This window comes from Yersinia frederiksenii ATCC 33641, from assembly GCF_000754805.1.
Taxonomy (GTDB): Bacteria; Pseudomonadota; Gammaproteobacteria; order Enterobacterales; family Enterobacteriaceae; genus Yersinia; species Yersinia frederiksenii.
Window position 1 is genome coordinate 3,777,017 of sequence record NZ_KN150731.1, and the last position, 461,373, is coordinate 4,238,389.

A 461,373-nucleotide genomic window follows, 5' to 3' on the forward strand; every position below is an offset into this window, starting at 1 on the left:
TTCAGTATCTAATTTATCCTTCGCTGTTGGCGCTATAGCCCCAATGACTTTGGACATAAATCTGCTGTTCAATATTCGATAAAAAAACCGCAACTTTTAAAGCTGCGGTTTTTTACATCTAACTTTTACCATTCTACAGTAATCAATTGCACTGTTGGGTCGCCACTGGTTTTGCTCAGTAGCGAGCTATCTGGTGCAATAAAGGAATGGCTAATGATAGGTTCTGTAATCAATCCATTCCCTCTATTACATTGTATTTGTGGATAATTCCTTTTCAGGCTATTAGCCAGGTATTTATTTTGACTTGGTGATTGCACCTGACAAGATGACACGATAGTCAGGTTTAAATCTATTGTGCCGCTTAGCCCCTGGGCCAGCGACGGACTGGCAAATAATGCCAGCCAAAAATAAAACATTAAGTATTTCATAATTATCAACAGCATGTATAACAGCGGTATCCCACTCAGTCAGCTAAATGGGGATATTCTGCTTTCTTGACGCTACAGCGTTGTTAGCGGCACTCACTCGCCCAAATCACTTACTTGGGTAAATTGATAGGGAGCAAGTTTGATTTATATATCGGCTAATTATTTAAAAACTTGAAGATTTATAGCGCCAATACATTTAAATCGTCAACCGTTGCTCCCCTGTCGTTATAAAAACGAGAGTTATGGGGTATCAGAGTGATTTATGAATTGTACACAAATTAACCCAATTAGAGAATATCCAATTTTCTGCGGTGCTTTAATGCTCTATCTCAAAGGTCGGCAGCTTTAAACGCCAGCGAATAGCCGCCAGCCTGATACCTAAGGTTATAACCATGCCCAGCATCATTGCTTGCTGTAATGGCATGCCAAAAGTATAAAACGCCGTCGCATGAACGATGCCACCAATAATACAGGCGGTGGCATAAATTTCAGTACGCAGGATCATTGGGATCTCGCGAGCTAAAACGTCGCGGATAATCCCACCACCAACACCAGTGATAACCCCCATACAAATAGCCACCAGCGGGCTGGCTCCGGCAGCAAAGGCTTTATTGACCCCAATGCCCACAAATACCGCCAGACCAATGGCATCCAGCACTGGCAGGATCCATTTAGGTGTTCGCCGTGGTTGGCGTACCAGCAAAATCGTTGCCAGGCAGGTTACCATTGCAACAACCAGGTCTGTAGGATCTTTCACCCAAAATACTGGGCCATTGGCTAAGGCCATGTCGCGTATCGTACCCCCACCGACGGCGGTGACCACCCCCAAAACCAACACACCAAAAGGGTCCATGCGCAACTTGCCCGCCAGTAACACCCCGGAGATAGCAAATACCGCAGTACCTAAAATATCCAGCCAATAGACCAGCATTAATGTGACTCCGCCACAGTAGATGGGAGGCTGGCCATTTGCTGGCACAGCTGTTTCGCGGCGAGCACAATACGTGGACCGGCGCGATTAAACCAGTCCTCATTAAGTGCTATCACAGGTACTGCAAGTTGTGGCCGCCAGAAAGTATTGATGTTCTCGGTCTGAGACCCATCGCCACTGACTACGATTACCTGTGGTTTGCGGATTATCACTTGTTCACGGCTGACCTGCGGCCAGGGCACCCGACTATGGGCAAAAATATTCTCACCGCCACACAGGGAGATTACTTCACTCTGCAATGTATGAGCTGAACTGGTAAACAGCGGTTGCGTACCAAATTGCAGGAAAGTCCGTAGTGGTTGACTGCGGGTATTATGGCTACGCAACTCTACAACCTGTAGGCGCAATTGTTCAGCCGCCTGATGTGCTTGTTCAGGGTGTGGGCTGTATTGCGCCAGTTTATCCAGATCATCTGCAATCTGATTAATATTTACCGGATCAGAATAAAAGATCGGAATACCAAAGGACGCCAGTTGCTCCAATGGGCGCTGTGGATTACCACCTCGCCAGGCGAGGATCAAATCTGGCTTTAATGCCAAAATCCGTTCTACATTCACCCCTTGCCAAGAAGCCACATGCTCAAGCTTTTTAGCCGCTTCCGGATAGTCTGAGTAAGCACTTACTGCAATGAGTTTGTCTCCTAGCCCAGCGGCATAGGCCAATTCTGTGGTACTGGGTGATAAACTGATAATCCGCTCTACAGCCATAGCGCGTGACATAAGCGCGCTCAGTATCAATAGGCCAAGCAACAATATGATTGCGGCTTGTGGCCGGATTATTGCTGCTCGCGGCGGAGAGAAAAGAGTGAGCCGCACCATTAACCGCGTTGCGCCAACTGGGTTAACATTGCTTCGATCATCAATGTCGACTGCTTAGCCGCGACGACCAGGAACTCCTCAAAACTAAGATGGGACTCTTGGTCTGCCACATCCGAAATGGCGCGTACGACAACGAAAGGAGTTTTAAATAGATGGCAAACATGGCCAATAGCCGCAGCTTCCATTTCAACAGCGGCAACTGTCGGGAAAGTCTCACGGATGCGAGTCAGAGGCGCGGCACCATTAATAAAGGCATCACCGCTGCAAATTAGGCCGCGTACTGCATTTAAATTCAATTGGCCGATGCAAGTCTCTGCCAGGGCAATCAGGTCAGTGTCGGCAACGAAAGCCGCTGGGCAACCGGCCATTTGGCCTGGTTCATAGCCAAAAGCAGTTACATCGGCATCGTGATAACGAACTTCAGTAGAAATCACGATATCGCCCACTTTTAAGTCAGAGGCTAAGCCACCTGCTGAGCCGGTGTTGATAACAACATCGGGTTGGCAATGCTCGAGCAGCAAAGTGGTGCCCATGGCCGCAGAGACTTTACCGATACCGGATTTCAGTAAAGCGACATCCACACCATTGAGCTGCCCAGTGTAAATCTCACAGCCTGCACGTGCGAAGGTTTGGCGATTCTCAATTTTGCCACGCAGTAACGTGACTTCTTCTTCCATCGCACCAATAATTCCTACTTTCATCTGGGTACCCGCCTAGTTAAGGAGTGGATTAATCTGTGATTAGCGGCCGACAGTTTATCAGGTAAGTAAGACTGTCGGGTAGCTCACCAAAGATAATGCGTAATCTGCCGCAGTTCATGCGTAATCAATTGCATCTTCTGCTGATAGTGGGTATCACTATTTATCCCTTTGGCACTTGCCGTAACACCAATGATGTTGGGGATGTACTTAAATACTTAGGGGGGGAAGATGTCTGGGATCGACTTTAAGCAAAAAATCAGTTTTCAGCGACCATTTGGTAAACCCAGTTCGGCTGAAGATGAATATGAGATTACCCGAGTATTTGAGAGTGACCGTGGCCGGATTGTAAACTCTGCTGCTATTCGGCGTTTACAGCAAAAAACTCAAGTATTCCCACTGGAACGTAATGCCGCGGTACGTAGTCGGTTAACCCACTCATTAGAAGTACAGCAAGTTGGTCGCTATATTGCCAAAGAGATCTTAAATAGGTTTAAGCAGGATAAAAAAATTACTGCCTATGGGCTGGATAAACTGCTTGATCCTTTTGAAAGCATTGTGGAAATGGCGTGTCTGATGCATGACATCGGTAACCCACCTTTCGGCCATTTTGGTGAGTCAGCCATTAATAACTGGTTTACTAAGCAGATGGATCCCAATGGGGGAGGGGCTGAGCCGCGTGGCAAGGATCTTTGTCAGGTTAATACATTAAGGTTGCGGGAAGGGGAGACCGAACTCAATATCCTGCGCAGTAAAATCCGCCATGACTTAAGCCAGTTTGAAGGAAATGCACAAGCCATTCGCCTGGTTTATAGTTTATTAAAATTGAATCTGACCTATGCCCAGGTCGGTTGTATTCTTAAATACACGAAACCGGCTTATTGGTCAGGTGATATTCCCGCCTCTCATCATTATCTGATGAAGAAACCGGGCTTTTATCTTGCAGAAGAAGAGTATGTTAAAGACTTACGCCGCGAGCTCAATATGGGGGAATTTAATCGTTTCCCGCTGACATATATTATGGAAGCTGCGGATGATATTTCTTATTGTATTGCTGACCTGGAAGATGCAGTTGAAAAAAATATCTTCAGTGTTGAACAACTTTATGACCATATGATGCAAGAGTGGGGCGATGTTACACATGGTGATTTGTTTGATAAAGTTGTTGGTAGTGCATTTCGTCAATTAGGGCGGGGGCAGGGGCGGCGTAGTTCAGAAGATCAATTCTTCATGTATTTACGCGTGAATACGGTGGGGAAATTGGTTCCTCATGCTGCGCAGCGTTTTATTGATAATCTACCGGCGGTATTTTCAGGCTCGTTTAATCAGGCATTATTAGAAGATTCCAGTCCAGCATGTAAATTACTGCAAATTTTTAAGAAGGTAGCGGTAAAACACGTATTTAATTACCCGGAAGTGGAACAGCTTGAATTACAAGGATATAGAGTTATTAGTGGCTTGCTTGATATCTATAGCCCCCTACTGGCTATGCCACAATCTGCATTCACGCAATTGGTCGCGGAAGATAGCCATCGTCAGTACCCGATAGAGACTCGATTGTTCCATAAACTGTCGACTAAACATCGCCTGGCTTATGCTGAATCAGCAGAGCAGTTACGTAAATTACCACCAGAACAACATGAGATATATGAATATTATTATCGTGCTCGCTTAATTCAGGATTATATCAGTGGTATGACAGACCTTTATGCCTACGATGAATATCGGCGCTTGATGGCTGCGGAATAGTATGCAAGGAAATTGAGTTTTTAGCTTAATTAACTAAGTTCTGCACCTTTCAAATTCCCGGAGGGAAGGGAGAATCGTTTGTGTGAATCACTGACGTGGGTATATAGATTTGTAAAGACGGACAATATTTTTTACTTTTCCAATTATTGGTTATCTGAACTTCATCCCCCATATTTAATCTTACTATGCAAGACGACTATATCCTTCTTGCTTGAAGTTGCTGTGCTACTTGCGGTTTTTATTCATCTGAATCACTAAGATGAGTTAGATAATCGGGGTTCGCATGCAATGCCAACGGCAATGCCAATTCATTTGGGATAAGTCTGTTATATACCATTTATTGATTCATTATTATTTGTATAGCGAGAGCCTGAATACATGAAAAAAACAACTTTAGTGTTAAGTGCATTGGCATTGAGCATCGGTTTAGCCATGGGGCCGGTTTCTTCTGCCATTTCGGCAGAGACAGCCTCTTCTAGCAGCCAGCAGCTCCCTAGCCTGGCGCCAATGCTAGAGAAGGTGATGCCTTCGGTTGTGAGTATCAATGTGGAGGGGAGCACCCAAGTAAGCAATGCGGGTGCTAACGGTATCCCACCACAGTTCCAGCAGTTCTTTGGCGATGACTCGCCTTTCTGCCAAGACGGTTCACCGTTCCAGGCTTCACCAATGTGTCAAGGTGGGCCAGGTAGCAAAGGTGGCATGCCAAGTAAGCAGGATTTCCGTGCGCTCGGTTCGGGTGTAATTATTGATGCCGCTAAGGGTTATGTCGTTACCAATAACCATGTAGTAGATAATGCAACAAAAATTAACGTCAAGCTGAGTGACGGTCGCAGCTATGAAGCAAAAGTTATCGGTAAAGATCCACGCACTGATATTGCGCTGTTGCAGCTGAAAGATTTTAAAAACCTGACCGCGATTAAGATTGCTGATTCCGATCAGTTGCGCGTGGGGGATTATACCGTAGCTATCGGCAACCCTTATGGTCTGGGTGAAACCGTCACGTCCGGTATTGTATCGGCTTTGGGCCGTAGTGGCTTGAATGTGGAAAACTACGAAAACTTTATCCAGACTGACGCGGCCATTAACCGTGGTAACTCAGGTGGTGCATTGATCAATCTGAATGGTGAGTTGATCGGTATTAACACCGCGATTCTAGCACCAGATGGCGGGAACATCGGTATCGGTTTTGCTATCCCCAGTAACATGGTGAAAAACCTGACATCTCAGATGGTTGAGTTTGGTCAAGTGAAACGCGGTGAGCTGGGTATCATGGGCACAGAGCTGAATTCTGAATTGGCGAAAGCCATGAACGTAGATGCACAGAAAGGTGCCTTTATCAGTCAGGTACTGCCAAAATCTGCTGCTGCTAAAGCAGGGATCAAAGCAGGCGACGTGATTGTCAGCATGAATGGCAAAGCTATCAACAGCTTCGCCGGTTTCCGTGCTGAAATTGGTACTCTGCCAGTGGGGAGCAAAATGACCCTAGGCCTGCTGCGTGATGGCAAACCGGTCAATGTTGAAGTGACACTGGAGCAGAGCAGCCAGACTCAGGTTGATTCCGGTAATCTCTACACTGGCATCGAAGGTGCTGAACTGAGCAATTCTGATGTTAATGGTAAGAAAGGTGTGAAAGTCGATAGCGTGAAAGCCGGTACTGCTGCTGCACGTATTGGCCTGAAAAAAGGCGACATCATCATGGGTATCAACCAGCAACCGGTTCAGAACCTGGGTGAGCTGCGTAAAATCCTTGATACCAAACCATCGGTATTGGCGCTGAATATTCAGCGTGGTGATACCACGCTGTACTTACTGATGCAGTAATCACTATTAATAAAGTATTAGGTATCCATACTTTCATTCCATGAATACCTTAACAAAGGGCACAGTCGATTATCGCTGTGCCCTTTTCATTTCTATTGCTAGTACTGTGCTGGCGTGAGCATTAGATTGCGTCCAAATAATTTCTGGCGGCATAGCGAACATTGTCCATCTCATCTAACAACTCAAGCCACTCTGGTTGTAGATCTTGTAAATCTGTTTGTCGGCGTAATTGCTGCTCAATCGTCATACACAGCTGTTTCAATCGCGGCACACCGCTGCATGCACAGCTACCATGGAATTTATGAATTAGACTCAGAATATCATCGTCATGGGCACCTGCCAGAATAGCCTGCACACGGCCTGTCACTTGTGGCATAAAATCTAGCAACATGGTTAAGAGGTCTTTAGCGAGTGTCTCTTTATTTGCTGCTTGCCTGACGGCCAGTATCCAGTCTATTGACCCTTCATATTCTGATTGCGCAATGGGTTGGATATCCATCTCCTCTTTGAGCTGTGGAAAACTGTCGGGCTGATAGCGCGAAAGTGCCTGTATCAGTCGGGCTTCATCAATAGGTTTTGCCAGATAATCTGCCATTCCTAATTTTAACAACTGTTCTTGCTGCCCCCTAACTGCGTGAGCAGTGACGGCGATAATGGGGGTGTCTTGATGATGTGACATCTGATGGATAATTTCACTGGCGCGGATCCCGTCGATTTCCGGCATTTGAATATCCATTAAGATAATATCCAGTGTATTTTCTCGGGCATAAGCAATGGCTTTAGCCCCGCTGTCACACAACATCGTTTCTTCAACTAATTCTTCTAACAAAGTGCCAATTAATTTTAGGTTAGCTGGGTTGTCATCAACAGCCATCACTTTGAAAGGAAGTTTGGGTAGTTTGCGTGGTTGTTCTGTGATTGGAGATATACAATTATCTGATTCATAAGATAATAAAGGAATCAGGCGGTTGGATGACATGGGTTTAATCAAGCACGCTTTCGCACCAATCTGTTTAAGTTGTTCCGCCTCAACCTGTGATTGGCTTGGCAGAGCCAGAATGACTTGCTCTGAAATCTTCAAGGCGGCGATCAGTTTATCTTGATGAACAGCCATATTATTGCGAAATGGAATGGGTACCCCTACCAGCAGGAAATCATAATGTTGCTTTGGCAATTGAGCTAACGTCAGACTGTGGGTTATCTGCAAAGGAGTTATACTGAGGATATCCAGTGTTGCCCTCGCCGCTGCGGCATTACGCTCAATATAAGCCAGAGTTTTACCTACCAGATGTGACATATCCGGCTGGCGGTAGTGGACGGCTTCATTGAGATCCAAAGTGAGGTGGAATCTGAAGGTAGAGCCGCGATCGACCTGGCTGTGGAAGTTGATCTCGCCGCCCATTTCTTTGACCAACCTTTCGGTAATGACCAAGCCAAGCCCGGTTCCACCGTGACGGCGTGAGATACTGGCATCGGCCTGACGAAAAGCTTGGAATAACTGACTCTGTTGGGATTCCGAGATACCAATACCGGTATCGTGAATCTCTACTACGATGGTCACTTGCTGTGTCGTTTTAGCCTGCACCGCTACCAGAATGTCAATATTGCCCTGTTCGGTGAATTTAATTGCATTACCCAGCAAGTTGGTGATGATTTGCTGCAAACGCATGGCATCTCCGATGACTTGCTCCGGGACATCCTTATTAACATGCAGCGTCAGTTCCAGACCTTTTTCGTGGGCGGTATGTGCCAGCAAAATAATGACTTCATCTAGCGCACCCCGCAATGGGAAAGGGATATGCTCAAGAACCAGTTTTTCGGCTTCCAGTTTGGAGAAGTCCAGAACGTCATTAATGATGCATAACAGATTATTGGCTGACCGCTGAATAGTTTGTAAATAGTCTGTTTGGGTTGGAGTCAGTGAGGTTTTCAATGTTTGGCGGGTAAAACCAATCACCCCATTGAGCGGCGTTCGTAACTCATGGGACATATTGGCCAGGAATTCAGATTTAATTCTCGCTGCTTCTTGCGCCCGCTTTTTCGCCAGCCCCAATTCGACGTTTTGGATCTCCATCTGCTCTAGTGTTTCACGCAAGTCTGAAGTCGCCTGGTCGATATTTTGCTGCATCTCTTCGTGGTAGGCCGCCAATGACATGGCCATCGAGTTAATACCGTTTTTCAGAATATTCAACTCACCGAGCATATGCCCTTCAACGCGGCTGTCTAACTGTCCACGACGAATGCGGTCAACGGCATTGACCATATTACGGATGGGGCCGGTGACATCGCGCATCAAGCGATAAGCAAATAAAATGGCCACGCACATGCAGAACAGCAGTAACAGAGTTGAAATAAAAATTTCTTTATATTGCTGCAGGCGCACTGATTGTAAGTCCAAATCCATAGCGATATAGCCCAATGGCCGGTTCGTGATATCTGAATCCGATGTACGGTCACTGGATAGATTGGATTCCGAAACGATAGGCATCCGCATAATTAAGGAATCGCCACGATAGGAAAGCATCAGCGAACTGGGGATCGAGTCGTCTTTGGGTAATCTTAATTGTGAGGAATTGTAATTATAGTTAGATGTGACAAAAAGATTATTATCCGCGTCAAAAACCGATATTGACCGAACAATATTCGAGTGTCTGCGATGAAGAAGATTAATCAACTGACGCACGGTATCGCGATTGCGAAAGGTCATTCCATACTCACTGGCAACCGCCAGCGGTTCGATGATATTGGTGCCTGCATTAACTAATTGTTTTTGTAGCTCATTATAACGATTGACCATAAAGGAAGTACTGAGTAACAGCCCAAGAAGCAGCGTGGGGGCCAAGATTAAAATCATCATGCGCGCGCGAAGACTGTATTTGGTCATGGTATTCCAATGTGGGAGAATTAGCAGCTGACGAAACTGATGCTTGATCAATCAATATGGCGCAATTCTACTCTGCAAACCGGCGTGTGACGACCAAACAAACGATAACTGTGACAGTAAACTCTCTTGACCCTTTTGGGCAGGGGGTTGCGCGCCATCAAGGTAAAGCTATCTTTATTCCCGGAGCTCTGCCGGGAGAGCAAGCTGAAATTGAGCTAGTCGAACAAAAGCGCCAGTACGGCCGCGGTAAACTTAAACGTTTAGTGAACCAATGTAGTGAAAGAGTCACTCCTCCTTGCCCTCACTTCGGGATTTGTGGAGGCTGTCAGCAGCAACATGCCAGCAGTCAGCTACAGCAACAAAGTAAAGCCGATTCTCTTCAGCGTCTGATGGTTCGTGAGATGGGTGTTTGTCCAGAATTAGATCCGGTTATTTGTGGGCCAGAATATGGTTATCGGCGGCGAGCGAGATTAGGGTTGTTGTATCAGCCAAAACGGCAACAATTACAGATGGGGTTTCGCCAAACCGAGTCCCATGATTTAGTCTGTGTGAAATACTGTCCGGTCCTGCGGCCTGAACTGGAGCGCCTGTTATCACCACTTTATCAATGCTTATCTGCCTTGCAAGCCGTGCGCCGCTTAGGGCATGCCGAACTGGTGTTGGCTGACAATGGGCCATTGCTGGTTTTACGTCACCTTGATACCCTTAAAGAGGTAGATCGCGTGGCGCTGACTGAGTTTGCAAAACGCGAGCAAGTTGCGGTCTATCTGGCCGCCGACAGTGACAAGCTGGAAAAACTCTTCGGTGAGGATCCCTATTATCAGATAGAGGGTCTACGCTTAGCGTTTCATCCGCGCGACTTTATTCAAGTCAATGATGCCGTTAACCAGCAAATGGTGGCTCAGGCTATTGTCTGGCTTGATGTCCAGCCTGATGAGCGGGTGCTGGATCTGTTCTGTGGTATGGGCAACTTCACATTGCCATTGGCAAAACTGGCGCGAGAAGTGGTCGGCGTGGAAGGAGTTGCGGCGCTGGTGGCGAATGGGCAGTATAATGCATTCAATAACGCGCTACCCAATGCCTCATTTTTTCATGAGAATCTGGAATCCGATATCAGTTGTCAGCCATGGGCGACACAAGGATTCGATAAAGTATTATTAGATCCCGCACGCGCAGGTGCGGCCGGGGTCATGTCACATATTATCAAGCTGGCGCCAAAGCGGGTGGTGTATGTTTCCTGTAATCCCACCACGCTGGCACGAGATAGTCAGGTGTTATTAGCCGCCGGTTACCGTCTTGCTCAGGTGCGAATGTTGGATATGTTTCCCCACACCGGGCATCTTGAATCTATGGCGCTGTTCATACAGGAGCCAGGGGTCGCAAAGTAGGGAGAAGTTATGGTTGCGGTACGAAGTGCACATTTGAATCCGGCGGGCGAGTTTGCTCTCGACGATTGGATCGCCAGCTTGGGGCTCCCCAATCCGCAGTCATGTGAGCGATTAGCCGAAACCTGGCGTTACTGTGAGCAACAGACGCAAAACCACCCCGATGCCTCGTTATTGCTGTGGCGCGGTCTTGAAATGGTTGAAATCCTTTCCACCCTAAGTATGGATAACGACAGTATGCGCGCGGCGCTACTGTTCCCGCTGGTGGATGCCAATGTGATTGATGAAGCCACATTGACCGAACAGTTCGGCAAAAGCATTACTTATCTGGTGCACGGTGTGCGCGATATGGATGCTATCCGTCAGTTGAAAGCCACCACCAACGACTCCATGAGTTCTGAGCAAGTAGACAACGTGCGCCGTATGCTATTGGCAATGGTGGAGGATTTCCGCTGTGTGGTCATCAAGCTGGCAGAGCGTATTGCTCATCTGCGTGAAGTCAAAGATGCGCCAGAAGATGAGCGCGTGCTGGCGGCCAAAGAGTGCTCCAATATTTATGCTCCACTGGCTAACCGCCTGGGTATCGGCCAGATTAAGTGGGAGCTGGAAGACTTCTGTTTCCGCTACCTTCATCCTGATGAATACAAACAAATCGCCAAATTGCTGCATGAGCGTCGTATCGATCGTGAGCAATTCATTGATGACTTTGTTGCATCTTTGCGTAAAGCCATGGCCGATGAAGGCATCAAAGCCGATATTTATGGTCGTCCCAAGCATATCTACAGTATCTGGCGCAAAATGCAGAAAAAGTCGTTGGCTTTTGATGAACTGTTTGATGTACGTGCTGTGCGGGTGGTGGTGGAGCGTCTGCAAGATTGTTATGCCGCATTGGGGATAGTTCATACCCATTTCCGTCATTTACCTGATGAGTTTGATGACTACGTTGCCAACCCTAAACCAAATGGTTATCAGTCGATCCATACGGTAGTGCTGGGGCCGCGTGGCAAAACTCTGGAAATTCAAATTCGTACCCGCCAGATGCATGAAGATGCTGAGTTGGGGGTTGCGGCACATTGGAAGTACAAAGAAGGTGCAGTAGCCGCGGGGCGCTCTGGTTATGAAGGCCGGATTGCCTGGTTACGTAAACTGATTGCCTGGCAGGAAGAGATGGCTGATTCCGGCGAAATGCTGGATGAAGTGCGCAGTCAGGTATTTGACGACCGGGTATATGTGTTTACCCCGAAAGGCGATGTCATTGATTTACCTGCCGGTTCTACCCCACTGGACTTCGCTTATCATATCCACAGCGATGTAGGCCACCGTTGTATCGGTGCCAAAATCAGTGGCCGAATAGTGCCATTTACCTATCAGTTACAGATGGGTGATCAGATTGAAATTATCACTCAGAAGCAGCCGAATCCGAGCCGCGATTGGCTTAATCCGAACCTCGGTTACGTCACTACCAACCGTGGGCGCTCTAAGATACATAACTGGTTTAGAAAACAAGACCGAGACAAGAATATTCTTGCTGGTCGGCAGATGCTGGATGATGAACTCGAGCATATGGATATCAGTCTGAAAGAGGCTGAGAAGCTGCTGGTACCGCGCTACAACATGAACTCTATGGATGAAGTGTTGGCAGCGATTGGCGGTGGTGATATCCGGCTGAATCAAATGGTGAATTTCCTGCAAGGGAAGCTTAACAAGCCAACGGCGGAAGAGGCGGATTTAGAAGCATTACGCCATCTGAACAATAAAAATCAGCAACCGGCGCGCAATGCCAATAAAGATAGCGGGCGCATTGTTGTCGAAGGTGTTGGCAACCTAATGCACCATATTGCCCGCTGCTGCCAGCCAATTCCGGGTGATGAGATTATTGGTTTTATCACCCAAGGGCGGGGGATATCCATTCACCGCGCGGATTGCGAACAACTGGCTGAATTGCAGTCTCATGCGCCAGAGCGGATTGTCGATGCCGTCTGGGGCGAAAGCTACTCCAGTGGTTATTCTTTAGTGGTGCGCGTGACCGCCAATGACCGTAGCGGGCTATTACGTGATATCACCACCATTTTGGCGAACGAAAAAGTCAATGTACTGGGGGTTGCTAGCCGCAGCGATACCAAGAAGATGGTTGCAACCATTGATATGGATATTGAAATCTACAATTTGCAGGTATTGGGGCGGGTGTTGGCGAAGTTGAATCAGTTGCCGGATGTGATCGATGCCCGCCGGCTCCACGGCAATTAAGTGTGCTATCTGGGGCTACTGCGCTTTGGCATATTGATATTGGGCAGTGCTCGCCCTCCTCATGTACTACGTGTACATTCCGGGGGCTGCGCGCTGGCCGCAATCAATCTGCCTGCGCTCGCTACGCCCTGACTTGTTGAAGGTTTCTGGATAGTTCGGCCACGGCACTTTGCCTTGACTTATATAGTGAAAATAATGAATCAAAACCAAAATCAAACTACATCTGACTCGACGGCGTTAGCTTTGCAGCGGCTGCTGGATATCATGCGCCAACTACGTGATCCAGATCTGGGTTGTCCATGGGATCGTAAGCAAACTTTTGACACTATAGCGCCCTATACATTGGAAGAAACTTACGAGGTGCTTGACGCGATTCAGCGTAAAGATTTCGACGATCTTCGTGATGAATTGGGTGATTTACTGTTCCAAGTGGTGTTTTATGCCCAGATGGGGCAGGAACAAGGGTTATTTGCGTTTGATGATGTTTGCCATGCCATTAGCGACAAACTGGTTCGCCGCCACCCACATGTATTCCCAGATGCGCCGCAAAACACTTCAGAAACGATGATTGGCAGTGAGGCAGCACTTGCTGGCTGGGAGTCGCGTAAAGCTGAGGAGAGGGCGGAAAAGGCGCTGTATTCGGCTTTGGATGATATCCCCGATGCACTGCCTGCGTTGATGAAAGCCCATAAAATCCAAAAGCGCTGTGCCGCAGTGGGTTTTGACTGGGACACATTGGGGCCAGTGTTAGACAAAGTCTATGAAGAGATCGATGAGGTCATGTTCGAAGCGCGACAAGCGGTGGTGGATGAAGAGAAGTTAGGCGAGGAGATTGGTGATTTACTGTTTGCCACGGTGAACTTATCCCGTCATTTAGGTCATAAAGCTGAAAATGCCTTACAGGCCGCAAATCGTAAGTTTGAACGTCGTTTTCGCCAGGTAGAACAAATAGTTAAGGCATCCGGTAAGAGTATGGAAAGTGCAACTCTTGATGAGATGGAACTTGCCTGGCAGCAAGTTAAAAAGCAAGAAACTGAAATGTAAGGTGTTTTAATTCATTCGACGGATGGTTGTTGAATTTTAATTACGTTAATATATTGAATTATAACGGATAGCAAGACGATGTTCTGCGCGATAAAAACGGTGAAAACGGCCACTGGTGCGGAGATCATTTGTAGCGAAACCAAGGTTCGGGTATACTACTTTCCCGTCTTGGTTCTTCCATCGTCTTTAAACCTAAACTCTCAGGTTCAGCATGACAACTAATTATATTTTTGTGACCGGCGGGGTCGTATCCTCTCTGGGTAAAGGCATTGCCGCAGCCTCTCTGGCGGCTATACTTGAAGCCCGTGGCCTCAACGTTACCATCATGAAACTGGACCCGTACATCAACGTGGATCCGGGCACCATGAGCCCGACACAACACGGGGAAGTTTTCGTCACCGAAGATGGTGCTGAAACCGATCTGGATTTAGGGCATTACGAGCGCTTCATTCGCACCAAAATGACCCGTCGTAACAACTTCACCACTGGCCGTATCTATTCTGAAGTTCTGCGTAAAGAACGCCGTGGCGACTATCTGGGTGCGACCATTCAGGTTATTCCTCATATCACCAATGCCATCAAAGAACGCATCATCGAAGGCGGCGAAGGCCACGATGTTGTATTGGTTGAAATTGGCGGCACCGTCGGTGACATCGAATCCTTGCCATTCCTGGAAGCTATTCGCCAGATGGCGGTAGATGTTGGCCGCGAGCATACACTTTACATGCACTTGACGTTGGTTCCTTACCTGGCTGCGGCCGGTGAAGTGAAAACTAAGCCAACGCAACATTCGGTAAAAGAACTGCTTTCAATCGGTATTCAGCCTGATGTGCTGATTTGCCGCTCTGATCGCGCAGTTCCTGCTAATGAACGTGCCAAAATTGCATTGTTCTGTAATGTGCCGGAAAAAGCCGTTATCTCGCTAAAAGATGTTGATTCCATTTATAAAATCCCAGGCCTCTTGAAATCACAGGGCCTTGACGATTATATTTGTAAACGATTCAGCTTAACTTGTCCTGAAGCAAATCTTGCCGAGTGGGAGCAGGTATTATACGAAGAGTCGAATCCGGGTGGTGAAGTGACCATTGGGATGATTGGCAAATACGTAGAATTACCGGATGCCTACAAATCTGTGATTGAAGCGCTGAAGCACGGTGGGCTGAAAAATCGTCTGACGGTGAACATTAAGCTTATCGATTCGCAGGATGTTGAGACACGCGGCGAAGAGATGCTGAAAGGGTTGGATGCTATCCTCATCCCAGGTGGTTTCGGCTACCGTGGTGTGGAAGGTAAAGTTCTGGCGGCGCGTTATGCCCGTGAACACAATATTCCTTATCTGGGCATTTGCCTGGGTATGCAAGTTGCCCTGATGGAGTTCGCCCGCAATGTTGCGGGGATGGAAAACGCGAACTCCACAGAATTTGTGCCAGACTGTAAGTATCCGGTGGTTGCATTAATCACCGAATGGCGTGATGAGAACGGCAACGTTGAAGTCCGTACGGAAGAAAGCGATTTGGGCGGTACCATGCGAGTGGGTGGGCAGCAATGCCATCTGGTCGAAGGTAGCCTAGTTCGTCAGATGTATGGCGAGCCAACCATCGTTGAGCGCCATCGTCATCGCTATGAAGTAAACAACATGTTGTTGAAGCAGATTGAAGCCGCTGGGTTACGTGTAGCAGGGCTTTCTGCGGATAACAAACTGGTGGAAATTATCGAGTTACCAAACCACCCATGGTTTGTGGCTTGTCAGTTCCATCCAGAATTTACTTCGACGCCACGTGATGGTCACCCGTTGTTTGCCGGCTTTGTGAAAGCGGCTGGTGAGTATCAGAAGCGCCAGGTGAAATAAAATATTTGGTAGAAGGGGCGGCAGCGATGTCGCCCCCTCTGTCTGGAGTTTTAGTTTAACTTGTACTGAGGAAAATCTAATGTCCAAAATCGTTAAAGTCATCGGTCGCGAAATCATCGACTCCCGTGGTAATCCAACTGTAGAAGCCGAAGTTCATCTGGAAGGCGGCTTTGTTGGTTTGGCTGCGGCACCATCAGGCGCTTCTACTGGTTCCCGTGAAGCACTGGAACTGCGTGACGGTGACAAATCCCGTTTCCTGGGCAAAGGTGTTCTGAAAGCCGTTGCAGCAGTAAATGGTCCTATTGCTCAGGCAGTTTTGGGTAAAGATGCCAAAGACCAGGCTAACATCGATAAAATCATGATCGATCTGGACGGTACTGAGAACAAATCCCAGTTTGGTGCTAACGCCATCCTGGCTGTTTCTCTGGCAGCAGCTAAAGCAGCAGCAGCGTCTAAAGGCATGCCTTTGTACGAGCACATTGCTGAACTGAATGGCACCCCAGGCAAATTCTCTATGCCATTGCCTATGATGAACATCATCAACGGCGGTGAGCATGCAGATAACAACGTTGATATTCAAGAGTTTATGATTCAGCCAGTGGGCGCTAAAACTCTGAAAGAAGCGGTTCGCATCGGTTCTGAAGTGTTCCATCACCTAGCTAAAGTTCTGAAAGCTAAAGGCCTGAACACGGCTGTTGGTGACGAAGGTGGCTACGCGCCAAACCTGGGTTCTAACGCCGAAGCACTGGCTGTTATCGCTGAAGCGGTAAAAGCAGCAGGTTACGAGCTGGGTAAAGACGTTACTCTGGCTATGGACTGTGCAGCGTCTGAATTCTATAAAGACGGTAAATATGTTCTGGCTGGCGAAGGCAACAAAGCTTTCACTTCCGAAGAGTTCACTCACTTCCTGGAAGACCTGACCAAACAGTACCCAATCGTGTCTATCGAAGATGGCTTGGACGAATCTGACTGGGCTGGCTTCAAATACCAGACCGAAGTTCTGGGTGACAAAATCCAGCTGGTTGGTGATGATCTGTTCGTAACCAACACCAAGATCCTGAAAGAAGGTATCGAGAAAGGTGTTGCTAACTCTATCCTGATTAAATTCAACCAGATCGGTTCTTTGACCGAAACTCTGGCTGCTATCAAGATGGCGAAAGATGCAGGTTACACCGCGGTTATCTCTCACCGTTCAGGCGAAACCGAAGATGCTACCATTGCCGACCTGGCAGTAGGTACCGCAGCAGGCCAAATCAAAACCGGTTCTATGAGCCGTTCTGACCGTGTTGCTAAATACAACCAGCTTATTCGTATCGAAGAAGCGCTGGGTGACCGCGCACCATTCAACGGTCTGAAAGAAGTTAAAGGCCAGTAATTACTGCGCATTATCTTCTGTAACAGTTGATTGAAAAACCCGCTTCGGCGGGTTTTTTTATGGCGTAATTATCTGAAATAAAGAATAGTTATAAAGATAATGTGAGAGAGGGAGGTAATGAGTTATAGGCTAGGTAATTTGGCGAAAATATTTTACGGAACTATAAATATTTTTTATAAAAAATCAATATAATCAAATATATGAAGGATAGTTCTCGTTGGATGAATATATAAAAATCCTCTAGGGAATTTAATGACATGTAGAGAACAAACGTAATCATAGCAACCTACTATTATCCCACCCTTTCCCCGCGAGATTAATCTGAATTTTGTGGGGTTCACACCCCTGGCTCTCATCTATAACACTGCTAGCGTGCAGATAATTGAACTGTGGTTATTCTTAATGTGTACCTGAATGATTCAATAATAATTGATAAAGGAAGATAACCGATGAAGCTGAAATACTTACTGTTACCGGCAGTGCTTTTCTCTGGCAGTCTACTGGCGGCAGATGTCATCGTAACCATGAATGAAGCACTGCCAACCGGCAATGGCAAGGCGTTGGGTACTGTTACCGTGACAGAAACCCCTTATGGCTTGCTATTTACTCCCAATCTGACTGGGCTGGTAGCGGGAATTCATGGTTTCCATCTGCATGAAAATCCAAGCTGTGCGCCGGGGCAGAAAGATGGCAAAGCCGTCCCTGCACTGGCGGCTGGTGGGCATTTTGATCCACAAAAAACCGCTGAACACCTTGGGCCTTATAGTGATAAAGGGCATCTGGGTGACTTGCCGGGGCTGGTGGTGAATGCCGACGGTACCGCAACTTATCAGGTGTTAGCCCCGCGCCTGAAATTGTTATCAGAGCTGAAACAGCATGCGCTAATGATTCATGCAGGCGGTGATAACTATTCTGACCACCCAATGCCGCTGGGTGGTGGCGGTGCGCGGATGGCCTGTGGCGTCATTGAGTAACGGCCTGATACAAACAAACTGGCAGTCACTGGGGTGCCAGTTTGGTCGCAGCGGTGGAATCTGCGATAATCGCCCATTGATTTGAATCACGATAGAGATACAGATGCAGTACCCGATTAATGAAATGTTTCAGACCTTGCAAGGCGAGGGTTACTTCACCGGTGTTCCGGCGATATTTGTGCGTTTGCAGGGCTGCCCAGTGGGTTGCAGTTGGTGCGATACCAAACATACGTGGGAAAAAGACGCTAATCGGGAAGTCGACATGCAGCGCATCATGGTGAAAACAGCAGAAAGTGATGCTTGGGGAACGGCTACTGAACAGCAGCTGTTGGATATTTTTATTCAACAAGGCTATACCGCTCGCCATGTGGTGATAACCGGCGGTGAGCCTGCTATTTACGATTTATTTCCTTTAACTTCACACCTGGAACAAGCTGGTTACAGTTGCCAGATTGAAACCAGCGGCACTCATGAAGTGCAGTGTTCAGCAACAACTTGGGTGACAGTTTCGCCCAAAGTGAATATGCGCGGTGGTTTGAAGGTATTGCCGCAAGCATTGCAGCGAGCAGATGAAATTAAGCATCCGGTGGGGCGTTTACGGGATATCGAGGCTCTTGAAGCGCTACTGGCAACACTAGATGATGATAAAAAACGGATTATTGCCTTACAGCCCATTAGTCAGAAAGAAGATGCGACCAAACTCTGTATTGAAACCTGTATTGTCAAGAATTGGCGTTTATCTATGCAGACTCATAAATATTTGAATATAGCTTGATACCCGCGTCCTTAGCGCTGCAGCGGTGTTGACTGCACTCCCTTACCCAGGTCACTGACGGATGTAAGCTCATTGGGAGAAGTCTGTTTGCCACCTTGCTGCACGCCAAGGATTTTTGCTATGAATCTTTACCCACGATAGACGCAGCCTGCTGAACAGGTTTCTTTCACCATCACTGCACTGAGTTCGGGTAATTGCGGCTTAAGCTGCTGCCAAATCCAACTGGCTAGCACTTCACTAGTCGGATTCTCTAAACCCGGAATATCGTTTAGATAATGGTGATCTAACCGTTCCCAAATGGGTTTAAATGCCGCTTTGAGATCAGCAAAATCCATCACCCAGCCGGAGTGAGCATCAACTTCACCTGTGACCTCAATACGGATCATAAATGAATGACCGTGTAAGCGGCCGCATTTGTGACCTTCTGGAACATGGGGCAGCCGGTGAGCGGCTTCAAACTGAAAATCTTTAAATAGGGTGGTGCTCATAGTCCTGACCTTATTGACTCAAAAAACCGCCGCATAGTACCGGAAAGCAGCGATGCTGGCTATGAATGCGCGTAACAGAGAGAAATACTCCGTCTACTACGCCCCTGTCTCTTTCACGTAGCTTACTGATTTTTATACAGACGAGCTAACTTAAGCGTGTGAAATTAGCGAGAGTTAATTTCTCTAATAAGTTGAACACTTTAACTCATATCGATTACCTGAAAAACCGCTTAGTCGTTTTGGTTATTTATTATTTCTATCGCTTCTTTAATTGTTATTATCGAGATGGTTAACCTTACAGTCTATAAAGCTTTTTTGGGCGCAAACTGTTTTTACTGGCACTAACAGTCATACACAAAGAACTTGGAGTTGCCGGTAGGCAGCAAGCAAACTCATCCCGATGAGCTTACACAGTCAAGTGATTCGGGTGAGTTCGCGCCGCTAACAACCCCGCGGCTTCAAGTACGAAGGGTATAAAGCATAAGGGAATTCGTACCGCAATGACGACTCAGGCTCCTCCTACTTCTATACTCCCGCTCTCGCCGGAGCAGTTAGCCCGTTTACAGGCTGCGGTTGGTGAATTCTCCCCAACTCAAATGGCATGGTTATCTGGCTACTTCTGGGGCATGGTTAACCAACAACCCGGCGCAGTGATTGCTCCTGCGGTGGCAGCCCCTGTGGCGCTAACTATTACTCTGATTTCTGCCTCCCAAACCGGTAATGCGCGGCGTTTAGCTGAACAGCTACGCGATGACCTTCTGGCGGCCAAGCTTAATGTCAATTTGGTCAATGCCGGTGATTATAAGTTTAAACAGATAGCACAAGAACGCTTATTAGTCATTGTCGCGTCCACCCAGGGGGAGGGCGAGCCTGCGGAAGAGGCTGTGGCGCTGCATAAGTTTCTTTTGTCTAAAAAAGCCCCGAAATTGCCAGAGACCGCCTTTGCGGTATTTGGTCTGGGGGATACCTCATATGAGCATTTCTGTCAGGCGGGTAAAGATTTCGACAACAAGCTGGCTGAATTAGGTGCTGAGCGGCTATTGGATCGTGTCGATGCGGATGTGGAATATCAAGAGTCAGCGCAGCAATGGCGGCAACAGGTGGTTGCGGCGTTGCAGGCCAGAGCGCCAGCCCAATCAACAGCAGCGGCGACCATCACCCAAAGTGGTGTGGTTGATGAAATTACCTCCAGCCCTTACAGCAAGGCCGCGCCACTGACTGCGCAGCTGTCGGTACAGCAAAAAATCACTGGCCGTAACTCAGAGAAAGATGTGCGCCATATTGAAATTGATTTAGGTGACTCTGGGTTGCGCTACCAACCGGGTGATGCGCTTGGGGTCTGGTTTGATAACTCCCCGGCACTGGTGGATGAGCTGCTAGCACTCTTGTGGCTCAAAGGCGACGAACTGGTCAGTATCGATGGACAGAATATGCCACTGTCACAGGCGCTGCGCAGCCATCTTGAGCTAACACAAAATACCACGGTGATTGTCGATAAATATGCCGCACTTTCCCGTGATGAGAAACTAATAGCATTGCTGGCAGATAAACCGGCACTGCAACAATATGCAAAGAATACCCCAATTGTTGATATGGTCCGTCAAGCACCTTCTGACCTGAATGCTGATCAATTAGTGGTGCTATTACGGCCATTGACCCCGCGGCTTTACTCCATTGCCTCATCTCAAGCTGAAACTGAGAATGAAGTGCATATCACCGTCGGTGTGGTGCGCTATGACATTGAGGGCCGTCCACGTACTGGCGGTGCTTCAGGTTATTTGGCTGATCGGCTGGAAGTGGATGGCGATATCCGCATCTTTATCGAACATAACGATAACTTCCGTTTACCGGCTAATCCAGAGACACCCGTGATCATGATTGGTCCCGGTACGGGCATCGCGCCATTCCGTGCTTTTATGCAGCAGCGGGAAGCGGAGGGAGCTACGGGCAAAAACTGGCTACTGTTTGGTAACCCGCATTTTACCGAAGATTTTCTTTATCAGGTCGAATGGCAGCGTTATGTCAAAGACGGCTTGCTGACTCGGATTGATCTGGCTTGGTCACGGGATCAGGCCGATAAAATATACGTACAAGACAAACTGCGTGAACAAGGCGCAGAACTGTGGAGCTGGATTCAACAAGGCGCCCATATTTACGTCTGTGGCGATGCTAATCGCATGGCTAAAGACGTCGAGCAGGTTTTACTGGACGTGGTGGCTCTGCACGGTGCAATGGATGCCGAGCAGGCTGATGAATATTTAAGTGAGCTGCGCCTGGCGCGCCGTTATCAGCGGGATGTGTACTGATGAATGAAAAACACCCAGGGCCACTGGTCGTGACAGGAAAACTGTCCGATGGCGAGCGCATGAAATCACAAAGCAATTTCCTGCGTGGGACGATTGCTGAAGATTTAAATGATGGGCTGACCGGTGGTTTCAACGGCGATAATTTCCTGCTGATTCGTTTCCACGGCATGTATCAGCAAGATGATCGTGATATTCGTGCTGAACGTACTGAGCAGAAGTTGGAACCACGCCATGCCATGATGCTGCGCTGCCGCTTGCCCGGCGGGATAATTACCCCGCAGCAGTGGCTGGGGATTGATAAGTTTGCTGCGGATAACACTTTGTACGGCAGCATTCGTATCACCAACCGCCAGACATTTCAGTTCCATGGCATTCTTAAAGGGAATGTGAAACCAGCTCACCAGCTGCTTAATCAATTAGGTTTGGATGCACTGGCAACGGCGAACGACGTTAACCGTAACGTGCTATGTACCTCGAATCCAGTGGAGTCGGTACTGCATCAAGAAGCCTATGAGTGGGCGAAGAAGATTTCTGAGCATTTGCTGCCACGAACCCGCGCTTATGCTGAGATCTGGCTGGATGCAGAGAAAGTAGCGACCACCGACGAAGAGCCGATTCTGGGTGCGACATATTTGCCGCGCAAATTTAAAACTACGGTTGTCATTCCCCCGCAAAATGATGTGGATCTCCATGCCAATGACCTTAACTTTGTTGCTGTCGCAGAGAAAGGCCGGTTGGTCGGGTTTAACGTGCTGGTGGGCGGCGGGTTATCCATTGCCCATGGTGATAAGAACACTTACCCACGCAAAGCCAGTGAATTCGGTTACATCCCACTGCAACATACCTTGGCTATTGCCGAAGCGGTGGTGACGACTCAGCGTGATTGGGGCAACCGTACCGATCGTAAGAATGCCAAGACCAAATATACGCTGGAGCGTGTCGGTGTTGATGCCTTTAAAGCTGAAGTTGAAAAGCGTGCTGGTGTGAGTTTTGGTGCGATAAAACCCTATCAATTTACTGGTCGTGGCGATCGCATTGGCTGGGTGAAGGGCGTCGATAAAAAGTGGCATCTGACCCTATTTATCGAAAACGGTCGTCTGCTGGATTACCCAGGGCGTAGCCTGAAAAGCGGCGTGGCGGCTATTGCTAAAATTCATCAGGGCGATTTCCGTCTGACGGCGAATCAGAACCTGATTGTGGCGGGGGTGCCAGAGAAAGATAAAGCTCGTATTGAGGCTCTGGCCCGCGAACATGGTTTGATGGATGACAGTGTCAGCCCGCAACGTGAAAATTCAATGGCGTGCGTTTCCTTCCCTACCTGCCCACTGGCAATGGCTGAAGCCGAACGTTTCCTGCCGGAGTTTGTGACCCGGGTGGAAGGAATTTTGCAACAGCACGGTATTGCTGATGAGCATATTGTCTTACGGGTGACCGGTTGCCCGAATGGCTGTGGTCGTGCTTTGCTAGCAGAAGTCGGGCTGGTGGGTAAAGCTGTCGGGCGCTATAACCTGCATCTGGGGGGCAACCGCGAAGGCACTCGGATACCGCGGATGTATCGTGAAAATATTACCGAAGATGAAATTCTGGCTATCACTGACCAATTAGTCGGAAGGTGGGCTAAAGAGCGCCTGACAGATGAAGGTTTCGGTGACTTTGTAATTCGTATCGGTGTCATTGCCCCAGTGATTGATTCTGCCCGCGACTTTTATGATGTTCAGGAGGCGGTGTGAGCCAATTTAATTTGAGCGAACTGAAAGCCTTGCCGAAGGCAGAACAAGCTGCGGCATTGGCGGTGGTTAACGGGCAGCTTGAGCATTTAACGGCGCAGGAACGTGTTAGTTGGGCGCTGGAGAACTTGCCCGGTGAGTTTGTACTCTCTTCCAGTTTTGGTATTCAGGCGGCAGTTTGTTTGCATCTGGTAACCCGCCAACAGCCTGATATTCCGGTGGTTTTGACGGATACCGGCTATCTGTTCCCTGAAACATATCAGTTTATTGATGACTTAACCGAGAAGCTTAAGCTTAATTTGCAGGTGTTTCGTGCGCAGCAAAGCCCAGCCTGGCAAGAAGCCCGTTATGGCAAACTGTGGGAACAGGGTGTTGAGGGCATTGAACGTTATAATGACCTGAACAAAGTTGAACCGATGAACCGAGCACTAGAGACGCTAGGGGCCCAAACGTGGTTTGCAGGCTTGCGCCGTGAGCAATCGGATAGCCGTTCACAGCTCCCTGTTTTGGCTATTGCGCGCGGTATCTTTAAGGTGCTTCCCATCATTGATTGGGATAACCGGCAGATTTACCAATATTTGACGCAAAATGGCCTGAGTTACCACCCGCTGTGGGAGCAGGGCTATCTCTCTGTCGGGGATACCCATACCACCCGTAAATGGGAACCGGGCATGAGTGAGGAAGAGACGCGCTTCTTTGGCCTGAAACGCGAATGCGGTTTGCATGAAGGTTGAATGAGAGCAAAAGAAACAGTCAGGGCGCAAATAGCGCCCTTTTTTACTGCTAATCATTTGAATGCTGTATTGGCTTGCTGTCTTAGCGCACATGACAACAGCTATTGTTTAGCCACCGCCAATTCTTGTATCAGTGGCAGCAAAACTTTGACGCTGTCATGGCTACGTTTAGTGATACGGCCGGGCAAAAACTTATCCAGATAATTTAAATTATCCAGTTGGCTTTGGTGGCGAGTGATCCCCTGCGGAAAATGCTTACTGATAGCCCGTTGCTGGCAGCCATCGTTATTACCCCGGCTCTCTTTGTTGCTTAATTTAGTGTTGCTGGCCTCGACAGATAACAGTGGTATCCCCGCAGTATCAAAGACATTTTTCTCTGCCTGACAGAGCGAGGTCGCTTGATTTTTTACGGTGCTGGCAGTGATGCCATAGCGCCGCGCCAATGCTAGAGCTTGGTCCCTTACTGCAATGGCTGCGGGCTGGTTACTGGCATTAAAATAGAGTCGTTCACCGGTAATCAGGCTATCTAAATTAATTACCAGCAAGGTGTTGGCTTTTTCTGCCTGGCTCATGCGTTTCAGGTAGTTCTCCGTGCCTTGTGCCCCAATTTCTTCGGCGCTGAGTGCCACAAAACGCAGGTCATAGCGCAGCGGTGCTGCTTTAAGGCGCTCTGCCAATTCTAGCATCACACCCACCCCGGCGGCATTGTCATCAACACCTTGTAGTGTCAGGCCACCAAGATTTTTATCTAAATCTTGATCACTTTGCGGTGTGTAAGTATCAAAATGCGCCATGATAATGATCTGCTTTTGGGCGTCAGGTTTCTCTATTGATGCATTGCGAGCCGCAATCACTGATGTGGCACTGACATTTCGCCAGCTCTGTTTACCATTTTTACTGGTATAGAGATAACGGGTATTAAAACCGCGTAAATTACTCTGATAACCCATCTGCTGGAAACGATGATTAATGTATTCAGCAGCCAGCAGTTCGGCCGGGCTACCCGTCATACGGCCGGGAAAGTAAGTGCTAATATGGCGAATTTGCTGTTCAGCAATTTGACCGGTAGCGGGTGTTGTCGCCGCCTGGAGTGGCAGGACGGTACTGAAACTCAGAGTAAATAGTGCCCACTTTAGGCAACGGCGGGAAAACATACCGAAATATCCTTGTTAAAGTCGCTGGTCTGGATAACGCAATCAGTATGGAAGCGTCAGGCCCAATAGACAATCTGTATGGCTCCTAAACTGCAGATATTTATCCCCTTCATTTTTCAAGCCGCAGGATTGTTGGCTGCCATCACCACTCGGCCCATCCATGAACCTCGTTTTTGCGAGGCCGCTGCAAGCAGCGTTCAAATCTGCTCCTAACAGATTTGTCACTCAACTCATTGAGTTATCTAAACTCCTTGAGTTCATTCCGTAGCTGTCTATCTGAAACTCGAATCTATTGGCTATAGGTGAGCAAATAAGAAAAAAACTCACAGTGATAATTGGCTAACACCGCTGTGAGCCTGACTATCACTCATATATATCATTATGGAACTTGTAATTACTTTTCGTCATTTCATAAGGCCATAACCCCCCCCTATAGTCACCCTACGCTTTATCATGTAATCGAAGGGTGTTGTGGACTATCTACCTCTATTTGCCGACTTGAAACGACGCCCGGTATTAGTTGTTGGCGGCGGTGAAGTTGCTGCGCGAAAAATTGACTTACTCCACCGCGCTGGCGCGCAGGTGCGGGTAGTGGCACAGACTCTGGCATCTGAACTTGAACAACAGTATCAAGAAGGCCGCATTGATTGGCTGGCATTAGATTTCTTGCCTGAGCAGTTGGATGACGTCTTTTTGGTGATTGCTGCGACTAACGACACCGAACTGAACGCTGCAGTTTTCGCCGCGGCTGATGAACGGCATATTTTGGCCAATGTGGTTGATGATCAACCGCGTTGTTCGTTTATCTTCCCGTCGATTGTTGATCGCTCGCCATTGGTAGTGGCGATCTCCTCTGCCGGTCAAGCGCCTGTTTTGGCACGTTTACTGCGTGAGAAACTGGAAGCTTTGCTGCCCAGCAGCTTGAGCGATATGGCGGCAGTGGCCGGGCGCTGGCGTGGGCGAGTTAAACAGCAAATTTCATCAATGGGGGCGCGGCGACGTTTTTGGGAAAATGCTTTCAGTGGCCGGTTTGCCAACTTAATCAGTCGTGGTCAGCTAACACAGGCAGAAGAGGAACTGCAATTGGCACTAGAGGGGCAGGGCAGCACTCAAGGCGAAGTTGCATTAGTGGGTGCCGGCCCTGGAGATCCGGGTTTGCTGACCTTGCGCGGTCTACAAGTTATTCAACAAGCTGATGTAGTGCTGTATGACCATTTAGTCAGCCCGGAAGTTCTGGATCTAGTGCGGCGCGACGCCGAGCGGATTTGTGTTGGCAAACGGGCTGGAACGCACTCGGTAGCTCAAGAGGAAACCAATCAATTACTGGTCACATTAGCGCTGCGTGGCAAACGCGTAGTGCGGCTAAAAGGGGGCGATCCTTTTATCTTTGGCCGGGGTGGTGAAGAGTTACAAGTTGTGGCGCGTGCGGGGATTCCTTTTCAAGTGGTGCCGGGGGTGACGGCGGCGGCGGGGGCGACAGCCTATGCCGGTATTCCATTAACTCACCGTGATCACGCGCAAAGTGTGACCTTTATTACCGGGCATTGCCGCTCTGATGGTGACGATTTGGATTGGCCAGCACTGGCTCGTGGTCGTCAGACATTGGCTATCTACATGGGTACGGTGAAAGCGGCTGAAATCAGCCGACAATTGATAACCCACGGTCGAGACAGTACCACGCCAGTGGCCGTGATTGGTCGGGGCACACGTGCTGACCAGCAAGTGCTGACCGGCACACTGGCTCAGCTTGAGTCACTCGCACATCAGGCACCCACTCCAGCCCTGCTGGTGATTGGTGAAGTGGTGGATTTACATCACCAAATTGCTTGGTTTGGGCAACAACCGCAGACTGAACAGGCGCTTAGCCCATCAGTCGTGAATTTGGCATAAAGGATCTGTTATGGACGAAAAACGACTCACACATTTGCGGCAATTGGAGGCGGAGAGTATCCATATCATCCGTGAGGTGGCCGCCGAATTCGGTAACCCGGTGATGCTCTATTCCATCGGTAAAGATTCTTCTGTGATGCTGCATCTGGCGCGTAAGGCATTTTTCCCCGGTAATTTACCTTTCCCATTATTGCATGTGGATACCGGCTGGAAATTCCGCGAAATGTACGAGTTCCGCGACCGCACCGCCAAAGCTTTCGGTTGCGAATTATTGGTACACCGTAACCCGGAAGGGGTGGCGATGGGGATTAATCCCTTTGTTCACGGCAGTGCCAAACATACCGATATCATGAAAACCGAAGGCCTCAAGCAAGCACTGAACAAGTACGGTTTTGATGCCGCTTTTGGTGGCGCGCGGCGTGATGAAGAGAAATCTCGAGCCAAAGAACGCATATATTCGTTCCGCGACCGTTTCCATCGCTGGGACCCAAAAAATCAGCGCCCAGAACTGTGGCATAACTACAACGGCCAGATTAACAAAGGCGAAAGTATTCGTGTTTTCCCTTTGTCTAACTGGACTGAACTGGATATCTGGCAATATATCTTCCTGGAGAAAATCGACATTGTGCCGCTGTATTTAGCGAAGCCACGCCCGGTGGTGGAACGTGACGGTATGTTGCTGATGGTGGATGACGATCGTATCGATTTACAGCCAGGTGAAGTGATTACTCAGAAAATGGTGCGTTTCCGTACGCTCGGCTGTTGGCCGCTGACCGGCGCAGTTGAGTCGGAGGCTGAAACCTTGCCTGCCATTATCGAAGAGATGCTTATTTCGACCACCAGTGAACGTCAGGGTCGTATGATCGACCGCGATCAATCCGGCTCCATGGAGCTTAAAAAGCGTCAGGGATATTTCTGAGGAGCGCCCGATGAGCACAAAATTTCAAGACCAATCGGCTTTAGAACGTCAGTCAGCTACACAGAACAGGTCAATGATTTTAGCAAACACGTCTATTGCCCAGCAAATTGCTAACGAAGGCGGCGTAGAAGCTTACCTGCATGCACAGCAGCACAAAACGATGCTGCGTTTTCTGACCTGTGGCAGTGTGGATGACGGCAAAAGCACGTTGATTGGCCGTTTGTTGCACGATACCCGCCAAATCTACGAAGATCAGCTCACAACGCTGCATACTGATAGTAAACGTATTGGTACTCAGGGCGAGAAACTGGACTTGGCATTACTGGTGGATGGCTTACAGGCTGAACGTGAGCAGGGCATTACCATTGATGTAGCTTATCGTTATTTCTCGACTGAAAAACGCAAGTTTATCATCGCCGATACCCCTGGGCATGAGCAATATACCCGCAATATGGCCACCGGTGCTTCTACCTGTGACTTGGCTATTTTGTTGATCGATGCGCGTAAAGGGGTGCTGGACCAAACCCGCCGCCACAGTTTTATCGCCACGTTACTGGGTATCCGCCACTTAGTGGTGGCAGTGAATAAGATGGACTTGGTGGATTATCAGGAAAGTGTCTTCGAGCAGTTTAAAGAGGATTACCTGAGTTTTGCCGAGCAGTTACCGACAGACCTCAATATTAAATTTGTGCCGCTATCTGCGCTGGACGGTGACAATGTCGCCTCACCGAGTGAGAAAATGGATTGGTACTCCGGACCGACGCTGCTTGAAGTACTGGAAAGTGTTGATGTGGTGAATGCCAGCCGTCAGCAGCCACTGCGTTTCCCGGTGCAGTATGTGAACCGGCCTAATCTGGATTTCCGTGGTTATGCGGGCACCTTGTCTGCCGGTATTGTCCGGGTGGGGCAAAAAATAAAAGTATTGCCCTCCGGTGTGGAATCAACGGTGGCGCGTATTGTGACCTTCGATGGCGATTTGAGCCAAGCGGTGCCCGGTGAGGCGATTACGTTGGTGCTGACAGATGAGGTGGACATCAGTCGGGGCGACTTACTGGTTGATGCCAGTGAGACCCTCAAAGCGGCACAGAATGCGCTGGTGGATGTGGTATGGATGGCCGAGCAACCACTGGTGGTTGGACAAAGTTATGATATTAAAGTCGCGGGGAAAAAGACCCGGGCCCGTGTTGAAAATATCCAATATCAAGTTGAAATCAACTCGTTGACTCAGCGGGTAGTTGAAAACCTGCCGCTTAACGGCATTGGTTTGGTTGAACTGGCGTTTGATGAGCCACTGCTGCTTGATAGCTATCAACGTAATCGGGATACCGGCGGCATGATCTTCATTGACCGCTTGAGTAATGTCACCGTTGGTGCGGGTTTGATCCGTGAGACGCTAGAGTCGATTTACCAAGAAACAACTGAATTCAGCGCATTTGAACTAGAGCTGAATGCACTGGTTCGCCGCCACTTCCCACACTGGGGTGCGCGTGATTTGTTAGGGGGTAAATAGCGTGCCTGCGGATGAGAATATTGTCTGGCATCCTCATACTGTGACCCGAGAAGATCGTGAGCAACAGCATGGACATCGGGGTGTGGTGGTGTGGTTTACCGGTTTATCGGGTTCCGGTAAATCAACCTTGGCCGGCGCACTGGAACAGGCGCTGTTTGCCCAGGGGGTTAGTACTTACTTACTCGATGGCGACAATGTTCGCCATGGTCTATGCCGCGACTTGGGTTTTTCTGATGCGGACCGGCGCGAGAATATCCGTCGGGTCGGGGAAGTTGCCAAATTGATGGTTGATGCAGGTCTGGTGGTACTGACCGCCTTCATTTCTCCTCATCGGGCTGAGCGCCAAATGGTGCGAGATATGCTGGTATCGGGCCAGTTTATCGAGGTATTCGTGGATACGCCGTTGGCGATTTGTGAAGCTCGCGACCCGAAAGGACTCTATAAGAAAGCCCGTGCCGGTGAGCTGAAAAACTTTACCGGCATCGACTCTGTTTATGAAGCTCCTGAGCACCCTGATATACATTTGCAGGGTGAACAATTAGTAACAAATTTGATTGAACAATTGTTAGACGTACTCCGTGGTAGAGCTATTATCAAACTCTAAATGTACTTTTTGGCTACATGTACTGCCCGGCGAAACGACCTCAGAGCGTGCCGGTAAACTGTGCCCACGGGATTTCTATGCAGAATGTCACCCAGATTATTATCGACGAACAGCAAGAGAGAGAGGATCCGTCATACTCCTTTCTTGGGGGCGTCACTGGTTTTGTTTTCTATTGGCTGGCGTTTGCTATCCCATTTTTTGTCTATGGCCCCAATACGGTCTTCTTCTTACTCTATACCTGGCCGTTCTTTTTGGCCTTGATGCCGGTTTCGGTGCTAATCGGTATCACGTTGAGCATGCTATCGCGCGGTAATCTGCTCGTTACCGTCGGTGGTACAGGGATTGCGGTGGTGTGCTTATTCTGGATGCTGTTCTCATTTCTCACCGGCTGGTGAGCGCGAGTTCAGCGGGCGGGTTTGGGTTTAACCCGATAACCGCCCACTTCAGTTTTGAATAAAGCCAATCTGTAACAACCTCACATCTCTATCCAATAGATTTCAAGATACAGGTAGGCGGCAACAGAATGAACCCAAGGAGTTGAGATAGCTCAATGACTTGGGTAAATGATGGCAGCCAACAACCCTGTAACTTGAAAGATGAGGGTTAATTTTGTGCTGAAAGCACCTTGCTGAGGAAGGCTTGAGTTCGTGGGTTGCTTGGCGCGGTAAAGATCTCTTCCGGTTGACCCTCTTCCTGAATCACTCCTTGATCGATAAACAATACCCGGTCGGCAACATCGCGGGCAAAGCCCATTTCATGGGTGACGACCACCATAGTCATCCCTTCCAGTGCCAAGGCTTTCATCACGGCCAGTACTTCACCCACTAATTCTGGGTCAAGGGCAGAAGTGGGCTCATCAAACAGCATGATTTTCGGCTCCATCGCCAAGGCTCTGGCAATGGCGACTCGCTGCTGTTGTCCGCCGGACAAGCTACTAGGATAAGCATCAATTTTGTCCAGTAGCCCAACTTTACGTAACAATAACTCAGCCCGTTCTATGGCCTGTGCACGCGGCAGCTTTTTGACGTCCATCGGCGCCATAATCAGGTTTTCTAGTACCGTCATATGGGGGAACAGATTAAAACGCTGAAATACCATGCCGACACTTTCGCGCATGCGGTTAAGGTCTGTTTTGGGATTGTGGATCTCAAAACCATTAACCGTTATTTCACCGCCGGACAATGTTTCCAGTGCATTGATACAGCGCAAAAAGGTGCTTTTCCCCGAGCCTGACGGGCCAATGATACAGACCACTTCTTTCGGCTGAATTTCGCAGGAAATGCCGCGTAACACATGGGTTTCGCCAAATTGTTTTTGTAGGTTATGTACGTGAATCACTTTTACCGAACCTCTTTTCCATATGCCGCACTAACAGCGAAAGCAAGAACGTAATAACCCAATAAACCAGTGAAATGGCTAGATAGGGTTCCCAATAAGTCGCATAGGCACCGGATACGGTACGCGCGGCATAGGCTAAATCGGCCAGCCCGATGGCTGATGCCAGTGATGAATCTTTCACTATGGCAATGGCATTATTACCCAATGGCGGCAGCATGCGGCGGAAAGCTTGCGGCAGGATAACCTTGCGCATGGTTTTGCCGTAGCTCATTCCCAGTGAACGAGAGGCTTCCATCTGACCACGATCAATTGACTGGATACCGGCACGGAAAATCTCGGAGACATATGCTCCAGCATTCAATGTGATAGCCACGATACAAGATAAGAATGCACCGTAATCGGAGCGCAGCATTCTGGCAAAATCAGAGGACATAATGCCATTGGTGACCAGAATGCCATCCCGTGGATTGATAAACAGTGGCACTAATGCGAAATGCACCACCATAATCTGCACAAAGAGCGGTGTTCCTCGTATGGCACTGATATAGATACGCACTGGCCATTGAACAAAGTAATACAATACGGGTTTCCAGATACCATGAGGTGCCTGCGCTAACCGCCCCAGCCCCAGAGTTAACCCCCAGGTGGTTCCCAGAATCACGCAGATAATGGTGCACTTTATCGTCATCCAGGCGCCGTCCATAAACAGTGGCGCGTATTCCTGGATGATTTCCCAACGAAATCCTGACATAAGACAATCCAAAAAACCGTTGTCGTTGACGTTACAGCGGTATTCACAACCGGGCTGTAACGCCAAGAGCTTTGGGTCTAAAAAGGTGTATTAAAAAATTATTTTGCTGGCTGTGTTGCCGCAGGCAAAGTAGGTACCTGGGTATCAAACCATTTTTCGTAGATGTTGGCGTAGGTGCCATCAGCAACGATTTTCTGTAAACCGCTGTTGATTTTATTGCGTAATTCTTCATTACCTTTCGCGACCGCAATACCAAAATATTGGCGCTCGAATTTGTCATCAGAAACCAGTTGGAAGGCTTTTTCCGGATGAGTTTTCAGGTAGAACTTGGCCACACCCACATCGCCAACCGCAGCGGCAATACCGTCTTCATATAACTCTTGCAGCATCAGCGGCGTATTATCAAAGCGTTTGATTGCGGTGCTATTTTTACCCAGAACATCGGATACCACGATATCGCCGGTGCTGGAGTTCACCACACCAACATTCAGATTTTTCAATGCGGCAATGGAGTCCACTTTAGAATCTTTAGGCACCACGATAGTTTGTTCAGCCGGGAAATAAGGGTCTGAGAAATCAACCATTTGCTTACGTTTGTCGGTAATAGTGATGCCAGAAATAATGATGTCGCGATCACCCGATCCCAAGGTGGCAAAAATGCCTTCCCACGGTGTATTCACCAGTTTGACCTGGAAACCTTCAGCTTTACCGATAGCTTTAATAATATCGATATCAAAACCTTCCAGCTGTTTTTGGCTATTTTCATACTCGAATGGGCGGTAGGTACCACCGGAACCGACTACATAAGTTGGTTCGGCGGCCATTGCACTGCTTGCAGACAACACGGCGGCCAGGCATGTCCCGACCAGCATTAAACGTTTAAACATGTAAATCTCCCGGTTAAAAGGCAAAGGTAAGTGAAAGCATGATTTTTTATTTATGCAGTTTGAGTGCATAAAAATAAACTTTTATAAATGTAAACTCAACCGTGATAGGGATTATTTATTTATGGCGACATTAAATATTCACATTTCTTTTGTTGGTAGACATAAGTTAACGGCAAAGCTACCTTTCCCAGTGTTTATCTCTGCATGATTTATTAACCGATAATGGTGGGGTGAAACTGTGCTGAAAATTAGCATTTAATGACATTTTGTAGATTTGCATGGTATTTTTGCCGGAAATCGTCCTTAATCTGAGCCTTGTGGCCTATTTCCGTCACACAGTGGAGTCCGACGAAAAGTTGTGGGATGATTAGGCAGTTTTTCAGGGGGCGGGAATGGGAAAACTTACACTATTATTGCTGATTTTACTTGGCTGGCTACAGTATTCATTGTGGCTGGGCAAGAATGGGGTTCATGATTTTGTTCGGGTTAAGGATGACGTTACCCTCCAAGAGGTCAATAACAGCAAACTTAAAGCTCGGAACGACCAGCTATTCGCTGAAATTGATGATTTAAACGGTGGTCAAGAGGCGATCGAAGAACGCGCACGTAACGAACTGGGTATGATTAAACCCGGCGAAAGTTTCTATCGTCTGGTCCCTGACCAATCCGGACGCAATGCGAGTATCCCTTCGACGCAAAATAACGCACAACAATAAATAATGAGTAATTTCGCAGTTTCCCTTCCTGAAATCGTCGCCGTATTACCGGCGGCGGGTATTGGCAGCCGTATGCAGGCTGATTGCCCCAAACAGTATTTAATTGCTGGGGGCAAGACAATCATTGAGCATGCTATTTTTTCTTTGCTGAATCACCCAAGGATCCAGCGGGTTATCGTGGTGCTACATCCACAGGATCAGCAGTTTTCGTCATTATCTATTGCTCAGGATCCGCGTATCAGTGTGGTTCACGGTGGTGAGCAGCGAGCTGATTCTGTCATGGCAGGTTTGCGCTATGCCGGGCGGGCCGAATGGGTACTGGTGCATGATGCGGCGCGTCCCTGTTTGCATGCTGATGATCTTGAAAGATTATTATCGATAATCGAGTACAGCAAGGTCGGAGGTATTTTGGCGGCACCGGTGCGCGACACCATGAAACGGAGTGAAGCAGGGGTTCAAGCCATCGCCCATACGGTGGATCGCCAAGCACTGTGGCATGCCCTGACACCTCAACTTTTCCCACTTGAGTTATTAAAAATGTGCTTATCTCGCGCCCTGCAAGATGGGGCGGTAGTCACCGATGAAGCTTCAGCATTAGAACATTGCGGCTATCATCCGATACTGGTTTCGGGCCGTTCGGATAATATCAAGGTGACGCGCCCAGAAGATCTGGCGCTGGCAGAGTTCTACTTAACTCAACGACAAAATCCCCAATAACTGGAGTGCAATTAATGCGAATTGGCCATGGTTTCGATGTTCATAAGTTTGGCGGCGAAGGCCCGCTGATTATTGGCGGCGTGCGCATCCCTTATGAAAAGGGCCTGTTGGCACATTCTGATGGCGATGTCGCATTACATGCCGCTACCGATGCATTACTGGGTGCTGCTGCTTTGGGCGATATTGGAAAGTTATTCCCCGACACCGATCCGGCATTTAAAGGCGCAGACAGCCGTGCGCTCTTGCGTGAAGCTTATCGCCGTATCCTGGCTAAAGGCTACCAACTAGGGAATCTGGATATTACGATTATTGCCCAAGCCCCTAAAATGGCCCCTCATATTCCGCAAATGCGCGTTCATTTGGCGGAAGACCTACAATGTCATATGGATGATATCAACGTCAAAGCCACGACCACTGAACAGCTCGGCTTTACTGGCCGTGGTGAAGGTATTGCCTGTGAAGCGGTGGCCCTGTTGGTTAAAGCCTAGTTGTTGGTTAACGCCTTGTTGTCGCTTAATAAATAGTTATTGGTTAAGGCATAAATGATGGACATGGAAAATCTAACCTGGTTGCACGGCAAACCCAAAGCAAATGGTATGTTAAAAGCCAATCCAGAAGACTTTGTGGTAGTCGAAGATCTGGGATTTGAACCTGACGGTGAAGGTGAGCATTTACTGGTACGTATCCGCAAAAATGGCTGCAATACCCAGTTTGTTGCTGACTATCTGGCGCGTTTTGCCAAGATTCATCCACGTTTGGTAAGTTATGCGGGGTTGAAAGATCGTCACGCCGTCACCGAGCAATGGTTCTGCTTACACTTGCCGGGCAAAGAAGCTCCGGACCTGTCCACTTTTGAGCTGGAAGGCTGTGAGGTCCTTGAGTCTGTGCGCCAAAAAAGAAAACTGCGGATAGGTTCATTGAAAGGCAATGCTTTTACCTTGATTTTGCGCCATATCACCGATAATCAGGACGTAGAACAGCGATTGCAGCAGATAGCCGCGCAGGGCGTGCCTAACTATTTCGGGAGCCAGCGATTTGGTCGTGGTGGCAATAATCTGGTGCAGGCTCGGTTATGGGCTAATAATGAAATTCGAGTAAAAGAACGCAGTAAACGCAGCTTTTATTTGTCAGCTAGCCGCAGTGCCATGTTCAACCTGATTAGCAGCTGCCGTTTGGCACAACAGCAGGCGACGACCGTATTGGCTGGCGATGCATTGCAGCTCTCGGGGCGCGGTAGTTGGTTTGTGGCTGAAGCAGAAGAACTGGCCACGTTACAGCAACGCGTTGATGCGGGTGAATTGAATGTCACTGCGCCATTGCCGGGTGATGGCGAGCTGGGTACCCAGGGCGAAGCACTGACTTTCGAGCAGGCATGCTTAGCAGAGCAAACCGAGCTATTGGCATTGATTAAACGCGAGCGTGTTGAGGGAGCCCGTAGGGCTATCTTGCTGAAACCACAGAATATGACGTGGAATTGGTGGGATGAGGTCACTTTGGAACTCAGCTTCTGGCTGCCCGCTGGCAGTTTTGCCACCAGTGTGGTGCGAGAAATTATGAATCAGGACAATGCCGATGCTGCGGATATTGCTGAGTAACGACGACGGCATTACTGCGCCGGGTATCCAAACACTGGCATCAGCATTGCGAGAGTTTGCCCAGGTACAGATTGTGGCACCGGACCGTAATCGCAGCGGTTCTTCTAATGCCTTGACGCTAGATAGCGCTTTGCGTATCACGACGTTGTCCAATGGTGATATTGCCGTTCAGCAAGGTACGCCGACCGATTGTGTCTATTTGGGCGTCAATGCGTTAATGCGTCCCCGGCCTGATATTGTCGTTTCGGGTATCAATGCGGGCCCAAATCTGGGGGACGATGTTATCTACTCTGGTACTGTGGCGGCGGCGATGGAAGGGCGGCACTTGGGATTCCCTGCATTGGCCGTCTCGCTCAATGGTCACCAGCACTATGCTACGGCGGCGGCAGTCACTTGCCGGATATTGCGTGCGTTACAGCATAAACCGTTGCGTACCGGTAAAATACTGAATATTAATGTACCTGACTTACCTTTATCTGCAATTAAAGGGATTCGGGTAACACGTTGTGGTAGCCGTCACCCGGCAGAGCAGGTATTTTGTCAACAAGACCCACGGGGACAAGATCTCTATTGGATTGGGCCGCCGGGGGAAAAGTTTGATGTGGCGGATGACACTGATTTCGCAGCAGTTGAGCAAGGTTATGTTTCTATCACACCATTGCAGGTTGATTTAACCGCCTATGCGGCGCAACAGGTGGTTGAAGATTGGTTAACCAACATGACGTTAGCAAATACCGAGGTTGACGGAGAATGGTAAATAAACGCATGCAAACATTGTTGATGCAGTTACGTCAGCAGGGCATTACAGACGAACGCTTGTTACAGGCGATCGAAGCTGTGCCGCGCGAGCGTTTTGTGGATGAGGCGTTATCCCATAAGGCCTATGAGAATACAGCCCTTCCTATAGGTTCAGGGCAAACTATTTCTCAGCCTTATATGGTGGCGCGCATGACGGAGTTGTTGCAATTGACGCCGACTTCGCGGGTATTAGAGATTGGCACGGGTTCTGGTTATCAGACTGCTATTTTGGCGCATTTAGTCGAGCATGTATGTTCAGTAGAACGAATCAAAGGGTTACAGTGGCAGGCAAAACGTCGCCTGAAACAGCTTGATCTGCATAATGTCTCTACCCGCCATGGTGATGGCTGGCTAGGTTGGGCATCACGCGGGCCATTTGATGCGATCATTGTGACAGCGGCTCCGCCAGAAATACCCAATGCATTACTTGAGCAATTGGACGAGGGGGGGATATTAGTCCTGCCGGTGGGGGAGCAATCTCAAATACTAAAATGTGTGCAGCGTCGTAACAATGAGTTCCAGATTGAGACGGTAGAAGCGGTACGCTTTGTTCCTTTGGTAAAAGGAGAATTGGCTTAAATAAAATATTCTTATTTCAGCCTTAATCTTTTACTACGTCCTTAGCACAATTTTTATGCTAAATATCGGACAAAAATCAGTAACATAAATTTTATGGTGTGGCAGGCGCGGTATTGATAGCATGCGCGCTTGCGCATTTTGTCTCTTCAGTTTGGGCTCGTATAGATGTGGCTCACACTGTGGAACCTTTTAAAACTCGAAAATGAGTGGCGTAGTGGCTATCAGACTGATGTTGTTGATTATCGTCAGTTGAGCACTTTAACTATCGACCACTGATAACTACAGTGTAAAAGGTATTTTTGATATATCGCTTATTATTGCTGTCATGGGGGAAGCATGAGCACGGGAAGCCCAATGATTACATTACGCCGGGTCGCGGCATGTACGGTTATGAGTTTATGGTTGGTGGGTTGTAGCAATGATAATACGACCTCTGCACCAATTAGCAGTGTCGGTGGTGATCGTTCAGATACCATGCTAGGCGGCTCGAACACCAATAGTTCAGGTGAGCGCATAGTTTATAACCGTAGCTACGACAATATCCCCAAAGGAAGTTACAACGGCAATACCTATACCGTTAAACGCGGTGACACGCTGTTTTATATTGCTTGGATAACCGGAAATGACTTCCGAGATCTGGCGGCAAAAAACAATATTGCTGAGCCATATAGCCTGAATGTGGGGCAATCCATCCAACTTGGTAATGGTTCTAGCGGTGGGATGTTAGCTGCAACTGATGCCACATCAGGCGGAATGACAAAACCGCCAGCAAATATTCAGAACACAACTACAATGGTTGATTCTCAATCAACTAGCGCGTATTCTGAAAACTCGGGTAAACAGAATGTTGGTAAAATGTTACCAGCAGCAGGAGCAGTTGCCGCAACGACCGCCCCTGTTACTGCACCTAGCAGTGTCATCAGTGACCCTACCAGTAATGGTGGTCCAGTGAGTAGCTGGAAATGGCCAACTGAAGGTAAAACGATCGATAGCTTCTCAGCTTCCGAAGGGGGCAATAAAGGGATTGATATCGCCGGTTCTCGTGGTCAACCAATTTTCGCTACAGCAAATGGGCGAGTTGTGTATGCCGGGAATGCACTGCGTGGTTACGGTAATCTTATCATCATCAAACACAATGATGATTACCTGAGCGCCTACGCTCACAACGATACAATGCTGGTCCGGGAACAAGAAGAAGTGAAGGCGGGTCAAAAAATAGCAACCATGGGTAGCACCGGAACCAGTTCAGTAAGATTGCACTTTGAAATTCGTTACAAGGGGAAATCCGTAAACCCGCTGCGTTACCTTCCGCAGCGATAGATTGGGCAGAATACGCTGTATTCTGCTCGCCGGATTCACGGGTAGGAGCAGCATATGAGCCAAAATACGCTGAAAGTTAACGAGTTGCAGGAAGATGTTGATTTTGACGAAAACAGTACGGAAACTGAAATTTTCGACGAAAAAGCATTAGTTGAAGATGAACCTACCGAAAGTGAGTTAGCAGAAGATGAGCTGTTGGCGCAAGGTGTTACTCAGCGAGTGCTGGATGCAACACAGCTCTATCTTGGTGAGATTGGTTATTCGCCGCTGCTGACCGCAGAAGAAGAGGTTTATTTTGCCCGCCGTTACAGTAATCGCGGCTTAGCGCTGCTGGATCTTATTGAAGAGGGTAACCTCGGCCTGATCCGTGCGGTGGAAAAGTTTGACCCTGAACGCGGTTTTCGTTTTTCCACTTATGCCACTTGGTGGATTCGCCAGACAATTGAACGGGCAATAATGAACCAAACCCGTACTATTCGTTTGCCTATCCATATCGTTAAAGAATTAAACGTTTATTTGCGTACCGCACGAGAACTTTCTCATAAATTGGATCATGAACCGAGCGCTGAAGAGATTGCTGAGCAACTCGACAAACCGGTTGATGATGTGAGCCGTATGTTACGTCTTAATGAGCGTATCACTTCTGTTGATACACCTTTAGGCGGCGACTCAGAGAAAGCCTTGTTAGATATTCTGTCTGACGAAAACGAAAATGGTCCAGAAGACACTACGCAAGATGACGATATGAAGCAAAGTATCGTGAAATGGCTGTTTGAATTGAATGCAAAACAGCGCGAAGTTCTGGCTCGTCGTTTTGGTTTGCTAGGGTATGAAGCTGCAACACTGGAAGATGTTGGCCGTGAGATTGGTTTGACACGTGAACGTGTCCGCCAGATTCAGGTCGAAGGTTTACGCCGTTTGCGGGAAATTCTGCAAGGGCAGGGCTTGAGCATTGAAGCGTTGTTCCGTGAATAAATGTTGCTGATAAAACACAAAAACGGTGAACTGATGTTCACCGTTTTTTTATGCCTGTCACTGACCTTTTGACCCGTTACTGGCTGTTTTAGAGAGCACTACACCATATTCTTCAGGCGATAAATCCACTCTAGTGCCTGACGCGGCGACAGTGAATCGGGATCCAGCGCTTCTAATGCTTCAACCGCTGGCGGCACTTCTTCATTGAGCAAGGTCATTTGTGAGCCATCAATTTTACTTGCGGCGGCATTGTTTGACAGCGATTCCAGTTCTTTCAGCTTTTGTCGTGCCCGCTTAATCACATCTCGCGGTACACCGGCCAGTGCTGCCACCGCCAATCCATAACTTTTACTGGCTGCGCCATCTTGCACACTGTGCATAAAGGCGATGGTCTCACCATGTTCCAGTGCATCAAGATGAACATTGACCACGCCCTCCATTTTTTCCGGCAAGGTGGTCAGCTCAAAGTAATGGGTAGCAAACAGGGTCATGGCTTTAATCCGGCTAGCCAGATTTTCAGCGCAGGCCCAGGCCAGTGACAAACCATCATAAGTCGATGTCCCACGACCAATTTCATCCATTAATACCAGACTTTGTTCTGTGGCATTGTGCAGAATATTGGCGGTTTCTGTCATTTCCACCATAAAAGTCGAGCGGCCAGAGGCCAGATCGTCAGCCGCACCGACGCGGGTGAAGATGCGATCGACCGGGCCAATGGTTGCCTGGTCTGCAGGAACATAGCTCCCCATGTGCGCTAGCAAAACAATTAATGCAGTTTGACGCATATAGGTACTTTTACCACCCATGTTTGGGCCAGTAATGATCAGCATTCGCCGCTGAGGTGATAAGGTCAGTGGATTGGAAATAAAGGGTTCACTGAGCACTTGTTCGACAACTGGATGGCGGCCACCGGTAATTTTGATCCCGGGTTTATCACTCAGAATAGGGCAGTTGTAGTTAAGTGTTTCAGCTCTTTCAGCCAGGTTCGCCAGTACATCCAATTCAGCCAGAGCATTGGCGCTGGTTTGCAATTCGGATAAATGTGGCAATAGCAGATCGAAAATCTCTTCGTATAGCCCTTTTTCAATGGCCAGCGCTTTGCCTTTGGAGGTTAGAACTTTGTCTTCATACTCTTTTAGCTCAGGAATAATGTAGCGTTCAGCATTTTTCAGAGTCTGTCGGCGGACATAATGGATAGGAACCAGATGACTTTGGCCACGACTAACCTGAATGTAATAGCCATGTACACCATTAAAACCCACTTTTAGTGTATCCAGCCCCAGCTTTTCGCGTTCACGGATTTCCAACCGATCCAGATAGTCAGTTGCACCATCGGCTAGCGCCCGCCACTCATCTAACTCAGCATTATATCCCGGTGCAATAACGCCGCCATCACGCACCAGTACCGGCGGTGCTTCAACGATTGCGCGCTCCAGTAGGTCTTGTAATTCATCAAACTGACCAACTTGTGATAGTAAGTTTTGCACATGGGGAACATTCACCGGTTGCAATAAGCGATGAATCTCCGGCAACTGTTGGAAAGCATGACGCATACGAGCCAAGTCTCTTGGACGGGCTGTACGCAGGGCCAAACGCGCTAGAATACGTTCTAAATCACCGACTTGACGCAATGGCGCTTGCAGTTCGGCAGTAATATCTTGCAGACCACCAATGGCTTGCTGGCGGTCAGTGAGGATGTTGATGTCACGAATTGGCATATGCAGCCAGCGCTTGAGCATACGGCTGCCCATCGCGGTCACGCTGCAATCAAGGATTGCGGCCAGTGTATTCTCAGTTCCACCTGACAAATTCAGCGTCAATTCGAGATTACGACGGGTCGCGGCATCCATAATAATGCCATCTTGCTGGCGCTCCATCGTCAAACCACGAATATGGGGCAGGGAAGTGCGCTGAGTATCTTTAACATATTGCAGCAGACAACCTGCGGCACGTAATGCTTGATGCGCTTGTTCCACACCAAAACCGATTAAATCACGGGTGCCGAATTGCAAATTAAGCTGCTGTTTAGCTGTTTCCAGCTCAAATTCCCATAATGGGCGGCGGCGTAGGCCATGCCGATGTTCGATCAGCGACATTTGCTCGAAGTTTTCTGGGTAAAGTAGCTCTGCAGGATTGGTTCGTTGCAGCTCGGCGGCCATAGTTTCGAGGTCGGCGGGCTCTGCCACTCTAAAGCGGCCGGAGCTGATATCCAAGGTTGCGTAACCAAATCCACGGGCATCCTGCCAAATAGCGGCCAATAAATTATCCTGTCGCTCTTGTAACAAAGCTTCATCACTCACGGTGCCAGGGGTGACGATACGCACGACTTTACGCTCGACCGGGCCTTTGCTGGTGGCCGGGTCACCGATTTGCTCGCAGATAGCCGCGGATTCACCCAACTGCACCAGTTTCGCCAGATAGTTTTCTATCGAATGGTAGGGAACTCCTGCCATCGGAATGGGTTCACCGGCTGATGCTCCCCGCTTGGTCAGTGAAATATCCAGCAGTTGTGAAGCCCGCTTGGCATCACTGTAGAACAGTTCATAAAAATCCCCCATCCGGTAAAACAGGAGGATATCAGGGTGCTGGGCTTTGAGCCGTAGATACTGCTGCATCATCGGCGTGTGGGAGTCGAGTTTATCGGTATTATTCATGCGGCTTTTGTCTATAATCCATTGAATTTAAAGTTAGTTGTGATTTTTATTATTATCGTTGGCATCACATGATTTTACGGTTAACACGGGAATCTTGCTACCGCTTATCAAGTCCTTTTACCAGCCGATATACTAGCTTAGCAGCCCGAAAACTGACATAGGTAAAAACTCTAACCTTACGTAGCCACGAAAATCAGCCCCTTGATTAAGGGGCTGACAATACTGACTGCGAATCTGGCTGGGGTTATTTAAAGATGGGGTTACCAGGAAATAGAGCTTGAGCAGCCTGGCGCAACTGGTTGGCTTGCGCGATATCATTCTGATACTGGGTAATCATGATAAGGCTTTGATAAACATTGGGGTCATTGTGAAGCTGAATGTATTGCTCTGCCCACATCCTGAACTGCGTCAGGAACGCCGGATCAGGGTTGTGATTAAATTGCAGTAACAGGTTGATATGACGGATATATTGATATCTTTCCCATTGGATATAGGGATTTATCAGGTTATCTAGTGGCTGCATATCCACTAAACCACTTCTTTCGGAGAGTGTCAGTACCCGACCAGTTTTGAAACCTGTCAGCATAAATAGCAGAGTGCAGAACGCCGATAAAACAATAGCGCCATGCAGCCAGCGCCGCCATAAGCTCGCAGTGGATGTTGCTGCAACCAGCATGTTTTCCTGAACCATCAGCCGACCCAGTAAAATCAGTACCAACCAGTGACCAGCGGATTGATAAAGAGGCCACTCAGTCATCAGGTGTAAGGCTATCGGTAAGCTAAGCACCCAAAAAGGGAAAACCTTCTTGGGTTGAACTAACAGTGGCTTGATATATCCGATAGCCAATAGCAACATTCCGATCAGTGCGACGATCCCACCCTCAGCCCAACCATAAAGAATTTCATTATGGGGGTGAGAAGGATAAGTATAGTGAGTGGGCACCAGCCCAGCCTGCGCCAAAGTGTGGGCAAAGGCATATTCGAAACGGCCCATTCCCCAACCTAGCCAAGGGTGCTGCTGTATCATATGCCAAGTATATTCCAGTATTAACCAGCGGTCGGCATTGCTGCCATCCTTTGATACTAGAAAAGTGCTTTTAATCTCTAGCAGGTAAAAAGCGGCCAGTAAGCTCAGTAGGCTGCAAAGCCACAAGCCGATTAGTTGCCGTTGACGCCAGTAATAGAGGGAAAGTAAAACTAAGGTAGTCACTCCGCCGAGCCAGCCAATCCGTGATTGCAAAAGCATTAAGACACCAGGGAAAACCAGCAGTGTGAGAGTGCTTATGCCACGAATGGCCCGACGGCTAGAGATTATAAATAGGTAGGTTGCGATGGCGTAACCTGTTGCCAGATAGCTGGCTAGCACGTTGGTTTGCTGGAAGATCCCATAAGGGCGCTGTGCGGTATCAAACTCCATCCAGTTATCAGAGGTAAAAACAAACCATTGCAGTAGGGTCAGTATGGTTTGTCCCCAGGCTGACAGAAGTATCAGCAGCAGCCAGCCCTGCCGCGTATTGTTACTTAGCTTCAGACGAAACAGCCCCAGCAGCAGTATGACTCCCCCCCACAAACCCAGAATCCGAGGTAACCAAGCGCCTACGTATTGTAATGAGGTGGGCCATAACCCTGGAAGTGTCAGCAATAATGCCCCAAACAGTAACCACCGATCGCTCGAAGGATTCACGAAGTAGGTCTTTTCACTGTGCGGCCAATAGAGTGCTATCGCCAGGAGTGCCATCATGGCCCAGATGACTATATTGGTGGGAAGATGAAGGCCTGAACCACCTCGATTGATTTCATAGTGCATCATGGCAATAAAGGTCATGGCCACAACCACCGTAATAACAAGGTTAATTCTTTGCCCGGATAAAATAGGTCTTATAAATGGAAATTTCATAATTTTCATGTGGTTAGTATTTTTTCGAACAAAGTAATGCACTATAGTCAGTTAACTAACTATTTTATGTTTGATTTATAACCACTATTAATAGTGACTATGTTTACTTTTCCGTTGGATGAGCAATAAACCAACGTAATGAATTCATAACTTTAGTTTCGGACATTTTGGCTCTGTTCTCGTCGACCAGTTTCATTAATACCAGCCTCGCCGTGTAAATATCCAACTGTGCTTTGTCAGCAAGTTCTCTGGTTTTTGGCCAATTAATAACAGGAGGTGGTGTGTCAGAAAACTGCTCCTTTAGAGCATTACAATGCTCTTCCAAAATTCCCATAACTTCTTCTTTCCGTTTATCCTTGGGTTTCATTATTTAATTCCTCATGCGATGTATATTTTGAGAATGTTTTATTTCTTATATTCTCAATTTTTTGTTTATATTTCTCACCTGGTGGTGGGATTTTTCCTACAAATAAAAAGATAATTCATACGACAAATGAAATGACTTCTTATTTATTTCTTCTTTTTTTTTAGATCCTTATTTTTACCATGAAAAACGACTTGTTAAATTTAACAATTAGACACGGGTTTTGTGGTTAATAAATACTATTTTTTATTCAACTAGTAAATGAAATATGTTTTTTTAAGCTTGATGGAAAAACTGAATTTTATATTTTTTTATGTTTATTTTCATGTGGTTACGGTTTTTTTTGACATAAAAAAACCTCGCTTATCTCATAGAGGCTCAAAGAGTTAGCAAGGTTTAACTGTATTATTATTAAGCTTTTTCTGCTTCAGGCATTACAATGACGAGTATTTAATATCGATTATAATTTGACTTATGGAATAAGCAATCATTAATTTCGAAAAAGCGACTTTTAGCGATCTAATGTGTCGATTTGCTTCTTTTCGCAGTGCTATATGTCGAAGGTGCAATGTTTATCGATCAAAGTTATCGATATTATTGTGTTAAATTAGTTAATTAAGTTAAAGACTCTGAATTTTAGTTATTTGAATTAAATAGCTATGAAGTAGTCTCCTATATTTGTATTATCTGCGGCGAACAAAAAGGGCTTTAACGTTATTTAAATGTTTTCTTAATGATGTAGGCATTCATCAATGTCTTCTCATCGACTTTATGGCTCTATGTAGTTCTTGGTTAAACTTCTCGTATTTAATCGATAAGAAACCACATGAATATTTATTTTTAAACTACTTCGAAGCGGTATTTACCTTGATTTTATTGAGGTAAATCGGCGGGCAAAATTTTAATTGTGTATAAAGGAATCATGTAATGAAACTGAATAAAACTATCTTGGCTGCTGCACTGGTATTAGGTTTTGCTTCTATGGCTAACGCTGCTGATCAAGGCCAAGGTACTGTAACTTTCAATGGTTCCATCATTGATGCACCTTGCTCAATCGCTGCGGGTTCTGATTCACAGACTGTTGAAATGGGCCAGATCTCTAACGTTGCTTTGCAGAATGGTGGCAAATCATCAGCTCATGATTTCAACATCAAGCTGGAAAACTGCGACATCTCTACTCTGAAAACTGTAACCACCACTTTCGGCGGTATGGAATCAGTAGCAGTACCTGGCCTGCTGGGCATCACTGGTGTTGCTGAAGGCGCTGGTATCGCAATCGTTGATGGTTCAGGTTCTGTAATTACTCTGGGTACTGCAACTGGCGAACAGACTCTGGTTGCTGGTAACAACACCCTGGCATTCTCTGCTTACCTGCAGGGCAGCACTGCTTCTGACGCGATCAAACCAGGTAGTTTCTCTAGCGTTGCAGACTTCACGCTGGCTTACCAATAAGTATCCCTTTTCTAATTCGGCATGCGGATTCGTCCGCATGTCTTTTTCTCCTGAGAAAGATACGTGTTGGGTGAGTTAGGTGATTTATGTCCAAGTCATTTTTTTTGCTAGTGCCTCCTTCCTTACTGATGGCGTCATTACTGAGTTTACCGGTAATGGCTGACCCCATGAAAACAGACTGGGGCCGCGTGAGTATGGAAGGAAGTATTATTGATACTGCTTGTGCGATAGATCCAGGAAGTTTGGAACAGACCATTGATATGGCGATCTTGCCAATAGGTCAGTTAGTCCAAAACGGTGTGGGAAATGATCATCCATTCGAGATTCGTCTGAATGATTGCACTATTGCCCATGCTGATTCGAGCAAATCTAACCGGCAGCACTTTACCGTGACTTTTGACGGTACAGCGGACGGTAGTAATTATGCGGTTTACGGTGAAGCCGAAGGGATTGCAATGCAAATCATTGATGATAAAGGCAATGCTTCTATTCCTGGCGTCGCGTCACCGGAAATAAATATTATTCCTGCTGATATGAAACTCAATTATGCCCTGCGTTTAGTGGGCAATGGCAAGATGCTGCGTGCTGGAACTTATCATTCTAGCGTTCGTTTCACATTGGATTATTACTGATTTCAATGAGTAAGGTGACATATCCCATGCTATCCGCTCGTTCCATCACCACCGGTATTGCCCGTCGTGATTTATTACGCATTTTGATCGTAGTTGCGTTAAGTGGCAATGCTTATGGCGCGTTAGCCAGTGATGATATTCAGTTTAATACCGATGTATTGGACACCAAGGATCGAGCCAATTTCGATCTGAGCCAATTCTCCCAACGTGGTTTTATCATGCCGGGGAGTTATAACTTATTGGTTCATATGAATAAGCAAGATATTGGTGAGCAGCCAGTAACATTTTATGCCGCGGAAAAAGACCCTAAAAAAAGTGAGGCATGTTTAACACCCAAGTTGGTTGAATTACTGGCACTGAAAGAAGATAGCTTTAAAAAACTAACTTGGTGGCGTGATGGGGAGTGTTTGGATATCAGCAGCTTGCCTGGTCTGACCGTGCAAGGCGATTTAGCCACTTCATCACTTTATTTGAGTGTGCCGCAAGCTTGGCTGGAATACAGCGAACCTGATTGGGATCCACCTTCACGTTGGGAGGAGGGTATTTCTGGGGTTCTTTTCGATTACAACTTGTTAGGGCAACTGAACCGCCAACAGACGAACAATACCAGCAACAATAGTTTGAGCGGTAATGGTACGACTGGAGCTAACTTGGGTGCCTGGCGTTTTCGTGCTGACTGGCAGACGCGTATTGATGAGGTTTCTGGTTCGCCAACTGAACGTCAATGGGATTGGAGCCGCTTTTACGCCTACCGTGCGATACCTAATTTGGGTGCCAAGCTGACGTTGGGTGAGGATTTCTTGAACTCCGCTATTTTCGATAGTTTTCGCTTTAGCGGTGTCAGTTTGGTGACTGATGACAATATGTTGCCGCCGAATTTACGTGGCTATGCACCAGAAATTACCGGTGTGGCTCGGACCAATGCGCGCGTCGTTGTGAGTCAGCAAGGGCGTGTATTGAGTGAGACTTTGGTTGCCGCAGGTCCTTTCCGTATTCAGAACCTTAACAGTTTTGTGTCCGGGGCACTGGATGTTCGTGTAGAAGAACTTGATGGACAAGTTCAACAATTTCAAGTGAATACCGCCAGTATTCCTTATTTGACTCGCCCAGGAATGGTGCGTTACAGAGTTGCTGCGGGTAGGCCTTCTGAGATGGGCCATCAGGCTGAAGGGCCGGTATTTGGTACTGGGGAATTTTCTTGGGGGATCAATAACGGCTGGTCACTGTTTGGCGGTGGGATCAGTGGTGAAAACGAGTACCAAGCGGCGTCCATGGGTATTGGTCGTGACTTGATGGAGTTTGGTGCGGTGTCGGTGGATATGACCCAATCTTGGGCGACCTTACCGGACCAAGGCACCTTGAGTGGTGGCTCTTATCGAGTCAACTATTCAAAAAACTTTCAGGAAACCGGCAGTCAGGTGACGTTTGCGGGCTATCGCTTCTCTGAACGTAACTTTATGAGTATGAGCCAATATATTGATGCACGTTATCGTGGCGATAACGTGGGTGGCAATAAAGAGATGTATACCGTCAGTTTCAACCAGCAGTTCCGTGATCTGGGGTTGAGTGCGTATCTGAACTATAGCCATCAGACGTATTGGGATCGCTCGGCTAATGACCGTTATAACTTGTCGTTAGCTCGCTATTTTGATGTAGGTAAATTTAAGAACGTCAGTATTACTTTGTCAGCGTATCGCAACCGTTATAACGAAAATAACGACGATGGGATGTATTTATCTATGTCCATGCCGTTTGGCAACAGCGCAACAATCAGTTATAGCGCGACAGTCAATGGCCGCGAAAACAGTCAGCGAGTGGGATATGCCGACCGTATCGATGCTCACAACAATTACCAGGTCAATACCGGTGTGGCACGTAGCGGCGCGTTAGTGAGTGGTAACTACAACCACATAGGGAATAGTGCGGATATTAACGCCAATGCCAGTTATCAAGAAGGGCAATATTCTTCTGTGGGTATCGGTATTCAGGGTGGCGCAACAGTCACTGCTGAGGGTGGGGCGCTACATCGGGTTAATACGCTCGGTGGTACCCGATTACTGCTTGATACCCAAGGTGTAGCCGGTGTGCCGGTGCAAGGGTATGGCTCAACAATTCGCACCAACCAATTTGGTAAAGCGGTAGTCGGTGATGTGAACAGTTATTACCGCAACCGAGCCAGTATTGATATTGATAACCTGGCAGATGATGTTGAGGCGAGAGGAACAGTCGCGCAGGTTACCCTGACTGAAGGTGCCATCGGTTATCGCCGCTTTAATGTGATTTCCGGTGAAAAAGCGATGGCCATGATACGCATGGCAGACGGTACATCGCCGCCATTCGGGGCAACTGTATTAAATGAAAATCAGCAAGAAACCGGCATTGTTAACGACGACGGTTCTACTTATCTCAGTGGGATCAAAGCCGGTGAAACCATGTCAGTACAGTGGAATGGGCAGGCGCAATGCAGCGTCACTCTACCGAAGATGCTGTCTCCGGCAGTGCTGGCAAATTTACTGTTGCCTTGCCAGCCGATAGCGGTTGGGGATAAGCCCCCGGTGTCACAGTAGAACCGTTGAGTAATGAACCCTGCGGATAGCCGCTCGTCCACATAAAAGAAGACGATTGGCACCATCTGGTTCTGACATGAATAATTGAAGGAAATAAGGTAATGAAATTGAATAACAAATTGCGTATCACCACGATTCTGGTGACGGCACTTATCACTCAGCAAGCAACAGCTGCGATCGCACTGGACAGAACTCGGGCGATCATTAATGGCAGTGATAAATCGATCAGCCTGAACATCAGCAACCAGAATAAGCAATTGCCTTATCTGGCACAGGGCTGGATTGAGGATGAGCAGGGTAACAAAATCAATACTCCACTGACGGTGGTTCCACCGGTTCAGCGTGTTGAGCCAGGTGCTCTCAGCCAGTTAAAAGTACAGACTTTGCCTGCAGTGAGCCAGTTGGCGCAAGACCGGGAAACGCTGTTCTATTTTAACCTGCGCGAAATTCCGCCGCGTTCAGACAAGCCCAATACTTTGCAGATTGCTCTGCAAACGCGCATTAAACTTTTTTATCGTCCGACCAGCATCGTGCCCCAAAAGGCCGACATGTCGACACCATGGCAGGAAAAGTTACAGCTGACTCGTCAGGGCGACCGTTATCAAGTTAATAACCCGACGCCGTACTACATCACTCTGGTAGATGCCAGTGATAGTAAAGCTGGGAAAACTGCAGCGGGTTTCAAACCGTTGATGATCGCACCAAAAGCCCAGGGCATGTTGGATGTTAGCGCCGCTGCATTAGGGAGCAAACCTGTACTGACTTATGTCAATGATTTCGGCGGTCGTCCAAAGCTGATCTTTAGCTGTGCGGGCAGTACGTGTTCCGTGGTTGAAAGCATCAAATAACCACTGCTTAAGTATGGTCATAATAGCAATAAGGAATATGGGATGGCTGTTGTTTGTAAGGGATTAGTTACCCGGCTGACCCCGATGGTCATGAAGGCCATGATTGGGATGACGGCCATCGTAGGAACAATGACATTATTTAGCAGCCCTGTTTGGGCGCTAAATAAGACTGCAACGGTTAATGTTTCGGTCAGTATTATTGCTGCACCGCCCTGTGTGATTAATAGCAACAATACCATCAACGTTAATTTTGGTGATGACCTGCTGACGTCAAACATTGATGGTGTTCAGTATATGAAGCCAGTGAGCTATTCCCTGAACTGTACTGCGGCGGCAAAGAATGCACTGAAAATGAGCATCAAGGGTAATGGCGCGAATTTCGATACCACAGTGTTGAAAACCAGTAATTCGAGCCTGGGCATAAAATTGATACAGGGTGGGCAAGTATTGCCGCTTAACAGCACATTTAATTTTACTTACCCAGCTGTCCCTGTCTTACAGGCAATACCGGTTAAGCAAACAAATGCGACGTTAAGTACGGGATATTTTTCCGGCACAGCAACCTTGGTTGTGGAGTACCAATAATGAAAATGAATTCACTCACATCGTGTTGTTCCGTTGCTGTGGTTCTGGCTCTCAGTAGTACGTTAGCGTATGCGGATAACATGCAGTTCTCGGGCACGTTAATTAACCCACCACCTTGTGTGATTAACAACACTGGCACCATTATCGTTGATTTTGGTGATGATATCCTGACTTCGCATGTTGACGGTGCTCAGTATATAAAACCGGTGACTTATACATTGAATTGTACGAGTGCGGTGTCCAATTCGCTAAAAATGACGATTAAGGGTGATGGTGCGGGCTTTGATACTACGGTCTTGAAAACGAGTAATTCGAACCTGGGCATCAAGTTAGTACGAAATAATCAGCCATTAACACTGAATTCTACATTTACGTTCACCTACCCGACGATACCGGTATTACAGGCAGTACCGGTTAAGCAAGCAGGGGCGACGTTGAGTACAGGATATTTTTACGGTACAGCGACCATGGTTGTGGAGTATCAGTAATGAAAAATATCTCACTGATATCATGCTGTTCTGTTGCTGTTGTTTTTGCATTGAGTAGTTCGTTAGCGGATGCCGATGACATGCTGTTCTCCGGCTCGTTAATTAATCCCCCACCTTGCGTAATTAGCGGTGGTGACACCATAGATGTGTTTTTTGGGGAAAATCTGGGGGTGAAAAAGATTGATGGCACCAATTATACCCAGAATGTGCCTTACAGCATTACGTGTGATCCTGTTTCTGGCGGCTTGGAATTAGGTCTGACGATTGTTAGCGCGTCGGTTACCACATTTGATTCCTCCGCAATACAAACCAATGTCCAAGACTTGGGTATTCGTTTAATGAGGAATGGTACCCCTTTTGTACTTAATACGCGTGTTGCTTATGACAAAAATAATCCGCCAGTTCTGACCGCTGTACCTGTTCAGGCGGCGGGGGCAACATTAAGTGAAGGGGCCTTTGAGGCTACCGCTACATTATTAGTGGATTACCAATAGGATCAAATGATGACTAATTTAAATCTGCTGATGCGCCACGGGCGAATTATTTTAAGTGTTCTGGTTCTGAATGCTTTTGGCGTTATATCGGTATCAGCGGCGGATAATATGCGTTTTCATGGCGCATTAGTGGCTGAGCCGTGCACAATTCGCCCTGGTGATGAGGCTATTAGTCTGAACTTTGGCACGGTAGTCGATAAATATCTTTATTCGAATCAGCGTACCTTAGGTAAACAGTTTCAAATTCATCTGGTTGATTGCGATATCAGCTTAGGCACTACTGCCAATATTATGTTCACGGGCAATGACAGCGTTAAGTTACCGGGATTATTAGCGGTTGATGGTAATGATGTGGGGATTGCTATTGGTCTTGAAACAATGGCAGGAAAAGCGTTGCCACTGAATCAATCCAGTGACGATATTCCACTGGATACGGGTTCTAATATTATTACATTGAAAGCTTATGTCAGAGGTGAACCAGACGCTATAGCTCAACGCACAATTAAACGCGGTGAGTTCAATGCAGTCGCAACATTTAATCTGCAATATTATTAATGGGTTCCCCCACTAATTTTATTTCAATAAGAATATTTCAATGCTGAAATTTATTATCAACAGCTTAAATGCCGATATGCGGATAGAGACAATGGAACTTAAACGAATGACACAGCCTAATATACGCTTAAGTAGTCAATATTTCTGGCTAATTGCTTGCGTGCTGTTTTTATTTCCACTTTATAGCCAGGCCAGTGCCTGGGTGTCGACCCAAACGCGGGTAGGGCAACAATACCAAGGGACATATTCTTGGCCGAGCGAAGAAATGCAGGGGGTACTTTGTACTGCTGCAACTTGTTCTGTGGCGATATGTCACTACTCGTCGGCGCCCGGTGCTGAAATATGTGGTAACCCGGAGAACGCATTGACACGAGTTTTTGTTTCTCAAGGGGCGACTGCCGAGGTTATGAGAGCGGCCTTTGTTGCTAAAAATGGGGTGTCGGGAAGTTGGAGCACGAATACTACTCTGCCGTTGTATGCCGCCGGTAGTTGTTTTGGTGTGATGTATTGGCAAGGCTCGACTGGAAATAATACCACTGGTAGGGTTATTCCCGGCTCTTATTGTGGCGCGGTCCCGCCGACTCCAGAAACCTGTGAGGTAACCGGTGATGTGTATATTAATTATGGTTCGCTTAGTCAACAAGCCGTTGATGGTGCAATAAAGAGTGAACAATTAATTATCAACTGTACTGTCAGAACATCGGTGAAGTTGACCCTTGTGGGGGGGAAAAGTATTCCTCTTGGACAAAATGGCAATCTCACATCGACATTAAAAGTGTCAGGGCAAGATTTATCCGGTGGTGTGACAGTCACAGGGAATGTGGGGAATACCCCGTTCTTGATTGAATCGACATTGCACGCACCCGCATTACCTGATGCTGGCTCGTTTACTGGTAGTGGAGTAGTGATTATGTCATACCAGTAAATAGTGATATATATGCATATGTGTTCCCTGCGTGCATAATTATTGTAGATATAAAATAACGATTCCAAGTCGTTATTTTATATCCATGAGTCAAGATTTCGTTGCTGTTATTTTTATATGGTGGCGAACCCTTGCGGCATTTATTTATCTATTAATTTAAATTAAATAAATGTTATTTTATGTTGTAACTTGTATTATTGTTGTTATAGTATGGATCTCGTGCGTTATATTAATTAAGTGTTGGGATAAACCTGATATTTAAAACGCATACTTCAATGGGCTATTAGATAATAGGCTATAAATTTTTATTTTCCTTTAAGGATTTTTCTCATGAAAAAAATGAACATGGCTGAAGCAAATACAATCGTTGGCGGTACTGGTGTAACTTGTAAAGATACTTATGAGTGGCTGTCAGGTAGTACTACTTTGACTTGCCAGGCTGTTACTACTTGTACTGACAAGCACGGTACAGTCACTAGCCGTACTGCTACAGCGACCAACATTGCTAACTGCAAATAAGATATAAATTAAGTATTCGTTAATTTTTATCGATATTTAATAGTATCCCAGGCAAGTGCGGGAGGAATTTCTGTACTTGCCTTATTTATTTCTTCAAATGTGTCATCGATGCTTAAATTCAAGAATTTTCGCATTAATTGAATGTTAGAAAGATTATTTCGTGGGCATAAATGTCATTTGACTCTATTTTATGTCTTACCTGAACTCTGATTGTGAATAAAATTAACTATGTCTACCAAATACAATATGTTTAGGAGTAAGGGATTTTTTATAGGCTATACACTGTTAGTTATCCTTATTTCTTCATTGATAACAACGGCCTATTTCCACTATTTCGTTCTTAATCAGGATGAACAGGAAACCCTATTCGCTGTCAGCAACAGTGAAGTTGAAAACAGCCCAATCAAAGACGATAAAACTATTATCGAGATCTTCTCTTATGGCTGCCATTACTGCGCCATCAATGAAGAGAATGTGACCCAATTAGAAAACCGCATGCCAGAAGGGACGCGTTTTGTTCGCCTGCATATCAGCAGTGATAAAACCACCGGCTTGGGGCGTTTTGCACCTATTTTCGCGACTTTATCCGTCATGGGTATTGAATCGCAGCATCGCCAAAGTGCCTACAAAGCGGTACTTGAAGACAACATTGATCTGAGTGATAACAGCCAACTCGAAACCTGGCTAAAAGCCAATGGCATTGATGTTGCCCAATATCAGCAAGTAAGCCAGTCAGCTGAAGTTAAAGAATTGATCGCGTATATGACGGCAGTCACCGCGCATTACAAAATTGACGCTACTCCGACCTTTATTGTCGGTAAAAAATGGATAGCGCTACAGGATCGTCAATTCCCAGAGTTCTCAGATCATCTCTTGTCATTACTCGAGCACGATAAGGCGCTGGAGAAATAATGAGACTGTTAGCCGTATGGGGTTATTTCGCCTGGAGAAACCAGCTAGATAAGCTGGCTTTCAGTGGGCGAGCATTGACTCACTTGCAAGCCAAACTGGCTGTCGGGTTATTACGGCATGGCGATTATCGCATTTTACTGATGCTCGGTGCTTTGCGCCGGGCTTTCGGTTTGTCGTCACGGCGTCAGAAGAACCTGGCTCGGGTGGCTGCGGCTAATAGTCAGTGTTTGTTGACCGGGCAGAAAAGCCCATCGGCACGCAGTTTTATCCGTACCGCGCAACGTCGTCAGGTATTAGAGTTGGCAGCAACCTTTGGGCAGAATCGGCGGATTTTAGCTCAATTGGCGGCTTGTACTCAGCAGTTGGATAGCCAAGTCAGTGCGCTGCACGAAGCGGGTTCTCCAGTGATTCTGGCACCTCTGCATATGGTCTCAGATGTGCTCGCCGGTATGGTTGGTGCGGGCACTTATCCAGGTTTGGCGACGGTGGTGGTTTCAGCCAGCGCAGAAGCATATGAAGAGCAAGCTCGGCAAATGGGGGGAGTGAATATCTCCTATTGCTCTATTCATGCGGATAGCCGTGCTATTGCCGGCAACCTGATGGACGCCATTATGGAAGCGGCAGAGCATAAGCGAAATATTATGATTTTTCCGGATATTACACCGGATTACACCGTCAATAACCAGACGACCGAAACCGCCAAAATTCCCTGCCAATTGTTCGGTCGCCCTGCCAATTTACACAGTGGAATTATCCGCCTGGCCAGAGCACTTTCAGCGCAAGTGGTTTTTTATTATCTGTATTACGACAAAGGAATAAAAATCCATGTTTATCCAGCGCTTAATGCACGGGAAGTTAAAAATAAACTACCCGAATTGATTGAAACATCAATGACGAAGCATCCACAAGATTGGCTGCTATGGCACTCACATTCGTTGTTTTTTATTAATGAATAATGTTACCTACAAAGAATAGTAGAAAATGGAAAAGATAATCCCAACGCTAGTTTTTCAAAGCGAAACCAATGAATGTGGTTTGGCCTGTATTGCGATGCTGGCACAGACGCAAGGCATTGATGCACCACTGGAAAGCTTGCGTGAGCGTTATCCTGCCTCAGGGCATGGCACATCACTGGCCAGGCTTTGTACTATTTTGTCTGAACTGGCCATACCGGCTTATCCGGTGGTGTTTGAACATCAGGAGCTGTCAGCGTTACCGCTGCCGGCCATTCTGCATTATGGTGCCAACCATTATGTGTTGCTCGCCTACCGCCAAGGTAACTATGTCTGCGTAATGAACCCGGCTATTGGCCAGCAGTTGCTGCCAATGGATGCCTTAAAAGCAGAAATCAGTGGTTACGCGTTGGTACTGGACCCTGAAACTCCGGCAGATCCAGACGCTGTGAAGAAAATTCAACAAAGTAAGCGGCTCAGTGCACTCGACTGCATGAGCTTAAAAGAGACGGCGAGTATCCGTGGAATCTACTGGCTGATGACGCTGGCATTTTTGATCTCTCTGACTCTGTTTATTATGCCGACCATGGTCAGCAGCGCTATTAATGATGTGTTTTCCTCTGCGGGCGATAAAGATTTTCCTTATTTCTATTTTCTATTGGCCTTTGTGGTCTCGACGTCATTAGCTTTTGCTGTGCGATATATCACCGAGCGTTATATCAAACACTTTGTGGTGCTTAACAGTGTGGCCGGTTTCTCCCGTTTACTCAGTCACTCGCTTAACTTCTTTGATAAGCGAGCGCCGGGTGACATCTTCAGCCGGTTCTCCAACTGGCAGATGGCTGCAACACAGAAAATCGAACTGGATAATGGCCTGCGTACCGACTGGATCATCGGCGCAATTGCACTGGCAGTGATGTGCTATATGAGCCCACTGTTGGCAATGGTGTCGGCTATCGGTGTGATGTTGATGGGGCTTATCAGTATTTGGGCCATCTATCGTGACCGCTATTACACCCAGCAATTGCAAGTGAAAGGTGCTGAGCAAAGCGATTTTATTCTGGAGAGTATTCAGGGTTTTTCTACCATTAAATCTGCCGGTTTATCCAGCCAACGCCAAGGGGTGTTTGCCGGTCTGGCGCTGTCACTGTTCACGGCATTACAGAAGAAGAAAATCTACGATCAGGTTAAAAATAGCCTTTATCAACTGATTGGCAGCTTGGAAATGGTGTTCTTCATGCTGCTTGCCTTGCCATTGTTAAAGCAAGGGACACTGAGTCTGGGGGAGTTTTTTGCCTATAGTTTTGTGCGCGAAATTTTCACCTCCTACATCACTAAAATATTCTATGCCATTTTGCAGAAGAACCAATTGCACGTCATTGATATCCGCGCGCGCGACTTATTCCCAGCCGGACAACCGACACCCACAGAAAGTCGCTCAGCAGTACCGAAAGCTCCGCCGGTGTTTAACCATCAGCTGGTTTATCAAAATATTCGTTTTGCTTACGATGCCAGCCAACCGGTATTGCGTGATTTGTCGCTGTCACTGACGCGTGGACAAAGTGTGGCGATCGTGGGGGAATCCGGTGCCGGGAAAAGTACCTTGCTGAAAGTGATGGCAGGGCTGATGCCGCCACAGCAAGGGCAAGTTATCGTGGATGGGGAACCAGTTGATTTTCAACAGGCCCATGCGCTGTTCTTCCTGCAAAGTCAGGAAGATATCCTGTTTAATGCCTCGGTATTACAAAATATCACCTTGTTTGATGGGCATTTTGATGCCGAAAAACGCCAGCGTATTGAGCGCTCACTGCAAGGTCTGCAATTAACTCATGTTATCGATAAATTGCCAGGTGGCCTCAGTGCGTTGGTACGTGAAAGCCATTCGGCACTCTCTTTAGGGCAGCGCCAACGGTTGTTACTGGCTCGCGCGATGTACAGCGACTGCCCAGTGCTGGTGCTGGATGAGCCGACGGCCAATCTGGATGAAGAGACGGCTAAGCAGGTAATGCAGACCTTACTGGACCATTGCCGTGAATATCAGAAAACATTGATCACCGTGACTCACAGTGAAAGTGTGCTGCCGATGTTTGACAAAATCGTCCGCCTAAATGACGGACAGCTGGTGCGTTGTATTCAGCCAGTAGTATCCGGTCATCTTACTCCAGCGGCGGTAAACTGATGCGTATCAATATGTTGAACAAAAAACAGCGATTAGCGCTGGCCCTGCTGATTATCGTGCTGCTGGTTATCGGTGGGGTCGTGGCTCTGTTGTTATCGGGTGATAAACAAGATGCGCCGCAGTTAACCGCCACTGTGGATCGCGGTGATATTGAACGTAATGTCATGGCCAGTGGCAGTTTAAAACCTTCACTGCAGGTCAATGTGGGGGCGCAGGTCAACGGGCAGCTCACTAAACTTTATGTCAAACAGGGTGAGCGCGTCACTCGTGGTCAATTGTTGGCTGAAATTGATCCAACCTTGCAGCAAAACGAATTGCGTAAATCGGAAGCCGAATTACAAAGCGCGCAAGCACAAAAGCAGGCGACTCAAGCTTTGTTGCGTCAATATTTGCTCGAACTCCGTCGCCAGCAGAAGTTGGCAAAAGAGGGCTCTGGCGTACAAAGTACACTGGAAAAAGCGCAGGCACAATATGACAGTCAGTTAGCGCAACTTAATGTTAATGAAGCACAAATTGTACAAAGCCAAATGGCTTTAGAGACCGCAAAAGCTAATCTCGGTTTTACCCGCATCATGGCACCTATTGACGGTGAAGTACTGGGGATCGTCACCAAAGAGGGGCAGACTATTGTTTCCTCACAAACTGCGCCGACCATTATGGTATTGGCAAATGTCGATACCATGACAGTACAGACGCGGATTTCAGAAACCGATATCCTCAAAGTCAGTGTCGGACAACCTTTGTGGTTTTACGTGGTGGCTGACCCTGAGCGCCGCTACGAGAGCCGGATGGATGCTATTCAGGAAGCCTCCGCAGACAGCTTGCGTGAAGAGAGTTCTGGGCAAGCAAACAACCAGCAGCCTTCTGCGGTTTATTACAACGGGCTATTTAGCATTGCCAACCATGAGCGGCTATTGCGTACATCAATGACTGCGCAGGTCTTCATCATTACCGCACAAGCTAAAAATGTGTTGCGCGTGCCACTGGCTGCTTTAGGTGAACAGCAACCTGTTTCAGAGCCCAAAGCAGACAAACGCTATCGTATTCAGGTGACCAAAGACCAACAGACTACCGAACGCTGGGTTTCTATTGGCCTGCGTGATAGTCAATATGCTGAAGTGAAAGAAGGGTTAGATCAGGGTGAGCAGGTTGTACTCAGTGGTGCGTCGTCGGGAGTGAATAATGGACATTAATCCTGTTCATCACGATGACACCAACCACGCCCCGTTGATTCAACTCAAGGGGATCTATCGCCATTTTGCTTCTGGCAGCGCGTCGGTTGCGGTACTCAAGAATATCTCATTGTCGATTCACCGTGGCGAAATGGTGGCGATTATTGGTGCTTCTGGTTCCGGTAAATCAACACTGATGAATATTATTGGCTGCCTGGATAAACCGACGCAAGGGGAGATGTCGATTCATAACATCCCGACGCGGCAGGCCAGCAGTGAACAACTGGCGCAATTACGCAGCCAGTACATTGGTTTTATTTTTCAGCGCTACCACTTAATGCCGTATTTAACAGCGACCGAAAATGTGGTTATCCCGGCACTATATACCGCAATGAGTGCGGATGAGCGCCAGGATCGCGCGACTTATTTGTTGCGCCGTTTAGGCCTTGGCCAGCACTTGCTGCACAAACCGGCGCAGCTCTCCGGTGGGCAACAGCAGCGAGTGAGTATCGCCCGTGCCCTGATGAATGGGGCCGGTATTATTCTGGCCGATGAACCGACCGGGGCACTTGATAGCACCAGCGGGCAGGAGTTGATGGGGATTTTGCACGGCCTGCATCAGTCCGGGCACACCATTATCATCGTGACCCATGACCGCAATATCGCTAATCAGGCGCAGCGTATTATCGAGATCAGTGACGGTGAAATTATTTCTGATCGTAATAATGAGGCTACCGGCGCTGCGGCTGTCAATGCAGCACTGCCCGCGACCGTCGCCACTGGCCGTCCACACTGGTGGCTGAGTGTCAAAGAGGCTATCAAAATGGCCTGGCGCTCACTGCTTGGGCACCGTATTCGTGCTTTTTTATCGATGCTCGGCATTATTATCGGCATCTCTTCGGTGGTGTCCTCAATGGCGGTTGGGGAAGGGGCTCGTCAGGAAATCCTGAATGAAATCAGTCAACTGGGAACCAGTAATCTGGATGTTCGTCCAGGGTTAGGTTGGGATAAACCCCGGCCTGATTTTGAACGTGCACTTTCACCCAGCGATGTTGAGCTGCTTCGCCACCAGCCTTATGTTGATAGCTTATCACCCGTTGTGAACAAAGTGGTTGCCGCGGTGCGGGGCGATAAACAAGTGATGGTTTCGCTCTCTGGGGTCAGTGATGGCTTCTTTCAGGTAAAAGGGCTGAATTTTATGGCCGGTGATGGTTTTACCCAGAGCCACGTTAATGCCCGCGAGCCAGTGGTCATTCTGCAACCTGAGCTCAGTGATACCTTGTTTGCTGCTGGAGAAAATCCGATTGGTGAAATTGTTCAGTTGGATGGTATTCCGCTACGCGTTATGGGCGTTGCCAAGCGCGGCAATTCATCATTCGGGGGCTTATTAACCGCCTGGATGCCTTATACCTCTCTGACCGAGCGTATTTCGGGGGATATTCCGTTGGAGTCGATCTCGGTGCGGGTTCGTGAAGGTTACTCGCTGAATGATGTGCAACAAGATGTCGAAAAGTTGCTGGAGCAAGCCCATGGTCAGCGGGACTTTTTCATTCTCAGCAATGACCAGATGAGCAAAGCGATTCAGAAAACATCTGACTCCATGACACTGCTGATCACCTCGATTGCCGCTATTTCTCTGTTGGTGGGCGGGGTAGGTGTGATGAATATCATGCTGGTGTCGGTGACTGAGCGTACTCATGAAATTGGTATTCGTCTCTCCGTGGGTGCACGACCGAGCGACATTATGCTTCAGTTTCTGATTGAGGCAGTAGTGATCTGCACCCTCGGCGGCCTGATTGGCATTGTTGGCTCTGCACTGGCAGGGGTGATTTTCTCTTGGGTTACCCAGACCTTTACCATGATCTTCACCTGGCCGCCGTTAGTGTTGGCTTGTAGTTTCTCCGCGCTTATCGGGCTGGGATTTGGTTTTTTCCCGGCGCGCAATGCCGCTCGTTTGCATCCAACCGAGGCGCTGGCACGAGAATGATGAAATTAATTAACGCTGGGATTATTACCCTGCTGCTGACCGGTTGCGGTTCTTTACTGAAGAGTGATTATCAGCGTCCCATGCTGTCAGTACCTGATGAGTGGCGAGTCAAAGACAGTGGTGGTGGCTACCTGCACCACAGTGTGCACTGGTGGGAAAATTTCGATGATCCGCAATTGTCAGAAAGCATCAGCCGTATGTTGATCAGCAATAATGACCTCGCGACCGCGGGGTTGAAATTGCAGCAGGCGCGCTTAACGGCGGGGCTGACGAATACCAATTTGAATCCTGGTGTCACATTGACGGGCACTGGCAGTAATACTCGATCATTGAATGAAAATACTCAGCCACGAGAAAACTACAGCACTTCATTTGGCTTGAGCTACGAGCTGGATCTGTGGGGTAAATTAGCCCGTGCCCGTGAGCAATCGGCTTGGCTGGTCAATGCGACTGAACAAGATCGGCAGGAAACTGCGCTTTCACTGATTGGCACCACTGCTCAACTCTACTGGCAGATTGCTAAATTCAATCAACAGTTGGGCTACCAGCAGGCGGCAGTGGCTATTTCGCAAGATACCCTCAAAATCGTGCGCTCGCGCATAGAGGCGGGAGATGCGGGTGAAATCGAGCTGTTACAGGCGCAACAGACCTTACTGGAACGTCAAAATCAGTATCACAATCTCGAACAGCAGCGGGAAGCCGCACGCAATGCTATGGCATTGCTGTTTAATCGTGCACCTGATTATCGTCAGGCCGAACGTAAGGCACTGGATTTACAACAGCAGGTGCCGATCGCCGAAAGTTTACCGCTACAGGTGATTGCACTGCGGCCTGATGTACAGGCTGCCGAGTGGCGTTTACGTGCTGCATTAGCCGGCTCGGATGTCGCCAAACTGAATTTCTACCCGACACTTTCACTGGGGGCCACCTTGGATGCCGGTAGTTCGGTATTTTCACAATGGTTTAGCAACCCAAGCCGGACACTGAGTGTTAACAGCGCATTGCCTTTCTTACAGTGGAATACCGTGCAGCTTACCATCGACCAGTCAAAGCTGGACGTGCAATTGGCAGCGGTCGATTTTCGCAGCAAGGTCTACAGCGCACTGAAAGATGTAGATGACGCAATGACCCAACGGCTGAGTTATCAGCAACAAAAACAGAATCAGTGGCAGAACCTGCAACTCAGCCAACGTCGACTGAGCCTAGCCAGCAGTCAATATCAGGCAGGTGCAGTCTCATTTCAGACCTTACTGGATGCGCAGGATGCCCTGCTGACCAGTGAAACCAGTATGCTCGAACTTCAATATAACTACCTGAATGCCACCATGAAATTGTGGTTAGCCTTAGGTGGCGGTGTTGATAGCAGCAGGGAAAGTATAGGAATTAAATCATGACGAATACCGTTAAACAGCGCCGGGTTGTAGTGACTGGCTATGGCAGTGTGACCCCAATGGGTATGGACGCGCAGCAGAGCTGGGCGGCGATTATGGATTACCAATTGGGTTACCGTTATTACGATAAATCCGAGCAGGGGATTAAATCGCGATTCTTTGGCTTGCTTGATGCAGAGCCTAATTTGAAAGCGGTACCCGCTGCGATACGCCGCCGCCTGCCGCGCTATGCCCGACTGGCGCTGGCTGCAGCACGAGAAGCCATGGCGATGGCCTTTGCCGAGAAGTCCCCGGCAGACTATTACGATTTGCTCGATTGCGGCACCATCATCGGCAGTGGCTGGGCAGGTCAGGATGAAACCCATGATAACTATGAAGGTTATCTGGAAACCGGGCTGGGTACCCCATTCGGTTGTTTCCTGTCAATGCCGAATGCCGGGACGGCGGCATGCAGCTTGTACTGGGGATTGCGCGGTTACCAGAACTCACCGATCGCCGCTTGTGCCACCGGTACCATTGCCATTGGTGATGCCTTTGAAATCATTCGTAGCGGACGAGCGTCCATGATGCTGGCGGGAGCGGGAGAATCACTGCGCAGTGATGCCGCAGTGTGGAATATCGATATCTTGGGCGCACTGGCGCGCGAGCAGGAAGATGCTAGCAAAGCCAGCTGTCCGTTTAGTTTAGACCGCAATGGTTTTGTGCTGTCCGAAGGGGCGGCAGTGCTGTGTCTGGAAGAGCGGGAAGGGGCTATTGCCCGTGGCGCTCATATCCTCGGCGAGATAAAAGGTTACGGTAACTACTCCGATGCCTTTGATTTCACAGCACCTGCAGAAGATAAAGTGGCCCGCGTGAAAACTATCCAACATGCCTTACAGCAGGCGGGTTTGAGTGCCGATGACATTGATTACGTTAACCTGCACGGCACCTCCACTCAGCTTAACGATCTGAATGAAACTCAAGCCATTAAACAGGCATTTGGTGACGCGGCTTATACCACGCCGTTGTCCAGTACCAAATCCTATTCAGGCCATTTGATTGCAGCAGCAGGCAGCTTTGAATCCATTATCTGTTTGCAAGCTTTGCAACATCAGATGATGCCAGCCACCTGTAATCTGAAGAATGCCGACCCGCAATGTGACCTTGATTACATCAGCGAAGGGCATCGTTCAGCGGCATTACGCAACACCCTAAACCTGAGCTTTGGTTTTGGCGGCGCGAATGCTGCATTGGTCATCGGGCTGGATTGAATATGACCTTTAACTCGTCGTTTAATTACCATTACAGCCTCAGTGATGCTGAACGTTGGGCTGAGTTTTCCGGTGATTACAATCCAATCCATTTTGATCTGCAACATGCACAGCATTTGGGGCAGGAGCAACTGACTGTCCACGGTATGCGCGCCATGCTGGATATTAAATATCAGCTTAGTACCGCGTTATTAACTGCACTACCCGACACTGATTTTTTGCGTTTCAATGCGCGCTTGCGCCAACCGGTGTTATGCCATACGCCGTATCAGTTACAACTGAGTCAAACGCAGGGGCAGGTGAGTGGCAATCTGCTCGACAGTGCTAATGGTGAAAGTTGCTTTAACGGCAAGCTGCGCAGTGCGCCAGCGTTGCGACAAACTGACTGTGAGCCATGGAGCTCTTTGCCTGCGGACGATGTTTATCAACTCAGCCAGCAATTTCCCGGTGATACATCGCATCCGGCAGAGTGTTGGGCGTTTTTCGATGCACTGCTGTTTAAGTTGCTGGTCGCAGCTCCGCAAACACTGGCAACGGCCAAAGAGGTGTTGCCAGGCATTCAGGCGGAAACCTTGATCGATGTCTTCAAGCATGTGCCGGTTATTCAGACGCATCATGATGTGCATTTCAGTGCTGATTTGCTGCGCATCAACCAACCGAATTTATTTGTCCGCAGTGCACTGCACTATGCCATCGAGCCGACACTGGTTGTTGGTAATCCTGAAGATGGCTGGGTATTGCGCTCGGCTATTGCGGCCCGGACCGACATCGGGCCATTAATTACCACCGCTGTAACATTAAAAACGTGGCCATTAGCCGCGCATTAAGAAAGGATAAAACCATGGAAAAGTATCAACACGTTTATGACACCGTATGTGAAATGTTATGTGACGCCAAAGATTTGGAAATGTCGGCGCTGTCACCTGAAATGCCTCTGCATCAGTTAAAACTCGACAGTCTGGATTATGTTGAATTGATGGTGCTGGCAAAACGCGAATTCGGTGCCACGCTGAATGCCGAAATGTTTATGGAAAGCCCGGACATGACTTTAGGCGAGCTTTGTCAGAAGCTGGCTGAGCAGAAGAAGTAATACTATGAGCAGGCAATGGGTGTTAATTACTGGCGGCAGCCGTGGCATTGGCCGGGCATTGGTTGAAGAGCTGGCCAAAGAGTGGGATGTTGTTTTTACCTGGCGTCATGGTGAACAGCAAAGTCACGATGTCATCGAAAGTTGTGAAGGATTACCCGGTCGGGTGACTCGCTATCGTTGTGACGGCAGCAATGAAGCTGATGTTGATACATTGGCCCCACAATTATTAGAAAAGTATGGTCCGCCCGGTGCGGTTATCCATAATGCTGGCATTACTGGCGATAGCTTACATATTCAGCAAAATGGTGATAACTGGCGTAATGTCATGGATACCAATTTGAATGCTATTTTCTACTGGAATAAGCACCTCTTGCCGTCAATGATGATGCAGGGCGAGGGGGCTGTGTTGCTGATGTCTTCGGTTACCGCCATCAAAGGCAATATCGGACAGAGTGCTTATGGGGCCAGTAAAGCGGCAATGATTGGTCTTGGTCGCTCTCTGGCTCTTGAGATGGGCCGCTTTGGTATTCGGGTAAATTGCTTGCTACCGGGAATAATTGACAGTGATATGACGCGTAATATGCCTGCTGATGCCTTAAAAGGATTACGTAAGCAGATCCCATTACGTCGTTTAGGTGATGCGCAAGAAGTCGCTCGTGTCAGTGCCTTTATGATAGGTAATGATAGCCGTTATATGACCGGGCAGGCATTAGTGCTGGATGGCGGATTAACGGCTTAAACCCAAATTACTTGAAGCTACAGGGGGGTTAGCTACTCTCGCTCACCCGAATCACTTACTTGAGTTAGCTCATCGAGATGAACTCGCTTGCTGTCTACCTGTAGCTTCAATGATTTTAAGATGAAAATAATGGGTAATTAATGGCCGCTTATTCGGAAATATTCCACTTGTGGGCTAAGGTGGATTTTGTCTCTCCACTCAGCCATTGGTTAACTTCGCTAAGAAGTGGCTGATTATCTTTGGCCATCATATACACTTTGTAGCTGCCAGTGCCGGGTAATATTTCCGGTGTTGCGACACAAAATACCCCCGGTTCTTTGCTCTGGTAATAATCCCCTTCGATTAAATCAGTAAACATAATATCGGCACTTTTATCTCGGACGCCCTGCAAATTGGCGACATTATCTTTGGTGCGGATGATTTGTGCTTGCTTGATATTTGCATCGACAAAAGATTGATTAGTGCCACCCGGATTCACAATCACTTTCACCGTTTCTTTATCGATGGCCTCGAGTGTAGGGAATTTTTTAGCTTGCTGGCAGTTGGCTAATGCAATTTTACCGTTTTTAACAACCGGGCTGGATAGTGCGAATTGTGCAGCACGGCCAGGTGTTTCTGTGACTCCGCCCATCGCAATATCAAATTTGTCTGCCGCTAAATCTTCAGACAGTGTTGGCCAACTACTCGGCACAAAATTAATTTTAAGTTTTAGACTTTCACCCAGCGATTTTGCCATATCAATATCGTAACCCACTAATTGCCCCTGCTTATCGTGAAATGCCAGAGGTGCATAGTCACCGGGGACACCAATCCGTAATTCCCCGCTCTGTTTTATTTCCTGCCAGCTTTTTGCCAATACTTGTTGGCTGCCGAGTAATGCCACGATCATTATGCCCAGAGATAATTTCTTCATTTTTATTCCTGTTATTTTTATAAAAGTCAGAATGAGAATAACGTGTTGTCTTATTTTTAATCAATGATTTTATTGGGGAATGTTGTGGGAAAGTAGCCGAAAGCAAAAATGGCCTCCCGTATTGCTACGAGAAGCCATTTATAAAACACTACTTAAAAGTTAATCCGAAAACCGATGTTAGCCATGATGGGTGACTCAACATGTGTGCCTTTACGATAATTCGCTTCAGCATAAAGCGTCGTTTGCTTTGTCAGATTAACATCTACACCCAGCCCATATTTTGCGGTATTGCCAGAGAAATCATTATTAAAGTCATTTACCTGGTTGATGGTCACGGTATTTGACTTAATAAACTCTCTTTCCATCGCGACTTTAGCGTAAGGGCGAACAATAGCACCATTCTTCAGGTCGAATTTTGTCCCAAGATGGGTTCCTAACTCGCCTTTTGCTGAACGGTTACTATCAATTTTGGCTTTCATACCATTGTTCAGTGCAATATCTTTATCTTGTGCCGTGAAATAACTGGTACGAACATAAGGCTCAACAAACCAATTATCGGACAGTTTGTAATGGTAGCCAGCTTCCAGCGAACCACCTAATGCATTCTGGTCGTAATTACTTTGTACAGAACCTACGTTTGTCATATTGGCATTCAGTGAGTTCTTAAAATGGTTAGCTTTGAGAACTGCATCAATATAATAGCCACTGTTATCGAAATAACTGCCGTACGCGCCCAAGCTATAACTGTCAATTGTACTGTTACCACCACGAGCATGCTTCAAGCGGTTATTGCTGTAAGAGGTAAAGCCCCCTAATACTAATTGTCCTGAAGAGAGGCCAAATACTTTATCAGCACCTATTTCAAAACCATCCTGCTGTAAACGATAAGCAGCATCATGGGCTGCACTGAATCGAGTATTGTTGGTCAAATAGCGGCCCCAAACACTGGCATTGTCGCCTTTACTATTATTTAAATCGCCTTTACGTGATCTCAGATTCTGCAATTCGCCATCAAAAATAAACTGGCTGGCCGAGGCCATACTTAATACGGCGTCAGTTGATGGAGTGGTTTTCTGGTTAGCTTCAGGCTCTACCGGTGCTGGTCCAGGCTCCACGGTGCCAGGTTCTTCTGGTTCAAGTCCTGCATCCAGTGTGCTACCTAAATACCACAGATTTCCCCCGGCTCTGGCCGAGTTGTCCCACTTTTGCAAGCCATAAACATATGTGCCGCCATCGATTTCAGTGATGTTAGCTCCAGTAAAGGAGGCTAGTGTGAAATGAGCATTACCACTGAGATCGTGGATAAGGTCTAAAGTTGTTTCACCTGGTGCAGTTATTTCAACACCAGAATCATTCACCATCACTTTGTGTGACCCGCTGCCATTAGCGATGGTCACGAAGTTACCTTTACCTTCAGCAATTGAGGTGTTGAATAAGAAAGAACCTGAACCAGAAAGTGTGCCGATATTTAGTGAGGTATAATTGCTACCGGTGCCTGCCAGAAATGAAACTTGACCGCTATTTAACATTAAGTTATCAACGGTAGCAGAAGCATTATTCGCTGCATTATATCGCACTCTTAAATGGGTATCGTCACCATTAAGAACGATATTCTGAGCATAAGCACCGTTAGTTTCATCGGTATCTAGATAGACTGATGCTGTGTTATTGACTTCGGTCAGTCCGGTTAATTTCGCTCCAGCACGCACCCAAGAATAAGCACGATCAAATAAGCTTGTATTGTGCGACTCACCACCAGTATAGATATTTTGGTAAGACGAACCGTTAAATGTTGCGTCGCTGGAAAGCCCGGTAGCATCAATACGCTGGGAGGCCGTATCAGCGAATGTAGCATTAACACTATGGCCATTAGCGGCAACAACCTGTCGGCTGGAATCAACAAATTCCGAGTCGTAAGATGTGGCTTTAGTATCCCAGTTTTTCGACTCGTTCTTGATACCCCAAAGCATTTCATAGGAGGTATCTTGATAGTGGCTATTGGAGATATAGGGGTTGAATTGAACACTGCCATCTTCTGCCGTTTCAGTGTAAACATTCCCGCTCATAGCAAATTGGGTTGAGACAACTACGGCGGAATTACCTTTCGCAATAGTCTGGTCGGCTGAGGTCATTACCCACATCAGACTATTATTTAGTGTGGTATTTTCTGCCCGACCTTCATAGGTAGGACCACCCTGATAGTGAGTACCAGTGATTGTGAAACGACTATTATTAACTTCAGTATAACGAATAGTGCCGAGGGCAACGGCTGCGCCGAAATAGTTGTGAGGTTGATATAATTCATATCCATCACCATTAAAAATAAAGTGATGATCTTCAGTACCTGCCGTTACACCATCGCCTAGTGAAATACTGTGAAATTCACCTGCACCAAATTTAGATTGTTCGCAAATATCGGAGACGGTATAACCCACACAAGGTGCCGCATTAGCACTCATTGAGGTCGCTGTATAAATAATGGAAGAAATAGCGATACTTAGGTAGGTTCTTTTTATATGAATATTCATTGAGGTAAAATTCCTGGTTAATTTATATAAAATTATTGGTGTCTAAATGTTCTCCACTGAAACGTTATTAATAAGGTTAGTGCTATTGGATGTAATTAATGGGTATAATTACAAATGTAATTACGCCATATTAATTATTAACTCAATTTAATGAATATTTGAGTTCTAAATCAGTGGGAGGATGGTAACAAAGGAATGAGTTATGGTGTATGGGAACAGATACCCATCTATGTAGGAAAAATCCCAGGCTCTACCGATAATGATCGAGGTCAATAAATGGGATTAACCTTCAAGCAAGATAATCATGTTTAAATACTATTTGGTTTATTCTTTTATCAATAGAATATCCGCAGATAAACGACTCTGCGGATACTTTTGATATTAATACTTATTCTTGATAAGGCGTATATTCCCCGGTCAGACTTTCGAGGAACGCAACGATATCGAGAACATCCTGTGGTGGCAGGTTAGTGCCGACCTGATATTTCAACATCATCTCGACCGCTTGAATCAGATCTTCGGCTTGAGCATCGTGGAAATAAGGGGCTGTCAGCGCAATGTTACGCAGACCCGGTGTTTTAAAGCGATGCATATCACGGGGGGCTTGAGTAACATTAAAACGGCCATGGTCATCAGCCGTCAGCTCTTTTGGTCGATCGGCAAAGTAATTGGCTTTTAATCCCATTAGATCATAAGACTGTCCGCCAAGATTCTTACCAACGTGGCAGGTATCGCATTTATTTTTTTGGAATAACACTAAGCCATTTTTCTGACTGGTCGTTAAGGCATTAACATCCCCTTTCAAATAGCGATCAAAAGGACTATTGGGTGTGGTTAGGGTTTTCTCAAATTCAGCAATGGCATCAGTAATGGTTTGTTCGGAATAACCTTGCGGATAAACCTGAACAAATTCTTGAGTTAACTGTGTATCTTGTTGCAGTTTATTAATGATGTCATCCCATGAAGCTGAGGCCATTTCCACCGGATTAAGCGGTGGCCCGCCAGCTTGCTGTTGTAAATCAACGGCACGGCCATCCCAGAATTGATTAACATTAAATACGGCATTGAAGACGGTTGGGGCATTAATTCCGCCTTTCTGACCGTCAACCCCAGTTGAGGTAGCCAGATTATCGACCCCGCCTTTTGTCAGCAGATGACAACTTGCGCAGGAGATGGTGTTATCACTGGATAGTCTCGGGTCGTGGAAGAGACGTGCACCTAGCGCGACTTTTTTACCGTCTACTGGCAGGGCATCCGGCAGAGGCTGCAATGTCAGGTGCTTCATGTCACTGCTGCTGTTTGAAGGGAAATGCTCTGCCCGGTGTGATTTTACCCAATCCAGGATTTGGTTACGTTCCTCGGCATTGATACCAGAAGACCAATGTAAAACTTCAAAACGTTGTGGTGGCATTTGTTCGCGGGCAATAGCCGATTCAATTTTAGCTAAATCAGCCTCCGGTAAGGCGCTATTTTCTTTAATAGCCAATAAGGTGGGTTCCAATGAAAAATATTGGCTGCCTTGTTGAATATCGTAATCCATTAATTGTTTCACGCCTGGAATAACAGCATAAAACGGCAGGGATGCACTGCTGGTATGGCAATAATCGCAGCCCTTTTGATAAAACAAATTACTGACTTGTTGATTGGTTAGTGTGGTATTGCCCGCAGAGGGAATTGCATCGTTGGTTATGATTTCTTCCTCGCTGATTAATGCCTTACTGCGTGCGTTATCCGCCATGTAGATATAGCCAGCCATACCCAGATAACCTGCAACTATTAATATACCTCCGCCAATTAACCATTTTCTTATCACAGCAGCACTCCTTTGTTGTGTGGAAAGTGATAAGTCACTTTCACATTTATCCCCTTCGTATTTGAAGCCGACAACCTGCAACGCCAATTACGTTGGGTATAGGGTTTTTATCCTGTTAATAACCTTATTTATTGAATGGGATTATCTCTGGGCTGTGTTAACTGATGGTTGACCTTTATCAAGCTAGTAGGGCAGCTTTGCCTATCGTTGAGATAGCCTTTGTCTATTAACTGCAGAAAAACGTAGTGGCTGATAAGCATTGGGGTCAATAGAGTTTATGACCGACACCATCTCAGCTAATTTTGTGATGTCTGACACTTTCCCCCTATTTCATCGTGATGTGGCTCACAACAATTTATGCATTTGCCCAAAAAACCCTGCCTTTATTGTCTTTTTTGCAGCCAATTTCCTAATGACTAATCGACAGTTATCTTCAATACTGGTCAAGTGAAATGCAATTCCACTTTAAAAGATCCGTCGTTTTAATATTTTGCATGAGTAAATCATCATTAAAAATAAGGGATTAACGATTTGAGCTCACAGGGATAGCGGCCATTTAGTCAGGAGATATCAGCGAGGCAATCACTGTTCCGACTGAAAACAAAATGAACTCTAAAGGCAGGTAATCAGGTGAAAATAATATCCGTAGACGTAACTGTATTTTCTTATCCAACCCGGCGTGTTTCTGATAGCGCAGGGCATTCGCACCCCGGTGAGGAATCACTGGCAAAAATGGCCATGCTGACTTTGACCACTGACGAGGGTGACTGTGGTTATGCATTTGCACCACCGGAAGTGATTCGTCCACACATCATCAACAGCTTCTTTAAGAAAGTCTTGATAGGACAAAACCCATTTGACCGTGAGCGGCTGTGGAATGATTTGGTCCATTGGCAGCGCGGCAGTGCCAATCAGTTAACTGATCGGGCGCTGGCTATCGCTGAGCAGGCTATTTGGGATCTGCTGGGGCGTAAACTGGGTCAGCCAGTCTATAAATTGCTGGGAGGTTATCGCGACAAAGTGTTGGCCTACGGCAGCACCATGTGCGGTGATGAGTTAGCCGGTGGGCTCTCCACCCCAGATGAGTATGCGCGTTTTGCCGAACAACTGGTGGCCAGAGGATATAAGGGCATTAAATTGCATACCTGGATGCCGCCGGTCTCCTTTGCGCCCAGTCCACAAATGGATGTCCGAGCCTGTGCTGCGGTACGTGAAGCCGTCGGCCCCGATATTGCTTTGATGCTGGATGGTTACCATTGGTACAGCCGCAGTGATGCACTCTATATTGGCCGCGAACTGCAAAAACTGAATTTCAGTTGGTTTGAAGAGCCGATGGAAGAACAGAGCATGGCCTCTTATTGCTGGCTGCGGGAAAACCTACAGATAGACATCATCGGACCTGAAAGTCTGGCGGGGAAATACTTCAGCCGTGCTGATTGGGTAAAAGCCGGTGCCTGCGATATTTTACGTGCTGGTGTTCAAGGTGTGGGCGGAATTACGCCTTGCTTGAAAGTGGCCCATTTAGCGGAGTCCTTCGGGATGGATTGTGAAATCCACGGTAACGGCGCGCCAAATCTGGCGGTGGTCGGTGCTATCCGTAACTGCCGCTGGTATGAGCGTGGGTTGCTGCATCCATTCCTTGATTACGATGAGCCAGCCGCATACCTCAACAGCATCATCGATCCGATGGACAGTGACGGTTATGTCTCGTTACCGACGCGCCCTGGATTAGGCGAGGATATTAACTTCGACTATATCGAAGCCAATACCCTGCATTCTTGACGCCACAGGGTTGTTAGCCACGCGTACTCACCCGAATCACTAATTTGTCGTTGTTATTACATAAATAAGCTTATCGGGATGCGTTTGCTCACAGCCTACCTGCAACGTCAATGACTCAGGGTGATCTTTCGCGGCTAAAAAATTATTTCGACCTATAAAAACAAGCATTCAGATCTAGCCTTTTCTTACCGGAGATGGTCCATGAACGCGATAATAATAGTTAGAACATTCCTCCTTACCCTACTGATTACCCTGACGTCGATGGGTGTCAGTATGGCGAAAACGCCCAATGACCAACTGATTGTTGGCATGAATATGAACAACCTACTGTCACTCGATCCGGCCGCTATGACCGGCAATGATGCCGTTTCTATCATTGTTAATTTGTATGATTCTTTGGTGGAGTTGGATCCACATACACCGAGCAAAGTCCTGCCCGGTGCGGCCACCGAGTGGAAAATCAGTGATGACGGCAAGTTAATTACTTTTACCTTGCGTGAGGGGATGAAGTTCCACTCTGGCAATCCGGTGACGGCAGCCGATTTTGCCTGGTCAATGAATCGCCTGATGCATTTGAATCTGGCGCAAGCAACCACCTGGAAATCCTACGGTTTTACCGCAGATAACGTGGAGCAGTTGATCCGTGCTAAAGATCCTCTCACGGTGGAGATTGAGCTGCCTAAGCCGACCGACCCGAAACTGGTGATTTATTCGTTGGCAACCTTGGGCAGTGGCTCGATTCTTGACCGTGCCACGGTGATGCAACATGAGAAAAATGGTGATTGGGGCAATGGCTGGCTGACCACCAATGAAGCGGGTTCAGGCCCATTCAAACTGGATGTTTGGCAGGCAAAAGATGTGCTGCGTATCAACCGGGTGGATAATTACTGGCAAGGTGACGCCAAAATGAAGCGAGTGATATTCCGCCATATGACGGAGTCGCAAGCGTTGCGGTTAATGATTGAAAAAGGGGATATTGATATTGCCAGTGGCATGTCAGTACCCGATATTAATGCGCTGAAAAATAATCCGGAAATTCAAGTCGATGAAGTTCAGCGCGGCACTATTTATTATGTTGCGATGAGCCTGAAAGAGCCGCATTTCGCCAATCCGAAGGTGCGCGAAGCCGTACGGTACTTAATTGATTATGATGGGATTAATAAAACTATCATGCCGGGCTATGGGATCTTCCATCAACGCCCGATCCAGAAAGGGATGGATGTCACACTGCCCGATCCCGGCTATAAACTCGATGTAGCGAAAGCCAAGGCACTGTTAGCCGAAGCAGGGTATCCAGACGGTTTCACCACTACCCTGCGGGTGTTGTCTGATCCACCGTTTATCAATGTCGCCACCGCGGTTCAATCCACACTGGCACAGGCCGGGATTCAGGCCAAAATTCTGACCGGCACCGGTAATCAGGTCTATGGTGCCATGCGCGATCGCCAGTTCGACATGCTGGTGGGCCGTGGTGGTGGTGGTGTTGATCCACATCCCCACTCTAGCCTGCGCTCAATTGCCTATAACCCGGATAATAGTGATGCCGCCAAGTTGACCAACTTCCAGGGCTGGCGCACCTCTTTCTACGATAAACAACTGAATGATTTGATTGATAACGCGCTTATTGAGAAAGATCCGGCCAAACAAAAGCAAATGTACGTGGTAGTACAGGAGCGCTATGACGCGCTATTCCCAGCCATCTTACCGATTTCACAAATGGTTGATTCCGTCGTGGTGCGCAAAGACGTGGTTGATTACGTCCCGCATCCGTCAACTACGACCCGCCTGCTACAGGTGTATAAGCAGCGATAATTCACGGCAAGTAACCTAAACCCAGGGCAAGGTGTCAGTGTGCTTTGCCCATTTCGGGAGGATAGCATGAAGGTTTCAGACTGGTTTGCACCGCATGGCATCGCGCGACGTTTATCAAAGCGCTTTTTCCAGGTGGCCGTGACCCTATTCGGTTTATTGATCCTGACGTTTATTATTGGCCGGGTCATGCCGATTGACCCGGTTTTGGCAATCGTCGGCCAGGATGCGGATCAAAGTACCTACCAGCAAGTTTATTTGCAATTGGGGCTAGATAAGCCGCTCTGGACACAGTTCTTTATCTACTTTAACTCACTCATCCACGGTGATCTCGGCAATGCTTTATTGACGGGCCGCCCGGTAGTCGATGACATCATTCGCGTGTTCCCTGCGACCATTGAGTTGGCCACCATGGCGATTCTGGTGGGGGCCGGCCTGGGTATTCCACTCGGCGTCATGGCGGCAGCACGCCGTGGAAAATTTGCCGATTATGTGGTGCGCTTTATCAGTCTGGCAGGCTACTCAACCCCGATTTTTTGGGTCGGGATGATGGGGCTGCTGGTGTTTTATGCCTGGTTAAACTGGGTGGGTGGGGCCGGGCGGGTTGATATGGCCTATGACGGTTTAGTCGACCGGCGTACCGGTTTACTGCTGATTGACTCGGCACTGGCTGGCGAGTGGGAAGTATTTCGCAGCGCGGTTAATCACTTGCTGCTGCCTGCCACCATTCTCGGTTTCCACTCATTGGCTTATATCAGCCGAATGACCCGCAGTTTTATGCTGGCGCAGTTATCGCAGGAATACATTATTACCGCCAAAGTGAAAGGTTTGTCTGAGTTTCAAGTGCTGTGGGGCCACGCTTTTCGCAATATTCTGGTGCAATTACTAACGGTTGTCGCGCTGGCTTACGGCTCATTATTGGAAGGGGCGGTATTGATTGAAACGGTCTTCTCTTGGCCCGGTTTTGGTTCGTATTTAACAGGCAGCTTATTGCTCGGCGACATGAATGCGGTGATGGGGTGCGTGCTACTGGTTGGCCTGATCTTTGTTTCACTGAATTTACTGTCTGACATGCTGTATCAGATCTTTGACCCGAGGACGAATCAATGATGCTTTCCTCTGAACCCGATAATGTCGTGGCACGTCCTGAAATGAAAAATCAGGGTTGGAAGCGCGGGCTACGGCGGGTACTAAACTTCTTCCACACCTTAATGAGAAACCCCCTTACCGCCATTGGTGTCTCCATCATTGGCTTGTTGTTGGTGGTGGCCTTTTTTGCGCCATGGCTGGCGACCCATGATCCGCTAGCACAAGATCTCGGCAATGCATTACAGGCCCCCGGTAGCCAGCATTGGTTTGGAACTGATGAATTTGGCCGGGATCAATACAGCCGTCTAATTTATGGTGCACGTACCACATTGTACATAGTGGCACTGGTGTCGGTGACGGTCGGCCCTATCGGGCTGTTACTTGGCGTGGTCGCCGGTTACTTCGGCGGCAAGGTCGATAGCATCTTAATGCGTATTACCGATATTTTTATCTCGTTCCCCAGTTTGGTACTGGCACTGGCATTCGTCGCGGCTTTAGGCCCCGGTCTGGAGCATGTGGTTATTGCGATAACATTGACCGCCTGGCCGCCTATTGCCCGTCTAGCCCGAGCTGAAACTCTCTCGCTACGTAATGCCGATTTTGTCTCGGCGGTAAAATTACAGGGCGCATCGCCGCTGCGCATTTTGCTGCGCCACATCGTGCCGCTGTGTCTGCCTTCAGTGATTATTCGCATCACCATGAATATGGCCGGTATTATTTTGACCGCTGCGGGTTTGGGCTTCCTTGGTTTGGGAGCTCAGCCACCGGATCCTGAGTGGGGTGCGATGATCTCCAGTGGTCGGCGTTACATGATGGAATGCTGGTGGCTGGTGACGATCCCCGGTTTGGCGATCCTGCTGAACAGTCTGGCGTTTAACTTCTTAGGAGATGGCCTACGTGACATTCTCGATCCCAGAACAGAATAAATCAGTGCCTTTGCTGGAAGTGGATGACCTGCGGGTGAGCTTCGTCAATGGCAAACAGGTGACTGACGCGGTGCGCGGCGTTTCATTTGCACTGGGCAAAGAGAAACTGGCGATTGTCGGTGAGTCCGGCTCCGGCAAATCCACGGTGGGGCGCGCGTTGCTAAAACTGCATCCCGCCAGTGCACAAATCCATGCCAACACCTTGCGCTTTGCTGAAGTGGATTTATTGCACGCCAGTGAAGCCAAGATGCGTGAGGTACGCGGCAAGCGGATGTCGATGATTATGCAGGACCCGAAATATTCGTTGAACCCGGTGGTCTGTGTTGGCGATCAGGTGGCGGAAGCTTATCTGGCACACCATAAAGTGTCGCGTCAGGAGGCGCGGGAGCGGGTGTTATCAATGTTTGAAGTAGTTCGTATTCGCCAGCCACAGCGGGTGTATAGCTTGTATCCGCATGAAGTTTCTGGCGGGCAGGGGCAGCGGATCATGATAGCCATGATGCTGATCACCGGGCCAGAAATGGTGATTGCCGATGAACCGACCTCGGCATTGGATGTCTCCGTGCGGTTACAGGTCTTGGCGATGCTGGATGATTTAGTCCAAGAGCGCGGGCTGGGGCTGATTTTTATCAGCCATGATATCAATCTGGTGCGCAGCTTTTGCGATCGGGTGCTGGTGATGTATGCCGGACGAGTGGTGGAGTCGATAGCAGCTTGCGATCTTGAGAATGCACAACACCCCTATACACGCGGCCTGCTCAACGCACTTCCCTCTCTGAATAACCGCCGCGATCGTCTGCCAGTGATGGTGCGTGATCCTGCCTGGATGAATGGTTAAGGAGCCTGTTATGTCTGCAAATGCGATGATTGAAATTAATAACCTTAACCTTATTTTTGGTGAGGGTAGCCAGCAGAATCAGGTGCTGTTTGATGTAAATCTGTCCGTTAACAATGGGGAGATTTTTGGTTTGGTGGGGGAGTCCGGTTCGGGCAAAACCACGGTGCTGAAATGTCTGGCGGGGTTGTTTAACCACTGGACAGGGCAGTTAACATTGAACCAAATTCCGTTGGCGCACCGGATTGAGCGCGATCGCTGCCGCCACGTGCAGATGGTATTTCAAGACCCTTATGGTTCTTTGCATCCCCGCCATACTATTGAATATATTCTCTCAGAGCCGTTGATTATCCACGGTATTGGTGATCGTGATAAACGCATTGACTCAATCTTGGAAAAAGTGGGTTTGAATCGGCTGTTTCGCCAGCGTTATCCGCATCAGCTTTCGGGCGGCCAGCGCCAGCGGGTGGCCATTGCACGGGCGCTCATTCTTGAGCCGCGTGTCTTGCTACTGGATGAACCCACCTCGGCGCTGGATGTGTCGGTACAAGCCGAAATTCTAAATCTGCTGGCTGAGCTACAGCAGCGGGAGAAACTCACTTATCTGATGGTGACACACGATCTGGGGGTCATCGCGCATCTGTGTCACCGCGTGGCGGTGATGCAACATGGCCGAATACTGGAAACGCTGAATACCGAGGATTTAACCACCGATTGCGAAAAAACGGCTTATACTCATATGCTGGTGGATGCCAGCCAGCAATACAGCCGCGATTTGGCGCAGAAAGCGGCTGCAATGTCATAATATTCTCAGGCGCTTATGGCACATAAGCGCCTATTTTTCAGGACTCATCCGCCATCTTTTTGAGCCACTGAATAAAGGCATTAATCTTCGGCCATTGCCGGTCTGATAGAGTAGAGATGTAATAGCGCTGCTCGCACCTGACTTCCAAATCGGGGAAGGGCATGATGAGCTCTTGATTTTCCAGCCGTTTGGTCACTAATTTCTTACGTCCCATGGCGACACCGACATGATTCATTGCAGCAATAATTGCTAAATCTGAGCGGTCAAAACCCATACTGCGCTGGGTGGGATCAATATCAAAACCCACTTGCTGGCCCCAAGTATTCCACTCGCTGATATCAGAATCATAACTCCAGGCTTGGCGGTCATGTAGCAAGGTGCATTGCCGCAAATTGATAAGATTGCCATCAAGCTGATGTTTTTCGGCATATTCTGGGCTACAGACGGGCACCATAGATTCATCCATCAAGTGCTGATAAGAGAGCTTCTCCGGCGTTTTATCATCAAAATAAATGGCTAAATCAATGCCGCCACCTTGGAAATTGACGTTTTCATTGCCGGTCAGAATATTCAAGCTGATGGCGGGGTAGTGATGGGCAAAATCAGCCAGCTTGGGGACTAACCAGCACTGGGCAATAGAAGGGCGAGAATAGAGGGTTAGTGTACCGGAGAGTTCCTGATTCTTTATTTCCAGGATTTCCTGATTCAGATATTCCAGTGACGATTTCAGCACCCAGAACACCCGCTCCCCTTCCGCAGTGAGCTCCACTTTGCGGTGAAAACGCTGGAATAGTTTAAAACCTAACTCTTCCTCCAGGCTATTAATCCGGTGGCTAACTGCGCTGGGGCTGATAGATAACTCATCAGCCGCCAGCGCAAATGAGCAGTGCCGTGCGGCAATTTCGAAGGTATAGAGTTTCGATAGCTGATAGCCATTCAGTAATTTATTGCGGGTGATATAGCTTTTTTCTGGGTACATGGCGGTTTCTCAGGCAATCTTTTTGTTGAAATAGTATACCGCAATGGCCCACCAGAACGGTGATTAGGGTTATCTAATGTGATGCAAACCAGAGTTAACAGTAAAACTTTGACCAATATTGCACTTTTGGTTCAATCCAGTTCATCTGAAAGCCATTATTTATCATTTGTCAGTACCGGCTAATTCTTATTCAATAAGGGCAGAACTTATTATTAGAAGAGGTTGGCTATGGACTCACAAATATGGGTAGTGGGGACGTTATTAACGAGCATCATTATTATTATCTTCACCATTGTAAAACTGAAAATACATCCCTTTCTGGCGCTGCTATTAGCGAGTTTCTATGTCGGGTTATTAATGGGCATGAATCCGCTGGAAATGGTGAATTCCATTGAAGGAGGAATTGGCGGAACTCTGGGCTTTTTAGCCGCAGTGATCGGGTTGGGAACTATCCTCGGTAAAATGATGGAAATATCCGGTGCCGCAGAGCGTATCGGTATTACCTTACAACGTTGCCGCTGGCTATCACCGGATGTCACTATGGTGTTGGTCGGGTTAATCTGCGGCATCACTCTGTTTGTTGAGGTGGGTGTTGTCTTACTGATTCCATTGGCATTTTCCATCGCCAAAAAGACGAATACTTCATTGCTGAAGTTAGCTATCCCGCTGTGTACTGCTTTGATGGCGGTCCATTGCGTGGTACCACCGCATCCGGCTGCTATGTACGTCACTAATGCCTTAGGGGCTGATATTGGCACCGTGATTGTTTACGGGCTGGTCGTCGGGTTGGCGGCATCATTAATTGGCGGGCCACTCTTCCTACGTATTGTGGGTAAACGCCTGCCATTTAAAACCGTGCCAGCAGCATTCTCTGAAATTAAAGTCCGTAATGAGGATGAGCTGCCGTCATTGGGGGCCACCCTATTTACCGTATTGCTGCCGATTATTCTGATGCTGGCAAAAACTGCCGCAGAACTGAATATGGAGAAGGGCACTGGTCTCTACTTGCTATTAGAGTTTATCGGTAATCCTATTACCGCCATGTTTATTGCCGCATTTGTTGCCTATTACACTCTAGGCATCCGGCAAAATATGGGGATGAGTACGCTACTGGCGAAAACTGAAGATAGTTTTTCCTCTATTGCCAATATTCTGTTGATTATCGGGGCCGGTGGTGCATTTAACGGAATATTAAAAGCCAGTGGATTGGCAGATGCGCTGGCGGTGATTTTATCCAATCTGGATATGCACCCGATTCTATTGGCGTGGTTGGTGGCGCTGATTCTACATGCTGCGGTTGGCTCGGCGACAGTGGCGATGATGGGTGCGACGGCCATTGTTTCACCTATATTGCCGATGTACCCCAATGTCAGCCCAGAAATTATTACTTTGGCTATTGGCTCCGGTGCCATTGGTTTCACCATTGTCACTGACTCACTATTCTGGCTAGTAAAACAGTATTGCGGTGCGACGCTGAGTGAGACATTTAAATATTACACCACCGCGACGTTTATCGCGTCGGTGATTGCATTAGGCACCACTTTCCTACTTTCTTACATTATATGATCGAAAAGAGACATTCTATGAAAAGCACTGAAATTGATAAATTAATTACCGACTCCCCTTTGGTCAAAAAGCTTATCAATTTGGAGGAAGTCACGTGGTTTAACCCGCAGGCGACCACCCTTGAAAAAGGGCTGCCTTATGTCGGGCTGACGCAACAGGATGTGGCTGATGCTGAAGCTCGGTTGCTGCGGTTTGCCCCTTATTTGTGTCAGGCATTCCCAGAAACACAAAAAACGCAGGGTATTATTGAGTCCGATATCGTGGAAATTCCGGCCATGCAGCAAGCTCTGCAACAGCGCTATGGGGTTGAAATCACGGGCCGCTTACTGTTGAAGAAAGACAGCCACTTACCGATTTCCGGTTCGATTAAAGCACGCGGTGGTATTTATGAAGTTTTGACGCATGCAGAGAAACTGGCGCTACAAGCCGGTTTACTGGCTGAAACTGATGATTACAGCAAGTTATTCTCAGATGATTTCCGCCAGTTCTTCAGTCAGTACCGCATTGCTGTGGGGTCTACAGGTAATCTGGGGATGTCGATTGGTATTATGAGTGCCAAGTTAGGATTCAGTGTCAGTGTGCATATGTCCGCTGATGCCCGTGAATGGAAGAAACGTAAACTGCGTGAACACGGCGTCAATGTCGTTGAATATGAGCAGGACTATGGCGTGGCGGTAGCGCAGGGGCGCAAACAGGCAGAGTCTGACCCAAATTGCTTCTTTATTGACGATGAAAACTCGCCAACCTTATTCCTCGGTTATTCGGTAGCAGGCAGTCGGTTGAAAAAGCAGTTTGCTGAGCAACAGATTCTGGTAGATGAAAATCACCCACTGTTTGTCTATCTCCCTTGTGGCGTGGGTGGTGGCCCCGGTGGTGTGGCTTTCGGCTTAAAATTGGCATTTGGTGACCATGTCCACTGTATTTTTGCCGAACCAACGCATTCACCTTGCATGTTATTGGGCGTCTATACCGGTCTGCATGATGGTATTTCCGTGCAGGATATCGGTATTGATAATATCACTGCCGCAGATGGTTTGGCCGTTGGACGGGCATCTGGATTTGTTGGTCGCGCCATGGAACGTTTACTGGACGGCTTCTATACCTTGAGTGATGCTGAAATGTATGACCTGTTGGGCTTGCTTAATCGCCATGAAGGTATTCAGTTGGAGCCTTCGGCACTGGCGGGGATGCCCGGTCCGGCACGAGTTAGCAGCAGTAGCGATTATTTGAAAGATAATCACTTTAGTGCTGAGAAAATGCAAAATGCAACCCATCTGGTGTGGGCGACCGGCGGCGGTATGGTGCCTGCGCAAGAGATGAAAAAGTATCTGGCGACAGCGAAGATTTAAGGCCATAACCGGATAACAGTATAAAAACGGGGCTAAATTTCTGCCCCGTTTTTATGCCGAATAACCGTCAGTGAGTGGGGAAAACCGGACTTTAATATCAGTGAGTTGGCTGTAGTAAGGGGCGGATGTAATCACCAAATCAATTTATTTTCCCAGCCATGTCCCGGACGGTTACCGCAATGCCGGCGAGTCAGCAGCAAAAGTATTGCGGCTTTCCTATTGTACCCTGCCAGTCAGTAATATCTTTTGGGTTCATGAGATAATTGGCTTGGCTTAGTATTGCCCGGTAGAGATTAGCCTTGCTCAGGTTAATCTCTGCTAGCTTTGGCTCGGACAAATTAGCTTCTGGCAGATTTACCCGATTAACTTTTTTTAAGTACTGCTGGCACTAGTTGCCAATAAAAAAAGCCGCCAGCTAACATCAACTGGCGGCTTTATAGTTTTATTTTAGCGGGTTAGTTTTTACTGCCCCGCGCAGCGATAATTGCATCGGCAACATTACGTGGCGCTTCGGCGTAGTGCTTGAACTCCATCGTGTAGGTCGCACGGCCTTGCGACATGGAACGTAATACGGTCGAGTAGCCGAACATTTCAGATAACGGCACTTCTGCTCGAATAATCTTCCCGCCGCCAATCATCTCTTCCATGCCTTGCACCAGGCCACGGCGAGAGGAAAGGTCGCCCATCACGTTACCGGCATACTCTTCCGGTGTTTCCACTTCCACACTCATGACTGGCTCCAAAATCACCGGTGACGCACGTTTGGCGGCTTCTTTGAAGCCAAAGATGGCCGCCATTTTAAACGCCAGTTCGGAGGAATCCACCTCATGGTAGGAACCGAACGTCAGGGTGACTTTCACATCCACCACTGGATAACCGGCCAGAACCCCGGTATTGGTAGCTTCGAGTACCCCTTTCTCTACCGCCCCGATAAACTCACGGGGAACCACACCACCTTTAGTGGCATCGACAAAGGCGACGCCGCTGCCCGGTTCTTGTGGTTCTAGAGTAAAGACCACATGACCATATTGCCCTTTACCACCGGATTGACGGACAAATTTGCCTTCAACATCGGTCACGGTTTTGCGCACGGTTTCGCGGTAAGTGACCTGCGGTTTACCGATATTGGCTTCCACACTAAACTCGCGTTTCATGCGGTCGACAATGATCTCCAGATGTAATTCGCCCATGCCGGAGATAATGGTCTGGCCGGACTCTTCGTCCGTACGGATACGAAACGACGGATCCTCCGATGCCAACCGCTGTAGCGCCAACCCCATTTTCTCTTGATCGGCCTTGGTCTTCGGCTCAATGGCTTGTGAAATCACCGGCTCAGGGAATTCCATGCGCACCAGCGTAATAACGGCATCCGGGTCACACAGTGTTTCCCCGGTAGTGACATCTTTTAAGCCCACGCAGGCGGCGATATCACCAGCACGGATTTCATCCACTTCAATCCGGTTATTGGCGTGCATCTGGACGATGCGGCCAATGCGCTCTTTCTTGCCTCGAATTGGGTTATAAACACTGTCGCCTTTGCTCAGCACGCCGGAGTAAACTCGCACGAAAGTCAGCTGGCCCACATAGGGGTCAGTCATCAATTTGAACGCCAATGCCGAGAATTTCTCATTATCATCCGCCCTGCGGCTCACTTCGTTGCCATCTTCGTCGGTGCCACTGACCGGTGGAATATCCACCGGTGATGGCATCAGTTCAACGACCGCATCCAGCATGCGCTGCACGCCTTTGTTCTTAAATGCGCTGCCGCACATCATCGGCTGGATTTCACCCGCAATAGTACGGATACGCAGACCTTGGGTGATTTCATCGACGGTGAGGTCACCAGTTTCCAGATATTCTGTCATCAGTGCTTCAGAGGCTTCAGCTGCCTCGGAGACCATTTTCTCGCGCCACTCATTAGCCGTCGCCAGTAAATTTTCCGGGATTGCCTCATAATTGAATGTCATCCCCTGAGACGCTTCGTCCCAGATAATGGCGCGCATTAGTCGCAAGTCCACCACGCCGGTGAAGTGCTCTTCACTGCCAATTGGAATCACAATCGGCACCGGATTGGCTTTCAGGCGGTCAATCATCATCTGCCGCACGCGGAAGAAGTCAGCACCTGGGCGGTCCATTTTATTGACGAATGCCAGCCGCGGTACACGGTATTTATTGGCCTGACGCCAGACAGTTTCAGATTGCGGTTGTACGCCACCGACCGCGTCATACACCATGACCGCACCGTCGAGTACCCGCATGGAGCGTTCCACCTCAATGGTGAAATCCACATGCCCTGGGGTGTCGATAATATTAATGCGGTGCTCCGGTAGGGTTCTGTCCATACCTTTCCAGAAGCAGGTCACGGCAGCCGATGTAATGGTAATGCCACGTTCCTGCTCCTGTGCCATCCAGTCAGTAGTCGCGCCGCCATCGTGCACTTCACCCAGTTTATGACTGACGCCGGTGTAGAACAGAATGCGCTCGGTAGTGGTTGTCTTACCGGCGTCGATGTGGGCTGAGATACCGATGTTGCGATAGCGCTCGATAGGAGTTTTACGTGCCATATTAAGTCCTTAAAAGATGATGGCAATTTCGGGGCGGGCGATTTGATGCTCTGCCGGGAAGTTGTTGGTTTAAGTTGTACATTACTGTTGATCAACAGGTGATCGCGATCAGTATAGTCCCATTGTTCGAATATACACGTACAATTTAATTATTTGTTCTGAAACTGTGCAATAATGGCTGGGGGCAATGGTTGGCAGGGTATTTGCCCTTACACTGGATTTATGAGTTGGGTCGACATGGAGTATAGGCTATATTGCCGCCGGTTAAGGGCCGGTGGATATGGCCAAATCAGGCAGTCTGGTCGCGGGCTGTCGTTTATTAATAGGAACACTATGATTGCAAATCACCCTGAGCGTGAGCAGATCCGATTGGAAAATGTGCTGACGGCTTTAGGTAATCCACTGCGGCTGGCGGTGGTACGTAGGCTGGCGGCAGGGGGCGAACATGCATGTGGCACTTTGGTGCACGGGCTGTCTAAATCTACCTTGACCCATCATTGGCGTGTGCTGCGTGAAAGTGGGGTTATCTGGCAACGTCCCTGCGGACGAGAGAGTTTGTTATCTCTGCGGCGTGATGATATTGATGCTCGTTTTCCCGGTTTGTTGGATGTGCTGCTGAATGCGGTGGAAAATGACTCTACCACTGATGAGTCGACGGCAAAGCATCTGCCGGAGAGTGAATTGCGCGCAGCGAAAGGCTGTGTATAACAGCGGAGAAACATCCCCCGCTGTTTGTGGCTGATGCAGACCAGCTTACACGGCTTGAGCAAGCTGTTTCAGCCAAAGAATACCGCGCTCTGGCGATGTCAGTACCGGAATGGATGGCGGTGTTGGCAGTGTGGTTAGCACTCTGGCCATTGACGCCTGCGCCAGCATCACCACGTCGCTACTGGCGAGCGCCTTTTGTAGCCCGGCGGCAACAATACGGTCATGGGTGACATTGTCGCCATCCAGTAGTGCGATGAATGCTTCAGGCATTAGCATCGGCACTATATCCAGTTTTTTACCTGCCTCTGTGGCTTTACGGCGCACAAATTCCAGCGTCGGTTCCAGCGTGGTAGCGACTGTAGCCAGCACTGAAATCCGCCCGCCAAGAGTAATCGCCTCATCGACCATGGCAGAATCAATGCGCGTGAGCTGTAACGGAGTCATAAACTGGCACTGTTCCACCGCGCCGCCAATTGACGAACACGCGGTCATAAAAATCTCACAGCCTGCTTTCTCGGCATTATTGATATAACCGGCGATGCGAGCGCTGATTTCAGGGCTGACACCGCCGTGCTTCATAACCTGTTTAATCATCGAATCTTCAATGATATGCATGACTTCGGCTTGCGGCATATGGTCGGCAATCAGTGTTTGCATCATGCCGAGCGTGGCAGCACTGGTGTGAAATAGGGCAATTTTTTTCATTTTGTTATCCTTCACAGATTGTTCTGCGGGTAAAAGGTTAGGCTAATTCATGCATAAACTGGGCGACTTTGACTGCCGCTTCATGATCTTCTTTGGCGGATAATCCGCCCACGGCGACGGCACCAATACACTGTTTATTCGCATTTAGCAGCGGAATACCTCCTGGCAGAGCGGTAAACCGCGCATCGCCGAAGTAGCTGATATCTAACTGCTCGTTTTGCAGCCGTTGCAAAAAGGTGTCGGTGGTGGCGCCGAGCTGACAGCTGGTATAAGCCTTACGCTGCGTCAGTTCGATGGTCAGTAACTTTGCGCCATCCATCCGGGCAAAAGCCAGTAAGAATCCCTGTTGGTCGCAAACGGCAACACTCAGCGGCCGATGGTTATAGTCATTTTTTGCCAGATTTAACGCATGGCTGACGGCCTGTTGCGCGGTATCCAATGTGAGTTGCGTAAGCATACAGCCTCCTATGCAGAGTGAGTTTCAGAAAGTGATGAATCAGGTTGAGTAGTGCCGGTTCGGGTGCGCTGATGAGCCAAGTCCTTTCTGCGCCAGTAGTTGGCTAGCAGCGATCCGGTGACATTACCCAGCGGCGTCATGACCGCCGATGCCAGCCCGACTGTTGCCAGTTTGCCCATCGCCGCAGCCAGGCCAGATGCCATACCGCCATTTTGTAGACCGACCTCAAAAGCGATTGTGCGCGATGATTCGACATCCAGACGAAATACCCAGCGGCTCATGCAGTAGCCGATCAAGAATCCACCACAGTTATGAATCAACATCGCGACACAGAGTAAAATACCCACTTGCATCAGGTTATCGCGCCCAGCAGCGGCGGCCGTGGTGGTGAAGAAGATGATGCCCATCATGGAAATTCTTGGCATCGCCAGCAGGACTTTGTCGGATTTGGTGGTTAACCAGTTGTAGAACAGGCTCCAGATGATGCCGCCGGCGAAGAAATTAGCGACCACAGCCAGCATTTGTGCATCGGCTGAGGCAGTTTCGAATAGACGATCCCAGCCACCCAATATCATGAACAGCAGCCATACAGCACAACCTGCGGCGATGGTTTGGACCACGCGGCGGCCTTGTTGACTAGCATAGGTTTTCAGGTAATCGTGCAAAATGGCGGCCCCAATCGGGATCATCACAATTTTGATGACATCCATCACCATCGACAGCAATTTCACCTCAATCAGCGAACCGGCCAGAATATTAACCCACAGTGGGGTCATTACCGTGGCGACCAAGGTTGAAACCGCCGTCACGGAGATTGCCAGCGCCAGATTGGCATTGGCGATATAGACCATTACCGTTGATGACAGGCCACTGGAACATGAGCCGATCAGAATAATGCCAACCGCGACTTCTGGTGGGAAACTGAAAATTTGCGTCAGAGCATAGCCGAGTAGCGGCATGATTAAGAAGTGACAGAAGGTGCCGACAAATACCGCCCACGGCATTTTCGCCACATCAGCAAAGTCTTTGATGGTGAGCTTGGTCCCCATGCTGAACATGGTGGCCTGAATGACTAAAAAGACGATCCATTTATGGGTGATATTGAAGCCACCCCAGATAATCAGATCTTTGGAGTAGATCATCGCCGCGACAAATCCGGCAATAATCCATAAGGTGAATTGATAACTGCGTAATCCCGGCCAATACCCGGCACCAATGGCAAAACCAGTAATACATATCACTAATCCTGGGTGCCATAAGCCAGTGGATTGCATCACCATTCCAGCAAGGGAGATAATAACACCCAATGCAGAAATCAGTAATCCGGCTTTATAGACAGACGTGCTGATAGCCATAATAAACCTCACTTGTCGCTAATTGAAATGCGACATATTAAATAGTAGGGTAAACAGATAATTTAATTAACGATTATTAATATCGATATTTAGCATTTTTCTCGCCTGCTTAGGCGTAGCGACCTGTTTATCCATGCTGGTAATAATGTTGGCCAATTTTTTTACCAATGGCAGATTAGATTCCACGGTATCAGTGGCATTAATATATCGGCTGTCTTCAAAACCAATCCTGACTTCTGTGGCCCCCATACCTACTGCCGCGGCAATCAATGAAAAGTCACGGCGGCCAAAATGAGTAATTGCCCACAGTGCATCACGGGGAATAAATTGGCGCATAGCAATTAATGCATCAATTGTTGCGGGGGTAGAGCCGCGATGACCCAATACAATATTAAACAGCAGGGGTTGTTTGAATTTTATTTTCTCCTGAAGTAGAAGAATATTATTAATCATCCCAATTTCAAACACTTCAAATTCAGGGATGATATTTTTCTCTACAATCAGGCGCGAACAATATTCCACGTCTGGCGTTGGGTTAAGATAAACGCTGTCACCCAGGTTCACTGAGCCGACGTTAAGTGAAGCCATGCCCACACCTTTACATTGCAGTGGAGCGCAGCGTTGCTCAATGTTCATTGCAGAAACCCCGCCGGTAGAGGCCTGAACTATCATCTCGGTCTGACTGAGAACCGGCGCAATGGTGGCAGCAAAATCACTGACATCCGGGGTGAGTTTGCCGTGCCGGTCACGAACATGAAGATGAACGACGGCGGCACCGGCATCGGCACAGGCTAAGATATCCTGCGCCACCTCGGCGGGTTCTACTCGGGTCGAATCTGCGGCTACTGGTGCTAGCGAAATAATAACGTGATTAGACATAATTGAATTCCTAAATATGACCCGCCATACAGAGATATTTTGGGTGTAGGTTATTAATTAATTGTTTTATAATGAGTAAACCAACCTAATCCTTCTAGCGTGGTAGTCTCTGGCTGATATTCACAGCCAATCCACCCCGAATAATGATGTGACGCCAGATAATTAAACAGCCATGAGTAATTTATTTCTCCGCCATTGGGTTCATTTCTGTTGGGTGCCGAGGCAATTTGTAAATGTGAAATTAATGGCCAGTAATGTTGTAGGCTGCGCGTAATATTCCCTTGAATTTTCTGGCAATGATAAATATCAAACTGAAGAAAGATATTTTCTTTGTTACACGTTTTAATTAATTGTGCTGCTCGCGTAAATGTTGAAATAAAATAATCGGGCATATCTTCAGTGTTTAATGGTTCGATAAGGACCCTAATGTTATCCGCTAATAAATAATCTGCTGCATAACTTAATCTTTTTACTAGTGTGTCGTATTGTTCTTCTTCAGTGATGCTGCTATTTCTGTTTCCGGCCATTATGTGTATTTGTTGACACCTTAATGCCCGCGCATATTCCCGTGCTTGTTGCAGGCTTTGTCTAAATTCCTCCTCACGTTGTGGCAGTGAGGCCAGTCCCCGTTCTCCCTGATCCCATCTTCCCGGTGGCGCGTTGATCAACACCACTGGCAGCCCGCTTGTGCGCTGAGCGCTGACTAAACTATCAATCGATTCCTGATAGGGAAACAGACACTCTGTACCCTGAAATCCGGCGGCGGCGGCCTGACTGAAGCGCTCAATCAGCGGGACTTCGTTAAATAGCCAGCTTAGATTGGCTGCGAATTTGAGCATGATTTTCTCGCTTCTGTGTTAACCAGATGCAACTTAACCCCGAGTTCGCCAATCTGCTGCTGCGCATCAGGCGGCAGATGCACATCAGAAATAATGTCGCTCAACTGCTGTAAGTTGCAGATATGAAACATACCGTACTTGCCATACTTACTACTGTCCGATACCAGTATGTTGCGCCGGGATGCCCGCATTACCGCCGCCTTGACCATCGCTTTACCTTCACTCGGTGTCGACATTCCGCGCTCCAACTCCCATGAACTGCTACTTAGAAACGCGACATCAATGTTGATTGCATTAAAGAAATTAGCGGCGCTGTTGCCCAGACAAGAGCGATTGCGACGATCGACCAGTCCTCCGGTGTGATACAGCGTGATATGCGGCATATCCATTAAATAACTGCTGATGGTGAAATCATTGGTCACCACGGTCAGATTAAAGCAGTTGCTGGCAGCAATGGCTTTAGCGACTTCAAACAGCGTGGTGCCTGCATCTAAATACAGCGTCTGCCCCGGTTCGATCAGCATTGCGGCCAATGCGCCGATATTCTGCTTTAGCCCATGATTCAGCGACGCTTTCTCACTATAGGCCAGCTCCAGCTTCAGCATGTTATTCAGTTTGACGCCGCCATTAATCGCCACCACCTTACCTTCAGCTTCAAGCACCTGAATATCTCGACGCACGGTCATGTGCGACACATTCATGATGTCGGCAAGATCTTTAAAAGACGCGACATTCTGTTCATGCACATAGCGATAGATAAAATCACGACGCTGTTCAGGGAGCATGGCGTTCACCCAATTTTATTGCGATACACTTGACGTAGCTCATCGATATCTGATGCGCTCAGTTGGGTGTAAGCATAAGGTTTCAACAGAAAATACAGCCGGGCTGTATCTTCAAGTTCTTCGGCATTAAATACAGCTTCGCGTAGGGTCGAGCCACTGACTACTGGGCCGTGATTAGCGAGCAGTGCGGCATTGTGGCTCTGCGCGGATTCTGCCAATGCGGCGGCAATGGCAGGATCGCCCGGCTTCATATAAGGCAGCAAAGGCAGTTGGCCGATACGCATAACATAGTACGGTGTAATTGATGGCAAACAATCCATTGGGTCAATATCTGTCAGGCAGGATAGCGCCGTCAGATAAGGTGAGTGGAGATGGACTACCGCGCCACACTGTGGCCGTGCTCGATACATCGCCAAATGCATTGGCACCTCTTTGGACGGTTTATCACCGCTGAGATGGTGGCCATCGGCATCCAGTTTACTTAAAGTCTGGTTATCCAGTTCACCCAGACAAGAGTTGGTGGGGGTCACCAAAAAACCGCCGTCAGGTAACTTCGCACTGATATTGCCTGAACCGCCGCTGCTTAATCCGCGCTGAAACAGTGAACGGCCATACTTCACCAAATCATCGCGCAGCTGTTGTTCAGATAATGGCATGGTGTTCATGCGACATACTCCTGCGCCAGACGGAAAAAGTCTTCATTGCCAAAGTTGCCAGATTTAAGCGCCATCATCAGCCCATGCTGTGCATCTCGCACCCATGGCACACCTGGCGCGATTGATTTGCCGATCTCCAATATATTCACTCCGAGCTGGTTGACGACAGTGCCGGAGGTTTCTCCACCTGCCACGATGAAGATATTGACACCTCGAGCCAGTAATTGGCGGGTGAGCTGGGCAAAAGTCTCTTCGACGGCCAGGCTGGCACGTTGTTCGCCATATTGTTGCTGAATCGCCGAGATTTCCGCGGGTGGTTGGGTGGCTGACACTAATGGCGCAAAAAGATCGGCAAGATGTTGCTCAACCCAGTCAGCAATCTGGTGGATATAAGCAGAATCTGCCGAAATGCAGCGCTCAACGTCCAGTGCAAAATGTGCAGCAAACTGGCGGTAATTCGTGACCTGACGATTGGTCATCACTGAACAACTGCCGGAAAGCACCACAGTTTTTTTCTGTACAGGAAAGCTGAGGGCGCGCGCTGCTGCTGTGGTTTGTGAAGGCAAGTATTTCGCCAGCGAACCCGCCAGCCCGGAACCACCAGCAAGCAGTGGCTGCTCTGCTAATGCGTGAGCCAGAGGGGCCAGATCGTTAACCGTCAGTGTGTCGGCAATAACATGGTTTATCCCTTGTCCAGCCAGCACCGTGAGCTGCTGAGTGACCGCCGCCGTACCTTGCTGAATCACTGCTAAATTGAGTGAACCGACATGGCCTGTTACTTGTGGTGCTAATACGTGACATAAATTGGCATCACGCATTGGGTTAATCGGGTGGTTTTCCATACCGGACTGATTCAGTAGCCGACCATTCACAAACAGATGAGCATGGATAACTGTGCGCAAATTCTGTGGCAGAGCCGGGCAATGTACGACTTGCTGGGCTCCACATGCCGCCATCAGCGCATCACTGACCTGGCCGATATTACCTTCTGGCGTGGAATCAAAAGTGGAGCAATATTTAAAATAAATTTGCCGTGCTTGCGCCGTTTCTTTTAACCACCGCAAACAGGCTAGTGACTGTTTTACGGCGATTTCAGCCGGAATAGAACGACTTTTCAATGAGATAACCACAGCATCTACATCAGCGGGGCATACCGTATCAATTGACGGTTCACCGATAATTTGTACGACTTTCCAGCCGCTATCTGACATGAAACTGGCGATGTCGGTAGCGCCAGTAAAGTCATCGGCAATCACGCCAAGTTGGATAGACATCTCAACCCCTCCTGCAACAGCGTATTTAATTGACTCTATTGTTAGGTTTTGTGCTTAACATTGAGATGACTGATATCACAAACTTTATAACGGGGAAAAAAGAGGTTTTTTATTTAATTGATTGAAATATAGTGGAAATTAGCAAGGTTGACGAAAATAACCTTTCACACAGAGTTGTGAATTTTTGTGCGGTGCTAATAGTGATGAATGACTTGCTCGCATCTGATCAATAAAATCACCGGCGAAATAGGCATCTTCGCCGGTGAGGTTCATAAAATTATCTGTGCCGTGAATGATTAAATCTCTTCGGCGTGGGCCAAAACAAAATCTTCAGCTTCTTTCGACCATAATCCGTCAGTTTTATGCAAAATCGTTTGCAGTTCCTGCAATAACGGCAAATCTTGTGGTTGTTCCATTAGCTCACTTAAGGATGTCAGTGGCATATTTTTTCCGGTATAAACCAACTTTTTACCGCCGATAATTTGCGGTAAATTCAATGTGGTTTCTGCCGCATCATTGAGTCCCAGAATATGAGAGACCACTTTCCCAGCATTCACTTTCTTTTCTTCAATTAACTTTACAGCTTCACGCATATCGTCAGTATTTCCTCCGGAAGTACCGACATAATGGGTGAACGAATAATGGATATCGTAGAAATTAACCGACGCCATAAAATTCTTATCCTGCGGGCCAGCAAAGAAGTTAAAACAGCCATCCGGGGCTAATAGGCTTGAAGCCAATGTCACTAATTGCGCTGAAGGTACAAAAACAAAAATATCGTCATAACCTTGGCCCGCGGTCAGTGCCATTAAGCGTTCAAACTGATCGTCGGTTTGTTTGGTATTAAGATAATTCACCTGGGTTTGCGGCTCGCTTGGATAGAGGCGTGCGGCGTAATCCAATTTTTGTTGATGACGATCGGTAACCACCAAAAGTTGCGGATTAACAGGCCCGTGCAGAGCATAATCAATGGCTAATAATCCCATTGGGCCGGTACCGCCAAGGATCAACACATTACCGCCGGGTTTGATACCCATTTTGTGTTGATAAGTACCAGGAACCAGATGGTAATTGGCATTAAATGCGCCGATAACACAAGAAAGTGGCTCTACCAGAGACCCTTCGAAATAGCTTTCACCTTCATATGGCAGCAAGCAATCTTGCTCCATCACTTCATTAGGGATAACCACGTGGGTAGCTTCCCCTCCGACATAAGGGAAAGAATATCCGGGGCAGTCAGGACGGTCTGGTAATTGTAGATTAGCCTGAATCACATAACGACTACCGGGTTTGAATTTATGCTGCCATTTCTTACCGACTTGCAGGATATCACCGCAAAATTCATGACCAATAATAATTGGATTTTCCGCCACATTGTCGGGTACTTTTTTATGGTCGGCACCCAGATTGGCTTCTTTCCATGAAGAGAGGCAAATACTGTCAGTCACGACGGTCGCCAGAATTTCATCGTCGCCTATTTCCGGTAAGGTGAAACTTTCCAGACGCAGGTCATTTTTGCCATATAAACGTAGTGCTTTAGTTTTCATGTGGAACCACCTCAATATTTTTTAAATATAAAAACAGCAGGTCGAATAAAAAAACTCCCTGGCATTAAATCAAGCCAAAATGCCAAGCCATGAGCCTACAATTCCGAGGCCAAACAGGGAGAAGATGAGCCAAATAGGGTTAATTTTTCGCTTGAGCAAGCGCATCATTAGCAGGGTTAATCCCAGAGCTAGCAGGCCGGGGCACAGTTGATCAAGAATGTTTTGCACCGTCATAGTTACGGTGGCACCGTCGTGACCCGGTGTTTTTGATATCACCAGCGGCACATTGATACTGGTCCATTTGGTGACCAAAACCCCCATGATAAACAAGCCCAGAATCGAGGCACCCTCGGTCAGTTTTTGCAGTAAATTACCACCGAGATCTTTGACAATATTGATCCCTTTAACAAAACCGTATTGCAGGCCGAACCATTTCAGCGCCAGACGGACAGAGTTAAATGACAGGAAGAACAGAATCGGCCCTAACACGTTGCCATTCAGTGCCAGCGACGCGCCCAAGGCGGCGGTAATTGGACGCAAGGTTCCCCAAATTAGCGGGTCACCCACCCCAGCCAATGGCCCCATCAACCCGACTTTCAGGCTATTGATCGCCCCTTCATCAATATCAGCGCCATTGGCACGCGCCTCTTCCATCGCCGCCGTCACGCCGATAACCGGGCCACAAACGGCCGGGGTGGTGTTGAAGAACACGAGATGACGTTTTAAGGCCGCAATTTGATCTTCTTTCAGCGGATATAAGCGCTTAATCGCGGGTACCATGTCATAGCAGAAACCAAGACCATGGATACGTTCATAGTTAAAAGAGGCCTGCTGCAAGTTACTGCGTAAAAACATTTTAAACAGATCAGACCGGGTTAATCGTTTGTTTAATGTGGTCATGGCAGCGTCTCCTAGTCTTCTAATTCATCAAGTTTGGCTTGGCTAGCCTGCGCTACAGGTGCCGCCGGTTTCTGATAAAGCGGATTTAATTGGATATATAGCAGGGCAATAATCAAGCCGATGCCACCGAAGGCGAGCAAACTGAAACCGAGGTAGCCTCCAACAATAAAACCGAGGAAGAAGAAGGGCATCAGGTACTTCACGCCCATCATGTTGAGCACCATGGCGTAACCCACGACCACGATAAATCCACCTGCAATTTGTAACCCATGGGTGACGACGGTTGGGATGGCACTGAGCATGTGGCTGACGGTATCGGCGCTGACAAAGATGGAGACAATCAATACCGGTATGGCTACCCGTAATGCCTGTACCAGTAACGCCGAGACATGCATTAAATCGATCATGGCAAAATTGGCTTTTTCCGCGTACTTATCTGCTGCATGTTGGAAAACGACGGTGATAGTACGGGCAAAGACGGTCAGTACCTGACCGGCCGCTGCGACAGGTAGGGCAATGGCAATACCTGTGGCAATATTTTGATGGCCAACAATGACCAGAATAGTGGAGATAATACTGGCGAGCGCAGAGTCAGGGGATTGCGCAGCCCCGACATTCATCCAGCCCAAAGCGATTAACTCCAGGGTACCGCCGAGGATAACGCCAGTGGTCATATCACCGAGGATCAGACCAGTGATAGTACAGGCTATTAAGGGGCGGTGAGTTTGAAACTCATCCAGCACACTTCCCATACCGGCAATACAGGCGAAAATAAATATTAAAATTATCTGTACTAAACTTATTTCCATGGTGACCTCTTTGGACAATATAAAACCTCTCACGTGGTGCGCGATAAAAATGGTTTTCTGTCCAGATTAAGTAATCGGATTTAAATGTTTAATAAAGCCTGGGTTATTATTTATTTATCAAATTAGGTGTCGTTATTTAGACTCCAGCTCACGTAATTTTTTAATCACATCCACCTGAGGGTCAGAAGTGACTACCCGTAAATCTAAATGAACGCCACGTTCACCTAATGCATAAAAAGCATTAATATCGTCCTGGTCAACCGAAACAGCTTTGGTTAATTGTGTTTTTCCTTTTTTAAAAGCCATGCCACCAATATTAATAACGTCAATTTTCACCCCTTGGTCCACCAATCGTAAAACATCTGTTGGATTGGTAAATAAATAAAACACAGTGTCATTGGCATAATTTGGATTGTGATAAACAGCTACGGCCTTTTCTATATTAACGACATTCACTTTAATTCCCGGTGGAGCAGCTTGTTTTAATAATGTTTTTCGGATTTCATCGTTATAAACTTCATCGCTACAGATAATAATACGCCCGGCTTTGGCTTCTTTCGCCCATACCGTGGTGACCTGACCATGAATCAGCCGGTCGTCAATTCTTGCCAGATTGATTTTCATATAAAGTCGGCCTCTTCTTCTTCACAGCATTGTTGGTGGTGGAATGACTGGACACACTGTGTACCAATTTCGAGTAAATAATCCGTGAGTTCTTTCGCCGTCATGGTTTGTTGGTTATCGGCAATTTCTAGTGCCAGTGGCAGTGATAATCCACTAATAACCTGGATGTGGCTTTTGCCGAATGCCAGACGAGCCGCAGCGTTATAAGGACTACCACCTTGTAAATCCACTGCAATTAGCCAAGAGCTATGCTCACTCTTTGCCATGACATCTTGCATTTTCTCGACTAAGTTCTCGGCATTCTCACCACGGTTAAACAGTAGCGGAGTAATATTCTGTGTTGCGCCATACACCATATTGACGGAGTTCAGCATTGAAACGGCTAAATCACCGTGAGCACAAAAAATAACCTTAACCATTTTTCCTCCTGTTATTACATTCCCTTGCCCATCTAAATTTGGATAATACTCCGCCACACACTGAAACGTGTGATTTCGTAAACTGTTATTTTATATTAGGGTAAAATTAGCCTCTTATTGAAGTAATCTTACCTACACCTTATCTAGAAATAGATACTTACCTCTAGTTTATGCCGTTATTTTAAGTATCTCCTCAGCCGTTTCTTTTGTCGTCACTAGGCTATTAATATATTTTCCTTTGATAGCACCGATAATTCCGCTGATTTTTTCGTGGGAGTGGGCAATACCAATGGAGTAACGGGCTTTCTTAATTTTGTCTAATTGAATGGTAATCGTTTTATCCGAGATATAGGTTTCAACCGGATTACCCTGTAAATCATAAAAACGTGAGCAAATATCACCAGCAACCTGTCGGTCATTAAAGTGGTCAATCACATCACTACCATAAAAAGCTCGCCAAGTAGAATTACCGGAAATACTTGGTGAACCAATGCCGAATATAGCGATATCCAGTCGCTGCCAATAGTCGGCAATGGCCTGATAATGCTGAGATTGCATAATACCATCACGGATAACACTCTCTTCCAGAATAGCCGGGAAATCGATCAGCAGTGACTCACCTTTTAATTTCATGGCAGCGCTGTAGACCAGAGTATTGACATGAAAGCGACTTTCTAATTTCCCAGACGGGCCGCCAACCATCGGGATACAGGTCAGTTGGCGCGACACTGGCGATGTATCCATTTGTTCAACCAGCGCGGCAATAGCACTGCCCCAAGAGAAGCCTAGAATATCGCCATTTTCAATAATTCGATTAAGCAGCGCGCCACACTGTTTTGCCATTAATATCAGTTGCTGCTCTGGCGATTGGTCCTGTTCTGAAGAGACCACAATTGCCTCGCGTAATTTAAAGCGCGATTTCAACTGCTGTTCCAGCAACAAATTCTCGTTATAGTTGTAGTTGATTGAAATAGTGACAATACCTTGTTCGCGTACTTTCTTTAGCATTCGGCTGATACTGGTTCGGTAAATTCCCAGCGCCCGCGCTATCTCTGCTTGTGTGAAATTTTGCTCGTAATACATTTGTGCAATTTTCACCATCAGGCGTAGATCATCGCTCTTTTCCATTTCAGCCTCTTGCACATTAGTGCAAATATCATTAAGTTATCTATGACTTGATATAATCACTTTCCATTTTTTAAGTCAAAAGCACGAAATAATGAATTAGCTCGCCACTCTGTCATAATCATCTAATACCCACACTAAAATTAACCGCAGATATCGCACAGATGTGCATACATCTTTAATGGTTTGATTTGTATTAAATAAATAGAAAAGTGGTTTTTGTGTTCCTTCACTTTATTCTGGACAAATTTTGGATTTCGATCACATTTTTATTTTGCGTGATATGATGGGTTTTGCACATATGTGCAGAAATATAGTGTGGCAGATAAAACCTGGCCCTATTTGACCGAGTTTTATCTGGGGATGGGGATTAATTCAGTAGTGGTTTGTAGTGATGCGGTTGACGCATGGTGACCAGATCTTTACGGCGCACCACATTGGTGGGGTAAGGACTGCCCACCAGAGAGCGGGTATCAATGGTTTGCGTCACTGTTTGGGGTTCTTGCCACAGTAACTGTTCTTGTCGTGGGAAGGCGAAAGTTTCAGGACCGAATATTCCGCTGTATCCCCCCAGCTCATGAGTGCTATCGATTGCATTGGCAAAGGCCAGATACAGATTATTTTCCCCTGCACGGGTTCTGAATAAGTGCCAGTGAAGTGGATCGGCTCCGGTCGGAATAGGGTAACTTTGCAAGACAGTGCTGCCCTGATGTGCTCCAGTAAAGCCCGCAGCCACGGCGGCTGAACAGGCAATAATATCGCATCCCATCAATGCCAGAATCCGAGCTGATTCTGGCAGCAAGGCATCATGGCCTGACAGCAATCCAACTCGCCCCAGTGCGGTATCAAATACCCGCCACTGTTCCCCAGCGCTGGCCCACTGTTGCTGGGTCTGAGAAAGATGTATTTGCTGATAGCAGCCAATTAGTCCCTCCGGGCCATACAGAACCTGAGTGTTATAGTTTTTATCCTGCTGCTTTTCGGCCATGCCTACCACCAGATAGACTCGTAATTTCATGGACAACCGGACCAATGCCCCCACTGCGGGGCTTTGCCGTGTTTGCGCATGTGTTGCGCCTGTGAGGTAGCCGGTCAGTGCTAATTCAGGGAATACAATCATTTCACTACCTTGCCGAAGCACGGCTTCTTCTGTCATGGCTATTATGGTCGCCAGATTGTCATCCACCCGCTCAGTGGAGGAGAATTGCGCGACGGTGATACGGCTGTGTTTACCCGCTGGTAAAGGTTGTTGCCCGTAAAGCCCAAAGAAATTTTGTGGATTCCATAAAAAACTGTCGCTCAAGAGCGAGTGATAATAGTCAGGCCGGCGTTGTTCAAACACCGGCTCACCCAGCACCTGACGTTGTCGGCTCCGGCTGATATCAATTTCGGCATAGGCAATGCCATCCCCGCCATCGACCACAGCAGCAATATTACCATCAGGTTCAATAATGCAACTGCCGCCACTGAATTGGACACCTCGCTCTAGCCCCCAGCGATTGCTTTCCAGCAGGTAGCAGCCATTTTCCATCGCCCGGCTGATCCAGTAAGGGGCGGGCGTGCGCTCTGCCAGCCAGTTACTGATGTGACAAATGACATCAACCCGGTCCAGCGCCAGTAAGCGGGCGGTTTCGGGGAAGTGAATATCCATACAGACCAGCATGCCAATGCGCCCCAGTGGGGTATCAAAAACCTGATGCCCGACATCACCGGCGGCAGCCCATTTGGGTTCTGAAATATAGGGATGGCTTTTGCGATGGCAACCTATCACTCCCTGTGGCCCGATTAGTACGGCACTGTTGTAATAGAGGGCTGTTTGCCGGTCGACTTCCGGCATCCCCAACACGATATAGCATTGATAACGTTGCGCTAGTTCAGCAAAGCGAGCGGTACTGTCACCAGGAACAGTTTCTACCATGGGCGCGATTTCCTGCCGGTCAAACCAGCAGTAACCCGTGGTGGCCATTTCTGGCGTTGTAATCAGGCGCGCCCCTTTTTGTGCCGCCTGCTCAACTAACGTCAGTAACTGACGCACATTGGCCTCTTTGGCAAACATCAAGGGTTCAAACTGAACTGCGGCGGCAAGAAAGGGGGCTATTGACATGATTATCCTCACAAATAATGAATGTTATGCTCGCAGAGTTTCCGAGCAATCAAGACTCAGTTCTTCCGGTTATGGACTGCTGTCGGTGTCGTCCAGGACAAGATGTCATTGGCCTGAATCAATGCGCATGAAATCTCTTCGACGGTAATACGTTTATCCATCGCCTGATGGCGCAGGATCTCATAGGCCTGTTCTTCACCAATGCTGTGCATCCGCATCAGAATGGCTTTGGCTTCACTGACTTGGCGGATCCCCAGCACTTTTTTTTCCAGCCGCTCAATTTGGGCACTCATCTGCCTCTGCTGTTGGGCATGATGCAAAGCCAGCACCATGGCTGACAGTAATCCTGAGGCTCGGATGGGCGTGGTGATGGTACTACCCGCCCCCATGCTAAGAGCCTGATCAATGAATGTTGGGTTCTCATAAGCAATCACGGCTATCAGGGCATGCTGATGGTGGTCGAGCCATGACACGTCCGGCTCGGGGTTATCTGACTGTAATGCATAGAAAATCAGGTCAGTATCTGCGGGCAGTTGTTCGGGAATTGGCCAGAAAGCCTGAACTTTAAAGCCCATGCGGCGTAAATGATTGGTGAGGGTTTCGCCATCTTCATCATCAGGGTGCAACACCACACAACGTATCCCCCGGCTAAGTAACAGGGCCGTCGCACTGATTCGGCTATCGCTAGGTCGCATGTGGATACCCCACTGTCGTGAGTTTGGTGACCCAATCGCCTTGAATCTGGTTAGTCATGTAAGGGTCGGGTTCGACGATACGGCGAGATTCCTGCACGATGGTAAATTGCCCACTTTCATTTGCCATACCAATGCGTGGATATAGCCCGGTGTGTTGATTCAGTGGGTCAATACGAATGCGGCCCTGTGGGGCATCAAACTGGCTCCCGCGCAGTGCGGCTGATAGTGGATAGATGTGGTCACTGCCACATTCTGCCATGGCTTTAGCGAACAGATGCACCTGGCTGTAAGTGGCTTCCCAATTCATATCTGTGGTGAATTCCGGTCCGAATTGTTGGTGGAATTGCTTGAGGGCCGCCTGATTCGCTTTGCTGGCAATGCTTTGGAAATAGGGCGCGGAACTGAAATGGCCCTGTGCCACTTCCGCCCCCATAATGGCAATTTCGGTTTCTGATGTATTCAGACTGCCGATCGGCATACGGGCGGGATCTAAGCCTGCGGCTTGATAAGCTTGATACAAAAAGGGCACGGTTTGCCCAACTACGGTACTGAAAATAAAGTCTGGCTGCTTTTTCGCAATCTCCTCAATGATAGGGAGGAAAGCCTCATAAGGCGCATTCAGATCAAGATAGCGCTCGCCAATCACTGCGCCATCGTGGCGTTGCAAAATCAGCTCCTGCATATTGCGATTGCATTCGTAAGGGTAAATATAGCGAGAGCCAATCAGATAAACCCGCGCACCAAACTGGCCAGTGAGATAGTCAGCCAACTGTAAGCAGTTCTGATTAGGGGCGGCACCGCCATAGAAAATATTGTCAGAAAACTCAAAGCCTTCATACAGTTGTGAATAGAACAGTAGTCGACGATATTTTTCCACCACGGGTGACATAGCTTTGCGGCTACTGGAAGTGTAGCCGCCAAAAATCACATTAACCTCATGTTCTACAATCAATTGTTCAGCCAGTGCACGGAACTGGGTATCGTCAGATTGTGGATCAAAATGGATAGCATTCAGTAACCTACCGTTGATGCCGCCATTTTGGTTAATTTCAGCAATAGCCTGTGTCGCTCCACGCCATTGCGACAGTTCTTGTGCCGCTGTCACGCCACTGAAGGAGTACAGTAAGCCAATATTGACGGGGGTCTCTGAATCCATATGCACCTGCTTATGCCATTTGAAGATGGTGATTGAGCGAACACGAAAAACACCCCGGCCTGCACCGGGGCAAGGATTATGGCGCTAACAGTTCTTTATTCAGCATGGCGCCGACGGTGTATTTGGGGTCAACCATATTACCCAGCCGCACTTTGCCGCACTGGCTCAGCAGCATGTATGCATCCCATTGCTCGAAGCCAAAATCGGCCACCAGCCAGTAAATTAGGTCACGGTAAGCAATGCGGGTGGCATCTTCTAATGGGCGTGCGCTGCCAATGCTCATGATGGTTTCTGCGTTTTCCATCCGTGGCCAAGAGAGTTGCCAGTTCTTAATCAAATCCACTTTGATGGTGGTTATTGAGGCGAACTCCACCGCCGTACCACAGATTTCCCCGTCCCCTTGGCAAGCATGGGCATCACCAATGAACAGGCGGCCGCCGGGGGCGCGTACCGGCAGATAAGTAATGCTGCCTGGCCCGATATCCGGCACATCCATATTCCCGCCATGGTTATCCGGGGTCAGCGAGTTGATGGAGTCAATCTCTGGAGACACACTCAGCGTGCCAATATGGGGTTTGTAGGGCAGGGTATGGCGCTCGCTCCAGTAGACCTTTTCGCTATCGAGCTTAATCATGCGCACTTTTTCCGGCAGTGGGTCATTTAGCATGGCGGTCAGGTCTGTTCCGGTCAGCCCACCAAAGTGGGGGATCATGGCGCAGATGCCGTGCGGATTGACGCCACGCGGCAGCATGGATTCGATATATACCGCAATCACATCCCCTTTCTCGGCACCATTAACCATGATGGGGCCATTTTGTGGGTTGAGAAATGGCATTTTTAACAGCTGGCTCGGAATATCTTGCTCTGAGTTGATGGCCCCTTCAAAGGCGTCGCGGGTGTCCACAATGACTCTGTCTCCGGGTTCAATGGTTAATACCGGGGTTGAGTAAGGGCCGATGGTGTAATGGAACTCTTTTTGCATCTCTTCCGTCAGATGGTGGGTCACTGGTTTACGTCCAGCACCAACACCGCGTTTGACCATAATTGATTCTTCCAGCCATTTCATTAGCAATTCTCCATGTCGTAAGGGTATCTGCGCCGTCGTGATATCTGCTTACAGAGCCAGATGGCGGCGCATTAAAAGATCATCGGAAAGCTGTTGCTGTGTCAGAGTGTCAACCACCTGACCCTTATCCATTACGCTGCAACGCTGTGCAGCTCGCTGGATCATCGCAATATCCTGCTCCACCAGAATCACTGCCACATGCAGCTCGCGAGCTATTCGTACCAAGGTATCGGCGATGATGTTGACGATTGAGGGCTGAACACCTTCAGAGGGTTCATCCAGCAGTAACACTTTGGGCGACCCCACCAAGGCTCTGGCGATAGCCAGCTGTTGCTGCTCGCCACCACTCATGGTGCCGGCTTTCTGTTTGAGCCTTTGGCGCAAAATTGGGAAGTAATCCAGTACCCGCTCAAGCAAGTCTTTGGCGAACTCGCGGTGCTCACGCACAAACTGCATCCCAACTTGCAGGTTCTCGGCCACGGTCAGGCCCGCGAACACTTCACGTCCTTGTGGCACATAGCCAATACCTAGGCGAGCACGGCGCTGCGGTGATGCATGCGTGATATCCATTTCGCCTAACAAAATACGGCCTTGCTTGGCGGGCACTGCCCCAATTAAAGTGCGCATCAAGGTGGTTTTGCCTACGCCATTGCGGCCAATTAAGCCCAAGACTTCAGCTGCATGCAGCTGCAATGTGACGCCGTTGAGCACTTGCCCGCCGCCGTAACCGCCGGTCAGTCCGTCTATTTGTAAAACCACGCTATTCATACCGCTTTCCCCAAATAGATATCCGCCACATCCTCGCGCGCCAGCACTTCGGCGGCATTGCCATCAGCAAAAACATGCCCGCCATGCAGTACCGTGACCTGTGAGGCAATCTGTCGTACAAATGTCATGTCGTGCTCCACCACCATCAGTGTCAGGCCATCGTTTTGCATCTGTTTGATGAGTTCACCAGTAAGATAGGTTTCGTCGATAGATAAACCGGCGACTGGCTCATCAAGCATCAGCAAGGTGGGGCGAAGTGATACTGCCATAGCAATTTCCAGCCACTGTTTCTTGCCGTGAGACAAGTTACCGGCCAACTGATGGTATTCAGTGGTGAGCTTAAAGCGCTCCAATAGCTCATCGACACTGGCCGCTTGCGAGCGAGCCTCCGGGCGTAAGTGGCTGAGCGACAGTTGCAAATGCTGCTCAACCGTCAGTTCTGGAAAGATGCCGGGAATCTGAAATTTAATGCTCATGCCCATCCGAATACGCTGGAAAGGGGCTAATGTATTCAGCCGTTGATTAAAGAAACGAATATCTCCAGCGCTGGGGGTATGTTCACCGGTGAGCAATTTGAAAAAGGTACTTTTACCGGCCCCATTGGGGCCAATAACACAGCGCACCTCGCCACGACGAATTTGCAAATCCACCTGATTGATAACCTGAATGCCACCAAAGCGTTTGCTTAACCCTCGGGTTTCGAGGATCAAATCTTCTGATAACTGATTCATAGCGGCTCTCCTCGCTTCTGGCGTGCCGCAACCAAACGGGTGATTTTCTCTGCCAGCCACGGCAATAAACCATTAGGTGCGGCCAGTACCACAAACAGCAGAATGGCACCGAGTAAAATCATGGCGTATTCGCTGCCATAAATAGCCAACCATTGGGATAACCACACCAGCAGAGCCGTGATGATCACGGTGCCAAAAATATTCTTACGTCCGGCGGTCGCCACCCAGATAACCGGCATTGCCGCAGCGGTCAGTCCCATGGACGATGGCGTGATGTAAGAGCCCCACAGGGTATAAAGCGCACCGGATAACCCGGAGAGCACACCGCCGAGTACGAACACCAGTAATTGGTAGCGGCGGATATCAATACCAAGCATTTCGGCCCGACGTGGATTCTCACGAATAGAGGCCAGCGTCAGACCAAAATTAGAGCGCAATAACCGCCGCACCCCCCAGTAGACTCCGGCCAGCAGCACGATAATCAGGTAATAGAATGCATTGCCCTCCAGTGTCAGCAGCTCGCCACCAAACCAAGGCAGAGAGAGGGGTGGCATCCCTGACATGCCATTAAAACCATTCAGTCGCGCGCTGCCGATAGCCCAGTGCGGGCCTGCGGTCTGCGACATAAAGGTTTCCAGTACCAGAGTGAAAGATAAGGTCACGATGCCGATAAAAATGCCGGTTACCCCGCCGTAAAACATCAAATAGCCCAGTGCGGCAGCTACGGCGGCGGCCACCAGCAGCGCCACTATCAAGCCAGACCACGTGGAGAGCACGCCATCACCAAAATTCAGGGTCATCACGCCGTAGGTGTAACCAGCAAGGCCAAAGAACGCGGTCTGGCCAAACGATAAAATGCCACCATGCCCCCACATTGCCGCTAACCCGATGGCGCAGAATGTCCATAACAAGAAGTAAGAGAAATCGCCGATCATGGCGCTATCGACTACCAGCGGCAGAGCTAGCGCGGCCATAACCACCAATAGAGCGACTCGCCGAGTGGTGGATGGCGTGCCTTTTTGGGCACTCGCTGTCGATACATTAAGAGAAGTCATTGTCACATGCGGCTCCTAGCGGTTACGGGTAAACAGGCTGCCAATACCATTCGGCAGCAAGCGGATAACCAGTACGGCGGTGACCAGCAAACCAATTTGCCCGGCCAGTTGCCCATACCAAGAGTTGAGCCCGGTTTGTATGGCACCCAATGCAATGGCTGCAGGAATGGTGCCAACCAGAACATTTGCGCCACCGACAACAACAGAAACAAAGGCTTGCACAATAAAACTGCTGCCCATGGTAGGGACGGCGGTCAATGTCGGGGCATAAATTGCCCCCGCCAGCCCAGCCAGCCCCGCACCCAGTGCAAATGTCAGGGTGTAAATGCGATCCGTTTCTAGGCCTAGGCAAGATGCCATGCGGGCGTTTTGAATCGTGGCTCTGGCGCAGACACCATAATTGGTGTGGAAGAACAGCCAATAGAGCACCATTAAGATGGCAATCGCGAAGAAGGGCAGCAGTGCGCGATAGGTGGCAAAAGAGTATTCGCCAAGGGTGAAAGAGCCGAACGGCGTCGACAGCCCTTCGAGTGAAGGCCCGGCGATCAGTAGCATACTTTGCTGCACAATCAGGCTGATAGCCCAAGTAGCTACCACTGAATCATACAGGCGACCATAAAGATGGCGCACTACCAAGCGCTCCACCACACCGCCGAAGAATGCAGCCGCCAATGTACCGGCCAGCATGGCAAAGGGCAGTGGCAAACCAGCTTTATTCATCAGGATGGTGACGTAAGCCCCACACATAATGAACTCGCCATGTGCCAGATTTATCACGCCCATCATGCCAAAGATAACTGCTAGCCCCAGTGCTGCCAGCACCAGATAGGCGAAGTTATCGCCAAACTGATAAATCACCGAATAGAGAAAGGATAGCGTTAACATCGTTTGGCAATCCCCGGTGTCCTGATTGACACCATTGAAAATGGATAACACAGGGAAGCCCGCCACTGACGGTCACTTCCCTACCAAGAAGCCAGATTTAGGCTTTTTTCGGTGGTGAGGATGGGGTGTATTGGCTGTTATCAGGTTTGACCGGTAAATTACAGCCGGCCTCACCTAACCAATAAGGCTTGATATCGCTCCACACTTTGGGGATCTCGATTGAGTGGTCATCCTTCACATGCGCCAGATAGATGGTGTGGCTCAAATGGTGACTTTTCGGGTCAATACAGACTTTTCCTGAAGGGCCGTCGGTGCAAATATCGCCGCTTTCCAACGATTTACGCACCGCATCCATATCAGTGCTGCCCGCCTTTTCGACCGCCGCTTTGTACAGATAGACGGCATCATAGGCATTAGCAGCCTCCTGATTAATGTAAGGCTCGTTCGGGAATTTAGCGTGGAAACGCTGTTTGAAATCATTACTGGCTGGGCTATCTACCTCTTCAATATAGTTAGCCGTGATATACATATCTTTCAGTGCCGGTGCTTTGAAGCGTTTGTGCTCATAAGCCTGGCCGACATTGACCGAACTGCCCATTGGCAAGTTCAGTTTGGCTGCGGCTTGCTGCTCGTAATAGGAGGATTGGTTCGCCCCGACCAGCAAGGTCATCACGAAGTCAGGTTTGGCTTTCTGGATGTTTTGGATGGTTTGGCCGAATTGCGAAACACTCAGTGGAATAAACTCTTCGCCCACCATGGTGCCGCCATTCTCTTCAACAATTTTGCGTACCCATTCGGCAGAGATTTGCCCGAAGTTATAGTCGGCGGCGATGGTATAAACTTTTTTGCCGTACTTCTCCATCATCCACGGAATCAAGGTTGAGAACTGTTGCTCAGGGACTGCGCCGGTGACGAAGACGTTAGAGTCACACACGCCGCCTTCATACTGATTATTATACCAATAGAGCTGCTTTTCACGATCCATGATTGGGCGGATAGCTTCCCGCGAGGCACTGGAGAAAGCCCCGAATATCACATCCACTTTGTCATTTTTAATTAAGCGCCGAGCCATTTGTTGGAAGCGGGTGTTATCGGATTGCGTATCGTATTTGACCAGCTCGATTGGGCGTCCGAGTATGCCGCCTTTGGCATTAATCTCTTCTACAGCCAGCTCTGTTGCATGAATCTTGGGGATAACTGGCAAAGCAAAATTACCGGATGCATCTTCCAGCAAGCCAATTTTTACCGGTTTTTCTGCCGCTGTCGCCATTCCTGAATAGCTCACGGCAAATGCAGCGGTCAACGCGATTGAGAGCGCGGTGGAATGACATTTTATTCTGGACCATTTTATTCTAGACATAAGTAAATACCCCTGGCATTGGTTAAAAAAGTGGGTCTGAAAAAAAGCCAAAAAAAAAGCCCAGCAAAGTCAGATGACATTTGCGCGGGCTCTATTGCCATAACCACAAGCCGACAACGTTGGCGTTCTTGCGGAGAAGTTAGGGTCACTATAAAAAGCATTTCGGTTGATTGTCAACGAAGAATTTTCAATAAAAATCAAATAGTAAAATTGAAAATCATTGCACTAAATTAGGGCTGTTTATTGCACGAAAATAGCCCATCAATCTGACCCCAGACAGCAATGGCTAACTATTGATGAGCAATAATAAAGCGGCGATTTATTGGCAGGATAACTGAAAGGCCCCTACAACAATCTTGTGGCGAGGTTAATAAATTGCACCAGCAGAGTGCTTAAAAACTATTTAGCAGCAAAGGATGAAAAACACTGAAGTGAGACAGAATTTATCAGATAACAGACCCCGGTGATGTCACCGGGGCTGAAGAACGAGGTTAACCGCAGCGATTACATTTTGCTGCCTGAATCTGTTGGAAGAAATCATTTCCTTTATCATCAACCAAGATAAAGGCTGGGAAATCTTCTACTTCAATCTTCCAGATGGCTTCCATCCCCAGTTCAGGATATTCCACACATTCCAGGCTCTTAATGCTGTTTTGCGCCAATACAGCGGCTGGGCCACCGATACTGCCCAGATAGAAACCACCGTGTTTGTGACAGGCGTCGGTCACTTGTTGGCTACGATTCCCTTTTGCCAGCATGATCATGCTGCCACCGTGGGATTGCAGCAGATCCACGTAGGAGTCCATGCGGCCCGCAGTGGTTGGCCCGAGTGAACCAGACGCATAACCTTCAGGCGTTTTGGCCGGGCCTGCATAATAAATTGGATGGTCTTTAATGTACTGCGGCAGACCTTCACCGTTGTCCAGCCGCTCTTTTAATTTGGCATGGGCAATATCACGGCCAACAATAATAGTGCCGCTCAGTGACAGCCGCGTAGATACCGGATACTGCGACAGCTCTTTTAAAATCTCTGGCATTGGGCGGTTAAGGTCAATTTTAACCACTTTACCTTCTGTGCTGTGGCGCAAATGCTCAGGAATATATTTCCCCGGATTTTGCTCCAGTTTTTCCAGCCAGATCCCTTTGCGGTTGATTTTGCCTTTGATATTGCGGTCGGCAGAGCAGGAAACTCCCATCCCCACCGGGCAGGATGCACCATGGCGCGGTAGCCGCACCACTCGGACATCATGAGCAAAGTATTTGCCGCCGAACTGTGCGCCCAGACCTAAGTCCTGTGCGGCTTCCAGCAATTCTTGCTCAAGTTGAATGTCACGGAAAGCTTGCCCGTGTTCATTCCCCTCGGTTGGCAAACCATCGTAATACTTGGTCGAAGCCAGCTTAACCGTCTTCAGGGTGCTTTCAGCGGAGGTGCCGCCGATAACAAAGGCAATATGGTATGGCGGGCAGGCCGCAGTTCCCAAGGTGCGCATTTTCTCAACCAGATAGTCTTTCAACTTACCCGGTGACAGCAGCGCCTTGGTTTCCTGATACAGATAGGTTTTGTTAGCCGAACCGCCGCCTTTGGTGACGAACAGGAATTTGTAATCCTCACCCTCGGTGCTGTACAAATCAATCTGTGCCGGCAGGTTGGTGCCGGTGTTCACCTCTTTATACATATCCAGCGCGGCATTTTGCGAATAGCGCAGGTTATCTTCAATAAAGGTGTTATACACGCCGCGTGACAGTGCCTCAGCGTCATTCCCGCCGGTCCAAACGCGCTGGCCTTTTTTACCTACGATAATCGCGGTGCCGGTATCCTGACAGGTCGGTAAAATCCCTTTAGCCGAGATTTCTGAATTGCGCAGGAATTGCAGGGCCACATATTTGTCGTTTTCGCTCGCTTGTGGGTCATCCAAAATAGCGGCGACTTGCTTTTGGTGAGCGGGGCGGAGTAGGAATGAGGCGTCGTGGAAAGCATGTTGGGCGAGGAGGGTCAGGGCTTCTGGCTCGACTTTGAGAATGTCGTGGCCTTCAAACTGTGCAACCGAGACATGATTATTACTGACAAGGTAATACTCAGTATCGTCTTCCTTTAGTGGGAAGGGATCCTGATAGTGGAACGGTTTGTTTGACATATTTTTCTCACATTCAACATCAGTTAGCGAAAGCGTTCGATAACAGAAACAAGCTTTTTACCCTTCATGTTTCAAACTGCATGTGCGTTGGCTGCACTCCATCACCCGTCGGGCCAGTGCTTGCCGTCTTTCAGCAATTCGAATTATTTTGGGTATAGCCAATCGAGCCTATCTATTTTTAGCCATGATCTTACTATAGATTGTCTGACTTAAGCGACGGCTCCTCCCTCTTTATAAAGGATGGATCTCATTTTCCGCACTTATCGATGGCTCTAACAGCATGATGGTGGGACACTGACCGACCGCCAGCAGATAACTCTGCTATCAGCGGGCTTTTTACCGCTAAATTCTGAATGTTGTGCTGCTACGTCACCGTGCTTAAGGCCCCAAGCTAAGGGCGCTGAATCACTCTTTTGTCCCTATCTTCTGCCCCTGTTTTTCGATATTGACGACTGATAATCCATGCCGTCGGTAGGCATTCGCCGGTATTTTCATCACTTAGTGTGCTTTTTGCATAATCATCTGGCTTTTTGACAGTGCCTCCTTCTGCGGCTTGCCGCAACCATCTGCAGTTTTTCCCTCATTGCCATGCCAAGAGAGTCAGACATGCTCGGCAATAAAACGTCAGGCTTGTGGTTGGCCAAAGATCATCGGACATCGTGAAGGTGATGCGCTGTCATTTGGGGACGGTGTAACCGTATTTAGCAAGTCGTGGGATGTGGATGAACGGAATGATAGAGAACGATGAATAATGAAAAAAATCACGTTATAACAGTGGGTTAACTCTCATCCCAAGCAGGCTGCTGTTGTTAAATTTTTCATTGCCTATCTCCCCCAACGTTATATGAATCGCAGTTTATTACAGGGGAAATGTAGGAATAAGGAAATCCTTATTCTTTTAGAAATGACGATTCTATAGCATAGCCGCCATCAATTGAGTTTGAACAAAAAAACAGCACATTGTTGGCTGTTTTTTTTTATATCTATAGTAAAACCTAGGAATATCAACATGAAAACAATCGCTATCAAAACAACCCTGGCTTCCCTGATCTTGATTGGCCTGTCAAGCAACGCTTTTGCTTATGATGCGCAGATTAATATCACCGGCGAGCTGACTGAATCCACTTGCTTGATCAACGGAGCCAGTAGCCCGGCCGTTAAGAACGTCACTCTGCCAACTCTGTCCAAGTCCTCACTGACCAGCGCCAACTCTTGGGCTGGTCGCGTTCCTGTTAGCTTCCAGTTGTCAGGTTGTGACGTGGGAACCACGGGTGCCACGGCCACGTTTGAAAACGGTACCAATATCAGCGCTAATGGCAATATGAAGAACCTGGCTGGCACCAACGCTGCAACCAACGTGGAAGTCCAACTGTTGGATGCAAATGGTGATGCAATCGACTTGGCGACAGACACCGTGACCACCCCAATCACCGGTGAAGCTGGCACTCTGCAATTCTATGCGCAATATTTCTCCAAAAATGGCGCCGCGACTGCCGGTCAGGTGGTCTCACACGTTGAATTCTCAATGAACTACAACTAAATCCCCTAGGGATACCCGCGATACCGGTATCCCCTTCTTTTTTAAGGGTATCAGCAACAAAGTGCCCTTAAAAAAAGAATTTCATCACGCTTTATTATCCTACGGCTCACCCTTCCCGGAGAAATATTCATGTTTGCTGGCTTCATAAACTTACTTGCCCCCCGTCAGACACGTCAGATCTTTATGACTAGTCTGTTGGCTATGGCGGTAAGTACGGCTGCCCATGCCACAGACAATGACTCTCCGGAACTTGCCGAGTTCGACCCCGGTTTTTTCCGCGGTCTCAGTGGTCAGGCTGCCGACCTTTCCCGCTTCAGCAAAGGCAATGCCCTGACACCCGGCCACTATCGCTTTGATGTCTACGTCAATGAAGTGTGGGTAGGGCGTCAAGAGATTGCTGTCACCCATACCGCTCCTGAGACGGAGGTGAACTACTGTTTTACTCCTGAACAATTGCTGCAATGGGGGCTGGATGCCAGCAAACTTCCCGAGGCGGCATTGGCCCAAAAAGCACTGAAAGACGAGAAATGCTTTGACGCTGCGAAATTTATTCCCAGTTTTAAGCTGAGTGCCAACACCGGTGAGCTGATGCTGGATATCACTGTGCCCCAGGCATTTATCGGCTCACGCCGTGGTGTTGTTGCGCCTGAACTCTGGGATCATGGCGTTACCGCAGGTTTCGTCGGCTATAACCTCAACGCTTTTCATACGGATAACCGCGATGCTGGCAATACCACCCAGTATTTTGGCGGATTTAACAGTGGGATTAATCTGGGGGCTTGGCGGTTGCGCCATAACAGTAGCTATACCCGGACTGACGGTAGTTCTGGTCACTATCAGGCTATTAGTACCTACGCCCAGCGTGCTGTCGCGTCGCTCAAGTCACAGCTTACGCTGGGACAATATTTCACCCCCGGCGACCAGTTTGATAGTGTGCCGTTTACTGGTATGCAGCTAACCAGCGATACCCGCATGAATCCCGATACTGAGAATGGATTTGCCCCGGTGATCCGCGGAATAGCCAACTCCAACGCCAAGGTTACCGTCCGCCAGGGCAGTAACGTGATCCACGAGACCAGCGTGCCCCCAGGCCCGTTTGCCATTGACGATCTCCACAGTACCGGTTACTCCGGCGATTTACTGGTGACTGTGACGGAAGCCGACGGACAGGCCCGCACCTTTACCGTGGCCTATGCGGCAGTCCCCCAGATGCTGCGGCCGGGCGCGTCACGTTTCAGCCTGTCGATGGGGCAATACCGCGACAGTAATCTCAACAATACCCCCAATTTTTTGTTGGGCACTTGGCAGCAAGGGATCTCCAACCTGATAACTACCTATACCGGCGGCATCGTTGCCAATCAGTATCAGTCGTTGCAGGGCGGGTTGGCATTAAACACCGGACTGGGGGCATTGGCGGTGGACATTACCCAGTCACGGGCTACTGGTCTGAAGGGCAATGCCAGTGGCATTGATGAGCAGATGCAGGGACAGAGCTACCGAGCAACCTACAGTAAGCTGCTGCCAGAAACGCGCACTAACTTTACCTTGGCCGCCTACCGTTTCTCGAGTGATGGCTATCTGAGTTTTGGTGATTTTGCCCGGGCTCGTAGTACCCAGACACCGACATTTAATGACATGGGGAGCCTGCCCGGTATAACTGGCGGCGTTTCCGAGTCTGCCCGGCCGCGCAACCGCTATCAGCTGAATATCAGTCAGCCGCTGGCTGAGGGCTACGGCAACCTGTTCCTCAGCGGGTCGGCGCAGAACTATTGGCATAACGGCGGGGGTACCAGCACCACGTTTCAGGCGGGTTATGGCAACAGTTACCGCTGGGGTAGCATTAACATCGGTGTCAGCCAGACAATCGGCTCGGCGGGCCAATCGGACACGCAATATTTGACCAGCGTCAGTATTCCATTCGGCAACCATTCACGTGCGCCGATGCTAACCACCTCGCTCAACTATAGCGACAACAAAAACACCACCGCGCAGACCACCCTGAGCGGAACGATGGGTGAGTATAGCCAACTGAGCTACAGCGCGTTCGGCAGCAGTAATCAGGCTGATAGCCACCGCGCCAATTCGCTGGGCGGGAACGTGCAGTACAGTTCTCCCTATGCGGTAATGAACGGCGGTGCCAGCAGTGGCAGCAGCAATCGGCAGTTGAATCTGGGACTGAGTGGCAGCGTGGTCGCCCACCCAGGTGGCGTCAACCTGACGCAGTATCAAGGGGAAACTATGGCGGTACTACAGGCCAAAGGTGCGGAAGGTGCCACCATCAGCAGTAATGTCGGCGCGGCCATCCAGAGCAATGGTTATGGGGTCGTCTCCGGGCTGATGCCATACCGCCAGAACGACATCGCCCTCGATCCGAAAGGGACGTCGCAGAACGTGGAGATCCTGGGCAGCTCCCAGCAGGTGGCTCCCAGCGCTGGGGCTATCACGATGCTGAAATACGAGACTGAGACTGGTGCTCCGGTGATGTTGCAGGCCACCCGGACGGACGGTAAACCGATCCCGCTGGGGGCAGAGGTACTGGATGACAAGGGACAATATCTGACAATGGTTGGCCAGGGCGATCTGATCTTTGTGCGCGGTCTGGCTCCCCAAGGGCAACTGGTGGTGAAGTGGGGGCAAGGGGCTGATCAGCGCTGTTCGCTACCATACAGCTTACCGGCCAACGCGGACAAACAGCAGAATTACCTGAAAGTCGCGGCGAAGTGCGTGCTGCAATAAATTATTTAGCCCGACCACGCCGGGTTGAATAATCAATGAAAGTGGCCGTTGCCACGAGCCAAAGAGCCTGCACAGTTGTTTTTTTGTCACTATGATTATGTAAAACGCAGGCATCTCTCATTTTTTAGGACGACATTAATCATGAACAGATCGCGGATTATCCCCCTCCTTTTTGCTGTGCTGTGCAGTTGGGTATTTCAGGTGCAGGCCAATGTGGTCATTTCCGGTACCCGGCTGGTTTACCCGGCAAAGGATCGTGAAATCACGGTCAAAACCACGAATATGGGTAAAGAGCCCTCAATGGTGCAGGTGTGGATCGATCGCGGTGATCCCAATAGCCGTGCCGATAATGCCAATGCTCCTTTCCTGATCACTCCCCCGTTGGTGCGCATTGAGCCCAACAAAGGACAGGCGTTTCGCATCGTGTTTACCGGCGCAGCACTGCCGAAAGATCGGGAGTCGATATTCTGGTTCAACCTGCTCGACGTGCCGCCGCTGCCGAAAGACGCGGAGGCCAATGTGATGCAGGTTGCTTACCGTTCGCGTATCAAACTGTTTTATCGCCCTGACGGGTTGGCGGGTAACCCGGTTAAGGCTGCCGAATCCCTCACCTGGTCGCGGGGAGCTCCGGGCAAAAGCGGCGTCGCGCTACAGGTGCGTAACAATAGCCCCTTCTATGTCTCGTTGGCCAATGTCAGCCTGAAAAGCGGCAGTGCGGTGTTTAAAGATACCGAGGGGAAAACCCTACCCCCGTTCAGCACAGAAGATATCACGCTGAAAGGTGCGGGTGCGTTACCAACGGGGCAAACCAATGTGACGTACAGTTGGGTCAATGACTACGGCGCAGCCGTTGAGCAAACCACGCCACTGACGCCATGACCAACAGGTTTACCATCTGCGGCACCAGACAGAGTTCGGACGATGAATACTCACTTTCAGAAGATGATAAATAGAATGAAAACAAAGCAAGCATCGCGCACCAGATTGTTTGCGCTATCGCTGTGTGGCATGGCGTTGGCAGTTCTGGGCAGTTCCCAGGCCTATGCTGTTATTACTATATGCAACCCAACGCCGCCGATTTCTCTCTCGTTCCCGACGGTGGTTTTTGAAGGCGGGGCGGATGGCCCGACCATTGGCCAGCCTATCTCGAGCGGCTGGGGGGCTGTGATGAACAGCCCCAACTTCCTGACCGGCGATGCCGACTGCCTAATTGATAGAGGTATTATATTGCCTACGTACAATGGGGCGGTAGTCCCGGGTATCACCTATACCGAGGATGGCCAGATTTACCCGATATATACCACCAGCGTACCGAGTATCGGCATCATTATGGGGATAAAAGCGACGGGGGTGGCGGATTACAAGCCGGTAATGCGCCCTCCAGATATTATTTTCTACCCAAACCCCAGACCATCACGAGGCATGGGGATAACCATCCATGCCAAACTGATCGTGATTGGTCGCCTAACCAGCGGTGTTTACCCTATTGCCAGGCAGGAACTGGTCAATGTTTATGCCAATGGTTCGGTCGCGAATACGGCCACCTATGGCAGCACTTTGATGCTCGACGCCAGCACGGTGATCATTAGGGCCAGCACCTGCCAGATGAGCAGTGCTACCACGCAGAACGTGCGGTTGCTGCCGGTCAGCAAGAACCAGTTCTCCGGCGTGGGCACATCGGCAGGTGCCGACGCTAATTTCTCGCTGACGACACTCTGCGGCAGCGGCGTCAAGCTGTACGCCACGATGACCGATGGTTCCGACCCCGGCAATACCGGCAATATACTCAAACCTGCTGAGGGGACCACCGCATCGGGTGTGGGCGTCCAGATACTCCGTGATGGCTCGCCCATTTTCTTTGGTCCTGACTCCTCTATGTCAGGGAATACCAACCAGTGGTACATCGGCACTGCTAGCAGCGGGGGGAGTGAGCTCTTTACCATCCCACTGAAGGCCAGATATGTACAGACAGAGACGGGCATGGTGGCAGGAAGCGTGAAGGCCAGAGCTACCGTGACCTTTTCTTACCAGTGACCGCGGTATTTAACAACCATAAAAACCGGCGAATCTGCCGGTTTTAACGGCAAGACGGTATTGGTGAGACACCGTCAGCCCTGAACCGAGAGTTGCAAAAACAGGTAGCAGAATAAGGCTTACCTTATATCACTCGCCTCAGAATCTTCTTACGCTGTTGCTATGTTTAAAAGTAGCAATAATATTTTAAATCCCACGCGCCAGGCTCCTCATCTGCCCAAAGCATTACTGTACCTGTTTGCTACGGCGCTTTTGTGTTGCCTTATTGTTGCATTGGTTTTCTACGTCTATTTTTTGATCAATAGTACCATTTCGGATTATCGCCGACAGATGAATGCCGCGGCTTATAACGCCCAGTACTTCTTTGACGAGCGGGAAGAGCTATTGCGGTCAATGGCTGCGTCTGCCATTCATTTACCCAAAATCATCGCCGTTGAGAACTCAAAACCTGCCGCCCTTGCGGAAGTCATCGTCCTGCCACTCCAAAATAGCGGTGACAGGCAGCATGGAATCATTATTACTCAGCGGGATAAAGCTGCATTAGAACGTAGCCATACACACCTGATCTATACCTCCATGCAATCCGGAAAAACCAGCACAGTGATACCTGTAGAAGGTGGTTCGCTCCCGGTTATCTCTCCTGAAAGTCAGGTCTGGATAGCTGGTTTTTTGGCCAGTCATGACTGGCAGTCGGGCAAAGAAGGTGCATTGCCTATTGCCTGGATCAACCCACCAAATGATAACGACAGCACGCTTTATCTCTTCACACCGTTAGAAGTTGACGATCTCGACGCAGGCTGGCTAGGGTTAACGTTTCACCAGATTGCAGCGAGTATTGATCTCTCTACGCTACAGGGAGTCGGTTACGACCTGATAGACCCTCAGGGTTTACCCGCTCTGCACAGCAATAATGTTTCCCATGAATCCCGGCACTGGGAGGGGAAATTTATCAAGGATATGTTTGGACTCACGGGCAAAAAATGGTTTCCAGAGTATCTGGTGCTGCGAAAATCCGTGGGTCATGCAGGCTGGAGCTTGGTTTACACGGTTCCCATTAGGCAGCTTTTTAAAGACAACTTGCCGATGGTTAGAACGGCATTTTTTATTTTTATCTCGTTGATTATATGTGTCATTGTTAGTTTGTATTATCTATCGCGCCGTGTTTTGCAGCCAGCCATGAATCAGTTTTCTGCATTGGTAGACAGTGAAAAACTGAATCGTAAGATGATTGAAACGGCCTCTGTCGGGCTGGGTTTGGTACGTTGCACGGACGGGGCACTGCTTTTTTCTAACGATCTCGTGAAGGCATGGATCGAGAACGACCGAGACTGGCAGACGCGTATCCCTACGGCTGAGGGGAAGACCGCCGACTATGAACTGTCGTTGGGCGATGGCCGAACGATCCAGTTGAGCTGCATTCCTACCACTTACGGTGGTGATGCGGTGATCCTGAGTGTCATCAGTGATATTTCGGGATTGAAAGCCATCGAACGATCACTAGTTGAATCCCGTAGAATGGCTGAGTCAGCAAACCAGGCAAAAACACTGTTTCTCACCACCATGAGCCACGAAATTCGTACACCGCTGTATGGCATTCTTGGCACGCTTGAGCTTTTCGCATTAAGTGACTTGTACGGACAGCAGTACGAGTATATGAAAACATTACTGCATTCCTCTTCCAGTTTATTGCGCATTGTTAATGACAGCCTGGATTTATCGCGTATTGAGGCAGGGCAACTCACGCTGGAGATTATGCCGTTTTCCCCAATGGAACTGGCCGAGTTGGTCGTGGAAGCCTACGCCGCCAAAGCGGAAAGCAAAGGTTTGCAAATCTATACCATCTCTGACACTCAGGTTCCGTTGCAAGTGATGGGCGATGCCATCCGGGTGCGACAAGTGCTGGATAATTTGGTTAACAATGCCATCAAGTTCACCATTTCCGGCCATATCATATTACGTTTGTATGCTTCCGAGCAGTCTGGGGATAGTGTCAATCTCACTTTTCAGGTGGTGGATACGGGGGTAGGTATTGATTCTGAGCATTTGCCTTACCTTTTTGAACCGTACTTTCTCTCTGAGCAAAACCCGGCGGAACCGCAGTCAGGATCGGGTCTGGGATTGTCTATTTGCTCTCGTCTCGCCCAACTCATGGGAGGGGGCCTACAGGCTATCAGTGAGCGTAATTTGGGGACGCGCATTACCTTTGAAGCCACTTTCTCTCTTGCTGATGGCAATAATATGGCCACGCAGCTCCGGCTATTGTCTGAACCCGTATTTATCGATGGTGCCGTGCCTGAAGTGGTCTCGAACCTGTGTCAATGGCTACGGCTCTGGGGGGCTCAAGCTTTGCCTTTTCGCAATGTCACCCCCCGTAATCACCATCGTGGAATATTAATCCAAGCTTGGCCTCCATCACTGCAATCACCTGAGTGGACAGGGAAACGCATTCTCGCTCTGCCGCTAACCCTAGGGCCAAAACAAGTTCGAGATGACGATGCTTTGATAGTCGGGGCATACAGCGTGATCGCGATCGGGCGCGCCGTGCAGGCCGTTCAACAAAATACTTTTTCTGCGTCCACTATCAGTAAGGCATTTGCCGCTGAAAAGCTGGATCTGCGTGTGCTGGTGGTTGATGACAGTCCGATAAGCCACACAGTATTGCGCGAGCAGTTAACTCGGTTGGGTTGCGAAGTGGTCACTGCCACCGAGGGATATGAAGTGGTCAATCTCTCTGACATACATACTTTTGACGCCGTATTGACAGATTTATATATGCCAGGGCTAGACGGTTATGGACTCACTCGGACCCTGCGTAGACAGGGATATAACGGCCAGATCATTGGACTGACAGGCAGTGCTTATCCTGAGGAAAAACGCAAGGGAAAAGAGGCCGGTATGAACCGCCTTTTGCGTAAGCCTCTGTCACTTGTGCAGCTCCACTCGTTGCTGCATAAGTTAGACACACACAGGAATTGAATATATGCAGTTACGATATAACCAACTGAAACCGCAGTTAAGGATTAATGCTTATTCCCGGCATTTAATTGACCGGAATATGCTAGAACGAGGCTTGGATGAGGGGACGATCAAAGCTTGGTTTCAACCCAGGATAGCATTATCCAGTGGTAAAATTGTGGCTGTTGAGGCGCTGGCTCGTTGGGATCATCCTGAGTACGGTTTCATGCTGGCGGGGTCGTTTTTTGAAGCTATCGGCCACTATAACCTCCAGCGGACGTTGGTGTTTAAAATACTCAGTGATGCACTGGACGCACATCTTAGATGGCAGCGAGTTGGACATATTCTACCTGTGTCGATAAACATCCCGGTTCCGCTGCTTGACGATATGGATTTCCTCGATGAGTTATATCGCCGGGTAAATGCGAGCGGTATTGATGTAGCAAATGTGAGCATCGAGTTAATCGAAGATGAAGCAATTTCGGACCCGGTGAATTATTATCAAGGAACTAGACGATTACGTCAGCAAGGCTTTGGATTGGCACGGGATGATTTTGGCTGCGGCTATAGCTCAATGTATAACCTTACTTCAATGCCGTTTACCGACCTGAAAATTGACAGATCGTTTGTCAGTGGTGTTCTCCAAAACGATGCCCAGAAAATAGCGCTTATCTCCTCAGTGCAACTGGGTAAACAATTGGGGCTGAAAGTTACCGCTGAAGGTGTTGAAACCGTGCGCGAGTTAGAATTTTTGCGCCAAATTGGTTGTGATTTCGCTCAGGGTTTCTTGATTTCCGCAGCGGTAAGCGCTGAGAGCCTTGAAATGCTCCTGTATACGGAGTAGTGCGAATTTTATTCACCTTCAGTCCTCGTTGATAGGTCATTATTATTCATGCCGCAAACGCCGTTTAGCAGAATTACGTACACATCACGCAGGCAAAACTGGGTGTTTTTCACTTTGTTACTGATCACTGTGATTCTAGCCGTGGGCCTTTATTGGGGGTCACAGCGTATCATTGACCAGGAACGGCGTCGTTTTACGCTCGATTTCTCAACGTTGGTTGGCTACGTGAATGAACAGGAAGTCTTCCTGCGAAATTTACGCAGCGAGAATCAGCGCCTTTCCACGCTTCCTCTCCTACATGTTGCCAGTTTTTACGAAGAGAAAAAATTGACGGATGCACGTGGTCGGCTATTTGTCGGACGTGAATCGAGAGTGAGTATGCCGTTTTCTGTCGTGTGTGAAAATGAGACGGGCTGTCCTGATCTGAAAGAGACGTTTTCTTCACTCGGCAGTTATCTAGCTGATTTTTATTCTGCCTTCTGGGCTGCCTCTTATTTTCCTGCTACGACCGTATTTTTTGTTGATGGGGCTGATGAGATGAGCATCAGCGTGCCGGCAATTAATGTGAATGCCGGCTATGAACCGATTAATATCGAAACCTACCATGCAACCACAGAAGCGGTACGCCACAAGCTGCGTGGCAACGAGCTGAATGGCTGTGGTTCCGAACAACATCGTCAGAAAGACAGTGAGGTTATCTGGTTTCGCGCCAAAACATTATCTGACCAGCTTATTGGGCTGGTCTCGGCGGGGTTGCCTCAAGGTGTTTGGAAAAATTCCCTTATTCACACGGAGTGCATTTATGCCGCGACGCTGCTGAACCGTTCAAGATTAGGGGTACTGGAAAAAAGACTAAACCCGGCTCCCGAACACAGTTTCTGGCTCCAGCATAGTCATGAAAGGTGGTTGACTCACCGAAAGTATGGATTGTTGTTAGGTGAAGACAACATACCAAATTTTGAAAGTACGGGCCTGCATTACACCCTTACTGGGATTGTACTGAAGTTGTCTGATCAAAGTGGTGACTGGACAGGTATCTACCGGGTGAGCTACGGCAGTTTCTTCAGAAATAATGTCTGGCTTCCGATCAGTACGCTGGTGTTACTGATGATTAGCGTTGCGGGTTGTTTCGTTTATATGCGTTGGTATAACCGTCGGGTTGTCGCACCTGCGCAGGAAGCGCAGCGTGAAATCCTTGCGAGCGAGGCGTTTAATCGCACACTGATCGAGACCGCTCCCGTGGCGTTGTGCCTTATTGACCGCTCTGAAGCTACATTGATTTTTGCCAACGCGTTGGCGCTAGACTGGCTGGGTGTGGACGAAGAGGCAAGACCTCACCAAAACGATGCGATTAAAACACTTTTCAGTCAGCTGCAAAATGTAGAGCAGGGAGGCGCTATAGAACGGCTCACTCTTCCTGACGCAAGAATAGTGTATGTCGTTTATGCGCCAACACGCTATCGGCAACAGGCTGTTATCCTTTGTGCTTTTACAGACGTTAGTGCCCATGCCGAGATGGAAAAACATTTGACGTGGGCCAAACAAGCAGCCGACGAAGCAAATGATGCAAAATCTACTTTCTTGGCGACAATGAGCCATGAAATCCGTACTCCACTGTATGGTGCGCTCGGTACGTTGGAACTCCTCTCGCTAACCCAATTAAACAACCAGCAACGGCAGTATGTTGATCGGATCGAGAGCGCTTCACAGATGTTATTGCAGATTATCAGCGATATTCTTGATATTAGTAAGATCGAGGCCGGGCAATTACAACTGGATAAAAGTGAGTTCAATCCGCGTGAACTTGTACAGGAATGCACAGGAACTTACGCCGGAATGGCGCACCGAAAAGGGCTTCTGTTGTTCTCAATTATTGCAACGGATATCCCTGAGCGGGTGATAGGGGACCCGGCGCGGATCCGGCAAATCCTGAATAACCTCATCAGTAATGCGATTAAATTCACAGAAATAGGGACGGTTGTTGTTCGTTTGAGCCAGTTGGAACGCTCTTCCCTTAGTGCCAAATTTCTGCTGGAAGTATGTGATAGTGGTGTGGGGATAGATAAAGCGGAACAGGAAAAACTGTTTACACCATTCTATATGATTGATGCCGAACGTAATATGGCTGGTGGGGCAGGGTTGGGGATGTCTATCTGTGCGCGACTTGCTGAACTGATGGACACCAAAATCCAGCTCCGCAGTGAACCCCAGATAGGAAGCCAATTCTCTGTCGAACTGAATACCGAGCTGGTAGAGGCGGGTGATACATTGACCCCGCAACTTAATGGCATATCCGTTCTGGTTCGCACGCCACACCCGGAACTGACCGAGAATATCTGCAACTGGTTAAAACGTTGGGGAGCAGAGGTTGTCACTGAGACTGACGCACTCTTAAAGACGGAAAGGCAAACCATTGTGCTGAATATTGTGCGAAGAGTTACTGACATTCCAAAGGGATGGCCGTGGCTACGCCTCGATCTCTCTTTGTCTGGGGAGGCAGTTGCGAGTTCAGATGTGGATGCCTACAATTTAAGCAGTATAGGATTTGGTCTTGAACGTTTGCATCATGGCGTGCAATGCACCAAATCTCCGGTGCCGACTCTGCCACATTTTAATTTGCGTATATTGGTCGCTGAAGATAATCCGCTTAATCAGGTTACTCTTAAAGGCCAACTGGAAAAGCTGGGTTGCGAGGTCACAATTGCCGATGATGGTGAAGAGGCACTCGCGTTGTGGGATATCAGCCCACATGACATGGTCATGACCGATGTCAATATGCCTTATCTCAACGGTTACGAGCTGGCGCGTAAACTACGAAATGAAGGCGTGACTGCACCAATAATTGGCGTCACGGCCAATGCAATGCGTGATGAAGAGAGACGCTGCGTTGAAGCCGGAATGAATGCCTGGCTCGTCAAACCTATCGAGCTTAAAGAGCTGGCTGAACTGCTACGTAAGCACGTGCAACCAGGCTGGATTGACGACGGGGGGAACGAAAATACTTTCATTCTGCCTGAGCCAAATGTGTTGGAAAAACATCGCAGTATTTTTCTGGCGAGCATGAAGGAAGATTTACAGCATTTGGAGGATGGCATTGCTCAAAAAGATGCTGACTCTCTTATCATGACGTTGCATCGTATGCGTGGTGCGCTGGTATTGGCTCAGTTTCGGGAGCTCGCATCGGAAATGGAAATGCTAGAACAACAGATGCAAGAGAGTCACCTGAATGAGGAAAGCCTGGCTGATGTGGTCGCGATGGCGGCTGAGATAAGCCAGTTACTTGTGCAAATCGAATCAACTCCATGAGAAAAAATGATGAAAATGCTACGTGTCGTTCTTCTTGATGACCACAAGGTGGTTCTCGCCGGGATGAAATACTATCTGGAGCAAATCCCAGGGATCATTGTCGTTAACACTTTTACTCAATCTGCCGATCTCATCCGCCATGTCACTGGTGATCCGCCCGATGTGATCATTACTGATTATAATATGCCCAAAGATGAGGAGTACAAAGATGGGCTGAAGTTCGTGGGCTATCTTCTGCGGATGTTTCCCGATATCAAACTATTGGTACTGACGATGATTTCTAACCCGATGATTGTCTCTGCACTCTATGATCAAGGGGTTTCGGGCGTGGTACTTAAGCAGGATCCTTTAGATGAAATGGCCTCTGCACTTCGAGCATTACGTGCCAATAATAGATATTACCCACCCTCTTTTCAAAGTGAAGGCCGCCGCGACGAACGTGAAATCTTTCTTCGTGAGCGTATCAATAGCCTTTCGCCGAGGGAATTTGAGGTATTGCGCTATTTTGTTGAAGGCGACTCTATTTCGCATATTGCCGAAAGACTCAACCGCAGTGCAAAAACGGTAAGTCTGCAAAAAAACTCGGCAATGAGAAAATTAAATGTTGATTCAAGCCAGGAACTGATCCGTTTTTGTATTGGAAATCATATTTTTGAGTAAGAGTTTAAGCACCAGATTTTTTTATTGTGCTTATTTTAGATGCAGGGGACCGACAAATTAAATACCTCAACAGCCTGATTGAAGGTGACCACGGTAAGCTGCGGTGGATAATCAATTAGATGCCAGGCTTCAAATCGGTGAAGACGGCTTACGCCACGATCAAGGACGGCTGTTGGTAACCGTGCCGAGCTAAAGCCTGAATGGATTGGCTGGCCGTTGGCGTAGACATGTGGCTACGCCACCCACCCGTTATTCGGCATCCACATTCGAGATAACTTGCTCGACATCGTCTAATGTGCCGATTCTCACTTCTCCGGTCCTACACATTTTACTTTTATCAATCAGCAAAATAGATTGCGTGGCGCGTTTAAGCAGCATGGTTTTAAATTCAGCATTAAACGGGTTGGAATCCCACAGCACGCCATCAGTATCAATACCTTCACATGAGAAGATAAACAGGTCGATTTCAATGTTTTTCAGTAGTGAGAATAGTGCCGGATTAACGTAGCAGGCATATTTGCGTTGCAGCAAACCTCCGGCGCTGATCAACTCGATATTTTGATGTTTCGCCAGTTCCTGACAAATTCGCACACTATTAGTAAACACCGTGATATCGATATCTGGCAGTTTTTTAGCTAAATACCAACAGGTGGAACTGGCATCCAGCGCAATCACCATCCCACTATCAATCAATGACAAAGCAAGAGCGGCAATACTGGCTTTACTGGAAAGGTGACTTTTCAGGCGCTTGGTAAAAGGATCGCCGCTATCTTTGGTGGCGCGCTTAATGCTTTTGGCTCGTCCATGCTGGCGGATGATCAGCCCCTGAGCTTGTAGCTCATTGAGATCACGGCGAATAGTTTCCTGGCTGACCGCAAGTAAGCGGGCCAGACCTGCTGTCGTCAGCGTTTCATGCTGCTTGATGTGTTGCAGAATTTCCTGATGACGAGACGCTTTCATGATCCTCTCCGTCAGCAAAGCCATGTATCTGATGCCTGATTAATATCAGCACTGAATACATGGCTAAAAGGGTGAGGTTACGTGATAGTCAGTTTAAAAAACAGGCGTCACCCCCTTCTTTAGCAGAATATTGCCGTATTTGGCCGTCTCTCCTGTGATGACGATCGCAAATGCTTGTTGGGCGCGTTGGTAAAACGCAAAACGGTCAATGCGCTCTACCGGAAGTGCTTTGCTAGCACCAAATAGGGCGCGTAAGTAACGTTTTTCAACCGAAGCATCGAGTGTATCGCCGTCAACTGCCGCCATCATTACCAGCGGTGGCGCGTAGCTATCCAGCTCGAAGAGTGGAATGGTGGCCTCCAGTAATGCACTGACGGATAAACCATCGGCATGAATCACTTGCGGCCCGCCATTTTTACCGATGGCATGGGCCGGAAAATGGGCATCTGAGAAGATAATTTCATCACCGTGCCCCATTTCTGCCAGTGTTTTGAGCAATTGTGGTGATAGCAACGGCGAGATAGTTTTAAGCATGACACTCTCCTTTCAAAGGCATGGCTTCAGTTACCGGGGGAGGGCAGTGAGTGATCGCCTGATAAAGTGGCTGTTGGTCGCCCGGTTGATAATATTGATAGTGGTAATTAACCTGTGCCCGAGCTTCTTCGGCACTGGCATAGTAGCCTGTGGCGTGCCAAGCAAATAGTGCCGCGCCCAACACAGTTGTTTCGGCTTCATCAATGACTTTAATCGGTAAATTGAGCACATCAGCTTTGATTTGATTCCACAGCGCATTGCGGCTACCGCCACCAACTAACAGCAACTCCTTGGTATGGAATTCGCCAATCCTTTCCAGTAGCGCCAGATTACTTTTCAATTGCCAGGCCAGACCTTCTAATGCGGAGCGATAAAAGTGCCCACGCCCGCTGGAGAGCGAAACGCCCTGCCAGCCGCCGGATAAATGGTGGCGTGTGTTGCCAAGTAAGTTGCAATCCATACGTACCCCGTCAGCACCTGGCGAGATAGCCTCGGCCTCATTAATCATCCGCCGATAGACATCGGCACAGGCATCATCGTGCCAATACAGTTGACGAACCCATTCCAACACGCCGGAAGCTAGCCACTGCAAACCGGGGTTGAATAAGCGCGGGCAACTGTCCAGCTCGCAGGTGGATCCTGCAAACTGGGGCAGCAGCGCAGTATTAACCTGCGGTGTGCGCACCATCAGAATCTCCCAAGTGCCGGATGACAGCACCGGTTGATCTAAATCGGCTCCGGAGCCAAATAAAGCAAACTGGGTATCGTGACCCGCAGAAATCACCGGCAAGCCCACCGGTAGCCCCAAGGTCGTGGCGATATTCGGTAACAACTGGCCGATGATGTCACCCGCAGCCACCATTGGTGGGAATAAATCAGCCTGAATACCTATCTTGTGCAAAATTGCAGCGCTGAATTGTTCACGTTTTACATCCAGTAGTTGGCTGGTGCCCGCCATGGTGCGGTCAGTGGTAAATTCCCCGGTGAGGCGGTGGTTAATCAATGATGAAATAAATAACCAAGCATGGGCCTGCTCAACTAAATCTGGCCGATTCTCCTGTAACCAAATCAGCTTGTATAAGGTGTTAAAACTGAACTGACCAATGCCCGATATCTGTTGTAATTTTTCGGCCGACATATAACTGGCGATGTTTTCCATCACTGCAACGGTACGTGGGCATTTCCAACTGATAATCGGGTACAGCATCTTGCCTTTGGCATCGACTAAAGCCCCATCCACGCCAAAGGTAGTCACTGTCACAGCGTGAATTTTATCTTTTTGAATTTGTGGCAGTAACTGGCGGCAGCACTGGGCAAAACTCTGCAAAATGTCTTCCAGCGGCCACAACTGCCATTGTGGATTGGCCAAGTCGGGCTGGCTATGGTTGGGCAGCACGGCTTTGGCAACTACCACACCTTGAGGATCGACTGCAATCGCTCGGATATTGGTTGCGCCGCAATCTAAAACGATGACCACATCGCGCTTCATAAAGGCTCCTGTAACTACCATCTGGCAGCAAGGATGGTTATCTGACTCAGGTAAGAAGGGGTTCCTACCTGAGCCAGGCCATCAAATCTTTTAAAAATTACGGATTATTATTTTTTATATAATGGGCCGTAATTCTGGCAGGCACGGTAATCCTGCCCTTCGATATCCATACCGTGTGCACCCCAAGCGGTAGGCCGGTAGACACTCTCTTCCTCTACGTTGTGCATACAAACCGGGATACGCAACATTGATGCCAGCGTAATGAGGTCAGCCCCCACATGGCCGATAGTCAGCACACCGTGGTTCGCTCCCCAGTTCGCCATCACTGAATACACATCACTGAATGGGCCCTTACCGGTCAGACGCGGCGCAAACCAGGTGGTTGGCCAGCTTGAATCTGTGCGTTTATCCAGAGTGTCATGGACAGACTTTGGCAACTCAACACTCCAGCCTTCGGCAATTTGTAATACAGGCCCTACGCCCTTAATCAGGTTGATGCGACTCATGGTAAATGGCACACCGCCACGGGTCAGGAAACGAGAAGAGAAGCCGCCGCCACGGAAATATTCATGGATCGCCGGGCACCATTCGGTCGCTGCCAGACAAGCATCGGCTTCTTGCTGGCTCACTTGCCAATGCGGTTTGATGGTCGGTTTACCTTGAGCATCGTTTTGGCGGCAAGTGCCATCCAGTGCGGCGGAACCTGAGTTAATCAGGTGGATAATGCCGTGCTCGGCTACCCCCTCAAGCTGATGACCTGTCACCCGCTGTACCGCCTCCGGTGACCAATAGGTCCGAACATCGGCAAAGATCTGCGCAGTCCCGGTTAACGTATGGCCAAACAACATCGCGACGCCATTTAAACTGTCATTTTCGGTGGCGATAACCATTGGCTCGCGCACCCCATTCCAGTCGAATGAGCTGTTTAGTAGGGCTTCGGCGGTATCACCGTTCGGGTATTGATCCGTCCAGTGGCGCTGCCCTTGGAAACCGGCCGCAATGGCGTTATAGCCTAATGCTTCTTCACCAAAACCCTTGGTTGCCAGTGCCGGGTTACCTTGCATCATGTCGCGGATACATATTGCCATTTGCAGGCTTTCGCGCAGTACCGCGCGGCTGCTTTCCGCAGAGCGGCGATACTGTTCGGCGTTTTTATCAGGCCCGAATTTAAAGTTGCTATCTGCCCATGACAGTGCCAGTTCGAGCTCTTGCTCATCATAGATTTTGTGGTCAATACGGCGGCGCAGTTCGGTCATGTCCACTGCCTGCACTTTCATCCCCAACCAAGACTCAAAGAAGTTATGGTCAACAATGGAGCCGGCGATCCCCATTGATACACCGCCGAGTGAAAGGTAGCTTTTGCCTTTTAAGCTGGCGACGGCCAAGCCTGCACGGGTAAAACGCAGCAGTTTTTCCTGCACATCAGCAGGGATGCTGGTGTCATTGGCGTCTTGCACATCATGACCATAAATAGAGAAAGCGGGCAGCCCTTTCTGATTATGCGCCGCCAGTGCGGCAGCCAGATAAACAGCCCCTGGACGTTCGGTACCATTGAAACCCCAAATGGCTTTCGGGCGGAATGGGTCCATATCAATGGTTTCGCTGCCGTAACACCAACAAGGCGTCACTGTGATGGTTAGACCGATATTCTGCGCACTGAATTTATCATCACAAGCGGCAGACTCAGCCATGCCAGCAATACAGGTGTCGGCAATGACGCACTCAACTGGCGTTCCACAAGGATGGCGTACTATTTCTTGCAGAAATTCTGCGGTGGCACGGGCCATTTTCATGGTTTGTTCTTCCAGTGATTCACGCACGCCCATTCTGCGACCATCGATAACCGGACGAATACCAATTTTAGGTAATTGAATTGTCTTTTTCATAATTGTTCCTTATGTTCTATAGCAAAATTTAATTTATCAGTAATCCAGGTTGTTAATTCACTGGTGATGTCTTGAATTTGGCAAAAATAAAGATAATAGCGAAGCACAATGCCGGGATAAGTTCTGCTGTTGGTATATTACCCGCAGCATCACTGGCTAACCCCATAATAGGTGTGACAATGCCGCCGCCGACAATGGTCATTACAATGATGGAAGCGCCATATTTAGTGTCTTGATTAAGATTCTTGATGCCTAAAGAAAATATAGTTGGATACTGTATCGACATAAACATACTGCATAGCGTTAATGCTAATAATCCAAGGTGTCCGCCAAAGGCAGCAGAGATAATACATAACAACATTGAGATGAATGCATAAGCGGCTAACACTTTTTCTGGTGCGAAGCGAGTAATTAACCAGGTGCCACTGAAACGACCAATAAAGAAAAAGACCATGGTGGCAGTTAAATAGTTTGCAGCATATCCAGGGGTGATATTGGGTAATTCTTCAATGGCGTAACGAATTAAATAACTCCAGCAAGCTGTTTGAGCACCAACATAACAGAATTGTGCTAATACCGCCCAACGCCAATGTGTTATTTTTAATAAACGCGGTAATGATGCAAAGAAAGAGCCATTATGTGCGTCATCTGATTCGCTTTTTATTACCGGGAAGCGAGTGACAAGAATTAATAACGCAACAAAGATAACCACGGCGACAATAATTAAATAAGGTAATTGTACGGCTTTGACCAAACTATGATGGTAGCTGTTTAAGTCTTCAACTGACAATTTGTCTAATACTTCCTGTGTCTGATGAGGAACATTGGAGAGGATTAAACTTTGTCCAAACACTACGGCAATGATGGCCCCAAACGAGTTAAATGTTTGTGCCAGATTGATACGAAAGTGACTGGTTTTTTCAGGCCCCAATACAGTAACAAAAGGATTAGCGGCCGTTTCCAGGCAGCCTAAACCCGCAGCGATAATGAATAAACCGATTAAAAACAAGGTGTAATTCATTGTCTCAGCGGCAGGCCAGAACAGAGCGGCCCCAAAGGCGTAGAACAGTAAACCGGTAATGATCCCCGCTTTATAACTGAATCTTTTCATTAGGATACCTGCAGGTATCGGGATTAAAAAATAGCCAAAATAGAAAGAGGATTGAATCAGTCCAGCTTGAAAGTTGGTTAGGGTAAACGCCTGCTGAAATTGGGGTAATAAAATATCATTCAAGTTGTTTGCTACTGCCCAAAGGAAGAACAGTGAGCACAGCAATGCGAAAGGTATCAGATATCTTTTTTTATTTGCCGACTCGTCACTTACCGAGGCGGAAATTTTGCTGCTATCTGTTTGTATTAAAATATTTCCCATGATGCCCTCGTCAGATGTTGCACTTATTCTACTCGTCTTGAAATACGTAATATTCGACGGAAGTCTTTTATTTAATGAATGACACTTTTATTTTATCTGGCAGATATGAGTGCCGGAGTGAAAATTAAAATATCCTCATTGCGTTAAGTCCCGTTCTTTATAAGGTAAAAATAACTAAAAAGTATGAGCTGAATCACATTGATAACTCAATGCTGATATTTTGTGATGATAATCACTTTAAATAAAAATATTTCATGACCGTTTGAAAGGAATTTTGTTTCAAACCCACAAACATAATGACCGATTTTTTTTATTTCCGTCACAAACGGTCAACTCATCATAAATAGACATGTATTTTGTTCTTGGACAGTGATTTGACCGTTTAATCATATTGTGTTTTCAAACGGACATTTTATAAAAATAAATGAAATTAAAATCACCACAAAGTGATCAATAGTCATGACGGTGATCACAATTTTTTATGCTTGATTTCTTACTTCAATTAAATAAGAGAAAAATATCGCACATATTCACAGTTGTTAACGTTCATTAGCCTATATCCATCATTTAATGAATTTTATATTTAGGTGTTTGTATCCTAAGAGAGGACAAAATGAAAAAAGAAGCATTGGCGCGCGATATTATTAATACTTGCCTGGAGATGACCCGCCTGGGACTAAATCAGGGGACTGCTGGCAATGTTAGTGTGCGCTATCAAGATGGCTTTTTGATTACGCCATCCGGTATTGCCTACGACAAACTGACGGAGTCGCATATTGTTTATATCAATGCTGACGGCCATCATGAAGCCGGTAAAATCCCTTCCAGTGAGTGGCGTTTTCATCAGGCAGTTTATCAAACTCGCCCAGATGCTAACGCGGTCGTCCATAACCATTCTGTTCATTGCACAGCGGTTTCAATTCTTAATCGGCCAATTCCTGCCATCCATTACATGATTGCCGCTGCGGGAGGTAATGATATTCCTTGCGCGCCTTACGCGACTTTTGGCACCAAAGCACTTTCAGAACATGTAGCTGTGGCGATGAAACACCGTAAGGCGACATTATTACAGCATCACGGCCTGATTGCGTGTGAAGAAAATCTGGCAAAAGCCCTGTGGTTGGCCCACGAAGTGGAAGTGTTAGCCACGCTGTTGCTGGCAATCTTACCGATTGTTGATGAGGTTCCGGTGTTATCCGTTGATGAAATTAGCGTGGTCTTGGAGAAATTCAAAACCTACGGTTTGCGGGTAGAAGAGTAGACAACGAGTAGGCGGATTAACACATTGAGGAATCAATCATGAACAGAATGATTTTAAATGAAATGGCCTGGTTTGGCCGGGGTTCACTGGATGCCTTAGCCGACGAAGTGGTGCGGCGTGGTTATCAAAAAGCCTTGGTCGTAACAGACAAAATGTTGTTCGAATGCGGAGTAGCAACGCGCTTAATTAGCCGTCTGGAAAAGGCGGGTCTGGATTTTGCGGTTTTTGATGCCGTCAAACCCAATCCGACTATTAGTATTGTGCAACAAGGGGTGGCTGCTTTTCGCCAAAGTGGTGCGGATTATCTGATAGCCCTTGGCGGTGGCTCGCCGCAAGATACCTGTAAAGCCATTGGCATCATTATTAATAATCCGGAATTTGCCGATGTGCGCAGCCTGGAAGGGGTCGCCGATACCCGCAAACCTTGTGTGCCAATGATGGCCATCCCGACAACGGCCGGTACTGCGGCAGAGGTCACCATTAATTATGTGATTACTGATGAAGAGCGGCGGCGCAAGTTTGTTTGTGTCGACCCCCATGCTATTCCGGCGGTGGCATTTATTGATGCGGATATGATGGACAGCATGCCCGCCGCGCTCAAAGCAGCCACTGGCGTGGACGCTTTGACTCATGCTATCGAGGGGTATCTGACAAAAGGAGCCTGGGAGCTTACGGATGCTTTGCACCTTAAAGCTATCGAGGTTATATGTCGCTCATTGCGCGCCTCGGTAACAGGGGATGAGGCTGCGACCGAAGATATGGCACTTGGGCAATATATCGCTGGTATGGGGTTCTCGAATGTGGGCCTTGGATTGGTACATGGAATGGCTCATCCGCTGGGGGCATTTTATAATATGCCTCATGGCGTCGCTAATGCCATTTTACTGCCTTACGTCATGCGTTATAACGCCGCTTATACCGGTGAGCGCTTCCGCCAAATCGCTAGGGTAATGGGGGTGGATAATGCTCAAAGTTCACCGCTGGAACAGGTGCGTGAGCAAACAATTGAGGCGGTGATTACCTTGAATCGCGATATCGGTATTCCATCTTCTTTGAGTGCAGTAGGGATGCGTGCCGATGATATTCCGGCATTGGCCGCCGCTGCATTTGCTGATGTTTGTACCGGAGGAAACCCGCGAGAACCCTCAATTGATGAGATTATGGCGCTTTACCATCAAGCCTGCTAAATAGAACGGCTATTTGTCACAAATTCACCATAAAGCAGTGAGGAAATCCTAATCCTCATTGCTTTATTGATGCTGAGCAACTCTCGCGCTAGCCAAAAGAGGTAAAAATAATGCAGGCGGGACGGGTTGTTTATTCTCCTAATTATAAAACTTGCCGTAATTGGGCCAATGGCCTGAATTAAGTAATCACCCTCCTGCTTATTTACTCATTTTTTTGAATTAATCGGACGTCATCCTCACGGATGTTCTCCATTTTCTGGAATGCAACCAAGTGGGAATCTTATGAAAGAGACCAACGAATCCCGACTGTTAACCGCAGAAGTCACCCGCCGAAAACTGGTCCAAACGACACTGATTGGCGGGCTGGCCGTAGCAACCAGCACGTTTTCGCTGCCGTTCTCCCGCACGGCTCGAGCTGTTCAATCGGCAATAAGCCCGGCCAACAGCGATAAAGTGATATGGAGTGCTTGTACCGTTAACTGCGGTAGCCGCTGTCCATTACGTATGCATGTGGTTAATGACGAAATTAAATACGTCGAAACCGATAATACCGGCGATGATAATTTTGATGGGCTACATCAGGTGCGCGCTTGTTTGCGAGGGCGCTCAATGCGCCGCCGAGTGTATAACCCTGACCGGTTAAAATATCCGATGAAGCGTATTGGCGCACGTGGGGAAGGTAAGTTCAAACGCATTTCGTGGGAAGAAGCATTTGATACTATCGCCGCCAGTATGCAGCACATCATTAAGGAATACAGTAACGAGGCCATCTATCTGAACTATGGCACTGGTACCTTGGGTGGCACCATGACTCGCTCTTGGCCGCCGGGTTCAACCTTATTGGCGCGGTTGATGAATTGCTGCGGTGGTTATCTCAATCATTATGGTGACTACAGTACTGCACAGATCGCCGCAGGTTTGAATTACACCTATGGCGGCTGGGCTGATGGTAATAGTCCATCAGATATTGAAAACAGTAAGTTGGTGGTGTTGTTCGGTAATAACCCTGGCGAAACCCGGATGAGTGGCGGCGGCGTGACCTATTATCTGGAGCAAGCGCGGGAAAAATCCAATGCCAAGATGATAGTGATTGACCCCCGCTATACTGATACCGCAGCAGGTCGCGAAGATGAGTGGATTCCACTGCGGCCGGGAACCGATGCGGCACTTGCCTCTGCGCTGGCTTATGTGATGATCACCGAAAATCTGGTCGATCAGCCATTCCTCGACAAATATTGTGTTGGCTATGACGAGAAAACCCTGCCGGAAGGTGCCCCGAAAAATGGTCATTATAAGGCTTATATTTTAGGGCAGGGGGCAGATAAAACCGCTAAAACGCCACAATGGGCAGAAGCAATTACCGGTATTCCTGCCGCAAAAATTATCAAACTGGGGCGCGAAATAGGCTCGGTCAAACCGGCTTACATTGCTCAAGGTTGGGGGCCGCAGCGCCATTCCAATGGCGAGAATACTAGCCGTGCTATTGCCATGTTAGCAATACTGACCGGTAACGTCGGGATTAATGGCGGTAATTCAGGGGCTCGTGAAGGTTCCTATGGTTTACCGTTTGTCCGTATGCCGACCTTGGAAAATCCGGTTAAAACCAGCATCTCCATGTTTATGTGGACTGATGCCATCGAGCGTGGTCCGGAAATGACTGCGACCCGTGATGGGGTGCGTGGCAAAGATAAATTGGATGTACCCATCAAGTTTATCTGGAACTACGCCAGTAACTGCCTAATTAATCAGCACGCTGAAATCAACCGCACTCATGAAATTCTGCAAGATGATACGAAGTGCGAAATGATTGTGGTCATCGATAACCACATGACGTCGTCGGCTAAATATGCCGATATTATTTTGCCAGACTGCACCGCTTCCGAGCAGATGGACTTCTGCCTTGATGCTTCTAGCGGCAATATGGCGTATGTCATCTTTGCCGATCAGGTGATCAAACCGCGCTTTGAATGCAAAAATATCTATGAGATGACTACTGAGCTGGCAAAACGCATGGGGGTCGAGCAGCAATTCACCGAAGGGCGCACTCAGGAAGGTTGGCTGCGCTACCTTTACCAGCAATCGCAGCAAGCCATTCCAGAGTTGCCTTCATTCGAGGAGTTCCGTCAGCAGGGCATCTTTAAAAAACGTGATCCTGAAGGCCATCATGTTGCCTATAAAGAGTTCCGCGCGGATCCGGAGGCTAACCCACTCAGCACGCCATCGGGCAAAATCGAGATTTACTCTGCCGAGCTGGCACAAATTGCGGCCACTTGGGAGCTACAACCGGACGATGTTATCGATCCACTGCCGGTCTATGCCGCCGGTTTCGAAAGCTTTGACGATCCTCTTAACCAGAAATATCCGCTGCAACTCACAGGGTTCCATTATAAAGCCAGAACCCACTCTACCTACGGTAACGTCGATGTACTGAAAGCATCTTGTCGTCAGGAGATGTGGATTAACCCGATAGATGCCGGTCAACGCAATATCAAGAATGGCGATATGGTGCGGATATTCAATGGTCGTGGCGAGGTACAGATTAACGCTAAAGTGACTCCGCGCATGATGCCGGGGGTTGTCGCACTGGGTGAAGGAGCGTGGTATAGCCCGGATGAGAAACGTATCGACCGAGCGGGCAGTATTAACGTCTTGACCACTCAGCGACCTTCTCCGTTGGCGAAAGGGAATCCATCCCATACCAACCTCGTTCAAGTAACCAAGGCATAAGGAGCTAAATGATGACGCAATATGGTTTTTACATCGACTCCAGCCGTTGCACGGGTTGTAAAACTTGCGAGCTGGCTTGCAAGGACTTTAAAAACTTATCAACCGATGTCAGTTTCCGGCGCATCTATGAATATGCTGGAGGGGATTGGCAACAAGATAACGGCGCATGGCACCAGAATGTGTTTGCTTACTATCTGTCTATTGCTTGCAACCACTGTAGTGACCCCGCCTGTACTAAAGTGTGTCCGACGGGGGCAATGCATAAACGAGACGATGGCTTTGTGGTAGTGAACGAGGATATTTGTATCGGTTGCCGCTACTGCCATATGGCTTGCCCATATGGTGCGCCGCAATATGATGCCGAAAAAGGGCATATGACCAAGTGTGATGGTTGCTACGAACGTGTGGCTGCAGGCAAAAAGCCGATTTGTGTCGAATCCTGCCCATTACGGGCGTTGGATATGGCCCCTATCGATGAACTGCGTGAAAAATACGGGGATTTAGCCGAAATAGCGCCATTACCAGCAGCGCATTTCACACTGCCGAATATTGTCGTGAAACCGAATGCCAACAGCCGCCCGGTCAGAGATACCACCGGTCATCTGGCAAATCCGGAGGAGGTGTAATATGGGCATGGGATGGCATGAATGGCCACTAATGGTCTTTACGGTACTGGGGCAGTGTGTAGTCGGGGGCTTTATTGTCCTTGGGCTGGCACTGATATTCGGTGGTTTGAATCGCGGACAACAGCAGCGGGTTCACCGCAGTATGTTTGTCTTGTGGGTGCTAATGGCGCTGGCCTTCATCGCCTCGACATTGCATTTAGGTTCGCCCATGCGTGCGTTCAACTCATTAAATAGAGTTGGAGAATCGGCACTGAGTAATGAGATTGCCGCCGGTTCGGTGTTCTTTGCTGTGGCTGGTTTTTACTGGTTGTTGGCAGTATTGGACAAAATGCCTGCCATGCTCGGCAAAATCTGGCTGGTGGTTGCCATGGTATTGGGCGTGGTATTTGTTTATGCCATGTGCAGGGTTTATTCCATTGATACGGTACCAACTTGGGATAATCTCTATACCCCGCTAGGCTTTGTATTGACGGTCTTTATCGGTGGCCCGATGTTAGGCTATCTGCTGCTGCAATTGGCTGGCATTACCAGGGATACAGCTTATGGGCGCATGATGCTGCAATTGCCGATGATCAGTGTATTGGCGCTGATTATCAGTATTGCCAGTGTCATCATGCAGGCGGCAAGTTTACCGACCATTTATAGCTCAGTACAACAGGCTTCAGAGCTGATCCCCCATTACGGTACGTTAATGGTATGGCGGTTAGTACTGCTGGTCTTGGGGCTGGGGTGCTGGATTTGCCCATTAATTCGTGGTCGTAACCCAATGACATTGGGGATGATCTTTGCCATGCTATTGATTATTGCCGGTGAATTGATTGGCCGTGGCGTATTTTATGGGCTGCATATGACGGTTGGTATGGCAGTCGGCGGGTAATTGTTTACCAGACAGCTACTGCGCTTCGCCATTCAGGGTTGGTGCAGTAGCTGGCTTAGTCTGAACCCGATATCATTCAGGATAATATTTAATGGTTGAAAACAATATTGCTTATCAACACATTGCGCTCACTGGCCGAGTGCTAGGCGCGCTGTTTTATTGTGAGCCAGATAGCCCGGCATGCAGTGATATTGTGGCGCAATTAAGTGGTGGTTCATGGGTAGCACAATGGCCCTATGGGAGTGAAGAACAGCTGGCTTCTATTGCCGCTTTGCTGGCGCAGCCGGATGTACAGGAAACACGGGAAGAAGCATGGCAGCGGTTATTTATTGGCCCTTATGCCTTGCCCGCTCCACCTTGGGGTTCAGTCTATCTGGATAAAGAAAATGTGCTGTTTGGCGATTCGACCCTAAAACTGCGCAACTGGATGGCCGAGCAGCAAGTGGAAGTCACACTGGATATGGAAGAACCGGAAGATCAATTCGGTTTATTGCTGATGATGGCGGCCTGGCTGGCAGAAAATCAACCCGAAAAGCTAGCTGATTTGCTGGCGGAACACTTACTACCTTGGGCTTACCGCTACCTGGATTTATTGCAATCCGACGCCGGGCACCCGTTTTATCAGGGGCTAGCTCAGTTAGCGACCTTAACACTGATTCAGTGGCAGCATGAATTACAGGTAACACCAGCAGTAATTAAGTTATATCGCTAGCACTATCCCACAGCTTAAAGCCCATTCTTCGATGGGCTTTTTATCTTAGATATTCCATTTCTCTGCTTCACTCTTACTGTTGTACTCACGAGTATTTCCTGTCTCCCATCGACTAATTTGTGACCGGCTTCTACTTTCCATGCTCTCATATTGGACAAGGCCAAGGGCGTTTGTATTATTAGGTTGAATATAAATTTAATAGTGAATATATATTCAATGCGGAGAAAAATAATGAAAAATACCCTACTGAAATCCTGTCTTACCGCAGCATTGATCTCAATGGCGGGTGTTGCTGGCGCTGCCAGTAACGGCCTGATCGCCATTATCACCCCGTCCCACGATAACCCATTCTTTAAAGCAGAGGCTGAAGGCGCTAAGGCCAAAGCGACGGAGCTGGGATACACCGTACTGGTTGCTTCTCATGATGATGATGTGAACAAACAGAACCAACTGCTGGAGACAGCCATTGCCCGTAAAGCCAAGGCGATCATTCTGGATAATGCGGGCTCTGATGCCACTATCGGACCATTGAAAAAAGCTAAGGCCGCCGGGATCCCGACCTTCCTGATTGACCGTGAAATCAATGAAACCGGTATTGCGGTCTCGCAAATTGTGTCGAACAACTATCAGGGCGCGCAATTGGGCGCAGAGAAATTCGTCGTACTGATGGGCGGCAAAGGCAAATATGTTGAATTGCTGGGCCGTGAATCTGATACCAACGCCCATGTCCGTTCACAAGGCTATCACGATGTGATTGACGAACACAGCGACATGAAAATGGTCGCCCAACAGACTGCAAACTGGAGCCAGACTGAAGCTTTCAACCGGATGGAGTCCATTTTGCAGGCTAACCCAGATATTACTGGGGTTATTTCCGGTAACGACACCATGGCGTTAGGCGCTGAAGCAGCATTAAAAGCGGCTGGGCGTAATGATGTCATCGTGGTCGGATTTGACGGCAGCGACTATGTTCGTGACTCAATCATCAACAAAGGCAATATCAAAGCCACCGTTCTCCAGCCGGGTTGGGCACAAGCTCAGATGGCGGTGGTTCAAGCTGATAAATATCTGAAAACCGGTTCAACCGGCCAGGAAGAAAAACAGCTGATGGATTGTGTATTAATTGATGAAAACAATGCCAAGAACCTGAATGTCTTTGCGCTGAAAGAGTAACGCCTTGAATAAGGTTCACTAAACACGCGTTTAAAGGCAATGAGGGGCGTCACTGCCCCTCCTGACAGGAGGCAGTATGTGGTTCAGTGCCCTATCGAAAGCAGGCGGGTTGATGGTTATCAGCGCTGTGCTGGTGGCTTGCACCGTGGTGGATTTGGATGAAAACGGCAAGCCGATTCTGCCGGTCGATCCCAATGCGGTAGTCAGTGACTACAACCAACCACCGGACAAAGTCGCCTCCACCATTTGGGTGAGCAAAGTGATGCCATTTGCCAACAGTAATGCGGTGAGTTGGCAACAGATTAAACAGCAGCAAAATCAGCCAGTACCAGGGAAAAATAGCCAAAGTCGCTTTGTTCGCTTTAGTGGCAAAGTGGTGGCGGTAGAAACAGAAGGGCGGGAAGGAGTGATGAAAGTCGCAGTCGATGGTGATGAGCAAGTGTTGCAATTGGGGCCCATCGTCAAAGGCAATGCTATCCGTGATGCATCAACCTTTATCCGTTTCGAAGATTTTAAGAACCAAGTGCAATACGCCCAGCTTTCTAAGGCATTAAGCAAACGTGCTTTGCAGGATGTGGCAAAACCCGATGCCAGTTGGGTCGGGCAGCAAGTCGAGGTCTTGGCCGCGATGACATTAACCCCGACCAGCCTGACTAATGCGGTGCCACTCAGTTTGAATAAGGAGAGCCATTAATGGACCACAGACCTGACATTGTCATGCGTGCTGAGGACATTTCCATGCGTTTTCCTGGTACGTTGGCATTAGATGCCGTCAGTTACAATGTGTATCGCGGCAAAGTGAATGTGATTATTGGTGAGAATGGTGCCGGAAAATCGACACTAATGAAGATTTTGGCCGGGGTGCAGCAACAGACATCTGGGCAAATCTACCTGAATCAGCAGCCGGTAACCATTGCCAATACTCGCGAGGCAGCGGCACTCGGTATCGGCATGGTGCATCAGGAGCTAAACCTGTCAGAAAATCTCAATGTCGCGGAAAATATTTTCCTGGGCCGCGAGATCCAGCAAGGTTTGAAACCTATTAATCAGGCCGCGCAGGAACTGATTGCTGAACAACTGATGGTGCGTCTTGATCAGGCCATTTCACCGAAAGAAATGGTCTCAAATCTCAAAGTCGGCCAGCAGCAGTTAATTGAGATTGCCAAGGCATTGGCAGAGCAGGCAGACATTCTAATTCTGGATGAGCCGACCTCTGCACTAAGCAAAACGGAAGTCGACATTCTGTTCCGGGTGATTCGTGAGCTGACGCGGCAGGGGGTTTCCATCGTCTACATTTCACATCGGCTGGAAGAGCTGATGGCGATTGGCGACTACATCACCATCCTGCGTGATGGGCGTTTCCAAGCGGAAGCTGCTGTTAAAGATATTGATGTGCCGTGGATTGTGCGTGAAATGCTGGGCAGTGACCCGGTTTCTAGCTTCCTCCATCCCGATCGGACTTTCGGTGCGCCAATGATGGAAGTGGATAACGTCACTTTAATCAATGAATCCGGTAATACCGTAGTGAATCGGGTTTCTCTGGCGGTTCGCGCGGGTGAAATTGTCGGTATTTATGGCTTGATGGGGGCGGGGCGTACTGAATTGTTCGAATGCCTGCTGGGCACTCAGCAAAACTATCTTGGCACTATTCGGCTTAATGGCACCGCGATTAACGCCAAAACTTCAACGGCAGAGCGCATCCGTCTAGGCATGAGTCTGGTGCCCGAAGACCGTAAAAAAACCGGCATTTTCCCTGTTTCCTCAGTGGCTAACAATCTGACCATTTCTAGCTTATGGCGTCGGTTGAAGCACCGTTTTGCCATCTGGCAGGAGAGTGAGTTACAGGTGGTGGCATCGGTTATTGGTGACTTATCGATCAAAGTCTCTTCACCGGAAGTCGAAATTCAGGCACTTAGTGGTGGTAATCAGCAAAAAGTGGTGATTGGCCGGTCATTGCTGACCAGCCCGAACATTTTACTGCTGGATGAACCAACTCGGGGTATTGACGTTGGCGCGAAAGCAGATGTGTTTGAAATGATGGTGAAACTCTCTGAGCAGGGAATTGGCATTCTGTTTTCCACCTCAGATCTGAAAGAAATTATGGCGGTATCGGACCGCATTCTGGTGATGTCGAACGGCAAACTGACGGCGAATGTTTCTCGTCAGTCGGCCAGTGAATCGGCATTGGTTACGGCAAGCGCACAAGGGTTTGAATGATGAAAGCAACAACTGGCACTGCGTTGGCGAGTCACCAGCCCGGTGGAGCGTCGTGGTCACGGGAAAACATGCTGCTGCTTCTACTAAAGATGCGCACTTTTATTGCCCTGTTCCTGATCCTTGGCTTCTTCTCGGTGATGGTTCCGGGGTTTCTGGCGACTGGTAGCCTGATCATTATGGTGAAGCATATTGCGATCAATGCTTTCCTCGCCTTAGGCATCACTTTTGTCATTATCACCGCCGGTATTGACCTTTCTATTGGGGCCACTTTGGGGCTTTGCGGCATGATTGCCGGCTGGATGATTACCCAAGGCATTGTTTTACCGATGTTTGGTATTGCCATTTTCCCAAGTGTTTGGGTTGTGGTGCCGGTAGTATTGGTTATCGGGGCGCTGATTGGTGCGGTCAATGGTTGGATAATTACTCGCTATAACGTCGCCCCTTTCATCTGCACCCTCGGCACCATGTATGTGGTCCGCGGCGCGGCCATGCTGATTTCCGGTGGTGAGACTTTCCCAGGTTTACAAGGGAATCCGCAACTGGGGAATACCGGCTTTGATCTGTTGGGGTCAGGCACGCTGCTGGGCTTGCCGATTGCTATCTGGATCATGTTTATTCTGGCGTTGGTCATTGCATATGTTGCACGCCGCCTGCCTTTTGGTCGCCATGTCTATGCCATCGGTGATAACGAACGTGCCGCAGAACTTTCTGGCGTCAAAGTGCGGCAGGTCAAAGTGTGGGTTTACACCATATCCGGTTTCTGTGCCGCGATTGCCGGGATCATTGTTTCTGCTCAACTGGTAGCCAGCCATCCAGCAAATGGCAGTGGCTTTGAGATGAATGCAATTGCTGCCGTTGTGCTCGGCGGGACTTCTCTGGCCGGGGGCCGCGGTACCATTCTGGGAACACTAATTGGTGCATTTGTTATCGGCATTCTGGCCGATGGGTTAGTCATGATGGGGGTCAGCGAATTTTGGCAAATGGTTATCAAAGGGATCGTGATTATTGTGGCCGTTATTATCGACCAGATGCAAAACCGAATGCAGCACAAGGCCGCCATTGTCTCGCAAAAGTCTAGCGTGGTGGCTGTTGGGAAGAGCGAGCAGGCATAAAAAGCCGATAGCAGCAAAAGGATAATCTCCATTTCCTGACCACAGAACACGAAAGATGTCATGCCGGGGGACGATTTCCGGACAGGCTTGATGAAAGCTATTTTTTAGCACCATCAGGAATAAATATTCCTAAGTGAGTAAAAATTCACTTACGGATAAAAATTAAAGAGAGGTAATGTCATGAATCCGTATTCACTGTCAGTCGATGAGCTGGTGAAAAAGGCACGGGCAATCCGTCGCCGGATAGTCCTGCTCAATGCGAACAGCCCTGCAGGGGGGCATACCGGTGCTGATCTTTCGCAAGTAGAGATTCTGACTGCACTCTATTTTCGCATCCTCAATTGCGCCCCCGATCGGCTTACCGACCCTGAGCGCGATATCTATGTGCAATCTAAAGGCCATGCTGTGGGCGGCTATTACTGCTGTTTGGCGGAGGCGGGCTATTTTCCTGAAGAATGGTTGGCAACTTACCAGCACGCCAACTCACATTTGCCGGGCCACCCGGTCAAACATAAAACGCCCGGAATTGAATTGAATACCGGTGCTTTGGGCCACGGCTTACCGGTCGCGGTGGGAATTGCATTGGCGGCAAAACGTGCCAACAGCAAGCGCCGGGTATTTGTTTTAACCGGTGACGGTGAATTGGCTGAGGGCAGTAACTGGGAGGCTGCGTTAGTGGCTGCTCACTATCAGTTAGACAACCTCATCATCATTAACGACAAAAACAAACTCCAACTGGCAGGCACCACGAAATCCATTATGAATACCGACCCGTTGGCGGATAAATGGCTGGCATTTGGTCTACAAGTCACTGAATGTCAGGGCAATAACATGCAATCGGTGGTGGACACTCTCGAAGCTTTACAACCCAAGGGTAAGCCCCATGTGGTGATTGCCAACACCGAAAAAGGTGCCGGAATCTCCTTTATTCAAGGGCGCGTGGAATGGCATCACCGGGTGCCGAAAGGCGCTGAAATTGATCTGGCACTGGAGGAATTGAGCGATGAGTAATGCAGAACATTTGGCCGCAGTGATGGTCGAGCAGTTTATTAAAGCCGTCGACAGCGGTGTAGATTTGGTCCCCGTGGTGGCTGATTCAACCTCGACGGCGAAAATCGGGCCTTTTATGACTCGTTTCCCAGATCGGGTGGTTAATGTCGGTATTGCCGAGCAAGCCATGGTGGGCACTGCGGTGGGATTATCCATGGGGGGGAAAGTGGCCGTGACCTGCAATGCCGCGCCATTCCTGATTTCACGCTCTAACGAACAGCTTAAAATTGATGTTTGCTACAACAACAGCAATGTAAAACTGTTTGGCCTTAACTCCGGTGCCAGTTATGGGCCACTGGCGAGTACTCACCACTGTATTGATGATATCGCTATCTTACGTGGCTTTGGCAATATTGAGATTTATGCGCCATCTGACCCACAAGAGTGTCGCCAGATAATCGATTATGCCCTCCAACATGTTGGACCGGTCTATATCCGTCTGGACGGTAAATCATTACCACCACTGCATGATGAACACTACCAATTCACTCCCGGCCAAATTGATGTTTTGCAGCAAGGTCAGGATATTACTCTGGTGGCTATGGGTTCTACAGTGCATGAGGCTGTAAGTGCTGCAGCCATACTGGCAGACAACAATGTTTCTGCTGCGGTGGTCAATGTTTCTTCTATTCGTCCGTGTGATACTCAGCAGCTGTTAGCCATTCTCCAAAACAGCCAGCGGGTGATTACCATCGAAGAACACAATATTAATGGCGGTGTGGGCAGTCTGGTGGCTGAAGTGTTGGCCGAAGCGGGGAGCGGTATTCCCTTGGTAAGACTGGGGATTCCTGACGGTGGTTATGCCATTGCTGCCGATAGGGCAGATATGCGTGCCTACCATGGTTTTGATGCGGCAGGCATTGTGGCTCGTGCTCTGCGGTTTTGTCGGGGAGAGTAACTATGCCGCTGAGTAGAAAGACCGAGTCGCCGGGCAAGCAAGCGATGTCGACACCGATTATTTTGGCGATTGATGAAGGCACCACTAATGCTAAGGCTATTGCGGTGGATACGGCCGGGCAGATTCGGGCGAAAGCTTCGGTTCCCCTACAGCTAGAGCACCCGCGCCCCGGCTGGGCGGAGCAGGACCCACTGGCGATCTGGCAAGCCGTTTCTTTGGCAATTGAAGGTTGTCTGAGCCAACTGGCCGGTGCCAGAGTTGCCGGTGTCGCTATCAGTAACCAGCGCGAATCAGTGCTTATTTGGGAGCGTGCGACCGGGACGCCACTTACTCCTGTGGTGAGTTGGCAGTGTCGACGTTCAGAGGCTTTCTGTCAGGCTCTGAGTCAATTACCTGAAGCGGCAATGGTCGCGCAGCGCACCGGGTTACAGATTGATCCTTTGTTCCCGGCAGCCAAGGTCCATGGCATGCTGGCGGACATCCCACAAGGTGTTGAGCGTGCAGCCCACGGCGAGCTCTGTGTCGGCACCATCGATTGTTGGCTGACCTGGCAACTCAGTGGCGGCCAAAGTTTCTCTACCGATTTTTCCAATGCCGCCCGTACTCAACTATTTAATATCCATTCGGGCCAGTGGGATCCAGACCTGTTGGCACTATTTGGCATCCCCAGCCTTTGTCTACCAGCGGTTTTACCCTCAGCGGCTATCCACGGACATACCGGTAATACTGGCATTATCGGTCTGAGCCAAGGTGTGCCGATAGTGGCACAAATTGGTGATTCACATGCCGCGCTCTATGGCCAAGGCGGTGACCGTGCCGGTGAAATCAAAGCCACTTATGGTACCGGCTCCTCTCTGATGACCACCGTGAGACAAGCTAGCGCGCAGAGCCATGGGCTGAGTACCACGATTGCCTGGCATGATGGCGAGTTGCGTTATGCCCTTGAAGGAAATATCACTCATACCGGCTCTGGGGTGGCGTGGGTTTCGCGCATGTTGGGGATCACCGACCTAGCCCTTCTGACCGAAATGGCACAAAGCCAACCGGGGAATCAAGGGGTTTACTTTGTCCCGGCATTATCAGGATTGGGCGCACCCTATTGGGACAGCCAGGCGCGCGGTCTGTTCTGCGGTCTGACCGATGCGACTACGCCCGCAGTATTGGCTCGCGCTGGGTTGGAGTCGGTTGCCTATCAAATAGCGGATGTCTTTTTTGCTATGGAGCAGGCCGGTCATCACCGCCTCGAACAATTACGTGTCGATGGCGGCGCTACCAGCAACCGCTGGCTGATGCAGTTTCAGGCCGATTTACTCCAGCGCACCCTGATACGCAACCACACCGCAGAAGTGTCCGCACTGGGTGCGGCCTATTTAGGGGGGAAAACCCTTGGCTGGTGGCAGGATAACCAGCAACTGGCGGCTCTCCCCCGTGAAGTGGAATACATCGAACCGCGCGCTCAAAGTGCGGAGATGCAAGATAACTATAGCCTCTGGCAATCGGCCATCGCGCGCGCGCGTTTCCAGCCGAAATAACCCACACTAGGAGTAAGCATATGTCAGCAATACCTCGTAAGTTAACTTTTGCGGTGATTATCGGCAATCGGGGATTCTTCCCAAGCTATCTAGTGGCAGACGCGCGCCGTGATGCTCAGGCACTGTTCGACCGTCTGGGAATTAACACTATTATGCTCAGTGAGGAGCAGACCCCACTGGGTGGGGTAGAAAACTGGCGCGATGCTAAAGTATGTGCCGAGTTATTCCGCAAGCATAGTGAAGAAATTCACGGCGTGGTGGTCATTCTGCCCAATTTTGGTGATGAAAAAAGTGTCTCTGATGCCATCCGCCTTTCGGGCCTTAAAGTGCCAGTGTTGGTGCAAGCAGAAGAAGATGCACTGGATAAAATGGGGCTGGCGACACGTCGAGACAGTTTCTGCGGCAAAATATCACTGTGCAACAACCTGCGCCAATATGGCATTCCATTCACATTGACGAAGCAGCATGTTTGCAGCTTAAACAGCGAAATCTTCAGTCGTGATGTCGAGCAGTTTGTGCAATTGTGCCGCGTGGTTCATGCCATGAAACGGGTGCGGGTTGGGGCTATTGGTGCTCGTCCGACTAACTTCAATACTGTACGTTACAGTGAGAAGTTATTAGAGAACCTAGGAATTACTGTTGAAACCCTCGACTTATCCGAGGTGTTTTTCCGGGTAGCTAACCTCAGTGATAACGATATCCGTGTCGGTGAAAAACTGGCATTGTTAAAAGCCAATGGCGATACCAGCGCTATCCCACAAGATAAACTGCACAAAATGGCAAAATTGTTTGTGGTCATCAGTGAATGGATTATCGCCAATGATATTGATACCACGGCCATGCAGTGCTGGACATCATTGCAACAGAATCTAGGCATTAACGTCTGTTCCATTATGAGTGTGATGTCCGGGCAATTGATGCCAAGTGCCTGCGAAGTCGATGTTATGGGGGCATTATCGATGTATGCGCTGGCGAGTTGCTCTCTGGCTCCCGCCTCTATTGCTGACTGGAACAATAACTTTGGCGCTGAGCGTGATAAATGCGTGCTATTCCATTGCGGTAACTTTGCCAGTGAAAGTCTGGAGAGTTCGACCATGGGGACAGCTGATATTATTGGCACAACCGTGGGTTGTGAGAATACGTGTGGTGCCGTCCATGGCCGCATGAAGTCCGGGCCTTTGACCTATTTCCGCCTATCTTCAGATGATTTTACAGGGCAAGTGCGGGCTTATGTTGGCGAGGGGCGCTCTGTGAGTGACGAATTAGACACCGTAGGATGCCGTGCGGTGGTTGAAGTACCGCAACTGGAAAGTTTACTGACCCATATCTGCAATAATGGTTTTGAGCACCATGTGGCGATGAACCATTCAGCTACAGCTCAAGTGCTGCAAGAAGCATTCAGTAAATACCTGGGTGTTGATTGCTACTGGCACGCGAAGTAAGAGCTTTCGCATTTAGCGAGACAATGATTCCGCACCAAGGACGGTGCGCTTAATGGCATGGTTATGCGGCTAATTATATGGTTATAGCAATGTCTCGGCGGTTAATCTGTCAGTAATTAATACATCTATATAGTGACCGTTCAGCGCCCCTCGAATAGCGGCACTTTTACCTATCCCGCCAGCTAGCGCCACGACCCGTGGGCAGGCACGCAATTGCGGTAAAGACATACCAATCACTGGATCTTCTTCGTCACTGAGTACCGCGTTACCTGCGGCATCAAAGTAATGCAGACATAAATCCCCCACGGCACCGCGCTCTGCCAGTAATTTCAGCATCTCTTCATGGTAATAGTTACCGGAATTTTTCAATAATTGCGAGGGCTCCAGATCGCCAATACCGACGAGAGCCAGGTCCACTTCAGCAAATTTATTCACCACATCCGCGACTTCGCCACTGGAGATCAAACGGGCACGGTCTTCTGTTGAGCGTTCAATACTTTGTGCTGGCAGTAAATAAGCCGGGCAATTTAAAATGTTTGCCAATGATTGAGTTAATAATGTGGCCTGCACATTGCCGTTAGGGCCAACTCCGCCCAATAATTGGATGACACCACTGGTTTTGATATTAAGGGGGTGAAGGTTATCAACCATCGCCCGGATGGTACTGCTCCACGAAGAGATACCGACCATATCGTTTGGCCGAATACTGGTTTGCATGTAGTGAGCTGCAGCAGAACCAATCGCTTGTTTTATCTGCATCGGGCTGGCGTCATCGGCAATATCAACCACTATGGCCTGGTCGATACCATAGTGTTTTTGAATGCGTGATTCGATGCCAATAAACATGTTAGCAGGCTGGATAACACTGATTTTAACCACGCCTTCTTTGACGCAACGAGTTATCGCACGGGATACAAAAGACTGAGATAAATGCAGGCTGTCAGCAATTTCAGATTGCTTCATTCCTTCGGTGTAATACAGCGTGGCGATTTTCACCAGCAACCGTTGCTCATCTTGTCTCGACATGGTTCCATCCCGCTAATTACTTGATGCTGGTATTTTTATTCAAAGCCGAATAAATAACAAGCAGTACCGAATCGACACTCAGCGTGCTACTGCACTTTAGTCTTATCTTCTGACGCGTTCTCCGTGGGGCCATTCTCCCCTTCGGGTTGATCAGGCGGCGGCATAATGTCGTGGATTAATTGCTCATCAAAGCTTGGATTTAATGCCGGAGACAGTGGGGAACTGACCAGACTGTCTGGTATCGCCATATGTGGCACTGGGGCATCGTTAACAAATTCATCTTGATCCTGTTTCACTGTTCGGCTGAATGCTATCAGGCTTAGGCCACAGAGTGAGAAGAACGCATACAGTATATTACCGCCCAGAGGTGCAATTAGTGCACCGACGGCAAGTGGCCCGATACTGGCACCCACCCCGAATGACATCAGTAAACATGCCGCGAGTGAGACCCGCCGTTCTGGCGCAATCAGGTCATTGGCCAGTGCCACGACCAAGGGATAAAGCGTGAACTGCAACATACTGACGACAAAACCTAAACCCAGCAAAAAATGGAACGAGATATGAGGCACTAAGGCCAGTGGCAGTGCGGTTAGTGCCAGCAATAAAGCATTAATTCGGATCAATAGCGTACGGTTATAGCGATCTGACAACCAACTGAGTGGCAGTTGAGCAACCAAACCGGCAAAAATAGATAACGCCATGAACAGGCCAGTTTCTTGGGTTGAAAGCGATTGCAGGCTGGCATAGACCGGCGCAAGGCCATAAAACGAGCCGACAATCATGCCGATAACCAGTGTTGATGCCAGTATTTTGGGAATCGAACTGATAAAGAATTTCAACTCCATAGGTGCTGGGGACATCTGCTGAGCATTGCTGCGAGTAGTCAGTGCGACCGGCACCAAACAAAGGGCAAAAAACAGGGCGATTATCATTAATGTACTTAAACCCAGCTCGGGCTGAAGCATTAATACCACTTGGCCCAATGCCATACCGGCATAGGTTGCCGCCATATAAAAACCAAATACCGTGCCGCGCTGATTAGACTCCGCCTGATCATTAAGCCAGCTTTCCAACACCATGAACTGACACATCATGCAGAGGCCAATAATCAAGCGTAGAACCACCCACGCAGGGATATATTCAGTAAGGCCATGGCTTAACACCGCCGCGGTAATAATACCTGCACAAGCCACATAAGCCCGAATATGGCCTACTCGTGCAATCAGGAAGTGGCCAACCTTACCTCCGATCACTAAACCAATATAGTTTGCGGCGATAATTGCCCCGATTAATGCACCAGAGACATGGATGGCAGTGAGACGTAGCGAGATATAGGTCGTCAATAAACCTGAGCCTAATAGCATCAACACCGTGGCGCTATAAAGGGGGAAGAAGGCGTTAAGAATTTTTTTCACTGTCACGTCCTTAGTTCATCATTCCGGATAAATTGCCGGAACTGCAGATGTCGCCAGCCGCATCCTCTTTATTTTGATACTAACAGCTGAGTTCCTGAGGTAAAGCTTTGTACAGAAAAGTGCTTTTTTTCATTGCACCCTGCGAAGTGTTTCGCATAACTGAGTGCAGTTGCCGCTTCAGGCTAAAGAAGTGCTACTATCGGCGACATAAAATCTCATGTGAGTCGGGGGAACAATGCACGAGAAACAACTACGCCAGCTCAGTATTGCGGTCGGTAATAAGTTAAAAGAACGTGGTGCCTGGGTGACTTGTGCAGAATCTTGTACTGGTGGTTGGGTGGCTAAAGTATTGACTGATATTGCAGGCAGTTCAGCTTATTTTGACCGTGGTTTTGTAACGTATAGCAATGCCGCAAAACATGATTTGCTGGGCGTGAAAGAAAGCACGCTGGAAAATTATGGCGCAGTGAGTGAAGCTGTCGTGCAAGAAATGGCGCATGGTGCATTACGGGAAGCCAATGCAGACTTCGCGATATCAATCAGTGGTATTGCTGGGCCCGACGGTGGTAGTGCGGATAAACCGGTGGGTACGGTATGGTTTGCTTTTGCAACAGGTGAAGGGTTGGTGGTGGCTAGTAAACAGCTTTTTCACGGCGACCGTGATGCTGTGCGGCTGCAAGCAACTGTTTTCGCACTACAAACGCTATTAGATGATTTTCTGTAAAAATAGGCTTGATACTGTATGATTGTACAGTATAATTAGCGGTAATTTCCTGCACAAAACAACATTCAGTGGTGATGACAGGGGTAACCCGGCATACCAGAGAGGGAGTAAAAATGGCTATTGATGAGAATAAACAAAAGGCGTTAGCAGCAGCACTGGGCCAAATTGAAAAACAATTCGGTAAAGGCTCTATCATGCGCCTTGGCGAAGACCGCTCAATGGATGTTGAAACCATCTCTACAGGTTCTCTTTCTCTTGATATTGCATTGGGGGCGGGTGGCCTACCAATGGGGCGTATTGTTGAGATTTATGGACCTGAATCATCAGGTAAAACAACGCTGACTTTACAAGTTATCGCCGCTGCACAGCGTGCAGGTAAAACTTGTGCGTTCATCGATGCCGAACATGCTCTTGATCCAATTTATGCCAAAAAATTAGGCGTAGATATCGATAACCTGCTGTGTTCCCAGCCAGATACCGGTGAACAAGCACTGGAAATCTGTGATGCACTAACTCGCTCTGGTGCAGTAGATGTCATCATTGTTGACTCCGTGGCAGCATTGACACCAAAAGCTGAAATTGAAGGCGAAATCGGCGACTCCCATATGGGCCTTGCGGCACGTATGATGAGCCAGGCTATGCGTAAGTTGGCAGGTAACCTGAAGAATGCGAATACCTTGTTAATCTTCATTAACCAGATTCGTATGAAAATTGGCGTTATGTTTGGTAACCCTGAAACGACCACTGGCGGTAACGCACTTAAATTTTATGCCTCTGTACGTTTAGATATTCGTCGTATTGGTGCAGTAAAAGAAGGTGATGTAGTTGTAGGTAGCGAGACGCGCGTTAAAGTTGTAAAAAACAAAATTGCAGCGCCATTCAAGCAAGCTGAATTCCAGATCCTGTACGGTGAAGGTATCAATATCAACGGCGAGCTTGTCGATTTGGGTGTTAAGCACAAGCTGATTGAAAAAGCAGGTGCATGGTATAGCTATAACGGTGACAAAATTGGTCAAGGTAAAGCGAACGCCAGTAACTACTTAAAAGAAAATCCGGCAGTAGCTGCTGAGTTAGATAAAAAATTGCGTGAAATGCTGCTTAATGGCGGCAATGGCGAACAAGCTGTTACCACCGCAGCATTTGCCGATGAAACTGATGAAACCAGCGAAGAGTTTTAACTCGTAAAATTTTAACCAAGTTTGTACGGTAACCAATGAATAAACGGCTCACATAGTGGGCCGTTTTCGTCAGTAAATATTGACGAAAAGTATTGCTAATACTCCTGCAATTTCAAACAACAGGGTATTACCAACATAATGAGTGTGACAGCAAGGCAGCAAACAAATAAATCTTGATGAGCAGACACTGGTTAGTCATTCGGGTGAAAGAGTGTAGTTAACACCGCTGCAACTTCAAGCAAGGAGAGTAATTATGAATGACTTGCTGAGCCGTGCTATGAGGCTCCTGTCTCAACGCGATCATAGTGAATCCGAGCTGCGCCACAAACTTGCAGCGCGCCCATTTTCGGCAAAAGGTCATTGGGGAAAGCGTTCAGTTAGTGAAAATGGAGAGCCTGTCGAGGATATCGACCCCAAAGTTATCGAGCAGGTTATTGCCTATTGTTATCAACATAATTGGCTGGATGATTCCCGCTTTGCTACCAGCTACATTAATAGCCGCAGTCGTAAAGGATATGGCGCACAACGTATCCGATCTGAATTGATGCAAAAAGGTGTCGATAAAGAACTTATTCAAGCTGCTTTTGAAATTAGTGAAATTGACTGGAGTTTGCTCGCAAAAGAGGTCGCACAGCGTAAATTTAGTGAAATTCTACCTGTTGAATGGAAAGAAAAGGCCAAGGTTCAGCGATATCTTCTCTATCGTGGTTTTTTCCAGGAAGAAATTCAGTCTATTTTCAGTAATTTTGACGAATGAATGCACGCGGGATTTTACTTCCCTTCGAAGAAAATTTATCTTAGTCCCACTTTTTGTTCGTGAGCTTACCCATTGTGTTGTCAGTTATCGGCACCCGATTGGCTCACGGGCTATTCTTTTAGCTTGTTTCCGGGACAATTATGAGCAAGAGCACCGCTGAGATTCGTCAAGCGTTTCTCGATTTCTTCCATAGCAAGGGACATCAGGTTGTATCAAGCAGCTCTTTGGTCCCTAATAATGACCCTACGCTGTTGTTTACCAATGCCGGGATGAACCAGTTTAAGGATGTTTTCTTAGGTTTGGATAAACGGGCTTATTCCCGTGCGACGACCTCTCAGCGCTGTGTGCGAGCAGGTGGTAAGCATAATGACCTTGAAAACGTAGGTTATACCGCGCGTCATCATACCTTCTTTGAAATGTTGGGTAACTTCAGCTTCGGCGATTACTTCAAACACGATGCCATCAATTTCGCTTGGGAGTTATTAACCGGCGAACAGTGGTTTAATCTACCGAAAGAAAAACTTTGGGTAACCGTTTACGAAACTGATGACGAGGCCTACGAAATTTGGGCCAACGAAGTCGGGGTACCGCGTGAGCGTATCATCCGTATTGGTGATAACAAAGGTGCCGCCTTTGCATCAGATAACTTCTGGCAAATGGGTGATACCGGCCCTTGTGGCCCATGTACAGAGATTTTCTTTGACCATGGTGACCATATTTGGGGTGGGCCTCCTGGGTCAGCAGAAGAAGACGGCGATCGCTATATTGAGATCTGGAATATCGTCTTCATGCAGTTTAACCGCCAGTCTGATGGCACTATGCTGCCATTACCTAAGCCGTCAGTTGATACGGGCATGGGGCTTGAGCGTATTGCTGCGGTATTACAACATGTTAACTCTAACTACGAGATTGACCTGTTCCGCAATTTGATTAGTGCCGTAGCAGATGTTACCGGTGCGACTGATCTTTCCAGTAAATCACTGCGCGTGATTGCTGACCATATCCGCGCCTGTGCTTTCCTTATCTCTGATGGCGTGATTCCGTCGAATGAAAACCGTGGCTATGTTCTACGTCGCATCATTCGCCGTGCGATCCGTCACGGTAATATGCTGGGCGCTAAAGAGACTTTCTTCTATAAGTTAGTTGCCCCACTCATTGCGGTGATGGGCTCTGCTGCTGATGAATTGAAGCAACAGCAGGCGATGGTAGAGCAGGTTCTGAAAACCGAAGAAGAACAGTTTGCACGCACATTAGAGCGTGGTTTAGCGCTGTTGGACGAAGAGCTGGATAAGTTGACGGGTGATACCCTTGATGGTGAGACTGCTTTCCGCTTGTATGACACCTATGGTTTCCCGATTGATTTAACCGCAGATGTTTGCCGTGAGCGTAATCTGAAAGTGGATGAAGCTGGCTTTGAGCAAGCAATGGAAGCTCAGCGCCGCCGAGCTCGTGAATCTAGTGGTTTTGGTGCTGATTATAACAACCTAATCCGGGTTGATAGTGCAAGCCAGTTCTCTGGTTATGACCATGTTCATCAGCAAGCAACAGTGACTGCATTGTTCCGTAATGGTGAAGCTGTAGATGAAATTCATGAAGGTGAAGAAGCGGTTGTTGTCTTGAACCAAACCCCATTCTATGGTGAGTCTGGTGGTCAAGTTGGCGATAAGGGTGAGTTAAAAAATGCGACGGCGACTTTCGCTGTGGCAGACACCCAGAAATATGGTCAGGCTATCGGACATTTAGGGCAATTAACTCATGGAACGCTGCGGGTTAACCACAGTGTTGATGCTCAAGTCGATGTTGTGCGACGTAACCGTATCCGTCTGAACCACTCTGCAACTCATTTACTGCATGCGGCATTACGTAAAACTCTGGGCGAACACGTTGCTCAGAAAGGCTCGTTAGTCAATGATAAATATCTGCGTTTTGACTTCTCTCATTTTGAAGCAATGAAGCCAGAGCAGATACGTTTGGTAGAAGATATTGTTAACGAGCAGATTCGCCGTAATATGCCAGTCCAAACTGAAGTCATGGAATTGGAAGCAGCGAAAGAAAAAGGTGCGATGGCTCTGTTTGGTGAGAAATATGACGATCAAGTTCGCGTCTTGACCATGGGGGATTTCTCAACCGAGCTGTGTGGTGGTATTCACGCCAACCGTACGGGTGATATTGGTCTGTTCCGTATCTTATCAGAGTCAGGTACTGCGGCGGGGATTCGCCGTATTGAAGCAGTAACCGGTGAAGGTGCTATTGCATTGCTGCATCAGCAAAGCGACTTACTGGCAGATGTTGCTCATCTGGTGAAAGGTGATACTAATAATCTGGCTGATAAAGTACGTGCAGTGCTGGACCGTAGTAAAATGCTTGAGCGTGAGCTCCAGCAATTGAAAGATCAGCAAGCCGCTCAGGAAAGTGCCTCATTGTCGTCCAATGCAAAATTGGTCAAAGGGGTGAAACTTTTAGTGAGTCAGTTGGATAATGTTGAACCAAAAATGCTGCGTACTATGGTTGATGATCTTAAAAATCAGCTGGGGTCGGCTATTATTGTGCTGGCAACGACAGCCGATGATAAGGTCAGTTTGATTGTTGGGGTGACCAAAGACCTTACGAGCAAAGTAAAAGCCGGCGAATTGATCGCTGATATCGCTCAGCAGGTTGGCGGTAAAGGCGGTGGTCGCCCTGATATGGCTCAGGCTGGAGGTTCTGATGTGCAGGCATTGCCATCAGCCTTGGCAAGCGTTGAGGCATGGGTCGAATCCCGTTTATAAGCAAGTAATGACCTATTAAATCAATACGCCATATCTCTCTGCTAGGTATGGCGTTTTTCAATTTTCCTGTCATAGTTCGAAAACAAAGTTAAACGCAAAGTTGTTTGCTTCAGCTAAACTTGTATTAGTTAGAGACATGACCAAGCTACTTACATTTTATGTGAATGTGATGGCTTACGTTTTCACGGTGTATGATGGATAATGGCGGGGAAACTGAGAGACCCGACTCTTTTAATTTTTCAAGGAGCAAAGAATGCTTATTCTGACTCGTCGAGTTGGTGAAACACTCATGATTGGCGATGAGGTTACGGTTACTGTATTAGGGGTTAAAGGCAACCAAGTTCGAATCGGTGTAAATGCTCCGAAAGAGGTTTCTGTTCACCGTGAAGAAATCTACCAGCGTATCCAAGCAGAAAAGTCTCAACCGACGACTTACTGATTTTGAAGAAGCGTCTCGTGTTACACGAGGCGCTACTGCTGTTTATTTCCCCCTGTTTTGCTACTTATCCACTTTTTGTGTTCTTATTCCGGTAATAATTTTCTGTTTGCGACCCATTTAACTGGGCTATCGGGATAATTTCTTTTTCCCCTCTCTTCGATTACATCGTAATAACCACTATCTTGACTGTTGATAAAACACTCTTTCTGGCGTCAAACTGGTCATGTTGCGTGTGAATTGTGCAAATGAACGTGAGTTAGGAAAAATTGTTTGACTTATAAGTGCGGGAAAGTAATATGTGCGCCACGCAGTGCCGATGAGCTTCTTCAAAAGCAAGTTAGGCACAATTCGCAAGAAGCGTATGGTGAGGTGGCCGAGAGGCTGAAGGCGCTCCCCTGCTAAGGGAGTATACGGTCAAAAGCTGTATCGAGGGTTCGAATCCCTCCCTCACCGCCATTTACTATGCACCCATAGCTCAGCTGGATAGAGTACTCGGCTACGAACCGAGCGGTCGGAAGTTCGAATCTTCCTGGGTGCACCATATTTTGCAGTATGGTGAAATAGTTAAATGAACATCAGGTAGTGTCAAAGAATTAATTGCACCCATAGCTCAGCTGGATAGAGTACTCGGCTACGAACCGAGCGGTCGGAAGTTCGAATCTTCCTGGGTGCACCATCTTCTAGGTCATAAATCTTGTTGTTAAGTTTCACTCGCTGAAACGCCTCTAAAAAATCAGATAAACAAAATCGCACCCATAGCTCAGCTGGATAGAGTACTCGGCTACGAACCGAGCGGTCGGAAGTTCGAATCTTCCTGGGTGCACCATATTAAGAAACCTCGCTACGGCGGGGTTTTCTGCTTTTGGGCCCTTTGGCACTTAGTCACTAGTCAATTTAAGCCTTTTAACCCTCCTATCTTGCTATTAACTTCCCAATATATTGATTTTCACTAGGCAAAATAGCGTGGCAATCTATTGGTGAAAGTTATTTTTTGACTTAATTCAATGTATTACGCAGTGAGCGACAATTTGATTAGTTTGCGATAGAGTAGCTTTTCATTTTCTTATTGGTCGTGGAGTCACGATGTACGATCGCTATGAAGGTCTGATTTTTGATATGGATGGTACCATCCTGGACACGGAGTCGACCCATCGTCAGGCATGGCGTCAGGTGCTAACCCCCTATGGTATGCAGTTTGACGAGCAAGCGATGGTGGCTCTAAATGGTTCGCCAACATGGCAAATTGCCCGCGTAATCATTGAAAATCATCAATCAGATCTGGATCCGCATTTATTGGCTGCTGAGAAAACTGCTCTGGTGAAAACGATGCTGTTGGACAATGTGAAGCCTCTACCGCTCATAGACGTGGTTAAAGCCTATCATGGTCGTAAACCTATGGCTGTAGGGACAGGAAGCGAGCACGCCATGGCAGAGATGCTTTTAGGCCATCTTGGTCTGCGCGACTATTTTGATGTTATTGTTGGCGCCGATGATGTCACCAAACATAAGCCAGAGCCTGAGACATTCTTACGTTGTGCACAATTACTCGGTGTTAATCCCGATAAATGCGTGGTCTTTGAAGATGCTGACTTTGGTATTGAGGCCGCGAAAAGGGCAAATATGGCAATAGTTGATGTGCGCCTACTGTGAGTAGTACGCTAGCCATTGCTTCACTATTTGGGAGTAGTTTCCTCAGCGCGACACTCTTACCCGGAAATTCTGAAATTCTGTTAGTCACCCTATTAACGACAGGTAGTGCGCCAGTAATGATGCTGGTGTTGTCTGCCACCGTCGGAAATACTCTGGGGGGGCTAACAAATGTTGTTATAGGCCGTTTATTACCGGAACTAAAACCACAGCGTGGAATGAGCACAGCTCTTGGCTGGCTTCAGCGTTTTGGTCCAGCAGCTTTATTATTGAGCTGGCTACCGGTGGTAGGCGATTTGATGTGTGTGTTGGCAGGCTGGTTGCGTATGCCTTGGGGTCTTGTGGCTTTTTTTCTGTGTTTGGGAAAAGCATTACGTTATATCGTGTTAACGGTCATTACGTTGCAAGGAATCGCCTGGTGGCAGTAAAGAGTGTGACAAACTTACGTAGTCACATCTCTGCAGTTTCAGTATGCTGGCGAGTTATGGTTTTCAAGAGCGGGAGGTCGATTTGATCCCGGATGTATCACACGCGCTAACTTGGTTGGAAGCGCATCCAAAAGCCCTGAAAGGGATCCGTCGCGGTATCGAGCGGGAAACATTGAGAGTCACTGCCGATGGCCAACTTGCCTCGACGGGGCATCCAGAATCATTGGGTGCAGCACTGACACATCAATGGATTACCACTGACTTTGCCGAGGCATTGCTGGAATTCATTACACCAGTAGATGGCGATATCGACCATCTGCTGACTTTTTTACGTGATATTCATCGCTATACCGCACGTAAACTGGGTGATGAGCGCATGTGGCCGCTTAGCATGCCTTGTTTTATCGGCGCTGAGCAGGATATCGAACTGGCTAAGTATGGATCTTCTAATATTGGCCGGTTCAAAACTCTTTACCGTGAGGGTTTAAAAAACCGTTACGGTGCGCTGATGCAAACTATTTCTGGTGTGCACTATAACTTCTCGTTGCCGCTAGAGTTTTGGCAGGCATGGGCGGGTGTCACTGATGAGAAAAGTGGCAAGGAAGAGATTTCCGCAGGATATTTCCGCCTGATCCGCAACTACTACCGCTTCGGTTGGGTTATTCCTTATCTGTTTGGTGCTTCTCCGGCCATTTGCTCATCATTCCTGCAAGGGCGTGAGACGGCATTACCGTTTGAACGCAATGACCAAGGAATGTGCTATTTACCCTATGCGACCTCATTGCGCCTGAGTGATTTAGGTTATACCAATAAATCACAAAGCAATTTGGGCATTACGTTTAATGACCTGCACACCTATGTTGCTGCTCTGAAACGCGCCATTCAAACGCCATCAGAAGAATATGCGGCTTTGGGGCTAAAAGACGGTGACCATCATCTGCAATTGAATGCCAATGTGTTGCAGATTGAAAATGAACTGTACGCACCAATCCGACCTAAACGGGTTACCCGTGCTGGTGAGTCTCCGTCTGACGCTTTGTTACGTGGTGGCATTGAGTATATCGAAGTGCGTTCGCTGGACATCAATCCATTCTCACCCATTGGGGTTGATGCAGTACAAGCCCGTTTCCTTGATCTATTTTTGATTTGGTGTGTATTGGCGGATGCGCCTGAAATGAGCAGTGATGAATTGCTGTGTACCCGCAAGAACTGGAATCGAGTCATTTTGGAAGGGCGTAAACCGGACCAGACAATTGGTATGGGATGCAACGATACTCGTGAGCCACTGGAGAAGGTAGGTAAAGACCTGTTTGCCGACTTACGCCGCGTTGCAGAAGTCTTGGATGGTACAGATAGCACCCAGTATCAACAGGTTTGTGACGAGCTGGTCGCGTCTTTTGATGATCCGAGTTTGACGTTCTCTGCGCGTATTTTGCAAGCGATGAAAGAAGGTGGTATTGGTGGCGTGGGGCTGGAGTTAGCTGAACGTTATCGAGAAATGCTGCAAAGTGAACCACTGGAATTACTGACAGAAGAGCAATTATCTGAAGAAGGTGCAGCATCATGGGTACGTCAACGTGAGCTGGAACTCAAAGATAAGCTAAGCTTTGAAGAGTATTTGGCGCTTCACGGCGGCCAATAAAAAGAAAAGGCCACATTGCTGTGGCCAAATTAACATCTCTGTTAACAGGGATGATGATAACAAATGCGCGTCTTTCACATATTAAGACGCTCAGGAAAGAAAAAAGTTTCACGGGTTGCGAAAAAAGATCGAATAAAAATTATTTTTTTTATGAGGAGGTGTCTAAATGCCATTATTGGATAGCTTTGCCGTTGACCATACAAGAATGAATGCGCCAGCCGTTCGGGTAGCTAAAACCATGAAAACCTCTCATGGGGACGCAATTACTGTCTTTGATTTGCGTTTTTGTAAACCGAATGAAGACATTCTCCCGGAGAAAGGAATCCACACACTGGAGCACTTATTCGCCGGATTTATGCGTGATCATCTTAATGGTGATGGTGTTGAGATCATCGATATCTCGCCAATGGGCTGCCGTACCGGTTTCTACATGAGCTTGATCGGCACTCCTGATGAGCAACGAGTTGCCAAAGCCTGGAAAGCAGCAATGGAAGATGTGTTGAAAGTCACCGATCAGCGAAAAATTCCTGAGCTGAATGAGTTTCAGTGCGGGACTTATCATATGCACTCGCTGGAAGAGGCACAGGCTATCGCTAGAGATATTCTTGATAATGATGTGGGCGTTAACCACAACGAAGAACTTGCATTACCGAAAGAAAAGCTGAAAGAGCTGCATATCTAGCTTTCAGTAGCCGGATTTGTTGAGTAGATAAACGTAAAAAAGACGCTGATAAGGCGTCTTTTTTATTTTCGACCAAGCCTTGGAATAGAGAATTACCCAGAATGGCTATCATGCAAGATAGGTGTTACCCGCACTCGCTTAATCATGTTTTCTTGTACATCCAGCACATCAATCAAATAATTCCCAATGCGAACCTGAGCATCTATTTGCGGAATATCTTCAAGTTCTTCCAGTAACATGCCATTGATAGTGCGAGCATCCACAGGGAGCGACCAGTTGAATGCTTTGTTGAGTTCACGAACACTGGCACTGCCATCAATCAGAACTGAACCATCACTTTGTGGATTGACCTCTTCGGCCAGCGTTGGGGACATTGAGGTCGTGAAATCACCCACGATCTCTTCCAAAATATCCTCGACCGTCACCAACCCTTGAATATCACCATATTCATCGACAATCATGCCGACTTTTTCTTTATTGCGTTGGAATTTCACCAACTGCACATTCAATGGCGTGCCTTCTGGAATGAAGTAAATTTCATCAGCTGCACGTAACAGATTTTCTTTATTAAACTCTTTTTTCTCGGTCATCAGCCGATAGGCTTCCCGCACTCGCAACATGCCAATCGCATCGTCGAGTGACTGGCGGTATAACACGATGCGGCCATGAGGGGAGTGGGTAAGCTGCCGCATGATTGATTTCCAATCATCATTGATATCAATGCCAACCACTTCATTGCGGGGCACCATAATATCGCTAACGGTCACCTTTTCCAGATCTAGTACCGATATCAACATATCTTGATTACGGCGAGAAATTTGTGAGTGGGATTCATTCACGATACTACGTAGTTCATCTTTACTCACGGCATCACTGCTATGTACATTTCCGCGAATACCGCACAGACGCATTAATCCTCGGGTGATGGTATTGAGCAACCAGACCAGCGGCAACATGATTTTTTGCAATGGGGCCAGTAATACACTGCTGGGAAAGGCGACGCGCTCAGGATAAAGAGCGGCAATGGTTTTCGGCATCACTTCAGCAAAAATAAGCACCACAAACGTCAAAATCCCGGTGGCAATAGCGACCCCTGCGTTGCCATATAAGCGGATACCGACAATTGTCGCGAGCGCAGAAGCCAGAATATTGACCAGATTGTTGCCGATTAACACCAGACTTATCAGGCGGTCAGGGCGGCGTAATAGTTTCTCTACCCGGCGTGCCGCGCGATTACCTTGCTTGGATAAATGGCGTAGACGATAGCGATTCAGCGTCATCATGCCGGTTTCAGAAGCAGAAAAATAAGCCGAAATCACGATCATAATGACAAGAATAATGATCAATGTACTAGTTGATACCTGATCCAACGCAGTGTTCCTTAATTACAATACAGGCCATATGTGGACGGTTTTAATCACAATTAAGGGACCATGATTTCCTGAACTAGACGGCTACCAAAGTAAGCCAGTGTCAGTAAAAAGGCGCCCACAAAACTGAACCAGATAACTCTACGTCCACGCCAACCCTCATGATAATGACCCCATAGTAAAACAATATAGACAAACCAGGCCATGATCGATAACACCGCTTTATGGACGTTTTCTTTACTAAATATGTTGTCCATATAAAGTAAGCCGGTGCAGAGTGTCAGTGTCAGTAATACCACGCCAATTTGCGTAATATGGAACATTTTACGTTCAATGCTCATCAACGGAGGCATGTCAGTATTAAATGTGACTTTTTTGTTCTTCAGCTGATAATCGAGCCAAGCCAGTTGCAGGGCATAAAGTGCCGCGATGATAAGCGTGGCATAAGCAAAGAGGGCTAGCCCAATGTGGACGAAAATGGCCGGACTGGCCTCCAAATGGGTAATAAACTCACCCGGCAGCAAGCTGGCTAGCGCCAAATTGATCATGGCAAAACTGTAGACAATTGGCAGTAAGAACCAGCCACGCCCTTGTGAGGCGACAATAGTCATAATAGTGCAGATCATCAGCCCGACGATGGAGCCGATATTCAGTAACGTGAGGTTTTGACCTCCGCCAACATCAAAAATTTGATGTTTCAGAGCAATAGCATGGCACACTAGCGCCACGACAGCAGAAACCAGCGCTAACCGCCGGTAAGCACTATTTTTCTGCACCAGACTTGGGACAATCAAGCCCAAGCTGAGCGAATAAGCGATCAAAGCCAAAATGGAGAACACGGGCATAGCGTTATATAGGCATCGGCTAAGTGAATTAGATAGCCAGTATAGCGTTGAGAGCGTTCCTCTCCAACCGTTCTCGGATGTGGGGGCAGAGATCGTTTAAGCTTCGTGTTATAATCCCCCCATTGTGTCGCCAGAGCGGCCTGTTTCCACGTTGAGTATGAGACAATGTTTGAGAACTTAACTGATCGATTGTCGCGCACACTGCGCAATATCAGCGGCCGTGGCCGGCTGACAGAAGAAAATATTAAAGAAACGCTGCGTGAAGTGCGCATGGCGTTGTTAGAAGCTGACGTAGCTCTGCCGGTTGTTCGTGATTTTATCAACCGGGTAAAAGAGCGAGCGGTCGGGCACGAGGTGAACAAAAGCCTTACGCCAGGCCAGGAATTCGTCAAAATAGTTAAAAATGAACTTATTGCCGCCATGGGTGAGGTCAATAACGAACTGAATCTGGCAGCACAACCGCCAGCAGTGGTGTTGATGGCGGGTCTGCAAGGGGCGGGTAAAACCACCAGTGTGGCTAAGCTGGGTAAGTTCCTTAAAGAAAAACATAAGAAAAAAGTGCTGGTGGTGTCTGCCGACGTGTATCGCCCAGCGGCGATCAAACAGTTGGAAACCCTGGCTCAGGGTGTTGGCATTGATTTCTTCCCGTCTGATGTGCAGGAAAAACCGATTGATATCGTCAATCGTGCTCTGCAGCAGGCGAAGCTTAAGTTTTATGATGTTCTGATTGTCGATACCGCCGGTCGTTTGCACGTCGACGAAGCGATGATGGACGAAATCAAACAGGTTCACGCCGCGATTAAGCCGGTTGAAACACTGTTTGTTGTTGATGCCATGACCGGTCAGGATGCTGCCAATACGGCGAAAGCATTCAACGAAGCCTTGCCACTTACCGGCGTGGTACTGACCAAAGTTGATGGCGATGCCCGTGGCGGTGCTGCCCTGTCTATTCGCCATATTACGGGCAAACCGATTAAATTCCTCGGTGTAGGCGAAAAGTCAGAAGCGCTTGAACCGTTCCACCCCGATCGCGTGGCTTCCCGTATTTTGGGCATGGGCGATGTACTGTCGCTGATTGAAGATATCGAAAGCAAAGTTGACCGCGCACAAGCGGAAAAACTGGCAACCAAGCTGAAAAAAGGCGATGGCTTCGATCTCAATGACTTCCTGGATCAACTGAAGCAAATGCGCAATATGGGTGGCATGGCGAGTATGTTAAGCAAAATGCCAGGTGCCGGTCAGTTGCCAGACAACGTGAAATCACAGATGGATGACAAGGTAACAGTGCGTATGGAAGCTATCATCAACTCGATGACGCAGAAAGAACGCATGAAACCAGAGATTATCAAAGGTTCACGTAAGCGCCGTATTGCAGTCGGATCAGGCGTGCAGGTGCAGGATGTCAACCGCTTACTTAAGCAGTTTGATGACATGCAGCGCATGATGAAGAAAATGAAAAATGGTGGCTTGGCCAAAATGATGCGTGGCATGAAAGGTATGATGCCACCGGGTTTCCCAGGTCGCTAAATGTCATTTCACGCTGTGAGGTTAACCGGTGTGAAGTGAATAAAGATTTCCCGCTGAAAACGGCGGTAAACGAAGAGAATTTAACTCATTACAAAACTAGCGCATAGGAATCTACGCTTTAGATTGCTTTTTGCGCCAAAATGAGTAAAATTTTCGGGCTTTTTATATTGCAACTGGACCCCGTTCCCCGATGGGGTCCAGTTGTTTTATTAACTAAAGAGGATGTTATGGTAACAATTCGTTTGGCTCGTGGCGGCGCTAAAAAGCGTCCGTTCTATCAAGTAGTAGTGACCGACAGCCGTAATGCTCGTGACGGTCGTTTCATCGAACGTGTAGGCTTCTTTAACCCGATCGCATCTGGTCAGGCTGAAGCTCTGCGTTTGGATCTAGACCGTATCGAACATTGGGTTGGTCTGGGTGCAACAGTTTCTGATCGCGTATCTGCGCTGATCAAAGACGCTAAGAAAGCAGCTTAATCTGTCGCGGTGGTGGTTATTATGAGCAAACAACTCAATCCAGTGGTTCCCGATCAGCCGATTGTTCTCGGTAAAATGGGTTCAACTTACGGCATTCGCGGTTGGCTCAGAGTATTTTCATCCACCGAGAACGCCGAAAGCATTTTTGATTACCAGCCGTGGTTTATCCAGCAGGCCGGTAAGTGGCAGCATGTCGAGTTGGAAGACTGGAAGCGCCACAGTCAGGATCTGATCATTAAAGTTAAAGGTGTTGATGATCGGGATGCCGCGAACTTATTGACCAATTGCGAAATTGTCGTCGATTCGAAGCAACTACCCACACTGGGTGATGATGATTACTACTGGAAAGACCTTATGGGCTGTCAGGTAGTCACCACCACCGGTTACGAACTGGGTAAAATCATTGATATGATGGAAACCGGTTCTAACGATGTCATGGTAGTGAAGGCAAATCTGAAAGATGCATTCGGTATGAAGGAGCGGTTGGTCCCGTTTCTTCATGGGCAGGTTATCAAGAATGTCGATCTCACTGCTCAACGTGTTGAAGTAGATTGGGATCCTGGTTTTTGACCTCCGAATTAAACGGCAAAAGTGAGTGGAACAAAACAATGTGGATCGGTGTTATTAGCCTGTTTCCCGAGATGTTCCGCGCGATAACCGATTACGGGGTAACTGGCCGGGCAGTAAAAAATGGCCTGCTGAGCGTGCAGTGTTGGAGTCCTCGTGACTTTACCTACGATCGGCATCGTACCGTGGATGACCGCCCATATGGTGGTGGCCCGGGAATGTTGATGATGGTGCAACCGCTAAGGGAAGCCATTCATGCAGCAAAAGCAGCGGCAGGCGAGGGAGCAAAGGTGATTTATCTGTCACCTCAAGGGCGCAAACTGGACCAACAGGGTGTTTGCGAACTGGCTACTCATCAGAAGATGATTCTGGTGTGTGGTCGGTACGAAGGAGTTGATGAGCGCGTAATCAAAGCCGAAATTGATGAAGAATGGTCAATTGGTGATTACGTTCTCAGCGGTGGCGAGCTGCCGGCAATGACTCTGATAGATTCAGTATCCCGTTTTATCCCGGGTGTGCTGGGTCATCAGGCCTCAGCAGAGGAAGATTCCTTTGTTGATGGGTTGCTGGATTGCCCACACTACACTCGGCCTGAGGTGTTAGAAGGGATGGAGGTTCCGCCAGTATTACTGTCGGGTAACCATGCCGAGATTCGTCGCTGGCGCTTAAAGCAGTCGCTGGGCCGTACCTGGCTTAGAAGACCTGAACTTCTAGAAAGCCTAGCTCTGACTGACGAGCAAATGGTGTTGCTGGCTGAGTTCCAACGGGAACATAAGCCCTGAGCAACAGAACTATGAAAGGAATATTGTGCCGCGTGCCGATTTCCTGATATATCAGTTTACCTAGGGTAAGAGACTTATTATGAGCAATATTATCAAGCAAATCGAACAAGAGCAGATGAAGCAAGATGTACCTGCATTCCGTCCGGGTGATTCCGTGGAAGTGAAGGTATGGGTTGTTGAAGGTTCTAAAAAGCGTCTGCAGGCATTCGAGGGCGTGGTTATCGCTATTCGTAACCGCGGTCTGCATTCTGCGTTCACCGTTCGTAAAATTTCCAACGGCGAAGGTGTTGAGCGTGTATTCCAAACTCACTCCCCAGTAATCGACAGCATTACTGTGAAACGTCGTGGTGCCGTTCGTCAAGCGAAATTGTATTATCTGCGTGAGCGTACTGGTAAGTCTGCTCGTATCAAAGAGCGTCTTAACCGCGTTAACTAAGGTACAGCTCAGGCTTCATCCAAAAGTTAATAGTATGAAGGGGTTAGCCATGTGCTAGCCCCTTTTTTTATGAGTATTTTCACGGTTAAATAGTCTGTTTTAAAAGCGTCTAGGGGATGTGCTCAAGGAACTGGCTGGAAGTAGCGTGGCATGGCACCACGCTAAAAAGACGGATAATTACAGGCCGTAGACCAGACTGACTGAAGTAGTGGTATCGGTATTTTTGGGAGCGCTGGCAGGTGGTTTAGTGTTGTAGGTTACAACATAAGCTAGACGCAATGCGAAGCTCTTATTGATTGCTACATTCAATGCGGTTTCAGAGTTCAGGGTGGTCTCTTCGTTCGCTAATGCTGAAACACCTTCACTGAATACTGTGTTATCAGTTAACTGATAAGTATAGTTACCACCGGCATAGGCCAATGCTTTTGTCGCGCGGCCACCTTCATAGAACTCATCATGGCGAACGCCTGGACCAAATTCCACCCGTAAATTATGTAATGGCGTAGTCATAATCTGACGACCATAACCGGTGGTTAGAACAGAGCGGGAATCAAAACCGTTATAGCGATCGTTCAGCCAACTGGCTTGCCCAAACAGGTAGTTTCTGTCGGTCAGATTATAGCGAGTACGTCCACCTAACTGATAACGCTCAGAAGAACGCTGATCGTTAGCGCTGGTATTGCGTGCAGCTCCCCACAAGCTATAGGCGGTGTTGGGCTGAAACCAGGTTAACGTTGAGTTAGCGGTCAGTGTTGAGTTGGTTGTATTGCCTGACTGTGCGGTATAACCGGCTTCAACGGTACCATCAAAGCTCTTCTTGGCTGTGGCTGGATCGTCTAAGGCAGTAAAAACAGTCGCGTCAGCAAGAACTGAAGTGCTGATTAAGGATAAAGCGAGTGTGCTGATATAAAACGGCAACGCCCTGGTATGACGCAAAGAAAACATAATAGGTCCATGGTGAAAAAGATGATGTTTGTGATGCGGCCCGCATTGTAGCAGTTGCTCTTCAACTTACTCAGAAGATATTTCGGATTGAATAATTAATTATAATAAACGGGTTTTTTTGATGAGTTCATTCTTAAGATGTTATAAATAGGTTCTGAGTTTGTCACGCATTGACATTTTTATTGGTCATTATGGATGAAGATTTATCGGGGTAAGATAGGAATATAATTAAAGGGTCAGAAATCATCTGACCCTATTTCAATTCTAACTCGTTATTACATAAAAGTGGTCACCAGTAGGTAGCCGGTGATACATGAGCAGATAACCCCGATAAGTCCTGGGATAATAAAACTATGGTTAATAATAAACTTGCCAATCTTGGTAGTGCCGGAACGGTCAAAACCGATACAGGCAAGATCACTTGGATACGTAGGCAGTACAAAGTAACCATAAGCTGCTGGGAAGAAGGCAATCAGCATCTTGGGTTCAACACCTAATTGTAATCCCATCGGGGCAATAGCGGCCAGTGCTGCTGCTTGGCTATTGACTAGCTTCGAGACTAGGAATAGGACAATAGCATAGGTCCATGGATGGCTTTTCACCACATCTTCCAGTACCAGCTTCAAGTCACCCATGTGAGCCTGGAAGAAGGTATCACTCATCCATGCTACACCGAATACCGAGAATATGGCGACCATGCCAGCTTTGAATACTGCGCCATTAGAGATATCACTAGGCTTCACCTTACAGCCAATCAGAATAACTGCACCAGCAATCAGCATCATCATCTGAATAACCAAATTCATCGATAATGACTGTAATTTACCTTTAACTTCAAAAGCAGGGCGTAGGTCTGCAAAAGCACCGAGTAATACAACCAGTGCGATAGCCGCGAAGAATATCCAAGTAGACCAATAAGCCTGTTTAGGAAAAACTTTATTTAATAATGTATCTGTCGAGCCATAGATAAAGTTGCGTTGCTCAGGGTCTTTGATTCTTTCCTGAAAATCGGGGTCTTTATCCAGATCTTTACCACGGCGTAGACTCCACAATGCTGCCATCAACACCCCAACTAATGATGCGGGTACTGAGATAGCCAGAATTTCCAGAATACTATATGCCTGTCCAATACCATGGTTAGCACCGATAATTGATACCAATGACACAACGGCTACGGATACCGGCGAAGCGGTAATTGCCATTTGTGATGCCACTGATGCAACAGCCATTGGACGTTCCGGACGAATCCCTTTTTTAATGGCAATATCAGAAATAATAGGGAACATGGTATAAACAACATGCCCAGTACCACATAGGAAGGTTAATGACCAAGTGGTGAATGGTGCCAGTAGTGTAATATGTTGCGGGTGCCGGCGTAATAATCGTTCAGCAAATTGCATCATGACATTTAAGCCACCAGCAGTTTGTAATACCGACGCACAACCAATAACGGCTAATATAGTCAGCATAACATCAACTGGAGGTTTGCCGGGTTCAAGGCCGAAGATAAACGTCAGAATAAATAAGCCAATGCCACTGATTAACCCCAGCCCCATGCCGCCATACCGGGTACCCAGTAATAGACATAGAATTATAATTATAAATTGTAGTGTTATCATAATATTACCTTGCTTCCAACATGAATGAAATTCGATTCTATATTTGCTTGTTTTAAGCAATGAGCCTGGCTCTTTCTCGGTTTCTCTATCGGAGCACAGACGGCATTGATTAAAACCTTGCTAATACCAAGGCTATATTGTTCAGTTATGTAATTAATTAAATCTGAGATCTGCCTCTATTTTTATATCAGCTCGGACTTTTCTAATTAATTAAAGTGGAATCGGAGGGGGTAAATAGAATATAAGTTCTTGAATGTGAAATTAATGTGTGAATATTGTTTTCAATTAATGAACTAATTGACGGGTAATTGAATATAAAAAGTCTTGTTCAATCGGGAAACTTGTTAAGTCTATATCCCGGTCTATATAAATTGTTGCTTCATTCAGTTAATCCCCAATCTTTCCTTGAGGGATTTCAAGTAGCGACGACTCACAGGGATATGTTTGCCGCTGCGAGTAATCACTTCCGCCGAGCCGTTATCCATCAGTTGAATCTCACCGAGCTGCTCAGTATTGACCATGTATTGCCGATGGCAACGAACAAAAGGTGTTTTTTCTTCCAGCGTTTTCAACGATAGCTGAGTATAACCTGATTGCACTGTCCCAATCACATGCACGCCGCTCAGCTCAGAACTGAGATATTCGACTTCCTCAATCTTCAATAAAAAAATCCGGTTATGGCCAGAGCAAGGGATGTGTCTTAGCATCGGCTCCGTGATTTTGTGTAAATTATTATTTACACAAAGGCCTCTTCTTAAGCGTATTAGTGTTTTTGTCAACCGTTGATGGTCGAGGGGTTTTAACAGATAGTCAAAGGCATGTTCCTCAAAAGCACGGATAGCATATTCATCGTAAGCGGTAACAAACACGATATGCGGCATACTTTCCGGATTCAACATTGAGGCCAATTCCAGACCATTAATTCTGGGCATTTGGATGTCGAGAAATATCACATCAGGCTGCAGACGCTGGATTGCGGGGATAGCTTCTAATGCATTGCTGCATTCGGCGACGATCTCAATATCATGTTCTTCACTTAATCTTTGACGCAAATCTTCACGCGCGGGTTGTTCATCGTCGACGATGATGACTCTTAACATACTGCCTCCACAAATTTCCGGCATTTTATCATGGCCTCAGGGGCAGGTTAGGAGCATCTGCAGAAACTGCGACTTACCGCAAAAGTCAGACAAAAATATGCCCTTAAATTTAGTGGTAATTATTTATTTACACATATGGATTGAAAACTTTACACGCAATGGTATTGTAGAGTCCTCAAACGATAAACACGCTAAATGACATTGGCTAAACAGAGATAGGTAAAGAATATGATCATGCAAAAAGACGCGCTCAATAATGTCCATATCAGTGCTGAACAAGTATTGATGACACCGGAAGAACTGAAAACCCAGTTTCCATTGAGCAGCAATGGTCAGTATGCAATTGAAGCTGCGCGCAAAACGATTGCAGATATTGTTCAGGGACGAGACCCACGCTTGTTGGTCGTCTGTGGGCCATGCTCGATCCACGATGTGGATGCTGCTTTGGATTATGCGCGTCGTTTGAAAACTCTCTCTGCACAATTTAGTGACAGCCTGTATATCGTTATGCGTGTCTATTTTGAAAAACCAAGAACCACTGTTGGTTGGAAAGGCCTGATTAATGACCCTGCGATGGATGGTTCTTTCGACGTAGAAAAAGGCTTACAAATTGCACGTCAATTACTGCTGGATTTAGTGGATATCGGTTTGCCATTGGCAACTGAGGCTCTGGACCCAAATAGCCCACAATACTTGGGTGATTTGTTCAGTTGGTCTGCTATCGGCGCGCGTACCACTGAATCGCAGACGCACCGTGAAATGGCTTCGGGCTTGTCTATGCCGGTTGGGTTCAAGAATGGGACTGATGGCAGCCTAGGTACAGCCATTAATGCAATGCGTGCAGCAGCGATGCCACACCGTTTTATGGGGATTAACCAGTCTGGTCAAGTTTGCTTGTTGCAAACTCAAGGTAACCCACACGGTCATGTGATTTTACGTGGCGGCAAAACACCTAACTACAGTGCACAAGATGTTGCTCAGTGTGAAAAACAGATGCAGGATGCGGGACTCATTCCATCCTTAATGATAGATTGCAGTCATGGGAATTCGAATAAAGACTTCCGTCGTCAGACTGCAGTCGCTGAATCTGTTGTTGAACAGATCAAGGCTGGCAATCGTTCAATTACTGGCGTGATGCTGGAAAGCAACATTCACGAAGGGAATCAGTCTTCTGAACAACCACGTGCAGATATGCGCTACGGTGTTTCAGTGACCGATGCCTGTATTAACTGGGAAACTACTGAGACCTTGTTACGTGAAATGCACCAAGAATTACGTTCAGCACTGGCGGCACGGACTGCAGAGGAAAAGTAAGTATGGTGGCTGAACTGACCGCTTTACGTGATCAAATTGATGAAGTCGATAAAGCCCTGTTGGATTTGTTGGCCAAGCGTCTGCATTTAGTGGCAGAAGTAGGCGAGGTTAAAAGTCGTTATGGCTTACCTATTTATGTTCCGGACCGTGAGGCGGCAATGTTGGCCTCACGCCGACAGGAAGCTGAGGCTCTAGGTGTTCCGCCGGATTTGATTGAAGACGTATTGCGCCGAATAATGCGAGAGTCTTATACCAGCGAAAATGACAAAGGTTTTAAGACATTATGCCCGCAATTGCGCCCGGTAGTTATTATCGGGGGTCAGGGCCAGATGGGGCGGCTATTTAGCAGAATGCTGACGCTATCTGGCTATCAGGTAAAAACACTGGAACAAGATGACTGGCCGCAGGCTGAGTCTATTCTGGCTGATGCCGGTATGGTGATTGTCAGTGTGCCTATTCATATTACTGAAGATGTCATCAGTCGATTACCAAAACTGCCGTCAGATTGCATCTTACTGGATCTTGCTTCAGTGAAGAATAAACCACTGCAAGCCATGTTGGCCGCCCATGAAGGGCCGGTTGTTGGTCTGCACCCTATGTTTGGGCCTGATGTGGGTAGTTTGGCGAAACAAGTTGTGGTGTATTGCGATGGTCGCGACCCGCAAGCCTATCAGTGGCTACTGGAGCAGTTGCAGGTCTGGGGCGCACGGTTACATCGAATCAGTGCGGTTGAGCATGATCAGAATATGGCGTTTATTCAGGCGCTGCGCCATTTTGCGACCTTTGCATATGGATTGCATTTGGCAGAAGAAAATGTGCAGTTAGAGCAATTGCTGGCACTGTCCTCACCGATTTATCGTCTAGAGCTGGCGATGGTTGGGCGGCTGTTTGCGCAAGACCCACAGCTTTACGCCGATATCATTATGTCATCGGAAGATAATCTGGCGTTGATTAAGCGCTATTACAAACGTTTTGGCGAGGCGATTACCTTGCTTGAGCAAAGTGACAAGCAAGCTTTTGTACAAAGCTTCCAGAAAGTTGAGCACTGGTTTGGCGATTATGCTGAGCGCTTCTTGGTAGAAAGCCGTTCATTATTGCGGCAAGCGAACGACAACCGCCAGTAACGCCTCTTTATTTTAAAAAGTCATCCCGACAGTGTCGGGGTGACTTTTTGCGCTTATCGACAAGTGCTGAAAGGTTAGCTTGGATTGACCGGAACCACATTCTCACTGGGATAGCAGCCCAAGACTTTGAGTGAACGGGTTATCGGCGTTAAATCTGCCAAGGCTTTTTGCATAGCATCAGAGCGTAAGTTAGCCTGCACATCAATATAAAACATCTCTTCCCATGGATTGCCATTGATGGGCCGGGATTCAAGTTTGGTCATAATGATCCCGTGATCCCTCAATACTAATAGTGCCTCAACCAATGCCCCTGACTGTTGGCCTGTTGCCATAATTAAGGTGGTTTTAGCTGGGATCTGCTCAGATACATCAATGGCTTTGCGGGCAAGAACAATAAAACGAGTAATATTTTGCTGTTGGTTGGCTAAATTGTGCTCCAACACTTGCAAGTTATAAAGTGCGCCCCCGGCTTCGCTTCCTAGGGCTGCTGCTGTTGGTGAGTTTAACTGAGCTACTTTCTCCATCGCGGCGGCAGTACTTTCGCAATACTCGATTTTCCAGTGTGGGAAGCGGTTAATGAATTGGCTGCATTGCTGGAAAGGTTGTGGATGGCTGTAGACGGTTTGAATTTGGCTCAGACTGGTTTCGGTAGCAATAAGTACACAATGGTCAATAGGATTGGTGATTTCACCGACAATAGACAAGCTGGTGTGCTGCAATAAATCATATACATCATTAATGGAACCCGAACTGGTGTTCTCTATTGGTAATACGGCGTAATCAGCTTGCCCGGTTTCCACTTGGGTAAAAATATCCTGGAACTTCTGGCAACCACATTCAATCAGATGCTCAAAATGACGGGCAGCGTATTGGCGTGCGGCTAAATGTGAGTATGAACCTTTTGGACCAAGGAAGGCGATACGGGCAGAGTGCTGAGCTGTTTGATTCAACTGATGCTGTAGCAGGGCCTGCTGGGTCAATACCGAATCTTCGATAATCAGTTGGAACAAGCGGGTGACATAGAATCCATCGAGGTCGTAAGGCTTAGCAGCTGTAATTAGCGCATCCAGCAAGTCACGCTCACGTTCTTTATCGCGAATTGGACGATGGTGAAGTTGCTTGGCTTTAGCGACATCCACTGCCAATTCACGCCGTTCTGCCAACAAAGCCAGCAGTTTTAAGTCAACTGCGCTGATGCGTTCACGTAGCACCAGTAATGGGTTATCGCTCATAGGGTTTGCCTTATTATCATCCTGAATGTTTTATGCATAAAAAAAGCCTCCCGTCTGGGAGGCTTTATTGTTCGTCTTCGCATTCTTTATCACACGACGAAACGCCTCCCAATCAGGGGAAGGTAAAAAAGAATGCGAAGAAAAACACTTTATTGATCATTGTTACTGGTTACCTGTTATGAACCTTGTTTATGTATCACTGCTACTTATTGGCACCCAAGAGAAAAGGTCACTAATAAGGCTCGACGTTAAACGGTGTTCTTAAGAAGAGACAGAGTCTAAATTAACCGCCAGTCTGAATTGCTGTCAATAAAAAACGCGCCCAAAGGCGCGTTAGATCCGAAATGAGATGGATTTCCCGGCTATTGCTGCTGCTCGGACTCTTCTTCCTCTACATCTACTGACTCCAGATTAGCGTCTTTAACACTGCTTGCCGCACGACGAGCTTCACCTTTATGTTGAACTTTATTTAATTGGCGTTCTAGTTTGGTGATCAGTTCATTAATTGCAGCATACATATCGTCATGTTTGGCACTGGCAACCAAGGGGCCCATTGGGGTACTGATAGTTGCATCGGCAACAAATCCTTGCGGATCTTTAGACAGTACAATATGTGGATTTATTAACTGGGCCTGCCATTTATCCAGTTTGGTGAGACGGTCTTCAACATGTTTACGAATTGCTGGGGTAATATCCATTTGTTTACTGGTAATGTTGACTGTCATATGACTTACCTCTCTGTCTACTCCGTCTTGGATAACTTCAGCATACCTCTCTTTTTCACAAAATGTATGATCAAGATCACTTATTTTTGTCACTTTTTGCAAAGGTCATGGGAACTGTGATTTAACGTCAGGAATAGATGTTGAGGGCTTGAATCATTGATTAGAATGCCGCATTATCGATAAGTTATGTCGCCCGCATCTAGCTAAAAATGGCATTATTTTTGTGTTTGGGATGCAATAGCAGCGCGATAGTCTGAGACCATGAATTTCATCAGTTTGTGGCGATATAGGCAGAATTGAAAACGGCAGCCTAAGCTGCCGTTTGTTATTTTTATCATCCGATAATATCAGGCAGGGTTTGCCGCAATTATCTTGGCTACTTTGTCTGCCTGAGCATTCAGTTGCAGCTGTTTGTAAGCATTTTCCATCAACGGCAGCGCATCGCGTGTTGCCTGAGTGTCAGGATAATCTCTCAACATTTGCTCAACACGGTTAACTACCGCGACGTAAGCGCCTCGTTTAGTGTAATATTGCGCCACGGCCAGTTCATGCTTGGCCAGACGATCTTTCAGGAATATCAGGCGTTTTTGCGCGTCAGTTGCGTATTGGCTGTTCGGATAGCTTTGAATCAACTGGTTAAAATCGCGGAATGCGGCCTTAGCATGCTGCGGATCGCGGTCTGAACGATCAATCCCGAAAAAGCCTTGTAATGCGCTGTCATCCAGAGCCATGTCAGTCAAACCACGCATATATAATACGTAATCGATGTTAGGATGTGTGGGATTAAGGCGCATAAAGCGATCGATTGAGGCTTGCGCCAACGGCAGATCAGCAGATTTATAATACGCATAAATCAAATCAAGCTGAACTTGTTGGGAGTAAGGCCCGAAAGGATAGCGGTTATCTAACGCTTCTAGTTGCGTAATTGCTCCCTTAAAGTTACCGTCCTGCAGTTTTTGCTGAGCGGTAGCATAGAGCTCAGAAGGCGGGTTATCGGGAACCACGTCCTTGTTACTGGAGCAACCGGTCAGCACCAGGCTCAACGTGGCGGCAGCCACCAGATATTTCATACGCGTCATGACGTTTTGATTATCCTCGAAGTGTTATTCCGGGAGACTGTCCGTTAAGCTCCCGACAAAGATCTAAATACAATAGCACATTATATTAAACGGCATCGCCGTCAAAACCCAACGTTAACGAACAAGAAGCTGCATATGGCACAACAAGTACAACTCAGCGCAACGGTGGCCGAATCACAACTCGGTCAACGGTTAGATCAGGCTTTGGCCGAATTGTTCCCTGATTATTCAAGATCTCGTATAAAAGAGTGGATTTTGGATGACAGAGTGACAGTCGACGGTAAAAAAATTAACAAGCCTAAAGAAAAAGTGTTGGGTGGCGAGCTCGTCGCAATTGACGCGCAAATTGAGGAAGATGCCCGCTGGGCGCCTCAAGATATCCCACTGGATATCGTCTATGAAGATAACGATATTCTGGTCATTAATAAACCCCGTGGTTTAGTCGTGCACCCTGGTGCCGGTAATCCAGATGGTACAGTTCTGAATGCACTGCTCCATTACTACCCGAAAATCATGGATGTTCCTCGTGCGGGTATCGTACATCGTCTGGATAAAGATACCACAGGCTTGATGGTGGTGGCGAAAACCGTTCCGGCCCAGACTCGTTTGGTAGAGGCATTACAAGCGCGCGAAATTACCCGTGAGTATGAAGCCGTGGCTATCGGGAATATGACAGCTGGCGGCAGAGTTGATGAGCCTATTTCTCGTCATTCTACCAAGCGCACACACATGGCTGTACACCCAATGGGCAAACCGGCGACGACACATTACCGTATTATGGAGCATTTCCGTGCCCATACTCGCTTGCGCTTACGTCTAGAAACCGGTCGTACGCATCAGATTCGCGTGCATATGTCTCATATAAACCATCCGCTGGTGGGTGATCAGCTGTACGGTGGCCGCCCGCGTCCGCCAAGAGGGGCATCTGATTCCTTCATTTCTATTCTGCGTGGCTTTGACCGCCAGGCGCTGCATGCAACTATGCTGCGTTTGTATCATCCAATCAGTGGCATTCAAATGGAATGGCATGCAGCATTACCAGAAGATATGGTTGAGCTGATTAATGCACTGAAAGCCGATACTGAAGAATTCAAAGATCAGATGGATTGGTAATGAATAAGCTGATACTTCCCGATTGGCCAGCGCCTGCCAGAGTTAAGGCATGCAGTACCACCCGGCGCGGTGGTATCAGCAAATTCCCTTATGATTCATTAAACCTTGGCACTCATGTGGGGGATATTACCGCCACAGTGATAGCTAATCGTCAATGTTTAGTGGAACAAGCGGGATTGCCACAAATGCCCGTTTGGTTAGAGCAAGTACACGGTACACGAGTCTTGCATCTTGATGGCTCGACCATTTCAGATGTACAGGCAGATGCGGTATATAGCCGTGTCTCTGGGCAAGTTTGCGCGGTCATGACTGCAGATTGCTTGCCAGTACTGTTTTGCTCATTGGCTGGCGATGAAGTTGCAGCAGCGCATGCAGGCTGGCGTGGCTTATGTGCGGGTGTCCTTGAACAGACAATGGCGCAATTTAATGCTGCTCCTGCCTCTATTATTGCCTGGCTAGGCCCAGCGATAGGCCCGCAGCAGTTCGAAGTGGGTGAAGAGGTCAAACAGGCATTTATCAATATCGATGCACAAGCCACCGCAGCATTCATACCTTCTGGCACCCAATATCTTGCCGACATCTATTTGTTAGCCCGACAGCGGCTACAGGCTGTGGGTATTCATGCCATTTATGGTGGGGATCGCTGTACTGTGAGTGAAACACAACAATTCTTCTCCTATCGGCGCGATGGAATCACCGGGCGTATGGCAAGTTTAGTCTGGCTGATATAACCTATGAAATTAGGACGATCCGCTGGCGCATAATGTTTTACTCTAAATATAGTGTCGAGATAACCTTGAAAATTTGAGGGATGACCTCATCTAATCTCCAGTAGCAATTTTGACCAACATTGGAGGTGTTATGCGTCTGGATCGTCTTACTAGTAAATTCCAGCTTGCCCTCGCCGATGCCCAGTCTTTAGCTCTCGGGCGCGACAACCAATTTATTGAACCGTTACATTTGATGAGCGCATTGCTCAATCAGGATGGGGGAACGGTTCGACCATTGTTGACCTCGGCGGGTATTAATGTCGCTAGTTTGCGTACCGATATTGAGCAAGCTTTGGGTCGACTTCCGCAAGTTGAAGGTACCGGCGGTGATGTTCAAGCATCAAACGAGCTGGTCCGCATATTGAATCTGTGTGACAAATTAGCGCAAAAACGCGCAGATAAATTTATCTCTTCAGAACTGTTTGTTTTGGCAGTCCTTGAAGATCGCGGCACCTTAACTGACATGTTAAAGGCCGCAGGTGCAACAATAAGTAATATAGATAAGGCAATTGAAAATATGCGTGGTGGTGACAAAGTCGATGATCAGGGCGCAGAAGATCAGCGTCAGGCATTGAAAAAATTCACTATCGACCTGACCGAGCGCGCGGAACAAGGCAAGCTCGATCCGGTTATTGGCCGTGATGAAGAAATTCGCCGTACTATTCAGGTGCTACAGCGCCGCACCAAAAATAACCCAGTGCTAATTGGTGAGCCTGGTGTTGGTAAAACGGCCATCGTGGAAGGTTTGGCACAACGCATCGTGAATGGCGAAGTACCTGAAGGTTTGAAACATAAACGTGTGCTTTCTTTAGATATGGGCGCACTGATTGCGGGTGCTAAGTATCGCGGTGAGTTTGAAGAGCGCTTGAAAGGTGTGTTGAACGATTTATCAAAACAAGAAGGTAGTGTGATCTTGTTCATTGATGAATTGCATACCATGGTCGGGGCCGGTAAAGGCGATGGGGCAATGGATGCCGGTAACATGCTAAAACCTGCACTAGCGCGTGGTGAATTACACTGCGTGGGGGCCACTACTCTTGATGAGTATCGTCAATATATAGAGAAGGATGCGGCGCTGGAGCGGCGTTTCCAGAAAGTTTATGTAGCTGAGCCAACAGTTGAAGACACGATTGCGATTTTGCGTGGGTTAAAAGAGCGTTATGAACTGCATCACCATGTGCAAATAACCGATCCGGCAATTGTTGCTGCGGCCACACTGTCGCATCGTTATATCTCGGATCGCCAATTACCGGATAAAGCTATCGACCTTATCGATGAAGCCGGTTCTAGCATTCGTATGCAGATGGATTCAAAACCAGAATCACTGGATCGTCTGGAACGCCGGATTATTCAATTGAAACTGGAGCAGCAGGCACTGAAAAAAGAGTCTGATGACGCCAGTAAAAAACGTCTGGAAATGCTAGAAACCGAATTAGAGCAGAAAGAACGTGAATATTCAGAGCTGGAAGAAGAGTGGAAAGCAGAAAAAGCCTCTCTCACCGGGACTCAGAATATTAAAACTGAACTGGAACAAGCCAAAATCACCTTAGAGCAAGCTCGTCGCGTGGGTGACTTGGCGCGGATGTCAGAACTTCAGTACGGTAAAATCCCTGAGCTGGAGAAACAGCTGGCAGCGGCAACGGCGCTTGAAGGGAAGACCATGAAGCTGCTGCGTAACCGCGTCACTGAAGCAGAGATTGCTGAAGTGCTGGCGCGCTGGACCGGTATTCCGGTTTCTCGCATGTTGGAAAGTGAGCGAGATAAGCTGCTGCGCATGGAGCAAGATCTGCATAAACGCGTCATTGGGCAAAATGAAGCGGTTGAAGCGGTATCTAATGCGATTCGTCGTAGCCGCGCTGGGTTATCAGATCCAAACCGCCCAATTGGTTCTTTCCTATTCCTGGGGCCGACTGGGGTGGGTAAAACCGAATTGTGCAAAGCGCTGGCGAACTTTTTATTCGACAGTGACGATGCCATGGTACGTATTGATATGTCCGAGTTTATGGAGAAACATTCCGTGTCTCGGTTGGTCGGTGCGCCTCCAGGCTATGTCGGTTATGAAGAGGGTGGCTATCTGACGGAAGCGGTACGCCGTCGTCCTTATTCAGTCATTCTGCTAGATGAAGTAGAAAAAGCGCATCCGGATGTATTCAACATTCTATTGCAGGTGTTGGATGATGGACGCTTGACTGATGGGCAAGGTAGGACAGTCGACTTCCGTAACACGGTAGTCATCATGACCTCTAACCTCGGTTCAGATTTGATTCAGGAACGTTTCGGTGAAAGAAGTTACACCGAAATGAAGAATATGGTGATGGACGTTGTGACTCACCATTTCCGCCCTGAATTCATTAACCGTATAGATGAGGTTGTAGTTTTCCATCCGCTGGGTCGGGCGCATTTGGCTTCCATTGCCCGTATCCAACTGGAACGTTTGTACAAACGTCTGGAAGAGCGTGGCTACCAAGTCACCATTACTCAACCTGCGTTGGAGTTCCTGGGTGAAACCGGCTTCGATCCTGTTTATGGTGCACGGCCATTGAAACGTGCTATTCAGCAGGAAATCGAGAATCCGCTGTCGCAGCAGATACTCTCCGGCAAATTAATACCGGGAGTACCAGTGACTCTGGATGTCGAAAATGGGCATATCGTTGCTAAGCAGTAATGGTTAATCCTTGAGGGGGCGAGAAATCGCCCCCTTTTTGTTGTCTTTTTCACCGCATTTGGCATTTTTGCCGCATTAATGAGCGGTTGAAAAGTTTTTTGAAATTAGGGGTTGCAGGCTGTCAGGAACTCCCTATAATGCGCCTCCACTGACCGGGAACAACGAAACATACTTCGCCGGGTCAGGAAGAGAAAAGAACGCTTTTGACTTCGAAAGAAACAAAAGAAAACCTTGACTCTTCAGCGGGAAAGCGTATTATCTGCCTCCCGCGTTACCGTAAGATTCGCCGCAAGGCAAACGGGTAACGAACGCTCTTTAACAATTTATCAGACAATCTGTGTGGGCACTCGCAAGACGATATCGAAGCCTGTTTCGGCAGGCAGAAGTAATATCAAAGTCTTGAAGAGTGACCAAAGCAGTACACATTTGAACTTCGGTTCGAATGCATATTTGCAGAAAGTAATCTTTGAGCATCGCTTTTAATTAAGCAAATCAAACAAATCTTAAATTGAAGAGTTTGATCATGGCTCAGATTGAACGCTGGCGGCAGGCCTAACACATGCAAGTCGAGCGGCAGCGGGAAGTAGTTTACTACTTTGCCGGCGAGCGGCGGACGGGTGAGTAATGTCTGGGAAACTGCCTGATGGAGGGGGATAACTACTGGAAACGGTAGCTAATACCGCATGACCTCGCAAGAGCAAAGTGGGGGACCTTCGGGCCTCACGCCATCGGATGTGCCCAGATGGGATTAGCTAGTAGGTGGGGTAATGGCTCACCTAGGCGACGATCCCTAGCTGGTCTGAGAGGATGACCAGCCACACTGGAACTGAGACACGGTCCAGACTCCTACGGGAGGCAGCAGTGGGGAATATTGCACAATGGGCGCAAGCCTGATGCAGCCATGCCGCGTGTGTGAAGAAGGCCTTCGGGTTGTAAAGCACTTTCAGCGAGGAGGAAGGGGTTGAGTTTAATACGCTCAATCATTGACGTTACTCGCAGAAGAAGCACCGGCTAACTCCGTGCCAGCAGCCGCGGTAATACGGAGGGTGCAAGCGTTAATCGGAATTACTGGGCGTAAAGCGCACGCAGGCGGTTTGTTAAGTCAGATGTGAAATCCCCGCGCTTAACGTGGGAACTGCATTTGAAACTGGCAAGCTAGAGTCTTGTAGAGGGGGGTAGAATTCCAGGTGTAGCGGTGAAATGCGTAGAGATCTGGAGGAATACCGGTGGCGAAGGCGGCCCCCTGGACAAAGACTGACGCTCAGGTGCGAAAGCGTGGGGAGCAAACAGGATTAGATACCCTGGTAGTCCACGCTGTAAACGATGTCGACTTGGAGGTTGTGCCCTTGAGGCGTGGCTTCCGGAGCTAACGCGTTAAGTCGACCGCCTGGGGAGTACGGCCGCAAGGTTAAAACTCAAATGAATTGACGGGGGCCCGCACAAGCGGTGGAGCATGTGGTTTAATTCGATGCAACGCGAAGAACCTTACCTACTCTTGACATCCACAGAACTTAGCAGAGATGCTTCGGTGCCTTCGGGAACTGTGAGACAGGTGCTGCATGGCTGTCGTCAGCTCGTGTTGTGAAATGTTGGGTTAAGTCCCGCAACGAGCGCAACCCTTATCCTTTGTTGCCAGCACGTAATGGTGGGAACTCAAAGGAGACTGCCGGTGACAAACCGGAGGAAGGTGGGGATGACGTCAAGTCATCATGGCCCTTACGAGTAGGGCTACACACGTGCTACAATGGCAGATACAAAGTGAAGCGAACTCGCGAGAGCAAGCGGACCACATAAAGTCTGTCGTAGTCCGGATTGGAGTCTGCAACTCGACTCCATGAAGTCGGAATCGCTAGTAATCGTAGATCAGAATGCTACGGTGAATACGTTCCCGGGCCTTGTACACACCGCCCGTCACACCATGGGAGTGGGTTGCAAAAGAAGTAGGTAGCTTAACCTTCGGGAGGGCGCTTACCACTTTGTGATTCATGACTGGGGTGAAGTCGTAACAAGGTAACCGTAGGGGAACCTGCGGTTGGATCACCTCCTTACCTAACGATACGCATTGCGCAGTGTCCACACAGATTGTCTGATAGAAAGTAACGAGCAAATAAGGCCGGGCTGAGAAATTAGTCGGGCTTTAGTACCTTGTTGGGTCTGTAGCTCAGGTGGTTAGAGCGCACCCCTGATAAGGGTGAGGTCGGTGGTTCAAGTCCACTCAGACCCACCAACTCACCATTCCCTGTTGAGTTGCAGCAATAAGGTGATTTTGCTTTTTATATGGGGCTATAGCTCAGCTGGGAGAGCGCCTGCCTTGCACGCAGGAGGTCAGCGGTTCGATCCCGCTTAGCTCCACCATATAAAAAAACTATTTCAAAACGTACTGCGGTCGCAAGACTCAGTGGGTTGTGAAATATTGCTCTTTAACAATCTGGAACAAGCTGAAAATTGAAACATTACAGCTGAAACTTATCTCTCCGTAGCTGTACTGAGATAAGAAGTAACCTGTAATAGAGTCTCTCAAATAATCACAACGCAAGTTGTCGAAAGACACCTTCGGGTTGTGAGGTTAAGCGACTAAGCGTACACGGTGGATGCCTAGGCAGTCAGAGGCGATGAAGGGCGTGCTAATCTGCGAAAAGCGTCGGTAAGCTGATATGAAGCGTTACAACCGACGATACCCGAATGGGGAAACCCAGTGCAATTCGTTGCACTATTGCATGGTGAATACATAGCCATGCAAGGCGAACCGGGGGAACTGAAACATCTAAGTACCCCGAGGAAAAGAAATCAACCGAGATTCCCCCAGTAGCGGCGAGCGAACGGGGAGGAGCCCAGAGTCTGAATCAGTCTGTGTGTTAGTGGAAGCGTCTGGAAAGTCGCAGGGTACAGGGTGATACTCCCGTACACAAAAACACACTTGCTGTGAACTCGATGAGTAGGGCGGGACACGTGACATCCTGTCTGAATATGGGGGGACCATCCTCCAAGGCTAAATACTCCTGACTGACCGATAGTGAACCAGTACCGTGAGGGAAAGGCGAAAAGAACCCCGGCGAGGGGAGTGAAATAGAACCTGAAACCGTGTACGTACAAGCAGTGGGAGCACCTTCGTGGTGTGACTGCGTACCTTTTGTATAATGGGTCAGCGACTTATATTTTGTAGCAAGGTTAACCGTATAGGGGAGCCGTAGGGAAACCGAGTCTTAACTGGGCGTCTAGTTGCAAGGTATAGACCCGAAACCCGGTGATCTAGCCATGGGCAGGTTGAAGGTTGGGTAACACTAACTGGAGGACCGAACCGACTAATGTTGAAAAATTAGCGGATGACTTGTGGCTGGGGGTGAAAGGCCAATCAAACCGGGAGATAGCTGGTTCTCCCCGAAAGCTATTTAGGTAGCGCCTCGTGAACTCATCTTCGGGGGTAGAGCACTGTTTCGGCTAGGGGGTCATCCCGACTTACCAAACCGATGCAAACTCCGAATACCGAAGAATGTTATCACGGGAGACACACGGCGGGTGCTAACGTCCGTCGTGAAGAGGGAAACAACCCAGACCGCCAGCTAAGGTCCCAAAGTCATGGTTAAGTGGGAAACGATGTGGGAAGGCATAGACAGCCAGGATGTTGGCTTAGAAGCAGCCATCATTTAAAGAAAGCGTAATAGCTCACTGGTCGAGTCGGCCTGCGCGGAAGATGTAACGGGGCTAAACCATGCACCGAAGCTGCGGCAGCGACACTTAGGTGTTGTTGGGTAGGGGAGCGTTCTGTAAGCCGTTGAAGGTGGACTGTGAGGTCTGCTGGAGGTATCAGAAGTGCGAATGCTGACATAAGTAACGATAATGCGGGTGAAAAACCCGCACGCCGGAAGACCAAGGGTTCCTGTCCAACGTTAATCGGGGCAGGGTGAGTCGACCCCTAAGGCGAGGCTGAAAAGCGTAGTCGATGGGAAACAGGTTAATATTCCTGTACTCGGTGTTACTGCGAAGGGGGGACGGAGAAGGCTAGGCTAGCCGGGCGACGGTTGTCCCGGTTTAAGCATGTAGGCGGAGTGACCTGGTAAATCCGGTCGCTTATCAACGCTGAGGTGTGATGACGATGCACTACGGTGCAGAAGTAGTTGATGCCAAGCTTCCAGGAAAAGCCTCTAAGCATCAGGTAACATTGAATCGTACCCCAAACCGACACAGGTGGTCAGGTAGAGAATACTCAGGCGCTTGAGAGAACTCGGGTGAAGGAACTAGGCAAAATGGTGCCGTAACTTCGGGAGAAGGCACGCTGGCATTAGGTAAAGAGACTTGCTCTCGTAGCCGAAGCCAGTCGCAGATACCAGCTGGCTGCAACTGTTTAATAAAAACACAGCACTGTGCAAACACGAAAGTGGACGTATACGGTGTGACGCCTGCCCGGTGCTGGAAGGTTAATTGATGGGGTCAGCCGCAAGGCGAAGCTCTTGATCGAAGCCCCAGTAAACGGCGGCCGTAACTATAACGGTCCTAAGGTAGCGAAATTCCTTGTCGGGTAAGTTCCGACCTGCACGAATGGCGTAATGATGGCCAGGCTGTCTCCACCCGAGACTCAGTGAAATTGAACTCGCTGTGAAGATGCAGTGTACCCGCGGCAAGACGGAAAGACCCCGTGAACCTTTACTATAGCTTGACACTGAACATTGAGCCTTGATGTGTAGGATAGGTGGGAGGCATCGAAGTGTGGACGCCAGTCTGCATGGAGCCAACCTTGAAATACCACCCTTTAATGTTTGATGTTCTAACTCGGCCCCGTGATCCGGGGTGAGGACAGTGTCTGGTGGGTAGTTTGACTGGGGCGGTCTCCTCCCAAAGAGTAACGGAGGAGCACGAAGGTTAGCTAATCACGGTCGGACATCGTGAGGTTAGTGCAAAGGCATAAGCTAGCTTGACTGCGAGAGTGACGGCTCGAGCAGGTACGAAAGTAGGTCTTAGTGATCCGGTGGTTCTGAATGGAAGGGCCATCGCTCAACGGATAAAAGGTACTCCGGGGATAACAGGCTGATACCGCCCAAGAGTTCATATCGACGGCGGTGTTTGGCACCTCGATGTCGGCTCATCACATCCTGGGGCTGAAGTAGGTCCCAAGGGTATGGCTGTTCGCCATTTAAAGTGGTACGCGAGCTGGGTTTAGAACGTCGTGAGACAGTTCGGTCCCTATCTGCCGTGGGCGTTGGAAGATTGAGAGGGGCTGCTCCTAGTACGAGAGGACCGGAGTGGACGAATCACTGGTGTTCGGGTTGTCATGCCAATGGCATTGCCCGGTAGCTAAATTCGGAAGAGATAACCGCTGAAAGCATCTAAGCGGGAAACTTGCCTCGAGATGAGTCTTCCCTGGGGCTTTAAGCCCCCTGAAGGAACGTTAAAGACTATGACGTTGATAGGCTGGGTGTGTAAGTGCAGCGATGCATTGAGCTAACCAGTACTAATGATCCGTGAGGCTTAACCTTACAACACCCAAGGTGTTTTTGTTATTTGAGAGTTGATTTTCAGCGATGTTTACAGATTGAATTGGCTGGCTGCGTGATAGAAATCATGTGGCGGGTTGATTAAAACAGAATTTGCCTGGCGGCCATAGCGCGGTGGACCCACCTGAACCCATGCCGAACTCAGAAGTGAAACGCCGTAGCGCCGATGGTAGTGTGGGGTCTCCCCATGCGAGAGTAGGACACTGCCAGGCATCAAATTTAGCCGAGACCCCATGCCAAAAGCGTGGGGTTTTTGCTGTGTGGGATTTGGGATGTAAAAGAAAGCCTTCTGCTGCGCAGAGGGCTTTTTTTATGTCTGCAATTGGGGGGGGATTTGACGAAAGATGAATCGCCTATGCGGGTATTTAGCTGATTTTACGCTAGTTAACCGCTTGATAGAGGCTATAGCCGGTCACGGCACCGGCGACATCCCAGGCAAAATCTTTCCAGCTCCAGCCCGTACCACCTTGGCGGCTATCATATAACTCTTTACCCGCACCTATACCTATCGAGAACAGTAAACCAAAATTACGACTTTTCGCGTCTGACCAATTTTGATGTTCGCCATAGGCTGTACCTGCGGCGGCTAAAGCTGCAGAAGCAAAGAAATGTTGTGCTTTGTCTTTCCCTGTCCAACTGTCATTGGCCATATGGGTACATGCAGTACTGATAAAAAGGAGCGGGGGTATAATTAAAGGGCGAAGATAAGATGAGCACCACATGCTGTCTCTCCTCTAGCTAGAGACAAAAAAACCGGCCTATGACCGGGTTTTCTGTTTTAAATTTACAGAATACGGCTAATAAGGCGGTCGATACGAATTCTACGTAGACGACGGATCAGTTTGCGTACTTTGACAGGATATTGCTGAATATTCTCCAGCTCAAGGTAGTGTGAAACCACTTTAGTATGAGTACGGATACACTCGAGCTCTTTTGCTCGTTGCTCATGCATCTCATGTTTAGGGTCGTGGATCAAAATGGCATTTTCCAGATCCAGACGCCATGCCCGTGGATTCAAGTTATTACCCGTAATTAATTGCCAGTTATTATCGACCCACATGCCTTTCAGATGATAGGTGTTATCACCATCTTTCCATAATCGAACAATAAGTTGCCCACTATCAACAAAGCGCTGCAAGCGGCTGAGGAAGCGGCGCAAGTTAATTTCGTATAAGTAAGGCAATGCACCGATAATCTTAAATGGCTGATCTTCAGGAATATAAAAGTCGTTTGCTGTTTTGTCGCCAACAATAATCTCGACCTGTTTACCTTCGCGCAGCAGATAAATGATATTACGTACTAACAGTGCTGGCAGATTAAAATAGGGCGTACAAATCGTGAGACGCTCATCGGCTGAAGCCATTAAATGATGAATAGTTTTATTCAGTTGGCTCTTTTTGCCTAACCCAACTAGCGGGGTGACAGCCAACTCATCATTGCCAGCTTGTGCTGGAAATTGATAACCGATATCACGTAATGATGAGCGAAACTGCCGGGTTTCGTTTTTGATCTCAGGGTTGGTTGGCCGATCGGTACGATCAAGGCGCTGAACCGCTCCTGCACTCAATACCCGCTGTTTCACGTAATCAACCATAATGTTGGCTAATGATGGATTCGTGATTAATTGGTAACGATCATAACGATACTTATCATTTTGATGGAGATAGACATCATTGATACTGGCACCGCTGTAAATTACGGTGTCATCAATAATAAAACCTTTCAGATGCAACACACCAAGGGCTTCACGGGTATTAACTGGAACACCGTAAATCGGAACACAGACATTGGGATGCTCGCTCGCCATATCACAATACCAATCAGCATTGGTATTGACTGCCGCAGCTCCGATGCGACCGCGCTGGGCGCGATGCCAGTCGACCAGCACACAAATTTCCAGTTCAGGGTTCAGAAGCTTTGCCTGATAGAGGGCATTCATTACGTCACGGCCTGCATCATCCTGCTCAAGGTAAAGCGCCACCAGATAGATACGTTTGGTTGCCTGGCCTATTGATTCCAGCAGTGTTGAGCGAAAAACCTTGGGGCAATAAAGCGTTTGGACATCATCAACTGGCTGGGGGAGTTTGGGCAGTTGTGCAAGGTGTTGTTGATGTTTGCTACGTTTGAATTTTGACAACATCACAGTGCGCTTCTTCTCTTGTTATTTGATGGCAGAACCGCCATATCCAAAAAAACACTAATCCATAGAGTCGGGCGATAATACCACTACTTTTCCGGATTGTGCGCAAGTTTTGCCTGCCGCAGACCGAATCGCTAATCTATGTGGTCCATGTCACTTTGATTCGTACACTTAAAATCAAAGTGTCAGCTCAAGATTAACGATTCCATCCTCCATCTGTACATCAATACTAAAACCGAGTTTTTTCGCCAAACCTATCATGCCGCGGTTATTGGGCATGGTAACCGCAGTGAGCCTTGTTAGCCCGTGGCTGCGTGTATATTGAATCATTTTTTCGAGTAACTCTCGTCCTAATCCCAACCCTTTGAGATCTGAGCGTACCAATACCGCAAATTCCGCGTCGATATTGTCAGGATCCGATAGTGCACGTGTGACGCCAATAATTTCTGGGCCAGTTACATTTTGGCGCACTGCGACAAAAGCCATTTCCCGATCATAGTCAATCTGCGTCATGTTCGCCAAATCATCGTGGCTGAATTCATTGATTTCACTAAAGTAGCGATAGTAGAGATCTTCTTTAGTCACTTGATCAATAAACAATTTCAGCAGCGGCTCATCTTCCGGCAAGATTGGACGGAATAAACACTGAGAACCATCTTTAAGCACCACTTCTTGCTCAAGCTCATGAGGGTAGGGGCGAATAGCCAGCCGAGCCTGCGGGTCGCCAGTGACGGGTGCCAATTGCATTGAGACATCCAGCAGAGTGAACTCACTGCCAGAAGCAAGCACGGGATGAATATCTAAACGTGAGATTTCAGGGCAATCAAGGATCAGATTGGAGACCTGTACCAGCAAGTGGCTTAACCCAGGGATATCCAAAGGTTGGAGTGAACCACGGCTGCGAATTTTTCCGCCTTTGACGGCCTGTATGATCAGGTAGCGAGCCAGTGCCATATTCAGTGGTGGCAATGCGACGGCGGCTTGGGTTTCATGGTGCCACTCGACCCCCCCTTCTCCCAACATGATCAGCGGGCCAAAAATAGCATCTTGCTCGACAGCAATTCGCAGCTCCTGTGCTCCGGCACGGTTTGCCATGCTTTGCACTAGTAAACCGTGGATACGGGCTTGCGGATAAGTTCGCTTGACCCGATCAAGGATATCGTCAGCAGCCCGCTGTACTTCAAGCGCGGTGCGCAGATACAACATAACACCCTGAACTTCTGATTTGTGTGGGATATCAGGCGAGCGCAATTTGATGGCAACCGGGTAACCGAGTCGCTCAGCAATATGTACTGCTTCGACACTATCACTGGCAATCCAGGTTGGTAGCATGCGAAGGCCATAAGCTTCAAGAATCGGCTGTACTTCATGGGTATCGAGCTGGGTTGTTCCTTCTGCCAACGCCTGACGGATTAACTGATGCACATGGGCGGTATTCGCTGTGAGGCCAACAGGCAGTGCAGGGGTCTCTTTCAGTTGTTTTTGGTTGCGACGATATTCCACCATATGCATAAAAGCGGTAATCGCCCCTTCCGGTGTGCGGTAGGTCGGGATCCCCGCTTCGGTAAACAAACGGCGGGCATCTTGTGATGAATATTCACCGCACCAGTTAGTCAGCAACGTGATGCGTTTGCCGCGTGGATGTTGGCGGATAGCTGAAATCAATAACTCGGCAGTTTTGTTGCCCGGTGCTGCGGCACTTGGCGAGTGGATCAGTAGTAGCGCGTCATAGTCGGTGCTGTCCAATAGGGGTTTAACCGCCGCTAAGTAGCGCTCAGCAGTCGCGTCATCGCGTAGGTCTATTGGGTTACGTAAGGAAACAAAAGGCGGTAGCGCGGCACTCAGGGCGGATTGAGTTGTATCAGATAATGTCGCCAGCTTGCCATTGCGGCTAATCAGCTCATCCAAGGCCATAGCCGCCGGGGCTGCGCCATTACTGACAATTAACAGCCGCTCGCCACGTAATGGGTGCATATGACTCAGTGTTTCGACCGCAGAGAACAGCTCGTGAGTGTCTTGGACTCGCAGTAATCCCGCGCGCTGAATGGCGGCATCATAGGCGGCATCCAGCCCTTGCTGGCCATTGAGCAACTGCTGCGCGCGTTGGCTGCGGCCACTTTTAACCACCAGAATAGGTTTGTTGCGTGACGCACTACGCGAGGCGGATAAGAAGCGGCGGGCATCACTAATATGTTCGATATACAGCATGATGGCACTGGTTTTGCCGTCACGGGCTAAGAAATCGAGTAAGTCATCGACATCAATATCCAGGCTGTCACCCAGCGCAATAAAGTAAGAGAAGCCAACTTCCCGCTGTTGCGCCCAATCCAGAATGGTATTGGCCACAGCTGCCGACTGGGAAATAAATGCCAACCGACCTTTTTTGATTGGAACTGGTGAGAAACTGGCATTTAACCCTTGCCACGGAGCCAGCAAACCTAAGCTATTGGGGCCAAGCAGGCGCATATGATGGCGCTGTGCACAGGCTTTCAGCTCTGAGAATTGCTCGGTTGCTGCCGACAAAATAATTACTGCCTTGCAGCCATGCGTGCCCAAATCTTCCAGCAGGGTTAGGTTGCGACTGTTATGGGTACACAGGATAGCTAAGTCTGGCGTGATGGGTAGGCTGGCAATATTCGCATAAGCCAGCACGCCACAAACGGCTTTATGAGTGGGGGTTACCGGCAAAATAGGGCCGTTGAACCCGCCATCAAGCAAATTACGCATCATCAAGAAACCAGCACGCTCAGGTTTTTCAGAAGCGCCGATGACCGCGATAGACTTCGGCCGTAGTAGTGCTTCTAATCCACGTTGGCTCATATTTATCCCCGTCATCTTTCACATTGCAGATGTGTTGGCTGCTCTCGGTTACCCGAATTACTGACTAATGTAAGCTCATCGGGGCTCTCTCCTTTGCCGCCTTCCTGCACCCTGAAATCTATCGGGTATAAGTTAAGGGCAACTTACCTGATTTTATGCGATATCTTCGATACTTGCTGTGACTCGGCCCACTGGATGGTGAGGTTTTCCGGCTAAATATTGTTGGCGGAAATAGTGGAAATGCGCGGTTAACCCATCAGCGGCTTGAATATCGCCCGCCTGCTGGAGTAAGGCTGCGGCCACCTCGACAGTACAGTGTTGTTCTGGGCGGGGTGCTTCGCGCAGCAGATAATCAGAGGCATTGCTAACATTCAACGATAACAGCGGTAAACTCGCGAGATATGGGCTTTTGCGGAACATCTTTTTGGCCTCAGTCCAAGTCCCGTCTAACAGAATGAATAACGGTGGTTTATCGCTGATAGGCAATTGATTGAGCACTAGCCGTTCAGGTTCGGCATATTTTTCCGGGAAAACCACATAAGGCTGACGCCGAGGGTCTTGTATCGCGGCTAATAGCTCAGGATCTACTTCTGTGCGGGCCCAAAGAAAGGCTTGGGTGTCTGGCAAGATATCGGCAATCAGGCGGCCGGTATTGCTGGGCTTGAGTGGTTCGGTGTCGAACATCACCAGACAAAAGCGGCTACTGGCGGGTTGAGGCTTGATGGTATCGCACAAACAAAAGCGCTCAGTCAGCAGACAGCCTTGGCAGCGAATAGCGCGGCAGCCACGGGCACGATAAGGGCGAGTGGATAGTGCTAGCCGCTGGCGACGCAGGCGCAATACCGCATTTTCCGTCGTTATGTTTACGGGCAATAGCTGCTCGTTGTTCAATGTCTCCGTCACGACGGGCTCCTGAAGAAATAGCGCTATTCTAATGAACCTCTGGCCTGAATTATAGATAAAGTCACGCCCCAGGCAGAAAGCTGTCAAGGGCGTCAGTCTCATTTGGCGGGTGAATACCTCCAAATGAGCAATAAATGAAGTAAACTAGCTTAACGAGGCATGGGCTCTAGGGCTAATTGCTCATCTAACCAATTGTCAAAAGGTGCCTTTGGTACTGCCCCACTAAGCATGTCGACCATTTTGCCGTTACGATACAGCATAATGGTGGGAATGCTGCGGATACGGAAACGGGTGCTGAGTGCTGGTTCTGCTTCAGTATTCACTTTGACGAAGCGGACTTTTCTCGCGCGCTCAGCGGCAACATCGGTAAAAATGGGGGCGAAATTGCGGCAAGGGCCACACCAAGGCGCCCAGAAATCGATGACGATGGGCAGGTCATCTTGCAGCAGTTTATCCAGTGTTTCGGCGGTGGCGTTAATAACTTCGCCATCAAATAAAGAGTGGCCACAGCGCCCACATTTAGCGCCGTCATCAATACGAGCTTCCGGCAGGCGATTGGTCGCCATACAAGCTGTACATACCGTATTCATAAATTAGCCTTTATTTTGTGTCTCAGTAGATAAGAGAAACCAGACAGTCAAAGTGAGCTGAATTGTTTCGTTGTTGTTATCTATTATGAGTATAAATGAGGTCAGTGCCAAAAAGGTTTATTCAATGAATACGATAGTTGGTAGCTTTTAGCGCTTGCTTATGGATAACCGAACAGACATCAGGTAATCTTCGCGCCCTGCGCGTTGGTGGAGAAGACAATGAACGATTCATTTAGTGGCAAGAACGGCAAAGTTAAAGTGATGTACGTCCGCAGTGACGAAAGCAGCGACGACCGTAACAGCAATAACCGTAGTAACAAGCAACGTCCGGCAGCTAAAGGTCGTCCGGGTGATAATGCTGGTCGAGGCAGTTCATCGCGTAATAATGACTCACGTCGTAACGATTCCGGCCGTAATGAACGCGATCGTCCTAGCCGTCCGGCACGTTCTGACAGCAATGGCCCTTACGATTCACCGTGGAAAACCGTGTCTCGTGCGCCATCTGAAGAGCCAGAGTTTGATCATGGCGGTATCAGCGGTAAAAGCCATGTGGACCCGGCACAATTGCGCCGTCAGCGGGCTGAAGAAACACGTGTTTATGGCGAGAATGCCTGTAAAGCGCTGTTTGAAAGCCGCCCTGATGCTATCGTGCGCGCCTGGTTTGTGCAGTCAGTGACCCCTCGTTTCCGTGAAGCGCTGAAATGGATGGCGGCTAACCGCAAGGCTTACCATGTGGTTGAAGAAGACGAGCTGGCGAAAGCGTCCGGCACAGAGCACCACGGTGGCGTGTGTTTCCTGATTAAGAAACGTCAGGGTTTGGATGCAGAAACCTATCTGCAGCAACAGACTCAGGCGAAAGATTGTGTATTGGCGCTGGAAGATGTGGGTAACCCGCATAATCTGGGCGGTATCATGCGTACCTGTGCGCACTTCGGTATTAACGGGGTGTTGTTACAAGATCCGGCGATGCTGGAATCAGGTGCCGCAGTACGTACAGCAGAAGGCGGTGCAGAGCATATCAAGGCAATCAATGCCGATGATTTCCTCTCTGTGCTCGATACCTTCCGTAAAGCGGGTTACACCATCGTCACCACTTCAAGCCATAAAGGTGTCAGTCTGGCGAAAGCTGAACTGCCAGCCAAAATGGTGCTGGTGTTAGGTCAAGAAAGTGATGGCCTGACCGACAGTGCCTGGCAGCAGGGGGATATGAGTGTGTCTATCGGCGGTACCGGGCGTGTTGAAAGTCTGAACGTGTCGGTGGCGACGGGTATTTTGCTGTCAGAATGGTGGCGTCAAAATAGCGCCCAATAATACCCTTCGTCCCTGACGTTGCAGGGGGATTAGCAGCATTTATTTGCTGTCTATCTTGGGTATGTTCAGTATGAAAAATGGGCGCTGATGATAAGTCAGCGCCCATTTTTTTAGGTTCAATTTTGATTGACTTAGTGCGCGCCACCACCACCGCCACCGGAAGTAAAGGGGGGTTTAGCAAACCAGACTAATGCCAGCAGTAGCAGGAAGACACCACCCGCCAGCCAGAATATTTCATTAGCCGAGATAATCAGCCCCTGATTAGTAATCTCGCGTGCCAGATAGGCCGAAGCCTGTTGCTGATTCATCCCCAGTTTTTCCAAATCCTGATACATCTGTGTCGCATTTGGGTTGAACGGATTAACAAACTCCGTCAGCTGCGAATGGTGCATAGATTCTCTTTGCGTCCACAAGGTGGTGGTGATTGAGGTACCAATCGAACCGGCCAGTGTTCGCAGAAAGTTAGATAAACTGGATGCCGCGGCCATACGCTCTGGAGGTAAACCGGATAAGGTTATCGCAGTCAGTGGCATAAAGAAGCAGGCAATCGCAAAGCCTTGCACAAATTGAGGCCATGCCGAAGCGCCAAAATCCATTCCCGGTTCGAATGTATATGCCCGCCAGTAGAAACAAACTGCATACATAATGAAGCTGAATGTGACTAACTGCCGCATATCAATTCGATGAGAGAAACGACCAATTATCGGCGACAGCAATACCGGTAATATCCCCACTGGCGCGGATGCCAGACCTGCCCAAGTGGCGGTATAGCCATAGACCTCCTGAAGTAGCTGGGGCAGCAAAACAATCGCGCCAAAGTACAACATATAGGCCAGGCTGATACACAAACAACCAATAGTAAAGTTTCTCGATTTGAATAATGACAAATCGATCACCGGATGGTCGTCGGTTAGCTCCCACACTATCAGGAAGGCAATGGCAATCACGGCCACGACCGTCAGGACGATAATCTCGGTCGAGTTAAACCAATCCAGCTCCTTACCTTGGTCAAGCATGATCTGCAAGGCACCGATACCGACAACCAATAATACTAATCCCACCGTATCAATTGGCCTGATCTCAGTTTTAGTCTCTCGGCCTTTCAGGGTACTGCCTGCAATTAAAACAACCACTATCCCAATAGGGATGTTGATAAAGAAGATCCAGCCCCAGTGATAGTTGTCACTGATATAACCGCCAAGGATCGGCCCAAAGATCGGGGCGACAACAATTGTCATCGACCACAATGCCAGGGCCATACTTCGCTTCGCGGGGGGGTAGTTATTCAGTAGTAAGCTTTGTGACAATGGAATCAATGGCCCGGCAACCAGCCCTTGAATCACCCGGAAGAAGATAAGCATCCCCAGGCTGTTTGAAATGCCACACAACCATGAAGCCAGCGCAAATAAACCGATTGCCCACAAGAATAGGCGAACTTCGCCGACACGTTTTGCCAACCAGCCGGTGATAGGGATGGAGATAGCATTGGCCACACCAAACGAGGTGATAACCCACGTGCCTTGTGAGTTGGATGAACCCAGATCACCGGCAATGGTCGGAATAGCCACGTTAGCAATGGTTGAATCCAGCACCTGCATGAAGGTCGCTAATGATAGCGCGACAGTCATCCAGGCGAGTTGGGCACCTTCAAGCGGTTTTTGTGCCACAGTGGCCTCCGGCGCGCTTAACCTGCGTTTGCATGAACATTAACCTGCATTCGCATGAACAATATCGCTAATCATTTGATTTACTGGCGCTAAGTCGATTGACAGAGCGTCAGTGACAAATGCCGGATCTTTACGCACATCTTGTGCTAACACTTGACCCTCGGTATTGGCGGTATCCACTCTTACGGTGGAAGAGAGACCAATGCGCAGCGGGTGCTCAGCCAGCTGTTTTGGCTCTAACGCAATACGGACTGGCAGGCGCTGAACCACTTTGATCCAGTTACCGGTGGCGTTTTGTGCTGGTAGCAGTGAGAAAGCACTGCCGGTCCCCATATCCAGACCGACGACTTTCCCTTGATAAACAACATCATCGCCATAGAAATCCGTCACTACCGTAGCCGATTGGCCAATGCGCATATTGGCTAACTGTGTTTCTTTGAAGTTAGCGTCAATCCACATCTCATTAGCCGGAATAACGGCCATGAGCGGTGCACCATTAGCGATTTCAGCACCCACTTGCACACTGCGGCGCGAAACAAAACCGGTGATTGGGCTGACAACTTTGGTACGTTGCAGTGATAACCAGGCATCACGCAGCTTGGCCGCCGCCTGTTCGACAGCCGGTTGCTTCTCCAGTGGAGTATTAAGAACCAGCGCCTGATTGGCATTGTATTGCGCAATCGCCACATCCAATGAGGCTTGAGCTGACTCTACGGCATCGCGGGCGTGTTGCAATTCTTCACGGCCAATTGCATCAACCGAGCCCAGAACCACACGGCGTTTCAGGTCATTTTGTGCCTTGTTCAGTTCCGTTTTTTTCAGGGCAATATTAGCCTGATACTGTTTGCTATTAATCATGAGCTGGTGGGTTTGGCGCACGCTGTTAGCCAGCGCGGTTTTTGCCTGCTCATAGGCTTGTTCAGCATCGGTCGGGTCCAGAGTCAGTAGGACATCACCGCTTTTGACCAAGTCAGTATTTTCAAAATTGACACTGACTACACTGCCGGGAACCTGGGACATTATTTGTACCTGATTACCAGACACATAAGCATTATCAGTCTCTTGGTGATGGCGCAGTACCAGGAACCAATAAATCAGGTAGGCCACCCCAATAAGGATAAAAATAACCGTCAGTAACAGCAGCACGCGTTTACGTTGCTGCTTTTTGTTCTGCGGTTGTTGCGGGGTTTGAGCTTCCGCGTTTGCACTCATGGTGTTCTCCAAGCTCTATATTATTTTATATTGTTTTATTCTGTGAACCGTCACTGACCGGGGCTTGATAACCACCACCGAGTGAACGGATCAATCCAATCTTGGCCTGCAATAAATTGTTGCTGGCACTCAATTCTGATTGCTGCTGTTGTAGGTATTGCGACTGGCTAATCAACAGTTCATCGCGACCGATAATCCCGGCCTGATAACGGGCGCTGGCAACGTTATAAACCTTCTGCATGGATTGTGACGCTGACGTGGCCTGCTGGAGTTGCAGTTGGCTGCTTTGCTGGATGGTGATGGCATCGGCAGTTTCTTGCACGGCATTGAGGATGGTCTGGTTGTAAGATTCAACCGACTCATCATAAAGTGCTGATTCTTCGCCTAACTTGCTGCGTAATGCGCCGGCATGGAAAATAGGCAACGAAATTGCAGGAGCAAAGTTCCATGCCTGACTGGCCGCTTCCAATAGATTGGGGTTAGTGCCTTGGAAATTGGTGGTAGAGAACCCGGCAAATCCGGTAATTGATAAGCTTGGATAGAACTCTTTACGTGCTGCTTTTACCCGCTGGTCATAAGATTCAACCAGTTGGCGTTGGGCGGTAATATCAGGGCGCTGACCGAGTAAATCGGTGGTCAGTTCACCTTTAGGTGCCAACTGCGAGATAGCTGGCAGGGGCACCGGGCGAATATTCTGTGTGCCACTCGGGCCTTGACCTGTGAGGGCGGCTAACTGATGTTTCAGTTGTTCACCTTGCGACTGCAACTGGATAATCTGTTGCTTGGCAGTGTCAGCCTGCGCCTGTGTTTGTTGCGGAATTTCAATACCATAGATACCTGCCTGATATTGCTTGGTGCGCAATTGAGCCAGACGGTCGTTGTTATCGACTTCCTGTTGCAACACTTTTTGCACCGCGAAGTTGCTCTGTAACTGATAGTAAACCGACGCCACCGAGCTGGTGAGTGTCAGTGCGGCTTGCTGCTGTTCTGCACGGGCAGCATTAACCTGGGCATTAGCGGCATTGACCCGATTGCGATATTTTCCCCACCAATCAAACTCATAGCTGAGATTCAGGCCAAGCGTATTGGCAGTCTCATAGAGTGGTTTGCTGGGGTAAGCCTGCAAGAAGGGTTGCAGCGTATTTTGTGCGATTTTTTCCCGCGTACTGCTGGCGGCTAAATCAATATTAGGGCCATTGGCCGCATCGGCCTGACCCATGACACTTTGTGCTTCCCGCACTCGCGCTGCGGCTTGTTTGAGTGAAGGTGATGTGTGCAAACTTTGCGACATCAAAGCATCAAGTTGGGGATCTTCCAGTACCCGCCACCACTGAGGACTTAACGCCAACGAACTGACTTTGGGTTGCGCCAATTGCAGTTGTTGGTTCTCCAACATTTGAGACTGAGGAGCAATATTATCGCTTGAGGCACAGCCCGCCAGTAAAAATACGACGAACAAGGGCGTGAGTCTCCAGCTATGTGGGGATGACATAGTTATTTACCTGGACAGCTGTTTATCTGGATAGAAACAGTGGAATTACTGTTCCGGTATCTCTATTTGGTCCAAACGTGCCAGTAACTTACGCGTCAGCGTTTCAAGCTGGTGCTGTTCGTCAGCGTCAAGTGTTGACCAAAGAAAATGCAGACACTTATGTTGTGGGGGGAGCAGCTGATTTAAAAACTCAACGCCAGCCTCGGTCAGATGCAAATGCAAGCAACGACGGTCATTATGGCTTTCACGGCGTTCAATCCAGCCTTTCTTTTCCAGCTCATCAGCAATACGCGTGGCATTGGTACGTGAAGAACCCAGTGCAGCACTTAATTCTGACGGTTGGATACTGCGGCTTTCTTGCGCATCCAGCGTAATTAATGCCATAAACAGGGTTTCGTTAATCCCTTGCGCTTTCAGCATTTTGTTGCGATTTTCTAGCAATTTACTGTGCATATGCATACACAAGCGCGTCAGCAAAATTTCCTGATAAGGGAAATCTTTCTGGCGTTTTGCACGAAAATTAAGCATCTGTTCTATGGGACTAAACGAACTTTCCATTATAAGGAGCCTCATTAATTTCAAATGGTACAGTAACGATAGTGACTAATAATGTAAACGTTATAATTACAGAAAAATTTAGCAATTCGTGTTATTCAGTCACTGTTTGTAAGTAGTTAGTATCACTATATGTAAGGATATTGTGTCTTAGCTCACAATTCAGGCAGATTGTTACGCCAAAATCATAAGTAGTTTGAATGTCAGGCCGTAGCTGAGTGCGCCGAGTAAGGTGGCGAAGATAATACTGTTGGTTTTATAAAAGCATCCGCAGATAACCAAAAAACCAATAAGTGTAGGAATTAATTTCTGTGGGTTATGCATGATTTCCGGCGTACTGGAAACCACCAATAAGGCACAAATAGAGGCGATACCGATGCTGTCTAGCAGCAGGGACATTTTGCCCCGTTGCAGGCCTGCTTGTTTGCGTGCTGGCCCCAGGCGCAGCGGCAAATAACGAAACAAATAATTTACGGTTCCCACCACTAAACCAATCACCAGAACATCAGTATTCACGGTGTCTGCTCCTGTTCATTATTCTCATTCGGTTCTGTAGTCATTTCTGGTACAGGTTGGAGCAACGCTGCCAGGCATCCGCCTCCAATGCCTGCCAAGATAGCGACCGGAATGGAGAACAATAGTACGCCGAGCAAAGCACCCGCCAGTGAAGCGATAACCGTCAGGCTGTATTGGCGCTTAAAGGCTGCTAAAAGGAAGCTGAGGAACAACGCAGGCAACATAAAGGAAAGGGAAGCTTCAATGGCAGGGTAATTTTCCAACGGGCCATTGCCAAACATTGCGCCAATGGCGGTACCTGCGACCCAAGATAACCAAGAGGTGAACGCTATGCCGAGCATCCAGTTTTCACTCCAGCGGCGCTGGTCTTTCATTAACTTGGTCGTGGCGGCGGCAAACACTTCATCAGTCAAGCCAAAAGCCCATAGAGCGGTTTTTTTACCGGATAATTTAGCCAGAATGCGGTGTTTAAGTGCCGGTCCATACAAAATATGGCGGATATCCATCGCCATGACCGTCAGTGCAGAAACCCACAATGACATGCCTGCGCTGAGTAGGGCGGTAATAACGAATTGGCTGGCCCCTGCATAGATAATGCAAGAGAAGAAAATTGCTTCCAACGGCGCGAAGCCAAGTTTTACCGAGCTCAGACCAAAGGCGAAAGCCACAGGCAAATAACCAATAACAATGGGTAGGCTATCAGTAATACCTTCAACGAAAGTGGCGGTCGACTTAGTTGCTGGTGGCGCGTCGGTGATTTGGCTTTGCATAAAGTCAGCTTTGGGTTGCAGGGTAAAATAACAAGTTAGGTAACATTACCAGAGTAGTAATTGTCTTAATACCCTATAACCCAATTTTATATCTACATTGATTAGTAGTTAGCTAATTAACAACCTAGGGTAATATCTTTCTTGGCAACTATCATGCCCTGCATCTTAAAAATACGGGGCATGATAGCAATCACTCGACAGGTTGATTGGCGGGAGGATCAAATCGTTTGCCAGCTAACCAGGTGGTAATATTCAAGATACACAGCACTAAACCGGCGATTGCCACGCCATACCAGCCTGCATGTTGATATGCTGCGGCTGATATCAGTGAACCCAAAGCCCCACCAATGAAGTAGGTGGTCATATAGCCCGCGGTTAACCGGTTCCTGGCTTCCGGCATCATGCGGTATATCACGCTCTGGTTGGTAACATGAACTCCTTGAACTGCCAAGTCCAACACAATGATCCCGATAATCAGCGCCAGAATTGAGTGTTGCCCCAATGCGATGGGTATCCATGACAGCAGCAGTAATACCAAGCCAACGCTGGTAGTGATGCGCGCTTTACCTTTATCGGCTAACTGACCTGCTTTGGTTGCCATCAATGCTCCGGCAGCACCGACCAAACCAAATAGCCCGATTGCGGCTTCTGAATAGCCATATGGCGGTGAGGCCAGCAAAAAGGCCATTGAGGTCCATAACACACTGAAGTTAGCAAAAGATAGTGCGCCAAGTAAGGCACGGGTGCGCAGCACTGGGGTGTGGATAAATAAAGAGAATATTGAACCGAGTAGTTGGCCGTAATTCAAACCGGTATGCTGCTTATAGCGCGGCAGATAGCGCCATAATATTAGAGCCATGATTATCATTAATACGCTGGCTACCCAATAGATGGTGCGCCAACCGCCAATGGATGCCAATGCCCCAGCCACTGTTCGTGCAAGTAAGATACCCAGCAATAGGCCGCTCATGATAATGCCGACCACTTTACCGCGCTTTTCCGGTGCCGCCAGTGTGGCCGCCAAAGGCACCAGTAATTGTGCCACGACAGAAAATAGGCCGGTGAGGGCGGTGCCGATAATCATCATAGTGAGGTTTTGCGACAGGGCGGTAATCAACATTCCGCCCGCAGCCAGCAGAGTCATGCTGACAATTAAGCCACGGCGTTCAAACATATCGCCGAGTGGAACTAGGAACATCAACCCGACGGCATAGCCCAACTGGGCTGCTGTGACGATAAAACCGGCCTGATTGACCGAAAGGTTGAAAGCTTGAGCGATAGTTTCCAGCAGTGGCTGGGCATAATAGTTGCTGGCAACTGCCAGTCCGGTGGCGACTGACATCAATACAATCAATGCTGGGCTTAAACCGGTTTTTTCGGTTTTTTGTGTCATGGGAAATGATTCTGAATTGAAAAGAGTGACAGTATTAGATAAACGGGAATGATAAACCAATAGATAATTTTCAATTGATTAATTTCAGATCCGATAGCGAACTCTAAACATAAGAATGGAATCAACTCTACGATTCCCAAAGCCCCTTAGTAAAGACCTACTCTGAAATCAGGCTCACATGTGCTGCCACAATCCGCCAACCGCAGGGTAACTTAACCCACGTCTGCATCTGCCTGCCAACCCTTGAACTGCCTTCGCGGTAAAACTCGGTGCTGGCTACCGCCATATCCTCACCAAAAGTGGTGATCACGGTATTTTCTAACCGGCGCCCCAAACCTTGTGAAGGGCGTTTTTGCCGAAATTCCCTGATGGCATCAATCCCAAACAGATCCTCTCCCGCACCAAAACGCACAGTACGATCATCGTGCCAAAACAGTTCGTCCAAAACAGGAATATCGTTACTGATCAATGCTTGTTCATAGCGATAAAATGCCGCATTCACTTGCGCCAGGATCGCCGGGCGATCGATAAACTCATTTTTCATTGGCTTATTCTCATCGGAAAAAGTGCTTATTAGATGACGGAGCTGATAGGGGCGCTAACCAATCCTTGTTGCTCTAATGCATAAGCGGCCCGCAAACAGAAATCTTCTCGCCATGGTGCTGCAATCAGTTGAATGCCTATAGGCAGCCCGCCTGCAGTTTTCAGTGGCACAGTGACGACAGGCAGGCCAAGGAAAGAAATAGGCTGAGTCAGCATCCCCATACTGGCGCGAATAGGTAAGTCGCTGCCATTAATATGCATGATTTCCTGACCAATCAGTGTGGCGCTACAAGGGGTGGCGGGGGCAATCAAGATATCCCAGTGTTCAAATAACGACAGAATTTGTTGCCGGAAATGATGACGAAAACGCTGGGCCTGAACATACCAACTAGCGGGTAACATGGCCCCCGCTAGCAGCCGTTCACGTGACAGCGGCTCAAAGCGCTGGGGCGATTTTCTCAGTGCGGGGAGATACTGATTTCCGCCCTCAACGGCGCTGATAATAAATGCGGCTGAACGGGCTAATTCACTCTGCAGCATCTCGATTTCAGCACTGGCTTCTAGCCCTTTAGCAACAGTTTGTACCGCAGCTTTAGCATCATCGTCGCACCATTGATGGAAATAGCCCCCCAGAACAGCACTCCTCAAACCTTGTTGACCGCGTTGCAGTTGGCTCAAACAGGGAGTAACCGGCTTTTCTGACTGAAAACTATCATTTATATCAGCGCCTTGCATCGCATCATACACCACCGCCAAATCTTGCGTACAGCGCGCCATTGGGCCGACATGGTCCAAACTGGCGACAAATGGATGGGTGCCACGACGTGACAAACGACCAAAGGTCGGTTTCAGCCCGAAAATACCGCACAATGAGGCTGGCACCCGAATAGAGCCATTGGTATCGCTGCCAAGTGAAAAATTCACCAGTCCTGCGGCAACCGCTGCCGCCGAGCCTCCTGAGGAGCCTCCGGCGATGCGGCTGAGATCCCGAGGGTTACGAGTTGCACCATAGTGGCTATTTTCGGTAGTAAAACCATAGGCATAGGCATCCATATTTAACATACCGGAGAGCATCGCTCCTTGGCTGGCCAGACGCGAAATAACCACCGCATCTTGCTTGGCTGGTGCCCGCTCACAAAACAGGCTGGCACCGGCCAGCGTCGTGTGTCCCTCAACATCAAACAGGTTTTTCACGGCGTAGGGGATGGCCGCCAGTACCGGTAAGCTTTGGCCTTTGGCGCGCAGTGTATCGAGCCGATAAGCTTCGCTGAGCATTCGGTCCGCAGTGACTTGGGTATAGGCATTGATAGCAGGATTGGCTGCGCTGATGGTATCGAGTGTTTGTAGGGCGATCTCCTGTGCGCAGAGTTCGCCGTGTGTTAGGGCGTGATGGATCTCGCTGATGGTCAGGGTTGGAATCTGTTTCATAGCCGATATACTCCGGCTATCTCTTGTTGCTCATCCAAGGGCACCGCCATCAATGGGCCAGCCATGGCGGCGATACGTTCAAATTGCACTAGCAATGCGGCGCGGCGGGTGTCATCGAGCTCTAATGCCAACAAGACTTCCATTTGCTGAATATAAGCTGCCCAATCCATGGCGGTTTTTTCTGATGTTTTTTTCATGACAATTCCTGTTCTAATTTGCGGTGAAATCCATAACCGGCTGCGGTAGCAGAAGCTAAGCAAGAGGCGTTCCAGAATGTTGAGTTTGGTGCTGAGAATGAAAATTATCATATTATCCGCGAGGGCTTGTGTGCTATGTTCCGCAAAATAGCTATATTGAAACGATAGTTTCATTGGTCGGAGAAAGGTGTGAAACAGATTGATGAGCGCTTGCGGACGCATTATGCGCAATTAACCCCGCAGGAGCAGCGTGTTACCGATTTTATCTTTGACCATTTTGATGATCTAATCAGTTATAACAGTGCCGAACTGGCGCGGCTAAGCGGCGTGTCTAAGGCCACGGTCAGCCGATTGTTTAAGCGGCTTGGTTACAGCAGTTATCGGGAGATGCGGGACGAGGTGCGTACCTTGCGTCAAAGCGGAATGCCATTGACTGATAACCGTGACGCCGTGCAGGGGAATACTTTGCTGGCGCGCCATTATAAGCAGGAGATGGCGAATCTGACTCACTGGGTAAATCAATTAGATAGTCAGCAATTTGGCGAGGTTATCAGTGGGTTGGTGCAAGCACCGCGCATCCTGTTGTTGGGGTTGCGTAATAGCTATCCGGTGGCGCTGCATTTACGTCAGCAACTGCTGCAAGTCCGTCAGCATGTTCAATTAATACCGCAAGTGGGGCAGACGTTGTCAGAGGAACTGGTAGATGTCAGCCAGCGCGATGTACTCATTGTGGTGGCCTTCCGCCGTCGGCCTAAAGTCATTCGCGAAATTTTGCTGCAAATGCAGGTGCTAGGTGTACCAACACTGCTGATTTGTGAGCCGCAGGCTCAGTCATTGCTGCCGTTAGCACGCTGGCGTTTGACCACACCACTCGACAGTGTCTCTGCTTTTGATAGTTATTCTGCAGCAATGAGTTTGGCCAATTTACTGAGTAATGCGTTGCTGCATGAGATGCTGGCGCAAGGGCGACAAAGAATTCATCAAATTGCTGATCTGTATGACTCTTTCGGTGAGTTAGAGCAGTGGTAACCTCGGTGTATCTGCCGATACTGTCGCCGTAACAACCTTCTCCTTCCTTGAGGATTCGCGCTCTTTTATGGTGCGCTTTGATGGTTGATTTGCACCTTTCTTGTGATTTCCCTTGCTCGATTAATTCCCTCCCCCTGCATAAGGCTGCTGAATATCAGCCTTTTTGCCGCAATGATCATTGGCACAGTAGTTGCAACGATAGTTTCAGTAATTTGATTTTAAGAATCCATCGTTTCATTACTGACTTATCGGAGATATGCTATGAACATGAAAAAGCGGATGTTGGCCTGGTTGGGTGCTGCACTGATATTGGTTCAGGCACCTTCAGTGTTAGCCGATCAATTAGAGCAAATTCAGCAACGTGGTGTATTACGCGTAGCAGTTCCACAAGACTTTCCTCCTTTTGGCTCTGTGGGGACAGATCTTCAGCCACAGGGTTATGACATCGATATGGCCCATTATCTGGCCGATAAAATGAAACTAAAGTTGCAATTGGTGCCGGTGACCAGTGCGAATCGGGTACCGTATCTGCAAACCGATAAAGTGGATTTAGTGATTTCAAGCTTGGGTAAAAACCCGGAGCGAGAAAAAGCTATCGCCTTTAGTCGGGCTTACGCGCCGTTTTTCCTTGGCGTATTTGGCGCAAAAGATGATGCATTACAGCAACCTGAACAATTGGCGGGGAAAACTGTCGGCGTGACCCGTGGGGCGGTTGAAGACATGGTGCTAAGTGAGTTAGCGCCCAAACAGGCGCAAATCAAGCGCTATGAAGATAATAACACTACCTTATCAGCCTATCTGTCGGGCCAAGTAGATTATCTGGCGACCGGCAATTTGGTGGTCAGTGCATTAGCTCGCCAGAACCCAGTTCATGCGCCAGTAGCAAAATTTATGCTGAAAGATTCGCCCTGCTATATCGGCTTGCGCCAAGGTGAACCAGCACTGAAAGCAAAAGTGGATGCCCTGATTGAGGAAGCATTGCAGGATCAGACGCTCAATGGCTTGTCAGAAAAATGGTTAAAGGCTCCGTTACCTGCTTCTCTTGGCGCATAACGGGAGCTGGCTATGACCTATCAGCTAAATTTCTCTGCCCTGTGGCCTTACTTGCCTGAATTATTGTCGGGCCTGTTGACCACCATTGAGCTAACGGCCATGGCGACGATTGGCGGTATGGCACTGGGGATTGTCGGTGCGGCGATCCGCTGTAGTGACAACAATGCTAGCGGTAGCGTCATATTGCGGCGTGCGTGGGGCGGTTATGTGGAAATAGTGCGTAATACCCCATTTGTTGTGCAGCTATTTTTTATTGTTTTCGGTTTACCGGCGCTGGGGCTGAAGCTCAGTGCCGGGCAAGCCGCTTTGCTAGCGATGATAATAAATTTGGGTGCTTACAGCACCGAGATTATCCGCGCCGGGATTCAGGCCAGCGCCAAAGGCCAATGGGAAGCTGGACGGGTGTTGGGATTGAGCCGCAGTCAGACATTTTTCCGCGTGATCCTGCCACCATCCTTACAGCGGATTTATCCGGCGCTCGTTAGCCAGTGCATTATTGTGATGCTCGGTTCTGCGGTGGTGTCGCAAGTGGCATTTGAAGAACTGACCTTTGCCGCTAACCTAATTCAGTCGCGCACTTTTCTCAGTTTTGAGGTCTATTTGGTGACCACATTGCTGTACTTGCTGTTGTCCATTGCGATGCGCCAATTGCTACTGGCGGCCGGGCGTCGCTTCTTTGGAGGCCGAGCCTCATGATGTTTACTGACTGGGATATCATCCGCAACCTGCTACTGGCGGCCCGCTGGACACTTTTGCTGTCACTGACCGCCTTTATTGGTGGCACTCTGGTGACATTACCGCTGATGTTAATGCGCTTGAGCCGTTGGCGTGGGTTGGCGCGTTTTGTTCGTGGTTATACCGAATTATTTCAAGGCACGCCCTTATTGATGCAGCTATTTCTGGCCTTTTTCGGTTTGGCTCTGTTGGGCATTGATGTGAGCCCGTGGACGGCGGCGGCGATGGCATTGACTTTGTTTACCAGCGCATTTCTGGTGGATATCTGGTGCGGTAGTATTGATGCTTTGCCAAAAGGTCAGTGGGAAGCCTCGCGCTGTTTGGGGCTGAGTTTCAGTCAGACATTATTCCGGGTTATTGCTCCACAGGCGATGCGTATTGCCATTGCCCCCACTGTGGGGTTCTCGGTGCAGGTGATTAAAGGTACGGCGCTGGCATCAATCATTGGTTTTGTTGAGCTGACCAAAGCGGGCACCATGCTAAATAATGTCACTTATCAGCCGTTTAAAGTCTTCGGGCTGGTGGCGCTAGGCTATTTCCTGATGTGTTACCCCTTATCGCGCTATAGCCACTATCTGGAGAGGAAATTCCATGCCGCTGATCACCATTAATCAGGTTCAAAAATACTATGGTCAGAACCATGTGCTGAAAGGCGTGGATCTGGATATCGAGATGGGGGAAGTTATCTCGATTATAGGTCGCAGTGGTTCCGGTAAAAGTACTTTACTGCGTTGCATCAATGGTCTGGAAGAGTATCAGGACGGCAGTATCAAACTGGGCGGAATGACGGTGACTCATCGTGACTCTCAGGCGCGGGAGATTAGCCGTTCAGTCGGGATGGTATTCCAGAGCTTCAATTTATTCCCTCATATGACTGCGCTGGAGAATGTGATGTTGGCGCCACGTCGGGTATTGAAAAAGAGTGCCACCGAGAGTCGCCAACTGGCCACCGAGATGTTGACCAAAGTCGGGTTGGCGGATCGGATGGATTATTATCCGGCCAATCTTTCTGGCGGCCAGCAACAGCGGGTGGCTATAGCCAGAGCATTGGCAATGCAACCCAAAGTATTACTCTGTGATGAGATAACCTCCGCGCTGGATCCGGAACTGGTGGGCGAAGTATTAAAAGTCCTTGAACAGTTAGCCGCAGAAGGGATGACCTTGATCCTCGTCACCCATGAGATGAATTTTGCGCGCGAAGTAGGTGACCGGGTGGTGTTTATGCATCAGGGGCAGGTGTGGGAACAGGGAGAAAGTCGCGCCCTATTAGCTAACCCACAGACGGCAGAATTACAGCAGTTTGTTTCGTCGGTTCGCGGTTTATAAAAAATTTTACTGATTTAGAAAAATGGAGATTCATTATGTCAGTGCTCAGCCATAACTTACTGTTTAGTCAGATTAATCCGCCCGCAAGGCTGCTGATGGGGCCGGGGCCGATCAATGCCGATCCGCGAGTGCTGCGTGCAATGTCCAGCCAGTTGATTGGGCAGTACGATCCGGCAATGACTGACTATATGAATCAGGTAATGGCACTGTATCGCGGGATTTTCCGCACTGAAAACCCGTGGACGATGTTAGTGGATGGCACCTCTCGCGCCGGTATCGAAGCGATTTTTTTGTCGGCCATTCGCCCTGGCGATAAGGTGTTGGTGCCGGTTTTTGGTCGATTTGGCCATCTGCTGTGCGAAATTGCCCGCCGTTGCCGCGCCGAGGTGCATACCATCGAGGTGCCGTGGGGCGAAGTTTTCAGCCCAGACATGATTGAAGATGCCATCAAGAAGGTGCGACCACGCTTATTACTGACGGTGCATGGCGACACCTCAACGACCTTGTTGCAGCCATTGGCTGAATTGGGCGAGATTTGTCGTCGCCATCAAGTATTATTCTATACCGATGCCACGGCTTCACTGGGCGGAAACCGGTTGGAAACTGATGCTTGGGGGTTGGATGCTGTCTCGGCTGGGTTGCAAAAGTGCCTCGGTGGGCCGTCAGGCAGCTCTCCAGTCACTCTCAGTCCACAATTCGCTGAACAAATTCGTCGTCGTAAATGTATTGAGCAGGGCATCCGCACTGAGGATCACGCCGACGGCGACGAAGAGATGATTTACTCCAATTATTTTGATTTGGGCATGATCATGGATTATTGGGGGCCAGAGCGGCTCAATCATCATACTGAAGCTACCAGTATGCTTTTTGCGGCGCGAGAATGTGCGCGGGTGATGCTGGAAGAGGGGCTGGATAATGGGATTGCCCGTCATGCTTTACATGGCTCCGCGCTACTGGCGGGTATTCAGGGCATGGGGCTGGCGGTGTTTGGTGACTTAAAACACCGCATGAACAATGTATTGGGTGTGGTTATTCCGCCAGGAATTCCTGGGGAACAAGTACGTCAACTGATGCTAAATGATTTTGGTATCGAGATTGGTACCTCATTTGGCCCGTTGAATGGCAAAATTTGGCGCATCGGGACCATGGGATATAACGCCCGAAAAGATTGCGTGATGCAAACGCTGGTGGCATTGGAGGCAGTATTAAACCGTCTGGGATTTGCCACCGTTCAGGGGGCAGGTTTGCAGGCAGCATGGGATATTTATCAAGCTGATAGTGATAAGCAGGCTACAGACAAAACCTGCGGAGCAAGATAATGGCCGTGACCCTGCCTGATGCCGAGGCAGAGCAAGCCGCATTCCGGGTTCTGGCCCGTTGTGATGTGCTGGCGGCAATCAGTGAGTCAGCAGAGATGCTCACGCGAGTGTATCTGTCCCCTGAACATTTGCGAGCAAATCAGCAAGTGGGGGAATGGATGCAAGCTGTCGGAATGCGCGTCTGGCAAGACTCGGTTGGTAATATTTGTGGCCGCTATGAAGGTTTGCAATCCGCTGCACCGGCCATTTTACTGGGTTCCCATCTTGATACCGTGCGCAATGCGGGCCGCTATGATGGCATGCTCGGGGTATTAAGTGCATTGGAAGTGGTGGGATATCTGCATCAACAGCAGCGGCGGTTACCGGTTGCCATTGAAGTCATTGGTTTTGCGGATGAAGAGGGAACACGCTTTGGTATCACCTTGCTGGGCAGCAAAGGAATTACCGGGCGCTGGCCAACTGACTGGTTAAGTAAAACGGATGCCGAGGGTATCAGTGTGGCGCAGGCACTGGAAAATGCCGGTTTTGACCCAGCGGTTGTGGGGGAATCACAGCGGGCCATCAGCGATTTCTGTGCTTACCTAGAGCTCCATATAGAGCAAGGCCCCTGTTTGGAAAAGGCTGATTTGGCCTTGGGGGTGGTGACGGCCATTAATGGTGCTCGCCGCCTAAATTGCCAATTTACCGGACTGGCGGGCCATGCCGGAACGGTACCAATGGGCCAGCGGCAGGATGCATTAGCCGGTGCTGCTGAATGGATTTGTGCGGTTGAAAATTTGGCTGAGAGTTACGGTGAGCATTTAGTCGCAACAGTCGGGACGCTGGCATGCTTACCCGGCGCGGTGAATGTCATTCCGGGGGCGATAAAGTTGACACTGGATATTCGTGGCCCACAAGACAATGGCGTAAGCCATTTGCTAGCCCGCTTATTGGCTGAAGCTGAAGTGATAGCCGCCCGCCGTGGCCTGACCTTCTCGGCTGAAGAGTTTTACCGTATCAATGCAACCCGCTGTGATGATAATTTACAACAACGTATCAGTGACAGTGTGCACCAAACACAAGGGCGTTCGTTAGCTCTGCCGAGCGGCGCAGGCCATGATGCGATTGCCGTTGGTGAATGTTGGCCGGTGGGAATGCTGTTTGTTCGCTGCAAAGGTGGCGTGAGTCATCATCCAGATGAATCAGTGACCAGCAATGATATAGCCAGAGGCATCCAGGCATATCTGGAAACGGTATTATCATGGGCTAAGTGAATCATTGGACTGGGTCATCGGGTTAACGTGCCATTCGGCACGCTTTCCCATTTACACTAATAAAAACTTGTCGGCATCATGGTAAGCAGGGAAGGCTGCACGATAACTTTGCAGTATTTCCAACGATAACTCAGCATCCAATTGTGCCGCTTGTCCAGGTTCTGCTTGCGCTAAAATCTCACCTTGCGCATCCAGAATCAGGCTATCACCTTGATAGTGATGGCCATTACCATCATCACCAACACGATTACAGCCAGCAACGTAAGCTTGATTCTCTATCGCACGGGCTGCCAGCAAGGTTTGCCAGTGTTTGGCTCGAGCCGCGGGCCAATTAGCCACATACAGGGCTAAATCATAATCCTGCTGGTTGCGTGACCATACCGGAAAGCGTAGGTCATAACAGACTTGCGGCAGAATACGCCAGCCACGCCACTCTACAACCTTGCGCGTTTTACCCGCCTGATAATGATGATGTTCACCCGCCATGCGGAATAAGTGGCGTTTGTCATAACGATGGATTTTGCCGGTCGGTTCAACCAGCAGAAAACGGTTAACTGCCCCCTCTGCTGTACTTAGCGCCACACTGCCGCCGATGAGGGCATCGGTACGCGCCGACCAATGACGCAGCCAGTCAATGATTTCAGTTTCCGGTAATGCATTTTCCGCCGCGTTCATGGCAAAACCGGTGGTAAACATTTCCGGCAGCACAATCACATCCCGCTGCGGCAAAGATTCCAGCAGCATGTCAAAGTGACGCAGATTAGCCTGTGCATCCAACCACACCAGCGGTTGTTGCAGTAGAGTCAGTTTTAAAGTTGACACAAGCGCTCCGCAGCGGCATCCAACGTAGCATCCTGTTTAGCGAAACATAGCCGGATAAGTTTATGGGGGAAAGGGCCTTCACAGAAGACGGATAAAGGTATTGCTGCCACGCCCACATGCTCGGTCAGCCATTTGCAAAACTCCACATCAGCAAGATCCGAAATCGCACTGTAATCGGCCAACAGGAAATAGGTTCCTTCGCTGGGTAGGATTTTCAGGCGGCTAGTAGACAATGCATTGACGAAACGGTCACGGCGAGTGCGGTAAAACTCTGGCAATTGCTGCCAGTGCTCCGGCTCAGCATTAAGCATATCCGCCAGTGCCAACTGCACAGGCGTGCATACCGAGAAAGTCAGATATTGGTGGATTTTTCGTACTTCAGCACTGATAGCGGCAGGTGCAATGCAATAACCCACTTTCCAGCCAGTCATGTGGAAAGTTTTACCAAAAGAGGAAACGGCGATAGCCCGCTGCCGCAACTGTGGATGGGCCAATACGCTGGCATGACCTGCGGCGCTAAAGCAGATATGTTCGTACACTTCATCACTAAGCACATAAATATTGCGCTTAGCAATGACTTGCCACAATTGTTCAAAATCATCGGCGCGCCACACGGTAGCCGATGGATTATGTGGCGTATTCACAATCACCAGACGGGTGCGCTCAGAAACCAGATCGGCAAATTCGGCCCAATCGGTGGCGAACGCCGGGGGTTTGAGGGCAATGCGCTTGAGTACGCCGCCCGCCAGTTTGACCACGGGCGCATAGCTGTCGTAGCTGGGATCAAAACAAATCACTTCATCGCCGGGCCGAACCAAGGCGGTAATCGCTGCAAATAGGGCTTCGCTGGCCCCGGTGGTGATAGTGACTTCGCTGTCTGCATCGGGCTGCCAGCCATAGGTTTTAGCGGTTTTCTCGGCAATGGCATGGCGCAGCGGAGCGACACCGGTCATTGGGGCATATTGGTTAGCACCTTGGCTGACGTGATAGGCCAATTGTTGCTTTAGATAATCAGGGCCATCGAAGTCCGGGAAGCCCTGCGACAGATTAATAGCTTGGTGTTTTTGCGCCAACGCACTCATTTGCGTAAAGATTGTGGTGCCTTGTGCTGGCAATTTACTGTCTGGAATAAAAGATAAAGTGCTCATGACAGGTGAATACTCCTGGCGCTGTATGTTGCCGTCAATATAACACGATGTTAAGATTTGGCAATCAAGACGCTTAGATGTTTAAACGGCTAAATGACGTAATTTGCTAAGCATAGATGAAATTGTGCTAACAATAATTTGTCTGGCTGATCGCGGTGGCAACATGCCATGGCACACCAACATCACAACAGGGATATGCAATGACAGAAAATGTACAACTCGGCGCACTGTTAGCCGCCTGCCACTGGATCGGAGAGAAGGGCTGGTGCCCGGCGACCGGCGGCAATATGTCCCTGCGTCTGGACTCAACACAATGTTTGGTGACGGAATCTGGTAAAGATAAAGGCAGCCTAACTGCAGATGACTTTTTGCTGGTGGAAACGGCTAATAATCATGTGCCTAGCGGCAGAACTCCGTCGGCAGAGACTGGCTTACATACCTTACTTTATCGTCTGTATCCTGAAATCAATGCGGTTTTACATACTCACTCGGTCAATGCCACAGTACTGTCACGGGTAGAGCGCAGCCATGAGCTGGTATTGCAAGGTTATGAGATGCAGAAATCGCTATCAGGGCAGCGCAGCCATCTTGATACCGTGATAATCCCTATTTTCGATAATGATCAGGATATCTCGGCGCTGACACAACGGATTGCCACGTTGGCGGATAACCACCCACTGCGTTATGGTTTTTTAGTACGCGGTCATGGCCTATATTGCTGGGGGAATAGCGTGTCTGAAGCCCGCCGCCACTTGGAAGGGCTGGAATTCCTATTCCAGTGTGAGCTGCAACGGCGCTTGTTTGACATAAACCCTTAAGGCTGGAGGCCAAATGATTCAGGCAATTGTTACCGATATTGAAGGCACCACCACGGATATTCGTTTTGTTCATCAAGTGCTGTTTCCTTATGCCAGAGAGCGGCTGACGCCATTTCTACATCAACATCAGCAAGATGAAGAGGTTGCAGCCGCTCTGGTTGATTTACGCCGAGAGATTGAACAACCCGCAGCGAATATCGAAACGTTGATTGCCGCTTTGCACCGTTTTATGGATGAAGACCGCAAATCCACTGCCTTGAAAGCCATCCAGGGCATTATCTGGCGCAGCGGTTATCTGCAAGGGGATTTTCGCGGCCATCTGTACCCGGAAGTTGCCGGGCAACTGGCTGACTGGCAACAGCAAGGCCTGGGTCTGTATGTCTACTCTTCTGGCTCGGTTGATGCTCAGAAATTGCTGTTCGGTTACAGCGATGCCGGGGATTTACGACCATTATTCAGTGGCTATTTCGATACCCACGTCGGGGCCAAGCGCGAAGTGAGTGCTTACCAGAATATTGCCAGCCAACTGGCGATTGCGCCGCCAACATTGCTATTTTTGTCGGATATCCGCCAAGAATTGGATGCTGCTCAACTGGCAGGCTGGCATACCTGCCAGTTGATTCGCGACCTTCCTGATAACGAGAGTCGCCATTTACAAGTAAACCGCTTTGATCAGATAGATTTAGCGCGTTTTAACTAAAAGCTGAGGATTTTACAGTATGAGCGGATTAACTATTTTCAGTGAAAAACAGCCGGAACAGCCGCTGTGGCAAAGCTTCGATGCTGATGAAATCCAACAAGAACTGACGGCAATAGGTGTACGTTTTGAACGCTGGCAAGCTGATCGTGAGTTGGGAGAAAACCCGCAACCTGAAGCAGTGATCGCCGCTTATCAGCATGAAATTGACCGGCTAGTGGCTGAGAAAGGCTATCAGAGTTGGGATGTGATCAGCATGCGCCCCGATCACGCACAGCGCGAAGTCTTGCGTGAGAAATTTTTATCGGAACATACCCACGGTGAAGATGAAGTCCGTTTCTTCGTGGAGGGAAGCGGGCTATTTTGTTTGCATTTAAACGGCAAAATTTATCAAATTTTGTGTGAAAAGAATGACTTGATATCCGTCCCTGCCGATACGCGCCATTGGTTTGATATGGGCTCTGCACCGAATTTCACCGCAATTCGAGTATTTGATAATCCAGAAGGTTGGGTAGCGCATTTTACTGGCGATAAAATTGCAGATGCTTATCCTCGACTGAATTAACCTGTGGTCAGCCTCAGGCGGCAACTAAGCTACCTGAGGCTAATTGTTAACTCTGCGGTTGGAAGAAACCCGCTGCGACTTGCTCTGGCGTGATAACGCCGCTGTCCAACACCCAGCCGCTGATTAATGTAGCCGGGGTAACATCAAATGCCGGGTTATACACATTGGCATCCTGGGGTGCCCATTGGCAATGACCAAAACTCCCTGACACTCCCATGACTTCACTGGCCGCACGCTGCTCTATTGGGATGGCTGCACCATTAGGACAAGCCGGATCATGGGTGGTATGGGGGGCTGCAACATAGAATGGAATGCGATGATAGTGAGCCAAAACTGCCAGGCTATAGGTGCCTATTTTATTTGCAACATCGCCGTTGGCGGCAATACGATCTGCACCGACCCAGATGGCATCCACTTGACCTTGTGCCATCAGGCTGGCAGCCATTGAATCACATATCAATTGATATGGAATACCCAACTCCCCAAGCTCCCACGCGGTTAAGCGCCCCCCCTGCAACAAGGGACGGGTTTCATCAACCCACACTTGGCGAATTTTGCCTTGCTGATGAGCGCGCCACAATACGCCAATAGCGGTACCGATACCCGCCGTTGCCAACCCGCCAGTGTTGCAGTGAGTCAGTAAATTACTACCGGGTTTCACTAATGCTGCGCCATGTTGGGCAATACGCTCACATAATTCGCGGTCTTCCTCTACCAGACGCAATGCTTCGTGGGTCATGGTTTCAACCCAGTTGGCTTGCCATAACGCTTGCTGCATCCGTGCCAGATTATTCATCAGATTAACTGCAGTTGGGCGCGAATCCCGCAGGGCAATGAGTGCTTGCTCAAGCTGAGTTTGCGATAAACCCCGCTGAGCCAGCAATGCCAACAAAAGACTGGCAGATAAGCCAATTAGCGGTGCACCGCGTACACGTAGTGCTTGAATATGCTCAATGAGCAACTCCACGGTATCTGCTGACAACCATTCCTGACGCTGTGGCAAAGCCTGCTGGTCAAGGATCCACAGCTGGTTATCCATGACTTTTAAGCTGGTGGTTTGTAAATCAATAGCTTGTAAACCAATAGTGTGTAAATCGAGCGTGTTAAACGTCTGCATTGTCAGTTAAATCCATGTTGCGTTATTGCATCTGGTTTCTTATTCTGCCAACATAACTTATGGATGTGTAGACGTCTATATGGTTTTACGCCTAAATACGGAATTTTTTACTCTAACAGGGAATAATTTCACAGCTAAGCAAATGGTTGGCAGTGAGTGAATCAGAATCAGATAAAGAATAAAGAGGTTGAAGATGTCGCGCTACCATACATTTACTGCTGCGGATGCTATTGAATATGCTCGCCAATTTGGCCAGGTGGCTGACCCACTGACATTAGTCTCAGCGGATGAAATTGGTGATGGAAATCTTAATCTGGTCTTTAAAATCCGTGATGCAGCGGGCGTTAGTCGGGTGATTGTCAAACAAGCGCTACCTTATGTGCGGTGTGTCGGAGAATCTTGGCCTTTGACCTTGGATCGCGCCAGAATTGAAGCTGAAACTCTGCTGACACACAGCCAATTCTGCCCGCAACATACGGTCAATGTACTGCACCACGATGCGGAGTTGGCCGTTATGGTGCAAGAAGATCTATCTGATCACCATATTTGGCGTAGTGAGCTGCTAGCAGGAAAATATTATCCGCAGGCTGCTGGGCAACTGGCTGAATATTTGGCGCAAACCTTATTCCACACTTCAGATTTTTATCAGTCAGCACAAGCTAAAAAAGCCGCAGTAAGCCAATATTCCAATCCGGAATTGTGCCAAATAACCGAAGATTTATTCTTTACTGACCCTTATATCGACCATGAGCGTAATAATTTTGATCCGGCGCTATTACCGGATGTGCTAGCACTGCGCCAGGATAATGCACTTAAACTGGCGGTGGCCTCATTGAAGCACGGCTTCCTAAGCAAAGCAGAGGCATTACTTCATGGCGATATTCACAGCGGTTCAATTTTTGTTGCTGATGGTCGCTTGAAAGCTATTGATGCGGAATTTGGTTTCTATGGCCCGATTGGTTTTGATATAGGAACTGCGCTGGGCAATTTATTGCTTAACTACTGTGGTTTACCGGGCCTAGCGGGCCCGCGAGATGCTGCTGCGGGCCGGGAACAGCGGCTAGATGACATCCATACCCTCTGGGAAACTTTTGCCAACCGCTTCTTGGCATTAAGCGAGGAAAAAACACAAGACTCGGTTCTGGCAACCGAAGGTTATGCTCAGCTGTTTCTGCAACATGTTTGGCAGGATGCTATAGGCTATTGCGGCAGTGAATTAATCCGACGTACCATCGGCTTGGCACATGTTGCTGATCTGGATAGCATTACTGATGATGAAATGCGCAGAGCATGCCAGCGCCATGCGCTGAGTTTAGGACAAACATTGATTTTGGCGGCACCACACATTGATACTGTCGATGGTTTGATTGCTCGTATCAGACAAAATGGATAATTAAAGTTATCATCAGGGCTGTATTTAAATTATCCCTATCAACAAAATAGAGACCTCGCAGAGTAATGCGGGGTTTTTATATTATTTTAAATATAACTAATATTATATTTATTTTCATATAAATAGGTGACGGTTTTTTAGTGTTATTTAATCTGTTTTTTGTTTTTTTGATTACTTATTTGTATATTAAAATAACATCATTACCTTTGCTTTAATTGATTTGTTTTTTTAATTGATATATTTCATTGTGTTGTGAGTTTTATTTCTTATTGATATATATAAATTACATGTAAAAATAATTATTTATTATAACTTACCATAATCTTAAATAGATAAGAATAATTTTATCTAAAATAACTATTTGTGATAAAGATATCGACCCTATTAGTCTGTTTCAATAATGTGTAGATAGTGTTCTGATAACAAATATGCCTTTTGGTTATTACTCATGTTGTCTTATTTTTCCTATCTAACGGTTATTGGTGAATGAAAAATTACTTGCTAATGAAAATAATGACCATGCGGGCTAGTTATAAATAATTAGTGTGGTTGTTATCTTATACTGGTGTCACCCCTATTTAAATGGGCATATTTTATGCGATATCTTTATTGTCTAGCGGCATCATTAAATCAATCCAAGGTCAGTTCAATATTATTTATTGCTTTTTCTTATTCAGCAATTTTTTACATTTCTCCCCTTATTGCAGTTCCCCCAATAAAAAGTGTACCCAATGCGGGTACTCTTGGTAATGAAATTAGGCAAACAACAATCGAGCCACAAATTTTACCACATGAAGCAGAGATCCAACTGCCAAAACTAGCCATACCATCATCAAATCGATCTGTTGCATCGAGTTATATTACCCTACGAGAGGTGAAACTCGAAGGAGAAACAAGCATCCTAAATACCAATAATAAGGATCTGCAAGCTGTATTGAATCTTTGGTTAAACCGACCATTAACGTTTACTGATTTACAGAACATGACGCTGGCGATAACACGTTTTTATCGAAATAAAGGGTGGGTCGCTGCTCAGGCAATATTATCGCCACAAACTGTTCATGATGGAATTATTTTAATTAGGGTTATTTCTGGCCGATTAGATAAACCGGAAGTGAATAACCAGAGTAGGCTAAATACTCAATTCGTGACGGCTATGATTAAAAGGAATAGTTGCAGTAAAGAAGTCGGATTCTTTGGTGAAACAAAGTGCTCAAGTTCTCTGGCAGAATTATCTCAATTGGAGCGTGCTGCACTTATTCTAAATGAAATTCCTGGCATTGATGCTTCGCTGACATTAAAGCCGGGATCCCAGTCAGGAATGACGCGGATTTATGCCGATATAACACCGGGGCAGTTAGCCATGGGGTATATCGGTGTTGATAATCAAGGTAATGATTATTCAGGGCATAATAGGCTATTAGCAGGAGGATCACTGAATAACCTGACGGGCTGGGGAGATCAATTACGAACAGATTTAATTTTATCCAGCTCAACAGATGTGTTTAGTGGTTTACTGGATTATAGCTTTCCAATTAACAGCTATGGTACCCGAACAGCAATTCATTATAGTCATTTGAATTATACCCTGACCGGTCCATTTGAGGTACTGGATGCCCATGGATATTCTGATACTTGGGGTATTCATTTACGACATCCGTGGATACGTAACTCTCAGGCTCGGATTAATGCCAATACAGGTTATTATCAAGCCAGAATGCGTGATTCCATCATTATGCTACCAAAGCAAAAAAGAAATCTGGATGCTGGTGAGTTGGGTATTGACGGTGGATTTAGCACATTATCTCGTGGGCTGAGCCATATCAATTTACTGGGCACGGCAGGGCATCTTTCACTGGATGATGAATTTAGCCAAAGCATAAATAGTCTTACTGGTATTAGCGGCACTTTTGCCCGCTTCAATTATCGTATTGGTCATGATCAGGGTATTGGCCCTTACTTTTCATTATTTAATCAATTTACTGGCCAAATGACCAGTAAGAATCTAGATAGTTCTCAAAAGCTATTACTGGGCGGGCCGTTGGCGGTTCGTGCTTATGGTATTGGTGATGGGGCTGTAGATAAAGGCACTCTTTTTACCACGGAGTTACGTACTCGTTGGCAGCCGTCATTTTCTAAATGGGTAGGCGTGGGGCATCAAATTACGGTTGCTGCGTTTTTTGATCAGGGATGGGGCGATTATTCTCGTCAGCCGATTGAAGGATTGTTAGGAAATAATATCAACTTATCTGGCTTTGGTGCTTATATCACACTCACTCGTTCGGCAGATTACTCCTTAAATATGACTTGGGCGCATCGAACTGGCCAGAAAATAACGCGCAATCAAAATAACGACCAACTGTGGCTCAGCGCTTACAAGATGTTTTAGCGCTTATTACATATTTGTCAGATTTAATGGACGTGAATAATGAACAGTAAATTATACAAACTTGTTTTTTGTTATCGGTTGGGATGTTTGGTAGCTGTCGGTGAATTCACTCGGGCCTATGGTAAATCCTATTCACCTTCAGGTCGGAAAATAATTAAGCTGAACCATATCAAAGTATTAAATTGTCTAGCCATCGTGACTGGGTTAGCTCTTGGCACAATCCCCTTACTGGTTTTAGCCCAGCCCTTGTTGCCGGTTAACGGCAAAGTTGTGATTGGCCAAGGTGCATTAGATATCAATAACACGACACTGACAGTGACACAGCAAACCGATAAGTTAGCGATAAATTGGCACAGTTTTGATATTGCACCGGGGAATAGCGTTATTTATAACCAGCCAGGAACCCAGAGTATCGCACTGAATCGGGTGCTGGGGAGTCATGCATCTCAAATATATGGCAGCCTCAAGGCAAACGGTCAGATATTTCTGCTTAATCCGAATGGCATTTTGTTTGCCCACGGGGCAGAGATTAATGTTGGGGGGTTGGTAGCCACGACGAAATCACTGTCTGATCAGGACTTCATTAATGGGCGCTATATACTGACAAGCCCGAAACAGGAAGGTAGCGTAATTAATCAGGCCAATTTACGCACCGTTCCGGGAGGTTATATTGCTCTAGTGGGGCTGCGGGTTAATAACCTGGATTCGGGTGTCATTAACACAGCTAAGGGGAGGGTAATATTAGCGACCGGGGAACGTGTCACACTTAATTTGGACCATGGACAATTGCTCGGTGTACAAGTCCAAGGGGAGCAGGTTGCCGCTCTAATACAAAACGGTGGGTTAATTCAGGCTGACGGTGGCGTTATTCAATTAACGGCCCGTGGTAAAGATATGTTGATGAATACCGTGATTAATAATACCGGTATTTTACAGGCTAACGGATTGTCGGAAAAAAATGGCGTTATCCACCTTGATGGTGGTGATGAAGGAGTTATAAGACAGCAAGGCGTGGTTAATGTTGCACATCCACAGGGACGTGGCGGGGATGTTACCTTTCAAGGTAAAAATATTCATTTGGATGCTGGCAGTAAAATAGCTGCGGGTGGAGTTGACGGCGGTGGCCAAGTTTTGATTGGCGGCGGCTGGCAAGGTGAAAATAAGCAGGTAAGAAATGCGCACTCACTCGTTATGGATAAAGGTGCCGAGATTGATGCGTCAGCCACTCGCAAAGGGCATGGCGGTACTGTAGTGCTCTGGTCTGAAAATTACACCGGATTCTATGGTGATATTAAAACCAGAGGTGGATTAGAGTCAGGTAATGGCGGGAAAGTCGAAACATCCAGTCGGCGTAATTTACAGGCTTTTGGTCAGGTTGATGCCGTGGCTTTGGCTGGAGAAAGTGGAGTATGGTTACTTGATCCGGCAGAGGTAAACATTGTTGGCAGTGGTGCTGAAAGTGGCGCATCGCTTCAAGCAGGGAATATGCCAACCGAATATGTAACAGATGCACAGGTTTTCATCCCAACGGCCAATGTCGCACAAATATTAAATAGCAGTATCAATTCTCAACTTAATAGTGGCACAAATGTAACAGTGACGACCAGCAATAGCCGTTTATTAAGTTGCCGATGGTGTAATATTACCTTGCTAGCCGACATCAACAAAACAGCTGGCTCAGATGCAACGCTGACGTTACATGCTGATGGTAATATTGTTGCTAACAATAATATCACAGCGAATACAGGTAAACTGAATATTAATTTATTATCAGGTAACTTAACAGTAGATTCCGTTATTACATTAAATAATAATGAGGTGCTATTGAATGGTGGAGATTTGGTTGCAAAGAATGCGAGTGAAAATAACACAGCACGCATTGAAATAGTAGGGGGGTATTATAATATTGGTAATCTGACTTTGGAGGGGAATACGGGTGCCGCATCACAGGTGGGGGTTAATATTAGTAATGCTGCCAATATAACAGTAGCAGGTGAAACTCGTATAACTGGTGAAAGCAGCAATTTAAATGGACAAGGGTGGCGCAGCATTGAAATATCTGATAACTCAGCGATTGTCGGAAAGGGGAATGTAGCCGTTACCCTTATTTCTAATTCCAAGACAGCGTGGATGGGCGTTTTCTCTAATACGACAATAACCAGTGATAAAAACGTTACATTCCAAGCGAAGGGTAATGCATGGGGGGGGGTAGCCTTTAACTCCAGTAAGTTAACAGCTAAAGCGGGTGATGTTTTTATTAATTTAAATGGCAATATTATTTCTGAGTCTAACCAAGGTGTTAATTTTAGTCATGGTTCACAAGTTAGTGGACAGAAAGTCAATGTTGAGAGTCACCTTACCGGGGCTGATGGAGTGTTATTGTCTAACAGTAATATTGTAGCCACTTTGGGTGATATTAACATGAACACTACCACAACCAATAAAGGGGTGTGGATATCAGAGAATAGTAGTTTAAATGCCAGTGGTAATATTGCTTTACAAGGGGTAACTATGGGGCTCTTGGCTGGTGCTGACGCTATAAAAATTAGCGGAATTACAGAAAGTAATAGGATTAATATTATTGCAGGGGCTGATATATTACTAACAGCCAATAATAATGTTACGGCTCAAAGTTCATCACTAATTCTAAACAATGTTAATCTGGCATCAGAAACTGGCAACATAGCTATTAATGGCACTGGGGGTGGAGGTGCCCATTTTACTAACATAGAGTTAAATACCTCCGTGGGAAATATGGCTGTTTATGCTGAGACAGGAACAGATTTAATATCAACTGCCAGCTCAGTATTAAGTCTGGAGGGGAATAATACTATAAAAGCCCGGAATGGCATCGTGGTTGGTAAAGCATTAAATACCCGCCAAGGGGGCGGTATTGGTTTTAGAGAGAATAATATTTTATCAGTTGAAGGTAACATTACTTTTCAAGGCGAAACTGAAGGTATAGGAGTGACAAGTAAAGGTGTTGATTTTTATGGCGAGAATACACTTAATATTGTTAAAGGAAGCCAACTCTCTTTAAGTGGAGAAAGTAAAGGTGTACAAGATACTGCTGATGGCCATGGTATCAGCCACTCAGGCCCAATTAAGCTAACTATTAATAACGATGGATATTTAAAATTAGAGGGGCGTTCAACTAGTGGTTCAGGAATTAATTTCTCCAAAGGTAATAATACAGTGATAATAAATGGGGAAGGAGGGGCTATTATTAAAGGTGGCAGTATTGCCGGTAGTGGGGTGGTTATTTCCGGGGTAGTAAATAACAGTACAGGCCCGGTCACAATAGCAGGCATTAGCACTGATGGAACTGGGGTTCACCTTTTTAGCACTAAACATCAAGTTAATCGGATTAATATTACTGGGTGTTCCACTCATGCTGAGGGGCTGAGAATGAGTGGGAATGTGACAATTATGGATACCACACTTAATGGTGACTCAATTAAGGGTAGCGGAGTGAAAATTGATTCATTCCCTGACGCTAATGCTGCCACTCTTACTGTATTAGATAATGCCAGACTCAATGGCATTAGTACTAATGGCAAAGGGGTGGAAATAACCCGTGAGGTGAAGGGTATTCACCAAAGTATCATTAATGCAAAAATTAATGGTACCGGCTATGGTCTTGATATTGCTGAAAATGTAAATGTGACGGGTACCAGTGAAACCGATTTACTTACCTTGAAAGGTGTTGCGACAACGGGCTTCGGCACTGGCATAAAACTGAATGGTAATAATGACTTAAGTAATACCAGCTTAAATGGTTCTGCTGTCGATGGTATTGCATTAGATATCGATGGCCCACTGAACAACAGGGGTTATACGGGATTAAATGGCACGGCTTCCGCTAGCGGTACTGGTGTACATATCACTGGGGTGCTGAATAGCCATGTGGTTAATGGCACTTCAGCCAGCGGCAGTGGCGTGAAAGTTGATGGTGATACGCTTCTCAATAATACCGCGCTGATGGGTAATAGTACTGCCGGTAAAGGGGTAGAAATTGCAGGCAATCTGACTGGGAACCAGAACAGCGTGGTGCAGGGTGATTCAGTTAATGGCATTGGCATGATGATTGATAATAATGCCTCTCTCATTGGCGGCGGAGGCCGCGACCAACTGGATATCATCGGCAATGCCACGGGCGATAAAGGTACCGGTGTGCAGCTGGATGGCAATAATATTCTCGATAACGCTTCGCTCAATGGTTATGCCATTGATGGCATTGGACTGGCTATCAGTGGGCCGCTGGTGAATACCGGCAACAGCGCCATTATGGGCAATGCTGATAAGGGGGATGGGGTGCAACTTGACGGCGCGGTTACTGGCGGCACCGTCAATGGCCGTTCAAACACTGGGACGGGAGTGAAAATTGATGGTGACAGCAGCCTCGACAATGTCTCGCTTATTGGTAATAGCACTGACGGCCAGGGCGTGGAGATCACCGCTAATCTCACTGGCATCAATGGTAGTGCAGTGTACGGCGACACGGTCAATGGCACCGGTGTGGCGATCGGTAACAATGCCGTGCTGATCGGCGGTGGAGGCCGCGACCTATTGGATATCATCGGCAATGCCACGGGCGATAAAGGTACCGGTGTGCAGCTGGATGGCAATAATACCCTCGATAACACTTCGCTCAATGGTTATGCCATCGACGGCATTGGACTGGCTATCAGTGGGCCGCTGGTGAATACCGGCAACAGCGCCATTACGGGCAATGCTGATAAGGGTGATGGGGTGCAACTTGACGGCGCGGTTACTGGCGGCACCGTCAATGGTCGTTCAAACACCGGGACGGGAGTGAAGATTGATGGTGACAGCAGCCTCGACAGTGTCACGCTTATTGGTAATAGCACTGACGGCCAGGGCGTGGGGATCACCGCTAATCTCACCGGCATCAATGGTAGTGCAGTGTACGGCGACACGGTCAATGGCACCGGTGTGGCGATCAGTAACAATGCCGTGCTGATCGGCGGCGGAGACCGCGACCTACTGGATATCATCGGCAATGCCACGGGCGATAAAGGTACCGGTGTGCAGCTGTATGGCAATAATATTCTCGATAACACTTCGTTGGCGGGTAATGCCATTGATGGGCATGGCGCAAAGATCACTGGGCCGGTGACCAATAAGAGTAACGCCACCATTACGGGGAATGCTTCTAACAATGGCCATGGGGTGCATATTAATGGCCCAGTCAGCGGGGGCGCGATAAATGGTACTTCAGGGAATAGCCACGGCGTTTATTTTGATGCCGATGCTGAACTAACAGAACTGGCTGTCATTGACTCAGGTAAAGTCCCCGTACATATAACATCACCGGAACTTATCAGTGAAAATGTCACGATTAACGGAAAACCCGTCGATAAAACCAAGTTTGGAAGAAACACCGTGCTTGGTGCTAATAATTCGAGTATTGGTAAATCTAATCCCAGCTCCGATGGGAAAACCTCAGCAGCAAGAATAACCGCACCTTTGCCAGAGAGAGAAACTGCATCTAGGTTGATGAAGCGCGAACAAATTCTCAGTTCTCTTGAAAGTCAGCATTTCCTTCCCTCTATCGTCACTGAATTGACAAAAGATATGGCCGCCAATATCAGTATCTCGCTTTGCATACCACGGGATGTTGTTACTGGGCCGGAACCTTGTGACGAGCATATTTTAGGGCGATGGGCACCATCGACTCAAACCGAACCGTAAAAATAGCAAGATTCCATTGAGGTTGATGATTTATCTAATAAGTACGTTCATCGGGTGAATGCTAAATTGCCAGGGAGAGCAGATTATGGTGGAAAAAACGACTGAAATATCACCGCGAACCGAGGATACAGCGATATTTTCGCTGCCTTATTTTGAATTTTTAGTTTGTGCTCGCCGCTATGAAGAAGCGGGGCGAATATTAATACTCATGCTGGAACAATTAGATACCCATTATGGTCGTTGGGATGTTTTTGCACTGAATAAACAGTCTATTCGGCAGCAAGAGCATTATTGTAATAGGTTGGCTGCTGCCATTGGGAATCTCTTTTCCGATCCTGGATTTGTGCTTTCGGAAAAAGGGTTTTTACAGTTAATCAATTTCCATCGTTGGATTGCCTTGATCTTTGCCGCTTCTCCTTTTGGTCATGCTGATCATGTCATTACTAATCTCAATCAGGCGGGAGAAGGCTGTGTGCATCCTCTGCGATTTGAACGAAACAATTTCCTCAAATTCTGTGTCATGTATTTACCTGAATCAGGTATCCCTCTTCAGCCCGATATATTATGGCAATTCAATCCGCATGCTACTGCGGCATTATTTTTGGCTTTATTATCACCGCGGATTTTACCCAGCACGGTTGGGCACGCAAAACGTGAATTACTCTTGGCGTGGTTACCAGAGAAACTGTTAACTCTGGATAGCCTCGAGCACTTGCCGGAGCGTATCTTGCACGATGTTTATATGCATTGCAGTTATGCTGATACGACACAAAAACATGCCATAAAGCGCAGCATCAATTTTCACTTGCGCAAGGCACTGCTTCACAATGGATTATCCGATAACCACTTGCCGCCACCGCCACGTAATAAACCATTGATGCTGGTTATCCTTGAGTGGTTTAACAGCGGCCATTCTATTTATCGCACCCATTCCAGCACATTGCGCGCGGCTCGTGAGCACTTTTCTACCCATGGCGTCACTATTATTGAGGCAACCGATGCCATAACCCGCGATGTATTCGATGATTTCACTGAGGTTAATCGTGCCGAAGCTGTCGGAACTGTCGTGACATTGGCCCAGCAACTGCTGCCCGATGTGATTTATTTCCCCAGTGTTGGTATGTTCCCACTGACTATAGCGCTCACCAATTTGCGCCTGGCTCCGTTACAGGTGATGGCATTAGGTCATCCGGCAACGACACACTCAGATTATATTGATGCTGTTTTAGTGGAAGAGGATTATTTGGGTAATAGTGCGTGTTTCTCCGAGAAGGTGGTTTCATTACCTAAAGATTGCCTGCCCTATGTACCTCCCGCCAATATCAGTCAGCCGGAACCTATATTGTATTTTGATGAGCGACCCGCCGTGCATATTGCGGTTTGCGCATCAGCGATGAAGATAAATCCGCGCTTTTTAACCACCTGTGCTGAAATAGCTCAGCGAGCCTCAACACCGGTGATATTTCATTTTCTTGTCGGTTTTTGCTGGGGCATCACTCATCGAGTCATGGAAAAAGCGGTCAATGACAGTGTTCCCCAAGCCCGAGTCTATGAGCATTTGGGGTATTTAGACTATTTACAGGTTATTAATCAATGCGATCTATTCATCAATCCGTTTCCTTTCGGTAATACCAATGGCATCGTAGATACAGTGCGTCAAGGGTTGCCGGGTGTGTGCCTGAGTGGTGCCGAAGTCCATGAACATATTGATGAGGGGCTATTTCGCCGTCTCGGATTGGCTGAAGAGTTGGTTGCGCATAACTTGGCCGAATATATCGCGGTGTCAGCTCGGTTGATTGACGATAAAAAGTGGCGCGATAATTTGCGTCGGCGGTTACTACAGACTCAGCCGGATAATGTCTTATTTACTGGCAAGCCGGAGCAGTTTGGGGTGATTGTCCGCCGTTTGTTGGCGGATAAAAAAAGCCTCCAGTAATTGGAGGCTTGGAGTGTTAGACACACATCAATAAGGCAACATGTTAGGCGGCTTCAGTATGCCGTTGTTTGACTGTCGGCTTCACTTCTGGCTTGGTGGCCAGTGCATCAGCGTCAAATTCATCGACATTAATAGAACGCAGACGGCTCTCTTCTGCTTTGGTCAGTATTGCGGCTTCTTCTGCACTGATTTTACCTTCAGCCAGTGCACGTTTGGCCAACTTATCCAGCCGTGTAAATGGCAGGCTCTTACCTGCTTCTTTACTTAGGCGTTTATGAATTGGCTCAGCGGCAATCACGTCCTGCAATGCGGCTTCCAGCAAACCAACCGGGTTAAACTCGCTCGGTGTCAGATATTGACCACGACCAATGCGGCTGCGGGTGGCTGATGGTACTTGTAACAGTTGGGCTAACTGATGATCCAGTCGGTCTGACGGTGCTTGATGTACACGACCCAGTGGGAAGATGCCAAACCGCATAACCCCGGCAATAAATTTGTTCGGGAAGTTGCGCAGTAAATCATCCAGCGCAATTTCTGCCTGATTCAGGGCATCTTGCACGCCCCAATGCACCAGTGGTAAATCCTCTTTCTGACGGCCTTCATCTTCATAGCGTTTCAGAGTGGCAGAAGCCAGATACATTTGGCTGAGGATATCCCCCAAGCGGGCAGAAATACGTTCGCGACGTTTCAGGCTACCACCCAGCACACCCATCGAGACATCAGACATCAATGCCAGATTGGCACTTAGGCGATTCAGGTGCTGGTAATAGCGGCGCGTGCTGTCTTTTACCGGCGTAGCACTGGTGCGGCCATTGGTCAGCCCCAACCAGAAGCTGCGCACTTTGCTGCTGCCCACATGGCCTAGATGACCAAACAGGGCTTTATCAAAGGCTGAAACATCATTGGATTGCGCGGCGGCCATTTCATCCAATACAAACGGATGACAACGAATAGCGCCCTGACCGAAAATAATCATGCTACGCGTCAGGATGTTAGCGCCTTCCACCGTGATACCAATAGGTGCACCTTGATAGCTACGGGCCACAAAGTTAGCTGGGCCAAGGCAGATACCTTTGCCCCCGGCGATATCCATCGCATCCATCACGGCGCGCTGGCCGCGGTGAGTACAGTGATACTTAACAATGGCGGATAATACGGCGGGTTTTTCACCCAGCATGATACCGCTGGTAATCAAGGTTGCTGCGGCATCCATCACATAGGCATTACCGGCAATGCGCGCTAATGGTTCTTCAATCCCTTCCATTTTACCGATTGAGATTTTGAACTGACGACGAATATAGGCGTAAGCACCGATACCCATTGCCACACTTTTCAGGCTGCCCGTGGCGTTGGATGGCAAGGTGATGCCACGACCGACTGACAGACATTCCACTAGCATCCGCCAGCCTTGGCCGGCCATTTTTGGCCCGCCGATAATGTAATCAATCGGCACAAAAATATCGTTGCCGCGGGTCGGGCCATTTTGGAATGGCACGTTCAGCGGGAAGTGGCGGTGGCCGATTTCTACCCCTGGGGTGTTCGTTGGGATCAGTGCACAGGTAATGCCTAAATCAACGGTTTCGCCCAGCAGATGCTCAGGGTCAGATAACTTAAATGCCAGCCCGAGCACTGTGGCGATCGGGGCCAGAGTAATATAGCGTTTATTCCAGGTCAGGCGCATGCCCAGTACCTGTTTACCTTGCCATTCACCCATACAAACAGTACCAGTATCTGGAATTGCACCGGCATCAGAACCGGCCTCCGGGCTGGTCAAGGCGAAGCAAGGAATTTCGTCGCCACGGGCCAATCCCGGCAGATAATGATTTTTTTGCTCTTCAGTGCCGTAATGTTGCAGCAATTCACCGGGGCCGAGGGAGTTAGGTACCCCCACAGTGATGGCCAATATGCCAGAAACACCAGACAGTTTTTGCAACACTCGTGCCTGAGCATAAGCAGAGAACTCAAGGCCGCCGTACTCTTTCTTAATGATCATCGCAAAGAAGCGATTTTCTTTTAGATATGCCCAGAGTTCTGGCGGCAAGTCTGCCAGTTCATGGGTAATTTGGAAGTCGTTAGCCATACGGCAAGCTTCTTCAACCGGCCCATCGATAAAGGCCTGTTCTTCCGCCGTTAATTGCGGTTTTGGATAGTTGTGCAATTTCTTCCAGTCTGGTTGGCCCTGGAATAAATCGCCTTCCCACCAGGTGGTACCCGCATCAATCGCCTCTTTTTCGGTGCGTGACATTGCAGGCATGACTTTACGGAACATGCGCAAGGCTGGGGCAGAAAACAGAGATTGACGCAGTGGTGTTAGTGTTAATGGCAGCAGAACAATCATCAGCGGCAATAATGCCCAGTATGACCATAACTGTGCGGCTCCCATGGCGGCGGTATAAACCACGAGGATCAAACTACTGAGATACAGGTTCACCCGGTGATAGAACAACACACCAATAAGAACCAGCAAGGCAACAATGCTAAGAACCATCATAATGAAGCTCCTGAGATGTAGGAGGTCTGACCTGTTGAGTGATACATTTGTTGTAGTCCATCTCATTCTATTTATCAATACCATTACATGTCATTTACAACTCATCTCACAAATTGTTTGCATTAAGCGCTAAAAACGCTCGGTCGAATTTATAGTGATCTCGCTAATGCATCACAGTACTTCTCGCAGTTTATGCTATCCGGTACACTGGCGCAGGAAGAACATTGATGCCATAGGACTATTAAAGAGGCTCCCATGTACCACGATTTAATCCGCAGTGAACTGAACGAAGCAGCAGACACGCTGGCCAACTTTCTAAAAGATGATGCCAATATTGATGCCATCCAGCGCGCAGCCGTATTACTGGCTGACTCTTTTAAAGCTGGCGGTAAAGTCTTGTCATGCGGCAATGGCGGCTCCCATTGTGATGCCATGCATTTTGCCGAAGAGTTAACCGGCCGCTATCGTGAAAACCGCCCAGGCTATCCGGCGATTGCTATTTCTGATGTTAGCCATCTCTCTTGTGTCAGTAATGATTTTGGCTATGACTATGTTTTCTCTCGCTATGTTGAAGCTGTAGGCCGTGAAGGGGATGTGCTGTTGGGCATTTCTACTTCAGGTAATTCAGGTAATATCATCAAGGCGATTGAAGCGGCTCGCGCCAAAGGCATGAAAGTGATCACCCTGACCGGCAAAGACGGCGGTAAAATGGCGGGCTCTGCGGATATCGAAATCCGGGTTCCTCATTTCGGTTATGCTGATCGTATTCAGGAAATTCATATCAAAGCGATTCATATCTTGATTCAGTTGATTGAAAAAGAGATGGTAAAAGCTTGAGTTAGGTCGAGTTAGTTATTGACCAGTTGTTTATTTATCCCCTCCATTTTGCAAAATGAAGGGGATATTCGGGAGGCAGGCATGTGCGAATTGCTCGGGATGAGCGCAAATGTTCCAACGGATATTTGCTTTAGCTTTACCGGCCTGGTGCAACGAGGCGGGGGAACAGGGCCACATAAAGATGGCTGGGGAATCACTTTCTATGAAGGTAATGGTTGCCGCACCTTTAAAGACCCTCAACCTAGCTTTAATTCTCCCATTGCCCGGCTAGTGCAAGATTATCCGATTAAATCCTGCGCGGTGGTTTCCCATATTCGCCAGGCAAACCGCGGTGAAGTCGCATTAGAGAATACTCATCCATTTACCCGCGAAATGTGGGGGCGCAACTGGACTTATGCTCATAACGGTCAGCTTAAGGGTTATCGCCAATTAGATACCGGCACTTTCCGTCCCATTGGTCAGACTGATAGCGAATATGCTTTCTGCTGGCTACTGAATCAACTGGCAAAACGCTATCCTCGCACGCCAAGCAACTGGCCTGCGGTGTTTCGCTATATTGGCACCTTGTGTGAGCAACTACGCGCCAAAGGGGTGTTTAATATGTTGCTGTCGGATGGGCGTTTTGTGATGGCGTTCTGTTCGACCAATTTATATTGGATAACTCGCCGTGCGCCTTTCGGCAAAGCCACTTTGTTGGATCAGGATGTTGAAATTGATTTTCAGCGCCAGACCACCCCTAAAGATGTGGTCACGGTGATTGCGACTCAGCCACTGACAGGGAATGAAACCTGGCACAAAATTGCACCAGGCGAATTTGCCTTATTCTGTTTTGGCGAGCGTATTTGATTGAAGCATTGAGCTCGATTTGGTTGAGGCATACTGCGACACCGGTTCACTAGAAACAGGTGGTCGGCTCAATACATATTGCCCATTTATCACTGAAACAGATGGCGGCATGCGGTTCTTGGCAAAGTAAGCATAGCCCGGCTGCAACTGACGCCAGAAGTTGTAATCTGAAGAGTTACGGTGGCGCTGCATATTTTGTTCAGTCATACGGAATGGATAGATACTGATATCTACTTTTTCCTGCCCGAAGATAAATGCCGTTTGCACGTAGTTAAATATCTCGTCCATATAGGCATCTGTCATCGCATAACAGCCGATTGATTTGCAAGCGCCATGGATCATCAGATATTTCCCTGAATAACCTTGCGACTTATCATAATCATTTGGGAAGCCAATATTGATTGCCCGATAAAACTTACTGTCAGGCTTTAAATGGCGCATATCAATAGTGTAAAAACCTTCTGGGCTCTTAAAATCCCCTTCACGGCGTTTCGGGCCAAGGCCACCTGAGAATTCACAGATACGGTAGCTTTGTACCAAACGATACTCACCTTGTAACCTGGCATATAATTCCAGGGTACGTTCTTCTTTGAATATCTGAATATAGACCGATGACCCTAGTAATTGCTGTTTGAGATCTTTGGATACTGCCACGGGCTCACTGGCTGAACTGGTGAAGGAGACCACAGGCAAACACATTATCATCGCAAACATTATCATCGCAAAAAATGGCGCGATTTTGCGCATTATTATTCCCACTTATATTTATAGATGCCACTGACTTTTCTGATTTATAGGCGCAGATTATCAGTCAGAAAATTTTTAGCAATATATGTTTTGTATAAAATAAATACAAAATCGGTAAATATGAATTAAGAGAACGATTTTACCGAATATATACAAAATTTAGCAGTAAATTATTTGTGTTTGCTTGACGTAAGTCACTGCATTTGTCAGACAGTGCGGTATGGAAATGCTAAAATTGCCCGCGGCTGATGACCTGCTCAATTAATGGTTATTTTTTGCCATTGTTAGTCTTAGTGGCATTCAACATAATACCAGTATTAATGGCTGGGCTTCTTCGGTCCGTATTCATGCATGCCTAACTGGCTAAGTGTAAAATCGTCGTTTAACAGAACCATGGAAGTATCTTCTCTTTACGTGGCTGTACTCTCTGGGCTAAGTACAGCATTTGATATAACCAATAAAGTTGTCCAACTATATGATTAAAATAAAGAAAGGCCTCGACCTTCCCATCGCTGGAGTACCTGCACAAGTGATAGAGGATGGTCCTGCTATTCATCATGTCGCTTTACTCGGTGAAGAGTATGTGGGCATGCGCCCCTCAATGTTGGTGCACGAAGGTGATTGGGTTAAGAAAGGCCAACCGCTGTTTGAAGATAAGAAAAATCCGGGGGTGTTGTTTACCGCCCCTGCCAGTGGCAAGGTCAGTGCCATCAATCGTGGCGAGCGTCGGGTGCTACAATCGGTCGTGATTGAAATCGACGGGGATGAACAGGTCCCTTTCGAACATTATGCTGAGGCAGACCTCAATCAACTGAGCAATGAGCAGGTACAGCGACACTTGTTGGCTTCTGGCCTTTGGACTGCGCTGCGCACTCGACCTTTCAGCAAAACTCCGGTTCCAGGTAGCAGCCCACGAGCTATTTTTGTCAGCGCGATGGATACCCAGCCTTTGGCTGCCGACCCTCAAGTGATTATTGCTACAGAATATGATGCTTTCAATCAAGGCTTAACGGTATTGACTCGCCTGACTGAAGGTAAAGTGCATGTTTGTCATGCACCTGGGCAGGCGGTTGCCAGCCATCAGAATGCACAGGTGACTTATAATGAGTTCTCCGGCCCGCACCCTGCAGGTCTGGTGGGGACTCACATCCATTTCCTTGAACCAGTGAGCCTGAACAAAATCGTTTGGCACGTGGGTTATCAAGATGTCATTGCCATCGGTAAATTGTTTACCCGTGGTGAGTTGTGCACAGATCGTGTTGTCGCACTGGCAGGCCCACAAGTGAATCAGCCGATTTTACTGCGCACCCGGGTCGGGGCCAGTTTATCCGAACTGACAGCTGGCCGACTAAAAGAGGGCGATAACCGCATTATTTCAGGCTCAGTGCTGAGTGGCACGGCATTCTCAGCCACTCATGGCTATCTGGGGCGCTTTCATCAACAAGTATCGGTTATCCGCGAAGGGCGAGAAAAAGAGCTATTCGGCTGGGTGATGCCAGGGCGCGATAAATATTCTATTACCCGCACCACTCTGGGGCATTTCTTCAAACACAAATTGTTTGCTTTCTCCACCGATTTGAATGGTGGGGAGCGCGCTATGGTGCCAATTGGCAACTATGAGCGTGTTATGCCACTGGATATTCTGGCCACCCATCTGTTGCGTGATCTGCTGTCCGGTGATACCGACAGTGCGCAAGCTTTGGGGTGTCTGGAGTTGGATGAAGAAGATTTGGCTCTATGTACATTTGTCTGCCCCGGTAAGTATGAATATGGGCCGGTATTGCGCGACATACTGACCAAGATTGAGCAGGAAGGATAACTGATGGGCCTGAAAAGTTTTCTTGAAAAAATAGAACATCACTTTGAAGCGGGTGGAAAACTAGAGAAGTATTATCCGCTGTATGAAGCTGCCGCCACTATTTTCTATACGCAGGGTAAAGTTACTCCGGGAGCTTCTCATGTTCGAGATGCTATCGATCTGAAGCGTATGATGATTTTGGTATGGTTGGCTGTATTCCCGGCGATGTTCTGGGGCATGTACAACGTAGGGGCACAGGCGATTCCGGCCTTGAATCAACTCTACAGTGGTGCAGAGCTGCAACAGATTATTGGCGGTGATTGGCATTATCAACTGGCGCAAATATTGGGTGCATCATTGGCACCCGATGCCGGTTGGATTAGTAAGATGGTGCTCGGTGCTGCTTATTTTCTGCCGATTTATGCCGTGGTATTTGTGGTGGGCGGTTTTTGGGAAGTGGTTTTTTCCATTGTCCGCAAACATGAAATTAACGAAGGTTTCTTTGTTACCTCGATTCTATTTTCCCTGATTGTTCCGCCAACTTTGCCACTATGGCAAGCGGCATTGGGGATCTCTTTTGGCGTGGTTATTGGTAAAGAGATCTTTGGTGGTACCGGGCGTAACTTCCTCAACCCTGCGCTGGCTGGGCGGGCTTTCTTGTTCTTCGCTTATCCGGCACAAATATCAGGTGATTTAGTCTGGACGGCGGCGGATGGTTTCTCTGGTGCAACCCCCTTATCGCAGTGGAGTGTTAACGGTAGCCACAGTCTGGTCAATACCATTAGCGGCCAACCTATCACTTGGATGGATGCTTTCCTCGGTAACATTCCTGGTTCTATCGGTGAAGTTTCCACATTAATGATCCTGATCGGCGGTGCCATTATCCTCTTTGCTCGTGTGGCATCCTGGCGAATTGTTGCTGGGGTCATGATTGGCATGATGGCGACGGCCTATCTGTTTAACTGGGTCGGTTCCACGACCAATCCATTATTTGCCATGCCGTGGTATTGGCATCTCGTGCTCGGCGGTTTTGCTTTCGGCATGATTTTTATGGCGACTGACCCGGTATCGGCTTCCTTTACTAATCAAGGAAAGTGGTGGTATGGCGGTTTAATTGGTGCGATGTGTGTCTTAATCCGCGTGGCAAATCCGGCTTATCCAGAGGGCATGATGCTGGCAATCCTGTTTGCCAACCTGTTTGCGCCACTGTTCGACTATGTGGTTGTTCAGGCCAATATCAAGCGGAGGAAAGCCCGTGGCAAATAATAAACCAAGAAACAATGACAGTATTGGCAAAACACTGTTGGTGGTGATTGTGTTGTGCCTGGTGTGCTCAGTCATCGTTTCAGGTGCGGCAGTTGGCTTGCAAGCCAGACAGCAAGAGCAGCGCCTATTAGACAAACAACGCAACATTCTGTCGGTGGCGGGTTTACTGCAACCAAGAATGCCCGCAGAAGAAATACAAAGTACATTTGCCCAGCGCATTGAACCACGCCTGGTCGATTTGCAAAGTGGTGAGTTTGTCCAACAAGATCCGGCAACATTTAATCGTGCTGTAGCTCTGCGTGATAATCAAATGAGTATTGCGCTAACGCCAGCTCAGGATATTGCCAATATTCGTCGCCGCGCTAACATTGTGGAAATCTATCTGGTGCGCAGCGAGCAGGGGCAAATTGACAAGCTTGTGTTGCCGGTTTATGGCTCGGGTTTGTGGTCAATGATGTATGCCTTTGTTGCCATTGATACCGACGGTACCACGGTGCGTGGTATTACCTACTACGATCAAGGTGAGACGCCGGGATTGGGGGGGGAAGTTGAGAACCCAATTTGGCGTAATCAATGGATTGGTCAGCGATTATTTGATGATCAAGGACAGCCAGCTATTCGTATCGTTAAGGGGCGTGCGCCTGCTAATGATCCTCATGCAATAGATGGACTGTCAGGTGCGACACTGACCTCCAATGGAGTACAACATAGCTTTGATTTTTGGCTCGGTGAAAATGGCTTCGGTCCATTCCTGAGAAAAGTGCGCGAAGGGGCATTAAAAAATGGCTGATAGCAAAGAGATTAAACGGGTTTTACTCGGGCCGTTATTTGATAACAACCCGATTGCGTTACAAATCCTTGGCGTGTGTTCAGCGCTGGCAGTAACCACTCGATTGGAAACCGCGTTAGTGATGACACTGGCGGTAACCTTGGTGACCGCGTTCTCCAGTTTCTTTATCTCCCTGATCCGTAACCATATTCCCAATAGTGTCCGTATTATTGTTCAAATGGTCATTATTGCTTCGTTGGTTATCGTCGTGGACCAGATCCTGCGTGCTTATGCCTTTGAGATATCCCGGCAGCTATCGGTATTTGTTGGTTTGATTATTACCAACTGTATTGTGATGGGCCGCGCAGAAGCTTATGCGATGAAATCCCCGCCGATTGAAAGCTTCATGGACGGTATCGGTAATGGTTTAGGTTATGGCGTGGTACTGGTCTTGGTGGGCTTTATCCGCGAGCTAGTTGGCTCAGGTAAAGTGTTTGGCTTACCAGTATTGGAAACGGTCCAGAATGGTGGTTGGTATCAGCCAAACGGATTGTTCCTGCTGGCACCGAGTGCATTCTTTATCATTGGTTTGCTGATTTGGGGTCTGCGAACCCTGAAGCCTGCGCAGATTGAGAAGGAGTAATTGACGATGGAACATTACATCAGTCTGTTTGTCCGCGCAGTGTTTGTCGAGAATATGGCGTTAGCTTTCTTTTTGGGGATGTGTACTTTCCTGGCTGTCTCCAAGAATGTAGCAACCGCTTTCGGTCTTGGCATTGCGGTAACCGTGGTATTAGGTATTTCAGTACCTGCGAACAATCTGGTTTTTAACCTGGTTCTACGTGATAGCGCCTTGGTTGAAGGTGTGGATCTGAGCTTCCTGAACTTTATTACCTTTATCGGTGTTATTGCTGCCATTGTTCAGGTGCTAGAAATGATCCTTGATAGGTATTTCCCTGCACTCTACAACGCTCTTGGTATTTTCCTGCCACTGATTACCGTGAACTGCGCCATCTTTGGTGGCGTGTCGTTTATGGCACAACGCGATTACAACTTCCCTGAATCCATTGTTTATGGTTTTGGTTCCGGTATCGGTTGGATGCTGGCGATTGTCGCGCTGGCGGGGATTCGCGAAAAAATGAAATATGCCAATGTGCCTGCGGGCTTACAGGGGTTAGGGATCACCTTTATCACCACCGGATTGATGGCATTAGGGTTTATGTCTTTCTCCGGTGTGAACTTATAAAGGCAGGAATAATTCATGGAAATAATTCTGGGCGTAGTGATGTTCACCCTCATCGTACTGGCATTGACGGTGATGATTTTATTCGCCAAATCAAAGCTGGTGAATACGGGTGATATTACCATTGAAGTCAATGATGACGCGGATAAAAGCTTTACCGCGCCTGCTGGAGATAAGTTGCTCAACATGCTCTCCAGTCACGGTATTTTTGTTTCTTCAGCTTGTGGCGGCGGTGGTTCTTGTGGTCAGTGCCGTGTAACGATTAAAGAAGGCGGCGGGGATATTCTGCCAACTGAGCTTTCTCATATTTCTAAACGCGAAGCAAAAGAGGGCTGTCGACTGGCTTGTCAGGTGAGCGTGAAGCAAAATCTGAAAATTGAGTTGCCGGAAGAAATCTTTGGGGTGAAAAAGTGGGAATGTGAAGTTATCTCTAATGATAATAAAGCCACATTTATCAAAGAACTGAAGCTGAAAATTCCTGACGGTGAAGTCGTGCCATTCCGCGCAGGTGGGTTTATTCAAATTGAGGCCGAACCGCATACAGTGAAATACGCTGATTTTGATGTGCCAGCGGAATATCGCGGTGATTGGGATAAATTCAATCTGTTCCGGTTTGAGTCAGTGGTGACCGAGCCAACAGTACGTGCTTACTCCATGGCAAACTATCCGGAAGAACGCGGTATTATCATGCTGAACGTGCGTATAGCCACGCCGCCACCTTCAGTACCTGATGCCCCTCCTGGGATTATGTCGTCCTATATCTGGTCGCTGAAACCCGGAGATAAAGTGGTTATTTCAGGGCCATTTGGTGAGTTTTTTGCCAAAGATACCGACGCAGAAATGGTCTTTATTGGTGGTGGTGCGGGTATGGCACCGATGCGCTCACACATCTTTGATCAGCTTAAACGGTTACATTCAAAACGTAAAATCAGCTTCTGGTATGGTGCCCGCTCACGGCGAGAAATGTTCTATGAAGAAGATTTTGACCAATTACAGGCTGAGAATGAGAATTTCCGCTGGCATGTTGCTTTGTCTGATCCGCAACCTGAGGATAACTGGACCGGCTATACCGGCTTCATTCATAACGTATTATTAGAGAATTACCTGAAAAATCATCCTGCACCTGAAGATTGTGAATTTTATATGTGTGGTCCACCGATGATGAATGCGGCAGTTATTAAGATGCTGAAAGATCTTGGGGTGGAAGACGAAAATATCATGCTCGATGATTTTGGTGGTTGATGCGTCATCACCCACGTTTTCGCCGTGAGTCAACATATCCACAAAGGCCTGGGGTTGCTGCTAATACTGCCGCAACTCCAGGTACGACAGGGACTCAATAATTGAGGATATCGTGCACAGACATATATTACATTGGATGATGGCTGCGGTTGGTTTCTTGCTGCTGACAGGATGTGGCCCTGAGCAAATCAATCTCGAAGGTAAAACCATGGGCACTTCATACTCAATTAAGTATGTGAGTGACTCATCAGCACCCAGCCCTGAAAAGTTACAGCAGGAAATAGACCGCGAGCTGGAACAGGTTAATGACCAGATGTCGACTTATCGGCCAAACTCCGAATTGAGTCGCTTCAATAAAAGCCAGAAAGTAGATACGCCTTTTCCTGTGTCAGTGGCGACAGCTAAGGTGGTGCGGGAAGCTATCCGTATTAACCGCCTGACTGATGGTGCTCTGGATGTGACTGTCGGGCCTTTGGTCAACTTATGGGGCTTTGGCCCGGAAGGACGGCCAAATGTTGTCCCTACCGAGGCTGAAATTGCCAAAAAGCGCGAATGGGTGGGTATCGATAATCTTGCTGTAGAAAATGGGGCCTTAATTAAGCATATCCCCGAGCTCTATGTTGATCTTTCTGCTATAGCTAAAGGTTATGGCGTCGATGTTGTTGCTGAATATTTAGCGTCTCAAAATATCGACAATTATATGGTCGATATTGGCGGTGAAGTTAGAACCCATGGCAACAATGGGGAAAATAAGCCCTGGCGCATTGCGATAGAAAAGCCGGTGGTGGGTTCTACGCAAAGTGCGCAAGAAATTATTGAGCCAGGGAGCATGGCTATTGCCACTTCAGGGGATTATCGTAATTACTTTGAACAGGATGGTGTACGTTATTCTCATACCATTGATCCTGAAACTGGCCGGCCAATCAATCATCGGTTAGTGTCAATAACAGTATTAGACCCAAGCTGTATGACTGCTGATGGATTGTCTACTGGACTAGGTGTTCTTGGGCCAGAGCGAGGTATGGCGCTCGCTAATTTACTGGGCATACCGGTATTTATGATAGTCAAAACCGATAAGGGCTTTGAGGAACACCACTCTGAGTCATTCAAACCTTATCTGAAACAGCGGCCTTAATAGGAGAGAATATGTTGACTGTTTTTATCGCGTCCTTTGTCTTTTTTCTCTTGGCCATCTTTGGGATGTCGCTGGGATATATCGTAAAACGTAAAACTTTGCAGGGTAGCTGCGGCGGTATTGGGGCTTTGGGAATGGAGAAAGTCTGTGATTGCCCTGAGCCTTGTGATTCACGTAAGGCCCGCTTGGCAAAAGAGGCTGCGCGGAAGAAGGCTCTGGATCAATACCGTATTCTATAACCAGAATCCAAATTGTTTCATGGGATATCCCTGTCATTTTTCAAGTCGTATAGGGGTTGTTTCCAGTGACTCGGCCCTTCTCTGGGCCTCGCTTCTTCGAGGCCGCTGCAAGCCGCGTTCAAATCTGCTCCCGGCAGATTTTTCAACCGAATCACTGACTGATGTCAGCTCAGTGGGGCTCTCTTCTTTGCTGCTTTCCTGCATCTTGAAATCGATTGGGTATAGATAATGAATAATTGTTAAAACCCCAACTAATGACTCATTAACTGGGGTTTTAACATCTAGCGATTCTAATGAGCTTAGCTATAGGTTATTTATATATATCTACTTTTTGTCATTTAAGATTTTTTTGAATAATGCCGGAGAATCTACCATCACGCCATTAGCACCTAATTTCTTCGCTTCATTATAATCTTCAACTTTGTTAATGCCGAAGAAAATAATATGGGCGTTAGTATTTTTACGGAAACAATCAACGGCTTCCTTATCCCAGCTTAATATGGCCTTAGACCGACCTTCACCTAAGGTATATTTCTCTACAACCTCGACGTTACGATGTAATTCCAGACCATACCAGCGATCCTTATCATCAGCTGGTAATTCACATTTATGATCCATCGTAATGTTAACTAATTGTGTTCGAGTAAAATCGCGGCTCTCAAAACGTTGGATTTGATGCTGGTCATCGCTGCTTTTGTTTACCTTATCCAGTGCATTTAAGTAATTATCGTCAGTTGAGTAGATTCGTGTTCGGGTCAGCCGGTTTTTTTCACCTTTGGGCGTTGTGGCGAGTGTTTTTTGTAGTGCTTTTGCAAAGGTTTCAGGATTTGCATCCGGGGATTTAAGGTCGAGATAAAAGGTTGTTGTCGGGAATGTTTTCAATACTTTATCAAGGGTGGGAATACCAACCGGTGAATCTGGTTTAGGGTGAATTTTATGTTTTTCATTATAAGCCACACTGGCATCAACCTGGCCAAGTTGCTCTGCGTTATAGGAGGAAATTTTACCAGACTTATTCGTCAACTCCTTAAGGTCTGAAGGGCGATATAATACCGGAATATCATCCTTTGACAGCTGTAACGTGACCCAGATTGCATTGGCACCGTTCTCCAATGCTTTCTTAATTGCTGGAATGGTATTTTCAGGTGCATCTGCTGTTCCACCGCGATGGGCGATAATCTGTGGTGGGTCGATAGAGGTTGTCGATGTGGCTGAATTAGCGTTTGTTACAAAACTAGTAGAGAGTAATATAGTAGCCATTATATAATTTCGCATAATATTTAGTTTCCATCCATTGATTGATAATGAATTTTTCTAGGGCATGTTAATCATATAGATAATATTCTTTCGCTTTGTCGAATTTAATGATTTTTTATTAAAAATAAATGACAAAAAGTATAAATATACCAATAACAGAGTTCAATTCTGTTATTAGTAGAATTAAATGGTTTTTTGATTAGGATGATTATGATCGTGACCTGATATCGGTTGGTATTGAGAAAGTTCTGTAGGTATAGTTATGCATACAAAACTTGTTTTAGTGCTATGTGTCGGTAGCCCTTGGTGCCAGGCTTTAAGAAGGAATACAGTGTGTCGAAATTGCGGGTTGGAGTGGTTTTTGGCGGTAAGTCGGCTGAACATGAGGTGTCATTGCAGTCAGCAAAAAACATCGTAGATGCAATTGATAAAGAAAAATTTGATGTGACGCTACTGGGTATTGATAAGCAAGGGCAATGGCATGTTAATGATGCATCCAGTTATTTGTTAAATGCAGAAAATCCTGCCTTGATCTCTCTCAACCATTCAAACCGAAATGTCGCTTTGATCCCCGGTCAAGCCAGTCAACAACTGATCACTACCGATAATGCCTCTGCGCTGGCTCAGTTGGATGTCATTTTCCCTATTGTACACGGTACATTAGGGGAGGATGGCTCCTTACAAGGCTTACTGCGTATGGCAAATATTCCTTTTGTTGGCTCGGGTGTTGTCGGTTCTGCGGTCAGTATGGATAAAGATATTACTAAGCGCTTACTCCGGGATGCCGGGCTGAACATTGCTCCCTTTATTACCCTGACGCGGGCTAACCAAGGCCATTACAGTTTTGAGCAGGTCACGGCAAAACTCGGTTTGCCATTATTTATTAAGCCCGCGAATCAAGGTTCTTCAGTGGGAGTCAGTAAGGTTCGCAATGAGGCTGAATACCAGCGGGCTGTGGCGTTAGCGTTTGATTTTGACCATAAAGTGCTGGTGGAGTCTGCCATTGTTGGGCGCGAAATAGAATGTGCTGTTATGGGAAATGACCATCCGCAAGCCAGTTTGTGTGGTGAAGTGGTTATCAGTGATGAGTTTTATTCCTATGATACAAAATATATTAATGAAACCGGCGCACAGGTCATTATTCCTGCGGCGATAGACACAGATGTCAGCGACCGTATCCGTGCTGTGGCATTAGCCGCTTTTCAGGCCCTTGAATGTTGTGGCATGGCGCGAGTTGATGTCTTCTTAACTCCTGATAACTGCATTGTTATCAATGAAATAAATACCTTGCCCGGCTTTACCAATATCAGTATGTATCCTAAGTTATGGCGTGCCACCGGTGTGGGCTCAACCGAGCTGATCACAAGGCTTATTGAGTTGGCTTTAGAGCGCCATCAGCAAGATAAAGGGCTAAAAAGCTCCATTGTGCAATAACGATTCCTACTGTCATTTCAATCGAAAAAGAGCTGCCGCGTGCAGCTTTTTTTATTGCCTTTCTTTGCAGATAACTTTGTTGACAAAATGTCATAAAGTGACAATAATTCATTTATGAAACTTACAGAAGACCAACTCCTGTTACGGGAGAGCAAAAAAATCGTTGAGGCACTGGGTAAAACTTTTGCACCTTTGGTGGAATTTGTTTTGCACGATCTCACGCAACCAGAACATGCCATTGCGGCTATTTCCAACAATTTATCCGGTCGAGAAGTGGGCGAGCCCGCCACTGAGCTGGGTTTAAGCCGCATTGCAGATCCTAACTTTCCCGAGGTTATCCTCAATTATCCGAACCAGTTTCCTGATGGTCGCCCGGCGAAAAGTACCTCAATTGGCCTGAAAAATAGTCAAGGGGAGTTCATTGGGGCACTGTGTCTCAATATGGATATCTCGCTGTTTTCGGCTGTTAGTGCCAGTTTGTCTCAACTGACACAAACCACGCCAACCGAGGTGCAGGAATCTCTGGCATCACCGCGCCTTGAGATGCTGCGTACTGAACTGGAGCAGTTTGCTGCTGCCCACAACACCACCCCACGCGCACTGAACCCGGCACAGCGGCGTGAGATTGTTCGCCAACTGGCACAAGCCGGTCTGATGGATCTGAAAAATGCGCAGACTATTGTTGCCAATAATCTGGGTGTCGCCCGGTCTACGGTCTATACCTATCTCCCGACGGAAGGAAGCTGAAGATGGCCCCATTAGCAATCTGTTATGACGATATTATTCAAGCACATCAGCGACTTGCTGGTTTTGCGCTAAAAACACCGGTTTTGACCTCGTCCACTGCAGATGAGATGACGGGCGCACAGCTGTTTTTTAAATGCGAAAATTTCCAGCATATGGGGGCATTTAAATTTCGCGGAGCCTATAACGCGTTAGTGAAATTATCGCCGGAACAGAAAGCCAAAGGGGTAGTGGCTTTCTCCTCGGGAAATCATGCGCAAGCTATTGCTTTGTCTGCTCGCAAATTGGGGATCCGCGCCATTATTGTGATGCCTGAAGACGCACCTGCGGCGAAAATTGCCGCCACCCGAGGCTATGGTGGTGAGGTGGTGCTGTATGACCGCTATCAGGAAGATCGCGAAGCCATTAGCAATAAACTCGCACAGGAACAGGGGCTAACTTTAATCCCACCTTATGACTATCCAGATGTGATGGCGGGGCAAGGAACTGCGGCACAAGAGTTATTTGATGAAGTCGGTGAGTTGGATGTACTGCTGGTGCCATTAGGGGGCGGGGGGTTGTTATCTGGCTGTGCCACGGTTGCCAAGGCGCTTTACCCAAATTGTCAGGTTATTGGTGTAGAACCAGCGGCGGGTAATGATGGTCAACTCAGTTTTCGTAGTGGCAAAGTTGTTAAAATAGCCACGCCCGCCACTATTGCTGATGGTGCTCAAACCCAAGCGCTGGGCCACTATACCTTCCCGGTCATTCAAGAGCGGGTTGATAATATTCTGACGGCCACTGATGAGCAGCTTATCTCGGCGATGAAATTTTTCACCAGCCGCATGAAAATCGTGGTTGAACCTACGGGCTGCTTAGGGGCGGCGGTCGCTTTTGGCGATGAGCTCGATTTGCGCGGCAAACGGGTCGGGGTGATTATTTCGGGTGGTAATGTTGATTTAGCCCGTTTAGCCACTTTTATTGGTGAGGCTTGCTGATGCCAGAGATGGTGCTGGTTAATGCCACACAGAGCCTGCCTCCGGCGGGCCATTATAGCCATGCAGTTTGTGCGGGCGGAATGGTTTATCTTTCCGGCCAGTTACCCGTGACCGCACAAGGTGAGGCACTAGCAAATCAGCCTTTTGCTATTCAGGCCCGGCAGGTTTTTACCAATATCGAGAGGGTGCTGGCTGATTGTGGCTGCAATAAAACCAGTTTGGTCCAGGTGCGGGTCTATTTGTGTGATGTGGCATTATGGCCAGATTTTAATACACTTTATGCAGACTGGCTGGGGCCACACCAACCGGCACGCTGCGTGGTGCCTGTGCCTGCCTTACATTATGGATTAGCCTTAGAAATTGAAGCTGTGGCTGTGTTACCCACTTAGTTTTTCAATATAGCGGCATGATCACCGCTACAAATTAGGATAATCTTGAATTCCTCCAATTTGACTGTATACTTATACAGTGGTTAGTTGGGGGGAATATGCGAAAAATTATTCATGTCGATATGGACTGCTTTTTTGCAGCAGTCGAAATGCGTGACGATCCCAGCTTGCGTGATATTCCCATTGCGATTGGCGGGAGCCGGGATCGGCGTGGCGTGATCAGCACGGCGAATTATCCGGCGCGGCGCTATGGTGTGCGCAGTGCGATGCCAACCGCAATGGCGCTGAAACTGTGCCCACAGCTAAAAGTGATCCCCGGGAGAATGGCAGCCTATAAAGAAGCTTCGCTGCATATCCGCGAGATCTTTGCTCGCTATACTTCTTTGATTGAACCACTGTCGCTAGATGAAGCATATCTGGATGTATCTGATTGCCCGGCATGCAGTGGCTCTGCCACCTTAATTGCGCAGGAAATCCGCCAATCTATTGCTGCTGAACTTAATCTAACGGCCTCTGCCGGAATTGCCCCCATCAAGTTTTTAGCCAAGATAGCCTCTGATTTAAATAAGCCCAATGGTCAGTATGTGATAACCCCTGACAAGGTTTTGCCTTTTCTGCACGATTTGCCGCTGAGTAAAATTCCGGGGGTGGGCAAAGTTACTGCCAGCAAATTGCAGGAGCTAGGATTGCTAACCTGTAGTGATGTACAACACTTCTCACAGGCCGAATTATTAAAGCGTTTTGGCAAGTTTGGTCATGTCCTGTGGGAACGCAGCCATGGTATTGATGAACGAGAGGTTTCCCCAGACCGATTGCGCAAATCTGTGGGTGTCGAGAGAACCTTGGCTGAGGACATTCATGATTGGTCAAGCTGTGAATCCTTGATTGAGCAGTTATACACTGAACTGGAAACCCGCTTGCGCAAGGTGAGGCCCGATCTGCATATTGCCCGGCAGGGGGTAAAGCTGAAATTTCATGACTTTCAGCAAACCACACAAGAGCATGTTTGGCCGAAACTCAATAAAGACGATTTGCTGCAAGTTGCACGCACGGCATGGAATGAGCGGCGCGCTGGGCGAGGTGTGCGGCTCGTGGGGCTGCATGTCACTTTGCTCGATCCACAACTTGAACGGCAATTGCTGCTGAGTTGGGAATAGCCGCAAAATGAGATAAAAAATGGTGGGTCAGTCAGACCCACCATCATTACCACAGCAAAACTCGAAATAACTCGAGCGGCTGGAACTATGACGAGTATTATTTGCGCTCAGGAATCGCTTTCAGCAGCGCGGTCAGCAACTGCCAATATTGACCCACACTCTCAATATGAACTTGTTCATCCGGTGAATGTGGCCCTGTCATGGTTGGCCCAATGGAGACCATATCCATATCTGGATAAGGTTTTTTGAACAAGCCACATTCCAGACCAGCATGAATTACCATGATATTTGGCGTTTTGTTAAATAACTTCTCGTAGGTTTCCCGTACTAGCGCCATCACTGGTGAGCTAGGGTCCGGTTGCCAGCCAGGGTAGCCGCCTTTCGGTGAAGTTTCAGCGCCAGCCAACTGACCAATGGCTGTTAGCATGCTCACTACGTAATCTTTACCACTGTCGATTAGAGAACGAATCAGGCAAATGATTTCTGCTTCGTTTTCATTCATGGTAACCACACCCACATTCAGTGAAGTCTCAACCACACCTTTCACGGCATCGCTCATGCGGATCACACCGTTTGGTGTCGCATTCAATAATGCCACCAAGCGCTGTTGAGTCTCTTTCGTCAGTGCTTTTGCTTCGCTGGATACCGGCTCAAGCACCACTGTCAGATTTTTTTCGACGGCGGCTAGCTCGTTTTGCAGTGTTGCCAGATAATCTTGGCTCAAGCTTTTCAACTGATCGATTTTATCTGCGGCAATCGCCAGAGTAACAGAACCTTCGCGTGGGATGGCATTACGCAGCGTACCGCCATTCAGATCCAACACTCGCAGGTCTAAACCTTTGGCTTGTTCAAACAAGAAGCGGGCCAAGAGTTTATTGGCATTGCCTAATCCCAGATGGATATCAGCACCAGAGTGACCGCCTTTCAGGCCTTTAATGGTCAGTTTCAGTGTCTGGTAACCGGCAGGGATAGCTTCCCGTTTCAGTGCCATGGTGGTGATAAAATCAATGCCACCGGCACATCCCATATAGATTTCACCCTCCTGCTCGGAGTCGGTATTGATCAGGATATCGGCTTTTAACCAGTTAGGTTGCAGGCCGAATGCGCCGTCCATACCCGCTTCTTCGGTCATGGTCAGCAGCACTTCTAACGGGCCGTGCTCGACGCTATCGTCAGACAACACTGCCAGTGCAGAAGCCATACCAATGCCGTTATCAGCTCCTAATGTGGTGCCACGGGCTTTAACCCATTCACCATCGATATAAGGTTGAATCGGGTCTTTGGTAAAGTCATGTACCGTATCATTATTCTTCTGTGGAACCATATCCAGATGGGCTTGCAGCGCCACGGGCTTACGATTTTCCATCCCCTTGGTAGCAGGCTTACGCAGCAGGATATTACCGACTTGATCACGCTCGGCATGCAGGCCTTTTTCTTTGGCCCACGCCATAATATGTTGTGCTAGCGCTTCTTCATGGTAAGACGGATGCGGGATAGAGCAGATTTTTGCGAAAATATCCCACAACGGCTGAGGCGAAAGTTGAGACAGTTCAGACACTGTAAGTCTCCTGTAATAGCATTTCTATACCGGCAACTCATCAAGGAGCTGTCAAAGATGCTATTGGGTTGATGACTAAAGATTTTAGGGGTAATGACAAACCGCCATCATGATGGCGAGATGTGTTGAGAATATCACTTTCATTAGCATTACGCGCGTATCGCCGCACAATTACTGCGCCTAACCTGATTAATTAGCCAGATAATTGCTGGTTTTTATCCGGCTGGCTCTCTATAATCTCGCGCAACCTTTTTTCCCCTTCTGATACATGGCAAGCCACTTCTATACTGGCTGGGATTACACTTTATGAGCGAAAAATACGTCGTTACCTGGGATATGTTGCAAATTCACGCCCGCAAACTGGCACAGCGTTTACTGCCAGCCGAGCAATGGAAAGGTATCATCGCGGTAAGCCGTGGTGGGTTGGTACCGGCTGGTATTCTGGCGCGTGAGTTGGGTATTCGTTATGTAGACACCGTTTGCATCTCTAGCTATGACCATGATAATCAACGTGATCTTAAAGTCTTAAAGCGCGCAGAAGGCGACGGTGAAGGCTTTATCGTGATTGATGATCTGGTTGATACCGGTGGCACCGCGAAAGCGATTCGTGATATGTATCCGAAAGCACATTTTGTCACTATCTTTGCTAAACCTGCCGGTCGCCCATTAGTTGATGACTATGTGGTTGATATCCCTCAGAACACATGGATTGAACAGCCATGGGATATGGCGGTAACTTTCGTTGCCCCACTGAGCAGCAAGTAATCTGACAAGCTTTAGAGCGCCCGATGTAGCTCAATGACACCGGGCGTTTCATTTTCCCCGCAGTATGAGTACACTTGACCTCATCTGACCAGCCCTTGACGGGCCCGACGGCTTATGGAGGCTATTGTTATCATGGCACAAGCCAACCTTTCTGAAATTCTGTTCAAACCAAAATTCAAGCATCCTGAAACTTCGACTTTAGTGCGGCATGCTCATTGTAACCATCCTATGAGTGTTCATTCGGCACTGGATGGCGACACCGCCAGCCACTGGTATCGCATGATCAACCGTTTGATCTGGACTTGGCGTGGTGTCGATCCGCTGGAAATCGAAGAGGTATTGTCACGTATTGCCTGCTCGAAAGCAGAACACAGTGATAACGAATTACTCGATACCGTAGTGGGCTACCGCAATGGTAACTGGATTTATGAATGGGCCCAGCAGGGGATGCAATGGCAGAAAAAAGCCATGGAAGAAGCAGATCCCGTGAATGCCGGCCAGTATTGGCTGAATGCGGCCAATTTATACAGTATTGCTGGTTATCCACACCTAAAAGGTGATGAGTTAGCCGAGCAAGTCGAGGTGTTGTCTAACCGAGCTTATGAAGAGGCTGCTCATCATCTGCCTTACACCTTGAAAGAGCTGAATTTTACCCTTTCAGATGGCGGTACCCTTGCGGGGTTCCTGCATATGCCGACAGTGGGTAGCGCGCCTTTCCCGACGGTACTGATATGCGGTGGTTTGGATACATTACAAAGTGATTATCATCGCCTGTTCCGTGATTACCTGGCACCTAAAGGGATCGCCATGTTGACCATCGACATGCCATCTGTTGGGGCGTCTTCTCGTTGGAAACTCACTCAGGACACCAGCTTCCTGCATCAGCAGGTGCTACATGCATTGCCGGATATTCCTTGGGTAGACCATCAACGTGTCAGTGTGTTTGGTTTCCGTTTTGGCGCCAATGTCGCGGTACGATTGGGGTACCTGGAGCCACAACGTGTGCGAGCGGTCGCTTGCCTCGGGCCGATTGTTCATCATCTTTTGTGTGATGCCAATAGTCAGCGCAAAGTGCCGGATATGTATATGGATGTGATGGCTAGCCGCTTGGGTATGGCCGATGCATCAGATGAAATTCTTAAAACAGAAATGAACCGCTACTCGCTGAAAACTCAGGGGTTGCTGGGGCGGCGTTGCCAAACCCCGATGCTGGCCGGTTTCTGGGAGAATGATCCTTTCAGCCCGAAAGAAGAATCTAAGCTTATCTGCTCTTCTTCTGCTGACGGCAAACTGTTGGCTATAGCATCAACGCCACTGTATGACAATTTCCATCGTGCATTATTGCAAACCAGCCAGTGGTTAGAAGATAAAATGCGTTAATGAGTTGCTAATTTTTAACAGTTTGCTAAAAAGGTGCGTCTACATAAGGAGATTTAAGAATGACGTCAACCAGTGCTCATCCTAAAAGCAAGCTTATGAAACGTTTTGCAGCTTTAGGGCCATACCTGCGTGAAGGGCAGTGCCAGAACGACCGGTTCTTTTTTGATTGTTTAGCTGTGTGCGTCAATGTGAAGCTTGCTCCAGAGAAGCGTGAGTTCTGGGGATGGTGGATAGAACTGGAACCTGCAGCAGACCATTTTACCTATGTTTACCAGCTCGGCCTGTTTAATAAAGATGGCAACTGGAAAGCGGAAAAGATTAAAGACCCTGAAGTACAAGAGAAGCTGGAGACCACTTTGCGTGGTTTCCATAAACGCCTTGCCGATATGCTGACGTCGATTGAAATGAGACTGGAGCCCGCGCAGGACTTTAGCGACCAACCTGTAAAGCTGTCCGCCTAGATATATTGATTAATAAGCCATATAAGAAGAGAAATTCCCCTTTAGCACAATAAAAAGGGGAATTTCTTATCATGCCTGTTGGCATAATGCCTCGCGCCTGCTAAAACGATCCCTGAATCATTTCTTTTATTCATCTCAATGGCAGAAAAATTATGAGTGGCAGCCAGACATTGGTTGTGAAATTGGGGACGAGTGTTCTGACTGGCGGCTCCCGTCGTCTTAACCGTGCCCATATTGTTGAACTGGTGCGCCAATGTGCCCAGCAACACGCAAAAGGTCATCGTATTGTTATTGTTACCTCCGGGGCCATTGCCGCCGGACGTGAACATTTGGGCTATCCAGAATTACCCGCCACCATCGCCTCGAAGCAGCTATTAGCGGCAGTCGGGCAAAGCCGGTTGATCCAGCTTTGGGAACAATTGTTCTCTATCTATGGCATCCATGTCGGGCAGATGCTACTGACGCGCGCTGATTTAGAAGATCGTGAGCGTTTCTTAAACGCCCGCGACACCATGAATGCTTTGTTAGATAACCGCATTGTTCCGGTTATCAATGAGAATGATGCAGTGGCTACTGCTGAAATTAAAGTGGGTGATAACGATAATCTCTCGGCACTGGCGGCAATCCTGGCTGGCGCCGATAAGCTGTTATTACTGACCGACCAGGCGGGCTTATACACCGCCGATCCGCGAAATAATCCAGCAGCTGAATTAATCCGTGAAGTACATGGTATTGATGATGCCTTGCGTGCAATTGCGGGTGACAGTGTCTCTGGCCTTGGTACTGGTGGCATGGCGACCAAATTGCAGGCCGCAGATGTTGCGTGTCGTGCGGGTATTGATGTGGTGATAGCCGCGGGTAGCCAAGTAGGTGTCATTGCTGATGTGATTGAGGGAACGCCTGTGGGGACTCGATTCCACTCTCTGGAAACACCACTGGAAAACCGCAAACGCTGGATTTTTGGTGCTCCACCTGCTGGTGAAATTACCGTCGATGATGGTGCGGTTGCCGCCATTATGGAACGAGGTAGTTCGCTGTTGCCAAAAGGCATCCGCGATGTAAAAGGGAATTTCTCGCGCGGCGAAGTGATCCGTATTCGCAATCTCAGTGGACGTGACCTAGCTCATGGTGTGTCGCGCTACAACAGTGATGCTTTACGCCTGCTGGCGGGGCACCATTCGCAACAAATCAGTGAAATCCTCGGATATGAATATGGCCCGGTGGCAGTCCATCGTGACGATATGATTGTCAGCTAAGGAGCAAGCATGAACATGTTGGAACAGATGGGGAAAGCCGCAAAACAGGCTTCCTGGCAATTGGCGATGCTGAGCACCGCGAAGAAAAATCAGGCGCTGGCTGTGATGGCCAATCTGCTGGAGTCTGAAAGTCAGACTATTTTGCAGGCTAACGAACAAGACATGAAGGCTGCGCGTGACACGGGCATGAGTGAAGCGCTGCTTGATCGACTGTTACTGACTCCCGTACGTCTGGCGGCGATTGCTAATGATGTGCGTCAGGTATGCCGCCTGAATGACCCTGTAGGCCGGGTTATTGATGGGAGTCTGCTCGACAGCGGCTTAAAATTGGAACGCCGTCGTGTCCCCTTGGGGGTGATAGGTGTTATTTATGAAGCCCGTCCTAATGTAACCATCGATGTGGCTAGCTTATGCCTTAAGACTGGCAATGCGGTTATTTTGCGGGGGGGTAAAGAGACTCACCACACCAATCAGGCAACAGTGAAAGTGATCCAGCAGGCACTGGAGCAGTGTGGTTTACCTGCGGCTGCGGTGCAGGCGATTGAAAGCCCGGATCGCGAGTTGGTCAATCAATTACTGCGGATGGACAACTACGTCGATATGTTGATTCCTCGCGGTGGGGCTGGTTTACATAAACTGTGCCGCGAACAATCAACAATCCCGGTGATTACCGGCGGTATCGGTGTTTGCCATACTTTTGTTGATGAAAGTGCTGATTTCGAGAAAGCACTTTTGGTCATCGAGAATGCCAAAATTCAGCGACCAAGTGCCTGTAACTCACTGGAAACACTGCTGGTTCATCAGGCTATTGCCGAACGTTTCTTGCCGGTATTGAGTGCCAGAATGCACACCTTTGGTGTGACACTGCATGCCAGCCCACAAGCCATGCCGTACTTAGCGGAAGGTAAAGCCAAAGTCGTGGCAGTAGAAGCGGCAGATTATGATGATGAATGGCTATCGCTGGATCTTAATGTGGATATCGTTGCCGATATCGATACCGCCATTGACCATATCCGCACACATGGCACCAGCCATTCTGATGCCATTCTGACCCGCTCACTCAGCAGTGCCGAACATTTTGTCCGCGCGGTTGATTCGTCGGCTGTTTATGTTAATGCCAGTACGCGTTTCACTGATGGTGGCCAATTTGGTTTGGGCGCAGAAGTGGCTGTGAGTACGCAAAAACTCCATGCTCGCGGCCCAATGGGACTGGATGCATTGACGACTTACAAGTGGATTGGCTATGGCGATGATTTAGTCCGCAGCTAGCTATAAAAATAGGCATATTAAAGCGACATTGGACCTCCGCCAATGTCGCTTTATTTTTTTACACACTAATTCCTTACATAAAAATAATGGAATAAATCCTATTAAGTGTGAAATAGATCATTATTCAATGAAACGTGTTTATCCTCATTCATCATTTTAGTTTCTGAAAAAGAGGCAACCAAACATTTGTTTGGTTATTTCTTTCTGGTTTGTTATCTCGTTGATTCTCTATCTTTATTTTCAGCTCAATATTCTGCTTTTATGAATATTGCTATTTATGTACATTTTTATTAGAGGCATTCCTTGAGTTGTCTCACAAAAAATGCACTGTAACTGCTTGAAAACACGCTTACGATCGTTATCCCAACTTTGAAACAGATTAATAAAATACGCTTTACTCTATTTAATCAAAATAATAAAACAGACACATGTTTAAAAACAAACAAGTGTCCATTATGACCAGCCGAGAAAAACAAATATTGCAGCTTCTGAGACGAGATCCATTGATCCCCCAGCAAGAAATTGCCGATATTCTAGGCATTAGTCGCTCGGGGGTTGCAGGTCACATTATGAATCTGATGCAAAAAGGTTATATCAAAGGAAAGGGATATATATTATCTGAGCACAGTTATGTAGTGGTGATTGGTTCTGTCAATATGGACGTTTGTGGTTATGCCGCCAGTCAGCTTATTTATGAAGACTCCAATCCAGGAAAAATAAAATGTACGCCGGGTGGTGTAGGGCGAAATATTGCTGAGAATATCGCGTTATTAGGCAAAGAATGTCATTTGATTTCTGTCGTTGGGGATGATTTTTATGGTGCCACCCTGATTGATGAAGCTAAACGGGCGGGAGTCAATGTCAGTAACTGTCATAGTTTGCACGGGGAAAATACCTCAACCTATGTTTCGCTGCTGGATAATAGTGGGGAAATGTTGGTGGCAATTAATGATATGCGCATTTTAGAAAAACTCACGCCATCATTATTAGCCACCACCAAGGAATTAATTCAGCATGCCGGAATATTAGTAGTTGATTGTAATTTAACGGAAGAATCCCTTTCATGGATATTTACCAATGCCGGTAATGTCCCAGTATTCGTCGATACAGTTTCGGCATTTAAAGCCCCCAGAATTAAAAATTGGCTATCTCATATTCATACCTTGAAACCTAATCGACTGGAGGCAGAGATACTGAGTGGCATCAAGATTAACCACCAAGATGATATTCCGGCAGTCGCGAACTGGTTCCATCAACAAGGCGTCCAGCGCCTGGCGCTAAGTATGGGAAAAGACGGCGTTTATTTCAGCGAAGTTGACGGACAGACCGGCTGGTCACTGCCACTGAATATCAACATTGTGAATGTGACCGGTGCCGGAGACGCCATGATGTCAGGGCTGGCAAGTTGCTGGCTGGATGATATGGAGTTCGCTGAGAGTATCCGTTTTGCTCAAGGCTGCTCAGCATTAACACTCTCTTCGGAACTGACCAATAACCCCAATCTGTCAAATGGCAGTGTTAAAAAACTATTGGAATTACAACCATGACAAATAACGCAATGGCACAATCTTACTTAGACATTTCACCGGAAGTTGCGCAGGCTTTGGCGCAAAATAAAGCCGTAGTGGCATTGGAATCTACCATTATTTCTCATGGGATGCCTTATCCACAAAATGTAGAAACAGCCTTATTGGTCGAACAGAAAATTCGTGAAAATGGCGCAGTTCCTGCCACTATCGCTGTTATAAATGGCCGAATGAAAGCAGGTTTATCAAGGGATGAAATAGAATTGCTGGGTAAAGAAGGCCACAGCATTATGAAAGTTAGCCGCCGCGATTTACCTTTTGTCGTCGCCAATGGGCAGCATGGTGCAACCACAGTCGCTTCTACCATGATTATTGCGGAAATGGCTAAGATTAAAGTCTTTGCAACCGGTGGGATTGGTGGGGTACACCGTGGTGCCGCAACTACCTTTGATATTTCTGCGGATCTACAGGAACTGGCAAAAACAAATGTCACTGTCGTATGTGCTGGCGCGAAATCTATTTTAGATTTGGGCTTAACTACTGAATATCTGGAAACCAACGGTGTGCCAGTCATTGGTTATCAAACTCGCTCATTACCAGCATTCTTTTGCCGAACCAGCCCATTTGACGTCAGCATTACATTAGACAGTGCTGAGCAAATTGCTGGCGCAATGAAAGCCAAGTGGGGCATGGGGTTACGCGGGGGAATGGTGGTTGCCAACCCCATTCCTGAGCAATATGCACTAGCAGAAAATATGATAAACACCGCTATTGAACAGGCCGTTAAAGAATCAGAAGAACAGGGGGTTATTGGCAAGGAAAGTACTCCATTTTTGCTGGCCCGAGTCGCTGAATTAACCGGGGGGGATAGCTTAAATGCCAATATCCAATTGGTATTTAATAATGCTAAATTAGCAGCGAAAATCGCCTGTTCATACCAGAGTATTATTTAATATATAAAATGGTAATACGCCTTAAATAGTGTCCTTATTACAGTTGCTAAATAATAGCTCATATCTTTGAGGTGCCCTGACACATTTGTTGTCCAAGGGGCACCTTTTCGAGCATGGACTTATTATAAATACTTCGGGGGATTTATGGATTTATTGCGTAGTTTGGTGGGGATGTGCATTTTATTGCTTATTGCCTATATTTTCTCAGTAAATAAAAGAAAAATACGATTAAGGACCGTAGGGGCAGCATTATTGCTGCAAATCACTTTAGGCGCGGTCATGCTTTATGTCCCAGCAGGAAAGTGGTTTATCTCTTCTATCGCTAATACTGTGAATCGAGTTATTTCTTATAGTGATGCGGGTAGCGCATTTATTTTTGGCGGCTTAGTTAGCCCAAAAATGAATGAGCTATTTGATGGTGCAGGATTTGTTTTCGCTTTCCATGTGTTACCTGCCATTATTTTTATCACTTCATTAATTTCCATTCTTTATTATCTTGGCATTATGGGCTGGCTGATAAATATTCTTGGCTCTCTATTCCAAAAATTACTGGGTATTAGCAAAGTAGAATCATTTGCGGCAGTAACGACCATTTTTCTGGGGCAGAATGAGATCCCAGCCGTGGTAAAGCCCTTTATTAATAAGATGAACAGTAATGAGCTATTTACCGTAATTTGTAGCGGCATGGCATCTATCGCCGGCTCTATGTTGGTGGGATATGCGGGTCTTGGTGTGCCAATTGAATATTTGTTGGCTGCGTCATTGATGGCGATTCCTGGTGGGATACTATTTGCGCGAATTCTCAGCCCCGCAACAGAAGAGTCAAAAGTCGAATTTAACGAAATGACCTTCAGTGATACCCGTCCTGCCAGTATTATCGAAGCTGCGGCAAATGGTGCGATGTTGGGATTGAAAATTGCGGTAGGGGTAGCCACTGTAGTGATGGCCTTTGTGGCATTGATTGCATTAATTAATGGCATTATTGGTGGCATCGGTGGTCTATTTGGTTTTGAGCAGTTGAGTCTGGAAAGTATCCTTGGCTATGTGTTCTCGCCTCTGGCTTATATTATGGGCGTCTCTTGGGAGCATGCTTCATTGGCGGGTGGCTTCATTGGACAGAAGTTAGCCATTAATGAATTCGTCGCTTATCTGAGTTTTTCCCCTTATCTAAAAGAGACCATTGGCACATTGGATGTAAAAACCATTGCTGTTATCTCTTTTGCACTGTGCGGTTTTGCCAATTTTGGTTCAATTGCCGTAGTGGTTGGGGCATTCAGCGCTGTGGCACCAGAAAGAGCATCCGAAATTGCTCGCTTAGGGTTCCGTGCTTTATTAGCGGCAACATTATCTAATCTGATGAGTGCCACTATTGCCGGTTTGTTTATTGGCTTGGGGAGTCTACTGCCAGGCTAGGATTATTAGCGATTTAATCAGTTCAACATAGCTCTGGTGCATTAATCCAGCGAGAAAGAGATTAATGCACCAACCCATCATTTAATCGAGAGGGTGGCGCTTAAGATAATAACTAATTTTATAATCTACCGGATTAAAGGTAATCACCGAAAAATCTACAATCACCCCATCAGTTGTATTAGACACGGCTAATAATTGCAGCAACAGCGTGCGTGGGTCGCAATGAAGTTGCAGAGCAAACTCTTGGCTGGCCGCAATAGGCAAAAATGTCTGTCGGCAACCTTCAATTTGATAATTAGCGTGTTTCTCAATAAAGTCATACTTTGATGACTCAAGATGATGATAAGTTAAATCGGGCATCAGAGCGACCGGGAGATAACTCTCCTCTATCTGAATAATCTGCTTATCAGCATAACGCAATCGCTTGATATAATAAGTTTTATCTTCTGGTTGAATATTCAACTGGCTGGCTATAGCTTGTGGTGCCCTAATAATTTTGAATTCAGATACTTCAGTATGAGGAGTTTTACCTAGCATTTTCATATGTTCAGTAAAACTGTTCAGATGATTATTATCGTGTTTAAGATCTTTCCCGATAATAAATGTACCCCGGCCTTGTTGTCGTTCCAGCAAACCATCCTGAATTAAGACCTCCAACGCTTTTCTGACCGTCATTCGCGATGCACCAAAGCGCTCGGCTAACTGAATTTCAGACGGCAAGCAGTCACCGACTGAAATATCCTGATGATTTATTAACTTTCGGATATTGATGACTAGATTTTTATATACCATTTCTATACCTATTTTGAGGGTGATATTTATCACAAATAGTTATGTAATTTATTGATAATTAATTATTAAAATTTAACTGGTATAAAAAATAGCTTAAATGTCTAATTTTGACCTGAATAATATACAAATCTGTTTGGCGATTTAATGCAGTCCCGATCACAAATTCTTATCAATCGCCAAGTCATAAATGGATGATTCCATAGAGTGATGCTTGTTGATACTCACGAGGGAAGCAGTCATGTTAAGTTCGTTTAATAGATTTGGCGGGGCAATGCTCGGTGCGGTGCTACTCTTCCCTTTTGCCGGGATGGTAGTTGGCATATCTCTGGTGCTGCAAAATCCGACCTTTGCCAGCCCAGACAGTTTATTCTTCCAATTAATGAAAATTATTGAATCCGGTGGTTGGACTGTATTTAACAATATGGGACTACTATTTGCTGTCGGCTTACCGATAAAATTAGCTAATAAAGCGCCGGCTTCTGCTTGCCTGGTTTCCTTAATTACTTATCTGACCTTTAATGCCTTTCTCGGTGCCATGTGTGAAGTATGGGGCGCGCACTGGGGGGTTAATTTTGCACAAGATACCGGTGGTACCAGCGGGCTGGCAACCATTGGTGGAATTAAAACACTGGATACCAGTGTGATTGGTGCCATTCTATGTGGCAGTTTGGTCACTTGGATACATAACCGTTATTACTCCACCAAATTACCTGATTATGTCAGTATTTTTCAGGGAGCCGCTTTTGTTAATATTCTCGGTTTTATTGTTATGTTACCGCTGGCCTTCATTACATTGATGTTATGGCCAAAAGTGCAATTAGGTATGATTTCATTACAAAGCTTTATTTTGCATGCCGGTAATTTTGGTATCTGGTGCTATATCTTCTTGGAAAAAATCTTATTACCTACTGGTTTGCACCATTTTGTTTATAGTCCTTTCCAATATACCGATGTTGCGGTACCCGGTGGTACTACATTGTACTGGCTGACTCATTTACAAGAGTTCAGTCAATCCACTGAGCCACTAAAACAACTTTTCCCGGCAGGTGGTTTTGCTATGCAGGGGAATGGGGCGGTATTTGGTGGCTTAGGTATGGCGTTAGCAATATACAGCACGGCAAAACCGGAGAATAAAGCCAAAGTTGCCGGATTACTGATCCCAGCAACCATTACCAGCATGTTTATCGGTATTACTGAGCCGTTAGATTTTACCTTCTTATTTATTGCTCCGGCACTGTTTGTAGTCCATGCCATGCTTTCCGCTACCATGACCGTCGTCATGTATAGCTTGGGTGTGGTGGGGAACTTTGGTTCTGGGATTCTTGAGTGGGCAACGCAAAACTGGATTCCGATGTTCAGTCAACATGCCAATGTCATGGTGACTCAAATTATTGTCGGCCTTATATTCAGTGGTGTTTATTTCCTTATATTCCGTATTTTGATTCTCAAATTTAACTTTAAAACTTTGGGCCGTGAAGATAGCGACCTCAAGCTTTATTCAAAGCAAGACTACAAGCAAAAAGGCGAAAACCAGGGTAATGAATTTCAACAACGCGCCAGTGCTTATCTAGAGGCAGCAGGCGGGAAAGACAATATCGCCAGCTATACCCACTGCTTTACCCGCTTAAGATTAGTTGTAAAGGATATTAGCCGAGTTCAGCCGAGCACAGCATTTAAGGCTTATTCCGCAATTGAAGTCTATAAAAATGGTAATGATGTGCAGGTGATTGTTGGCAACAATGTAACGCATATTTATGAACAATTTGCAGAGTTGATGAATTAAGGAGTTTTTTAGATGAAGAAATCATCCATTTTGATTGCTGGTGGTGGTTCAACCTATACCCATGGCATTATTCTTATGCTATTGGATAATTTACATCGTTTCCCTATTTCGGAAATAAAACTGTATGACAATGATGGGCCACGCCAGGAAATTGTGGCTAAAGCCTGTGAAATTATTCTGCGTGAGCAATCCAGTGGAATAAAATTTTCTTATACCACAGACTCTAAAACCGCTTTTAGTGGTGTTGATTTTGTCATGGCACATATTCGGCAAGGTAAACTTCCGATGCGTGAAAAAGACGAAAAAATCCCCATGAAATATGGCTGTGTTGGGCAGGAAACCTGTGGCGCTGGTGGGATTGCTTATGGGATGCGCTCAATTGGCGGCGTGATAGAGATTCTCGATTATATGACAAAATATTCACCAAATGCCTGGATGCTGAATTACTCCAATCCGGCGGCTATTGTTGCTGAAGCGACACGGCGCTTACGGCCAACGGCGCGTATTTATCATATTTGCGATATGCCTATCAGTATCGAAGAGGCAATGGCAAAAATACTGCACTATTCTTCGGCGGCAGATTTGGAAACCCGTTATTACGGTCTTAACCATTTTGGTTGGTGGAACTCGGTGCGTGATAAGGTCACCGGCGAAGATTTAATGCCGCGACTGGCGGAACATGTGCGGCAATATGGCTATGCTGATGAGCAAGGTGAAGGTAAAGAGGAGGTAAGCTGGAATGAAACTTTTGCTAAAGCCCGCGATAGCTTTGCATTAGACCCCAGTAGTTTCCCTAATACCTATTTGCAATATTATCTGTATGGCGATGATATGGTGGCACATACCTCACCAGACCACTCTAGAGCAAATGAAGTAATGGAAGGCCGAGAGAAATTTGTTTTTGATGAGTGCCGTAAAATTATTGCAGAGGGTAGTGCGGTAAATACTCAACTTAAGATTGATGAACATGCGTCTTATATTGTTGATTTGGCACAGGCTATTGCATTTAATACTAAGCGCCGCATGTTACTGATTGTGCCTAATAAAGGAGCTATCAGTAACTTTGATGATGATGCAATGGTTGAAGTACCTTGTTTGGTTGGGGCTGAAGGTGTTGAGCCATTAGCTATTGGCGATATTCCTACCTTCCAGCGTGGGTTGTTGTATCAGCAGCATGCGGTAGAAAAGTTGGTTGTTGATGCTTGGGTTGAAAAATCCTACCAAAAGTTGTGGCAAGCGCTGACATTATCTAAAACCATTCCGAGTGCGAAAGTCGCAAAGTTGATTTTAGATGATTTAATCGAGGCTAATAAATCCTACTGGACGCTGAACTAGTTCTCACTAAACACCGTTATGGTCTGTAACGGTGAGTTAGAGCCACAGTTTATAAAATATTGATTAAAGTATTGTCGCCACCTGCCGATAACAATTTCTGATATTTATATGCTATTTAATAATAGTCTGGGTAGCCAGAGCAATAAATTAAAGATGGGGAATGGCAGGTGAGCGAAGCGTCTAAAGAGAATTTTGTAAAAACCAATAAATTAGCGATCTGTGCAATTCTTCGTGATTTAAAGAAGAATGATACCGCAATGATGGTGATTCATGCCCGTGGGCAATTTATTAGCCGTATCTTGGATGTAGTACCTGAAACTAATCAGTTTATTTTTGATTTTGGTAGCGTTACTCATGAGAATATCTCGGCCCTTGCTGCCAACCAACTGACTGTCATTGCAGAACCTACCGGTGCAAAAATTGAATTTACCTGTAATCATCTGAAAGAGATAAAGTATTTATCATTACCCGCCTTTAGCACGGCTATTCCTGAGAACCTTTACTTTATCCAACGCCGAGAGTTTTTCCGCGTAAATATCCCTCAGTGGCCAGCTTATTACTGCTCAGGGAAATTCACCGATGGCAGTAAATTTTCCTATACTCTGGCCGATGTCTCTTTGGGCGGAATGGGGCTGTATGCAGTAAAAGGCAGTGAATTCCCTGTCCAGGGGTGTGGCATTCTGCGCGATGTCTCGGTTGATTTATGTGGCTTTGGTATTTTTAAATTGGATTTGCAGTTTATCCGAGCCATCGATAAACAGGTTGTGAATAACAAAGGTGAAACTCTCACTGTGCAACGCTTAAGTTTTAAATTTTCTCGTTTAAGCCCAATCCAGGAGAAGGGATTACAGCGTGCCATCTTTGAACTGGAAAAACAGCAAACAGCCAAGGCGAGAAAATTTCAAGACGGCCTGTAGAAATCCCTAATATTATTGTTACTGCCGTGGCGATTATCGCCGCAATGTGAAATAAAATGGGTAGTCAATCGGCGCTATCTGGACTGAACAAAATAAAAGCTGAAAAATATGTTGAATTATCATGCAACTGCCCCAATATTATAAGCTTGTCACTAAGGAGGATTAAGTATGGGGATCAGCGAGGAAGAGAGTATCCGCCGTTTGACTAATGAGAAAAACTCTATTGGTCATACGGCTAAATGGGTAGCAATTATTTCTGCTGTTTATTTTGTTATTATGTTGTTTTATCAGCATGAATTGGGTGTATTAACATTGGCAGGTGGGATTTTTGTTGTCTCATTTTCTATCTGGATGAAGAAACGGCAGAAAGTGAAATCCTATAAAGATCAACTGCAACAGATGGGCGACGATAAGACGGTTTAATCCAAAACTAACACGTTAATTAGACTGATTTATCAGAGGAACAGCAGGTACCGTATCTGATGAACTGTTCGTCCGATTTTCAGCCTGTTACTTCATTTCGTTTGCATCTCTGTAAACGTCTTCTGTTTATTGCCTTTATCTCTATTATGGTTTGTCCGTCAGTTTGAGTGATTTGGACATATTAAACCCTGTCACGACAAATGCCATTTGCTCATACAGTCTTTTAGCTTGTGGGTTATCAGCCGCAACTCGCAGTTTTATCTCAAATATACCTTGATCCACTAACTGCTTTTCCAACTCCTGTAAACACGATGAGCCATAACCTTTGCGCTGATACTGTGGCAGCACATAGAAATCTTTAATAAAGGCTGCACTGTCATTTTCACTCAAACCATACCATAAATAGCCAACCAGTTGTTCTTGGTCTGGGCCAGCTTTATTTTCGATACAATATAAGTGGTCATTAGGGCTATTAATACCTTGTGGTAGATAGCTGTCAAAGCTGTGTGTCGCATGTGTCACTGCTTGTTCGCTGCTATAACCGCTGTTGGATGATAAATCTTGTGCATATTCCGCTATAAATAAATTCCGATACTCTGTGAGTTCCTCAGTCCGCATTGCTCTGAGTATTACCATGATGTTTTCCTTAATGAAATCGCACTATTGTGATACTTCAGCCTATCTATAACTCTAATGGCTTTGGGTATATAGTAAATTGAGTTTGAGATAAACATATTAGCGCTTTACAGTAAATAAGATACATAAAGTAAATCATAAGGTTAACTATCGACGGGGACGTAATGATAAAACAAAATAGCCATAAAGATGCAGTTGAAAGGCAGTTTGGTGATCAAGCCAATGCTTATTTAACCAGTGCCGTTCATGCTCAGGGTAAAGATTTACAGCGCCTGACAACACTACTGCAACCTCATGGTGATGCCCGTTTGCTCGATCTTGGATGTGGTGCCGGGCATGCCAGTTTTACTGCCGCAGCTGTGGTTAAATCAGTGGTTTCTTATGATCTCTCAGCGCAAATGCTACAAGTAGTCAGTCAGGCGGCATCGGATAAAAAACTGACAAATATAGAGGTAAAACAAGGCATCGCTGAATCATTACCCTTTGATGACCAGAGTTTTGATATTGTTATTAGCCGCTATTCTGCCCATCACTGGCATGATGTTGGCCAGGCTCTACGTGAAGTTAAGCGGGTATTGCGCCCCGGTGGCAAGATTATTTTTATGGATGTGGTCTCCCCCGGTCACCCAGTGTTAGATATTTATCTACAAACGGTGGAAGTTTTACGTGATACCTCACATGTCCGAAATTACGCTCCGGGCGAATGGTTAGCATTGTTTACCGACGCCGGATTGGTCATTAATGAAGTCACCGCTGATAGATTGTATTTGGAGTTCAGTAGCTGGATTGCCAGAATGCGTACCCCAGAATATTTCGCGATCGCGATCCGTGAACTACAAAAATCAGCCTCTGATAGTGTGATTAATCATTATGAGATTCAAACTGATGGCTCATTTACCAGTGATATTATGATGATTGTTGCAAAGCGTAACTGAATATTTATTAATGTGGGTGATAATGATATATATTCGCCCATGTTTTAGTGTTTTCTAGCCGATTTTCTTGTGACATAAATGTATTTGTTTCCTCCTTATTCCATCCATAATGATTGATTTTCTTTACACAGTATTACGTCCCTTTGCATTGTCCCGTTCATAATTAACTTCACAAAGACATTACATATAACCTGTCAGTTGGAGCATATTATGAAACTATTACCTGTCATCGTTGCTGCACTTATTGCCACTGCTTCGTTTACAACTATGGCCGCACAAGAAGTTAGCCCAGAGCAAGCAATTAAATTACAAAGTATGGGGGTGATTTCTCTTTCCAATGTCAGTGGTTCTCCGATGGATGTGGAATCTGCACTTAAAGCGAAAGCTATCGCTGGTGGCGCAAGCCACTACCGGATTATTGGCATAAGTAACCCCGGAGACTCCAGTAACTACAGTGCCAGCGCTGAGATTTATCATTGATTTGTCACATAAAGTGATAATTAATGAAACAGTTAGAGACAGTATTCATATTGATCACCAGCGCAATATGACAATAGCGTGTCATTGTTATATTGCGCTTGATTATTTCAATATTGATCACCTTCATATAGCCAGCTTTTTCTATTCATCGACTGAAAATAATCAACTCTTAGAGTAATCTTAATGATAGCGTCAGGAATATAAGGTGTTATTGTAGTCCATCCGGGGTTCCGAGGAGCAGCTATGCTAAACACTGTCCGGCGTAATTTTAAAAGTCAGTTTTCTTATTTACAGCGTTTTATTGCTTCCCCTCGAACTGTTGGCTCATTGGCTCCTTCTTCACCTTGGTTATGCCAGGCGATGTTGAATCAGGTAGATTGGAAACAAGATCTTAATATTGCTGAGTTAGGCGCTGCTGATGGGGTGCTGACAAAGCGTATTTTGTCTCATATGTCAGTGAACTCCCGCTTACAGGCGTATGAGATTCAGCCGCATTTCGCGCACGCATTACACCAAATTAACGACCCGCGCTTGCAGGTAGCATTTCGATCAGCTGAACAGTTGGATCAAGATTACGATGCCGTATTTTGTTGCCTGCCACTGTTATCTATTCCAACCAAGATCACTATTAAGATATTACAACAGGCCCAACAACGTTTACGTGCCAACAAGGGTGTTTTGGTCCTGTTCCAATACAGTCATCTCTCTGAACCCTTATTATCCCGCTATTTTACGTGGAAAAAAATACGGGTAGTGCGTAATTTCCCTCCAGCACTAGTCTATATTTGCCAGCCTCGCTAAGGCTCGATACTCAGCTGTTAGCTGGGTCATAGCCTCTGGGTTACAAGATATTGTCAGCGCAATATTTACAGCTATCAATGTTAAAGATAGCGGCCAGCGTGAAAATCTAAAAAATTATGGCTGGTTTATACAAGGTTTCGTTGAGCTGCCGGATCAATGGATTGTACTGGCAGGTTTACGTTACGATTATTTCGATGTTTTCGCGGGTAAAGATCGGCCTTTGATCACTAATACTGATAGTTCTGACAGTAAATTGATTCGATGAATGGGTGTGGTCTATAAACTGATGTCTGGAGTCTTTCTGTACAGTAGCAACAGTGAATCCTTCATACCTAATTTCTCTATCACCACACAGATTGATTTGTTGCCACCGGTGCAGGGGTAATCTCGGGAAATTGCTAGCAAGGTCGAGTTAGTCAATGGTGTTACTGGCACCCTGACAGGGTTTGATATTGCTAAGCGTAATGTGAATGAGTTAATGGTGAAACAGTGATCCGCACTGTTAGTTGGGTTCGCTCGCAAGGCGTCGAATTCGATGTGGCTGGGTAATCACTGACCGCTTAAGTGTGATGGTGGTCTATGCCTATAGGAATGTTATTTTAATGTAACATACTGATAGTAAGGGTTATTATCATGTTGGCATCGCCGTGGTAGCGCGTTATTAATTCTGACCCAGACATTGGGTATTACAGGTTGGTTGAGCGGAGATGGCTGAGTGTTGCAGCCGTTGCTCGATATGCCGGGTGGGTACTGCAGCCAATAGTTTTACCTTAGATTCTTACACTGTGGCAGACGCCTTCATTTCATCTTCATTACCCATTAATAATTATCGGGTGAAATGGTAGCTCAATGTGAAAAACATCTTTAATAAAATCTATTATTCTTCTAACGGTGGCAATTTACGGGTTGCTGTTGGAGAACCTCGATAGTTTATTTTGCTTGCCTGTGCTGATCTCTAATTAGGGTTATCAATCGATACTGATTAATGTTATGCGTGGGAGGGTTGTACAATATCACTCATACTTTGTGTATAGTTAATTTTACAGGGATGTAAAGTTTGCACTACCCTCAATTATAGGTATGATTTGCATCTACAGCATAGAGCTGGGAGTTAATCCTGTTTAACCGGTCAACAAGGGTGGCCCGGTTTCTTGATAGCGAGAATTTATCCTCAGAAGTTGATGCGAAAGGACTTTCAAGTAATGACACAAACTATCTTCATGGTAGGTGCGCGCGGTGCAGGTAAGACAACAATAGGGAAAGCATTGGCGCAAGCATTGGGATATCGATTTATTGATACCGACCTGTTTATGCAGCAAACCTTGCAGGCCAGTGTTGCTGAGCTTGTCGCACGTGAAGGATGGGATGGTTTTCGCATGCGGGAAAGTATGGCCCTTCAGACCGTAACGGCTGCTAAAACGGTGGTAGCTACCGGCGGTGGTGCAGTATTATCTCAAGAAAATCGCACTTTTATGCGTAATCACGGGTTGGTTATTTATCTGCGGGCCTCTGCCAATGTGTTGGCTGGGCGGTTAGCAGAAGATCCGGAAGATGCCCAGCGGCCAAGTCTTACTGGCAAACCTATTGTAGAGGAGATGCTGGATGTATTGGCGAGTCGAGAGGCGTTATATCAAGAGGTTGCCCATCATGTGTTAGATGCAACTCAGCCGCCAGAAGAGGTTGTTGAGCATATTTTGCAGATTTTATCGGGTGAGAAAGTGAAGTAGCAGAGCGTTTCTATTTGTAGGATGAATATTTAGCCCATCTGATTGCCCGCTAGTTGTACGAAGCGTACAATTATAAATTATGTAATCATTTTCACGTAAATCATTTGCGTGACTAATGCCACTCAAGGCAGGGCCATTCAAGGCGGGCCGATGAAAACCTTCAAATTGTTTATCCACCAACACACCAATTTTATGCCCGCGTTCTGGTCAATATTGATTGTGGTATTTGAAACGTCGCTGGCGTTGTATATTTTACGTAACCTCTAATATCCCCCTCTTTGCTTTCTATTCATGAACCTTCACCTATGTTGTGAGGGGGTTTGCTATTGACTGTTTTATCCGAATAACCTCTTTTTCGGGTAGGAATATCTGTCTTTTGACGGTAAATCGTGCGCTTTTTCGGCAACTTTATCGGTGAATCCGGTTATGATCCCATTTCACCATAATAATCAGTGACAGAGCATTTAGAGAGACTCTAATATGAAAGCTCAATCTTGATTAAGACGCGGGTGCAAAAACTATGCTGAAATTTAATGAGTATTTTACCGGGAAAGTGAAATCTATTGGTTTTGACAGTGACAGCATTGGGCAAGCTAGCGTTGGGGTGATGGAAAAGGGCGAGTACACGTTCAGTACGGCTAAAGCGGAAGAGATGACGGTCATCACCGGTAGCCTAAAAGTACTGATTCCGGGTTCATCAGGTTGGGAAGTCTTTAAGCCAGGCGAAACTTTCTACATCCCTGCGGAAAGTGAATTTAACCTGCAAGTTGCTGAGGCATCTTCGTATCTGTGTAAATATTTGAGCTAATTGCCTCTTTGAATTTTGCCCTCTCCATGCCAGAGAGGGCGATATATCTCTTTAAGCCACAGCCTGTTAGTGCTGGGCCTCGCCACCTAAGGCTTCAATCAAGTTTTTAATCAGGGCGGCCAATTCACTGGTCATCAGAATAAAATCGGCATCGAAGCGCTGAGCAAAATCTTCCCGATCAATATCTTCATTCTGTTCACGTAGCGTGTCAGAGAATTTCAGGCGTTTGAGTGAGCCATCATCGGACAGCACCAATTGAACACGCTCCTGCCAATCTAGCGCTAATTTAGTGACTAGCTTACCGGCTTCAATGTGTACTGCAATCTCATCGCTGAATAGATCCTGTTTCTTACAGCGGATCACGCCACCTTCTTCCAAAATGGCCTTTAATTCAGCTTCATCCATTAAGGCAAAGCCTGCTGGCAATTCTTTGCTGCGTACCCATTCGGTCAGGGTCAGCTCAATCGGGTTTTCTAATGTCAGTGGCACTACTGGCAAGGAACCCAAGCTTTTACGCAATAATGCCAAAGTATCTTCGGCTCGCTTGGCACTCGCTGCATCGACCATAATTAGGCCGTTAACAGTATCAATCCACAAGAAAGTCTGATTAAAGCGACTGAATGCCCGGGGCAACAAACTGTGCAGAACTTCATCTTTTAATGAGTCTTTCTCAGTTTTTTTCAGTTTGCGATGTTGCTCACCTTCCAGTCGTTCGATTTTTGCCTGCAATTCTTGCTTAATCACCGGTGATGGCAAGATCTTCTCTTCTTTGCGCGCACAAATGACGATTTGACCATTAACCGAATGGGTTAATGCATCGCTGTGTGAACCCAGCGGTGATACCCAACCGGTTTTAGCCATATCCTGACTGCCGCATGGCGTGAAACTCAGGGCGCTTAACTGTTTTTCCATTTCGTCCGCAGACAGTGAAACTTCCCGGCTCAAACGGTAAACCATTAAATTCTTAAACCACAGCATAGTATTATCCCTGGCTCGTGCGCGCTCGGAGCGCGCGAGTTAATCAAACGCAGGGCGGCATGATAACGAATTGAGGCCTTGGCCCCTAGTAAAAAGAATAAGAAAAAAGCAGAGCCAGTTAGCAATTCATTGAACATTATTTCTATCTGAAGAGATTCAAAGACCACAGAATGCAAAAATGCAGGTGACAAAGATTGTGTCGCAACGAGGTATTGTCCAAACTGAGTGAGAGGATTTGTATTTTTGCCAAAACCCCTAATTGATAGAATCTTCTGTCAAAAACATATTTGCCGATAAAATTTTTTGTCTACAGAACAGAAAGCAACCCTGTCAATGAGGTGAGGCGCTATGCGCATTGGTATAGATTTAGGTGGAACCAAAATTGAAGTCATTGCTTTAGCCAATGACGGGACGGAGCTTTTTCGTAAACGGATCGATACTCCGCGCCATGATTATCAAAAAACCTTGCTGGCGATTGCGGCGTTAGTTGCAGATGCTGAACAAGCAACTGAGGAGCTGGGCAGTGTTGGTGTGGGTATTCCTGGCACACTTTCTCCTTTTACCGGTAAGGTAAAAAATGCCAATTCAGTATGGCTGAATGGTCAGGTGGTAGATAAAGACTTGTCAGAGTTGCTCTCTCGCTCGGTGCGCCTGGCAAACGATGCTAACTGCCTGGCTGTCTCTGAGGCCACCGATGGTGCCGGAGCCGGAAAACATCTAGTATTTGCGGCTATTATCGGCACGGGTTGTGGGTCTGGTATTGCTATTGATGGGCGGGTACATACTGGTGGTAATGGTATCGCCGGTGAGTGGGGGCATAATCCGTTACCGTGGCAGAATGATGAAGAGCGGCAATATCAGCAAGAAGTTGCTTGTTATTGCGGTAAAAAAGGCTGTATTGAAACCTTCGTTTCCGGTACCGGCTTTGCCACCGATTACTTCCGTCTAAGCGGCAAACCTCTTAAAGGTCATGAAATTATAGCCTTGGTGGAGCAGGGCGATGCGGTAGCTGAACAAGCTATGGTCAATTATGAGCAACGGTTGGCAAAGTCATTGGCTCATGTCATAAATCTGTTTGATCCCGATGTGGTGGTATTGGGGGGAGGGATGAGTAATGTCGATCGGTTGTATAAAACATTACCGAAGTTAATTAGCCCTTGGGTCTTTGGCGGCGAGTGTGAAACGCCAATCCGCAAAGCATTGCATGGCGATTCTAGTGGGGTGCGTGGCGCAGCCTGGTTGTGGCCTGCCATTACCCTTCGTCCTTGACGCTTCAGTGTTGTTAGCCGCACTCACTTACCCGAATCACTGGCTTGAGTCAGTTCATCGGGGGGCATTCGTTTGCCGCCAGGCTGTATGCTAATGACCGTGGAAAACGCATTTATCCTGTGGACTGGAAGCCACAAGAGGGTAACCAGAATTTGCTTAGTCTTGGTTTACCCTAAAGATATTATCCAAGCGGCTGACACCCAATCCATTGACTTTTTTTACTTTAATTTGCACCGGGATGCGTTCTTTCATGGCCTCAACATGGCTAATAACCCCAATGGTTTTGCCTGATGCGTTCAGGCTATCCAGCGCATCTAGTGCGGTATCCAGTGTTTCTGCATCCAACGTACCGAAACCTTCATCAAGGAACAGTGAGTCAATACTGGTTTTATGGCTGACCAAATCTGATAGCGCCAGAGCTAAAGCCAAACTGACCAAAAAGCTCTCCCCCCCGGACAGTGTGCGGGTATCACGTATAGCATCAGCCTGCCAGGTATCCACCACTTGCAGCTCTAGTGCATCACTGGTTTTTCGTTGCAACTGATAACGCCCGTGCAAACGACTAAGCTGGTTATTTGCCAGATAGACCAAATGATCGAGTGTGAGTCCCTGCGCAAACTTACGGAATTTATCACCCTCTTTGGAGCCAATTAAGTGATTGAGATAGCTCCAGTCATCATATTGTTGTTGGCTACGTTCAATTTGCTCAAACAACGCGTGCTGATTGTTACGGCGAACGGCGTCGCTCTCTAGCTGGTTGCGTAATTCACCTTGCCGCAATGCATTGGCTTTTAACTGTGCCAGTAGTTGCTCGGATTGCTGCTGTAATAGTGCTAATTCAGTGGTTGGAGAAACACCAGCTGGGCAGGTTTGAAGATATTGCTCCAATGCTTCATTGGCTTGCTGTAAGCGGATATTGGCTTGCTGTTGGCGTTCACTCAATTGTTGTTTTAATTGCTGCAAACCTTGCCTTTCTTCTTCGCTCAGTAATGCCGCGGTTAAGGCTGCTTCATCAATGAACTCACTGCTTACTAGTGCTTGTTGTAATTCAGTTTGGGCCGTGGTCGCACGCTGCTGATTTTGTTGATGCTGCTGCTCTAAACCTGCCAGTTCACCTGATATCAGGTGAAGTTGAGATTGAGCTTGTTGCAGGGCAGTCGTTGCATTCTGTTGTGCTAATTCTACTTGCTGCTGTTGCTGGCGTAATAGCTGGCGTGCCTCGGCAACATTGCTGTTACCAAATAGGGCGTGGCGTTGATGATTTTGTTGTTGCAACAAGATTTCAGCTTGTTGATGTTGCAGGCCAAGGGCTGATAATTGGTCGACATATTCTTGCAAGTGGCGACGCTCATTTTCAATCTGCGTTTCCAGTGCTTTTTGCCCTAGCTCCAGTTGTTGCTGTTCTAGTTGATACTGATGCCACCGCTGATTTTCTTCTTCGCGTTGTGCCAGCCAACTTTCCTGCTGACTTGTTTCAGGTATTGATAGCGAAACTGCGGCCAGAGCATCACTGAAACCTTGGCGTATTCTTGCCAATTCATCTTGTTGACGCTGATGTTGGGCAAGTAACTGTTGCTGGGCTTGTTGGGTATCTTGTTGACGTTGAAGGAGGAGTGCCAATTGCTGCTGATGCTTTTGTTGCAGTTGTTCTGCTTGGGCCAGCATATCTTTAGCTTGTTGATATTGCTGGTTAAGTTGTTCATATTCTGCCAGTTTTTGCTGACACAATTGCTCCGATTTTTCCTGTTGCTCCAGCCAGGTTGCCAACGCCACTGCGTCATTTAATACAAATGCCAGTGCCAATGGTTTTGTCAGTGTTTGCCAGCGTTGTTGATAATCCGCCAGTTGCTGCAGGCTGTGTTGTAGCTCTTGCTCCAGGCGCAACTGTTGTTGTTGCACATTTTCTACTTGTGTACGTAATTCCGTTCCGGCAGTGAAGAGTTGCTCAACCTGAAGGCGCAGTTCCTCAACTCGTACTGCGGTTTCTGACGGTTTTACCGCTTGATACTCTTTAATTGCCGGGTGATCCAGTGCGCCACAGAGTGGGCAAGCAGCACCTGGCTGCAGTTTGGTCCTTTCTGCTTCTAAGCTGACTATCTGCTTTTCGCGATCCAGAAGGGCTTCTAAATCTATCAGATGTTGTTTTTGTTGTTTATATAGCTGACGTTTTTCTGCTAGTTGCTGTTCTAGTTGTTTTAACTGTTGTTGCTGGCTAATTAACTGTTGCTGCTGTTTATCATGTTGTGTCTGAACTTGCTGGGCTAGAGGAGATAATGCAGCTAATTGCTGCCGTACTGTACGCTGTTGCTGGAGTTCAATCAGTTGTTGGCGTAATTGTGCCGAGGGGTGCAACTGCTCTAGTGCTGATAATTGTTGCTGGATGCTACCTGCTTGCGAGTTGGCTTGCACTAACGCCGCTTGTTGCTGTTTATCCTGCTCGTTCAGTGTGGCAGTTTGTTGTTGCAAGCTATTGAGCAATGTAACCAGTAGCTGTAACTGTTGTTCGCTTTCAACAGATTGCTGTTGTTGTATGTGTAACTGACGAAATTGCTCACGCCATAAAGGTAGATTTTTTTCCCAGTGTTGATGATGAGCATTAAGATGTGCATATTCAGCCAGTTGTTGCAGGCGTTGGCGGGTTTGCCGCAATTGTTGTTCATTTTGTTCAAGCTGCTGCCTACCTTGCTGTTCCTTACTACGCAACTGCTGTAGTTGTGCAGTAAGCTGCTCTAACATCTGCTGTTGATGGGTAATAAGGTTATCCAGTGGCACCACTTTTTGTTCAATCAGTGTTTCCTGCTCATGCTGTTTGGCCGCTTGCTGCTGGCGAGCCAAGTTGGCTTGCTCTAGTGCCACAGCCAGTGGTGTCAGCTGTGCTTGAAGTTGCTGCTGTTGTTGGGCCAGTGTGGTGATGCGCAGTTGTATTTGTTGCAAGTCTTGCTGACTACGTGAACGCTCTCGCAACAAAGGACGTAATTTCTCGGCGGGTTCACTACGGGCTAGTCGTTGCAGTTCCGGCTGAGCTTGCTGATATTCTTGTTCGATAATTTTTTGTTGTTGCTGATATTCCAGCAGATTTTTTTGCTGCTGTTGCCAACCTGCTAGCCAGTGGATTTGGTTCTGATTAACTTGTTGCTCTGAAGCAAGTTGCTTTTCTTGTTCACCTAGAACATCTATTTGTTGTGCTACAGCCTGGCGTTGATCTTCATTCATCAGTTCAATACCACTGGCGCGTTGATGCAAAGCATCCAGCGAGATCTTAGCTTGCTTATGTTGCTCAAATACATGCTCAGAAAGGCGGCCATAGATCTCGGTGCCGGTTAACTCTTCTAATAATTCGGCACGATCATTGGCATCAGCATTGAGAAACGCAGCAAATTGCCCCTGTGACAACATCATCGATTTGGTAAAACGGCCAAAATCCAGCCCGGTGATTGCCGCGACCATCTCCAACTTGTCTCGTACTTTATCTGCCAGGATTTTGCCGTTTTCGCAGAGTGCCAACTCAACTTTAGGGGCTTGCAGATTTCCTTCCGGGCTATTTTTGGCCCGCCGTTGACTCCAGAATGCGCGATAGCGGGTACCTTTTACCTCAAACTCAACTTCAGCCAGTGACTCCGCAGTATGGCGAGTCATCAACTCATTCTGGCTGGGCGTGACAGTCAGTCGTGGAGTCTGGTGGTACAGCGCCAGACAAATTGCATCCAACAGGGTGGTTTTACCGGCCCCTGTGGGACCCGTGATGGCGAATAATCCGTTGCTGGTGAAAGGCTCGGCGGTGAAATCTATCTTCCACTCCCCTTGCAGAGAGTTAATATTCTTTAGGCGCAGGCTTAAAATTCTCATGCGGATTGCTCCTCTGCGGCATCTTTACCTTGCGTTATCTCTTCAACAACTTGATTGAACATTTGGCGCATACGTTGTTGGCGTGGCTCGGCTAAATCAGCCTCCAGTGCCAGCCTGCGCTCAAATACATCAGATACACTCAGCTCATTAAGGGTTTCTTTTTCTTGTCGTTCGATACCGATATTGCGCTGCTCTTTACTGCGACGCAATAACACCACCTCTACTGGGAGTTCTGCGGTCAATGCTTGTATTCGTCTTTGAATATCAGTGAGATAGTCTTGAGTTGCAACCTCGATATCCAGCCATACCGGTAAACCTTGATGGTCAGCAAATTTAGCCAATTGTTGCTCTATTTGCGGTAAATCACCTTTGACTAACTGCATTGGCTGAAATTGTGGAATGAATAGTGGGGTAACTGACGACAGTATTTGCTGAGTAAACTCCACCAGATAGACACTTTTCTCCTTACTTAACTCATCAAAACTCAAGGCGATGGGGGAGCCGCTATAACGAATGTGTTCAGTTTTAGCAACTTGTTGAGCACGATGGATATGGCCCAAAGCAATATAATCTGCTGGCGGAAAAGCTTGCGCCGGGAAAGCGTCCAATGTGCCGATGTAAATATCGCGCACTGAGTCACTGGTGGTCACGCCAACGGTGGTCAGATGCCCAGTGGCGATAATCGGTAAGGGTAGATTTAGCTCGCTACGCAGTTCAACCGCTCGTTGATAGAGCACCTGATAGTGACCTGCGATCGCTTCTTGCAATGCCAGTTGTTTTTGCCCACCAGATTCACCAGCCTGGCTGGTCACTAAATCACGTGGTCGTAGAAAAGGAATGGCGCACAGTACAGCTGCGGGCTGATGTTGGCGGTCTTTTAGAATAATGACTTGTTGATCCAGATGACTGCTGGCACAGGAAATTACAGTGGTATTCAGATAGGAAAGCAAACCTCGTGACTCATTCAGCGTTGAGACTGAATCGTGGTTCCCTCCCAGCACGACCAACTGGCAGCCAGTGGGTTGGAGTTCGACCACAAAACGGTTATAAAGCTCACGGGCATAGCTGGGGGGCGAGCCAGTATCAAATATGTCACCGGCAATAATTAACGCATCAACCTGGTTTTCTTCAATTTTATCAATGAGCCAATGCAGAAATGCCTGATGTTCGGCAGCTCGGCTTTTAGTGAAGAAATGTTGGCCTAAATGCCAGTCAGAGGTATGAATAATGCGCATAAAACTCCCGCTATGGCAGGTTATCTTTCATGGAGTGGCGCTGATTATAAACGCTGTTAGCGGGATGTCGCGGCTAAAAAGAAGGTATGGTGGAAATCTCCGAGAAGCTTCGCAAATTTCAGTGCTGTATTTTGCAATTAACATGAAATTTATCACTATGCTTATTGCTTACGATAGCGTGATGTTTTTCATAAAAATGTCACAAAACTGACGCATAATGGCTCGCGACATAACATAGTGACCACTAACTTACTGGCAGGGTTGATGATGGCAAGACGCATACTTGTGGTGGAAGATGAAGCACCAATCCGTGAGATGGTGTGCTTTGTGTTGGAGCAGAATGGTTACCAACCGTTAGAAGCCGAAGATTATGACAGCGCGGTAACGCGTTTGTCGGAGCCTTTCCCTGATTTGGTGCTACTGGACTGGATGCTGCCCGGTGGATCAGGTATTCAGTTTATTAAGCATATGAAACGCGAAGCACTGACGAGAGATATCCCGGTAATGATGCTGACTGCTCGTGGTGAGGAAGAAGACCGGGTACGCGGGTTGGAAGTGGGTGCCGATGACTATATTACCAAGCCATTTTCGCCAAAAGAGCTGGTAGCGCGCATTAAAGCGGTTATGCGTCGGATATCACCAATGGCAGTAGAGGAAGTGATTGAAATGCAAGGGCTGAGCCTTGACCCTTCCTCGCATCGCGTGATGGCGAATGAACAGGCGCTTGATATGGGGCCAACCGAATTTAAATTGCTGCACTTCTTTATGACCCATCCTGAGCGGGTATACAGCCGTGAGCAGTTGCTTAATTATGTCTGGGGCACTAACGTTTATGTAGAAGACCGCACGGTTGACGTGCATATTCGTCGGTTACGTAAGGCGCTTGAAGTTGATGGTCATGACAAAATGGTACAAACCGTCCGAGGAACAGGATACCGTTTCTCAACGCGCTACTGAGTTTTCAGTGCCGGAGAATTCGTTGTGTTAGAACGTTTATCGTGGAAAACGCTGGCTTTAGAGCTGGCTCTTTTTTGTCTGCCCGCATTATTACTAGGTGCCTTTATTGGGTACCTTCCTTGGCTATTACTGGTTTCAGTGGTAGCGGCGCTGGTCTGGAATTTTTATAACCAACTCAAATTATCTCACTGGCTGTGGTTAGACCGCAGTATGACGCCTCCTGCTGGGCGTTGGAGCTGGGAGCCTATATTTTACGGTTTATACCAGATGCAGTTGCGTAATCGGCGGCGGCGGCGGGAATTAGCCTTGCTTATCAAGCGGTTCCGCAGTGGCGCAGAATCATTACCTGATGCTGTGGTGATAACCACCATTGACGGCAATATTTTCTGGTGCAATGGATTGGCCCAGCAACTGTTGGGGTTCCGTTGGCCGGAAGATAATGGTCAGCATATTCTCAACTTATTGCGCTACCCGGAATTTAGCCAGTATCTGCAGCAACAAGAGTTTTCTCGCCCCCTGACATTGCAATTGAATAATGGTTATTACGTTGAATTCCGTGTGATGCCTTATTCCGAAGGACAATTGCTTATGGTTGCCCGGGATGTTACCCAAATGCGCCAGTTGGAAGGTGCCCGCCGTAACTTCTTTGCCAACGTCAGCCATGAACTGCGCACGCCGCTGACAGTATTGCAGGGGTATTTGGAAATGATGCATGACCAAGAGCTAGCAGGCCCCCTGCGTGAGAAAGCCCTCGGGACGATGCAGGAACAAACCAAACGGATGGATGGGTTGGTAAAACAACTATTGACGCTATCACGAATTGAAGCCGCTCCTAATGTGGATATGAATGAGCAGGTGGATATTTCCCGCATGCTGAAGATGCTACAGCATGAGGTTCAGGCATTGAGTAATGGGCGTCATGAGATTACGTTTCGGATTAATGAGCAACTGAAGGTCTTCGGCAATGAAGACCAACTGCGCAGTGCGGTTTCTAACTTGGTCTATAACGCAGTCAATCACACACCTGAAGGGACTAAAATTGAGGTGTGTTGGCAACAAACGCCGCAAGGTGCACAGTTTCAGGTCAGTGATAATGGGCCGGGCATTGGTCCTGAGCATGTTCCGCGCCTTACTGAACGCTTCTATCGAGTGGATAAAGCACGTTCAAGGCAAACTGGCGGCAGCGGGTTAGGGTTGGCAATTGTGAAGCATGCATTAAGTCACCACGATGCCCGTCTGGATGTGATGAGCGAAATCGGCTTGGGAACGAGATTTATTTTTACCTTGCCGAATCGGTTGATTGTTCCGACGGTTTTAACCGAGAATGCAGTCAAATCCTAAGACTGCATGGATACCAAGCTGATGATATGGGGAAAACGGGCGCTGTTGCATGCCATGCTGTGGTTTAGCTATGGCGTTTTAGCGCAATCGACGGCGCTAACGCCGATGGAGACTGCGCTGCCATCATCGTCAATTTCCGCTAGTCAAACTTTATCCGGCAATCTTTCCAGTGTTGGTTCTGACACTTTGGCCAATTTGATGTCTTTGTGGGCCGAAGATTTCAATCATCATTACCCCGGTGTTAATCTGCAAATACAAGCTGCAGGTTCCTCGACAGCGCCTGCAGCACTGGCAGCCGGGGCCACCCAACTTGGCCCGATGAGCCGGCCAATGAAAGTTGCTGAAATCACGGCATTTACCCAACGCTATGGTTATCCACCACTTGCCGTCCCTGTGGCCGTTGATGCATTAGTGGTGTTTGTTCATCGAGATAACCCATTGAATAAAATAACCTTGCCTCAGCTTGATGCCATCTTCTCGCAAAATCGTCGTTGTGGGGAACTTCATCGAATTTCCCGTTTTGGTGAACTGGGGTTGGGGGGCAGTTGGGCGGGCCGTTCATTACAACGCTATAGCCGAAATTCAGCCTCAGGAACATACGGTTTCTTTAAACATCAGGTATTGTGTGATGGGGATTTTTCTAATAATGTCAATGAATTACCTGGATCCGCATCCGTTGTGCAAGCCGTGGCTGGCTCATTAAATGGTATTGGCTATGCCAGCATTGGTTTTCGCAACACAGGGGTTAAGCCGTTGGCACTGGCGGTGAATGGTCAGGATTTTGTGATGCCAACAGCCGAGAATGTCAAAGAAGGTAACTATCCATTGTCGCGTTATCTGTACATCTATATTAATAAAGCGCCAGGACAACCGCTGGAACCTTTAACAGCAGCCTTTCTTGAGCGTGTTTTATCACCCGAAGGACAAAAACGAGTCATCCATGACGGTTATTTGCCATTACCTCCCGAGATGCTCAGTCATACCCGAAAAGAGCTAGGTTTTGCTCATTAAAATGTTAACGACTGGCTATAAATGATACAAATCATATGGCGTGTATTTCTCTAAATCTGGCATGATTGACTGGTTTGAAAAGATTGTCTGGATGAAGACTCTGCTTTTGTGATCCTGACTTGCCTTTCTCCGCTATAAACGGTCTACTTACCGCCGTTGTTGACCTATTCCACCTGCAAATAACTTCAAAAACACTGCATACTGACGAAATAGATTGCTTATTAACCGCTGGGATTTGCGTTTATCAGAGCTTTATATCGTTTCGATCACGTCGGAAAGGCCACAACTTAGCACTTTTTCTTTTGGTCATTTAACTAGGCAACGCACACCACTATGAGTCATCGTTTATCGTCTAAAGATATTATGGCATTAGGTTTTATGACCTTTGCCTTATTCGTTGGAGCTGGCAACATCATCTTCCCACCGATGGTTGGTTTACAATCAGGTGAGCATGTGTGGTGGGCCGCTCTGGGCTTCCTGATTACTGCGGTTGGATTACCGGTGATTACCGTTATTGCACTTGCTCGTGTGGGCGGCAGTATCGATGCTCTAAGTTCGCCAATTGGCCGTAGTGCGGGCCTGGTTCTGGCTACCGTCTGTTATCTGGCCGTCGGGCCACTATTTGCTATCCCGCGTACTGCCACGGTTTCCTTCGAAGTGGGTATCGCACCTTTGACCGGTGATGGCCCGCTGCCGCTGTTTATCTATAGCGTGGTTTATTTCGCGCTAGTTATCGGGATTTCTCTGTATCCGGGGCGTTTGCTGGATACCGTCGGGCATATTCTGGCTCCGCTGAAAATTTTGGCGTTGGCTATTTTGGGTATTGCTGCCTTGATTTGGCCTGCTGGCCCATTGATTCCGGCAACCGATGCTTACCAACAAGTGCCATTCTCCTCAGGTTTCGTTAATGGCTATTTGACCATGGATACCTTAGGTGCGCTGGTCTTCGGGATAGTTATCGTCAATGCTGCGCGTTCACGTGGCGTCGTATCTCCGGGGCTGTTGACGCGCTATACAATTTGGGCTGGCTTGATTGCTGGTGTGGGTTTGACGCTGGTTTACCTGAGCTTGTTTAAGTTGGGTTCCGGTAGTGGCAGTTTGACGCCTGATGCCCAAAATGGTGCCGTAGTGCTGCATGCTTATGTTCAGCATACTTTTGGTGGGTTGGGGAGTGTGTTTCTGGCCGCTCTGATTTTCATCGCCTGCATGGTTACTGCGGTAGGCCTGACTTGCGCCTGTGCTGAATTCTTTGCTCAGTACCTGCCATTGTCATACCGGGCGCTGGTCTTTATCCTCGGTATTTTCTCAATGATGGTATCGAATCTGGGCCTGAGCCATCTGATTCAGATCTCTATCCCAGTACTGACGGCGATTTATCCACCTTGTATTGTGCTGGTGCTGATGAGTTTCACTTTACGCTGGTGGCGTCATGCCTCACGTATTGTGGCGCCAGTCATGTTGGTCAGCTTGCTGTTTGGTATCCTGGATGCGGTAAAGGCGTCGACATTCGCGCAATTCCTGCCGGAATGGACCCAGCATCTGCCACTAGCAGCACAAGGTTTGGCATGGTTATCGCCTTCACTGCTGGTATTCGTCGTCGTGGGGCTGTACGATCGGCTCTGCTGTCGCCAGGAAGTTGCTGCTAAGCAATAACTGCACAGGCATAGGATATTTTTAGCCACGGCTCATCCCCGTGGCTTTTTGCTGAAAAAAGACGGGACAATGTTCATGGAATTACCAGTCAAAAATAAGCTGAAGCGCGGCCTGACGACACGCCATATTCGCTTTATGGCATTAGGGTCAGCAATAGGTACCGGCTTATTCTATGGTTCGGCTGATGCAATAAGAATGGCAGGGCCTAGTGTATTATTGGCATATCTTATTGGTGGCGTGGTGGCATTCATCATCATGCGCGCCTTGGGCGAAATGTCAGTCAATAACCCGCAAGCCAGCTCCTTCTCTCGTTATGCACAAGATTATCTTGGGCCAATGGCGGGTTATATCACCGGTTGGACCTATTGCTTTGAGATCCTGATTGTCGCTATTGCCGATGTGACTGCTTTCGGTATCTATATGGGGGTCTGGTTCCCAGATGTGCCTCATTGGGTATGGGTACTGAGTGTCGTCCTTATTATTGGCGCTATCAATATGATGAGTGTCAAAGTATTCGGCGAGTTGGAGTTCTGGTTCTCATTCTTTAAAGTTGCCACCATTATCATCATGATTCTGGCCGGTATTGGCATCATTATCTGGGGTATTGGTAACGGTGGGCAGCCGACCGGTATTCATAATCTATGGACCAACGGCGGCTTCTTCAGTAACGGTTTTGTTGGCATGATCCTATCATTGCAGCTGGTGATGTTTGCCTATGGCGGTATTGAAATTATTGGTATCACTGCCGGTGAAGCTGAAAATCCGAAAAAATCCATTCCAAAAGCGATTAACTCGGTGCCGTGGCGCATTCTGGTGTTCTATGTCGGTACACTGTTTGTCATCATGTCTATTTATCCGTGGAACCAAGTAGGCACTAACGGCAGCCCATTTGTTCTGACCTTCCAGCACATGGGAATTACCGTGGCGGCGGGTATCCTGAACTTTGTGGTTATCACCGCTTCATTATCCGCCATTAACAGCGATGTGTTCGGTGTCGGGCGTATGCTAAATGGGATGGCTGAACAGGGCCATGCACCCAAAGCCTTTGCGGCAATTTCCAAACGCGGTGTACCCTGGGTCACAGTGTTGGTGATGATGTTTGCCATGTTGATCGCGGTCTATCTCAATTACATTATGCCAGAGAATGTGTTCTTGGTTATCGCCTCGTTGGCGACTTTTGCTACTGTTTGGGTGTGGATTATGATCCTGTTCTCTCAGATTGGCTTTCGTCGTTCGTTGAGTAAAGATCAAATTAAGGCGCTGGATTTCCCGCTGCGTGGTGGCACCATCACCTCCGTGCTGGCAATCATTTTCCTGGTGTTTATCATCGGTCTAATTGGCTGGTTCCCTACCACCCGTATTTCACTGTATGTCGGGCTGGTGTGGATTGCCTTACTGTTGGTGGGCTATTACTTCAAGGTCAGCCATCAGAAGAAGCAAGCGATACTGGCGAAAGAAGCTGAATAAGACTGAATTGAACTCAATGTAAAGCCGGGAGATTTCCCGGTTTTTTCTTATCTTCGGTATCTGGTCTTTGTCTCGCAGATATTCTAATTCATCTCTCTCCGCCCCCGGTCTCATCCCTGATATTTATGCCAACAGATGATGGGCTGCGCCCAATAACATGGCACTGTTTATATCGATTAATTATTTTACGGGTGAATGTGTCGCGGCGTTAATGTCTGCACCAGATAGCCTTAACAGGAATGGTTTTGGTTAAATCAGGAGAGTTTTATGCTGAGTGGTTGGCATTTACCGGTCACGCCTTTTGTCCGTCAACGAGGCGATGCATTACATATTACTTTATGGTTGCAGGGTGATAATTTACCCGAGCAGGTTTTCTTACGTTGTGAGCCAGATAACGAAGAGTGGCTGCTTAGCATGCAGGGGCTGCAACGTGATGATTTTTGGTGTTATCGCGCGAAATTACCTTTACACGAAGGCCAGCCAACACGGCGCTATTGCTTCAAACTGTTGTGGAATGATGATCAGCAGTGGTTTGGCCCACTAGGATTTTCAAAGATACCGCCAGCGCAATTGGCGCAGTTTGCCATTGATCTGCCTGATAGTGGCCCGGATTGGGTTGCAGACCAGATTTTTTATCAGATATTCCCCGACCGGTTTGCCAGTAGCCAGGGTGAAGATGGCGTGCAGGAGGGCAGCTATACCCACCATGCTGCCGGTGTTTCTGTCTCTCGCCGAGAATGGCAACAACCGCTGGATGATACCAATGCCGCCTCAACATTCTATGGCGGCTCTCTGACCGGTATCAGTCAAAAAATCCCTTACTTACAGCAATTAGGCGTTACCGCGCTGTATTTAAACCCGATCTTTACCGCGCCCAGCGTCCATAAATATGACACGCAGGATTATTACCAAGTCGATCCTTATCTCGGGGGAGAGCAAGCCTTTCTGCAATTACGCCATGCCACTCATAAGGCTGGGATCAAATTGGTGCTTGATGGTGTATTTAATCACACTGGTGATTCTCACCATTGGTTTGACCGCCATCAGCAAGGGGAGAATGGCGCATGCCACCATCAGGATTCACCTTATCGCAGTTGGTTTAATTTCTTCCCTGATGGACGAGCACTGGATTGGAAAGGTAATGCCAGCCTGCCAAAGCTCAACTTTGCCAATGAAGGCGTGGTGAATACAATTTATCGCGGTGAAGATAGTGTAGTTCGCCATTGGTTAAAACCGCCATATAGCATTGATGGCTGGCGGCTGGATGTGGTGCATATGTTAGGGGAAGAGGGCGGAGCAAAAGGTAATTTACGCCATCTGGCAGGTATTTATCAGGCCGCGAAAGAAGAAAATCCTCAGGCTTATATTCTGGGGGAGCACTTTGGTGATGCACGTAATTGGTTGCATGCCGGAGTGGAAGATGCCGCAATGAACTATATGGGGTTTGCCTTGCCGGTGCGCAGCTTCCTGGCCGGTCAAGATGTTGCCTATCACCCGATAAAACTGCAGGCTGAGGATTGTGCCTATTGGATGGATGAATACCGTGCTGGATTGCCTCATGGTCATCAACTGCGTTTATTTAACCAGTTAGATAGCCATGATACTGCCCGGTTTATCACTCTGCTCAATGGCGATAAAACCCGCATGCAAATGGCGCTGGTATGGCTGTTTAGCTGGATTGGGGTGCCGTGCTTATTTTATGGGGATGAGATTGGGTTGGAGGGGGGGAATGACCCATACTGCCGTAAACCTTTCCCATGGGATAAAGCGCTCTGGCAAGAGGACTTGCTGGGACTGTGCCAACGAATGGCAGCTTTGCGACACAAAAGCATGGCGCTGCGACGTGGTGGATGTCAGGTTATTCATGCCAATGGAGATTCTCTGATATTTATTCGTAGCTATCAGCGTGAGCGGGTGATGGTGGCCATACAGCGTAGCCGTGATGCTGATATTTTATTGCCGGTCTCTCCATTACTTAATGTTGCTCAATGGCAGCGTATTGAAGGTTCATCGGAGTTGGATGTCACGGATGCCGGTATCAATCTGCAACTGAGTGGCGAGAGTGTCACATTGTGGCGTGGAGTTGGTGAGCACTAACTCAAGCACAGTGACCACCGTGCGAGATATTAAAAGCGGCCAAGCGCCGCTTTTTCTTTAGGTGAGATACTATATAAGACAGCGATAGAGCGTTATAACAGGTAGAGGCTATTGCCAGCTAACTTCACCGAAGGGAAAATGATATGAGCACAACGAAAAGACAGGCATTGATAATTGGAGCCTCCCGGGGTTTGGGGCTGGGCCTGGTTGATGAACTTAATCGGCGTGGATGGTCAGTGACTGCGACAACACGCGGAGCGGCAAAAGATACCAGCGCGCATGCGGCTCACTGGTTGACATTGGATATTAATCAACCTGAAAGTATTAAAGCATTTTTACCACAAGTTGAGGGCCAGAAGTTTGACCTGATATTTGTTAACGCGGGCATTTCGGGGCCGGAACATCAATCTGCGGTTGAGGCTAAGCCGGAAGAGATCCTCGAATTGTTCCAAACTAATGCAATTTCACCCATTCGTATCGCCCAATATCTGCTAGCACAACGTAACCCAACCCACAGTGTATTGGCCTTTATGTCGTCTCAATTGGGTAGCCTTGATCATAATGCTTCTGGGCATAAGCCTTTGTATTCAGCAAGTAAGGCCGCACTGAATATGATGACGCGCAATTTGGTGGCTGAAGTGGCCGACCCATCGCTAACCGTATTATCCATTCATCCGGGTTGGGTAAAAACGGATATGGGAGGAGATGCCGCGCCATTGACCATTGCGACCAGTGTGAAAGGGGTTGTTGACCAAATTGAACGCGCTTCAGGTAAAGGCGGGCATGGCTTTATTGACTACCAGGGGCATACATTGCCTTGGTGATATAATTCAGCGGGTAAATCCCCCATCGATGCATTGATGGGGGGCGACATAATTTACCTATTAGTAACCAATCGCGGCGCCGGCAGGGCGACGAACGTCATTGGCCCCATACAAGTAGCCCTCGCGGACTTTGCCTGAGACGGCAGAATCATTCCCTGAATTGGCAGGGCTAACCCCTTCAACGCCAGCCAAGCCAACTAAAATGAGCTCGGCGGCGCCCCATGGGTTCTGTTCAACCATTTTATATCCCATTGTCTTCAGCAGATTAAGAGTATCTGCGGAAACACCGCGTTGCTCGTAGTAAACCTCGTCGGGTAACCACTGATGGTGGATACGTGGCGCATCCACCGCCTCTTGTGGTGCCATGCCGTGGTCAATCACGTTCAATGCTGTTTGCAAGGTAATAGTAATGATCCTAGAGCCACCAGGTGACCCTAAAACCATAAATGTCTTACCATCTTTGGTCACTAAAGTTGGGCTCATGGACGATAGTGGGCGCTTACCGGGGGCGATGGAGTTCGTTGCTCCCTGAACTAAGCCATACAGATTTTGCTCACCCACTTTGACCGTAAAGTCATCCATCTCATCATTCAGGAAAAAGCCTGTACCAGGTGCTATCACGACTGCGCCAAAGCGGCCATTAACTGTGTAGGTGGTAGAGACGGCATTACCTTCATGATCGACAATAGAATAGTGGGTTGTTTCCGGTTTTTCATGTGGCTGCATACCCGGCTGAACTTCTACTGATGGCGTCGCTTTATTGGCGACGATTTGCTTACGAATATCAGCGGCATAACTTTTGCTCAGCAGGCGGTCAATGGGATTCTTAACAAACTCCGGATCACCGAGGAAAGTATTGCGATCCATATAGGCATGGCGCATAGCTTCTGTCAGCGTATGAATGTAAGCAGCAGAGTTAAAACCCATGCCTTTCAGGTCATAGCCCTCAAGGACATTTAATGTTTCACATAATGTCACCCCACCCGAGCTAGGTGGCGGGGAAGAGACAAATTTATAGCCACGATAACTACAGGTAATCGGGGTGGTTTCGGTGATTTTATAGTTGGCAAAATCGGCTGCGGTAAGAATGCCGCCACCTTTTTTAGCTGCTACTTCAACTGCTTGCGGTATTTTTCCTTGATAGAATGCATCCGGCCCTTTTGCAGAAATAGCCGTCAGGGTTTCTGCCAAATCCGCTTGAATCAGGCGATCTCCCGGTTGCAGTGCTTCCCCATTTTGGCGCAGGAAAATTCTAGCAGATTCAGGATCTTGCCGGAATCTTTTGACAGTTGTGTCCAGAATATCAGTGTCGGCGCGGGTCAATATAAAGCCCTCACGGGCCAGTTTGATTGCTGGAGCCATCACTTGCTGACGAGTCAATTTGCCGTATTTCTTCTGGGCACTGTCCATACCCAACACGGTGCCTGGGACACCGGCGGCCAAATAGCCATATAAACTGGCATCTTTGGTGACTTTACCTTCTTTATCCAGATACATATCAGCGCTGGCTGCGGCAGGTGCTGTCTCACGGAAATTTATAAATGTGTCAGTCCCATCAGCTAGGTGAATGGTCATAAATCCCCCTCCGCCAATATTGCCACAGCAGGGATTGACTACCGCCTGTGCATAACCCACAGCCACCGCAGCATCAATCGCATTTCCACCCATTTTTAAAATGTCTGTCCCAACCTGTGAAGCCAGATACTGGGAGGTTACCACCATGCCATTTTTCGCTTCTACCGCCGGTGTTGAGGCCGCATGTAGCGTACCGCTTACCAACAAAGCCAATATAGCCAAGGGCTTGTTCCATTTTTTTAAATACATTCTGACTCCTGTTATTTCCTGCCGCCAGGGATTACCCGGTCATTTTTGTCTGGCAGCTTAAAAGCGCTGCTTATGGAATGTGCAAAACACATACCAGTAATAATTAATAGCAGAATAAATGTTTGTAGCAGCTAATTAATTGGCGACGGAAGGTGGCTGAGTCAGCTATTTCTGGGCTAATAGGTTGATTTTTGCTCAGTGAAAATTAAATGAAATGAAAGCAACTGATTGAAAATAAAGCGATATTCTTAAGGAAGATAAGGTGGGATTAGAAATAATAGTTATATAGACTTCGTGACGGGGGCTTGAAGCTGTCTGCTTTAGGTGCTTATTTCACGTTGAGAGTAGACAGAGAAAAGCCCCGTATCAATGTTAATTAATACGAGACTCTCTGTAATACCCGAGTCAGGGTAGCCATTTTATTGTCGGTTGCAGTTTTCAGGCACCCATTTTTAATATTTATGAACTTAAGCTATCTCAAAATAAAAAAGCCAGTCAGCGAGAACTGACTAGCTTTATATCCCCTGAATAAATCAGGGGAGGCATAAACTGTTATTACAGTTTAGAGGCGTTTTCTGACAGGTATTTAGCAACGCCATCTGGAGAAGCGCCCATACCGGCTTTACCTTTTTCCCACTGAGCAGGGCAAACATCGCCGTGTTCTTCGTGGAATTGCAGCGCGTCAACCATACGCAGCATTTCATCAATGTTACGACCTAGTGGCAGGTCGTTAACCACTTGGTGACGGACTACGCCATTTTTGTCGATCAGGAAAGAACCACGCAGTGCAACACCAGCATCTGGGTGTTCAATACCGTAGGCTTTCTGAATTTCACGTTTGATATCAGCAACCATTGGGTATTTAACTTCACCAATACCGCCTTTATCAACTGGGGTTTTACGCCATGCGTTGTGGACAAACTCGGAGTCAAAAGAAACACCAACAACTTCAACGCCACGTTTCTGGAATTCTTCGTAACGGTGGTCGAAAGCGATCAACTCTGAAGGACAAACGAAAGTGAAGTCCATTGGCCAGAAGAACAGGACGGCAGGGCGGCCGTTCAGGTGTTTTTTCAGGTTGAAGTTTTCAACGATTTCGCCGCTACCAAGAACAGCAGCTGCTGTAAAATCAGGGGCTTGACGAGTTACCAGAACCATAAATTACTCCTGTTAATAGGGATGGATTAACCAGTTGTCTTAAAAGTATCGGCACAGCATAGGTATTTAAGCTCAATGAATAAAGGGATAAATACCAATTGCTGTGATAGCTTTTACCTATTGTTACAACGATTTTAGTTTCGTAGTCTTGCTAAGATACCCATTCTCACAGAAAGAGCAAGTGGCTTCGTGTCAATAACCATACAAACTAAAATGTTTTAATCTATATTTGCTTATGTTGTGCCTGTCCCATCATGGCAGGATAAAATGCCCAGAACAGCTGTTCTAGTGGCTGATAGTGTTGTTCTATGTCGTGAAAAGAGCCTGCGAGCGCCGCCAGCTTAGGCCGTCTATTTGCCATACCTTGTAACACATCAGCTATAAAGGGTAGTTCAGCGTAGCGTTCCAGCCAACGCTCAGGCCACAGATAGGCATTTAGGTTCTGGAAACGTGCCGGTGTCTGCGGTAAATGCGGTAAAATTTGGTGTTGCGCATGTTCAATAAAGTCGGGTAATGGGCAGCTTGGCATCAGTTTATCCCAGTTGCGTGCGAGAAAATGATCCCACAAGACATCCAGAGTAATAGGGGCCACCCGCCGATAATCAGCACTGAAATAGCCGCGGGCCTCTTTAACCAACGGTAAGGTATCGGTCATAACATCAACGCGACGATGCATCATTATACCAGCGACGATATCAGGGGAATATTCACCCTGCGGATTACCGCGGACAAAGTCGGCCATTAAATTGCCTAATAAAGAGCTATCGGCCAATGTTGCGAGATGAAGGTGAGCGAGAAAATTCATGAACGAAGTATATACCTTTATTACTTTAAGTTGCAGCCTGCCCTTGGGGGCTCTAGACTAGCGGCCTATTTTTGTGAACTGGCCCAGTATAACTTGTTGGCCGGATCTGTCCTTATATGAAGTGGAAAGCCATGCGTGTTGCCGATTTTTCTTTTGAGCTCCCGGAATCTCTGATTGCCCATTACCCCCAGCCCCAGCGTAGCGGTTGCCGCTTATTGTCACTGGATGGCCCAACGGGAATGCTAACGCACGGTATTTTCACCGATTTACTGGATAAGTTGGAGCCAGGTGATCTGCTGGTATTCAATAATACTCGGGTTATTCCCGCGCGGCTATTTGGTCGTAAAGCCAGCGGTGGCAAGCTGGAAGTACTGGTAGAGCGGGTTCTGGATGATAGCCGTGTGCTGGCCCATATAAAAGCTTCAAAAGCACCGAAACCCGGCACCGAGTTGCTGCTGGGGGATGATGAAAGCATCCGAGCGACTATGCTTGCCCGCCATGACACCTTATTTGAGCTGCGGTTTGATGATGAACGGGATGTTTTCACTATCCTGAATCTGGTCGGCCATATGCCTTTGCCTCCTTATATTGATCGCCCTGATGAAGATGCTGATCGCGAACTGTACCAGACGGTATATAGCCAGCGCCCAGGAGCCGTTGCAGCACCAACTGCCGGGCTACATTTCGATGAGCCGCTGCTGGCTGCATTACGTGATAAAGGTATTGAGATGGCCTTTGTCACCTTACATGTCGGCGCTGGAACATTCCAGCCAGTGCGGGTCGATACCATTGAAGAGCATATTATGCATTCCGAATATGCAGAAGTGCCTCAAGAGGTGGTAGATGCAGTACTGGCCTGTAAGGCCCGTGGTAATCGAGTGGTCGCTGTGGGTACCACATCCGTACGTTCATTAGAAAGTGCCGCCAGGGCTAGCGAGAACGGCCTTATCTCCCCTTTCTTTGGTGATACTCGCATCTTTATTTACCCGGGATATCACTATCAAGTAGTGGATGCTTTGGTCACCAACTTCCATTTACCTGAATCAACATTGATAATGCTGGTTTCTGCTTTCGCTGGTTATAAAAATACCATGAATGCTTATCAGCAGGCCGTTGCAGAGCAATATCGTTTTTTCAGTTACGGTGATGCCATGTTCATCAGCCGTAATCCACGGGCACCGGAAGAGACGGTCAACCCGTAAATTTTAGGTCACACTCGTGGTGTGATCCGGCAAAACAACATTGGACTGTTTTTCCGATGCTGGAGGTTATGTGAAGTACGAATTACAAAAAACTGACGGGCGTGCTCGTCGTGGTCGTCTGATATTTGAACGTGGTGTCGTCGAGACTCCGGCATTTATGCCAGTGGGTACCTACGGCACCGTCAAAGGGATGACACCGGAAGAAGTCAAAGAAACAGGTGCACAGATCTTGCTGGGCAACACCTTCCACCTTTGGTTGCGCCCGGGCCAGGAAATCATGAAGTTACATGGTGACTTGCATGATTTTATGCAATGGCATGGCCCTATTCTGACTGACTCAGGCGGCTTCCAGGTATTCAGTCTGGGTGCGATGCGCAAAATCAAAGAAGAGGGGGTGACGTTCCAGAACCCAATCAACGGCGATAAAGTGTTCCTCAGCCCAGAAAAATCGATGGAAATTCAGTACGATCTCGGTTCCGATATCGTGATGATTTTTGACGAATGTACCCCATATCCTGCGGACTGGGATTATGCCAAGCGCTCGATGGAAATGTCGCTGCGTTGGGCTGCCCGTAGTCGCCAACGCTTTGATGAACTGAACAATAAAAATGCATTGTTTGGTATTATTCAGGGCGGCGTTTACGAAGATTTACGAGATGTGTCAGTAAAAGGGCTGGTAGATATTGGTTTTGATGGTTACGCTGTGGGCGGCTTGGCGGTAGGTGAGCCAAAAGAAGATATGCATCGTATTTTGGAGCATGTTTGCCCGCAAATTCCGGCGGATAAACCACGTTACTTGATGGGCGTGGGGAAACCAGAGGATTTGGTTGAAGGTGTACGTCGTGGCATCGACATGTTCGACTGTGTGATGCCGACACGTAACGCCCGTAACGGCCATCTGTTTGTCACTGACGGTGTGGTAAAAATCCGTAATGCCAAACATAAGAGCGATACTGCAACGTTGGACGAACACTGTGATTGCTACACTTGTCGCAATTATAGTCGTGCCTACTTGCATCATCTCGACCGTTGCAACGAAATACTGGGTGCACGGCTAAATACCATTCATAACCTGCGTTACTACCAACGCTTAATGGCGGGTTTACGTCAGGCTATTGAAGAGGGTAAATTAGAGAGCTTCGTCGAAGATTTCTATGGCCGGATAGGGAAACCTGTTCCACCACTATTATCTTCACAATTAAGCGTTTGATTTAAAAATTATTGTCTTTGTATTTATAGATTGAGCAGTTACGATTCGCTGTTACTGATTCTATCGCACTGATTTCACACTGATATTGATAACAATGAGGGAATTTTAATGAGTCTTTTCATTTCCGATGCTGTCGCATCCGCTGGGGCTCCGGCTCAGAGCAGCCCGTACTCCCTGGTGATTATGCTGGTGGTATTTGGTCTGATTTTCTACTTCATGATCCTGCGTCCACAGCAAAAACGTGCTAAAGAACACAAAAAACTGATGGATTCTATTGGTAAAGGTGATGAAGTGCTGACCACTGGTGGTTTGCTTGGTCGTGTCACTAAAGTAGCGGAAACGGGTTATATCGTCATCGCACTGAACGACACCACTGAAGTGATGATCAAACGTGACTTCGTTGCTGCCGTTTTACCGAAAGGTACAATGAAGGCTCTGTAATTTTCGATTTTCCCGAAGGGAATTGCCGTGTTAAACCGTTATCCTTTGTGGAAGTATCTGATGCTGATCGTTGTGATCTTCGTCGGTCTGCTATATGCACTTCCCAACCTTTATGGTGAGGATCCGGCTGTTCAAATCACTGGTGCGCGAGGAATCGCCGCCAGTGAAACAACGCTGGTCCAAGTCCGTGACGTTTTAGAAAAAGACAACATAGCGAGCAAGTCCATTGCGCTGGAAAACGGCGCAATTCTGGCTCGCTTTAGAGATCCTGACGTCCAGTTACGCGCCCGTGAGGCACTGATGGCTGCGATGGGGGACCAATACGTAATTGCCCTAAACCTGGCTCCAGCAACGCCTTCATGGCTGGCTAGATTAGGTGCAGAGCCGATGAAGCTTGGCCTCGACCTGCGTGGTGGTGTGCACTTCTTGATGGAAGTGGATATGGATACCGCACTTGGCAAGCTGCAAGAGCAAACGATGGATACTCTGCGCACCGATCTGCGTGAGAAAAATATCCCGTATGCAACGGTGCGTAAACTCGACAATTATGGTGTTGAAGTACGTTTCCGCGATGATAAAACCCGCGATGACGCTGTCAGCTACCTCTCTTCTCGCCACCGTGATCTGGTGATTGGCTCCAATGGCAGCAATTCGTTAAAAGCTGTGATGAGTGATGACCGTCTGCGTGAGGCGCGTGAATATGCTGTTCAGCAAAACATTACTATTCTGCGTAACCGGGTTAACCAATTAGGTGTAGCCGAGCCGTTGGTTCAGCGCCAGGGGTCAGATCGTATTGTGGTTGAATTACCCGGTATTCAAGATACCGCTCGTGCTAAAGAAATTCTTGGTGCGACTGCAACTCTGGAATTCCGTCTGGTAAACAGCAATGTTGATGCCTCTGTGGCGGCTTCCGGTCGTGTGCCGGGTGACTCAGAAGTCAAAAATACCCGCGAAGGCCGCCCGGTTGTCTTGTACAAACGCGTTATCCTGACCGGTGACCACATCACCGACTCAACTTCCAGTACCGACGAGTATAACCAGGCTCAGGTTAATATCTCGCTCGACAGTGCCGGTGGTTCGTTGATGTCTAATTTTACCAAAGACAATATCGGCAAGCCGATGGCGACTTTGTTCGTAGAATATAAAGACAGCGGTAAAAAAGATGCCAATGGCCGGGCGATTCTGGTTAAGCAGGAAGAAGTTATTAACGTCGCGACTATTCAGTCTCGCTTGGGTAACAGTTTCCGCATAACCGGTATTGATAATCCAGCTGAAGCTCGTCAGCTTTCCCTGTTGCTGCGTGCTGGTGCATTGATTGCACCAATCCAGATCGTGGAAGAGCGTACAATTGGGCCAACTTTGGGTTCACAGAACATTGCTCAAGGTTTGGAAGCTTGCTTGTGGGGCTTGGCGGTTTCTATCCTGTTTATGGTGATTTACTACCGTAAGTTTGGTGTGATTGCCAGTACCGCATTGTTGGCTAACCTGGTGTTGATCGTGGGTGTGATGTCCCTATTGCCGGGGGCGACATTAACCATGCCGGGTATTGCCGGGATCGTATTGACGCTGGCGATAGCAGTTGATGCTAACGTACTGATTAACGAGCGAATAAAAGAAGAGTACAAGAACGGGCGGACGATACAGCAAGCGATTCATGAAGGGTACAAAGGTGCCTTCTCAAGTATCGTCGATGCAAACGTAACGACACTTATCACAGCCATCATTCTTTATGCTGTGGGTACCGGTTCGATTAAAGGCTTTGCTATTACAACGGCAATCGGTGTTGTAACGTCAATGTTCACCGCAATAGTCGGTACTCGTGCCATCGTCAACCTGCTTTACGGCGGCAAGCGCATTAACAAGCTGTCTATTTGAGGAGTACGTTGTGGCACAGGATTATACTGTTGAACAACTGAACTATGGCCGTAAAGTCTATGACTTTATGCGCTGGGATTACGTTGCTTTCGGCATCTCACTGCTGTTGTTAGTGGCATCCATTGTGGTGATGTCCACTAAAGGGTTTAACTGGGGTCTGGATTTCACCGGTGGTACGGTGATTGAAATTAACCTAGAAAAGCCCGCGGATCTGGATCAACTGCGTGACACTCTGGAAGCGGCGGGCTTTGAGTCGCCAATCCTGCAGAACTTTGGTAGCACTCGTGATGTAATGGTACGTATGCCACCTGCAACCGGGACTGCCGGGCAGGAGCTGGGTAACAAAGTCATCTCAGTCATCAATGAGTCAGTTGATAAGAATGCATCAGTAAAACGTATCGAATTCGTCGGGCCAAGCGTGGGCAGTGATTTAGCTCAAGCGGGTGGTATGGCGCTGTTGGTCGCGTTGCTCTGTATTCTGGTTTATGTTGGTTTCCGTTTTGAATGGCGTTTGGCGCTGGGGGCGGTTATCGCTCTGGCGCATGACGTGGTCATTACCATGGGGATCTTGTCGTTATTCCATATTGAGATTGACCTAACCATCATCGCTTCATTGATGTCTGTTATTGGTTACTCACTTAACGACAGTATCGTGGTATCTGACCGTATTCGTGAGAACTTCCGCAAGATTCGCCGCGGTACGCCTTACGAAATCATGAACGTGTCTCTGACCCAGACTTTAAGCCGTACTATCATGACATCTGCAACCACGCTGATGGTGGTATTGATGCTGTTTATCTTCGGTGGTGCGATGTTGCAAGGCTTCTCACTGACGCTGCTGATTGGTGTTTCCATCGGTACTGTTTCATCCATCTACGTGGCGTCCGCGCTGGCGTTGAAACTGGGTATGAAACGTGAGCATATGTTGCAGCAGAAAGTTGAGAAAGAAGGTGCTGATCAGCCTTCAATCCTGCCGTGATAGCTTAATCTAAGATAAGCCCTGATGCTGTGATTGTGGCATCAGGGCTTTTTTTTTGTCGGTACATTTACTATTTTCCCTGCCACTCTCCCGCAGTAAAAAGACTTGTATTACCTTATCTTGATTTTTAAATTTATTGAAGACACTGAGTAAGCCATCACTCCTAGTGAGTATATTTTTAAAAATATATTTATGATGAAAAGAAAATATTAAATAACACTATTTTATAAAATCTAGCTTTGATTTGATAGTTATCACATTAGTCCAGCGCTATCGTTATTTTTTTGAAGCATATGCTTCAGTATTTTCTTGTTAGGGGGATTCAATGGCGATTACATCAATTAATTTAGGTAATGATATTCATGCTAACTATATCAATTCAAGAGAAAAACAACAGGGGGGCGATAATACATTTGATAAAATAAAAACAGAAGTAATTCAGAACCTACGCAGTTTAAAAATAAAAAAACCGGAACTTTATGAAAATATTGAAAATTGCTGTTCATTACAGGATCTTGTAAACAACATTAACTCTTATCTTAATGAAAATAAAAGTAAGAGTGAATGTAGATCTTTTATTGACTTAATTAGACAGAATAATCATTCAAAGCTTAATGAAAAATATGAAATAAAAGAAGTTCACGACCACTTCTATCCAATGGCTCAGAATAATAAAGATGACGGAAAAGTAAAATTAGTAAATGAGTCGAATAATCCATTTGATGCCCCTACCCCAAAAGTTGAAGAGTTACTTGAGTTGTACCGGACTGACGTCATCGGAAAGTATAAAGGGAGAAAAGCTATTGAGTTGGAAGGTGATGTTTGCACCATAGAGGACTTTTGCCATGAAATTAATAAAGTTTATGGTCGTATAACTTCTCATTTGAGTAGTAACCTTAAACCTATATTGGCTGATTTTGCTAAGCGTGACGATGTTAGGAATGTGATAGGAACTCAGAAAAAAAATAATTTTTTCTACCAACTAATCGATAAAGAATACCAGGTGATAAACGAAAGAAATGATAAGTACTCTACTGAGGATAATATTCATTATTTAAAGTCCCAATCAATAGCCGCTAGAACTGAACCCATGCCTTTGAAGCCGGTTGAATTGACAGCCGGCACTACACTCAATCGGCAGCAAGTTGCAGTAAGACCTAGTGAACCTTATGGGAATCCTTTTCTAGTTCCAGAGCCTAAGATTGAACAACTGATCAATCTGTATAATGAGAAAGTTGTTAATGCCTATAACGGTAAGAAAGTGATTACCCTAACAGAGAATATCGACACAATAGAACGCTTTTGCCAAGAAATTAATAGAATAAAAAATAGTACCAGCCAGTCATCACAAAGTTCACGTTTTAACTTGTTAGTTGATTTTTTTAAGAATAAAGAAGTCGACGATCTACTTGGCAAAATGAGGGGTTACCCAGAGGATTTTTATGTTAAAGGCAGCGAGGTAAATTGTGCAAATGGATTGTTACTACAGAAAATACTAAATGAATATGTGAATGGTTTAGATAAAAATAAATCTCTCTCACAATCAGATCATTATAAAAAAATAAAAACTGATTTAGGTAACTTAACATCAAGTACAACTGTCTCAATTGAATTAGAAAGTAATGGGAATATTATTATCAGAAACTTTCCTGAGAGTAACGAAAAGATAGCGTTAATGTTGACTGAATTACTAAAGAAGCATAAATCGAATGGTTCATTTAGTGAGAAGATAGCTGAGTATTTGAAAGTATCTCGTCTTGGCGCACATATGCAATTACAGCTATTATTAAATGGTGATAATGTGCATGTGGCTTTAAACCAAGATACAGAAGAGTCGATAAGAGATAAAATAACGCATTTAAGTGACTTAATGGATTTTGTTGGAAAGCATCTAAAATATGTTAATACTCAATTAAATGACTTTCCTGCATTACCGGCTAAAGGTACTTCCCTTAAAGAATTGCAAGGGTACTATTTCGACCAGACTCTTGCTTTTGATATTCATCCCTCCATGTACACCGAACCACAGGGGATGTTTATTTCGGCTAAGCGGTGGTTAAATGTGAAATGGGGAAGCATCATTGGTGATGTGACAGCCAAGACTTATTTTGGTCGGGAAGGTGACAAACCAATAGATACCATAAGAAACTTAAGAGAGATTCTCGATAGAAATTTAAATAACCAAAACTATGAAAAGACGGCTTTAAATAACTATAAATACCAAGTTATTAACGAGGGTCTTAATCGAATAGAAGAACAGGCAAAAACATTAAATAATTTAATATCCAAGCGTATGCTGTCGGTAGATATGGCCAAAAAAGTGACTTTTGCCTTTTGCTATTCAGTGGCATCGGAATGCGTTGATCTTAAGCAACAATCAAAATCAATCAATTTTAATAAATTCTTAACCAGAGTTAAGGTTATTGCTCCTTTAGCTGCAGTGCTGTCTGTGGGGATTCTTGTTGCAGGTGTTGGCGGTGCGACTTTGGCTCCAATACTTGCCATCGGAATCTGCTGTATCGGTATCTTCTATCTCTTTATAAAGTGTAAACCCAAGTTGGAAAAAAGTGAGATGAGCAAACAACTGACTGATGCAATGTCAGGCTTGGTTTACCAAAAAGATTTTTACCTGGATAGCCACGATGTCAGTTGGGGAGAAGCATGGAAATATCGTAAAGGTGCGATTAAATCTTGGTGGTCTGGGGAGCAGGCAGCCGCGCCAACCCTATCTGAACCGTCAAATAGCGCATTGATACACAACACTGACTGATCCGGCCTTTGTTGTCGCGACAGTTCGCGGTAAACTGTCGCTAAGTTTAAGCTCACCAATCAGGAAGCGCTATGCATTGCCCGTTTTGTGCCGCTGTGGATACCAAAGTCATTGACTCCCGTCTGGTGAGCGATGGTTCGCAAGTGCGCCGTCGCCGCCAGTGTTTAGATTGTAATGAACGCTTTACCACTTTTGAAGTGGCTGAATTGGTGCTCCCGCGCGTCATTAAAAGTGATGATGTGCGCGAGCCATTCAATGAAGATAAATTACGGCGCGGGATGCTGAAAGCATTAGAAAAGCGGCCCGTCAGCTCTGATGACGTCGAAACCGCGATCAGCCATATTAAATCTCAACTGCGCGCTACTGGCGAACGCGAAGTACCGACCAAAATGGTGGGTAATTTGGTGATGGAAGCACTAAAACGCTTAGATAAAGTTGCCTATATCCGCTTTGCCTCGGTCTATCGCAGCTTTGAAGATATTCGCGAATTCGGTGAAGAGATTGCCCGTTTACAGGATTAGTCGGCATATCCGAAAAGCTTTTAGCACCGTATTGCAGCATAAAAAGTAAGGAAAACCATGCAGCCCGATGAATTTTATATGGCCCGCGCTTTTGAATTGGCGCGGTTGGGGCGTTTTACAACGTCACCTAACCCTAATGTCGGGTGTGTGCTGGTGCGCGACGGCGAGATTGTCGGTGAAGGTTATCACTTGCGTGCCGGGGAACCTCATGCGGAAGTGCATGCACTGCGTATGGCGGGTGAGAAAGCACGGGGGGCTACAGCCTATGTCACCCTTGAACCCTGTAGCCATCATGGTCGTACGCCGCCTTGTGCCGATGCATTGGTGGCGGCGGGAGTGGTACGTGTGGTTGCTGCCATGCAAGATCCTAATCCACAGGTTGCCGGGCGCGGGTTATATAAGCTAAAGCAAGCAGGAATTGCGGTTGATCACGGCCTGATGCTGGCTGAGGCTGAAGCCGTTAATCTTGGCTTCCTGAAACGGATGCGCACTGGTTTTCCCTATTTACAATTGAAAATGGCAGCATCTTTGGATGGGCGCACGGCGATGGCCTCGGGTGAAAGTCAGTGGATTACCTCACCACAGGCGCGCCAGGATGTGCAGCGTTTTCGTGCCGAAAGCTCGGCGATCCTCAGTACCAGCGCCACTGTATTGGCAGATGACCCATCACTCACGGTACGCTGGCAGGAGTTAGATACTGAGACTCAAGCGCGTTATCCCCAAGATACGCTACGTCAACCGACACGCATTATTCTCGATAGCCATAACCGTGTGACGCCTGAACACAAAGTCATACAACAAGAGGGTACATGCTGGCTAGCTCGGGTTGAGGCTGATGAGCAACCATGGCCTGCCAACGTCGAGCAACTTTTGTTACCCCGTCATGGCAATGGCGTGGATTTGGTTTTATTGATGATGCAACTGGGCAAACGGCAAATTAACTCAGTTTGGGTTGAAGCTGGGCCACAATTGGCCGGGGCATTATTACAGGCCGGTGTGGTTGATGAGTTGATACTTTATATCGCGCCAAAGCTGTTAGGTAGCGATGCGCGTGGCTTGTGCCAGTTAGCGGGATTAACCCATTTATCGCAAGCCCCAGAATTCGAATTTAGTGATGTACGTCAGGTGGGGCCAGATCTCCGTTTACGTTTGAAACCGAAGTATTAATGACATTATTCGGCTGAGATCCCCGACGCTCAATCACAGTCTTGCCCGCGTTTTACAAATGCGCAGGGGCGGGGCGTGAAAGAATATGATAGAATCCGCCCCCCTGCGGGGTATGAACCCATATTGAGGAAAGCTATGAACGTTATCGAAGGTGTTGTTGCTACTCCTAATGCCCGCGTGGCGATTGCAATTGCGCGTTTTAACAACTTTATTAACGACAGCCTGCTGGAAGGTGCCATTGATGCCCTTAAGCGCATTGGCCAAGTCTCGGACGACAACATTACTGTTGTTTGGGTGCCGGGTGCCTATGAGTTGCCGCTGGTTGCCAATGTGTTAGCAAAAACAAATCGTTACGATGCGGTAATTGCGCTAGGTACAGTTATCCGTGGGGGCACTGCGCACTTTGAGTATGTTGCTGGTGAAGCAAGTTCTGGTCTATCAAGTGTCGCCATGAACAGTGATATCCCAGTTGCTTTCGGTGTGTTGACCACAGAGAGCATTGAGCAAGCCATTGAGCGTGCTGGAACTAAAGCAGGTAATAAAGGTGCAGAAGCTGCCCTGACCGCGCTTGAAATGATTAATGTAATCAAAGCTATTAAAAGCTGAATTTAGTTAAGTTAAGGGGAATTCCGTGAAACCTGCTGCTCGTCGCCGCGCTCGTGAGTGCGCTGTTCAAGCGCTTTACTCTTGGCAGTTGTCTAAAAACGACATCGCTGATGTTGAATTACAGTTCCTGTCGGAGCAGGATGTCAAAGACGTAGACATCGCCTATTTTCGCGAATTGCTGTCTGGGGTTGCCGTTAATGCCGCATCTCTGGATGCGTTGATGGCGCCAGTTCTTTCCCGCCAGCTCGAAGAATTAGGCCAGGTTGAAAGAGCGGTTCTGCGTATTGCACTGTTTGAACTGAGCAAACGTGATGATGTCCCTTATAAAGTGGCAATCAATGAAGCGATCGAACTTGCCAAAACTTTTGGTGCGGAAGATAGCCATAAGTTCGTCAACGGAGTGCTTGATAAGATAGCTCCGATGGTACGTAAGAAAAAATAATCTCGTTATGCCCTTGGTGCTTGAAGCGATAGGGTTGTTAGCTACCTGCAACTTGACGTTTTCTGGGCTATACCTGAAGTAGTTTGATTAAGGCCGGTTTCCGGCCTTAATCATATATCGGCAAACATTTCTGGAATTGTATTATGGCATGTGGCGAATTTGACCTCATTGCCCGCTACTTTGACCGGTTCAGAAGTAATCGCCGGGATGTAGAGTTGGGTATTGGAGACGACTGCGCACTTCTTACAGTGGCAGATAAACAGCTGTTGGCCATCAGTACAGATACACTGGTGTCCGGTATTCATTTCCTTCCGGATATTGATCCGGCTGATCTTGGTTACAAATCTTTAGCGGTAAACCTGAGCGATTTAGCTGCAATGGGTGCCGATCCTGCTTGGTTATCTCTTGCACTGACCCTCCCTAATGTCAATGAAGACTGGTTGCAAAAATTCAGCGACAGCCTGTTTGATCAACTGAATTATTACGGTATGCAATTGATTGGTGGCGATACCACGCGTGGACCACTGAGTCTGACACTCACTATCCAAGGTTTAGTACCAGAAGGGCGGGCATTGACTCGGGCTGGAGCGCGGATTGGTGACTGGATTTATGTCACTGGCACCTTGGGGGACAGCGCTGCGGGTTTGGCTATCTTGCAAAATGAACTGCGGGTTGATAATGAATCAGACCGTGCGACGTTAATTCATCGCCATTTGCGACCACAGCCACGGATATTGCAGGGCCAAGCATTACGTGACCTTGCCAGTTCCGCGATTGATATTTCGGACGGGCTGATTTCTGATCTGCAACACATTCTCAAAGCCAGTCATTGCGGGGCACGTATTGAGCTGGACGAATTGCCGTATTCAGAGGCACTCACCCGGCAGGTTGATGCTGAACAAGCACTGAGCTGGGCACTGAGTGGCGGTGAAGACTATGAATTGTGCTTTACAGTACCGGAGATAAACCGTGGTGCATTGGAAGTTGCGCTGAGCAATACCGGCGCTGGCTATACCTGTATTGGCCAGATTGGCCCGCAATCGGAAGGGCTAAAGTTCTTGCGTGAAGGTAAAACTGTTGAGTTGGATTTTCAGGGGTTTGACCATTTCTTAGCTGGTAAATCCCATGGATGAAGCCAAACGTCGTCTGCGGTTATCTAATCCGTGGCACCTATTGGCAACCGGCTTTGGCAGTGGATTGTCTCCGTGGGCTCCGGGCACCATGGGGTCGATTGCTGCTATCCCATTCTGGCTGTTATTAATTCAATTACCTTGGCAGGTTTATTCTCTGGCGGTGATGTTCAGCATCTGTATCGGTGTCTATATCTGTCATCGAACTGCCAAAGATATGCGAGTTCATGACCACGGCAGTATCGTGTGGGATGAATTTGTCGGAATGTGGATTACCTTGATGGCCTTGCCGGTGAATGATTGGCAATGGGTAGCAGCCGGTTTTGTAGCATTTCGTATTTTTGATATCTGGAAGCCTTGGCCGATTCGCTGGTTTGACCGCAATATCCATGGCGGCATGGGGATAATGATCGATGATATTATTGCTGGTGTAATTGCTGCCGCGATTATCTTTGTTATCGGGCATTATTGGCCAATAGATTTGTTTTACTGATACCCGTCATCTTTCAAGTTACAGGTGCGTTAGCTGCGCTTAATAACCCGAATCACTTACTGATGTAAGCTCATCGGGACTATCTCGCTGGCCGCCTTCCTGTACCTTGAAATCTATAGGGTATAGGTGTGGTCATCTTTCAAGTTACAGGTGTGTTAGCTGCGCTTAATAACCCGAATCACTTACTGATGTAAGCTCATCGGGACTATCTCGCTGGCCATCTTTGAAGATGCAGGGGGAGTTGGCGGTGCTGAATAGAATCAAGGCATAACCGCGTGGTTATGCCTTAAACTGAGTTATTACGCCAACCATGCTTCAATCTGGCGCTGTATACCTGCGGCATCCAAACCAAATTCAGCCCGCATTTCGTCTTGTTCACCTTGTGGAATAAAGTGGTCAGGTAAACCAAGGTTAAGTACTGGGACTAACTGCCGTTTTGCCATCAGCAACTCATTCACACCACTGCCTGCACCGCCCATAATGGCATTCTCCTCCACCGTGACGAAGACTTCGTGGCTGGCTGCCATCTCCAATATTAGCTCCTCATCCAATGGTTTGACGAAACGCATATCTACCAAAGTGGCATTAAGGTTATCGGCGACAATTTGTGTTTGGGCCAGTAACGTACCGAAGCACAGAATGGCAATTTTTTCACCTTCACGGCGCACAATCCCTTTACCGATAGGCAAGATCGCTAATGGCTCTAATACTGCTCCGGTGCCATTGCCGCGTGGGTAGCGCACTGCTGCGGGCCCATGGTGGTGATAACCGGTGTGCAGCATTTGGCGGCATTCGTTCTCATCGCTTGGAGCCATGATGACCATATTAGGAATGCAGCGCATGAATGAAAGATCGAATGCGCCCTGATGGGTTTGACCATCGGCACCCACCAAACCACCTCGGTCAATTGCGAATAATACCGGCAGATTCTGGATGGCAACATCATGGATTAACTGATCGTAAGCTCGCTGTAGGAAAGTTGAATAGATAGCCACAACGGGTTTATAACCACCAATAGCCAAGCCTGCTGCAAAAGTGACAGCGTGCTGCTCCGCGATTGCAACATCAAAATACTGCTGTGGATATTCGCGTGAGAAACGCACCATACCGGAGCCTTCACGCATGGCTGGGGTAACGGCCATTAACTGGCTATCTTTAGCGGCAGTTTCACATAGCCATTCGCCAAAAATTTTGGAGTAAGTTGGCAAGCTGCCCTGGCTTTTTGGTAAAGTGCCGGAGGCCGGATCAAATTTAGGCACGGCATGCCAGCCGATAGGATCTTTTTCAGCTGGAGCGTAGCCTTTGCCCTTTTTGGTCATGATATGCAACAGTTGCGGGCCTTTCAGGTCGCGCATATTTTTTAAAGTTTGCGTCAATGCCTGCACATCGTGCCCATCAATTGGGCCAATATAATTGAAACCCAACTCTTCAAATAAGGTGCTAGGCACGACCATACCTTTAAGGTGTTCTTCGGTACGTTTCAGCAGATCTTTAATTGGCGGTAAACCGGAGAATGCTTTTTTACCCCCTTCACGCAGGCTGGCGTAGAGCTTGCCAGATAATAATTGAGCCAAATGATTGTTCAGGCCGCCTACGTTTTCAGAGATGGACATTTCGTTATCGTTAAGGATAACCAGCATGTCTGAATGAATATCACCAGCATGATTCATGGCTTCGAAAGCCATACCGGCAGTAATCGCCCCGTCACCAATGACACACACGGTACGTCGCCCTTTACCTTCACGTTCAGCAGCCACTGCCATCCCCAAACCCGCACTGATTGAGGTTGAGGAGTGACCGACAGAAAGCACGTCATACTCACTTTCACCGCGCCACGGGAAAGGATGCAAGCCATCTTTTTGGCGAATTGTGCCTATCTGCTCGCGGCGACCGGTTAATATTTTGTGCGGATAAGCCTGATGGCCCACGTCCCACACCAGATGATCAAATGGGGTGTTGTAGACGTAATGCAACGCGACAGTGAGTTCGACCACACCCAACCCGGAGGCGAAATGCCCACTGGATCGGCTGACAGAGGCGAGCAAATACTGCCGGAGTTCATCACATAACTTCGGCAGACTTTCTTTTGGCAACATGCGCAGTTCTTCAGGGTTCTGCGCAAGTGCCAATGTCGGGTATTTGGCTATATCAAGACTCATTCGATGCTCATATCAAAATTGTAAGTAGGCATTTACGAACTGCCAGTATATTTCTAGTTATCACGCTCAATAATAAAACAGGCTAACGCCTGCAGCGGCGCTATGTTATAGGATTGTTCTGACAGCGCATTCAGGGCGTCAATAGCTTCCTGATAAAGATCCATGGCTTTAGCTTTGGCGCAATCCAATCCCAGCAGAGCCGGGTAGGTACTCTTTCCGAGTTGCTGGTCTGAACCCTGTCGTTTACCAATTGTAGCTGTATCGCCGATAACATCTAAAATATCGTCCTGTACCTGAAAGGCCAGACCGATGGCATTTGCATAACGATCAAGCAACGGCAATGCCTCGCGCCCAGGAGCCCCGGCTGCCAGTGCACCGAGGCGAACAGCTGCGCGGATCAATGCACCGGTTTTATGACGGTGGATTTGCTCAAGGTCGTCCAGTGAGATCTGGCGGGCTTCAGCTTCCAGATCCAATGCCTGCCCGCCACACATCCCGGCAACACCACTGGCATAGGCTAATTCTGCAATCATCGACAGGCGATCTTTATCTGCCACGTCGGGCATTGGGCTCTCTGCCAAGATAGAGAAAGCCAAGGTTTGCAGCGCGTCACCTGCCAAAATGGCATTGGCTTCACCAAATTTTACATGGCAGGTTGGCTGGCCACGGCGCAAATCATCGTCATCCATCGCCGGTAAATCATCATGCATCAATGAATAAGCATGAATACATTCAATTGCCGCAGCTGGGGCATCCAAATTAGCCAGTGACAAGCCAAACATTTGACCGGTGGCATAAACCAGATAAGGACGTAGCCGTTTACCGCCAAGCACCGCACCATAGCGCATGGCTTTGACTAAGTCACTGTTCCCAAAAGGAAGGGGGGCGATGAAGTCCAGTATTGCCTGATTAACCCGTTGCTGATGTGCGGCAAGCTGCTGGTTAAAATCAACGGTTGAGTGGGCGTTAGACATAAGGCTACTCAGCATCCGGAGTAAAAGGGGTTAATGGAGCATCGACATCGTCGCTCAGAAGAACCTGAACGCGCTGTTCAGCCTGCAGCAAGGTTTGTTGCCCAAGGCGCGCCAATTGTACGCCACGCTCAAACTCATTTAATGCTTCTTCCAGCGGAAGTTCACCTGACTCCAGGCGAGTAACAATCTGTTCCAGTTCGCTGAGCGATGTCTCAAAACTGGCAGCTTTGGTTTCGGGTGATGCGGCTTTTTTTGGCATAGTTTTTATTTGACTCGATAGCTTTTATGAAACGTAACCTTGATGGTGCGTAATCTTTTTCTGCTTGCTGAAAGCAACTTTTCATGTCTGAAACTTATTACCGGCTATTCTAGCGGATAATGCAGGGGAAATCGTGGCGTTTAAGTCTGGTTTTTAGTACGCAGTGGCTCCCCATATAGTGATATACTCCACGGCTTGCATGTTTTCGCTAACGCCTTTGACTGTTGCTAATCGATAGCGACGCCATCACTCCATAACCAGACAACTAAAGACCGCCATGAAGTTTATCATTAAATTGTTCCCAGAAATCACCATCAAGAGTCAATCTGTGCGATTGCGCTTCATTAAAATCCTCACAACCAACATTCGCAACGTACTGAAAAACCTTGAGGATGACACCCTTGCGGTGGTCCGTCATTGGGATCATATTGAAATCCGCACCAAAGATGACAATCTTGGCCCACAGATTTGTGATGCCCTGACCCGCGTGCCGGGAATTCACCATATTCTCGAAGTGGAAGATCGTAGCTACACTGATATGCACAATATTTTTGAGCAAACGCTGGAAGCCTACCGCGAAACACTGGTCGGAAAAACTTTCTGTGTGCGGGTTAAACGCCGTGGTAAACATGAATTTTCTTCTGGCGATGTTGAGCGATATGTCGGTGGCGGCCTGAATCAGCATATTGAAAGTGCCAAAGTCAAACTGAATCATCCACAAGTGACCGTTCATCTGGAAGTTGATCAGGATAAACTGACACTGATTAAAGCACGCCATGAAGGGTTAGGTGGCTTCCCGATCGGTACTCAGGAAGATGTTTTATCTCTGATTTCAGGTGGTTTTGACTCCGGTGTCTCCAGCTATATGCTGATGCGCCGAGGCTGTCGTGTACACTATTGCTTCTTCAATCTTGGTGGTTCTGCCCATGAAATTGGCGTGAAGCAAGTGGCGCATTATCTGTGGAATCGTTTTGGCAGTTCCCATCGGGTACGTTTTGTTGCCATTGATTTCGAGCCGGTAGTTGGCGAGATCTTAGAGAAAGTCGAAGATGGCCAGATGGGCGTGGTCTTGAAACGCATGATGGTACGTGCGGCATCTCAGGTTGCCGAACGTTATGGTGTGCAGGCTTTGGTTACCGGTGAAGCTCTGGGGCAGGTTTCCAGCCAGACCCTGACTAACTTACGCTTAATTGATAATGCTTCTGATACCCTGATTCTGCGCCCACTTATCTCGCATGATAAAGAGCACATCATCAACCTGGCGCGGGAAATTGGTACCGAAGATTTCGCGAAAACTATGCCAGAATATTGTGGTGTGATCTCAAAAAGCCCGACAGTGAAAGCAGTTAAGGCCAAGATTGAAGAGGAAGAATCTCACTTTGACTTCTCTATTCTGGACCGGGTTGTCAGTGAAGCTAAAAACGTCGATATCCGTGAAATCGCGGAGCAAAGCCGCGAACAGGTCATTGAAGTTGAAACTGTTGCAGAGCTGGCTGATACCGATGTGCTCTTGGATATCCGTGCGCCAGATGAGCAGGAAGAAAAGCCACTGAAATTAGACAGTGTTACAGTCCGGGCCTTGCCTTTCTATAAACTGAGCACACAATTTGCCGATCTGGATCAGAGCAAGACTTATCTGCTGTATTGCGATCGCGGTGTGATGAGCCGTTTGCAGGCGTTGTATCTGCGCGAGCAGGGTTATACCAACGTGAAAGTTTATCGCCCTTAATTTTTGAATCATTGACGGCTACTGCGCTTTGCCATTCTGGGATTGCGCAGTGCTTGAACTCCTCGCGTACTATGTGTAGGTTGCGTGTTCTGCACAGGGCGCGCCCAAACTCCTTTCGTTCGTTACGTTTCTTAGGGGAGATTGTTCCTCTTTCAATCCCTAATAGCGGTAATCTTTTTTATCGATGCCATATTTTTTCATCCGCAGATAGAGTTTTTTCCGCGGTACCTGCAAATATTCCGCGACATCGTTAATTCGCCCTTGATGAATATTTAGCGCTTCATTAATTATCCGGCACTCATACTGATCAATTCGCTCATCTAGGGGTGTGCAGTCGGTATCACCTGCCAGCTCCCCTGTAGTATCCGCCAGTGGCATGACGCCGACGGCAAATAATTCAGCTGCATTAAGCAATTCACGAATATTCCCCGGCCAAGGGCGGCGGCATAAGCTCTTCACGAAAGTTTCGCTGAGCTGAGGACGCTGGCGATTGAGTCGGGTGCAGGCATTCTCAAGATAATGGCGGAATAATATTTCAATATCACCAGGGCGTCGGGACAGTGGCAGGCACTCAATATGGCTCAGTGAGAAACGATAATAGAGCTCTGGCACCAATTGTTGCTGTGCGGCCAACTGAGTTGCCGGGGTGTGGCTCAAGGCAATCAGGCGGAAACAGCAATCGTCAGGACTTTGCTGCTGAGCTAATGAACGTTGCTGTTGCTGGCTCAGTAACTCGATATTTTTAATCACTAAAGTGCCGCCTGATGCCTGTGCTATCCAACTATCCAGTTGGGCACCCGATTCACTGGCAGGGTCCGCCATCAGTAACGGTTTATCTCTACGCCGACTTAATTGATGTAGATAACGTGCGGCCAGTGTGCGACCGGTTCCCAGTTCGCCATAGAAGAACACCGGCACATCCACATCAGCCAGCATCTGTAATCGCTCACGTAATTGTTTTACCCAACCACTGCTACCCAGTAAGTGCTCACTTAGCTGCTCGCGCTGCCAGCAGCGCCGGGTAATCAGTGCATAGCGGTCAGCAAGCGCTTGATTAACAGTGAGTAATAGCTTTGCTGGATTAACGGGTTTCTCTAAAAAATCATAGGCTCCTTTTTTAACTGCTTCGACCGCCATAGGAACATCACCATGGCCGGTTATCAGTAAAATGGGCAGATGACGATCTTGTTGTAGCAAGACTTCCAGCAGTACCATTCCCGATAATCCGGGCATACAAACATCACTGATCACCATACCGCGCCAGTCTGGCGGGATCATCTCTGCCGCTGCGGTGGGTGAGTTACAGGGATAAACTTGATATCCCTCTTGTGTCAGAATTTGGTGATAAGCCTCTAGCACATCAGCATCATCATCGATCAAAAGAATTTGATGCTCATGAGTTAATGGCGAGAATTTGTCATTTGACATGGTCAAGGCTCCTAAATTGCAGGATCACCATGGCATGGCGATCTAATGTCGAGGCTAGCCGCAGCTCTCCACTGCACTGCTCCATAATTGACTGGCTAATGGATAACCCAATCCCCAGCCCCACTTCCTTGCTGGTGGTAAATGGTTGTAGCAAACGACTAGCCAATGCGAGGGGCCAACCCTGACCATTATCACTGAGTATCAATAACAGATAACCTGGCTGCTGATCCAAACAGACGGTAATCACTGGGGCGGCTTGCGGACTGGCTTCTAATGCATTTGTGAGTAGGTTCACCAGCACCTGTTGAATACGAACTTCATCACCATAGACGGAGGGAATACTCTCTGGTGCGATAAGGCGCGCATTGAGTGGTCGGTGACGTAAGGCGAGTAAATCCCACGCGTCATTTAGGCTGCGGCTAAGATCAATCGGTTGTAATTGTTGGTCTGCATCGCTACGCCGCGAGAATTGACGTAATTGCTTGATGATATTGACAATCCGCAAGTTAAGCCCCTGCATCTTGGCTAAATTACTCTGTAGCGTCTGCTTATCATCGCTTTGTAGCGCGCGTTCACTACTGAAAATATAAAGTGATAACGCATTGAGTGGCTGATTGATTTCATGAGCCAGAGTGGTCATGGTTTGCCCAACCACGGCCAGTTTTGCTGCTTGTATCAGTTCATCCTGAGCTGTACGCAAGTTGTTCTCAATCACCATCCGTTCGCTGATTTCTTGTTTTAACTGATTTTTTTGCTGATTTATTTGGCCGATAGTGCGCCGCAGTAAACCGGCAATTCGCCCAAGCTCATCACCACCATAGACCGGGATGGTGGTGTCCAATTCACCACAACCTAGGCGGGCGACAGATTGATTCAGTAGAGTGAAGCGCTTGATTAAACGGGAACGAATATAAAAATGATTGAGAATAAAGGCAAACAGTAGCGCTAGCAGGGTGGCAATAGCAATCAGCAGGCCACTGATGCTCATGATATGCCCGAGCCGTTGATTAAATGTTTGTAGCTCTTGGTGGCTACTGCCGAGCTGATTTTCTATTTGGGCACGAAACCGGCTGAGAGTCTGCTCCTTGGCGTCGATTGTTTGCTCCAGTAGTGCCAGTGCGGCGGCGCGTTCTTGCAAAATAGCCGGCATTTTCTTATCAGCGATACCGAGGTTGAGCAGTTCATCAATAGTCTGGCGTAAGGTAATGGTACTGGGGTGTTTAGCCAGCGATTGCATATTTGATTCAGCGGTTTGCTTAAGATAGCTGAGATAACGAACGTGGTTATTCAGGCTATCAATATTTGTATTATTCAGTTGCTCACGTAGATCATCGACAATCTGTGTTTCGATATGTGCCAGTGCGTAGACCAGTTGCAACTCATCTTGCACATTGCGCAGTGTTGTTTGCAGTTGTTGGCTTTTCGTCGTACTGGTTTTCTGCGTGAGTTGATCAATTAATGAGCCTTGCTGCCAACTGATATCTTGTGAAAGTGACGTTAGCTCATTATTAAAATCATCATGTAGCCAGTTAATCCGCGCGGCAATTTCTGTCACTTTTTCTTTCGCCAGAAAATTGCTGTACAGAGCGCTGTCCAACTGTGAGAGCAATTCACGGCTGTGATGGAGAGTAATGGCCAGTTGTTGTTGATTATCAGGTGTCAGCCGGTGGCTGGCTTGTTCAATAGTATCCAGACGGTGTGAAATTTGGTCGCGCATCTGAATGCGGGCACTGGTGTTGGGGGCATGTTGGAATTCATTTAATTCTTGAATGAGTGCATTAAGATTTTCTTCTAACTGAAAGGATGCCTGAATTTTAGGGAAGTATTCATTCAGCGCGTAACGGATTTGCTGGCGTTGCTCATTCCAGGAATAGAGACTGACTGCACTGACAAACAGGGTCAAAATGGCACCAAAGGCAAATGCCCAGCGCAAGAGAGAGCTGATGGTGATGCGCTGCCATAACAGATTCATTTAAGCGATTCCAGTTGTTGGATCGCCAAATATTGCTGCTGCTGAAAAAACTGCTGCCATGCCATTAGCTCGGTTTCCTGTGAATTATCGGTATTTTTGGCTTGGTTAAACAATGATAAATAGCGGGTATCAGTTGCCTGCCGGTCCGAAACGGGGATAGCGGTCAACAAAGCACGGATTTCAGGCAGTGGTCGTTTCAAACGAGTTTCCGCATTGTGGAGTGCTTTCCAGGCATCCTGCAATTGATGTAGCCGAAAGCTGATGGCGGTATCGAATAGTTGTTGCACTAACTGCTGACGCAGCAGGATTTGCCGATAATCTAGTGGTGTTTGTTGCAATAAACGTTGTTGCTGTTTGGCACGAGGGTCGCTTTCAGGCAGCGGAGTGACCGGATATTTACCTGTTGCGGTGTCGGACAAAGCTTGTTGTCCAATATCACTGAGCAAGAAATGAATAAAGCGGGTGGCGTCACTCTGATGCGCACTGTTTTTAGTTATTGCAATAAATGTCGGGGAGGCACCACTTTGCGGAAAATAACTGAAAGTGAGTTGCGGGTCTTTTAATAGTAAAGTGGCATAGTTATCAATAATTGGCCCGGCGACACCTAATCCGGTTTTAATTTTATTCGAGACGCCAAAACTGCGCGATGAAATCGTCGCCAAATTCCCCGAAACCTCCAACAAAGTAGCCCAACCTTGCTCCCAGCCACGTTCCTGCAATAAGGTTTCTATCATCAGATGATTAGTATCCGAGCGAGAGGGGCTACTCATCAAAATCATTCCCTGATAGCGGGCATCTTTCAGCCCTTCCCATGTCGTCGGGGTAGGTAAATGTTTCTCTTTTAATCGCGCACTGTTTGCCAAAATACCGTAGCCCGAAATTGCCACCGCGACAGTAGAATTGCGGATGGATTCAGGGACTAACTGTTGCTGGTTTTGCCGTGGCAGTGGTGGCAGAGGATTTAACTGTTGGTGATCTTGTAAGTGCTGCATCAACATGGGCGATGATGTGAGTATTAAATCAATACTTTCTCCCATCGGAGTATCCAGCAGCCGTTCAAGTGAAGAACTGGTGCGATTAAGGGTACGCACGGCAATAGATTGTGGTTGTTTTTGCCACTGAGAAATAATATGCGCTGTGGCTTCAGGGGAGAATGTCGTCGCAATAACCAGTTCATTCGCCATACTGGCACACGTAAAGCTGGCAGTGAAAATTATACTCAGCAGCAATGTAGTTAATGCTCGCATATATTTTATTTCCTCTGGCAATGTGTGACTAATATCAAAAAAACAATAAATAAAAGCTATATTTTTTCAGGGAATATTGTTCTTGTTTGTCCCATTTTTATCTTTTTTAGACAAATAAAATAACAATAATGATAAATGAGTTAATTTTGACTCATAATTCCCCGCCCATTGTGTCGATATTGAAACATATTAGCACTGTTGCATCCGTCAAGGCATCATTGCATGCTGGTCTGGCAACATAATGACGCAGTAGACCCAGTAATATCAACTGGTTTATGTCTGTGTTGTCATCCATTTATTACGATGGTGATATTGCCACAAAAATAATTATTGGCATCAATGCCAGGGTTTCTATTTTTCTAAAAATGAATTTAATAATAAATCGGTAAGGTGAACTATGCTCTCATTTATGAAGCCTAAAGTTGCAACGCATAAAGTCCCCGATGATAAAGTTATTGCTACATATAATCGTTATCGGGCTCAGGCGCTGTTCAGTATATTTATTGGTTATCTTTCTTACTATATTGTGAGAAATAACTTCACACTCTCAACACCTTATTTAAAAGAACAATTACATCTCAGCGCAACAGAAATAGGTTTGTTGAGCAGTTGTATGTTAATTGCTTATGGTATCAGCAAAGGCATCATGAGTAGTTTGGCGGATAAAGCCAATCCCAAAGTGTATATGGCGGTCGGATTACTACTTTGTGCATTGGTTAACGTCGGGCTGGGGTTTAGCGGGGCATTTTGGTTATTCGCGGTCTTGGTCATTTTTAACGGCTTCTTCCAGGGCATGGGGGTGGGGCCCTCTTTTATTACCATCGCCAATTGGTTCCCGCGCCGTGAACGAGGCCGAGTCGGCGCTATCTGGAATATTTCACATAACGTCGGAGGCGGTATTGTCGCGCCCATTGTCGGCGGGGCATTCGCCATTTTAGGTACTGAACATTGGCAAACCGCCAGTTATATTGTGCCCGCAGGTGTTGCGGTTGTGTTAGGTTCACTGGTTTTACTGCTAGGGAAAGGTTCACCGGTAAGTGAGGGCTTACCTCCACTACAAAAAATCATGCCTGAAGACTTGGTTGTGGAGCCGATAAAAGCCGGGCAACAAGCCCCGGAGAATATGTCAGCATTTCAGATTTTTTGTACTTACGTATTGAAGAATAAACATGCCTGGTATGTCTCATTTGTTGATGTGTTCGTTTATATGGTGCGCTTCGGCATGATTAGCTGGCTGCCTATTTACTTACTGACAGAAAAGCATTTCACCAAAGGAGAGATGAGCGTCGCTTTCTTATTCTTTGAATGGGCGGCAATTCCTTCGACGCTATTAGCGGGTTGGTTATCTGATAAGTTCTTCCGTGGACGCCGGATGCCACTGGCGATGATCTGTATGGTGATGATATTTATCTGCCTTATTGGTTATTGGCAGTGTGACTCGTTACTGATGGTGACTTTCTTTGCGGCTATTGTTGGTTGCTTAATCTACGTCCCGCAATTCCTGGCTTCAGTACAAACCATGGAGATTGTTCCGAGCTTTGCTGTGGGTTCCGCCGTCGGTTTGCGTGGTTTTATGAGTTATATTCTGGGCGCATCGTTAGGGACCAGCCTGTTCGGTATTATGGTTGACAGAGTGGGTTGGCACGGCGGTTTCTATTTGCTGATGGGCGGAATTGTCTGCTGCATTATTTTCTGTTATCTGTCACACCGTGGGGTGTTGGAACTGGAACGCGATCGTAAAAGTCAGCAGGCTCAAATAGGCAAAGAAGCCTTGGCCTGATTTGTCACAAATATAACACCGCCCATTTTGGGTCAGATAAAATGGGCGGTTCTTTTGATTCTCTATCTACTATTCGCGGTAGTTATAAATTCCCGGAGGTAATACCAACTGCCAGGCAATTTCTTCAGCTTTCTCGCGCCCAAGCAGTAAGAAAACAATCTTCAGAGCGAAATCAATTGATGTTCCTGGCCCTTGACTGGTCACCAAATTCACCCGCCGGTCATAAACAACTCGCTGATCCATCCATTTAGTGGCGGTAATTTTATCTTTCAGCGCCGGAAACCCCGTCATATTCCCCACCGGGAACAGATTGTGATGTTCAAGCACTAAGGCGGGGGCAGCACAGATTGCTGCGACCAAACGGCCTTCATTATGGGTTTGCTGCACGGTCGCGACTAATAGCGGGCTGTCACGAAAGCATTCTGCCCCTTTAATACCGCCGGGCAGCACCACCACATCAAATTTTTCATCCGCCACATCCACTAGCCGTGCATCAGCCAATAACCGCACGCCGCGTGAACAGACGATTTCTAATGCACCGTCGCTGGCAACACTGGCGGTCGTAACCTGAATACCCGCGCGCACCAGAATATCAATAGTGGTAACCGCTTCTGTTTCTTCGCTACCAGGAGCCAGGCAAACCAGCGCCGATACGCTCATACTCATTTTCCTTACGCTTAATTAAATCATACAGCCGGGAATTCTCCGGTAATACCATGCCGTGGCTACGTGCGCGTCGCAGTAAATAACCGGTGATGTAGTCTATTTCGGTGTGCCGTTGGCAACGTAAATCCTGCAATAGAGACGAGATGTTATCTGCCGTATTCTGGATAACATCGTTAACGTAGCTAAGTAGGCTGTCAGTTGAGGTATGGTAACCTTCCATCTCCATCACACTGGCGACCTCAGCACACAAACGGGTAATCAACTCTGGGTAGCGTTGCAAATCACCATTACGGCAATTATACAGTCCCGTCAGTGGGTTAATTACACAATTTACCGCTAATTTTTGCCAACATGCGGCTGAAATATCATTATGCCAAGCAACATCCGGTAGTGCCTGATGCAAAACATCGGCCAGATGGCTGATATCTATTATTGTGGGTGAGGTCGGGCCGATATGAGTAATACCGCTGGCAACATGGACAATCGTGTTGCCGTCGCGACGAGCGGCATGTGTGGTGACACCATGCAGGAAAACATGCTCATCCCGAGGCAATTCCTCCTGAGTTCCCATCCCGTTATGTAGCAGTAAAATATGACATTCAGGGTTTAGTTTAGGTAGCAAAGTGCTAACGGCACTGGAAACTTGCCATGCCTTTAAGCACACTAGCAGTAATTCACTTTTCGACAAATGCTCTGGATCGTTCGTCGGGAGGTTCTGATTGAAAGCCTCGCCGTTTAACGTAATGACATTGACTGAACAAAAGGGCTGTGGCACACGAAGCCAGCCTTGTACATCATGGCCTTGCTGGTATAACGCGGATAGCCATAATTGCCCGAGAGCTCCGCAACCAAGCACAGTAATTTTCATTGAGACCTCCTTGGTGTGAGCAGTAATACACGACTTTTTTCTAGGTGTTATGCTTTGATTATAGACTTTTTGGTCATTAAAAGCAGAGTTAGCTACCAGCTCGGTTAGCGAAGAACCGCAGCTTAGTTGAGCCATTGTCAGCAGCTTGGCTTTGTCTGTGGGGGATAAAGCAGTTATTATGCTTGCCATTCATCTTATCAGGAGGAGGGAATATGCCATCTTTCGACATCGTATCTGAAATTGATATGCAGGAAGTGCGTAATGCCGTTGAAAACGCCACCCGTGATCTGGCGAACCGTTGGGATTTTCGTAATGTTCCAGCGAGTTTTGAATTAAATGAGAAGAACGAAAGTATCAAAGTTGTTAGTGAATCTGATTTTCAGGTTGAGCAACTGCTGGATATTTTGCGTGCTCAACTGACTAAGCGTGGCATTGAAGGTGCAGCGTTGGAGATCCCGGAAGAAATGGATCGCAGCGGCAAAACCTACAGTGTAGAAGCCAAGCTGAAACAAGGCATTGAAAGTGTGCAGGCCAAAAAGCTGGTCAAGCTAATTAAAGACAGCAAACTGAAAGTCCAGGCGCAAATTCAGGGCGAACAAGTGCGCGTGACCGGCAAAGCTCGTGATGATTTGCAGAGTGTGATGGCATTGGTTCGCGGTGCTGATCTGGGCCAGCCATTCCAGTTTAATAATTTCCGCGACTAAGTCAGTGGATAAAGAGGAACGCTAACCGCCGAGCGGTTTTTGTTCCTCATTTTATTATCTGGCAGGCTTTTTACGCATTGGTTAGGCGGTGTTAACCAACTGCTCCAACTGACTACGATTGGTCTTTTTCGTATCAACTTTCACGTAAGCACTCCGTTCTGCCGTCACCACCACCGCTTCTGTGACTCCCGGTTGGGCTTTAATCCGCTCTTCTAATGCCGAGTCTTTGACCGCCAATTCTGACAACGTAATTCGCAGGCTACTGACATAAGGGGGTTCCTGCATCGTGGTGCTGACGGCAAACCACACCAGCGCGATAACCGCTCCGGCGGCAAATACCATGCTTGCCCCTTCCATACCAAATATCCAACCGCCTAAACTCCCGCCGATAGCCACGCCAATAAACTGGCTGGTGGAGTAGATCCCCATTGCCGTACCTTTATAACCCGCCGGAGATTCTTTGCTAATTAATGAAGGCAATATCGCTTCCATGACATTGAAGGCGATAAAGAATAGCTGCACACCGGCAATGATGACCCACAGCTGTTGCCCGGCTGACCACAGCATCACTTCGGCGGCAAACAGCACGGCGACACAGCCCATGAAAACCTGCTTCATGCGGCGCTTGATTTCAGCATAGATAATGAATGGCACTACGGCGGCGAACGAGACCAACATCGTCACCAGATAGACAATCCAATGCTGGGCAGGGGCTAATCCGGCACTGGCCATAATTTGTGGTAAAGCCACAAAGCTCGACATCAATAAGATATGCAGGCACATGATGCCAAAATTGAGTTTAAGTAGCCGGCTGTTGTTGAGAACCTTACTCACACTGCCTTTGACGATACTGGACTCGCGGTTAAGTACATGCCGCTCAGCATCAGGTACCACCGCTAAAGTGACGACAATACCTAATAATGCCAGTATGGCTATACCCCAGAACAGGGCATGCAGACCAAAGGCATGAGTGACTATTGGCCCAATAACCATCGCGATAGCAAAGGTGATACCAAAACTGACGCCAATAAATGCCATTGCTTTGGTGCGGTTTTGTTCTCGTGTCAGGTCAGATAATAGTGCCATGACCGCGGCAGCAATTGCACCAGAGCCTTGCAATGCCCGACCCAGAATGATGCCCCAGATAGAATCACTCAGTGCCGCAATCACGCTACCTAACGCAAAAACCAACAAACCGCCGACGATCAGGGGTTTGCGACCAATTTTGTCGGAAACTAGCCCAAAGGGAATTTGGAAAATGGCTTGAGACAGACCGTAGATACCAATAGCAAGACCAATCAGTGCTTCACTGGCTCCAGAAAGTGCCATGCCATAGGTGGTGAGAACCGGCAGCACCATGAACATGCCAAGCATGCGCAAAGAGAAAACCGTACCTAGCCCCCAAGTCGCCCGAAGCTCTAGCGGAGTCATTTTATTGTCGTTCATTACCACCTCAGAAAAACCAATTGCACTATTGTAATGATGTTAACGTCAACCGGTAAATCTATTGATGTTTAGAATGTATTACAGGCGAGTTTTAAGATAACAGCAGGGTAGGGCAGAAATAAAAAAATGGCTGTCAGAAACAGCCATTTTTACATCAATAGGGTTGAAATTATCCGACGTAAGTCAGTAATCCCGTCGAGGAAGGGACATTGAAATCAACCGACATCATGACGCTCAATGACGTAATGGCAATGATAGAGAAGACAAAGAGTTTTCTCGCCCATACGATGTCATTGGTTGCTTTGTAGCCGCGCAATGCCATTCCCAGCCACCAGACACTTACCGCCGCAGCAACAACCAGATATTTATAACCGGCATAGCCACTTAAGGTTAGCATCAAGGTCGCGACCATAAATGCCAAAATATAAAGGGTAATATGGTTTTTGGTGACCGATATTCCTTTTATCACCGGCAGAACCGGGATATTGGCAGCTTGATAATCCTTAAAACGGAAAATCGCGATGGCATAAGAGTGCGGCATTTGCCACAAGCTGAAGATAAGCAGCAGGATCAATGCACCCATATCGAACTGCCCGGTAACAGCACAGTAGCCAATCACCGGCGGTGCGGCACCTGACAAGCTGCCAATCAACGTGCCGTAGACTGATTTTCGTTTCATGTAGAGGCTATAAACCCCGACATAGATAACGAAACCAATGACTGCCAGCATCATTGCTAATAGATTGGCGGCGACGTAGAGCAACAGCATGCCAGCAATACCCAGTACTGATGCATAAATCAGGCTCACTTTCGGATCGATAAGCCCTTTCACCAGGACACGATTCTTCGTTCTCTCCATGATACGGTCGATATCACGGTCGATATAGTTGTTAAAAACACACCCGGAGGCAACAACTAACGAGACACCGAACAGGGTGGCGAGAAAAAGGGGGTAATCAATCACGCCTTTGGAAGCGAGGAGAAATCCCCCAACGACAGAAATTAAATTGCCGAAAATAATTCCTGGTTTAGTTACTTGCAGGTATTGCTTAATCATCACATGCAGCTCTTCAGTCAACCATCATATTGATGTTGAGGTTGTACATAATCCAGAGTGAGCCCACAACAACGATTGCGATAATCATAGCGGTGAACAGGAACGCCACCAGATTCCAACGTTCTTCGGACGATCCATTCATATGCAGGAAGTACACTAAGTGCACAATAATCTGCACTACGGCTAAACCGACCACTGTGGCCAGAATAGTCGTATGGGAGGCGGTGCCGCTCATCACCATAGCAAATGGAATAACTGTCAGAATGACCGACAGAATGAAGCCAATAAGATATGACTTCAAGCTACCGTGGCTGGCTCCACCGTGAGTAGTTGTTGGATGACTCATTACATGGCTCCTAACAGATAGACAACGGTGAATACGCAGATCCAGACCACGTCCAAGAAGTGCCAGAACAAGCTCAGGCACATCAGACGGGTACGGTTCATCTCATTCAGGCCGCGTTTTGCTACTTGGATCATCATAATGATGATCCAAACCAGGCCGGCAGTAACGTGAATACCGTGAGTGGCAACCAGAGCAAAGAAGCTGGACAGGAACGCACTGCGATCCGGGCCGTAGCCTTCTGCAATCAGGTGGTGGAACTCATAGATTTCCATTGCCACAAAGCCCAGACCGAACAGGAAAGTCAGACCTAACCAGGTGTTTACCTGGTTTTTATGGCCTTTATTCATGCCCAGCATAGCGATGCCGTAAGTAATACTACTGAACAGTAACAGGAAGGTTTCGACCAGAACAAAGTTCAAGTCGAAGATATCCCTACCGGAAGGACCGCCAGCGGTCCCGTTTACCAGCACTGCATAAGTTGCGAACAAGGTCGCAAACAAAATACAGTCGCTCATCAGATAGATCCAGAAGCCGAATACTTTCGTTGCTCCTGCATCGTGATGCCCATGCTCTACATGGGCGACGTTGTGGTTAGTCAGAGTTTCAGTTGACATGATTCACGCCTGCTTTGCTGATTTGTTCATGATGAAGATCTTCAATGCGCTCAACTTCTGCAACCGGCACATAGTAATCAACATCCTCGTCGAAGCTTTTCACAATCCAGGTCACAATCATGCCGACGAAGCCAACGATGGCCAGCCACCAGATATACCAGATCATGGCAAAGCCGAAGATCAAGCTGAAGCCAGCAATAATCACACCTGCACCGGTATTCTTCGGCATGTGGATTTCTTCGTATTTCGCTGGGCGTTTGTACGCTTCGCCTTTCTCTTTCATATCCCAGAATTCGTCACGGTCAACAACTTCAGGCACGACAGCGAAGTTATAGAACGGCGGTGGGGAAGAGGTAGACCACTCCAGCGTACGGCCACCCCATGGGTCACCAGTCAGATCGCGGTTTTGCTCGCGGTCACGAATACTGACGAACACTTGGATAACCTGACACAAGATACCGCAAGCAATCAGTGCTGCACCGCCCGCTGCCACCATCAACATCGGATGGAACTCTGGGTTGATGTCTTGGCTCAGACGACGGGTCATACCCATAAAGCCCAGCACATACAACGGCATAAAGGCGACGAAGAAGCCAATTATCCAGAACCAGAATGCACGGATACCCCATTTCTCATTCAGCGTAAAGCCGAAGGACTTAGGCCACCAGTAAGTCAGACCCGCGAAGCAACCGAATACCACACCGCCGATAATCACGTTATGGAAGTGCGCAATCAGGAACAGGCTGTTATGCAGTACAAAGTTTGCACCCGGAACGGCGAGCAGTACGCCAGTCATCCCACCGATAGAGAAGGTGATGATAAAGCCAACGGTCCATAACATTGCGGAGTTAAACTGAATACGGCCTTGGTACATGGTGAACAACCAGTTGAAGATTTTCACCCCTGTAGGGATGGAAATGATCATCGTGGCTATACCGAAGAAGGCGTTAACGTTGGCACCGGACCCCATGGTGAAGAAGTGGTGTAGCCAAACAATAAACGACAGGACGGTAATCGCGATGGTTGCCCAGACTAAAGAGGTGTAACCAAACAGACGTTTTCTTGAGAAGGTCGCGGTCACTTCGGAGAACACACCGAATACCGGCAGAACCAAAATGTACACTTCCGGATGGCCCCAGGCCCAAATCAGGTTGATGTACATCATCATGTTGCCACCCATATCATTGGTAAAGAAATGGGTGCCAAGGTAGCGGTCCAGTGTCAGTAACGCGACGGTCACAGTCAGGATCGGGAAAGAAACGATAATCAAAATGTTGGTACACAGTGCTGCCCACGTGAAGACAGGCATCTTCATCATCGACATGCCAGGCGCACGCATTTTCAAGATAGTCGCGAAGAAGTTAACACCGGTCAGCAAGGTCCCTAAACCAGAAATCTGTAGACTCCAGATCCAGTAATCGACCCCGACACCTGGGTTGTACTCTTTACCTGACAGTGGCGGATAAGCCAACCAACCGGTTTGCGCGAATTCACCGACTCCCAGAGAGATGTTGATTAACACCACCCCGACGACAAAGAACCAGAAGCTCAGTGAGTTCAGGAACGGGAAGGCAACGTCACGAGCACCGATTTGTAGCGGTACGACCACGTTCATCAAGCCGACCACAAAAGGCATCGCCATGAAGAAAATCATGATAACGCCGTGCGCGGTGAAAATCTGATCATAGTGATGAGGCGGGAGGAATCCGGCCTCACCCGCAGAAGCAAGTGCTTGCTGGCTACGCATCATGATGGCGTCGGCAAAACCACGCAACAGCATGACCATGGCGACCAGAATGTACATGATACCGATTTTCTTATGGTCGACCGACGTCAGCCATTCGCTCCATAACCATTTCCATTTGCCGAAATAGGTCAGGGCAGCGACCAATGCCAGCCCACCCAAAACAATTGCAGCAACGGTAACCATAATGATTGGTTCGTGTAGCGGAACCGCATCAAGTGTTAATTTTCCCAACATCGTTTTATTCCTCGGCTCCGGCGTGAGCGGCGTGTTCGCCCATATCCATGCCCTGGCTCATATCCATACCTTTATGGGTATCATCGCCTTTCTGGTGCATGTTCATATCACCCATAAACTTGCCAATAATTCCTTTAAACATCTCCGGTTTAACACTGGAGAAATACTCAACCGGGTTATTTTCACTCGGCTCAGCCAGTTTATTGAAATCGTCAGTCGTATTCAGGGTATTCGGCGATTTTTTCACCTGTGCGACCCACTGGTTGAAGTCTTCCTGCGTTGGTGTCGCGATCGCAGTGAATTTCATACCAGAGAAGCCTTTGCCACTGAAGCTGCTGGAAATACCATTGTATTTACCGGCTTCGTTGGCGATCAGATGCAGTTTGGTTTGCATCCCGGCCATCGCATAAATCTGCCCGCCTAACTGAGGAATAAAGAACGAGTTCATTACTGAGTTGGAAGTGATTTTGAAGTTCACCGGAACATCAGTAGGGAAAGCCAGTTCATTTACTGTAGCAATACCTTGTTCTGGATAGATAAATAGCCATTTCCAGTCAAGGGAGACCACTTCAATGGTGATCGGTTCTTTGCCAGCCACTTCAAGCGGTTTGAACGGGTCAAGTTCGTGGGAGGTTTTCCAGGTTATCGTTGCCAAGATAGCAATGATAATGATTGGAACAGCCCAAACAACAAGCTCAATTTTGTTGGAATGGGACCAGTTTGGGGTGTAGGTCGCACTTTTGTTGGACTCGCGGAACTTCCATGCAAAAGCGAACGCCATAAAAATAACCGGAATAACGACGATCAACATTAAACCGATAGCTGTCAGTATCAGTGTTTTCTGTTCGACTCCGATTGCGCCTTTGGGATTCATCAATACCATATCGCAACCACTAAGCATTACTGTGGCTGCTAATAAAGACAACATACCCATATTTTTAATGTATTTCTTAAGTCTCATCTAACGACCTCAATTACAAAAGGGCTCTATTGTCGTTTCATGTGTGCGGGCATTTTACGGGAAGGTTGCAGGACTGTAAACATGCTTAAGATTCTGTCAGCGGCTTGTTGACACTTTATGTTAAGGGGGTCACAGATGTTGCCATGCGTGACAATTTACTAATAGCAACAATATGTTGGCGATGGTACCTGGCGGGAAAACAGCGGATGTTAAGGAAAAACAACGGTAATTAGTGTTTTATTCACGGGAAATACTGATTTTAAATTAATACGTAGACTTATTTTATGTAAATAATATGTGATGCCAGAGTAAATTAAAATATATTTTGGGGTGCTATAAATAGTCACCCCTGAATCATTTAGCTAGAAATTATATTTAACCGAGTAAACGATAGCTTCTTGTAAGAAATCTTCACCCAATTTGTTATAAGCATAACGGTACTGAATACCTGTGGTGAATTGTTTAATTGGTGTCCACCAAAGTGCAATAGCACCATTTACCCCGTTGCGGCCACCATTACCTGCGGCATAACGTTCTGCACGGTTAAACTCCAATTCATTCCAGTTAGTGATGCTGAAATTTTCATCGAATGCGGTAAAGTCATAACCTGCGACCCAACCCACTACATAGCCGTTGTTGCCTGAATAATAGGTTTGATCAACATAGTGCAGCGCCACGAAAGGTTTCATCCACACGCCCGCTACCGTGGCGTTATAGCCGATACCATACAGAGTATTCACTTCGTGGAAGTTGCTGTAATTGTTACCTTCAGCACTCGGCAGTGAGTAAGTGCCATAAAGATGGCCATAAAGGTTGAAACCGGAATCACCTAAGTAATAGCGACCTGTCGTTTTGAAGGTATAGCGTTGGTTGTCACCTGGTTGTGCCGTTTTTGAATTAAATGGGTTCTCTAAATCAAAGAAGCCATAGACCTCGCCCCAGCTATAACCTGCACCACCTTCCAACTCAATATAGGCAAAGTCATCTTTGTGTGAAGAGTTACCTGATTTATGCGTAGTACTGCGAGTCCAGTCAAGGTAGTTCATGCTGATATTAGCAAATCCCCACTGGTATTCAGCTTGTGCGGCGGGAGCCATCGTGACCGCAGTCAGCGCGGCTGCGCCGATAAGAATTTTACGCATAAATGCCTCTGTGTAGTTGAAAGATGTCAGGAGAAACAAAAGGACACAGTCCTTAACAAAAAGTGCGCACATCATAGTCCCAGAGCACGAAAGGATAAATAGTTGAAAGTGATTCAGATCTCGTTTTGTGAATAAAATTTTGCAAGTGTTGCTTTAAATTGTGAAGTAACTCAATAAATGTACTGGTGGAGTGTCAAAGATTGGATGATGTGAGGTTGTTTGTCTGACTGATAAATACAAAAAAGCCGGCACAAGTACCGGCTTTAGTAAATCTAGCTAGTTTATTAGGCTAATTTTTCTCGCCTTAGCGCGAGATAATCCAATACGCCACCCAGAACCATACCGATGACACTGAGCTGAATACCTCGCAACAGTAGTATATCGGCCACTTGTGGCGCAGCAGTCCAATCTAGTGCATTGCATATCAGTAAAATCAGCCAGGCAGCTAATAAAATGCAGCCAATTGTTAAAAAGCGTAGCGCCCAACGGTAAGCTGTTTTAAACGCAGTGCGAGGCATGAATTCGTCTGTTTTCTGAGTGTGTTCCAATGTCTGACGACAGATATAGAGCAGAATTAACCCAGGAATCGCCGCAGCAATAGAGAACAGATAGAACAGAGGCCAGCCATGAGTCTCAACAAACCAGCCAGCAATTGGGCCAACATAGACTCGACCTACTGCGGATAAAGCTGATAACAAAGCAAATTGTGTAGCAGAGAACGATTTGTTACAGAGCGTCATCAACAGTGCGACGAAGGCCGCAGTCCCCATCCCACCGCACAAGTTCTCCAGGAAGATGGCACTCCCCATGGAGAATATATTCTTATCAGTGATGGATAACAGCCAGTAACCAATATTGGAGATGGCTTGTAAAATCCCGAAAATCATCAATGCCCGAAATAAGCTTATGCGCTGCATTAACAGGCCGCCGTATAGAGCACCAATAATCGTGGCAATTAATCCCAACGTTTTATTGACCAGGCCGACTTCACCGGCATCAAAACCTACCCCACGGATCAGGAACGTAGTACTCAGACTGGCAGCAAAGGCATCCCCCATTTTGTACAGCACGATAAGCAGCAAGATTAGCCACGCATTATTACGGCCAAAGAAATCACGTAAGGGTTCGACGATCGCTTGTTCTAAGGTTTTTGGAGGGGCAATTCGAATAGCAGGCTCAGGAGCAAATAAAGTCGCAAACACCCCAATTAACATGAGCCCGGCCATCAGCCAGTAGGTCGATTGCCAGCCAAGATAACGGTCGGCTATCCATAGTGCCAAACCACCGGACACCAACATTGCTAGGCGATAGCCTAATACAGAAACTGCCGCACCGGTTCCGCGCTCTTCAGCGGTGAGTAAATCGGTTTTATAAGCATCAAAAACAATATCTTGCGATGCAGAACAGAATGCAACCAGCACCGCGATAGCTGCCAGCCACCATAAATGTTTAGCCGGTTCCATAAAGCCCATGGCGATAATGGCGACAATTAATAACAATTGGCTAATTAACAACCAACCGCGTCGGCGGCCAAGAAATGAGGGTGTGTAACGGTCCATCAACGGGGACCAGAGGAACTTAAAGACGTAGGCCTGACCGACCAGAGAAAAAATACCAATAGTTTTTAGATCGACGTTTTCAACCGTCATCCAGGCTTGCAGCGTCCCGCCGGTAAGAGCTAAAGGGAGGCCGGAAGCAAATCCCAACAAGAGAAGAACTAGAGAGTTGCGCTGGGTAAAAAGGTTCGAATAGCGATTGGGCATGTGAGACCTACATACTCCACCCCATGTGCGGGGCAGAGCATTCTGTTAAGCAGTAATAATGATGCTAAGCAAATAGCAGGTTAGCGAGCATTTTGCTTGATAAAGCTACTGACGCTGGTGTCCTGCGCCATATCCGCAATAACATCGCTTAACACGGTATTGACGGCATTAGTGATTTTTTCGTTGGTTGCAGTAAATGCACCCTGAACGTTATAGCTGGCACGATAATTCTTCACCTGCTTATTGCCGTTTTTCGCGGTAGCGGTAATAGAAATATCGGCTTTGGTGGTGATGTTGTAACGCAGATTGCCTTCTTGCACATCGGCATACAGTTGATTTACAACGATTTGCAGGTCAACTGGTGCATTAGTACCAATCATATAACCACGAGCAGTCATTTGTTTTTCAAGCACTTCTTGTAACAGGAAGCGCAGATCACGTGATGGGGTTAACACCACCAGTTGACCATCACGATTGACTTTAGCCAGTGCAGAATCTTGACGCTGGTCAGCCCCATTAATGCTGATAGTAATCCCCATTAACGTCGGGTCTTGTGGCGGTAATACGACTTTCGGGGTGACATTCAAGGTGTTGTTACTGGCAGCACAACCCGCCAATATAAAAACAGCCAACAGTGGGAAAAGAATTTTCTTTAGCATGTTCACTTTCTCAATAGTTATGGAATTTTTTAATAATCAGAGCGGGGTAGCAGCCATGTTATTTTGCGAGTTTGCAGTTGCGACATCATAGCACCGCGATGGATTGGTGGAAGATCCCGAAGAAGAGAAATTCACCAAAAAATACAATTTCCTGCCAAGTTTCCTCCTATTTAATATGAACACCTTACAAGTTAGCTTTTCACTGACTATCAGATGAGTCCGTTAACCTAAACTGCTTGAGTTGAGATATTCAGGATATTTTGTATCTGAAATGTTATAAAACAGCCAAAATCAACTAATATTGCAATAGAGAGTAGGCAGTTTTCTGCCTCAGCAGTAAGGAGAGCATGATGATTTTGATTCGAGAACAAATTGAAGAAAAACTAAAAGTGGCCTTCGAACCGGATCATCTGGAGGTAATCAATGAAAGTTACCGCCACAATGTTCCTGCCGGATCTGAAAGTCATTTTAAAATTGTGATCGTCAGCAATAAATTTCAAGACCAACGTTTTTTAAGCCGTCATCGGGCAATTTATAGTGTGTTGGCTGATGAGCTGGCAAGCACGGTGCATGCGCTGGCCTTACATACTTACACCCAGAAAGAATGGACTGGATTACAAGATACGGTACCTGCCTCACCGTCATGTCGTGGCGCGGGGACATTGGCTTAATCTGCGAGCGTAATCAAATCCAAACTGGATAACAGTAGTAATTCTGGTCTGATTTAGGGTATTAGTAGGTGAGAATTTTGCGAGCGGCCTATAGGGCCGCTTCTGTTTCTGTATAGGCGACGTGTTAGTTTCATCAGTGCGCCGCAGGAGTTTTAGCCGAGGGAACGATTCACGCGTGAATTTTACCGCGACAACATTCGCTTGCTTTCCTCGACTCATAACCTGTGCGCCGCTATAATGTCGCGTCTTATTTTTCCGGAATGGTTTCGGGACGCTTCTGACATCTGGGATACTCGGTTCTGTTTAATGCGGCCGTCCCGGTTCTTAGAGGGTGTTTTCAGAGTTCGCATCATTCCTGAAAGGGAAATGGTGCTGCTTCGTTTGCAGCTTCTGGAGTTGACCGAGCACTGTGATTTTTTTGAGGTAACAAGATGCAAGTTTCTGTTGAAACCACTCAAGGCCTTGGCCGCCGTGTAACAATTACTGTTGCTGCTGACAGCATTGAGAAAGCAGTAAAAAGCGAATTAGTTAAAGCCGCTAAAAATGTTCGTATCGACGGTTTCCGTAAAGGCCATGTGCCGATGAACATCGTTGAACAGCGTTACGGTGCTTCTGTTCGTCAGGACGTACTGGGTGATCTGATGCAACGTAATTTCGTTGATGCGATCATTAAAGAAAAAATCAACCCAGCTGGTGCGCCTAACTATGTACCGGGCGAGTACAAGCAGGGTGAAGATTTTACTTATTCCGTTGAGTTTGAAGTGTACCCGGAAGTTGAGCTGAAAGATCTGGAAAGCATTGAAGTAGAGAAGCCAGTTGTTGAAGTTAATGACGCTGACGTTGATACCATGCTGGAAACTCTGCGTAAGCAACAAGCAACCTGGAAAGAAACTGACGCTGCAGCTACTGCTGAAGATCGTGCAACTCTGGATTTCACCGGCTCTATCGATGGTGAAGTGTTTGAAGGTGGCAAAGCGACTGATTTCGTACTGGCAATGGGCCAGGGTCGTATGATCCCAGGTTTCGAAGAAGGTGTAATCGGCCACAAAGCCGGTGAAGAATTCACCATCGACGTAAACTTCCCAGAAGATTACCACGCAGAAAACCTGAAAGGTAAATCAGCGAAATTCGACATCGTGTTGAAGAAAGTTGAAGTGCGTGAGCTGCCAGAACTGACTGAAGAGTTCATCAAACGTTTCGGCGTTGCTGATGGTTCAGTAGCGGGTCTGCGTGCTGAAGTGCGTAAAAACATGGAGCGTGAGCTGAAAGGCGCTGTGCGTAACCGTGTGAAAACTCAGGCAATCGACGGTCTGGTTAGCGCTAACGAAATCGACGTTCCAGCTGCACTGGTTGAAGGTGAAATCGACGTTCTGCGCCGTCAGGCTGCGCAACGTTTCGGTGGTAACGAGAAACAAGCTGCTGAACTGCCACGTGAACTGTTCGAAGAACAAGCTAAGCGTCGCGTTGTTGTTGGTCTGTTGCTGGGCGAAGTTATCAGCCAGCACGAGCTGAAAGCTGATGAAGATCGTGTTAAAGCACTGATCGAAGAAATGGCATCTGCTTACGAAGATCCACAAGAAGTGATTGAGTTCTACAGCAAAAACAAAGAGCTGATGAACAATATGCGTAACGTTGCTCTGGAAGAACAAGCGGTAGAAACTCTGCTGGCTAAAGCCAAAGTGACTGAAAAACCAACGACCTTTAGTGAGCTGATGAATCAGACCACTACAGCGTAATGTTTTTTTAGCGCAGTAAACTGAAAAAGCCCGTTGCCCTTGGCTGCGGGCTTTTTCTTTTAGTAACAATAATCCCTCAATAGTATGATTAATCTGGCATGTTTCGTCGTAATCTGCGCTATATTTGAAAAGTGAAATGAAGTATTTAACAGATAAAAAATCAATAGGGCGTCAGGATTACGGCAGGAAGCACAGGCGGTTGTTAGGCTAAAAGATAGCGGTGGGGCTTGAAAAAGAATATTAATCCCCCAATTAACTTAATAGACGTTCATATCTGATGTTGATGAAACACTGGCTGATTACCACCGTCGAATGTGTCTGGATACCCAGACTGTTTGCATGCGACCTTGATGCATGAACATAGTCATCATTACTTATCTCAAGTAGAATCGGTTATGAATGGCGCCAAAGTAAATTCTATTAGGAGACGGTAATGTCATACAGTGGCGAACGAGATCAATTTGCACCTAACATGGCTCTGGTGCCAATGGTGGTTGAGCAGACTTCACGTGGGGAGCGTTCTTACGACATCTTCTCCCGTCTGCTAAAAGAGCGCATTATTTTTCTGACCGGTCAAGTTGAAGACCATATGGCCAACTTGATTACTGCGCAAATGCTGTTTCTGGAAGCAGAGAATCCAGAGAAAGACATCTTCTTGTATATCAACTCACCAGGTGGGGTGATTACTGCCGGGATGTCAATTTATGACACCATGCAATTTATTAAGCCTGATGTCAGCACTATTTGTATGGGCCAGGCGTGTTCAATGGGAGCATTCCTGTTGACTGCGGGCGCTAAGGGTAAACGCTTCTGCCTGCCGAATTCACGGGTGATGATCCATCAACCGTTGGGCGGCTTCCAGGGCCAGGCCACAGATATTGAAATTCATGCCAAAGAGATTTTAAAAGTGAAATCACGCATGAATGAACTGATGGCGCATCACACGGGAAAATCTCTTGAAGAAATAGAGAGAGACACTGAGCGCGACCGTTTCCTGTCTGCTGAACAGGCTGTAGAATATGGTTTAGTTGATTCGGTGTTCACCCGTCGTGACTAACGACTTATTTCTGTGAGCCTATATACTATAGTGAATGTAAATAGAACAATTCGTGATGCTGAATAAGGCTAATAGCGTGTTGTTTGTACAATCCCAATGATATCGGCTGTCCGTTGAAGGCTAACGTGGCGTACAGAAGTAGCGAGAATAGTCTCCCTGCCGCAGGTTACAGATGTGGCAGATATTAAAAAAGAGGTTTACTGATGACAGATAAGCGCAAAGACGGTTCTGGAAAGCTGCTGTATTGCTCTTTCTGCGGCAAAAGCCAGCATGAAGTGCGTAAGCTAATTGCCGGGCCGTCAGTGTATATCTGCGATGAATGTGTCGATTTGTGTAACGACATTATTCGCGAAGAGATCAAAGAAGTCGCACCGCATCGGGAGCGTAGTTCGCTGCCAACGCCGCACGAAATTCGTCATCACCTTGATGATTACGTGATCGGACAGGAACCGGCGAAAAAAGTATTAGCGGTTGCGGTGTATAACCATTACAAACGTTTACGCAATGGCGACACCAGCAATGGTATCGAATTGGGTAAAAGTAATATCCTGCTGATCGGCCCAACCGGTAGCGGTAAAACATTGTTAGCAGAAACACTGGCTCGCTTCCTGGATGTGCCATTTACCATGGCTGATGCGACCACACTGACTGAAGCCGGTTATGTGGGTGAAGATGTTGAAAACATCATTCAGAAGCTGCTACAGAAATGCGATTACGATGTTCAGAAAGCCCAGCGTGGCATTGTTTATATCGATGAAATTGACAAAATTTCACGTAAGTCTGATAACCCATCGATCACTCGTGATGTGTCGGGTGAAGGTGTGCAGCAGGCTCTGTTGAAATTGATCGAAGGGACTATTGCGGCTGTTCCACCTCAAGGTGGTCGTAAGCATCCACAGCAGGAATTTTTGCAGGTTGATACCTCTAAAATTCTGTTTATCTGCGGTGGTGCTTTTGCGGGGCTGGATAAAGTTATTGAGCAGCGCATTAATACCGGCAGCGGTATTGGCTTTGGTGCCACGGTAAAAGGTAAGTCAGAGAAGGCCACAGAAGGCGAGTTATTGCGCCAGGCTGAGCCGGAAGATTTGATTAAATTCGGTTTAATCCCTGAATTTATCGGCCGTCTGCCAGTGGTTGCTACTTTAAGTGAATTGAGCGAAGACGCGCTGATTCAGATCCTGAAAGAGCCGAAGAATGCCCTGACTAAACAATATCAGGCATTGTTCAATCTTGAAGGTGTTGAACTTGAGTTCCGCGATGAAGCGTTGACAGCCATTGCCAAAAAAGCAATGGCGCGCAAAACAGGTGCTCGTGGCCTGCGTTCTATCGTAGAAGGCGCTCTGCTGGATACCATGTACGATTTACCGTCAATGGACAGTGTGGAAAAAGTGGTTGTGGATGAGTCAGTTATTGCTGGTCAATCTGCACCAATGCTGATTTATGGTCAACCTGAAGCTCAAGCTTCTGGCGAATAATTAGCCAAATAATCCAGATGGTTAGTATGACAATGGGGGATTTTATCCCCCATTTCTTTTTCCTCGCATTGTAATCGTTGAATGTAAGACATTCGTCCCCATATACTCAATTACCTATTTAGTGAAACTCGTGATGACTCGTGTTTCACGAGATTCCCAGTAATCTGGCGGAAGCTAAACTAAGAGAGAGCTCTATGAACCCTGAGCGTTCCGAACGCATAGAAATCCCCGTATTGCCTCTGCGCGATGTGGTGGTTTATCCGCATATGGTGATCCCACTGTTTGTTGGCCGGGAAAAGTCGATTCGGTGCCTGGAAGCGGCAATGGACCATGATAAAAAAATCATGCTGGTTGCGCAGAAAGAAGCCTCAACTGATGAGCCTGGTATCAACGATCTGTTTTCAGTCGGCACTGTAGCCTCGATTCTGCAAATGCTGAAATTGCCTGATGGCACAGTCAAGGTGCTGGTTGAAGGGCTACAGCGTGCGCGTATCACCACGCTTTCCGACAGCGGCGAGCATTTTGCTGCCCAGGCGGAATATCTAGAATCACCAGTGATGGACGACCGTGAGCAAGAAGTATTAGTCCGCACAGCAATTAATCAGTTTGAAGGTTACATCAAACTGAACAAGAAGATCCCACCAGAAGTACTGGCTTCATTGCACAGTATTGATGATGCGGCGCGCCTTGCTGATACTATTGCGGCTCATATGCCGTTGAAATTAAATGATAAACAAGCTGTTCTGGAAATGTTCGATGTCACCGAACGTCTGGAATATCTGATGGCGATGATGGAATCTGAAATTGATCTGTTACAGGTCGAAAAACGGATTCGTAATCGCGTTAAAAAACAGATGGAAAAGAGTCAGCGCGAGTACTATTTGAATGAGCAAATGAAAGCCATTCAGAAAGAATTGGGCGAGATGGACGATGCGCCTGACGAGCACGAAGCGCTGAAACGCAAGATTGAAGCGGCAAAAATGCCGAAAGATGCGCGCGAAAAAACCGAAGCTGAACTGCAAAAACTGAAAATGATGTCGCCGATGTCGGCGGAAGCCACTGTGGTTCGCGGTTACATTGATTGGATGTTGCAGGTTCCGTGGAACAGCCGCAGTAAAGTTAAAAAAGATCTGGTAAAAGCACAGGAAGTTCTGGATACCGACCATTACGGTTTAGAGCGCGTTAAAGATCGTATTCTAGAATACCTCGCAGTACAGAGCCGGGTCAGTAAAATCAAAGGGCCAATCCTGTGTCTGGTGGGGCCTCCTGGGGTCGGTAAAACGTCGCTGGGGCAATCTATTGCCCGTGCAACAGGTCGTCAATATGTGCGTATGGCACTGGGTGGCGTGCGTGACGAAGCGGAGATTCGTGGTCACCGTCGTACCTACATCGGTTCTATGCCGGGTAAATTGATCCAGAAGATGGCAAAAGTTGGGGTAAAAAACCCACTCTTCCTGTTGGATGAGATCGACAAAATGGCATCCGACATGCGTGGTGATCCGGCATCTGCCTTGCTGGAAGTGTTAGACCCAGAGCAAAACGTGGCATTTAACGATCACTATCTGGAAGTTGATTATGATCTGTCCGATGTGATGTTTGTGGCGACGTCTAACTCGATGAATATTCCGGCACCATTGCTGGACCGTATGGAAGTGATTCGCCTGTCCGGTTATACCGAAGATGAAAAACTCAATATTGCCAAGCAGCATCTGTTGCCGAAACAATTTGAGCGTAACGCCATTAAGAAAGGCGAGTTGACCATCGATGATAGCGCCATCATGAGCATTATCCGTTATTACACCCGTGAAGCTGGGGTGCGTAGTTTGGAACGTGAAATTTCCAAACTGTGTCGTAAAGCAGTAAAAAATCTGCTTATGGATAAAACGGTTAAGCATATTGAAATCACCGGTGACAACCTGAAAGATTTCCTTGGTGTACAGAAGGTAGATTATGGCCGTGCTGATACTGAAAACCGTGTCGGTCAAGTGACTGGTCTGGCATGGACTGAAGTTGGCGGTGATTTGCTGACCATCGAGACGGCCTGTGTTCCGGGTAAAGGTAAGTTGACTTACACCGGTTCTCTGGGGGAAGTCATGCAAGAGTCAATTCAGGCTGCATTAACCGTGGTTCGCGCTCGTGCAGATAAATTGGGTATTAATCCTGATTTTTATGAAAAACGTGATATTCACGTGCATGTGCCTGAAGGTGCGACGCCGAAAGATGGTCCAAGCGCAGGTATTGCAATGTGTACCGCACTGGTTTCTTGCCTGACGGGTAACCCGGTACGTGCTGATGTTGCGATGACCGGTGAAATCACTTTACGTGGCTTAGTATTGCCAATCGGTGGTTTGAAAGAGAAATTGCTGGCTGCTCATCGTGGTGGGATTAAAGTTGTGCTGATTCCAGATGATAACAAACGTGATTTGGAAGAGATTCCAGACAATGTTATTGCTGATCTGGAGATTCATCCGGTGAAACGAATTGATGATGTTTTAGCCATTGCTTTGCAAAATCCTGCCTTCGGGGCACAGCCGGTAGCGTCAAAATAGTGACGGATCGCAAGAAGTATTGATAAAACTGATGCTGGTGAGTGAAATCCTACTTGCCAGCTATTTTTTGTGCCGCTAAGTTAGTTCGGCTGTCTGGCAAAAGTTTAAGCCTTTGGGCTACTTGATATGGTTGGGCAGGATTGATATAACAGCTGCGCTGTCGTGTTGTCCGTAGGGATTTTCGGCGCGACGATAGAATTCTAAAGGGGATGAAAGAGTGAATAAGTCACAACTGATCGACAAAATTGCCGCAGGTGCTGATATTTCTAAAGCGGCCGCTGGGCGCGCATTGGATGCAATTATTGCTTCTGTTACTGAATCTTTGAAAGAAGGGGATGACGTAGCTCTGGTTGGTTTTGGTACTTTTGCAGTACGTGAGCGTTCTGCACGTACTGGCCGTAACCCTCAGACCGGTAAAGAAATCAGTATTCCAGCAGCTAAAGTACCAGGCTTCCGTGCCGGTAAAGGCCTGAAAGACGCTGTAAACTGATTACCGCATCAACTCTCATCTGCAGCGAATATTGTTTGTGTTAAACAATAACCTGACGCAGTTGAGCTGGTAAGGTAAGATACAAGGCGCATCGTTAATGATGCGCTTTTTTTTCGTTTAGCTGGCTGAATTGACTAACAGTTGAAGTGATTGATAGCTGAAGTTACGTAACATATTGGTCTGGCGAAAAATATCTGCGACCTTGTAGTAAAAACACAGTCGTTAGCAAGTACAGTAAGCAGTTTTAACGCGCAGCAGCACGAAGGGCTGTCGCAAGGAATGCTGGGTTTATTTAGACCTGCGCAACAGTTTTAATCCATATTACAGCGGAGTATTGTCACATTATGATGGACAATTTACGCGCGGCTGCTAATAACGTCGTGCTCAAAATCATTCTGGCCTTGATCATGTTGTCCTTTATCCTGACTGGGGTTGGCAGCTATCTGATTGGCGGTTCCAACGACTTTGCAGCCAAAGTTAATGGCCAAGAGATTAGTCGTGCTCAGTTAGAACAGGCTGTACAGAGTGAACGTGGCCGCTTGCAACAGCAATTAGGTGAACAATTCTCCGCACTGGCTGCGAATGAAGGCTACATGCTGCAATTACGTCAGCAGGTGCTCGGGCAGTTGGTCAACAATATGTTACTTGACCAATATGCTAAAAAATTGGGTCTGACTGCCAGCGATGATCAAGTTAAGGATGCCATTCGTCAGGCACCTTATTTCCAGACTGATGGCAAGTTCGATAACAACAAATATCTTGAGCTGGTTAATCGTATGGGTTACACCCCAGACCAATTCGCTCAATTACAGCGTCAACAGCTCATTAATCAACAATTGCTACAGGCCTTTGGTGATACCGGTTTTGTTCTTCCTGTCGAAGCACAGGCCATGTCAGCGCTGATTTTGCAGCAACGTGACGTCCGTCTGGCGACAATCGACCTGAAAGCACTTCAAGCGCAGCAGAAAGTCACTGATGAAGAACTGCAAGCCTACTACGATCAGAACAAAAATAGCTTCATTGCACCGGAACAGATGAAAATCAGTTTCATTGCGATGGATGCTGCAGCGATGCAGGACAAAATTACTGTTACTGAAGACGATATCGCCGCCTATTATGACCAACATAAAAGCAGCTATGGCCAGCCAGAACAGCGTAACTACAGTGTTATTCAGTTTAAGACTGAAGCTGAAGCCAAAACTGCTTTGGATGAGCTGAAAAAAGGGGCTGATTTTGCCGCTATGGCAAAAGAAAAATCGACTGACATCATTTCCCGTAAAAATGGCGGTGAATTGGGTTGGTTAGAGCCAGAAACTACCGCAGATGAACTAAAACAAGCTAATCTGACGGAAAAAGGCCAGCTATCTGATGTGGTTAAATCCTCTGTGGGTTACTTGATTGTCCGTTTAAATGACATCAAGCCAGAGCAGGTTAAACCGCTGTCTGAAGTCCATGATGCGCTGGCAAAACAGGTTAAGCAGGAAAAAGCTGTTGATGCTTATTATTCGTTACAGCAAAAAGTGAGTGAAGCGGCAACCAGTGATAACGAATCTCTCGCTTCTGCCGAAGAAGCCGCAGGGACTAAAGCTAAGCAAACGGGTTGGTTTACTCGTGATGCAGTACCTGCTGACGTCAATTTCAAACCTGTTATCCAAGCCATTTTTGAGGGGGGTTTAGTGGGCGAGAATGGCGCACCGGGCAGTAACTCGGATGTCATTACCGTTGATGGTGACCGCGCGTTTGTTATTCGTATCGATGGTCATAAACCAGAAGGTATTGAGCCATTCACTCAAGTCCGTGATCAAGTCGCTGAATTGGTGAAGCGTCAGAAAGCGGAACAAGTGGCTCGGGTTGATGGCGAGAAGATCCTGACAGCACTGAAACAAGGCAAGGGCGATGAAGCCATGAAAGCTGCAGGTATCAGCTTTGGCGAGAAGAAAACCTTGTCTCGGGCACCGGATGACGATCAGTTAGTACAGACTATCTTTGCATTGCCTCATCCACAAAAAGATCAGCTGGTTTATGGCTTGTCTCAGGATCGTCAGGACAACATTGTATTGATCGAACTGTTATCGGTAACGCCAGGTAAATTGCCGGAAGGCGAGATGAAGACCTTTATTGCTAAAATGCAAGAGGGTTCCAGTGGTGTGACCTTTGATGCGCTGATGGCAAACCTGCACAAACAGGCCACCATCAAAATGGGTCCTGCGGAACAGCAGCAACCGCAATAAGCCTCGCATTCATTTGCAATTCGATGTAACACCGAAAGGTCGCTTTGGCGGCCTTTCGCATATCTGGAACCTGCTCTTTGCGGTGAATCGGAGGTTGTTGCAAGGTAGTCATGCTGTCAAATACAAGGAGGATACAGCATGAAATTTATAGGAAAGTTATTTGTAATTACGACATTGTTAGCTGGCTTTAATATCCAACCCTTAGCCTATGCTGCATCCACCAGTCCCCTGCAGGAAAAAGCACCTAGCCAAACAACCAAGGCTACAACAACCCATCATCCGGTAAAAACGACGCAGGATAAAATGGTGGTAACAGCCCCAGCAGATAGGTCACCAGAAAGTGCTCAAAGCCAAATAAATATTAATAGTGCGGATGTGGAACAGTTAGCTCAGTTCCTCAGTGGAGTTGGTAGGAAGAAAGCTGAGGCGATTGTTAACTATCGTGAGCAGTTCGGCCCTTTTACGGATGCAGAACAACTACTTGAAGTCCCAGGTATTGGTCCCTCATTTTTAGAGAAAAACAGCAGCAAACTTAAGATGTGAATATTGCAGTCAGACAGGTACTGACGAGTATTTGTCTGGCTTTTTCAGTTCGCTATTTTCACAACAAATAACCCCCATTATTTCATACTGTAAGGTGTAATTGCGGGGTAAAACTGTGACGTTGTTCTAGATTATATAGTAAGCGCGCTATGAAGTGTTTTTCCTCTGCTAATCTTTCTTTTTGAGGTCATACCAGTTACGTATGCCACTCTATAATAACCATTAACTGTTTGGAGAAGCTCGTCGTCATGCATACTCATATTAAAGTCAGGGGTTTCCATATTGATGTTTTTCAACATGTTAATAATGCCCGCTACTTAGAGTTTCTCGAAGAAGCCCGTTGGGAGTGGCTCGATGGTGAGCCAGCAGCACAGTGGATGGCTGAAAACCAAATCGCTTTTATCGTTGTTAATATCAATATTAATTATCGTCGACCTGCAGTATTGGGCGACTTATTGCGAATTGACAGCCAACTGTTAAGGCTGAATGGTAAAAGTGGTGTGATGAAACAAACTATCACTTTGGAACCAGAGTCTATACCTGTAGCTGATGCAGAATTAACTTTTGTTTGCATCGATCTACGCAGTCAAAAGGTAGTCCCTATTGAGGGAGAATTGCACCAAAAATTGGAGGAGTTTGTCAACCGAGGGCGCTAAAGAACGGTGTTCTATTAATTATCAATCACTACCACACTGATGGGTGAGGTAGTGAAAGTAGGGCAGTTATCCGCGTTACTTTAGCAACAGAGTCAAACCAGCCCAGTTTTTTGTTTTAGGCTTAACAAAACGTTGGATTTATTGATCAGATAGGACTCTAGTCCTTTAGCGCGTAAGTGGCATGCTGCGCATTGACCACAACCATCGCCCTGAATCCCGTTATAGCAGGTGAGTGTGTCATGGCGGACCAGTTCCAGTTGCTGATAATAATCGGCTAAAGCCCATGTTTCAGCCTTGTCTAGCCACATCAAAGGAGTGCTGAATGCGATATCTCGGCCAATACCTAAATCTATTGCATTATTGAGTGCTTTAACGAACTCATCCCGGCAATCCGGGTAACCGGAGAAGTCTGTTTCACAAACCCCGGTGATAACAGTTTGCGCTTGTACCTGATAAGCATAAATGGAAGCTAAGGTGAGAAATAGAATATTACGCCCAGGTACAAAGGTACTGGGAACTGCATCCTTTTCGTCTTCATCGTAGGTAGGGACAGGAATACTATCTCGGGTCAGGCTACTAACAGCGAGTTCATTAAGCATGCTGACATCCAGCACTTTGTGTGCTTTGACGCCAAGCTTAGCGGCGAGTTTGCGAGCAATATCAATTTCTGCGCGGTGGCGCTGTCCGTAATCGAAGGTAATGCAGTGGACTTCATCATATTGCTGTAATGCTTGAATTAAACAGGTTGTGGAATCTTGTCCACCACTAAAAACAACGACGGCGCGTTTCATGCAGTTACCTCGTGCGGCTATGGGGATTTTAAGATGTTATGCCCACAGTAAAATTAACAACTGACAGTATGGTACTCAGTTAGCGTGATAAAGGGTAGCAGCTGAGCTTAGTCATCAGTCGGTGGCTGGTGGTAACCATGCTTGGCTGAAGTCGAACCAACCGTAAGCGGTTAACGTAACGCCGTTAATGCGCGGGGGGGCGTTGACCTGATATTGATAATTGAACAGCGGGAGAATCAATCCTGACAACATTAGGTCATTGTAATGTTCGCGTAATTGGCGAAAACGCTCTGGAGCCGGTTCGATTTGCTGAATCTGGGTCAATGTCTCTTGCTGTTGTTCCCACTGTTCTGGTGAGAGAATACCGCGCCACAGGGGATCAAGACGTAGCCAACTTTCCATCGTCGCTTCGGGTGATTCACCAACTAAATGGTCGGCAAGCAATAAGTCAGCTTGTTCAATTTGGTCGATATTTTTCCACTGTTTATCATGGCTGGCACGGATTTCTAATATGCAACCATTAGCCGCCAATACAGTTTTAAGCTGTTCAGCCACAGTCTTAAGTTCCATTGGCGGTTGATATACCAGCGTCAGGTGGGCTGGCAGTGGTGGGTCTTCATCAGATGTAAATTGCGGAATAGGCCAGCCAGGCAGCATTTCATGACTAGGGGTTATGATGCCCCGCATAATGGATAGCTCCTCCAATATGCCGGAGGTTTGCACTAACATCAGTAATTTGGTTATTTGCTGAGGGGTAATATTACGCCGATGCTGATTAATGGCCAGATAGCAAAATCCAAGGCTCATACTGCGCTGGACAGGGCGGGCTAGTGGGAAGTCTTCCTCCTGACCGATAGTAATACGCACCGGATGTTGGCAACTGCCGTCTGCTGATTGCACCATTAGGTTCGGGGTTATCCAGTACTCGATGATCTCCAGATAAGGGTGCTGCAAATGATAAAATTCATGTTGCTCTAGCCGCACCAGATGCTGTTCGAAAGTCGCCAGTTTAAATGGACCTGCACCTAATAGCGGATAGTCTGGATGAAACAGTCGGCAGGGTAAATCAGCTAACCGATGAGTCAGCCAATAATCTGGCTGTGATAGGGTAAATTGCAAGCAGAGGGCATGGGGAAGGGTGATTGCGAGAATATTGGCAAAGCTGGGCCGACTGCGCGGATTCGCTTGTAGCTGCGCCAGTGTTTGCAATAACTGCTCACCGCGAATGTGTTCACCATTGTGCCAACGTAACTGGCTACGCAAAAAGAATTGCCAGGTTAAGCCATCGTCACTCACTTGCCAGTGATGGGCCAGGTCAGGTTTTGGCTGTGGGTCACCAGTATTAAACCGGGTTAGGCCTGCGTGCAAAGTATAAATTAGATGTTGCTCCGCCCGGCCTGTAGCTGTGAGTGGGTTTAACGATTCAAGCTTACGGTAATAAGGAATTCGCAATATTGGGCTGTCAGCTTGCCATTGCCCACCCATATGAGGGTTAAGCAAAGCTTGGAGACGTTCAGGTTCCAGTTGGGCTAATTCGAGTGCTGCCTGATGGAAACCTTGCTCAAGGAATATTTGCAGATAGGCTGCGCGCAATGCATCCGGGTTTTTCAGGCATTGCAGCTGTGCTCGCTTTCCTCGACCAACTTGTGAATGCCAACTAAGCCAGTCATTCGCCTGTAGCTGTTGGATCAGGGTTCGGGCATGGCGTTCGCTGCAAAATAATAGGCTAGCGACTTCACCGACCGTGGTAGCGACTTGCTGGTCTGCGAATTTCTGATATAGACGCTGATATTGAGCTAGTCGGTGAATAATACGCATAATCAATAACCTACTCCATGATGTTATCAGCTAGTTTAAGCCTATTCAGTGATCGCATAGCCGTGCTGATTGGCATTGGTTCTAAATACAGAACAGTTTAAATTAATTGTTCACTATTAGTTCCGTAAATACTACGCCATAATTTTATGTATACCACCAGTTTCATTGTTTATGAGGTTTTGAATGTACCGTTTAGCCGCTTTTGATATGGATGGAACCTTACTGATGCGCGACCATAATATTGGTGGCGCGACATTGAATGCGTTACATCAGTTAGTGGAGAACGGAATCATTCTGACATTTGCTACTGGTCGGCATTATATTGATATGAAGGGGATTTTATCCCACTCTGGTATTAATGGTTATTTAATTACTGGCAATGGCACCCGAGTTTGCGATATGGATGGCGAACCACTCTACGGTATGGACTTACCCGCCGAGCTGGTGGAGTTTGCACTGCACACGCCATGGCAGACAGATGCCAGTATCCATATTTTCCGTGATGAAGGCTGGTTTACTAACTGCAATGATCCCGCGCTGCTGACGGCACATAAAACCAGTGGTTTCCAGTTCCAGCATACCTCATGGGATGCATTACCTTTGACTGGCAACCACAAAATTTGTTTTATTGCACCGCATGAGGAACTGGTTGAGTTGAAGACTCAGCTTGAGCAGCAAATGGGAGGGAAAGCTGATTTCTGTTTCTCTGCCCTGGAATGCTTGGAAGTATTGCCCCTGGGTTGCAATAAAGGAACGGCGTTGGAGCGATTAAGCCACCACCTTGATTTAACCCTGGCAGATTGTATGGCATTCGGCGATGCGATGAATGATAAAGAGATGTTGTCGCGAGTCGGACATGGGCTGGTGATGGGGAATGCATTGCCGCAATTGAAGCAAGAGTTACCCCAGCTACAGGTTATTGGCCGCTGCGAGCAACAAGGCGTAGCGCACTATTTGCAACATTGGCTAAGTTCACCACACCTCACCTATTCCCCCGAATTCTGAGGTTTATCTCCTCCGTTTTTGACGTTGGAGATAGCTATTAGCCAGCCGGATGACCATCCGGTTTTTTTCTTCTGCAAAGGGGCCTTAAACTGGCCCCTTTCTCTGTCAGTTATAGGTTATTTAATTCACTGCTGAATGGGGCCAAATCGCCAATATTATGACTTACCCACTGAGGGTTGTAGTAGGTATCGAGATAACGCTCACCGCTATCACAAAGTAATGTCACGATAGCACCAGTTTTACCTTGCTCACGCATCTGTTTCGCTAACTGTAGTGCTCCCCAGACATTAGTGCCGGTTGAAGCCCCCACTTTACGGCCAAGAATACCTTCCAGCCAATGGATGGTCGCAACACTGGCGGCATCTGGTACGCGCAACATACTGTCGATCACCTCTGGAATAAATGAAGGCTCAGCGCGTGGCCGTCCAATACCCTCAATACGGCTGCCACAGTTGGCGGTTACAGTACGGTCACGGTTGCAGAAACAGTCATAAAATACCGAGTTTTCCGGATCGACCACGACGAGCTGAGTATCATGACCTTGATAGCGGATATAACGGCCTAAGGTTGCCGATGTGCCGCCGGTACCAGCGCTCATCACAATATAGTCCGGCACCGGGAAAGGTTCGCGGGCCATCTGGCGGAAGATACTGTCAGCAATATTATTATTACCGCGCCAATCTGTCGCCCGCTCCGCATAAGTAAACTGGTCCATATAGTGGCCGTTAAGTTCACGAGCCAGTTGTTCGGATGCAGCATAAATTTGCCCGGCACTTTCTACAAAGTGGCAGCGGCCGCCATAAAAGGTAATTTGTTCGACTTTGCGTCGAGCGGTGCAACTTGGCATGACGGCAATAAAAGGCAAACCAATCAAACGCGCAAAATAGGCTTCAGACACCGCAGTGCTTCCTGATGACGCCTCAATGATTGTTGTACCTTCTTTGATCCAGCCATTACATAAGCCATAGAGAAACAATGAGCGGGCTAAACGGTGCTTCAAGCTGCCGGTTGGATGCGTACTTTCATCTTTTAAATAGAGATAAATGCCGGGGAATGCTGGCAGGTTTAAGCGGATCAGGTGGGTATCAGCGGAGCGTTGAAAATCGGCTTCTATTTCACTGATAGCATTTTTTACCCAAGTATTGGTCATTTTATGGCCTGCGATGTAGGTAGTAAACTAATGATGACTAGGTTAACGGTTCCTAAAGAAAAAAACGTTGCTATTTTTACTTCTTTATCGCCAAATGATAGAAATTTATTCTATGGTTGCTGGCTATGTTAGATAAAACTGACCGTAAACTCCTGTGCATGCTGCAAGAAGATTGTACGCAATCACTGCAAGTCTTGGCTGAAGCGGTCAACTTGACCTCTACACCATGTTGGAAACGCTTAAAACGCCTTGAGGATGAAGGGTTTATTCGTGGGCGAGTTGCTTTGCTAGATAGCGAAAAGTTAGGATTAGGACTCACTGCATTTGTGCTGATCAAAACGCAACAGCATAATAGCGGTTGGTATCAGGAGTTCGTTGAGTTTATCCATAAAATGCCAGAGGTGCTGGCGTTCTATCGTATGGCGGGGGAATATGACTACCTGATGCAAGTCGAAGTTGCCGATATGAAAAGCTACGACAGCTTTTACAAACGTATGGTTAACGGTGTTCCGGGGCTGATTGATGTCACATCAAGCTTTGCGATGGAAAAGATTAAATATACGACTGTGTTACCGGTTCCTGAATAATTATACTCTTCATCTGCCAGGTTGTAGCCGTGTTGGCTGTTCGTGCTCATCCCAATCCATGACGGGTATCGAACCATCGGGATGAGCTCCTTTGCCGCACTCCTGCTTATTGAAATCTAGAGAGTATTAAGTGATGGTATTCTACTTATTGCGTATAACGAGAAATACCGGGCTTTTCGGTGTCAGACCATGGAATAAAACTGCGTGAGATTGTTTGCACAATTAGGCTGGTATTTCCGCCGAGAATGGCGCCGTTACATTGGCGCGGTATTATTGTTGATCATTATTGCTATCTTGCAATTATTGCCGCCTAAGTTGGTCGGTGTCATTGTGGATGGTATCAGCACCAAACAGATGTCGACCAATATGTTACTGGTGTGGGTCGGTGTGATGCTGGTCACCGCCATTGTGGTCTATCTGCTGCGCTATGTGTGGCGAGTATTACTTTTTGGTGCTTCCTATCAATTAGCGGTAGAGCTGCGGGCAAACTTTTATCGCCAACTCAGTCGGCAAACCCCTGGCTTCTATTTACGTCATCGTACCGGCGATTTAATGGCGCGTGCCACTAATGATGTCGACCGCGTGGTTTTTGCTGCAGGTGAGGGTGTCTTGACGCTAGTGGACTCGCTGGTGATGGGATGTGCCGTATTGATTGTAATGAGCACCCAAATCAGCTGGCAATTGACCTTGCTGTCACTGTTACCGATGCCAATCATGGCGGTAGTTATCAAGTATTACGGTGACCAACTGCATCAGCGGTTTAAATCAGCTCAGGGGGCATTTTCTGCCCTCAATAATCAGGCGCAAGAGAGCCTGACCAGTATCCGCATGATCAAGGCCTTTGGTCTGGAAAATCATCAGTCACAACAGTTTGCGCAGGTCGCAGCACAAGCGGGTGCTAAGAATATGTATGTTGCCCGTATTGATGCCCGTTTTGACCCGACAATTTATATTGCTATTGGTGTCGCGAATTTACTGGCTATCGGCGGTGGTAGCTGGATGGTGGTAAATCACAGCATCACTCTGGGGCAACTGACCAGCTTTATCATGTATTTGGGATTGATGATTTGGCCGATGCTGGCGCTGGCGTGGATGTTTAATATTGTTGAACGGGGCAGTGCTGCCTATAGTCGCATCCGCAGCTTGCTGGAAGAAGCCCCGGTAGTAAAAGACGGTGACATTGCATTATCTGACGAGCGCGGCACCTTAGCGGTCAATATTCACCGTTTCCAATATCCGGGGGCTGAACAGCCATCATTGCATGATGTCTCGCTGACTCTGGCTCCGGGGCAAATGCTGGGTTTATGCGGGCCTACGGGTTCCGGCAAAAGTACCTTGCTGGCATTAATTCAGCGGCAATTTGATATTGATGACGGCAGAATTTGTTATCAAGGGCATCCGCTGTCTGATATCCGCTTAAATGATTGGCGTGGGCGTTTATCTATAGTCAGCCAGACCCCCTTTTTGTTCTCTGATACCGTCGCGGGCAATATTGCATTAGGGAAACCCGATGCCACTCAGGCACAGATTGAACGGGCCGCCCGTTTAGCCAGTGTGCATGAAGATATTTTGCGCCTTCCACACGGCTATGACACTGAAGTGGGTGAGCGCGGTGTGATGTTATCCGGTGGGCAAAAACAGCGAATTTCCATTGCACGAGCTCTGTTATTGGATACTGAAATTTTAATTCTCGATGACGCGCTCTCTGCGGTTGATGGTCAGACGGAGCATGAAATCTTAAAAAACCTGCGGGAGTGGGGCGAACACCGTACCGTGATTATCAGCGCACACCGCCTTTCTGCTTTGACCGAAGCCAGTGAAATTCTGGTTATGCAACATGGTAGCGTGATGCAGCGGGGCACTCATAACGTGTTGGTTAATCAGTCTGGATGGTACCGGGAAATGTACCGTTATCAGCAACTGGAGGCCGCTTTGGATGAGGGCGAACCGGAGGTTAAAACTGATGAGTAAAACTCAGCAACCTCTGCCGATACGTAAACTCTGGCCTACACTAAAACGCCTGCTTTCTTATGGTTCACCCTATCGCAAACCCCTAGGGCTGGCGGTATTGATGTTGTGGATCGCCGCGGCAGCTGAGGTCAGTGGCCCACTGTTGATCAGCTATTTTATCGATCATGTGGTCGCTAAGGGGACGTTGCCTCTGGGGCTGGTTAGTGGCTTGGCATTGGCTTATTTACAGCTGCAGTTACTGGCTGCGGCGTTGCACTACTTTCAGGCGTTGCTGTTCAATCGGGCCGCCGTGGGGGTGGTTCAACGGTTACGTATTGAAGTAATGGATGCGGCGTTGCGCCAACCTCTCAGTGCTTTTGATACCCAGCCGGTCGGGCAATTGATTTCTCGCGTGACGAATGACACTGAAGTTATAAAAGATTTGTATGTAATGGTGGTGTCCACCGTGCTGAAAAGCGCGGCATTAATCGGTGCAATGCTGGTGGCGATGTTCAGTCTGGATTGGCGTATGGCGCTGATTTCGATTTGTATTTTCCCCGCTGTGCTGGTGGTTATGGCCATTTATCAGCGTTATAGCACGCCAGTAGTCCGCCGTGTTCGGGCCTATTTGGCGGATATTAATGACGGTTTCAATGAAGTCATTAATGGCATGGGCGTGATTCAGCAGTTCCGTCAGCAAGCGCGCTTTGGGGAACGTATGGAGTCAGCTAGCCGTGCGCATTATGTCGCGCGTATGCAAACCTTACGTCTGGAAGGTTTTCTATTGCGCCCGCTGCTGAGCTTATTTTCTGCTCTGGTGTTGTGTGGTTTGTTGCTACTTTTTGGCTTCAGTCCAGAAGGCTCTGTTGGGGTTGGTGTGTTATATGCCTTTATTAACTATTTGGGCCGGCTTAATGAGCCGCTGATTGAGTTGACATCGCAGCAGTCGATCATGCAGCAAGCCGTGGTGGCGGGGGAGCGTATTTTCGAGCTGATGGACCGCGCCCAGCAAGGATACGGCACTGATGACCGCCCACTGACCAGTGGTCACATTCAGGTTAAAAACGTCAGTTTTGCTTATCGTAACGATAAAATGGTACTGCAAAATATTTCCCTCGAGGTACCTTCGCGCGGTTTTGTTGCCTTGGTTGGGCACACGGGGAGCGGCAAGAGCACCTTGGCTAATCTGTTGATGGGCTACTACCCGGTGCAGAACGGTGAAATTCTGCTTGATGGCCGGCCTCTCTTAGAATTATCACACCAAACCTTGCGCCAAGGTGTGGCAATGGTGCAGCAAGACCCCGTGGTATTGGCCGATTCGTTTTTTGCCAATGTGACTTTAGGTCGTGATATCAGTGAGCAACAAGTGTGGGATGCATTGGAAACCGTGCAACTGGCCCCGTTAGTTCATGCTTTACCTGATGGGTTGCACAGTTTGCTCGGCGAGCAGGGCAACACCTTGTCTGTCGGACAAAAACAGTTGCTGGCGATGGCGCGAGTATTGGTGCAAGCGCCGCAAATTCTCATTCTGGATGAAGCCACGGCGAATATTGACTCTGGTACTGAGCAAGCGATCCAGCGTGCATTGCAACTTATCCGAAAAAATACCACGTTAGTGGTGATAGCTCACCGCCTTTCAACCATAGTTGATGCGGATACCATTCTGGTATTGCACCGTGGTGTCGCCGTTGAGCAAGGTAAGCACCAAGAGTTGCTGGCGGCTCATGGGCGCTATTATCAAATGTATCAGTTGCAGCTGGTGAGCGAAGATTTAGCTGCCATTGATCAAGTAGAAACCGCCGTGCATTAAAAAACAACTTGCGGGGCTGACTGGCCCCGTAGATTGTGCCAGAGAGCTTCTCGATTTAATCCCTCCAGTGAATATCCCCGTTAATGTCCATCCGGTGCGACTCGCGCACCATAATCTGGCAAAGCAATAGCACGCTGAAGTGGTCGTGCACTTCTGTGACGCGCATCGCACTAATTTGGTGCATGAAAACTGTTCAATTATATCGATTCAGCCATAGTTCCTCTGGGGGGGCTATCCCAACCGCCCTATGTTCGCCATTTTGACATTAAATTCTCATGACTCATATTTATGGCATAGCCTTTGCTTTATCTGTTTCGTGGCAGACATGAATTCGACTTAATTCGAGAAGGGGCAAATATGAAGCTGGTTACCGTGGTGATCAAACCATTTAAGTTGGAGGATGTGCGTGAAGCCTTGTCCTCTGTAGGTATTCAGGGGCTGACCGTAACCGAAGTGAAAGGATTTGGTCGCCAGAAAGGACATGCAGAACTCTATCGAGGTGCTGAATACAGCGTCAATTTCTTACCTAAAGTGAAGATTGATATCGCCATTGCTGATGATCAATTGGATGAAGTTATTGATGTGATCAGTAAGGCCGCCTATACCGGTAAAATTGGTGATGGCAAAATTTTCGTTGCTGAATTGCAACGTGTTATTCGCATCCGTACCGGCGAAACCGACGAAGCAGCACTGTAATTTGCAGGCTCAAATTTAGTGAATAGGGATGGGTTGATGATGAAAAAACTTTTATCCGTGTTGGGCCTGAGTTCGGTAGCGATGCTGCCCTCTTTGGCAATGGCCGCAGCACCGGCTGTAGCTGACAAAGCCGATAACGCTTTTATGATGATTTGCACCGCTTTAGTGCTATTTATGACTGTGCCCGGTATTGCCCTGTTCTATGGCGGCCTGCTGCGTTCTAAAAACGTATTATCGATGATGACTCAGGTTACCGTGACCTTTGCTCTGATTTGCGTGTTGTGGATATTGTATGGTTACAGCCTGGCGTTCAGTTCCGGTAATGCGTTCTTCGGCAATTTTGATATGGCGATGCTCAAAGGTATTGGTTTGACTAGCCTGAGCGGCACTTTCTATCAATATATTCATGTGGTGTTCCAAGCCTCATTCGCCTGTATCACCGTCGCGTTGGTGGTGGGCTCATTCGCTGAACGTATCCGTTTCTCCGCAGTATTAATTTTTGCGGTGCTGTGGTTCACTTTCTCATACCTGCCAATGGCGCATATGGTATGGGGAGGCGGCTTCCTGGCACAGGACGGCGCACTAGACTTCGCTGGTGGTACTGTGGTGCATATTAACGCCGCGACTGCCGGTTTAGTGGGGGCATACTTGCTGGGTAAACGTGCCGGTTTTGGCAAAGAAGCCTTCAAACCACACAACTTACCAATGGTGTTCACTGGTACCGCTATCCTGTATATCGGCTGGTTTGGTTTTAATGCCGGTTCTGCCAGTGCTGCTAACGAAATTGCTGCACTTGCCTTCTTGAATACGGTTGTTGCCACCGCAGGTGCCATCCTTTCCTGGGTCTTTGCTGAGTGGATTTTACGTGGTAAACCTTCACTGTTAGGCGCATGTTCTGGCTGTATCGCCGGTCTGGTTGCGATTACACCAGCAGCGGGGACAGTGGGTGTCGGTGGTGCATTGATTATCGGCCTGGTTGGTGGGGTTGCTGGCCTGTGGGGTGTGGTGCTGCTGAAAAAATGGCTGCGGGTGGATGATACCTGTGATGTGTTCGGTGTCCACGGAGTGTGTGGGATCGTCGGTTGTATTCTGACCGGTGTCTTTACCTCTGCTTCTCTGGGGGGGACCGGTTTCGCGGCTGGCGTGACCATGGGCCATCAAGTCGGTGTACAGTTGTTCAGTGTTGGTGTCTGTTTGGTCTGGTCTGGGGTTGTTGCTTTTGTTGCCTACAAAATTGCTGACTTGGTGGTTGGTCTGCGGGTACCAGAAGAACAAGAACGCGAAGGTCTGGATGTTAACAGTCACGGCGAAAATGCATACAACCAGTAAGTTAAGCCGTTATCACCAGCTGATAGGCTAGAAAAAATAATAAAGATGATGATAGCAACAGGGGCGATGGAAACATCGCCCCTGAACTATTCAGATAAAGGCAGTCTTGCTTCAACGATGCAAACGAATAACACCTTCCTGTACTGTTGAGGCTATCAGCACCCCTTCTCGAGTATAAATCTGTCCGCGAACAAAACCCCGAGCACCGGAGGCTGACGTGCTTTCTACGGCATACAACAGCCAGTCGTCCATACGGAATGGCCGATGGAACCACATGGAATGGTCGATGGTGGCAATTTGCACACCCGGTTCAAGAAAGCCAATTCCGTGTGGTTGTAAAGCGGTTAGAAGGAAATTGAAATCAGAAGCATAGCCCAGTAAATACTGGTGAATGCGTAAGTCATCCGGCATTTTGCCATTGGCACGGAACCAGACGTGACGATGGGGTTCTTCTACGGAACCTTGCAAGGGATTGTGGAATTTCACCGGGCGCATTTCAATGGGCTGGTGGCCGATAAACTTCTCCCGCACTTTTTCGGGGATCAAATGGGCAAATTTACGGGCAATATCAGCCTCAGACATTAATCCCTCCGGTGGAGGGACATCAGGCATGGTATTTTGGTGCTCAACACCCTGTTCTTGACTCTGGAACGACGCCGTCATGTAGAAGATAGGTTTACCATTCTGAATCGCGCTCACTCGGCGAGCGCTGAAACTGTTGCCATCGCGCAATGTTTCGACGTCATAAATAATGGGTTTACTGCTGTCCCCTGGGCGTAAAAAATAGCTGTGAAATGAGTGAACAAGCCGGTCAATCGGAACCGTTTGTTTGGCTGCATAAATTGCCTGGCCCACAACCTGACCACCAAACACCTGGCGCAAGCCCAGATCTTCACTTTGGCCACGGAAGATCCCTTCTTCAATTTTTTCCAGATCGAGTAGATCGAGCAGTTTTTCTAATGCCTGACTCATGTTGTGGCCCCTGATGATTGAGTTCATACACAGTGTGCTGAATCCATTGGTCGGTCGTCAATATAATGCTGCGCAACGGCTGTTCAGTTGATCTGCATTTGATAAGGAATAGTCTTATAAATAGCTTAATTAGGCAGTTCGCGCCAGAGGTTAGCATATTGTGCTATAATTAGCTTGCTAGGTGGTTGAAGCCACTTATTAAACGCGGGTTGTTCTGTGAATAGCCAGCATCTTAATAATAAGAAGGAGTGCGACCTATGAAACCTTGGCAATCAATAAAATTATGGCAGATAGCGAGTGGGGCAGCATTGGTAGTGAGTCTGGCCGGGTGTGCTCACCAAGGGGCTGATGTTCCGGTTCCAGCACCTGCAGGGACAACGACAGCAGCAGCACCTATTGCGCAACCTGCTGTACAAGGGACAGTAAATATCCGTGAGCGCATTGCCTTACCACCTGATTCTGTCGTAACGGTTACGCTGTCGGATGCTTCACTGGCTGATGCACCTACTCGGGTCATTGCTCAAAAAGCGATTCGTACCGAGGGTAAACAGGCACCTTTTACTTTTGCCTTGCCGTTTAACCCAGCAGAAATTCAGCCAAATGCCCGTATTATTGTCAGCGCGGCTATCACGCATAATGGTCAGCTAATGTTTATCACTGATACCATTCAGGAAGTGATTAATAATGGCACCGGTACCCAGGCTAACCTGTTACTGGTTCCTGTGACCTCGGTGGCCATTGAAACTGCGCCAACAGCAACAACATCAGGTACTGGGACAATACAGTAACCACTGAGCGCGCTACAGAGTGCTGATAATTCTGTAGCGCCGCCATTTATTGGTATTGCCAACGATACTGTTGTAAATCAATACGTCCGGCTGGCGTTATATCAATACCTTCAGCCAATAACGCATTTTTCTGTCTAAGATAGTCTTGCCCAACTAACGAAATTTCGCCATGGCGATTGATAACCCGATACCAGGGCAATGTAGACCCTTCCGGTAAACGCTTTAGAACACCACCAACTTGTCGCGCTGCTCTAGGAGAACCTATCAGACGGGCAATATCACCATAGGTAGTCACCTGTCCGTAAGGGATTGCAGCTACCACGTGAAATACCCGCTGGCGAAAGCTATCTACGACTGGTGGGCTGTTTTGCTCTGCTATGCCATCCAGCGCTTCAGTTTCATCCTGGCTTTGTTGCCCCATTTTTGATGATGTCACTGCATCCTCTTTGTTGTCTGCTATCTGCATGCTGTTATAGGAACGAATAACATCATCAGTGATTTCTGTACCAGAAGAAAATAAATTTAGTTGATAATTGAAGACGACTGGGTAAGAAACCACCGGTTAGCGTAGGTTGTCTTGCTATTTGATTGGGCATGGCCGATAATGCCCACCGCTCCAGAGTATTAGGGGCCGTTAACGTCAATGGAGGCCCTGTTGGTTCTCTCGCAACACTAACTTGTGAACTCGGTCAGGTCCGGAAGGAAGCAGCCGTAGCAGGCGCGGTGTGTGCCGGGATGTAGCTGGCAGGGCCTCCACCATTTCTAATAAGTGCATGATATTTATCATGTAAAGCTTATCTATCTTCGACACCACAACTCTTCAGTAAACGAAGCTTATTAGGTTCACAGACAACTGTATCTTGAAGGTCGCTGATGATATTTGGTGTTTTCATATTGATAATCTGAATTTTCATCAAACCCTGAAAACGGATAGTTCACGGCGCTTTGTTCCGGTACACCCTCAATTACTGATGCTTGGTCTACTTAAGTTTGTTTAAGAGAAGAAGGAATATCTTTTCCCTGACCCTAAATTTCAACACTGCCTTTTAGCATATGTCGGATAAAAATTTATGCCTGACTTCATCTATAAACCATTTTGTTATAGGCGGTTGCTTCATTTTCATTCGCATAATAATTGCATAATGTCCAATAGGTAGTGTTTCAGAGACATTTATAATTGATAGTTTGTCTCCAATGTATTCATTCATCAATATCTCTTTGGGACCAATAGATATATAACCTTCATTAATGATCAATTGTTCTGCAATAGCAACTGAGTCACCATATAGAATTGAGTGTTCAGGACCGACACCATACGGGAATATTATTTTCTCTAGAGAAGTAAACATATCTACCCCAGCTCCGGGCAAATACCATTTTTCGTTCCTGAGATCTTCTAAAGAATGACTATTAACCAAAGGGTGATTTTTGCTAGAGAAAACATGAAACTGCTCACTAGATAAGTATTCCACATGAAACTCATCTAGAGATATATCAGGCATGATCATGCCAACAAAAAAGCTAAGCTTACCAGAGCGAATTGATTGCACCAGTTCAGAAAACTGTCCTTCAATAACGGTCAATTTTGTCTGAGGGTATCTATTTTGAAAGTTCTTAATAATACCGGGCATAATTCCGTAAGCGGGTAAATGTGAACAACCAAAGCGAATCGCACCTTGTGAATCACTGATAAATTGAGACAGATCGTTCATGCCTCGTTCAAGTTCATTAAGTACCTTATTCATGCAAGGTTCAAAGAACTTCCCCATTTCAGTTAATTGAACTCCATGAGTCCCTCGTTTTAGCAAAGGAGCCCCAACAATACTTTCAAGTTCTTGCATACTGCGAGTCACCGCTGATGGAGTCTGATTTGTTGCTATGGCTGCCGCGCGTATACTTCCAGTAAAAATAACTGTCCTTAAGTTTTTAAGCTGATTTATTTTAGGTAGATTGTTCATATTACTCTGCTGCTCTAGTGCTATTTGTTATGATAACAATGAGTTAGTGATTGCATTGATTTTAAGCACAGTGCCATAAATAACCAAGTTATTATTAAGCTAGTTAGATAATGAGTTAAGTACAGCTCATTGCTTAACAAACTTCCAGTATGGTATGCATTTTTTCTAATATGTGCTTTGTTCAAAAAATCTAAACTTTAAGAGCATGATTAACATTTAAATTAACAGCACCGCAAATACTTGTTAAATTAGCATAATTAATTACATCCGTCGGGATATAAATCAACAAAAAATTAACACGCTAGAATTTAATAATGTAAATATTTTAAGGTCTAGTGGTAAAAATAGTATGAAGCGATGAGTTTATAGCATCCCTAGTTTTATCCTAATCTCAGTATAATGGGCCATATCAGTAATATTTATGTATTAGATCCGATATCCCTGTTGGTAATCTTTAGGTAAAACAGTAAATGAAACACTACTTTTCGATAAAATCATTTAAAGCTCCCCAAGCTGCGAAGTGTTCAACCTCCAATCTCTTGCCAAAAAGAGTGAAAGTGACCGCCTGGGCAAATATCCTGCTCCAATTATTGTTTCCTTTAAGCTTATCCTTCACGCCAGCGATTGCTGCGGCACCGAAACCCAAAGCCACCACTATAAGCACGACTACTGAACCCTATATTATTGGTGTTGGTGAAAGTGCAGATACCGTGGCTAAAAAACACGGTATCTCTGTCGATGAGCTTAAACGAGTCAATATTTATCGCACATTTTCCAAACCTTTTACTGCATTAACTTCCGGGGATGAGATTGATATTCCCCGCAAAGCATCCCCGTTTTCCATTGATAGTGAAAAGAATAAAAATGCGGATGTTCTCCTGGAAAATAAGCTGGCCAGTCATGTGCAAACTGGCGCAACTGCATTAGCAACCAGCAATGCAGCCAAATCCAGTGAACGTATGATTCGCTCTGCTGCCAACAATGAATTTAATAGCTCGGCGCAGCAGTGGTTAAGTCAGTTCGGTACTGCGCGGGTACAGATGAATGTGAATGACGATTTTAAACTCGATGGTAGTGCCGTCGATGTGTTAGTTCCTATTTACGACAATCAGAAATCGATATTATTTACCCAATTAGGTGCGCGGAATAAAGATAATCGAAATACCGTTAATATCGGTGCCGGTGTCCGTACCTTTCAGAATAACTGGATGTATGGGGTAAACACTTTCTTTGATAATGATATGACCGGTAAAAATCGGCGAGTCGGTGTTGGTGCAGAAGCTTGGACTGATTATCTCAAACTATCCGCTAATAGTTATATTGGTACTTCCGACTGGCATCAGTCCCGCGATTTTGCCGACTACAATGAACGACCGGCCAACGGATATGATGTGCGGGCTGAAGCTTATTTGCCGTCTCATCCTCAATTAGGCGGTAAACTGATGTATGAGAAATACCGCGGTGAAGAAGTGGCATTATTCGGTAAGGATAATCGCCAGAAGAACCCACATGCCGTGACGGCAGGGGTTAATTACACCCCTATCCCTTTATTGACAGTCGGTGCCGAGCATCGTGCCGGTAAAGGCAGTAAGAATGACAGTAGTATTAATTTCCAGTTTAATTACCGGTTGGGAGAATCATGGCAGTCCCATATTAACCCATCAGCTGTAGCCGCAACTCGCACATTGGCAGGGAGCCGCTATGACCTGGTTGAACGTAATAATAATATCGTACTGGATTATCAGAAGCAGGAGTTGATACGCCTGAGCTTACCAGAGAGGGTTGAGGGGAAAGCCGGTGATATCGCTACTGTCAATGCTCAGGTAACGTCGAAATATGGTCTTGAACGTATTGACTGGGACAGTGCCGCTTTAATTGCAGCAGGAGGAACCCTCTCTAAGGGCTCATCCAATAGCATCTCCATTACTTTACCTCCTTATCAGGCATCAGTGGGTAATACTCCAAATAGTTATACGTTGTCAGCTATTGCGTTCGACACGCAGGGTAATCGTTCCAACTCTTCAAGCACTTTAATTAATGTCAGTCCGCAAAACCTCAGCACCGGGAATTCACTGATGACAGCAACACCCAGTATACTTGTTGCCGATGGTGTCTCGACCAGCCAAATAACCATCACGCTGCGGGATAGTCATAATCAACCGGTTATTGGTGCAAGCAGAAATATCATCCTGGCCAGTAACTTTGTGGTTGATGGATCGACTTCCCCGATACGTGCTGCAGCAGCATCAGAAATGAAAATAAGTGATGTTAGCGAAGCTATGGGAGGGGTGTACAACGCTACATTGACCGCCGGTACCCAACCAGGAACAGCAACAATAACTTCATCGATTAATGGTATGGCTCTAAACGCTGTAAACGTTATATTTACAGCCAATGCAGCTACTTTTGTGGTGGATAGTTTGACTGCTGATACTCACACCACATTCGCGGATGGCAATAGCCTAATAACATTTACAGCCACGGTAAAAGACTCATCCGGTCATGGAGTACCGAATACTGACGTAATCTTAAATACCACTGGTGGGGTATTAAGTGCGTCCAGTGTCACCACTGATACCCATGGTGTAGCCACATTTACCCTAAAAAGTACCAATACTGGCTCATTTAGCGTGACGGCTAAATCAGCAGTAAACACGACAGACATTGGTCAAACACAGAATGCGACGTTTATCCCCGTGTTCACGGGAATAATTGCCGGTGGATATGACTTCGCCTTGAATGACGGATTCCCAAAAACAGGGTTCAATCAAGCAACTTTCACCATAAATATGAATGGGACTGCTGATTACAGTTGGAGCTCAAACCAGCCAGCGGCAGTCACCGTCAATAGTAGTGGTCAAGTCACGTTCAATGGTCCTCCTTCTGGAACTGTCACCATAACAGCGACGCCGAATAACGGTGGAAGCCCTCAATCCTATTCATTTACAGTGGAAAACTGGTTTGAGGGTGATAGCACGTCAAGGAATTGGGGTAATGCAAATGCTGATTGTAATAGTCGCTCGGAAGTATTGCCGACTATCGCACAATTGACATCAGGTGAGTATATCCGCCAGATAGGGTCATTATTTGGAGAGTGGGGAGATATGATGGATTATGGTTTTCCCGCAGCTAACAATTGGTCATCTGAACAAAGTGGCACTTCCAACTATTACTATGTTGTTAACTCATCGAGAGGGCGCAGTAGTCAAGCTTTATATACCCCAGGTGGCACCAGCGTCCTTAATAAGAGCCTGTGTGTGAGAGACCTTTAGTCGCATAGTTATAAATGTATTATTCCATTTTCTTATCTAAGCCTGTAACAAAGCGTTAGTACGATAATGGTTATAAAACAGAGGTTTTTGAGAAGGAGTGGCTGTGAATCGACGACACCCTGATTTTGGGTTTCATAACGACAATAGTTAACTCCCTCAGCTTTCAGGCTGCGGAAAAGGTGCAACGTATGACCTCTTTCCATGGCAGACATTTTTAGGGCGAGAGCTGATACTACAAATATGACATCAGCTCTCGCTCACTCTAGGTAATGCTTGCTGAAAGCAGTATCAATGTTGGTCGCACGACGATTTACTGCAAGGTTTAGCGCTATGACCTGAAAGGGAAAAAACGTCTTCATTGGCCTTAGTGTTATTTTTTATTACTCTTACTTATGGTTATGCATTTATACCTTTTCCAGCAAAAATATCAGGGTTACCGCATACGTTGCGTCTTGAATAGTGAAATAGGATTTTTCTTATATTTATATAGATCGAATCTTCTATTTACGCTTTAGGTTTAGCAATGAATTTATAATGTCTCTACATTATTAGCTATCAGCTAAGATTTTAATAAATTAAATAGGGTAATAATGTACCTTTACTTAACAGTTATGATAACGGCAAGAATTTCACCAAAATGTGGACGTGCAATAACGCGGGATTGAAGTTAGCCTTCAATACCGTAGTTCTGTTACCACATTTGTCCCACACGAAAACACTTACAAAGCGCTTGCTGCATTGAAGCCGATAACGGTTATCGGCTCAACGTTGTGTGTCTTAACCAGCGTTAAGCAGCCTATTTCACATGTTGCCAAACAGTAGGTGGAATTTTATCATAAAGTTTATTCATCGTGAGTTCAGCTAAGCGATGGTCTGCAGCTGAGTAAAACAATTCCAGCTCATCATCGCTTAGCTCGTACTTATTTTTTTCAATTACACGTTCCAATGTATCAATAGTCGTACATTTTCTTAAACGCATCAGGTAGTCAGTTTTTGTCATGGTGATTTTTCTTCTCAATATACAAATAATATAGGGGAACTATCCCTTAAGTTTTCATCAGGGTACAGATGTACTCGCCTGAGAAAAGTCTGAATAAACGCTCTTTGGTTTTTTGCCAGCGACGCAATTCAGGATCATTGATCCCATAACTACTAAACAGAGTATATGTATCGTCTAAATATTCTTCCACTAACTCTGAAAGGTCGCCGCCATCCGGGTATTTTATTTTAAAACTCATCACAAATGAAGCTATATGCTCGATCAAATCATTGAGTTGCAGGTTTACCGCTGATGTCGGATCATTTACCCAACCATGGTGGCTATCACCAAGGGTTGCAATGCCTTCATCATACAAACTCTCACATAGAAACTTCAATTGGGCAATGTCATGCCGCTTAGGTGAGTACTCATCCATATCATCCCCTCCGTAAACTCTTAATTCGGTGTTGATAACACTATGTGAGTAGATCGGTAATCATATAAACGAAGAAGCTTATCAGTAACGCAAATAAACTAGCCTTGTTATGAATATAAATCATTTCTCCGCTCACCGCGCAACTTTATTACTTAATCTTACAATTCGTCAGCGGTTGAAGGTCTGTTATTGTTAATTATATCAAAGACGATTTTTTCAGGATGTACAATAAATGTTACAGTATTTGTTAGTGATTCTTCAGTGTTGATATCCAAACAGGGATTGAATATATATCAAGGGTAACGGTAAGTCATTGAATGATTGTTGTATTTTAGATTGTAAATATTAAAAGCGTCTAATGACCCAACCAGGTATCTGGCATCTTCCGAATAATACATTAATCCGGAAACTAAACTTCCTTTAATCTCACGGATATTATTGTTGATAACACTCTTCAGTAATGAAATCGGGTAACACCCTGATAAGAAGTCCCAGCTATTTCATTGTTCATTAATTGTTCGCTCATGGTGCTAAGATTAATTCATTACAGTGCCGTTATCGTTACAAAAAATGCGATAATATTTATTTTTCAACCACTATTGATATGATTTGAATCAAAAAATTCAAGTTTAATGAGGATTATCAACCAAAAGGCTTAGTTAACACCTAGTGATGTTATTTGGATCACTATCGACCAATAACACTATCTCTCAATGAAATAACAAGGCTTAAATAGAATTTTCGATATTTAAGGTTATTACTTACAGTTAATTTACCCCATCTCTATTAATTTAGAATGCTCAGCGGGTTTTATCAAGTAGAGGTGCCGCCGTATTCGGTATTTTTTATTATGTAATTTACCATTTTGCGAGCATTCACGAGTAATTATGGTACTAGAGTATCAAAAACAGGCCTACCCTCATCAGCAAAACGTCAGTAAAGATGGCTTGATTTACTGTTACTAACCCTGTTCGTACCGCTTGTTTTATCCACAGCGGAAGGTTTGCTTCCTAGGCACAATTCGAATCTCGCCATAGTTTGTTACTTTTGGAATGGATGAGTCATCGCGAGACGCTTGAATTTCGTCATTATATGTGATGTTATAATGTATCATTAAAACATCTATTTCTTCTTGATATGAATAAGCTTTCAGCTCGGTTTAACTCTCTTCCTTACTGGACATTGTTCTCACTTTCTTCGTTACAGCGTATGGCGGGTGTTGCTCTACTTTGTCTGCTGCTGTGGTGTGGTATTTATTGGGCGAATGTATTGCCATGATAAATTTGAGAAATACTGAAATTGGCTATGAGCGCCATGCTCTGACGCTGCCAATTGATGGTTGTTTTATGGCTGGTTCTCTAACCGCTATTATTGGCGCAAATGGTACAGGTAAATCAACTTTGCTTAAAACATTGGCCGGCTTGCAACCGGCAATTGCTGGGCAAATAACCTTCACTGGCGGCAAAGCACCACAAATGGCCTATCTTCCGCAACAAGCTGAGTTAGATAAACAGTTTCCTATTGTTGTGCAAGATGTTGTGGCAATGGGATGCTGGCCACAAAGTGGCTTGCTCGGTGGGATTAATCATCAATCACGCCTGCGCATTCAACAGGCACTGGACACCGTTGGCATGCAGGATATGGCGCGCCAACCCGTGGGCGAGCTTTCCGGCGGGCAATTACAACGGGTGCTGTTTGCCCGCCTGTTAGTGCAGCAGGCGCAACTGATTTTACTGGATGAGCCTTTTACCGGCATTGATAGTCAGACTGTTCGGTTATTACTTGAGGTTATTCATCAACTTCACGACGAGGGGCGGACTATTATTGCTGTCTTGCACGATATGTTGATGGTTGCCGATCACTTTCCTCATACATTGTGGATGACACCTCAAGGGTGCTGTTGGCAGCCTTCTTTTCAGGTTTTAGCGCAATGGCATCACACGCACAGTTCATCTTGCGCGCTTTCCTCTTTGGTCCCGCAGCAATCACTGAGGGCTATCAATCCATGATGGTGTTTCACTTACTTGTCGATCCTTTCATGGATTTTGGCTTTATGCGTCGGGCATTGGTGGCTTGCTTGGCACTGTCACTCAGCTCTGCACCTTTAGGTGTTTTCTTATTATTGCGCCGAATGAGTTTAGTCGGTGATGCCCTGTCTCACGCAGTACTACCCGGTGCGGCTATCGGCTACCTGATTTCGGGTATGTCACTGGTCGCCATGGGCGTTGGGGGGTTTATTGCTGGGCTGGCTGTTGCCATGATGTCCGGCTGGGTCAGTAGGCGAACACTATTAAAAGAGGATGCCAGCTTTGCCGGTTTCTATCTTGGCTCTCTGGCTTTAGGCGTCACGCTGGTCTCATTGCGGGGCTCCAGTATGGATCTGCTACATGTGTTATTCGGTTCTATTCTGGCCGTTGATGCCAGCGCCATGACCATGGTGGGCACTATCACCACATTTTCCATACTGGCTCTGGCGGCTATTTATCGCGCGCTAGTCGTCGAATCGTTCGATCCGGTTTTTTTGCGGGTCAGTATGGGGCGTTGGCTGATGGTGGTCCATGCACTATTTCTCTCTTTGGTTGTACTTAATCTGGTTGCTGGGTTCCAAATTCTTGGCACCTTGATGTCGGTCGGATTAATGATGTTACCGGCAGCCAGTGCACGTTTTTGGGCTAAAAATCTGCCTCAAACTCTGGGTATTGCGATGGTCATTGGCATGATTGCCAGCATTGTTGGTCTGCTGTGGTCTTATTATGCTTCACTGCCTGCGGGGCCCGCCATCGTGCTTAGCGCCAGCCTGATTTTCTTTGGGTCTATTTTATTTGGAACGCGTGGTGGTGTTTTGGCAACTGCGCGCCGTTGAGAAGTATCTGTCATAAAAGGAGAGTAAAATGAAGCGTTTACCTATTAGTTTGGCGGTGGCTGCCCTACTGTCAAGCCCATTGGCAATGGCGAAAACGGTTGAAGCCGTTGCCAGTTTTTCTATTTTAGGTGACATCGTCCAGCAAGTTGGGGGCGAGCATGTCAATGTGGTGACTTTGGTTGGGCCAAATGGTGATCCTCACGGTTTTGAACCTACGCCGAAAAACAGCAAACAGCTGTCCAAAGCGGATTTGGTGTTTATCAGTGGGTTAGGTTTGGAGGGTTGGTTGGAGCGGCTGATCACTGCCTCTGGTTATAAAGGCCAGGTGGTTATCGCATCAACCGGAGTCGATACCCGCAAAATGGATGAAGAGGGTAAGGAAGTGACTGACCCCCATGCATGGAACAGTATGGCGAATGGTATTAAATATGCTAACAACGTAATGAATGCATTGATTGTCGCTGATCCCGAAGATGCAGATTATTTTCGCAAACGGGGAGGGGAGTATATCCAGCAGTTGGAAAAACTGGATGCCTACGCCAAAGCACAATTTGCGGCCATTCCCGCAGGGCAGCGAAAAGTGCTAACCAGCCATGATGCTTTTGGTTATTTTAGCCAAGAATATGGGGTTAACTTCTTGTCACCAGTGGGTTTCTCTACTGAGTCTGAAGCCAGTGCCAGCGGTGTGGCAGCACTGATTAATCAAATCAAACAAGAGAAAATAAAAACGTATTTTATTGAAAATCAGACGGATCCACGTCTGGTGAAGCAGATTGCCACAGCCAGTGGTGCTAAAGCCGGTGGCGAACTCTATCCAGAAGCTTTGTCTGCCGCAGATGGCCCGGCCACCACCTATGCCGAGGCATTTAAGCATAATGTAGACACTTTGGTGGCCAGTATGAAGTAGTGGCAGTAAAGCAGTATTCAGCCTCTGATCATTAGCGTCAGAGGCTGAATTCCAGTGCCTTTTGTGACAGAAAAAAGCCCCGTTGGGCAGCAACGGGGCTTATCAGTAGGCTGACAACATACTCAATATCAACGCTTCTTATGTGTTCCTCCTTGAACTGCCTTAAAACGTGGATTGCTTTTACAAATAACATACACCCGGCCGCGACGACGGACGATTTTGCAGTCAGGATGACGGTTTTTTGCGGAACGTAATGAACTCAATACTTGCATGATTAACTCTCAGAATTAGCTGGCTTTTTTGGTCAAGAAACTGCCGAAACGTTGATGGAAGCGTGCAGTACTGCCCTCTTTTGAGAACTCTTTTTGTTTACCGGTGTAATACGGATGTGAGGCCGAGGAGATATCCAATGTGACATAAGGATAAATCTGACCATCACGTTCAATCGTGCGTTGCGTGGCAATGGTTGAACCCACAGTGAAATAGGTGTCTGCACTGGTGTCATGGAAAACCACGGTTCGATAGTTAGGATGGATACCAGGTTTCATAAGAACTCCATATGTTATGTTATACTATAACAATAATTATGCACCTTTCATTTTTCAGTTTCAAGTCCGAATAAAAAAAATCTACCAACCTAAGTCTGCAGATTTTGCAGTGTGGGTGATGCTATTGCCGTGTTTTAGGTGACGACATGCAGCCGAGAACAGCGAAGGTGTTGCCAGTACCCCAACAGCAATGGTGGCATTCAGGTTGGTAAATATTTGAGCAGAGATTTTCCCTGCACCAGATTTAATGCGAAAATTTTGCCTTATTTGCTGGCATTGGTGAGCTGTTGCCAGAAAGAGTGGCCATTTTGTGGTGCGGGAGCGGCAAAAAACTCACAGACTGTCGCACCGACATCAGACATTGTTTTGCGGATACCTAATTGAATGCCTTGTGGCCGTGAGTGATTAAAGCCAGCATGATAGACCAGCAGTGGGACTTGCTCCCGAGTGTGTTTACTGTGACCGATGGTTGGGTCGTTACCGTGGTCGGCCATCACGACCAGACAATCACCTGCAGCCATGGCTGCAGTAATTTTGCCTAACATTGTGTCGACCAATTGCAGGCGTTCGGCATAACGTTCAACATCTTGCCCGTGGCCTGCCAGATCAGTTTCCTGAATATTGCTACAGATGAAGGCACTTTCTGCGCGCTGAACTTCCGCCAAAGTGATATCCAAAATAACTTGAGAATCAACCAATTGTGGGTAATTTCGCCCGGCTGGGTTGGCAACAATGTCTGCAACTTTACCGATCAAAACAGTGGAAATATTGACTTTTTCTAGCTGGTGAGGCACCTGAATATCCGTATCAACACCATAGCCGAGATGAATAACCTGAAAACCGTTATCATAAACACCGGATTTTGGGCTATTAATACCAATATAGTCTTGTTGCTTAACCTCAGCTGCACTGATGATTGCCAGGCTGTTGATCAGTCGCCCTCCATAGGCGATGACGCGGTTCACTTCAACACAGCTGCGCACGATCCTGCCTATTTTCTCTACCTGAGAAAAATCAATAACACTTAAATTTGCACAGATATTAAATACTTGGCCTAAGTCCGCCTCCAGATTGTCGCCAATGGCTACACAGTCATTTACCCATAAGAATTGTAAATTGCTGCTATCATCAGGAGCACCGCGCTCTTCAACCTGGTATCCCTGTTGGCGTAATGCATCTGCCACCCGTGACTTTACCGTAGAGAAGGGCATGCTTAAGGGCGCGCGGGGCAGAGTACCCATAATTTCCTGATGGCCCATAAAGGTGTCTCCGCCTTCATGTTGCAATAGCGCCACACCAAAACTGGCGTGTGGATTATCTTGCATCACACTGTCAGTGAAATCAGGTGAGCCGATATGCAATGCATTGAGTAATCCCAGCTTTTCCAAATTGGGTAGCCGCAGTTTCGGATAGATTTGCAAAATATGCGCGCAAGTGTTGGCTTCTTTATCTTGTGGGCGAACTTCAGAAACATCAGGCATAGCACCCACGCCAAAACTGTCGATGACCAGTACAATAAACTGACTCATAGCCTCTCCTGTCCTGTGGACATTGGAATGCAATTACCCTGACTATCATAGATTCCTAGCAGTGTCGGTTGACCAGAGTGAATCCCTGTCACAAGGGCTACATCACTGCGGGTGGCAAAAATTTGAGTACGAAAGCACATGATAACCGGGCAGCCGACGGCGAAAGATTCGACAAGACTGAGGGTATAGTCGATGCTGTCATTGGCGGGTTTCAGTACCTTGCTGGCCTGCCATTGTTGGTCGTAGACCAGTGCATTGCTTAAATGGCTACGCCGATAATATCCGCCGCCATAACAGTAGCTTTTGCCTTGATGACAATGGGAAATCTCTGTCAAATACAGCATCGCGACCTGCTCGGGTTGGTTACCTTGTTGATTGGAAGGCATAGTTCCTGTCAATGAATGCCCTGGCTCAGCATGTGTTACCCCAAGGCGTGCCAGTTGCGGAAGGCTTTCTACCCCAGTTGCTGAAGGGCCATTGACCTGTTCCACCACTATCCCTTGTTGCTCAAAGATACTTTTTGCCTCAATCAGTGTATTGAGGTTGGGGCTGGGCAATATTTTTCCTTTTTCACTATCAAAAAGCATACAGGGGAAATGGGTAACACCGACCAGACGAACCCCCGGTAAGGTTTTTATTTCACTGATAATGCTGGGCAATTCATCTAGTGAAAATCCGGCTTCTTGCCCCGGATAAATAAGATCACCGTGGTGCCAAACTTTGAGCAACAAAGCTTGCTCGCGGTTCTGGCGTAGAGCTGCTGCCGCAATTTCCCGTGCTTTAGCGATGCTGTAAACCGTAATCACTTCTGGGTGATGGGCAACAACTTCATCTACCATTGCGCTGGGAATTTGTACCAAATGACCAACATGGGCCACAGGTAAATTATGCCGATAGAGCTGGCGAGCCTCTTTGAAATCTACGGCGACAATACCTTGATAGCCACATTCCAGCAGGAGTCTACACAGCTGTGGGTTGCGGCCAAATTGTTTACTCATGAGATAAAGTGTGATGCCATAACGCGCTGCTGTTGCCAGCAATAAACGTGCGTTTTGTTTGACCTGATCAACATCAATGACATAGCTGTCAGGTTTAATGGCTCCTTGTTGCCAGAGTAAAAATGCCGCATCCATCAGTGCCGGGTTCTGTTTTTGTAGAGCTTTCAATAACATGTTAAATTCCCAACTATCGATAATTTATTATTCATTTTTTTGAGTATTTATCTTATGCAACTATGATTAGTGCTCTGTTTGTTGGGCAAGGTGCAGGCCATATAAATTGACTAATAGATATCCAATTTCGTAATTGGGCACCTCGAAGGCAAATAGTGAGAGTAGGTCGTTATTAATTTCCCTGATATGGGCAAAAATTTCTGTGGCTTCGATCTCTGTTAATATCTCGTCATCGATAGCCTGGATAACCTGGCCTTGGCGTGCCCGCATTAGCGCATTAGCCATATGGGTGATTAGCATTTCACCCTGAGGATGGCGAATAGTTAATTGCCAATGCTGCTCCAGCCGCTTGAGAACATTAAGCATGCCGAAATAAACATCTGAATCAATAACCTGCGCGTCATAAAGGATTTTTAATCTGGTTTCCATTTATCTTTCCTTGATACGGAATTTATTTTTCTTCATTTTTATGAATATTTTCATCATAGTCACTTATTGCTTTGCTGCAAATGCCCAACTCGCTATTTGGTATATTGATCCCAATATAATCATATTGATGGAATTGACCGCTTTACCGCGGGGCTAGCGCCCTGTTTTCTGCTGCGCCAAAGTGGCAAAGAACAGTAAAAGAAAAAGGCCGCATTAGCGGCCTTTTAAGTATGACATCATCAGTTGTCAGTAAGGTTTACGGCACCTTATGGTCAACCGCATGTGCATGTTCTACATCTTCGTTTTTCCGACTGAAACGACGGCGAACCACCACAAAGAATACCGGAACAAAGAAGATAGCCAGTACGGTTGCAGTTATCATACCGCCCATGACACCCGTACCCACCGCATTCTGTGCGCCAGAACCTGCACCGCTACTGATAACCAGCGGCAGAACCCCAAGGATAAAGGCCAGTGAGGTCATCAGGATTGGACGCAGACGCATACGTACTGCTTCCAAGGTGGATTCCACCAACCCTTTGCCTTCTTTGTCCATCAAGTCCTTGGCGAACTCAACAATCAAGATGGCGTTCTTGGCCGAGAGCCCGATAGTGGTCAATAAGCCTACCTGGAAGTAAACGTCATTTTCCAAGCCGCGTAGAGAGGCCGCCATCAGTGCACCAACCACCCCGAGTGGAACCACCAACATAACCGAGAATGGAATCGACCAGCTTTCATACAACGCAGCCAGACACAAGAAGACCACAATCAGCGAGATGGCATACAGTGCTGGAGCCTGGTTACCGGATAAACGTTCCTGATAGGACATACCTGTCCAGTCATAACCAATACCGCTTGGTAACTTAGCCGCCAACTCCTGCATCAGGTCCATTGCCTCACCGGTACTTTTACCCGGTGCTGCCTGACCCAGAATCTCCATGGATGGTAAGCCGTTGTAACGTTCCAGTCGTGGTGAGCCATATTCCCATTTTGCACTGGAGAAGGTGGCAAATGACACCATCTGACCCGCACTGTTACGGACATACCACTTATCAATATCACCCGGCAACATACGGAATGGTGCATCAGCCTGCACGTAAACTTTCTTCACACGACCACGGTCGATAAAGTCGTTGACGTAGCTGCCACCCATCGCGGAGCCGAGAGTGGTATTGATATCAGAAATAGACACACCCAGTGCTTGCGCTTTTTCCTGATCCACTTCCACTTTGAACTGAGGTGTATCTTCCAGCCCGTTAGGACGCATACCCACCAGCATATCTGGATGTTGCGCGGCCATACCAAGCAATTGGTTACGTGCTTCAGTTAACTTCTGATGCCCCAAGTTACCTTGGTCAATCAACTGGAAGTCGAAACCAGTAGCGGTACCTAACTCCACAATCGCCGGCAAGTTAAAGGCGAAGACCAAACCGTCTTTAATTTGTGAGAATGCAGCAGAGGCACGGCCAACGATGGCTGGGACTTTGTTTTGATCACCAGGACGCTCGTCCCAGTTTTTCAGACTAACAAATGCCAGACCGGTGTTCTGACCTTGACCACTGAAACCGAAGCCGTTAACGGTAAATACCGAGTTAACCACATCTTTTTCTTTGTCGAGATAATAGTCAGTAACCTGATTTAGCACATTCTGAGTACGTTCTTGGGTCGCACCCGCAGGCATTTGTACCATGGTCAGGAACACGCCCTGATCTTCTTCTGGCAAGAATGAAGAGGGGAGCCGAATGAACAGCAAGCCCATCACAATAACCAGTGCCAGATAGATCACCAGATAACGACCGGTGCTGCGCAGAATGTTGGCAACACTGTCGGTATAATGGTGGGTACTTTTCTCGAACATGCGGTTAAACCAACCAAAGAAGCCGGTTTTCGGGCCATGTTCGCCTTTGGCGATAGGTTTCAGCATGGTTGCGCACAGTGCTGGTGTCAGAATTAACGCCACCAGAACCGAGAGCACCATGGCTGAAACGATAGTGATAGAGAACTGACGATAAATCGCCCCAGTTGCGCCGCCGAAGAAGGCCATCGGGATGAATACCGCAGAAAGCACCAACGCGATCCCCACCAATGCACCCTGGATCTGCTCCATGGATTTCTTGGTGGCTTCTTTCGGTGGTAGCCCTTCCTCTTGCATCACACGTTCGACGTTCTCTACCACGACGATAGCGTCATCCACCAATAGCCCTATCGCCAACACCATCCCGAACATCGTTAGGGTGTTTATCGAATAGCCAAAGGCGGAGAGAATGGCAAAAGTCCCTAGCAATACAACCGGCACCGCAATCGTTGGAATCAACGTTGCGCGGAAGTTTTGCAAGAACAGGTACATAACTAAGAACACCAGGATAATGGCTTCTATCAGTGTTTTAACCACTTCGTTAATCGAGATCTTAACGAATGGGGTGGTGTCGTACGGATAAACCACTTTCAACCCAGCTGGGAAGAACGGCTGTAATTTTGCCAGTTCAGCTTTTACTGCCGCTGAGGTATTCAGGGCGTTAGCTCCGGTTGCCAGCTTGATACCGATACCTGCCGCTGGCTTACCGTTATAACGAGCAATAATGTTATAGCTTTCAGCACCCAGTTTAACGATAGCGACGTCTTTCAGACGAACCTGTGAACCATCAGTATTCACTTTCAGCAAAATTTGGCTAAATTCTTCCGCTGTCGTTAAGCGGGTTTGCGCAATAATTGATGAGTTCAGTTCCTGACCTGGTACTGGTGGTGTCCCACCTAACTGACCGGCTGCGACCTGATTGTTCTGTACTCTAATGGCGCTGATCACATCAACTGGCGTCAAACCGAAGTTATTCAGTTTGTGCGGGTCCATCCAGATACGCATCGCATATTGGGAACCAAACAGCTGAACATCACCCACCCCAGTAGTACGGCTAATCGGATCTTTAATGTTAGAACCAACATAGTCAGCAATGTCTTCTTGCAGCATGGTGCCGTCTTCAGAAATAAAGCCGGCGACCATCAGGAAGCTACTACTGGACTTTTCAACGCTCACACCTTGCTGCTGCACTTCTTGCGGCAGCAATGGCATCGCTAATTGCAGTTTGTTCTGGACCTGAACCTGTGCGATATCCGGATCAGTGCCTGAGTTAAAGGTCAACGTCAACTGAACGTTACCGGAGGAGTCACTGCTGGAAGACATATACAGCAGGTTATCGATACCGTTCATGTTCTGTTCGATAACCTGTGTAACGGTATTCTGCACAGTGGTCGCATCGGCGCCAGGGTAGTTGGCGGAGATTGTAATTGCCGGCGGCGCAATAGTCGGATATTGCGCAACAGGTAATTTCATTATTGCAAGAGCACCCGCCAACATGATTATGATAGCGATAACCCAAGCAAAAATAGGGCGATCTATAAAGAACTTAGCCATGAATTACCGGCTCCTTTTAAGACTTCTTCGCTGTATCAGCTGGGGCTGCTTTTGGTGTCTCGTCAGTAACTTCCTGCACTTTTACCTGCACACCCGGTCTGATTTTCTGCAAGCCGGAAACAATAAGACGATCGCCTGCTTTCAACCCTTCGGTAACCAACCACTTGTTACCAATAGCCTGATTCGCAACCAACGTACGCATTTCAACTTTGTCGTCGGCACCTACAACCATCGCTGTTGCTTCCCCACGTGGGTTACGGGTCACACCTTGTTGAGGCACTAACAGTGCGTCAGGTCTGACACCTTCATCCAGACGGGCACGGACAAACATCCCCGGCAGTAATGCTTCGTTCGGGTTAGGGAAAATGGCACGGATGGTGATGGAACCTGTGGTCTCATCCACAGTGACACCAGAAAACTCCAACGTACCTGTTTCTGGGTACTCAGCTCCGTTTTCCAACAACAAGCGAACTTTGGCTTTGCCATTTTCTTGTTTGAGCGTGCCATCAGCCAGCTCTCTTTTCAGGCGTAGGAATTCATCGCTTGATTGAGTGACATCAACATACATAGGGTCAAGCTGCTGAACCGTTGTCAGTGCCGTTGCCTGGCCACTGGTCACTAAAGCTCCTTCAGTCACTGAAGATTTACCCGTGCGACCACTGATTGGCGAGGTGACCTGAGTATATGCCAGGTTAATACGCGCTGTTTCTACCGCCGCTTTTGCCGCAAGAACTGAAGCATTGGCTTGCATAGAAGTGGACACTGCCTGGTCATACTCTTGCTTACTGATGTAGTTAGTACCCAGTAACGGTTTGTAACGGTTCACTGTCAGGCGTGCGATTTCAGCAGCAGCTTGCGCTTTGGCTAAATCACCTTTTGCACTGTCGTAAGCCGCCTGATAGGTGGCCGGGTCAATTTGATAAAGAGATGTTCCGGCGGTGACATCACTGCCTTCAACATAGTTACGTTTAAGAATGATTCCGCTAACTTGCGGGCGAACTTCTGCAACACGGAATGCGGACGTGCGGCCTGGCAACTCGGTTGTGATATTCAGTGGTGCTGCTTTCAATGTCACAATACCGACTTCAGGTGCTTGTTGAGCATGGGCTTGCGCCGCATCTTTGTCATTACATCCTATAAGTACTAAGCTGCCTGAAAGTACCAGAATTGCAGCCAGAGGCATTACCCCTCTGTTTTTGCTCATAGATAAACCTCAAGTGTCCGATTTTTAATTTAATCCAATGGATCACAAGCTTTAAAACCCATTGCTGCGTAAATTATATGTGCGTGCTATGGTACATACATTCGTGAATGTATGTAAATCGCACCCCCTCGAAAAAACAACGCTATGGCACGAAAAACCAAACAGCAAGCCGAAGAGACCCGGCAACAAATTCTAGATGCCGCAGTGCGGGAGTTTTCTGCGCACGGGGTTTCTGGTACATCGCTTACTGATATTGCTGCCGCGGCAGGTGTAACCCGAGGCGCGATTTACTGGCACTTCAAGAATAAGGTAGACCTATTTAACGAGGTTTGGGCATTATCCGAGTCTAAAATTGGTCAGCTTGAACTAGAGTATCAGGTAAAATATCCTGATAATCCACTCCGTATTCTGCGCGAGATACTCATCTATGTACTTGTTTCTACACGTGAGGACTGCCGACGCCGCGCATTAATGGAGATTGTATTCCATAAATGTGAATTTGTCGGTGAGATGACCTCTGTTCATGATGCGCGCAAAGTTCTTGATTTAGCTAGTTATGAGCGAATTGAATCGGTTTTGCAAGGCTGTATTGAAGCAAATCAATTACCCGTCAACCTTGATACTCGCCGTGCTGCGATAATCATGAGAGCCTATATTACAGGTTTGATGGAAAACTGGCTTTTTATGCCAGAAAGTTTTGATATAAAACAAGAGGCACCGGTATTAATTGATGCCTTTATGGATATGTTAGCCCACAGCCTTTCATTGCGAAATGAGACGAATAGCAAGGTATCGGATTAACTGGAGAGGTTTATATGAGTTATGAAGTGAATTCACTGGTCGTGATTGCCAATGGCGCTGCTTATGGTCATGAGTCACTATTTAATGCCCTACGTTTATCTATTGCCTTGAAAGAACAGCAAACAACTCTCGATTTACGTCTATTCTTAATGTCTGATGCAGTTATTGCCGGGCTGAATGGGCAGCAGCCACGAGAAGGTTATAATTTGCAGCAGATGCTGGAAATACTGACTGCACAGAATGTTCCCGTTAAACTTTGTAAAACCTGCGCGGATGCGCGTGGAATTAGTGAGTTAACGCTCGTTGATGGTGTAGAAATTGGCACGCTGGTAGAACTTGCACAATGGACACTGGCGGCTGAGAAAGTTCTGACGTTCTGAGTTCCAAGGGAGTTCCTGATGTTGATTTCCTAAATCAACTGATATTTCTGGCGGTTACATTACATTTTGCAGCAAGTGCGTAACTGCCCGCATTATTACTGCTATTCACGCTCTGAAAGACTTTTCTTATTATGAGCCAAGATTGAACGTGATAGGATCTCATCCTCTGTGCTGAAATGAAGTTCAAATATGAGCAGCAAATTTCACAAGCAATATTATTTACCATTCGCTGTGCCAGTAATTGCGCCAACAAGCGCGTTTTTATTACGCCTACAGATAATACTTATCCTGCTTATAATTACATTATCATTTTCCCCTTCACTCTTTGCTGCGGGAATAAATGTAGATGTACCGACTCGTAATGAAGTACTGAGCCAACTGGATACATTATCAAAGCAAAAGATATTGTCCCCGGCGGAAAAACTATCACAACAGGACCTGACCAAGACACTTGAGTACCTCGATACTATCGAGCGAACCAAGCAGGAAACCAATCAGCTTAGACAGCAATTGGCGCAGGCTCCGGCGAAGTTACGTCAGGCGACAGAAGGGCTGGATGCTCTTAAGAATAACTCGGCCGACACCATAACCCGTGAGTCACTGGCCAACTACTCATTGCGCCAGTTGGAGTCACGTTTAAACGAAACGCTGGATGATTTGCAGTCCGCCCAGGAAGATCTCTCCGCCTATAATAGCCAGCTCATTTCCCTGCAAACTCAGCCCGAGCGCGTCCAGAGTGCGATGTATAATGCATCGATGCGTTTAATGAAAATTCGTAATCAACTTAATGGGTTAGCGCCGAACCAAGAAACTTTACGACCCACCCAACAGCAAGAGTTATTGACAGAACAGGTCATGCTAAACGCGCAGTTAGATTTGCAGCGTAAAAATCTGGAAGCCAATACTACCTTGCAAGATTTGCTACAAAAACAACGAGATTATACCACTGCACACATTAACCAACTGGAGCGCTATGTCCAGTTACTGCAAGAAGTGGTGAGTGGTAAACGTTTAGTTCTGTCAGAGAAAACGGCCAAAGAGGCGCAAGCACCTGCTGACGCGACAGATATCCAAAATGACCCTTTAGTCAGTCGTGAATTAGCGATAAACAAAGAATTGAGCCAGCGATTAATTAATGCCACTAAAGAAGGCAACACACTGGTACAACAGAATATTCGGGTTAAGAATTGGCTGGATCGCGCCCTACAATCTGAGCGAAATTTAAAAGAACAAATTACTGTGTTACGCGGCAGTTTATTGCTTTCTCGCATTTTGTATCAGCAGCAGCTCAGTTTACCGACCTCTGGTTTGATTACCAATATGGGGCCGCGCATCGCCGATCTACGACTAGAGCAATTTGAAATTAATCAGCAGCGTGACCAACTCTTCCAAGGGGATGACTATATTCAGACCCTGACGAGTGACAGTAAAGAAAAAATCAGCCCTGATGTGGAAGATGCATTGGGGCAAATTGTTGATATCCGTCGCGAACTGCTGGACCAATTAAATAAGCAGTTGGGTAACCAACTGACATTGGCTATCAATCTACAAATTAACCAGCAACAGTTATTGAGTGTCAATGAATCACTACAGCATACGCTGACACAACAGATTTTCTGGGTTAGCAGTAACAAGCCGATGGATTGGTCTTGGCTGAAAGCACTACCGGGGGCGCTCAAGGCAGAAATAAGTAATTTCCACTTTACGCTGTCATGGGGGGATGTCTTCGCCGGCTTGCTTAAATCACTGGTGTTCTTGGTTCCGATGCTAATTGCGGTGGGTGTGATCCGCTCTCGCTTTACCATCATCAATAAGCATCTGGGTAGTCTGGCTGATGATGTTGGGCAATTGAAACGAGATAGCCAAATGCACACCCCGGTTGCCATCATGTTCACTTTGCTAAAAGTGCTACCAGGCACCCTGATTATCTTAGGTGTCGGTTACTGGTGTTTGCGCTCAGATTTCAATCTTAGTGATGTGCTTTGGAGCTTCTTCCAACGTTTGGCCCTGTTCTGGCTCGTTTTTGACCTGACATATCGCATGTTATCGCCAGGTGGTATCACTGAACGGCACTTTATGATAGCGGCTGAGCGATGTGCACATTATCGCCGTCAGATGGTACGTCTAGGGGCAGCATTATTGCCGGTTATCTTCTGGTCAGTACTAGGGGAGAAAAATCCACTTCGACTAGTCGATGATGTTATCGGACAGGTAGTCATTGTTATTTCCCTGGCACTGCTGGCCTTGTTCGTTTATCCCTTCTGCCGTGATAGCTGGCGTGAGAAAGACTCTCATGCGGTCAGGTTAGTGATTGTTACCGCCGTGGCTGTAACACCCATCATATTGATTGGATTGATGATTGCTGGGTATTTCTATACCACATTACAGTTAGCTGGCCGCTGGATTGATAGTCTGTACTTATTATTCTTGTGGAATATCGTTTATCTAACAGCGATTCGTGGCTTGGGGGTCGCGGCGCGGCGTCTGGCATATCGGCGAGCAATTGCACGGCGGCAAAGTCTGGTTAAAGAGGGAGCCGAAGGTAGTGAACCAGTAGAAGAGCCGCCACTGGCGTTGGATCAAATTAACCAGCAATCATTACGGCTGACCACCATGGCACTGTTTGTGATCTTTGCCAGCGCCTTCTATGGGATTTGGGCTGATCTCATCACTGTTATCTCCTATCTTGACAGTATCTCGTTGTGGCATTACAGCTCGACGATAGCAGGCGCGAGTGTTACACAGGCTGTTACGCTGGGTAATATGCTAGTCGCTCTGATGGCGTTGGTGGTGGCTTATATTCTGACGCGTAACTTACCAGGTTTGCTTGAAGTGGTTGTATTGTCGCGTTTGCAATTACGGCAGGGGACTTCTTACGCGATCACCACGATTCTGACTTATCTGATTACCGCGATTGGGGGAGTAACCGCGCTAGGTTCACTGGGTGTTTCGTGGGATAAGTTACAGTGGTTGGTAGCGGCACTGTCTGTGGGGCTAGGGTTTGGTTTACAGGAAATCTTTGCTAACTTTGTGTCGGGCTTGATTATTCTCTTTGAACGTCCTGTTCGTATCGGTGATACCATTACTATTGGCACTTTCTCTGGGAATGTCAGCAAAATACGTATCCGCGCAACAACCATTACCGACTTTGACCGCAAAGAAGTGATTATTCCGAATAAAGCTTTTGTTACCGAACGCCTGATCAACTGGTCACTATCAGATACCGTCACCCGAATTATCATTAAAGTCGGGGTGGCCTATGGCTCTGATTTAGCAAAAGTAAAAGAGATTTTGCTAAAAGCAGCGCATGAAAATCCGCGGGTCATGGCTGACCCTGAGCCTCATGTATTCTTCCTTAACTTTGGTGCCAGCACTCTTGATCATGAATTGCGAGTGTATGTGCGCGAGTTAGGCGACCGAAGTTATACGGTAGATGAATTGAACCGGGCGATCGATAAGCTATGTCGTGAGAATGACATCAATATCGCCTTCAATCAGTTAGAAGTGTATTTACATAAATCTGATGGCACAGAAGTTCAGGAAGTCAGCCGCTCATTTGATACTAAAGGTTTACCGTCAGGTCAATCTGACGTTGGGGATAGGAAACCTGATTTACCGGATATCAATAAGCCACTCGCGTAAAATCCTTGGGTGGGCAATAGGGATAAATACCATTACCGTCAGTCAACAAGGCGATACCGTTGCGTATCGCCTTGACGAAGCATAAAAGTATCGACAGAACTTGGTTATTCAGAAGTCTGATGGCGGAGCTTACGCTGATAATCAAGTTGTACGATCGCTAACGCTGCCAGTGCTGTTTCTGGCGCTATCTCATTGCATTCCAGCAAGTAGATAAGATCTACTGCCAGTTGCAGTTCTGGTGAAGCTTTTTCAACTGACATAATGTGGCCAACATTTGATTTTCAGTTAATTGGGAAAGTCGGGTGGCAATACCCCTAATATGGGTTCTCACCTGACTTGATATCAATCTTTATGCCCAATAGGTCTCAATGTGCTTAAGGCTGCAAACTAAAGCAGCCAACATACCAGCACTGGGTATTAACATTATAGAGAACTATACGCTGTCGGAACCCCAATGATTCAAAAAATGTGACAAATATTCAAAAACCGTTCTCTTTCTTTTCAATGCTACGCTCTATTTTTATCAGCGCTTGTCTACAGCGCATTAAACGACCTTCTAGTGCGGCGAGCTCTTTCTGTATCTTTTGCTGATCTGTTAATAAACTTTGCTTACCAAGCTGGCTCTCTCGGTCCTGAATCATTGCCAGAATGCGCCGTTCATAATCTTGATGTTCAGCCAGTTTATGGTAAGGGTCCAGCTTATTATCCCGAGGTTCAGGGTTTGATTTCCTTAACTTCTGTGTTGCTAACTCTCGTTGTAGTGCGGATATCTGTGCAACCAACTTTTCAGCCAGAAAAGCAACTTGCTGTGTCCGGTTCTCTGCCACAACCTGTTTCAGTTGCGCCATATTTTTGTGCACTTCCATTAGATAATCACGATAGCGGTTACCATGATTACTAAACAATTTCAGATCAAAGCGGGCTTGCTGAGAAGGTGTATTAGCTTGCGGGCCGACCTGTGCAGATAATGCTTCGATTTGGCTTTCAAGCACCTGTAATAACTTTTCCGTACTCATGGCGCTTCTCCTCGGCGTTTTTCGCTAGCTTGCCGGAGTTACAAGCAAGAGGCGAGTAAATATATGTATTGTGCTAGTCATGCCAGAATATCTATTGATGATGGTTAACACATGCGTTATTGATAGAGCTGCATTGATGAATATTATATCCCCGTGATCTTTCAAGCTACAGGGGGCTGCTATCGCTTATCCTGCGGACTAGGCAAACACTTTATCAGTCTGTTGCCGCTGAGCTTCAACTAGGAATGTATAGTTAATGAAAGTGAGTATATGTCTCGTTGGTTGCTAATTGCTTTGGGTTGGCTGGCGGTAGTGTTGGCGACTTTAGGTGTCGTGCTGCCTCTGCTACCGACTACACCATTTTTGCTATTGGCCGCGTGGTGTTTTGCTCGATCCTCTCCGCGTTTTCATTATTGGTTACTTTACCGTTCTTGGTTTGGCAGCTATATACGCACGTGGCAACAACACCGAGCTTTGCCTCCTGGGGTAAAATGGAAAGCAATATTCGTTACTGTGCTGACTTTCGCTCTTTCGTTGTGGTTAGTGAAAATTTGGTGGGTCAGGGGCATCTTGCTCGTTATATTAACGGTATTGCTGACTTTCATGTTACGGATGCCAGTTATTGACCTATCGCAACAAAAAAAGCCCTGAGCAGTTCACACCAGTTGCTTTTTAGTATCAGTTTGCATAGATTTGAGCGTTTTCGTGCGCGGGGTATTCCCTCGTTGCGTCCTTAGGGTTAAGGATGCAGTAATTTGCTCTATTGAGGCGATATGGGTAGACAGAAATATTGCCGGATAAGACAAGTTACTCAGTTGATGCCAATTTAGCACCGACTGGCCGCGCTTTAGTATGTACAGCAGTTTTATCAGGCACAAATTATGACCGCTACTGCACCTAATTCAGCACAACAGCTTGAATATATTAAAAACAGTATTAAAACCATCCCTGATTATCCAAAAGCGGGAATACTGTTCCGTGATGTGACCAGCTTGCTGGAAGATCCCTTAGCCTATGCTGCCAGTATTGAACTGCTGGTTGAGCGCTATCTGGATGCAGGCGTGACCAAAGTCGTAGGCACCGAAGCTCGCGGTTTTCTGTTCGGTGCACCAGTGGCTTTGTCTCTCGGCGTAGGTTTTGTTCCCGTACGTAAACCAGGCAAGCTGCCACGTGAAACCATCAGCGAAAGCTATGAGTTAGAATATGGCATCGACAAACTCGAGATCCACACTGACAGTATACAACCTGGCGATAAAGTCTTGGTTATTGATGACTTACTGGCTACTGGTGGCACGATTGAAGCAACGGTTAAGCTGATCCGTCGTCTGGGTGGTGAAGTGACAGATGCTGCGTTCATTATCGATTTACCTGAATTGGGTGGTGAAACTCGCCTAACTCAGCAAGGGATCACTTGCTACAGTCTGGTCTCTTTCAGCGGTCACTGATAGCACTAAAAACTAATTTTATTGAAAATTGGTTGTCTGGAAAGAGTAGCCTCGCCGTCAGTCGTGAGGCTATATTTAAGTGTTCCAGCCTGTTCCTCAAGCCTGATAACATTTGGGTAAGAGAAGTGCACTCAGTGACAAACGTCTCCCTACCAGCAAATTCTGATGCTTCCTCGTGTGACTTCTAAGCTTCCTCCACTGTCTGCCAGAGTAGGATTCACTGGCAAAGTAAATTTATGGGAATGCGGATGGGCGTACTGATACACTACGGTAAGCATCGTCATTATGCGACTTGCATATGTCCGAAAAACGGCCAAATTAGCTATACTAGGTTAAATTATCCATCATAAATCAACGATGAAGCATTAATGAGCTATCAGGTACTTGCCCGTAAGTGGCGCCCCAAAACGTTTTTAGACGTCGTTGGTCAGGAACATGTCCTGACGGCGTTGGCTAATGGCCTTTCGTTAGGGCGAATTCATCACGCCTATCTATTCTCTGGTACCCGTGGTGTTGGCAAGACCACGATTGCTCGGTTGTTAGCCAAAGGTCTTAATTGCGAAACTGGCATTACCGCGACACCTTGTGGTGTCTGTGCCAATTGTCAGGAAATTGAGCAAGGCCGTTTTGTTGATCTTATCGAAATAGACGCCGCCTCCCGGACGAAAGTCGAAGACACCCGAGAGCTGCTGGATAATGTTCAATATGCCCCTGCCCGTGGCCGCTTCAAGGTCTATTTGATCGATGAAGTGCATATGTTGTCACGGCACAGTTTCAATGCATTGCTGAAAACGCTTGAAGAACCGCCAGCCCATGTGAAATTCCTGTTGGCGACGACAGATCCGCAGAAGTTGCCAGTGACGATTCTTTCCCGCTGCTTGCAGTTCCATCTCAAAGTTATCGATGTTGAAGTTATCCGTGCACTGTTGGAGAAAATCTTGCAGGCTGAACAAATCAGCAGTGACGCCCGAGCCTTGCAGTTACTGGCGCGAGCCGCTGATGGCAGCATGCGAGATGCGCTAAGTCTGACGGATCAGGCCATTGCAATGGGGGATGGCAGTGTGACCACCACCACTGTCAGCCAGATGTTAGGAACATTGGATGATGAGCAGCCGCTAGCGATTATTGAAGCTTTAGTGAGCGCCGACGGTGCAAGGGTGATGGCCCAGCTAGAACAAGCGGCATCACGTGGTATTGACTGGGAAAATCTGTTAGTCGAAACTTTAAGTTTGCTGCACCGCATTGCGATGGTGCAACTGTTGCCGTCAATGTTAGATAATCACTACGCTACCATTGAACCGCGATTACGCGAGTTGGCTCGGACGCTACCTCCGACGGATATTCAGCTCTATTACCAAACTTTGCTGGTGGGGCGCAAAGAGCTGGCTTTTGCACCTGATCGTCGTATGGGGGTTGAAATGACCTTCTTGCGTGCGTTGGCGTTTCACCCTAAAGCGATAATTGCTGAGTCTCAGATGGTGCCAGTGAGTGCTTTGATGGTAGGAGCCAATAACGCCGCAGCTCAACAACACCTGCAATCTCCTGTTTATACTCAGCATACACCCGCGCAAGAGGCTCCACCATTAGGTGCGGCGGCACAAGTTAGTGCTCAGTTGCCGGATTCTACTGCGCAACTGCTTCAGGCGCGTACGCAATTACTCCGGCAGTCGGGGAGCACCACACCAAAAAAGAATGAGCCGGCAGCGCCAGGAAAAGCGCGGCCGGCAAACTCAGCACTGGAGCGTTTAGCTTCGGTGACTGAGCGTAGCCAGCAGCGCCTGGCTGCGAAATCAACAGAAGAAAAGAAACCCGCGAAGAAAGAAGCTTATCGCTGGACTGCTCAGAATCAGCCCGAGGTATCGACAGAGCCGGTAGCCACACCGAAAGCACTGCGTTCTGCTCTGGAGCATGAAAAAACTCCGGAGCTATCCGCAAAATTGGCTGAAGCCGCGATGGAGAGAGACCCTTGGGCTGCAGAGATCGATAAGTTACAGATTCCGAAATTGGTGCAACAACTTGCGCTGAATGCATTTAAAGAAGAAATAGAACCGGGTAATATTTGCCTTCACCTGCGTTCTGCTCAGCGCCATTTAAATTCGCCATCGGCACAAAAGGCGCTGGCAGATGCACTGAGTGAATTACACGGTAACGCGGTCACACTGAGCGTTATTGAAGATGATAATCTGGCGGAACGTACCCCGTTGGAGTGGCGGCAGGCCATTTATGAAGAAAAACTGGCACAAGCGCGCCAGTCAATTATTGCGGATAATAACATTCAGACACTGCGTCGTTTCTTCGACGCTGAACTGGATGAAGAAAGTATCCGACCGGTTTAATCGCTGTGATAAGTGCATGGTGCACCGACGCAGCCCCTTGCTATGAGAGATGACTATGTTTGGTAAAGGCGGTATTGGCAATTTAATGAAACAAGCCCAGCAGATGCAGGAAAAAATGCAGCAGATGCAGGAAGAAGTCGCCAAATTGGAAGTTACCGGTGAATCTGGCGCGGGCTTGGTAAAAGTGACAATTAATGGGGCGCATAACTGCCGCCGGGTTGAAATCGACCCAAGCCTGTTGGTTGAAGAAGACAAAGAAATGCTGGAAGATTTGATTGCTGCGGCATTAAACGATGCAGCGCGTCGTATTGATGAAACGCAGAAAGAGAAAATGGCTTCTGTATCCAGTGGTATGCAATTGCCACCAGGCTTTAAGATGCCATTCTGATGCAAACCAGCCCACTCCTTGAGTCATTAATGGAGGCGTTGCGCTGTTTGCCGGGTGTAGGCCCGAAATCGGCGCAACGTATGGCATTCCAACTGCTACAGCGTGATCGCAGTGGTGGAATGCGACTGGCGCAATCTTTGACTCGTGCAATGTCTGAAATTGGCCACTGTGCTGATTGCCGTACATTTACCGAGCAAGATCGTTGCACTATTTGCTCCAATCCGCGTCGTCAGCAAAATGGTCAGATCTGTGTGGTCGAAAGCCCGGCAGATATCCATGCCATCGAGCAAACCGGCCAGTTTGGTGGGCGTTATTTTGTGCTGATGGGGCATTTATCACCACTAGATGGTATTGGTCCTGGCGATATTGGTCTCGATTTGCTGGAAAAACGGCTTGAAACTGAAACTATCAGTGAAGTCATTCTAGCGACTAACCCGACTGTTGAAGGGGATGCAACCGCTAACTATATTGGCCAGATGTGTGGTCAGTATGGGGTGCTCGCCAGCCGGATCGCGCATGGCGTGCCTGTTGGTGGCGAGTTGGAGATGGTCGATGGCACCACATTGTCCCACTCATTAGCCGGGCGTAATCCCATTAAGTACTAATCTCATCAAGTACAAGCTTATTAAATACCATCCTATTTAATCTGGTGGGCGATAGTTTTTATCATTGATTATCATATGAATATTTCTATTCCTGATATTCAGTGAATCGCCCCTGATTCTCTGTTTTTTTCAGCGTTACGACTTGAAACCATCCTCTATTGGCCCCACTTGATACTCATTGTTTGATTTTATATACCTGTCGGTAATTTGGATTGAGGTAATTAATGAGTATGAAAGGTCAAGAAACCCGTGGATTCCAATCTGAAGTAAAACAACTTCTTCATTTGATGATTCACTCGCTTTATTCCAATAAAGAAATTTTCTTGCGCGAGTTGATCTCCAACGCTTCTGATGCGGCAGATAAACTCCGTTTTCGCGCGCTGTCTAGCCCAGAACTGTTCGAAGGGGATGGAGAGCTGCGCGTGCGCTTATCTTTTGATAAAGAAAAACGCACTTTGACCCTAAGTGATAACGGCATCGGTATGAGCCGTGATGAAGTCATTGATAATCTTGGTACTATTGCAAAATCAGGGACTAAAGCATTCCTTGAGTCTATTGGTTCAGACCAAGCCAAAGATAGCCAGCTAATTGGCCAGTTTGGTGTGGGCTTCTATTCTGCTTTTATCGTGGCTGATAAAGTCACGGTTCGTACTCGTGCTGCGGGTGCCCCAGCAGATGCCGGTGTATTCTGGGAATCAGCAGGCGAGGGTGATTACACCATCGCGGATATCACCAAAGAAGATCGCGGCACAGAAATTACCTTGCACCTGCGCGAAGGTGAAGATGAATATCTGGATGACTGGCGTTTGCGCTCTGTTATCAGCAAGTATTCAGACCATATTGCACTGCCGGTCGAAATCCAAAGCAAAAATGAAGAAGATGGCACCGTAACTTGGGAAAAAATTAACAAAGCCCAGGCGCTGTGGACTCGCGGTAAAGCAGAAATCACCGAAGACGAGTACAAAGCATTCTACAAACACATCGCGCATGACTTCACTGACCCACTCATTTGGAGCCATAACCGCGTTGAAGGTAAGCAAGAGTACACCAGCTTACTGTATATCCCGGCACAAGCACCTTGGGATATGTGGAATCGTGACCATAAGCATGGTTTGAAATTGTACGTCCAGCGCGTATTCATCATGGACGACGCTGAGCAGTTCATGCCGAATTACTTGCGGTTTGTCCGCGGTTTAATCGATTCTAATGATCTGCCGCTGAATGTTTCGCGTGAGATTCTGCAAGACAGTCGTGTGACTCAGAATCTGCGCAGTGCGCTGACGAAACGTGTACTGCAAATGCTGGAAAAACTGGCGAAAGACGATGCCGAGAAGTATCAGCAATTCTGGCAGCAGTTTGGTATGGCGTTAAAAGAAGGCCCAGCGGAAGATGGCAGTAACAAAGATACCATCGCTAAGCTATTACGCTTTGCTTCAACCCATACCGACAGCTCCGCGCAGACTGTTTCATTAGAAGACTATGTTAGTCGCATGGCGGAAGGGCAGGAGAAGATCTATTACATCACTGCTGATAGCTATGCCGCGGCGAAGAACAGCCCACATCTGGAGCTGTTCCGTAAAAAAGGCATTGAAGTCTTGCTGTTATCTGATCGCATTGACGAATGGATGATGAGCTACCTGACTGAATTTGATGGCAAAGCTTTCCAGTCAGTCAGCAAAGCGGATGATTCACTGAATAAACTGGCCGATGAAGAACGTCCAGAGCAGCAAGAAGCGGATAAAGCGCTGGAGCCTTTTGTTGAGCGGGTGAAAACTCTGCTGGGTGATCGTGTAAAAGATGTCCGTCTAACACATCGTTTAACGGACACACCAGCGATTGTGACCACCGATGCTGACGAAATGAGCACGCAGATGGCAAAATTGTTTGCTGCTGCCGGTCAACAGGCGCCGGAAGTGAAGTACATCTTTGAGTTGAATCCAGAACATGGTTTGGTCAAACGTGCGGCAGATGTCGCTGATGACACTCAGTTTGCTGAATGGGTCGAGCTATTATTGGATCAAGCATTGCTGGCTGAACGTGGAACATTAGAAGATCCTAACCAGTTCATTCGTAGAATGAACCAGCTATTAACTGCTTAATTTAATATTAGAACGCCCCTGGCACATTATATGTCAGGGGCGTTTTTTTTATTTTATTTCAGTGGGTTATATTTAGACTTTCACGCATGATTACTGAACAAATGCCACGGGTTCGGTTAGCATGCCTTGAGCCAACCCCCCTGAAAATGGTATGGTTGCTTGTTTTCCGCAATTTCGATTTAATTTAAAAAAAACATATATACCCAATAGATTTCATGATGCAGGAAGTCGGTAAACGAGAGAAACCCGATGAGCTTACTTAAGTAAGTGATTGGGGTGACCGAGAGCAGGCAACACCTCTGCACCTGAAAGATGAAGGGTATAGAAAAACTACATAGCAAGGGGATTTACGCAATGCGTATCATTCTGCTGGGCGCTCCGGGCGCTGGTAAGGGTACTCAGGCTCAATTCATCATGGAGAAATACGGTATTCCGCAAATCTCTACTGGTGATATGTTGCGCGCCGCTGTAAAAGCAGGTTCTGAGTTAGGTCTGAAAGCGAAAGAAATTATGGATGCCGGCAAGTTGGTTACTGATGAACTGGTCATTGCATTGGTTAAAGAGCGCATCACACAGGACGATTGCCGTGACGGTTTCCTGTTAGACGGGTTCCCGCGTACCATTCCTCAGGCTGATGCCATGAAAGAAGCCGGTATCAAGGTTGATTATGTGCTGGAGTTTGATGTTCCGGACGATCTGATTGTTGAACGCATCGTCGGTCGTCGGGTACATGCTGCTTCAGGCCGTGTTTACCACATTAAATTCAACCCACCAAAAGTTGAAGATAAAGATGATGTCACTGGTGAAGACCTGACAATTCGTAAAGATGATCAGGAAGCCACGGTTCGTAAACGTCTGATTGAATATCATCAACAAACTGCGCCTTTGGTTTCTTATTATCGTAAAGAAGCTGATGCAGGAAACACACAATATTTTAAACTGGACGGAACCCGTAAAGTAGTAGAAGTCAGTGCAGAACTGGCGACTATTCTCGGTTAATTCTGGATGGTAAGATAGCTAAGGCGGCCTAGGGTCGCCTTTCTTATTTTACGGATATCGTCGAAAGTGTATTTACCTGTTCAAATAATCGGCGCAATACCCACAACAAGGACTTATGCATGATGCAAAGCAAGCTTGGCGTACTGATGGTTAATTTGGGGACACCGGATGCCCCGACACCCCAAGCGGTTAAACGCTATCTGGCTGAGTTCCTGAGTGACCGCCGGGTGGTTGATACTTCACCCTTGCTTTGGTGGCCCTTATTGCGTGGTATTATTTTGCCGATTCGGTCACCGCGCGTGGCCAAATTATACCAATCAGTGTGGATGGATGAAGGTTCCCCTTTGCTGGTTTATAGCCGGCGACAGCAAAAAGCACTAGCTGCGCGTATGCCTGATATTCCTGTCGAGTTAGGTATGAGCTATGGCTCGCCAAATCTACCTGATGCAATTGATAAACTATTATCGCAAGGCGTGACCAAGCTGGTAGTCTTGCCGCTTTATCCACAATATTCTTGCTCAACAAGTGCTGCGGTTTGGGATGCTGTTGCTCGTATTTTGAAAGGTTATCGCCGCTTACCATCAGTATCGTTTATCCGTGATTATGCTGAACATCCCGCTTATATCGCGGCACTGAAGCAAAGTGTTGAACGTGCTTTTGAGCAACATGGGAAACCTGATCGGTTAATACTCTCTTTCCACGGCATTCCAAAACGCTATGCCAAGCTAGGGGATGATTATCCACAGCGCTGCGAAGATACCAGTCATGCTTTGCGCGCGGGATTAACTTTGCCAGCCGAACAAATTATGATGACTTATCAATCTCGATTTGGCCGCGAGCCTTGGCTTACCCCCTATACAGACGAGACATTAAAAAGCCTACCTTCTCAGGGAGTGAAGCATATTCAGCTCATCTGCCCCGGTTTTTCTGCTGATTGCCTAGAAACGCTCGAAGAGATCAAAGAGCAAAACCGAGAAATTTTCTTACATGCGGGCGGTGAAAAGTTTGAATATATTCCGGCACTAAACGATGATGAGAGTCATATTGATCTTTTAGAACAATTGATAAAACAAGAGATTACTCCACTATCCTTGAATTCATAATTTTTATATATCAATAAGCCTCTGAGTGACCCGTCATTACACTTTTTTACCCGGCCTTTTGCTTGTAATGACTGTTTAGATGTATGAGAATTACATAATTATAAAGAATTGGCCTGTCATCATATTCTGTAACTTTTTGTTATAAAATTGATTTTTTAGGCTGACTGGAATGCTGAACTCAATAAACAGTACATTGGTAGCTGTAAGCCAAGGGCGGTAGCGTGCCTTAGTTTTAGTCGTTATCTCGCAATAAATTACGCAATATTGGCTTTCCTCTACTAGAAAAAGAACTAATCAATAGGCTTAATACTCATGAAAAATATAATTTAATCCAAGAGCTGGAAATTAAAATGTCAGTGTTACGAAAAAATATTTTTTCATTAATTTTATTACAGGGAAGTAATTATATTATTCCCCTTTTAACATTACCCTATTTAACTCGAGTCTTGGGAGTTGAGGGATTTGGTGTCTATAGTCTGACACTGTCATTAGCCCAATATTTTGTTATTTTAATCGACTTTGGATTTAATTTATCAGCATCAAAAAAAATAGCTGAACATCAAGATGAACCTGAGTATATATCCAAAGTTTTCTTTGAAACATTGTATTCTAAATCAATATTATGCTTGGTTTCTATTTCAATTGTAATTCTACTTGTCACGACAAATTCACATGCCGTCATTAAGAGTGAATTGATTTACACAATACTTATGCTCATTGGTACGACATTGATGCCAGTATGGTTTTTCCAGGGAATAGAAAAACTATCTGTTGTTACCAACTTAATGATAGTGGCAAAATTATCTATGTTGCCTCTGTTTTTTATATTTGTTCATAGTGATACTGATGTTAAGTATGCTGTAATGATCCAGTCATCAATGAATTTATTGGCAGGAATCATTGCTATAATATATATATATCGAAAAAAATTAGTAAGAACAGTTAACTTCTCTAGTTTGAGGGTTGTTTATACACTAAAAGATTCATTTCCTATCTTTTGTGCAACTCTGTCTATTAGTCTCTATACCATGAGTACGACAATTATCATTGGTATCTTCAGTAATGTATATGAAGTGAGTATCTTCACTGCGGCAGATCGAGTAAAAGGGGCAATTCTTGGTGTGTTTCTAGTCTTGGGAAGTGCATTCTATCCAAGAATAAATGCCTTACTTGTTAATAAAAAAGAGGAAGCTTACTCCTTAATAAGAAAGATATTTTATTGGCAAGGTATCTTATGCATTATAATAATGATTTTCGTTATAATTTTCGCTAAGCTGATAACGACAATAATGTTTGGACATGAATACTCAGAGGTTTCTAAACTTCTAATTTTATTTTCCCCAGTCTATTTACTGGTTATACAATCAACTGTTCTTGGTAATTATATTTTATTACCTCACGGACACCGGAAGTCCTATACCATCTTACCCATGGTTTCAGCAGTAATTCATATCCCTCTTTGTGCCTATCTTGCTTCTCAGTATGGTGCTTGGGGGGGCGTGGTTTCTATTATTGTGATTGAGTCTTTATCATTCATATGCTTAGTTATGATTCTTAAGAGAAAGAAACTGCTATTTGAAATTCTTTCGAGAAATAGAAATGGATAATAAAAAAATACTTTCATTAATTATACCTGTATACAATGTAGATAAATATCTTGATGCATGTTTAAACTCTGTATTCCTACAATGGGACCATACACTCGAAGTCATTGTTATTAATGATGGTTCAACGGATAATTCTCCTAGTATCATAAGAAACTATGGTGAAAAGTATGAATTTACCTACATTGACCAAGAAAATACAGGTATAGCAGCTGTAAGAAATAAAGGGATATCTATTTCGACCGGTGAATATATTGCTTTCTTAGATTCTGATGACTTATGGTGTGATGGAATATATAAAGTTATCAAGAAAATAGTTTTAGACAATTCACCAAGTTGTATTTTTTTTAACTATTCTGAAGTTTTAGGCGATAAGGAGAATCTATTCGAGCTAGCTAAAGAGAATAACTTTTTTGTCGATAAACTTGACTTTATAAAACTTAAAATAGCTAAAAGTGAAATGTTTTATGTATGGCGTTTTATTTTCAAAAAAGAAATTTTCAATAGTATCAACTTTGATGTTGGACGAAGATTTGAAGATCAATTATTGCTCCCGGTACTAATTAATAACTGTATTTCTATATTTGAATGTAAGAGTTTAATAGTTAAGTACAGACAGGTTTCAAGTAGTATTACTAAAAATCTAAATGTATTCGATCTTGGTGATAGTGAGTTTGGATTAAAACGTTTTAGAGATAACTATATAAAATATAAAAGTAAATATTGGGCTGTTGTTTTAGCAAATGTATTTATTTCTCATATATCAAAATGTGCTAGAGTATATCATTTAGATAAATCTGTAGCGTTGAAGAGTTTTAATGAATCTTACAAAATAGTCCCACTTAGACCTATTATACACTCCGGGAAATTAAAGCCAATTCTATATTATCTGTTCAAATATAAATTGTTTTTTAGATTAATCTCCTCTGTTGAACATGAGGTGAGAAAATAAGATGATAACAGTTACTATTTTCACCCCTACTTTCAATAGAGCACATCTATTAAAACGCTGCTATCTTTCAATCTTGGAGCAGAATAGAGATGATATCGAGTGGCTAATAATCGATGATGGTTCGACAGATAATACTCTAGATGTAGTTAAAGAATTTCAAAATGAAAGTAGATTAAAGATAAATTATATTTTTCAGGTGAATAGTGGAAAGCAAGCTGCTTGGAATTTAGCTGTAAAAAATGCAAATGGAAAATATTTCATCGGACTGGATTCAGATGATGCTCTTGTTACTAACTCTATCAGTAAGTTGCTTTCAATAAAGACAGTATTTGACGATAAAGAAATTATTGCAATTCGAGCTGTTTCAGTAAATTCAGAGACAATGAGACCTAATAATTGTTATTTATTCAATGCAGATAAAAAAAATTCATGGTTTGAAGAATTTAGCTCTGGAATTCGTGGTGAGCGGATTGATCTATTTAAAACGGAACTGTTACGAAAATATTTTTATCCGGTAGAATCTGGTGTGAATTTTATTCCTGAAATCTGGCTTTATAGTACAGTATCTAAAAATTATAAGTTTTATTATAGCTCGATATTAGTTCGTATCTTCTTTGATGATGAAAATACTAATCGACTAAGCAAATCGTCGATAACAAGACATGCTGTGGGCCACTATATATCTCGTAAAGCGTTACTGGATAATATGCCTAAAAAAATATGGTTATACCGACCACTAGATTTTATAAAGTCTGTGTTACGGCTTAATCAAGCTTTGACTATAATTGATAAAAAATATATTAATCATAGCAACTCCTCCATTTTAGTTAAAATTGTTGCATTTCCCGGTCTTATAATTAATAAGATTAAAAGGCAATAAGGGATTATATGAAAAAAATTGCTTTCTTTGGTGGTGATATCAGTCATACCGGTGGTACTGAGAGAGTTAGCTTGGCGCTTGCTAACTACCTTGTTAAAGAGGGTTACCAAGTCGTTATTATAAGTTTAAGCGGCAATGCTCCACCTAAATTTCATGTAGATGAAAGAATAAAGTTAGTATCGCTTTTTGATAAAAAAAGACGTTTTTCACTTGCTTATTTCTCTGTGGTTTTTAGATTACGTCGTATTTTAATAGACGAATCAATAGATGTAGTTATTGATGTTGATACAATGTTAGCATTGTTCAGTACCGTCTCTTTAGTGGGTACAAATATAAAACATATATCGTGGGAACATTTTAATTATAAAAGTAATTTAACTGTAAAATCACGAAAACTTGCTAGGATTATAGCCGCTAAATATGCTGATGTTGTAGTCACCCTAACAGAGAAAGATCGTGAGTATTGGTTAGAAGAGAATAAATATCCCGAAAAAATAGTATCAATATCGAATCCATTGCCTTTTGCGCCACAAAGTAGACTCAAAAATAAAGATACAAAAACAATTTTGGCGTTAGGCCGTCTGAACTATCAGAAAGGTTTTGATCTTTTACTTGATATTTGGGCAAAAGTCGAAGAAGTAAATAGTGATTGGGGGTTAGTCATTGCAGGAGATGGTGAGGATAAAAATTTATTATCTGAAAAAATCAATGAATTAAATTTAAAAAATGTAGAGTTACTTCCTTCAACTCCTAATGTCCGCGATTTGTATGATCAGTCTGCCATATATGTAATGACTTCTCGATTTGAAGGTTTCCCGATGGTGTTGCTTGAAGCCAAGGCGTGTGGATTACCTATAATTGCATATGACTGTGATACCGGCCCTTCTGAGTTAATCACCGATAATGAAGACGGATTTTTGATTCCCTTTGCTGATAGTAATACTTTTTCAGAACGTCTTATTCAACTGATGAATGATGACAATCTAAGGGAAGCGATGTCACTAAGGTCATTAGTAAACTCAGAAAAATATCAAATAGAAGCTACTATAGGTCGGAAATGGAAAATATTGATAGATAATATATAGCCATTATGGATAAAATATTACAGTCAATATTTTCATATAGGCTGAATACTGTAAGTCATAATATTTATTGTATGAATATGATAATAGGTAGCGAGGATTCTAGTGAATTTATTATATGTTATTACTGGGCTTGGTATGGGAGGGGCTGAAAAACAAACCGTTTTGATTGCTAACAAGATGCATGAGGCCGGGCATAATGTCATGATTATATCTCTTACTGGTGAGACTTTAGTCAATCCCAGGAATGGTGTTCAGTTAAATGAATTAAAATTAGAGAAAACACCTGTTAGCTTTTTTAAGGGTTTGCTTGAAGTTAGACGAATAATAAAAAAATTCGCGCCAGATATTCTTCATAGTCATATGTTTCATGCTAATGTATTTTCTAGAGTTTTACGGTTGTTTACTAATATTCCTGTTTTAATATGCACAGCTCATAATACTAATGAAGGAAGCTCTTTGCGGATGTTGGCATATAAATATACTGACAGACTGGCTTCTCTTTCTACCAATGTTAGCCAAGATGCTGTTGATTCTTTCATTCGTAAAGGTGCTTCTAGTGTTGACAGGATGATTGTTGTTTCAAATGGTATTGATACTTCTCAATTCGATTTTTCAGCAGATGATAGAAACACCAAAAGATCAGAGTTAGGAATTTTAGATGACACTCCAATATTGCTCAGTGTTGGAAGATTAACGGAAGCAAAAGATTATCCCAATTTACTAAAGGCATATTCTTTACTTCTTAAAGATAACAGTTTTTATAATGTACCTCGTCTTTTTATTGTCGGGACGGGACATCTTGAAAGTCATCTCAAGAGTATGGTCAAAGAGCTTAGCATTGAAAAATATGTAACATTTCTTGGGCAGAGAGATGATATAAGAGAGCTAATGTGTGCTGCAGATATATTTGTCTTATCTTCTGAATGGGAAGGCTTCCCACTTGTTATTACTGAAGCTATGGCATGTAAGAAAATAATTGTTGCTACGAATGCCGGTGGCATCACTGAGGCCTTGGGAGATTGTGGATCTATTGTGCCAGTAAAAGATCCTGAGAGTTTATCTCAAGAGATAAATAAAATGATAAAATTATCTAATGAAGAAAAAGAAGCGTTAGGTAATAGAGTCCGAGAGCGGATTATAAAAACAAATTCAATTGAGAAAATTATTGAACGCTGGATATCTATATATAATCAATATAAAAATAAAACAAGCTGATTTCATCTAAAGTAACAAGATATATTTATAGTTACTGTAGCTATAGATTGAATTGGGGTTAAAATGCCAAATTTAATATTGTTAATGTCAATTTTTTTTGTTGTATCTGTAATGCTAACGTATTTATTACGTGTTTATGCATTAAAGAATAATATTATTGATACACCTAACTCTCGTAGCTCGCATGTTATCCCAACGCCAAGGGGAGGTGGTGTCGCTATAGTTGTGAGTTTTCTCATTGGTATTATATTGTTCTATTTTCAAGGTTATCTGACCCTTTTACCCACTGTTGGGTTAATTATTTCTGGCGGAATAATTGCGCTAGTTGGATTTTGGGATGATCATGGACATATTGCTGCTCGTTGGCGTCTCCTTGCCCATTTTTCTGCTGCTGCATTCTTACTATTCTGTTTAGGGGGTTTCCCTGTATTAACTATCTCAGACTATACCATTGATCTTGGGCTCTTTGGCAGCTTGTTCGGTTTACTATTTCTGGTATGGATGCTGAATCTCTACAACTTTATGGATGGTATTGATGGTTTAGCAAGCGCCGAAGCGGTAACTGCCTGTATTGGCGCGATTGTTATCTATCTTATCAGTGGCGATCACATTGAACTGAATAGCTATTTGGTTCTTTGGTTACTCGCGAGTACTGTTTTAGGATTTTTATTGTGGAATTTCCCACCGGCAAAAATATTTATGGGAGATGCTGGTAGTGGATTTTTGGGACTAATTATTGGTTCTTTGGCGATAAGTGCCGGTTGGATAGAAACTAAATTCTTCTTCTGTTGGCTAATTTTATTAGGTTTATTTATCGTTGATGCCACCTGGACTTTGGTACGTAGAGTTCTTGGTGGTTTTAAAGTTTATGAGGCTCATCGGAGCCATGGCTATCAGATTGCCTCTAGGAAATTTAAACGTCACTTGCCAGTGACTTTACTTGCTATTGCTATCAATGTTGTCTGGCTATTTCCAATTGCATTGCTGGTTGGACTAAACATAGTTAATCCTATCATTGCATTGATTATTTCCTATACTCCTCTTTTGTATATTGATTATAAACTTAGTGCAGGAATCAATAATAACTAGCTGGTTAAATTTATAATTAAGAAACTCGGTTTATCCATTTTTTAATGGCGTATTTCGTCTTGGGGTTGGTACTCTATGTTTATTGTATTTTTGTTATCTTTACCAAGGCCTGTCAAACGAGTCATTATGTTGTTGTTAGATACTATTCTAATTGCTTTAGCATATTGGGGCGCTTTTTGGGTACGACTGGATGTAGATAGTCCATTTACCAGTGTTGAACAGTGGGTTGCCTTGGCTGTAATTATACCACCGACTCTTTTGGTTTATATAAAACTGGGTTTATATCGGACTGTACTACGCTATGTAAGTGCAAAGATCGTCAATGTGGTGATAGTCGGAGTTATATTATCCTCTGGTTTGCTGGTGTTGGGCTCTTACTTTTTAGGTGTATACTTACCAAGAACAGTCTCAGTCATGTTCTTTATTTTCTCAGCAGTTTTCATTTGCGGCTCTCGGTTATTCTTTCGAATGCTATTAAATTATGGTGTCAGGGGGCAAATCCCGGTAGTAATTTATGGAGCGGGTGCATCAGGCCGGCAACTCGTACCGGCTCTTATGCAAGCAAGTGAATATTTCCCCATCGCATTTGTCGATGATAATCCTAAGTTACATAAGGCTGTTATTCATGGTGTTACAGTCTACCCCTCAGAAAAACTTGAGTATTTAATTGGTCGCTATGGGATCAAAAAAATATTGCTTGCAATGCCAAGTGTTAGCCAGAGCCAGCGCCGAGCGGTAGTCAGTAAACTTGAAAATCTTTCTTGTGAAGTTCTCTCTATTCCTGGTATGTCTGACTTAGTTGAAGGTCGAGCACAAATCAGTAACTTGAAAAAAGTATCTATAGAAGAGTTATTGGGAAGAGATCCGGTGGTGCCGGATCAAAAATTATTAGCTAAAAATATCACTAACAAAGTAGTTATGGTGACTGGTGCTGGAGGGTCAATTGGCTCTGAGTTGTGTCGCCAAATTATTGTTGAAAAGCCAAGCTTATTAATTCTTTTTGATATTTCTGAGTTTTCTCTTTACTCCATTGAGAATGGAATAGCATCAATCTGTAGAAATCATCATATCGATACAAAATTTGTAGCACTGCTTGGGTCGGTACAAAGCGAGCAGCGCTTAGTCCAAGTAATGTCTAGCTTTAAGGTTAATACTGTCTACCATGCAGCCGCTTATAAACATGTCCCTCTGGTTGAGAATAATGTTATTGAAGGGGTTAGAAATAATATATTCGGCACTCTTTATTGTGCCAAAGCAGCAATCAAATCTGGAGTGGAAAAATTTGTTCTAATTTCTACAGATAAAGCGGTTCGACCAACCAATACCATGGGGGCGACCAAGAGAATGGCCGAGCTTATATTGCAAGCATTGTCGAAAGAGCAAGATAAAACGAAGTTTTGTATGGTTCGTTTTGGCAATGTTTTGGGGTCGTCAGGCTCTGTTGTGCCTCTCTTTAAGAAACAAATTGCAGAAGGGGGGCCAATCACTCTTACCCATAAAGACATTATTCGCTACTTCATGACCATTCCAGAAGCTGCTCAGCTTGTTATTCAAGCAGGTGCTATGGGGCAAGGTGGCGACGTTTTTGTATTGGATATGGGTGATCCCGTTAAGATTATCGATCTGGCTAAGCGGATGATTAACCTTTCCGGACTTTCAATTAAGAGTGAAGACAATCCTGATGGTGATATTGCAATAGAGATCTCAGGTCTACGCCCTGGTGAAAAGCTATATGAAGAACTGCTGATTGGAGAGTCTGTGCAAAATACTTATCATCCGCGAATTATGACAGCAACTGAAGTTATGCTGGAATGGCATAACTTGGAGGTTTTGCTAAATAGAATTGAAGCTGCCTGTAATGACTTTAATTATGAGTCTATTCGCTCTTTATTATTAGAGGCGCCTGCAGGATTTCAGCCAACAGATGGTATCTGCGACGTAGTTTGGCAAAAGACTCACGGCGAAAATGCAGAAAGTATGACTGTTCATTGATAGTTCGTGGGCTGTTCACTGGCTATGTTTGCATTTTGTTGTTTATGGAACTGATATGAAGACTATTGCATTTGTTATCACTAAATCAATCATTGGCGGTGCTCAAGGCTGGGTTCTTGAACAAGTTAAGCTACTCAAAGATGATTGCAAAATTATTTTGATAACCTCTGAGCCGGGGTGGCTCACTGAAACTATTGTTTGTGACAAAGTGGTTATTATTCCTGAGATTAGGAAAATGGCCAGCATCAAAGCTATTTACTCTTTATATAAAACTCTTAAAGATAATAAAGTTGATGTTGTTGTGTCTAGTTCGGCTAATGCCGGTCTTTATAGTCGATTGGCTCGTTTATTCTTACGCTTCCGTGGTGTCTATGTTTCTCATGGTTGGTCATGTATTTATAATGGCAATCTGTTGAGATTTATCTTCTGTTATATCGAAAAATTACTGTCATATATTACAGATGTTGTATGGTGCGTTTCTCAAAGTGATGCTGATAAAGCCGTTAATATTATCGGTATTAAGCCTGAAAAAATCGTGACCCAACTGAATGCTATAACACCACTAGTTGAGCGGCCAGATCGTCAGTGCCAGAATAAAATTATTTACGTTTGCAGATTAGCGTATCCCAAACGGCCTGACTTAATTTTAAAAGTTGCTGCAGCCAATCCTCAATATGATCTCGATATTGTTGGTGATGGTGAGTATTACCAAGAGCTTAAGAAAGAATATGATCGTTATGAGAATATTCATTTCTATGGTGAAATCAAAGGGTTCGATAAATTTAGTGAGTACGATGTTTTTGTATTAACGTCAGAAAGTGAAGGTTTACCAATGGCGGCCATTGAGGCAACAAGTGCGAGTCTGCCGGTGATTCTCAGTAACGTTGGTGGTTGCGGTGAGGTTGTCGATCAAAATGGCATTTTAATTGAGAATACGACAGAAGAGTTGGAGTCTGCACTTAATACTGTATTCGCAAATTATGATTCATTCTATAAAGCGGCTCAGAAACAAAAGAATAAATTTGATATAAATAGCGTTAAAGATAAATGTCGAGAAATTATTCTTGGTCAACAATACCAGCCTTAACTCATCAAATTGAATAGGTAAATTATGACTATTTTAGTGACCGGTGGTGCAGGGTATATTGGCTCACATACGGTATTAACTTTATTAGAACAAGGCGATGATGTTATTGTATTAGATAATTTATCTAATGCTTCAGCGGAATCATTGCTACGTGTAGCTAAAATCACTGGCCGAGATGCAATATTTTATCAAGGTGATGTATTAGATAGACATTGCCTTAAAAAAATATTTTCTGAGCACAAAATTGATGCCGTTATTCATTTTGCTGGTTTGAAGTCAGTTGGCGAATCAGTCGCTAAACCGATTGAGTATTATCACAATAATGTTACCGGCTCGATTATCTTGCTGGAAGAGATGGTTATTGCTGGTGTGAAAAAATTGATATTCAGCTCATCAGCCACGGTATATGGCGACCCTGAATGTGTACCGTTGACCGAAAATGCCCGTATTGGTGGCACTACAAATCCTTATGGTTCTTCCAAGGTCATGGTTGAACAAATATTAAAAGACTTCTCTTTTGCCCATCCAGATTTTTCTATTCGGGCACTGCGATATTTTAATCCGGTGGGCGCCCATCCATCAGGTTTAATTGGTGAGGATCCAAATGGGAAACCTAATAACTTGTTACCTTTTATCACGCAAGTTGCTATTGGAAAACTCCCTAAGTTAGCCGTCTATGGTAATGATTATCCTACCGTGGATGGTTCAGGTGTTCGGGACTATATCCATGTTATGGATCTCGCCGAAGGGCATCTTTGTGCACTGAATAAACTGACTAAAGGTTTCAAGGCCTATAATCTCGGATCCGGTGTTGGGTATTCAGTACTTCAGATGATCACGGAATTTGAACGTATATCCGGTAAAAAAATTCCTTTTGAGATAGTGGCGCGTCGTTCTGGTGATATTGCAGAATGCTGGGCAAGTGCAGAACTTGCTTTCAAAGAATTAGATTGGCAGGCCAAAAGAAACTTAACGGATATGTTAAAAGACGCATGGAAATGGCAGCAATCCAATCCGAATGGCTATGTTCGCTGAATACCTGATGAGTTGTGCTAAAATTCTTTATCTTTTCATTTCTAAATTTGTAACTCACAACAATGAAATTTCCTGGCAAACGCAAATCTAAACACTATTTTCCTGTTAATGCCCGCGATCCCTTATTGCAACCGGCTCAGACAGAAAATGAGGTGAGTACATCTTATATTGTTGGCATTGATCAGACGCTGGTTGATATTGAAGCGAAGGTCGATGAGGACTTTATTGTGCGTTATGGCCTTAGTCAGGGGCACTCTTTGGTTATCGAGGATGATGTCGCAGAGCGCCTTTATCAAGAACTGACGGCTAACGGACTGATTACTCATGAGTTTGCTGGCGGTACCATCGGTAATACGTTGCACAATTATTCTGTGCTAGCGGATGACCGTTCAATTTTGTTAGGTACCATGTGCAGTAATATTAAAATTGGTAGCTATGCCTATCGATATCTGTGTAACACCTCTAGTCGTACAGATTTAAACTATTTGCAGGCAGTTGATGGCGCTATTGGCCGTTGTTTCACTCTTATTACGGATAATGGTGAGCGAACATTTGCTATCAGTCCAGGCCAAATGAATCAACTACGGCCAGAAAGTATTCCTGAAGATGTCATTGCAGGTGCATCAGCGCTGGTCCTTACTGCTTATCTGGTGCGCTGTAAACCCGGTGAGCCGATGCCTGATGCGACTATGCAGGCTATTCGTTATGCGAAGAAACACCATGTTCCGGTGGTAATGACATTAGGAACGAAATATGTCATTGCAGATAATCCGCAGTGGTGGCGTGATTTCCTTAAGGAGCATGTTTCTATCGTAGCGATGAATGAAGATGAGGCCTATGAGTTAACGGGCCTGAATGATCCGTTAATGGCCTCTGATATGGCATTGAACTGGGTTGATTTAGTCCTTTGTACTGCTGGGCCTAATGGGCTGTATATGGCAGGTTATACAGAAGAGGCTAATAAACGCCAAACTCAACATCCATTATTACCCGGTGCCATTGCCGAGTTTAACTTGTATGAATTTAGTCGAGCAATGCGCAAAGAGCATTGTGATAATCCATTACGTATTTATTCTCATATAGCTCCTTATATGGGCGGACCTGAGAAAATAATGAATACTAATGGGGCCGGAGATGGTGCTTTATCTGCGGTATTGCATGACATTGCGGCTAATGGCTATCACCGTAATAATGTTCCTAACTCAAGCAAACATGTGCGTAGTTATCTGAGTTATTCTTCATTGGCGCAAGTGTGTAAATACGCTAATAGAGTAAGTTATCAAGTATTGAATCAGCATTCACCGCGTTTAACCCGAGGCTTGCCTGAGCGGGAAGACAGTTTGGAAGAGTCGTACTGGGAAAGATAATCGTCGTCAAATAAAGCAACAGGGCCAGCATATGCTGGCCCTGTTGCTTTATAATACAGAAATGTTTTTAAATTGGGCAAAGCGGGCGTTTGTCTTCTTCGGTCAGCGTTTCTATCTTCAACATATTAAGCATACTGTTGGCAATTTCACGTTCGCCCATCACAACCTGGTTCGCGCCACGATCCGAGATATAAACCACTTCGTCGTCATAATGGGCGCGAGCAATTATCTCAAGGTCTGGCCGTTTAATTCTGGCGGAGGCAACAATTTCCCCAGCTTCGTAACCATTTGGAATCGTCAGCAACAGCCAGCGGGCGCAATCTAAACGCGCCAGTGACATAATATCAGCGCTGGCAGCATTGCCTAATACTGCATTAATACCTTGCTCACGTAAGGCTTCAACTCTTGGTCGGGAATTCTCAATAACAACCAGTGGGATCCCTTCAGCATGCAGTTTTGCCCCTAATAGGCTGCCGACCCGACCATAGCCCACTAATAATGCATGGTTGCACAGATCGACAGGGATCTGTTTTTCCTCTTCGACAGCTTCTTCCAGAATCAGGTCTTCCATGGTCTCATTCTTGGCTAAATAGCGGTCTAACAGAGTAAACAGTAGCGGGTTGAGCATAATGGACAAAATTGCACCTGCCAGCACCAGATTACGGCTATGCTCTGACATTAACCCAAGCGAAATCCCAAGCCCGGCCAAAATAAAGGCGAATTCACCAATTTGTGCCAAGCTGACTGAAATGGTAAGTGCGGTGCGTTTTGAGTGGCCAAACAGCCGAACCAAAATAAATGCTGCTGCTGATTTCCCAATGATGATGATCGCCAATGAAGCGACTACTGCTAACGGCTCATGCACCAAGATCATCGGGTCGAACAGCATCCCGACCGAAACGAAGAACAGCACGGCGAAGGCGTCACGCAGTGGTAAGGTATCTTGCGCGGCTCGGTGGCTCAGTTCAGACTCATTCAATACCATTCCGGCGAAGAATGCACCCAGAGCAAAGGATACGTCAAATAGCCCTACAGCGCCGTAGGCAATACCGAGCGCCAATACCAACACCGCTAATGTAAACAGCTCACGGGAGCCAGTACTGGCGGTTTTGGCCAGTATCCATGGAACCAACCGACGACCCACAACAATCATCAAAGTAATAAAGGCAATGACTTTACCAATGGTAATTGCTAACTCAGTGAATAATTGGCTCAGGCTAGTGGTTTCATTTCCCATCACGCCAGCAAATGCCGGTAATAGGACCAGTGTGAGTACCATCGCCAGATCTTCGACAATCAGCCAGCCAATCGCAATTTGCCCTCGTTGACTATCAATGAGTTGCCGCTCTTCCAGTGCTCGCAGTAATACCACGGTACTGGCGGTTGATAGACAAAGACCGAAGACAAACCCAGCCATCAAGTCCCAGCCTAATAAATGAGATAGCCCCATTCCGAGTAAGGTGGCGACGGCTATTTGCGCCACCGCGCCGGGTATGGCGATGGCTTTTACTGCGAGGAGGTCTTTAAGCGAGAAGTGAAGTCCAACACCAAACATCAACAAAATAACACCAATTTCAGCCAGTTCAGGTGCTAATGAGGTATCAGCGACAAAACCTGGCGTGAATGGCCCGGCTAGCACCCCTGCGGCAAGGTACCCCACCAGTGGTGAGATGCGCAGGCGGTGAGCCAACGTGCCCAAGAGGAAGGCGAGAACAAGGCCTCCGACGATCGTGGTAATTAAGGGTGTTGAGTGGTGCATCCAGACTCCTTCTCGTTATACCCGCCATCTGTTAAGTTGCAGGTGTGTGGCTGTGTCCAAATCTGCTCCCGGCGCAAATCATTTGCCTGAGTAAGCTATCAAAATTGTGAGCCTGATGAGGGGCCCACTCTTCGGGCTTACGCTGCAAGTTAAGATCTATTGGGATATAGAGGGCGGTAGCATTTCACAGCAATAGCATCAGTTTATTGCATTTATGCGATCAATGCGCGATAAAAATTAAATTTTTATCGTTAAAAGACTAGTTTGGCATGAAAATTGTTTGAAGTGCTTGTTTGTGGGGGACTTGATGTTTTGATCACGATTACGTAGGGAACTCTCCCGACTGAAACATATGTTTCGGTCGGGATTATAAGGTCTTTACTATTACTTATCTTCTATATTAGGCAGTAAGGCAGTAAATATCCCCAGTAATGGCAAGAATGCACATATTTGATAAACCAGTTCAATACTGGTTAAATCCGCCACATACCCCAGTACAGCCGCACCTAATCCCCCCATACCGAAAGCAAAACCGAAGAATAAGCCAGATACCATGCCCACTTTCCCCGGAATCAACTCCTGCGCATATACTAATATTGCGGAAAAGGCCGATGCAAGGATAACACCAATGATCACGGTCAAAATTCCAATCCAATACAGAGATGCATAGGGTAAAATAAGGGTAAATGGTGCAACTCCTAAGATTGACCCCCAAATAACATATTTCCTCCCTATTCTATCCCCGAGAGGGCCACCAATTATGGTGCCGGCGGCAACAGCAAAGAGGAACACAAATAAATGTATCTGAGCATTTTGCACCGAAACACCGAACTTATGCATCAGATAAAAGGTGTAATAGCTACTAATGCTGGTCAAGTAGAAGTATTTAGAGAATATCAGCACCATTAAGATTGCTAACGTGCTAACAACCGTCTTTCTCGGCAGTACTTTTGCCGATGAGACCTTGATGACTTTGCCATGACTGGCTCTTTGTTGCTGTTGATACCATTTACTGACTTGCAATAGCACCACAATCGCCAGTAAGGCGGCGAGTGAGAACCAGCCAACATTGCCTTTACCGTAAGGCGCAATCAGGATTGCCGCTAACAACGGGCCGAGAGCGCTGCCGAAATTGCCACCGACCTGAAAAATGGACTGAGCCATACCATGGCGACCACCAGATGCCATACGAGCAACCCGCGAAGATTCCGGGTGGAAGACTGAAGAACCAGTTCCAACCAATGCTGCCGCCAGTAAAACCACAGGGAAAGTTGTGGCAACCGCGAGCAGTAAAATACCGGATAGGGTGAAACCCATGCCAATCGGCAAAGAATAGGGCTGGGGATGTTTATCCGTATACAGACCTATCAAGGGCTGCAATAGTGAGGCTGTCAGTTGATAAGTCAGGGTGATTAACCCTATCTGGGCAAAACTCAGTGAAAACTCGGCTTGTAATAGCGGGTAAATCGCCAGGATCAGCGACTGAATCATATCGTTGAGCAAGTGAGATACGCTGATAGCACCCAAAATAGAGAAAGAGGTGCGTTTTACAGAAGTATTAACGGAAGGCTGGAATTCCGTCTCAGAGCGATCGGTCATAATGAGTATTCGCCTAATAGTTTTCACTGTTAATAATATGTTGGTAACGAATACATATTATGCAGTTCGAATGATTTTTACTACTACTGACATAGTTTGATATATATTCCAAAGTTATGAAATTTGTACTTCCGTCATCACATTACAATACAAAGTGTGTCACAGTATCATCTTGATTTATCATGATATTGATATGTATCACCCAAATTTCACTCATTAAACTGGCATTTATCGCGCTGGTTTTTAACGACAACATGGAGATTTGCCATGCGTTTTTCATTACCAACCACAGCCTGTGTCTTAGCTGTGTCGCTGGCGTTTGCACCGGGATGGGCGGCGGCCTGGGAACAAAACAAAACTTACGACATTACTATTTTGCACACTAATGATCACCATGGGCATTTCTGGCAAAACGATTACGGCGAGTATGGTTTGGCGGCACAAAAAACAGTTGTTGATGAGATTCGCGAGCAAGTTGCTGCCAAGGGGGGAAGCCTGCTACTGCTCTCCGGCGGGGATATCAATACCGGTGTGCCTGAATCTGATTTGCAGGATGCCGAGCCCGATTTCCGTGGTATGAATCTGGTGGGTTATGATGCCATGGCTATTGGTAATCATGAATTTGATAACCCACTGAGTGTGCTGCGCCAGCAGGAAAAGTGGGCGACCTTCCCGCTATTATCCGCCAATATCTACCAGAAAAGTACCCAACAGCGGTTATTCAAACCTTATGCTTTGTTTGATAAGCAAGGGGTGAAAATTGCTGTGATTGGCTTAACCACTGACGATACCGCAAAGATCGGGAATCCTGAGTATTTCACGGATATCGAGTTCCGCGTGCCTGCGGTAGAGGCAAAGCAAGTTGTCGATCAACTGAGAAAAACAGCAAAGCCTGACATCATTATCGCCGCGACACATATGGGGCATTACGATGATGGCAAACATGGCTCTAATGCTCCGGGTGATGTCGAGATGGCACGCAGCTTGCCTGCTGGCTATCTGGATATGATAGTGGGTGGTCACTCGCAGGATCCGGTTTGTATGGCCAGTGAGAACCATAAACAGGCGAATTATGTACCGGGGACGCCTTGCGCCCCAGACAGGCAAAATGGAACTTGGATTGTGCAGGCTCATGAATGGGGTAAATATGTGGGGCGGGCCGACTTTACCTTCCGTAATGGTGAGCTAAAACTGGTGAGTTATCAGTTAATCCCGATCAATTTGAAGAAAAAGGTTGAGAAGGCGGATGGCACCAGTGAGCGAGTTTTTTATACGCAAGAGATTGCCCAAAACCCATCCATGCTGAAGCTTTTGACCCCATTTGAAGAGCAGGGTAAAGCACAGCTTGGTATCAAGGTGGGCAGTGTGAATGGCAAGTTGGAAGGGGATCGCAGCAAAGTCCGTTTCGAGCAAACCAATCTGGCCCGTATGTTATTGGTCGCACAAATGGAACGTGCGGGTGCTGATTTTGCCGTGATGAGTGGCGGAGGGGTTCGCGACTCTATCGAAGCCGGTGATATCACTTATAAAGATGTGCTTAAGGTTCAACCATTCGGTAATACTCTGGTTTACGCGGATATGAAAGGCCGTGAGGTTGAGAAGTATCTGGCGGTGGTGGCAAATAAAAAAGTAGATTCTGGCGCTTATGCTCAATTTGCCAATGTTAGCCTGGTGGCTGATGGTGAGGGGGTTAGCGAGGTGAAAATACAGGGTAAGCCGTTAGAGCCGAATAAAACTTATCGTCTGGCGACATTAAATTTCAACGCGCTAGGCGGTGATGGCTATCCGAAGATTGATACCTTGCCGGGTTATGTCAATACTGGTTTTATCGATGCAGAAGTTCTGAAACAGTATATAGAGAAACACTCGCCACTGGATGCCAGTCAGTATCAGCCGAAAGGTGAGATTGTTTATAAGTAAGCAGTGAATTTAGCAGCCTCCTTTTTACTTATGGAGGCTTATTTCACACCCATTGTTAAACCAACAGGTTTATCAATCTCTTTTTGCGATATCAGCAAAGGTGCCTTGCAGTAAACGGCATAGATCGGTTGCTGCTAATTCAATGTCTAAACCGCGCTTGCCGCCGGAGACATAGATAGTGGCATATTCTTGTGCCGGGCTATCAATCACGGTAGGTAGGCGTTTTTTCTGCCCTAATGGACTAATGCCACCGACTAAATAGCCAGTGCTGCGTTGTGCCAATTGCGGGTCGGCCATTTCGGCTTTTTTTGCCCCCAATGCGCGGGCCACTTTTTTTAGGTCAAGTTGAGTGGCAACTGGCGTCACGGCTACCGCCAGATTTTTGGCATCGCCATTTAATGCAACCAACAAAGTTTTATAGACTCTTTCTGCATTGAGCCCCAACTTTTTAACCGCCTCATCACCAAAGTTGGTTTCTGTGGCATCGTGGTGATAAGGGTGCAAGGTGAAAGGAACTTTTTGTTTTTCCAGCAAAACGACTGCAGGTGTCATAATAAACGTCCGATTTAAAATGAAGATTTATTCCAGTGGATTATCCGACATATCAATATTGGCGTGAGGTTAAAAATTAACCTAACAAAATCAGCATAATGATCAAATGTCATGCAGGTTATGATGAATGTCGGTTGCTAATCTAATCGTCAGGTTGCTACCCTGTACTTGCTGCTCATATTATCCGCAAGGAATATGAGAGCTTAATAACTAAAATAATGAAAATTCCTCTTTGACTGGCCGATAGCGATATCGGCCATTTTTTTATTGCAGGCCGGATTTCAATAGTTCTGGAAGATTTCCTTCACCGTATAAATGTAGCGCCCCGACCGCCACCACGTAGCGCCCGGACGGTAATTGTTCCAGTTGCTGTTGCCAGCGTTTGTTGCGCTGAATCATTAGCACGTCATACAGGCCCTGGCTAAAGGTTGGCGCCAGTGTGCTCAAATCATTGACCGGATGATGCTCCAGCCACCAGCTCATCATAGTTTGCAGCAGGCGGGCGTTGGTGTGCCAGTGGGTTAAGGTATCCAGCAGTAAAGACATGCCGTTGTCTGGCAATGTATCGAGTAAATCGAGCTGCATTTGCGCACCTTCCAGCTCAATAACGTTTTTTCTCTGTGCCGCGGCCGCTTTCAATAGTTGGTAATCGATGCCGTATTCACCACGTAATCCTAAACGTTGGGCCTGACGGGCCTGAAGCATTAAGGCAACCTGCCATGCAGGCAGAAACGCCATTGACTGAGGGTCACTACCCAATTCTTCGCAGCGTTGCAATAACTGTTGATAGTACTCTTCAGATAATCGGTCGACTAATGGTTCATCAAGATTATCGTTACCAAAGGGTGAGGCGGTTTCAGTGATATCAGCTTCGACAATAAGGGCATCAGCCTGATTCAACTTATTGAGCAGCGTATGGGGAAGGGGAAACATACCTTCGGTTCCCATATGAATGCTACCGACCAGGTGAAAGTGACGTTCACCGGGTAACGTGATATCCAAAGCGGGGTAGGTATAGCTCGCCGGGACAGTGATGCCCAGAAATTTTGCCATGCGGCGTAATAATTGGCCCATGTGGTTCCCTTATTAGCGTTTTCTAACATGCTAAACGCTAAATGGCGCACAAGAAAGTGTTGTGCGCCATTAGGTTATCGGGAAAGCCCCTTTTACTTAAAGTCTCAGTGTTGCTAGCGGCATGCCGTTATCCGCAGCTCTCACCTATTCGGAGTCGCTACAAGCCGTGTTCACTCGCAGCCTATACTATAGCGCCAATTATTTTGGATCTTGGTTAGTGCTCGGTTTAAAACGCAGTAACCGGTTGGCATTACTGACAACTGTAATCGATGACAGGGCCATAGCCGCCCCCGCCACTACTGGGCTGAGCAAGGTTCCGGTGAAGGGGAACAAAATACCCGCCGCAATCGGAATCCCCAGCGCATTATAGAAAAATGCCCCCAATAGATTTTGTTTCATGTTGCGCAATGTGGCTTTGGAAAGTTCTACGGCATCAGCCACTCCATGTAAGCTATGGCGCATCAGGGTAATAGCTGCAGTTTCAATCGCAATATCGCTACCGCCGCCCATGGCAATCCCAACATCGGCTTGCGCCAGTGCTGGTGCATCATTGATGCCGTCACCAATCATCGCCACTTTATGTCCGGCAGCTTGTAGTTGCTTAATCGCCTCTGCTTTACCATCAGGCAAGACTCCGGCGATCACCTGATCAATACCAGCTTCTTTGGCGATAGCATTCGCGGTAATAGGGTTATCACCGGTTAACATCACCAAATTATATCCTTGCTGATGCAATCGTTGCAGTGCGCTGACACTGTCACTGCGCAGTGGGTCTCGAATTGACAGTAGCGCTGCTGGTTTACCCTGTGCAGTCAAGATCACCGGTGTAGCACCACTTTCAGCTTGTTGCTGCATCAGGGATTGCAACTCAGCGGTATCAATCTGTTGTTCCTCCAACAGACGATTATTCCCCAGCAATAGCGGGATGCCATCGACTTCACCACTGACCCCTAAGCCACGCAATGTGCGGAATTGATTCACTGTCGCCAGTGTCAGCCCTTCTGCTCGTTGTAAAATAGCACGCGCCAATGGGTGATTAGAGCCGGTCTCCAGTGCTGCCGCCCATGCCAGCGCTTGTTGTTCGCTCACGCCATTGAAGGTATGAATGGCGACCACTTGTGGCTGCCCTTCGGTCAAGGTACCGGTTTTGTCGAACACTAAAGTGTCGAGGTTGCTGGCCTGCTGCAAGGCATCTGCATCACGTACCAGGACGCCAAGCTCAGCCGCGCGGCCTACGCCAGAGATAATCGACATCGGCGTTGCCAGCCCAAGAGCACATGGGCAGGCGATAATCAGTACCGTCGTAGCGATCACTAAGGTGTAAACTAGCTGCGGTTGCGGGCCGAAGAAATACCAAATTAGCCCGGCGATAACCGCAATCGCGACCACCGTTGGTACAAATACTGCCGAGATTCTATCCGCCAGTTTACCGATTTCCGGTTTGCTGCTTTGCGCCTGCCGGACCAGTTTGATAATGCGCGCCAAGGTGGTCTGACTGCCAATGGCATTGGCACGAAACAGCACTGACCCATCCTGTACTTGTGTCCCAGCATGGACGACATCACCCGCTGATTTTTGTTGCGGGATAGGTTCGCCGGTCAGCATGGCTTCATCCATCCACACTTCACCTTGTACAATTTCACCATCAACGGGAACACGGTCACCCGTCGTCAGGCGCAATGTCATGCCCAGTTGAACATCAGCGAGTGGGATGACCTGCTCGCCTTCGTCTGTGACTTGCCGTGCGGTTGGTGGAGCCAAGTCTAGTAAGCGCTCCAGCGCATTTGACGAACGTTGTCTGGCGCGTTGCTCCATGGCATGACCCAGGTTAATCAAACCGATGATCATGGCACTGGCTTCATAATAAAGATGGCGTGCTTCCATCGGGAAGACATCTGGCCAGATATTCACCGTGATGGAGTAGAGCCAAGCTGCACCAGTACCTAAGGCGACCAGAGTATCCATGGTGGCACTGCCATTTTTCAGACTGACCCAGGCATTACGGTAAAAGTGACCACCGGCAAATATCATCACCAGCAGCGTGATTACCCCGACAATCAGCCACGGTGTTTGGGTTTCGGGTGTTAGCGTCATACTGCCACCTAATAACCCCCATCCCATCAATGGGATACCCAACAACAGACCTAGAGCGGCTTGCCACTGAAAACGCTTCATACTGGCTTGCGACATTTGATGCTGGCGCTCGCGCCGCTCGTTTTCATCTTCAATAATTTCAGCACCATAACCGGCATTTTTCACCGCTGCGATTAAGGCTTCATTGCTGGGATGACCGGTGACTAATGCACTTCGCTCGGCAAGGTTGACGCGCGCAACTTCGACGCCATCAACACTTTCTAGTGCATTTTGTACTTTAGAAACGCAACTGGCGCAGCTCATCCCAGTCAGTAATAATTGGACACTGTCGCTATCACTGGCTGCGGGTTCTACCACGGATGTGGCTGCCGGAACCGTTGAAGAGGCCGCTGCCAGATGTTCCGGCTGAGATGGGGCTGATTGAGTCAGCGGCTCAGTTTTTGGGGATTCAGCCCCTTGCAGTGTGGCGTGATAGCCGGCTTGCTCCACGGCATCAATCATCGCTTGTGCATCAGCCTTACCGTATATTTTGGCACTATCGAGAGCCACATCCGCCGCAATCACCCCAGGAACCGTTTCCAGTGCTTTGCGGGTGGACTCAGTACAATGTCCACAACTTAGGCCGGAGAGCTGTAACTCAACATCCGGTGTTTGCGCCTCTTCTGCCTGATAGCCGGCTTGTTTGACGGTATCAATCAGCACATGAGTTTCAGCTTCACCGGTGACTTTTGCATAGTGAACATTCACTTCAGCATGATGAACATCTTCCCGGCTTTCTAGCGCGGCTTTCACGCGTTTGGCACAATTCATACAGGATAGGCCGTGTAAGGCCAGTACTGTGGTTTGCAACATAGTTAACTCCTTATCGAGTAGGTACCTATCCATAAATTTTATAGGGATAAGTTTAATCGGTATTCCCCGTCATATACTGAATTCATGGCAGAAGCGGACTGATACATTCTCTTCAGCTGTACCGGTTTTATTCTGCTTGACCGATATCGTTCTTTTCACTAATGATAGAGGTTAAACCTTCCAGCAAGGGGAAGGTCAAGGGGGAAAGATGAATATCAGTGATGTCGCCAAAAAAACCGGCTTAACCAGTAAAGCCATCCGTTTTTATGAAGAAAAAAAACTGGTGACCCCGCCGATCCGCACGGATAACGGCTACCGTAGTTACAGTGCTAAACACATTGAAGAATTAACACTATTGCGTCAGGCGCGGCAGGTGGGTTTTACACTGGATGAGTGTCGTGAATTACTGGCATTATTTCATAACCCGGCTCGTCATAGTGCCGATGTGAAAGCCGCGACGTTGCAGAAGGTCGCTGAAATCGAGCAGCATATTAATGATCTTAATCAGATGCGATTACGCTTATTGGCCTTGGCCGAAGAGTGCCCTGGAGATGATGGCGCGGATTGCCCGATTATTAATAATCTGGCGGGATGTTGCCATACGGATGATAAACAAGCAGCCACTGCAAGACAAAAAGTTGAGAGTTAACTAAGAATTCGGTGGCTGATATTTTGTCATTAACCTTGGCGTATTTAGATAAATACGCCGTTAGATTAAATTTTTAGTGATGAATTATTGGACGAACATGCAAAGTATTACCTTCCACTAATATCACTTCAACTTCGGTGCCGGCACTCAGCTCAATAGCACTGTAAATGCGCCAGCTACTGTCACCCACCTTCATGCGACCATAGCCATCAACGGTTGCTTCAGTTAGCGTTGCGCGTGTTCCCAACAATTGATGATTGCGTTGGTTCAGCATAGCGGGCTGTGGTTTGATGCGTTTGCTTAACCAGTACCACCACAGGATGGCAGAAACCACTGTCAGCACAGAAAACAGCACGCCCTGCATTTCCCAGCTAAAAGGAAATAGCCAGACCAGAATGCCGACCACCACTGCAGCCACACCGCTCCACAGCATGTAACCACTGGCACCAAGCATCTCAGCAGCCAGTAATAGGCCGCCGAGTGATAGCCAAAACCAGTTTGGGTTTACTGCAATATCCTCCAGCATGGTTATTTACCCCGGCTGTTTTTACTCTCGCCAATCAGTTCTGCAATACCACCAATAGCACCCATCAGGCTGCTGGCTTCCAGTGGCATCATAATGACTTTGCTGTTATTGGCTGAGCCAATGTGTTGCAGTGCATCGGTATATCTTTGGGCCACAAAGTAGTTAATGGCTTGAATATCACCCGCGGCGATAGCCTCAGAAACCATTTTGGTCGCCTGAGCTTCTGCTTCTGCAGCACGTTCACGCGCTTCAGCCGCCAAGAATGCGGATTGGCGCTCACCTTCTGCTTTCAGGATTTGTGACTGTTTTTCACCCTCGGCACGCAAGATAGCCGCCTGACGAACCCCTTCAGCTTCCAGAATATCCGCACGTTTGGTACGTTCGGCTTTCATCTGAGCATTCATCGCAGAAATCAGTTCAGTCGGCGGGCGCACGTCGCGGATTTCAATACGGGTGATTTTAATGCCCCACGGGTTGGTGGCTTCATCGACGATATGCAGCAAGCGGCTGTTGATGTTGTCGCGTTGAGACAACATTTCATCCAGCTCCATTGAGCCTAAAACAGTACGGAAGTTGGTCATGGTCAAGTTGACGATGGCGAGTTCCAAATTGCTGACTTCATATGCGGCTTTTACCGGGTCAATAACCTGGATAAAGCAGACGGCATCAATCGCCACGTTGGCGTTATCGCGAGAAATAATTTCTTGGGATGGGATATCCAGAACCTGTTCCATCATATTGATTTTACGACCAATACGATCCATAAATGGCACAACGATATTCAGGCCTGGCATCAGTGTTTTGGTATAACGGCCAAAACGCTCGACAGTCCACTGAAAACCTTGTGGGACGATTTTGATTGAGGAGAAGACCACAATCAGGGCTACAACGATAAGAACAGGGATAACCGTAAACATATTTAACTTCCTGTCAGCAATGAATATTGTATCTTAATATTACGTGACAGAGCGCTAAATACCTAACGAAAGGCAGGTAAAAGCGTGTAAATGAGAAAAAGCTCGATTGGGGCAAAATAAAACAGCGCGGATAGCCCGCGCTGTAGCAATTAATGGCAATAGAATTACGGTGAATGACCGTTAAATATCTCTATTAGTACAGCAATGAATACAATTGACGACGATATTTGGCCGCCAGCGCATCGCCTGTGCCTAATGCCGCTAAAATATCCATTAATGTCTTACGTGCCGTACCATTGGCGGCTGCCAAGTCCTTCTTAAGATGCTCTAGCAACAGTTCCAGTGCTTCTTCGTTGCGGCCAACCTGATGCAATTGCAGCGCTAATTGTACTGCAAGTTCGACGTTATCGGGTTGCTCAGCCACTTGCTGTTGTAGCTGCTGAATTTCAGGGGTGTCGGCAGCTTGTTTTAACAACTCGATCTGCGCAATAAGCCCTTGATAACGAGTGTCACGGTCTTGTAGCGGAATGGTTGCCAGCACGCCTTCGGCATCTTCACTGCGGTTGAGCAGAATTTGTGCTTCTGCCAGTTGCAGCGCGATGTCGCTGGTTTGTGGGCTATGATTTTGCTGCATCAACTGCCAGGCATCTTTCAGTAATGGCAATGCGTCTTGTGCATTCCCCTCACTCATTAACTTTGCCGCTTCAGCAGCTTTCAACTCTTCAGGTTTGGGCAGAACGCGTTGTAACAGTTCGCGGATAACTTCTTCTGGCTGTGGCCCCTGAAAACCATCGACCGGCTGGCCGTCTTTAAACAGATAAACCGCCGGTATTGAACGCAAACCAAACTGCGACGCCACCATTTGTTGTGCATCACAATCGACACGCGCCAGAATGAATTGGCCTGCATATTCTGCAGCCAGTTTATCCAGCACCGGGGTGAGTTGCAGGCAGTGCTGGCTGCGTTCTGACCAAAAATAGAACAATACCGGCACAGCCATGGATTGTTCTAATGCTTGATGGAGGTTCGCTTCAGTAATATCAATCGTTGTAGGTGCTAGCATGAATTATTTCTCTCATCTGTTTTAACAGTAGATGGGGGCAGATTATGTGGCTTCAACCCTGGCGACTATTATCAAGAATTGCCCCGCAGGACTTTATCTAACATTCGTCCCGGTAATATACGACGCAGTATTGTCAGTGCATGGGCCACCAAGGTGACCGGATAACGCAATTGTGGGCGCGGGCTTTCCAGCGCATGGCGCAATTTCGGTAATATAGCTTCCGGCGGCAGGGTAAAACGCTTTGCAATACCGGGATTATTCACCGGTTTATCAGCTTCTGCCTGATTCACATTTTGCGTAAAATGGGTACTTATTGGGCCGGGTTCAATCAGGCTGACATGAATACCGCTGCCGTGCAGTTCCATACGCAATGCATCTGACCAAGCTTCCAGTGCATATTTACTGGCGGCATAAGCACCACGACCAGCGGTTGAAACCAGCCCCATAACTGAGCTGGTTTGAATAATACGCCCTTCGCTGTGGGGGAGCATTGCCGGTAACAGCAACTGTGTCAGTTGGTGAGTGCCAAACAGGTTGGTGGAAAATTGTTGCTCCAATTGTTGGCGCGAAATGGTGTGCAGTGGGCCATAGAGGCCAAAACCGCCATTATTAAACAAAGCATACAAGCGCCCACCGGTCAGTTCGATGACCTGTGCCGCAGCACGTTCGACACTGTCACTGTCATCTAAATCCAGTTCAATACCTTCCAGCCCCATTTGTGTCATCTTGGTCACGTCAGCGGGTTTACGGCAGGCCGCCAATACGCGGTAACCGCGATTCTTCAAATCTTTTGCTGCAACCAGGCCAATGCCAGTGGAACAACCAGTAATTAATACTGCTTTTTGCATAACTTTACCTAGTGAGTGAATCTATTTGCCTAAAGTAATGGTTAACTGATCACTATAATTCAATGTTATTTGATAACTAACGGTTTGAGCTGTTGTGCCATCCATTGTGCAATGAAAGGCTGGGCTTCTGCGTTAGGATGTAAACCATCATCCTGCATCCACTCAGGTTTTACGGCAACTTGTTCCATAAAGAATGGGACCAGCGGGATGTCAAATTGCTGTGCCAGTTGCGGATACATTGCAGTAAAAGCATCAGTATAGCGACGGCCATAGTTAGGAGGAATGCGGATTTGCATCAATAAAGGTTGGGCTTTCGCGTCCTTTATCAGATTGATAACTTGTGTGAGATCTCGTTGAATATCCTGTGTTGGAAAACCACGCAGGCCGTCATTGGCACCCAGTTCAATCAATACCCAGCGTGGCTGGTGTTGTTTGAGCAGGGCGGGCAGGCGAGCCAAACCCTGTGCAGCAGTATCACCACTGATACTGGCGTTAACCACCTTTGGTAGTGATGGTGTGGTCTGCCATGTTTTATCCAGCAGTGAAGGCCAAGCTTGTGCAATAGGCAAGCGGTAACCGGCGCTTAAACTGTCGCCGAGAATCAAAAGTGTGTCGTTTGCGGCGGCACGCAAACTGAATAATCCCAACAGTAATAGGAAGGGAAGATGCCAGCGGAAAACGTTCTTGAAGTTCATCATCTTAATAAACACGTCGGTCAGGGTGAGCAACAGCTCTCCATCCTTACCGGAGTTGAGCTGGTTGTCAAACCCGCTCAGACAATTGCGCTGATTGGTGAGTCAGGTTCAGGTAAATCAACTTTGCTGGGAATTCTGGCCGGTCTGGATGATGGCAGCAGTGGTGAAGTGAGTTTGCTGGGGCAGTCATTGACTGCTATGGATGAAGAAGGACGGGCGCTACTGCGAGCCAAAAACGTCGGTTTTGTGTTTCAGTCATTTATGTTGGTCCCTACACTCAATACTTTGGAAAACGTACAGCTACCCGCGCTGCTACGCGGGGAAAGCGAACGCGAAAGTAAAGTTCATGCCATTGAGTTATTAAAGCAGGTGGGGTTGGAGAAACGTCTTCATCATCTTCCGGCTCAGCTTTCTGGTGGTGAACAGCAGCGCGTGGCGTTAGCCCGAGCCTTTAGTGGTCGGCCAAAAGTATTATTTGCTGATGAGCCAACCGGCAATCTTGACCGGCACACTGGCGACCGTATTGCCGACTTACTGTTCTCGCTTAACCGGGACTACGATACCACGTTAATTCTAGTGACCCATGATGTGCAACTGGCTGGCCGCTGCCAGCGTCGGCTGCGCTTACAAGACGGCAAATTGTGGGAGGAAGCATGATTTGGCGGTGGTTTTGGCGTGAGTGGCGCTCACCCTCACTGCTGATTGTCTGGCTGGCATTAACATTGGCGGTTGCTTGTGTACTGGCGCTGGGCAGTATTAGCTCTCGGATGGAGCAAGGGCTTAATCAGCAAAGTCGTGATTTTCTAGCGGGTGATCGGGTACTGAGAACCTCTCATCCTGCGCCAGAAAATTGGTTACAAGAAGCGAAGCAGCAGGGGCTGACGGTCAGCCGCCAGCTTTCGTTTATGACCATGACCTTTGCTGGCGACCGGCCACAACTGGCAGATGTTAAAGCCACTGATTTGGCATATCCGCTGTATGGCGAGTTAGAAACCTTACCCCCTGATGTCAAGCTTGAACCGGGCACGGCGCTGGTGGCTCCGCGCCTGTTAGCGTTGCTGGGTGTTAAGGTGGGAGATACCGTTGAAGTGGGTGATACCTCGCTGAAAATCATTGGCGAAGTGATTCAGGAGCCAGATTCAGGTTTTAACCCATTCCAAACTGCCCCGCGGATCTTGATTAATTTGAGTGATGTGGAAAAAACGGGTGCGATACAGCCGGGTAGCCGCTTGAGCTACCGCTATATGTTTGCTGGCACACCCGATGCTATCGTGCAATTTAGTGACTGGCTGACACCACAACTGACACCAGAACAGCGCTGGTATGGTTTACAAGAGTCCGGTGGGGCGCTGGGTAAATCCCTGCAACGAGCGCAGCAGTTCTTGCTGTTATCAGCATTACTGACGTTATTGCTGTCTATTGCCGCTGTCGCTGTGGCGATGGGGCACTATTGCCGCAGTCGTTATGATCTGGTGGCGGTGCTGAAAACATTGGGGGCTGGGCGCAGTGCATTGCGACGGCTGATTATCGGCCAGTGGCTCTCTGTTTTGGTGCTGGCGGGTCTGTGTGGCAGCATCATTGGGCTATTGTTCGAGAAAATATTAATCCGCTTATTGTCCCCAGTATTACCGGCAGCATTACCGCCGGCGGGATTGTGGCCATGGGTATGGTCAATGGGATCGCTGGTATTGATTTCGTTGCTGGTGGGGATTCGCCCTTATCGGCAATTACTGGCAACTCAGCCCTTACGAGTATTGCGCCGTGATGTTTCCGCCAATGTTTGGCCGCTACGTTACTTTATTCCGGTGATGGTCGCGGTCGTAGTGGGGCTCTTGGCCCTATTGATGGGTGGAAACGCTCTGTTATGGGCGATTCTCGGCGGTATGGTGGTATTAGCGCTGTTGTTAGGTGTCATTGGCTGGGGCGGTTTATTATTGCTACGCCGCCTGACTGTCACTCGCTTGTCATTGCGGCTGGCGATCAACCGGTTATTGCGCCAACCGTGGATGACTCTGACTCAACTGGCGGCATTCTCACTCTCATTTATGTTATTGGCTTTGTTATTGGTGCTGCGCGGAGATCTGTTGGATCGCTGGCAACAACAGTTGCCGCCGGATAGCCCGAACTATTTCTTGCTAAATATTACACCGCAGCAGGTGCCGCAAGTTACCGAGTTCCTCACCCAGCATCAGATAACGCCGTCAACGTTTTATCCTATCGTCCGGGTGCGTTTAACGGAGATTAACCAGCAACTGGCGACGGAACGGGTACATGAAGACGACCCCGGTGGCGAGGCTGTCAACCGGGAGTTGAATCTTACCTGGCAGCAAGATCTACCAGCACACAATCTTTTGACTGCCGGGCAGTGGCCACCAAAGGCCAATGAAGTGTCGATGGAGCAGGGGATTGCTGACCGACTGGGAATTAAAATCGGCGATAAGCTGACATTTAGCGGCGATACTCAGTCATTTGAGGCCACGGTGAGCAGTATTCGTCAGGTAGATTGGGAAAGTCTGCGCCCTAACTTTTACTTTATTTTCCCGCCGGGCGCACTGGATAACCAGCCGCAAACTTGGCTGACCAGCTTTCGCTATCAAGGGGATGGAGAGGTTCTGACGCAATTAAACCGCCAGTTCCCAACACTCAGTTTGCTGGATATCGGCGCGATGCTTAAACAGGTCGGGCAGGTGCTGCAACAGGTTAGCCGTGCACTGGAAGTGATGGTCGTTCTGGTCATTATTTGTGGCACTTTACTGCTGTTGGCACAAGTGCAGGTCGGCATGCGTCAGCGCCGTCAGGAGTTGGTGGTTTATCGCACGCTAGGGGCAAGTAAACGCTTACTGCGGGGCACACTGTGGTGGGAGTTTGCGCTATTGGGACTGGTTGCTGGTTTGGCGGCGGCAATCGGTGCAGAAGCGGCACTCTGGGCATTGCAGCGGTTAGTGTTTGATTTCCCATGGCAACCTAACTGGGTTATGTGGTGGTTATTGCCATTGGCGGCGGCACTTTTATTGTCACTTTGTGGCGGTTGGCTGGGCGCGCGGTTGTTACGAGGCAGAGCATTATTCAGAGGATATGAAGGCTAGTGTGTGCTAAAGCGGGCAGTGAATGACTGCCCGTTGACTGATTACAGCTTGTTCTGCGCCCAGATTAAACCAGACTGATACTCGGTTGGTAATAAAGGAGCCAAAGCAACCAAGGCGGCATGTAGCGCCGCGCCATCCGGGTCATTTAAATTCAAATGGCCCACTTTGCGCCCGTCGCGCACCTCTTTTTCATACCAATGCAGATGTACCAATGGCAGCGACAACCACTCGATATTCACGGGCGTGCCAATCAGATTCACCATGGCTGATGGCGTATTCACCACCGGAGTTGGCAGCGGTAAATCTAAAATAGCGCGCAAATGCAGCTCGAATTGGCTGATGGAGGCTCCATTTTGCGTCCAATGACCACTGTTATGCACCCGTGGAGCCAGTTCATTAATCAGTAAACTGTCGCCAACGATAAAACACTCCATCGCCATCACACCGACATAATTCAGCTCATCCATAATGGCTGACAGCATCTTTTCAGCTTGCTGTTGTAAGCGACTGTCTGGCTGTGGCAAAGCCACACTCACGCGCAAGATGCCATCTTCATGCAGATTATGGGTTAGCGGATAAAAAACTGATTTACCTTGATGGCTGCGTGCGCCCACTAGCGAAACTTCGCCAGAGAAGTTAATGCCCTGCTCGACAATGCATTCGCCGTAAGCATCGGTAGGCAAGGTGTCTTGTTCACCGGCCCGTAAGCGCCATTGACCACGGCCGTCATAGCCGCCGACCCGACGTTTCACGATGGCTAATTCACCTAGTGTGGCGAAGACTTGTGGCCATTCGTCAGCACTGGCCAATAATTGCCATGGGGCCGTCGCCAGATTCAGGCTATCGAGTAACTGTTTTTGTGTCAGACGGTCGGCCAGACGCGGGAAAATATCGCGGTTGACGAAAGCCGTATGTGTAGCGAGCTCGCGAGTTAAGGCCGTTTCTGGCCAGCGCTCAATCTCGGCGGTGATAACACTGTGCTGATAAGGCACTGCTTCCGGTTCAGCATCTAAACCCACGGGATACACCGCAATACCCAGCGGTTCGCCAGCCTGACGCAGCATACGCCCTAACTGACCGTTGCCTAATACACAAACTGGTTTCATGCTTTCACCTGTGAATTCGGCGCTGGCAGATCTGACTCCCGCGGATCTGGATTATCTAATACTTCGTCAGTTTGGCTTTTACGCCAATCGGCCAAACGTACTGCCAATTCACGGTCATGCAGTGCCAGTATTTGAGCCGCCAGCAAGGCCGCATTTGCCGCCCCTGCTTTACCAATCGCCAGCGTTCCCACGGGAATACCGCGCGGCATCTGCACAATTGAATACAGGCTATCAACGCCACTTAATGCGGCACTTTGCACTGGTACCCCTAAAACCGGCACCAATGTTTTTGCCGCCAGCATACCTGGCAGGTGAGCAGCACCTCCCGCGCCGGCAATAATGACATGTAAGCCATTGGCATCAGCTTGCTCGGCGAAACTGAACAGTTTATCAGGGGTTCTGTGGGCAGAAACGACTTCGACATGAAACGGAACATTGAGCGTGGTGAGCACGTCGGCGGCGAACTGCATGGTGGCCCAGTCACTCTTGGACCCCATTACGATAGCGATTTTAACCCCGGCTGCATAAGCCGAATCGAGGTTGGCTCCCATGGGTGTAAAGCTCCTGTGATTGCGCAAGCGTCGGCCAGACCGACTTTATATAAATCGTGACTGGCGAAGAGGGCGTAGAGCATATCATGAGCCAAAGGCAAGGAAAACGGTTGCGTCGTGGCTTTTGCTGGGTTTTATCGGTTTTTTTGTCAGGTAGTGAAAGGTGAGGATAGCTGATTAAAACGGGAATTTAATCAACTCAACACTCTCTTTGGTGACTTTTACCATCGATCCTTCAACATGCCAGGCGCCTAAAACGACCCGATGCGCTGTTGTGGCTGGCAATTCTACAGTATGAACTGCAGGACGATGAGTATGCCCATGAATCATCCAACTGACATGATTGCGCTGGAATGCATCCACCACAGCTTGTGGGTTTACATCCATAATAAGTTGCGATTTACCGCTATTATTTTGCTGGCTTTGATTGCGCATATAAACCGCAATACGTAAGCGAAAGCGCAAAGGCAACCACAGGAATAATTTCTGAATCAGCGGGTTGTGTACTCGGCGGCGAAAATGTTGATAGTCGGCGTCATCAGTGCACAGGGTATCGCCGTGTAAAATCACAATGTCACGACCATACAATTCGACCACTTTCTCTTCGGGTAGCAAGATCATGCCACTTTCAATAGCAAAGCGTTTGCCCAGCAGAAAATCGCGGTTTCCGTGAATAAAGTAGCAGGGCACGCCCTGTTGTTGGAGTGATTTTAATGCCGCAGCGATTTGCCGATATAGTGGTTCGGGGTCATCATCGCCAATCCAGGACTCAAATAAATCGCCCAGGATATATAACGCATCAGCATGAATAGCTTCACGCTGGATAAAATGCAGGAAACCGGCAGTGATTGCCGGTTCCTGAACGCTAAGATGCAAGTCTGCAATAAAAAGCGTGCTCATTAAGCCGTCATTACTCGCTTACAGTAACGCTTTTAATGATCACATCTTCTTTTGGCACATCTTGATGCATACCGCTGCGGCCAGTAGACACGTTTTTGATTTTATCAACCACGTCCAAGCCTTCAACCACTTCAGCGAATACACAGTAACCCCAGCCATCTGGGCGCTCTGAGCGGAAGTTCAGGAAGTCGTTATCTGCAACATTAATAAAGAACTGGGCAGTGGCGGAGTGTGGATCATTGGTCCGCGCCATTGCTAAGGTGCCACGGGTGTTTTTCAAACCGTTATTGGCTTCGTTCTTGATAGGTGCATCAGTATTTTTCTGATTCATGCCCGGCTCAAAACCACCACCCTGGATCATGAAACCATCGATAACACGGTGGAAGATAGTGTTATCATAGAAACCTTTACGGCAGTAGTTCAGGAAGTTTTCAACGGTAACCGGCGCTTTATCAGCGAAGGTGTTGATGACGATATCGCCGTGATTAGTATGAAACGTGACCATAATAATGTTCCTGCTAGTGTAATAAGTGTATTCACAATGAGTCGTAACTCTTTAGACGGCTCTTATATCATATCTGTGAGATTGAGTCAGCACTCGAAACGTCGCCTTTATAGGCGAAAAAGTACTGGATCAGAGGCTGATTTGCCTCATAATCTGATGATATCCTTTTAAACCATGCGTACCGCAAAACAAAAACCACGGAATGTCCCGATGCTAAAGATTTTTAATACACTGAGTCGCCAAAAAGAGGAATTCAAGCCTATCCATGCCGGTAAAATTGGCATGTACGTATGCGGGATCACTATTTATGACCTGTGTCACATTGGGCATGGGCGTACTTTTGTCGCTTTCGACGTTGTGGCGCGTTATTTGCGTTATTTAGGTTACTCTCTGACGTATGTGCGCAATGTGACCGATGTTGACGATAAAATAATTAAACGTGCGATTGAAAACAATGAAACCTGCGAGCAGCTGACGTCGCGTATGTTGGCCGAAATGCACAAAGATTTCGATGCTTTGAATCTTGAACGTCCAGATTTAGAGCCGCGCGCAACTCATCATATCCCCGAAATCATTGAGCTAACCGAGCGTTTGATCGCCCGAGATCATGCCTATGTGGCGTCAAATGGTGATGTAATGTTCGCGGTAGACAGTGATCCGGACTATGGCCTATTGTCGCGTCAGGATTTGGACCAGTTGCAGGCGGGTGCGCGGGTCGAAGTGGCTGATGTTAAACGCAACCCGATGGATTTTGTTTTGTGGAAAATGTCCAAGCCCGGTGAGCCGAGCTGGGAATCACCTTGGGGACCGGGCCGCCCTGGTTGGCATATTGAGTGTTCTGCTATGAATGGCAAGCAGTTGGGCGCGCATTTCGACATTCATGGGGGTGGCTCTGATTTGATGTTCCCACACCATGAGAATGAAATTGCACAGTCTACCTGTGCCCATGACGGCCCTTACGTTAATTACTGGATGCACTCCGGTATGGTGATGATAGACAAAGAGAAAATGTCTAAATCACTGAATAACTTCTTCACCATCCGTGATGTGTTGGCCTATTACGATGCTGAGACTGTGCGTTATTTCCTGATGTCCGGGCACTATCGCAGCCAGCTTAACTACAGTGAAGAAAATCTCAAGCAAGCACGTGCTTCATTGGAGCGCTTATATACCGCACTGCGTGGAACTGATGCAAATGCAACTCCGGCAGGTGGTGCTGAGTTTGAAGCGCGTTTCCGTGCTGCTATGGATGATGATTTCAATACCCCAGAAGCTTATTCGGTGCTGTTTGATATCGCTCGTGAAGTGAACCGCTTGAAAACTGAAGATATCGCTGCGGCAAATGGTTTGGCGGCAGAGCTGCGTAAGCTGGCTCATGTGCTGGGCTTATTGGAACAGGATCCAGAACTATTCTTACAAAGTGGTGCGCAGACTGACGACGATGAAGTGGCAAAAATTGAAGCTCTGATTAAGCAACGCAATGATGCCCGCAGCAGCAAAGATTGGGCGCTGGCCGATTCTGCCCGTGATCAATTAAATGAGTTGGGTATTGTGTTGGAAGATGGTCCGCAAGGGACGACATGGCGCCGTAAATAAAGGGTGCTGGTTCCGCCAGATAGGCACATTTGGCGAGTGAACTCTAAAAAAATTGCGGTGCTGGCATTGACCAGTAACCGCAATTTTTTTGCCCATACTTTATGCTGCCAGTAGGGGAGATTAAGGTCAGGCCTTAACCTGCACTTTCATGCCTTGAAACTCAACAATTTGGTCAGCCACGATTTTGCAGCGCTTGCGCGTTTCTACATTACCGTCGACTTTAACCTGCCCATCAGCGATGGCGGCTTTTGCTGAGGCACCGCTGTCGTTCCAACCTTGTAACTTTAATAAGTCACACAGTTCGACATGCGGGTGTTTTTCCAAATGAAAAATGTCCATTACTGTCCTTTCTATCAGTTTTCGTTGATGTCGTGATATTCCTCGCAGGCTTGCAAGGTATTTTGTATCAGTGTTGCGACGGTCATCGGCCCGACCCCACCGGGAACCGGTGTAATCCAACCCGCGCGTTCAACAGCGACATCAAATTCTACATCACCAACTACTTTACCACTTTCCAAGCGGTTAATGCCCACATCAATCACGATAGCGCCCGGTTTAATCCACTCGCCGGGAATAAAACCGGGTTTACCTACTGCAACCACGAGCAAATCAGCATTTTCGACATGTTGGCGCAGATTCTTGGTGAAACGGTGCGTTACCGTAGTGGTACACCCGGCTAGCAGCAGTTCAAGGCTCATCGGGCGGCCAACAATATTGGATGCACCGACGACGACAGCATTTAGGCCATAAGTGGGGATTTCATAGCGCTCCAGCAGTGTAACAATGCCGCGTGGGGTGCAAGGGCGTAGTTTGGGCGCACGTTGGCACAGACGGCCTACGTTATAGGGATGGAAGCCGTCTACATCTTTATCTGGATGAATACGTTCCAAGACTTTGACATTATCAATACCCGCAGGTAGCGGCAGTTGCACCAGAATTCCATCGATTTCACTATCATCATTCAGTGAATCAATTAAAGCTAACAGCTCAGCTTCAGTGGTGGTCATTGGCAGGTCATAAGAACGGGAAACAAAACCGACCTCTTCACAAGCCTTACGCTTACTGGCGACATAAATTTGTGACGCCGGATTCTCACCTACCAATACAACAGCAAGCCCGGGAGCACGTTTACCCGCAGCTAAACGTTTCTGTACCAACGCAGCAACTTCGTTTCTTACCTGCTGCGCAATCGTTTTACCATCAATAATTTTTGCTGACATCAGTGGAAGGGTCCATCAATTAAAAAAGCGGGAATCCGCCTATTTTGTCAGAAGCGGGGCGTGCTGTCAGGCGTATAATAACGATTAATTAACGATTAAATAGCCAGATGATAAACCATAAGGCGAAAACCCATTGACTCGAAAGCGACTGCCCGTATAATCCAACCCGCAACTGACTACCGGCAGTTTCTATGCTGCGGTAAATATCAAATGCGCCCTTAGCTCAGTTGGATAGAGCAACGGCCTTCTAAGCCGTAGGTCACAGGTTCGAGCCCTGTAGGGCGTACCATTTTGAAGTCAACACACCTCTACTGAATTCGCTTTTTATCCTTTATACTCCCTGAAATTACTGAATTTTTCTGTCACGAGCTCTACCGAAGTCAACTCAGTTATACCCAAATCAAGTGGTATCTGGGGGCCTTTGAGGGGGCTCATCTCGTTCAATGGAAATTAGGGGCCCCTTTATGCCACTAAATGCACGACAGATTGATACTGCAAAACCCAAAGAAAAAGAATACAAGCTCACTGATGGCGGTGGCCTGTATCTGTTAGTAAAGCCTAACGGTGCGAAGTACTGGCGTTTGAAGTATCGTTTTTTGGGTAAAGAAAAAAAGCTCTCTATTGGTGTTTATCCTGATATCTCTTTGGCTGATGCTCGCTTGAAGCGAGAAGAAGCTCGTAAAGTGATCGCTTTAGGTGGAGATCCTGGAGAAGAAAAGAAAGCAGAAAAATTGGCTCAAAAGGCCAATGTCGAAAATACCTTCAAGGCTATCGCCCTGGAATGGCATGAGTACAAGCGGCCTAACTGGTCGAAAGGCTATGCCGAAGATCTGATGGAAGCATTCGAGAACGACATCTTTCCTGATATTGGTAAGCGTCCCATTGCTGAGATCAAACCACTCGAAGTGCTCAGTTCGCTGCGTAAACTTGAAAAGCGGGGTGTGCTCGATAAGCTGCGTAAAATCCGTCAGGCCTGCAATCAGGTATTCCGCTATGCCATCGTCACCGGCAGAGCTGAAACAAACCCTGCCTCTGAACTGGCAAGTGCTTTAACTGCACCTAGATCCACCCATTATCCCCATCTGTTAGCTGATGAACTCCCTGATTTCTTACAGGCTCTTGCCGCGTACTCTGGTAGCCCGATTACCCGACTGGCTACTCGTATTCTGATGTTGACCGGAGTTCGCACCGTCGAACTCCGCCAGGCTGAATGGAAAGAGTTTGATTTCGATAAACGTGTTTGGGAAGTTCCGGTCGAAAGGATGAAGATGCGTCGTCCGCACCTGGTCCCTCTGTCCGATCAAGTTGTGGCAGCACTGCGAGAGATCCAGGCAGTGACGGGCCGTTACAACCTGGTTTTCCCAGGCCGTAACGACATTACGAAGCCGATGAGTGAAGCGAGCATCAATCAGGTACTGAAAAGAATTGGGTATCATGGGAAGGCGACAGGGCACGGTTTCCGGCACACGATGAGTACTATCCTGCATGAACAGGGCTATAACACGGCATTGATCGAGTTACAGCTTGCGCATGTGGATAAGAACACCATTCGTGGGACATACAACCATGCGCAGTATCTGGAGCAGCGTAGGGAGATGTTGCAGTGGTATGGGGATTATGTGGATGGGCTAGAGAAACTGGGGGCTGGGGGCGTTGTTGAACTTCATAAGAAAGGGTGAATTTGTGGGGCCGATTTGATTCCGGCCTTCGCACCAACAGTATGTAAATAGACCTCAACTGAGGTCTTTTTTTATGTCTAAAATCCAGTCCCCGCAAGGCTTTGCCCCGCTTTTCAGTCAACCGACGTCAATCTGAGTTACCCCACATCAACATGCTTGTGAGTATAGAACCGAGTATATATGCTGGTTCGATAATGCTTATATACTCACGGCAGCATATGGAAGGAATACCGGCAGACCGCGAACCATTGGAAGGCGTTAAGCATTCTCACCGTGGATCTAAGATGCGTACTCCGCACTTGGTTCCTTTATCCCGGCAGGCCCTTGCAGTCCTTGAGAAAATAAAACGGCTAAATGGTAATCGAGATTTAATTTTCGTTGGCGATCATGACCCACGTAAACCGATGAGTGAAAACACGGTTAACAATGCACTCAGGGTTATGGGCTATGACACTAAGGTGGAAGTCTGTGGTCACGGTTTTAGAACCATGGCGTGTAGTTCGTTGATTGAGTCAGGGATGTGGTCGAAGGATGCAGTAGAACGGCAGATGAGCCATCAGGAACGTAACTCTGTGCGTGCGTCTTACATTCATAAGGCGGAGCACTTGGATGACGCGCTGGACGTTCTGGATGGGATTATCGCTGATATTGGCCGGGAGGCGAAAAAAATTGGGCAGAAAAAACGACTGCAGACACTGAAAGACCTTGATAAGTCAGCATTAGAACTGGCACATATCTGCTCGGTGCTCCTGGATGAAAATATTGACAGTGAGTTGATCCGCTCGACAATATTCGGGAAATTTCCTCCGGCCAGGCTGGCCGATACCATCGCATTTATAAACACCATCGCCCGACCTTCTGACACCAGTTTTCACGATGAAATGGTGGAACAGTATGGGAGAGTCCGCCGCTTTCTTCCCTGTTTGCTGGAGAATATTGAATTCAGCGCCGCTCCGGCAGGTGAAACCACGCTGGAGGCTATACGCTACCTTGCGGCGATCCGGTCAACCCGGAGGCAGCATATTGATGATGCGCCAATGGCGATAATTACCGGCCCCTGGAAACGACTCTGCTATGGCAAAGACGGCCATTTATCCCGACAGGACTATACCCTTTGTGTTATGAATAAGTTACAGGACAGTCTGCGACGTCGGGATATTTACGTCGCACGGAGCGAGCGCTGGGGAGATCCGCGGGCTAAACTTCTCCAGGGGCAGGACTGGCACACCAACAGAGTGCAGGTATATCGCTCCCTTGGGCATCCCCTCAACGCCGGAGAGGCCGTCAATGCACTGACCCGGCAGCTTGACACTGTGTACCGACAGGTCGCTAAAAATTTTGCAGATAATCAGGCTGTTTCACTGGATTTCACCGGTAAACGCACGAAGCTGACCATTGCTCATCTGAACGGACTGGATGAGCCGCCGACGCTGAAGTTACTCTCGAAACGTATATCTGACCTGCTGCCAATTGTCGATCTGACAGAACTTCTTCTTGAGATTAACGCGCATACAGGATTTGCAGATGAATTTACCCATGCAAGCGAGGCGGGCGCGCGTATGGATGACCTGACCGTCAGTATCTGCGCGGTATTGCTGGCTGAAGCCTGTAATATTGGCATGGAGCCCTTTATTCGACCCAATATTCCGGCGCTGACCCGTTATCGTCTGAGCTGGACCAAACAAAATTATCTCAGGGCAGAAACGCTGGTAAAAGCAAACGCCAGACTGGTTGATTACCAGTCTACTCTGCCTCTGGCTCAGAAATGGGGCGGTGGTGAGGTGGCCTCTGCGGATGGCATGCGGTTTATTGCCCCGGTACGAACGGTACATGCAGGCCCCAACCGAAAATATTTTGGCTCCAGTCGCGGGATCACCTGGTACAACTTCATTTCAGATCAGTACTCCGGATTTCATGGCGTTGTCGTTCCAGGCACGCTAAGGGATTCCATTTTCGTGCTGGAAGGGCTACTGGAGCAGCAAACCGGACTAAACCCGACTGAGATAATGACAGATACAGCCGGTTCCAGTGATCTGATCTTTGGCCTTTTCTGGCTGCTGGGCTATCAGTTTTCACCCCGCCTGGCCGATGCCGGGGCTTCTGTATTCTGGCGAGTGGATAAAGATGCAGATTATGGCGTACTGAATGACATCGCCCGCAATGCTGCCAATGCCCGAAAGATAGAGCAACACTGGGATGACATGATGCGCTTGGCGGGTTCTCTGACGCTGGGGACAATCCGGGCGTCAGTTTTAATTCGTTCATTGTTGAGCAGCGATCGCCCTTCAGGGTTAACACAGGCCATTATCGAAGCTGGGAAAATTAATAAAACACTGTATCTGCTAAATTATATTGATGATGAGGATTACCGACGTCGCATTCTGACCCAACTCAACCGGGGAGAAAGCAGACATGCTGTCGCTAGAGCAATTTGTCACGGGCAGAAAGGCGAGATCAGAAAACGCTATCAGGATGGGCAAGAGGAGCAACTGGGTGCATTGGGGCTGGTGACCAATGCCGTCGTGCTCTGGAATACCATTTATATGCAGGCCGCCCTGGCACATTTGCATGATGAGGGCGAAGTCATGAATGAAGAAGATGAAGCCCGGCTTTCGCCACTGCGGCATGCACATATCAATATGCTGGGGCACTATACATTTACGCTTGCAGAACAGGTAACAAAGGGCCAGCTCAGACCTCTTAAGCAGGCGGACGAGGCGGATGATTGGCCTTTATGACGATCTAGTTATCAAGGCAATAAAGTGCTTGGCTGGTTAAAAAACATACTTAGCGTACGTTTTCGTACGGTTGGGCTTCAGACCCCTACGAAAGAAGCGCAGCGCGGCTACACCATCCCGTTTAGCGGTCAGCAGAAAGTCGATGGTCTGGCCTGCAGTATCGACCGCACGGTACAGATATTTCCAGTGGCCTTTGACTTTGATGTAGGTTTCATCCAGATGCCAGGGGCGCAGGTCGGTAGGATGGCGCCAATACCAGCGCAGGCGCTTTTCCATTTCAGGGGCATAACGCTGGACCCAACGATAAATCGTGGTGTGGTCAACATTAACGCCTCGTTCAGCCAGCATTTCTTGGAGTTCGCGGTAGCTAATCCCGTATTTGCAGTACCAGCGAACAGCCCAAAGAATGATGTCGCCCTGAAAATGCCGGCCACGGAAAGGGTTCATGTGCTGCCCCTTCTGCAAAAAAGAGAGCTAATTTTATCACCACTGGCTATTTGCAGCAGTGCCCCCAATTTTATGCTCTCCTTATCCGACATAAGAACCCCGGCCAGTTGAACGGGGTTTTGTTACTTTGATTTAAGAGTATCTGTATACGGATTTTTAGTGAGGATATCATCAATTTCATGCTGAGCCTTTAATCTCCATTCATCACTAATACCCCCCATAAGATCAAGTGCTTTATTAAATGCAATTCGCCGCCCATCTCTGTTTTCAACACGATTTTCCAGTTCATATTGAAAGGCAAATTTATAAATAAAGTCAGACATAATCCAATAAAACAGCTCATCTTTTGAGCTCGTTGTTTTTCTAAAAAACTCCACCCCTCTCTCTGCATATATATAATTGTACAACCCACCATCATAGGAAATATGTGGCCTACCATCACCAGGTGATGATGAGAAAATGTGCAAATCACTTTCAGGAATCCCCACAGACTTCCCTAAGTCGTTGACTTTTTTTTGTATCTCAGAAAAAGAGAGCAGCATATTACTTTATCTCCCGTAGATATCCATTTTTCACCAGCCAGTCAACATTCACTCGGTCTTGCATATTAGGTAATATTTGGACACCTCCACCTGGCTGACCAAAAGCAGGAGCAATTTCTCCTTGTATAGCAGGCAAGGGCTTTATTACCTCATACTCATAATATTTTTCAGCTTTAGCACCCGGCGCAAGGGCACGTTGTTCGTAAGGTGTCCCTTTCGGTGCAAGGAAAGAACCATTGGGCTCTCCATATCTATCCAAACGAGTACCTACTGGGATTGTAGTTTTGACAGGATCACCTTCAAATCCCAAGTTCTTAGGCCAATCCCATCCCCCATTAGCATTCTTGAATTGGTCATAATAAGAATACCCGCCTGCCTCAAAATCGGTAACAGCACTTGAACTGTTAGGGTTACCAGATGGTGTTTTAAGGTTTGGTGAGTCAATTTTGCCAACCACTTTCGCTGCAATTTTCTCTGTGAGTACTGTACCCACTTTTGCAACACCAACGCCACCTGCAACAGCACCAATCAGATCAGACACAAGTTTACCGGCTTCAACTCCAGCATTATACGCACCACTTGCGCCAGCTTTCTGATACTCCGACTCCATCAGGTTGATGCGATCAATGTAGCTTTGCTTAACCGCATCTGACATGGTGTTAAAAATATCATCGCTCGCTATCAGTTGCTTGATTGCATCATAAGCCGCAGCAGGGTCACTGATGGATTTCGATAAACTCTCGACTGAGTCGTAAAGCCCTTGAGGAACACCAACCAGCATGCCTGCACTGTAAGCAGTATCTTGCCCTAGGCTAATAGCATCCCATTTGACACCCACTTGCAATTGGCAGGACACACTGCCTTTACAGGCATCGAACTCTTTATCTCTATCTGAACGCTGTTGATTGCTCAGATAGTTATTCTCCACCGCATTCTTCCCTGCCTGCGCACCCGCAACCGTATCAGCGGTGCTGTCACCGGTCAAGCCACCCGCCAGCCCTGCTGCCAGTGTTGCCAGTGCACTGACCGTCTGTTTCTGGTCTTCCGAGAGAGTGTTCTTGTCCCAGCCCATTGCCGCGATGATAATCGGTGCCATCAGTTCTGCCGTCGCCGCACCTGCGGCACCCGCCAGCGCATTGTTACCACTGGCATACGCCGTCACCGCACCCAATACCGCGTGCGCCATGGCGTTGGCTGCCTGATTATCACCTGTACCGGCCTTTATCACTTCTGCCAGATACGGTGCCGAGGCGCCGGTCAGTGCCTGTGCCATATTGCCACCCGCCAGTCCCTGTATTGCCGCAGTGGCCGCCTGCATCGCACGCTGTACCGAGCCGCCTGTTCCCAGACCTGACTCGTTAAACGCCTGATTGTAAGCAGTTTGGTATATCTGGTTATTGATATCTTCAGCGGTAGCTACTTTGCCCGGATTGGCTTTTTCCCACTGTTCTTTGGCTGCCGTAATATCTTCAGGCCGGACATCCTTCATCTTCTCGTTAGCCGCATTGGTCGCAATAATCTTGCCCTGCGTGCGCGCAATATCCATCGCCTGACCGCCAATCTCACCAATCAGTTGCGCTTCTTTTAGCCGGTTTTGCTCTTTCTCTTTATCAAAGATAGGGTTGATGCTGCCGTTGGCATTCTCGGTGTCGCGGCTCAGGTCTTCAACATTCTGCTGCTGTTTGTCCTGGTCTCGGAGGGTGATGGTACCATCCGCGATGGCCGCCTGAGTGGTGCCCTCGGCATGTCCATCATTACTCAGACCCGACAGCACCACGCCACCCAAATTACTCAGCAGGTCAGACCCGACCGGGCCACCGGTGCTCAGGCTGCCGCCCTGATGTTCCGCTTTGAAGTCAGCCTTGTTCTCGATATCACTGAAACCCAGAGTGCCGGTATCCAGACTGTTTTTGCTCTTGTCGGCGGTGCTGGCAATCACGGCACCATCTAACTGGGTATGTTCACCGACCGTGATATCAAAGCCACCTTTGCCTGCAAAGATACCGGTCTGCTCCTGCACTGAATCATAATTGCTGTGCAGCTTGTCCTGACTCATGCTCAGGTTGGCAGAGCCGCCGCCGCCGACCACTGCCACGCTGACACCACCGCTGGTACTGGTCTGCTTCGAATCATAATTGTCGCTGTCCTGCTGACTTTGCAGCAGCAGGTCGCGGCCCACATCAACCTTCACCGTTTCGCCACTCGCCTGAGCGCCCACTAATGAGGTATCACGGCCGCTGCTGAGCGACAGTGTGCCGCCCGTGTCAATCTGTGTTTCCGTCCAGGTCGTACCGTTACCGTGCTCATTGCCTTGTCCTTTGTTGGCATTGGCAAAGATACTCAGGCCACCGCCAGCGCTACCGAACCCCAGGCTGACACCCACACTGCCGCCACTGCTGCTGTTACTGCCGTCGGTTTTTTGCGTGTTGGCGGCACCGAGCAGCAGTAAATCACGCGCCGCATCCAGGGTAGTATCGCCACCGGCCTTGAGCTGGCTGCCTTGCACCACGATATCGCCGCTGTTCGCGGGGTTCCCATCACCGGTCGCATTGATAGTTAGATTGTTACCTGCCGTCAGGGTCGAACCGGTCACGCTGGTCTGTTCCTGATGCTGTTGTGAGGCCGATTTTTGTGAGCCTAATGAGGCGCTGATGCCGAACATGCTGGCGGTATCGCCCCCCTGCGCTTGCACCAGTTGCCCAGCCTGTACCGCCTGAGCACCACTGAGCGCAGCCTTCACGCCTTGCAATGCGGACAGCCGGCCATTGCTTTCTTCGCTGGCGGCTTTGGCGGTGGTGACGGCAGTATTCAGGGCGCTGCCCACCGTGCCGGACAGGGCCAGTGTCAGGCCACTCGATTTTTGCTCGACGGTATGGGTCTGGCTGCTCTGGTTTTCGGCCGCCAGAATACTGACGTTTTTCCCGGTCAGATTGATGTCTTTACCGGCTAACACCTCGGAGCCTTTCACCGTCAGGTTTTCACCGGCGGTCATGTTGACATTGCCCAGTAGGCTGCCGACGGTGCTGCCCACATTGGAAATCGATTGACCGGTATCGGTCATTTTGGTGCTGTTGCTGCCCACCGTGACCCCAATACCGCCGGTGCTCATCAGGCCGGACTTTTTCTGCTCATACAGGTGAGATTCGCTTTCGCTCTGCTGCGCGGTGCCGATAATTATGTTCTCTTGCGCACGCAGGTTAATATCGTTATCAGCCACCACATTACTGCCGATGACCGCGATATTTTTACCACTGATATCCATAGAGCCGGCTGACAGCACCGAGCCGACCGCCAACGTCTGGCTAATACTGTCTTCGGTACGGGTGGTGGTGCTGGAGGCCAGTCCTTTTTTCGTGCCGGTATGATTGCGCTGCTCGTCATGCTGCTCAGTTTGGGTGGTGAGGGTGATATCGCCGCCCGCAGCCAGCTTTAGCGCACCGTCGGTTTGTACCGCACTGGCACTGAGTTTGATGTCTTTTGCTGCCTGTAAATGGATATCGCCGGTGGCATTCAACTGGCTGCCACGCAGGGTTTCATCATAGAGATTCACTGAGCTGGTGTGGCGATTGCTGGAGGATTCCCCCGTGACATGCAGACTGTCGGTGGCGGCACTGAGGTTAATATTCTGCGCCTGTATATCAATGGTGTTGGCATTAATATTAGCGCCTACGGCAGTTAAATTGTCGACGTTAGCGGTCAGCGCACCGCCAACATTCACTTCGCTACCCAGATGGCGGATATGTTCACTGGTCGAGCTGCTACGGCCAGAATTCGCCGTTATCTGGTCGCGGGTCTCCACTGTATTGAGTAGCCAGTCGCCGCCAGTATTGACCTGCAAATCCTGGCCGACATTGAGGCCAGCGCCTTGCATGATAAAGTCACGTTCAGTATTGATAACCGCGTTGTTACTGACATTGATACTCGCCAGCGGCCCCAGCACGGTTTGGTTGCGCTGGACAGCCCCATTATCGCTGCTGAGTTGCTCACTGCCGGTACGCAGTATCACATCGCGGCCGCTATCAAGTTGCAGGTTAGTGGCATTTAACCGCGCGCTGGTCAGGTCAATATCGCTGTTCAACGTACTGAGCAGCATATTATTGCCAGCCTCAAGTAAGCCGCCACGGTTATTCAGGTTGATGTCCTGTGCCATGCTGATGCTCAGGTCATTGCCGGCTTTCATCGCGCCCTGATTGGTGAAACCCTGAACCTCGGTTAAGGTGATATTCTCGGCGGCAATTAATGCGCCGTTGGCCTGTAAATCGCCCGGCTTGACCCCCGCCAGATAGACCACCGGCACCAGCACAGTTTGCCCGGCCACTTCACGGCTTTCCATCAGCACTATATTGGTGGTTAATGCCGCCATCTGTTCTGCACTAAGATGGGTACCCAGGGCAATATTGAAGGCTTTGCTGTACTCCAGGCCCGCCGCAAAGAGTGCTTCGAACTGTTCCTGCGCACTGCGGTAATCACTGGCCACAGCCTGGCCGGTCAACGCCAGCACCTGGTCGCGTACTAAACGCTGTTCATAGGCGTTATCTCCCAACCGTTTGAATATCACATTCGGGTCATTATTCAATTGCTGGAGCACGTAGTCGGAACCGCGCCAGTTATTTAGGTTGGCAAAGGCCGGATTCGTTTCTATCAGATACTGGCTGTTGACGGTGTAGTCAGTACTGAACTGATACAGCCCGCCATTAGGCGGTGTCAGAGAAATACCATTAAACTCGATGGCCAGATCTTTTCCGCTATTGTTACTACCCAGGGGAGGCGCAATAGCGCCGGGATTAGCCCCATTGTTGATCGTGGTGCCGCTGCCGCTGAGGGTTTGTGCAGTAATACTGGAGGCATATTGGTTGGTCGCGCGCTCACTGACTTCTGGCCCCCAATTATCACTCCACAAACCGCCTTTATAGTTACGGTAATTCCATGTGCCACTGGAGGTGGTGCGTTCGATCAGGCGTTGTGCACTGCCCCAGCCATCCTGTTGCAGGGTGACGCCGGTGAGATTAATCTCGCCCTGTGCACTGATTTTACTCCAGAAGTTTTCCAGCGTGCCCACCTGCGGGGTCAGGTTCCCCCCCGCTAACAGTTGTGCCTCCGGGCTGATGTTATCAATGCTGTTATAGGCGACAGTCGAGGTATAATCGGTACCAATATAATCGCTATTATTTGCCCCGCCATGTTCGGGTTCTTTGTAGCGCCCCCCCGGAATATCGGGATTTTCTGCTGTCCAGTAAGCCGAACCGGTCACGGTGTCGGCCACCACAAAGTCGCTATTGGCGGTGAGAATATGGCGGCTATTGGTCAGCGTATTGGCGTAAATCAACATATCTTTGCCGGACTCAATCAAGCCGGAAATATTGAGCACCTGAGCGGCTGTCAGATAATTACCGCTATTGTCCAGCGCGCCGGCGAGGATAACCTTGCCCATCCCTAAAATGGTGGTGGTCGCGGCGGTATCGGTGTGAGTGACGGTATCGCTGTTTTCAATCACCGGAGCCAGTAAGGCTAAAGTACCATTTTCATCCGTGGCACCGATCAGGGCGTTCGGGCCGGAGTTAGTGATGCGCTCGCGTGCTTTGAGTGTGGCCTGTGCACTAATAATGGTGCCCGTATTGAACAGGGTATTAACGTCGGTATTGAGCAGGCCGCTGGTCAAGATATCGCCGCTATTTATCAATGCGCCCACAGCTTTGAGATCGGCTTGCGTTGCAATAATCGTGCCGCTATTCAGTAAGCTGTTTGAGTCGGTGCTGAGTTTGCCACCCGCGAGCATTTGCCCGCTATTGGTCACATCGCCAGCGGTGGTCAAAGTGAAATCACGCCCAGCTTGAAGGGTAGAACCCGCCAGATGGTTGAAATCACTCTGCAAGTTGATCGTCAAATCTTCACTGGCCGTCACCTTGCCTGCATTGTTGTTCAGTTGGCTCAGTTTTAAATGGATGCTATTGGCTGCCAGTACGCCGCCCTGATTATTGAGGGTTTGCCCGGCATTGGCACTGGCATTGATGGTGAGAGTACCAAGGGCGAGTATATTGGCACGCTGCGTGCTGATATCTCCCTGAGTGGCAGTGATATTCATCTCACGAGCTTGGGTGTAACTGTCACTCAGATCAATCCGGCTGCCGGTTAATATCATGGTATCGGCGGCGAGGGTTTGTCCTTGGGCGATTAATTCCTGACGAGTATTGACCAGCAAATTACCGGATTCTGTCAGGCGGCCATCACTCTGTATGCCCGCGCCCAGCAGGCTGTTGCTGTTGCTGTTTACACCTTCGGCTTGTAGCGAGAGTGTGCCGGTAGACAGCAGAGTGCCATCACGGTTATCAATATAACCCGGCAGATTTAGGTTGAAATCTGTGGTTCCGGTTTGCGCAATCACGCCGCCCACATTAGAGAGGGTTTGCGCGTTAAAGGTTATTTTATCTGCAATCAAGCGGGCATTATTGGTATATAACACCGAAGTCGTTGATGCCGACAGGCTCTGGCTGGCAAGCACCTCAGCCCCGGTGAGATTGATGTCCCCGCTTTGTGCTGTGAGGGCCACATCACGGCTTTGCGTCTGACTACCGCTCAGATCGATACTGTGCGCATTGAAGCTCTGCGCCGTGCCGCTAATATTTTTCCCTTGGGCGATTAACTTGCCGCTGGCTTCTACTTTCAGTGTGCCACTGGTAATGCTGCTGTTGTCGGATTTTACGCCCGCACCTAACACAGCATTTCGGCTGCTATTAACCTCAGCCGCACGCAACGAAGTGTCACCCGCCGCCGCAATAGTGCCACTGTTAGTCAGTTTACCTGCGGTAGTGAGCTGGGTATTAGCACTGGCATAGAGCACCCCGGTATTCTCTATTTCAGCGCCGGTTTTCACCACTAAGTGCTGTGCGCTGTTGATTTGGCCACTGTTCATCAGCATGCCGTCGGCGGTTATGGTGATATCGCCTGCCGAAGCTCCTATCTCTCCAGCATTGCGTACGCCGACACCAGTTTCAGTACCGATCAAGCGGATTTTACCGGCATACATGCCGCCTAAATTGGCGACATCTACCGCGACGGTAGGACGTGGGCTGCCATCGCTGGCTTTGGCATTAATGCTCTGATGCGCGGCATCCACCTGATTACGTCCGGTGGTAACATTCAGTTCTTTGGCCCAAATACCGGCATTCACTTTGACGGAACGCGCGATCAGATCAGTATGGTCCTGACGGCTGCTGTCCAGGCCGTTGCCCTGAATAACAATTTCGCCTCGTTCTACATCGTAGCCCGTCAGTTGGCCATTAGTGAGTTGTGCCTGACCGGTGGTTAATGTCGCGCGGTTGGCGTTGATAAAACCGCAGCCCTCGCAGGTAATACCTGATGGGTTGGCAATCACCACCTGCGCTTTGCGCCCGGCCACCTCGATATAACCATTGAGTTTGCTTGGGTCGCGGCTGTTCACTTCGTTGAGGATAATACTGGCCTCACCGCGTGCCAGCCACGGGTTGCCATCCACCACGCCAGCAATCTGGGTTTGGTTGGGACCGTGGCCGTTATTGAGGATCACGCCGCGATTATCGACATCGAACTGGTTATAAACGTTACGTGAAACACCGCCGCTGCTCGGTGTTTGGATATTCACCTGTGGTGTGCCATTGGCGCTGTTGATAATGGTCGGTTGCTGATTAGTCGGCGCACTACCATCGGCGACAATATTGGCCTGAGCGGATAATGAGACACAGCCGAATGCCAATAACAGGCTGAAACTGAGAGGAGATAATGCACTAATACGACGGCTTTGAGTGTGCCCGACACCTGATGACGCAGAAGAGGCGGCCTGACCGGAAGCAGCAATATCAGCCACGACCATCAGCATGCCACGCGCCTTGTTAAACACGATACGGTACAGGTTCTTATTCATGGTTCATTCTCAAAGAGTCGTGATTAATCAGGCGCATTAGTATTGCCAGTTCAGGTTAAAGCCCACCGTCACCGAGTCGGTTTTAAAGCCATCGGGCTTAGACAGCGGTTTACCGGCAAACAAGTCATATTGGGTATGAAACACGCGGCCACGCACCCCGACGACACTGCCCGCCAGATGGTGGCCCAATAAGTAAGGGTCGCTACGGCCGCCGACTTCGCCGTAATCCACACCGACATACAGTTCATGCCCCGGCAGTGGGGTATACCAGCCCAGATCATTGCGCACCGTCCAGCCACGATCGGCATTAAGGGTGCGTTCGCCGTCAAACCCGCGCACTGACCAGCGCCCGCCGATACTGAACTGATCCTGCGGCGTCAGTGGGGTGTTAGTGCTTTGGCGCTGATATTGCAGGTTGTAATGGAAGTTTTGTTTTTGAATGGCAAAAGGAATATCCAATTGCGCATTCATGCGCAGAATTTTGCTTAACGCAGTGGCTTCGCCGAAATACTCTTCTTGTGCAGGAACCGCACCAAACCAGCGAGTGCCGCGTTGATAACTGATACCCGCGTCCAGAGTTGCTTGTGAAATAAAGTGCCGATGTTGTAACCCGACACGCCAGGCCGAGGTGCGGCGGCGCTGCACTTCCACTTCGGTATCATTGATGTAGTTTTTCGACGAGCGAGTCAGTACATCATAGGTCAAAGTGGTTTTCTGGCTGGCATTGCGGTGCAACAGGCGGCTAAGTTGCAACGAGACATTCTCACTTTCCCCACGATAGCTATAGTCGCCATTCAGACCCGCTACGGTCTGATGATAGTCATAACTGCTGGCGGTCAACCCGGCGGTCCAGTAGCCGAACGGCAGCGAGTAATGGCCAGTCAGGTTATTGGTGCCTTTATCACCGCGATTCTTCATTGAACCACCGGCAGAGACATAGAACTGGTCACTCAGGGAGAGGGGATTATCCAGAAATAGTGTCGCGCCAGCTTGATAGCGGCCGGTGCTGCGGGTGCCTGAGTCATCCAGTGAAGCCGCCAATCGCCACATTTTGCTCTGTTTCCAGCTCAGGGCGATATCGGTTTCACCGGGTTCAGTACCGGGGATCAACTCCATACTGGCCTGCACGGTGGGCAGACGCTGGAGATTTTCCAACCCTTGTTCAATATCACGTAAATCCAACAGGTTACCGGGGCGGGCAGGGAAGGCACTGAACAGTGTGACATGGCGGTCACTGTCTGGCGTGAGCTCAACACTGCGTATTTTGCCGGGCACAATTTGCAGCGCCAACGTGCCACTGTTCAAATCCTGTTGCGGGGCCAGCACACGGGTGGTGATATAGCCGTGGTCGACCAGACGATTTTGCAACTGGCTCATTAACAGATTGATGCCCTTGGCACCCAAACACTGGCCTTGCGCCTGATTGGCGATACGTTGTAGTGGCAACCAGCGCGGCAATGGCTCTGCGCCACTGATTTTTATGCGATCAATGGCAAAGCAGGGTTTTTCCGCCGGGAAAGAGAGGCGACCCAAAGAGGTTGAGGGTGCAGATAAACGTACATCCGGTATTGCAGGGGCCAGACGTTCTTCCAGGGCGCGTTGTCGTTCCTGTTGGTGAATACTTTGTTGGATAGGTGCTAATTCTGCGCCATAACTAGCATGTGGAATGGCGACCATGGGCAATAATACACCCGCGAGTAAACTCAAATAACAGGAACGCAGCACGATAAAACCCTTCCCCATTGATTGGGGGAAAATAAGTGTAAAATAAATTTCGCGCAGTATGCTTATAAAATCACCATTTACAACGTGTTTTTAAACTCGTAGAAATAAATGAGAAATGGCATCATTAATTGTAGGAAATATCATCAAGATAAATATTAAATCGTGGGAAAAATCTTATTTCTTTAGGTTGATTCTTGTTTTTTTAAAGATGATACGAGTGATGGAACGTAGAATTAAAAAGTAATGCCCCCAAAGAGAGGGCCAAAAAATTTAAAAACGAACACGGAATCCAATATTAGCCGTTATTGGTGTTTCAATTTTTGAACCATGGAGATAATCCACTTCAGCAAAAATAGTGGCATTACTGGCAACGGTGGCATCAACACCCACACCATATTTTCCGACATTACCGGAAAAGTTATTATCGAAGCCAATACCATTAATCGCTACTGCATTAGTTTTGATAAATTCACGGGCAATAGCCAGTTTAACATAAGGTTTGATCGCCATTTGATTCACAGTATAAGAGGCCGCCAATATTGAGCCTAACTCACCTTGAATGCTATCTGCTTTAGCCACGTCCGCAACCATACCGTTATTGAGGGCATAATTTGCACTACCAATACGTGAATAACTTACTTTGCCATAAGGCTCTAGTACAAGATTGGTATAAACAGGCAACTGATAACCACTTTCTAAAGAGGTGGTAAACGCATTCTGGCTGTATTCTGCACGGGCACCCTGAGCACTCAACTCATTATTAAAACGGTTAGCTTTGAGCACCGTATCAATATAAAGCCCGCTTTGATCCAGATAGGTCAGGTAGAAGCCGCCACTGTAACTGCGAATATCGCCATTTCCACCATTACTGCGAGTCGCTTTGACATCGGATGAACTGTAGCCGGTAAATGCGCCGAGCAACACATTACCCCGACTCAATCCGAGTTGTTTATCAGCCCCAATCTCCATGCCGCTTAAAGTATTTTTGAAAGAGACATTTTTATTATCAGACAACCGACTGTCATCAGTAAGATAGCGAGCCCAAACACCAACAGTGCCATCAGCATCCGTTTTTAATTCGCCCTGGCGTTGACGCAAGGTACTCAGTTCCGCATTCAGGATATGCCGCGGTGCTGCGGCCATATTCAGCACATTTTGTGCCGCGGAACTGAGCACTGGGGTTGTAGCGATTTTATTTGGTACTGTAACGGGGAGGTCTGCTGCGTTAGTCGCCAAATACCAGTCAGTGCTGCCATTAGTTTCTTGTTTGTATAGCCCATATTGATAAACGCCTAAATCCACTACACCGCCCGTATTGAGTAAACTGAATTGAGCATCGCCACTATTAACATGTACCAATGCCAGGCTGCTGGCGGATTGCGGCTCTTTACCACTGTCTTGAACAGTAATACCAAATTGACCGGTCGCCTGCTGCGAGACTGTAATAAAATCACCGGCATTGCTGGCAAGCTGGGTGGTCATGGCAAAATTACCCTGACCGGACAGATTCTCTATCTCCAGCCGGTTAAATTGCCCACCGGCAGAATAGGGCTGCAGGTTGATATGCCCCCCTTGCATTGTCACATTGTTGATTCGGGTCACCAGCACCGGCCCCAGGACTTCAGGAGGCGAAACCGGCACCACACTCGTGCCTACCCAGGAAGGGCCAAGGTCGACTAAGCCCGCTACAGTGAGGTTTTCAATGGTGACATTGGCAGGCAGGGCGGGATTGTGGGTGGTCACATCGCTGGTATAGGTATCATTATTGGAAATAAAAAGTTCTGCACCCGCGGCGATATTGAGATAGCCTTTCGACTGGCTATTGAGTCCCAGAGTCATATAGCCGCCATCATTAATCTGGCTATTTGTCACGATCCCCGCAGTTTTAACCCCAAGCAACCCGCCCTGATTAACAATAGTACCGATTGCAAAAGCATCGGTAACCTCGAACCAACCGCCATCATCCACAGTGGTATTATTGGCTGTGCCGGCACTGCTCCCGTTGGTGACAGCAATGTGGGATTTTGAAACAATACCATTATTGATGTGTCCGTGAACCCGGCCATTATTAATGACACCACCGTTACGCACAATTTGTCCGCCATTATCAACGACTTCATTGTTGACGGTTATCCCCTCTACAATCGGTGTAAAAGCCCAGACCTGAACAGGTAATGTGACGAAAGACAGGCTGATAATGCCGGCCAATAATGTTTTGTTCATAAAACCTCAAAAAGATTAAATGCGGTGAGATGATGGCATCTCACTGATTGTAAAAAGAGATAGACCATCCTTGAGACGGCTTGAAAGTCATGTTTATCAGCGGCGATATACATTGAGAAAAATACACTAACACTCGATAGATACTGAATCTCAAGGGCTATTAACCCCAGATGAAAGCGTGTTGTTGTATATTTTTGCGCGCTGAAATTAGCACAGTTCAGCTTGGAATTATAATAGGGTCGGGGTTATTTTTTTTGATGAGGTGCGGTAAAGAATGAAATACATTCAACTCACGCAAGAATAGTCTTAATTAATATTGAGATTATTCTTGAGAATATCATCGAATCTATTTTCCCGTAATAAGCAGAGTGATCCAGTGATGTAATACTTAATGCTGCCATCATTCGCTTGAGGTGAGCGAAGCTAACGGGTTTCCGCCGTGTACAGGTGCTGTTGGCATTGGGGACACGTCTTTGGCCCACGGTATTCATGTTGGCAGAGCACACAGAAGTAAATCCTGTGTGGCAGAGTAGCCCTTGGTAGTGGTGGCGTCATGATAGTGCTTTGCTGGGGGGCTAAGGAGTGAGTTGCTGGTGAAGATATTGGTGCTGTTCTTATCGGGTATCGGTATTGGCAGTCCCTCTCCGACTGGAAATCCGGATGCTCCTGGTTATGAATGAATAGACGTCCTGCAAAATGCGAATGCCGCAATTGCAGCGGGTTATGGCAAGAAGGGCAATAATAGTGCTCTGTTATGGAACCTGGAGAGAGGTGTGTGCTATTAACCTGATGGCCCTGTGCCGTCAGGGCCGTTCTGATGCGTTGATACATGATGATATCCTTTGATTAATCCTTAATCCCCCAGGTTTTATGCATGCTAAATTGCCCTCCGGTCAGTGCGGTGGTTGATGGCATTGGCATGGGGTGATGAGAGAGAAAACTGATAAGGTGGGAAGCTCGGGGCTTAAAAGCCATTTTTAGACGTTTTGATACTGTGAATACCGGTCTGACAGGGTTTACAATATTTCTCCCCATGGTAGTTAGCCGTACATTTTGTGCAGTGCCAGTCTGCTTTCCTGACCAATGGAAGGGCCCCAGGGACCAGCCTGCGCAGTGTCATGACCCTGTCGATTTCTTCCTGTTCCGGATTGAGGTAAGGGCAGTCATTGCGACGGCGCGTTGATATAGGCTGCTCGATATGCTCAAACCAGGGGGACCTGCCGGTTCCCGCGTCGTGGAGTTCCACCGGGCAGCCACACAGATGGCATACGTATTGATGATTGAATGCTGACAACGCTGAGCGTGCTGATGTTAATCGTCCGGTGGTGCTGATGGCGATGAATGATTTTGCGTACACGGTATGACTCCTTTTCGCCGGACTGCAGGCATGGCTCATCCGTCCCTTGAGGGCAGATATCGATGCAAATGCAGGTGAGAAATCTCGGGTGGCGTAAATCGTGGGGAAAGTGAGGTGTTGGTTAATGACTAATCAAGGGACTCAGGGCGGGACTGGGCGATGCGTTCATTTAACCAGGCTTCCAGTTCGCTTTTCAGCCAGCGAGAGCTTCTCCCCAGCTTGATGGGCTTGGGGAATAGCCCTTCACTGATAAGCTTGTAAAACCATTTATCCGATAATCCCGTGAATTTTTTAATGAAAGCCATCGTGACCATTTGGTCATCAAGTAATGTAGACATTTGTATTCTCTCTCGTTAAGTGAAATGAGCGAGAGCGTTGTGTGATGTTATCAATACTCAATGTCGGTATCTGAATGTCATCACGTGCTGCTTCTCATTTCATTCATCAAAGAGATAAAAAATTACGGAGCACCTTGTGTCTCGGTGGTCACATCAGGCTAAATGCAGGGAGTGACAACACTCTGGGCCTGCCACGTTTTTTATCCGGTAATTCCGTACGCTCTCCTTTCCCAAAAGTCCGTCCTTTGTCGGGTAATGTCAGTCGGGCAAACGTATCGACTTTGGTCAGATAGGTCACCGCTCTTCGTAAGCCTTCCCGCATGGCGTTATCGGCATGGCTTACCAACCCAATGCCATTGATTCGGTAGTCTGCTTTCCGGGCATTGCAGTTGAAATAAAGTCCTGTGCCTTCGGTGATACTGTCCCGCCAGTATTCACCTATCAACCTGGCCAAGGTCACATCCTCGCGCACCTTAGCGCCATCAAAAAAGAAAATCATGTGGTAATGAAAGCCCTTGTATTCACCAAACTCGAGCTTCCAGATATAGCCCACTGCGTGTTCAAAGAGTCGATTGGATTTCATATTTCGGAACAGGCGTTCACGATGCTGCCTGGCCAGTGTGGCGGTTATTTGTTTATTCGCAGCGCGTTGATAAGATAAATCAACACGTACCACCAGTAATTTTGCGTATCGGTCAAACAGATTATCAATGTAGTTGAATGCACTTCGTTGATTCTTTATTGCCGCCCGTTGGAAATAGCGCAGAGCTAATTTATGCTTTGCGCCAGAGGCTGCCGTCCTGAAATGGACAAGAAACTGATTAAGGTGTTTCACCTGCATTTCAATATTGGCGGGGGTATTCATACTGGCAACCCATGACCGTAATGAATATTGCTCAGTTAACTGATAAAACAATACCAGCGTTGGGTGGAGCGTTCGTTGTGTAGATGCGATATTAGGTAGGTGAGCAATTATTTCAAGTGTCTTTTTCCCGGTTGCGGTGGTATTGAGTGAGGTATATCCCTTAAATCTATAGTGAGTCATACTAAATTCAGTTTGATTGGATTGTGCTATCTGAGTGACTGTATTTACCCATTTCATCATGTCGTTGAGGTAATTATAATCGTAAGAGAGGGAGAGTGTTTCCTCGTCATTATTATAAGCACTTGTCGATAATGACAGGTATTTTTCATAGTCCATGTCCATCATTGGTTTCCCTGCAAAATCTATTGAATGGCTTTATCGAGAATAAAGCCTGAATGTTTACTATGACGGGATATACAGTGAATTATGGATATTACCCAGACTCGCCACAATACGTTACTGAGTATTGTCTATGACTAAGAGTATCACTGGGGTTATCTGTTATATGGAGTACTCTAATCAAATTCCTGTCTATGCCTAAGGCTTAATGATATTGTTTGTCAGTATGCTTAGTGGTATTGCCATAGCCTATGGACATGCTTAATACCACTGCCTACCACCACTCAATACTCAATACTTAATTCAATACTCAATTCAATACTCAATACTCAATAATATAAACTCCTAAATTAATTATTTTATTTTATCATCCCAGATTAAAGTTTCAGTAGCCGGCACCAGGCTGGTAACGGAAAATAACGATTAATCAATGTATTTACCTTTATAGTAAGTTAGTGTTTTTTATCCTGGTAAAATAACGACGTTAGTTTATAGGGCTGATAGCTTATTTTAGCTGTCGATACTTATAAGTTGCATAATCGCAGACCATCCGAACTCTAATTCGCCGGTTTCAAGCCGGATACTGAAGATTTGCTCTGGTATACGGGCATGAGTCAGTTCATCTTTATGAGCGGTAAGTTCCTTCATTTCCAGTTGTGTTCGCCAGCCATACACAGTGGAGTGCTCTACATCGATATCATCAGCAACCTGTCTCAGGCTCTTGTTATAAGGTGGCATCATGAACATGATAGCTCGCAGCCTTAACTCTGCGCAGCCATTCTATAACGCCAGTCCCCAATGAAAAATCAAGGTGACAACTATCTTATCACTGGGGGGTAAGTATCCCGGTATCGGGGCAGACCTCATCATGCACTTAACTTACCCTGTCATTTTAATCAGTTTGCCAACGGCGAAAAGTATGGATACACTGAACGTACTGGCAGTGATGTGACTAACGAAGCTCAATGCATGCTATTACGCTGTTGTGTAAAAATAAACATAACAGCAGGTATGAATACTATAAAAAGCTCAAATTTAATTTTTTGATGCGTTCCCACATTAACAACGACGTATACGCCATTACTGAAAAATGAGTCTCTGGAACACTAGAAAGGGCTATGTAGCAGGGATGGAAAATAACTTGTAGGCAAAAAAAATAGGTAAGTTGTAGACAAGGAAATAAATAAGTTGTAGGTTATTGCTTTATTATTGAAGCTTAATCAGGTTTTATCATGGATATGATTAGCGATTTTGATTTTATTCGCATTCCAGCCGCAAGTCTTGCTGAGCCATTAGATGTATTTTCAATGCGGAGAAAAATAAATGAAATTTCAAAGTATTATTGTTTGCGAAGCTATTCTGATAAAAATAATGCAAGCGTAGATTTAATCAGTGAACTCATAAAGGCATCTCATTCGCCTACGCCTTATGCCGAACTCAAAGAGATTTGGAATTTTTTATCTCCGGCAGTAAAGCATAAGGAGGATATTTACATTGCATTGATTGACCACTTCAATAAAATAAAAAATAAATACCCCTCAGTCGGTTCTGTTAAGGTTTCATGCGCCATATTCAGGCCTCACATTAGCCTTCCCTTAAGTGATGATGAACGTCACAGCCATTTTTCCATGAAATTAAAGGAGACGTTAGGTCGATTTTTCAATCGACTTAGATCTAATGCAACACTCTCTTCTTTCGTTGTGGGGTATACATGGGTAATATTGCGTGATGTTCTTGATGGATATCCGTATGTACATATTAATTTTTATACTAAACATGATAAGGTGAATGAAAAACTAGGGTATGAAATAACTAAATTATGGTTGTCTTGTGTAAATCCGGATAGCCCCTATAAGGTGAAAAATAAGCTCATATCAACTGGGTGGCTTAGGGATTGTTACTCTATAGGTTTCGGTGTTGTTCGCCACTTTTCTTTTTCCGAAAATTTTTCAAATACAGATATCATGGAGGACTTTCATGCTAATTTCCATATAAATGACACAATTAAAAATATTATTGACATTGACTACTTTAGAGGTCAATTAAAAATAATTTTCGTTGATGATTTTAATCAACATTCTATTTTAAAACACTCACCTATTGTAATTGATGTTCAAGCCTTAAAGGCTTATTTTTTATCTTTAGCAAAAGAATCCTGTTGCTATTATAAAACAAACACATTCTTTCAAACTCCGGTAATAGATGAAAATAAAAAAACCGAAAAGAAACGAATGTTTAGAACGTATGGTATATCAGGTGTCAAATAAAAAAATTATACACCTATATCACTGAATCGAACCTTGCCACGGTATTTCATCGTGGCTTTTCATTCGTTGCAAAGGTGATATATGGATGATGACGTTCCGTTTAGTTCTTTTTACACTTGGCTCGATTTACTGTACGAACACGCGGTTAATGGCGGTGCAGGGCTGGACTCCGCACAACAACTTGCCGATATTTACTTACAACACTTTCCTGACAAAGTGACCTCTGCCTCCAACTTAATTCTCTGGGAATCAACCAAAGCGGCAACCAGCGGTTTTATTACCGGACTTGGCGGGGCGATTACTTTACCGGTGTCTATTCCGCTTAATATCTCCAGCATTCTCTTTCTTCAATTCAGAATGATTGCGGCGGTGGCGATTATTGGCGGTCATTCCGTTAATGACCCCAAAACCCGAAACCTGATTTATCTCTGCCTGGGCGGCAATATTGCCAAAGATATTCTCAAAGAACTCTGTATATGGCGGGTGTTCAGCACACTTTCTGACAGTACCGCGCGTCATATTCAACAGCAGGTGACCACCCAATTAGTGACCCGGCTGACAACACAATTTACCGGAGGAATAACACGCTTTATTCCCCTGATTGGTGGCGTCATCAGTGGCGGTTTTGACTACCTGTCAACATGGGCCGTAGGCCAGCTTGCCCGGACGATTTTCATTTCCGACTGAGCCTTATCTCTCATTTTCCCTTTGATTGTATTGGGCTTATCAAGCCTGAATCTCTCCTCTTTAATTCAAGGAATTCCTATGACACGTCTGGCCTCCCGCTTTGGGCGGGTAAATTCTGTTCGCCGTGACCGCCCATTAACCCATGATGAACTGGCGCACTATGTCCCCAGCGTGTTGGGTGACGACAAACATGCTTCCCGCAGTGCGCGGTATACCTATATCCCGACGATTACGTTACTGGACAGGTTACGTGAAGAAGGGTTTGAGCCGTTCTTCGCCTGCCAGACTCGCGTGCGGGATTTGGACAAGCGTGAGCACACAAAACACATGCTCAGGCTACGCAGGTCAGGGCAGATAACCCAGAAAGAAACCCAAGAAATTATTTTGTTAAATAGCCACGATGGCTCCTCAAGCTTTCAAATGTTGCCAGGCTGGTACCGTGAAGTTTGTTCGAATGGGTTGGTTTGCGGACAGAGTTTTGGGGAAATTCGTGTGCCACACAAAGGCGATATAGCGGGACAGGTGATTGAAGGGGCCTACGAGGTACTGGGGATATTTGACCGGATAGACCAAAGTCGGGAAAGCATGCTGGCCTTGACACTGGCTCCCGAGCATCAGCACGCGTTGGCCCATGCGGCACTGACCTACCGTTACGGCGAGGAACATCATCCGGTCATCGAAGCGCAAATCCTGATGCCCCGCCGTTGGGAAGACAAGAAAGCCGATTTGTGGACTACTTTCCAAAGGCTGCAGGAGAATCTGAGCAAAGGAGGATTATCTGGTCGCAGTGCCACTGGCAAACGAGCACAAACCCGTGCGATAAATGGGATTGATAGTGATATCAAGCTCAATCGCGCCCTGTGGGTCATGGCGGAGCAGATGCTGGCCCATGCTCAGCCCCGGCATCAGTGACACGGCTTTTGTCCCGATAACAGTCAGTGTCGGTGTGGCCATCTGGACAGGTCATGTCCAATAACCCCGTTTCGCCTGTTGCAAAAAGCATGTTTATCGGCACAAGGCTGATTCTGTGCGGGTTGGCCGGTCTCTCTCTGCCCTGAAAAATAATTCATCCTGTGGTCATACCCTGTCCAGGGGGGCGTGTAAGGTAATCAATAGATTAACTGCACGTTTGATTCTGGAGAACGGTAGCGATGGCCACTTACCGCCCTGACCCTGATTTATGCTTCCTTGGGCAATGCGACAACGATGACTTGGAATTCCTGGTGTCATTACTCACCCACGACCCGAAAGACGGCTCACTGCGCTGGTCAGAGACACTGACCGGCACCGATGAGTACAAGCGTCACCATCCCGACCACCAGCAGTATTGGCAGGCCATTGCCGCAGAAGTCCAGACTTTTGGTGCCAACAGTTTTGCCAGCGTACTGCGCGGGGGAAAAGGGGTGACGTACCGTGAACTGTTGTGTGATGCCTGTGACAACATGAAGGTGAATTACAGCAAGAAAACCAGTACGGAGAATATTGAACTCAACATGCTATTGAAGGTGTTGGAGACAAGCTTGTCCGAAATGTCGTCTGACGAATTGAACGAATTCGCCAGTGGCATGGAAATTGAACTGACGAACCCCACCCCAGAGTTGATTCTGATGGCCATTCAGATAGCGATACGGGCATCGGGTTTTGCCGCTTATCGCCTGGCGGTCGTCGTAGTGAGCACGGTAGCAAAAGCATTACTGGGACGCGGATTGCAGTTTGGCGCGTTTGTATTGCTGACGCGCGCTATCAGTGTTCTGGCGGGGCCAGTGGGATGGGCGCTGAGCTCATTGTGGCTGGCCACTGACCTGGCCGGGCCAGCCTATCGCATTACCATTCCATCCTGTCTGTTTATCGCGTATATGCGCCAAAAAGCGCTATACCAGTAAGGACGATATCTATCGTGTCTGACATAACAATGGAACAAGGCTTATGTCTGAAGTCAGCATGCACTATGACCGGTTAGCGGTCCGACTGGCCTTGATTATCGGGCGGTTATTTATGGGGGAAGGGTTATCCATTAACGCACTGGCCAGTGAATTTAACGTTTCCCCCAGAACCTTGCGACGTGATTTTAATCAACGACTGATATACCTCGATCTGGAACAAGTCGATGGGATTTATCGGCTCGCCAAATCACATATCGGGTCCCGAACTGACGGCGATATTATTCACTTTGCCAGAGTGACACATATGGCCCAATTTTTTCCGGCACTCGACAGCAAATTATTGTCGGTCCTGCTCAATAAGAATGTGGGGTCGCCTTATGTGGTCTACCACGCTCCGCCGAAAAACCCTCCGGCGTTATTCGGCGGATTTTATCGAATAACCCAGGCCATTATTGATAATGTCTTTGTTGAATTAAGTGTGCAGGGAAATGAATACTTTAATCTTGCACCTTACCGATTGGTTTATTTCGATGGCTACTGGTATTTGGTGGGGGAGCATAATCTCACGCTTCAGGTGTTCCTGCTTATCCATATTACGGATGTGACATTAACCCCCAGGCGGTTTACTAAAAAGGAATACATCACGGCATTAACGGCAGAAGCGGACTTTATAAAAGCGCTGCCCCATTTTCAATTTGTACGCAATTTAGTTTTTAATCTGAAAGATAAATGAACAACGCTCAACATTAAAGGATATTACGATGAAAAGAAGACATATTGTCGCCCTGTTATGGGCGTTCTCCGTGGGGGCCTTTGCTGAAATTAACCTGTCAGAGGTCGAGCACTGGACAAACAAGGGGGCACCTAACCTGTATTACATGAACACATCCCTGGATACTGTCATGGCAGAAACACCCCATCATGCGTTGGTTCGTGCAGATGCGGGCACCAGTTGCCCCGCCGGGTCGTATTACTTATTGAATAAGCAAGACCGCAGTTACTTGCCGGTCGACAGCGGTACGTGTGATGACCGCAAGTTAAAAACCACACTCAGTGCAACACAGTTAATCTTCACCTCTCACGGCAAGGTCACCGCCCTCTACCCACTGAACTGATGCGGTATGGCGTTTACTTTTTATCAAAAATTGGATAAGGGATTTTATCATGCACGATGTGACCACGCTAAAAACACAGCTTCAGACGAACACATTACATCTGGCTCTCTTGACGGTAGCGACGGGCGGCATTTACCCGTTACTGTGGTTATACAAAAACCAATCCACCGTGTTCAGCGTCACCGGGAATACTTTCTCCAGTGCGAGTTTCATCATTTGGATAGCCGTATGCACAGGGCTGTCGCGGGTTTTGCCTGGATTAAGCCGTCCTGACGAATACGGTTATAACGCCGCCGGAGAAACGCTGACCATCTTGGCGGGGCTATTGACGCTGGGAGGGTCTGTTTTATATATCATCTGGGCATTCAAAGCTCGGACAGCATTGCAACACTATGCGTTACAGACATTCCGTTTTGAATTAAAAATGAATGTATTCTATACCCTGGTATTTAATGTCTATTACGTTGTGTATTGCATCAATGCCCTGCCTGATGCGTTGGCAAAACATACCATCATCTATGGCCACACAACGATGCCGGAGAGTACCTCTGGTACTCATAATATCACCAAAGGGGAGTGAATATGGACCTCAGACAGACGCTGTTGCTTTTTTCCACTCTCGTTATCTCCCTGATGTTGTTGGCCGCGCCTGCTCAGGCCAAACGGGAGGGGGACTACATTCTGTATCGTCTGGTGAAACAGCAAAACAGCCCAGCTGGCGGTGGTTTGAAAATGTGCACGTATAAAAGTGAGTTCGACGGCGCAACGGTAGATATCAATGTGCTTACCTGTAAGGATCATGTTTTCTATTACCCCAAATTGGGTTTGTTCTATGACACTATTAACTGACCTGCACCAATAGCCTTAAATAAGAAGTGTATTATCACGGATAATATCATTTCCCTATACAGGGGAATCAAACAACAGGATGTATTAATACTGCCGTATTAATTACCCCCATAAAACCGCCCTTCCTAAAGGTTTCCCTCCTTACGGATTGTTTGCCATAGAATACATCTCACTGATGTTAATAAATGCAACCTAATAAACGAGCAGATATCCCGATTAGGGGATATCTGCTTTTATGCCGTTATAGGACATTAATCATTTTAATTATAAAACCGCTATATCACCGAACAGGGGTTTTATTTTTACAGGAGTTAGCCATGCAAGATGAAAGCCTGCAACAGCGTATTATCACGATGGCGTTATTGCTGCTGGATAAACAGTTAAAACGAAAGTCAGTTATCTTTCCCTCCACAACGGAAGTGAAACAGTATTTGCGTTTACAGCTGGAGCAGCAAGAAAGAGAACTATTTATGGTGATGCATCTGGATAACCAGCACCGCCTAATCCATTGTGAAACGGCCTCTCTCGGTACCCTTAATCAAACCGCCGTCTACCCCCGCGAAATCGTTAAAACCGCGCTTTACCACAATACCGCTGCGGTAATACTCGCACACAACCATCCCTCCGGTATCCCCGAACCCAGTAATTACGACCGGCAGATGACTGACAGAGTACGTACGGCACTCAACCTTATTGATGTGAAGGTTTTAGATCACATCGTGCTGGGTCAGGGGGCGCAGGTGTCGTTTGCCGAGCGTGGCTGGCTGTGACGACAATCCCCGGCAATGCCATTCAGGCATCGCTCCACCCGCATGATTTGAGCCACTGCTCGGGTACCCGGTCAATATCGGATGATGATTTATGTGCCTGGTGCAGCAATCTGTATTACCGCCCCGGTGAAACCAGCCTGTGCCGGTTGATTACCGAAGACAATGACTGGCCTGCCTGTTTTGACGCTGATGGCTACGCACAGTCCTGTCCCCAACTGCAACTGATGTTCACCGCTCCCCAGCCAGCACACGACTGATCACTCCCCCGGTAAGTACTTACTCACTTTTATCCCCCCTACAAACAGGCTCCCCCGGTTTTCCGGTGGGGCCTGTTTTGTTATTAATCGCTTATGACACAAGGGTTTTTCCTATGAACCAACACAGCAATACCGAAACAAACGAACTCACCGCTACCCGGGTTTCTGATGCGCAACGCATCCATTTCTGGCCAAAATACTTTGGTCAGGTGCCCAAATGGGCGTTGATTGAACCACAGGTTTTTCGTTGGCTGGACCGGTTGTGTGACGACTACCACGGTGGATTATGGGATTTTTACACCCTCAATAACGGTGGTGCCTTTATAGCCCCAGAAGCCGACGCTAATGAAAAATGGACGCTGTTCAACAGCATGAACGGTAACGGTGCTGAAATGTGTGCTGAAGCTGCCGGGATCACCGCCTGCCTGATGGCCTACAGCCACTGTGCCTGCAGCACCGAGAGCGAGACCATGACCGACCATTTCTACCGCCTGCGGGAATACGCACTCCACCATCCCGACAGCCGCGCCATTTTCTCCCTGATTGACTGATGAGCAGGAGTCCCCCCATGTTACATCTGCCTATGCGTGCTTCACTCCCCGCGTTGCCTTTTGCCCAGCAACAGATTATCAGCCAGGCACTGGCGATACTGGAAACTCAACTCCGACACCGGCCCTACACCTTAACCTCACCCGAGGCAGTCAAAGCCTGGCTACAACTCCATCTCCGGCCTCAGGGGCAGGAATGTTTTATGGTGTTATATCTCGATAATCGCCACCGCTTGATGGCCAGTGAAACGATGTCTATCGGTACCTTTAATGCCACCACCGTTTACCCGCGTGAAGTCGTTATTCGGGCACTGCATCACCACTGTGCTGCTGTTGTCATCGCCCACAATCATCCAGCCGGAGACCCCACACCGAGTCAGGCTGACCGCACACTAACTACCCGGCTGGTTAATGCGCTGAACATGGTCGACATCCGCGTACTGGACCACCTGATTATCGGTGAGAGCGAGCCGGTTTCGTTAGCCGAGTTGGGGTGGCTGCCATGTTAACGACTATCCAACAAACCAACATCCTGACCCTTCGCGGTCGGCAATGCAGTACCGCACACATCACCGAGCACGATAATGCACTGCTGTACCGGATTTCGCATTGCCAGGCTGCGTTCAGCGATAGTGAGTGGATACATTTCACCTGCACCGGTTACCTGATGAGATTAGATGCCTGGACCCACCAGTATTGCGGCTCAGACAGTTGGGCCTCTCCAAAGCCTGCCGCCGTCTGGTCACCACATTAATGAAACACCATGGGCTAACCTACCTGCATATTGATGCTCTGGGCGATGTGTTGCCCGGTTTCGCCACATTTAACTGGTGATACCACCGCTCGTCTCCTGACGTAATCCCGCATTATCCATATTGAGAACATTCCCATGAAACCACGTGCCACTCCACCGGGCGCATTGCCCGTGTCTGCGATTTATCAACAACTGCTCGTTTTCCTGCTGGAGCATCACTATGGTCTGAGCCTCAACGATACGCCCTATCACGATGAACAGGCGATTGCGCAGCAGATAGAACAAGGGATTTCAGTCGGCGACACCATCAACACACTGGTTGAGAAATATGCCTTAGTGCGAATGGGTCGTACCGGGTTCAGCGCACTGGCACAAGACCCGATGCTGAGTAAGGGGGATATCGCCCGCGCACGCCAGGCTGCGGGTCTGTGGCGTGCTCATTTTCCACCCACTTTGCTGTACCCGACCTAATCCCCCAAACCCCACAGAGATAATTACCATGAATAACAACATTACTGCTGCCTCTGCATGGGGCCTGAAACGTGATATTACGCCACGGTTGGGGGCCCGACTGGTTCAGGAGGGAACGCATCTGCATTTTCTGGCTGACCGTGCCGGTTTTGTCGGCACATTCGCTCCAGATATCCTCCAAACGTTGGATACCGTTTTCCCTGTACTGATTCAACACCTGGAGGCTCGCCTGCGTTCCGGTGAACTCGATCAGCGCCATCAGCACTGCGTAACTGTCCAGCACGCTGGTTTTACATGCGACGCGGATACGCTGGGCAGTCACGGTTATCTCTATATCGCGGTGTATCAAAAACTGTCTTGAACAACAGACACAGGCACCTGAAACATCCCTCTTCCTCGACGCCAACAACAAGAGTTGGCGTTTTGCTTTTATGGAGTCCCTACGATGTCTACTTCACTCAGCGCAGCTATCGACGAGCCGCAGGTTCTGACCGGCCATACCGATATTATCTGCTCCACCAGTATTGAACGCATCGTTACCGGACGTAACGCAGCGCTAAAACAAATAGACACGCTAATCCAGCAAGTTGCCCATATATCGACGCTGACCAGCGGTATCGGCGGCAAAACCGCCTTGGACTGGGCCATGAAGCAGGACTTTCGCTGCGGCTGCTGGTTAATGGAGAAATCAGAAACGGCGATGAAAGCCATTACCCGCAATCTCGATCGCAGTATCTGGAGGGATTTAATGAAAAAGTCGGGAATGCTTTCCGTCATGGATGCTCAGGCTCGTGACCAGTGGTACAACAGCTTGGAAAAGGATGACATTCCTGCCGTCAGCGAAGCCAATATTCTCAGTACGTTTGAGCAGTTGCATCAGAGTAAAGGTGACGTATTTGAACGGGGTATCATCAACGTATTTAAAGGCCTGAGCTGGGATTTTAAGACGAACAACCCCTGCAAGTTTGGCAAGAAAATCATCGTGACAGGACTGGTCAAATGTGACCAGTGGGGATTTGGGCTTAACTGGGGCTGGCAACGTGACCGGTTAGCGGACCTTGAGCGCATGCTGATGCTCCTTGATGGTCAGTCCATTCCTGACAGTCGCGCTGACGTTACCTGTCGTCTGGGCGATCATATCAACGAGGACCGGCACAGCACCCGGTATGAGGATGAGATGTTTACGATAAAATACTTTCAGAAAGGAACAGCGCATATCATGTTTAAGCAACCTGAACTGGTTGATAAGCTGAATGATATTATTGCTAAACACTATCCGGGGATGTTGGCAGCGCGGTAGTTCATCGTTACAATCATCGGGCTCGAAATTGCTGAGGTTTTCAGCAAAATACGATTGGGGGCCTAATTGGGGGCTCTGGCGTTTTTCGAACAGGTGAAAATGCTGTAATAACAAGGGTTGTAGGGTCTGTATTCGAATCCTGTAGGGTATTAAAATCAATGACTTACCCTCGATTTAACTCCTAATTTTCAGCGACGTTTTTCAAAAGTGTTAGATTCGTGACATGAGTCCCCATTACCTCATCAATTTTTCGCGCATGTTCAGTTAAATGGTTTGGTGATAGGTGTGCATACTTCTGTACCATTTCAATTGATTCCCTGACGCCCATTTCTTGTGATAACCAATCTGATCGCGAAGTACTCGGCAAGCGGTGTCATTGAGAGCGACTCAATTGCCTAACCAGATTCGGATGTATCCATGCAACCTTGTGCTGCAGGTCGATATTTACCAGCAACTTGTCCTCTATTACTATCACCCGAATCAGCATTCACTGAAGGTGAGGTGTCGGAGTTCGTCGGTATTACATAGGGTGATAGTGGGCTCTATGTGTTGATTTTGAAACGTGAGCTGCAGGTCTGTAAAGGTCGGCTCGATGGAATTATTAGTTGGCGGCCGGTAGTGGGGGGAAGCAATAAATCAGCTCAGCATTGTTGTTAGCTTTATGATAGGAAATAAGACCATTCCATATGGCCTATATAGATAGGATTAGCTAGATTCAAGTTATATAGCGATTTGTAGTGGTCAACAAAAACTGGCCACGACTTTAGAGTTTTTCCAGAACAATCGTTCTGATTCATTCGGGGTCAAACCACCGTTATATTGATGAGGTCTGAGCTGGCTGTAATATCCCGTTATGTAATTCGTTATCGCTGTGCTGGCTTCGCTAAAGTTAGCGTATCCATTATCCGACCCCCATTCTGTTTTCAGACTTCTAAAAAACGTTCCATTGGACTGTTATCCCTGCAATTCCCCCGGCGACTCCGGCCTTGCTTTATCTGATATCTCCACAGTAACTGTCTGAAATTCCTGCCGGTATAGTGGCTACCTTGCCCGAGTGATACAGCAAATTAGCGGGCTTTCCTCGCGCTTCCCAGGCCATGGACAGCGCTTTCGCTGTCAGTGCAGAGTCCGGGAAAAATGACATCGCCCAGCCAACCGGTTTACGGGAAAACAGATCAAGCACAACGGCTAAATAAGCCCAGCGTTTACCCGCCCAGATATAAGTCACATCGCCGCACCAGGTCTGATTAGGCTCTGTCACTGCAAACTGGCGTTCCAGATAATTGGAGGTCTCTACGTGTTCCTTAGACGCCTTCTTATATCGATGGCTAGGCTGCTGATGAGATTAAGTTCTTTCATTAGCTTTGTTGCCCGCCAGCGGCTCAGTTTTACGCCTCTGGTGGTGACCATCGCGGCAATATTGCGTGCACCTGCAGAACCATTACTTTCGCGATAGCTTTCACGAACAAGACTGAGTAATGCCACGCGTGTGGTATCAGACTTCTTTGGCTGCCGCCAGTATTTATAGCTGCTGCGATGAGCCCCAAACACATTGCACACAACGGGAAACCGCGCTCTGAGTTTCTCAACTAATGAGAACTGTTCAAGGAGTCTGACATCAAGAACGCGGTGGTATTTTTTAATATATCTCTTTCCATTTCAATGCGTTGAAGCTTTCTCTTCAGCTCGCGTATTTCAATCTGCTCAGGTGTCATGGGTGAAGCTATGGGTGATTTTCCCGCTCGTTTTTCTTTCAGCTGGCAGAGCCACTTATCCATCGTGGATTTGCCGACATTCATTGCCGTGGCAGCGGCGGCAACGGTGTAATGCTGATCGAATGCAAGCTGGGCGGCTTCGGGGCGAAACTCTGGGCTAAAATTACGTCTGTTACGTCCGGTCATAATGTCACCTATTTGTGACTATGAGGCGATGATATCACCTCTATTCAGGTGGCCAAATTCACTATGCCACTACATTTTTACATCGGTACTAACATAACCGGCGGTCGGTGGCCGAAACGGCGATGTACCGGGTTAAACAACTGTTCGGTGGGCATCTAACGCTGCGTGACTACGATACGCAGGTTGGTGAGGCTATGGCCATGATCCGTGCCTTAAACAAAATGACGCGTGCAGGGATGCCAAAAAGTGTGCGGATTGCCTGAGATAATGATTGATATGGGGTAGTTTTATCTAAACTCGATTTATTCAACAAAGCCGAAAGTAGCACACTGGCCGCTACTGGGTAGCCAGTTGCGAGTTGCTCACTGGGAGGAACGAATACCATTGTTATAATAGAAAGATAATTTTCAATAGGAGCAAATATTATTGCCAGATAATTCTTAATCTAGAATCGTACTCGATTAACCATGCAATATAAGAAGAGGTCAGAGTTCATTCACCTTTATAAGATATGTTATGCTGACCAGATTAACGCCACATAAAAATAGATTAAAATATTTGGTGAAATAATTTAGTAAGTAGACAAGGAAAATGGAGATAAGAATGGATAAAAGCTATGTTATCAATGGGGATGTCATATTCTATCCTGGCAGCGGTATAGTATCTTCACTATTAACAGGTAATACAGTTAAACTTAATTCCCCTACGGCACAATTATTAGAGGCTTTTGTCTCCCGAGTGGGAATAACAATTTCACAAAGTGAACTTTATAATATTGCCTGGGGCGAAAAAGGTTCGAGTGTCACTCCTAACACGTTGTATCAAAATATCTCTTTATTACGAAAAGCACTCAAAGATGTTGGTGTTACCGGTGAGTCTGTAACAACGGTTAGGGGGAAAGGTTTTATTTTTACTATGGCAACAGTTATAGAGAATATGACTGATAACGAGATTGTGAAAAATATCAGTTTAGAGTGTAACGATAACAAAACAAAAAAAAAGATGATTATTGTATATTCAATAATTATGGGGGGTTGTTTTATACTAATTTTACTGTACTTTTTTATAAAATCACAACCTGGTTATTTTGTTGCAAGAAAGTCTGATGGATTTTCCTTTAGTCATATAAATGAAAAGTGTTTCATATATTATGATAATAGTAATGATATGAATTCAATCATCCCCGATATAGATGTTTTTTTAGAGGGCACTCTATCATCTTGCCAAGTTTATCCCTATCTTTATATCTCTCTGAGTGAACTTCACTCCACTATTTCACTAACATCGTGTAAAAATGAAATCATAAACAACAGTAAAAATGTATGTAAGACAGAGTTATTTTATGATTTTGACTCACTAAATAGATAATGCTGCGTTACCGTACGTCAGATAGTAATGCTGTATAACCAGGTTGTTTTTTGAGCGATCAATGCCTCTTCTAATGTATTCATCTAATTTTTCAGTATATCCCCACGTTTTAATCAGTATATCCCCACATTTTAAATAGATATAAATTAATTAAGGAAGCCAAAGTGTGAGTATTGTACTCATACATGTCTTTAGGTTATCAAGAGGATGGTAAAAATGATATTTTTAATATTAATCAATATGTTGAGTTTGAATTTTGGATTGCCGTTAAGTAGGGTAGGCAACTGAAAAATTTAAGTTATCTATCTTAACTATATATATTGTGCTAGTTAAGAATTAATTAAAACTATTTTATTTTATTTTTTGCAGACATGAAGTAATAATCCCACCTCTTAAAAAACGAAGAGTGGAAGTTTAGTTATGTGCAAAAGGAATAAAGATATTATTAAGGATGGTGGTAATTTAAGAACAAAAATTGCCACCATTGTGTGTTTCGCATTTTCAGTACTCTCTACTTCACCTCAAGCTGCGGCTGAAGATGGCACCATTACTTTTACGGGAGCAGTCTCTGCTGTTACTTGTGAAATAACTGGTGGAACAGAAGCAGGGAGCACTGGAAATAATGATTTTACCGTTCCTCTTAAAACTGTCAGTACTTCTGCATTATCAAGTGTTGGTCAACGTGCGCAAGCAACTAAATTTTATATAGCACTAACAGGAGCAGAATGTACTAATGGTGCAAAAGCAAATGTGAATTTTGAAAGAGCCAGAGGCACGATTGACGATAGCACTGGCTATTTGAAGAATTCTGCTGTAGACGCTGCTGCTAATGTGCAAATTAGTATTCTAAATAAAGATACTACTCCTTTAAATTTAGCGGAAGCAAATGATAAACATCAAGAACAAACTATTTCAGGTAACAGTGCTCGATTTGATTATTGGGCAGAATATGTAGCCACCGGTGTGGTGACTGCGGGTAATGTAGAATCAAGTCTTATTTATTCTATAGTTTATAACTAATTTTTGGGGGCTTGTTCTTTAAGAGCCAGTCCCCGATTATTATCTTTTTTCAATGGTTTTAGGATGTAGGAAATGAAGTTATTAAAAATACTTCTAATAGTTTATTTTGCGTGTGGAGGATATTCGGCCTATGCCTCTATTCAAATTACAGCAACGCGAATAATTTTTGATGAAAAAAGTAAAGAACAAGTTATTAGAGTCAATAATATTGGGGATCTCCCCTCATTAGTCCAAGTGTGGTTAGAATCTGATAGGGATTCCATAGATTCTGGTGATGTGGAAAAAGAAGATTTGCCTTTTGTTATTAGCCCTCCAGTTTCGCGAATAAATGCGGGGAAAGGAAAGTCGTTTAGAGTTTTTAAAACAGAAGAAGCAAAAGTAAAGTTTCCCCGTGATAGAGAGACATTGCTCTGGGTAAATGTGCTTGATATACCACCAGAGGTGGAAAACGATAATGCAAAAAATAAGCTAAATCTTGCATTTCGTACACGCTTAAAGTTCTTATATCGTCCGATAGGCTTATCTTCAGATCCAAGAGTTGCGGCAGAAAGTGTTAGTTGGGTGGCAAAAAGGACAGGTAAGACGATTAATATCAAAGGTGAGAATAAGTCACCGTATCACATATCAATCGGTAAATTTGTAGTAACTGATGGCAGCAAGAAAATTGATTTAACGGGAGGGATGATCCTTCCTTATTCGAACTATGAATTTGATTTTAAGGTTACAGACCTTAGTAATCAGCCTATTAAATTATTTTATAGTTATATTACTGATTTAGGTGCATTTGTAGAAAAGGAAATAATATTAGAGTAATAAATTAAATATAAAATAACAATACAGGTGCTATGATTATAATGAAATTTTTCATTTTTGGTATTACCCTATCTTTTTTCCCACTGCAGTCACTTGCTGTGGGGAAATATAATTCTATTCCACAGGGACAGGTTAAATTTAAGTCTGGCTTTATGAAGTTTTATGAGCATGGGATTAATTTAGAGGATTTTGATGGTGAAGATACAGTAAAAGCTGGAAAGTATTATGTAGAAATGAATTTAAACTCAAAAAATATTGAAAGTTTAAATGTAAACTTTATTGAAACAGATAAAGAACAAGGTATTCAACCTTGTTTCACTCCGAAAGATATACTGGCTTTTGGTGTAAGACTGAGCATGCTCCCTCAGGACTGGCAAAGCAATGGTTGCATCTTAATTAACGATATTATCCCAGATGCAACAATAACTTTTGACGATAGCGATCAGAAACTATATCTGACGATACCACAGGTCTATGTGGAGAGTATGCCTAATGGATATATTAGACCAGAGTTATGGGATGAGGGTGTACCAGCATTAACCTTAGCTTATAGTTTTAATGCATCTAATTATAAAAACTCATCTGAATATAATGATCATAAAAAAAATAAACAATTTTATTATGGCAGCTTGAATACATCAGCAAAGCTAGGACCATGGCGATTTTATACTAATGGTATGGCAAATAGTAGTAGTGATGAAAGTGTAACGTGGAATAACCAATCTGCTTATATACAGAGATCATTCGCAGCCAATCAGTCACAATTTATCCTTGGAGATGTGAATACTACTGGGGCTATGTTTAATACCACGCCACTTCGGGGGGCCAGTCTATATACTGATGATCGCATGCTGCCAAATTCTATGCGGGGATATGCACCAGTAATCAGAGGGGTCGCCGACAGTAATGCCTTGGTCACCATCCGACAAAATGGCAATGTTATCCATGAAACAAATGTTCCCCCTGGCGAGTTTATTATAAATGACTTAAATACAGCCGGTTATGGTGGGAATCTTGAAGTAACTATCAGAGAAGCAAACGGAAATATAAGAGTACAAGTTGTACCTTATTCTAGTATTCCTCAACTTTTACGTGAAGGATACTCAAGATACACGGCCACAGTAGGTGAAATAAGAAGTTCAAACCTTAGTGATCCACCCATATTATTTGAGGGGAGCTATCAATATGGATTTAATAATTATATTACTGGCTATGGTGGTATACAGAAAACTATATCAACTGATTATTTTGCATTGCTTGGTGGGGTTGCATTTAATACACCAATCGGTGCGTTAAGTTTTGATGCGACACGTTCTTCAACTTCAGTTAAAGCAGATGATGAATCGCAATGTGACTCTACATTTTGCAATATGAGTTTTAAAGTAAGCCTGGCGAAGGTCGTTGAACCAACAAAAACTAATTTTAGCTTAATGGCATATCGCTATTCGAGTAGTAATTATTTTACATTAATGGATGCGCTTAATACCGTTGAGGCCCAAAAGAGTGGCAAAGGTATTCGGACTGAAAATTATCGCGAAGTACTTGAAGCAAATATAAATCAAAATCTATCCGCTGGTTGGGGAAGCCTCTTTTTAACAACCTACTATGGTCGATACTGGCATAAAGATGTTAATGAGAAGAATACGTTAAACTACCAAGTTGGCTATGCAAACTCGGTAGGGTCAGTCAATTATAGCTTAGGTTTTAATCGGTTAAATAATCGCTATGGTAATGGTGAGAATACCTTACGTTTATCACTCAGCATTCCATTAGATACGGCTTCAAGTTATCGTAATAGGCCAAGATTAACGTCGACAATAAGTCATAATGATCGCGAGTCCCGATTAAAAACAGTGATTAGTGGTACTGTGGGCGAACATCAAGAATATAACTATGGATCTTGGATCGATGGAACAAGCAATAGTGATCGCAATTTCGGCGTTAACGGTGGATATAGTGGTAACACATCATTAATAAATCTTGGTTATAGCCAAGGTAGATCGAACTCTATGGCTTCAGTAAATTTAAGTAGTGGTATTGTCGTGCATGCTGGCGGAGTGAACCTATCGCATTCTATTAGCGATACCCTGGGTATTATTGAAGCCAAAGGTGCGACTGGAGCCAGTATTTATCCTTATACAAATGCACGGGTAGCTAAAAATGGATATGCTATTTTACCGTATTTGTCACCATTTCAATATAATGATATCTCTCTTAATGTAAAAGATATGCCAACTAATATAGAGATTGAAGAGGATAGAATTAAAATAGTGCCAACAGCAGGTGCTTCTGTATTGGTGAAGTTTGATACTAAAAATATTAATAACCAAATTCTTAAGATTAAGAATGAAGAAGGACACTATATCCCCTTTGGTGCCAACGCCTATAATGCTGCTGGTGATTCACTAGGTGTGGTTGGTCAAGGTGGGAATATCATTCTCTCGAGTGAGAAATCGCAGAGTATTACTATTGTTTGGAACAGTAAAGAAGGCATACAGAAATGTTTTATCAACTATATACCTGAACTCTATTCTGACTATGAAAACATAAAAATCGTCAACACTATTTGTCGTAATGAAAGTAGCCAACCTAATTGAGGTGAATGTTATATGTTAATTATTAGGATGTTAACCCTTATTGCTTTGTCGTTAGGTTGGATGAGTTCGAGTGTAATAGCTGCAACCTGTTCGGGAAATGTAGCAACGGTTGCTATGCCTCAATTGGTTCTTAACCCAGCAGAAAATGGAGCAATAGATACTGTTCTTGGATCGCGGCTTATTCCCGTTAATACATTAAATTATACCTGTGGGGGGGGGGTAAAAACCCGCCTAACGTCTACTTATACGCGCGGTAATTCTTTATCAGCTCTTCCTGATGTATACAGTACTGAAATTGGTGGTGTAGGAATCAGAATAAAATGGCCCGTTAGCCGTGACGCTGCTTATTTTCCAACGATTCAAGATTGTCAATCGCCTTGCACCATAAATAACGACAGTTTATTAATCGAATTTATTCAAATCGGAAAAATAACAGCGGGGGATATCCCCCAGGGTGAAATTGCAAAGGTTGTCCTTACTGCAGCTGAGGAGACAAGCAATAGTGTAACATTATTATCTATAGTGTTAACAGCCAATACTTCAGTTGTTGTACGTTCCTGCATGATCGCAAATTCAAATTTAAATATTGATTTGGGCAGCTATCCTCTTTCTGATTTCAATACAGGTAATAAACATGGAACTCAAGTTCCATTTTCAATCTCAGTATATTGTCCACAGGCGTCTTCTGTAAAAATAGCATTTACCACTGTTGAACAACAACCTGTAGGTTCCTCTAGAGGGGTTATCCGAAATACTATTCCCGTTGAAAATGGTGGTGCGAAAGGAATAGGGACAAGGATGTTAACTGGGAATGGGATTATTGCTCAACAGGTGGATGGTACAAAATCATCCGAAATTATATTTAACGTAGATGAACATAAAGATCTGAACTATTTTGCTCAAATATACATAGTGGATTCAGATAGAAAAAACATCACATCAGGAAATGTTGCTGGCCAAGTTTATTTCAATTTAACGATAGAGTAATATCATGTTTAGTATCGTCAGAGTGGTTTTTATTAATAGGATGTATTTAACAGGCTGCATTGTCGCGCCATTCGCATTTATGTGCGCACAGGTTAATGCTCAAATACAGCCACCACAATTAAATACTCAAGCATCAAATGCATCCAGAGAATTAGATAGACTGGAACGTAGCCGTACACGCTCAATGATTCAAGATGAAAAACGTAGAGAGAGCGAAATAAGACGTCAGAATAATATTCTCAATGAGCAGCATGAGGATAATCTTTTGAAGTCAAAATATACGTTTTTTATTCATCATATTAGTATTGAAAACGATGATATCTATGCCAATTCACCACAAAGGCAGAAGATTATTATGCAATTCTTAGATACTGAGATGGGACAAAAGGAGATAATGGAATTGGTTAAGGATTTGACCAATTTCTATGTTGGCAAGGGTTATGCGACAACGCTGGTGACTGTTCAACCGGGTAGTTTACGTGAAGGGGTACTAAAATTAGAGGTATTATGGGGGAAGATTTCAGGATTTAGTGTCGAGGGGAATCCACCCACATTCTTTGAAAAAACCAGACTGTTTAGTGCAATTCCTTTTGCCCAAGGGAATAAGCTTAAAATGTCAGATATTGACCAAGGGTTGGATAACTTACTTCGAGTTTCGAGGACTGATAAATTACAAATTGTTCCATCGGATGACTTTGGCTACTCAACTTTAGATCTCAGTAATTCAGTGTATTTCCCTATCTCACTCTCTGTAGGGATGAATAACTCAGGCCGTGAGGCTGATGGTTGGCATCAATACAATTCGACTTTGACAGTAAATAATTTTTCCGGATTTAATGACTCTTTATCTTTCTATTATGCTTACAATGATTTGTATGCCAAAACCGATAGTCAAAGTTCTTGGTCTATGAATTACAGTTTACCACTTGGCTATTGGTTGCTAGATGCTTCCTTATATCGTTCTGAATATGAGAAGGTTATTGGTGGATACTTTGGTGGCTATCATAGTGAAGGTTCTTCCCAGCGAGCTTCTACTAAATTAAGCAGAGTTATTTTTCGAGACGCAGTAGGGAAGTTTAGTGCTTATACAAAAGTCGAAGGCCGCGATAATACTAATAAAATAGAAGATATAAAAATAGGTGTTAGTAGTAAAAAATACAGCAGTATTGCCCTTGGAGTAACGCGGGTTGGCACACTTTGGGGGGGCGGTTTATTTTGGGATCTGAGTTCGACTGCGGGTGTTCCCTGGTTTGGTGCAGCATGGAAAAATGAACCTGACTTAAAAGGGTTTGATCTAAACTACATAAAATATAATGGCATCATTAGCTGGTCTAAGTCATTGGCCCAATATGGTCCAGTGAGTTTATCATATGAAGTTAATTCAGGATTTCAATTTACAAAAGATATATTAGTTAGTGATGGTAAACAATCAATTGGTGATGAATATACCGTTCGGGGTTACAAAGAAAGTTCAGTATCGGGACATAACGGTGGTTACATTTCCAATACAGTTCAGCTGCCCATTGCTATCAATAAATTGGGGATATGGCAGGTGTCGCCTTTTGCTGGCTATGATCTTGGTTTTATTAAAAACAACTGTACTGATGATATGGGCTCGTGCCCTGCAGAGTATTTAACTGGAGCTGCTCTTGGCCTTAAGGCTGTAGGTAGTCATTTTTCCACTTCATTAACATTGGGTTATCCTCTAACCAAACCATCAACATTAAGGAATTCTGATATTGATTCTAGAACACTAAGCTATAGGTTTGATTTACGATTCTAAATAAATAATAAATTCTATCTTAATAAAGTTATATCCAGCAAACTGCAGGAGCTTTACGCATGAGCAAAAATAAAGGTAAGACCAATAATTCTGCATCATCTTTTATTGGGAAACTAACTCAAGAAAATCTACATAAAAAGTTGTGCCCTATTTATTTGGCATTGGTTGCAGTATTGCCCAGTTTGTCTTATGCAAGCTTAGTTCCCGATACAAGTTCAAATGCGCCAACTATTTCAGAGTCAGCCAATGGAACACCGACAGTAAATATTATTAATCCAAACGGTAATGGGATTTCTCACAATAAGTTTGACGACTTTAATGTTGGCCCAGATGGTTTGATTTTTAATAACAGCATGCAGGATGGTGTTAGTAGCATAGGTGGTTATATAATTAAAAACGGTCAGCTACAACAAGAAGCTAGCGCTATCATTAGTGAAGTTACGGGTGCCAAGGGATCGTATTTGAATGGCACAATGGAAGTGTTTGGGAAAAAAGCTGACCTTATCATTGCAAATGAAAATGGCATATCTGTGAATGGCGTATCAACCATTAATGCGAATAACTTAACTCTCAGTACAGGTCGAGTGGAATATGGTGAGAATGGTAATATTCAATTAAATGTTAATAAGGGTATGATTGCAGTAGAAGGACAGGGCCTATCTACTGAAGGATTAACCCACTTTGATATGATCAGCCGTACGGTAAAACTCGATGGTGAAGTCTCTGGGAGTGCCGATATTAAAGTTGTTGCGGGACTAAATACTTACGACACACAAACGCGACAACACCAGATTCGTAACTTATCGGCTGCAGATACCCCTAAAGTTGCTATTGATGGCAGTTCATTGGGTTCCATGTATGGGGGAAGAATACAGCTAATCAGTACCGAAAGCGGTGTTGGGGTTAGACATAAAGGTAGCTTAGTCGGTAATCAGACTGTTGAGATATCGGCCGATGGTGATTTAGCACTGACAGCAATTAGTAGCAAGTCAGGTGATGTTAATTTATCTGGCAACAATATCGATATTTCAGTTAATGAAAATACAGGCTTTGGTGGTGTTATCAGTAATGGTGACCTAATTATTAGAGCTTTATCTCAAGCTAAACTCAGTGCTGATGCAGTATCAAAAAATGGCAATATTAGAATTACTGCTGACTCATTGTTGCAAAATGCAGCACGTATTTTTGCAATGAGCGGTGATAGTGACAAAATAGATGTAACATCAATTTTCATTGATGTTAAGGGTGAATATAAAATAACAGGGACACTTTTCGCTCTTGATGCTTCAGGTAAAAAAATAGAGAATGCAATTATATCCCTTGTGGATGGTAATTATATTGTATCGATTAACGGCGAAACTATTGATTCCGCAACTATAAGTTCTGATGCTGCGATTAGCAGTCAGTCAGGAAATGTTATAGTTAATGCTAATTCATTTTTAAATCAAGGTGCGGGAGTTAATAGCCAGAAGGGGACGTTAAGCTTCACTATTAACGAACTATTTGACAATGATGGTGTTGTCAATGCGAGTGGTCCGCTGAGCATTGTCGCTAATAATTTACATAATAAAGGTGTTTTATATACTGAGCAAGACGCAAATCTTATTCTCGGATCTTTAATTAATAAAGGATTACTGCAAGCTGATAAAAAAAATACCATTAAGTCAAATAGTATTAATAATAGTGGGCGAATTGTCTCAGCCGCCTCAATGTTAGATATTTCCATTGTGAATGGAAGTGCCATTAATAGTGGTGTATTGTCCGGTAAAAATGTTGCTATTAGCCAGGTTAGTGATGGCGGTTTATTGGAAAATACCGGAGTAATTAACTCAGAAGAATCTATTGATATAACAACAGAAAGTGTTTTCAATAGTGGTGATATCACAGCAGCTAAAGATTTATCACTAAATATAAGTAAGGAAGTTAATAATCAAAATGGGGGTAGTATACTCTCAGGTGCCAATCTAAAAATAAATAGCAGTGGGGTTCATGCAGTTAATATAAATAATAACAACAGTTTAATTCAAGGTGGTGCTATTGAAATTAGTAACGTTAACACTATTACAAATAGTAATAATGCAAAACTAATTTCAGAAAGCTCACTTAAGCTTGATGACATTAAAGAGTTAAATAACAAAGGTAGTTCGTCACTCATTCAAGCGAACGAGATTATATTAACGAATATTGATAGCATTAAAAATACTGATGAAGCAAAAATACTCGCGGCTGACCAGTTGTCAATTAGCCATTCGTCAGAATTAGTTAATCAGAACTCATCTATACTCGCCTCTGGTGATATTCATTTGAGTAATATAGAAACGATAAAGAATGTAGATGGATTTATTAATGCAGATGGAACTGTAAGCATAAATAATAGTACTAATCTGTTTAATACAGGAACTGGAACCACCCAATATTCTGGTTCAGGGATAATCGCGAATAATATTGATATTCATTCTGTTACCAATGTGGAAAATTCCGGTGGAAGTTATATTTCAGCATTGGGAGAATGGTTAAAACTAGAACTTATTAATAGTATTATAAATGATAAGAGTAGTGTTATAACATCAGATAATGGCCTAATGATATCTAATATAGATAATCTAAATAACAAAGGCGTTATATACTCTGGCGCTGATATGTCTCTAGATAATATTGGGGCTTTATCCAATATAGGTGATGGGACGGGAAATATCGGTGTTATTAATGCGGGTAGAAATTTATACGTCAGCTATGTCAGTAGTTTTATTAATTCCATTGCGGCAATTATTAATTCTGATGGTGACGCCACCTTCAAAAACATTAATAAACTAGATAATATTAATGCGATAATTCAGGCGTCAGGGATATTGTCCGTAGAGGCTAATACTATTGTAAACAGTAGTGATAAAGGGTCATCTGCTGGTGACGCTATCATTATTGGTGTTGGTGGGCTTACAGTGGAGTCAGACTCTATTTCTAACCTGAATGGAGCGACCTTATTTTCTGATGCTGATATTTCTATTAGATCAAAAAATGTAAATAACAGTGGCTCTAATATCAGTGGTAATAATGTTGATATTCAAGTTGATAACTTAAATAACAGTTCCGGTTATATTTATTCGGCTAAAAATTTATTAATTAAGCTAGCTGAATCTTTGAGTAATTTATCTGGTGACATTTTTAGTGATAATAATCTATCTTTAATTCTCTCTAAAGATTATCGCTACAATGATGATAGTGGTGATATTAATGCTAGAGGTGAGTTCTCTATTAAGACTACGGGCTCTATCATTATTGACCGTATTCTGGAAAGTGCTGCAAGCATACTACTTAATGCAGATGAGAACATTAAAATTTCAAGTAATCAATCTATTTTGAGTCTTAAGGATGTCATTCTTAAGGCAATTAATATTACTAATAGTAGTGGGGCTTTGATTTTCTCCTCGCAAGATATTATTATTGATGCAGAGAAAGGTAAGTTTCTAAATGAAGAAAATGCTAATGTTCTTAGTATGGGTAAAATTGATATTGTTGCAGAGAATATAAAGAATGATGGTGGTAATATTCGTTCTCAAGGCGATATGGCATTAGATGCTAAAATTATTGATAATATTAGTAAGTATGATAATCCTGGGTGGGTTACAGGCCCTGCACAAAATGCTGAAGGTTCACATGAATGGAAGCAAGGGTTTATTAGCCTAGTATATTATAACGCAAAACTCTCAGGTTCAATTCCAACGTGGATTGGTGATTTTAAATTAACTAAAATGGCCGAAATATCATCCGGCGGTAATTTAAATATTAATCAAAAGAATATTTATAGC

General features: G+C 47.1%; 383 protein-coding genes, 7 tRNA genes, 3 rRNA genes, 1 other RNA gene, 7 pseudogenes and 2 other annotated features (2 of these 403 only partly in view). Of the genes and pseudogenes, 250 read left to right on the forward strand and 151 right to left on the reverse strand.

Annotated elements, in window-relative coordinates; translation table 11 throughout:
* Nucleotides 1-12, forward strand: the 3' end of a protein-coding gene (gene erpA / locus DJ58_RS05140) for an iron-sulfur cluster insertion protein ErpA (RefSeq protein WP_004706254.1). It extends 333 nt beyond the left edge of the window; 12 of the gene's 345 nt are visible here — the last part of the coding sequence; the start codon falls outside the window, past its left edge; it ends in the stop codon at nucleotides 10-12.
* Between the two features lie 113 nt (nucleotides 13-125).
* On the opposite strand, the gene DJ58_RS05135 is transcribed toward erpA, so the two are convergent.
* The 4 genes from DJ58_RS05135 to mtnN form a co-directional block, all read right to left on the reverse strand.
* Complete coding sequence (locus tag DJ58_RS05135; protein ID WP_115155783.1) at nucleotides 126-416, reverse strand: hypothetical protein; 291 nt, start codon at nucleotides 414-416, stop codon at nucleotides 126-128.
* Between the two features lie 328 nt (nucleotides 417-744).
* Nucleotides 745-1,359: a TRIC cation channel family protein gene (locus DJ58_RS05130; protein WP_019211026.1), complete on the reverse strand. Its 615-nt coding sequence runs from the start codon at nucleotides 1,357-1,359 to the stop codon at nucleotides 745-747.
* Nucleotides 1,359-2,237, reverse strand: a complete 879-nt coding sequence (gene btuF / locus DJ58_RS05125; protein WP_032909994.1) for a vitamin B12 ABC transporter substrate-binding protein BtuF — start codon at nucleotides 2,235-2,237, stop codon at nucleotides 1,359-1,361. Before btuF ends, DJ58_RS05130 begins: the two co-directional genes overlap by 1 nt.
* Nucleotides 2,237-2,938 (reverse strand): 5'-methylthioadenosine/S-adenosylhomocysteine nucleosidase, encoded by a 702-nt coding sequence (gene mtnN / locus DJ58_RS05120; protein WP_004706257.1) that lies wholly within the window; start codon nucleotides 2,936-2,938, stop codon nucleotides 2,237-2,239. Before mtnN ends, btuF begins: the two co-directional genes overlap by 1 nt.
* Nucleotides 2,939-3,166: 228 nt before the next feature.
* Between mtnN and dgt the strand changes: the two genes are divergently transcribed.
* Together dgt and degP are read left to right on the forward strand one after the other, a co-directional pair.
* On the forward strand, nucleotides 3,167-4,684 hold the full coding sequence (dgt, locus tag DJ58_RS05115) for a dGTPase (RefSeq protein WP_004706258.1): 1,518 nt from the start codon (nucleotides 3,167-3,169) through the stop codon (nucleotides 4,682-4,684).
* 378 nt (nucleotides 4,685-5,062) lie between these two features.
* Entirely contained in the window at nucleotides 5,063-6,505 is a 1,443-nt protein-coding gene (degP, locus tag DJ58_RS05110) for a serine endoprotease DegP (RefSeq protein ID WP_004706259.1), read from the forward strand.
* A 121-nt stretch (nucleotides 6,506-6,626) separates the two neighbouring features.
* On the opposite strand, the gene barA is transcribed toward degP, so the two are convergent.
* Nucleotides 6,627-9,389, reverse strand: coding sequence for a two-component sensor histidine kinase BarA (gene barA / locus DJ58_RS05105; protein WP_032909996.1), 2,763 nt, complete (start codon nucleotides 9,387-9,389; stop codon nucleotides 6,627-6,629).
* 56 nt (nucleotides 9,390-9,445) lie between these two features.
* Between barA and rlmD the strand changes: the two genes are divergently transcribed.
* From rlmD to queE, 7 genes are all read left to right on the forward strand, one after another.
* On the forward strand, nucleotides 9,446-10,777 hold the full coding sequence (gene rlmD, locus DJ58_RS05100; RefSeq protein ID WP_032909998.1) for a 23S rRNA (uracil(1939)-C(5))-methyltransferase RlmD: 1,332 nt from the start codon (nucleotides 9,446-9,448) through the stop codon (nucleotides 10,775-10,777).
* A 9-nt stretch (nucleotides 10,778-10,786) separates the two neighbouring features.
* A complete protein-coding gene (gene relA / locus DJ58_RS05095; RefSeq protein ID WP_004706262.1) occupies nucleotides 10,787-13,021 on the forward strand; it encodes a GTP diphosphokinase in 2,235 nt (744 codons plus the stop codon).
* Nucleotides 13,022-13,216: 195 nt separating this feature from the next.
* A complete protein-coding gene (gene mazG, locus DJ58_RS05090; RefSeq protein WP_032910000.1) occupies nucleotides 13,217-14,065 on the forward strand; it encodes a nucleoside triphosphate pyrophosphohydrolase in 849 nt (282 codons plus the stop codon).
* Nucleotides 14,066-14,276: 211 nt separating this feature from the next.
* Nucleotides 14,277-15,914, forward strand: a complete 1,638-nt coding sequence (pyrG, locus tag DJ58_RS05085; protein ID WP_004706264.1) for a glutamine hydrolyzing CTP synthase — start codon at nucleotides 14,277-14,279, stop codon at nucleotides 15,912-15,914.
* Nucleotides 15,915-15,993: 79 nt separating this feature from the next.
* On the forward strand, nucleotides 15,994-17,289 hold the full coding sequence (gene eno, locus DJ58_RS05080) for a phosphopyruvate hydratase (RefSeq protein WP_004706265.1): 1,296 nt from the start codon (nucleotides 15,994-15,996) through the stop codon (nucleotides 17,287-17,289).
* Nucleotides 17,290-17,738: 449 nt separating this feature from the next.
* Nucleotides 17,739-18,263 (forward strand): superoxide dismutase family protein, encoded by a 525-nt coding sequence (gene sodC, locus DJ58_RS05075; RefSeq protein WP_004706266.1) that lies wholly within the window; start codon nucleotides 17,739-17,741, stop codon nucleotides 18,261-18,263.
* Nucleotides 18,264-18,366: 103 nt separating this feature from the next.
* Nucleotides 18,367-19,038: a 7-carboxy-7-deazaguanine synthase QueE gene (queE, locus tag DJ58_RS05070; RefSeq protein ID WP_004706267.1), complete on the forward strand. Its 672-nt coding sequence runs from the start codon at nucleotides 18,367-18,369 to the stop codon at nucleotides 19,036-19,038.
* A 128-nt stretch (nucleotides 19,039-19,166) separates the two neighbouring features.
* Here the strand turns inward: queE and queD are convergent, their stop codons facing one another.
* On the reverse strand, nucleotides 19,167-19,526 hold the full coding sequence (gene queD, locus DJ58_RS05065) for a 6-carboxytetrahydropterin synthase QueD (RefSeq protein WP_004706268.1): 360 nt from the start codon (nucleotides 19,524-19,526) through the stop codon (nucleotides 19,167-19,169).
* Between the two features lie 500 nt (nucleotides 19,527-20,026).
* On the opposite strand from queD, the gene cysJ reads away from it, so the two are divergent.
* The 3 genes from cysJ to DJ58_RS05050 are packed head-to-tail and all read left to right on the forward strand — an operon-like array spanning nucleotide 20,027 to nucleotide 24,293.
* Nucleotides 20,027-21,832, forward strand: coding sequence for an NADPH-dependent assimilatory sulfite reductase flavoprotein subunit (gene cysJ / locus DJ58_RS05060; RefSeq protein WP_004706270.1), 1,806 nt, complete (start codon nucleotides 20,027-20,029; stop codon nucleotides 21,830-21,832).
* A complete protein-coding gene (gene cysI / locus DJ58_RS05055) occupies nucleotides 21,832-23,562 on the forward strand; it encodes an assimilatory sulfite reductase (NADPH) hemoprotein subunit (RefSeq protein ID WP_032910002.1) in 1,731 nt (576 codons plus the stop codon). The genes cysJ and cysI overlap by 1 nt, the downstream gene beginning before the upstream one ends.
* Complete coding sequence (locus tag DJ58_RS05050) at nucleotides 23,559-24,293, forward strand: phosphoadenylyl-sulfate reductase (protein ID WP_032910004.1); 735 nt, start codon at nucleotides 23,559-23,561, stop codon at nucleotides 24,291-24,293. Before cysI ends, DJ58_RS05050 begins: the two co-directional genes overlap by 4 nt.
* Before the next feature lie 101 nt (nucleotides 24,294-24,394).
* Here the strand turns inward: DJ58_RS05050 and DJ58_RS05045 are convergent, their stop codons facing one another.
* Nucleotides 24,395-25,447, reverse strand: a complete 1,053-nt coding sequence (locus DJ58_RS05045) for an aminopeptidase (RefSeq protein ID WP_004706272.1) — start codon at nucleotides 25,445-25,447, stop codon at nucleotides 24,395-24,397.
* A 471-nt stretch (nucleotides 25,448-25,918) separates the two neighbouring features.
* Between DJ58_RS05045 and cysG the strand changes: the two genes are divergently transcribed.
* The 5 genes from cysG to DJ58_RS05020 all read left to right on the forward strand — a co-directional run bounded on the left by cysG (nucleotide 25,919) and on the right by DJ58_RS05020 (nucleotide 30,765).
* Nucleotides 25,919-27,337 (forward strand): siroheme synthase CysG, encoded by a 1,419-nt coding sequence (gene cysG, locus DJ58_RS05040; protein ID WP_004706273.1) that lies wholly within the window; start codon nucleotides 25,919-25,921, stop codon nucleotides 27,335-27,337.
* Between the two features lie 10 nt (nucleotides 27,338-27,347).
* Nucleotides 27,348-28,256: a sulfate adenylyltransferase subunit CysD gene (cysD, locus tag DJ58_RS05035; RefSeq protein ID WP_004706274.1), complete on the forward strand. Its 909-nt coding sequence runs from the start codon at nucleotides 27,348-27,350 to the stop codon at nucleotides 28,254-28,256.
* 10 nt (nucleotides 28,257-28,266) lie between these two features.
* Entirely contained in the window at nucleotides 28,267-29,766 is a 1,500-nt protein-coding gene (gene cysN / locus DJ58_RS05030; RefSeq protein WP_172460453.1) for a sulfate adenylyltransferase subunit CysN, read from the forward strand.
* A 1-nt stretch (nucleotide 29,767) separates the two neighbouring features.
* On the forward strand, nucleotides 29,768-30,370 hold the full coding sequence (cysC, locus tag DJ58_RS05025) for an adenylyl-sulfate kinase (protein WP_004706276.1): 603 nt from the start codon (nucleotides 29,768-29,770) through the stop codon (nucleotides 30,368-30,370).
* Nucleotides 30,371-30,447: 77 nt separating this feature from the next.
* Nucleotides 30,448-30,765, forward strand: coding sequence for a DUF3561 family protein (locus DJ58_RS05020; protein WP_004706277.1), 318 nt, complete (start codon nucleotides 30,448-30,450; stop codon nucleotides 30,763-30,765).
* A 208-nt stretch (nucleotides 30,766-30,973) separates the two neighbouring features.
* On the opposite strand, the gene DJ58_RS05015 is transcribed toward DJ58_RS05020, so the two are convergent.
* The 3 genes from DJ58_RS05015 to DJ58_RS05005 form a co-directional block, all read right to left on the reverse strand.
* Nucleotides 30,974-31,708 (reverse strand): amino acid ABC transporter ATP-binding protein, encoded by a 735-nt coding sequence (locus tag DJ58_RS05015; RefSeq protein WP_032910006.1) that lies wholly within the window; start codon nucleotides 31,706-31,708, stop codon nucleotides 30,974-30,976.
* Nucleotides 31,692-32,459, reverse strand: a complete 768-nt coding sequence (locus DJ58_RS05010; RefSeq protein WP_004706279.1) for an amino acid ABC transporter permease — start codon at nucleotides 32,457-32,459, stop codon at nucleotides 31,692-31,694. The genes DJ58_RS05015 and DJ58_RS05010 overlap by 17 nt, the downstream gene beginning before the upstream one ends.
* A gap of 98 nt (nucleotides 32,460-32,557) precedes the next feature.
* Nucleotides 32,558-33,346 carry a basic amino acid ABC transporter substrate-binding protein gene (locus DJ58_RS05005; RefSeq protein ID WP_004706280.1) on the reverse strand — a complete coding sequence of 263 codons (789 nt, stop codon included), beginning with the start codon at nucleotides 33,344-33,346 and terminating at the stop codon, nucleotides 32,558-32,560.
* A 392-nt stretch (nucleotides 33,347-33,738) separates the two neighbouring features.
* Here DJ58_RS05005 and ftsB point away from each other — a divergent pair, with 392 nt between their 5' ends.
* From ftsB to rpoS, 8 genes are all read left to right on the forward strand, one after another.
* Nucleotides 33,739-34,062, forward strand: a complete 324-nt coding sequence (ftsB, locus tag DJ58_RS05000) for a cell division protein FtsB (RefSeq protein WP_004706281.1) — start codon at nucleotides 33,739-33,741, stop codon at nucleotides 34,060-34,062.
* A gap of 3 nt (nucleotides 34,063-34,065) precedes the next feature.
* On the forward strand, nucleotides 34,066-34,779 hold the full coding sequence (gene ispD / locus DJ58_RS04995; protein WP_004706282.1) for a 2-C-methyl-D-erythritol 4-phosphate cytidylyltransferase: 714 nt from the start codon (nucleotides 34,066-34,068) through the stop codon (nucleotides 34,777-34,779).
* A gap of 14 nt (nucleotides 34,780-34,793) precedes the next feature.
* Nucleotides 34,794-35,267 (forward strand): 2-C-methyl-D-erythritol 2,4-cyclodiphosphate synthase, encoded by a 474-nt coding sequence (gene ispF, locus DJ58_RS04990; protein ID WP_032910007.1) that lies wholly within the window; start codon nucleotides 34,794-34,796, stop codon nucleotides 35,265-35,267.
* A 57-nt stretch (nucleotides 35,268-35,324) separates the two neighbouring features.
* Nucleotides 35,325-36,374: a tRNA pseudouridine(13) synthase TruD gene (gene truD / locus DJ58_RS04985; protein ID WP_032910008.1), complete on the forward strand. Its 1,050-nt coding sequence runs from the start codon at nucleotides 35,325-35,327 to the stop codon at nucleotides 36,372-36,374.
* Nucleotides 36,352-37,131, forward strand: a complete 780-nt coding sequence (gene surE, locus DJ58_RS04980) for a 5'/3'-nucleotidase SurE (RefSeq protein ID WP_032910009.1) — start codon at nucleotides 36,352-36,354, stop codon at nucleotides 37,129-37,131. The genes truD and surE overlap by 23 nt, the downstream gene beginning before the upstream one ends.
* Complete coding sequence (locus tag DJ58_RS04975; protein ID WP_032910010.1) at nucleotides 37,125-37,751, forward strand: protein-L-isoaspartate(D-aspartate) O-methyltransferase; 627 nt, start codon at nucleotides 37,125-37,127, stop codon at nucleotides 37,749-37,751. The genes surE and DJ58_RS04975 overlap by 7 nt, the downstream gene beginning before the upstream one ends.
* A 354-nt stretch (nucleotides 37,752-38,105) precedes the next feature.
* Complete coding sequence (gene nlpD / locus DJ58_RS04970; RefSeq protein WP_004706287.1) at nucleotides 38,106-39,071, forward strand: murein hydrolase activator NlpD; 966 nt, start codon at nucleotides 38,106-38,108, stop codon at nucleotides 39,069-39,071.
* Between the two features lie 54 nt (nucleotides 39,072-39,125).
* A complete protein-coding gene (gene rpoS, locus DJ58_RS04965; RefSeq protein WP_004706288.1) occupies nucleotides 39,126-40,046 on the forward strand; it encodes an RNA polymerase sigma factor RpoS in 921 nt (306 codons plus the stop codon).
* Between the two features lie 98 nt (nucleotides 40,047-40,144).
* On the opposite strand, the gene mutS is transcribed toward rpoS, so the two are convergent.
* The 3 genes from mutS to DJ58_RS04950 form a co-directional block, all read right to left on the reverse strand.
* Nucleotides 40,145-42,700 (reverse strand): DNA mismatch repair protein MutS, encoded by a 2,556-nt coding sequence (gene mutS / locus DJ58_RS04960; RefSeq protein ID WP_004706289.1) that lies wholly within the window; start codon nucleotides 42,698-42,700, stop codon nucleotides 40,145-40,147.
* A gap of 244 nt (nucleotides 42,701-42,944) precedes the next feature.
* Entirely contained in the window at nucleotides 42,945-44,510 is a 1,566-nt protein-coding gene (locus DJ58_RS04955; RefSeq protein WP_370447132.1) for a PglL family O-oligosaccharyltransferase, read from the reverse strand.
* 190 nt (nucleotides 44,511-44,700) lie between these two features.
* The gene (locus DJ58_RS04950) at nucleotides 44,701-44,964 is read right to left on the reverse strand and encodes a hypothetical protein (RefSeq protein ID WP_004706291.1); all 264 of its coding nucleotides are present in this window, start codon (nucleotides 44,962-44,964) and stop codon (nucleotides 44,701-44,703) included.
* A gap of 924 nt (nucleotides 44,965-45,888) precedes the next feature.
* Here DJ58_RS04950 and DJ58_RS04945 point away from each other — a divergent pair.
* From DJ58_RS04945 to DJ58_RS04850, 20 genes are all read left to right on the forward strand, one after another.
* On the forward strand, nucleotides 45,889-46,413 hold the full coding sequence (locus tag DJ58_RS04945; RefSeq protein ID WP_004706292.1) for a fimbrial protein: 525 nt from the start codon (nucleotides 45,889-45,891) through the stop codon (nucleotides 46,411-46,413).
* Nucleotides 46,414-46,541: 128 nt separating this feature from the next.
* Nucleotides 46,542-47,045 carry a fimbrial protein gene (locus DJ58_RS04940; RefSeq protein WP_004706293.1) on the forward strand — a complete coding sequence of 168 codons (504 nt, stop codon included), beginning with the start codon at nucleotides 46,542-46,544 and terminating at the stop codon, nucleotides 47,043-47,045.
* Between the two features lie 26 nt (nucleotides 47,046-47,071).
* The gene (locus DJ58_RS04935) at nucleotides 47,072-49,612 is read left to right on the forward strand and encodes an outer membrane usher protein (RefSeq protein WP_004706294.1); all 2,541 of its coding nucleotides are present in this window, start codon (nucleotides 47,072-47,074) and stop codon (nucleotides 49,610-49,612) included.
* A 101-nt stretch (nucleotides 49,613-49,713) separates the two neighbouring features.
* Nucleotides 49,714-50,460 (forward strand): fimbria/pilus periplasmic chaperone, encoded by a 747-nt coding sequence (locus tag DJ58_RS04930; RefSeq protein ID WP_004706295.1) that lies wholly within the window; start codon nucleotides 49,714-49,716, stop codon nucleotides 50,458-50,460.
* 42 nt (nucleotides 50,461-50,502) lie between these two features.
* Nucleotides 50,503-51,045, forward strand: a complete 543-nt coding sequence (locus DJ58_RS04925; RefSeq protein ID WP_004706296.1) for a fimbrial protein — start codon at nucleotides 50,503-50,505, stop codon at nucleotides 51,043-51,045.
* Complete coding sequence (locus DJ58_RS04920; RefSeq protein ID WP_050299553.1) at nucleotides 51,045-51,533, forward strand: fimbrial protein; 489 nt, start codon at nucleotides 51,045-51,047, stop codon at nucleotides 51,531-51,533. The genes DJ58_RS04925 and DJ58_RS04920 overlap by 1 nt, the downstream gene beginning before the upstream one ends.
* On the forward strand, nucleotides 51,533-52,027 hold the full coding sequence (locus DJ58_RS04915; protein WP_004706297.1) for a fimbrial protein: 495 nt from the start codon (nucleotides 51,533-51,535) through the stop codon (nucleotides 52,025-52,027). Before DJ58_RS04920 ends, DJ58_RS04915 begins: the two co-directional genes overlap by 1 nt.
* A gap of 9 nt (nucleotides 52,028-52,036) precedes the next feature.
* Nucleotides 52,037-52,582, forward strand: coding sequence for a fimbrial protein (locus DJ58_RS04910; protein WP_032910012.1), 546 nt, complete (start codon nucleotides 52,037-52,039; stop codon nucleotides 52,580-52,582).
* A gap of 91 nt (nucleotides 52,583-52,673) precedes the next feature.
* On the forward strand, nucleotides 52,674-53,507 hold the full coding sequence (locus DJ58_RS04905) for an MrpH family fimbial adhesin (protein ID WP_072186932.1): 834 nt from the start codon (nucleotides 52,674-52,676) through the stop codon (nucleotides 53,505-53,507).
* A 330-nt stretch (nucleotides 53,508-53,837) separates the two neighbouring features.
* Nucleotides 53,838-54,026, forward strand: a complete 189-nt coding sequence (locus DJ58_RS04900) for a DUF4762 family protein (protein WP_004706301.1) — start codon at nucleotides 53,838-53,840, stop codon at nucleotides 54,024-54,026.
* A gap of 228 nt (nucleotides 54,027-54,254) precedes the next feature.
* Complete coding sequence (locus DJ58_RS04895; RefSeq protein WP_161598494.1) at nucleotides 54,255-54,938, forward strand: DsbA family protein; 684 nt, start codon at nucleotides 54,255-54,257, stop codon at nucleotides 54,936-54,938.
* Entirely contained in the window at nucleotides 54,938-55,894 is a 957-nt protein-coding gene (locus DJ58_RS04890; RefSeq protein WP_004706302.1) for a lysophospholipid acyltransferase family protein, read from the forward strand. Before DJ58_RS04895 ends, DJ58_RS04890 begins: the two co-directional genes overlap by 1 nt.
* Before the next feature lie 25 nt (nucleotides 55,895-55,919).
* Complete coding sequence (locus DJ58_RS04885) at nucleotides 55,920-58,070, forward strand: peptidase domain-containing ABC transporter (RefSeq protein ID WP_004706303.1); 2,151 nt, start codon at nucleotides 55,920-55,922, stop codon at nucleotides 58,068-58,070.
* The gene (locus DJ58_RS04880) at nucleotides 58,070-59,263 is read left to right on the forward strand and encodes an efflux RND transporter periplasmic adaptor subunit (RefSeq protein WP_032910013.1); all 1,194 of its coding nucleotides are present in this window, start codon (nucleotides 58,070-58,072) and stop codon (nucleotides 59,261-59,263) included. Before DJ58_RS04885 ends, DJ58_RS04880 begins: the two co-directional genes overlap by 1 nt.
* Nucleotides 59,253-61,229: a MacB family efflux pump subunit gene (locus tag DJ58_RS04875; RefSeq protein ID WP_032910014.1), complete on the forward strand. Its 1,977-nt coding sequence runs from the start codon at nucleotides 59,253-59,255 to the stop codon at nucleotides 61,227-61,229. The genes DJ58_RS04880 and DJ58_RS04875 overlap by 11 nt, the downstream gene beginning before the upstream one ends.
* The gene (locus DJ58_RS04870) at nucleotides 61,229-62,623 is read left to right on the forward strand and encodes an efflux transporter outer membrane subunit (RefSeq protein ID WP_032910071.1); all 1,395 of its coding nucleotides are present in this window, start codon (nucleotides 61,229-61,231) and stop codon (nucleotides 62,621-62,623) included. Before DJ58_RS04875 ends, DJ58_RS04870 begins: the two co-directional genes overlap by 1 nt.
* Nucleotides 62,620-63,870, forward strand: a complete 1,251-nt coding sequence (locus DJ58_RS04865; RefSeq protein WP_032910015.1) for a beta-ketoacyl-[acyl-carrier-protein] synthase family protein — start codon at nucleotides 62,620-62,622, stop codon at nucleotides 63,868-63,870. Before DJ58_RS04870 ends, DJ58_RS04865 begins: the two co-directional genes overlap by 4 nt.
* A 2-nt stretch (nucleotides 63,871-63,872) precedes the next feature.
* Nucleotides 63,873-64,697 carry a hotdog family protein gene (locus DJ58_RS04860; protein WP_004706306.1) on the forward strand — a complete coding sequence of 275 codons (825 nt, stop codon included), beginning with the start codon at nucleotides 63,873-63,875 and terminating at the stop codon, nucleotides 64,695-64,697.
* Nucleotides 64,698-64,711: 14 nt separating this feature from the next.
* A complete protein-coding gene (locus DJ58_RS04855) occupies nucleotides 64,712-64,960 on the forward strand; it encodes an acyl carrier protein (RefSeq protein ID WP_004389134.1) in 249 nt (82 codons plus the stop codon).
* Nucleotides 64,961-64,964: 4 nt separating this feature from the next.
* Nucleotides 64,965-65,699 (forward strand): SDR family NAD(P)-dependent oxidoreductase, encoded by a 735-nt coding sequence (locus tag DJ58_RS04850; RefSeq protein WP_032910016.1) that lies wholly within the window; start codon nucleotides 64,965-64,967, stop codon nucleotides 65,697-65,699.
* Nucleotides 65,700-65,847: 148 nt separating this feature from the next.
* On the opposite strand, the gene DJ58_RS04845 is transcribed toward DJ58_RS04850, so the two are convergent.
* The 3 genes from DJ58_RS04845 to DJ58_RS04835 form a co-directional block, all read right to left on the reverse strand.
* On the reverse strand, nucleotides 65,848-66,612 hold the full coding sequence (locus DJ58_RS04845) for a transporter substrate-binding domain-containing protein (protein WP_004706308.1): 765 nt from the start codon (nucleotides 66,610-66,612) through the stop codon (nucleotides 65,848-65,850).
* Nucleotides 66,613-66,764: 152 nt separating this feature from the next.
* A complete protein-coding gene (locus DJ58_RS04840; protein WP_032910017.1) occupies nucleotides 66,765-69,140 on the reverse strand; it encodes an autotransporter outer membrane beta-barrel domain-containing protein in 2,376 nt (791 codons plus the stop codon).
* 388 nt (nucleotides 69,141-69,528) lie between these two features.
* On the reverse strand, nucleotides 69,529-70,953 hold the full coding sequence (locus DJ58_RS04835) for a cytochrome c peroxidase (RefSeq protein ID WP_032910018.1): 1,425 nt from the start codon (nucleotides 70,951-70,953) through the stop codon (nucleotides 69,529-69,531).
* 630 nt (nucleotides 70,954-71,583) lie between these two features.
* Between DJ58_RS04835 and DJ58_RS04830 the strand changes: the two genes are divergently transcribed.
* From DJ58_RS04830 to DJ58_RS04805, 6 genes are all read left to right on the forward strand, one after another.
* Nucleotides 71,584-72,735: a mandelate racemase family protein gene (locus DJ58_RS04830; RefSeq protein ID WP_004706311.1), complete on the forward strand. Its 1,152-nt coding sequence runs from the start codon at nucleotides 71,584-71,586 to the stop codon at nucleotides 72,733-72,735.
* A 261-nt stretch (nucleotides 72,736-72,996) separates the two neighbouring features.
* Entirely contained in the window at nucleotides 72,997-74,547 is a 1,551-nt protein-coding gene (locus DJ58_RS04825) for an ABC transporter substrate-binding protein (protein ID WP_004706312.1), read from the forward strand.
* A 66-nt stretch (nucleotides 74,548-74,613) separates the two neighbouring features.
* Nucleotides 74,614-75,654 (forward strand): ABC transporter permease, encoded by a 1,041-nt coding sequence (locus tag DJ58_RS04820; protein WP_004706313.1) that lies wholly within the window; start codon nucleotides 74,614-74,616, stop codon nucleotides 75,652-75,654.
* A gap of 41 nt (nucleotides 75,655-75,695) precedes the next feature.
* Entirely contained in the window at nucleotides 75,696-76,559 is an 864-nt protein-coding gene (locus tag DJ58_RS04815) for an ABC transporter permease (protein ID WP_050129462.1), read from the forward strand.
* Nucleotides 76,522-77,397: an ABC transporter ATP-binding protein gene (locus DJ58_RS04810; protein ID WP_072088139.1), complete on the forward strand. Its 876-nt coding sequence runs from the start codon at nucleotides 76,522-76,524 to the stop codon at nucleotides 77,395-77,397. The genes DJ58_RS04815 and DJ58_RS04810 overlap by 38 nt, the downstream gene beginning before the upstream one ends.
* Before the next feature lie 25 nt (nucleotides 77,398-77,422).
* Entirely contained in the window at nucleotides 77,423-78,199 is a 777-nt protein-coding gene (locus tag DJ58_RS04805) for an ABC transporter ATP-binding protein (protein WP_004706316.1), read from the forward strand.
* A 37-nt stretch (nucleotides 78,200-78,236) separates the two neighbouring features.
* On the opposite strand, the gene dsdC is transcribed toward DJ58_RS04805, so the two are convergent.
* A complete protein-coding gene (dsdC, locus tag DJ58_RS04800; protein ID WP_004706317.1) occupies nucleotides 78,237-79,178 on the reverse strand; it encodes a DNA-binding transcriptional regulator DsdC in 942 nt (313 codons plus the stop codon).
* A 228-nt stretch (nucleotides 79,179-79,406) separates the two neighbouring features.
* Here dsdC and dsdX point away from each other — a divergent pair, with 228 nt between their 5' ends.
* Both dsdX and DJ58_RS04790 read left to right on the forward strand, forming a co-directional pair.
* Nucleotides 79,407-80,744, forward strand: coding sequence for a D-serine transporter DsdX (dsdX, locus tag DJ58_RS04795; RefSeq protein WP_004706318.1), 1,338 nt, complete (start codon nucleotides 79,407-79,409; stop codon nucleotides 80,742-80,744).
* A gap of 17 nt (nucleotides 80,745-80,761) precedes the next feature.
* Nucleotides 80,762-82,093: a D-serine ammonia-lyase gene (locus tag DJ58_RS04790; RefSeq protein WP_004706319.1), complete on the forward strand. Its 1,332-nt coding sequence runs from the start codon at nucleotides 80,762-80,764 to the stop codon at nucleotides 82,091-82,093.
* A 190-nt stretch (nucleotides 82,094-82,283) separates the two neighbouring features.
* On the opposite strand, the gene DJ58_RS24155 is transcribed toward DJ58_RS04790, so the two are convergent.
* On the reverse strand, nucleotides 82,284-82,430 hold the full coding sequence (locus tag DJ58_RS24155; RefSeq protein ID WP_161598495.1) for a pentapeptide repeat-containing protein: 147 nt from the start codon (nucleotides 82,428-82,430) through the stop codon (nucleotides 82,284-82,286).
* A gap of 118 nt (nucleotides 82,431-82,548) precedes the next feature.
* Nucleotides 82,549-84,657, reverse strand: coding sequence for an elongation factor G (gene fusA, locus DJ58_RS04785; protein WP_004706320.1), 2,109 nt, complete (start codon nucleotides 84,655-84,657; stop codon nucleotides 82,549-82,551).
* A gap of 333 nt (nucleotides 84,658-84,990) precedes the next feature.
* Here fusA and DJ58_RS04780 point away from each other — a divergent pair, with 333 nt between their 5' ends.
* Complete coding sequence (locus tag DJ58_RS04780) at nucleotides 84,991-85,365, forward strand: ArsR/SmtB family transcription factor (protein WP_004706321.1); 375 nt, start codon at nucleotides 84,991-84,993, stop codon at nucleotides 85,363-85,365.
* Nucleotides 85,366-85,410: 45 nt separating this feature from the next.
* Here DJ58_RS04780 and DJ58_RS04775 read toward each other — a convergent pair whose 3' ends face one another.
* The 24 genes from DJ58_RS04775 to fumA all read right to left on the reverse strand — a co-directional run bounded on the left by DJ58_RS04775 (nucleotide 85,411) and on the right by fumA (nucleotide 109,694).
* The gene (locus DJ58_RS04775) at nucleotides 85,411-86,070 is read right to left on the reverse strand and encodes an aspartate/glutamate racemase family protein (protein WP_032910024.1); all 660 of its coding nucleotides are present in this window, start codon (nucleotides 86,068-86,070) and stop codon (nucleotides 85,411-85,413) included.
* Nucleotides 86,071-86,107: 37 nt separating this feature from the next.
* A complete protein-coding gene (locus DJ58_RS04770) occupies nucleotides 86,108-86,527 on the reverse strand; it encodes a GlcG/HbpS family heme-binding protein (protein WP_004706323.1) in 420 nt (139 codons plus the stop codon).
* Nucleotides 86,528-86,535: 8 nt separating this feature from the next.
* A complete protein-coding gene (locus DJ58_RS04765) occupies nucleotides 86,536-87,882 on the reverse strand; it encodes a bile acid:sodium symporter family protein (protein ID WP_004706324.1) in 1,347 nt (448 codons plus the stop codon).
* A 66-nt stretch (nucleotides 87,883-87,948) separates the two neighbouring features.
* Nucleotides 87,949-88,761 carry a beta-keto acid cleavage family enzyme gene (locus DJ58_RS04760; RefSeq protein WP_004706325.1) on the reverse strand — a complete coding sequence of 271 codons (813 nt, stop codon included), beginning with the start codon at nucleotides 88,759-88,761 and terminating at the stop codon, nucleotides 87,949-87,951.
* Between the two features lie 53 nt (nucleotides 88,762-88,814).
* Nucleotides 88,815-89,600 (reverse strand): 2-oxo-tetronate isomerase, encoded by a 786-nt coding sequence (gene otnI / locus DJ58_RS04755; RefSeq protein ID WP_032910026.1) that lies wholly within the window; start codon nucleotides 89,598-89,600, stop codon nucleotides 88,815-88,817.
* Complete coding sequence (locus DJ58_RS04750; RefSeq protein ID WP_004706327.1) at nucleotides 89,576-90,385, reverse strand: DeoR/GlpR family DNA-binding transcription regulator; 810 nt, start codon at nucleotides 90,383-90,385, stop codon at nucleotides 89,576-89,578. The genes otnI and DJ58_RS04750 overlap by 25 nt, the downstream gene beginning before the upstream one ends.
* Nucleotides 90,386-90,390: 5 nt before the next feature.
* Nucleotides 90,391-91,041, reverse strand: a complete 651-nt coding sequence (otnC, locus tag DJ58_RS04745; RefSeq protein WP_004706328.1) for a 3-oxo-tetronate 4-phosphate decarboxylase — start codon at nucleotides 91,039-91,041, stop codon at nucleotides 90,391-90,393.
* Between the two features lie 5 nt (nucleotides 91,042-91,046).
* Nucleotides 91,047-92,315: a 3-oxo-tetronate kinase gene (otnK, locus tag DJ58_RS04740; RefSeq protein ID WP_004706329.1), complete on the reverse strand. Its 1,269-nt coding sequence runs from the start codon at nucleotides 92,313-92,315 to the stop codon at nucleotides 91,047-91,049.
* Between the two features lie 296 nt (nucleotides 92,316-92,611).
* Nucleotides 92,612-93,862, reverse strand: coding sequence for a zinc-binding dehydrogenase (locus tag DJ58_RS04735; RefSeq protein WP_004706331.1), 1,251 nt, complete (start codon nucleotides 93,860-93,862; stop codon nucleotides 92,612-92,614).
* Nucleotides 93,863-93,931: 69 nt separating this feature from the next.
* The gene (locus DJ58_RS04730) at nucleotides 93,932-94,762 is read right to left on the reverse strand and encodes a PTS system mannose/fructose/sorbose family transporter subunit IID (RefSeq protein WP_032910029.1); all 831 of its coding nucleotides are present in this window, start codon (nucleotides 94,760-94,762) and stop codon (nucleotides 93,932-93,934) included.
* An 11-nt stretch (nucleotides 94,763-94,773) separates the two neighbouring features.
* A complete protein-coding gene (locus tag DJ58_RS04725) occupies nucleotides 94,774-95,571 on the reverse strand; it encodes a PTS mannose/fructose/sorbose transporter subunit IIC (RefSeq protein WP_004706333.1) in 798 nt (265 codons plus the stop codon).
* Nucleotides 95,572-95,703: 132 nt separating this feature from the next.
* Complete coding sequence (locus tag DJ58_RS04720; RefSeq protein WP_032910031.1) at nucleotides 95,704-96,195, reverse strand: mannose/fructose/sorbose PTS transporter subunit IIB; 492 nt, start codon at nucleotides 96,193-96,195, stop codon at nucleotides 95,704-95,706.
* Nucleotides 96,192-96,614 carry a mannose/fructose/sorbose PTS transporter subunit IIA gene (locus DJ58_RS04715; protein WP_004706335.1) on the reverse strand — a complete coding sequence of 141 codons (423 nt, stop codon included), beginning with the start codon at nucleotides 96,612-96,614 and terminating at the stop codon, nucleotides 96,192-96,194. The genes DJ58_RS04720 and DJ58_RS04715 overlap by 4 nt, the downstream gene beginning before the upstream one ends.
* A 168-nt stretch (nucleotides 96,615-96,782) precedes the next feature.
* Nucleotides 96,783-97,742 (reverse strand): sugar-binding transcriptional regulator, encoded by a 960-nt coding sequence (locus tag DJ58_RS04710; protein ID WP_032910033.1) that lies wholly within the window; start codon nucleotides 97,740-97,742, stop codon nucleotides 96,783-96,785.
* Nucleotides 97,743-98,109: 367 nt separating this feature from the next.
* A complete protein-coding gene (locus DJ58_RS04705) occupies nucleotides 98,110-99,843 on the reverse strand; it encodes a nitrilase-related carbon-nitrogen hydrolase (RefSeq protein ID WP_004706337.1) in 1,734 nt (577 codons plus the stop codon).
* Between the two features lie 56 nt (nucleotides 99,844-99,899).
* Nucleotides 99,900-100,538, reverse strand: coding sequence for an ANTAR domain-containing response regulator (locus DJ58_RS04700; protein ID WP_032910034.1), 639 nt, complete (start codon nucleotides 100,536-100,538; stop codon nucleotides 99,900-99,902).
* Nucleotides 100,528-101,694 (reverse strand): transporter substrate-binding domain-containing protein, encoded by a 1,167-nt coding sequence (locus DJ58_RS04695; RefSeq protein WP_004706339.1) that lies wholly within the window; start codon nucleotides 101,692-101,694, stop codon nucleotides 100,528-100,530. Before DJ58_RS04695 ends, DJ58_RS04700 begins: the two co-directional genes overlap by 11 nt.
* Before the next feature lie 76 nt (nucleotides 101,695-101,770).
* Nucleotides 101,771-102,760, reverse strand: coding sequence for an acetamidase/formamidase family protein (locus tag DJ58_RS04690; protein WP_004706340.1), 990 nt, complete (start codon nucleotides 102,758-102,760; stop codon nucleotides 101,771-101,773).
* Nucleotides 102,761-102,808: 48 nt separating this feature from the next.
* Nucleotides 102,809-103,528, reverse strand: a complete 720-nt coding sequence (locus DJ58_RS04685) for an ABC transporter ATP-binding protein (RefSeq protein WP_032910035.1) — start codon at nucleotides 103,526-103,528, stop codon at nucleotides 102,809-102,811.
* Entirely contained in the window at nucleotides 103,525-104,259 is a 735-nt protein-coding gene (locus DJ58_RS04680) for an ABC transporter ATP-binding protein (RefSeq protein WP_032910036.1), read from the reverse strand. Before DJ58_RS04680 ends, DJ58_RS04685 begins: the two co-directional genes overlap by 4 nt.
* Complete coding sequence (locus DJ58_RS04675; RefSeq protein WP_050413867.1) at nucleotides 104,256-105,320, reverse strand: ABC transporter permease subunit; 1,065 nt, start codon at nucleotides 105,318-105,320, stop codon at nucleotides 104,256-104,258. The genes DJ58_RS04680 and DJ58_RS04675 overlap by 4 nt, the downstream gene beginning before the upstream one ends.
* A 9-nt stretch (nucleotides 105,321-105,329) precedes the next feature.
* The gene (locus tag DJ58_RS04670; RefSeq protein ID WP_005181910.1) at nucleotides 105,330-106,199 is read right to left on the reverse strand and encodes an ABC transporter permease subunit; all 870 of its coding nucleotides are present in this window, start codon (nucleotides 106,197-106,199) and stop codon (nucleotides 105,330-105,332) included.
* Between the two features lie 97 nt (nucleotides 106,200-106,296).
* Nucleotides 106,297-107,559 (reverse strand): urea ABC transporter substrate-binding protein, encoded by a 1,263-nt coding sequence (locus tag DJ58_RS04665; protein ID WP_050129177.1) that lies wholly within the window; start codon nucleotides 107,557-107,559, stop codon nucleotides 106,297-106,299.
* A 491-nt stretch (nucleotides 107,560-108,050) separates the two neighbouring features.
* Entirely contained in the window at nucleotides 108,051-109,694 is a 1,644-nt protein-coding gene (gene fumA, locus DJ58_RS04660; protein WP_004706346.1) for a class I fumarate hydratase FumA, read from the reverse strand.
* A 1,009-nt stretch (nucleotides 109,695-110,703) separates the two neighbouring features.
* On the opposite strand from fumA, the gene DJ58_RS04655 reads away from it, so the two are divergent.
* From DJ58_RS04655 to DJ58_RS04625, 8 genes are all read left to right on the forward strand, one after another.
* Nucleotides 110,704-111,234, forward strand: coding sequence for a fimbrial protein (locus DJ58_RS04655; RefSeq protein ID WP_004706349.1), 531 nt, complete (start codon nucleotides 110,704-110,706; stop codon nucleotides 111,232-111,234).
* Between the two features lie 129 nt (nucleotides 111,235-111,363).
* Nucleotides 111,364-113,970 (forward strand): fimbria/pilus outer membrane usher protein, encoded by a 2,607-nt coding sequence (locus DJ58_RS04650; protein ID WP_115155784.1) that lies wholly within the window; start codon nucleotides 111,364-111,366, stop codon nucleotides 113,968-113,970.
* A gap of 141 nt (nucleotides 113,971-114,111) precedes the next feature.
* Entirely contained in the window at nucleotides 114,112-114,849 is a 738-nt protein-coding gene (locus tag DJ58_RS23680) for a fimbrial biogenesis chaperone (protein ID WP_071985002.1), read from the forward strand.
* Nucleotides 114,850-115,197: 348 nt separating this feature from the next.
* Nucleotides 115,198-116,004: a fimbrial protein gene (locus DJ58_RS22245; protein WP_161598496.1), complete on the forward strand. Its 807-nt coding sequence runs from the start codon at nucleotides 115,198-115,200 to the stop codon at nucleotides 116,002-116,004.
* 162 nt (nucleotides 116,005-116,166) lie between these two features.
* A complete protein-coding gene (locus tag DJ58_RS04640) occupies nucleotides 116,167-118,980 on the forward strand; it encodes an ATP-binding protein (protein ID WP_004706353.1) in 2,814 nt (937 codons plus the stop codon).
* A 4-nt stretch (nucleotides 118,981-118,984) separates the two neighbouring features.
* The gene (locus DJ58_RS04635) at nucleotides 118,985-119,803 is read left to right on the forward strand and encodes an EAL domain-containing protein (protein WP_004706354.1); all 819 of its coding nucleotides are present in this window, start codon (nucleotides 118,985-118,987) and stop codon (nucleotides 119,801-119,803) included.
* A gap of 102 nt (nucleotides 119,804-119,905) precedes the next feature.
* Complete coding sequence (locus tag DJ58_RS04630; protein ID WP_050413869.1) at nucleotides 119,906-123,109, forward strand: hybrid sensor histidine kinase/response regulator; 3,204 nt, start codon at nucleotides 119,906-119,908, stop codon at nucleotides 123,107-123,109.
* A gap of 6 nt (nucleotides 123,110-123,115) precedes the next feature.
* Entirely contained in the window at nucleotides 123,116-123,769 is a 654-nt protein-coding gene (locus tag DJ58_RS04625; protein WP_004706357.1) for a response regulator, read from the forward strand.
* 249 nt (nucleotides 123,770-124,018) lie between these two features.
* Here DJ58_RS04625 and fucR read toward each other — a convergent pair whose 3' ends face one another.
* The 5 genes from fucR to fucP all read right to left on the reverse strand — a co-directional run bounded on the left by fucR (nucleotide 124,019) and on the right by fucP (nucleotide 130,010).
* A complete protein-coding gene (gene fucR / locus DJ58_RS04620; protein ID WP_032910043.1) occupies nucleotides 124,019-124,729 on the reverse strand; it encodes an L-fucose operon activator in 711 nt (236 codons plus the stop codon).
* Between the two features lie 93 nt (nucleotides 124,730-124,822).
* Nucleotides 124,823-125,263, reverse strand: coding sequence for an L-fucose mutarotase (gene fucU, locus DJ58_RS04615; RefSeq protein ID WP_032910045.1), 441 nt, complete (start codon nucleotides 125,261-125,263; stop codon nucleotides 124,823-124,825).
* Complete coding sequence (fucK, locus tag DJ58_RS04610; RefSeq protein ID WP_004706360.1) at nucleotides 125,256-126,752, reverse strand: L-fuculokinase; 1,497 nt, start codon at nucleotides 126,750-126,752, stop codon at nucleotides 125,256-125,258. The genes fucU and fucK overlap by 8 nt, the downstream gene beginning before the upstream one ends.
* A 107-nt stretch (nucleotides 126,753-126,859) precedes the next feature.
* The gene (gene fucI, locus DJ58_RS04605) at nucleotides 126,860-128,638 is read right to left on the reverse strand and encodes an L-fucose isomerase (protein WP_004706361.1); all 1,779 of its coding nucleotides are present in this window, start codon (nucleotides 128,636-128,638) and stop codon (nucleotides 126,860-126,862) included.
* A 52-nt stretch (nucleotides 128,639-128,690) separates the two neighbouring features.
* Entirely contained in the window at nucleotides 128,691-130,010 is a 1,320-nt protein-coding gene (gene fucP, locus DJ58_RS04600; protein ID WP_004706362.1) for an L-fucose:H+ symporter permease, read from the reverse strand.
* A 613-nt stretch (nucleotides 130,011-130,623) separates the two neighbouring features.
* Here fucP and DJ58_RS04595 point away from each other — a divergent pair.
* The 14 genes from DJ58_RS04595 to DJ58_RS04530 all read left to right on the forward strand — a co-directional run bounded on the left by DJ58_RS04595 (nucleotide 130,624) and on the right by DJ58_RS04530 (nucleotide 146,824).
* Complete coding sequence (locus tag DJ58_RS04595; RefSeq protein ID WP_004706364.1) at nucleotides 130,624-131,271, forward strand: L-fuculose-phosphate aldolase; 648 nt, start codon at nucleotides 130,624-130,626, stop codon at nucleotides 131,269-131,271.
* A gap of 35 nt (nucleotides 131,272-131,306) precedes the next feature.
* Nucleotides 131,307-132,458 (forward strand): lactaldehyde reductase, encoded by a 1,152-nt coding sequence (fucO, locus tag DJ58_RS04590; protein ID WP_032910047.1) that lies wholly within the window; start codon nucleotides 131,307-131,309, stop codon nucleotides 132,456-132,458.
* 282 nt (nucleotides 132,459-132,740) lie between these two features.
* Nucleotides 132,741-135,185: a dimethylsulfoxide reductase subunit A gene (gene dmsA / locus DJ58_RS04585; protein WP_004706366.1), complete on the forward strand. Its 2,445-nt coding sequence runs from the start codon at nucleotides 132,741-132,743 to the stop codon at nucleotides 135,183-135,185.
* Nucleotides 135,186-135,193: 8 nt separating this feature from the next.
* Nucleotides 135,194-135,811, forward strand: coding sequence for a DMSO/selenate family reductase complex B subunit (locus DJ58_RS04580; protein WP_004706367.1), 618 nt, complete (start codon nucleotides 135,194-135,196; stop codon nucleotides 135,809-135,811).
* A gap of 1 nt (nucleotide 135,812) precedes the next feature.
* Nucleotides 135,813-136,688 (forward strand): dimethyl sulfoxide reductase anchor subunit family protein, encoded by an 876-nt coding sequence (locus tag DJ58_RS04575; RefSeq protein WP_004706368.1) that lies wholly within the window; start codon nucleotides 135,813-135,815, stop codon nucleotides 136,686-136,688.
* A gap of 91 nt (nucleotides 136,689-136,779) precedes the next feature.
* Entirely contained in the window at nucleotides 136,780-137,400 is a 621-nt protein-coding gene (gene dmsD, locus DJ58_RS04570; RefSeq protein WP_004706369.1) for a Tat proofreading chaperone DmsD, read from the forward strand.
* Nucleotides 137,401-137,631: 231 nt separating this feature from the next.
* Entirely contained in the window at nucleotides 137,632-138,573 is a 942-nt protein-coding gene (locus DJ58_RS04565; RefSeq protein ID WP_019080371.1) for a D-ribose ABC transporter substrate-binding protein, read from the forward strand.
* A 76-nt stretch (nucleotides 138,574-138,649) separates the two neighbouring features.
* Entirely contained in the window at nucleotides 138,650-139,267 is a 618-nt protein-coding gene (locus tag DJ58_RS04560; protein ID WP_004706371.1) for a DUF2291 family protein, read from the forward strand.
* On the forward strand, nucleotides 139,267-140,790 hold the full coding sequence (locus tag DJ58_RS04555) for a sugar ABC transporter ATP-binding protein (RefSeq protein ID WP_032910049.1): 1,524 nt from the start codon (nucleotides 139,267-139,269) through the stop codon (nucleotides 140,788-140,790). Before DJ58_RS04560 ends, DJ58_RS04555 begins: the two co-directional genes overlap by 1 nt.
* Nucleotides 140,790-141,902, forward strand: coding sequence for an ABC transporter permease (locus tag DJ58_RS04550; protein ID WP_032910051.1), 1,113 nt, complete (start codon nucleotides 140,790-140,792; stop codon nucleotides 141,900-141,902). The genes DJ58_RS04555 and DJ58_RS04550 overlap by 1 nt, the downstream gene beginning before the upstream one ends.
* A gap of 180 nt (nucleotides 141,903-142,082) precedes the next feature.
* Nucleotides 142,083-142,913 carry a transketolase gene (locus DJ58_RS04545; RefSeq protein WP_004706374.1) on the forward strand — a complete coding sequence of 277 codons (831 nt, stop codon included), beginning with the start codon at nucleotides 142,083-142,085 and terminating at the stop codon, nucleotides 142,911-142,913.
* Nucleotides 142,906-143,850, forward strand: a complete 945-nt coding sequence (locus DJ58_RS04540; RefSeq protein ID WP_032910052.1) for a transketolase family protein — start codon at nucleotides 142,906-142,908, stop codon at nucleotides 143,848-143,850. Before DJ58_RS04545 ends, DJ58_RS04540 begins: the two co-directional genes overlap by 8 nt.
* 44 nt (nucleotides 143,851-143,894) lie before the next feature.
* A complete protein-coding gene (locus DJ58_RS04535; protein WP_032910080.1) occupies nucleotides 143,895-145,382 on the forward strand; it encodes an FGGY family carbohydrate kinase in 1,488 nt (495 codons plus the stop codon).
* 20 nt (nucleotides 145,383-145,402) lie between these two features.
* On the forward strand, nucleotides 145,403-146,824 hold the full coding sequence (locus DJ58_RS04530) for an L-fucose/L-arabinose isomerase family protein (RefSeq protein ID WP_004706377.1): 1,422 nt from the start codon (nucleotides 145,403-145,405) through the stop codon (nucleotides 146,822-146,824).
* Between the two features lie 81 nt (nucleotides 146,825-146,905).
* Here DJ58_RS04530 and DJ58_RS04525 read toward each other — a convergent pair whose 3' ends face one another.
* Nucleotides 146,906-147,850: a sugar-binding transcriptional regulator gene (locus DJ58_RS04525; protein ID WP_004706378.1), complete on the reverse strand. Its 945-nt coding sequence runs from the start codon at nucleotides 147,848-147,850 to the stop codon at nucleotides 146,906-146,908.
* Between the two features lie 86 nt (nucleotides 147,851-147,936).
* Complete coding sequence (locus DJ58_RS04520; RefSeq protein WP_032910053.1) at nucleotides 147,937-149,265, reverse strand: MFS transporter; 1,329 nt, start codon at nucleotides 149,263-149,265, stop codon at nucleotides 147,937-147,939.
* Between the two features lie 235 nt (nucleotides 149,266-149,500).
* Here DJ58_RS04520 and pncC point away from each other — a divergent pair, with 235 nt between their 5' ends.
* The 13 genes from pncC to luxS all read left to right on the forward strand — a co-directional run bounded on the left by pncC (nucleotide 149,501) and on the right by luxS (nucleotide 159,530).
* Nucleotides 149,501-149,989 (forward strand): nicotinamide-nucleotide amidase, encoded by a 489-nt coding sequence (gene pncC / locus DJ58_RS04515; protein ID WP_004706380.1) that lies wholly within the window; start codon nucleotides 149,501-149,503, stop codon nucleotides 149,987-149,989.
* A 113-nt stretch (nucleotides 149,990-150,102) separates the two neighbouring features.
* Nucleotides 150,103-151,167: a recombinase RecA gene (gene recA, locus DJ58_RS04510; RefSeq protein WP_032910054.1), complete on the forward strand. Its 1,065-nt coding sequence runs from the start codon at nucleotides 150,103-150,105 to the stop codon at nucleotides 151,165-151,167.
* 253 nt (nucleotides 151,168-151,420) lie between these two features.
* Nucleotides 151,421-151,924, forward strand: a complete 504-nt coding sequence (gene recX / locus DJ58_RS04505) for a recombination regulator RecX (RefSeq protein ID WP_004706382.1) — start codon at nucleotides 151,421-151,423, stop codon at nucleotides 151,922-151,924.
* 140 nt (nucleotides 151,925-152,064) lie between these two features.
* On the forward strand, nucleotides 152,065-154,692 hold the full coding sequence (gene alaS / locus DJ58_RS04500) for an alanine--tRNA ligase (protein ID WP_004706383.1): 2,628 nt from the start codon (nucleotides 152,065-152,067) through the stop codon (nucleotides 154,690-154,692).
* 253 nt (nucleotides 154,693-154,945) lie between these two features.
* On the forward strand, nucleotides 154,946-155,131 hold the full coding sequence (gene csrA / locus DJ58_RS04495) for a carbon storage regulator CsrA (RefSeq protein ID WP_002209449.1): 186 nt from the start codon (nucleotides 154,946-154,948) through the stop codon (nucleotides 155,129-155,131).
* Between the two features lie 363 nt (nucleotides 155,132-155,494).
* Nucleotides 155,495-155,587: transfer RNA gene (locus tag DJ58_RS04490), tRNA-Ser, on the forward strand.
* 8 nt (nucleotides 155,588-155,595) lie between these two features.
* Nucleotides 155,596-155,672, forward strand: a tRNA-Arg gene (locus DJ58_RS04485).
* Nucleotides 155,673-155,730: 58 nt separating this feature from the next.
* Nucleotides 155,731-155,807: transfer RNA gene (locus DJ58_RS04480), tRNA-Arg, on the forward strand.
* 73 nt (nucleotides 155,808-155,880) lie between these two features.
* A tRNA-Arg gene (locus DJ58_RS04475) sits at nucleotides 155,881-155,957 on the forward strand.
* Between the two features lie 257 nt (nucleotides 155,958-156,214).
* Nucleotides 156,215-156,781: a fructose-1-phosphate/6-phosphogluconate phosphatase gene (gene yqaB / locus DJ58_RS04470; protein WP_004712510.1), complete on the forward strand. Its 567-nt coding sequence runs from the start codon at nucleotides 156,215-156,217 to the stop codon at nucleotides 156,779-156,781.
* Nucleotides 156,778-157,206 (forward strand): YqaA family protein, encoded by a 429-nt coding sequence (locus tag DJ58_RS04465; protein ID WP_032912121.1) that lies wholly within the window; start codon nucleotides 156,778-156,780, stop codon nucleotides 157,204-157,206. The genes yqaB and DJ58_RS04465 overlap by 4 nt, the downstream gene beginning before the upstream one ends.
* Nucleotides 157,207-157,249: 43 nt before the next feature.
* The gene (gene gshA / locus DJ58_RS04460) at nucleotides 157,250-158,848 is read left to right on the forward strand and encodes a glutamate--cysteine ligase (protein WP_004712512.1); all 1,599 of its coding nucleotides are present in this window, start codon (nucleotides 157,250-157,252) and stop codon (nucleotides 158,846-158,848) included.
* Nucleotides 158,849-159,014: 166 nt separating this feature from the next.
* Nucleotides 159,015-159,530 (forward strand): S-ribosylhomocysteine lyase, encoded by a 516-nt coding sequence (gene luxS, locus DJ58_RS04455; RefSeq protein ID WP_004712513.1) that lies wholly within the window; start codon nucleotides 159,015-159,017, stop codon nucleotides 159,528-159,530.
* Between the two features lie 92 nt (nucleotides 159,531-159,622).
* On the opposite strand, the gene DJ58_RS04450 is transcribed toward luxS, so the two are convergent.
* Together DJ58_RS04450 and DJ58_RS04445 are read right to left on the reverse strand one after the other, a co-directional pair.
* On the reverse strand, nucleotides 159,623-160,900 hold the full coding sequence (locus tag DJ58_RS04450) for an HlyC/CorC family transporter (RefSeq protein WP_032912122.1): 1,278 nt from the start codon (nucleotides 160,898-160,900) through the stop codon (nucleotides 159,623-159,625).
* 53 nt (nucleotides 160,901-160,953) lie between these two features.
* Nucleotides 160,954-161,745 (reverse strand): cytochrome C assembly family protein, encoded by a 792-nt coding sequence (locus DJ58_RS04445; RefSeq protein ID WP_032912124.1) that lies wholly within the window; start codon nucleotides 161,743-161,745, stop codon nucleotides 160,954-160,956.
* A gap of 165 nt (nucleotides 161,746-161,910) precedes the next feature.
* On the opposite strand from DJ58_RS04445, the gene ffh reads away from it, so the two are divergent.
* The 5 genes from ffh (at nucleotide 161,911) to rplS (ending at nucleotide 165,533) form a co-directional block, all read left to right on the forward strand.
* The gene (gene ffh / locus DJ58_RS04440; protein ID WP_004712516.1) at nucleotides 161,911-163,272 is read left to right on the forward strand and encodes a signal recognition particle protein; all 1,362 of its coding nucleotides are present in this window, start codon (nucleotides 161,911-161,913) and stop codon (nucleotides 163,270-163,272) included.
* Between the two features lie 227 nt (nucleotides 163,273-163,499).
* Nucleotides 163,500-163,748 (forward strand): 30S ribosomal protein S16, encoded by a 249-nt coding sequence (rpsP, locus tag DJ58_RS04435; RefSeq protein ID WP_004712517.1) that lies wholly within the window; start codon nucleotides 163,500-163,502, stop codon nucleotides 163,746-163,748.
* 21 nt (nucleotides 163,749-163,769) lie between these two features.
* Entirely contained in the window at nucleotides 163,770-164,318 is a 549-nt protein-coding gene (gene rimM / locus DJ58_RS04430; RefSeq protein WP_032912125.1) for a ribosome maturation factor RimM, read from the forward strand.
* Nucleotides 164,319-164,356: 38 nt separating this feature from the next.
* A complete protein-coding gene (gene trmD, locus DJ58_RS04425) occupies nucleotides 164,357-165,097 on the forward strand; it encodes a tRNA (guanosine(37)-N1)-methyltransferase TrmD (protein WP_004712520.1) in 741 nt (246 codons plus the stop codon).
* 79 nt (nucleotides 165,098-165,176) lie between these two features.
* Nucleotides 165,177-165,533: a 50S ribosomal protein L19 gene (gene rplS, locus DJ58_RS04420; protein WP_004712521.1), complete on the forward strand. Its 357-nt coding sequence runs from the start codon at nucleotides 165,177-165,179 to the stop codon at nucleotides 165,531-165,533.
* A 177-nt stretch (nucleotides 165,534-165,710) separates the two neighbouring features.
* On the opposite strand, the gene DJ58_RS04415 is transcribed toward rplS, so the two are convergent.
* The 3 genes from DJ58_RS04415 to btsR all read right to left on the reverse strand — a co-directional run bounded on the left by DJ58_RS04415 (nucleotide 165,711) and on the right by btsR (nucleotide 169,197).
* Nucleotides 165,711-166,478 (reverse strand): DUF481 domain-containing protein, encoded by a 768-nt coding sequence (locus DJ58_RS04415; RefSeq protein WP_004712522.1) that lies wholly within the window; start codon nucleotides 166,476-166,478, stop codon nucleotides 165,711-165,713.
* 275 nt (nucleotides 166,479-166,753) lie between these two features.
* On the reverse strand, nucleotides 166,754-168,097 hold the full coding sequence (locus DJ58_RS04410; protein WP_032912128.1) for an anaerobic C4-dicarboxylate transporter: 1,344 nt from the start codon (nucleotides 168,095-168,097) through the stop codon (nucleotides 166,754-166,756).
* Nucleotides 168,098-168,480: 383 nt separating this feature from the next.
* Nucleotides 168,481-169,197 carry a two-component system response regulator BtsR gene (gene btsR / locus DJ58_RS04405; protein ID WP_004712524.1) on the reverse strand — a complete coding sequence of 239 codons (717 nt, stop codon included), beginning with the start codon at nucleotides 169,195-169,197 and terminating at the stop codon, nucleotides 168,481-168,483.
* Nucleotides 169,198-169,431: 234 nt separating this feature from the next.
* Here btsR and DJ58_RS04400 point away from each other — a divergent pair, with 234 nt between their 5' ends.
* Together DJ58_RS04400 and tyrA are read left to right on the forward strand one after the other, a co-directional pair.
* On the forward strand, nucleotides 169,432-170,511 hold the full coding sequence (locus tag DJ58_RS04400) for a 3-deoxy-7-phosphoheptulonate synthase (protein WP_032912129.1): 1,080 nt from the start codon (nucleotides 169,432-169,434) through the stop codon (nucleotides 170,509-170,511).
* Nucleotides 170,512-170,513: 2 nt separating this feature from the next.
* On the forward strand, nucleotides 170,514-171,635 hold the full coding sequence (gene tyrA, locus DJ58_RS04395; protein ID WP_004712526.1) for a bifunctional chorismate mutase/prephenate dehydrogenase: 1,122 nt from the start codon (nucleotides 170,514-170,516) through the stop codon (nucleotides 171,633-171,635).
* 74 nt (nucleotides 171,636-171,709) lie between these two features.
* On the opposite strand, the gene pheA is transcribed toward tyrA, so the two are convergent.
* The 3 genes from pheA to bamD all read right to left on the reverse strand — a co-directional run bounded on the left by pheA (nucleotide 171,710) and on the right by bamD (nucleotide 174,671).
* Nucleotides 171,710-172,867, reverse strand: coding sequence for a bifunctional chorismate mutase/prephenate dehydratase (gene pheA, locus DJ58_RS04390; RefSeq protein ID WP_004712527.1), 1,158 nt, complete (start codon nucleotides 172,865-172,867; stop codon nucleotides 171,710-171,712).
* Nucleotides 172,868-172,903: 36 nt separating this feature from the next.
* Nucleotides 172,904-173,028: a sequence feature (Phe leader region), on the reverse strand.
* 201 nt (nucleotides 173,029-173,229) lie between these two features.
* Entirely contained in the window at nucleotides 173,230-173,592 is a 363-nt protein-coding gene (raiA, locus tag DJ58_RS04385; protein ID WP_004712528.1) for a ribosome-associated translation inhibitor RaiA, read from the reverse strand.
* 347 nt (nucleotides 173,593-173,939) lie between these two features.
* Complete coding sequence (gene bamD / locus DJ58_RS04380; protein WP_032912131.1) at nucleotides 173,940-174,671, reverse strand: outer membrane protein assembly factor BamD; 732 nt, start codon at nucleotides 174,669-174,671, stop codon at nucleotides 173,940-173,942.
* Between the two features lie 135 nt (nucleotides 174,672-174,806).
* Here bamD and rluD point away from each other — a divergent pair, with 135 nt between their 5' ends.
* The 8 genes from rluD to rrf all read left to right on the forward strand — a co-directional run bounded on the left by rluD (nucleotide 174,807) and on the right by rrf (nucleotide 184,920).
* Entirely contained in the window at nucleotides 174,807-175,784 is a 978-nt protein-coding gene (gene rluD / locus DJ58_RS04375) for a 23S rRNA pseudouridine(1911/1915/1917) synthase RluD (RefSeq protein WP_004712531.1), read from the forward strand.
* A complete protein-coding gene (gene yfiH, locus DJ58_RS04370) occupies nucleotides 175,784-176,515 on the forward strand; it encodes a purine nucleoside phosphorylase YfiH (RefSeq protein WP_032912132.1) in 732 nt (243 codons plus the stop codon). The genes rluD and yfiH overlap by 1 nt, the downstream gene beginning before the upstream one ends.
* A 130-nt stretch (nucleotides 176,516-176,645) precedes the next feature.
* Nucleotides 176,646-179,219: an ATP-dependent chaperone ClpB gene (gene clpB / locus DJ58_RS04365; protein ID WP_004712532.1), complete on the forward strand. Its 2,574-nt coding sequence runs from the start codon at nucleotides 176,646-176,648 to the stop codon at nucleotides 179,217-179,219.
* 505 nt (nucleotides 179,220-179,724) lie between these two features.
* Nucleotides 179,725-181,267: ribosomal RNA gene (locus DJ58_RS04360) — 16S ribosomal RNA — on the forward strand.
* Between the two features lie 102 nt (nucleotides 181,268-181,369).
* Nucleotides 181,370-181,446 (forward strand) — tRNA-Ile (locus DJ58_RS04355).
* A gap of 52 nt (nucleotides 181,447-181,498) precedes the next feature.
* Nucleotides 181,499-181,574, forward strand: a tRNA-Ala gene (locus DJ58_RS04350).
* Between the two features lie 209 nt (nucleotides 181,575-181,783).
* A 23S ribosomal RNA gene (locus DJ58_RS04345) occupies nucleotides 181,784-184,690 on the forward strand.
* A gap of 114 nt (nucleotides 184,691-184,804) precedes the next feature.
* A 5S ribosomal RNA gene (gene rrf / locus DJ58_RS04340) occupies nucleotides 184,805-184,920 on the forward strand.
* Together the 16S, 23S and 5S rRNA genes with 2 tRNA genes alongside form the textbook arrangement of a ribosomal RNA operon.
* A gap of 168 nt (nucleotides 184,921-185,088) precedes the next feature.
* Here the strand turns inward: rrf and DJ58_RS04335 are convergent.
* From DJ58_RS04335 to trxC, 5 genes are all read right to left on the reverse strand, one after another.
* The gene (locus tag DJ58_RS04335) at nucleotides 185,089-185,430 is read right to left on the reverse strand and encodes a YfiM family lipoprotein (protein WP_032910618.1); all 342 of its coding nucleotides are present in this window, start codon (nucleotides 185,428-185,430) and stop codon (nucleotides 185,089-185,091) included.
* A 62-nt stretch (nucleotides 185,431-185,492) separates the two neighbouring features.
* A complete protein-coding gene (gene pssA, locus DJ58_RS04330) occupies nucleotides 185,493-186,845 on the reverse strand; it encodes a CDP-diacylglycerol--serine O-phosphatidyltransferase (protein WP_370447133.1) in 1,353 nt (450 codons plus the stop codon).
* A gap of 180 nt (nucleotides 186,846-187,025) precedes the next feature.
* Nucleotides 187,026-189,668: a bifunctional acetate--CoA ligase family protein/GNAT family N-acetyltransferase gene (locus tag DJ58_RS04325; protein WP_032910620.1), complete on the reverse strand. Its 2,643-nt coding sequence runs from the start codon at nucleotides 189,666-189,668 to the stop codon at nucleotides 187,026-187,028.
* 153 nt (nucleotides 189,669-189,821) lie between these two features.
* Nucleotides 189,822-190,571 carry a tRNA-uridine aminocarboxypropyltransferase gene (locus tag DJ58_RS04320; protein WP_004707373.1) on the reverse strand — a complete coding sequence of 250 codons (750 nt, stop codon included), beginning with the start codon at nucleotides 190,569-190,571 and terminating at the stop codon, nucleotides 189,822-189,824.
* 149 nt (nucleotides 190,572-190,720) lie between these two features.
* Nucleotides 190,721-191,161 carry a thioredoxin TrxC gene (gene trxC / locus DJ58_RS04315; protein WP_032910622.1) on the reverse strand — a complete coding sequence of 147 codons (441 nt, stop codon included), beginning with the start codon at nucleotides 191,159-191,161 and terminating at the stop codon, nucleotides 190,721-190,723.
* Nucleotides 191,162-191,380: 219 nt separating this feature from the next.
* Between trxC and DJ58_RS04310 the strand changes: the two genes are divergently transcribed.
* Nucleotides 191,381-192,472, forward strand: a complete 1,092-nt coding sequence (locus DJ58_RS04310) for a tRNA/rRNA methyltransferase (RefSeq protein ID WP_004707376.1) — start codon at nucleotides 191,381-191,383, stop codon at nucleotides 192,470-192,472.
* Between the two features lie 131 nt (nucleotides 192,473-192,603).
* On the opposite strand, the gene emrB is transcribed toward DJ58_RS04310, so the two are convergent.
* The 10 genes from emrB to hpxX form a co-directional block, all read right to left on the reverse strand.
* Nucleotides 192,604-194,139, reverse strand: a complete 1,536-nt coding sequence (gene emrB, locus DJ58_RS04305) for a multidrug efflux MFS transporter permease subunit EmrB (protein ID WP_004707377.1) — start codon at nucleotides 194,137-194,139, stop codon at nucleotides 192,604-192,606.
* Nucleotides 194,140-194,178: 39 nt separating this feature from the next.
* Nucleotides 194,179-195,351 carry a multidrug efflux MFS transporter periplasmic adaptor subunit EmrA gene (emrA, locus tag DJ58_RS04300; RefSeq protein WP_004707381.1) on the reverse strand — a complete coding sequence of 391 codons (1,173 nt, stop codon included), beginning with the start codon at nucleotides 195,349-195,351 and terminating at the stop codon, nucleotides 194,179-194,181.
* A 25-nt stretch (nucleotides 195,352-195,376) separates the two neighbouring features.
* Nucleotides 195,377-196,843 carry an efflux transporter outer membrane subunit gene (locus DJ58_RS04295; protein WP_032910623.1) on the reverse strand — a complete coding sequence of 489 codons (1,467 nt, stop codon included), beginning with the start codon at nucleotides 196,841-196,843 and terminating at the stop codon, nucleotides 195,377-195,379.
* A gap of 45 nt (nucleotides 196,844-196,888) precedes the next feature.
* Nucleotides 196,889-197,401: a transcriptional repressor MprA gene (mprA, locus tag DJ58_RS04290; protein WP_032910624.1), complete on the reverse strand. Its 513-nt coding sequence runs from the start codon at nucleotides 197,399-197,401 to the stop codon at nucleotides 196,889-196,891.
* Nucleotides 197,402-197,572: 171 nt separating this feature from the next.
* On the reverse strand, nucleotides 197,573-197,914 hold the full coding sequence (gene ygaH, locus DJ58_RS04285) for an L-valine transporter subunit YgaH (RefSeq protein WP_032910625.1): 342 nt from the start codon (nucleotides 197,912-197,914) through the stop codon (nucleotides 197,573-197,575).
* Nucleotides 197,911-198,684: an AzlC family ABC transporter permease gene (locus tag DJ58_RS04280; protein WP_004707388.1), complete on the reverse strand. Its 774-nt coding sequence runs from the start codon at nucleotides 198,682-198,684 to the stop codon at nucleotides 197,911-197,913. Before DJ58_RS04280 ends, ygaH begins: the two co-directional genes overlap by 4 nt.
* A 190-nt stretch (nucleotides 198,685-198,874) precedes the next feature.
* Entirely contained in the window at nucleotides 198,875-200,077 is a 1,203-nt protein-coding gene (locus DJ58_RS04275) for an MFS transporter (RefSeq protein ID WP_004707389.1), read from the reverse strand.
* Nucleotides 200,078-200,234: 157 nt separating this feature from the next.
* Nucleotides 200,235-200,621: an oxalurate catabolism protein HpxZ gene (hpxZ, locus tag DJ58_RS04270; protein ID WP_004707390.1), complete on the reverse strand. Its 387-nt coding sequence runs from the start codon at nucleotides 200,619-200,621 to the stop codon at nucleotides 200,235-200,237.
* 29 nt (nucleotides 200,622-200,650) lie between these two features.
* Nucleotides 200,651-202,048, reverse strand: coding sequence for an AtzE family amidohydrolase (locus tag DJ58_RS04265; RefSeq protein ID WP_032910627.1), 1,398 nt, complete (start codon nucleotides 202,046-202,048; stop codon nucleotides 200,651-200,653).
* Complete coding sequence (hpxX, locus tag DJ58_RS04260) at nucleotides 202,045-202,245, reverse strand: oxalurate catabolism protein HpxX (RefSeq protein WP_004707396.1); 201 nt, start codon at nucleotides 202,243-202,245, stop codon at nucleotides 202,045-202,047. Before hpxX ends, DJ58_RS04265 begins: the two co-directional genes overlap by 4 nt.
* A gap of 189 nt (nucleotides 202,246-202,434) precedes the next feature.
* On the opposite strand from hpxX, the gene DJ58_RS04255 reads away from it, so the two are divergent.
* The 7 genes from DJ58_RS04255 to hpxK all read left to right on the forward strand — a co-directional run bounded on the left by DJ58_RS04255 (nucleotide 202,435) and on the right by hpxK (nucleotide 208,960).
* A complete protein-coding gene (locus DJ58_RS04255; RefSeq protein WP_004707399.1) occupies nucleotides 202,435-203,274 on the forward strand; it encodes a MurR/RpiR family transcriptional regulator in 840 nt (279 codons plus the stop codon).
* 261 nt (nucleotides 203,275-203,535) lie between these two features.
* Nucleotides 203,536-204,327, forward strand: a complete 792-nt coding sequence (locus tag DJ58_RS04250) for a transporter substrate-binding domain-containing protein (RefSeq protein WP_004707401.1) — start codon at nucleotides 203,536-203,538, stop codon at nucleotides 204,325-204,327.
* Between the two features lie 12 nt (nucleotides 204,328-204,339).
* Nucleotides 204,340-205,023: an amino acid ABC transporter permease gene (locus tag DJ58_RS04245; protein WP_004707403.1), complete on the forward strand. Its 684-nt coding sequence runs from the start codon at nucleotides 204,340-204,342 to the stop codon at nucleotides 205,021-205,023.
* Nucleotides 205,020-205,673, forward strand: coding sequence for an amino acid ABC transporter permease (locus DJ58_RS04240; RefSeq protein ID WP_032910629.1), 654 nt, complete (start codon nucleotides 205,020-205,022; stop codon nucleotides 205,671-205,673). Before DJ58_RS04245 ends, DJ58_RS04240 begins: the two co-directional genes overlap by 4 nt.
* Complete coding sequence (locus DJ58_RS04235; RefSeq protein ID WP_032910631.1) at nucleotides 205,654-206,388, forward strand: amino acid ABC transporter ATP-binding protein; 735 nt, start codon at nucleotides 205,654-205,656, stop codon at nucleotides 206,386-206,388. The genes DJ58_RS04240 and DJ58_RS04235 overlap by 20 nt, the downstream gene beginning before the upstream one ends.
* A gap of 35 nt (nucleotides 206,389-206,423) precedes the next feature.
* Nucleotides 206,424-207,707 carry a pyridoxal-phosphate-dependent aminotransferase family protein gene (locus DJ58_RS04230; protein WP_004707407.1) on the forward strand — a complete coding sequence of 428 codons (1,284 nt, stop codon included), beginning with the start codon at nucleotides 206,424-206,426 and terminating at the stop codon, nucleotides 207,705-207,707.
* Nucleotides 207,707-208,960 (forward strand): allantoate amidohydrolase, encoded by a 1,254-nt coding sequence (gene hpxK, locus DJ58_RS04225; protein ID WP_032910633.1) that lies wholly within the window; start codon nucleotides 207,707-207,709, stop codon nucleotides 208,958-208,960. The genes DJ58_RS04230 and hpxK overlap by 1 nt, the downstream gene beginning before the upstream one ends.
* Before the next feature lie 51 nt (nucleotides 208,961-209,011).
* Here the strand turns inward: hpxK and DJ58_RS04220 are convergent, their stop codons facing one another.
* The gene (locus DJ58_RS04220; RefSeq protein WP_032910634.1) at nucleotides 209,012-209,782 is read right to left on the reverse strand and encodes an amidohydrolase; all 771 of its coding nucleotides are present in this window, start codon (nucleotides 209,780-209,782) and stop codon (nucleotides 209,012-209,014) included.
* Nucleotides 209,770-210,930 carry a pyridoxal phosphate-dependent aminotransferase gene (locus tag DJ58_RS04215; protein ID WP_004707409.1) on the reverse strand — a complete coding sequence of 387 codons (1,161 nt, stop codon included), beginning with the start codon at nucleotides 210,928-210,930 and terminating at the stop codon, nucleotides 209,770-209,772. The genes DJ58_RS04220 and DJ58_RS04215 overlap by 13 nt, the downstream gene beginning before the upstream one ends.
* A 200-nt stretch (nucleotides 210,931-211,130) precedes the next feature.
* On the opposite strand from DJ58_RS04215, the gene DJ58_RS04210 reads away from it, so the two are divergent.
* The 3 genes from DJ58_RS04210 to DJ58_RS04200 are packed head-to-tail and all read left to right on the forward strand — an operon-like array spanning nucleotide 211,131 to nucleotide 213,010.
* Nucleotides 211,131-211,748 carry a methylthioribulose 1-phosphate dehydratase gene (locus DJ58_RS04210; RefSeq protein ID WP_032910636.1) on the forward strand — a complete coding sequence of 206 codons (618 nt, stop codon included), beginning with the start codon at nucleotides 211,131-211,133 and terminating at the stop codon, nucleotides 211,746-211,748.
* A 13-nt stretch (nucleotides 211,749-211,761) separates the two neighbouring features.
* Complete coding sequence (gene mtnC, locus DJ58_RS04205) at nucleotides 211,762-212,448, forward strand: acireductone synthase (protein WP_004707411.1); 687 nt, start codon at nucleotides 211,762-211,764, stop codon at nucleotides 212,446-212,448.
* 19 nt (nucleotides 212,449-212,467) lie between these two features.
* On the forward strand, nucleotides 212,468-213,010 hold the full coding sequence (locus DJ58_RS04200; RefSeq protein WP_004707414.1) for a 1,2-dihydroxy-3-keto-5-methylthiopentene dioxygenase: 543 nt from the start codon (nucleotides 212,468-212,470) through the stop codon (nucleotides 213,008-213,010).
* Nucleotides 213,011-213,056: 46 nt separating this feature from the next.
* On the opposite strand, the gene mtnA is transcribed toward DJ58_RS04200, so the two are convergent.
* Complete coding sequence (gene mtnA, locus DJ58_RS04195) at nucleotides 213,057-214,127, reverse strand: S-methyl-5-thioribose-1-phosphate isomerase (RefSeq protein ID WP_004707415.1); 1,071 nt, start codon at nucleotides 214,125-214,127, stop codon at nucleotides 213,057-213,059.
* Between the two features lie 193 nt (nucleotides 214,128-214,320).
* On the opposite strand from mtnA, the gene mtnK reads away from it, so the two are divergent.
* The 4 genes from mtnK to DJ58_RS04180 all read left to right on the forward strand — a co-directional run bounded on the left by mtnK (nucleotide 214,321) and on the right by DJ58_RS04180 (nucleotide 225,560).
* Entirely contained in the window at nucleotides 214,321-215,520 is a 1,200-nt protein-coding gene (gene mtnK / locus DJ58_RS04190; protein ID WP_004707418.1) for an S-methyl-5-thioribose kinase, read from the forward strand.
* Nucleotides 215,521-216,115: 595 nt separating this feature from the next.
* Nucleotides 216,116-217,909 carry a ShlB/FhaC/HecB family hemolysin secretion/activation protein gene (locus DJ58_RS0121915; protein WP_004707423.1) on the forward strand — a complete coding sequence of 598 codons (1,794 nt, stop codon included), beginning with the start codon at nucleotides 216,116-216,118 and terminating at the stop codon, nucleotides 217,907-217,909.
* Nucleotides 217,910-217,948: 39 nt separating this feature from the next.
* Complete coding sequence (locus DJ58_RS04185) at nucleotides 217,949-223,624, forward strand: two-partner secretion domain-containing protein (RefSeq protein WP_032910638.1); 5,676 nt, start codon at nucleotides 217,949-217,951, stop codon at nucleotides 223,622-223,624.
* An 85-nt stretch (nucleotides 223,625-223,709) separates the two neighbouring features.
* Nucleotides 223,710-225,560, forward strand: a complete 1,851-nt coding sequence (locus DJ58_RS04180; RefSeq protein ID WP_004707426.1) for a hypothetical protein — start codon at nucleotides 223,710-223,712, stop codon at nucleotides 225,558-225,560.
* Between the two features lie 43 nt (nucleotides 225,561-225,603).
* Here DJ58_RS04180 and fadE read toward each other — a convergent pair whose 3' ends face one another.
* The gene (fadE, locus tag DJ58_RS04175) at nucleotides 225,604-228,051 is read right to left on the reverse strand and encodes an acyl-CoA dehydrogenase FadE (RefSeq protein WP_004707431.1); all 2,448 of its coding nucleotides are present in this window, start codon (nucleotides 228,049-228,051) and stop codon (nucleotides 225,604-225,606) included.
* Nucleotides 228,052-228,306: 255 nt separating this feature from the next.
* On the opposite strand from fadE, the gene lpcA reads away from it, so the two are divergent.
* Nucleotides 228,307-228,888 carry a D-sedoheptulose 7-phosphate isomerase gene (gene lpcA / locus DJ58_RS04170; RefSeq protein ID WP_004707432.1) on the forward strand — a complete coding sequence of 194 codons (582 nt, stop codon included), beginning with the start codon at nucleotides 228,307-228,309 and terminating at the stop codon, nucleotides 228,886-228,888.
* 81 nt (nucleotides 228,889-228,969) lie between these two features.
* Entirely contained in the window at nucleotides 228,970-229,734 is a 765-nt protein-coding gene (locus DJ58_RS04165) for a class II glutamine amidotransferase (protein WP_032910639.1), read from the forward strand.
* On the opposite strand, the gene dpaA is transcribed toward DJ58_RS04165, so the two are convergent.
* Complete coding sequence (gene dpaA, locus DJ58_RS04160; RefSeq protein ID WP_032910640.1) at nucleotides 229,708-230,481, reverse strand: peptidoglycan meso-diaminopimelic acid protein amidase; 774 nt, start codon at nucleotides 230,479-230,481, stop codon at nucleotides 229,708-229,710. The two genes, DJ58_RS04165 and dpaA, sit on opposite strands and share 27 nt — an antisense overlap.
* A gap of 475 nt (nucleotides 230,482-230,956) precedes the next feature.
* On the opposite strand from dpaA, the gene DJ58_RS04155 reads away from it, so the two are divergent.
* The 8 genes from DJ58_RS04155 (at nucleotide 230,957) to nqrM (ending at nucleotide 238,173) form a co-directional block, all read left to right on the forward strand.
* Entirely contained in the window at nucleotides 230,957-232,300 is a 1,344-nt protein-coding gene (locus tag DJ58_RS04155; protein WP_004707435.1) for a Na(+)-translocating NADH-quinone reductase subunit A, read from the forward strand.
* A 3-nt stretch (nucleotides 232,301-232,303) separates the two neighbouring features.
* Nucleotides 232,304-233,545, forward strand: a complete 1,242-nt coding sequence (locus DJ58_RS04150) for an NADH:ubiquinone reductase (Na(+)-transporting) subunit B (RefSeq protein ID WP_004707436.1) — start codon at nucleotides 232,304-232,306, stop codon at nucleotides 233,543-233,545.
* On the forward strand, nucleotides 233,535-234,335 hold the full coding sequence (locus DJ58_RS04145) for a Na(+)-translocating NADH-quinone reductase subunit C (protein ID WP_032910641.1): 801 nt from the start codon (nucleotides 233,535-233,537) through the stop codon (nucleotides 234,333-234,335). Before DJ58_RS04150 ends, DJ58_RS04145 begins: the two co-directional genes overlap by 11 nt.
* Nucleotides 234,328-234,957 carry an NADH:ubiquinone reductase (Na(+)-transporting) subunit D gene (locus tag DJ58_RS04140; protein WP_032910642.1) on the forward strand — a complete coding sequence of 210 codons (630 nt, stop codon included), beginning with the start codon at nucleotides 234,328-234,330 and terminating at the stop codon, nucleotides 234,955-234,957. Before DJ58_RS04145 ends, DJ58_RS04140 begins: the two co-directional genes overlap by 8 nt.
* 6 nt (nucleotides 234,958-234,963) lie before the next feature.
* Nucleotides 234,964-235,560: an NADH:ubiquinone reductase (Na(+)-transporting) subunit E gene (gene nqrE / locus DJ58_RS04135; RefSeq protein WP_004707444.1), complete on the forward strand. Its 597-nt coding sequence runs from the start codon at nucleotides 234,964-234,966 to the stop codon at nucleotides 235,558-235,560.
* A gap of 15 nt (nucleotides 235,561-235,575) precedes the next feature.
* Nucleotides 235,576-236,799: an NADH:ubiquinone reductase (Na(+)-transporting) subunit F gene (gene nqrF, locus DJ58_RS04130; RefSeq protein ID WP_004707446.1), complete on the forward strand. Its 1,224-nt coding sequence runs from the start codon at nucleotides 235,576-235,578 to the stop codon at nucleotides 236,797-236,799.
* A 136-nt stretch (nucleotides 236,800-236,935) separates the two neighbouring features.
* The gene (locus DJ58_RS04125) at nucleotides 236,936-237,934 is read left to right on the forward strand and encodes an FAD:protein FMN transferase (protein ID WP_004707448.1); all 999 of its coding nucleotides are present in this window, start codon (nucleotides 236,936-236,938) and stop codon (nucleotides 237,932-237,934) included.
* 11 nt (nucleotides 237,935-237,945) lie between these two features.
* Nucleotides 237,946-238,173, forward strand: a complete 228-nt coding sequence (nqrM, locus tag DJ58_RS04120; RefSeq protein ID WP_032910644.1) for a (Na+)-NQR maturation NqrM — start codon at nucleotides 237,946-237,948, stop codon at nucleotides 238,171-238,173.
* Between the two features lie 324 nt (nucleotides 238,174-238,497).
* On the opposite strand, the gene DJ58_RS04115 is transcribed toward nqrM, so the two are convergent.
* A complete protein-coding gene (locus DJ58_RS04115; RefSeq protein ID WP_032910645.1) occupies nucleotides 238,498-239,448 on the reverse strand; it encodes a glycerophosphodiester phosphodiesterase family protein in 951 nt (316 codons plus the stop codon).
* Between the two features lie 315 nt (nucleotides 239,449-239,763).
* Here DJ58_RS04115 and ddlA point away from each other — a divergent pair, with 315 nt between their 5' ends.
* From ddlA to dinB, 5 genes are all read left to right on the forward strand, one after another.
* Nucleotides 239,764-240,864: a D-alanine--D-alanine ligase gene (ddlA, locus tag DJ58_RS04110; RefSeq protein ID WP_032910647.1), complete on the forward strand. Its 1,101-nt coding sequence runs from the start codon at nucleotides 239,764-239,766 to the stop codon at nucleotides 240,862-240,864.
* 114 nt (nucleotides 240,865-240,978) lie between these two features.
* A complete protein-coding gene (locus DJ58_RS04105; protein WP_004707454.1) occupies nucleotides 240,979-241,611 on the forward strand; it encodes a helix-turn-helix transcriptional regulator in 633 nt (210 codons plus the stop codon).
* Nucleotides 241,612-241,613: 2 nt separating this feature from the next.
* The gene (locus DJ58_RS04100; protein ID WP_004707456.1) at nucleotides 241,614-242,585 is read left to right on the forward strand and encodes a threo-3-hydroxy-L-aspartate ammonia-lyase; all 972 of its coding nucleotides are present in this window, start codon (nucleotides 241,614-241,616) and stop codon (nucleotides 242,583-242,585) included.
* Nucleotides 242,585-242,974 (forward strand): RidA family protein, encoded by a 390-nt coding sequence (locus tag DJ58_RS0121920; protein ID WP_032910649.1) that lies wholly within the window; start codon nucleotides 242,585-242,587, stop codon nucleotides 242,972-242,974. The genes DJ58_RS04100 and DJ58_RS0121920 overlap by 1 nt, the downstream gene beginning before the upstream one ends.
* Before the next feature lie 98 nt (nucleotides 242,975-243,072).
* Nucleotides 243,073-244,131, forward strand: coding sequence for a DNA polymerase IV (dinB, locus tag DJ58_RS04095; RefSeq protein ID WP_004707457.1), 1,059 nt, complete (start codon nucleotides 243,073-243,075; stop codon nucleotides 244,129-244,131).
* 97 nt (nucleotides 244,132-244,228) lie between these two features.
* On the opposite strand, the gene pepD is transcribed toward dinB, so the two are convergent.
* The gene (gene pepD, locus DJ58_RS04090; RefSeq protein ID WP_004707459.1) at nucleotides 244,229-245,689 is read right to left on the reverse strand and encodes a beta-Ala-His dipeptidase; all 1,461 of its coding nucleotides are present in this window, start codon (nucleotides 245,687-245,689) and stop codon (nucleotides 244,229-244,231) included.
* 306 nt (nucleotides 245,690-245,995) lie between these two features.
* On the opposite strand from pepD, the gene gpt reads away from it, so the two are divergent.
* The 8 genes from gpt (at nucleotide 245,996) to DJ58_RS04050 (ending at nucleotide 254,712) form a co-directional block, all read left to right on the forward strand.
* Nucleotides 245,996-246,454 (forward strand): xanthine phosphoribosyltransferase, encoded by a 459-nt coding sequence (gpt, locus tag DJ58_RS04085; protein ID WP_004707460.1) that lies wholly within the window; start codon nucleotides 245,996-245,998, stop codon nucleotides 246,452-246,454.
* Nucleotides 246,455-246,586: 132 nt separating this feature from the next.
* Nucleotides 246,587-247,834, forward strand: a complete 1,248-nt coding sequence (gene frsA, locus DJ58_RS04080) for an esterase FrsA (protein WP_032910651.1) — start codon at nucleotides 246,587-246,589, stop codon at nucleotides 247,832-247,834.
* Between the two features lie 59 nt (nucleotides 247,835-247,893).
* Nucleotides 247,894-248,295: a sigma factor-binding protein Crl gene (crl, locus tag DJ58_RS04075; RefSeq protein WP_032910653.1), complete on the forward strand. Its 402-nt coding sequence runs from the start codon at nucleotides 247,894-247,896 to the stop codon at nucleotides 248,293-248,295.
* A gap of 152 nt (nucleotides 248,296-248,447) precedes the next feature.
* Entirely contained in the window at nucleotides 248,448-249,551 is a 1,104-nt protein-coding gene (gene proB, locus DJ58_RS04070; protein WP_004707467.1) for a glutamate 5-kinase, read from the forward strand.
* 15 nt (nucleotides 249,552-249,566) lie between these two features.
* On the forward strand, nucleotides 249,567-250,820 hold the full coding sequence (proA, locus tag DJ58_RS04065) for a glutamate-5-semialdehyde dehydrogenase (RefSeq protein WP_032910689.1): 1,254 nt from the start codon (nucleotides 249,567-249,569) through the stop codon (nucleotides 250,818-250,820).
* Nucleotides 250,821-251,248: 428 nt separating this feature from the next.
* Nucleotides 251,249-252,367, forward strand: a complete 1,119-nt coding sequence (locus DJ58_RS04060; RefSeq protein WP_004707469.1) for a PfkB family carbohydrate kinase — start codon at nucleotides 251,249-251,251, stop codon at nucleotides 252,365-252,367.
* Nucleotides 252,364-253,299, forward strand: coding sequence for a pseudouridine-5'-phosphate glycosidase (locus DJ58_RS04055; RefSeq protein ID WP_032910657.1), 936 nt, complete (start codon nucleotides 252,364-252,366; stop codon nucleotides 253,297-253,299). The genes DJ58_RS04060 and DJ58_RS04055 overlap by 4 nt, the downstream gene beginning before the upstream one ends.
* Before the next feature lie 144 nt (nucleotides 253,300-253,443).
* Nucleotides 253,444-254,712, forward strand: coding sequence for a NupC/NupG family nucleoside CNT transporter (locus DJ58_RS04050; RefSeq protein WP_004707472.1), 1,269 nt, complete (start codon nucleotides 253,444-253,446; stop codon nucleotides 254,710-254,712).
* 81 nt (nucleotides 254,713-254,793) lie between these two features.
* On the opposite strand, the gene DJ58_RS04045 is transcribed toward DJ58_RS04050, so the two are convergent.
* Nucleotides 254,794-255,504 (reverse strand): GntR family transcriptional regulator, encoded by a 711-nt coding sequence (locus tag DJ58_RS04045; protein WP_004707474.1) that lies wholly within the window; start codon nucleotides 255,502-255,504, stop codon nucleotides 254,794-254,796.
* A 238-nt stretch (nucleotides 255,505-255,742) separates the two neighbouring features.
* On the opposite strand from DJ58_RS04045, the gene DJ58_RS04040 reads away from it, so the two are divergent.
* The 4 genes from DJ58_RS04040 to DJ58_RS04025 all read left to right on the forward strand — a co-directional run bounded on the left by DJ58_RS04040 (nucleotide 255,743) and on the right by DJ58_RS04025 (nucleotide 259,962).
* Nucleotides 255,743-257,287: an alpha-glucoside-specific PTS transporter subunit IIBC gene (locus DJ58_RS04040; protein WP_004707475.1), complete on the forward strand. Its 1,545-nt coding sequence runs from the start codon at nucleotides 255,743-255,745 to the stop codon at nucleotides 257,285-257,287.
* A gap of 12 nt (nucleotides 257,288-257,299) precedes the next feature.
* Nucleotides 257,300-258,622: a 6-phospho-alpha-glucosidase gene (locus DJ58_RS04035; protein ID WP_004707476.1), complete on the forward strand. Its 1,323-nt coding sequence runs from the start codon at nucleotides 257,300-257,302 to the stop codon at nucleotides 258,620-258,622.
* 167 nt (nucleotides 258,623-258,789) lie between these two features.
* A complete protein-coding gene (locus DJ58_RS04030; RefSeq protein ID WP_004707477.1) occupies nucleotides 258,790-259,539 on the forward strand; it encodes a flagellar brake protein in 750 nt (249 codons plus the stop codon).
* Nucleotides 259,540-259,707: 168 nt separating this feature from the next.
* Entirely contained in the window at nucleotides 259,708-259,962 is a 255-nt protein-coding gene (locus DJ58_RS04025; protein ID WP_004707478.1) for a hypothetical protein, read from the forward strand.
* A 144-nt stretch (nucleotides 259,963-260,106) separates the two neighbouring features.
* Here DJ58_RS04025 and DJ58_RS04020 read toward each other — a convergent pair whose 3' ends face one another.
* Complete coding sequence (locus tag DJ58_RS04020) at nucleotides 260,107-260,598, reverse strand: GNAT family N-acetyltransferase (protein WP_032910659.1); 492 nt, start codon at nucleotides 260,596-260,598, stop codon at nucleotides 260,107-260,109.
* 164 nt (nucleotides 260,599-260,762) lie between these two features.
* Here DJ58_RS04020 and DJ58_RS04015 point away from each other — a divergent pair, with 164 nt between their 5' ends.
* The 5 genes from DJ58_RS04015 to ppnP all read left to right on the forward strand — a co-directional run bounded on the left by DJ58_RS04015 (nucleotide 260,763) and on the right by ppnP (nucleotide 265,349).
* Entirely contained in the window at nucleotides 260,763-261,533 is a 771-nt protein-coding gene (locus tag DJ58_RS04015; RefSeq protein ID WP_004707482.1) for a class I SAM-dependent methyltransferase, read from the forward strand.
* A 210-nt stretch (nucleotides 261,534-261,743) separates the two neighbouring features.
* A complete protein-coding gene (locus DJ58_RS04010) occupies nucleotides 261,744-262,013 on the forward strand; it encodes a YdgH/BhsA/McbA-like domain containing protein (RefSeq protein WP_032910660.1) in 270 nt (89 codons plus the stop codon).
* A 243-nt stretch (nucleotides 262,014-262,256) separates the two neighbouring features.
* Nucleotides 262,257-262,814 (forward strand): class I SAM-dependent methyltransferase, encoded by a 558-nt coding sequence (locus DJ58_RS04005; RefSeq protein ID WP_004707486.1) that lies wholly within the window; start codon nucleotides 262,257-262,259, stop codon nucleotides 262,812-262,814.
* 1,202 nt (nucleotides 262,815-264,016) lie between these two features.
* Nucleotides 264,017-264,541: a shikimate kinase AroL gene (gene aroL, locus DJ58_RS04000; protein ID WP_004707491.1), complete on the forward strand. Its 525-nt coding sequence runs from the start codon at nucleotides 264,017-264,019 to the stop codon at nucleotides 264,539-264,541.
* A 520-nt stretch (nucleotides 264,542-265,061) separates the two neighbouring features.
* A complete protein-coding gene (gene ppnP / locus DJ58_RS03995) occupies nucleotides 265,062-265,349 on the forward strand; it encodes a pyrimidine/purine nucleoside phosphorylase (protein ID WP_004707495.1) in 288 nt (95 codons plus the stop codon).
* Nucleotides 265,350-265,415: 66 nt separating this feature from the next.
* Here the strand turns inward: ppnP and rdgC are convergent, their stop codons facing one another.
* Nucleotides 265,416-266,327, reverse strand: coding sequence for a recombination-associated protein RdgC (gene rdgC, locus DJ58_RS03990; RefSeq protein WP_004707496.1), 912 nt, complete (start codon nucleotides 266,325-266,327; stop codon nucleotides 265,416-265,418).
* A 348-nt stretch (nucleotides 266,328-266,675) separates the two neighbouring features.
* On the opposite strand from rdgC, the gene mak reads away from it, so the two are divergent.
* Nucleotides 266,676-267,596, forward strand: coding sequence for a fructokinase (gene mak, locus DJ58_RS03985; protein ID WP_004707497.1), 921 nt, complete (start codon nucleotides 266,676-266,678; stop codon nucleotides 267,594-267,596).
* A 156-nt stretch (nucleotides 267,597-267,752) separates the two neighbouring features.
* On the opposite strand, the gene DJ58_RS03980 is transcribed toward mak, so the two are convergent.
* Together DJ58_RS03980 and sbcD are read right to left on the reverse strand one after the other, a co-directional pair.
* Nucleotides 267,753-271,442, reverse strand: a complete 3,690-nt coding sequence (locus tag DJ58_RS03980; RefSeq protein ID WP_032913268.1) for an AAA family ATPase — start codon at nucleotides 271,440-271,442, stop codon at nucleotides 267,753-267,755.
* Nucleotides 271,439-272,677 (reverse strand): exonuclease subunit SbcD, encoded by a 1,239-nt coding sequence (sbcD, locus tag DJ58_RS03975; protein ID WP_004707504.1) that lies wholly within the window; start codon nucleotides 272,675-272,677, stop codon nucleotides 271,439-271,441. Before sbcD ends, DJ58_RS03980 begins: the two co-directional genes overlap by 4 nt.
* Nucleotides 272,678-272,944: 267 nt before the next feature.
* On the opposite strand from sbcD, the gene phoB reads away from it, so the two are divergent.
* The 7 genes from phoB to DJ58_RS03940 all read left to right on the forward strand — a co-directional run bounded on the left by phoB (nucleotide 272,945) and on the right by DJ58_RS03940 (nucleotide 282,027).
* Nucleotides 272,945-273,634, forward strand: a complete 690-nt coding sequence (gene phoB, locus DJ58_RS03970) for a phosphate response regulator transcription factor PhoB (RefSeq protein WP_032910661.1) — start codon at nucleotides 272,945-272,947, stop codon at nucleotides 273,632-273,634.
* A gap of 24 nt (nucleotides 273,635-273,658) precedes the next feature.
* Complete coding sequence (phoR, locus tag DJ58_RS03965; protein ID WP_032913269.1) at nucleotides 273,659-274,975, forward strand: phosphate regulon sensor histidine kinase PhoR; 1,317 nt, start codon at nucleotides 273,659-273,661, stop codon at nucleotides 274,973-274,975.
* Between the two features lie 6 nt (nucleotides 274,976-274,981).
* The gene (locus DJ58_RS03960; RefSeq protein ID WP_004707510.1) at nucleotides 274,982-275,986 is read left to right on the forward strand and encodes a PstS family phosphate ABC transporter substrate-binding protein; all 1,005 of its coding nucleotides are present in this window, start codon (nucleotides 274,982-274,984) and stop codon (nucleotides 275,984-275,986) included.
* A gap of 333 nt (nucleotides 275,987-276,319) precedes the next feature.
* Nucleotides 276,320-277,639 (forward strand): branched-chain amino acid transport system II carrier protein, encoded by a 1,320-nt coding sequence (brnQ, locus tag DJ58_RS03955; protein ID WP_004707513.1) that lies wholly within the window; start codon nucleotides 276,320-276,322, stop codon nucleotides 277,637-277,639.
* A 75-nt stretch (nucleotides 277,640-277,714) separates the two neighbouring features.
* Nucleotides 277,715-279,106 carry a proline-specific permease ProY gene (gene proY / locus DJ58_RS03950; protein WP_004707514.1) on the forward strand — a complete coding sequence of 464 codons (1,392 nt, stop codon included), beginning with the start codon at nucleotides 277,715-277,717 and terminating at the stop codon, nucleotides 279,104-279,106.
* Nucleotides 279,107-279,373: 267 nt separating this feature from the next.
* Nucleotides 279,374-281,203 carry a maltodextrin glucosidase gene (gene malZ / locus DJ58_RS03945; RefSeq protein WP_004707516.1) on the forward strand — a complete coding sequence of 610 codons (1,830 nt, stop codon included), beginning with the start codon at nucleotides 279,374-279,376 and terminating at the stop codon, nucleotides 281,201-281,203.
* Nucleotides 281,204-281,346: 143 nt separating this feature from the next.
* A complete protein-coding gene (locus DJ58_RS03940; protein ID WP_032910663.1) occupies nucleotides 281,347-282,027 on the forward strand; it encodes an SDR family oxidoreductase in 681 nt (226 codons plus the stop codon).
* A 60-nt stretch (nucleotides 282,028-282,087) separates the two neighbouring features.
* On the opposite strand, the gene ggt is transcribed toward DJ58_RS03940, so the two are convergent.
* The 3 genes from ggt to DJ58_RS03925 form a co-directional block, all read right to left on the reverse strand.
* Complete coding sequence (ggt, locus tag DJ58_RS03935) at nucleotides 282,088-283,851, reverse strand: gamma-glutamyltransferase (RefSeq protein WP_004707519.1); 1,764 nt, start codon at nucleotides 283,849-283,851, stop codon at nucleotides 282,088-282,090.
* A gap of 555 nt (nucleotides 283,852-284,406) precedes the next feature.
* Nucleotides 284,407-285,009 carry a peroxiredoxin C gene (locus tag DJ58_RS03930; protein ID WP_004707520.1) on the reverse strand — a complete coding sequence of 201 codons (603 nt, stop codon included), beginning with the start codon at nucleotides 285,007-285,009 and terminating at the stop codon, nucleotides 284,407-284,409.
* Between the two features lie 223 nt (nucleotides 285,010-285,232).
* Nucleotides 285,233-285,814, reverse strand: coding sequence for an acyl carrier protein phosphodiesterase (locus DJ58_RS03925; protein ID WP_032910664.1), 582 nt, complete (start codon nucleotides 285,812-285,814; stop codon nucleotides 285,233-285,235).
* Nucleotides 285,815-285,945: 131 nt separating this feature from the next.
* Here DJ58_RS03925 and queA point away from each other — a divergent pair, with 131 nt between their 5' ends.
* The 12 genes from queA (at nucleotide 285,946) to pgpA (ending at nucleotide 298,650) form a co-directional block, all read left to right on the forward strand.
* Nucleotides 285,946-287,016, forward strand: a complete 1,071-nt coding sequence (gene queA / locus DJ58_RS03920) for a tRNA preQ1(34) S-adenosylmethionine ribosyltransferase-isomerase QueA (protein ID WP_032913313.1) — start codon at nucleotides 285,946-285,948, stop codon at nucleotides 287,014-287,016.
* Between the two features lie 70 nt (nucleotides 287,017-287,086).
* Nucleotides 287,087-288,226, forward strand: coding sequence for a tRNA guanosine(34) transglycosylase Tgt (gene tgt, locus DJ58_RS03915; protein ID WP_004707524.1), 1,140 nt, complete (start codon nucleotides 287,087-287,089; stop codon nucleotides 288,224-288,226).
* Between the two features lie 108 nt (nucleotides 288,227-288,334).
* Nucleotides 288,335-288,667, forward strand: coding sequence for a preprotein translocase subunit YajC (gene yajC / locus DJ58_RS03910; protein ID WP_005166605.1), 333 nt, complete (start codon nucleotides 288,335-288,337; stop codon nucleotides 288,665-288,667).
* Nucleotides 288,668-288,694: 27 nt separating this feature from the next.
* Nucleotides 288,695-290,542: a protein translocase subunit SecD gene (gene secD / locus DJ58_RS03905; RefSeq protein WP_071985019.1), complete on the forward strand. Its 1,848-nt coding sequence runs from the start codon at nucleotides 288,695-288,697 to the stop codon at nucleotides 290,540-290,542.
* A 10-nt stretch (nucleotides 290,543-290,552) separates the two neighbouring features.
* On the forward strand, nucleotides 290,553-291,521 hold the full coding sequence (gene secF, locus DJ58_RS03900; protein WP_004707528.1) for a protein translocase subunit SecF: 969 nt from the start codon (nucleotides 290,553-290,555) through the stop codon (nucleotides 291,519-291,521).
* 1,090 nt (nucleotides 291,522-292,611) lie between these two features.
* On the forward strand, nucleotides 292,612-294,291 hold the full coding sequence (locus DJ58_RS0121935; RefSeq protein ID WP_370447134.1) for an MFS transporter permease: 1,680 nt from the start codon (nucleotides 292,612-292,614) through the stop codon (nucleotides 294,289-294,291).
* A 71-nt stretch (nucleotides 294,292-294,362) separates the two neighbouring features.
* The gene (gene nrdR / locus DJ58_RS03895; protein WP_004707531.1) at nucleotides 294,363-294,812 is read left to right on the forward strand and encodes a transcriptional regulator NrdR; all 450 of its coding nucleotides are present in this window, start codon (nucleotides 294,363-294,365) and stop codon (nucleotides 294,810-294,812) included.
* A 57-nt stretch (nucleotides 294,813-294,869) separates the two neighbouring features.
* Nucleotides 294,870-295,979, forward strand: coding sequence for a bifunctional diaminohydroxyphosphoribosylaminopyrimidine deaminase/5-amino-6-(5-phosphoribosylamino)uracil reductase RibD (gene ribD / locus DJ58_RS03890; RefSeq protein ID WP_004707533.1), 1,110 nt, complete (start codon nucleotides 294,870-294,872; stop codon nucleotides 295,977-295,979).
* A 135-nt stretch (nucleotides 295,980-296,114) separates the two neighbouring features.
* A complete protein-coding gene (gene ribH / locus DJ58_RS03885; protein WP_004707535.1) occupies nucleotides 296,115-296,585 on the forward strand; it encodes a 6,7-dimethyl-8-ribityllumazine synthase in 471 nt (156 codons plus the stop codon).
* A 25-nt stretch (nucleotides 296,586-296,610) separates the two neighbouring features.
* A complete protein-coding gene (gene nusB, locus DJ58_RS03880; RefSeq protein WP_004707536.1) occupies nucleotides 296,611-297,027 on the forward strand; it encodes a transcription antitermination factor NusB in 417 nt (138 codons plus the stop codon).
* 143 nt (nucleotides 297,028-297,170) lie between these two features.
* Entirely contained in the window at nucleotides 297,171-298,160 is a 990-nt protein-coding gene (gene thiL / locus DJ58_RS03875; protein WP_032910666.1) for a thiamine-phosphate kinase, read from the forward strand.
* Nucleotides 298,153-298,650 carry a phosphatidylglycerophosphatase A gene (gene pgpA / locus DJ58_RS03870; RefSeq protein WP_032910667.1) on the forward strand — a complete coding sequence of 166 codons (498 nt, stop codon included), beginning with the start codon at nucleotides 298,153-298,155 and terminating at the stop codon, nucleotides 298,648-298,650. Before thiL ends, pgpA begins: the two co-directional genes overlap by 8 nt.
* Before the next feature lie 299 nt (nucleotides 298,651-298,949).
* Here pgpA and dxs read toward each other — a convergent pair whose 3' ends face one another.
* The 3 genes from dxs to xseB are packed head-to-tail and all read right to left on the reverse strand — an operon-like array spanning nucleotide 298,950 to nucleotide 302,042.
* On the reverse strand, nucleotides 298,950-300,809 hold the full coding sequence (gene dxs / locus DJ58_RS03865; protein ID WP_004707542.1) for a 1-deoxy-D-xylulose-5-phosphate synthase: 1,860 nt from the start codon (nucleotides 300,807-300,809) through the stop codon (nucleotides 298,950-298,952).
* A gap of 53 nt (nucleotides 300,810-300,862) precedes the next feature.
* The gene (ispA, locus tag DJ58_RS03860) at nucleotides 300,863-301,783 is read right to left on the reverse strand and encodes a (2E,6E)-farnesyl diphosphate synthase (protein WP_004707543.1); all 921 of its coding nucleotides are present in this window, start codon (nucleotides 301,781-301,783) and stop codon (nucleotides 300,863-300,865) included.
* Nucleotides 301,784-301,787: 4 nt separating this feature from the next.
* The gene (gene xseB / locus DJ58_RS03855) at nucleotides 301,788-302,042 is read right to left on the reverse strand and encodes an exodeoxyribonuclease VII small subunit (protein ID WP_004707544.1); all 255 of its coding nucleotides are present in this window, start codon (nucleotides 302,040-302,042) and stop codon (nucleotides 301,788-301,790) included.
* Between the two features lie 277 nt (nucleotides 302,043-302,319).
* Between xseB and thiI the strand changes: the two genes are divergently transcribed.
* Nucleotides 302,320-303,771, forward strand: a complete 1,452-nt coding sequence (thiI, locus tag DJ58_RS03850; protein ID WP_004707546.1) for a tRNA uracil 4-sulfurtransferase ThiI — start codon at nucleotides 302,320-302,322, stop codon at nucleotides 303,769-303,771.
* 159 nt (nucleotides 303,772-303,930) lie between these two features.
* On the opposite strand, the gene pgtA is transcribed toward thiI, so the two are convergent.
* Genes pgtA through DJ58_RS03835 form a run of 3 tightly spaced genes read right to left on the reverse strand, consistent with a single transcriptional unit; the run spans nucleotide 303,931 to nucleotide 308,418 of the window.
* Nucleotides 303,931-305,199 carry a two-component system response regulator PgtA gene (gene pgtA / locus DJ58_RS03845; RefSeq protein WP_050413890.1) on the reverse strand — a complete coding sequence of 423 codons (1,269 nt, stop codon included), beginning with the start codon at nucleotides 305,197-305,199 and terminating at the stop codon, nucleotides 303,931-303,933.
* Complete coding sequence (gene pgtB, locus DJ58_RS03840; RefSeq protein ID WP_032910668.1) at nucleotides 305,189-307,171, reverse strand: two-component system sensor histidine kinase PgtB; 1,983 nt, start codon at nucleotides 307,169-307,171, stop codon at nucleotides 305,189-305,191. Before pgtB ends, pgtA begins: the two co-directional genes overlap by 11 nt.
* A complete protein-coding gene (locus DJ58_RS03835) occupies nucleotides 307,168-308,418 on the reverse strand; it encodes an ABC transporter substrate-binding protein (protein WP_004707551.1) in 1,251 nt (416 codons plus the stop codon). Before DJ58_RS03835 ends, pgtB begins: the two co-directional genes overlap by 4 nt.
* Before the next feature lie 397 nt (nucleotides 308,419-308,815).
* Between DJ58_RS03835 and pgtP the strand changes: the two genes are divergently transcribed.
* Nucleotides 308,816-310,198 carry a phosphoglycerate transporter PgtP gene (gene pgtP, locus DJ58_RS03830; protein ID WP_032910669.1) on the forward strand — a complete coding sequence of 461 codons (1,383 nt, stop codon included), beginning with the start codon at nucleotides 308,816-308,818 and terminating at the stop codon, nucleotides 310,196-310,198.
* Between the two features lie 69 nt (nucleotides 310,199-310,267).
* Here pgtP and yajL read toward each other — a convergent pair whose 3' ends face one another.
* Both yajL and panE read right to left on the reverse strand, forming a co-directional pair.
* Nucleotides 310,268-310,858 carry a protein deglycase YajL gene (gene yajL / locus DJ58_RS03825; RefSeq protein ID WP_032910670.1) on the reverse strand — a complete coding sequence of 197 codons (591 nt, stop codon included), beginning with the start codon at nucleotides 310,856-310,858 and terminating at the stop codon, nucleotides 310,268-310,270.
* Nucleotides 310,821-311,732 (reverse strand): 2-dehydropantoate 2-reductase, encoded by a 912-nt coding sequence (panE, locus tag DJ58_RS03820; protein ID WP_032910671.1) that lies wholly within the window; start codon nucleotides 311,730-311,732, stop codon nucleotides 310,821-310,823. Before panE ends, yajL begins: the two co-directional genes overlap by 38 nt.
* Nucleotides 311,733-311,944: 212 nt before the next feature.
* On the opposite strand from panE, the gene DJ58_RS03815 reads away from it, so the two are divergent.
* Nucleotides 311,945-312,436: a YajQ family cyclic di-GMP-binding protein gene (locus DJ58_RS03815; RefSeq protein ID WP_004707559.1), complete on the forward strand. Its 492-nt coding sequence runs from the start codon at nucleotides 311,945-311,947 to the stop codon at nucleotides 312,434-312,436.
* Between the two features lie 81 nt (nucleotides 312,437-312,517).
* Here DJ58_RS03815 and DJ58_RS03810 read toward each other — a convergent pair whose 3' ends face one another.
* The 9 genes from DJ58_RS03810 to DJ58_RS03770 all read right to left on the reverse strand — a co-directional run bounded on the left by DJ58_RS03810 (nucleotide 312,518) and on the right by DJ58_RS03770 (nucleotide 322,405).
* Complete coding sequence (locus DJ58_RS03810; protein ID WP_032910672.1) at nucleotides 312,518-313,882, reverse strand: MFS transporter; 1,365 nt, start codon at nucleotides 313,880-313,882, stop codon at nucleotides 312,518-312,520.
* A 169-nt stretch (nucleotides 313,883-314,051) separates the two neighbouring features.
* Entirely contained in the window at nucleotides 314,052-314,939 is an 888-nt protein-coding gene (gene cyoE / locus DJ58_RS03805) for a heme o synthase (protein ID WP_032910673.1), read from the reverse strand.
* A 13-nt stretch (nucleotides 314,940-314,952) separates the two neighbouring features.
* The gene (locus DJ58_RS03800) at nucleotides 314,953-315,285 is read right to left on the reverse strand and encodes a cytochrome o ubiquinol oxidase subunit IV (protein WP_025377412.1); all 333 of its coding nucleotides are present in this window, start codon (nucleotides 315,283-315,285) and stop codon (nucleotides 314,953-314,955) included.
* Nucleotides 315,285-315,899, reverse strand: a complete 615-nt coding sequence (locus DJ58_RS03795) for a cytochrome o ubiquinol oxidase subunit III (protein WP_032910674.1) — start codon at nucleotides 315,897-315,899, stop codon at nucleotides 315,285-315,287. Before DJ58_RS03795 ends, DJ58_RS03800 begins: the two co-directional genes overlap by 1 nt.
* The gene (gene cyoB, locus DJ58_RS03790) at nucleotides 315,889-317,880 is read right to left on the reverse strand and encodes a cytochrome o ubiquinol oxidase subunit I (RefSeq protein WP_004707566.1); all 1,992 of its coding nucleotides are present in this window, start codon (nucleotides 317,878-317,880) and stop codon (nucleotides 315,889-315,891) included. Before cyoB ends, DJ58_RS03795 begins: the two co-directional genes overlap by 11 nt.
* 4 nt (nucleotides 317,881-317,884) lie before the next feature.
* Entirely contained in the window at nucleotides 317,885-318,841 is a 957-nt protein-coding gene (gene cyoA, locus DJ58_RS03785) for a cytochrome o ubiquinol oxidase subunit II (protein ID WP_032910675.1), read from the reverse strand.
* A 362-nt stretch (nucleotides 318,842-319,203) separates the two neighbouring features.
* Complete coding sequence (locus DJ58_RS03780) at nucleotides 319,204-319,983, reverse strand: nucleoside-specific channel-forming Tsx family protein (protein WP_004707570.1); 780 nt, start codon at nucleotides 319,981-319,983, stop codon at nucleotides 319,204-319,206.
* A gap of 284 nt (nucleotides 319,984-320,267) precedes the next feature.
* Nucleotides 320,268-321,746, reverse strand: coding sequence for a muropeptide MFS transporter AmpG (ampG, locus tag DJ58_RS03775; RefSeq protein ID WP_032910676.1), 1,479 nt, complete (start codon nucleotides 321,744-321,746; stop codon nucleotides 320,268-320,270).
* 80 nt (nucleotides 321,747-321,826) lie between these two features.
* A complete protein-coding gene (locus DJ58_RS03770) occupies nucleotides 321,827-322,405 on the reverse strand; it encodes a lipoprotein (protein WP_032910677.1) in 579 nt (192 codons plus the stop codon).
* A gap of 350 nt (nucleotides 322,406-322,755) precedes the next feature.
* Between DJ58_RS03770 and bolA the strand changes: the two genes are divergently transcribed.
* From bolA to DJ58_RS03725, 9 genes are all read left to right on the forward strand, one after another.
* On the forward strand, nucleotides 322,756-323,076 hold the full coding sequence (gene bolA / locus DJ58_RS03765; protein WP_072088305.1) for a transcriptional regulator BolA: 321 nt from the start codon (nucleotides 322,756-322,758) through the stop codon (nucleotides 323,074-323,076).
* Between the two features lie 431 nt (nucleotides 323,077-323,507).
* The gene (tig, locus tag DJ58_RS03760) at nucleotides 323,508-324,812 is read left to right on the forward strand and encodes a trigger factor (RefSeq protein ID WP_004707578.1); all 1,305 of its coding nucleotides are present in this window, start codon (nucleotides 323,508-323,510) and stop codon (nucleotides 324,810-324,812) included.
* A 433-nt stretch (nucleotides 324,813-325,245) separates the two neighbouring features.
* Complete coding sequence (gene clpP, locus DJ58_RS03755) at nucleotides 325,246-325,869, forward strand: ATP-dependent Clp endopeptidase proteolytic subunit ClpP (RefSeq protein ID WP_004714577.1); 624 nt, start codon at nucleotides 325,246-325,248, stop codon at nucleotides 325,867-325,869.
* Nucleotides 325,870-326,072: 203 nt separating this feature from the next.
* Nucleotides 326,073-327,344 (forward strand): ATP-dependent protease ATP-binding subunit ClpX, encoded by a 1,272-nt coding sequence (gene clpX, locus DJ58_RS03750; protein ID WP_004707581.1) that lies wholly within the window; start codon nucleotides 326,073-326,075, stop codon nucleotides 327,342-327,344.
* A gap of 194 nt (nucleotides 327,345-327,538) precedes the next feature.
* Nucleotides 327,539-329,893, forward strand: a complete 2,355-nt coding sequence (lon, locus tag DJ58_RS03745) for an endopeptidase La (protein WP_004707582.1) — start codon at nucleotides 327,539-327,541, stop codon at nucleotides 329,891-329,893.
* A gap of 217 nt (nucleotides 329,894-330,110) precedes the next feature.
* Complete coding sequence (gene hupB, locus DJ58_RS03740; protein ID WP_004392663.1) at nucleotides 330,111-330,383, forward strand: nucleoid-associated protein HU-beta; 273 nt, start codon at nucleotides 330,111-330,113, stop codon at nucleotides 330,381-330,383.
* A 344-nt stretch (nucleotides 330,384-330,727) separates the two neighbouring features.
* Nucleotides 330,728-332,614, forward strand: a complete 1,887-nt coding sequence (ppiD, locus tag DJ58_RS03735; protein WP_004707585.1) for a peptidylprolyl isomerase — start codon at nucleotides 330,728-330,730, stop codon at nucleotides 332,612-332,614.
* A 138-nt stretch (nucleotides 332,615-332,752) separates the two neighbouring features.
* Nucleotides 332,753-333,157 carry a ComEA family DNA-binding protein gene (locus tag DJ58_RS03730; RefSeq protein WP_004707586.1) on the forward strand — a complete coding sequence of 135 codons (405 nt, stop codon included), beginning with the start codon at nucleotides 332,753-332,755 and terminating at the stop codon, nucleotides 333,155-333,157.
* Between the two features lie 248 nt (nucleotides 333,158-333,405).
* Nucleotides 333,406-333,813, forward strand: coding sequence for an acyl-CoA thioesterase (locus DJ58_RS03725; protein ID WP_004707587.1), 408 nt, complete (start codon nucleotides 333,406-333,408; stop codon nucleotides 333,811-333,813).
* 92 nt (nucleotides 333,814-333,905) lie between these two features.
* Here DJ58_RS03725 and queC read toward each other — a convergent pair whose 3' ends face one another.
* Together queC and DJ58_RS03715 are read right to left on the reverse strand one after the other, a co-directional pair.
* Nucleotides 333,906-334,604 carry a 7-cyano-7-deazaguanine synthase QueC gene (gene queC / locus DJ58_RS03720; protein WP_004707589.1) on the reverse strand — a complete coding sequence of 233 codons (699 nt, stop codon included), beginning with the start codon at nucleotides 334,602-334,604 and terminating at the stop codon, nucleotides 333,906-333,908.
* A gap of 114 nt (nucleotides 334,605-334,718) precedes the next feature.
* Nucleotides 334,719-336,422, reverse strand: coding sequence for an SgrR family transcriptional regulator (locus DJ58_RS03715; RefSeq protein ID WP_004707592.1), 1,704 nt, complete (start codon nucleotides 336,420-336,422; stop codon nucleotides 334,719-334,721).
* Between the two features lie 183 nt (nucleotides 336,423-336,605).
* Between DJ58_RS03715 and cof the strand changes: the two genes are divergently transcribed.
* Entirely contained in the window at nucleotides 336,606-337,427 is an 822-nt protein-coding gene (gene cof, locus DJ58_RS03710) for an HMP-PP phosphatase (RefSeq protein WP_004707593.1), read from the forward strand.
* 109 nt (nucleotides 337,428-337,536) lie between these two features.
* Here cof and DJ58_RS03705 read toward each other — a convergent pair whose 3' ends face one another.
* The gene (locus DJ58_RS03705) at nucleotides 337,537-338,577 is read right to left on the reverse strand and encodes a PLP-dependent cysteine synthase family protein (protein WP_004707595.1); all 1,041 of its coding nucleotides are present in this window, start codon (nucleotides 338,575-338,577) and stop codon (nucleotides 337,537-337,539) included.
* Nucleotides 338,578-338,702: 125 nt separating this feature from the next.
* On the opposite strand from DJ58_RS03705, the gene DJ58_RS03700 reads away from it, so the two are divergent.
* The 5 genes from DJ58_RS03700 (at nucleotide 338,703) to amtB (ending at nucleotide 344,949) form a co-directional block, all read left to right on the forward strand.
* Nucleotides 338,703-339,164 carry an Lrp/AsnC family transcriptional regulator gene (locus DJ58_RS03700; protein ID WP_004707597.1) on the forward strand — a complete coding sequence of 154 codons (462 nt, stop codon included), beginning with the start codon at nucleotides 338,703-338,705 and terminating at the stop codon, nucleotides 339,162-339,164.
* Nucleotides 339,165-339,368: 204 nt separating this feature from the next.
* On the forward strand, nucleotides 339,369-341,135 hold the full coding sequence (locus tag DJ58_RS03695; RefSeq protein ID WP_032910678.1) for a SmdA family multidrug ABC transporter permease/ATP-binding protein: 1,767 nt from the start codon (nucleotides 339,369-339,371) through the stop codon (nucleotides 341,133-341,135).
* On the forward strand, nucleotides 341,128-342,924 hold the full coding sequence (locus DJ58_RS03690; protein WP_032910679.1) for a SmdB family multidrug efflux ABC transporter permease/ATP-binding protein: 1,797 nt from the start codon (nucleotides 341,128-341,130) through the stop codon (nucleotides 342,922-342,924). Before DJ58_RS03695 ends, DJ58_RS03690 begins: the two co-directional genes overlap by 8 nt.
* A 357-nt stretch (nucleotides 342,925-343,281) precedes the next feature.
* The gene (gene glnK / locus DJ58_RS03685) at nucleotides 343,282-343,620 is read left to right on the forward strand and encodes a P-II family nitrogen regulator (RefSeq protein WP_002208627.1); all 339 of its coding nucleotides are present in this window, start codon (nucleotides 343,282-343,284) and stop codon (nucleotides 343,618-343,620) included.
* Between the two features lie 39 nt (nucleotides 343,621-343,659).
* Entirely contained in the window at nucleotides 343,660-344,949 is a 1,290-nt protein-coding gene (gene amtB / locus DJ58_RS03680) for an ammonium transporter AmtB (RefSeq protein WP_032910695.1), read from the forward strand.
* 111 nt (nucleotides 344,950-345,060) lie between these two features.
* Here the strand turns inward: amtB and tesB are convergent, their stop codons facing one another.
* The gene (tesB, locus tag DJ58_RS03675; protein ID WP_004707606.1) at nucleotides 345,061-345,921 is read right to left on the reverse strand and encodes an acyl-CoA thioesterase II; all 861 of its coding nucleotides are present in this window, start codon (nucleotides 345,919-345,921) and stop codon (nucleotides 345,061-345,063) included.
* A 257-nt stretch (nucleotides 345,922-346,178) separates the two neighbouring features.
* Here tesB and DJ58_RS03670 point away from each other — a divergent pair, with 257 nt between their 5' ends.
* Nucleotides 346,179-346,709: a YbaY family lipoprotein gene (locus tag DJ58_RS03670; RefSeq protein WP_004707609.1), complete on the forward strand. Its 531-nt coding sequence runs from the start codon at nucleotides 346,179-346,181 to the stop codon at nucleotides 346,707-346,709.
* Nucleotides 346,710-346,755: 46 nt separating this feature from the next.
* Here the strand turns inward: DJ58_RS03670 and DJ58_RS0121940 are convergent, their stop codons facing one another.
* Nucleotides 346,756-347,130 carry an MGMT family protein gene (locus tag DJ58_RS0121940; RefSeq protein WP_032910696.1) on the reverse strand — a complete coding sequence of 125 codons (375 nt, stop codon included), beginning with the start codon at nucleotides 347,128-347,130 and terminating at the stop codon, nucleotides 346,756-346,758.
* Between the two features lie 232 nt (nucleotides 347,131-347,362).
* Between DJ58_RS0121940 and ffs the strand changes: the two genes are divergently transcribed.
* Nucleotides 347,363-347,459, forward strand: an RNA gene (ffs, locus tag DJ58_RS22925) — signal recognition particle sRNA small type.
* Between the two features lie 296 nt (nucleotides 347,460-347,755).
* On the opposite strand, the gene DJ58_RS03665 is transcribed toward ffs, so the two are convergent.
* Nucleotides 347,756-348,667: a LysR family transcriptional regulator gene (locus DJ58_RS03665; RefSeq protein WP_004707615.1), complete on the reverse strand. Its 912-nt coding sequence runs from the start codon at nucleotides 348,665-348,667 to the stop codon at nucleotides 347,756-347,758.
* Nucleotides 348,668-349,218: 551 nt separating this feature from the next.
* Here DJ58_RS03665 and yrIlm point away from each other — a divergent pair.
* On the forward strand, nucleotides 349,219-351,939 hold the full coding sequence (gene yrIlm / locus DJ58_RS03660) for a YrIlm family inverse autotransporter adhesin (RefSeq protein WP_004707617.1): 2,721 nt from the start codon (nucleotides 349,219-349,221) through the stop codon (nucleotides 351,937-351,939).
* Nucleotides 351,940-352,735: 796 nt separating this feature from the next.
* Here the strand turns inward: yrIlm and ymoA are convergent.
* The 3 genes and pseudogenes from ymoA to DJ58_RS23685 all read right to left on the reverse strand — a co-directional run bounded on the left by ymoA (nucleotide 352,736) and on the right by DJ58_RS23685 (nucleotide 353,865).
* Nucleotides 352,736-352,939 carry an expression modulating protein YmoA gene (ymoA, locus tag DJ58_RS03655; protein ID WP_002208622.1) on the reverse strand — a complete coding sequence of 68 codons (204 nt, stop codon included), beginning with the start codon at nucleotides 352,937-352,939 and terminating at the stop codon, nucleotides 352,736-352,738.
* Nucleotides 352,940-352,985: 46 nt separating this feature from the next.
* Nucleotides 352,986-353,354 carry an Hha toxicity modulator TomB gene (gene tomB / locus DJ58_RS03650; protein WP_004392643.1) on the reverse strand — a complete coding sequence of 123 codons (369 nt, stop codon included), beginning with the start codon at nucleotides 353,352-353,354 and terminating at the stop codon, nucleotides 352,986-352,988.
* Between the two features lie 158 nt (nucleotides 353,355-353,512).
* A pseudogene (locus DJ58_RS23685) lies at nucleotides 353,513-353,865 on the reverse strand (hypothetical protein).
* A 763-nt stretch (nucleotides 353,866-354,628) separates the two neighbouring features.
* On the opposite strand from DJ58_RS23685, the gene DJ58_RS03645 reads away from it, so the two are divergent.
* From DJ58_RS03645 to DJ58_RS03635, 3 genes are read left to right on the forward strand one after another with little or no spacing between them, the layout of a single operon-like run.
* On the forward strand, nucleotides 354,629-355,363 hold the full coding sequence (locus DJ58_RS03645; protein ID WP_032910697.1) for a metal ABC transporter ATP-binding protein: 735 nt from the start codon (nucleotides 354,629-354,631) through the stop codon (nucleotides 355,361-355,363).
* The gene (locus DJ58_RS03640; RefSeq protein ID WP_032910680.1) at nucleotides 355,360-356,217 is read left to right on the forward strand and encodes a metal ABC transporter permease; all 858 of its coding nucleotides are present in this window, start codon (nucleotides 355,360-355,362) and stop codon (nucleotides 356,215-356,217) included. Before DJ58_RS03645 ends, DJ58_RS03640 begins: the two co-directional genes overlap by 4 nt.
* A 28-nt stretch (nucleotides 356,218-356,245) precedes the next feature.
* Entirely contained in the window at nucleotides 356,246-357,124 is an 879-nt protein-coding gene (locus DJ58_RS03635; protein ID WP_004707627.1) for a metal ABC transporter substrate-binding protein, read from the forward strand.
* 128 nt (nucleotides 357,125-357,252) lie between these two features.
* Here the strand turns inward: DJ58_RS03635 and ykgO are convergent, their stop codons facing one another.
* The 7 genes from ykgO to acrA form a co-directional block, all read right to left on the reverse strand.
* Nucleotides 357,253-357,396 (reverse strand): type B 50S ribosomal protein L36, encoded by a 144-nt coding sequence (gene ykgO, locus DJ58_RS03630; RefSeq protein WP_002208618.1) that lies wholly within the window; start codon nucleotides 357,394-357,396, stop codon nucleotides 357,253-357,255.
* 15 nt (nucleotides 357,397-357,411) lie between these two features.
* Nucleotides 357,412-357,672, reverse strand: coding sequence for a type B 50S ribosomal protein L31 (locus tag DJ58_RS03625; RefSeq protein ID WP_004707629.1), 261 nt, complete (start codon nucleotides 357,670-357,672; stop codon nucleotides 357,412-357,414).
* 263 nt (nucleotides 357,673-357,935) lie between these two features.
* Nucleotides 357,936-359,201: a phosphopentomutase gene (locus DJ58_RS03620; protein WP_032910681.1), complete on the reverse strand. Its 1,266-nt coding sequence runs from the start codon at nucleotides 359,199-359,201 to the stop codon at nucleotides 357,936-357,938.
* On the reverse strand, nucleotides 359,198-360,373 hold the full coding sequence (locus tag DJ58_RS03615; protein ID WP_004707632.1) for a YhfX family PLP-dependent enzyme: 1,176 nt from the start codon (nucleotides 360,371-360,373) through the stop codon (nucleotides 359,198-359,200). The genes DJ58_RS03620 and DJ58_RS03615 overlap by 4 nt, the downstream gene beginning before the upstream one ends.
* Before the next feature lie 66 nt (nucleotides 360,374-360,439).
* Entirely contained in the window at nucleotides 360,440-360,802 is a 363-nt protein-coding gene (locus DJ58_RS03610; RefSeq protein WP_004707634.1) for a PRD domain-containing protein, read from the reverse strand.
* A gap of 256 nt (nucleotides 360,803-361,058) precedes the next feature.
* The gene (acrB, locus tag DJ58_RS03605) at nucleotides 361,059-364,211 is read right to left on the reverse strand and encodes an efflux RND transporter permease AcrB (RefSeq protein WP_004707635.1); all 3,153 of its coding nucleotides are present in this window, start codon (nucleotides 364,209-364,211) and stop codon (nucleotides 361,059-361,061) included.
* Nucleotides 364,212-364,227: 16 nt separating this feature from the next.
* Entirely contained in the window at nucleotides 364,228-365,415 is a 1,188-nt protein-coding gene (gene acrA / locus DJ58_RS03600; RefSeq protein WP_032910682.1) for an efflux RND transporter adaptor subunit AcrA, read from the reverse strand.
* A gap of 144 nt (nucleotides 365,416-365,559) precedes the next feature.
* Between acrA and acrR the strand changes: the two genes are divergently transcribed.
* From acrR to mscK, 3 genes are all read left to right on the forward strand, one after another.
* Nucleotides 365,560-366,216 (forward strand): multidrug efflux transporter transcriptional repressor AcrR, encoded by a 657-nt coding sequence (acrR, locus tag DJ58_RS03595; protein ID WP_004707638.1) that lies wholly within the window; start codon nucleotides 365,560-365,562, stop codon nucleotides 366,214-366,216.
* A gap of 26 nt (nucleotides 366,217-366,242) precedes the next feature.
* Nucleotides 366,243-366,596: a DsrE/DsrF/TusD sulfur relay family protein gene (locus DJ58_RS03590; protein ID WP_032910698.1), complete on the forward strand. Its 354-nt coding sequence runs from the start codon at nucleotides 366,243-366,245 to the stop codon at nucleotides 366,594-366,596.
* 189 nt (nucleotides 366,597-366,785) lie between these two features.
* Complete coding sequence (gene mscK, locus DJ58_RS03585; RefSeq protein WP_004707643.1) at nucleotides 366,786-370,238, forward strand: mechanosensitive channel MscK; 3,453 nt, start codon at nucleotides 366,786-366,788, stop codon at nucleotides 370,236-370,238.
* 104 nt (nucleotides 370,239-370,342) lie between these two features.
* On the opposite strand, the gene rsmS is transcribed toward mscK, so the two are convergent.
* Both rsmS and priC read right to left on the reverse strand, forming a co-directional pair.
* Nucleotides 370,343-370,498: a pleiotropic regulatory protein RsmS gene (gene rsmS / locus DJ58_RS0121950; protein WP_004707645.1), complete on the reverse strand. Its 156-nt coding sequence runs from the start codon at nucleotides 370,496-370,498 to the stop codon at nucleotides 370,343-370,345.
* Nucleotides 370,499-370,717: 219 nt separating this feature from the next.
* A complete protein-coding gene (gene priC, locus DJ58_RS03580) occupies nucleotides 370,718-371,254 on the reverse strand; it encodes a primosomal replication protein PriC (RefSeq protein WP_004707646.1) in 537 nt (178 codons plus the stop codon).
* 270 nt (nucleotides 371,255-371,524) lie between these two features.
* Between priC and DJ58_RS03575 the strand changes: the two genes are divergently transcribed.
* The 18 genes from DJ58_RS03575 to DJ58_RS03490 all read left to right on the forward strand — a co-directional run bounded on the left by DJ58_RS03575 (nucleotide 371,525) and on the right by DJ58_RS03490 (nucleotide 392,535).
* Nucleotides 371,525-371,905 carry a DUF454 family protein gene (locus DJ58_RS03575; protein ID WP_032910683.1) on the forward strand — a complete coding sequence of 127 codons (381 nt, stop codon included), beginning with the start codon at nucleotides 371,525-371,527 and terminating at the stop codon, nucleotides 371,903-371,905.
* A 230-nt stretch (nucleotides 371,906-372,135) separates the two neighbouring features.
* Nucleotides 372,136-372,699: an adenine phosphoribosyltransferase gene (gene apt, locus DJ58_RS03570; RefSeq protein ID WP_004707652.1), complete on the forward strand. Its 564-nt coding sequence runs from the start codon at nucleotides 372,136-372,138 to the stop codon at nucleotides 372,697-372,699.
* Between the two features lie 368 nt (nucleotides 372,700-373,067).
* Nucleotides 373,068-375,035 (forward strand): DNA polymerase III subunit gamma/tau, encoded by a 1,968-nt coding sequence (gene dnaX / locus DJ58_RS03565; protein WP_004707653.1) that lies wholly within the window; start codon nucleotides 373,068-373,070, stop codon nucleotides 375,033-375,035.
* Nucleotides 374,366-374,429: a sequence feature (DnaX frameshifting element), on the forward strand. It overlaps the preceding gene by 64 nt.
* A 55-nt stretch (nucleotides 375,036-375,090) precedes the next feature.
* Nucleotides 375,091-375,423 (forward strand): YbaB/EbfC family nucleoid-associated protein, encoded by a 333-nt coding sequence (locus tag DJ58_RS03560; RefSeq protein ID WP_019081276.1) that lies wholly within the window; start codon nucleotides 375,091-375,093, stop codon nucleotides 375,421-375,423.
* Nucleotides 375,423-376,028 carry a recombination mediator RecR gene (gene recR, locus DJ58_RS03555; protein ID WP_004707655.1) on the forward strand — a complete coding sequence of 202 codons (606 nt, stop codon included), beginning with the start codon at nucleotides 375,423-375,425 and terminating at the stop codon, nucleotides 376,026-376,028. The genes DJ58_RS03560 and recR overlap by 1 nt, the downstream gene beginning before the upstream one ends.
* A 230-nt stretch (nucleotides 376,029-376,258) precedes the next feature.
* A complete protein-coding gene (gene htpG / locus DJ58_RS03550) occupies nucleotides 376,259-378,127 on the forward strand; it encodes a molecular chaperone HtpG (protein ID WP_004707658.1) in 1,869 nt (622 codons plus the stop codon).
* Nucleotides 378,128-378,481: 354 nt separating this feature from the next.
* Nucleotides 378,482-379,126, forward strand: a complete 645-nt coding sequence (gene adk / locus DJ58_RS03545) for an adenylate kinase (protein WP_004707659.1) — start codon at nucleotides 378,482-378,484, stop codon at nucleotides 379,124-379,126.
* A gap of 119 nt (nucleotides 379,127-379,245) precedes the next feature.
* On the forward strand, nucleotides 379,246-380,229 hold the full coding sequence (gene hemH, locus DJ58_RS03540; protein ID WP_004707661.1) for a ferrochelatase: 984 nt from the start codon (nucleotides 379,246-379,248) through the stop codon (nucleotides 380,227-380,229).
* Nucleotides 380,230-380,579: 350 nt separating this feature from the next.
* Nucleotides 380,580-381,836, forward strand: a complete 1,257-nt coding sequence (locus DJ58_RS03535; RefSeq protein WP_004707664.1) for a flippase — start codon at nucleotides 380,580-380,582, stop codon at nucleotides 381,834-381,836.
* The gene (locus DJ58_RS03530) at nucleotides 381,829-382,785 is read left to right on the forward strand and encodes a glycosyltransferase family 2 protein (RefSeq protein WP_032910684.1); all 957 of its coding nucleotides are present in this window, start codon (nucleotides 381,829-381,831) and stop codon (nucleotides 382,783-382,785) included. Before DJ58_RS03535 ends, DJ58_RS03530 begins: the two co-directional genes overlap by 8 nt.
* A 1-nt stretch (nucleotide 382,786) precedes the next feature.
* Entirely contained in the window at nucleotides 382,787-383,665 is an 879-nt protein-coding gene (locus DJ58_RS03525; protein WP_004707668.1) for a glycosyltransferase family 2 protein, read from the forward strand.
* 8 nt (nucleotides 383,666-383,673) lie between these two features.
* Entirely contained in the window at nucleotides 383,674-384,750 is a 1,077-nt protein-coding gene (locus DJ58_RS03520) for a glycosyltransferase family 4 protein (protein WP_004707669.1), read from the forward strand.
* Nucleotides 384,751-384,852: 102 nt separating this feature from the next.
* The gene (locus DJ58_RS03515) at nucleotides 384,853-385,965 is read left to right on the forward strand and encodes a glycosyltransferase (protein ID WP_004707671.1); all 1,113 of its coding nucleotides are present in this window, start codon (nucleotides 384,853-384,855) and stop codon (nucleotides 385,963-385,965) included.
* A gap of 63 nt (nucleotides 385,966-386,028) precedes the next feature.
* The gene (locus DJ58_RS03510) at nucleotides 386,029-387,054 is read left to right on the forward strand and encodes an MraY family glycosyltransferase (protein WP_032910685.1); all 1,026 of its coding nucleotides are present in this window, start codon (nucleotides 386,029-386,031) and stop codon (nucleotides 387,052-387,054) included.
* Between the two features lie 75 nt (nucleotides 387,055-387,129).
* Nucleotides 387,130-389,046, forward strand: coding sequence for a polysaccharide biosynthesis protein (locus DJ58_RS03505; protein ID WP_071985020.1), 1,917 nt, complete (start codon nucleotides 387,130-387,132; stop codon nucleotides 389,044-389,046).
* Nucleotides 389,047-389,101: 55 nt separating this feature from the next.
* Nucleotides 389,102-390,133, forward strand: a complete 1,032-nt coding sequence (locus DJ58_RS03500; protein ID WP_004707675.1) for a glycosyltransferase — start codon at nucleotides 389,102-389,104, stop codon at nucleotides 390,131-390,133.
* Nucleotides 390,134-390,157: 24 nt separating this feature from the next.
* Nucleotides 390,158-391,168 carry a UDP-glucose 4-epimerase GalE gene (gene galE, locus DJ58_RS03495; RefSeq protein ID WP_004707677.1) on the forward strand — a complete coding sequence of 337 codons (1,011 nt, stop codon included), beginning with the start codon at nucleotides 390,158-390,160 and terminating at the stop codon, nucleotides 391,166-391,168.
* A gap of 62 nt (nucleotides 391,169-391,230) precedes the next feature.
* Nucleotides 391,231-392,535 (forward strand): inosine/guanosine kinase, encoded by a 1,305-nt coding sequence (locus DJ58_RS03490; protein ID WP_004707679.1) that lies wholly within the window; start codon nucleotides 391,231-391,233, stop codon nucleotides 392,533-392,535.
* A gap of 67 nt (nucleotides 392,536-392,602) precedes the next feature.
* Here the strand turns inward: DJ58_RS03490 and ybaL are convergent, their stop codons facing one another.
* Both ybaL and rosA read right to left on the reverse strand, forming a co-directional pair.
* Nucleotides 392,603-394,294 carry a YbaL family putative K(+) efflux transporter gene (gene ybaL, locus DJ58_RS03485; protein ID WP_032910686.1) on the reverse strand — a complete coding sequence of 564 codons (1,692 nt, stop codon included), beginning with the start codon at nucleotides 394,292-394,294 and terminating at the stop codon, nucleotides 392,603-392,605.
* Between the two features lie 384 nt (nucleotides 394,295-394,678).
* Nucleotides 394,679-395,893 carry an MFS transporter RosA gene (rosA, locus tag DJ58_RS03480; RefSeq protein WP_004707682.1) on the reverse strand — a complete coding sequence of 405 codons (1,215 nt, stop codon included), beginning with the start codon at nucleotides 395,891-395,893 and terminating at the stop codon, nucleotides 394,679-394,681.
* 267 nt (nucleotides 395,894-396,160) lie between these two features.
* Between rosA and ushA the strand changes: the two genes are divergently transcribed.
* Nucleotides 396,161-397,813 (forward strand): bifunctional UDP-sugar hydrolase/5'-nucleotidase UshA, encoded by a 1,653-nt coding sequence (ushA, locus tag DJ58_RS03475; protein WP_004707687.1) that lies wholly within the window; start codon nucleotides 396,161-396,163, stop codon nucleotides 397,811-397,813.
* Between the two features lie 72 nt (nucleotides 397,814-397,885).
* Here ushA and ybaK read toward each other — a convergent pair whose 3' ends face one another.
* The 3 genes from ybaK to copA all read right to left on the reverse strand — a co-directional run bounded on the left by ybaK (nucleotide 397,886) and on the right by copA (nucleotide 402,385).
* Nucleotides 397,886-398,365 (reverse strand): Cys-tRNA(Pro)/Cys-tRNA(Cys) deacylase YbaK, encoded by a 480-nt coding sequence (ybaK, locus tag DJ58_RS03470; RefSeq protein ID WP_004707688.1) that lies wholly within the window; start codon nucleotides 398,363-398,365, stop codon nucleotides 397,886-397,888.
* Between the two features lie 264 nt (nucleotides 398,366-398,629).
* Nucleotides 398,630-399,439, reverse strand: a complete 810-nt coding sequence (locus tag DJ58_RS03465; RefSeq protein WP_004707690.1) for a TraB/GumN family protein — start codon at nucleotides 399,437-399,439, stop codon at nucleotides 398,630-398,632.
* A 198-nt stretch (nucleotides 399,440-399,637) separates the two neighbouring features.
* Nucleotides 399,638-402,385: a copper-exporting P-type ATPase CopA gene (copA, locus tag DJ58_RS03460; protein WP_032913270.1), complete on the reverse strand. Its 2,748-nt coding sequence runs from the start codon at nucleotides 402,383-402,385 to the stop codon at nucleotides 399,638-399,640.
* A 208-nt stretch (nucleotides 402,386-402,593) separates the two neighbouring features.
* Here copA and cueR point away from each other — a divergent pair, with 208 nt between their 5' ends.
* Nucleotides 402,594-403,034: a Cu(I)-responsive transcriptional regulator gene (gene cueR, locus DJ58_RS03455; protein ID WP_004712633.1), complete on the forward strand. Its 441-nt coding sequence runs from the start codon at nucleotides 402,594-402,596 to the stop codon at nucleotides 403,032-403,034.
* Nucleotides 403,035-403,107: 73 nt separating this feature from the next.
* On the opposite strand, the gene DJ58_RS03450 is transcribed toward cueR, so the two are convergent.
* From DJ58_RS03450 to tesA, 5 genes are all read right to left on the reverse strand, one after another.
* Nucleotides 403,108-403,560, reverse strand: coding sequence for an NfeD family protein (locus DJ58_RS03450; RefSeq protein WP_004712635.1), 453 nt, complete (start codon nucleotides 403,558-403,560; stop codon nucleotides 403,108-403,110).
* 2 nt (nucleotides 403,561-403,562) lie between these two features.
* Nucleotides 403,563-404,477, reverse strand: coding sequence for an SPFH domain-containing protein (locus DJ58_RS03445; protein ID WP_004712636.1), 915 nt, complete (start codon nucleotides 404,475-404,477; stop codon nucleotides 403,563-403,565).
* Between the two features lie 193 nt (nucleotides 404,478-404,670).
* Nucleotides 404,671-405,540: a co-chaperone YbbN gene (locus DJ58_RS03440; RefSeq protein WP_004712638.1), complete on the reverse strand. Its 870-nt coding sequence runs from the start codon at nucleotides 405,538-405,540 to the stop codon at nucleotides 404,671-404,673.
* A 71-nt stretch (nucleotides 405,541-405,611) separates the two neighbouring features.
* Entirely contained in the window at nucleotides 405,612-406,388 is a 777-nt protein-coding gene (locus tag DJ58_RS03435) for an SDR family oxidoreductase (RefSeq protein ID WP_004712639.1), read from the reverse strand.
* 65 nt (nucleotides 406,389-406,453) lie between these two features.
* A complete protein-coding gene (tesA, locus tag DJ58_RS03430; RefSeq protein WP_032912216.1) occupies nucleotides 406,454-407,083 on the reverse strand; it encodes a multifunctional acyl-CoA thioesterase I/protease I/lysophospholipase L1 in 630 nt (209 codons plus the stop codon).
* Between tesA and ybbA the strand changes: the two genes are divergently transcribed.
* On the forward strand, nucleotides 407,054-407,740 hold the full coding sequence (gene ybbA, locus DJ58_RS03425) for a putative ABC transporter ATP-binding protein YbbA (RefSeq protein WP_004712641.1): 687 nt from the start codon (nucleotides 407,054-407,056) through the stop codon (nucleotides 407,738-407,740). The genes tesA and ybbA overlap by 30 nt on opposite strands.
* Nucleotides 407,737-410,169: a putative ABC transporter permease subunit YbbP gene (ybbP, locus tag DJ58_RS03420; protein ID WP_032912217.1), complete on the forward strand. Its 2,433-nt coding sequence runs from the start codon at nucleotides 407,737-407,739 to the stop codon at nucleotides 410,167-410,169. The genes ybbA and ybbP overlap by 4 nt, the downstream gene beginning before the upstream one ends.
* 41 nt (nucleotides 410,170-410,210) lie before the next feature.
* Here ybbP and purK read toward each other — a convergent pair whose 3' ends face one another.
* The 4 genes from purK to ppiB form a co-directional block, all read right to left on the reverse strand.
* Entirely contained in the window at nucleotides 410,211-411,275 is a 1,065-nt protein-coding gene (gene purK / locus DJ58_RS03415; protein WP_032912218.1) for a 5-(carboxyamino)imidazole ribonucleotide synthase, read from the reverse strand.
* A complete protein-coding gene (gene purE / locus DJ58_RS03410; RefSeq protein WP_004712644.1) occupies nucleotides 411,272-411,826 on the reverse strand; it encodes a 5-(carboxyamino)imidazole ribonucleotide mutase in 555 nt (184 codons plus the stop codon). Before purE ends, purK begins: the two co-directional genes overlap by 4 nt.
* Nucleotides 411,827-412,003: 177 nt before the next feature.
* Entirely contained in the window at nucleotides 412,004-412,726 is a 723-nt protein-coding gene (locus DJ58_RS03405; RefSeq protein WP_004712645.1) for a UDP-2,3-diacylglucosamine diphosphatase, read from the reverse strand.
* Nucleotides 412,727-412,736: 10 nt separating this feature from the next.
* Nucleotides 412,737-413,231 (reverse strand): peptidylprolyl isomerase B, encoded by a 495-nt coding sequence (gene ppiB, locus DJ58_RS03400; RefSeq protein ID WP_004712646.1) that lies wholly within the window; start codon nucleotides 413,229-413,231, stop codon nucleotides 412,737-412,739.
* Between the two features lie 210 nt (nucleotides 413,232-413,441).
* Here ppiB and cysS point away from each other — a divergent pair, with 210 nt between their 5' ends.
* Entirely contained in the window at nucleotides 413,442-414,827 is a 1,386-nt protein-coding gene (cysS, locus tag DJ58_RS03395; protein WP_032912219.1) for a cysteine--tRNA ligase, read from the forward strand.
* A 126-nt stretch (nucleotides 414,828-414,953) separates the two neighbouring features.
* Here the strand turns inward: cysS and ybcJ are convergent, their stop codons facing one another.
* Together ybcJ and folD are read right to left on the reverse strand one after the other, a co-directional pair.
* The gene (ybcJ, locus tag DJ58_RS03390; RefSeq protein WP_004712715.1) at nucleotides 414,954-415,166 is read right to left on the reverse strand and encodes a ribosome-associated protein YbcJ; all 213 of its coding nucleotides are present in this window, start codon (nucleotides 415,164-415,166) and stop codon (nucleotides 414,954-414,956) included.
* A 14-nt stretch (nucleotides 415,167-415,180) separates the two neighbouring features.
* Nucleotides 415,181-416,047: a bifunctional methylenetetrahydrofolate dehydrogenase/methenyltetrahydrofolate cyclohydrolase FolD gene (folD, locus tag DJ58_RS03385; RefSeq protein ID WP_004712716.1), complete on the reverse strand. Its 867-nt coding sequence runs from the start codon at nucleotides 416,045-416,047 to the stop codon at nucleotides 415,181-415,183.
* Nucleotides 416,048-416,259: 212 nt separating this feature from the next.
* Here folD and DJ58_RS03380 point away from each other — a divergent pair.
* The 3 genes and pseudogenes from DJ58_RS03380 to DJ58_RS03370 all read left to right on the forward strand — a co-directional run.
* Nucleotides 416,260-416,336: transfer RNA gene (locus DJ58_RS03380), tRNA-Arg, on the forward strand.
* A 175-nt stretch (nucleotides 416,337-416,511) separates the two neighbouring features.
* Nucleotides 416,512-417,726 carry a tyrosine-type recombinase/integrase gene (locus DJ58_RS03375; protein WP_004712717.1) on the forward strand — a complete coding sequence of 405 codons (1,215 nt, stop codon included), beginning with the start codon at nucleotides 416,512-416,514 and terminating at the stop codon, nucleotides 417,724-417,726.
* A gap of 227 nt (nucleotides 417,727-417,953) precedes the next feature.
* Nucleotides 417,954-420,464, forward strand: a pseudogene (locus DJ58_RS03370) (Tn3 family transposase); the annotation flags it as partial.
* A 75-nt stretch (nucleotides 420,465-420,539) separates the two neighbouring features.
* Here DJ58_RS03370 and DJ58_RS03365 read toward each other — a convergent pair.
* The 10 genes and pseudogenes from DJ58_RS03365 to DJ58_RS0121960 form a co-directional block, all read right to left on the reverse strand.
* Nucleotides 420,540-420,911 (reverse strand): annotated as a pseudogene (locus DJ58_RS03365) (IS6 family transposase); the annotation flags it as partial.
* 122 nt (nucleotides 420,912-421,033) lie between these two features.
* Nucleotides 421,034-421,453 carry an Imm63 family immunity protein gene (locus DJ58_RS03360; protein WP_032912265.1) on the reverse strand — a complete coding sequence of 140 codons (420 nt, stop codon included), beginning with the start codon at nucleotides 421,451-421,453 and terminating at the stop codon, nucleotides 421,034-421,036.
* A gap of 1 nt (nucleotide 421,454) precedes the next feature.
* Nucleotides 421,455-429,350, reverse strand: a complete 7,896-nt coding sequence (locus DJ58_RS03355) for a two-partner secretion domain-containing protein (protein ID WP_080725787.1) — start codon at nucleotides 429,348-429,350, stop codon at nucleotides 421,455-421,457.
* A gap of 36 nt (nucleotides 429,351-429,386) precedes the next feature.
* Entirely contained in the window at nucleotides 429,387-431,093 is a 1,707-nt protein-coding gene (locus DJ58_RS03350; RefSeq protein ID WP_004712736.1) for a ShlB/FhaC/HecB family hemolysin secretion/activation protein, read from the reverse strand.
* 252 nt (nucleotides 431,094-431,345) lie between these two features.
* A complete protein-coding gene (locus tag DJ58_RS03345) occupies nucleotides 431,346-433,298 on the reverse strand; it encodes an autotransporter outer membrane beta-barrel domain-containing protein (RefSeq protein WP_032913271.1) in 1,953 nt (650 codons plus the stop codon).
* 423 nt (nucleotides 433,299-433,721) lie between these two features.
* Nucleotides 433,722-434,129 carry a putative zinc ribbon protein gene (locus tag DJ58_RS24160; protein ID WP_115155787.1) on the reverse strand — a complete coding sequence of 136 codons (408 nt, stop codon included), beginning with the start codon at nucleotides 434,127-434,129 and terminating at the stop codon, nucleotides 433,722-433,724.
* A gap of 133 nt (nucleotides 434,130-434,262) precedes the next feature.
* Complete coding sequence (locus DJ58_RS24165) at nucleotides 434,263-434,694, reverse strand: putative zinc ribbon protein (RefSeq protein WP_071985059.1); 432 nt, start codon at nucleotides 434,692-434,694, stop codon at nucleotides 434,263-434,265.
* An 89-nt stretch (nucleotides 434,695-434,783) separates the two neighbouring features.
* On the reverse strand, nucleotides 434,784-434,993 hold the full coding sequence (locus DJ58_RS03340) for a helix-turn-helix transcriptional regulator (protein WP_004712426.1): 210 nt from the start codon (nucleotides 434,991-434,993) through the stop codon (nucleotides 434,784-434,786).
* A 148-nt stretch (nucleotides 434,994-435,141) separates the two neighbouring features.
* Complete coding sequence (locus tag DJ58_RS22250; RefSeq protein ID WP_004712427.1) at nucleotides 435,142-436,194, reverse strand: YagK/YfjJ domain-containing protein; 1,053 nt, start codon at nucleotides 436,192-436,194, stop codon at nucleotides 435,142-435,144.
* Between the two features lie 513 nt (nucleotides 436,195-436,707).
* On the reverse strand, nucleotides 436,708-436,944 hold the full coding sequence (locus tag DJ58_RS0121960) for a hypothetical protein (RefSeq protein WP_050413926.1): 237 nt from the start codon (nucleotides 436,942-436,944) through the stop codon (nucleotides 436,708-436,710).
* Between the two features lie 64 nt (nucleotides 436,945-437,008).
* Here DJ58_RS0121960 and DJ58_RS23540 point away from each other — a divergent pair, with 64 nt between their 5' ends.
* The 17 genes and pseudogenes from DJ58_RS23540 to DJ58_RS03270 all read left to right on the forward strand — a co-directional run bounded on the left by DJ58_RS23540 (nucleotide 437,009) and on the right by DJ58_RS03270 (nucleotide 447,098).
* Nucleotides 437,009-437,149 (forward strand): hypothetical protein, encoded by a 141-nt coding sequence (locus tag DJ58_RS23540; protein ID WP_004712429.1) that lies wholly within the window; start codon nucleotides 437,009-437,011, stop codon nucleotides 437,147-437,149.
* Nucleotides 437,150-437,429: 280 nt separating this feature from the next.
* Nucleotides 437,430-438,464, forward strand: coding sequence for a hypothetical protein (locus DJ58_RS03335; protein ID WP_004712430.1), 1,035 nt, complete (start codon nucleotides 437,430-437,432; stop codon nucleotides 438,462-438,464).
* Between the two features lie 81 nt (nucleotides 438,465-438,545).
* The gene (locus DJ58_RS03330) at nucleotides 438,546-439,151 is read left to right on the forward strand and encodes an EcsC family protein (RefSeq protein ID WP_004712431.1); all 606 of its coding nucleotides are present in this window, start codon (nucleotides 438,546-438,548) and stop codon (nucleotides 439,149-439,151) included.
* A gap of 78 nt (nucleotides 439,152-439,229) precedes the next feature.
* Entirely contained in the window at nucleotides 439,230-440,063 is an 834-nt protein-coding gene (locus tag DJ58_RS03325; protein ID WP_004712432.1) for a DUF932 domain-containing protein, read from the forward strand.
* A 239-nt stretch (nucleotides 440,064-440,302) separates the two neighbouring features.
* Nucleotides 440,303-441,034, forward strand: a complete 732-nt coding sequence (locus DJ58_RS03320; protein ID WP_004712433.1) for a YaaW family protein — start codon at nucleotides 440,303-440,305, stop codon at nucleotides 441,032-441,034.
* Nucleotides 441,035-441,077: 43 nt separating this feature from the next.
* A complete protein-coding gene (locus DJ58_RS03315; protein ID WP_004712434.1) occupies nucleotides 441,078-441,767 on the forward strand; it encodes a helix-turn-helix transcriptional regulator in 690 nt (229 codons plus the stop codon).
* A 28-nt stretch (nucleotides 441,768-441,795) separates the two neighbouring features.
* Complete coding sequence (locus DJ58_RS03310) at nucleotides 441,796-442,149, forward strand: hypothetical protein (protein ID WP_032912046.1); 354 nt, start codon at nucleotides 441,796-441,798, stop codon at nucleotides 442,147-442,149.
* Nucleotides 442,150-442,198: 49 nt separating this feature from the next.
* Nucleotides 442,199-442,729: a DUF4234 domain-containing protein gene (locus DJ58_RS03305; protein WP_004712436.1), complete on the forward strand. Its 531-nt coding sequence runs from the start codon at nucleotides 442,199-442,201 to the stop codon at nucleotides 442,727-442,729.
* A 2-nt stretch (nucleotides 442,730-442,731) separates the two neighbouring features.
* A complete protein-coding gene (locus tag DJ58_RS03300) occupies nucleotides 442,732-442,998 on the forward strand; it encodes a hypothetical protein (protein WP_032912047.1) in 267 nt (88 codons plus the stop codon).
* 317 nt (nucleotides 442,999-443,315) lie between these two features.
* Nucleotides 443,316-443,768, forward strand: coding sequence for a RadC family protein (radC, locus tag DJ58_RS03295; RefSeq protein ID WP_032912049.1), 453 nt, complete (start codon nucleotides 443,316-443,318; stop codon nucleotides 443,766-443,768).
* On the forward strand, nucleotides 443,765-444,025 hold the full coding sequence (locus DJ58_RS0121965) for a hypothetical protein (protein WP_032912051.1): 261 nt from the start codon (nucleotides 443,765-443,767) through the stop codon (nucleotides 444,023-444,025). Before radC (DJ58_RS03295) ends, DJ58_RS0121965 begins: the two co-directional genes overlap by 4 nt.
* A gap of 113 nt (nucleotides 444,026-444,138) precedes the next feature.
* On the forward strand, nucleotides 444,139-444,576 hold the full coding sequence (locus tag DJ58_RS03290; protein WP_004712440.1) for an antirestriction protein: 438 nt from the start codon (nucleotides 444,139-444,141) through the stop codon (nucleotides 444,574-444,576).
* Between the two features lie 32 nt (nucleotides 444,577-444,608).
* On the forward strand, nucleotides 444,609-445,082 hold the full coding sequence (gene radC, locus DJ58_RS03285) for a RadC family protein (RefSeq protein WP_004712441.1): 474 nt from the start codon (nucleotides 444,609-444,611) through the stop codon (nucleotides 445,080-445,082).
* 29 nt (nucleotides 445,083-445,111) lie between these two features.
* Nucleotides 445,112-445,407: pseudogene (locus DJ58_RS23230) on the forward strand (DUF5983 family protein); the annotation flags it as partial.
* A 55-nt stretch (nucleotides 445,408-445,462) separates the two neighbouring features.
* A complete protein-coding gene (locus DJ58_RS03280) occupies nucleotides 445,463-445,798 on the forward strand; it encodes a TA system toxin CbtA family protein (RefSeq protein WP_004712443.1) in 336 nt (111 codons plus the stop codon).
* A gap of 28 nt (nucleotides 445,799-445,826) precedes the next feature.
* Nucleotides 445,827-446,159 carry a type IV toxin-antitoxin system YeeU family antitoxin gene (locus tag DJ58_RS03275; protein ID WP_004712444.1) on the forward strand — a complete coding sequence of 111 codons (333 nt, stop codon included), beginning with the start codon at nucleotides 445,827-445,829 and terminating at the stop codon, nucleotides 446,157-446,159.
* A gap of 84 nt (nucleotides 446,160-446,243) precedes the next feature.
* The gene (locus tag DJ58_RS03270; RefSeq protein WP_004712445.1) at nucleotides 446,244-447,098 is read left to right on the forward strand and encodes a DUF4942 domain-containing protein; all 855 of its coding nucleotides are present in this window, start codon (nucleotides 446,244-446,246) and stop codon (nucleotides 447,096-447,098) included.
* A gap of 181 nt (nucleotides 447,099-447,279) precedes the next feature.
* Here DJ58_RS03270 and DJ58_RS23940 read toward each other — a convergent pair.
* Both DJ58_RS23940 and DJ58_RS22950 read right to left on the reverse strand, forming a co-directional pair.
* A pseudogene (locus tag DJ58_RS23940) lies at nucleotides 447,280-447,432 on the reverse strand (integrase); the annotation flags it as partial.
* Nucleotides 447,433-447,839: 407 nt separating this feature from the next.
* Nucleotides 447,840-448,999: pseudogene (locus tag DJ58_RS22950) on the reverse strand (IS3 family transposase).
* Nucleotides 449,000-449,091: 92 nt separating this feature from the next.
* Here DJ58_RS22950 and DJ58_RS0121980 point away from each other — a divergent pair.
* The 8 genes and pseudogenes from DJ58_RS0121980 to DJ58_RS03230 all read left to right on the forward strand — a co-directional run.
* Nucleotides 449,092-449,262 (forward strand): annotated as a pseudogene (locus tag DJ58_RS0121980) (IS5/IS1182 family transposase); the annotation flags it as partial.
* A gap of 340 nt (nucleotides 449,263-449,602) precedes the next feature.
* Entirely contained in the window at nucleotides 449,603-450,367 is a 765-nt protein-coding gene (locus tag DJ58_RS03260) for a winged helix-turn-helix domain-containing protein (RefSeq protein ID WP_032912052.1), read from the forward strand.
* 420 nt (nucleotides 450,368-450,787) lie between these two features.
* Entirely contained in the window at nucleotides 450,788-451,387 is a 600-nt protein-coding gene (locus tag DJ58_RS03255) for a fimbrial protein (RefSeq protein ID WP_004712451.1), read from the forward strand.
* A gap of 72 nt (nucleotides 451,388-451,459) precedes the next feature.
* Nucleotides 451,460-452,200 (forward strand): fimbrial biogenesis chaperone, encoded by a 741-nt coding sequence (locus tag DJ58_RS03250; protein WP_004712452.1) that lies wholly within the window; start codon nucleotides 451,460-451,462, stop codon nucleotides 452,198-452,200.
* Nucleotides 452,201-452,241: 41 nt separating this feature from the next.
* The gene (locus tag DJ58_RS03245) at nucleotides 452,242-454,797 is read left to right on the forward strand and encodes a fimbria/pilus outer membrane usher protein (RefSeq protein WP_050413928.1); all 2,556 of its coding nucleotides are present in this window, start codon (nucleotides 452,242-452,244) and stop codon (nucleotides 454,795-454,797) included.
* Between the two features lie 12 nt (nucleotides 454,798-454,809).
* Nucleotides 454,810-455,784 carry a fimbrial protein gene (locus tag DJ58_RS03240; protein WP_032913272.1) on the forward strand — a complete coding sequence of 325 codons (975 nt, stop codon included), beginning with the start codon at nucleotides 454,810-454,812 and terminating at the stop codon, nucleotides 455,782-455,784.
* Nucleotides 455,785-455,788: 4 nt separating this feature from the next.
* Nucleotides 455,789-457,567 carry a ShlB/FhaC/HecB family hemolysin secretion/activation protein gene (locus DJ58_RS03235; protein ID WP_004712455.1) on the forward strand — a complete coding sequence of 593 codons (1,779 nt, stop codon included), beginning with the start codon at nucleotides 455,789-455,791 and terminating at the stop codon, nucleotides 457,565-457,567.
* A gap of 59 nt (nucleotides 457,568-457,626) precedes the next feature.
* Nucleotides 457,627-461,373: the start of a two-partner secretion domain-containing protein gene (locus DJ58_RS03230; RefSeq protein WP_050504536.1), read on the forward strand. The gene runs 4,278 nt beyond the window's last position; only the first 3,747 of its 8,025 coding nucleotides appear in the window; it begins with the start codon at nucleotides 457,627-457,629; its stop codon lies beyond the right edge, outside the window.

What these genes read in the sequence shown, in the direction of transcription:
- DJ58_RS05135 (WP_115155783.1), bottom strand. Translation starts at nt 416, where the DNA reads ATGTTTTATTTTTGGCTGGCATTATTTGCCAGTCCGTCGCTGGCCCAG.
- DJ58_RS05130 (WP_019211026.1), bottom strand. Translation starts at nt 1,359, where the DNA reads ATGCTGGTCTATTGGCTGGATATTTTAGGTACTGCGGTATTTGCTATC.
- btuF (WP_032909994.1), bottom strand. Translation starts at nt 2,237, where the DNA reads ATGGTGCGGCTCACTCTTTTCTCTCCGCCGCGAGCAGCAATAATCCGG.
- mtnN (WP_004706257.1), bottom strand. Translation starts at nt 2,938, where the DNA reads ATGAAAGTAGGAATTATTGGTGCGATGGAAGAAGAAGTCACGTTACTG.
- dgt (WP_004706258.1), top strand. Translation starts at nt 3,167, where the DNA reads ATGTCTGGGATCGACTTTAAGCAAAAAATCAGTTTTCAGCGACCATTT.
- degP (WP_004706259.1), top strand. Translation starts at nt 5,063, where the DNA reads ATGAAAAAAACAACTTTAGTGTTAAGTGCATTGGCATTGAGCATCGGT.
- barA (WP_032909996.1), bottom strand. Translation starts at nt 9,389, where the DNA reads ATGACCAAATACAGTCTTCGCGCGCGCATGATGATTTTAATCTTGGCC.
- rlmD (WP_032909998.1), top strand. Translation starts at nt 9,446, where the DNA reads ATGGCGCAATTCTACTCTGCAAACCGGCGTGTGACGACCAAACAAACG.
- relA (WP_004706262.1), top strand. Translation starts at nt 10,787, where the DNA reads ATGGTTGCGGTACGAAGTGCACATTTGAATCCGGCGGGCGAGTTTGCT.
- mazG (WP_032910000.1), top strand. Translation starts at nt 13,217, where the DNA reads ATGAATCAAAACCAAAATCAAACTACATCTGACTCGACGGCGTTAGCT.
- pyrG (WP_004706264.1), top strand. Translation starts at nt 14,277, where the DNA reads ATGACAACTAATTATATTTTTGTGACCGGCGGGGTCGTATCCTCTCTG.
- eno (WP_004706265.1), top strand. Translation starts at nt 15,994, where the DNA reads ATGTCCAAAATCGTTAAAGTCATCGGTCGCGAAATCATCGACTCCCGT.
- sodC (WP_004706266.1), top strand. Translation starts at nt 17,739, where the DNA reads ATGAAGCTGAAATACTTACTGTTACCGGCAGTGCTTTTCTCTGGCAGT.
- queE (WP_004706267.1), top strand. Translation starts at nt 18,367, where the DNA reads ATGCAGTACCCGATTAATGAAATGTTTCAGACCTTGCAAGGCGAGGGT.
- queD (WP_004706268.1), bottom strand. Translation starts at nt 19,526, where the DNA reads ATGAGCACCACCCTATTTAAAGATTTTCAGTTTGAAGCCGCTCACCGG.
- cysJ (WP_004706270.1), top strand. Translation starts at nt 20,027, where the DNA reads ATGACGACTCAGGCTCCTCCTACTTCTATACTCCCGCTCTCGCCGGAG.
- cysI (WP_032910002.1), top strand. Translation starts at nt 21,832, where the DNA reads ATGAATGAAAAACACCCAGGGCCACTGGTCGTGACAGGAAAACTGTCC.
- DJ58_RS05045 (WP_004706272.1), bottom strand. Translation starts at nt 25,447, where the DNA reads ATGTTTTCCCGCCGTTGCCTAAAGTGGGCACTATTTACTCTGAGTTTC.
- cysD (WP_004706274.1), top strand. Translation starts at nt 27,348, where the DNA reads ATGGACGAAAAACGACTCACACATTTGCGGCAATTGGAGGCGGAGAGT.
- cysN (WP_172460453.1), top strand. Translation starts at nt 28,267, where the DNA reads ATGAGCACAAAATTTCAAGACCAATCGGCTTTAGAACGTCAGTCAGCT.
- DJ58_RS05020 (WP_004706277.1), top strand. Translation starts at nt 30,448, where the DNA reads ATGCAGAATGTCACCCAGATTATTATCGACGAACAGCAAGAGAGAGAG.
- DJ58_RS05010 (WP_004706279.1), bottom strand. Translation starts at nt 32,459, where the DNA reads ATGTCAGGATTTCGTTGGGAAATCATCCAGGAATACGCGCCACTGTTT.
- DJ58_RS05005 (WP_004706280.1), bottom strand. Translation starts at nt 33,346, where the DNA reads ATGTTTAAACGTTTAATGCTGGTCGGGACATGCCTGGCCGCCGTGTTG.
- ftsB (WP_004706281.1), top strand. Translation starts at nt 33,739, where the DNA reads ATGGGAAAACTTACACTATTATTGCTGATTTTACTTGGCTGGCTACAG.
- ispD (WP_004706282.1), top strand. Translation starts at nt 34,066, where the DNA reads ATGAGTAATTTCGCAGTTTCCCTTCCTGAAATCGTCGCCGTATTACCG.
- ispF (WP_032910007.1), top strand. Translation starts at nt 34,794, where the DNA reads ATGCGAATTGGCCATGGTTTCGATGTTCATAAGTTTGGCGGCGAAGGC.
- truD (WP_032910008.1), top strand. Translation starts at nt 35,325, where the DNA reads ATGGACATGGAAAATCTAACCTGGTTGCACGGCAAACCCAAAGCAAAT.
- surE (WP_032910009.1), top strand. Translation starts at nt 36,352, where the DNA reads ATGCTGCGGATATTGCTGAGTAACGACGACGGCATTACTGCGCCGGGT.
- DJ58_RS04975 (WP_032910010.1), top strand. Translation starts at nt 37,125, where the DNA reads ATGGTAAATAAACGCATGCAAACATTGTTGATGCAGTTACGTCAGCAG.
- nlpD (WP_004706287.1), top strand. Translation starts at nt 38,106, where the DNA reads ATGATTACATTACGCCGGGTCGCGGCATGTACGGTTATGAGTTTATGG.
- rpoS (WP_004706288.1), top strand. Translation starts at nt 39,126, where the DNA reads ATGAGCCAAAATACGCTGAAAGTTAACGAGTTGCAGGAAGATGTTGAT.
- mutS (WP_004706289.1), bottom strand. Translation starts at nt 42,700, where the DNA reads ATGAATAATACCGATAAACTCGACTCCCACACGCCGATGATGCAGCAG.
- DJ58_RS04955 (WP_370447132.1), bottom strand. Translation starts at nt 44,510, where the DNA reads ATGATGCACTATGAAATCAATCGAGGTGGTTCAGGCCTTCATCTTCCC.
- DJ58_RS04950 (WP_004706291.1), bottom strand. Translation starts at nt 44,964, where the DNA reads ATGAAACCCAAGGATAAACGGAAAGAAGAAGTTATGGGAATTTTGGAA.
- DJ58_RS04945 (WP_004706292.1), top strand. Translation starts at nt 45,889, where the DNA reads ATGAAACTGAATAAAACTATCTTGGCTGCTGCACTGGTATTAGGTTTT.
- DJ58_RS04940 (WP_004706293.1), top strand. Translation starts at nt 46,542, where the DNA reads ATGGCGTCATTACTGAGTTTACCGGTAATGGCTGACCCCATGAAAACA.
- DJ58_RS04935 (WP_004706294.1), top strand. Translation starts at nt 47,072, where the DNA reads ATGCTATCCGCTCGTTCCATCACCACCGGTATTGCCCGTCGTGATTTA.
- DJ58_RS04930 (WP_004706295.1), top strand. Translation starts at nt 49,714, where the DNA reads ATGAAATTGAATAACAAATTGCGTATCACCACGATTCTGGTGACGGCA.
- DJ58_RS04925 (WP_004706296.1), top strand. Translation starts at nt 50,503, where the DNA reads ATGGCTGTTGTTTGTAAGGGATTAGTTACCCGGCTGACCCCGATGGTC.
- DJ58_RS04920 (WP_050299553.1), top strand. Translation starts at nt 51,045, where the DNA reads ATGAAAATGAATTCACTCACATCGTGTTGTTCCGTTGCTGTGGTTCTG.
- DJ58_RS04915 (WP_004706297.1), top strand. Translation starts at nt 51,533, where the DNA reads ATGAAAAATATCTCACTGATATCATGCTGTTCTGTTGCTGTTGTTTTT.
- DJ58_RS04910 (WP_032910012.1), top strand. Translation starts at nt 52,037, where the DNA reads ATGACTAATTTAAATCTGCTGATGCGCCACGGGCGAATTATTTTAAGT.
- DJ58_RS04905 (WP_072186932.1), top strand. Translation starts at nt 52,674, where the DNA reads ATGGAACTTAAACGAATGACACAGCCTAATATACGCTTAAGTAGTCAA.
- DJ58_RS04900 (WP_004706301.1), top strand. Translation starts at nt 53,838, where the DNA reads ATGAAAAAAATGAACATGGCTGAAGCAAATACAATCGTTGGCGGTACT.
- DJ58_RS04895 (WP_161598494.1), top strand. Translation starts at nt 54,255, where the DNA reads ATGTCTACCAAATACAATATGTTTAGGAGTAAGGGATTTTTTATAGGC.
- DJ58_RS04890 (WP_004706302.1), top strand. Translation starts at nt 54,938, where the DNA reads ATGAGACTGTTAGCCGTATGGGGTTATTTCGCCTGGAGAAACCAGCTA.
- DJ58_RS04885 (WP_004706303.1), top strand. Translation starts at nt 55,920, where the DNA reads ATGGAAAAGATAATCCCAACGCTAGTTTTTCAAAGCGAAACCAATGAA.
- DJ58_RS04880 (WP_032910013.1), top strand. Translation starts at nt 58,070, where the DNA reads ATGCGTATCAATATGTTGAACAAAAAACAGCGATTAGCGCTGGCCCTG.
- DJ58_RS04875 (WP_032910014.1), top strand. Translation starts at nt 59,253, where the DNA reads ATGGACATTAATCCTGTTCATCACGATGACACCAACCACGCCCCGTTG.
- DJ58_RS04870 (WP_032910071.1), top strand. Translation starts at nt 61,229, where the DNA reads ATGAAATTAATTAACGCTGGGATTATTACCCTGCTGCTGACCGGTTGC.
- DJ58_RS04865 (WP_032910015.1), top strand. Translation starts at nt 62,620, where the DNA reads ATGACGAATACCGTTAAACAGCGCCGGGTTGTAGTGACTGGCTATGGC.
- DJ58_RS04860 (WP_004706306.1), top strand. Translation starts at nt 63,873, where the DNA reads ATGACCTTTAACTCGTCGTTTAATTACCATTACAGCCTCAGTGATGCT.
- DJ58_RS04855 (WP_004389134.1), top strand. Translation starts at nt 64,712, where the DNA reads ATGGAAAAGTATCAACACGTTTATGACACCGTATGTGAAATGTTATGT.
- DJ58_RS04850 (WP_032910016.1), top strand. Translation starts at nt 64,965, where the DNA reads ATGAGCAGGCAATGGGTGTTAATTACTGGCGGCAGCCGTGGCATTGGC.
- DJ58_RS04845 (WP_004706308.1), bottom strand. Translation starts at nt 66,612, where the DNA reads ATGAAGAAATTATCTCTGGGCATAATGATCGTGGCATTACTCGGCAGC.
- DJ58_RS04840 (WP_032910017.1), bottom strand. Translation starts at nt 69,140, where the DNA reads ATGAATATTCATATAAAAAGAACCTACCTAAGTATCGCTATTTCTTCC.
- DJ58_RS04825 (WP_004706312.1), top strand. Translation starts at nt 72,997, where the DNA reads ATGGGTGTCAGTATGGCGAAAACGCCCAATGACCAACTGATTGTTGGC.
- DJ58_RS04820 (WP_004706313.1), top strand. Translation starts at nt 74,614, where the DNA reads ATGAAGGTTTCAGACTGGTTTGCACCGCATGGCATCGCGCGACGTTTA.
- DJ58_RS04815 (WP_050129462.1), top strand. Translation starts at nt 75,696, where the DNA reads ATGAAAAATCAGGGTTGGAAGCGCGGGCTACGGCGGGTACTAAACTTC.
- DJ58_RS04810 (WP_072088139.1), top strand. Translation starts at nt 76,522, where the DNA reads ATGGCCTACGTGACATTCTCGATCCCAGAACAGAATAAATCAGTGCCT.
- DJ58_RS04805 (WP_004706316.1), top strand. Translation starts at nt 77,423, where the DNA reads ATGATTGAAATTAATAACCTTAACCTTATTTTTGGTGAGGGTAGCCAG.
- dsdC (WP_004706317.1), bottom strand. Translation starts at nt 79,178, where the DNA reads ATGTACCCAGAAAAAAGCTATATCACCCGCAATAAATTACTGAATGGC.
- dsdX (WP_004706318.1), top strand. Translation starts at nt 79,407, where the DNA reads ATGGACTCACAAATATGGGTAGTGGGGACGTTATTAACGAGCATCATT.
- DJ58_RS04790 (WP_004706319.1), top strand. Translation starts at nt 80,762, where the DNA reads ATGAAAAGCACTGAAATTGATAAATTAATTACCGACTCCCCTTTGGTC.
- fusA (WP_004706320.1), bottom strand. Translation starts at nt 84,657, where the DNA reads ATGGCACGTAAAACTCCTATCGAGCGCTATCGCAACATCGGTATCTCA.
- DJ58_RS04780 (WP_004706321.1), top strand. Translation starts at nt 84,991, where the DNA reads ATGATTGCAAATCACCCTGAGCGTGAGCAGATCCGATTGGAAAATGTG.
- DJ58_RS04775 (WP_032910024.1), bottom strand. Translation starts at nt 86,070, where the DNA reads ATGAAAAAAATTGCCCTATTTCACACCAGTGCTGCCACGCTCGGCATG.
- DJ58_RS04770 (WP_004706323.1), bottom strand. Translation starts at nt 86,527, where the DNA reads ATGCTTACGCAACTCACATTGGATACCGCGCAACAGGCCGTCAGCCAT.
- DJ58_RS04765 (WP_004706324.1), bottom strand. Translation starts at nt 87,882, where the DNA reads ATGGCTATCAGCACGTCTGTCTATAAAGCCGGATTACTGATTTCTGCA.
- DJ58_RS04760 (WP_004706325.1), bottom strand. Translation starts at nt 88,761, where the DNA reads ATGTCTAATCACGTTATTATTTCGCTAGCACCAGTAGCCGCAGATTCG.
- otnI (WP_032910026.1), bottom strand. Translation starts at nt 89,600, where the DNA reads ATGCTCAAATTCGCAGCCAATCTAAGCTGGCTATTTAACGAAGTCCCG.
- DJ58_RS04750 (WP_004706327.1), bottom strand. Translation starts at nt 90,385, where the DNA reads ATGCTCCCTGAACAGCGTCGTGATTTTATCTATCGCTATGTGCATGAA.
- otnC (WP_004706328.1), bottom strand. Translation starts at nt 91,041, where the DNA reads ATGCCATTATCTGAACAACAGCTGCGCGATGATTTGGTGAAGTATGGC.
- otnK (WP_004706329.1), bottom strand. Translation starts at nt 92,315, where the DNA reads ATGTCTATCCAACTTGGCGTGATTGCCGATGACTTTACTGGCGCTACC.
- DJ58_RS04735 (WP_004706331.1), bottom strand. Translation starts at nt 93,862, where the DNA reads ATGAAAACTAAAGCACTACGTTTATATGGCAAAAATGACCTGCGTCTG.
- DJ58_RS04730 (WP_032910029.1), bottom strand. Translation starts at nt 94,762, where the DNA reads ATGACCACATTAAACAAACGATTAACCCGGTCTGATCTGTTTAAAATG.
- DJ58_RS04725 (WP_004706333.1), bottom strand. Translation starts at nt 95,571, where the DNA reads ATGGAAATAAGTTTAGTACAGATAATTTTAATATTTATTTTCGCCTGT.
- DJ58_RS04720 (WP_032910031.1), bottom strand. Translation starts at nt 96,195, where the DNA reads ATGAAAATCAATCTGGCAAGAATTGACGACCGGCTGATTCATGGTCAG.
- DJ58_RS04715 (WP_004706335.1), bottom strand. Translation starts at nt 96,614, where the DNA reads ATGGTTAAGGTTATTTTTTGTGCTCACGGTGATTTAGCCGTTTCAATG.
- DJ58_RS04710 (WP_032910033.1), bottom strand. Translation starts at nt 97,742, where the DNA reads ATGGAAAAGAGCGATGATCTACGCCTGATGGTGAAAATTGCACAAATG.
- DJ58_RS04705 (WP_004706337.1), bottom strand. Translation starts at nt 99,843, where the DNA reads ATGTCAATAGCCCCCTTTCTTGCCGCCGCAGTTCAGTTTGAACCCTTG.
- DJ58_RS04700 (WP_032910034.1), bottom strand. Translation starts at nt 100,538, where the DNA reads ATGCGACCTAGCGATAGCCGAATCAGTGCGACGGCCCTGTTACTTAGC.
- DJ58_RS04695 (WP_004706339.1), bottom strand. Translation starts at nt 101,694, where the DNA reads ATGGATTCAGAGACCCCCGTCAATATTGGCTTACTGTACTCCTTCAGT.
- DJ58_RS04690 (WP_004706340.1), bottom strand. Translation starts at nt 102,760, where the DNA reads ATGAAATGGCTGGAAGAATCAATTATGGTCAAACGCGGTGTTGGTGCT.
- DJ58_RS04685 (WP_032910035.1), bottom strand. Translation starts at nt 103,528, where the DNA reads ATGAATAGCGTGGTTTTACAAATAGACGGACTGACCGGCGGTTACGGC.
- DJ58_RS04680 (WP_032910036.1), bottom strand. Translation starts at nt 104,259, where the DNA reads ATGAATCAGTTATCAGAAGATTTGATCCTCGAAACCCGAGGGTTAAGC.
- DJ58_RS04670 (WP_005181910.1), bottom strand. Translation starts at nt 106,199, where the DNA reads ATGTTAACGCTATCCTTTCTCTATTCGGTGATTTATCAGTTTGGCGAT.
- DJ58_RS04665 (WP_050129177.1), bottom strand. Translation starts at nt 107,559, where the DNA reads ATGTCTAGAATAAAATGGTCCAGAATAAAATGTCATTCCACCGCGCTC.
- fumA (WP_004706346.1), bottom strand. Translation starts at nt 109,694, where the DNA reads ATGTCAAACAAACCGTTCCACTATCAGGATCCCTTCCCACTAAAGGAA.
- DJ58_RS04655 (WP_004706349.1), top strand. Translation starts at nt 110,704, where the DNA reads ATGAAAACAATCGCTATCAAAACAACCCTGGCTTCCCTGATCTTGATT.
- DJ58_RS04650 (WP_115155784.1), top strand. Translation starts at nt 111,364, where the DNA reads ATGTTTGCTGGCTTCATAAACTTACTTGCCCCCCGTCAGACACGTCAG.
- DJ58_RS23680 (WP_071985002.1), top strand. Translation starts at nt 114,112, where the DNA reads ATGAACAGATCGCGGATTATCCCCCTCCTTTTTGCTGTGCTGTGCAGT.
- DJ58_RS04640 (WP_004706353.1), top strand. Translation starts at nt 116,167, where the DNA reads ATGTTTAAAAGTAGCAATAATATTTTAAATCCCACGCGCCAGGCTCCT.
- DJ58_RS04635 (WP_004706354.1), top strand. Translation starts at nt 118,985, where the DNA reads ATGCAGTTACGATATAACCAACTGAAACCGCAGTTAAGGATTAATGCT.
- DJ58_RS04625 (WP_004706357.1), top strand. Translation starts at nt 123,116, where the DNA reads ATGATGAAAATGCTACGTGTCGTTCTTCTTGATGACCACAAGGTGGTT.
- fucR (WP_032910043.1), bottom strand. Translation starts at nt 124,729, where the DNA reads ATGAAAGCGTCTCGTCATCAGGAAATTCTGCAACACATCAAGCAGCAT.
- fucU (WP_032910045.1), bottom strand. Translation starts at nt 125,263, where the DNA reads ATGCTTAAAACTATCTCGCCGTTGCTATCACCACAATTGCTCAAAACA.
- fucK (WP_004706360.1), bottom strand. Translation starts at nt 126,752, where the DNA reads ATGAAGCGCGATGTGGTCATCGTTTTAGATTGCGGCGCAACCAATATC.
- fucI (WP_004706361.1), bottom strand. Translation starts at nt 128,638, where the DNA reads ATGAAAAAGACAATTCAATTACCTAAAATTGGTATTCGTCCGGTTATC.
- fucP (WP_004706362.1), bottom strand. Translation starts at nt 130,010, where the DNA reads ATGGGAAATATTTTAATACAAACAGATAGCAGCAAAATTTCCGCCTCG.
- DJ58_RS04595 (WP_004706364.1), top strand. Translation starts at nt 130,624, where the DNA reads ATGAAAAAAGAAGCATTGGCGCGCGATATTATTAATACTTGCCTGGAG.
- dmsA (WP_004706366.1), top strand. Translation starts at nt 132,741, where the DNA reads ATGAAAGAGACCAACGAATCCCGACTGTTAACCGCAGAAGTCACCCGC.
- DJ58_RS04580 (WP_004706367.1), top strand. Translation starts at nt 135,194, where the DNA reads ATGATGACGCAATATGGTTTTTACATCGACTCCAGCCGTTGCACGGGT.
- DJ58_RS04575 (WP_004706368.1), top strand. Translation starts at nt 135,813, where the DNA reads ATGGGCATGGGATGGCATGAATGGCCACTAATGGTCTTTACGGTACTG.
- dmsD (WP_004706369.1), top strand. Translation starts at nt 136,780, where the DNA reads ATGGTTGAAAACAATATTGCTTATCAACACATTGCGCTCACTGGCCGA.
- DJ58_RS04565 (WP_019080371.1), top strand. Translation starts at nt 137,632, where the DNA reads ATGAAAAATACCCTACTGAAATCCTGTCTTACCGCAGCATTGATCTCA.
- DJ58_RS04560 (WP_004706371.1), top strand. Translation starts at nt 138,650, where the DNA reads ATGTGGTTCAGTGCCCTATCGAAAGCAGGCGGGTTGATGGTTATCAGC.
- DJ58_RS04555 (WP_032910049.1), top strand. Translation starts at nt 139,267, where the DNA reads ATGGACCACAGACCTGACATTGTCATGCGTGCTGAGGACATTTCCATG.
- DJ58_RS04550 (WP_032910051.1), top strand. Translation starts at nt 140,790, where the DNA reads ATGAAAGCAACAACTGGCACTGCGTTGGCGAGTCACCAGCCCGGTGGA.
- DJ58_RS04545 (WP_004706374.1), top strand. Translation starts at nt 142,083, where the DNA reads ATGAATCCGTATTCACTGTCAGTCGATGAGCTGGTGAAAAAGGCACGG.
- DJ58_RS04540 (WP_032910052.1), top strand. Translation starts at nt 142,906, where the DNA reads ATGAGTAATGCAGAACATTTGGCCGCAGTGATGGTCGAGCAGTTTATT.
- DJ58_RS04535 (WP_032910080.1), top strand. Translation starts at nt 143,895, where the DNA reads ATGTCGACACCGATTATTTTGGCGATTGATGAAGGCACCACTAATGCT.
- DJ58_RS04530 (WP_004706377.1), top strand. Translation starts at nt 145,403, where the DNA reads ATGTCAGCAATACCTCGTAAGTTAACTTTTGCGGTGATTATCGGCAAT.
- DJ58_RS04525 (WP_004706378.1), bottom strand. Translation starts at nt 147,850, where the DNA reads ATGTCGAGACAAGATGAGCAACGGTTGCTGGTGAAAATCGCCACGCTG.
- pncC (WP_004706380.1), top strand. Translation starts at nt 149,501, where the DNA reads ATGCACGAGAAACAACTACGCCAGCTCAGTATTGCGGTCGGTAATAAG.
- recA (WP_032910054.1), top strand. Translation starts at nt 150,103, where the DNA reads ATGGCTATTGATGAGAATAAACAAAAGGCGTTAGCAGCAGCACTGGGC.
- recX (WP_004706382.1), top strand. Translation starts at nt 151,421, where the DNA reads ATGAATGACTTGCTGAGCCGTGCTATGAGGCTCCTGTCTCAACGCGAT.
- alaS (WP_004706383.1), top strand. Translation starts at nt 152,065, where the DNA reads ATGAGCAAGAGCACCGCTGAGATTCGTCAAGCGTTTCTCGATTTCTTC.
- csrA (WP_002209449.1), top strand. Translation starts at nt 154,946, where the DNA reads ATGCTTATTCTGACTCGTCGAGTTGGTGAAACACTCATGATTGGCGAT.
- yqaB (WP_004712510.1), top strand. Translation starts at nt 156,215, where the DNA reads ATGTACGATCGCTATGAAGGTCTGATTTTTGATATGGATGGTACCATC.
- gshA (WP_004712512.1), top strand. Translation starts at nt 157,250, where the DNA reads ATGCTGGCGAGTTATGGTTTTCAAGAGCGGGAGGTCGATTTGATCCCG.
- luxS (WP_004712513.1), top strand. Translation starts at nt 159,015, where the DNA reads ATGCCATTATTGGATAGCTTTGCCGTTGACCATACAAGAATGAATGCG.
- DJ58_RS04445 (WP_032912124.1), bottom strand. Translation starts at nt 161,745, where the DNA reads ATGCCCGTGTTCTCCATTTTGGCTTTGATCGCTTATTCGCTCAGCTTG.
- ffh (WP_004712516.1), top strand. Translation starts at nt 161,911, where the DNA reads ATGTTTGAGAACTTAACTGATCGATTGTCGCGCACACTGCGCAATATC.
- rpsP (WP_004712517.1), top strand. Translation starts at nt 163,500, where the DNA reads ATGGTAACAATTCGTTTGGCTCGTGGCGGCGCTAAAAAGCGTCCGTTC.
- rimM (WP_032912125.1), top strand. Translation starts at nt 163,770, where the DNA reads ATGAGCAAACAACTCAATCCAGTGGTTCCCGATCAGCCGATTGTTCTC.
- trmD (WP_004712520.1), top strand. Translation starts at nt 164,357, where the DNA reads ATGTGGATCGGTGTTATTAGCCTGTTTCCCGAGATGTTCCGCGCGATA.
- rplS (WP_004712521.1), top strand. Translation starts at nt 165,177, where the DNA reads ATGAGCAATATTATCAAGCAAATCGAACAAGAGCAGATGAAGCAAGAT.
- DJ58_RS04415 (WP_004712522.1), bottom strand. Translation starts at nt 166,478, where the DNA reads ATGTTTTCTTTGCGTCATACCAGGGCGTTGCCGTTTTATATCAGCACA.
- DJ58_RS04410 (WP_032912128.1), bottom strand. Translation starts at nt 168,097, where the DNA reads ATGATAACACTACAATTTATAATTATAATTCTATGTCTATTACTGGGT.
- btsR (WP_004712524.1), bottom strand. Translation starts at nt 169,197, where the DNA reads ATGTTAAGAGTCATCATCGTCGACGATGAACAACCCGCGCGTGAAGAT.
- DJ58_RS04400 (WP_032912129.1), top strand. Translation starts at nt 169,432, where the DNA reads ATGCAAAAAGACGCGCTCAATAATGTCCATATCAGTGCTGAACAAGTA.
- tyrA (WP_004712526.1), top strand. Translation starts at nt 170,514, where the DNA reads ATGGTGGCTGAACTGACCGCTTTACGTGATCAAATTGATGAAGTCGAT.
- pheA (WP_004712527.1), bottom strand. Translation starts at nt 172,867, where the DNA reads ATGAGCGATAACCCATTACTGGTGCTACGTGAACGCATCAGCGCAGTT.
- raiA (WP_004712528.1), bottom strand. Translation starts at nt 173,592, where the DNA reads ATGACAGTCAACATTACCAGTAAACAAATGGATATTACCCCAGCAATT.
- bamD (WP_032912131.1), bottom strand. Translation starts at nt 174,671, where the DNA reads ATGACGCGTATGAAATATCTGGTGGCTGCCGCCACGTTGAGCCTGGTG.
- rluD (WP_004712531.1), top strand. Translation starts at nt 174,807, where the DNA reads ATGGCACAACAAGTACAACTCAGCGCAACGGTGGCCGAATCACAACTC.
- yfiH (WP_032912132.1), top strand. Translation starts at nt 175,784, where the DNA reads ATGAATAAGCTGATACTTCCCGATTGGCCAGCGCCTGCCAGAGTTAAG.
- clpB (WP_004712532.1), top strand. Translation starts at nt 176,646, where the DNA reads ATGCGTCTGGATCGTCTTACTAGTAAATTCCAGCTTGCCCTCGCCGAT.
- DJ58_RS04335 (WP_032910618.1), bottom strand. Translation starts at nt 185,430, where the DNA reads ATGTGGTGCTCATCTTATCTTCGCCCTTTAATTATACCCCCGCTCCTT.
- DJ58_RS04325 (WP_032910620.1), bottom strand. Translation starts at nt 189,668, where the DNA reads ATGAGCCAACGTGGATTAGAAGCACTACTACGGCCGAAGTCTATCGCG.
- trxC (WP_032910622.1), bottom strand. Translation starts at nt 191,161, where the DNA reads ATGAATACGGTATGTACAGCTTGTATGGCGACCAATCGCCTGCCGGAA.
- DJ58_RS04310 (WP_004707376.1), top strand. Translation starts at nt 191,381, where the DNA reads ATGAACGATTCATTTAGTGGCAAGAACGGCAAAGTTAAAGTGATGTAC.
- emrA (WP_004707381.1), bottom strand. Translation starts at nt 195,351, where the DNA reads ATGAGTGCAAACGCGGAAGCTCAAACCCCGCAACAACCGCAGAACAAA.
- DJ58_RS04295 (WP_032910623.1), bottom strand. Translation starts at nt 196,843, where the DNA reads ATGTCATCCCCACATAGCTGGAGACTCACGCCCTTGTTCGTCGTATTT.
- mprA (WP_032910624.1), bottom strand. Translation starts at nt 197,401, where the DNA reads ATGGAAAGTTCGTTTAGTCCCATAGAACAGATGCTTAATTTTCGTGCA.
- DJ58_RS04280 (WP_004707388.1), bottom strand. Translation starts at nt 198,684, where the DNA reads ATGCAAAGCCAAATCACCGACGCGCCACCAGCAACTAAGTCGACCGCC.
- DJ58_RS04275 (WP_004707389.1), bottom strand. Translation starts at nt 200,077, where the DNA reads ATGACACAAAAAACCGAAAAAACCGGTTTAAGCCCAGCATTGATTGTA.
- hpxZ (WP_004707390.1), bottom strand. Translation starts at nt 200,621, where the DNA reads ATGAAAAATGAGTTTATCGATCGCCCGGCGATCCTGGCGCAAGTGAAT.
- DJ58_RS04265 (WP_032910627.1), bottom strand. Translation starts at nt 202,048, where the DNA reads ATGAAACAGATTCCAACCCTGACCATCAGCGAGATCCATCACGCCCTA.
- hpxX (WP_004707396.1), bottom strand. Translation starts at nt 202,245, where the DNA reads ATGAAAAAAACATCAGAAAAAACCGCCATGGATTGGGCAGCTTATATT.
- DJ58_RS04250 (WP_004707401.1), top strand. Translation starts at nt 203,536, where the DNA reads ATGAACATGAAAAAGCGGATGTTGGCCTGGTTGGGTGCTGCACTGATA.
- DJ58_RS04245 (WP_004707403.1), top strand. Translation starts at nt 204,340, where the DNA reads ATGACCTATCAGCTAAATTTCTCTGCCCTGTGGCCTTACTTGCCTGAA.
- DJ58_RS04240 (WP_032910629.1), top strand. Translation starts at nt 205,020, where the DNA reads ATGATGTTTACTGACTGGGATATCATCCGCAACCTGCTACTGGCGGCC.
- DJ58_RS04235 (WP_032910631.1), top strand. Translation starts at nt 205,654, where the DNA reads ATGCCGCTGATCACCATTAATCAGGTTCAAAAATACTATGGTCAGAAC.
- DJ58_RS04230 (WP_004707407.1), top strand. Translation starts at nt 206,424, where the DNA reads ATGTCAGTGCTCAGCCATAACTTACTGTTTAGTCAGATTAATCCGCCC.
- hpxK (WP_032910633.1), top strand. Translation starts at nt 207,707, where the DNA reads ATGGCCGTGACCCTGCCTGATGCCGAGGCAGAGCAAGCCGCATTCCGG.
- DJ58_RS04215 (WP_004707409.1), bottom strand. Translation starts at nt 210,930, where the DNA reads ATGAGCACTTTATCTTTTATTCCAGACAGTAAATTGCCAGCACAAGGC.
- DJ58_RS04210 (WP_032910636.1), top strand. Translation starts at nt 211,131, where the DNA reads ATGACAGAAAATGTACAACTCGGCGCACTGTTAGCCGCCTGCCACTGG.
- mtnC (WP_004707411.1), top strand. Translation starts at nt 211,762, where the DNA reads ATGATTCAGGCAATTGTTACCGATATTGAAGGCACCACCACGGATATT.
- DJ58_RS04200 (WP_004707414.1), top strand. Translation starts at nt 212,468, where the DNA reads ATGAGCGGATTAACTATTTTCAGTGAAAAACAGCCGGAACAGCCGCTG.
- mtnA (WP_004707415.1), bottom strand. Translation starts at nt 214,127, where the DNA reads ATGCAGACGTTTAACACGCTCGATTTACACACTATTGGTTTACAAGCT.
- mtnK (WP_004707418.1), top strand. Translation starts at nt 214,321, where the DNA reads ATGTCGCGCTACCATACATTTACTGCTGCGGATGCTATTGAATATGCT.
- DJ58_RS0121915 (WP_004707423.1), top strand. Translation starts at nt 216,116, where the DNA reads ATGCGATATCTTTATTGTCTAGCGGCATCATTAAATCAATCCAAGGTC.
- DJ58_RS04185 (WP_032910638.1), top strand. Translation starts at nt 217,949, where the DNA reads ATGAACAGTAAATTATACAAACTTGTTTTTTGTTATCGGTTGGGATGT.
- DJ58_RS04180 (WP_004707426.1), top strand. Translation starts at nt 223,710, where the DNA reads ATGGTGGAAAAAACGACTGAAATATCACCGCGAACCGAGGATACAGCG.
- fadE (WP_004707431.1), bottom strand. Translation starts at nt 228,051, where the DNA reads ATGATGGTTCTTAGCATTGTTGCCTTGCTGGTTCTTATTGGTGTGTTG.
- lpcA (WP_004707432.1), top strand. Translation starts at nt 228,307, where the DNA reads ATGTACCACGATTTAATCCGCAGTGAACTGAACGAAGCAGCAGACACG.
- DJ58_RS04165 (WP_032910639.1), top strand. Translation starts at nt 228,970, where the DNA reads ATGTGCGAATTGCTCGGGATGAGCGCAAATGTTCCAACGGATATTTGC.
- dpaA (WP_032910640.1), bottom strand. Translation starts at nt 230,481, where the DNA reads ATGCGCAAAATCGCGCCATTTTTTGCGATGATAATGTTTGCGATGATA.
- DJ58_RS04155 (WP_004707435.1), top strand. Translation starts at nt 230,957, where the DNA reads ATGATTAAAATAAAGAAAGGCCTCGACCTTCCCATCGCTGGAGTACCT.
- DJ58_RS04150 (WP_004707436.1), top strand. Translation starts at nt 232,304, where the DNA reads ATGGGCCTGAAAAGTTTTCTTGAAAAAATAGAACATCACTTTGAAGCG.
- DJ58_RS04140 (WP_032910642.1), top strand. Translation starts at nt 234,328, where the DNA reads ATGGCTGATAGCAAAGAGATTAAACGGGTTTTACTCGGGCCGTTATTT.
- nqrE (WP_004707444.1), top strand. Translation starts at nt 234,964, where the DNA reads ATGGAACATTACATCAGTCTGTTTGTCCGCGCAGTGTTTGTCGAGAAT.
- nqrF (WP_004707446.1), top strand. Translation starts at nt 235,576, where the DNA reads ATGGAAATAATTCTGGGCGTAGTGATGTTCACCCTCATCGTACTGGCA.
- DJ58_RS04125 (WP_004707448.1), top strand. Translation starts at nt 236,936, where the DNA reads ATGATGGCTGCGGTTGGTTTCTTGCTGCTGACAGGATGTGGCCCTGAG.
- nqrM (WP_032910644.1), top strand. Translation starts at nt 237,946, where the DNA reads ATGTTGACTGTTTTTATCGCGTCCTTTGTCTTTTTTCTCTTGGCCATC.
- DJ58_RS04115 (WP_032910645.1), bottom strand. Translation starts at nt 239,448, where the DNA reads ATGCGAAATTATATAATGGCTACTATATTACTCTCTACTAGTTTTGTA.
- DJ58_RS04105 (WP_004707454.1), top strand. Translation starts at nt 240,979, where the DNA reads ATGAAACTTACAGAAGACCAACTCCTGTTACGGGAGAGCAAAAAAATC.
- DJ58_RS04100 (WP_004707456.1), top strand. Translation starts at nt 241,614, where the DNA reads ATGGCCCCATTAGCAATCTGTTATGACGATATTATTCAAGCACATCAG.
- DJ58_RS0121920 (WP_032910649.1), top strand. Translation starts at nt 242,585, where the DNA reads ATGCCAGAGATGGTGCTGGTTAATGCCACACAGAGCCTGCCTCCGGCG.
- dinB (WP_004707457.1), top strand. Translation starts at nt 243,073, where the DNA reads ATGCGAAAAATTATTCATGTCGATATGGACTGCTTTTTTGCAGCAGTC.
- gpt (WP_004707460.1), top strand. Translation starts at nt 245,996, where the DNA reads ATGAGCGAAAAATACGTCGTTACCTGGGATATGTTGCAAATTCACGCC.
- frsA (WP_032910651.1), top strand. Translation starts at nt 246,587, where the DNA reads ATGGCACAAGCCAACCTTTCTGAAATTCTGTTCAAACCAAAATTCAAG.
- crl (WP_032910653.1), top strand. Translation starts at nt 247,894, where the DNA reads ATGACGTCAACCAGTGCTCATCCTAAAAGCAAGCTTATGAAACGTTTT.
- proB (WP_004707467.1), top strand. Translation starts at nt 248,448, where the DNA reads ATGAGTGGCAGCCAGACATTGGTTGTGAAATTGGGGACGAGTGTTCTG.
- proA (WP_032910689.1), top strand. Translation starts at nt 249,567, where the DNA reads ATGTTGGAACAGATGGGGAAAGCCGCAAAACAGGCTTCCTGGCAATTG.
- DJ58_RS04060 (WP_004707469.1), top strand. Translation starts at nt 251,249, where the DNA reads ATGTTTAAAAACAAACAAGTGTCCATTATGACCAGCCGAGAAAAACAA.
- DJ58_RS04055 (WP_032910657.1), top strand. Translation starts at nt 252,364, where the DNA reads ATGACAAATAACGCAATGGCACAATCTTACTTAGACATTTCACCGGAA.
- DJ58_RS04050 (WP_004707472.1), top strand. Translation starts at nt 253,444, where the DNA reads ATGGATTTATTGCGTAGTTTGGTGGGGATGTGCATTTTATTGCTTATT.
- DJ58_RS04045 (WP_004707474.1), bottom strand. Translation starts at nt 255,504, where the DNA reads ATGGTATATAAAAATCTAGTCATCAATATCCGAAAGTTAATAAATCAT.
- DJ58_RS04040 (WP_004707475.1), top strand. Translation starts at nt 255,743, where the DNA reads ATGTTAAGTTCGTTTAATAGATTTGGCGGGGCAATGCTCGGTGCGGTG.
- DJ58_RS04035 (WP_004707476.1), top strand. Translation starts at nt 257,300, where the DNA reads ATGAAGAAATCATCCATTTTGATTGCTGGTGGTGGTTCAACCTATACC.
- DJ58_RS04025 (WP_004707478.1), top strand. Translation starts at nt 259,708, where the DNA reads ATGGGGATCAGCGAGGAAGAGAGTATCCGCCGTTTGACTAATGAGAAA.
- DJ58_RS04020 (WP_032910659.1), bottom strand. Translation starts at nt 260,598, where the DNA reads ATGGTAATACTCAGAGCAATGCGGACTGAGGAACTCACAGAGTATCGG.
- DJ58_RS04015 (WP_004707482.1), top strand. Translation starts at nt 260,763, where the DNA reads ATGATAAAACAAAATAGCCATAAAGATGCAGTTGAAAGGCAGTTTGGT.
- DJ58_RS04010 (WP_032910660.1), top strand. Translation starts at nt 261,744, where the DNA reads ATGAAACTATTACCTGTCATCGTTGCTGCACTTATTGCCACTGCTTCG.
- DJ58_RS04005 (WP_004707486.1), top strand. Translation starts at nt 262,257, where the DNA reads ATGCTAAACACTGTCCGGCGTAATTTTAAAAGTCAGTTTTCTTATTTA.
- aroL (WP_004707491.1), top strand. Translation starts at nt 264,017, where the DNA reads ATGACACAAACTATCTTCATGGTAGGTGCGCGCGGTGCAGGTAAGACA.
- ppnP (WP_004707495.1), top strand. Translation starts at nt 265,062, where the DNA reads ATGCTGAAATTTAATGAGTATTTTACCGGGAAAGTGAAATCTATTGGT.
- rdgC (WP_004707496.1), bottom strand. Translation starts at nt 266,327, where the DNA reads ATGCTGTGGTTTAAGAATTTAATGGTTTACCGTTTGAGCCGGGAAGTT.
- mak (WP_004707497.1), top strand. Translation starts at nt 266,676, where the DNA reads ATGCGCATTGGTATAGATTTAGGTGGAACCAAAATTGAAGTCATTGCT.
- DJ58_RS03980 (WP_032913268.1), bottom strand. Translation starts at nt 271,442, where the DNA reads ATGAGAATTTTAAGCCTGCGCCTAAAGAATATTAACTCTCTGCAAGGG.
- sbcD (WP_004707504.1), bottom strand. Translation starts at nt 272,677, where the DNA reads ATGCGCATTATTCATACCTCTGACTGGCATTTAGGCCAACATTTCTTC.
- phoB (WP_032910661.1), top strand. Translation starts at nt 272,945, where the DNA reads ATGGCAAGACGCATACTTGTGGTGGAAGATGAAGCACCAATCCGTGAG.
- DJ58_RS03960 (WP_004707510.1), top strand. Translation starts at nt 274,982, where the DNA reads ATGGATACCAAGCTGATGATATGGGGAAAACGGGCGCTGTTGCATGCC.
- brnQ (WP_004707513.1), top strand. Translation starts at nt 276,320, where the DNA reads ATGAGTCATCGTTTATCGTCTAAAGATATTATGGCATTAGGTTTTATG.
- proY (WP_004707514.1), top strand. Translation starts at nt 277,715, where the DNA reads ATGGAATTACCAGTCAAAAATAAGCTGAAGCGCGGCCTGACGACACGC.
- malZ (WP_004707516.1), top strand. Translation starts at nt 279,374, where the DNA reads ATGCTGAGTGGTTGGCATTTACCGGTCACGCCTTTTGTCCGTCAACGA.
- DJ58_RS03940 (WP_032910663.1), top strand. Translation starts at nt 281,347, where the DNA reads ATGAGCACAACGAAAAGACAGGCATTGATAATTGGAGCCTCCCGGGGT.
- ggt (WP_004707519.1), bottom strand. Translation starts at nt 283,851, where the DNA reads ATGTATTTAAAAAAATGGAACAAGCCCTTGGCTATATTGGCTTTGTTG.
- DJ58_RS03930 (WP_004707520.1), bottom strand. Translation starts at nt 285,009, where the DNA reads ATGGTTCTGGTAACTCGTCAAGCCCCTGATTTTACAGCAGCTGCTGTT.
- DJ58_RS03925 (WP_032910664.1), bottom strand. Translation starts at nt 285,814, where the DNA reads ATGAATTTTCTCGCTCACCTTCATCTCGCAACATTGGCCGATAGCTCT.
- queA (WP_032913313.1), top strand. Translation starts at nt 285,946, where the DNA reads ATGCGTGTTGCCGATTTTTCTTTTGAGCTCCCGGAATCTCTGATTGCC.
- yajC (WP_005166605.1), top strand. Translation starts at nt 288,335, where the DNA reads ATGAGTCTTTTCATTTCCGATGCTGTCGCATCCGCTGGGGCTCCGGCT.
- DJ58_RS0121935 (WP_370447134.1), top strand. Translation starts at nt 292,612, where the DNA reads ATGCCTTTGAAGCCGGTTGAATTGACAGCCGGCACTACACTCAATCGG.
- nrdR (WP_004707531.1), top strand. Translation starts at nt 294,363, where the DNA reads ATGCATTGCCCGTTTTGTGCCGCTGTGGATACCAAAGTCATTGACTCC.
- ribD (WP_004707533.1), top strand. Translation starts at nt 294,870, where the DNA reads ATGCAGCCCGATGAATTTTATATGGCCCGCGCTTTTGAATTGGCGCGG.
- ribH (WP_004707535.1), top strand. Translation starts at nt 296,115, where the DNA reads ATGAACGTTATCGAAGGTGTTGTTGCTACTCCTAATGCCCGCGTGGCG.
- thiL (WP_032910666.1), top strand. Translation starts at nt 297,171, where the DNA reads ATGGCATGTGGCGAATTTGACCTCATTGCCCGCTACTTTGACCGGTTC.
- pgpA (WP_032910667.1), top strand. Translation starts at nt 298,153, where the DNA reads ATGGATGAAGCCAAACGTCGTCTGCGGTTATCTAATCCGTGGCACCTA.
- dxs (WP_004707542.1), bottom strand. Translation starts at nt 300,809, where the DNA reads ATGAGTCTTGATATAGCCAAATACCCGACATTGGCACTTGCGCAGAAC.
- ispA (WP_004707543.1), bottom strand. Translation starts at nt 301,783, where the DNA reads ATGTCTAACGCCCACTCAACCGTTGATTTTAACCAGCAGCTTGCCGCA.
- xseB (WP_004707544.1), bottom strand. Translation starts at nt 302,042, where the DNA reads ATGCCAAAAAAAGCCGCATCACCCGAAACCAAAGCTGCCAGTTTTGAG.
- thiI (WP_004707546.1), top strand. Translation starts at nt 302,320, where the DNA reads ATGAAGTTTATCATTAAATTGTTCCCAGAAATCACCATCAAGAGTCAA.
- pgtA (WP_050413890.1), bottom strand. Translation starts at nt 305,199, where the DNA reads ATGTCAAATGACAAATTCTCGCCATTAACTCATGAGCATCAAATTCTT.
- pgtB (WP_032910668.1), bottom strand. Translation starts at nt 307,171, where the DNA reads ATGAATCTGTTATGGCAGCGCATCACCATCAGCTCTCTCTTGCGCTGG.
- DJ58_RS03835 (WP_004707551.1), bottom strand. Translation starts at nt 308,418, where the DNA reads ATGCGAGCATTAACTACATTGCTGCTGAGTATAATTTTCACTGCCAGC.
- pgtP (WP_032910669.1), top strand. Translation starts at nt 308,816, where the DNA reads ATGCTCTCATTTATGAAGCCTAAAGTTGCAACGCATAAAGTCCCCGAT.
- yajL (WP_032910670.1), bottom strand. Translation starts at nt 310,858, where the DNA reads ATGAGCGTATCGGCGCTGGTTTGCCTGGCTCCTGGTAGCGAAGAAACA.
- panE (WP_032910671.1), bottom strand. Translation starts at nt 311,732, where the DNA reads ATGAAAATTACTGTGCTTGGTTGCGGAGCTCTCGGGCAATTATGGCTA.
- DJ58_RS03815 (WP_004707559.1), top strand. Translation starts at nt 311,945, where the DNA reads ATGCCATCTTTCGACATCGTATCTGAAATTGATATGCAGGAAGTGCGT.
- DJ58_RS03810 (WP_032910672.1), bottom strand. Translation starts at nt 313,882, where the DNA reads ATGAACGACAATAAAATGACTCCGCTAGAGCTTCGGGCGACTTGGGGG.
- cyoE (WP_032910673.1), bottom strand. Translation starts at nt 314,939, where the DNA reads ATGATTAAGCAATACCTGCAAGTAACTAAACCAGGAATTATTTTCGGC.
- DJ58_RS03800 (WP_025377412.1), bottom strand. Translation starts at nt 315,285, where the DNA reads ATGAGTCATCCAACAACTACTCACGGTGGAGCCAGCCACGGTAGCTTG.
- DJ58_RS03795 (WP_032910674.1), bottom strand. Translation starts at nt 315,899, where the DNA reads ATGTCAACTGAAACTCTGACTAACCACAACGTCGCCCATGTAGAGCAT.
- cyoB (WP_004707566.1), bottom strand. Translation starts at nt 317,880, where the DNA reads ATGTTGGGAAAATTAACACTTGATGCGGTTCCGCTACACGAACCAATC.
- cyoA (WP_032910675.1), bottom strand. Translation starts at nt 318,841, where the DNA reads ATGAGACTTAAGAAATACATTAAAAATATGGGTATGTTGTCTTTATTA.
- DJ58_RS03780 (WP_004707570.1), bottom strand. Translation starts at nt 319,983, where the DNA reads ATGCGTAAAATTCTTATCGGCGCAGCCGCGCTGACTGCGGTCACGATG.
- ampG (WP_032910676.1), bottom strand. Translation starts at nt 321,746, where the DNA reads ATGCCCAATCGCTATTCGAACCTTTTTACCCAGCGCAACTCTCTAGTT.
- DJ58_RS03770 (WP_032910677.1), bottom strand. Translation starts at nt 322,405, where the DNA reads ATGCTAAAGAAAATTCTTTTCCCACTGTTGGCTGTTTTTATATTGGCG.
- bolA (WP_072088305.1), top strand. Translation starts at nt 322,756, where the DNA reads ATGATTTTGATTCGAGAACAAATTGAAGAAAAACTAAAAGTGGCCTTC.
- tig (WP_004707578.1), top strand. Translation starts at nt 323,508, where the DNA reads ATGCAAGTTTCTGTTGAAACCACTCAAGGCCTTGGCCGCCGTGTAACA.
- clpP (WP_004714577.1), top strand. Translation starts at nt 325,246, where the DNA reads ATGTCATACAGTGGCGAACGAGATCAATTTGCACCTAACATGGCTCTG.
- clpX (WP_004707581.1), top strand. Translation starts at nt 326,073, where the DNA reads ATGACAGATAAGCGCAAAGACGGTTCTGGAAAGCTGCTGTATTGCTCT.
- lon (WP_004707582.1), top strand. Translation starts at nt 327,539, where the DNA reads ATGAACCCTGAGCGTTCCGAACGCATAGAAATCCCCGTATTGCCTCTG.
- ppiD (WP_004707585.1), top strand. Translation starts at nt 330,728, where the DNA reads ATGATGGACAATTTACGCGCGGCTGCTAATAACGTCGTGCTCAAAATC.
- DJ58_RS03730 (WP_004707586.1), top strand. Translation starts at nt 332,753, where the DNA reads ATGAAATTTATAGGAAAGTTATTTGTAATTACGACATTGTTAGCTGGC.
- DJ58_RS03725 (WP_004707587.1), top strand. Translation starts at nt 333,406, where the DNA reads ATGCATACTCATATTAAAGTCAGGGGTTTCCATATTGATGTTTTTCAA.
- queC (WP_004707589.1), bottom strand. Translation starts at nt 334,604, where the DNA reads ATGAAACGCGCCGTCGTTGTTTTTAGTGGTGGACAAGATTCCACAACC.
- DJ58_RS03715 (WP_004707592.1), bottom strand. Translation starts at nt 336,422, where the DNA reads ATGCGTATTATTCACCGACTAGCTCAATATCAGCGTCTATATCAGAAA.
- cof (WP_004707593.1), top strand. Translation starts at nt 336,606, where the DNA reads ATGTACCGTTTAGCCGCTTTTGATATGGATGGAACCTTACTGATGCGC.
- DJ58_RS03705 (WP_004707595.1), bottom strand. Translation starts at nt 338,577, where the DNA reads ATGACCAATACTTGGGTAAAAAATGCTATCAGTGAAATAGAAGCCGAT.
- DJ58_RS03700 (WP_004707597.1), top strand. Translation starts at nt 338,703, where the DNA reads ATGTTAGATAAAACTGACCGTAAACTCCTGTGCATGCTGCAAGAAGAT.
- DJ58_RS03690 (WP_032910679.1), top strand. Translation starts at nt 341,128, where the DNA reads ATGAGTAAAACTCAGCAACCTCTGCCGATACGTAAACTCTGGCCTACA.
- glnK (WP_002208627.1), top strand. Translation starts at nt 343,282, where the DNA reads ATGAAGCTGGTTACCGTGGTGATCAAACCATTTAAGTTGGAGGATGTG.
- amtB (WP_032910695.1), top strand. Translation starts at nt 343,660, where the DNA reads ATGAAAAAACTTTTATCCGTGTTGGGCCTGAGTTCGGTAGCGATGCTG.
- tesB (WP_004707606.1), bottom strand. Translation starts at nt 345,921, where the DNA reads ATGAGTCAGGCATTAGAAAAACTGCTCGATCTACTCGATCTGGAAAAA.
- DJ58_RS03670 (WP_004707609.1), top strand. Translation starts at nt 346,179, where the DNA reads ATGAAACCTTGGCAATCAATAAAATTATGGCAGATAGCGAGTGGGGCA.
- DJ58_RS0121940 (WP_032910696.1), bottom strand. Translation starts at nt 347,130, where the DNA reads ATGGGGCAACAAAGCCAGGATGAAACTGAAGCGCTGGATGGCATAGCA.
- DJ58_RS03665 (WP_004707615.1), bottom strand. Translation starts at nt 348,667, where the DNA reads ATGAACAATCTACCTAAAATAAATCAGCTTAAAAACTTAAGGACAGTT.
- ymoA (WP_002208622.1), bottom strand. Translation starts at nt 352,939, where the DNA reads ATGACAAAAACTGACTACCTGATGCGTTTAAGAAAATGTACGACTATT.
- tomB (WP_004392643.1), bottom strand. Translation starts at nt 353,354, where the DNA reads ATGGATGAGTACTCACCTAAGCGGCATGACATTGCCCAATTGAAGTTT.
- DJ58_RS03645 (WP_032910697.1), top strand. Translation starts at nt 354,629, where the DNA reads ATGATAAATTTGAGAAATACTGAAATTGGCTATGAGCGCCATGCTCTG.
- DJ58_RS03640 (WP_032910680.1), top strand. Translation starts at nt 355,360, where the DNA reads ATGATGGTGTTTCACTTACTTGTCGATCCTTTCATGGATTTTGGCTTT.
- DJ58_RS03635 (WP_004707627.1), top strand. Translation starts at nt 356,246, where the DNA reads ATGAAGCGTTTACCTATTAGTTTGGCGGTGGCTGCCCTACTGTCAAGC.
- ykgO (WP_002208618.1), bottom strand. Translation starts at nt 357,396, where the DNA reads ATGCAAGTATTGAGTTCATTACGTTCCGCAAAAAACCGTCATCCTGAC.
- DJ58_RS03625 (WP_004707629.1), bottom strand. Translation starts at nt 357,672, where the DNA reads ATGAAACCTGGTATCCATCCTAACTATCGAACCGTGGTTTTCCATGAC.
- DJ58_RS03620 (WP_032910681.1), bottom strand. Translation starts at nt 359,201, where the DNA reads ATGAGTCAGTTTATTGTACTGGTCATCGACAGTTTTGGCGTGGGTGCT.
- DJ58_RS03615 (WP_004707632.1), bottom strand. Translation starts at nt 360,373, where the DNA reads ATGTTATTGAAAGCTCTACAAAAACAGAACCCGGCACTGATGGATGCG.
- DJ58_RS03610 (WP_004707634.1), bottom strand. Translation starts at nt 360,802, where the DNA reads ATGGAAACCAGATTAAAAATCCTTTATGACGCGCAGGTTATTGATTCA.
- acrB (WP_004707635.1), bottom strand. Translation starts at nt 364,211, where the DNA reads ATGGCTAAGTTCTTTATAGATCGCCCTATTTTTGCTTGGGTTATCGCT.
- acrA (WP_032910682.1), bottom strand. Translation starts at nt 365,415, where the DNA reads ATGAGCAAAAACAGAGGGGTAATGCCTCTGGCTGCAATTCTGGTACTT.
- acrR (WP_004707638.1), top strand. Translation starts at nt 365,560, where the DNA reads ATGGCACGAAAAACCAAACAGCAAGCCGAAGAGACCCGGCAACAAATT.
- mscK (WP_004707643.1), top strand. Translation starts at nt 366,786, where the DNA reads ATGAGCAGCAAATTTCACAAGCAATATTATTTACCATTCGCTGTGCCA.
- rsmS (WP_004707645.1), bottom strand. Translation starts at nt 370,498, where the DNA reads ATGTCAGTTGAAAAAGCTTCACCAGAACTGCAACTGGCAGTAGATCTT.
- priC (WP_004707646.1), bottom strand. Translation starts at nt 371,254, where the DNA reads ATGAGTACGGAAAAGTTATTACAGGTGCTTGAAAGCCAAATCGAAGCA.
- DJ58_RS03575 (WP_032910683.1), top strand. Translation starts at nt 371,525, where the DNA reads ATGTCTCGTTGGTTGCTAATTGCTTTGGGTTGGCTGGCGGTAGTGTTG.
- apt (WP_004707652.1), top strand. Translation starts at nt 372,136, where the DNA reads ATGACCGCTACTGCACCTAATTCAGCACAACAGCTTGAATATATTAAA.
- dnaX (WP_004707653.1), top strand. Translation starts at nt 373,068, where the DNA reads ATGAGCTATCAGGTACTTGCCCGTAAGTGGCGCCCCAAAACGTTTTTA.
- DJ58_RS03560 (WP_019081276.1), top strand. Translation starts at nt 375,091, where the DNA reads ATGTTTGGTAAAGGCGGTATTGGCAATTTAATGAAACAAGCCCAGCAG.
- recR (WP_004707655.1), top strand. Translation starts at nt 375,423, where the DNA reads ATGCAAACCAGCCCACTCCTTGAGTCATTAATGGAGGCGTTGCGCTGT.
- htpG (WP_004707658.1), top strand. Translation starts at nt 376,259, where the DNA reads ATGAAAGGTCAAGAAACCCGTGGATTCCAATCTGAAGTAAAACAACTT.
- adk (WP_004707659.1), top strand. Translation starts at nt 378,482, where the DNA reads ATGCGTATCATTCTGCTGGGCGCTCCGGGCGCTGGTAAGGGTACTCAG.
- hemH (WP_004707661.1), top strand. Translation starts at nt 379,246, where the DNA reads ATGATGCAAAGCAAGCTTGGCGTACTGATGGTTAATTTGGGGACACCG.
- DJ58_RS03535 (WP_004707664.1), top strand. Translation starts at nt 380,580, where the DNA reads ATGTCAGTGTTACGAAAAAATATTTTTTCATTAATTTTATTACAGGGA.
- DJ58_RS03530 (WP_032910684.1), top strand. Translation starts at nt 381,829, where the DNA reads ATGGATAATAAAAAAATACTTTCATTAATTATACCTGTATACAATGTA.
- DJ58_RS03525 (WP_004707668.1), top strand. Translation starts at nt 382,787, where the DNA reads ATGATAACAGTTACTATTTTCACCCCTACTTTCAATAGAGCACATCTA.
- DJ58_RS03520 (WP_004707669.1), top strand. Translation starts at nt 383,674, where the DNA reads ATGAAAAAAATTGCTTTCTTTGGTGGTGATATCAGTCATACCGGTGGT.
- DJ58_RS03510 (WP_032910685.1), top strand. Translation starts at nt 386,029, where the DNA reads ATGCCAAATTTAATATTGTTAATGTCAATTTTTTTTGTTGTATCTGTA.
- DJ58_RS03505 (WP_071985020.1), top strand. Translation starts at nt 387,130, where the DNA reads ATGTTTATTGTATTTTTGTTATCTTTACCAAGGCCTGTCAAACGAGTC.
- DJ58_RS03500 (WP_004707675.1), top strand. Translation starts at nt 389,102, where the DNA reads ATGAAGACTATTGCATTTGTTATCACTAAATCAATCATTGGCGGTGCT.
- galE (WP_004707677.1), top strand. Translation starts at nt 390,158, where the DNA reads ATGACTATTTTAGTGACCGGTGGTGCAGGGTATATTGGCTCACATACG.
- DJ58_RS03490 (WP_004707679.1), top strand. Translation starts at nt 391,231, where the DNA reads ATGAAATTTCCTGGCAAACGCAAATCTAAACACTATTTTCCTGTTAAT.
- ybaL (WP_032910686.1), bottom strand. Translation starts at nt 394,294, where the DNA reads ATGCACCACTCAACACCCTTAATTACCACGATCGTCGGAGGCCTTGTT.
- rosA (WP_004707682.1), bottom strand. Translation starts at nt 395,893, where the DNA reads ATGACCGATCGCTCTGAGACGGAATTCCAGCCTTCCGTTAATACTTCT.
- ushA (WP_004707687.1), top strand. Translation starts at nt 396,161, where the DNA reads ATGCGTTTTTCATTACCAACCACAGCCTGTGTCTTAGCTGTGTCGCTG.
- ybaK (WP_004707688.1), bottom strand. Translation starts at nt 398,365, where the DNA reads ATGACACCTGCAGTCGTTTTGCTGGAAAAACAAAAAGTTCCTTTCACC.
- DJ58_RS03465 (WP_004707690.1), bottom strand. Translation starts at nt 399,439, where the DNA reads ATGGGCCAATTATTACGCCGCATGGCAAAATTTCTGGGCATCACTGTC.
- copA (WP_032913270.1), bottom strand. Translation starts at nt 402,385, where the DNA reads ATGTTGCAAACCACAGTACTGGCCTTACACGGCCTATCCTGTATGAAT.
- cueR (WP_004712633.1), top strand. Translation starts at nt 402,594, where the DNA reads ATGAATATCAGTGATGTCGCCAAAAAAACCGGCTTAACCAGTAAAGCC.
- DJ58_RS03450 (WP_004712635.1), bottom strand. Translation starts at nt 403,560, where the DNA reads ATGCTGGAGGATATTGCAGTAAACCCAAACTGGTTTTGGCTATCACTC.
- DJ58_RS03445 (WP_004712636.1), bottom strand. Translation starts at nt 404,477, where the DNA reads ATGTTTACGGTTATCCCTGTTCTTATCGTTGTAGCCCTGATTGTGGTC.
- DJ58_RS03440 (WP_004712638.1), bottom strand. Translation starts at nt 405,540, where the DNA reads ATGCTAGCACCTACAACGATTGATATTACTGAAGCGAACCTCCATCAA.
- DJ58_RS03435 (WP_004712639.1), bottom strand. Translation starts at nt 406,388, where the DNA reads ATGCAAAAAGCAGTATTAATTACTGGTTGTTCCACTGGCATTGGCCTG.
- ybbA (WP_004712641.1), top strand. Translation starts at nt 407,054, where the DNA reads ATGCCAGCGGAAAACGTTCTTGAAGTTCATCATCTTAATAAACACGTC.
- tesA (WP_032912216.1), bottom strand. Translation starts at nt 407,083, where the DNA reads ATGAACTTCAAGAACGTTTTCCGCTGGCATCTTCCCTTCCTATTACTG.
- ybbP (WP_032912217.1), top strand. Translation starts at nt 407,737, where the DNA reads ATGATTTGGCGGTGGTTTTGGCGTGAGTGGCGCTCACCCTCACTGCTG.
- purK (WP_032912218.1), bottom strand. Translation starts at nt 411,275, where the DNA reads ATGAAACCAGTTTGTGTATTAGGCAACGGTCAGTTAGGGCGTATGCTG.
- purE (WP_004712644.1), bottom strand. Translation starts at nt 411,826, where the DNA reads ATGGGAGCCAACCTCGATTCGGCTTATGCAGCCGGGGTTAAAATCGCT.
- DJ58_RS03405 (WP_004712645.1), bottom strand. Translation starts at nt 412,726, where the DNA reads ATGAGCACGCTTTTTATTGCAGACTTGCATCTTAGCGTTCAGGAACCG.
- ppiB (WP_004712646.1), bottom strand. Translation starts at nt 413,231, where the DNA reads ATGGTCACGTTTCATACTAATCACGGCGATATCGTCATCAACACCTTC.
- cysS (WP_032912219.1), top strand. Translation starts at nt 413,442, where the DNA reads ATGCTAAAGATTTTTAATACACTGAGTCGCCAAAAAGAGGAATTCAAG.
- ybcJ (WP_004712715.1), bottom strand. Translation starts at nt 415,166, where the DNA reads ATGGACATTTTTCATTTGGAAAAACACCCGCATGTCGAACTGTGTGAC.
- folD (WP_004712716.1), bottom strand. Translation starts at nt 416,047, where the DNA reads ATGTCAGCAAAAATTATTGATGGTAAAACGATTGCGCAGCAGGTAAGA.
- DJ58_RS03375 (WP_004712717.1), top strand. Translation starts at nt 416,512, where the DNA reads ATGCCACTAAATGCACGACAGATTGATACTGCAAAACCCAAAGAAAAA.
- DJ58_RS03360 (WP_032912265.1), bottom strand. Translation starts at nt 421,453, where the DNA reads ATGCTGCTCTCTTTTTCTGAGATACAAAAAAAAGTCAACGACTTAGGG.
- DJ58_RS03355 (WP_080725787.1), bottom strand. Translation starts at nt 429,350, where the DNA reads ATGAATAAGAACCTGTACCGTATCGTGTTTAACAAGGCGCGTGGCATG.
- DJ58_RS03350 (WP_004712736.1), bottom strand. Translation starts at nt 431,093, where the DNA reads ATGGGGAAGGGTTTTATCGTGCTGCGTTCCTGTTATTTGAGTTTACTC.
- DJ58_RS03345 (WP_032913271.1), bottom strand. Translation starts at nt 433,298, where the DNA reads ATGAACAAAACATTATTGGCCGGCATTATCAGCCTGTCTTTCGTCACA.
- DJ58_RS24160 (WP_115155787.1), bottom strand. Translation starts at nt 434,129, where the DNA reads ATGTATCAACGCATCAGAACGGCCCTGACGGCACAGGGCCATCAGGTT.
- DJ58_RS24165 (WP_071985059.1), bottom strand. Translation starts at nt 434,694, where the DNA reads ATGAGCCATGCCTGCAGTCCGGCGAAAAGGAGTCATACCGTGTACGCA.
- DJ58_RS03340 (WP_004712426.1), bottom strand. Translation starts at nt 434,993, where the DNA reads ATGTCTACATTACTTGATGACCAAATGGTCACGATGGCTTTCATTAAA.
- DJ58_RS22250 (WP_004712427.1), bottom strand. Translation starts at nt 436,194, where the DNA reads ATGGACTATGAAAAATACCTGTCATTATCGACAAGTGCTTATAATAAT.
- DJ58_RS0121960 (WP_050413926.1), bottom strand. Translation starts at nt 436,944, where the DNA reads ATGTTCATGATGCCACCTTATAACAAGAGCCTGAGACAGGTTGCTGAT.
- DJ58_RS03335 (WP_004712430.1), top strand. Translation starts at nt 437,430, where the DNA reads ATGGATATGATTAGCGATTTTGATTTTATTCGCATTCCAGCCGCAAGT.
- DJ58_RS03330 (WP_004712431.1), top strand. Translation starts at nt 438,546, where the DNA reads ATGGATGATGACGTTCCGTTTAGTTCTTTTTACACTTGGCTCGATTTA.
- DJ58_RS03325 (WP_004712432.1), top strand. Translation starts at nt 439,230, where the DNA reads ATGACACGTCTGGCCTCCCGCTTTGGGCGGGTAAATTCTGTTCGCCGT.
- DJ58_RS03320 (WP_004712433.1), top strand. Translation starts at nt 440,303, where the DNA reads ATGGCCACTTACCGCCCTGACCCTGATTTATGCTTCCTTGGGCAATGC.
- DJ58_RS03315 (WP_004712434.1), top strand. Translation starts at nt 441,078, where the DNA reads ATGTCTGAAGTCAGCATGCACTATGACCGGTTAGCGGTCCGACTGGCC.
- DJ58_RS03310 (WP_032912046.1), top strand. Translation starts at nt 441,796, where the DNA reads ATGAAAAGAAGACATATTGTCGCCCTGTTATGGGCGTTCTCCGTGGGG.
- DJ58_RS03305 (WP_004712436.1), top strand. Translation starts at nt 442,199, where the DNA reads ATGCACGATGTGACCACGCTAAAAACACAGCTTCAGACGAACACATTA.
- DJ58_RS03300 (WP_032912047.1), top strand. Translation starts at nt 442,732, where the DNA reads ATGGACCTCAGACAGACGCTGTTGCTTTTTTCCACTCTCGTTATCTCC.
- radC (WP_032912049.1), top strand. Translation starts at nt 443,316, where the DNA reads ATGCAAGATGAAAGCCTGCAACAGCGTATTATCACGATGGCGTTATTG.
- DJ58_RS03290 (WP_004712440.1), top strand. Translation starts at nt 444,139, where the DNA reads ATGAACCAACACAGCAATACCGAAACAAACGAACTCACCGCTACCCGG.
- radC (WP_004712441.1), top strand. Translation starts at nt 444,609, where the DNA reads ATGCGTGCTTCACTCCCCGCGTTGCCTTTTGCCCAGCAACAGATTATC.
- DJ58_RS03280 (WP_004712443.1), top strand. Translation starts at nt 445,463, where the DNA reads ATGAAACCACGTGCCACTCCACCGGGCGCATTGCCCGTGTCTGCGATT.
- DJ58_RS03275 (WP_004712444.1), top strand. Translation starts at nt 445,827, where the DNA reads ATGAATAACAACATTACTGCTGCCTCTGCATGGGGCCTGAAACGTGAT.
- DJ58_RS03270 (WP_004712445.1), top strand. Translation starts at nt 446,244, where the DNA reads ATGTCTACTTCACTCAGCGCAGCTATCGACGAGCCGCAGGTTCTGACC.
- DJ58_RS03260 (WP_032912052.1), top strand. Translation starts at nt 449,603, where the DNA reads ATGGATAAAAGCTATGTTATCAATGGGGATGTCATATTCTATCCTGGC.
- DJ58_RS03255 (WP_004712451.1), top strand. Translation starts at nt 450,788, where the DNA reads ATGTGCAAAAGGAATAAAGATATTATTAAGGATGGTGGTAATTTAAGA.
- DJ58_RS03250 (WP_004712452.1), top strand. Translation starts at nt 451,460, where the DNA reads ATGAAGTTATTAAAAATACTTCTAATAGTTTATTTTGCGTGTGGAGGA.
- DJ58_RS03245 (WP_050413928.1), top strand. Translation starts at nt 452,242, where the DNA reads ATGAAATTTTTCATTTTTGGTATTACCCTATCTTTTTTCCCACTGCAG.
- DJ58_RS03240 (WP_032913272.1), top strand. Translation starts at nt 454,810, where the DNA reads ATGTTAATTATTAGGATGTTAACCCTTATTGCTTTGTCGTTAGGTTGG.
- DJ58_RS03235 (WP_004712455.1), top strand. Translation starts at nt 455,789, where the DNA reads ATGTTTAGTATCGTCAGAGTGGTTTTTATTAATAGGATGTATTTAACA.